Source organism: Pseudorhodoplanes sp. (assembly GCF_059499825.1).
Genome location: NZ_JCABZI010000005.1, coordinates 224,964 through 644,908, shown reverse-complemented (window position 1 = coordinate 644,908; position 419,945 = coordinate 224,964). Strand labels below are relative to the sequence as shown.

The following is a 419,945-nucleotide window of genomic DNA, read 5'->3' as shown; positions in this document are numbered from 1 at the left end:
CCTCACCGGTGGAGTCGTTGAAAAACTGATCGACAAGCCCCGGCGTGGGCGCGATACGCCCGATCGTGAACGGCGGTTTGCCCATCGTCTCGAGCGCGGCGGCGAACGCCTTCATATGTGTGATTTCACGGGTCATGAGAAACTGGAGCGCGTCTTTCGTCCAGGAATCCCGGCAAAAGTTGATCAGCCGCTCATAGACGATCTTGGCGCGCGCCTCGGCCGCGATATTGCTGCGCAGATCGACGTCGAGTTCACCGGTGATTTTCAGGTAGTCGGCGGTCCACGGATTGCCTTGGGAGTTGAACAGGTTAACACCGCCGCCGCCCGCAATGGCGATCAGCGGATCGGCCTCCGCCTCTTCGCGGATCGACTTCATGGGCTTCAGATGCATGCGGGCAAGCGTGCCCACGATTTCCAGATGGCTCAGTTCCTCGGTGCCGATATCCATCAGCAGGTCTTTGCGGCCCGGGTCTTCGCAGTTAAGCCCCTGGATTGAATACTGCATCGCAGCTGCGAGCTCTCCATTCGCGCCGCCAAACTGTTCCAGCAGCATGTTGCCGAAGCGGGGGTCGGGCTCGTCCACGCGGACCGTATACATGACGGGGCCTGAAGCCACCGGAGCAGTCTTCAGGGACGCTTTTACGAAACCGCCGCCCGCGTTTTCTTTGTCCGCAAACCACTCTATCTGACGATCTCAGCTAAACGGAACGCCAGGAGACGCAAAGATGCGGGATAAGCTGATCGACTGTCTCGTGATCGGTGGCGGGCCCGCCGGTCTTACTGCCGCGACCTATCTTGCCCGGTTCATGCGCGACGTGCTGGTCTTCACGGCGGGGCAAGCCGCGCTTCGCCCTTGCGGCGAGCCTGGGCGCCGAGACAGATGCAGACGGCGCGCTCCTGGTGGATCAACACCAGCAAACCTCTTTCCCGGGGCTGTACGCAGCCGGCGACGTTGCGTCACAACTCGACCAGATTGCGGTGGCGTTCGGCCATGCCGCCATTGCTGCGACCAATATTCACAACGATCTCCCGAAAAACCTCCGCAATTGAATTTGCAGAAAGAGAGGCACGCATAGCGTTTCGGGGAGGTGCGCCCGGCCGGCCTGTGCACCAAAGACAGGGACAGATCAGGGGTCGACAGCGCGAGCTATGCTGCCCATCAGTTCGATCGCAGCACGGCCCTGCAAGAGCTGCAGAATTCAACGATCTGCTGGGATCACTGGAGGGACCTGTTCGTCTCTGATCACACCAAGCCGGGGTCTGATTTTAAACTGGCCCGATGCCGGGTCTGAGCGCAGGTTTTACCTGAAAGGTCATCGTGTTGCCGAACCTCAAGAAGCAAATTGTGCCGTCGGCCGACGCCTCTACCGCGCCGATTACCTCAACCTAACCTGTTCTGGCCGCGATCAGGGGAATCAGGCTGGTTGGTACAATCGGTGGGAACAACTCCATTGCGACTGTAACGGACCACTGCGCGGGCCGGCGAACCGCGCGAAAGATTGGTTCAACGCTGCGTCATGCGTGAGATTGTTTCTTTTGTCCGTCCTCGACGCGCTCGCCGAGCGCATCATAAACGCACGCCATTTTCAAAGGCGGTGTCGGGTGGGCGGGATTGTGCCCGTACCTGCTAGCGGTCATGCGAGTTTCCCGGGCCCGTTCACGCCACCCCAATTTCCTAAGAGTTCAGCGTCCAGTACACCAGCAAGTTCTTTGCGCCCGTGCTGCAATTCATTTGTGGCGGCAGGATTCCGCCCGGCAGCAGGGAACGTCGGGATCAAGCGAGGCTTGTCCCCGCAGGAGAACACATGATCGGACGTCACGACCTCCCTGAAGGCTATCAAGCCGAACCCGTCTCCGACGGCACCCTTAGAGGCAAAGAGGTTATTGCTGTCATCATGATCTGCGTCATGGCCCTTGGCCCGCTGGCCGTCACGGCCTATCAAAATCCGTATACCGGAGCGATACAAGCGACGCCGAATCTGCCGAACGCTTAGCGGTGACCGCGGTCTCTATCTCGGTATTCCCAGCGAGATGAAACGCATGCTGGAAGCTTAACTTGTCTGTAGTCACGGTTTAACGGAGATCGCTTGGTGTTGCGAAACTGCATTCACTAGCCTGAATCGCTGCATCGCCGCACAAGAGGGAATGTTAAACACGCGCAGTTCCGGTTCCGTAGAGGCCGCCCGGCGACGGATAGCTCGAATCGCCCCTGCACGGGCGTGACGCGGTCTCGATCAAATCACAGCGGCGCCGCGGATTTAAGGGCATGAAACCCGAACCGCATCCGCGGGCTGAATGTTCTGATTTGGCTCGCGGCACGAGTGAAACGGTGACGTCACCGTCTCGATGGTCGCTTGAAGGTCGGCCCGCTGCCCGAATTGCTGGGGCTGAGCGTGCCGATCATTTCCGCACCTTGCCATAGCTCAAGGGCGTGACCGTCGACCAGTTTGATTGCAGCTGCGACTGCCTCGTCACGGCCAACTGCTATGAGCTCGTGAACGCCGATGTTGTGACCATTTATATCTAGGATGTACGCACGAAATCCGGCACGGCGACGTCCCTCCCTTCCCCCGAACCGAATTGTTCCAATGCGGACTCCCGCGGCGAAAAGCAAGCGAACGATTAACCGCAACGGAGGGGCTCTGCAGCCGCTACGGATCCGCAATCATAGGCGCCTGGCAGAGCTTTGGTCCGCCCCGGCCCCGCGATTGCCCAGATGCCCCCGGCCGGAACAAAGGCCAATTGGCCGCGTTAGCTCTGCGTAAATCCCTCGCATCCTTTTGGGTCCGGCCTGTCCCCCGCAGTCCGGACCGTTTTTTTTAGGACGGCTATGCTGTGGCGGCTGGCGCCGTGTTCCCAGCAACTGATCGGCGGACGAGCGTTTGTTCAAGAGTTGTTCGATTTGAACGAGGCATCGAATGCGCAACATGGCATCGGGACGGTCGTACTTATTGCCTGTCTGCTTGGCTTGTTAGTGCTTGCGATCATCTGGGCCATCAGCGTTTGGAGCGCATCATCCGACGGAGCTCCGATGGGGGCCCATGGGTGGATAGCACTCGGCTTAGGTACGTTCTTTTCTTTAGCAATCGGTGGTGGATTAATGACGTTGATGTTCTACAGCGCGAAGCGGTCACGACGAGACGGCCAACCCATTGCGACGAAAGCACGATCTTGAGTAGTACAATCGAAGTTTGAGTACCGAAGCGATCGGGTGGCAGTCTGACAGCCGCTGAGTAACGCAAGATTAACAGTGGTCGGCCAAAAGACCTTGGAGGTTGTTGCCTACCTTAATCCAACCAAGCTTGCCGAGGTTCTCCCGCGCGGCTTCTGCGGATCGCAAATAGGCTTTTCGACGGCATCCGGCTCATGGAATAGGGTCAAAGGCAATTTGCTTGAGAAGGGGGCGCTGCGGCGCAGCACATAAATGACATGACGGCCTCGTAAAGCCGGGACTATCATCGGTCGTCCCAGTGGCCGCGTATGGGTTTGTGATGCATGCGAAACCATTCCCCGCCATGTTCTCCACCATCATCTGCCCGCGCTGCGCAAAGCAGATGAGATTCGGCCATATGGAAGCCGGGCCGAAAACGACTACCGGATCGCTTTCGATTGCGAATGCGGTTTCGAGTATCGGCAATCAAGGGCTGTCGCAGCAGAACGCAAGGCAAGACATCGACCGAAGCATTTTAGCTAGTGGGCCGATACGCTTGTCGTCTAGTCTGCTTCGTCGATTTCCACCGTCGTCTCTTTTTGACAATCCTCGCACCAATAGCCTGCGTCTGCGGGCAACGTATCAGTGGCCGGAATGTAGGCCGGGATCCGCAACCGGGTCTTGCAATGCGGGCATTCCATTAAAGGAAGAGTGTCAATTTCCATCGCGGCTCCTTCACCCTTGTGGATGAGTCGGGGGCGATGAGTTAAAAAAAGACGTATCCAACATAATCGCGATGATGACGCCGGCCGCGACGGCGGTGGCAATGTACGACCACAGCCTAGGCGCCGGTCCGCCATAGTCGCTCGCGGCAGGATCAGCCCGACGAACCGGCCTGACAGGTTAGACGTGCAGAGCGGCTATGAATATCAGACGAGCAGCGGCAATTCCCGATGGGACGCTGCATCGTTGCGACCGGCTCAGCTCGGCTTGGCGGAGCGGGAGGAACTGGGATTCAACATTCTCCGCTTCGCTTGGAGGTGCGAGAGGAACTGGAACCCGAATTAGCATTCCCAGGTGGCACTACGGGAGAGCCGAGGCGAATTTCCGCACGACAACATATAACGGAGGGCAAAATCCCGGAGGGCCGGTAGCAGGCCAAAGTCGTGATCGCCGCCGCGAACGAACGGCCGATGGCGTCCTAGGTTGTCAGAAATATCTGACACAAGTCACACGGGAACGGAGTAGCCGTGAATTACTTTTAACCGACGTCCAAAGAGGGGCGATCGGAGCGGCAGATGGATATCATTCCCACCCAGATGTCTATTGGCGCAGCACTCGTGGTCGCGGTGGCGCTGTTTGCGTATTTCCTCCGACGTCGCCGGAACAGGCAGGCGGCCAAGGATGCACTGCTCGATTAGTCCCTAGTAATTCTCCAGTTGGCGGTACCGAGCGCGGGTGCGAGGGCAGGTACAAATCTAAATCGAGGGACGGCTCATGACCGAATTCACAGAAGAGCTGAAGTCACTGCATACGCAACTCGTCGATAGCATGGAGGGCTACCGGGCCGCCCTAGAGGAATTGCAGGACCCAAAGGTCAGCGCGCTCGTGAGCGGCATGATCGCCATGCGGTCCGCGCACCATCGGCAGCTGGATCAATGCCTGCACGCCATGGGAGAAGTGCCGGATGAAAGCGGCTCGTTCATGTCAAACATTCACCGGACGATCATCAAGATCCGGTCTGTGTTTACCGGCGTCGACGAAAATATCGTCCCTGGGCTAATCGATGGGGAATCTCGCATTCTCGAGCAATACGGCGACTGTATCCGGGCTGGCGACCGTCCCGACGTGGTTGAAGTGCTCCAGAGACAGAGCAGGGAACTCGCGCAGAAGATACATGAAATGGAGGCGCTACGAAAAGCGGCGACCTAATTCCGCGGGGCGCCCAGCTGGCTGGGCAGGCGAAACGCTCTAGTTGCAATCGGAGGATTCGTGGTGGGTCGACTGCGGCAAACTGCGGAGCGCGTTGACAAGCTGATCCTGGGTGTATGGTTTGCGCAGAATCCCGCAACCGGCCCATTCTGCCGGCAGATCGCCCTTGGCATAGCCGGTACAGAATATGATGGGGATGCCGCGGCGACCGAAAGCCTTTGCGGCTGGGAAGATGTCTTTGTCGAATAACGTCACGTCCAACAGAGCAACATCGGCTTCGACCGACTGGGCCTGCCTCTCGGCGTCCTCGACAGTTGCAGCGACGCCTGTAATCTCGCAGCCTGCTCCCTCCACCATATCAAGAAGAAGCATGCGAACGAGGACCTCGTCTTCTGCAATGAACACGCGCACCGCATTGCCTGTGTATTTTGACATAGTGGGATAATATTGGGGCTGATAGGGTGGCGAAGAGGCCAGCGCACTATATGCGATCCAGGTTGCGTTTTTCCAGCCAAACCTATCTCTTTATACTGGGCGCCGTGATCGTGTTGCCGCTGCTTATTTTCGACGGGAGCGTGCTGTTCCGGAGCTATCAGTCGGAATATCGTCGTACCCTTGAAGAGGCCGAGCAATTCGCTTCTCAACTCGACAGCCTAATCACGGCAACTCTGCAGAAGAATTTAGGGCTACTGGAGGGGCTCTCGGTTTCCAGTTCTCTGGCGCAGGACGATCTTCGGAGTTTCTATATCGAAGCAAAGCGCCTAGCAGCCGTGGATCCGCAACGGATCATTCTGTTGCGCGATCTGGAAGGCCGGCAGTTCCTGAACACCCAGAGAGAGTTTGGACGCGATCTGCCGCCGGCAATTCCCCTTACCGTAGCCGAGCGAAACAATTACCTGGCCGGACGGCCGACGGTCACCGGCGTCTACCGAAGCCCAATTTCTGGCGAAGCGCGCTTCGCGATTGCGGTGCCGCTCCCTCAGAAAGGCATGATCCTAAGTCTGACCTTGCCCACCTCGTATATCCGGGACGTGATCGCCAAGGCTCTGCCGCCGAACTGGATTGCGACGGTTGGCGACCAAAACGGAAACATGCTGGCGCGCTCGGTGAAACATGAAGAGGTAACGGCGAAGCCGGCCAACAGCCGGTTTCTGGAGCTGGCGGAAAAGCCGCGGGGGAGCTTTCAGGTCACAAATTTCGAAGGGGTTGAACTGATCTCCGGTTACGTCAAATCGAACTGGTCCGGCTGGATTGTTGCCGCCAACGTGCAAAATGACGAGATTGCGGCACCGTACCGCCGGCTCCTTTTGTCACTTGTACTCACGGCGCTGATTTCGCTGTGCTTGTCCATATTGTTCGCCTTCATACTGGGCCGCCTCTTCGCGAGGGACGTCAATGCGCTGACGGAGCAGGCGGCCGCGCTTGCAGATAACAGGAAGGTCGCAGAAGCTGATATAAGGCTGACGGATCTTTCGGCCGTGGGCAGCGCGCTTGCCGCGGCGTCGAAGGCCATTCGCACCAAAGAGCGTGAGCGCGATCTCCTGACCAACGAACTGAATCACCGGGTCAAGAATACTTTGGCCAGCATCCAGTCGATCGCTCACAATACGATCAGAGACAACAAGACGCCTGGCGAAGCGAGAGAGGCACTTTTTCAGCGCCTATCGGCTCTGTCACGCGCTCACGACCTCCTGACGCGCAGTAGCTGGGAGTCCGCGGGCCTTGACGAGATCGTCGATTCAGTCGTGCAGGCATTCGGAGGGCCTGAGCGCGTGTGTGTGGAATCAGGTGGGAATGTGAAGCTGAGAGCGTCGACTGCGCTTGCTCTTTCCCTGGCCCTGCATGAGTTGGCGACCAACGCGGCAAAGTACGGCGCCCTGTCGTCAACGACGGGCTTGATTTCGATCGCTTGGCATTTCCATGCCGGACCTGACGCACCCACCGTAGTCCTAAAGTGGAAGGAAACCGGGGGGTCGGCTCCATCGAAGCCATCGAGGGTGGGATTTGGCACCCGGCTTATTCACGCAGCCTTCGCCGATATTCCTGGCGCATCTGCCGAACTGTCCTATCCGTCGACCGGCGTGGTCTGTCGAATGACGATACCGACGGCGGCGCTGTTCCTCGGCCCGCGCGCCTGATCGGGCTGCGCAACCTCAGGCGAGACTTATGACATGCCCGGAACATTAGGTGCGAGAAGCGGTTTCTTTCGCATAAGCGATTTGAGAGATAAAATGGGCGGGACGTACGACGTCGATCCTGGCGCTCCACAGCGCAAGACCAGGGAAATAGGCGCCTCCGATGAGGGAACGGCTTTCAAAAGAACCGGCGTTGCGCTTAGTGAGTAGGGTGAGACCACCGTTCGCACCGATGGAAGCGCTATCAGTAGATGAGATCCCCGTCGGAGACGTATGGCAGTATGAACCCAAATGGGACGGCTTCCGTTGCTTGCTGTTTAGAGACGGCGACGACATCCTGCTGCAGTCAAAAGCCGGTAAGCCGCTGACGCGATACTTTCCCGATCTAGTCGATGCGGTTCGAAAGTTGAAAGATCAACGTTTCGTACTCGACGGAGAAATAGCAGTGCCGGCGAGGCGGACGTTTTCTTTCGATGCCTTGCTTCAAAGAATTCATCCTGCGGCCAGCCGGGTGGCAAAACTGGCAAAGGAAACACCAGCAGTACTGATTGTCTTTGATCTGCTTAGCGATGGAAAAGGGTCTTTGACGAATAATATATTGCCGATGAGACGTAAGCGTCTCGAAGCCTTTGCAAAGACGAACTTTACGAAAACCGATCAGTTTCGCCTATCACCCGCAACAACCAAATTTGGTGAGGCGAAGAAATGGCTTTCGCAGGCTGGCGGCGCGCTCGACGGGGTCATCGCGAAACGAAGCGACGTGCCTTACCTGTCGGGCAGTCGCAACGGCATGCAAAAAATCAAGAACTATCGCAGCGCTGATTGTGTGGTCGGGGGCTTCCGCTACAACGAGGGACGGGATGTTGTTGGATCACTGCTGCTCGGCCTTTACGACAGTGATGGAAGGCTCAACCATGTTGGCTTCACCTCTAACATTCCCAGCGCGGACAAGCTACATTTAACCAAAAAACTTGAGCGGTTAATCGAGCCGCCAGGCTTTACGGGCGATGCTCCCGGCGGACCGAGCCGCTGGTCGTCCACACGCGCGGCAAAGTGGCAGCCACTCAAACCGAGGCTCGTCGTTGAGGTCAGCTACGATCACTATTCTGGTGGGCGCTTTCGACATGGGACGTCCCTCATTCGCTTTCGACCGGACAAAGATGCCAGTCAATGCACGACGGAACAGGTTACACAGAAGCAGGTGGATTTGCTGAAGTTATTGAGATAGCGGTCGACCGTATTCGACGTCTTCAAAGATTCGACAGAATACAACGCTCGATGCGCCGCCCGCGTCACGTGCCGTGGAACTCTCCGCCCGGATTATCGACTCCCGACGTCATCGATGACGTCGGCTTCGTGTTCTTGAAGGTTCGATAGGCGAGGAAGCCCGTAAGCGATGCCAGCCCGAACACCAGTGCCGGCTGACGCCGCGTGAAGTCTGCCGCGTTATGCCAAAGATCTTCGACAGTCCTACCCTTTACGGTCTGGGCATAGGTAGCCAACCTGTCGGCAACTGTACCGGCTAGAGCTCCAAGCGGTGGCGCGTTTTTGGAAAAGTCGCAGCGGCGGTGCGGATTGAGGACGCAGCGTGACCAAGGTATTCCGCGCCGTGGTTGACCTGCCGGTCGAGCACTCGGCGCACCTCATCTCGTAGCGAGGACGCGGCGTCGGATGCGACCTGCTCGGCATCCCCAGCGCGGCTCGCAATGTCGGGCGCCTTGTCATAAGTATCTGAGGCCTGATCGAGACCTACGGCCTGTTCGCCGCCTGAGGCCGCGTAGGCTCCCGTGGAGCCGCTGGAACGAAGCCTGAGATGATTGAAGGCGCGGCGTTTCTTCCCAAGCCCTATGACCTTTCTGAATTGCCAAGACACGTTGGGATTGCGCTGGGACGTCGCTAGGCGCCGCAAGCGTCAGGATCCAGTCCGACCGCCTTGTTCCACTGAAATCATCACAGCCTTACGGGTCTTCATCCTCTGGGGCGAGTCCAGGAACTTTTCACACGGGCTGTGATTTTTCTAGGATGCAGAAAGCTTGGCACCTCCTCAAAAGTAGTGTTTTTGCCTTTATCGAGGATGAGGCCCTAACCCGGGGGGCTGCCATTGCATTTTATGCGGCGACTTCAATTGCGCCCCTTTTACTAATCGTCATTTCCATCGCGGGGATGGTTTTCGGCCGTGAAGCGTCGCAAGGCGCCGTCATTGAGCAACTCTCTGGTCTCATGGGGAAGCAAACCGCGGAATTCCTACAGACGGCACTTGCCAACGCCTCCAATACCGAAACCGGGACCGTTGCTGCGATCGTCGGAGTGGTGACGTTAATCGCAACCGCATCCGGCGTTTTCGGAGAAATGCAGTCGGCTCTGAATGTCATTTGGAAGGCAAAGCCAACCGGCACGACAGTGTCACGCCTTATCCGCGCGAGAGCAGCAAGTTTGGGCTTGGTGGGCGCGCTTGCCTTTCTGCTTGTGATTTCACTGGTCGTCAGCGCGGGAGTTACCGCGTTCAGAACGTATCTGAACGCGATCCTGCCCTTCGGGGAAGTGGTGGTGAGCACCCTGAATACGATTATTTCTTTCGGCCTTTTGTCGCTCGTCTTCGCTGCAATTTACAAAGTCCTTCCGGATCGGCCGTTGACCTGGCGAGACGTGGCTATGGGTGCCGTCATCACCGCACTTCTTTTCACAGTCGGTAAGTCCCTGATCGGTTGGTACATCGGAAGCAGTGCGATCGCCTCCACCTACGGCGCGGCAGGATCACTAATAGTCTTTCTTCTCTGGGTATACTATTCGGTCCAAATATTTTTGTTCGGGGCGGAGTTCACGAAAGCATTCATTGAGCGTTAAGTGGGAGCGAAGCGTAGACTGGGCGGAAATGACAAGAGAGCCGCCGCCGCGCTACCAGGCGCGGTTGGGCGAGCCGCTGGACATCCGTTTCGGCCTCCCGATTCAGCCGCAGAAGTCCCTTGGCTCAGAAAGGGACAACATCCGATATCGAAGTGCCCGAACGCTGATGAAGAAGATGTACAAGTTGCATTTCGGCGAGCGCCTGTGCGTGTCCTAGAGTCTCCGCGCTCACGTGCGATAACGCAAAGCCAATAGCGCATTGATGCACCGATACTTCAGCCGATGCATCAACGTGATCCACAAAGAACAGGTTAGCGCTTTCCCGGAACAGCCCCCGTGCCTTTGGTCGTGCCCTGGGCACCGCCGGCTGTGGAGGAGGGTGAGCTCTCACTGGAAGGGCCGGATTTTTTCTTGGCTTTTTTTGCCTTCACGGGCTTTTCCAGATCCCCGGATTTAGAGGTTCCCTGCGCGCCTCCAGCGGTAGATGATGGGCCGCTGGACTGAGCCGTCGCTAGCGAAACGGAAAGTAGGCTTGCCGCGCAGACCAGCGCAATTTTGTTCAGCATATCAATACCTCCCTGATGAGTGGTTCAGGTTGAACTACGCACGTACTTAGTCGTTCCATTAGTCGGCCCGACTTAGTGTAGCTTGCGTGTTAGTGGTTCATCAGTTTGATAGGTTGCACTTGCGTTCCGCGCACCTCAGGCACAATCGAGGGGGAGCCCTCATCAGGCACCAACGCTTTCATTGCGCGATTAACGTCGGCACTCTCCAGAAGTGCTGAAAGCCTTGCGATAGTCCATTCCTCTCTGGCACGGCACTGTGGATCCCGGTGGCACTCAAGCTCGAGGCGGGCTAGGCGGACGGCCTCTAACAAAGCGATAAGATGGTCTTTCATACGCAACTCCTCGCTGTCTAAACGCGGAGACGGTAAGAGGGTTGCGAGGCGACGATCGGTCGACAGTAAGGTTCACTGCTGCAAGGACAGGGCGACCCACATGGTCTCCACTTTTACGCCTGCGGCGCGTCCAATGATGCCAGACCGGGACCATCTTGATAGGCCCGTTGGTTGGCCTGAGTTAGCCCGCGCGAAATTTGCGCGGGTTCAGCATATTCAAGAGCGGAGGACGAAATTCCCGGCCAAAGTAAGACCTTGGAAGAGCGGGCGCGGGTCGAGATTGATTTCCCGCCGCGCCCGATAGTCAGTTGTTTCCTTCCGATGGTCTCAGCATTTGCCGTAGCCTGAGCGCATTAGAGGGAGCGTGAGCGTCGTGATCATTGTTGAAATATATCCACGCCCGCTTCGCGCCGCACGCGTTGATCCTTTCTGCCCATACCGCCAGCTCTTCGTCCGAATAATCATGCCGGTACCAACGCGTGGGACCGTGGAGGCGTAGGTAAATCTCGTCGGCGGTGCGGACAAGTTCATCGGGTAGACGCGGTCCGCTGCATGAGCAGAAGATTATGCCGGCCTTCCGGAACGCCTCGTAGACGCTTTCGTTCCACCAGCTCTTATGTCGGAATTCCACGACGTTGCGGCGCGCTGGATCGAGCTGACGCACAATCGCGGTCAGCCGAGCTTTCGTATAGTGATAGCTCGGAGGAAGCTGAAAAAGAAAGCACCCCATCCTCTCGCCAAGGATATCGGCGATGATCCCAAAATCCTTGACGAGGGTTTTTGTGCCGATGAAGCGCTTGATGTGCGTGATGTGCTCATTGACCTTTACCGTATAAATGAAACGCTTGCTGGCTGCCTGACGCCGCCAGGCTTGGACATTTGCGACCGTCGGCCAAGAATAAAAAGAGGCGTTGATCTCCACGGTGTCGAAGCATTTCGAGTAATGCTCGAACCAGTTCGGTTGAGGGACACCTGCGTAAAAGGAGTCGCGCCACTTCCAATAGCGCCAACCGGAGCAGCCGACAAAGATGGAGGTCTGTAAGCCGTCGGTCGGCGGGCTGGTACCGGCTTCTATTTTTAGCCGAGCGGCGCGCATCTTTGCCGCACGCTTGATGTTATCTTCTCGCTGTTTCTCGCGACGAAGACGGCGGCGCTCACGCCGCTCCTCCAGCGACAATTCCGGTTTTCCTGTTGTTTCACCCGCGCGCTTCATGCGGACTAACGATTGTGCAGGTGGTATGAGTTCCGGGCTGGCGGTTGCAACAGTTCGCCTGTCCGGGCTCACAGGCGGGTGATCTTCTGCGCTCGAACGACGATTTCATCTTGCGAAAGCTCTTTTTCCAGCCGGAGCCGCAGCGCTTGCCAGTAGTCAGGGGCAAGCTTCTCCGTCATCACTTCGATTACAGCGATATTGTCACGCTCCGTTTCGCCGCCGTTGCGCCAGAGACCTTGGCCAGGCGTGCGGACGAAGCTCGTCGCGCCGCCGAACGTTTCAGTCAGTTCCTTGAGAAGTGCTTCAAACCAGCATTGCTCAATTGGTTTTCCTTGGCCGGTCTCCATTGGCAGTAAGAGTTCCACGAGAAACGCGGGAGCGCTCATAACGCCGTTCTCATCCGCCATGGCCGGGCCAGCCCGCAAGCAACGTGTCCGTGCTCACGCACTCAATCTGCACGCCAAACCGGTTCATGAAGAGGTTCATCATTGCGTCGTGGGTTTCGTCGGATGAGCTGCACAGGGCGTCTGTCACAAGGATTGTTCGGAAACCCCAATCGATTGCGCCTAATGCCGTCGCGAGCACGCAGACGTCGGTCTCGCCGCCGGTGATGATCACGGTGTCAACATTTGCGCTGCGCAGCTGCGCGTGAAGATCCGTACCCGTCCAAGGCGAATACACGTGCTTGTCGAAGGTACGAGCGGGCGGGATAAAGCGCGCGAGGTCTGGGACTAGGTCGATCATGCCAGGAGCGAGCTCATCAATCGTCATGGTGGCCCAGCGCTCATAGTACCGCCGCCACATGCCAACACCGTGCCCGGCTTTTTGGGCCGGGATGAAGCGGGTGAATATCGTGCGTTTGGAATGTGCGGCGGAAACTTCAACGATGCTTGGCAATACGCGTTCTAGCCAGGGCATTTTCCATTCCGTACCTTCCGCGAACATGCGCTGCATGTCGACGCAGATATGTATTGAATTCTGACCCGGGGGCCCGTAGCGCAGAGTGTCGTGTTTTGCCATTGCCGTCCTCGACGGTCCGTCAAACAGTGCTGGAGCGCCTTGGTTCCTCCAAACTCTCGCAACTAGTTCGTCTCAGGCCAGAAGCCGTCGGCCGCCCCCAGGCTGTTCGCGGGTCGCCGCAGGGGAACCCTTAAGCTTTCGAGAATGTTAAGTCGGCGAACATGTCTGGAGGCTGCGGTGAAGAGGGCAAAAAAGCGAGGCACGAAGAAGAAATTGGCAAAGCGCGAATTTATCGCGCCGCGCGGCGATAAGCGCTACATCCGCCGCGATACGAAAGGCCGGATCAAGGAAAGCGATGACGTCGGAAGCTCGCTCTCTCAGGACCGACGGAGGAAAGCCAAAAAAAAGGCTGCGCCCGGTCAGGGCGACCGGGGCGACCGTAAACCCGCAAAAGCCAGCACCCGGAGAAAGACGAGTGCCCGCCGTTAGCGAAACGGATCTTTTCGGCGGCCCACAGCTTCCACCTGGTCTCAAGTACGAATCAGAGTTTCTGAGCCCGGAGGAAGAAAACGCGCTTCTGCGCCAACTCGAAGGGCTCCCCCTCAAAGAGTTCGAGTTTCAAGGTTTCCTGGGCAAACGCCGGACCGCGTCTTTCGGCTGGCGGTACGATTTCAATGGGGGCGGGCTCAGCAAGACGCAAAATATGCCGGAGTTTCTAGCCGGTCTCGGCGCGCAAGCAGAATTATTCGCGGGAAATGCGCCCGGCAGCTTCCAGCAGGTTCTGGTGACGGAATATAGGCCGGGCGCCGGCATCGGGTGGCACAAAGACAGATCCGTCTTCGGTGACGTTGTCGGCATATCGCTCTTGTCGGCGTGTAGTTTCAGAATGCGCAGAAGGACGCGTAGCGGATTCGAGCGCAAGACGCTCACCGCTGAGCCGAGGTCGGTCTATCTCTTACGGGACCGTCGCGCAGCGAGTGGGAGCATAGTATCCCCGGCTTGGAAAGCCTTCGTTACTCTGTGACATTCCGAAATGTGTTGGAAGGCGGCTAGCATGGCGCGCGTCTCGACGCTGCCCAAGCGCTTGCAGCCTATGCTCGCCACTCTGACGGACGGGCCGTTCGACGATAAAGAGTGGATATTCGAAGACAAGTATGACGGGTTTCGCATGGTCGCGGCCGTCGAGGGTGGGAGCGTCACGCTTTATAGCCGCAATGGAAAGATTGTAAGCCACAACTATATCGAAGTCGCAAGGGCGCTCGAAGGCGTCAAGAGTGATTCGGTTATGGACGGTGGCTCGTGGCGATCGGCAAGGACGGCGTGTCACACTTCCAGTTGCTACAGAATGCCCTTCGCAGCGAGGCGAAGCTGCAATATATCGCGTTCGACATCATGTTTATGAATGGCGAAGATTTGCGTGCTTTGCCGCTCTTAGAAAGGAAGGCGCAGCTCAAATCCATCCTTCCAAAGCATAAGCTCATTTCGTTCAGCCGTCACCGTAAGACCTTCGGGACAAAGTTCTTCCTTGCGGCAGAGCGCAAGAGCCTTGAGGGAATAATGGCGAAGCGCGCGGATAGCAGATATTTGTCGGGTGCTCGGACGGATAACTGGCTCAAGATCAAGACGTCGAAGCGCCAGGAAGTGGTCATCGCGGGCTTTACGGCCCCACGGCGCACCCGGCCTTTCTTTGGGGCTTTAACCCTTGCGCTCCGAGACGGGGATCAATGGCGTTACATAGGCCATGTCAGAGGCGCGCAAGTTCGGCAAGGCGATCTGGGAACCGGATTTAGCCATGAGGCGCTCAAAGCCCTGTATGGCAAGCTTGTCAAGCTCAAGACCACGAAGTCACCGTTTCCTAAAAAGACAAAAGATGAGGCGGTCACTACGTGGGTGAACCCGCAGCTTGTCGCGGAAGTGAAATTTACCGAGTGGACGAGCTCTGGTGAAATGCGCCATCCGGTTTACTTGGGTTTGCGCGAGGACAAGCGAGTGGAGGATGTTGTCCTTGAGCGAGAGAAGCAGCGCAAATAGCTCAGGCTCCGACAGCAGCAACCAAGCGATCTAGAAACATAGCTTGCCCCTTCAAGATTCGCTCTCGGGCGTCCGACAGCTCGAACCAAGCCACGCGGTCCAGTTCGGGGAACGATTGACGGCGGCCCGAGCGGGGCGGCCATTCCATCTCGAAGAGATTGCTCTTCAACATTTCTGGATTCAAATCGCCTTCCACCGCCCAGACGTGCACGATCTTGCCGCCGGGCTGCTTCGCTTCACCAAGCGAGACCGGCTCGCCGTCCGGGCGGTGTCCCGTTTCCTCGAAGAACTCACGTTTCGCTGCCGAGAGTGGCGCTTCGCCGGCTGCCATCAGTCCTTTGGGTATAGACCACGCCTCCAAATCCTTGTTACGCCAGAACGGCCCCCCCGGGTGGCCGAGGAGCACTTCCATGATTTTGACGCTCCGCCGGTAGAGCAGAAGTCCCGCGCTCTGTTTTCCTGTGATGCGCTCTGGCATGAGCTAAGCGGCGCGCCGCCCAAGACTATGCCGCCGCCTACGCTGGAGATGGCGCAGGAGGTGCGGCAACTTCATCGCGTTTAGCACGCGCTCTGCGGGTACGCCGCCCTTGCGCGCCATCACAACGCCCCAATGCATATGATCCAGCTCGCGTATAGAATGGGCATCCGGATTAATGCTGAAGATGCAGCCGAAGGAGAGCGCCTTTTGGTGCCAGCGCCAGTCTAGGTCGAGGCGCCAAGGATGTGCGTTGATTTCAACGGCGACGCCGTACTTGCCGCAGGCCATCAGGATCTTCTCGATGTCGATGTCATAGCCCGGACGGCGCTGAAGCTGGCGGCCTGTCATGTGACCAATAATCGTTGTGTACGGGTTCCTGATGGCCTTTAAAATTCGTTCCGTCTGTTCTCCTTTTGACATTTTAAAACGGCTATGGACGCTTGCGACAACGAAATCGAACTGCTCAAGGATGCGGTCCGAATAGTCGAGGGAGCCGTCCGCGAGGATGTCTGCTTCGATGCCTTTTAAGATCCGGAAAGTCTTACCGTAGCGCTTATTCAGGCGGTCCGCCTCGCGCAACTGAGCGTCAATTTCGCCTATAGATAAGCCGCCCGCGTAATGAGCCGATTGCGAGTGATCCGCCACCCCGAAATACTCGAAGCCGCGCTCGCGCGTCGCCTCCGCCATCGTTTCAAGTGTTTCAGTGCCGTCAGAAGCTGTCGTATGGCAATGAAGGATACCGCGCAGATCGTCATCGCGAACGAGCTTTGGCAGAGCGTATTTGGCCGCGTCGCTGATCTCGTTGCGCCCCTCGCGCAGTTCAGGCTCGATAAATTGCAAGCCGAGCGCTTTATAAACGCCTTCCTCTGTCGCCGATGATACGAGCTTCTTGCCGTGATAAAGGCCGTCTTGCTTGAGCTCGAAACCCTTGCCGTCGGCATATGCGCGTAGCTTCGCTAAATGCTCAGCAGATCCGGTCGCAGCGAGGAGAGCCGCGCCGAAATGTTTTTTATCTGTGACAGCGAGCTTGAGATCGCCTTCGCTCCCAACTTTCTCCGAACCGGCTTTTGTTTGGGCTACCAACGCGAGATCCGAGACAAGCTCGCATCCCCTGCGAAAGTCGCCAGCGATCTCTACGCGGGCAAACTCGGGATGTTGGCTCGTTACGATCGCGGTCGCGTTTTCCAGCAGTGCGGCGGCTCTATGCAAATGAAGGCTTGTTTCACCCACACCCCTCGCGGTAATCTTGAGGTTCTGCAGGATTGTGCTTTGCAGCGAAGCGCCCAAGCCTTTGACCGTGCGGATGCGGTCGTCCTTGGCTGCGGTCTCAAGCTCCCGCAGTGAGCCAATTCCGAGCTCGCGATGAAGCTTCAAAATCTTATCGGGCCGTAAACCTGGAATAGCAAAGAGCTCAGGTACCCCCTCGGGGATTTCCTTTCGCATCTTCTCAAGATTCGGATGCGAACCGCTCTCGTAGAATTTGGTGATGATGTCCGCGATGGCTTGGCCGACGCCGGGGATTTTCGTAAGCGTTCCAGCGGCAATAATGTTGCCCAAGGGTTGAGAGAGCGCTGATAGACTTTCGGCCGCCCGAAGGTAAGCTTTCGGCCGGTAGGGGTTGCCGCCCCGCAACGAACTACGCTGCGCATATTCTCTCAGCAGGCGGGCGACAGTTTTGGTGTCGGTTTTCGGCATGTCTCTGACGCAGACGGTCGGCGCGAACTGATGGTTCCGGAAGGCGTCTTGTCGCGGTCAGGAATCGACTCGGTAGCGCGAAGATGAGATAACGCCTCACTTACTTCCGTTTTCTACGTTGACGATTGAGTTTATTAATTTCTTGTCGGGATAGTTCGACAATCGGGTTAACGAGCGTGCGCGGCATCTTGACTTTTATGCTCTGTCTGCTCGCGCCCGTGTTAATGCCTGTGCGCCTCGTCCTTTTCTGCATTGGCTACCCATATGTCAGGCTCTGCGAGCCGGTCCAATATCGAGGGCGAACCTGCCTCTATGCCAAGATCGCGGTGCGTATAGGGTTGGTACTAACTATTGAAAGTCGGGCTCGATTTCCTCAGCACAGAAGGCGCAGTGCAACGGAAGCGGACACACATCCTCGTCAAACGGGGATGCGTGCCAGCTCGCGGTCTATCTGCCGTTCGTTTTAAAATGTGGCGCCGCTTCAAGCTCCTGTTTGGTCATGCCACGCAACAGGATCCGGTCCGGTTGCACAGTTCCAGACTTCTCACTAGTCCGATTGCCGGTGGTGTTTCCGCGACCTTGCTCCTGAATTTCAAGCGCCTGAAACGGGATTGCGACATTCTTCTCCCCGATGCCGAGGAAGCCACCGACGCCAACCACGACAGCGGCGATGCCTCCGTCACGTTCCAAAACAATGTCATCGATTTCGCCGATGTTTTCGTTATTGGCACCGTAGACCGTCGTTCCAAGAAGATCGGAACCCATGATGTGGGTCGGGCTCGCCGCAGCAAGCGGCTGCATCGCCTTTGCCGGTCCGGCCTGCTGACGAGGGGGGCGCTGGGCGTTTTGATCATGGCCCGCGCCACCGGCGGGGGCTTGACCAACCTGAGCCGGATTTTGTGGCAAGGCCTGCGCGTGCTGCAGGTGCTCTTGCAGGGTCGGTAGGGTCTTCTGAGCCCACGAGGTCAGCTCGGAGGTGTCACCGCTTTTGGCGTAGTCGGTGAACAGCTTTACCGCGTTTTGATGGGCTTCGATCTGCTGCGCTCGATAGAGCTGGTAAAACTGACGGCCGTCTGCCGACTGGAGCCTCTCCAGTTTCTGCCGATGTGGAACGTCCATCTCCGTCGGAAGCGGCACCTTGACGCCTTGTGCCAACAACTTCAACTCGTTGCTGGTTTTGGTATGGTCATCGACCATTTTCTTGGCGAACTGCTGAATCGCGTTATCATTTGATTTATCGAGAGCGAGCTTGTTCGATTGAATTTCAAACATGTCCGAGATCGCGACTTTCTCGACGAACTGCTTGGTTGCGGCTGAGGGGCCGGTCTGGTCCTTGGGTGCTGGTTGCGTTCCTGTCTGTGCGTAGGCCGGAACGGCCAACGCTAGGCAGGTGGCGAAGATCATGCCGTATTTCATGCTGGCCTCCATTGGATGCGACGGTGTCGGTGATACTCCGCCCAACTCTAGGGATCGTCCCTTGTTCCCCCGATGAGCAACTGATCGGACGCCACCTTGGTAAGGGATGCCCCGCTCGATAACGCCGCATAGGCCACTGACTGGGTTCGTTTGGACCTCGTGCAGTGGGGTTTTGGATGTGGCTGCCGGTGCCGCAAGGCGACGCCCCAAGCCACTGGAACGAAGTGCGGACGGTGGCCGTTGCCTGCAGTGCAGCATCTCGGCGATGTCGCTTTAATCGGAGGGTATTCTGAAATCTTCAGGGAAGCAGGCTCGTTCCGCCATGGCCGGCAAGGCATTGCCGATCGCGGTTGGGATTGTGACGACGGGTGTCGCCGCTGCGCTCTTGAACCGGTGGCTGGCCGGTAGGGCGGAGCGAAACAATCCGCCGATGGGGCGTTTCGTGACGGTGCACGGCACGAAGGTCCACTACGTTGAAAGGGGTACGGGCACCCCTCTCGTTTTGCTCCATGGCAATGGAAGTATGATTGAAGACTTTGAGTCCAGCGGTCTGATCGATGCGGCATCCGATAAATACCGAGTTATTGCCTTTGACCGACCCGGGTTCGGGCATACGCCTCGCTCGCGTGATACGAGCTGGACCCCTGCCATACAGGCCGATCTTATCGCTACGGCATTGAAGAGGCTCGGCATAAGCCGCGCGCTGGTTCTCGGACATTCTTGGGGAACGTTGGTGGCCTTGTCGCTGGCCGTAAACCACCCGGGAGCAGTGCAGGGCCTGATTTTGGCGTCCGGCTATTACTACCCAACCATACGAGCCGATGTCGTTATCCTTTCGCCCCCAGCCATCCCTCTGGTCGGAGATATCTTGAGCAACACGTTGTCTCCGCTATTGAGCAGGCTGATTTGGCCGCTGCTGCTGCGCAAGGTTTTCGGACCGAGCCCCGTTCCCAAAAAATTCGAAGGATTTCCGAAGGAGATGGCATTACGGCCGTCCCAGATTCAGGCGAGCGCGTCTGAAGCCGCGCTGATGATTCCCGCGGCGTACGAGCTACAGGATCATTACCGATCGTTGAAAATTCCCGTAGCGATTGTCGCCGGTGAAAATGATCGGCTTATCGAAGTGGAGCAAGCCGAGGCCCTGCACAGAGACATCCCTCAAAGTACCCTGACGTCGGTCGCTGGATCAGGTCATATGGTGCATCAAACGGCTACAGCGGCGGTCATGAGGGCCGTCGATGCGGTGGCAGGCAGCTTTGATCGGACCGCAAAGGTGGAGCCGATGACCTATGCTGATACGTAGTTTGGTGTTCTACATTATTAACCAGCCGGCGTACCCGGTATGACTTGGACGCTATCGACGCTTTTAGGCCTCGCAGCAGCTTCACTGACCACTGCAGCAAACGTCCCTCAAGTATGGAAGGCATGGCGCACAAAGCAAACTGAAGACTTATCACTTGCAATGACTTTGATATTGGCCGCTGGGTTGGGATTGTGGGTTATCTACGGAATATTGCAATCCGACCCCGTGATCGTCATGGCAAATGCAATCGCGACAGTTCTTTCTGTCACTCTGGCAATCTTGAAGTTGAGATTTGGGTGAGTTCGAAACGATCAGATAGAATAATGGCACAATCGATCGATCAGAGCCGGTGGGATTGCGTGATCGTCGGCGCAGGCCCCGCAGGATTGACGGCTGCGGTGTATGTAGCCAGATATCTGCGACGTGGCCTCGTATTGCACGACAACCAAAGCCGTGCCGCTCTGATCCCCACCAGTCATAATCTCCCTGGCTATAGTGGGGGGATCAGCGGCGTGGAATTTCTCGCCGATCTGCGGCGGCAGGCCGAAAGTTTCGGAGCGATTATAGAGCGGTCGGCCGTAACGCGGCTAGAAAGAGCGTCCGATGGCTTCACCCTCGGGACCTCATCACGGCTCATCTCAGCAGATCGGGTCATACTTGCAACCGGCGTGCAAGACATAAGCCCCGACATACCTGAGCTTGGCGGGTTAATATTCGATGGCCAGGTGCGTTATTGCCCGGTCTGCGACGGGTACGAGGCGGCCGATAAACGCATCGCTGTCATTGGCCCGCTAGAGCAGGCGATAAAGAAGGCTGACTTCCTGCGCACCTACTCTGCTTCCGTGACTGTACTCAGCCCGCAGCAGCCGTCCGCTGAGCAAGTCAACCAGTTGGAGGAGTCCTCTGTCACACTCGTTGTAGGCCGAATAACTGGAATAGAGCGAGGGGGTCAGTTGCTATTGTCGCTCTCAGACGGACAACGCTTGACCTTTGACATTCTTTACCCAGCCATGGGTTGCTCAGTACGCTCCGACCTGGGGAGGGCAGTGGGGGCCGAGGTGGACCACGCCGGCGCGTACAAGGTCGACGCGCAACAACAAACGACTGTGGTCGGCCTCTACGCGATCGGCGATGTGGTCTCCTGCTTGGACCAGATCGCAGTTGGGACCGGGCATGCGGCGATCGCTGCAACTGCTTTACACAACTCATTGGACCGCAACAGACGCAGATGATCTGCGGTAATGTTAACCGTTTGGCGCGTCAATGCCGCGCGTGCGGGCCAAGGGCTCAGCATTTCCGAGAAGTCCTTTAACAGCGCCGAAACTGTCCTGCGTAATAGACGCGGCAATGCGTTCTGGCGTTGGATCGCAGGGGTTCACGAGGGCGCAGCTGAGAGTCGCCACGCCTGGCGCGTCAGGGAGGTTTTTGTTCGTCTTAATGGAACGTCCGACATCTGTGCAACATTTAGGGTCATTGGCGCCAATAGGTCAGCAACAATGACGATTAGAGTCACGGTTCACAGGATCAACATACAGCGCTATGAATCCCTTCTTATGGGAGACCTGACGCCTTACGAGCGCCGTTTCCTCGAGGAACGGATCGAACAAGAACGTTCAGCGATGAAGCTACTGTATAGCCAAGGATTGCCTCGGGGAGCTTCGCTTCCGTCGAAGCTCACCCGCGCTGACTGCACGAACTCGTGAACCCAAGCCGCACATTGCCAAGCTTGCCTGCCTTTAGGGCGGTGAGGTGATTGCCCGTGAGGGTCCGGAAAGTGACAGGAGAAAAGGCTGAGAGGCCCGTCAATCAACCAACATAAGACAGTTTCTTTTGTATCCTGAAATCTGCTTCGGCCAAGATATCGGCAATCTGATTGCCCGCTGTTCCATCGCCGAACAAAACTGACTCTTCATATGGTCCGTTCGCAATTTGGCGCCGAATGGCTGCTTCGATCTTTCCAGCTTCGTATGGTACATCGCTGACGTTGATGCCACGCTCGCGACCATGCTGTCGTGTTCCGATATTGACGCATGGAACACCCATGAATACGCCTTCGCGAAGCCCAGATGAAGAGTTTCCCACCAAGCACGCACAATGCTTAATAAGCCTCAGATAATCCTCGGGTGCAAAGTTTCTATAAAAATGCAGGTAATCCGTTTTATTATTTTCCCGGAAGACCCTGAGTCCCTTCGAGACGTCGTCGGAGCCTGCATCGACATTAGGCCATAGCCACGCGACCTGCATTCCAATTTTAGAAACAGCGTTGAGGGTTTCACCGATCTGAGCAAAACCTTGCCCGTATTCCGTGGTGACCGGATGTTGCAAAACCACAAGATACGGCCGATCGGGGTCGATATCGGCGCCAACGCCAGCATAACGCTTAAAAATATCGGATGGCAGGGACAGATCAGTTTCGGCAACGAGATCGATCGACGGACATCCGGTTAGGTGCACGGTGTCTTTTTCCTCGCCCATACGCAGCAAGAAATCATACGCCTGCTCTGTCGCTGGAAAGTGAATGTGCGAAAGTTTTGTCACCGCGTGGCGTACACTTTCATCGATCGACCCAGTTACCTCGCCACCTTGGGTATGGGCGAGCGGAATATTCATGTAGCTGGCCGCTATTGCAGTGGCGATCGTTTCGAACCGGTCGGCGACCGTGATTACGACGTCGGGCTTGATGTTCTCAAATTGAGAAGCGAGTTCGATCACGCCGAGGCCGGTAGACTTGGCCATTGTCGTCGGCGTCTCGCCTTCCACAATCGAATGCACTACCGCAGTCGGCTCAAATCCATCGGCTCTCATGATATCAATCACGCTGCCAAAGCGATGCAATAGCGCAGAGGCGCCAACGAGAATTTGCAACTCCAGACATGGATGCCGCTGCACGGCCCGCATGGCACTCTTGATGCGTCCGTAATTCGCGCGGCTGTTCACAACCACGCAAACCTTCCGCCTTCGCATCACTCCAGGTTTCATTTTGAATCCTTGTGGCCCGCTTTCGGCTCGCCCGCTGGTCGTGCCCATCTCTACGGAATTTGAAATCCGCACACGTCCTTTTACATTCAAACCCAAACGTATTTGGGGTCCAGCACCAAGCCGGCTCGGCAGGTTGTTCAGCAGGACCCGCCCCTGTTCTTTGCGGCAAACTCGCCCGAAATGTCCCGGTCCCAGCTGATCTCAAGACGAGGGCGGGCTCACCGCAAACGCTGGAGGCTGCCCCTCCGCCGCCGCAGTCCCAACTGAGTTCAGACGGTCACGTTCCAAGGCCGTCTGCCGTGCCCTCGGTAGACGAAGGCGGACCGGTCATCCACGGGCGACCGGCCCATCTCAAGTATGGTAGCGTGCCCTTCCGTCGCTACTGGCCCGTGGACTGTGCGCTTACGGCCGGAGATCGGCCGATGCTGTGCGGCAAGGGACTGCCCAGCGGCTTGTCACTGGATTGTTCTAACTGGAGGCTTTGCTTCCATCTCCTCGCAATCCGGACAAATGTAGACAGCCCAGCACCCTCCTTCTTCAGCGGGCACCAGACCGGCAAACATCATCAGCCCGGCACATTCCGAGCAGGCCCTTTCGCGGGGTTCAGAGGCTTCCATCACAGCGGGCGAAGCGGCCGTACCCCAGATCGATCATGCAGGGACCTTGGACCGTCGGCTGATACGGACGGCCATTACGGTCAAACGACGGGTCGGCAGGGCCGGAAGCACGGTAGTGCGGCCGATACTGGTGAGCATGATATGGCGGCTTTTTATAATGACGCTTCTTCGCCGCGGAGAGCTGCATCGCACCTGCCTGCGTGAATGGAATAGATAATGCTATTGCCGTCAGGAGAGCGATTTTCATGTTGACCTCAGATCTGTCCCTGAGGGCAAGTAATCCTCGCCCGGTAAGTTGCGATTTAAAAAAGACACATCAAACATTAAGATTACTTAAGGCTGCTTTTCTTTTGCGCCGTAGCCGGTCGTGTTCTGGCGGGTGTGGCCGTCTCTGATTTCGTTGGTCGGCTGGGGCGCACCTGAAGTCTGTTGCTGGCTCGGTGACGTCCCACCGGTGGTGCCGGGAACGCCATAAATAACGAAAGCGCCAACAGCTACGATAAGAAGAGTCGCGCAGCCAACTGCAAGCACGATCCAGGCGGATGAATTCGCACGGTCATTTTTTTGCATCACGGTCCTTCTTTCCGTCCCTTTGTTTGGGGTATCCGGCTTGAACCTCAATCGAATGACGTTCTCGTCCGGCTTGCAACGCAGGTCTTCGTTTCCAGAAATCTCGGCCATAACTTACGCCTCCGGCCGCGTCCCATCGCTCACTTCCCCGAAGAACAGGCAGTCGGTTCAATCGTTCCCGCGAACTTCCGAAGCCTGGTTGCTCGTGCACCCGATAGCCACACCCCACTGGGGGCGGCGGCGCGGGTTCCGAGGATCTGAAATCGGTCAGGACAGCATGCCCGACCGAAGAGACTTTCCCGCCTATAACTGTTTCGGCCGCGGCGCTGCCCTTGACCAAATCATCAACGCTAAACCGCGCCTTTACAATTGTTCTGTGCTGGCACTGCCGCAGCGTTGCTTGGCCGGCTCTCAGTGCGCCGAAAGATGCTGCTCGACATACAGCGCAACACTTTCGAGGTCGTCGAATACCTCGTGCCGCATCGGATAAAGTCCGTTCAAGGCAAGTTCAGAATACCAAAGCCGCGCGAAATCGCCCTGATCCGCATCAAGGCGCGCCACGATCGCCACCAATCTCTCGTCGAAAAAAACCAGCCGGGCTTCCGACTGGCCATCTGACCGTATTTTGACAGGCTCAAAGCGTGTTCTCTGAGGCATGGCTTCTCTTGAAGTGAAGATATCCCGGATCAAACCCAGCAAGCTTACGTAGCCCTTCCCAATCGGTAATCGCCAACTCGTGTCGATGCAGCGTTATCAAGCCTTGCTCGCGCAACTTGCGCAGTGTCTTGTTGACGTGAACGAGCGACAGCCCCGTTGCGTCAGCGATGTCCGACTGTGTCACATCAAATCGTACGGCGCGCGCTCGTTCCGCAAGACCAATTGCCTCAAGCCGGATGACTTGCTCGCAAAAGACATGAGCGATGCGCTCATCCGCCCTGCGGGTTCCATTGTTGACGATGGCCATGTTCGCCATGGCCGTATCCAGAAGCGTGTCCCGCCAGAGTGTATATGCAAGGTTCGGATAATCACGGCACAGTTGCTCTACGCTGCGATGCGGGATACTCGCTACCTCGCAGGCGGTCAGTGCTCCCACTGCATGGTCCATATGTTTTAAGACGTAGCTGTAGAGATCGACAACGTCGCCCGGATACTGAAAGATGAGTATCTGGCGTCGCCCGTCTGCCAGTTCCTTGTAGCGGCAAGCTATGCCTGAGAGGATCACGGTTGAGACCGGAGGCTCGCTGGCATCCGCCACAATATCCTGTCCGCGCGGTACGGTACGTGGCGGTTCCAGGCAACGCAGCAGGGCCCGTTGCTCTTCCTCGCTGACATGATGAAGCGCGCTGAGCTTCCTGATCAGCACATGCGTGTTGCTTGCCATTGCACCTCCGAACGGCAAGCGGGGCATACCATACATAAGGGCTCGCGACGCATTTTTTTGCTATCAAGGCATCAAGTTCGGTATCCATCGCCGGCCCAAGTCTCGATTGGTAAAATAGCAGACGTAAGCTCGTTACCTTGTCGGATGTATATGGCTCTTTGTCTTTTTACATAGTTGAAGGTCCCAAGCTATCGCCGCGGAACTCTGTCCATATGCCCTGCGGCGGGATCGGCAGCCTCGCAGGCGCGGTCCGGGGCTACTTTTCCAGACAGATTTCCGAAGGCACTTTAGCAAAAGACAAAGCTCACCTTTCGACGACTGCTAGACTGTGCCCATGACAAACTATCTCCATATGAACGTCGCAGCGCTTGAGGCCGAGATCGCGCGCACCGCAGCAGCAATCGAATCTTTGAAAGCGCGTGGTCACCGAACGGTGGATGCCGAGAAGCATCTCGAATGGATGAAAGAACGGCTTCGGTTATGGAATGGGTCGGAGGGCGAGATCCGTGTTGCTTCGTAGAAAGTGGACTGCTGAACATGATGTAGCCCTTAAAGCTGCAATCGAAAGCGGGGTGAGCTTGCAGCGCATTGCCGTGCGGATGAAACGACCACAGGGCACTATAGTCGAAAGGGCGAAGGCGCTTGGCCTACAGGTGCGGCGTTCTAAACGAACGCCTCCATCTGAAAGGCCATCGACTGTGCACCTATAGCGATGAAGCGCAAGGACCCTACTGCACACACAGGCGCGTTGATCGCTCTCGATCTTTACAATTTATGTGTGCTTGCGTTTTCTAGGAACAAGCCAAAACCAGGAACGGCCTCAAGTGTCCCGCTCCGCGACACCCTTGCGGGAACTTTGACCGCGGGCCGCGCGTTGTCTGGGTCGAGCCTTTCAACATGGGAGCGAAAAATGGGAATTTTCACTAAAGACATTCACACCATGGAAGACCTGTTCATCCACGGCCTGCAAGATATTTATTACGCTGAACAGCAGATCACGAAGGCCCTACCGAAGCTGATTGATATGGCCACGAACCGCGATCTTTCCGCTGGGCTGCGCACTCATCTTGAGGAAACCGGCAAGCAGATCGAGCGCCTCGATCAGGTATTTGCCAAACTGGGTCAGACGCCGAAGGGTACGAGTTGCCCCGCCATCGATGGCATTATCAAGGAAGGCGATGAGATTGCGGGCGAGGTCGCCGACAAGTCGGTTCTCGATGCAGCCATCGTCGCGAGCTGCCAAGCGGTCGAACACTACGAAATTACGCGTTACGGCACCCTAATCGCGTGGGCTGAAGAGCTCGGACACGACGATGTCGTGCGGTTCCTGAACACGAACCTAAATGAGGAAAAGGCGGCTAACGCGAAGCTAAATACCGTTGCGCTGCGCAAGGGAGTTAACAAGAAGGCGGTTGCGTAGGCACATGTGTTGTCGGTAACCGGCGTCACACGGTGGGCTCTGGGCCGCTCTCCAACGACGCGGGCGTTATCAACGCCGAACGCCTAGGCCGGTCGCCTGTGGGGGCGGCGGCCGGCCACCGCGGCTTTGAAGTCGGATGCTGGGCCCTTTTGTCAGACTGTCCTGCCATCGGCGTCGTCGGCCACGTGCGCACACCGTACGTGGCTGCGTTATTCCTCCTCATCCCGGCCGCGGAGATGATCCCATAATAGCGGAGAGTTAAGCTCCGCCTTGAAGCGGGATCCGGCTCTTTAATTCAGACTGAGGTTTTTCGACACGAGCGCGTCGGAGCCGCCCATGCGCCTCTTCGCTGAATATATCAACTGCACGATTGGCAACTCTGATTGTTTTGAGTTCACCGCTTCGTCCGATCTGCATGACGATTTCGGCCAACCGTTCCCGGTCGCTTTCGTTGCTCCGCGTTAGCACCCGCTGCAGATAGCGCCAAGCCAAGTCGAAAGCTCGCGCTAGCACCTTCAGGGTTTCGGGATCGAACTCATCGCGAAACTGTTCCAATACGAACGCGTCGTCCATGACAATACCTCGCACGCGAACAAATCGGCTTCAGATCAGAATTGAACACCGTGTGTGCAAGCGGCGCAATACTTGTCGCAGCGCAAAAATAACAAAAGGCCCAGCTAGCCGGGGGGACTAGCTGGGCCGAAAGAATTGTAGGTCCACACATGAACTTGCTTGTTAAGCGGGCTTACGGCTTTTCGTTCCGTGGCTTAGCGATTTAATTCGGGCCCGTCGGAGCCATGCCGGCGAGCGCCAGCACTCCGCCAAGGTTCGCGGCGATGGCCGCAGATGCTGGCATTCGTATCACCGTCTTGTAGGGCGTTTGAAGGTTGGACCGCTGCCAGAGTTGCTGGGGCTAAGCGTTCCGATAATCTCGTCGCCAGTCCATAATTCCAGCGCGTGGCTGTCGACCAATTTTATTGCCTCTGCAACCGCTTCGTTCCGATCGGGCGCCACGATCTCGTGAACGCCAACGTAGCGGCCGTTGATGTCGACGATATAGGCGCGAAATTCAGGCATCAGTTCTAAGCCAACGTCCTTAAAACGACTGAGCAGGAGCTTTGGAGCGAAAGCCGAGCAGTCTATGCTAGGCGCTGCTGAGCCGTTAGTGCGTCAGGGCGTGAGCTTGGTTACGGATATGCGGACCGCACTTTGAATGGACAATTGCCCCCGTTTCGTCGAATGAAACGTACATCCGAACCGGCTTCGCTTCGAAGCTGAGATAGTCGATCACGAAGCGCTCACTTTCTTGACTGGTCCTTACCAGCGAAAATCTACCGGGCGCGTTTGATCGCAATTTCTGGACCCAATATTCTTGGATCGCAGCGCGTCCGGCGTAAACAGCGGGGCCGCTGCAAGCACACTCAAGTGTGGCTTCGACCGCGTAATATTTGAGGCATGAGTCAATGTCACCGGACTTACATGCCTCCAGCCACCTTTCGATTTGCAAAAGAGGATCTAGCGAAAACCGGATAGCTGATTTGGATGCCCGCCCGGGTCCGTGCCTTTGTCCAGCCAATCCAAGTTCGCGCATGCGGCGCTTAACGGCGTGTACCGAACGCTGTAGCCGGACCGCAAGACGCGTCGGACTTACATTGTCTCGCACGGCTTCGACCAGGATCGCCTCTTCTTCTGCCGTCCAGGGAATATTCTTGGTTTTCACAATTAAACCCAGTCGTTTTCTTGCGCCCTTAGTGTTTGGATTAATTCCAACGTGGTGTAAGTAGGATAACCTCGTGTTCATCCGGCGTTAATGGTTCCAAGGCGTTCGCCTGGCGCGATGATCAATTGCAGGCGGTGAGGCGTCTCGCGTTCGGGGCGGGCTGCAAGGTGCGCCTGGAGAGTATGGTCTCCAAGCGTAAAGGCCAATTGCTCCGGCCTCTGCAAGCGCTGGATCAAGGTCAAGAATCCGGATGCGCCGTGGAATGTTAGGTTGGACGAGGTTTTTATCCGTGTCTGGAACGATCAGCAAGGGAATCAGTTTCAACCTGACCTGTGTATTTGACGCGTCTTTGTTAACGGAAGAAAGATGCCTCGATATTTTTTCGACTACCTGGATCACCCCGACCTTTGTGACCATGCAGGCGCCGATCTCCCTAATGATGCAGCGGCGAAACAAGAAGCCGTAGCACGCGCTCAGGATGCCAGAAGCACCCACAGTTTAGTGGCTTTCACGGAGACGGATGAGATTGCTGTGCGCCGGGAAGGAGGCGAATACTTCTTCAAGATCCGGATACGTTGACCAGCGCTGATCCCGCCCTCCCATCTCCTCGTTGCACGGTCAGCGATTGCTTGCCGGGCTTTTTCTTTGTGCCTGCGGTCACCGCCGGACCACTGCCAATGACTTGAGTTAAAGTGCTGCTTCGTTTGCCTGCCGGGCGATCGCCAGGATATCCTCATCTACAGCGCCGCGGTGGCATCGGCTGATAAAGTGCGAGTGGCGGGACGATGAAACTTGGCAATGCGCAAGTTCCTCATAACTGTACCACGATGCGGTTCCCTCTTGCAGGCTACAGACGCAGAAGTCTAAACTGCCAGTTCCGGCGGAACAGGAGGCTGCGTCATGGGTAAAAGAGCCCCTGAATTTCAGCACACTCTGAATCGGTTGCAGTTCGACATTGAACAGCAACGGAACACCATCGAGAGCCTGAAATCGGATGGTCACGTCACTGACGACGCAGAGAAGCATCTTGCCGAACTGATTGCCTCTGCGCAGTTGCTAGGTTCCGCGCCTCTCCAGACTTAAGAGTTTGCTCGCGACGGCTCACGTCAGCCATCAGTTCCATCGCGGCGCGAAGGAACGTGCGGGAATCGACCGCCCCGTCCTTCAATTCGCACAAAAAAAAGTAGCCCGCCGCGCGTTGCTGTGGGCTCATTTTTTGGCCAGTCGAGAGATCCTGCCTTCAGATCGTTTTCTCTAGGGCTTTTTCGACTTCGCGATTGGCTCGCTCCAGGCATTTTCGTCGGATGTCTGCCAACTCTTCTTCCGTGAGGTCCTCAATGCCGATGTAGCGGTTCTGTGCCGCGGACACACGAATGAGTTCATCCAACTTCGCCTGTATCGCCGCACCATCACGGTTCTGGGAAATCTGAATCAGGAAGACCATCAGAAACGTAATGATGGTTGTGCCGGTATTGATGAGTAGCTGCCAGGTATCGGAGAACTTAAAAACCGGGCCGAATAGAGCCCATACAACAATGATAGCACAACAAGCGAGGAAAGTTACCGGCTTCCCGGCAGCATGCGCCATGGCCGTTGCGAGGTACGAGAACGCTTTTGAGACAGCAGACGGGCCGGACATTTGAGTCTCCTAGTATCGATACTCGTAGAGGCCAAAAATATTCCCGGTCCGGCAATCCGCAACGAAAAAACCCGGGACGCATTTCTGCGGCGGGGGCGCCACCAGCGGCGCGACCGGCAGCGGAAGGCTGAGTAGGAACAAGCCCGCCACGCACAGTGGGCGCACATGGCTGAAGCGGCTGATAGCAGGATGGTGCGCGTGACAATTGGCCAACAGCGCCCTGTTTACCGCGGCGTGGCATGATGTTCCCGTGATAGAGAGCCGGCCGCCCCACAGGCGACCGGCCAGCCGTTCAACGGGAGATAGAGCCTGGGTCGTTTGAGATCTGCCCAGAGCCACAGGGTCTTGCACCACGGTTAAGATTTTCTCTTCCGCAATTTGCCATGCCTCATCAGGCAGAGGATACTGCCCCGCATGCCGAGCTTTCGCGCCTATGTTGTCGGTCCTAGTGGCGACCATATCCGCATCCACGAGATCCCAGCGGTTGATGTGGATGAGGCCGTCGCTGCTGCAATCAAGCTGGCCAAAGACTCTGATCTAGCTCTCTGGTGTGATGATCAGTTTATAGGGACGCTGTCACCTTCCGCTGACAGCGCCAATGGTCCGACATTCAAGCGACCTCTTGGGCGGCGGCGGGATTAATGCGGCTTCCTCCCTCACGCCGGGCCCTCCGGCGCTCGCCTATTTCCCACCGACCGCCACGGCCCGACCTATGGCTGCTAGACTGCCTCGCAGGTCGAATCGCGGAGCGTGAGGCCATGGACACTGTCGATACTGTGCCTGCGATGCACTGTCCGAAGTGCAAAGCCAGGCTGCAGGTGCGAGCCTACTTGCCTCCTACCGACACACTGCCAGCAGTCGCTGGCTACTGGTGCGAGGATTGCCAGGACCAGACGATGGTCGAACTCGATTCAGAGGCGTAGTGAAAGCTTCTGTATAGGTTGTGACTAACGCTTCCGCAGAGCTCAGCCGCTAGTCACTCCCATGGAAGCGCTGGCGGCTTACGGCATTCCGGAGGCTGAAGTGCGTGACCAATCTCCCACCTATAAAAGGATAGTACGTTTAGGCAATCCGGTTCGCACGGGCGAGCAGGTTCGACACTGAGGAAACATGCCATCGACCGGCACGGGGAGATCGGGCCCCGCGCTCATTAAGCGCTTTCGTCGTGGCCCCGATGCTGGTGATGCCCCCAGCACGCATCGTCGTAAGGAATGGCAATAGCTCGCGGACATATCGGTCCGCGGTCTCTGACTGCACCGTTCGGCCAAGTTAGCCGCGTCCAGTGCGCTCACCGGTTTGCCAAGCCCAGACCCGGCCGCACGCCTTCGCCGCGAGCGCGGCTTTGGTTCGCTCCGAAATCAGCCGCCGCTCTTTCTCGACAAGCGTGGCGTACAGGTGAAGCCAGCTTCGATACCAGCACGCAGCATTTCGCGGACTTGGCAGCAGCCAGGGCTGCAGCGAGTTGAGGCCGCCGTTCGAGCGCGTCTGCACCCTTGCCGGTTTCGGGCATCGATGTACTCACCGAGCAGGGAAATGCCTTCCGCTTCGGCGAACCGGCTCATTGCAGCCCGCTGGGCCTCGATCCCAATCCCGAGCGCTGCTGCCGCTGTGTCGAGACTCGCAAGTAGGTAATCGCGCTGTCCATACAAACAGCAACCACCGTTTGCGGTTTGGATGAAGTCGAATCCAGAGCAATTTCATTGCTGTTTTCGTGTTGCAGCAGCGAGTGAAGCCCGCATCCCAAGCCCCGGAACCCGCGCTTCAACGCGGCTCGTTTTGAAAAGTGCCGGTCATTCGCCGGCGGGCGAAAAGCCCGCACGTGCCGGCTAGGCACCATAGGTGCCCTATGGCCGAACGAGGGCATCTATGGACACTCAGGGCGTCTACGCCTTGTCTTGCAGATTCAGAGCTAGGGTCGCTCTGCACTCAGTATTGCTGCATTGAAGGCGGGCGGCGGACTTGGCGCTCACCCTGTCGTCAAGCTACTAGAGCAGCGATATACCAGCGTACATCGCAATAGTTCCGGTCACGACGACGGTGACGTAAGCGATTTCCAGTGCCATGCCAGGCTCCCGCTAGCCGCTTGTTTGTCCCCCAACGGAGGTCGGTTTCGGAAGTTCAGGGAACTCATCAGTTACAGTGACAATTTCTTTCAAAGTTGAGACACCCGTTTCAAAATTTGCGGTGCAGGCCATTTCGCGATGCAATGACTCTTTTGCTGGCAAACCGTCGCCAAGCTGTCATGCTGAATCCGTAAGACGAAGGTCTAAGGCGGGGAGGCTCTCATGTTGCGTTTTTTCTGCCCGACTGCGCGGCAAGAATTCGACAGCGGCATCATCCTTGACGAGGAGACCTACCAGCGAAACCGGCTGAAGATCGTGGCCGTAGAGTGCATCCATTGCGAAAGGAAGCACCGGTTCCTGATAGCGGACTCAAGGTTCACGGCCCACGAGGTCGCGGCTTGACGGCAAAGCGTCTGGTCGGGATTGCCGCAATCGCACCCGTTTTATCGGTCCTCGTAATCGGGCGCGCTAGAAGTCAGAATTAAAAGCTCCGCTCTGTGAAACAAAGCGGAGTTTTTTTGCTCCAGCAAAATAAGTTTTCAATAGACGTCGACAACGCGACGTGTGCGGACCTCGACTATTACCGGCCGATCGTTGACGACGGTATACCGATATCCTGCAGGTACGCGATACTGTGACGGCACTTCGTAGTATTCCACCCCATCTTCTGGGAGAACTACGCCCGCCCGCACGTCGCCCTGGTACGAATATGAAGGATGACGCTCGCTGACGACATATTCGCGAAAGCGGGGCCGATCCTCTACTCCCAGAATGCCGCCCACGGTGCCGGTCGCCGCGCCGATTGCACCGCCGACAATAGCTCCGACCGGTCCCGCAGCATTACCACCCGCTGCCGCACCCTCTTCAGCGCCACGAAGCGTGCCCTGAGCCTGAGCTGTGAGCGGCGCCGCCAACGTTGCGACCACGGCAAGAGAAGCTAGCACTCGAATTGTCATAAAACCTCCGCGGTTTGAGATCGTCCAGACCCCTTTGGGGGACGACACCCCCCGTAACGGAGGCTTAAGATCGTCCAGACCCTTTGGAGAGACGAATCCCAACCCGCAACGGCTGCCCGCGTTCCACACGTCTCCGGCGAAGATCATTTTCGGTTGCGCGGGTTCAGCGGGCGCGGCTGACCGATCTTGCGATAACTAGGGCTAGGCAGCACAAGCTGCAATGCACTCCAGTCATTCAAGCTCTCCCGCCTGATGATTGGACGCCACCCCGAAAACCCCATACGCCTCGGCCCCGGGGTAGAGCGCCGCCTGTATCCGGGGTAGAGCGCCGCCTGTATGAGGCGGACGTTGGCTACCGCCGCGAACTCGAAGAGTTTTGTAAGCTCATTTTTCGAACCGTTCCGGCCGCCCGGGCAGCGCACTGGGCAACTGACCCAAAAATCTTGAGGACCCGGAACGGAGAAGGATTTCCGCGCGCAAGGAACTCGACTGAGACGTTCGGTCTTGAAACCATGACGGCACCGCCTGTTGGCATGGGCGTGTGCCGGTCGGGGAAGCTGGGTCAGCACCAGTGTTTGAGGCCGCAATGAACCTCTCTGTCCGCGTTTTGAAACGCAAGTATTACAAGCCGCTGAAGCGGCGTTTGGCTCGTTGGAGAACGATCAGCTACGGCGATATCCAAGTTCACTACAAGAAGCATCTCGACGGTGGGGGAACCTATTTTGGGCAAGACTTCATCCCCTTGTTCAAAAGGTGGAACCTGCCAAAGCAACAGCGAGCTTTCGAATGGTGCGCTGGACCAGGATTTATAGGGTTCTCAATGCTTGCGCACGGTATGTGCGACAGCCTTTGTCTGGCTGACATAAATCCAGAAGCGGTTGAAAGCTGCAATCGCACGATTGCGAGCAACGGCTTGGAGGGGAAGGTCGCGGTCTACCATTCCGATAATCTCAGCCAAATTCCATCGTCTGAGCGTTGGGATTTGGTCATCAGCAATCCCCCGCACTTCGACGATGGTTACTTCGAGGCTGAGCTGCGAGCGCATGACCCTGGCTGGCGCTTGCATCGCGAGTTCTTCACCACTGTCGGAAGGCACCTGACAGAGAGCGGCGTTATCGTTCTGCAGGAAAACAACAACGGATCAACGTCAACCACCTTCAAGGCGATGATAGAGGAAGCTGGTCTGGAGATTCTGTTCGTGCACAACGAGATTCCGACCAGAACTGCCGAACATCGCTTTTACTACATCGTTATCGCTCGGAAGGGCGCGCCATTACCCCAATGGGTGTTCCAAGTGAAAGCGCGGGAATCGTAGGGCATCGCTAACTAAACCAAGAAGATAATGATTGGAGTGTTGGTTCAGGCGCTCGTCGAGACGGGCGACTTAGTTGGTTGACGTTATCCACGGGAACTTTCCGCCGGCCGCTTGGTTGACTTGCGCTTCCGTCTGAGGACCGTGGCTAACCACAGAAACAGTCAGGGAAAGTTGGCGTGAAGACAAGGCTGACAAGTACTCTTGGCTCGAACTGGTTACGCGAGCCGTGGATCCGTTTACTTGATTATCGGTGTAATGGCTGTCTCTACGAGACCCGCTCGCGGCTTTTGAGGATGCGTGTTGGCACTCGTCTAGGTCGGCCAATCTTTGCCGGTTGCCGACGGGGGCTACTCGCGCTGATCACCGGCTGGGGAGGCGCTCTGCTAAACCGCACGAGCGACATCTGAATCGTAATACGCGCTTTCGGGGAGCGACGAGACTCATTGGTCGGTGACACTGATCACAGACCGGTGCGGACGAATCAGACTGATCGTTCGCAGAAAAATGTTCAAGCTGACGGGCTGTAGGCGATTCGAGTGCGCCCGTCGTCGTAGAGGCAATTCTAAGCAGTACCATGCGACTGGTATTATCAGTGTGCCAAACTTGCCCACAACCATTTTTCATATTCGGTCTGATCGGGAGTGTGGAACTTTCGTGCCCTTTTGAAAGTATCCCATCACGCTCGGGCGATCCGTATTTTGAGCTCTGTTGAAGATGGCCAACCCTTCAGGCGCTGGACAATACGCCAGCATCTTTTTTCCAAGCCGGTTGCTTCGCGCTGGGTCCAGGATGGGACTAATACTTGTTGCCGCCATATTCGCGGTCGGCATAGCTTACCGGCTGACCCAGTTGTGGCTTGTTCCAGAGATCGTTGTTGCGGTACCCGCGACGGAACCGGCTTATGAGGCAATCTTCGCAGGTCTCGCACGTGCTGCCGATCCAACGGCTTTAAAACTACAGTTGAAGGTTTTGCCTGACCTCGTAGCGACGACGGAGGCTTTGGATCGGAAAGAGGCCGACTTCGCGGTCGTTCGTGCCGATGTGGCCTTACCAGACAGCGGCTTGACCGTCGCACAATTGCGCGACGACCCAGTCCTCGTAATCGCATTTGATGTCGATGCGGCTTCCACCAGGCAGGACGAAAAAAAGTCCGTCCCCAAGCGTGGTGCAGGAAAGGCTACCGAGAAGAAGGAGGCAAAAGAAGAATCCGACCTGCGCGACAAAAGGATAGCTGTATTTGCCGACAAGGCGGAGGTCGCGCCTCTCATGTCCTTGCTTATGGCGAACGACATTCCAGCTACAGCAATTCGCACTGTCAAAGGCTCGCTCGACGCGTTGGAGTCGGCTCTAAGGAGTGACGAAATTGATGCGGTTGCCGTGGTGTCCCGGCCGAACGCGGTTAGGGCACTGGTTGCGTCAATGTCAGGGCACAAACCCTTGGTATTGCCGGTCACTGTGCCTGCTCCAGGTGGGAAAGCACCTGTGGTATCTGAAATCACTCTACGAGCACGGTCTCTGGGTCCAAGTCTGCCTGAGGAGGATGTGCAGACGGCAGCGTTATCATGGCGTCTGGTGGCGCATAGGGACGTGGAGCGTGTAACGGTAGCCGCATTCCTGCAGTCGATGTTCTCAAATCGTATTGCGCTCGCAAAAATCTCGGACCTTGCCTGGCCGATAAAGGGCGTTGCCGACGAGGATGCGACCTTTGCAAGGATCCCCAATCATCGCGGTGCTCTCGATTACTATAATCGGGAACAGCAGACATTTATGGATTTATACGGCGATTGGCTCTGGATCGGTTTATTCGCGGCGGGTGGGGTGAGTTCCGGGCTTGCATGGCTGGTCCAGTTGCTTTCACGCAGGCGCAAACAGCTCATAGAAAGCATCTTGGATAGGTTGCTTGAAATTCTTAGCGAGGCACGGCGTGCCGTTACTGTTTCTCGTCTGGATGAACTTACTGTGGAGATTGACGGATTGGTCACGCATGCAGTCCGGCAAGCTCGTTGGCGGGCTGCCGACGCGATTTCAACAACAGCCTTGACCTTGGCAATTGACTCGAGTCGTGCCGCGATTACTGACCGCAGGGAGCGCCTGCTCCGCGGCGAGGGAACAAACGAAGCTTGCAAGACTACGCATCGCCAATAAGGATGTTTCACGCTGCTTGCGTAGCCGGCTCCTCGGAGGTTTTGTCAAGAGGGGGGCGGGAGCAAATTCGGATAACCTGATCCATTTAGTCCCACAGCGGCTGACGCTCTCGAAATCGCCTCGGCAAGATCGCTTTGCAGGTAGGGCTTGCTGAGGCGGGTGATACGGCTGATGTCGTCCGGCAGTTCTGCGTAGCCGGTTGCGATAATGATGGGTAGATGTGGGTGCTGTGACCTGACCTCACGCACCAACTGGGCACCTGTCATGTGCGGCATCGCGTGATCGGTCAAGAGAAGGGTAAAGGTATGGTTCTGCATCGCAGCGAGCGCCGCAGCTCCCGACGCGGCCTTAGTCACTTGGTGCCCCAGATCCTCCAGCATGTGTGCCGTATTGTTAAGGATCAGCGGGTCATCGTCCACGACAAGAACATTTAGAATGCCACCATTGGGCGACCTCGCAGCTGGCACTGATACAGCTGCATCTTTTGGCGCTGCCGCGCTTGCGTTCGTAGCGGGCAGGTGTAGCTCAACGGTGGTGCCTGCACCTGGTCGGCTTTTGAGCTGCAGTTTGCCGCCGGATTGTTCGACCATTCCCTGAACCATGGAAAGTCCGAGCCCGGTTCCTTTCCCCACGCCTTTGGTCGTGAAAAAGGGCTCCGTTGCACGCCGGAGTATCGCCTCGTCCATGCCGGTGCCCACATCTTCGACGCAGAGGCAAACAAACTCCGGGTCGGCATCGCGTGGAGTTGAAGGCAGGGCGTAAGCGGAGATCCGCAGTGGGCCCTCGCCACCCATAGCGTCCCGGGCGTTGACCGCCAGGTTTAACAGCGCGGTTTCCAGCTGATTGGGATCAACGAGAATCGGGGGAAGGGTTTCGGGAATATCAATATCCAGCCTAATCGTTGGCCCAAGCGATCGCTCAAGCATATCCGCCATACCGAGAACGAGTTGGTTGAGCGATACAGCCTCGGGCTGCAAATGCTGCCGTCGTGCGAACGCCAGCATGCGGTCGGTCAGAGACTTGCCGCGCTTTGCGCCCTCTACAGCATTGTCGAGAAGACGCAAAAGGCGCTCTTGCTGAGGCACGCGCTTGCGAAGCAGCTCAAGGCTGCCCAGGACGGCCATAAGCAGGTTATTGAAGTCGTGCGCGATGCCGCCTGTCAGATTGCCAATCGCTTCGATTTTCTGTGCCTGATGAAGTGCCGCCTCGGCTCTGGCCCTCGTTTCTTCCGCCTGCAAGTAATCGGCAGTTCGGGCTCTTACCTGCTCCTCAAGCTCTTCGCGGAAGCAGCGCTCGCTCTCACGCGCTTCGGCTTCAGACCTAACCCGCTCGATATGCGCCCATGAGCGCTCGGTGACCTCTTTGATGAGCGCCAGCTCATAATCGTTCCATATATGCGCGGTCTTATGGTGGATTGCCATCAGCGCGGTGAGGCGCCCCTCTTTGACTAGCGGCATGCAAATCGTTGCACCGATGCCGATGTTCTGAAACGTTGCAGCCTCTTCAGGCGCTATTTCCTTAAGATTGTCATTTATGATGAGGGGCAGTCCGGCTCCAAGCCTTTCGACAGCCAGTTTGCCGAAGTCGGCCAAGCTATAGTGCCCCACGATATGGAGGGCACCCGGCGCCGCCCAGTCTCCCCTGATTGTGAATCCGTCCTGATCGGCGTCCATATCGGCGTAGGCGCAACTGGTGACGCCAAGGTGCTCGCCAACCATACGGGTCGTTATTGCCAAAACAGCGTCCGCGTCGGCCGACTTGGCTGTTTCCTTACCCAGTGAATCAAGGAAGTGAAGTCGCGCTTCGTTTGCCCGAAGCTGGCGGTCGGCTTTGACCGCCTGGGTGGTTTCGACGACGATAGCCATCACGCCGATCGACCGTCCGTTCTCGTCGGTGATCGGGGAATAGTCGAGGTTCATCCATACCTGCTCGGGGCCTGCGGTCCGTGACAGGGTCAGTTCATGGTTTTGATAGGAAAGGGTTCGGCCCGAGAGCCCGACCTTCATGACGTTATCGTTGAAATCCGCGACCTCAGGCCATCCTTCTCGAACCGGCGAGCCAAGCAATGCGGGATGTCGTCCGCCGGCGAAGCCCGAATACGCATCGTTGTAAATCATCGTGCCTTGCTCGCCCCACAGGGTGACGATGGGCACGGGGGAGCGCAGAATCAGGCTAACCGTCGTCTTGACCGCAGCAGGCCATTGTTCAAGCGGACCCAGCGGCGTCCGTTCCCACTTGAACTCGGTGATAAGACGGCCCAGCTCGCCGTCACCCGCGAGAAACATCGTTTCCGAAGAACGGAAAGTGGTCATGACTGCGCAAATGCTTACAAACTTGGGCGATGAAGGCGGGGTACATGTTCAAAAAGAACGCCCGATGCTCGGAATCCAGCAACTAACGAGGGGGCTTGCAAAAGGTTCCGAGCAGCCTCGGCGCCGAGCCCCTCTGAAACCTCCCGGGGCTAGGGAGGACGGGAACCCAGCTTGCTATGGTCCTTCGCGACTCAGCCGCGGCGTCGGCTCGCGGTGAGCGACGAAGGTGTCGGCTGAACGCGTAGCTTCAACGCTCCGATGACCAGGGAAAGTTAACGTAGCTGTCTCGGGTCTCGTAACAAATGTTGCCGTACATCCGCAGATAAACCGCGCGCCGTTGAGGATCGTGAAAGACCCTGCCTGGGTCTGCTACATCGGACTCATATTGCGCTATGTTCGATCTGGTCAACGCGTATGGCAAGATGTCCATTGCCTGCGGCACGCTCTTGCCCTCCAGCCAGTCCGCAGCGAACTGCCCTAGTGCGTATCCAAAGACGGGAGATGCCAGACTGACGGTGGCCTTGTACGGCCCACCTCTTTTGATCTCCGCCACGGCAGTAGGCTCGCCGTCGATGCCTCCCAGGAATTGCTTATCCGTCGCCTTCCCTGCGGCCCGCAACGCGGCGAGAGCGCCAAGGACGACCGTGTCCGCGCCGAGCACGGCGTCGATGTTTGGGTGCGCGAGTAGAATGGTCTGCATGGTGGCGAATCCACCGGTTTCATCCACTGTGACGGGAGAAATGTCGGCGACAATCTCCACTCCGGGCATGTCCTTGAGGGCGTCGCGCATTGCCACGAATCGCGGAGACAGGAACTGTAGACTGTCATGGGTGAGCAGCACGACGTTGGCCTTACCGGCAAGTTCTTTGCGGATAAATGCGGCGGCGGCATCGCCCAACACTTTCCCCGTCAGATATTGCGGCGCATTCAAAAGCGTGACAGCCGGTGGCGGTACCACGGTTCCCACGTACGTACCGGCGTGGATGAGCCTCTGCAGGCTCGGCGCTACGGACGGCGCGTCAACTGGCGCTACCACAACGGCACCGATCATCTGCTTTGCCAAGCTCTCGACCTGTTCGATCATCAACCCACCGTCGTTCCTCGCCAATTCGACACGGAACGATAATCCGCGGTCCGATGCGGCCGACGCCAGCCCGCGGCCGACCCCTTGCATGAATTGCCGCTCATTGTCCTGCGCAAATACAAGGTCTCGGTTCAGCCCCTGCGGCGGTGTGCAGGAGGCTGCCGCCGGATTGAAAGGGGGAAACGCCGTTGGGGTCGTGATGCCTTTCGGGATGGGCTCAGGAGCCTGCGCAAACGCCGACATCGCGACCAGCATCGCGGTTAGCAAGGTCGACGAAGTCCAAACGTGGCATCTTGCGCGCATATCAGGCCTGAAGTGGAAAGGTCAGTTGCGCAGCGAGGCCGGGTGCACGATTAATGTATCGTATGTCGCCATCGATCGATTCTGCCATCGCACGGACAAGCCGTGTGCCAAGACCTGTGCCCTTCGGGACCGACTGCTCGGGACGGCCAACTCCGCTATCCTCCACTAGCAGTTCACCGCGGTCGTCGGACAGCCGACGTAGCTGCACGCGAATCTCGCCGCTCTTTTCAGGGTAGGCGTACTTGTAGGCATTGGTCACCCACTCGGTCGCGATCACGCCTAGATTGATGCTCGCGTCAGTGCGCAATGTCAGCGGCTCAATCTCATAGAGGAGTTTTGCATGCAGACCCTCTTCCTGCATCGCGCCCGCCAAATTATCCAAGATGCTCGACATGTAATCCCGAAGATCGACAGTCTGAACGTTGCCAGAGGTGTACAACTTCTTGTGCACCGACGCGATCGCGTTGATCCGCGCCTCGGTCTCGGCTAGGGCGTTCTTGGCCGAGCCGTCAGTTACTGCTCGGCTCTGTAACTTCACCAATGACGCAACCATCGCCAGACTGTTGGCGACGCGGTGATTGACTTCGTCGAGAAGCGTCTCTGCGCGGTCGCGAGCGCGGGCCAATTCTGTTGTTCGTTGCGCCACGCGGGCCTCGAGACTGGTGTTGAGCTGCCGCACCTCGTCGCGCGCCTCCGCAACCTCGCGCGTATAGCGGCTGAGTGTGACCACAACGCCGGCGACCACGATGACGATCACGATCGCACCGAGTCCCGAAGCCCAGCGCAGCCCCGTCGCGTTAGTGTTGAGCTGGCTGACGCTCGCCGTTAGCCTTGCATCAGACGAACGGATAATGCCGGACAAGAAGACATTTGCTTCATCCATCAGGGCTTTGCCGCGATTGGTGCGGAACAGCCTTAGAGCCTCCTCGTCGTTGCGCTGGTTCTTGAGCGCGATGGAGTTGTCCATATCCGAAATTTTGTCAGCCACCACCTGCGACAGCCGCTGGTAGAGCGGCTGAGTCTCGGGAAACGGCTTAAGCAACTTTCCAAGGGTATCGAGGTGGTTGAGTGCGATCGTTTTCGCACGATCGTAGGGCGCGAGATAGATTTCGTTGCCGCTGACCAGGAGGCCGCGTTGACTGGATTCTGCAGTCTGCAAAGCGCTTCTCAACTCGACTGCGGCCGAGCGCGTCTCACGGGCCGCGATCACGTCCTGGAAATGGTCTTGTACCCGGTCGCCAAGCCACATTGTGGCTGCGATGATACCGAGTAGACTAGCAAATCCCACGGCCAACAACGCAATGGCCGAGCCGATCACGAAGCGGCGCGATATCGACATAGCTGCCAAGCGTTGACCGAAATTCGGGATTTACGCAAGTAGGGGCAGCCCAAGCCCTCAACTGACCCTCAGTTATGGGCCAAGTCTCATGGTAGCGCGTCTGAGCTGGGAGTTCTTTGGGGACATCAATACGGATTTCCCACCGCGCGGGACGCTCCGGCCGGACGGATCCTCAGAGGCTTTTAACCGCCTCATTCGGGTCGGCCAGAATGGGATTCGAGAAGCCGAATGCAGTTATGCTTCCAGCAATTTCCGCGATCTGCGATTTTGGGTGCTTGGGGGCGGAACGGCCGGTCGATCGGCCATGTCTCCAACTACAAATTGCGAACGGTAGATCGGTTGGCGTCAGCGTCTGTCATGGCCACCTCCCCCTTTGGCTAAAAAAAAGTTCTGGAATTCTGCGAAATTCCGCGCGCGCCCCCGGACCGGTCGACCATTGAGATTTCCGTTGAGATCTGACCCGCCCCGGGGGTATTGGCGCTGAGGTTGCGAGGCTTACTTATAATGTTCGAGGATGCCGGGTTGACCTCCCAACCACAAAGTGTGCGACGAGAGAAGTCACGGCCATTGCAATAAGCCTATGAAAGGAATGACGTGGTGAATCTGCCTCGAATTTCTTATATTTTTGATCCGGATCACCAAACCGCTCGCACCCTAAGGATCGAATTCCCTCTGCCTCGAAACGGCAGACGGATGCACAGGCAGTAGCTTTCTAAGGCTTCGTGCGCGTCCCGGTTCTAAGGAAGCGGTCCCGCTTATTGCGGCATCACTCGGTTGATCGAGGACTTTTGCCGCTCGATAAGCCGGCGTATCTCGGGGTCGAAATACGCTATTGAAAGCGGAGGCTTTTGGTCAGACTTGCGTCCCATGACCCACCTGCACACCCCTCGAAGCCAGTGGGAACCGATACCAACGGCCGTCAAATCGTTCACCCAGCGATGCACGACCAGATGCGCAGGCGGATTCTGCCACCAACTCGGCAGCGTTGCGTCGCTGTAACCGGCAATTTCTGCAATCTCGGCCGACATAGATTCCGCAATGCGGATGGTCCTCTCTTCATCTTTATCTGTCTTCTTGGTCGGGTTCGCTTTTTTGGCGAATTGGACCCTATCTGGCTTGTGCGCCGATGGTCCATTTTTTAGCCACGTCAGCCATTCGGGCGAAGTGATTTCAATGAGGTTCGTAAGGCTCTTTTGAGCACGCCTGGGGCGGCGAGTAATCTTGATGTGTCGCGTTTCTTTCCAGGCAATGTGCATAGTAGTCTGCACCGTCGTGCGTCCGACTCCGGCCAACGCCGCGATCTTGTCGATCGGAAGAGCGCAAATGCCATGACGTTTAACTTCGCCGCCCACGATACAGAGAACTGCGCGCTGACCTTCAGTGTAGTGATGGCGGAGCGTGTCCGGCAGCGCGCTTGACCCGCCCAGCCGCCGTCGCCGATTTCGGGAGGCCTTTCGATCTGGCGAACGCGGGCGCTGGCGAAGCGCTTGAGGGGCTACGATCCGTTCCAGAGACTGTCTGGAGCCCACGGTGCGAGCCGTGCCATTCTCCCAAGCGGCAATTTCTGAGGCGTAGCCTCGATCGGTTGCCTCGCGGACGCGCATGCGCTCGATACTTGCGAGTAGAACGGGGCTGGATGGCGGGAGCGCGCTCATCATCCGCTCCCGTCGGTTGAGCCCCAGCTCAAGCGAAGGCGTTAGCATCCCAATGGAGTTGTGCTCCCCTTCCGGGATAACTCCCCGATGGTCCGGTTTGGGAATGGCTTCGGAAACGTCTTGCATCTCAATGATGCTGGATTTCCCCAAACTTTTGGCTAAGGTATTGATATTGGCTGTTTGCGGCGCTTCCCTAGGGAGCGCCAGAGGCGCGTCGTATAATGCGACGCAATCATCCACGATGGCGCGCCCCGCGAATCCCGCTCACCGCATTCTGAACATCTAAGCCGCGCCTCTCAACTCGTCGAAAAGCGCGCGTTCAATCCTCGATGATTGCGATGGCTCGGGTCCATCCGGCCGAGCCGTTGCGGATCTTGACCGGCAGGCAGGACACCGTGAAGCCAGAGGACGGCAGCTGTTCGAGATTGTGCAGTTTTTCGATATGGCAATAGCCGATCTCGCGGCCGGCCTTGTGGCCCTCCCAAACGATCGACCGGTCGCCCGTCTCGCGGAAGCGCCGTGCCGTGTGCGAGAAGGGCGGGTCCCAGCTCCAGGCGTCTGTTCCGGTGACCCGAATCCCCCGTTCGAGCAGATACAGCGTGGCTTCACGCCCCATGCCGCAGCCAGAATCGATGTAGTCCTTCTGGCCGAGCCTCGATCCGGCGCGGGTGTTCACGAGCACGATGTCCAGCGGCTTCAGCTGGTGCCCGATCCGTGAAAGCTCGTCCTCGATGTCGCGCGCGCTGACGACATAACCGTCCGGGAAGGTGCGGAAATCGAGTTTCACGCCGGGCTGCAGGCACCATTCGAGCGGGACCTCGTCGATAGTGATGGCCCGTTCGCCCTTGTTCATGGTCGATGCATAATGCCAAGGCGCGTCGATATGGGTGCCGTTATGCGCCGACAGGTTGAGCTGTTCGGCTGCCGCGAACTCGCCGTCGGGAAAGTCCTCGGCCTTCATGCCGGGAAAGAACATCAGCGCTTCAGTGACCGTATCCTTGTGCGATTTGTAGTCAATTCGCGGCATTAGCGGCGGCGGGTCGGACGGAACGTCGTTCTCGATATGTATTGACAGGTCGATCAGTCGGCGCGGCATGTGAGTGCTCGTTGTTGTGGGTCAGCGGTCCTGTCGGATCACAGTGTTGCGCAGGGTGCCGATCTTCTCGACTTCGAGTTCGACCACGTCTCCGTGTTCGAGGTAGCGGTCCTGCTCGAGCCCGCAGCCGTTCCCCATCGTGCCAGATCCGAAGAATTCGCCGGGCACCAGTGTTTCGTCGCGCGACGCGAAAGCAATCATGTCCTCGAACGAATGCAGCATGGCGCTGGAATCGCCCCGTGACCAGACGTCGCCATTCACACGCGCCTCCATCCGAAGCTTGTAGGGATCGGGAATTTCGTCAGCCGTCACGATCCACGGGCCGATGGCGTTTCCGGTATCGAAATCCTTGCCCTTGGCGGGGCCGAGCATGCTGCGCATTTCGGTCATCTGCGCATCGCGCGCGGAGAAGTCGTTGAAGATCGAAAATCCGAAGATGCAATCGCGCGCGCGGCTCTTGGGGATGTCCGCGCCGCCCTTGCCGAGGAAGATGCCAAATTCCAGCTCGTAGTCCATGTACTGGCTGTAGCGCGGCCATCGCACGGTCGCGCCGTGACCGACCACGCTCAGGTGGTTGCCGCGATAATAGATCGGCTGGCTGCGATAAATCTCCGGCACGTCGTGGCTAGGCGCGACGTCAGGTGCGGGCTTGCCGGCAATCCGGGCAGCAAGTTTTTGCATACCGACAGGGGCTTGGCGAATGTGAGTCGGGAACACGGAGAAGTCCCTGATTAGCACCGGTCGCGGGACCGGCGGCAGCAATGCGACGTCAGAGAGCGGATAGGACAGGGCAGGATTGTCGGCACTGCGCTGAAGGGCTCGTGCACGGTCAAGCGCGCGTTCGCCACCCGCGATCAGCGCGAGCATGTCGGCAAATACCGACTCCGCGCCGCCGGCCGCGATCGCCGCAGCCTGGAGGTCGAACACACGCGCGTCGTCCTGGACAACCCCGGTGCGGACTTCGTCTCGGTAGCAAAAACTGGCCAACTTCATAAATCACCCGAAAATATATATACTTTTAATTTCTATCGATTATATTCGAGCGCGTCCAGAGGGCGGAGCAAAATGCAACTGGAAATCACGAGTGAGCCGCAGACCCTTGGGCCTGAAACACAGACCGAGCGCGCTGTTGCGGTTCTCCGACGTGACATTTTGAACGGCAGGCTGGCCCCGGCCTCGAAGCTTGTGATCGCCGATCTCGCCGCCGGCTACGCCATCGGCGCGACGCCATTGCGTGAAGGGTTATCGCGACTTGTATCCGAAGGTTTGGTGCGCGCCACCGGGCAAAAGGGATTTCGTGTCGCGGAAATTAGCCGCGACGATCTGGCCGACATCATTCGCATGCGCCGCGTGATCGAAAGCGAGGCGTTGCAACTGTCGATGCGGCAAGGCAGCGACGAATGGGAGGCCGGCATCGTTGCAAGCCTGCACCGCCTCAAACGCTTCGCCGCGCGCGGCCCGCAGGTGTTTCGCAACGAGATTGACAGTTTCGAGGTCGTGCACAAGGCGTTTCATACGGCCCTGATCGCCGCCTGCGGTTCTCGCCGCATGCTTGAGCAGCACGCCGCGTTGTATGACCAGACCTACCGCTACCGGCACCGCATGCTGGAAAGCGTACCGGAACTCGAAGAGTTTTGCTCCGAACACGACGATCTTGCCGCGCTGGCGCTTGCGCGGAACACCGCAGAGGGATGCCGGCGGCTTTGCGCGCATTTCGAACTGACACTCAAGACGCTCTATCCGGAACAGCCAACGAAGCCGGCGATCTCAAGCAAACGCGGCTAAAAAGGGAGGACAATATGAGGATTATAGCAGCAGCGGCACTCGCGGCCGTTCTGGTGTCGTCTCCGGCGCAGCTTCATGCCCAACTTCTGATCGGCGGGACGCCCAATCCCGAGCAGGTGACCGCTATGGTCGCGGAGCAGCAGGGAATTTTCAAGAAGCACGGGATCGACGGGCGCTTCACCATAATCCCGATCAATCCAACGATCCCGGCCGCGCTGCTCTCTGATTCGATACAGGTCGGTGCGCCCACACCGACCACGCTGCTGCAGGCGGTCGATAACGGGATCGACCTGGTGGTGATTGCGGGCGCATCGGTGAACAATCCGCAAGGCACCGGTATCGGCATCGTCGTCCGGAAGGATAGCGGCATCAAGACCGCGAAAGACCTGCAGGGCAAGCGCTTCGGCGCGCCCGGCCTTAATGCGGTCCTGCACGTGATGGTGCGGCGCTGGCTGACGCAGGAGGGGGTCGATCCGAAATCGGTCAACTTCGTAGAAGCGATGTTTCCGGTTCACGGGGATCTGCTAAAGGCCGGCCAGATCGATGCTGTCGTGACCGGCGACCCATTCATGAGCCGTATCATCCAGAGCGGCGATGGTGAGCAGATACTCAATCTAGTGACGACGCTGCCGGGCGACGTGCCGCCGGTGATGTATGTGACGACGCGCGACTGGGCGCAGAAGAACCCGGACAAGGTCAAGGCATTCCGTGCAGCAATCGAAGAGGCGGCCGCCGAGATCGCAGCCGACCCGGAAAAGGCGCGCGACGCCATCGGCAAGGCGCTGAAACTTCCGGCACCGGTCCTGAAAACGATCCCGTTGCCGAAGGTCAGCACCAAGGTCACGTCGGAGCAGGTCGCTTTCTGGATTGACGTCATGAACAAGCAGAACATGCTGAAGAACAAGATCGACCCGGCCAAGCTGATCCTGCCGTGAAGGAGTCGTACCGAGCGATTTCCTAGGAGCGTTGGAGGACTCACATTGCCGAGAAGGCAACGTATTCCGCTAATGGCACGAAGCAGACATCTGCCTAGTTTCGTTACCGATCCAAAGCGTACTTCCGCGTTAATTGCTTTTCGGAGGCCGCAAGAATGGCACTGATCAGGCCATTCCAAGGAGGGCGTAGATTTCGCGCGAATACCTGCCGAAGGCCTCGCTGGTCTTGATTTCGAGCGTACGCCGCGCCGGCAGATCAATCGTGATATCCGCGGCCATCCGCGCAGGCCCAGCCGTGAGAACGACCACGCGCTGACCGAGGAATACGGCCTCGCCAATTCCATGTGTAACCAGAATGATGGTCTTGCCGCTCTGCTCCCATATCCGCAGCAATTCGACATTCATGCGCTCGCGCGTGAGCGCATCGAGCGCTCCAAACGGTTCATCCATGAGCACGAGCTTCGGATCGTGAATGAGAGAACGCGCAATCGCAACACGCTGCTGCATCCCGCCGGACAATTCGTAGGGGTACTTGCGCTCCGCATTTGACAGACCAACCAGATTGAGCAGATCCCGCGCACGCTCGCGGCTCGCCTTGTGTGGAAGGCCCAGAATATCGGCTGGGAGCAGCACGTTTTCGAGGACGCGTCGCCATTTAAGCAGAAGCGGCTGCTGGAACGCGATCCCGACATCCCGCCCCGGCACGAAAGGCTCGGTTGCTCCGCCGATCGAGATCGTCGAGCCCCTATCGGCCTGCAGCAGGCCGGCGAGAATTCTCAGGAGCGTACTTTTGCCACAGCCCGAGGGACCGACGAGGCAGACCAGCTCGCCCTTTTTAACATCGAAGCTGGCATCCGTCAGTGCTTTGAAATCCGTGCCGTCGCGAGAGAACGTCTTGGCGACGTTTCGCAGCCGGATGAAGGGCGCCAAGCCCTCATCGGCTTTTGGTCGAGGCTCAGTTGAGGCGTGCATCACGCACCACCACCAGCGCTTCCAGCGCCGAAACCAATCCGTATAAAATAATTCCGATACCGCTGATCAGCAGAACCGCCATCATCATCGCGGCCGTGTCCAGGCGCACCTGAACCTGTAGCATAAGATAGCCCAGTCCGGCTTCAGAGCCGATAAATTCACCGACGATCGCTCCTGCTACCGCAAGAACCGAGCCGACTTTCATTCCCGAAAACAGATAGGGTAACGATCCCGGCAATTGAATCCGTGTGAAAATCTGCCAGCGCGTGGCTTTGAGGGCATGCACCAGTTCGAGCAGTTCCGGCTCGGTTTCGCGCAAGCCACGCAGCGTGGTCAACAGGATTGGAAAGAATGCGATCGCGAAGGCGATGACGATATTGGTCAGTATACCGTAGCTCATCCACACAATCACCAGAGGTCCCAGCGCCACCTTTGGGATCATGTTGAAGGTCACGAGCAGCGGCATCAGAAGCGCCAAGCCCCAACGGCTCCACGTAAAGATCAGCGCAAAGAAGACGCCGAGAGCGGTCGCGAGCAGAAAGCCACCGAAAATCTCCACAGCCGTGACCGCCGTGTTGGTCCACCAGTCATAACGCTCGTTGCCGAGCGTTGCGACGGTAGCGATCGGCGAAGGCAGCACAAAAGCCGGAATATTCCCGATTCTGACGGCCAGATACCAGGCCAGAACCGCGAGTACATGGGCGAGTATTGCTAGACTCGCCAGCTGTAAGGTTTTGTGCCGCACGGATCGATTCAGTTGGTCGGGCGAGCAGGAAGCCGCAACGACTTGTCGAGGAACGAGTTGGTGTAGACCGTGTCCGCCTTGAAGGGCTGCTTCAGTTCGAAGGTCTCGCTCACCACCGCAAGGTCCTCTTCGACCCGCTTCGGCACGAACCATCCGAACGCCTCGGTGCGGAAAGCGTCATCGTCCATCAACGCAGACACCGTGAGCTTCCAGTTCTGCATCTCCTCATCGGCCTTAATGCCCGAAACCACCGCCGTCATCGCTGCAACGCAGGGCTCGGGTGTTTTCACACAATGCAGAAAGGCGCGCTGCGACACTTGTGTGACGGCGCGGACCGCATCCGGCTTTTCCTTGAGGAACTTGCCGTTAGCGATCAAGCTGTTGCCGTAAAGATTAAGGCCAAGCGACCGCCACGAGGCAAAGCCAAGATCATCGCCGATCTCACGCTGCATGATGTAGTGGTAATTGTAGAAGAAGGTGGTGCCATCGACTTGCTTCGAGATCAACGCTGCCGGCTTGGCCGCGGGATTGATGTTGACCCAGCTTACGCCGTTCGAATCAACGCCCATGCGTTTTGCAATTGCGGGCCACATCACCCGGGCGGCATCTCCAGGCGGATTGCCGAGCTTGCGTCCCACGAAGTCTTTGGCGGAATTGATGCCCGACGACTTCAGCCAGTAGAAACCCTGCGGCGAGTTGGCGAAGATATTCATCACCGCAACAAGATCGGCACCCGCGCCTTTGGCGACCATCGCCGAACCGAGATCGGCGATGCCCATCTCCGCTCCGGCTCCAACTCGCGCCGACGATGCGCCGGAGCCGCGAGCGATCTCCAGCCTCACATCGACGCCGGCGTCGCGGTACCAACCTTGTTGAATGGCATAGTAGAACGGCGCGTGATCGCCTGAGGGCACCCAGTTGAGTACGAGCGTCAAGCGCTCCTGCGCAGAAACCGGCGATACGACCTGGAAACCGAGGACAGCCAGAGCCGTCGCGAACAATTTTCGCATGCTATTTCCTCCCATGGGGCGCTCTTTGTCGCCTCGGATGCCTGACGCTTCGGCGTCGATTAACTAGTTAATTAGCTTACGCAGGCTGCGAATAAAAGGTCAAGCCGGAGTTTTCGGCTTGGGCAATCGTCGGGCACCATCGTCGCCATCACGAAGATAGGTCAACACGACATCGACAATGTGCCGGCGGCGGCGTTCGCGCCGCGCGCGAGCATTGAGATCGGTGCGAAGAATGACGCTGAGCGTGTGCCTATTCGACAGGTAGAAATAGGACAGGCTTGTGATGGTTATGAACAGTTCCTGCGCATCCACCGCAGCGCAAAAAACGCCTTGCTCTCGCCCGCGCGTCAATTGCCGGTCCAGCAGTGACAGTAGCGGATCGTAGAGATGCGATATCCGCTCCGAGCCGCGTATATGTTTCGCGTGGTGGATATTTTCAGTCGAGAAAAGCCTGATCACATCGTCGGAGGCCACGAACAGGTCGAAAGTCGCCTCCGTAAAGCGTCGGATCGCCTCTTCAGGTGCAAGATTCTCAAGCTCGAGGTCGCCGTGGTGCGATCGAACATCACTATAGACGTCCTCCATAACGGCGACGAACAGCTGCTCTTTCGATCCGAAATAGTGATAGAGCAAATTGGGATTGACGCCGGCCGCACGAACGATGCTTTCCGTTCTCGCACCTGCAAACCCCTTCTCGGCAAATTCAGCGCGCGCACACGCCAGGATTCGTCCCCGGGTTTCGCCCTGCTGCGTGCGGACATTCGAGCGGCCGCGAGCAAGTGCTTTTCCCGTCTCCGCGGTTGAGACAGGCGCCTCCTTCGACGGTTTACGCTCGCGCTTCGCTGTCTTCTGCATGGACCGAACTATTCCTGCGGCTCAAGCCAAGTGCAAGCGCATCATCTATCATGACTTGACCTGCAAGAGGCTATAAGCCTATTTCTAACTAACCACTTAATCAAGCCGAGCGTAAAGCTTCTCGGTCGGGAGGAAATCGATGTATCGGCTCACGCGAGCGGGCGTCCGCCTATCGATCATCCCATCGCATTTCCGGACCATCCGTTGAGCATTTCCCGCCCCACCCACCGCCGGGAGGACCTACGCCTCGTTACGGGTCGTGGGGTTTTCGCCGATGACCTCTATCTGCCTGATCAGGCGCAGGCCGTTTTTGTCCGTTCGAACCTCTCCCATGGAATTCTGAAAGGCGTGGACACGGAAGCCGCACGCGCAGCGCCGGGAGTCCTGGGGGTTTTCACGGCCGAGGATCTTGCCGCGGCTGGTATCGGCAAGATCCCCTATCTGCCGATCCCGGGATTCGCGATGCCGACACCGGTCGACGCGCCTCGTCCGGCGCTTGCGACAGGAAGAATTCGTCACGTGGGCGAGCCGATCGCCGTTGTGGTGGCAAAAACACGGCTGCAGGCCGAGGACGCAAGTGAACTCGTCAGAGTGGATATCGACCCGCTGCCGGCTGTGGTCGATACTCTCGGTGCGGTACAGTATGGCGCTCCCCTTGTCTGGGACACCGCGCCAAACAATGTCGCCTTGACTTGGCAGGGCGGGGACTCGGCCGCTGCGGCCCAGGCTTTCGCGGACGCTGCCCATGTGACGCGACTGCGGATCATCAACAATCGAGTGATCGCGAACCCGATAGAACCGCGTACGGCGATTGCGAGCTACGACGCCTCATCTGAAGCCTGGCAACTGATCTGCGCAAGCCAGGGCGTGCAGTACATGCTGCGCGTGCTCTGCGATCATACCTTCAACGTGCCGCGTGAACGCATGCTGGTGTTTACCCATGACGTCGGCGGCGCGTTTGGAGTGAAAGAACAGCCTTATCCGGAGGACGTGGCGATCCTCCATGCGGCGCGCGCACTGGGCCGCCCCGTCAAATGGCAGGGCACGCGCGCCGAGCATCTATTGTCGGACAACCATGCCCGCGATTCGGTGATGGACGCAGAACTCGCGCTCGACCGCGACGGCAATTTCATGGCCGTTCGGCTTTCGGTGCTCGACGCTATGGGCGCCTATTACTCCGTTCATGGTCCTTACGTCACGATCCGCAATACGACGAATGGCCTTCCGCTGGTCTATCGGACCCCTTGTATCGACGTCACGGTCAAGCTCGTGATGACGAACACGGCGTCAATCGGACCGTATCGCGGGGCGGGCCGCGAGGCCGCAGCGCTGGTGATGGAGCGGCTTGTAGACGCTGCGGCGAGAGAGACCGGTCGCGATCCAGTTGCCCTGCGGCGTCAGAACATGATTCCTGCCTCGGCAATGCCATATCGTTCGCCGTCCGGGCGCCTCTATGACAGCGGCGACTTCGAAGCGGTTCTCGACAAGGCACTAGCGTTGGCGGACTGGGATGGCTTTTCCATAAGAGCAGAAGAGTCCCGCGCCAGAGGGAAGCTACGAGGTCTTGGCATCAGCTGCTTCCTCGAATGCGTCGGTGGGTTGCTGTTCGAGAGCGCCGATCTCCGTTTTGCCGATGATGGCGGGATCGACCTTGTTGTGGCCACACAGTCAAGCGGTCAGGGTCACGAGACCAGCTTTGCAGAGTTGGTCAGCGCCCAGTTGGGAGTCGATCCCGAGATCATTCGGCTGCGCCAGGGTGACAGTCGTGACGTACCGCGCGGTCTGGCCTCGATCGCATCGCGCTCGCTGCTCATGGCCGGCTCCGCCCTGTTCCTGTCTTGTCAGGAAGCCATCCGCAAAGGCCGCCAGCTCGCTGCCTTCCGGATGGAGGTCAACCCGGCCGATATCGAGTTCGTGGATGGTGCGTTCCGGATCGTTGGTACCGACCGCAGCGTCAGTCTCATCGACCTGGCGCAGTGGCTCAAGCGCCAACCAAATCTGCCGGAAGACCTGCCGCGGACGCTCGATGCCACCGGCGATTTCGACGCCGATGAACTGAATTTCCCGAATGGATGTCACATCTGCGAAGTCGAGGTGGATCCGGAGACCGGTCGCACCAGCGTGGTGCGCTATGCCGCTGTCGATGACGTCGGCGTGGTCGTCAACCCAACAATCGTACACGGGCAGGTGCAGGGCGGCCTTGCCCAAGGTATTGGCCAGGTGCTCATGGAGCACATCGTGTACGATGAAGAGGGTCAACTGCTTTCGGGCTCGTTCATGGATTATGGCATGCCGCGCGCGAATGACATTCCCGTAGCGCGGGTCGAGCTTCATGAGGTTCCGGCACGCAGTAATCCACTGGGCGTAAAAGGCGCCGGCGAGTGCGGTGTCACAGGTGCTGTCGCCGCGACCATTAATGCAGTCAGCGATGCGCTTTGGCGGGCGGGCGCCAGCGCCGATATTCAGATGCCGGCGACGGCTGAACGCGTGTGGCGCGCTCTTTCCCTTATGCGCAGCTAGAGTGGTGTGGTCGTCTGGGCCGGAGCTTCGATATGGCGAGGGGAAACCTAGTCGCTCAACGAACTTCTGCTTCTGGCACGAAGCGGACATTGGCCCAAATGAGCGTCTAGTCCGAAAGCCGCTAAACTATGCGGGAACTCGCCTCGACGCTGTCAATCAACGAGGCAGCGCGCAGATAGGCGCGAGACCGTGCCCGATCCTGAGCGATTTCTCTGAGGGCAGCGATATTGCGCTGTCGAACCTCGGGATCGTGCTCGTCGAGCAACTTCTTGTTTCGGATGGTTTGCGCCTGGACATAGTCCGCCGCAATTGTTCGGCGCTGCCGATCGTACAGGTCGAGCAGATCGTCAGCGCTCTCGCCAGCCCAGACTTTCGCAAGTTTGTCGGCCAGGTTGATCGCGTCATGAATCCCGCCATTCATCCCCATGCCGCCGATCGGATTGTTGAGGTGAGCTGCGTCACCGGCCAGTACCACGTTCCCCTTGCGGAAAGTTGCGGCAACCCGCTGGTGCACCTGATAAATTGACAGCGAAGTTAATTCGTAATCTTCGTCGCGGGGCATGAACTTTTTCAGGCGGGCCTGCACGTTCTCGTGGGCCAGCGCTTGGTCGTCAGTCTCGCCGACTCGTGCGGGAAAAACAACGCGCCAAAGCCCTGGTGGGCCGTCGCCTCTCTCCTTGAATAGATTGCACCATTCATTCGGATCGGAGAAGAAATTGCGCAGCGCGTAGTGCGACCCCTCGGTGTCGAACTGGAGCGCGGACCCGACGATGCTGCTGCATGAACTCGTCGAATTGGCGGTCAGTTCTGAAGTTTTTAAGCCGCGATTGCGCTTGTCGTCCAACTCTACCGGGATTTTGAGCTCGTTTGCAGCAGTGGGAGCCGGCGTGGCATTCAAGACCCGGCTCGGCCTGGAGCATGAGATCGCGCGCGAGGACATCACCTTCGTGCCGCTGTCGGATGCGGAGCTTCCGATGCAGCATGTGAAATTGTGGAAGCGTGTTTCGCATCCGTTGACGCCCGCCGCCGACAGACTCGCGTCGCTACTATCGGCCGGAATTCAAAGCCTCAAACAACACCACTAATGACTCTAGCTTGTATCCCCCGAGTTCTCAGTTCGATTAGAGCTTGAGGATTGCCCTATGTCGGGTCTCAAGTCAGCCCTGTTAGGTCCTCGGGTGGAGAGGGCTTTCCAAATGCTTGGCTAACCCATTGATTTATCGAATTTTCGTCGCCTCCCCAGGGAGCGCCAGCTCACATCATCGTACCGGATTGTGGTTCTGGGCCGGACATCGTGCGGTTGCTCAGGGCGAATGTGTCACTGAGGCATTTCGTCGTCGGTGGCACCGTTTTCTCTCAAATGTTTGATTGGACGGCATGCGAGCTGGGCAAACACGCCCTTGCGCGCAAGTTGGATTTGCCTGAGACGTGGGTTCCAGAGTGACGCAGCGATTTTTTCGTTAGAGGAATTTGTAATGATGCGCATTGTCTTGATCATCAGTGTTGCGCTTCTCATCGTGGCGCTCGTCGTGCTGCAACAAAGCCTCGGAATAGCGCCGGGAAATGCACTCAACGCGGTACTGGGCTGGCCCATCGATCAAAAGCTCGCGATCTTTTTGATCGCTGCGGTTGTGGTCTTTCTGATCGGCGCCGCGATCTGGCAGTCCGACCGGATCGCCCAGCAAGCCAAAGCAATGGATCTTCTGCAGAAGAGAATGAACGGACTGCGCGACCAGGTGTCGGCCGCGGACGAGCAGCAGAGCGGCGCCGACGCCGCCGTGCGCCATCTGGTCGGGACCGATCCCGTGGCCATCATCGACGACGTTCATCAGCGATTGGCGCAGACGGAGGCGCGGACGTCGGAGCAGGCGGCGCAGAACGAAGCGGTCGACCTTCAGAGCAGAATTGACGAGATCCGGCGCCGGCAGCAGGCGCTGCGCACACAACTGGGGTCGGTTTCCGAAAAGCGACGCGTGATCGAACCGATGCTTGGCGAAGTCAAGGAGCGCCAGGCCCTGATCGATCGGGCGCTGGGTGATCTGGAGAAAGACGAGACCGGCAAGACGCTCGATACGCGTCTCGAGGAGACGGAGGGGTTTCTTAACCGCGGGCACACGCGCCTGGAAGGTCTCGAAACCACCTTCGGCAAGTTCGAACAGATCAGGGACCGGATGCAGCAATTGCAGGGCGAGATTGCGCCGCTGCGCAGTGCCGAAACCGGTATCAAGGCGCTGATCGATCAGGTGGCCGCGCTGCAGAAAGAGGTCGACCAGTGTCTGCTGTCGCTTGAAAAGGACGAGAGCGGAACGATTGGCGAGCGGTTCGACCGGCTGTCGAAAACCAAGAGCGAGCTGGAACAGCGGATGGCGGCGTTGACCGCATGTTTCGGTTCGCTGGAAGCCATCCGGCAGGACGTTGGCGAACAATTCAAGCGGCTCACCGCCGCCCTTGACGGCCATCTGAAGCGGTGAATCATCCGCGCGATCTTAAGATTCGCATCGCGTCTCGACAGGTATGTCAAAATCTCCGGAACGGCGTCAGGATTCGATTCCGGACGGCCCTGGATTTGACGGTCTCTCCGCAACCCCGCGAATGGCGGCCATTGTCAAATCCGCCAATGGTTGGCGTCAGAAAAGCCAGATAAGGTGCGGGCGCCGTGCTCACGACCCCAGCCGACACGAGGCCGGATGACCCTGCTGCTCGATCCGCGCAAAGGCGACGTCGAGGACGATACGTCCAGTACCAAGGGCCGCTCGCTGCTGTCGCTTGCCGGCACGCTGCTGGTTGAAATCAGTCTGCCGAAGCTGGTTGCCGCCTGGCTGCTGCTGGTTGCGCTGCCGAGCTTTCTTCTCGGCCTCACCCCGCTGATCGGCTCCGCCTGGCTGCACACGTTCTCCCGCACCGCGGGCACGACCTATGGCGGGTTGCTGACCCTCGCGCTCATTTTCGTCGTTCTTGTGATCGGCTGGTTCGGGGGCCGCACTGTCTTTCGCGTCGCGGAGCAGGCGTTCTGGGCGCTCAATGCCATGGCGGTGCAGCCGCTTTATGCGCTGTTCCGGGAGGTCATCCGCCATTTCGCCGAGCTCGCGCTGGGACATTGGCTGGACGAGGCGAGTCGCGCACGACTGCGCGCCTTCAGCGCGGCGGCCGCCGGGCTCATACTCTGTGTCATCTCGCTGTTCGTCATATGGCTGATCGGACCTCACACCCGCTGGAGCGCGCAATTCGCCGATCTGCTGTCGCCACTCAGCCTGATCGTGCCGGCGCTGGCGAATGCGGGCGTGATCCTGTTCGCCTATTGCACGGCGGTGACATTCGTTTGGGGTCTCGCCGACGCGTCGATGGACCAGCCGCGGGGCTGGTCGGATTTCGTCGATGCCGCGACGCTGAAGCGGTCATGGCGGGTCGTGCATCTGTCCGACGTTCATGTCGTCGGCGAGCGTTTCGGCTTCCGGCTGGAAAGCGGACGCCTCGGTCCGCGCGGCAACGAACGGCTCGGGAGGCTGCTGCAGCGGCTCGAGGAGATGCACGCGCAGAAGCCGCTCGACCATGTCCTGATCACCGGCGATATCACCGATGCAGGCCGGTCTGCGGAATGGGCGGAGTTCTTCGCCGCCGTGCTGCGTCATCCCAAACTCAGCGAGCGGATGCTGATTCTTCCCGGCAACCACGACATCAACGTGGTCGATCGGTCCAATCCCGCGAAGCTCGATTTTCCGACCAGCCCCGGCCGGCGTCTGCGCGAGATGCGCGCGCTGTCCGGCATCTGCGCGGTGCAGGGTGCGCGCACCCATGTCGTCGATCTCGAGAACCGGCGCCTGGGGCAAACGCTGGAACAGGCGGTTGCGCCCCATGCGGCCGATATCGCGACTTTCGCGGATACAGGAACGCTGCGTTTGTCGGCGAAGCTTGCGAAGGTCTGGGCCGAGGCGTTTCCGATCGTGTTGCCACCCGAGACCGAAGACGGGCTCGGGATCATCCTCTTGAACTCGACCGCGCTGACGCATTTTTCTTTCACCAATGCGCTCGGCTTGATGTCGACAGAACAGTCGCGCGCCATGCATGCGGTGGTACGGCAATTCCCGAAAGCGCAATGGATCGTCGCGCTTCACCATCACCTTGTGGAATATCCGACGCCGGCAATCGCGTTGTCGGAGCGGATTGGTACCGCGCTAATCAACGGAACATGGTTCGTACGGGAAGTGCAGCGGATCGCCCGGCGCGCGATCGTCATGCATGGGCATCGTCATGTCGACTGGATCGGCCGCTGCGGACGGCTGGTGATAGTGTCCGCGCCATCGCCGGTGATGGAAGCCCGCGAGGCCGATACGACGGCCTTTTACATCCACACGCTCGGGGTGGACGAGCAGGGGCGCTATCTGATGGCGCACCCGGAACGGGTGGAGATCGCCGGTGAAGCGCCGTCCGCAGAACCCTAGCCGGTCTTGCGCAGGATCCGGTAGGCCAGTGCGAGGTCGAGCGCCGTCAGGCCCTGGATGACGGCAAGCACGCTTTCATTCGGATCGCCTCGTCCAGGCCAGCGGCCATTCGCGGCCTCACCGATGCTAGTAATGTTCGCCGTGACATCGGCCTGCGTCAGCGCGCCATCCTTCACCCAGGACGACAGGTCGCCCTGGTAGAGTGCATAATCGAGATCGTCGACGAAGCGATGCGCGGCGTTGTGCCAGACGCTGATGTCGAATTCCGGCCCGCCGCCCATCGACAGCACGGTGGCACCCGGCTTGATCCAGTCCGATTGCACGATTTGCAACGCCGCCGTGGTGATGGTCGCGACGATGTCCGCGTCGCGGACGGCTGCCTCTATCGAATCCGCCACCACGACACGGGCGTTTTGGACGCTGGCTGCGAGGCGCTCTGCAGACTCGCGTGTGCGCGACGCGACCGCGATCACTTCCGGTGTGCAGAGCTCTCCAAAGGCGCGCGCCATATGCGTTGCGATCGCGCCCGCGCCGATCAGCGCAATGCGCGGATTGGGACGCGGCGTGAGCCAGCGCGCAACCACGGCGCCGGATACGCCGGTGCGAAACGAATATAGCCAGTTCTCTTCGAGAAACAGGATCGGCGCACCGCTTGCGAGATCCCAGAGGATCATTCGCGGATGGCCGCGCGACGAGAGCCGCGCCCCGGCGATGCCGTCAGCCTTAAGAATCGCGCCCTTGAGCTGGATGCGGTGCGGCGGACCGGCGACGCGCATCGCCGAAGGCGTCGAGGGCTCGACCTCGCCGTTGCCGAGCGCCCTGTAGGTCTGCGCGATGACGTCCGCGGCCTCCGCGATCGAGAGTGCGTCGACCGTTTCGGCCTCGGAGATCATGCGCATGGATCGTGTGCTCCGGCGATCAGACCAGGATCTTGCCGTCGCGTGTCAGGGTCTTGCCGTCGACGGAGATTTCCGGTTTGCGGATCACGCCCTCCAGCCGGAGTTTGGCGTGGCAGGTGCCGCCAAGCGCCATGGTATCGCCCATGCCGATATGGGACGTGGCGTACATCTTCTTGTCGGTGCGCATCACGCCGGTTGGTGTCACGTTCGGGTTGAGGCCGATCGAGATTTCAGCCGGACAATTGTAGCTGTTCTTGTCACCGTGCTTTTCGAGGATCTCGCGCCAGATCGCGGCTTCGCGTCCGCCTTCGATCTTCGTCACCCAGCCGTTCTCGACCGTGAGCTCCATTGGCTCCTTGATTGCGCCGACGGAATGGGCGGTGAGATCGAACACCACGATGCCGTTGCCGGTGCCTTCCACCGGGCAGACATGCGCTTCGCCATCCGGGAACGCACAACCGCCGCCACCACCGGGCCGCAACTGAACCGGGATGCCGGCGATCGAGCGGCCGGGACGCCCCTTGATGCTGGCGGTGAGGTTGGTGCCGTTCGGGCAGGTGACGTGGCAGGTGTCGCCTTCGGTAAAGATCTTGGCGATGCGCAGACCGACTTCGTTGAGGGCCGCATAATCGGCGCCGGCAGGACCGTCGGGCGACAGCATCGCAGGCGTCAGTTCCTCCATCAGCAGGTGACGCTTGCCGTTGTCGATCAGCTCCTCGGTTATGGTCGCATGCGCCATCGCGGTCGAGGTGAGGTAGACGATCAGGTCGAGCGCCGGGTCGAGCGCGGCGCGATGGATCGCGCTGGTCGGGTTGGACGAATGCGTGGCGCGCGGCTCCATCACGCCGACAGCGACCTCCATTCCGAGCTCCTTCGCCGCATGGGAAAAGCCCTGCCAGAGGATCGGATCCATCTTGGTGTCGGTGATGACGAAGATCTTGTCGCCGGCCTTGGCGTTGAGCTTCAGCGGCGTCTGCATCACCTTGGCGATCTCGTTCAGGCTATAGGTCACGTCGTGTTCTCCCGGATGGATGCAGCGTTTACGCGATCGCAAGGCGCGCGCGCTTGGCAAGTCTGGTAGCAGCCCATATCATTCCGTTCAACAAAAGGTCTTTCCACTCAACGGAAAATACGGGCAATGAGCAGACGTGAGTTCGACGGGCGGGTCGCGATTGTAACTGGCGGGGCGGGCGGCATCGGCACCGCGACGGTGCAGCGTTTCCTCAGCGCCGGCGCGAGCGTGGCGGCCTTCGATCGCGATCAACAACGGCTCGATCAGTTGAAAGCGGCGTTGCCGGGATCACTCTCCGTCCATTGCCTCGACGTCACGCAATGGGACGATGTCGCGCGCGCGGTGGACGAGGTTGAGAAGGCGTTCGGGCGCATCGACGTCCTGGTCAATGTCGCGGGTGGCGGTTCCCCCACCACGATCCAGAGTGCGACCCCGGAGGATTGGGGACGTATCGTCGGGCTCAATCTCACGGCGCCGTTCTATTGCATCAAGGCGGTGGCGCCGGCGATGCGGCGCGCCGGTGGCGGGGCGATCGTGACGGTCGGCTCGCTTGCCGCGTTCCAGATGTCGTTCAACAATGGCGTCAGCTATACCGCCGCCAAATCCGGTGTGCTCGGGCTGACGCGGCATGCGGCATTCGAATTGTCGCGCGACAATATCCGCGTCAACGCGGTGCTGCCGGGACCGATCATGACGCCGCAGATGGACGCCAAGATCGACGCAAAAAGCAGGGCGGCGGTGCCGAAGCAAGTGCCGCTCGGACGCTGGCTCGCGCCTGACGAGGTCGCAGATCCGATCCTGTTCTTCTGTTCGGATGCGGCGCGGGGCTGCACCGGCACCCATGTCATCGTTGACGGCGGCCTGCATATCGGCGCGCAGTATGACAGCGCGACCTATTTCGCCAAGCGCGGGGAGTGATATCGAGTCGCCCCCGCTTTCGCGGGGACGACCAATTGGAGACAGCCGTTACTTCTTTTCCTGAGAGAGAGTCGCGAGCAATGTCTTGTTTTCCGCGATCTCGTCGGAAATCATCTTTTTGAACTCGGCTGGCGATTGCGGCATCACGTCGCCGCCGAGTTTTGCAAAGCGGTCCTTTGCTTCCGGAAGTTGCAATGCCGCAACCGTCGCATCATGCAGCTTCTGCACCAGTTCCGGGGGCATGCCCTTCGGCCCGAACAGGCCGACCCAAGCGCCCATACGCATCTTAAGGCCGCTCTCGCCGATGGTCGGGACGTCGGGGAATAACGGCGAGCGCTTCTTCGCGGTCGACGCAATCGGGATCAACTGCTTGTTGTCCATGAAAGCGCGGCCCGAGGCGAACGGTGCGATCACGAAATCCACGCGGCCGGCGGCAGTGTCGGCGATGGCTTCAGGCGCGCCGCGATAGGGCACATGCGTCAGTTTGATATCGGTGGCCGCACGCAGGCGCTCGACTTCGAGATGCGAGGCGCTGGCGACGCCGCTCGAGCCGAACATCACTTCTCCTGGCGCCTTGCGGGCTTTTTCGACCAACTCGTTGATCGACTTGATGCCCTTGGTCGGCGAAATCCAGATCACCGCCGGAAGATCCGCCAGCGGCGCAATCGGAGTGAGGTCTTTCTCGGTGTCGTAGGGCAATGATGTCTGGACGGCCGGTAGCGAGGCGATCGCCGAGGAGGATACCAGCAGGCGGTAGCCGTCAGGCTCGGAATTGGCGACCGCGTTTGCGCCGATCGAGCCGCCGGCGCCGGGGCGGTTTTCGACAACCACCGTCTGCTTCAGGATGGTCTTCAACCCGTCGGCCACCGTGCGGGCGATCAGGTCGGTGCCGCTGCCGGGCGTGATGTTGACGATGATGGTGATGGGACGGTTGGGATAGTCGGCCTGCGCCTGCGCGGAACCGGTCAGGGCAGCGAGCAAAGCCGCCGCGGCGATGATGGGTCTCATTCTTGTTCTCCCTTCGTGTGCCTATGTCTTCGACTTGTTGTTGCGTCCGCGCACTTCGACGCCCGCGATCTTCTCAAAATGGCGGACCATTTCGGTGAGGTCGCTGCTCGCGCCGATATCGTCGGTGATCACATGCCACAGCTCGGCGACGCGCCGGCCGATCGGGGTCTCTGCATCCGAGGCACGACCAAGATCGCAATACAGCTCCATGTCCTTGATGCCCATGTCGACGGGACCGCCATAGGCAAAGGTGCGCGGCAGGACAGCCTTCGGAAATTTGTCGACCGTCGCCGAATTGCGCCCGGTTCCCGCATTGATCACCTCGATCAGCGCATCGGCATCGACACCCGCTTTTACCCCGGCGACCATCGCTTCGGACGTGATCATCATCGCGGTGAGAGAGAGCGCGTTATTGACGATCTTGGCGACCTGCGCGAGCCCCGGCTTGTCACCGACGACTATTGTGCGGCCGGCCAGTTTTGAGAGAACGGGGGCCACCGTGTCGCGGGCGTCTTTCGGGCCGGACAGGATGGTGGTGAGCTTGCCCTCGCGCGCCCAGGTCGGACCGCCGCTGACCGGCATGTCGAGCACCGCAATATTCGCGGCGGCAAGCTTGTCGGCGATGGCGAGGATGGTCGGCTGGCCGATGGTGGAGGACTCGATATAGATGCGGATCGCCTTGCCCCCGACGACGCCATCCTTGCCAAAGGCAACATTCCGGCTGATCGTTTGCGAGGGCAGGCAGGCGAAAACGATCTCCGCCTGATCTGCCACGTCGCGTGACGTCGCTGCTGCAACGGCGCCTTTGGCGATGAGCGGCGCAAGCCGTGCTGCGTCCGGATCGCACACCGAAAGCGGATAGCCCGCTTCAGCAAGGCGTAGCGCCATTGCGCCACCCATGTGACCGCAGCCGATGAAACCGAGCTTTGCGGTCACGCTGTCTGCTCCCGAATGCGGCCGGTCAGTCGAACTTCAGCTTCATCTCGGTGACCAGCGGATCCCAGATGTCCTTCTGTTCGCGCACCATGGCCAGGACCTGTTGCGGCGTGGCCAGCGTGATTTCGTAGCCGCGCTTGGCGAAACCCTCCTGGATTTCCGGGTCCTTCACGACGGCATTGAGATCGCTCGACAGCTTTTGGACCACGGCGTCCGGTGTTCCAGCCGGCGCACCGATGATGAAGCGCACGGTGCCGGACACGTCGCCCAGGCCGGCCTCCTTGAGCGTCGGCACGTCCGGCATCAGCTTGCTGCGGTTGTCGCTTGCAAGCGCGAGCGCGCGCAGCTTGCCTTCCTGGATCAGCGGCAGAACCGAGCTGAGGCTGAGCGTACCGAAGTCAAGCACGCCGGACAGCAGATCGGTGACCGCGGTGGCCGAGCCTTTGTAGGGCACGTGGGTGAACTGGACCTTGTTCAGCTTGCTCAGGCGCTCGGTCGCAAGATGCTGTGGCGAGCCGACACCTGCGGAGGCGAAGTTCACCGGCCGCGCTTTTCCTTCGGCTATCAGGTCGGCGATCGTCTTGAACTTGGAATTCGGGTTGGTGACGATCACCGCGGGGGATTCTGCGACGCCGCCGATCCAGGCGAAATCCTTCTGCGGATCGTAGGGAAGGCTGGCATAGACTGTCGGATAAATGCCGACGATCGTTGCCTGCACCAGCAGCGTATAGCCATCGGGCTTCGACTTTGCGACGACGGCGGCGCCGATATTGCCGCTGGCCCCGGGCCGGTTGTCGATGACGACCGGCTGACCGAGCTTTGCGGAATATTTGTCCTGGATCAGCCGCACCAGAATGTCGGTGCCGCCGCCCGGCGGGAACGGCACCACCACACGCACCGGCTGATTCGGGAATTGCTGCGCAAGCGCCTGCGGCACAACGAGCGCTGCAAGGGCGGCGAAGACGAGAGCGAAAAGGCGCATGAATTGTTGCTCCTCCGGGACAGCCTCGGACTTCGGGCTGCCATTATGTTTTTGAGTTTCAGCGATCTGTGCCCCAGTTCCGCTCAATGGTCAATGATTCCGCTCATCGGAAAAATATATTGACGCGCCGCTGCATGGACCTATTTTGGCGCGCTGCAGCGGATGCAGGTGCAAGAGGAAAATAGGGCGTGAACCGGACGGATCGTTTGAACGTCGACACCAGCAACGCATCGGCGAAGATGCGCGATGCATCCGCCGCGGGCACGGTCGCGCGTGTCGTGCAACTGCTCGCTTGCCTCGCCGAAGCCGACGGCCCGGTTTCGATCAAGTTTCTCTGTCAGACTCTGAAACTGCCGGCGAGCACGGTGCATCGCCTGCTCGGCCTTCTTGCCGATGAGGGGATGGTCGAGCGCAGCGCAGACCGCCCGGTCTATGCGCCGGGGCTCGAACTGGTGCGGATCGCCTCGTTGCTTGCATCGAAGGTTCGGATCGTCGATGTCGCCAAGCCGTTCATGCGCGCGATTGTACGCGATTGCGACGAAACCTGTTGTCTCATTCAATATATCCCTGCACAGCGCAAGGTGATGGCCTTGCACGCGGAGTTTTCCTCGCATCCGTTGCGCTATCGCATCGAGCTGTTTCAGCCTCATTCGCTGCTGTGGGGCGCGACGGGACGTTCGGTTCTCGCCTTTCTCGAGCCGGAGGAAATCGCGGTGGCGCTCTCCGACAACGACGCGTCGCCTGCGACGGGTATTTCGCTGCCTGACCGGGACGCCGTCATCACCGAACTGGCGGAGATCAGAGCGCGGGGCTACGCCATCACCCATGGCCAGAAGATCGGTGGGGCGGTCGGTATCGGCACGCCACTCTTCAATTCGGAACGCAAGACGATCGGCAGCCTGTGCCTCACCATTCCAGAAACGCGCTTCAACAAGAAAACCCAGGCGCGTCTGTTGCAGATATTGATGCAGCGCGCCGGCGAACTCAGCCGGGCGCTTGGTTTTGCGCCGGTGCCGGCTGCGGCGGAATAGCGACGCCTAACGCCGCTGCGTTCCCAACAGGAACAGCTGGATCCATTTCAGTGCCGCATCGGCATCCGCACTTTTGCGGCGCGGCAACGTGACCGCCGCGCTGTTGCACAAGGCCAGTACGGCATCGGCCGCGACATCGACATCCAGGTCGCTGCGCCATTCGCCGCGTTCGACACCATGAATGAAGATCTTCTTCCAGAGCTGGCGATAAGCGCGCGCCAGGGTGTTGAGCTCCTTCAGAACGCCGGCTGGCAGGTTGCGTCGCGAAAACGCGAAATTCTCTACATAGGCCCGGCGGTCGCTGGTCAGATGCGAGAGCATGCCGGCACGGACCATGGCGACCGCGGGTCCGCCTTTGGCAATCACGGCGCGCAAGCGCTCGCAGAACTCTACAGCGCTGATGCGGCACATGTCCTCCAGCGCCGCCTCTTTCGAGGGATAATAGTGATAGAGGCTGGCCGGACGCATGCCGATCCGGTCGGCAATGTCTTTCATTGTGGCATTGAAATAGCCGCGCTCGGCGAAAACCAACGCGGCGGCATCGAGGATCGCGCGGCGGCGCCGGTCCTGCTTCTGCTTGACATGCGGCGTCGGCTGGCGTGGCGCTGCCATCGCGCGCTCGCTGCGTCGTACCGTACCGGCCGCCTTGCTCGCCATTCGATCCGGTTTCCGAAAATTCGAATTTAGATTTGAAAAATATCGCAGGCCAAAGCTATAATCCATGCCGCGCCCCGGCAACACTAAACTATTCGCCAGTGCGAAGTGAGGGCCAGCTGCCATGGAGTATCGCGAACTGACGTTCCCCGCGGTCTCGCCCGAGCGGATCGCGGCCATTCAAAGCGCCCGGAAGCGGGTGGCGTTCGAGCGGGCAAGGCTCTCTCCCTTCTACAAGGGGCGGCTCGATCACGTGAGGGCCGATCATCTCGATCAGCCCGAGGAATGGCTGAAGATTCCCGTTCTGACCAAGGAGGAATTGCGCACGATTCCCGCCGACCGGTTTCATGAGACCTTTGCGATCGCACCGGACAAGCTCGCGGTCGAATATTGGCGTTCGGGCGGCGCGACGGGACGTCCCCTGTTTTATCCACGTTCGGCCGAGGACATGGAAGCCGGCCTCGACATGTGGCTGCGGCTCTGGCTCGCCGCCGGCTGCACTGCGGATGACAAGGCGCATATCTCGTTTCCGATGGGCATTCACCCGGTCGGCCAGCTTTATGCGCGCTCGGGTGAAATGCTCGGTGTCGGTACGGTCTGGGCCGGAGCGGGCAACAATACGCCGTCCGAATTGCAACTCGATCTCATCCGCACGCTGCGCCCCACGGTCTGGGTCGGCATGCCCAGTTATGGATTGCAACTTGCGAGCCTTGCTCAGAAGCAGGGCTTCGACATTTCCGAATGCGGCGTGCGTACAATCCTGTGCGCCGCCGAGCCGCTGTCCGCGCCGAAACGACAGAAGCTGGAGCGGCTCTGGGGCGCGGAGGTTTACGATCAGTTCGGCTGCACCGAAGGCGGCGCAATGGGCTCGGAATCCGACGCGCATGACGGCCTGCATCTGTGGACAGACCTGTTTTTTACCGAAGTGGTGGATGAGGCGTCCGGCATGCCGGTCGCGCCCGGGACCGCCGGCATCCTGCTGATGACTCCGCTCTATACCAACACGATGACGCCGTTCCTGCGCTGGAGCCTCGGCGATATCGGCGTGCTGAAGGAGCAGGGTGCGACCAAGGGGCCGCTATCGGTCTATCCCGTTTTCCAGCACGCGGCGCGCACCGCGGGCTTCTTCAAGGTGAAGGGCATCAATATCAATCACACCGATTTCGAAGACTTCATGCATCGCAATCCGGCGGTGATCGACTTCCGGCTGGAGGTGCATGACCGATCGGGCATCGACACGTTGCTGCTGCAGATCGAATTGATGCGCGGCGCCGATGGCGACGCCGAAACCGCCAGGCTCTCTCATGCGGTGAAGACCGCGTTCGAGGTGACGCCAGAGATTGAAATGCTCGAAACAGGCCGGCTGGCGCAGCTCTTTCTCACCGACGTAAAGGCGCGGCGCTTCGTTGATGGGCGGAGCCGGTAGCACCACCGTCATGCGCGGGCTTGACCCGCGCATCCATCGTTTTCGCTTGATGGATTGCCGGGTCAAGCCCGGCAATGACCGAGAGAGCTCAGTTCGTCCCCCACACGGCGCGGGCGAGTTCGGTGACCCGGGCGAGCTTCGCCCATTCCTCGGCTTCGGTGATCGGATTGCCGCCGACGCTCGACGCGAAGCCGCATTGCGGACTGACTCCGAGCCGCTCCTCCGGCGCATGCTTGAACGCCTCGTCGAGGCGTCGGCGGAGTGAATCGATATCCTCGAGCGCGCCTGTCTTGCTGCTGATGAGACCGAGATAGCCACGCTTGCCCTTCGGCAGGAACCGCAGCGGCGCGAAGCTCCCGGCACGCTCGCTGTCATATTCGAGCAGATAGCCGTCGATCCCGGGCTCGGAAAACAGCCGTTCCGCGATCGGATCGTAGCCGCCCTGACCCATCCAGTGGCCCTTGTAATTGCCGCGGCACAGATGCACGAGCACGGCCATGTCCGCCGGCTTGTCCTTCAGAGCGGACGCAATCATGTCGAAATAAAAATCGGTCAGCTTCGCGGGGTCCTCGCCGCCGGCTTTCAGGGAATCGCGGATGTTCTGATCGCACAGCAGCGCGAGCGCGACCTCGTCGAGCTGCACCACCCGGCACCCGGCACGGTAAAGTTCGTCGATCTCCTGTCGGTAGACTGCGCAAAGGTCGTCGGCAAGCGCCTGCCTGTCCTTATAGGATTTGGGGTCCATCCCTTCCTTGCCGCCGAAGAAGTGCAGAATGCTCGGCGTCGGCAACGTTACTTTTGGCGTGCGCTTTGTGATACCCGAAAGAAAGCGATAATCGTTCACCACGATCGGCCGCTTGCGTGCGAGCTTGCCGGTGACCACAGGACCGAACCAGGTGGCTTCATGGCCGCCGAGGCGAAACATAAGTTCGGCCTTCTTGAGTTCGATGCCGCTGAGCGATTCGACAAACCCGAGAAACCAGGAGCCGCGGCGAAATTCGCCGTCCGTAATGAAGCGGAGGTCAGCGTCTTCCTCATGCCGCACCGCATCAGTGATGCACTCCGCCACGACCTTCTCAAGCGCCGCGTCGTCGATCTTTTTTTCCATATGGGCGCGATGAGCCTTTTTCAGCGCATCGGGCCGCAGCAGGCTTCCGACGTGGTCGGCGCGGGGCAGGTCGAGCATGGCATTTCCTCCTGTTTCTCCTACGCTATCAAATAGGTGACAAAAATCAAATCCGGATTCGAAAAAATTCCGCAAGACTTCGCAATGCCTTACCCCTAGAAAAGGGGCGAGCGGGGGATTTTGCAATGAGCCTTTATCTGGACGATCTGAAAGTTGGTCAGCGGTTCGAGACCGCGCGCCGCACCGTGACCGAAGCCGAGATCATCGCTTTCGCGAAGGAGTTCGACCCGCAATATTATCATGTCGATCCGGTGGCGGCACAGAAGTCCGCCTTTGGCGGGTTGATCTCATCTGGCTTTCATACGCTCAGCCTGTCGATGCGGTTGTTCTTCGATCTCAATTTGTGGCCGGATTCGGTGATTGCTTCGCCCGGTATGGAGAACGTGAAATGGCTCAAGCCAATGCGCCCGGGCGATACCATCCGTGCCGCCGCCGAGGTGATCGAGGTGCGGGTATCCTCGTCGAAGCCGGATCGCGGGGTGGTAATCATGGATCATCCCTGCTGGAATCAGAACGACGAGATGATCCTGAACCTTCGCTGCGCGCATATGCTGCGCCGGCGGACCTGAGACCCGCGGGATAGGAAGATGACGGCCTCCGGAATCTCTGCAAAACTGCGGCGGGGGAGTTTGGTCATGATCCGGTCCATTCGCTGCGCGGCAGCGGCAGCGGCCGCGCTTGTCACGCTGGCGCTTTCGCTGCCGGCCGTTGCGCAGGTGCCGTTCTATATTCCGCTGCCCGGAGAGATCGCGGGCCCTCCCGGCACCTTGATCCGCCAGGAGCCGGTGCTGGGCGCGCCGCTGGGTGCGATCGCTGTACGCATTCTTTATCGGTCGACCGGATTGAACGGTGAACCCATCGCTGCTTCGGGTATCGCAATTGCTCCGGTCGGGCCACCGCCGCCGGGAGGCCGACCGGTGGTTGTCTGGGCACACCCGACCACGGGCGTGGTTCCGAGATGCGCCCCCTCGTTGTCATTGACTTTTTTCCAAAAGGTGCAGGGGCTGCTGCCGATGTTGGAGCGCGGGTATGTCGTGGTAGCGCCCGACTATCCCGGCCTTGGTACCGCCGGTCCGCATCCCTATTTGATCGGTGAATCAGAGGCGCGCGCCGTGCTCGACGCGGCCCGCGCGGTGAAACAGCTGCCGGTCGGAGCTGGCCATCGCTTCGTTGTTTGGGGCCATTCGCAGGGCGGGCATGCGGCGCTCTATACGGGGTTGCTGGCCCGCCGCTACGCGCCGGAGCTTGAATTGCTGGGAGTCGCCGCCGCTGCGCCCGCGACCGAACTAGGCACGTTGCTCCGCGACGATTTCAAGACCGCCGTCGGAAAGATACTTACCACCATGGCGCTGTGGTCGTGGACGCGGGTGTTTGACGCGCCGATCGAGAGCGTAGTGTCCGCGGATGTGATGCCGACAGTCAATCGGCTGGCGGAGCAATGCATCGAGACGCCGTTTGAAAATCTCACTGCGGCGATGGTCGAGATGCCGTTGCAGCGCCGGTTCCTCACCGTGCCGGATATCACCAAGGTCGAGCCGTGGCGCGGCATCATGCTGCGCAATACGCCCGGAGCCCTTCCGCGCGACCTGCCGCTGTTGATGATCCAGGGAACGGCCGACACGATCGTCGAACCCGCCGTAACCGAAGCCTATGTGAGCCGTCAGTGTAAGGCCGGCGGTCCTGTCCGTTTCATGTTGATGTCGGGGATAGGCCATGACCCGATCGCGAGGGATACCGCACCGGCGGCGGTGCAATGGATGGCGGCTCGTTTCGCCGGCGCGCCACCGGAAAATGATTGCGTACGGTAACCGACCGGATCGCCGCGCCGCTCCGACGCAGGTCCGATATGCGCTTGCGGGATTTTCTCGCCCGACCCGTCGTCTATAAGATGCGATAAACCTTCTCGATGTCAGGGGAGGGGGCTGTGGAGGAATTTGCGTGGCACCAGCGCTCGATCGGACTTATGACGGCATCATCATCGGCGCGGGCCAGCACGGCCTGGTGCTTGGTTCCTATCTCGCAAAGGCTGGGTTGAAGATCCTCCTCGTCGATCGCAGGCTCACCTATGGCGGCGGGCTGTGCACACAGGAAGTCACCAAGCCCGGCTTTTATCACAACCTGCATTCCATCAATCATTTCAGCATCAGCGACGCGCCCTGGTTCGGCGATCTGAACCTTGCCGACAAGGTCACTTATATCACGCCGCGCTACGAATTCGGGCAGGCGCATCTCGACGGCTCGGCGCTAGTGCTGGGCCGCGATCTCGAAGAGACGGTCGCCAATATTGGCCGGTTCTCGAAAAAGGATGCGCAGACATTCCGTGACTGGAACGCGCGGGCGGAAGAGATGACCGCGAAAATCCTGATTCCCGAACGTTACGCCGAGCCGCTGTCAAAGACTGAGCGCGGGGCATTGCTGTCGCGCACCTCGATCGGGCGTGAGTTTCTGGAGATGACGCAGCGCCAGCCCCTCGATGTGGTCGAGGAACTGTTCGAAAACGAGCACGTCAAGCTCCTCTTCCTGTTCAAGGTCTCGCTGTTCGGCACTTGGCTTACCGATACTCTGTCCAAGACCAGTCCCATGGGCTCGGTGATCCGCGCCTTCGATCTGCAGACCGGCTATCAGCTCTGTCAGGGCGGCTCGTTCAACCTGGCGCGCGGGCTGATGGAGACCTTCATCGCCGCGGGCGGCACGTTCCAGCCGCAGGTGTCGATCGACAGGGTCGTGGTCGAGGGCGGGCGTGCCACCGGCATTGCGCTCACTGATGGCCGAACCGTGCGCGTGTCGCAATTCGTTGCCAGCACCGTCGACGTGCATACGACGCTGGAAGGGCTGCTCGGACGCGATCAGCTGCCGCAGCATTTCTGCACGAAGCTCGACAACTTCAAATACACCGCCTGGACCCTGTTCGGGCTGCACCATGCGCTGCATGAAAGCCCGAATTTCTCCGCGTCGGCGTTCGACCCCAATCTCAACCGGGCGTTGAAATGGAGCCTGGGAGCGGAGACCATGCAGGACCTGTTTGCGGCACATCAAGACGTGCAGGCCGGACGGGTGCCAAAATTGGTTCAATTCGGCTCAGGTCCCCTGAGCCTGCTCGATCCGACGCAGGCGCCGCCGGGTAAACACACGACCTATGCGTGGCATGTGATGCCGCTTCTTGATGACATGAGCGAGCCGGACTTTGACGCCTTCAAGGAAGAGTTTTCCGACCGTATCGAGGAGGTGTATGCGCGTTATTGTCCCAACATGACCAAGGACAACATCATCGGAAGGCACGTCTACACGGCGCGCGAATATGTGCTTGAGCTGCCGAACATGCGCGGTGGCGACATTTTCATGGGCGCCTTCAACGCCGATCAGGTGATGTACAATCATTTCGGCTATCGCACGCCGTTACCCAATTTCTACTACGCCGGCTCGGGCGCGCATCCGGGCGGCGCGATTTCGGGCGGGCCGAGCTACATCACCGCCGGCATCATCGCGCAAGACCTTGGGATCAAACCCTGGTGGACGCCGTGGGACGCGCGTGCGGCGCTCGAAACGCTCGCAAGCTCACAGGCGGCCTGAAATGAAATTGCAAACCGACGCCGGGATTGTGCAACCCGATTTCTCCTCGCTTCGTGGCCGCGTTGCGATCGTCACCGGTGCCGGGCAGGGGATCGGCAAGGTATTCGCAAAAGCTTTCGCCGAATGCGGAGCCATCCCGGTCATCGCCGAACTCGATGCCAAGAAGGGAGAGGCGGTGGCGAGGGAGATCGAGGATGGCGGCGGTCAGGCTTTCGCGGTCGCAACCGATGTCGCTTCACCCGACTCGATTGCGTCGATGGTAGAAGCCGTTGATCGCCGCTACGGCCGCCTCGATATCCTGGTCAATAATGCGGGGATTTTCTCTACCCTCGAGATGCGTCCCTTCGATCAGATTCCGCTCAACGAATGGGAGCGGGTGCTGCGCGTCAACGTCACCGGTCCCTTCCTGTGCTCGCGCGCAGTGCTGCCGGCAATGCGGCGCGCGCAATGGGGTCGCATCGTTCACATGGCGTCGGGAGCGGTCACCATGGGGCGGCCGAACTATCTCCACTATATTGCGTCGAAAGGCGCGCTGTCAGGCATGACCGGGTCGATGGCGCGCGAATTGGGGGCGTCTGGCATTACGGTGAACGCGATCCTGCCGGGCGCCACCTTTACGGAAATCGAACGCAAGACCGTCAGTCCCGAACAAAAGGTGCGCATCGTCGCGCAACAATGCATCCCGCGCCCCGAAACTCCCGACGATCTCGTCGGCACTGTTCTGTTTCTGTCATCCGATGCGTCCGCCTTCCTGACCGGTCAGTGCCTGACCGTCGATGGCGGCGCTACCCACCGATAAACGAAGGAGCTCGACGATGACCGTTCACCCCCGCATGAAGGCGTTCAATTTTCAGGACTGGATCGAGCGCAACAAGGGCAGCCTGAAGCCGCCGGTCTCGAACAAGCAATTGTTCGACGAGAAGACCGGGATGATCGTGATGATCGTCGGCGGGCCGAACAAGCGCGTCGATTTCCATGACGATCCGGTTGAGGAGTTTTTCTATCAGCTCAAAGGCGACATGCTTCTGAAGATCGCCGAAGGCGGCAAGATCTACGACGTGAAGATCAAGGAGGGCGAAGTATTCCTCCTGCCACCGCATGCGCGGCATTCACCGCAGCGGCCGATGGAAGGCTCGGTCGGTCTCGTGGTGGAAGGGACGCGGACCGAGGCGATGCGCGACGGCTTCGAATGGTTCTGTTTCAAGTGTGGTGGGTTGGTTCACCGGGTTGAGGTACAGCTCAAGGATATCGTGAAGGATCTGCCACCGCTCTATGAAGCTTTCTACGCCGACGAGAAGGCGCGGACCTGCCCGTCATGCGGTACAGTGCATCCCGGCAAGACTCCTCCCGACGATTGGGTGCAGATGTGAGGAGCGGGGTCGGACTGGCCCGTATCGTAGCTTAAACTGCTCTTTTGGGTTGAGTCAGGCGGCAGCACGGCGCCATGGCGCGTCGCTGCCCAATTTGCAGACCCGGCCGTGCCACCGATAACGACAAGCGATCACTCCTCGCGGCGGAAACCGGGATCTGCTCCTTTGTGCCGCGGCCGGATCGCTTGCGCCGATGGGCAATTGCCCTATAGATTGCGGCCAAATAACGCGCACCAAGCGCGGCTCAGAAGGGAGAGATTGATGTTCAAGCGAATGATGGTGTCGGCGTTGGCGCTTACCGCCACGGCTGGCCTCGCGGCAGCGCAAGAAATCAAGGTCGGGCTGGTGCTGCCCTATACCGGGGTTGGAGCGGAACTGGCGCAGCCGATTGACCGCGGCGTAGAGCTTTATCTCAAGACTCATGCCGATGAAATGAAGCCGTTTAGCGTCAAGCTGATCAAGCGCGACTACAAGGACGCGAGCGGCGCGACTGCAAAAATCGTGGTGCAGGAACTGCTCACCCAGGACAACGTCGACGTGCTTGCCGGCTGGGTCTACTCGCCGAACGCGATTGCAACGGCACCGCTGGTCAGTGCGGGAAAGAAACTCGCGGTATTGATGAACGCGGGAACCGCGCACATCACCAATATGTCGCCCTATTACGTGCGCACGTCCTTCAGCATGTGGCACGCGGGTCATGCGTTGGGTGAAGCGGCTGCGAAGCAACTCGGCGCCAAGACCGCAGTGATCGGCTATACCGACTTCCCGCCCGGCAAGGACAGCCTTGCAGCCTTCAAGATGGCGTTCGAGGCCAATGGCGGCAAGGTGATCGACGAAGTTCCGATGGGCGGCGCCAATGCGGTCCCGGACTTCACGCCGTTCTTCCAGCGCGCCAAGGACAAGAAGCCGGATGTCTTCTTCGTCTTCGTGCCGGGCGGCGATCATTCGAGCGCCGTGGTGCGCACCTATAACGCGCTCGGCATGAAGGACGCCGGCATCAAGCTGATCGGCCCCGGCGACATCACGCAGGACACCAAACTGCAGCCGATGGGCCAGAATGCCGATGGCCTGATCACCATGCACCATTACAACGCCGACCTCGACAATCCCGAGAACAAGAAATTCGTCGAGGCCTGGAAGAAGGAATATGGGCCGGATTCCACGCCGGACTTCATGGCCGTAGCCGGTTATGACGGCATGGCCGCGATCGCTGCTGCAATCAAGGCGACCGGCGGCAAGCTCGAAGGCGATAAGGCCGTGGCGGCGCTCAAGGGCTGGAAGTTTGCAAGTCCGCGCGGTCCGATTCAGATCGATCCCGAGACCCGCGACATCATCATGAACGAGTATCTGTCGCAGGCCGCGTATCAGAACGGACGCGTCGTGCAGAAGAATATCGGCAAGATCGATGCCGTGAAGGACGCCTGCAAGGCCAACAAGGTCGGGCCTTGCGGCAAGTAACGGCGCAGTTCATCGATTGAGGGGATCCGCCGTCCGGGACACCGGACGGCGGCTTTGCTTGGCAGGCGGGGTATCGCGTGATTTTCGGGGAGGACGTGGCTGGTATCGTGCTCGGTGGTCTCGCCGCCGGCATGGTGCTGTTCATCGTCTCGGTCGGCCTCTCGGTCACAATGGGATTGATGGGGTTCGTGAATCTCGCGCATGGCGGCTTCGCCATGATCGGCGGCTACGTCATCGTGTTGTCGATGAACCGGCTCGGCGTGCCCTTCGTTCCGGCGCTTGTGCTTGGCTTCGTGGTTACGGCTGCCTTCAGCGTCGTAATGGAGCGGCTGTTTTATTCAAAGCTCTATCGCGCGGCCGAACTCGACCAGGTGCTGTTCTCGATCGGGCTGGCCTTCGTCATGATCGCGACGGTGGTGATCGTGATCGGCCCGGAGACCCAGCCGCTGATTCTTCCCGACTGGCTGCGCGGCCAGCTGGACCTCGGCTTCACCTCGTACCGGACCTACAGCATCTTCCTGATCGTGCTCGGCGGCCTCATCGCGTTTTTGCTCTGGATCGGCTTTGAGCGCACCCGGATCGGCGCGCAGATCCGTGCTGCAGTCGACAATCGCCGGATGGTGGAATCGCTCGGCATCAATATCGACCGGCTGTTCACCTTCACCTTCGCTTTCGGCAGCGGCATGGCCGCAATCGGCGGCGGGCTGGGCGCCGAATTTCTCGGACTCGATCCGCAATACACGTTGAAGTATCTCGTCTACTTCCTGATCGTGGTTGCGGTTGGCGGGCTCGGCCGCATCACCGGCGTGTTCTACGCGGCGCTTCTGATCGGCATCCTGGATTTCGTCCTGAAGAAATATCTCCCTCAAGGTGGCACCGTATTCGTCTACGCATTGACCATCCTGATCCTGTTATTCCGGCCGCAAGGCCTGTTCGGACGGAGCGGGTCATGAGCGAGTCCGGCGCCCGGTTGCCTGCGGCAGTCCAGGATTTCGTGCGTCGTCATCGGTTGCGCTGGTGGGAGCCGATCCCGTGGATCTGCGCGATCGCGTTTTTCTATCTGTTCCCACGCCATCTCGGCTTCGGTAACGAACTGCTGGTGATGGTGCTGTTCGCGCTGTCACTCGACCTCGTGCTCGGTTATGCCGGTATTGTCACCCTTGGACATGCCGCATTCTTTGGAATCGGCGCTTACACCGTCGGTATGCTGGCGCATCACGGGTTGTGGACCGAGCCGATCAGCGGCCTGTTGATCGCGGCGGTCGTGGCCTCGATTTTCGGCCTGTTATCCGGCCTGGTCTTGCTGCGGACCACCGGCCTGACGCTGCTGATGCTGACCTTGTGCATCATGTTGCTGTTGGAAGAGGCAGCCAATCTCGGGCAAGTCTGGACCGGCGGCTATGATGGGCTCGACACCGTGCCCATCGACCCGATCTTCGGGATATTCGCTTTCAATCCGCTGATCCCTGCGACCCAATACATCTATATCCTGTGCGTGCTGTTCGTCTGCTTTCTGATCTTGCGAACGATCATCTATTCGCCGTTCGGGGAGAGCTTGACCGGCATCCGTGAGAACACGCTCCGCATGCACGCCGTCGGTGCCCCGGTGCGCAAGCGCCTCGTGATCTGCTACGCGATCTCGGCATCGATCGCAGGCGTGGCCGGCGCGATCTGGGCCCAGTCCAACGCCTATGTGAACATGTCGACCCTGTCGCTCGATCGTGCCGCAACGGTTCTCATCGTTCTCGTGCTGGGCGGATGCGGCCGGCTCTACGGCGCCTTTGTCGGCGCCGTCGCATACATGGTGCTGTCCCATTACCTCGCCAAGCTCTACCCGACTGCCTGGCAGCTCGGACTTGGCCTGATGCTGATGATCATCGCGCTGTTCGCGCGCAACGGCATCCTTGGCATTTTCGAGTCTCTCGTGAACCGCGTCCGTGGCAAACGGGCGGTGTCATGACGCAAGCGCTGCTCGAAGCCCGCAATGTCGGCAAGACTTTCGGCGCCCTGGTCGCCGCGAGCAACATCAATTTCCGTCTCGATACCGGTGCGCGTCATGCCCTGATCGGGCCGAACGGCGCCGGCAAGACCACCTTCATCAATCTTCTCACCGGCGTGCTTACGCCGACCACAGGACAGGTGCTGCTCGGCGGCGAGGATGTGACGCAGGTCGCACAGGCCGAACGCGTCAAGCGCGGCATCGCACGCACCTTCCAGATCAACCGGCTGTTCCGCGGCCTGTCGGTGCTGGAGAATGTCTATATCCCGGTCTCCGAACAGCTCGGCGCCGCACCGACCATGTTCAAGCCTGCGGGGCTGCGGAAAGACGTGATCGACGCCTCGATGGCGCTGCTTGAAATGCTGAAACTGCAGGACGATGCCGGCCACCGGATTTCAGAGTTACCGTATGGCCGCCAGCGCCTGGTCGAAATTGCGATCGCGCTCGGTCTCGCGCCCAAGGTGCTGTTGCTCGACGAGCCGGCCGCAGGCGTACCGAGCGCGGAAAGCCACATCATCCTCGATGCCATTGCACGGCTGCCGAAGGAGATTGGTGTCCTGATCATTGAACACGACATGGATCTCGTGTTCCGGTTCGCCGAGCGCATCACCGTGCTGGTCGGCGGGCGCATTTTCGCGGAGGGGACGCCGAAGGAGATTGGCGCCAATCCGGACGTGCGCGCGGTCTATCTCGGTCAGGCCACCCACGGTGCGGATCATGGCTAGCGCGCTCGCCTGGAAAAACCTGTCCGCCGGCTATGGCGAGACCGTCGTGCTGGAGGATATCGACCTCGCGATCGCTGCCGGCGAGAGCGTGAGCATCATCGGGCGCAACGGCGTCGGCAAGACCACGCTGCTGGTCACCGCCATGGGCCAGACCAATGTCACGAGCGGCGATGTCATGCTCGACGGCGCTGCTGTCACCCGGCTGCCGATCTACCAGCGCGCGCTCAAGGGCATCGGCCTGGTCCCGCAGGAGCGAGAGATATTTCCCTCCCTGTCGGTAAGGGAGAATCTCGAGATCGCGGCCCGCCCCGGCTATTGGACCGAACAGAGGGTTTTCGAGCTGTTTCCGCGCCTGCGCGAACGCCTCGGCAATATGGGCAATCAACTGTCTGGCGGCGAGCAGCAGATGCTTTCGATTGCGCGCGCGCTGCTGACCAATCCGCAGGTCTTGCTGATGGACGAGCCGACCGAGGGGCTGGCGCCGGTATTGGTCGAGACTTTGGCCGAAGTGCTCGGCAAACTGCGCGACGAGGGCGCGCTGACCATTGTGCTGGTCGAGCAGAACAGCCGGGTGGCGCTGGCCTTTTCTCCTCGCACCGTGGTGATGGACAAAGGGCGGATCGTCTATGACGGGCCATCGCAGCCGTTGCGGGACGATCCAGAGCGGCTGGCCAGCCTCATCGGGGTCGCCGAACAGGCGTGATCCGGAAAAATGCCTTGCCCCGGACTGACCCAGGGTGGAGCCCGCCTCCGTAACATCACGCTGGCGTTGCCTGCGGCAATCAGCGAGCCCGGTTTAGGTCGCGCACCAGCCCACGTCTGCCTATGATCAGTCCCCATGATTCGGATCGGGCCCAGGATCATGTGCATGCGCGTTCGCGACGCCGCACTCGGACTGTGCGCCGTCTTTGCCGCGATCATGGCTGCTGCCGATCCCTCGCACGCTCAGCAGCGCAGTCTGTCCGGCCTCGGCATCGTGCTGATCCACGGTAAGGGCGGCACGCCGACCACCGGGATCGAGGGTTTGCATGAATCGTTGAAGCGTACGGGTGCTTTGGTCGATGCGCCGGAAATGCCATGGTCGGCGCGTCGCATCTATGACGCGACTTACGACCAGGCCATGACCGAAATCGACGCCGCGGTGGATCGGCTGAAGAAGGCCGGTGCCACCAGGATTGCCGTGATCGGCCACAGTCTCGGCGCCAATGCTGCAATCGGCTATGGCGCGCGCCGCAAGGATCTGCACGGGGTGGTCGCCCTCGCGCCCGGCCATCTGCCGGAGGCGTGGGCGTTGCGCGCGCGCACGCGCGGGGCGATCGCCGAAGCCAGGAAGATGATCGCCGCCGGCAAGGGCAACGTGCGCCGGTCGTTTCCCGATCTCGCGCAGGGGATTCCCTTCTCGGTCAACGCAACACCGGAAGTCTATCTCTCGATGTTCGACCCGGACGGGCCGGCGGTCATGCCGAAGAACGCTGCAGCGATCGAGGCGCCGCTATTATGGATCGTGGGCGTCGCCGATCCGATGGTCCTGCACGGCAAGGACTATGTTTACGGGCAGGGCACGCGGCATCCGAAGAGCAAATATGTGGTCAGCGCCAGCATGCATCTGTCGACGCCATACCAGTCGCGCGGCCAGATCATCGAATGGCTGAAGGGGCTGTAGCTTTCGTGTTGCCCCGCGGCCGGCGATCGAGGGACGGAGGTTACGCTACTCCTTGAGCCCGTTCGCTTTGGCCACCCAGGCCCGCACATCCGGCAGGATCTGCGGCAACAGCGCTTTCACCTGTTCCTTGGTCATGCCGGCGCGGATGCGCGGGTCATACAGGATGTTCAGGAGATACTGGTCGTAGATACCGAAGAAACCCATCTGGACGTCGTCGTTGAACATCGTCCAGGGCAGGTCGTCGTCGTCGTTGATCGGCCCCAGGGCCTGCAGCAATTCTTCGTAGATGCAATCGCGAAAGATGAATTCCCCGGCGTCGACCACGACGATCACGTCGGAATGCTCGATCCGGAACAATTCGTCCTTGCGGAAGCCTGACAGGCATTGCGGCTCCAGCGACTTCACGATCCGGGCGGCTTGCTCGCGTCCGTAGAATTGCCGTATGGTCTTTTCGATGTCGCGGTCGCGTACCAGCGTGACCGTGACATTGGCTTCCTTTCGGCTGTCGGCCATCGCAATATCGAGATGACGTATCTTGGAGCGGATGTCGTCGACGACCTCGGCCACCTCCTTGCGGCGATCCGGCTTGGCGCGGCTGTCAACATGGACGCGAACCGGTTTTTCATATTTGCGGATGCGGTCGACGCTGCCGGAGACATGAAACTCGGCGCCGAACACGATGCGGTAAAACCCGTCGATGATCTCCGCGTCGGTGAAGGTTGTGCGCTCGGCGGCGCGGCGTTTGTCGATTTCGGGATGCTCGGCCCGTGCATCCGCAGGCCAGAGAGCCGATGCGACCAGAACCGCCAGCACTATGGCGAACAGGCCGCGCAGCATCGCGAGCGCCGTCGGAATGCCCCAGTTCGGACGCGCCATCATGCCGGATACTCCGCGCGCGATCCGCGCCCGCGTGTGGTCTCAAGCTTTTGCGGAGTCACGAAGCGCAAGTCTTGATCAGGAGGACGTGGACAGGCGCGACGCCCGGCTCTGCAGCGCGCGCATACGATCGGCAAGACTGCCTTTCTCTGTGTCGGCGCTGACGTCGGTTGCGACCAGCACCGGGCCGTTGGCGACCTTGAGTGCGGCAGGCGCTGCGCTCGGGGCCTTTGCCAGAATCGCCTCGATCGGAGAATTGGGGCCCTCCAGCGTGACCGCAAGCTTCGCCACCTCGGCGGCGACGTCGTTGATGCGTTCGCGCAGCAGCGCGTTTTCCACCCGCTCCGCGGCCCAACTGGATTCGGCTTCGCGCTTCATTGCAGCGAGTTCGCTCTGCAGCTTGGCCCGCTCGGCATTGGAGCGCTCGAATTCCTTCTGCAGCACCTCTTTCTCGGCGGTCAGGTTCTGGATCAGCTCACGGTGCTGGGCGCTGGCCGAATTGAGTTCCTCGCGCAGGTGAAAGCCGCTCCGGCGCGCATTTTCGAGCTCGGTGCGCAGACGGTCGCATTCGTAGTCGCGCTCAGTCAGCAGGCGCCCCTGATCGACGACGCGGTCATCGAGTTCCGCAACGCGCTTGCCGAGCGCTTCGGCTTCGGCGGTCTGCACGCCGAGTTGTTGCTCCAGATCAGCGACGCGCTTGCTGAGATTCTCGACCTTGCCGCGTTCCTCGTTCAGGTTGAGCGTGGCAGCCGCGGCATCCTCGCGTTCCTTGTCGAGGCGATCTTCGGTCTTCTTGATATCGCGTTCGTAATCGCCGATGCGGATTTTTAGCGCTTCGATCTGTGTCTTGAGCGAGATCAGTTCGACCCGCTGGGCTTCGGTGGTCGCGGTGCGGTCGCCAAGATCGGACGTTATCCGCGTCATCTCGGCCTGCTTGTCCGACAGGCTGCGTTCGGTTTCATGCAGGCCAAGCGTCTTGACGGACAATTCGTCTTCCGTCGCCTTCATCTGATCCTTCAGCGCCTTTTCGCGCGCTTCGAGCGCAAAAATGGTCGCCGATTTTTCGCCGAGCTCCAGCTTCAGCCGGTTGATGGCATCGTTCTTCTTGCCGAGTTCGGCCAGCTGGCTGGTGCTCTTGGCCTTCAACTGCTCGACACTCATCTCTAGCCGCCGCGTCGACATCGCGAATTCCGCGCGCAGCTGATCCTTGTCGGCCTGGATCTCCGCCATCGAGAGCGGCGTCGCCGCTTCCATCCGGCGCATCGTCAGACGGACCGCGCGCGCGTGAACCAAGGGAATGAATATGAGCCCGAACAGGCTCGCCACCAGGAAGCCGATGCCCAAATACATGGCCGGCTCGATCATGACGGAAACTCCAACCGACTGGCGAATCTGAGCGGATGGCGTGACATAACCGTGCCACGAGAGCGCCGCCGCCCGCCAGCGCCTCTCCCGATTAACCTAGACCGGCGCACGGCCGGCGGGGAAGGAAATTCCGTTCTGTCACAAGAGTTAGAACGGGTTCCAGGTCGCCTTGGGGGTGAACTTGAGATAGCCGATATTGGCCCCGAGCCGCAGTCCGACTCCGGCCCGGATCGGCACAACTATGATGTTGCCGGCCCCGAGCGCGGTCATGCCGAAACCGCCGATAAAGTAAGCCGATCCGTCGATCCCGCCAAAGCGGTTGTAGATGGTCTCGGTCGCGGGCAGGTTGTAGACGAGCATCATGGTGCGCGCGCCCTCGCCGCCGGCGTCAAAACCGATGGAAGGACCCTGCCAGAACACCCGCAGGTCGCCGGCATTCTTGGTATAGAGCGTGCCCTCGCCGTAGCGCAGCCCGGCCACGAAGGCGCCGCCGGCTTCCTCGCCCAGGATATAGCCGTTTGGCTGCCCGAACTGGCTGAAGGCCTTCTCCACCACTTGGGCGAGCCCGCGGGACACTGTGCCGAAAAATTTGTGGCCGTTATCCAGGATTTCGTTGGAAGAATATTGCGGCTGCCCCTGAGGCTGCTGCTGAGGCACGGGTTGCGGCTGCTGCCCGAATGCCGGCTGCCCCTGCGCGCAGGCGAGGCAAGCCGCGACGGCCAGAAGGCGAATCAGCGAACGCATCTTGTGCTCCATCAGGAATAGGGTCGGCGCGCGGGCTTAACCGGTTACTCACGCGGATGTTGTCAGCTAATGGGCATCCGAATCGGAACACTTGTTAGACCGAATCATGACAACACTGCGCCGTCAACGCCGGAGCCTGCGCGCGGCACTGCTTGCGCTGGTTCTGTCCCTGACACCGGCGCTCTTGCTGTGGCAGCAGGGACACGCCACCACCACCGAGCAGATCGTCGTGGACCGTAATTCCGGGCTGGCGATCTATGGCTATGATCCGGTCGCCTATTTCACCGACAGCGCCGCGAGGGTCGGACGCGCCAACCTCGAAGTGACATATGCGGGTGCCGCCTGGCGCTTCGGCAATGAGGGGAACCGGGCGGCCTTCGCCAAGGACCCACACGTCTACATGCCGCAATATGGCGGGCACGATCCGGTCGCGATCGCGAGCAACATCGCGCGCGCGGGGCACCCCGAGGTCTGGGCGATCCACAACGGCCGCCTCTTTCTGTTCTATTCCGAAGATGCCCGCAGGCAATTCGATGCCGATCCCGCCCACATGGCGCAGCAGGCGGACGTGAACTGGCCCCAGGTCAGGCTGACGCTCGCGCCCTGATCAGCCGTATCTTGCCGCATCCCCGGGATCGCACCAGGCGACGAAGGACGGGACCTTGAGCTCGCGTGCGATCTGTCCGTAACGCACCGGCGTGCCATCGAGCGAGACCACGGCGCCGCCGGCCGCGCTCAGAACCGCGTCGCCGGCTGCGATGTCCCATTCCGATGTGCGCCCGAGCCGTGGATACACATCGGCCTTGCCCTCCGCGATCCGGCAGAATTTCACCGACGATCCGCAATCCATGCGGTCCACCTCGGCAAAGCGAGTCAGCCATTGCTCGGTATTGGGATCGAGATGCGATCGGCTCACCATCGCGCGCCAGGGACCGCTCTGATGGGCCTGGGTGCGCAAGGCGACGCGTTCGGTCGCGTCTTTCGGTGCGGCGCCAGGTTGCAACCGGAGCCGTTCGGATCCTGTACCGATTGCCCCGCGCCAGATCGCGTTCAGCGCCGGTGCGCCGACAATGCCGCTGACCGGCCGGCCGCTCCGCACGATCGCAATATTGACGGTGAACTCGTCGCGGCCGTCGATGAATTCGCGAGTGCCGTCGAGCGGATCGACCAGAATGAAGGTCTCCGACAGTTCAGGGAGCGAGCTTGCTGATGCCGCTTCCTCCGACACCACCACGATGCCCGGCAATGTGCGCGCAAGCCCGTCCAGAATGATCGCCTCCGCCGCCTCGTCGGCCTCGGTCACAGGGCTCGCATCCGCCTTGGTGCGGATGGCGGTGCCGGCCTGCCGCACGCGCATGATCGCGTGGCCGGCCTCAGAGGCGATCTGCGTCAACGCATCGAGTAGCGACGGATCTGCAAAATCACGCGTCATTGTAACGTCCCTCAACGAATGGTGCTGCGATAGGCAGCTTGGCGCACCGGCGTGCGCGGTGTATCAAGCGAGCGCCCGCGCTCGGATCGAGTGATTCGCGTTCCGCCGCCGCCTTGACCGGAGCCAGATTCATGTCCGCCAACTCTGTCGCTCAAGCGTCCGCTGCTCAGAAGTTCGACGACCAAAACTCCGAATCCGGCATTCATGTCGGGTCATTGGACCTGGCTGCTCTGCTGTGCTCGCGCGTTTGCCACGACCTGATCAGCCCTGTCGGCGCGATAGTCAATGGCCTCGAAGTGATGGAAGACGACAACGATCCGGAAACCAAGGCCTTCGCCATGGACCTGATCAAGAAAAGTGTGCGCCAGGCCTCGGCGAAGCTGCAATTCTGCCGGCTGGCCTTCGGCGCCGCCGGGTCTGCGGGCGCGCAGATCGATATCGGCGATGCGGAAAAGGTGGCGCGCGCTTTTCTCGAGGACGACAAGACCAAGATCACCTGGAATCTGCCGCGCCTCCTGCTCCCGAAGAATCGCGTCAAGCTTTTGCTCAACATGCTGCTGATTGCCGGTCAGTCGATCCCGCGCGGCGGCCAGATTATTGTCGATCCGGTTGGCGAGGGCGAGACGATGGCGTTTCGGATTGCCGCCAGCGGGGGCTATGCCAAGGTGCCGCAGGCGGTCCCGGAATTGCTCGCCGGTGGTGCGCATGGCGGCACCGTCGACGCGCATGCGGTGCAGCCTTACTACACTAGTCTGCTCGCAAAGGACTGCGGATTGACCGTTGCCGCCGTTAGCGAAGGCGAGGCGATCGTCGTCGCGGCCCGATAGGCGCGCGAACAAGCGTAAGACGGCGACCTGGATCGACAAGGTTAACCGTGGGTTAAGCCGACGATCTCCTGCCTTCCCCTTACGCAATATTAAACGGTTACCAACACACTACCATGGACGGAGTGGTGCGCCGCCGGAGATGTCCGGCGCGGAGAGTCTTTCGCCATGGACGAGTTGTTGCGGGATTTTTTGACCGAGACCCATGAGAGTCTCGATATGGTCGATTCCGAGCTCGTGCGTTTTGAGCAGGAGCCGAACAACGCGGACATCCTCGCCAACATTTTCCGCCTCGTTCACACCATCAAGGGGACCTGCGGGTTTCTGAATCTGCCGCGGCTTGCGACGCTCGCACACGCCGCCGAGAATCTGATGGGCCGGTTCCGTGACGGCCTGCCGGTCACGCAGAGCGCGGTTTCGCTGATCCTTGCCACCCTCGACCGCATCAAGGAAATTCTCGAGACGATCGAGCGGCGTCAGATCGAGCCCGACGGGACCGATGACGATCTGATCGTCCGGCTTGATGCGATGGCGGATACGGTGCCGCGTGTGACGTCTCCCGCCTCGGACTCGCTCGACCGCCCGGTGCCCGCCCGCACGTTGAAGCCAGGCGAGGCCACAGTCGACGAGCTTGAATCCGCGTTTCGTGAAACGCCCGGACCGGCACCGGCCGCGAGCTTGCCGGGAAAGCCTGTTCCTGCCGACTCCGGAAAGATTGCGGAGCGTGCGGACGCCAAGGCTGCGAGTCCATCGATCCGGGTCAATGTCGACACGCTCGAACATCTGATGACCATGGTCTCGGAGCTTGTGCTGACCCGCAATCAGCTGATGGAACTGGCACGACGCCAGACCGAGACGGAGTTCAAGCTGCCGCTGCAGCGGCTCTCGCATGTCACCGCCGAATTGCAGGAAGGCGTCATGAAGACGCGCATGCAGCCGATCGGCAGTGCCTGGCAGAAACTGCCGCGTCTGGTGCGCGATCTGTCCGCCGAACTCGGCAAGCAGATCGAACTCGAAATGCAGGGCGCCGAGACCGAACTCGACCGGCAGATTCTCGACATGATCAAGGATCCGCTGACGCACATGGTGCGCAACGCCGCCGATCATGGGATCGAGTTGCCGGCGGACCGACGCCGCGCCGGCAAGCCGGAGCGCGCGACGATCCGGCTTACCGCACGTCATGAGGGCGGTCATATCGTCATCGAAATGTCGGATGACGGACGAGGTCTCGATACCAACAGGATCCGCTCACAGGCGCTGGCGAAAGGACTCGCGAGCGAGGTCGAACTTGAGAAGATGTCCGATGCGCAGCTTCAGCGGTTCATCTTCGCTGCCGGCATGTCGACCGCGGAGGCGGTCACCAACATTTCGGGCCGCGGCGTCGGAATGGATGTTGTGCAAAACAATATCGACCAGATTGGCGGCGTGATCGACGTGAAATCGGTGCCCGGGCAGGGCACGGTGTTCACCATCAAGATTCCGCTGACGCTTGCTATCGTCTCGGCGCTGATCGTCGAAGTGGACGGGGAGCGCTTCGCGATACCGCAGGTGGCGGTGATGGAACTCGTTCGCGTGCGCGGTGACGGCGAGCACCGGGTTGAGCGCATCAAGGATACGCCGGTATTGCGCCTGCGGAACAAGTTGCTGCCGCTCATCTTCCTGAGAAAATTCTTGCGTCTCGGTAGCTCGGCCGACCAGGAAACCGAAAAGGCTTTCGTGGTGGTGACCCAGGTCGGCGCGGAATCGTTCGGTATGGTCGTCGATCGTGTGTTCCATACCGAGGAAATCGTGGTGAAGCCGCTGGCCACGAAACTGCGGCACATCCACGCATTCTCCGGAAATACCATTCTGGGTGACGGCACGGTCATCATGATCCTCGATCCGAATGGGATCCTTGCCGCTTTCGGCTCGGTGCGAACAAGCGGGATCACGTGCGACGCCATCCCGGTGCCTGAGGCAGACGCGCCTGAAAAAAACAAGACGGCGCTGCTGATCTTCCGCGCCGGCTCGATTTCGCCGCGCGCCGTTCCGTTGTCGCTGGTAACGCGCCTCGAAGAGATCGATGTGGGCAGTATCGAGGTCGCGGGAGGCCGCCACCTTGTGCAATATCGCGGCCATCTGATGCCGCTGATCTGTCCGGGCGAATGTGTTCGCGTGAAGGAGAGCGGAACGCAGCCGCTTCTGGTTTTTTCGGACGGTGTCCGCTCGATGGCGCTTGTTGTCGATCAGATCGTCGATATCGTCGAGGAGCAATTTGAGATCGAGGTGAGCGACGAACGCCCGGGCATCATCGGCTCGGCTATCGTGAAGGGCGAAGCGACCGATATCATGGATGTCGGACATTACCTGCCTGCCGCCTTTGCGGATTGGTTGGGCGGCGATACCTTGGAGCGGCCGCGCCAGCACCTGCTGCTGGTCGACGATTCCGCCTTCTTCCGCAACATGCTCACCCCCGTTCTGCGTGCCGCCGGCTATGCCGTCACCTCCGCTGCGAGCGGGCACGAGGCCTTCGGCATGATCCGCAATGGCCGCGCCTTCGACCTCATCGTCACCGATCTGCAGATGCCGGGTATGGACGGCATTGCGCTCGCGAGCGCATTGCGGTCCGAGGCCAGGACTGCGCAGATACCGCTGATCGCACTGTCGTCGATCACGACCCCCGATATGATCGAGCGCGTGCGCCGCGCCGGTTTCCACGACTTCGTCGGCAAGTTCGATCGTCAGGGCCTGATTGCCGCGATCAAGGAACAGGCCGGCGGCGTCACCAGTCGGGCGGCCTGACGCCATGCTGAATACGCAGCAACCAGCGGCAAGCGCCGAATACGTCACGGTCACCATCGGGGGGCAATTGTTTGGTTTGCCGATCTCACGCGTGCAAGATGTGTTCGTGCTCAGCCAGGTCACGCGCGTTCCGCTTGCAGACGAGGACATTGCAGGGGTCATCAACCTGCGCGGCCGTATCGTCACGGCGATCGACCTGAGACGGCGGCTCGGCGTCTCGGGTGATGTCGGTCGCGCGAAGATCGCCGTCGGGATCGAGGGCGACGGGGAATCCTATGGGCTGGTGATCGACGCGGTCGGCGAGGTTCTGAAGCCTGGCGCCGAAACCGTCGAGCCGATTCCTGTCAATCTCGACGAACGACTCAAACGCGTCGCATCGAGCGTTCATCGCCTGGACGACAGGCTGATGGTGGTGCTCGACGTCGACGCGGTTCTCGATCTGAAATGCACTGAGATAGCCGCTTGAAGCGGTGGGGTATGCGGACCAGTCCGCCAGAACAGCGAGTGAGGGTGCCATGAAGACATGTCTGATCGTCGACGATTCCAGCGTCATCCGCAAAGTTGCGAAGCGAATTCTGGAAGGGCTGGAATTCCAGATCACGGAGGCCGAAGACGGCCAGCAGGCGCTCGATCAGTGTCATCGCACGCTGCCGGACGCGATTCTGCTCGATTGGAACATGCCGAGGATGGACGGCTACGACTTCCTCAAGGCGCTGCGCCGGATGCCCGGCGGTGAACGGCCCAAGGTCGTGTTTTGCACCACCGAGAATGATGTCGCGCATATTGCGCGCGCGCTCCATGCCGGGGCCAACGAATACATCATGAAGCCGTTCGATCGCGATATCGTCGAGGCGAAATTCCAGGAAGTCGGTCTGATCTGAGCCCATCATCCATTCGGCCCGGTGGTCAACGTGACGGCACTTTTCAATCGTGAAACCCGGCCGCCTGAAACGGCGGCTGACCGATTGCGCGTGATGGTGGTGGACGATTCCGCGGTTGCGCGCGGGTTCATTCGCCGCTGGCTCGAGCTCGAGCCGGGTATCGAGATCGTCGCGTCGCTGCGGACCGGACGCGAGGCGATGGACTATCTCGATCGCGCCGATCCGGATGTGGTCTTGCTCGATGTCGCGATGCCGGACATGGACGGCATTACCGCGCTGCCGCTGCTCCTGAACAGGAAGCCCGGCCTTGTCGTCATCATGGCGTCGACTCTGACGCGGCAAAACGCCGAGGTCACGCTGCGCGCGTTGTCGCTCGGCGCTCTCGACTGCATTCAGAAGCCGGAGGCACAGGGCGCCGTTACGACCGAGACCTACCGGCATGCGCTCGTCGCCAAAATCCGCGAACTTGGCGCACGGGCGCGCCGGGCGCGGGAGCCCGGGCGGGTGCTGCGGCCGGTGGTGAGCCGCAGGAGCGCGTCCGAGCCGGAAACTGCCCAACGATCTTTCGCGCTTAGAGCCGCGACCAAGGCCAGGCCGCGCGTGCTGGTGATCGGAGCCTCCACCGGGGGGCCGCATGCGCTGGACCAGGTCTGCAGCCGGCTCGGTCCGGTGATCGACGAGGTCCCGGTGCTGATCACACAGCATATGCCGCCGACCTTCACCACCATTCTTGCCGAGCATCTCGGCCGGGCGACCGGACGCCTCGCGCGCGAAGCCGAGGACGGCGAACCGATCCAGGCCGGCCGGATTTATGTCGCCCCCGGGCATCGCCATCTCAGGTTCGTGCGCGCGAACGGACAGCCGGTGGCGGTGCTGGACGATTCGGCGCCGGTGCATTTCTGCAAGCCCTCGGTCGACGTGATGTTCTCGTCCGCGGCGGAGATCTGGGGCGGAACTGTGCTCGGCCTGGTGCTGACCGGCATGGGCAGCGACGGCACCAGAGGCGGCGCGGATATCGTCGCCGCCGGCGGCAACATGATCGCGCAGGACGAGGCGACCAGCACCGTCTGGGGCATGCCGGGTGCGATCGCGCAGGCCGGCCTGTGTGCGCAGGTTCTGCCGCTGCCCGAGATCGCGCCCGCGATCCTGACCGCCTTCGGGAGGCGGCCATGACCGGCAGCGACTTCGAGTTCATCCGCAAACTGCTGAAGCAGCGCTCCGGCCTGATGCTGTCGGCCGAGAAGCAATATCTGGTCGAGAGCCGCCTGATGCCGGTGGCGCGGCGCAACGGCATCGCCGATCTGTCCGAGTTGACGCACCGGCTGCGGTGCGGCACCGACCAGGCTCTGACCGCCCAAGTGGTCGAGGCGATGACCACCAACGAGACCTTCTTCTTCCGCGACCGCATCCCGTTCGAGCACTTCCAGGCCTTCATCCTGCCGACGCTGATGCGCAGCCGCGAGCTCTACAAGCGCATCCGCATCTGGTGCGCGGCCGCCTCAAGCGGGCAGGAGCCCTATTCGCTGGCCATGGCGATCAAGGAGAGCGGTGCCGCGCTCGACGGCTTCCGCATTGAAATTATCGCCACCGATCTGTCCAGCGAGGTGCTGAAAAAGGCGAAGGCAGGCACCTACAACCAGTTCGAGGTGCAGCGCGGATTGCCGATCCATCTGCTGGTGAAGTATTTCAGCCGGACCGGCGAGGCTTGGCAGATCGCGCCCGACATCCGCGCGATGGTGCAGTTTCGCCCGCTCAATTTGCTCGACGATTTCTCCCGGCTCGGGCAGTTCGATCTCGTCGTCTGCCGCAACGTGCTGATCTATTTCGATCAGGCCGCTAAATCCGACGTGCTCGACCGGCTGGCACGGGTGGTGGCATCCGACGGCTTTCTCATTCTCGGCGCCGCCGAAACCACGATCGGACTGACCCAGGGCTTCAGGTCGGTGCCTGACAAGCGCGGGCTGTATGCGCCCGTCGCTCCGGCCACGCCGATCGCTCCCGTCGCCGATCGCGTGCTGCAATTTCCGTCGCCCACCATCCCGCTCGCCTCGTAACGCCGCGACTCACGCCTTGCGCCGGCGCGGCGCCGCGAGCCGCGCTGCCAGCACGATCAGCGTGACCGAGACGAGCAGCACCCAGGTCGGCGTCGCGAGGCCAAGCGCGATCAACAGCGTGGTCGAGATCACCGTGGTGGCGTAGCCGAGCACGCCGAGGAACGCGACATTGCCGTGCTTCATGCCGATATCCCACAGCATGAAGGCCGAGCCGATCGGGCCCAGTCCCAGCAGCACCATCACGATCCATTGCGAGGCGGTCGGCGTCTCCCAGCCTTCGAAGACGAGATTGCAGACGAGCGCGAGCGCAGCCGTTGCGAAACACGCGGGCGCCACGCTCTCGCTCGGCACCGCCGCGATCGTGCGCGACATGACAGAGTAGGTCGCCCACACCACGGCACTGGCGAACGCAAAGCTGAACCCCACCAGCGCATCGGGATGGCCGCTGGATGCGCCGATCTTGTCGAACACCAGCAGACCCGCGGCGGTGAAGCCCATCAGCGCGCCGACGATATGCCGCCAGCTCAATGTCACGCCCGGCAGGAAGCCGGACAGCAGCACGGTGAGCAACGCCCAGAGCGAAGCGATCAGACCTGCTTCCGCCGGCGGGGCGAGTTTCAGCGCGGCGAAATAGAGGACATGAAACACGAACAGGCCGTAGATGCCGAGCAGGAACGAGGGCAGCGTCGGCACCATGGCGCGCGTTGCGCCTGTGGCGATCGCGTAGGCCGCGATGGTCGCGCCGCCGACCAGGAAGGTGATCGCGGTCGACTGGAACGGCGGAATGCCGCCGCCCTTCAGCGCGGTCAGCGTCGCCAGCGTGCCCCACAGGATCACCGCGCAAAAGCCGATCAGCGTCGCAGTGCGGCCGTGAAGGGGGGCGCGGTGTTTGCTGGCTTCCGCGCTTGTCGATCCTGCTGCATCTGCCATCTGGTGAGGTCTTTTGTGTTCGTCGCAGCGGGGTCGGTGTGCTCCCTCCCCCCTTGCGGGGGAGGGTTGGGGAGGGGGGTCTAACAAATTCGATCGCATTGCAGCTACCCCCCTCCCGCCCGCCGGCGCTTCGCTTGGCGGGCGACCTCCCCCGCAAGGGGGGAGGTCAACCGCGTTTGATGAAAGAGTGCGGGCGCGCGCCGTTGCCCGTGTTGTTTGGAAGGCGCCGGGTACGCCTCGATCTCTCGGACCCTCCGCAAAGGGGAGGGGGGACGGTGCGCCGGGAAGCGCAGGCCAGTCCTTTGTGCCGCATGATTTTTTGTCATGCGGCCGCCTCTCGGCGCACCGTCCGCGGCGTTCTCATTTCGGTACCGGGCCGCGCTTTGCCTCCATGCGCCTGAAGCTGCGCATGGCGTCAGCCAGCTCCTGGCAGGGGTCCGTAGTGACCCCGGGCGGAGCCCCGGCACCGCCCGAGTGCGGGGTTACGAGCCCCGCCCGCAGGCGCCGCATCCCACCCCGCCTTCATGACGTCTCATGACAACGCCCTCGGTGGATGGGATGGATAGGAATATAGTCCATAACCGTTCATGTGTCAAGTCGCACGTCTGCCGCGAGAGGCGAGTCGCGGCAATCCGAGTTACAAGAGTGGTTGTTGGCTGATCCGTCATCCTGAGGTGCGAGCGAAGCGAGCCTCGAAGGATGGACGGCCCCTGCTTTCTTTCCGGGCCGTCGCCCTTCGAGGCTCGGCGCTGGGCGCCGAGCACCTCAGGGTGACGGATTTAAACTGCTGTTCGTCGCAGAATCTTTATTTTGCCGGCCACTCCCTGCTAAACCCCACCCACCATGCTGAAAGTCGCCGCTCTCTATCAATTCGTATCGCTGCCGGATTTCCGCGACCTCCGCGAGCCGCTGCGCGCGCTGTGCGAGCGCCTCGCGATCAAGGGCACGATCCTGCTGGCGCATGAAGGCATCAACGGCACCGTCGCCGGCAGCGATGAGGCGATCGACAGACTCATCACCGAGTTGCGCGATGGCGCTCTGTTCGGCGGGCGGCTCGACAATCTCGAGCTGAAATATTCCACCGCGCCGGTCATGCCGTTCCAGCGCATGAAGGTGCGGCTGAAGAAGGAGATCGTCACGCTTGGCGATGCCACCGATCCGACGAAAAAAGTCGGCACCTATGTCGATGCCGCCGACTGGAATGCGCTGATCGCCGACGGCGATACGCTTGTGATCGACACCCGCAATGATTTCGAAGTGGCGATGGGCACGTTTGACGGCGCGGTGAATCCGAAGCTGTCGCGTTTCGGCGAATTTCGTGATTATGCCGCGCGCGAACTCGATCCCAAGAAGCATCGCAAGGTCGCGATGTTCTGCACCGGCGGCATCCGCTGCGAGAAGGCCAGCGCGTATCTGCTCGCGCAGGGCTTTGCCTCGGTCTATCACCTTAAGGGCGGCATCCTGCGCTATCTCGAAACCGTGCCGGAAAGCGAGAGCCGCTGGCGCGGGGAATGCTTCGTGTTCGACGAGCGGGTGGCGCTCGGCCACGGACTCGCGGTGACGCGCGCGGGCGAAGACGCGGCGCCGGGCGACCCGCTGTTGGCGCCCCGCGACGACGACGCGGCGTAGCGGGAACAGCTACGTCATTGTTAATAGAGTTGCCGTTTCGTTCGCGCTAAAAGCCACCATTGCCGGCATCGAGCCTACAGGCGCCGGCACCCGAGAGCGGCGTGTGCTCCCCTGTAGATCTCGACCGATGAGTTCTTGGAGCGCCTGCATGCCGAATTATCGCGCCTATGTGATCGGACCCGACGGCAGCTTCGCCCGCGCGCATAATTTTTCCGCCGCCGACGACCAGGAAGCCCGCGCGCATGCCGCGCGCTACGTCGACGGTCACGACGTCGAATTATGGTGCGGCGACGTCAAGGTGGCATTGCTGCCGCGCGAGGATGCGGTCAAGCGCAAGTGGGGATGAGCGGGCGGGCCGACCACGCCGCGGCGAACCTGCGACACGCTGTCGCTTTGGCATAAACCTCTGAAATAGAACTGAAAATGGGCGCGGCCCCAGGGGTCTCTGCGCGCCCATCCCCCTCTTGACGGCGTGCCGCTCCGCCCTAAATCGTCCAGCCGACGGGCGCCGGACCGGGCCCGTTGCGGGCGCTGGAGGACGTCCGGCGCGCGCTCGTAGCAACGTTGCTCTGGTGAGCATGCTCTTTGGAGACTTTGGCTATGAGACGACACCGTCTTGCCGTCCCTGCCGATGCGGAGGGCCGGCGATGAGCACACGCTTCGATCTCGACGAGTTGCTGCATCCGTCCCGCGCCTTCGCGCATCCGTCGGATGTGGTCCGCGATCCCGATCTCAGCCTCAACGAGAAGCGCGCGATCCTGGCCTCCTGGGCGTCGGATGCCTGTGCGCTGGAAGCCGCCCCCGATCTGCGCGAAATCCCCGGCGGCAATCAGGTGCGCTTCGAGGAGATCATGGACGCGTTGCGCACGCTCGACCGGCAGGCGAATGACGCGATGCCGGGCGTGGGGCGGACCCTGCGCAAGCGGCGGCTGCGCGGCCTTCTGCGCCGCGACAAGCCCGATCACGGCCACTCGCTGCAATAGGTGCGATCATGATCGCGACCATGATCGACTGCTATGTGATCGGCCGGGAGCGCAATGTCGTGCGCGTCGACTTTTCCCGCAAACCCGAGCCGCCGGCGCCGACCTTTCCGGGCGCCGGCGCGCTGCGATCCTGTGCGGCGCTGTTTCAGACGGTCAACGCCGCAGCCGGTCTGCGCACCGAGGCGGCGTGATGAAGACCGCGCTGATCGTGCTGCTGATGGCCGGACTGGTGCTGGCCGCGTACGGCTGGCCGACCCTTGCACGGCCGGGTGAAGCCCGGCCGTGAGGCGCGGCGCTACTGCGCTTTCGCGGTTCTGGTCTTGCCGAGGTTGCGGCGGACATAGGCCGCGGGCGGCTCCGGCAGGCGGAACACCACGACCATGCGATTGACCTCGCCGCGTTTGAAGGCGGCGAGGAATTTTGGATAGTCCTTGACCGAGACGCAGCCGTTCGACTGGCCATTCGGCCCGAGCATATAGGGGTGCACCAGGATGCCGTTGCGTCCGAACATCGCGGCGTGGTCTTCCGGATTCATCCGGATCGCCTCGACACCGTGGAAACGCGCTTCGCGCATGGTGAGCTTGTAGGTGTTCGGCGGGGTCACGCCGCGCATGCGGAGTCGCACATGTTTGGGATCGTCCATGTACTGGCCGAAACCGGAATGCGCCTCGAGCTTCTCGCCATCGGGCATGTAGACCGCCTTGGCGTTGATGTCATAGATCGCGGTCTTCTGCAGCTGCGGATCGTCGTCGGGGATTTTGATTCCGGTCGCCGGCGGCAGCGAGGCCCGCTGCGGGCGCCGCGGCAGGATCATCGGCGGCTGATCCTTCTCCCGCACGACGCGCTCGACGAAGCCCGCCGAATAGGGGCGGCTGTCGAAGCGATCGGTCACCGCGGCGAAGCGCTGCTCGAACTGCGCCTTGTGCTGGCTGCTGGGGTCGAAGAACAGCGGGTCATTGGTCGAGGCGCCCAGCAGTCCGGACGAGGGCAGCGCGATCGATTGCGGCGCGGCGGATTGGGGCGTGACCGAGCCGGTGGTGTCGGCGGTCTCGTCTTCCGGCCAGTTGCGGGTGACATAGGGCAGGGTCGAGGCGATGGCGCTTCGGGGGATCGACAGCCAGGCGAAGTCGCTTTGCTGCGGCAGCCCGATGGTCGAGAGCCGCTCGGTCTTGGCATCGCTGGCGATGGAAATGATCCAGCCCGCGGCGGTCAGCGCGCCGGTTACGAGCGCAAAGGCGACCGCAAGTGTCATCATGCTGCGGCCGAACGAACCGGCGAGTCGGCCCACGAACCGGGCCGCCTGAAACGATGCTGCCTGCCGCTTGCGCGTCTTGACGCGCCGGCCATGGGTCGCACGCGTCATGGAACGCAAATCCCCCACACAACCCAACGAGAATTCCCCCATTCACCTTGGACCCAGCGTGGTTAAACGCGGGTAAAGGCGCGAGGAAGGATTGTACGCGACCAAATCGTGGCAGCTTCGGGCAAACACGCAGAATGGTTAACGCAAATGGTAATACCCAACCGGCCGGGAACCGTGAGGGCGACGTTGCGCCGTGTCGCGGCACCTAGACGCGCCGTGCGAATCACGGCCTCCGGGGCGGTTCGGCTACAGGACCTGCATCAAGCCGCAGGCCGATCTGACCAGGGAGACGTGCGGCACCTCTCCGTCGCGTTCATAAACCTTGCCGTTCGGACACCAGACGCGGGCTCTCTTGTCGGTGATCAGGCAGGTCCCCAATCCTGTCTCAATGGGCTTGATGCGCTCCTGGCACCCGCTCCCGAACTTGATGCTCTTGCTCTCTTCGAGAAACTGGGCGGACGCGGCCGTGCTGAGCACCAACAATGCGCCGACAACAGGCAACCGCAATGCGACCGTTAGCTTGGCACGAAACCGGTGCGTCATGTTATCGACCTTTCCGATGGGGGCGTGCCTGCCATAAGCAGCTCGCTCCGCGCATAAGCGACGATTCATGCCGGTCACAGCCCGAACGATTGTCGCGCAAGGACCACGATAATAAGGAGGGCGAGCAGTCCGACCGGAACGACGACCGGTGGCACAAACCAAGCTGGCATCGAAAGCTCCTTGAAATGTCAAAAGCGGAAGTTGGCGACGGTCAGATCTGGCGGCCGCGCATCATGGCGTCGACATCGCGTTGGGCCTGCGCCTTATCGATGTTGTATCTGGCAGCAATCTCGGTCACGAGATCGTCGTTGCTGCGAAGTCTGGTCAGGTCGTCTTCGGAGAATTTCCCCCAGGTGGTGCGGATGTCGCCGAGGATGCCTCTCTTTGTTTCGGAGAAATTGGCCATATCGGCCAGCGCCAGCCTTGGGTTGATTTCATTCATCAGTATCACCTTGAAAAGACGTGAGGCATTGGGGAGCTGAAGCGGTCTCATCGAGATCCGGTCGTCTCAACTTGCGGCGGCACGGCATCGCGTTGAACGCGCGACATCGCAAGCCGTGTCTTTTCCGATCTTTTTTGCAGATGACCCGGAGATAAGTATGGGATGGCGTTTCCGTTAGAGCCGACACTGCAACAATGTCGGGCAGGATCGCGATTGCGCCGAGCAAATGGTGCGATGCAGGCGGACGACAGGCGAAGCTGGCGGAGACCGGTCAGGACGTCACCTTTTCCGCTGCCCTGTTAATCCGCAATAAAGTGCATATGTGAGGAGATGAACGAAAACTCCGAACAGCGAAAAGCTCGCCTCGCATTGTTTTCGCGCGACGCTAAGGTCGCAGTGTCCGACTACCGCGTGGAAACGGATGCGGTCATCGCCCGCACCGCAAGGCTCAGGGCGGAGCGTCTTGAGCGTGACTCCGTCATCCAGCTTCCAGCGCCCCATAAAAAGGCCAAGGCTGCCGCCCGCCCGCGAAAATCTGCGCCAAAAGCGGCGATGCGGCGGCCGAAACCGAGTGGGCGGCTGAAGGTGGTCTGAGTCTCTCGACCGCCTGACCAATGCCGCGCAGCGAGGAATGTCATGCTCAGCCACCGCTTTGGACGAAAGCTCAAGCTGCCCTCGACGGCGGCGATCAAGCATCAGCTATTGATGTTGATGCTGGAAGATGAAATCCGGGCGGTTCCTGCTGGCTCGTTCAAAGCGGACACGTCTGCGACCCTCGAGAAGCTCCGCCGCTTGAGGACCCCACCATCGCCGGTGCAGCCGATTTAATCCCGTGACGCGGGAGCGATTCGGGCGTCCCAAGGTGAGACGCAACCAAAGGGCGATGCCGACGTGACCAGAACGCCGACCGAACCGGTCTTCACGCATCTGAATGCCTGCATTACCCAGGAGGAGGGTGCGTTCACCGTCAGCATCCGTATGTCCTGCAGCGCGCTTGAGGAGGACCGTGCCTGGGGTGAGGAAGTCGCGCCGTCGATCGAAATTGCCGGCGAGATGATTTCCGGTCTGGCCGAACGCTATGACATTCCGCAGGACTGCATCACGATCCATCTTGTGATGACCAACGTGCGCGATGGCACGCGCCACTGATGTAACGCTACACGAGCGGGGAACTCGGTGGCGGTACGCTGCTATGCGTCGCCGCTGTCCGGGGTAGAGGGCGCGGCGAGTTGCAGGCTGACCAGCCGCGCCAGCAGGGTTGCGGGGTAAAGCTGGCCGATGATGGTCTCGACATTGCTCAGGCTCCGCGCGATAGGGTGCACGGGCAGGATGTCGCCGTAGCCGATCGACGTCAGGGTGACGAAGCTGAAATAGATCGTCTCGCTGGCAAGCCCGCCGTCGTCTGCCAACGTAAGGCCAGTAAACGCTTTCGGGATCAGGACGCCGACAATGGCGAACATGCCGGCAAAGACCACCCCGATGAGCAGATAGAGCGCCACCGCACCGACGATGCGATGAACGGTGACGCGTCCCGGTGCAAAAACATCACGCGCCACGACGACGCCGAGCGTGGCCGCGACGATGATCCAGCCGCTGGCGAGAAATGCGACATCGATCGTCGATGGATCGAATGCGCGTTTCAGAACCGTCGTGCCATTGAGACAGAATGCGAACAGCATCAGCGCCAGGGCGGTGAGGCTTCCGGACATTGCGACCGTGCTGGCGATCAGTACGAGAGCCGCCGCGAACCCCATGGCCTCGAGTGCGATGACATTCGCCGCCTGCAATGGCGCGAACACGAAAAGCACGAGCGCGAGGATGACGGTCGTGGTTGTCAGCAGTCTTTCGCCGTAGCGCGTGCGCGAGCGGGCAAGCGCGTTTCTGAGCTGTGTGAGCATGTCGGGCCTGCCAGGTTATGCGCGGACGGGAGTGATGATGCGGAGAACGCCGGCTCGGCCGGCGACTGCGCCAGGCCAAGGATCTTTAGCAAACTCATTTCATGCACTCGCGCACGAATTCGATACGCTCCACCGGCCCGAGCTTCCGGACGTCCGCCTGCTGAAGGCATTGCTCGCGCTTGTCCAGGCGGCCTTCAATCTTCTGGATCAAGCCTTCTCCTGCGGCTGCTGAAACAAGTTCGATCTCGCCCGGCTTCCAAGTCTTGTCGAACCATGGCTCCAGCGGACCGTAGAGGCGGAGAATCATGAACCAGCCTTTTCCCGGCAGAGTCTGGATCCAGTTATTCTCCGCTCCGGCCGGCGGCTTGGGACCGAACCAGACATCGACCGATCCATCGGCGTTGATTTTGACGTCCTTGTTCTGGCTGCTAACGCTTGGAGCCGGCTGGTCGGTTTGTACCATCGACCTTGTTTGATTGTCGTAGACGATGACCGACCAGAAATCTTTCACCGGGACATTGGGTGGCAGCCGCAACCGATAGGTATTTGCGCCATCGAAGGGATTGCCCTTCGAGTCCTGGACCGACCATGGGTATTGCGACCCAAGGCCGACCATCTTCTCTTCCATCGCGGGCGTCACGCCAGTGGCGAAGTAATAATACTGGATCGCGCCATCCAGATTGCTGACTCCCGGCGATACCTCGAATTTGTAGCCACCAAAGAAGGGCAGCCGCCAAGCGCTGTCCGGAAAGAAATAAGCCTCCTTGGACCGAATCTTGAAGGCGACTGTTCGCGCCGTTACCGCGCCGATATTCGCCGCATCGGTCAGAATCTTTTTCATCCGCTCGTCGGGATTGAAGGGCTGACCCTTGACGATGCCGATCGATGCGAAAAAACCCAGGGTTGTCGGATCCGACCCTTGACTCGGCTCCTCCTGGATCACCTGATTCAATAGCGTCCAGAACGAGTAGTCGCCCGGAGCAACGAAGTTGGAAGGAAGTCCTGAGCCGTTGACGAACTTCATCGCCGGCGGATTGGCCGCGTCGGAGAGCCGATAGATCTTGAGATTCTTCTTCACCGACTCGACGCCAGGCTTGGTCGAACCGTCGACGACGAACGCACGGAAGACCAGCCAGTTGCCGTACGTGTTGGGGCGTACCACGTGATAGCCGGCCGGCACGTCGCCTTTGTATCCCGGTGGCAGCATCAGGTATTTGCCGCCTTGGCCCTTGTCGGCGCCCGTGATGCCGACGTCGGCCACCCAGCGATACCAGAAGTCGTTGACCAGACCGAGAACCCTGGGTGGGATTTCGACGACCAGCGGGGACTCTTTCGTATCGACCCACATGAAGTTGTAGATCGTGTTGTCGTTGGCGGTCAGCTCGACCGTTTTGGGGTCGACCAGATTTTCCCAGATGACGTTCGTCTGGTTGTCCGGCCCGAATTGGCGCAGCGAAGCACGCATGCCCGCCTGGTTCACGATCGGAATACCCAAGAGGTAAGCCTGCAGCGCACGCGAACGATCGAGGTTGTCGTAGATCTTCTCGGCGGTCTCCGCCGAGGGATAGCCGTAGCTCAGGTTCAATGTGCCGATCGAAGACTCGATCCTGTCGGGAACGGCAACCCCCGGCGCGATTGGCGTCGTCATCTTGTAGGTCTGCGCGAAGACTGTGGTGACGAAGGCGGCTGCGGCGAGCGCGCCGAGTGTGACTCGCTTCATGGCTTTCACGGTTCCCTAACTCAAAAAAAGGGGGCGCGATGCCCCCTCATGCTTTTTGCGCAGTGTCACTTCATGCACTCGCGGAAGAATTCGATCCGTTCGACTGGACCGAGCTTCTTGGCCTCGGCCTGTTTGCGGCAGTCTTCGCGCTTGTCGAGTCGCATTTCGATCTTGTGCAGCACGCCGAGATCTTCACCCGAGGGGCCGTCTGCGGCCGTGCTCATTGCAGCCTGAAACTTCTTGATGTCTGCAGGGCTGAGTTGCGGCCGATCGATCTTGACCGTCAGCTTGTTGAGCTTGCCGGTAAAGGTGAAAGGCGGCTTGTAGTCGGCATCGTTGACGCCGGTCAGCGTGTCGGAGCCGATGTCGAAGCTCTCGTCCCACTGCAGGATCATCGGCAGCGTCTTGGGCATGGGCTTTGTATCAACGACCTTGCCGTCGACTTTCAGAGTGCCGGTGCCAGGACGGCCGACGCCCGAGAAATCGTTGAAGGCAAGCGTGCCCGCTCCCAACCCGTCATACTTGAAGTCGAACTCGACCGTATGGCGTCCCGGTGTCAGTGCGTCCGGCCCCTCCCACTTGAGGCGCTCCAGATCGACCAGATTCCACAGGAACACCGGCTTGCCTTTCAGCAGATAGAAGCCGTAGCCCGCGAAGCGCCCGCCGGAGGTCAGAATCATGCCCTCGGCGCCGCCTTGCGGCACCTCGATGTCCGCCGTGATCGTGTACGAGGCGTTGAGGATGAACGGCGAGTCGCCTTGCGGCAAACCGATCATCGGCCGCGTATAGACGAACTCGGTACGGCCGGCGGTGATGTTCGGACGCGGTGCGACGATGCGCGCCGCGACCGAGGCATCGAGCGGCAACACCTGATATTTCTTCGCCTCAGCCAGGAATTGCTTGCGCATCTCCGCAACCTTTGCGGGGTTCGCGGCCGCGATGTCGTTGGACTGGGTGAAGTCCTTGCTCAGGTCATAGAGCTGGAAGTCCTGTTTGTTGAGCGGATCGGGATTGGCGGGGCCGAACGCCTGCCAGGGCGCCCGGTTGACTTTGGTGCTCAGCATCCAGCCGTCCTTGTACAAAGCCCACTGACCCATCATCTCGAAATACTGGGTGGTGTGGCGGGACGGCGCCTTCGCGTTTTTCGCATCGAAGGTATAGAGGAAGCTCGTGCCCTCGATCGGCTTTTGCTTGATGCCGTCCACCATATCGGGGGCACGGATGCCGGTAGCCTCGAGGATGGTCGGCAGCACGTCGATCACGTGAACGAACTGCTCGCGCAGGCCGCCCTTGTCCTTGATGCGGGCCGGCCACGACACCACCATGTTCTGGTTGATGCCGCCGAGGCGTGACGCGTTCTGCTTGAACCAGTCGAACGGCGTATCGAACGCCCAGGACCAGCCGGCCGACATGTGATTGTAGGTCTGCTCGGTGCCCCAGACATCGTACCACTTCATCTGCACATCGACCGGCACCTGGACGCCATTGAAGAACGCGACCTCGTTCGGTGTCCCGTTCGGGCCGCCCTCGGCGCTGGTGCCGTTGTCGCCGTTGATGAAGATGATCAGCGTGTTGTCGAGCTTGCCGAGGTCCTCGAATTGCTGGATCACGCGGCCGATCTCGTGGTCGCTGTAAGCGGCGTAGGCGGCGAACACCTCGACTTGCCGGATGAACAACTTCTTTTCGGTGTCGGTCAGTTGATCCCACGGCTTCAGGATCTCTTTAGGCCAGGGCGTGAGTTTAGAGTCCTTCGGAATCACGCCGATGCGCTTCTGGTTTTCGAAGATGCGCTCGCGCAGTTTCTCGTAGCCGTCGTCGAACAGCTTCATGGCGCTGATCTTGTCGACCCATTCCTTGGTCGGGTGATGCGGTGCGTGCGTGGCGCCCGGCGCGTATTTGATGAAGATCGGCTTGTCAGGCTGGGTCTGGTGGATCCGGGTCATGTAGTCGATGGCGTCGTCGGCCATGCCGGTGATCAGATTCCAGGTGCCTTCCTTGCCCTGAAATGGAAAGATCTGCGTGGTGTTGCGGAACAGGTTCGGCTGCCATTGATTCGCGTCGCCGCCGATGAAGCCGTAGAAATATTCAAATCCCATCCCGGTCGGCCATTGATCGAATGGCCCGACCTGGCTCGCGGCGAATGCCGGCGTGTTGTGGTTCTTGCCGAACCACGAGGTGGCATAGCCGTTTTCGAGCAGGATGCGGCCGACGGTGGCCTTGTCCTTGTCGATGATCGAGTTGTAGCCGGGGAAGCCGGTGGACTGCTCGGAGATCACGCCGAAGCCGGCCGAGTGATGATTGCGACCGGTGATCAGCGCCGCGCGCGTCGGTGAGCAGAGCGCGGTCGAGAACATCCGATTGTAACGCAGGCCCTGGCTCGCAATGCGATCCATGGTCGGAGTCGGAATGACGCCGCCAAAGGTGCTCGGCGCACCGAATCCGGAATCGTCGGTGATGATCAGCAGAACGTTCGGTGCGCCCTTGGGAGGCACAATCCGCGGCGCCCACCACGGCTTCGACTGCAAGGCCTCTTCCCTGATGACGCCGCCGAATTTTGGATCCGGCGGCGGAAGTTGTTTTCCGTCGATCGTCGTTGTCGCACTTGGAGATCCCGGCGTGCCGGTCGCTCCCTGGGAGAGCGCCTGACTGGTCGCCAACAGAACCAGCCCCAGAGCGGTCAGTGTCGTGTTGCGTGTCGCCATGACGATATCTCCCGGCGCGAGCGAAGAGGATCAGTAGCAGGGTGGATAGGGATAATAGCCGCAGGCCGGACGCGGCGGATAATAGGCTGCCGGCGGCGGCGCGTAGTATGGCGCACCGTAAGCCGCCGCCGCACCGACTGCTGCAGCGGTCCCAACCGCCGCCGCGGCGCCCGCATAATACGCACCGCGCCACGCGGTGCGCCGTGCAGCACCAGCGAACGACAACGGCGTGAACGGACGGCCGATGATGTCGATGAAGACGGCGGCAGAGCCGTCGGCGCCGTTCAGGTCGCCTTCCAGCACATCGATATCGAAGGTCAGTTTGTCGCCCTCTAGCTTCGGTGATTTCAGCACCACGACCGCATCCTTCACGCCGGAGCCGTCCTTGGTGAAACCAGACACGGTCGCGTTCGGCGGATCTTTCGCAAAGTTATCCGTACCCTTATTCCAGTCATCGACGATCCGGCTGGTGAGATCGTGGCCGGCGGAGCGCACCGGCCGATCCGCGAATACGATCGCGTTCGGGGAAACGCCGGTCAGCACCAGTTTACCGCCTTCGAGGCTGGCACCGCGCGAATTCAGAACGAACAGCGACGGCACCACCTGCGGCTTGCCGTGTCCGATGGTTTTTTGCAGCGGCACGTGCGGTGCAGGCGCCGGGCTTTGAGAATAGGCGGCTCCCGACGTCATCAGCACGAACGATGTCAAGACACCGCTCAGAACGAGCGTTCTCATAGGCATTTCCTCTTTCAGATATTAAAATTGTCGCTGATATGAGCCAAACTTGCTTCTTCCGCGCGTCTGATCATAAGCCCCTTGTCACGCTATCAATTCGGCCGCGCTCAATCTTGCCATTTGAAGCCAGCAAAAGATGACAGTTCGAATATGTGAGCGGGATCAATCGAGACCGATTGACACGACCGCGATCGACCGTAACTTGCCGCTCACTTCGGCCGCACGTCCGGCCGTATCTCACTGAGGAGTCGAATCGATGTTTTTCAGTCGTCGCGCATTGCCGGCTGCGGTAGCATTTGTTGCATGCACCGTTACGGGCGCCGTCAATGCGCAAGCTCCCGTTCCGCCGCCGCCGCCGGGCGTGACCGGCGTGAACACAGGATTGTTGAGTTGCAATCTGTCGCCGACGATCGGCCTCGTGGTCGGTTCGCTTCAGACGATGAACTGTACATACAAGCCGGTCGGGCCGTATCCGCCTGAAATCTACACGGGCACGTTCGGCACGCTCGGCGTCGACATCGGCGTGACGCTGGCGCAAGGGTTAGCCTGGCAGGTCTACGCTCCCACAGCCGGTCCGTTGAACGGTGCGCTGGCCGGCACCTATGTCGGGCCGAGCGGCGAAATCGGCGTCGGCGTGGGCGTCGGTGCGAATATCATGTTCGGCGGCAACGGGCGCTCCTACGCGCTGCAGCCGGTCTCGCTGTCAGGCGAGGTCGCGCTCAATGTGTCGGTCGGTCTCTCCACCATCGAATTGAGGTGGGTGCCTTAACTTCCACGGCATTAGCGGATGTCCGGTGCGCCAAGGCATCCGGACGCCGCCTCGCCCTCGCAATCAGAACCGCGCGCTGATGCCTGCGATCGGTCCATGCTGCAGCATGTCGAACTGATAGAGCGTGTCGCCCGAGCCCTTGCTGTAATCGGCATAGAGGGCCCGGTATCCGAGCATGCCCGACCATTCCGCGCCATACGCTTTCGCGATCGCGAAGCGATACGCGCCGATCGCCTGCCACGAGAACTCGCTGCCGACACCGAAGCCGCCGACGTCGCCGCTCACGGTCAGCTCATGCCCCGGCGTGAATTGATGACGCAGCCGGAGGCCGACCAGGGGATCGACCCAGGTCACGTCGCCGGACCTGACGTAGGCGCGGGTGCCGTCGAAGGTGAAGGTGCGGCGCGGCAGCAGCAACGCGAGATTGGCATTCACGTCGAGGCTTGCCTCGGCCTGCTGCCACCACAACCGGCCGCCGGCATAGATGTCGACTGCGGTCGCGGAGCCAGTCGGCGTTCCCCACCGCGCCAGCTCGTACGCGCCGGCGAGTTCGGTGATGACCATCTTGATGGTGGTCTCGAAATTGGCGCCGACCCCGAGCGTCAGACGCGGGTCAAGCGAGACCGACCGTGAACCGCTCTTTGAGGCGCCGAGCAGCAGATAGGTGAAGTCGCCGATCACCGCGAAGCGGTCGTTGCGGGCCTCGAATGCGGTCATCAGGCCAAACAGCTGTTTCGGGATCTTGCGGTGAATGAGGTCGCCGAAAAAGGTCGCGTCGATGTCGGTCACGTGGCCCTTGATGGTCGAGCTGCCGTTCAGCGACGGCATCCAGGCATAGGGCGTCAGGTCGAAGCGCCAGGGGTTATAGACCGGCACAGGAGCGGGGGGAGGTGCCTTGACGAGCATGTCGGCGGCATGAACTGCAGTGCCGGCGCAAACGACGCATCCAATGAGCGATGCGGCAATCGCGGCGCGCAGCCGAAAGCGCCGACCCAAGAAATCGTTCTGACCCATAAACGCCCCCAATAGCCGCCGCCGCCGGATGCCTCTTTGGGCCCTCGGTCAACCTTGCGCTGTTGTGAAGATTACCATGATCGCCGGGGCACATGTCTTGCCATTTCCGGTCATCACATTTTCCGGCCCGTCACAAACACCGCTCGCTTTGAGGCTCTGCCGGTGATTTAGTTCCCTGCATATTCGTCAGTTTGTTGGCGCTGCAGCATGTCTGCGTTTTCCTACCACTTCTCTCACCGGTCTCTGACGCTGATCCATGTCCCGCGATTCCTGAGCGAATGCGGGATCCGGGCGGCGCCTGTCCTGCGGGATGCGGGCATCGCGCCGTCGCAGCTCGGTGATCCGGAAGCGTGGTTCGATCGCGATGTCTGTTTCAGGTTGGAAGACAGCGTCGCGCGTGCGACCGGCAGCCGGTTTTACGGACCGCAGATCGCAAACCACTATGAATTGCCGCAACTCGGATGGTGGGGCAAATCGATCGCGCAATCGCCGAACCTGCTGGCTGGACTTCAATTCGCGTCGCAGACCATCGATACCCTACAGAAGGGCACGCAATTCCGGTTGGTGAAGTACCCGAAGTGCCTTCACTTCAACTTCAATTATCTCGGCCGCGGATCGCTCGATCCCATCCAGCACATCTTCGGGACGCTGGTGGTGATCCGGAAGATCGGACTGATGACGGGAGAGCCCGGCGCGGTTTCGGTCAAGGTCGCGCGTCCGTATTCACCGGTGTTCGACGGACTGTACGATTTTCTCGGCGCGTCCATAACGTATGACTGCGACTTCGATGGCGTTGTGTTCGACAGCGACATCCTTGACGCACGGCTCGATCGCCATCCGCCCGAGCCGACGCCGTTTCTCGACACCACGCATGATGCGATCGCCCTCATCGCCAGCATGCTGCCATACGAGCATCCGACCCGCGAGCGCGTGGCAAGGCGGCTGAACATCAGCGCGCGCACCTTGCAGCGGCGGCTCAATGACTGGGGAGTTACCTTCGAGGAACTGGTGGACGAATACAGGCGAGATCGTGCGTTGCGGTTGCTGATGCGGGACGATCACAGCGTTCTGGAGATCGCCTATTCGCTTGGATATTCCGACCCGGCGCATTTCACGCGAGCGTTCAAGCGCTGGCAGGGAGTCAGTCCCCGCATTTATCGTAATGCGGTCGTGGCCGGTCTGGTGGAGAACCCACTGACGCAGGACACCGTCGAGCATTGAGCCCGCCGCTCTCCGCGGACGACGCTGCCGCCTGCCAAGAAAAAACCCCGCCGTTTCCGGCGGGGTTTGAGTTTCGTGACCTTGCAGAGGAGAGTTCAACGCACGTCGTACATCCCCAGGGACAATCGTCAGGCCGGGATACGGGCCTCTTCGTCGGACGGCTCGCGCAGCACATAGCCGCGACCCCAGACCGTCTCGATGTAGTTCTTGCCGCTCGACGCATTCGCAAGCTTCTTGCGCAGCTTGCAGATGAAGACGTCGATGATCTTGAGTTCGGGCTCGTCCATGCCGCCGTAGAGATGATTGAGGAACATCTCCTTGGTCAGGGTGGTGCCCTTGCGGAGCGAGAGCAGCTCCAGCATCTGATATTCCTTGCCGGTCAGGTGGACGCGCTGGCCATGCACCTCGACGGTCTTCTGGTCGAGATTGACCACCAGGTCGCCGGTATTGATGACCGACTGGGCGTGACCCTTGGACCGGCGCACGATCGCGTGGATGCGGGCGACCAGTTCGTCCTTGTGGAAGGGCTTGGTCATGTAGTCGTCGGCGCCAAAGCCGAGACCGCGGACCTTGTCCTCGATGCCGGCCAGGCCGGAGAGGATCAGAATCGGCGTCTTCACCTTCGAAACCCGAAGGGAGCGCAGGACCTCGAAGCCCGACATGTCGGGCAGGTTCAGGTCCAGTAGGATGATGTCGTAGTCGTAGAGTTTGCCGAGGTCGACGCCTTCCTCACCAAGGTCGGTGGTGTAGACGTTGAAGCTCTCGGATTTGAGCATCAACTCGATCGATTGCGCCGTGGCGCTATCGTCCTCGATCAGCAAAACGCGCATGCCAGTCCCCTCTCTCGCCGCTGCGGGGCCCCAAAGGTCGGCACGCCGGGCCGGCGGCCTTTCAAACGCCTTGCAACAATACGATTCGGGAACAGTAGCTTCACATGGTTAACAAAAGCTGATTCCGGTTCGCAAGGCCGATCTAGGCATGAGCTGTCGAATCGGCCTAAATTCTTACCGAGATACAGTTTTTGGCTCCACGCGAGTTTAAAGTTCCACCTCAAGAGCCGGCGCTAACCGACTCCCGGGACCAGCCCTCGACATGATGTCTCCGGCCGGTCCGTCGCACCGTCACAGGAACGGTGTCGCAATGATTAACGACGCGGGTAAACACAAAGTTAAGACGGCCGCTTTGGCGGTAACTTTAAGCGCGAGTGAAGACCATTCGCCTGCTTCGCTGTGCTTTGCGGGTCACCGATGAAAGCGCTCGCCGAACAGATCGCGGAACTGGACGGCGTCGAGATTTACGGCCGGGTGGTCGGCGTGCGGGGGCTGATGGTCGAAGTCGCGGGCCCGATCCATGCCATGTCGGTTGGCTGCAAGGTGTCGATCGAGACCGCGCCCGGCTGTTCGATCGCCGGCGAGGTGGTTGGCTTCTCCGGCAATAATGCGCTGCTGATGCCGTTCGGCGCGCTCGACGGCGTGCGACGCGGCTGCCGGGCCATCGTCTCGTCGGCCCCGGCCGCGGTGCGGCCCTCGGATGGCTGGCTCGGCCGCGTGGTCAATGCCATGGGCGAACCCATCGACGGCAAGGGGCCGCTGCCGTCCGGTGCGTCGCCCTATCCGTTCCGCGCCGCACCGCCGCCCGCCCATGCCAGGCAACGCGTCGGGGCGCCGCTCGATCTCGGTGTGCGCGCACTCAATACCTTCCTCACTTGCTGTCGCGGACAGCGCATGGGCATTTTCGCCGGCTCCGGCGTCGGCAAGTCGGTCCTGCTGTCGATGCTGGCCAAGAATGTCGAGGCCGACGTGTCGGTCATTGGCCTGGTCGGTGAGCGCGGCCGCGAGGTGCAGGAATTCCTGCAGGAGGATCTGGGCGAGGAGGGGCTGGCCCGGTCCGTGGTTGTGGTCGCGACCTCCGACGAGCCCGCCTTGATGCGGCGCCAGGCCGCCTATCTGACGCTGTCGATTGGCGAATATTTCCGCGACGAGGGCCGCGACGTCCTGGTGCTGATGGATTCGGTGACACGCTTTGCGATGGCGCAGCGCGAGATCGGCCTGTCGGCCGGTGAACCACCGACCGCCAAGGGCTATACCCCGACCGTGTTCTCCGAATTGCCGCGTCTCCTGGAGCGCGCCGGACCGGGCACAGAGGCGGGCACCATGACCGGGCTGTTCACGGTTCTGGTCGACGGCGACGACCATAACGAGCCGATCGCCGATGCGGTCCGCGGCATTCTCGACGGCCATATCGTCATGCAGCGCGCCATCGCCGAGCGCGGCCGCTACCCGGCCATCAACATCCTGAAATCGGTGTCCCGGACCATGCCGCGCGCGGCCGACCCGGCCTTCCTGCCGGTGATCACCCGCGCCAAGCAGGTGATGGCCACCTATGCCGACATGGAAGAACTGATCCGGCTCGGCGCCTACCGGCCCGGTTCGAGCGCGGAGGTGGACGAGGCGATCCGCCTGCACCAGCCGCTTGAGGCGTTTCTGGGGCAGGCCAAGGACGAGGCCACTAGCCTGAATGAAGGATATCAGCGGCTTGCCGGCATTCTCGGGAATCTGGAAACCGAAAAATAACGATAGCGCGGCACAATACCGCCATATCCCGTCCGTGCGTGTTCGCGCGGCGATTGGAATTGGGGCTTCGGGGAGTATGTGTCGATGAAGTCGCGTGACACGCTGATCAGGCTGCGGAAGTTTCAGGTGGACGAAAAGCGCCGCCGGACCATGCAGATCGAAACCATGATTGCCGAGTTCGAACGCATGAGCGTCGATCTCGAGCGCGAGGTGAAGACCGAGCAGGACCGTGCCGGTATTCAGGACCCGTCGCACTTTGCCTATCCGACCTATGCGAAGGCTGCGAACCAGCGCAAAGAAAATCTGAAGCGCTCGATCGACGATCTGCGGGTTCAGCTCGACGAAGCCAAGGCCGCGCTCGGCGAGGCTTTCGAGGAATTGAAGAAGGTCGAGTTGCTCGATGAGCGCGACCAGGCCCGCGAGCGCGCCGACAACAATGCGCGCGAGCAGATGGAGCTCGATTCCATCGGCGTCATGCGGATCAAGAACGCCGTTCGCGCCTGAACGAGCCTGCACTTCCGGGGGTTGGGTCGGCCGGGCCTTTAGGTCCGGCCGCTGTCGTTTCGATGCGGATCAGGCTCAGTCGAGCGGCTTGGCTGGAAACTGCTCGCGGCCCTCACGCGGATAATAGCATTGCATCGGCATCTGGCCCGTTGCCGGATTGCAGGTCCGCGCCCTCAATTGAGGGGCGTAGCCGAGCTGGCTGTCGCGCTCATAATAGACGTTCGGGTTTGCCGGCGGGGCCGGCGGCCTCGTCGCCGCCTGGACCGGCGGGCGCGGTGCTGCGCGTTCGCGAGTCTCCTCCCTGGTGGGGGAACGGCGTGCCTGCTGCGGCCTGGCCTGCGGTGAGGATTTCGGTTCGGCGCGTTGCGGCGTCGCGGCTTCTTGCGGCGCGCGGGCGGTGGCCGTGCCGGTGGCCGGACGGGGCGCCGGGATCGGAATCGAACCAGCGGCCGTGTTTCTCGCCGGAGCCTTTTCAGGCTGACGCTCGGGTTGTTGTGCGACGCCGACAGTGCCGGGCTCCGCGGCCGCTCCCTGGGTGTGAGGCGGCGTGTCGGCATGCCTGGTTCCGGCGGTCGCCGGTTCCGGAGCCTCGGCTGTTTCCGCGCGCACCGGCGCCTCGCTAACCGCTGGTTCGGGCGCCGACGGCTCGGCCACCTGCACCCCGGCGTCGCGATACCAGCGATAGGCTCCGTCGGCCGCCAGCACCCCGGCCGCAACGACAGCCGCGATCAGCGCGTAGGCAACTACGCGCGGGCAATTCTGAAATGTCAGTCCTGCAAGCAATCTCATGGCGATACTCGGACGCTGGACCTGTCGAAAGCCGTTCCGGGCGGCGTTACGCGGCCAATGCCGCACAGATTCAACCGCGCAGATATGGATTCAAATGACATCGGCCAGTGCGTTGTCGAGCGGATTTTGAGTTTTTGCTGAACAGGGCTGGTTAATGGCGGCGCCCGTTCGCCTTTGTGGCGCTGCGTCGAACAGCCTGTGGCAAAAGTGTAGCGAGCCCCAAGCCCCGGCTATTCGATCTTCATGCCCAGCGCGTTGACGCGCTTGCCCCATTCGCCGACGTCATCGTTGAAGCGCTTGGCGGCGGCGGCCTGATTGCCGGTGACGGGGTCAAAGCCGAGTGCGGCAAGGCGCTGCTGGAAGCCGGGCTGTTTGACGATGGCGTCGATCGCGCCGTTGAGCTTCGCGACGATATCGGCCGGCGTCTTTGCCGGCACGAACAGGCCGACCCATGACGCGGCCGTAAATCCGGCGAAGCCCGCTTCGGCGAAGGTCGGGACGTCGGTCATGCTGCCGACGCGCTGCTCGCTCATCACGCCGAGACCTTTCAGATTTCCCGAGCGCACCTGAGCGACGAGGCCGCCGCCGAGCGTGATGGAGAGCAGGTCGATGTGGTTGCCGACCGCCGCATTGATCGCGGGTGCACCGCCCTGGAACGGCACGTGGGTCGCGGGAAGCTTGGCGATTTCCTTGAAGAAATATTCGGCTGCGATATGCGAGCCGGAGCCGACGCCGGCCGACCCGAAAGTGATGGTCTTGCCTTTGGCTTCGGCGAGAAAGTCCGCGAGCGACGTCGCGGTGCTAGCCTTGCCGACGGCAAAGGCTTCCGGTGATGAAGCGACGATCGCCACCGTCTCGAGGTCACTTGCGGCGAAGCCCTTGTTCCGATGCAGCGTCTCGTTGATGGCGAGCGCGGTGGTGGTTACGAGGATGGTGTAGCCATCCGGCGCCGCGTTCGCGACCTGCCGCGCCGCCAGATTGCCGCCGGCGCCGCCGCGATTCTCCACCACGACGGTTTGCTTGAGATTTTCACCAAGCGACTGCGCGATCAGGCGGCCGATCCCGTCCGCCACGCCGCCGGCTGCGAATGCGACGAGGAAGGTGATCGGCTTTGAAGGATAATCCTGCGCGGGTGCTTGGCGGGGCCACAGCAGCAGCAACGCGCCGATGCAGACGGCCCAGTATTTGAGCATTCGCGGCATAACATCCTCCCGGATTGCCCTTGTTTATGGCGGGCTTGTCCGTCGATTAGAGCGGCGGTGCCGGGCAAAGACAAGCATTCGGTCTCAGGATGGAATAACAAACCGCGATCCGTGTTCGCTGTCTTTGACAATCTCAAACATGCCTGGAGCATATCGATGTCGCCGCGCCTTGGTTGTTTTGTCGCCGTGGCCCTCGCCATATTCGCCACGCCTGCCGCTGCGGCGGAGGTGAAGGTGCTGACCGCAGGCGCCATGAAGCAGGTGGTGCTGGCGCTGCAGCCCGAATTCGAGAAGCAGGGGCATACGCTGGTGGTCGACAACGATACCGCGGGCGCGCTGCGCAAGCGCATCGAGGGCGGCGAAACCTTCGACCTCGCGGTGATCACGCCGGGCGTCATCGATGCGCTCGGTACCGCCGGCAAGGTCGCGCCGGCGACGAAAACGAATCTCGCCCGGGTCGCGATCGGCGTCATGGTGCCGAAGGGCGCGCCGCTGCCGGACATTTCGTCGGTGGATGCGTTTCGCAATGCGCTGATGCAGGCGAAGACGGTGGCCTATATCGATCCCGCGTCCGGTGGCTCGAGCGGGATCTATCTCGACAAGCTGTTCGAGAAGTGGGGCATCGCCGACCAGATCCGCGCCAAGGCGAAGCTCAAGCGCGGTGGCTATGTCGCCGATCTGCTCGTCTCGGGTGATGCCGAACTCGGCATTCACCAGATCAGCGAGATCGTGCCGGTGAAGGAGGTGGTGCTGGTCGGCCCGCTACCGGCAGAGATCCAGAACTACACCACCTATGCCGGCGCGGTGTCGGCGACGGCGCGTGACGCTGCGGCCGCCAAGGCCTTCCTTGATCTGCTCGCCGGGCCTTCGGGCGCGGCCGTGCTGAAAGACAAGGGCATGGAGCGGCCGGCGCCGTAATCAATGTCCCGCTCGCCGCCTTGCGCGGAGGCGAGCGGGACACGTCATCACGGTCCGGTCAGTTGACCGCTTCCACCGAAAGCACCGTCAGCGAGCGGCGGCCGCCGCTCACGGTGTCCCATTCGATCGATTGGCCGACGGACAGGCCGATCAGCGCCGCGCCGATCGGCGTCAGCACGGAGATGGTGCCCTGCGAGACATCGGCCTCGCCGGGATAGACCAGCCTCAGCGTGCGAACGGCGTCGGTGACGTCGTCGCGGAACGTCACCCGCGATCCCATCGTCACCAGGCCGGGGAGGCGTTCGGATTCCTCGATCACCCGGGCGCGGTCGACTTCGCGCGCCAGGAATTCGGCGGTCTGGGCGAACGCTCCGGCGGACGAATCGGCGATTCGGGACAGCCTTTCGGCGTCCGCGCGAATCATGGCGATCGGCGGCAATTCGGGGTGCGGATAGCTCATCGTGGTTCTCCTTCGCTTGCAGCGGTGAGCAGGCCCGATACGGCGCGAGCGACCGGTTCTCAGGCCAGAATTTCGATTTTTGGGGTCGGGAAGCCGTCGGCCCGGAGGCAGGAACGGCAGAACGTCAGCCCGGAGGGCTGACAAGCGCAGCCGTCCGGGTCAGGAGCCTGCGTGCAGGCGTCCGGCGCGGAGCATGAAACGGGTCTGGTGCGCGATCATCACGGAAATCAGGTAGGAATTTGAAACCCGAAGTCAACGGCCACCGTGTCTCATGCCGCGGCTCACCGGCCGTGCTATGCATATCGAAACTGTCCGGACTGCCTCATGTCGACGACCGCCGACCTCACCGCATATCTGGCCGCCACGGCCCAAGGGGACCGGGCTGCTTTCGAGCAGCTTTACGCCGCCACGCGTGCGAAACTCTACGGTGTGGTCCTCCGTATCTTGAGGCGTCACGATCTCGCCGACGAGGTGATTCAGGAGACCTACCTCAAGATCTGGGGTAGCGCCGGGTCGTTCGACCCGTCGAAGGCGTCTCCCATCACCTGGATGGTCACGATCGCACGCAACCGGGCGATCGACCTCCTTCGCAAGCGCAGCGAGGCTTCGATCGAAGAGGAGCCGGAGGCCATGGACGTCGCCGCCGATCTGCCCAATCCGCTCGCCGCGCGTGAATTGAGCGAGGATCTGAAACGGCTGATGGCCTGCGTCGGCGCGCTCGATGGCGATCGCCAGCAGATGGTGCTGCTGGCCTATTACAACGGACTGAGCCGCGAGCAACTGGCAGCGAAGTTCGCAAAGCCTGTCAACACGATCAAGACCTGGCTGCGACGGAGCCTGATCGAGATCCGAGAATGTCTCGGATCATGAAAGGGCCGCGACGATGATGGACGAGGACCGCGAAATCTTGGCTGCCGAATATGCGCTCGGAACGCTCGATGCGTCCGAACGGGCGCAGGCCGAGCAATTGATTTTGTCCGATACCGGGTTCGCCGCGCAGGTGGAATACTGGGAGCGGCGATTGTCGGTGCTTGCCGAGGCGGTCGAAGGCGTCGAGCCGCCGGCGTCGGTCTGGAATAACATTATCGCCGGCTTGCGCGGCGCCGCGGTGCTGGCCGGCACACCGTCCGGCAGTGCCGAGATTGTTTATCTGACGCGGAAAATGAACCGCTGGCGCACGGCCACCTATGTCGCAGGCGCGCTCGCTGCTTCGCTGCTTTTGTTTATCGGCATCCGCGATGGCACCCCGCCGGCCCCGGATCTAGGACGCTACGTTGCCGTGTTGCAAGCCGACAAGGTGTCGCCCGGCTTCCTGCTCACCGTCGATCTCAAGACCAAGGATTTCACGGTGCGCCGCGTCGGCGCCGCGGTGCCGCCCGACCGGTCCTACGAACTCTGGCTGGTGCACGACAAGTTTCCGCAGCCGCGCTCGCTCGGCCTGATCGGCGATCATGAATTCACCCGCTCGCAGCTGGCTGCATTCGACCCGCAGATCATCAACGAGGCGACGTATGCGGTGACGGTCGAACCGCCGGGCGGTTCGCCGACCGGTGTTGCGACCGGGCCGATCGTTTATGCGGGCAAGCTGATCGAGGCGGTGCCGTAAGCCGGACTCAGGTCTTCGCTTTGCGGACCCATAAAAAAGTTGCGCCCCCTTGGGGGGAGGGGGCGCAACACACAACGTTGATCCCTGGGGGGAGGGAGATTCAACGTCAGAAAAACTAGCGGATGGTTCCGGCTTCGCCGGCGGCGATGGTCGGCGTCGCACGGCCCGCGCGGATCACCGGACCGGATGCGTCGAAGCGCTGAGCGAACGTGCTGGTACCGTCCGAGAAATTCGGCTTCGCCAGGATACCAACGCCCACCACCATGATGGCGGCAAAGAGCGAAACGATCACCACCTTCAGATGGGTCGCGCTGTCGGCACTGCGCAGCGAGGAATTGTTCATGACACGTCCCTGCCTGTTAACCTGCGGTCCCAGTTTGTCGGGTTCCGGCGGCGCCCGGTTCAACCTTGCGGCTGTCCGAACCTCACGAACCAAACGTAGGAACCCTTTTGGGGTTCCGCAGGGGGCTTCACATCTCGTTGACCGGAAGTGAAAGTACGTGACTGTTGCGTGTGGGTCTTGGTTACTTCGTGCCGGTGGTTAATCGGCCTTGCGCACAAATTTCGTGCGAAACAGCGTTTTAAACGCTTCCAACCGTCTTCAGACGCACCCGCGGATGGATTTCCGACTGCGACAGAACCGGGGTCTGGGCGCGGAAACGGTCGACAATGCCGCGCACGAACGGTCGAATTGACGAGGACGTGACCAGAACCGGGGCTTCCCCTTCGCGCGCCGCCTCCTCGAAGCGTTCACGAACGAGTGTAATAAACTCCGACAGCTTTGAAGGCTGCATGGCGAGAGTCCGCTCGTCGCCTTGGCCGATAACGGAATCGGCGAAAGCCTGTTCCCATTTGGCCGACAGCGCGATCAGCGGCAGGTAGCCGGACGGCGATGTGTGCTGTGCACAAATCTGCCGGGCCAGCCGGGTGCGTACATGCTCGGCGATCTGCGTCGGATTGCGGGTGAAGGCCACGGCCTCGGCGATGCCTTCCAGAATGGTCGAGAGGTCGCGGATCGAAATCCGCTCGGCCAGCAGCATCTGCAGCACGCGCTGGATGCCGGACATCGAGATTTGCGCCGGCACGATGTCCTTGAGCAGTTCGGCCTGCTCCTTCGGCAACTCCTTCAGGAGTTTAGAGACCTCGCCGTACGACAGCAGATCGGCGACATTGGCTTTCAGCAATTCGGTGAGGTGGGTCGACAGCACGGTCGCGCCGTCGACCACGGTGTAACCTTGCATCGCGGCCTCTTCCTTGTAGGCCCCGTCGACCCAGGTTGCGGGCAGGCCGAAGGTCGGCTCGATGGTGTGAATGCCGGGCAGGTTCACCTGGCCGCCGCCGGGATCCATGACCATGAATTGTCCCGGCCACAGCTTGCCGGAGCCGGCCTCCACCTCCTTGATCTTGATGACGTAGGTGTTGGCGTCGCTTTGCACGTTGTCGAGAATGCGGACGGCCGGCATCACGAAGCCCATTTCGATCGCGAGCGCGCGGCGCAGCGCCTTGATCTGTTCGGTCAGCCGGTCGCCGCCGTCCTGCGCGTTGACCAGCGGCAGCAGCGCATAGCCGAGCTCGATCTTGAGGTCGTCGATCTTGAGCGAGTTGGAAATCGGCTCCTCTGCCGGAGCGGCTGCAGCCGCGACCTGCTCGTGTTTCTCGGCCTTTGCCGCCAGCGCCTTGTGGTGCTTGTTGAGATGCCACGCGAGTGCGCTCGCTCCGCCGCCGAGCACCAGAAAGGGCAGCATCGGGATGCCAGGGAGCAGCGCCATGATCAGCATGACGCCGCCCGACATGCCGAGCGCCTTCGGGTAGCCGGAGAGCTGCTTCACCAGCGCCTTGTCGGCGGCGCCGGAGACGCCGGACTTCGACACCAGGAGGCCCGCCGCGGTCGAGACGATCAGCGCCGGAATTTGCGTGACCAGGCCGTCGCCGACGGTGAGCAGGGTGTAGGCCTTGGCGGCATCCAGAAAGCCCATATTCTGCTGGGCGACGCCGATGATGATGCCGCCGATCACGTTGATGAAAACGATCAGCAGGCCGGCGATCGCGTCGCCGCGCACGAATTTCGAGGCGCCGTCCATGGCGCCGAAGAAGCTGCTCTCGTCTTCCAGTTCCTTGCGACGGTGACGCGCCTGCTTCTCGTCGATCAGCCCGGCGGAGAGGTCGGCGTCGATCGCCATCTGCTTGCCGGGCATGGCGTCGAGGTGAAAGCGCGCGGCCACTTCCGCGATGCGGCCCGAGCCTTTGGTGATGACCACGAAATTGACGATCACCAGGATGGCGAAAACGATGATGCCGATCACGAAATTACCGGCCATCACGAAATTGCCGAATGCCTCGATCACGTGGCCGGCCGCGGCGGGGCCGTCATGGCCATTGGCCAGGATCAGCCGGGTTGAGGCGAGGTTGAGTGCGAGCCGGAGCATGGTCGCGATCAGCAGCACGGTCGGGAAGGAAGAGAATTCCAGAGGGCTGTGGATGAACAGCGCCGTCATCAGGACCAGCACCGAAACCGTGATCGACACCGCCAGGAACAGGTCGAGGACGATAGGCGGCAGCGGCAGGATCAGGACGACCAGGATCGTCAGCACGCCGGCGGCGAGCAACAGATCGCCGCGCTTGGCGAAGGCCGCAATGTCCCCGAGGGCGGGCAACACAAATCGCCCGCGCGATGGTGTGGCTGTAATGTCGGACATTTAGGTGGATGGAACTCCCGGACGTCTAGGTAATATTTGCCCGGTTTATGGTTAGGGAACCGTTAACGCGGGTGCCGTGGCACCGGGGAACGATTAAGGTCCGCGTCAAATCGGGGGCAAAAATGAGTGAGAATGAGAATCAGACATTCGACGTGGCCACAGCGCAACAGTTGCTGGCCGACGTGTTCGCACCCTGGGTTCAGGATCTGCAGCTGAGCGTCGAGGCGATTCACCCGCCGGGAGCCGAGGGCGGGGCAGGTGCCACCCTGCGGATGAAATTTTCCGACCGCATCTGCCGCGACGGCGGCATCATCTGCGGGCAGGCGCTGATGTCGCTCGCCGACACGGCCATGGTGTTCGCGGTCGCCTCTGCCTCGGGCCGCTACCGGCAGATGACAACCGTGGACCAGACCTCGCATTTCATGAAGCCGGCCTCGAACGGTGACGTGCTTGCCGACGCCCGCATCGTGCGCATGGGTCGAACCATGGCATTCGGACAGGTGATGCTGACGCCGGCCTTCGACACCAAGCCGGTGGCGATGGTGTCGACCGCTTACGCGCTGTTGTGACCGGGCGGGCGGCCCGACGGTTCGTCCGCGCGCTAACGCTTGACCTCGGCGCGGAACGTCACCGGCCAGTCATCCATCGGGATGCGCTTGCATTCCCCCATCGAGCGTTCGAGCGCCAGCTGGAATGACTTGCCGGTCCAGACCCATTCCTCCTCGACACCGCAATCACCGATGCCGCGGCCTTTGTCGAAGCTCGACAGGGTCATGGTTTCGGAATCGAAGACCGGGTTGGTCAGGCCAGAACGCGGCTCGTCCTTGTTGCCGTCGCTCACGCCGGGCGGCCTGCGGAATGTCACGGGACGCAGGGCGTTCACATTGCCCGCCGGACCGATCAGGAACACGTTCCAGAAATTATAGGCGCCGCTGCTGTCCGGGCAGGTGAACTGATAGAGGAATTGCCCGCCGCCCAGCGGACTGACATCTTCGATCTGCGAATTCTTGTCATCCTCCTCACAAAGCTTGCGGCCTTTGGCGAGCAGGGCGGGCGAATGCTTCTCCGGCGCCTTCGCCTTCGAGGGCGGGGCCGCGACGATGACCGGTGCTTTTGGCTGCGGCGGGACGGCGCTCGCCGGCTTCGGCCCACGCCGCACCAATGCGGTGACGGTATCGAGCCGTTTTTGCTGGTCGTCGATCCACAGCAGCGACGCGACCGCGCCCGACATCGAGATATGCGAGAGCGGCGATTCCAGTTTTTTGCCCGGTGCCGGCTGCCGCGTCACCACGATGGACTTGGCCTTGCGCATCGACTCGATCAGCACGTCGGCGGCTGGCCCCTTGGCGATGGTGACGCGACGATAGTCGCTGCCCTCGCCCTCCTCGCCGACGAGAATGCCGGCTGGCAGGCCGGGGAGCGCATGGTCGTCGAATGCGACGGTGTAGCCCTTCGCGTCGCGGAGTTCGACCGACAGGGTCACCGTCACCTGCGCATCGGCCGCGCCGCCGCGCTCGATCCGCAGATAGGCGGCCGCATCGTCGGATTCGGAATTGACCGCAAAGGCCGAGCAGTTGCGAAGATTGTCGCAGGCCGCGAGCCAGTCGCGGAAATCCTTGAAGGAGGCATGTGCGGATGCGGATGGCGCAATCAATGCGGCGGCAAGCGCGCAGCGAATGACGGAATGCATGAAGGCGTCTCGTCCTGTCAGGTCAGCGTCGGGAACACATGCCGCCCATCGTCTCCGAGCGGCAGCGGATCGGCGCGCACGACATGCTGAAGGTCGAGTTCGGCATAAAGATGAGGAAACAGCGCGCCGCCGCGCGACGGTTCCCATTTCAGGGCGTCACCGAGCGTGTCGGTGTCGACATGCAGCAGCATCAAGTCGGTCTGTCCGGCGAAGTGTTTCGCGGCGGTCTCCGCCGCCTGTTCGGCGGTGGAGAAATGGATGTAACCGTCGGTGAGATCGATTGCGGCGCCACGGAAGACACCGGCGTGCTGGGCTTCGGTCCAGAGGGACAGGGGAAGGATTTTGTAGATGGTGGGCATTGTCCTCTCGTGTCCCGGACGCGGTGCGGCGCGAAGTGACGCACCGCAGAGCCGGGACCCAATCATACCAAATGGGTCCCGGTTCTGCATTGCATCATTGCGCTTCGCTTATGCTGCGCTGCGCCCGGGACACGAGCGCGCGCATCGACTACCCCGCAAACCGCATCTCGCCGCCATGCGGCGCTGGCACCGGTACGCCGTCGCCGGCATATTCGTTGAGCTTGTTGCGCAGGGTGCGGATCGAGATGCCGAGGATATTCGCCGCGTGGGTGCGGTTGCCGAGGCAATGCTTGAGCGTTTCCAGGATCAGGTCGCGCTCGACATCGGCGACGGTGCGCCCCACCAATGCGCGCGTCACCTGTTCGGCGGCGATCGTGGCATGCGCGACCTGCGCGGAGGCTTGCGGCGCATCGAGGCGCATGCCGTCCGGCGTCATCAGCGCGTCGGCGCCGATCTCCACGCCGCTGGTCAACAGCACGGCGCGATGCAGCGTATTCTCCAGCTCCCGCACGTTGCCGGGCCAGGTGTTCAGCGCCAGCGCCTTGCGGGCTTCCGTGGACAGCGGACGGCCCGGCAGGCCATTGGCCTTGGAATATTTGTCGATGAAATGATCGGCCAGCGCCTGCACATCTTGCGGACGTTCGCGCAACGGCGGAATGCGCAGGTTCACCACATTGAGCCGGAACAGCAGGTCCTCGCGGAACGCGCCATTGCGAGCGGCCTCGGCGAGATTGCGATTGGATGTGGCAATGATGCGGATATCGACCGGGACCGGCTTGGTGCCGCCGACGCGATCGATCACCCGCTCCTGGATCGCGCGCAACAGCTTCGCTTGCAGTCGCACGTCCATCTCGGAGATTTCGTCGAGCAGCAGCGTGCCGCCATTGGCCTCTTCGAACTTGCCGATGCGGCGCGCCACCGCACCGGTGAAAGCGCCCTTCTCGTGGCCGAACAATTCCGATTCCAGCAGCGCCTCGGGAATGGCGGCGCAATTGACGCTGATGAAATGCTTCTTCGCCCGCTTCGAGCGGGTATGGACATAGCGCGCCAGCACTTCCTTGCCGGTGCCGCTCTCGCCGGTGATCAGCACGGATGCGTCGGAGCCGGCGATCTGCTGCGCGAGGCGCACGACATGCCCCATCGATTCGTCGCGCCACACCATCTCGCGATCGTCGCTGGCGACGGCGGCGAGTACAGCCGCGATCATCTCGGGATCGGGCGGCAGCGGGATGTATTCCTTGGCGCCGGCATGGATGGCGGCCACCGCGGCCTTGGCATCGGTCTCGATGCCGCAGGCGACGATCGGCGCGTGGATATGCTCCGCCGCGAGCCGGGCCACCAGGCTTGCAATGTCCAGCGCCACGTCCACCATCAGCAGATCGGCGCCGCGTCCGGAGCGCAGCACCGCCAGCGCCTGGTCGGCATTCTCGGCGTGGGTCACCGAGGCGCCCTTGTCCATCGCATATTTGGTCGCGAGCGTGAGCTGGCCCTTCAGGGTGCCGACGATGAGGAGACGCATGATCCAGTTTCCTTATTGATACGCCAGCGAATGGCTACTCGGCTTTGTCGGCCTTGATGATTTCGGTCATGGTGACGCCGAGCTTGTCTTCGACCAGAACGACCTCGCCGCGCGCGACCAGGCGATTGTTGACGTAGATGTCGATCGCTTCGCCGACCTTGCGGTCGAGCTCCAGCACCGCGCCCGGTCCAAGCCGCAGCAATTCCGACACGTCCATGCGCGAGCGGCCAAGCACCGCCGAAACCCGGACCGGAACGTCGAACAGCGCCTCGAGATCGGCCGCGGTCTTGCCATTGGTCTCCGGCTCCGATGAGGCGATCGCGAGATCGCCTGGCGGCAGCGCGCCATTTTCGAGATTCGGAAACGGAACGCCCTGGTTGTCACTCATCGTCGCCACCTCTCAACTCCGCATGCCCGGGCGCGCGGCGCCCTTCGACAAATCGCTTCACCGTCTCGCCGATCAGAGCGTCCGCGGCCGCCCTGTCGCGCATCATTCCGCCATCCGCCCATTCGATCCGGCAATCGCCGACCGCAATGTCCGGCTCCGCCATGATCAGCAGCCGGCCGTCGAAGCCGGTCTGGCGTGCGATCGCGGTGAGTTTTTCCTGCGCCAGTTCGTAAAGCGCGTCATTGACGCGCACCACGACATGCGGCGTCGTGACGAGTTCGCGGAAGCAGTCCGTCGCCAGCGCCTCGATCTCGGCGAAGGGTTCGCGCGCGATCAGCGTCTCGGCCAGCTTGCGTCCGGTCGCTACCGCAACCTCCACCGCTTCCGCTTCGACCCGCACTTCGACCGCCGAAAGCCCGCGCGTCAGGATCGACAGCGAATGGGCGACGCTTTCCATCGCGATCGCAAGCCGGCGTGCCGATTCGGCCGCCGCTTCCTGCTGGCCGGCGGTGAAGCCGTTGCGATAGCCGCGCGTTTCCGCTTCGCCGACCTTGGCCTCGTGCTCGGACAGCAGCACCGTATTCGCGGGCTTCGGCGCCCCGAAATCGATGTCGAACATGAATTTGGCGGGCGCGCTCATCAGTAAACCAGTTCCTCGTCGCCGCGCTGCTTGGAGATGATCAGTTCGCCCTTGGCCGCGAGATCCTTGGCCAGATTGACCAGCAGGACCTGCGCATCGTCGACGTCCTTCAGGCGCACCGGACCGAGATTGCCCATGTCGTCGGTCAGCATCTTGGCCGCACGCGAGGACATGTTGGCGAAGAAGAACTGGCGGACCGCCTCGTTGGCGCCCTTCAGCGCGACCGCCAGCTTGTCCTTGTCGACGTGACGCATCAGCGTCTGCGCCGATCCGGTATCGAGCTTCACCAGGTCGTCGAAGGTGAACATCAGCGCCTTGATGCGTTCGGCACTGTCGCGGTTGTCTTCCTCGAGCGAGGTGATGAACCGGGTCTCGGTCTGGCGGTCGAAATTGTTGAAGATTTCCGCCATCACCTCATGCGAGTCGCGGCGGCGCGTCTTGGAAATGTTGGACATGAATTCGGTGCGCAGCGTCAGTTCGACCCGGTCGATGACTTCCTTCTGGATCGATTCCAGCCGCAGCATCCGGTTGACGACATCCAGCGCGATATCCTCCGGCAGGATCGACAGCACGCGCGCGGCATGTTCGGGGCGCAATTTCGAGAGCACCACCGCAATGGTCTGCGGATATTCGTTCTTGAGGTAATTGGCCAGCACGTCCTCCTGGACGTTGGAGAGCTTCTCCCACATGTTGCGGCCGGCCGGCCCTCGGATCTCGTCCATGATCCCGCCGACGCGATCGGCCGGCAGGTATTGCTGCAGCAGGCGTTCGGTCGCCTCGTAATTGCCCATCAGGGCGCCGGTGGCCGACAGGCGGCTGACGAATTCCAGCAGCAGGCCTTCGACCAGATCGGATTCGATGGTGCCGAGCGTCGACATGGTGATCGACAATTGCCGCAGCTCGTCGTCGTCGAGCAGCTCCCAGATCTTGCCGCCATATTCGTCGCCGAGCGCGAGCATCAGAACCGCCGCACGCTCGGGCCCGCTCAGCTCGCGGGTCGGCCGCGGCGCTTCCGCTTGGCGGCTGGCGAGACCGGCGACGATATTGTTCAGCTGCTCGCGGGCCTGTTCCTTGGTCGCAGTGACGGCCATGACGTGTCCTTATGCCGGCTCGTGCAGCCATTGACGGATGATGGCGACGGTCTCGTGCGGATTGCGATCGGCGAGTTCGCCGACCTTCTTCACCGACTCGGCGTGCACCTGGCCCTGCACCTTGGCGATGTCGATCATCGACGAGGTGTGGTTGGAGATCGCTACATTCTGGTCGCTGCCCACGATCGACACATTGGGGCCGCCGGTCGTTGTGATCCCGCCCGGTCCGATGCCGCCGGGGAGGCCGACGATGCTGCCTTCAGGCAATGCCAGAGCCGGCTCGTCGGGGGTGATGATGCGGCGGACCAGCGGGCGGATCACGAAGAACAGCACCACCATGCCGAGGAGGAACATCACCAGCATCTCGATGCCGCGCATGATGTCATCCTTGGTGAAGTCGCCGATATCCAGCCAGCCTTTGGGGGTTGCGGCCAGGTTTTGGGGCAGTTCGGCGAAGCGCAGGTTGACGATTTCCACCTGGTCGCCGCGCTTCTGATCGAAGCCGATGGCCGAGCGCACGAGTGCCGCGATCCGGTCCAGCTCTTCCTTCTCGCGCGGGGTGTAGACGGAATCGCCGGCGGCGTTCTTCGCGTAGGTGCCATCGACCAGCACCGCTACCGAAATGCGATTGACCCGGCCGCCTTCGATCACCTCGGTCTTGGTGGTGCGGGAAATCTCGTAATTGACGATTTCCTCGCTCTTGCGATTGTCGTTCTTGTTGACGGCGGCATCGGCCGCCTTCTGCTGTCCGCCAGGCAGTTCGTTGGCGACCGTGACCTGACCATCCTTGCCCTCGTGCGAGTTATGGGTCTCCTCGCGGGTCTGGCTGGAGCGCACCACCCGCCCCTCGGGGTCGAATTTGTCGGTGGTCTGGGTGATTCGGTTGAAGTCGAAGTCGGCGGTGAGTTGCACCCGGGCGCGGCCGGGACCGACGATCGAGGACACGATATTCTCGACATTCTCGCGCATGCGGCGCTCGAAGGTGAGTTTGCGGTCGTCGGCACCGGCGCTGAGACCCGACAGGTTGTCGTCAGAGCCGTCGGCCAGCAGCCGACCGCTTTCGTCGACGATCGAGACCCGGCCGGGCTTCAGGCCATTCACCGCCGAAGCAATCAAATGGCGTATGGCCCGCACATGCTGGGCCTCGAGCGAGCCGCGCAGCTTCAGCACGATCGAGGCGGAAGGCTCCTGGCGCTCGCGGGAGAACAACGGCCGCTCCGGCAGCACCAGATGGACCCGGGCGGAGGCCACCCGGTCGATCGAGCGGATGGTGCGGGCCAGTTCGCCCTCGAGTGCGCGCAAGTGGTTGATATTCTGAACGAAACTGGTGGCGCCGAGCGCGTCCGATTTGTCGAAAATCTCGTAGCCGACGCTGCCGCCCTTGGGCAGGCCGGATTCCGCAAGCTTCATGCGCAGGCGCGTCACGGCGTCCTTGGGGACGAGGATGATCGCGCCGTCGTTTCGGGTCTGGTAGGGGATCGCCTGCCGCTCAAGGTCGCGGATGATGGCCGAGGAATCCTCAAAGGCAAGGTCGGTGAACAGAGGCGTCATCGGCACAGCCGTCACGCGCAGGATCAGAAACGCGAAAAACCCGACCAGTGCGACTGCGACCGCAGCCATCGCCATCACGCGCGTCGCACCGATAGTTTTTACAAACTCGACCAGACCTTGCACCGAAGAGTCCCCCCAACGCGCGACCCGGCAATATTTGCCGTGCGTATGGTTTCCAATCGGTTAATGCCGTTAACGATTGTTCCGTTGGGCGGGGCTTCAGGCGCAAAATCAGCCACTGAAACGAAAAAGGGCGGGATGGCCCGCCCTCTGTCATTTCAGGTTTTACGTTTCAGGCCTGTCCTACGAGCCCTGCGGCAGATCTGCCGCGATGGCCGTCAATAGAATCGCCGGCACATCTCGTAGCGGCCGTATCCGATATCGGTGACGCAAGGCGCGCGGCGCACCCGCTTGACCGTGGAGACCTTGGTCGGCCGCCGGTAGACACGCGGCGCGTAGGGGTTCGGCAGGCGTTTCCAGTAATAACCGCGGACATAGACGTATTTGTATCCGCGCGGGGTCGTGTAGAAGGGCTCGCGGAAGGTGTATCCGAACGAGTTATCGGTCGGGGTCCAGGCAGGGCCGCGCGGCCAGGTGTAAACCGGCACCGCTTTGTAACCGGGCGGCTCGAAATAGCCGGAGGCGGCGCCGACCGCGAGCTGGCGCGCCGAGGCGGGCAGGGCGACGGCGACAAGCGCCAGCATGGCGAGAAGAATCGGACGAATCGACATCGGGCGCTCCGGGAACCAGCCAGGCCAGTCTAGCGGGGGCGTCGCCGGACCGGAAGATGGCTTGCGCGCTCATGCGCAGCAATCGGCGCGCCTGTGTCTATTGCGTCAGGCCACGTATCGCGGCCGTCAGGCCTGCAGACCGTTCAGGGACCGGCAAAATGAAATCGGGCGCCGGATGGACCCGCGCCCGTTAACACCGCGTTAGCAAGCTCTCACGGAAGCTTACTGCCGGTATTGCTGAATGCGCGTGGTGCGCAGGCCGGCAAGACCGTGCTGCTCGATCGAGAATTGCCAGGACAGGAATTCCTCGGTCGTCAGCGTGTAACGCTGGCAAGCCTCTTCGAGAGAGAGCAGGCCGCCGCGCACAGCCGCGACTACCTCCGCTTTGCGGCGGATGACCCAGCGCTTGGTCGAGGGCGGCGGCAAATCCGCAATGGTAAGCGGAGAACCGTCCGGCCCGATTACATATTTGACCCTCGGGCGATGAGGCTCAGTCATCGTTGCACTCACACACTCAACCGACAAACTCAAATTAACGTAGCTTGTGCCGCTTAAGATTTGCCTAAGCGCAACATTCAATTGAGAAATGTCTGTCGGTCCGATCGCGTGCATCGCTTTAATCGCCCGTTAAGAGATGCAAACCGGTTCGCTGCAAGCGCTACAGCGACAGAGAGGTTTGCCGGACGACGCGCTTGATCTTGTCGAGCGCGTATTCGGTTTTGTTCACCGACAGCACCGGCGGGCTCTTCGTCATGTCGACGGAGTCGACGATGCCCTGGACCTCTGTGGAAACAGCGACAGCCTGGCCGCTTGCATCCTTCGCGGTGATGGCCAGCTTGTAATCGCCGTTGGGCTGCTTGACGCCGGAATTGTTGCGGCCATCCCAGACAAAATTCTGGACGCCGGCATTGAGCGAATAGCTGCCGGTAAACACAGTGGCGCCAGCAGAGTTGATGATGTTGACGGTGGCGGAGGCTGGCTTCGGCGAATTGAAGCTCCAGCCGGCGCCGGTGTCGCTCAGCAGCGAATTCTGACCGTCGATGGCAACCACTTGTCCGACATAACCGAGCGCTTGCGTCGACTGCGCGGTCTTCTGCAACGAGACCAGCGCCTCAAGCTGCGTGTTCGACTTGAGCTGTTGTTCGACCTGCGCGAACTGCACGAGCTGCTGGGTGAACTGGTTGGTATCCAGCGGATCGAGCGGGTTCTGATGCTTCAATTGCGTGGTCAGCAATTGCAGGAACTGGGTGAAGTTGCTCGCCAGCGTGTCTTTTGTGGTGGTCGATGCCGCACCGCTATTGATCGCCGCTGCGACGGTGCTGGTTCCGGAAATGGTGGACATGCTGATCGTCCTTTCGTCAGACGCGAATATCGATGCCGCCGCGCGCCCCGAGGAGCCGCGCATAGCCGTTTGCCGCTTCGCTCGGCGCCACCTCGGCGTCGTGAATCATCGCACGGGTGCCGCGCGACTGTTCGTCAGCGTCGCGGTGCTGCGCGAAGCCCTGATCGCGCAGCGAGAATTCCAGCGAATTGTCGGACGTCTTCAATCCGGCCTGCTGCAGCGCGCGTTCGAGCGTGGACTGGTCGCGGCGCAGAAGGTCATAGGTATCGCTGCGCTCGATGACGAGCCGCGACTTGACGTTACCCTCGCGGTCGACGTCGAGGCGCACATCGATGCGGCCAAGCTCCGGCGGATCGAGCCGGATCTCAAATCGCGAATTGCCGGCGCGGGCCTGGCTCGCGATTTCGACCGCGATCGCATCGACGGGCACAGGCTGTGCGGCAGTGACCGGCATGGCGTGCGGCGTTGCGGCTTGCGCCACGGCCACATGACCGGGGGCAGGGGTGGACAATTGAGCGGCATGCGCGGCCGGATCGATCGAAGGCCTGCTCGTCGGAGCAGGGTCATCCGCTATGGCCGCGACGTCTGGCCGCAGATCCGGCGCATCGGGCTTGGCTTCCGCGCGCGCCGGTGCCGGCTGAGATGAGACCTCGGTCGGGGTCTCGGTCTTCTTGGGTTGCGTTGGCGCATCCAGCTGCGGTGCGGCTGTCTCGGTGTCCGGCATATCGGTGCCGGACAGCAGCGGGTCGGCCGCGTCTGTTTCATCCTCGCCGGAATCACCGGCCGTGGCCGGCGCCGCCGCCTTGATCACCGGGGCGGCCATTGCGGATTGCGCCGCAGCCTGGGAGTTTGCCACAAGAGGCTTCGCCGGATCGGCGGCCCCTTCAACGTTCGGAGTCACGACCTCTCCCGCTGGCTTCGCCACCGCGGACAGTTCGGCCGGAACGTCCGGCGGCGTTGCTGCTGCCGCAACGGGCTGTGCCGGTACGTCGATGGCAACCGCGACAGCCGGTGCTGCAGTGGGATCGGCCGCAGGGATAACCGGGGGCGCGACGAGTGCTGCGTCAGGTGCTTCGGGTACGGTGACCTCGGGAAGCCCCTCCGCGGCTGCGGCGAGTTCTTCATCAAGCGCGCCCTCAACCGCTGCAGGCGCAGCTTCGCCCGTTTGCAGCGTCAGTTCCGTCCACAGGGGATCGGCCGGGATCGCGGCCGGCGCAGCGGCGTTCGCTGCCTGCTCCACGCCGGACGGTGCGGGAGCGGGTTCGGTCGATTTGGGCGCCGAGACAGCCGCGTTCGCCGCCGGCGCGTCGGACGCGGCTTGCGGTTTCTCGGCTGGATTGACCCGATCGCGGGTCCGGGTCTCGTTGGAAGACTGTTTCGGCTCCGGGCGCGCCTCGTCCACCAAGGCGGCAAAGCCGCCTGATTCCGAGCGCATTCCCGTCGGCCGGACGGCGCGCTCGGGCTTGGCGGATCGATGCGAAACGGCGGATGCTTCAGGCACGACGCTGGTCACTGACAACTCCGGAGACATTCCAAGAAAGGGCGGCAGGCTGCCTTGAAGGAAGCTTTGCAAGCCCCACGCCATCGGGCCGGGCAGGAAAATCCTGAAAAATCAATGCTCTTTGGATGGCGTCGGGGTCCGAAATCGGCAAGCTCCGCCGTCACCCGGCAGGAAATTCCTATCTGGCTCCCTATATGTGCCGCGATTGCCTCGGCCTGCGATCCGCCTGTACAAGCGGGCGGGGGACGGCCGTCTGGTGCCGGTCATCCAGGGAGTGCGGCCGAAGCCGCGATCGTCATGCTCAATTCGCTCGGTCTCGACAGCCGTCCGCAGGATACCCGCGTCGTGGTGGCGATGTCGGGCGGGGTGGATTCGTCCGTCACCGCGGCTTTGCTCGCAGCCGAGGGCTATGACGTGGTCGGCGTGACGCTGCAGCTCTACGACCATGGCGAGGCGACCCATCGCAAAGGTGCCTGCTGTGCCGGGCGCGACATCCACGATGCGCGCAGCGTCGCAGCATCGCTCGGAATTCCGCATTACGTTCTCGATTACGAGAGCCGCTTCAAGGAAGAGGTGATCGACCGTTTCGCCGAAAGCTATGTCGCGGGCGAGACGCCGGTGCCCTGCATCTCCTGCAACCAGTCGATCAAGTTTCGCGATCTGCTCGATACCGCGAAGGATCTGGGCGCGCAGGTCATGGCGACCGGGCATTATATTGCGTCACGCGCGCTGCCGGACGGCGGACGTGGTCTTTTCCGCGCCCGCGAAGAAGAGCGCGACCAGAGCTATTTCCTGTTCGCGACCACCCGCCAGCAGCTTGATGTGCTGCGCTTTCCGCTTGGCGATCTGACCAAGGCGCAGACGCGGGAGGTGGCGCGCAAGTTCGGACTTTCGGTGGCCGACAAGGACGACAGCCAGGACATCTGTTTCGTGCCGCAGGGCCGCTACACCGACATCATCGAGAGGCTGATGCCGAACGCGGCCGATGCCGGCGACATCGTCGATATCGACGGCAAGGTGCTCGGCCGCCATCACGGCATCATCCATTTCACCGTCGGCCAGCGGAAGGGGCTTGGCGTGGCGGCGGGTTATCCGCTTTACGTGGTGAAGCTCGATCCCGCGACGCGGCGGGTGATCGTCGGTCCGCGCGACGCGTTGCGGACGCGGCGCATTGCGTTGCGCGAGGTCAACTGGATCGGTGACGGCACGATCGAGGGGGCGCTGGACGGCGGCCGCCGCGAGGTGTTCGTGAAGGTGCGCTCGACACGGGCCCCGCAGCCGGCCTGGCTGACACGGAGCGCGGCGGGCATCGGGGTCGAACTGATCGATGGCGAAGATGGCGTCGCGCCCGGGCAAGCCTGTGTGTTTTACGACGCGCCCGAGGGCCAGTCGCGTGTTCTCGGCGGCGGCTTCATCCAGAGTACGCTCTCGATGACTCACGCCGCGCGCATCGACAATGCCGGCGTCGCCGCCGCATCGCCTGCAGGCTGAGACGCGCATGGCGGGGGAACTCGATACAGCCACGATCACCAAGGCCTATGCCCGCTGGGCGCCGGTCTACGATATCGTTTTCGGCGCGGTGTTCGACAAAGGCCGGCGCTCGTCGATCGAAGCGGCCGAGCGCATCGGCGGCCGGGTGCTTGAAGTGGGCGTTGGCACCGGCATTTCGTTGCCCGACTACAAGCGCACGACCAAACTCGTCGGCATCGATATTTCAGAACCAATGCTGCGCAAGGCGCTGGGGCGCAAGCGCGAATTGAAGCTCGACAATGTCGAGGCGCTGTCGGTGATGGATGTCGGACATCTCGGCTTTCCGGATGCATCCTTCGACGTGGTGGTGGCGCAATATGTAATCACTGCGGTGCCGGATCCCGAAGCGGCGCTCGATGAATTCGCCCGTGTGCTGAAGCCGGGCGGCGAGATCATTCTGGTCAACCACATCAGCGCCGAGGGCGGATTGCGGCGTGCGTTCGAGCTGCAATTCGCGCCAATCGCGCGGCGGCTTGGCTGGCGTCCGGAATTCGAATGGGCGCGGCTTCAGGCCTGGATCGACCGCAATCCGCACATGCGGGTGATCGAACGCAAGCCGATGCCGCCGCTCGGGCATTTCTCGATGATGCGTTTCGGTAAGGCCGAAAAGCTCGGGTAGGAACCTCTCCGCTCCCGTTCCGTTGTCCCGGCGACAACGGGAAACCAGATATGCCGCTCACAATCCGCATAGGGGCAGCCGCCATGATGGGTGCGGTGTTGTTTGCAGCGCCGCTGCGGGCGCAAACGCCCGAGCCGGCGGTTCCCTCTCAGCCTGCGGCGCCGAAGCTCGATCCGAAGGCCTGCACCGACCGTGACCGGCTACGGCAGGGCGATACGGTCGGCAAAGTGACTGCGCCGGACAACCTGACCGACACACTCGCCCGCACCGATGGCGTGATCTGTCCGCCGGCCGGCCTCGATCCGCATATCAGAGCGCCCGCGCCCCGGACCGGGAGCGACATGCCGGTCATCGAGCCGCCCGAGACCCCGGACGGGACGCCGCAATCGCCGAAATAACGGCCCCGGGCGGTTTTTCCGGCCGCCTTGCTTGACAGCTTTTCCGGCTGAACCCTATATCCCCGCACGCTTTCGGGCGGCCCGGCTCTCGGGCACCCGATCCGGCGGCGGGGTAGCTCAGTTGGTTAGAGCAGCGGAATCATAATCCGCGTGTCGGGGGTTCAAATCCCTCCCCCGCTACCAATAAAATCAACAGCTTAGCCCATAGTCGGCTCGGCGCTCTGGGGCGCGAGCAACCAATAAGCAACCAACGCCATCTCTATTTCCTGATCGCTCGGCCGGCGATGGCGGTCTGTTACTTGTCACCCTCGAACATCGCTCATCCCCCGGTAGTCCCCCCGCAATTTCAAAAGGGCTGGCTAGCGAAGACGGAGAGAGCTCAATTTAAGTCGGTCGCCACCCCCGGCGACCGCGCGGAGTAGGTCGTAGCCTCAGGGGTGAGGATGCTTATTCTTCATCTGAAGGCGACGAACTCACCGATCTCACTTGCCCCACGCGGAAAATAGTTCGTCAAACGAAAAAAAATCTTTGATTGAGCTGGCCAACGCCCTTTTGAAAGCTCTCCTTCCGAACGGCTGGATTGAATGCAAGACGGGGCGCGCCAAGCAATAGGAACGAGCGGTGATTTTCCTTCCGCCAAGTCCATTTGCGTTTAAGCTGTGTCAGCAACGCGCTATGTCGCTTCCACCAAGTTCGACCTCGTTGCTCCAGCATCAAGTTTTGAAATTCGGGCCAAGTGCTGGCGTGCCCTAGAAACTCAATTTTAGCGACGTAACTGATGCCGACGTTGACCCCTGGGTGCAACTCCGTAATTCGATGCCCAAAGTGTGGAGCAAAATAAAGAGCGTCGCCAAGTCGGCTGCCTGCCTGATAGTTACATCCGTAAAGTTGCGCCTTGAGAAATAGTTCTAGCGTGATCGGTTCATTGATCTCCCGAGCATAAATCTCGAATGACTTGCGCACTCTCGCCATGCCATGTTCCTTCAAGTATTCAATGAAATCACGCTTGAGGAAGCGAAACTCTGACGATCCCGTTCCGCCAAGTCGCTCCAGCGCCTCAGCTAGTTCCTGCCAACTGAGGTAACGTAGCTTGCGATTGACTACGCGCGATGGCCGGTGCGTGAGCAGTGCCTTCCATGCTGACGGATAACGCCGCGCCTGCATTACGGGATCGGTTGCGTCGATCTTGGCCTCGATCAATCCGGTCCCGGTGTTCGTTTCCACCAATATGTCAGAGCGGCCTTCTTCATGCCGGGTTTCGAGCGAAACCCGCTGGGCAAGTCCGGTAAACCCGAAAAGTGGCATCAGGGCATCGGGATACAAGGCAATGATATAGCCGAGCATCGCGGTAAGTCTTGTCTCGCTGAGCGATTGTCCGAATGCACCTGTAAGTGTTGAGACAACCGCGCCTCCGCGCATGAGTTCGATATCCTGCGCTATGCCGTTCGAGCGAGCAGAGTGTTTAGAGTTGCTTGTGAGCGGTGCCATCGATCAGCGCCGATATCGATCTTCGCCGTTGGCGGGAGGCGAGGCTATCCTGTCCCTTCCCAACACCTTTGCCCTGAATGCCCGAACGAGCAACATGAATTCAACGCAGCCGTTACTTGTCGCTATTTCGCGCCGGGGAAAGTGAAAACGCCGCGAACATAGTATGTTTCTGTGGGTGCGCAGTCATCGGGGTCGATTTGAAAGTCAAATATCCATTTGAGCTTTTTGCCTTCGCGCAGGGGTATGATCTGATAAGTTTGGATCATGGGCGGCTTGCGGCCTGAACTCGTGCGAAAGAGTAATTGCACTTTTGTCGGGTCTTGGTCGCTCTCTATTTCCAAATGCGCTGCGAATGCGTGGCGCGGATCGCCTAATTGAGGCGCAAGCTTGTCTTCATCTTCCAAGGTGAATTCAGGAATTCCGGGCATCGTAATCCTCCTACGTGCAACTTGTTTCGGCTCGTATCGTTGGACAATACTTGCTGGCGCTATGCCGCCGTCCTCTTGTCAACGTCACACAGAAATTCTGACAATGCTGTCTGAATTCCGCAAGCCGTGAAAAAAGTGCTGCACGTCCTAACCCAGCCGGGTCAGATCGGTGCCACGAACGCGCGCCCGGAATGAGGCCAGAGGCTTCTCGACAAGCCTTTGCATCACGATTGAGAGCAGGACCACAAGGACACCGTTCAGAAGCCAGTATGCTGCTCCGCGCTGGTCCGCAGCAAGATATCCGGACAGCAGGATCATGACGCTGTAGTGGTTAAGGTAGGCGGCATAGGACAGGTCGCCAAGTTGCCGGTCGACGGTGCGGAAAGCGGAACTGGCGCGGATTTGGGCGCAGCGGACAATGATGGCGACTAGCACCATGACGACAGCAAACCGGAAAAACCACGGCGCGCCGGACGCGGTGTATTTTTCGCTTGTGGCCATATGCACCATGAGTGTTGCGATGCAGATCGCCACAGCGCGCAGAACGATCGGCGACCGGTCGCGCTGCCAGCGCCACAGAAGCGCCCCCAGAAGGAATGCTGGCGCGTTTTGTGTGTAGAACGTCAGGACCTCCGGCAGCTTCAGGAACGCTGTTGCGATATAGGCAGCGCAAAACGCAGTCGTCGCAACAAGGACGTTACGATCCGAGAGAGGCTGCCGCCGCATCATGACAAGTATGCCGGCCAGCGCGACCATGTAAAACGCCATCTCAACATTGATGGCCCAGAGATACCGGACGAAGGGGTAAGCGGTCTCGATTATAAGACTTTCGGCAAAGTGACGGTTGAATGGCGGAACGACCGCGAAGGGCTGCCACAGCATGTTTCCAAGCCGCCAAATCTCCGAGAAGTTTTTGTAGCCTTCGAAAGACATTCCGGCTTCGAGTCTGCCATCGAAATACAAGATTGCATGAGCGGCGATCGCCACGAAAAGGGCGGCCAGGTAGGCTGGATAGATTTTGAGTAGCCTATTCTTGGCAAAGGCCGTCGGACGGCTCTTGTAAAATGTCGCTGCCGCCTCGGTGATGACGTAGCCGGATATGATGAAGAACACCATCACGGCAATGCCGCCGCCGCGCATCCATGCCAGCCACTGAACAAAAGCATTGTCAGGTGCGAGCCATGCGGAATGACCGTTCATGACAACAGTCATCGCAAGAGCGAAACGCATCCATCCAAGCGCGCGGTAAGGCGGCACTTCGATGGCTGTCGCCATCGGAAGAGTGTTGGACGTGTGATGCATGTCAGCCCCGACAATACCGCAGACCCGCGGCGCGCGCACCATAAACGCCCGAACTGACGCGCTCAACGATAAGTTGCTAAGCTCCCCTGTGATTGCGTGTGCTCTGGCGTGCGCGTCACCTTTTCTGTTGTCCGGCGATCGGTCTCTGGACGAGGTCTTTTGCCGCCGCGTGGCGGGTGCTGCACGATAACCGGCGAGCGGCCGGCCGGATCTGGGCAGGCCTATTGCGGCTGCGCATCGGCGCGCACGGGGCTTGCGCGGGCGGCAATGGCTGGGCAATGGCCGCTATCGGGCGGCCTTATCGAACAGCATTCCGTTCTGAGTCACAGTCATGTGACGACCGAAACTTTCGGCCCCTTTGAACCGAAGCTGATGGTGAACCGACACACGGCCACGGGAGTGGTGCACCATCAGGTCAGGGGACGAATATGAGACGAGCAGCAATATCCGAGGCGACCGAGTTTACCGCACTGGTCGTCGGCGCCTTTGTCATCCGCAACGGACTGCTGATCGGCGGACTGGCGTTGTTCCTGCTCCTGGGCTGGTTAAGCGGCTGAGCGAACCGGCGCGCGCTCCGACGCTGAATGCAGCGACCGCTCTTTACCCGCCATCTCGCGGCGTTGCGAATTGCATGTGCCGCTGCCGCCCACCATGATCTGCGAAACGGCGTTCGGGTGAGTCGATGACCGGCCTGCCCAATCATCATGGTGCACATGGCCGATGTCCTACGACGCGATCATCATCGGTGCCGGCGCCGCCGGTATTGCCGCCGCCCGCAGGTTGCACAATGCCGGCAAGCGGGTGATCGTGCTGGAGGCGCGACCCCGCATCGGCGGTCGTGCCTGGACGATGGCCGCCGCCGGATTTCCACTCGATCTCGGATGCGGATGGCTGCATTCGGCCGATCGTAATCCCTGGAGCGGGATTGCCCGCGATCTCGATCTCTCGATCGACAAGACGCCGCCGCCCTGGACCCGGCCCTCGCTTCCGCTTGGCTTTTCGATCCAGCACCAGCGCGCCTTTCGTGAAGCGCTCGATGCGTTCTACGACCGCGTGGAAGAGGTCGCGCAAACCGGCAGGGATGTGGCCGCCTCGGAATGCCTGCCGCCAGATGGACGCTGGAACGCGCTGATCGGCACGGTTGCGACCTTTATTGCGGGCGCGGAGTGGGACAAGGTCTCGGCCATCGATCTTCATCGTTACGCCGACACCGGCGTCAACTGGCGGGTGACCGAAGGTTACGGCCACCTCATCGCGACATATGCGGACGGTCTCGACATCGTGCTCGATTGTCCGGTGCAGCGGATCGACCATGGCGGCAGGGAGTTGCGTATCGAGACGGCGCAAGGGACGATGACCGCGCCCGCCGCCATTGTCACGATCCCGAGCGTGCTCCTCGCGCAGGAGGCGATCCTGTTCGCGCCGTCATTGCCGCAGAAGATCGAGGCGGCCGCGCAATTGCCGCTCGGGCATGACGACAAGTTATTCCTGTCACTCGCGGATGCCGACGAATTCGAGCCGGACAGCCGGCTGTTCGGGCGTACCGATCGCACCGGCACCGGCGCCTATCACATGCGGCCGTTCGGCCGTCCGCTGATCGAGTGCTATTTCGGTGGCAGCCTCGCCGAAGGGCTGGAGCGCGGCGGACCGCAGGCTTTCTTCGACTTCGCGAAGGCCGAGCTCGTCAATTTGCTGGGCAGCGATTTTGCGCGGCGCATTGCCCCCGTCGCCGGGCATTCATGGGGCGCCGATCCATTCGCGCGCGGCGCATATTCCTACGCAAAGCCGGGCTTTGCGGATTGTCGCGCCACGCTTGCCGCGCCGGTGGATGGACGCCTGTTCTTTGCAGGCGAGGCCTGTTCGACAGACGATTTCTCGACCGCGCACGGCGCCTATCTCAATGGACTTGCGGCCGCCGAAGACTTGCTTGGCGGCCGCACATGATTCAGCAGAAGAGAGTCGGTCGCCGTCACGCGATCCGGCCCTCGGGGGTGTATTGATCGACGGCCTGCGGCAGCGTCTTCGACAGGCGGTCGAGCAGGTCCTGCTCGCTCAGTCCGGTTGCCCGTGACAGCGCGGAGAGCGTGTCTGCGCCAAGCACGGACTTCAGATCGGTCGGGGCGACGTCCTTGTTCGGACCGGTGCCAACCCAGGACTCGACCTTGTCCTTCTGTCCCGCCTCGTTGAACTTGTCCATCAGTTCGCCAAGCCCACCGGAGAGCAGGCCGCCGACGCTGGTGCCGGCCAGCAGACCACCAAGGCCGCCCGGCAAGGCTGCACCGGTACCGGGAGACGTGCCGCCCTGATTGGAGCCGCCCTTGGTGAGATTTCCGAGCAATTCGCCGATCTTGTCACGGTTCTGATAGCCCGCAATTGCAAGCAGGCCGAGCAGGGCCGTCATCGAAGGGAAGCCGCTATTGCGTGACATCTGATCGAACTCCGGTGCTGGTGGGTAAGGTCTCGCATTTCGTATGGCGAGAGCGCATCTACGCATACTGCGCGGCAACCCCTCAATCAACACGAGGTTCCCGTGGATGAGTGGACTTCATGCAAATGTGAAGTCGTCATCGTGTCACGGTAATCTGCCGCACCGCGTGCTTCGACACGACCCGCTTAGGCGCAGCCGCATTGACGCAGCTGGGATTCCAGATCACGTTAGCCGGCCCTCCTGCTTGGCATCCATGTCCGATTCCACAGACCTGATCATCCCGCAGCTTGCCGGATTCTACAGCGCAGCCGCGCCGCTCGCGGAAGCATTGCTGCGCGTCGTCGTCGGGCTCTCGCTGGTGCCGCATGGTCTGCGCATGTCGATGGGCTTCTTCCCGAATTCGGGCGGCCCGGTCAGCAATGTTCGGGACTTCGCCACGCTGCTCGATAATGGCGGTTACCGCCCCGGCCGGTTGTGGGCCTGGGTGATCGTGATAACCGAACTGGTGGGTGGTCCGCTGCTGGCGCTCGGCCTGTTCACCCGGCCGGTCGCGATCCCGATCGTGATCCTTCTGGCGCTGAGCATCTGGGAGCATCGGCGCAGCTTCTTCTGGAATCAGGGCGGCTTCGAATATCCGCTGCTGTGGACTGCGGCTGCGCTCTACTTCCTCGCCGCAGGCGGCGGCGCCTATTCTCTGGACGCCGTGATCGGCCGGGCGTTCTGATCCCGCCTCTGCTCATGTTACAAAACCGGGTGGCCGCCGCGCCGCGAGGATTTTGCCGCCATGACCTATTTCGTTGCCGCTGTCGTCCTTGCGATCCTGATCTATGGCGTCTGGACCTTCAACCGGCTGGTCCGGGAGCGCAATCTCGTGCGCGAGGGTTGGAGCGGCGTCGATGTGCAATTGCGCCGGCGGGCCGATCTGGTGCCGGCTCTGGTCGAGACCGTGAAGGGATATGCCGCGCATGAGCGCAAATTGCTGGAGGACATCACCGCCATCCGCTCCGCCAGCCTGGCCGCGTCGAATGTCAAAACCCAGGAGAATGCCGAGCGCGAATTGAAGGGCGCGCTGTCCAGGCTGATCGCGCTGCAGGAGGCCTATCCCAACCTCAAGGCCGACCAGAACTTCCTCAAGCTGCAGGAGCAACTCGCCGAGATCGAGGATCACCTGCAGATGGCGCGCCGCTATTATAACGGCTCGGTGCGGAACCTGAACATCATGATCCAGTCGTTTCCGAATGTGCTGATCGCGCGTCCGCTCGGATTTACCGAAGCGGAGTTCTTCGAGGCCGACGACGCCGCATCGGCGACTCCGCGCGTCACCTTCGAACGAGCGGCGCCATGAGACTGTATCGTTTCATCGCAGTCGCAATCTTCCTGGCGGCGATGCTGCAGCCCGCGTTCGCGGTCGAGCGCATCCTGCAATTCATCAGCGATGTGAAGGTCGAGAACAATTCCGATCTTCTCGTCACCGAGACCATTCGGGTGCAGGCCGAAGGCCGCGAGATCAAACGAGGGATCCTGCGCGATTTTCCGACACGGTACAAAGGTCGCGACGGGCGCCGGGTCGAGGTCGGGTTCGAGGTGCTGTCGGTCACCCGCGACGGCAAGCCGGAAAATTATACGACGGAAGGCCTGTCGAATGGCGTGCGCGTGCGCATCGGCAATGCCAGCCAGAATGTCCCGCCGGGACCGAACACCTATGTGATCCGCTATCGCACCACGCGGCAGATCGGCTTCTTCGAGACATTCGACGAGCTGTACTGGAATGCGACCGGCACCGGCTGGCCCTTCCAGATCGATGTTGCCGAGGCGCGCATCACCCTGCCGGAGCCCGCGAACTTCATCCAGACCGCGATCTATACCGGGCCGCAGGGCGCGACCGACAAGAACGCGACCATCGTCGCGCAGCGCCCGGGGTTTATCGCGTTCCGCACCACGCGACCGTTGCCGCCGCGCAACGGGCTGACGGTTGCGGCGGCGTTTCCGAAGGGCATCGTCACGCCGCCGTCGCAAGCGCAGCTCACCCAATACTGGTTGCAGGACAACCTTCCAGCCGTGACGGCCGGCGCCGGGCTGCTGGTGCTGCTTGGCTATTTTCTCTTGGCTTGGTTCAAGGTCGGGCGCGATCCCCGCCGCGGGACCATCATTCCGCTATTCACGCCGCCCAAGGGCATGTCCGCGCCCGCGGTCCGATACGTCTATGAGATGGAATTCGACGACCGCGCGTTCGGCGCCGGCATCCTCGATCTTGCCGTGCATGGCGGCGTGATGCTCAACGACAGCGGAAATCAGATGCGGCTGACCGCAACGAAGGCCACGCGCGATGTTTCGTCGCCGGTTGCGGCGATGGGGCGTGAATTATTCAAGTCAGGTCCATCGCTGCTGCTCGACCAAGTCAACCACAAGATCATTGGAACGGCAAAGCGCACATTGCAGAGCGATCTCGAGAATCTTTACCTCAAGACCATGTTCACCAACAATTACGGGTGGTCGGGCGTCGGTTTGCTGTTGTGGTTCGGTTTCATTGCCGCGGTCGCGCTTTCGGTCTTCATGAGCTATGGCAGCGACCTCGGTGGAGCGATGCTGTTCGGTACGGCATTTGCTGCGCCTGCCATCTGCGTGATGACCGCGTTCCTGCTCGGTGTTCTGACCGGCCGGACCGGATTTTTCACGTTCCTGTTCGGTTTCCTGTTTGCGGGCGCATTTGCGGTAGCGGGCTTTGCCGTGCTGCTGGGCGCGACCTATGAGGCGACCGGGTCGCTCTTCAATCTTTACACGCTGGCGATGCTGACGCCGATCCTGGTCGCGCCACTGATCGCAATGTCGTTCTACGTCATGAAGGCGCCCACCGTTCGGGGCCGCAAGGTCATGGATGAGATCGAGGGCTTCAGGCAATATCTCGGCGTCGCCGAGGAAGACCGGCTGAATCATTTGCATCCGCCGGAAAAGACGCCGGAATTGTTCGAGCGCTATCTGCCCTATGCGGTGGCGCTCAATGTCGAGAACCGTTGGGCCGAGCGCTTCGCCGGCGTCCTCGCCGCTGCGGCCGCCGCCGGCGCTGCAACCGCGGCCTGGTATGTCGGCAACCGCGGCTCCCAGACTGACTGGGGCAACTTCGCCGGCCGTGTCGGCAGCAGCCTCGCCAGCACGGTTGCGTCCTCCTCGACGGCGCCGGGATCGTCCGGCGGTGGCGGATCGTCAGGCTCCGGCGGTGGCGGATCGTCCGGCGGTGGCGGCGGTGGCGGTGGCGGCGGCGGTTGGTAGGATCTGCGCTACGGCAGCAGCTTGACCTTGCGGTTCTTCATCATGCGAAGGAGCGCGCCCCGCATGTTCTCGTATTCCTTCGCAGTGAAGCCCTTCATCGCCGCACGATATTCGGAGACCGCGAGCGGCAGCATCTTGTCATATACCGCGCGTCCCTTTGGCGTGATGAACAGGTGCACATTGCGCGAATCCGTCTTGCCGTTTTCGCGCGCGACATAGCCGCGCTTGGCGAGATTGGCCGCAAGCCGGCTCACGCTCGGCTGCGGGATCACGGTGGCCTCGGCCAGTTCGGTGAGGTTGGTACCCTCATGCGCGGCGAGTACGGCCAGCACCCGCCAGTCCTGGAACGTGAATCCGCGCTTGCGTAATTCGTCGGCGAGATTCTGATTCATCCGGGCGATCAGCCGGTTCATCAGATATGGCAGCAGGTCGTCGAGATGCAGATCGCTGCTCTTGGCAGGGCGGGCGGTCATGAGCTCAGCATACTGGGCAGCCAGGTGGCGATCGGCGGAAAAAGGACGATCAGCAGCAGCACCAGCAGCCCGAACAGCACATAGGGCAGTGCCGCCATATAGATCTGGCTCATCGTGATCTCGGGCGGGGCGACACCTTTCATGGTGTAGAGCAGAAGCCCGAAGGGCGGCGTCAACAGGCCGAGCTGCATGCAGATCAGGAAGATGATGCCGAACCAGATCGGATCGAAGTTGAGCTGGGTCACTAGCGGCATGAAGAAGGGCAGCGTGATCAGCATCATCGACACCTGATCGACAAAGCAGCCGAGCGCCAGCAGGATCAGGATCATGCCGATCAGCACCGTCATCGGCGCCAGCCCCTGTCCGGTGATCAGGCCGATGATGCCGTTGACCACGCCGGAGAAGCTCAGGACCTGCGAGAACGTCGTGGCTCCGACAATGATGAAAAGGATGATGCCGGAAATCGCGACCGTGCCGAGCAGCGACTGCATCAGGTTGCGGACTGTCAGCCCGCGATAGCAGATCGCGGCGACGATGGTGCCGGCGGCGCCCAGGGCGGCCGCCTCGGTCGGTGTCGCCCAACCGGCCGACATTGCGCCGACCACCAGACCGAAGATCGAGAGCAGCGGCAGCACATACAGCAGGAACGGGCCCCAGCGGTCCCAGAATGCGGGCTTGGCCTCAAGCGTTTCGGCCGGTGCGAGCGACGGATCGATGATGCTGCAGACGACAATATAGCCGATGAACAGGGCGCTCAGCATCAGGCCGGGCACGATGCCGCCGATAAGAAGGCCGGAAATCGAGATGCCGGCGAGGCTTCCCAGCAGCACCGTCAGCGCCGAGGGCGGGATCAGCATGTCGACGCCGCCAATCCCCATGATCGGGCCCAGCGCCATCTTCGGATGATAGCCGCGCGCCAGCATGGTCGGCAGCATCAGCGAGCCGAGCAGAGCCGTGGTCGCGATGGTCGATCCCGAAATCGCCGAGAAAACGGTGCCGGCGACAATCGCAATCACGGCGAGCCGGCCCGGCACGCGGCGGATCAGCAGCGCGAAGGCGTCGATCGCCTTCATGGCGACGCCGGAATGGAACAGCACCTCGCCCATCAGAACGAAGAACGGGATCGGCGTCAGTGCGAAAGCGGTGACCGACTGCACCGCATTGCGGTTGAACTGGACCAGTCCATTCTCGCCGCCAAGAAACAGCGCGGCGCCGACAAGGTTGATCCCAAGAAACGCAAAAGCGACCGGCAGGCCGAACGCCATAATCACGATCAGGCCGCCGAACAGAATGATGGTCGCCTCGATCCACGGCATTGGCTTCAAGCGACCGAAGTCGCCTCCTCGCGCTTTTCGCGATTGGTGATCAGCCGGTGGAACCGGAAAATGAATTCGATCGAGAGCAGAACGAAGCAGACGGGCAGGGGCGCGAGCAGCCACCATTCCGGGAACACGAGGTTCTTGATGGTGATCGAGCCGTTGCGCCATGCGTCGAAGGTCATCAGCGACGCATAACGCACCATGGCGATACAGATAACGAGGCCGGCAATGTCCCCGATGGCTTCCATGATCAGGGCAACGGACTTCGGCACCGCGGTCAGAACGAGATCGAGCCGCACATGCTGTCCGCGCCGCAGCAGCCACGGCGCGGTGAGCACGGTAATCATATAGAGCGCGTATTCGGAGACTTCGTTCGCCCAGACGAAGCCCTTGCTGACGGTGTTGCGCAGCACGATGTCGCCGGTGACGATAAGGACCATGGCGAGCAAGGTCAGCGCCGCGATCACCGCGAGGCCGTCGAGCAGTTTGCCGTAGAGGTCGGAGAGGCGGGTCATCCGATGGAAACTCAGCGATGCTTCATTCTCCGCTCATTCCCGCGATGGCGGGAATCCAGTGCGCTTGGCTCCTGGGTCCCCGCCTCCGCAGGTGCGAGCGGACAATGTCTTTTCGCGGCCGGACGGCCGCAGACTAGTTTCCTGCCAGTTCGCGCAACTTCTTGCCGTTTTCTGGAGACTTGGCGATCACCGCCTGCCAGGCAGCATCATTGGCCTTCTTCAGGAAGGCCTCGGATGCGGCGGGGCCGAAATCGAGTGTTTCGATGCCTGCTTTGGCCTGACGCTCGCGCTCCGATTTGATCAGAGCATCATTTTCCGAGTCGAGCGATTCGACCCACAGCGCCGCATCGGTGAGAACCTTTCGCTGCGCATCGGTCAGGCTTTTCCACTTATCGAGGTTCACAAGGATGTTGGCCTCAACGCTGTAGAAAGCCGGGTCCATGCGGAACTTGGTCACCTTCTCCCAGCCGAGGTCGAAAATGCCGAGTACGGGCCAGCCATAGCCATCGACCACGCCGCGTTCGAGCGCAGTATAGACCTCTCCGGGTGCAGTCGTGATGGGGGTGCCGCCCGACGCCTGCACGATATCTCGGTAGACCGGGGTGACGCGGATTTTCAGGCCTGAAAAATCAGCTTTGTCGATCTTTTTCGTCAGGTAGATGTGGAATGGTACATTGTGAAACTGTCGAGCCAGAAAATGCGAATTGAGTTTCTGGTTATGCAGTTGATTGATGAACTCCCATGAGCCGTTCTTGCGCTGCTCGCTCATCGGTTTGCTGAACAACTTGAAGGCGTCAGACTCGGGCATGAGGTTGCTGTAGAACGCGCCAGTCGCGTTGGCGATATCGACGACACCCGTGCGTACGGCGTTGCCGACTTCGAACGGAGGCATGGCGCGCGGACCGCCGATATAGTTGATCTGGATGACGCCCTTGCCGTCCTTGTTCACCTTCTCGATGAAGCGCTCGAAATTCTTGGAAAACTGGGTGCCCTCGGCGAAAGAGGTGACCCCGCGCAGAGTGACCTCCTGCGCGGAGGCCGGCGAAAATGCCGCGGCCAGTGCCAATCCGGTGACCGCAAAGACTGTCCTGATGCCCATATTTTAACTCCCGCTGGGTCGGATTACAGATTATATTCTTTTGAATATAATTGCCGGGCAGGCAACCGGAGTCAAATCCGGGGCGTGCCGCGAGGCAAAATCGGCAGACGCAACGGGACAAGACCATGGCCGAGCGATCATTCAAGAAGGAAGTCGAGCAGCTCAAGCTTGGCGCGGGACAGGAATTCCGCGGCGAGGCGATCCTCTGCGTCACAAAGGCGCTGCTGCAGTCGGGCGTGTCGTATGTGTCCGGCTATCAGGGTGCGCCGATTTCTCATCTGATCGACGTCCTGAACGACGCCGAACCGATGCTGAAGGAACTCGGCGTCCGCTTCGAATCGTCCGCCAATGAGGCGGCCGCAGCGGCGTCCCTGGCTGTCTCGGTGAGCTACCCGCTGCGCGGCGCCTGCACCTTCAAGGCGCCGGTGGGCACCAATGTCGCCTCCGACGCACTCGCGAACCTGTCCTCGGGCGGCGTGAAGGGTGGCGCGCTCATTATCGTCGGCGAGGATTACGGCGAGGGCTCCTCGATCATGCAGGAGCGCAGCCACGCCTTCGCGATGAAGTCGCAGATGTGGCTGCTCGATCCGCGACCCAATGTCGAGACCATCGTCGACATGGTCGAGAAGGGCTTCCGGCTTTCCGAGGCCAGCAATACCGCGGTGATGCTGCAGTTGCGCATCCGCGCCTGCCATGTCTACGGTTCGTTCATCGCCAAGGACAATGTGCGGCCGGACTATACGCGCATGGACGCGCTGAACAATCCGGTGCGGGACGTGACGCGCTACGCGCTGCCGCCCTTCACCTATGAGCACGAGAGGGAAAAGATCGAAAAGCGTTGGCCGGCGGCGGTGCAATTCATAGTCGACAACAACATCAACGAATTCTTCGATGGCGACGTGTCGGACGTTGGCATCGTCATGCAGGGTGGCATGTACAACAACACCCTGCGGGCGATGGAAATCCTCGGCCTTGCCGACATCTACGGCAACAGCCGGATCCCGATCTATGTCCTGAACGCCACCTACCCGCTGGTCGATGCCGAGTTCGTGCGCTTCTGCGCCGGCAAGAAGGCGATCATGCTGATCGAGGAGGGGCAGCCGAATTTCATCGAGCAGGCGGTCAATACCATTCTGCGTCAGGCCGATCTGCAGACAAAGGTCGAGGGCAAGTCGGTGCTGCCGATGGCCGGCGAATATACCGGTGGCGTGCTGAAGGCGGGGCTGCAGAAATTCTGCACCCTGCATCGGCCGGACGTTCTGGCGCCCGACGAGCCGATGATGACCAACAAGAGCCTGCCGGCCGCGCTGGAAACGCTCGGCACCAACGTGCAGGGGCGACCGCCATCTTTCTGCACCGGCTGCCCGGAGCGGCCGATCTTTTCGGCGATGAAACTCGTGCAGCAGGAAGTGGGCCCGCTGCATGTCTCGGCCGATATTGGCTGCCACACCTTCGCGGCGCTGCAGCCGTTCAATCTGGGTCAGGCAACCATGGGCTACGGCCTCGGCGGCGCCGGCGGCTCGCCTTTATCGGGACAGGGCGGCAAGCGACCGGTCTCCGTCGTGGGTGACGGTGGCTTCTGGCATAACGGACTGGTGTCGAGCGTCGGCCACCAGGTCTTCAACAAGACCGACGGCGTGATGCTGATTGTCGACAACGGCTATGCCGCCGCGACCGGTGGGCAGGACATCCTGTCATCGGCTGCCACCGTGGAGACCCGTTCGACCCAGCATCCGATCGAGAAAGCCGTGCGCGGCGTCGGTGTCGAATGGGTGCGGCACATCACCCGCACCTATGACGTGGCCAAGATGCGCGACACCCTGCGCGAAGCTCTCACCACCGAGACGAAGGGGCCGAAGGTCATCATCGCCTCGTCCGAATGCATGCTGAACAAGCAGCGCCGCGTGAAGCCGCTGTTGCGCGAGGCCGTGAAGCGCGGCGACCGCGTGGTGCGCGACCGCTTCGGCGTCGATCCCGATACCTGTACCGGGGATCATTCGTGCATCCGGCTGTCGGGTTGTCCGTCGCTCACCATCGCGCCCAACCCCGATCCGCTGCGGCGCGATCCGGTCACCAAGGTGATCGATACCTGCGTCGGCTGCGGCAATTGCGGCGAGGTCGCTCACGCCGCGGTGCTGTGTCCGTCCTTCTACCAGGCGTCGATCATTGACAATCCGACGGGCTGGGACAAATTCAGGCAGCGCATGCGCGATGCGGTGATCGGCTTCTTCCAGCGCCGGCTGGAGAAGAAGGCGGTGACGGCATGAACACCCCGCTGGTCGATACCCGCGGCGCCGCCCGCATCCGTCCGATCACCATCGCGATCCTCGCCATGGGCGGCGAGGGCGGCGGCGTGCTCGCCGACTGGATCATCGATCTCGCCGAACATGGCGGCTATCTCGCGCAGATGACGTCGGTGCCAGGCGTGGCCCAGCGCACCGGCGCGACCATCTATTACGTCGAGTTGTTCCCGAAGGCCGCCGCGCGCGACAAGAAGCCGGTGCTGGCGTTGATGCCGGTCCCGGGAGACGTCGACATCGTGCTCGCGTCCGAATTGATGGAGGCGGGCCGCGCCATCACCCGTGGCCTGGTCACCCCCGACCGCACCACGCTGATCGCGTCCACGCATCGCGTCTACACCATGCTGGAGCGGATTGCGCTCGCCGACGATCGCGTTGACCCGACCGCACTCCTGAAATCGAGCGAGGAAGCCTCGAAGCGCCTTCATGCGTTCGACATGGCGAGCATCGCCGATGCCACCGGCAGCCTGGTCAGCGCGGTGCTGTTCGGTGCACTCGCGGGCTCCGGCACGCTGCCGTTCCAGCGCATGGCGTTCGAGGCGACGATCCGGCGCGGCGGCGTCGGCGTGGAAGCGAGCGTGCGCGCCTTCAATGCCGGCTTCGAGGCGGCCGCGTCCGGTAATACGCCCATCGCTCCGGTAGAACGTCCGTTCGATCCGCAGGCTCGCGACGTTTCGGTGCAATCGCTGCTCGCGCCGATCGACGGCGCGCTGTCGATCGTGTCGCGCCCGATCGTGAGCGCCGGCGTTGTGCGGCTCGCCGATTACCAGAACGACGACTATGCGAAGCTTTATCTCAATCGTCTCGCGCCGGTGATCGAGATCGAGAAGGCCCGTCCCGGCAAGCCCGACGAACTGCTGACCGAGGTCGCGCGCAACCTGGCGCTGGCGATGGCGTACGAGGACACGGTCCGCGTTGCCGAGCTGAAAATCCGCGCATCGCGGTTCGAGCGCGTGCGCAAGGAAGCCGCCGTCAAGCCGGGCCAGCTTCTCGACATCGTCGAATACATGCACCCCCGCACGCAGGAGATTGCCGAGACTCTGCCCGCGCCGCTGGGGCGCTTCATCCTCAATACGGGTTGGGTCCGCGGCATCGTCGACGCCTTGACGCAGAAGGGCCGCAAGGTGAAGACCTCCTCGATCCGCGGCTTCATGCTGCTCTACATGGTCTCGAGCATGAAGCCGTTGCGGTCGCGAACGCTGCGCTGGGCCGATGAACAGGCGCGGCAGACGGACTGGCTCGCCAAGGTGGTGGAGATCGCGCGCGAGGATTACGCGCTGGCGGTCGAGATGGCGCATCTCATCGGCCTGGTGAAGGGCTATGGTGACACCCATGAGCGCGGGCGCGAGAAGTACCACGCGCTGATGGCGCTGATCCCGAAGCTGCGCGAACGCGGCAATGCCGCGGCCGAACTCGCGGGTCTGCGCAAGGCCGCGATGATGGACGAGAGCGGCGAACGGCTGAAAAAGGCGCTGGCGGCGATCAGCTAGTCTTTGTTCGTCTATCCCACCCCCGCCCGCGGGGGAGGGAGGGGCGGCAAAAGAAGAGCTAGCGTCCCGTCAGCACGTTGAAATTCACCGGCACAGTGATCGATGCCTTGCCCTGCGGCGGTATCGGGAACGGCGCCGCTCTGCGCACGAGGTCCCGGCTCTCGCGGTCGAGACTGGCATTGCCTGATGACCGCACCAGCCGGACCGCACCGACATTCCCCGCGCTGTCGATTGCGAAGGCGATGACCGCTGTCCCGCCAATGCCGCCCGCAAGGGCGTCGCCGGGATAGCGCTTGTTGCGTGCAAGTTGCGCGGTGACGCGGCTCGCCCAGTCACGCACTTCGCGCGATGAGCCCAGGCCGACGCCGCTTCGCGACGCCGCGACCCGCGGAGGTGTCGGCTTGGATTGTTCGCGCGGCGTCTCGGTTGGCTGTTCCTGCGGTGGCGGCGGCCGACTGGCAACCGGTTCCTCGACAGGCTTCGGCTCGATGACGTCCGGTGGTGGCGGCGTTTCGGCGACCGTGGGCGTCGGCTCCGGTTCCTCAGGCGCCGGCGTTGGTTCCGCTTCAGCCTGAACCGCGGCGGTCTGCCGCTCTTCGGTTTTGGGCTCTTGCCGTTGCGGCGTTTCGCGCGGCGGCTCGCGCGTATCGTCCAGCCGGGGCCGGAGGTCGGGTTTGGCTTGCTCCGCGGTCTCGGTGGGCTGCTCGGGCTCGGCCGGCTTCGGTGTGCTTTCCGCCGGCTGAGAGGGCGCCGATTCCGCCGGGCTCGGCATCTGCGCGATGCCCGCCTCGGTCTGTCCACCCAGCACGATATCGACCGAAATCGAATCCAGCGCGAGGCTCTGCATCGGCGCCGGGTCGCGCATGAAGATCGCCACGATCACGAGATGCAGCAGCAACACACCGGCAATCAATGCGGTCCAGGGGGTCCGGTCAGACCATGTCAGCCACGGCGCAGGCCGCTCGTCGTCGCTGATCTTGACCGCAGGTGCATCGATGCCGCCCGGGCTGCGCCGGCGCGACAGCACGATCACGTTTGTCAGGTCGGCGCCGTCCAGTGCACTCGTTGCCGCCACGGTCACGATTGCACCGAGCCGGTCGGACGGACCGAGCTTTGGCAGCGGGGCCGGCTTGGTATCGGCGGACGTCATTGGCAGACCCTGCGGCAACAGGTCCCGCCGATCAAGCACCCGGGACGTTGGCATGCCGGTGTCGCATACCTCATGCCCAAGCCTAAAAGACTGATCTTGCATGGCTTTCGAACTGCCGCCGGTCGAATCATGACGGTCGCGAGACGGAACTTTCTGCGGCCGGATTCATTGAGCCCGACTAGCATGTACACCATGTAAGAGTTCGGCTGGGAAATTGTCCATGCGATCCACCACTTTGCGCGACTTGGGCGCTTCGCACGATTTGCAGGAGCGGAGACAGCACTGGCGTGACACCTTCCACGCGGTGCGTCGCGAGACGGAATCGCGGGCCTCGCATCTGTCTGCCGAAGACCAGATCGTGCAATCGATGGCGGACGCGAGTCCGACCAAGTGGCACCGCGCCCATGTCACCTGGTTCTTTGAGACGTTCCTGCTGGTACCCTTTGCCCGCGACTACCGGATTTTCGACGAGCGTTTCCCGTTTCTGTTCAATTCCTATTACGTCGCCGCAGGTCCGCGCCATGCGCGTCCGCAGCGCGGATTGATCACACGCCCGGATGCGAAGGATGTGACTGCCTACCGCGCGCATGTCGACGCCGCCATCGAACGGCTGATCGACAGCGCGGATGAAGAGGCGGCGCGGCAGATTTTTCCAATCCTTGAGATCGGGTTGAACCACGAACAGCAGCATCAGGAATTGCTGCTGACCGATATCCTGCATGCCTTTGCGCAGAACCCGACCCATCCGGTCTACGACGAAAGCTGGTCGATGCCTGCGGCGCAGACAGGCGAGACATATGCCGATATTCCGCCCGGCATTCACCAGATCGGACACCAGGACGACGGCTTCCATTTCGATAATGAGGCGCCACAGCATCGCGTCCTGACGCAGCCGGTGCGGATAGCGCGTGGGCTTGTCACCAATGCGCAGTGGATCGAATTCATCTGCGATGGCGGCTACGCGACACCGGCGCTGTGGCTGTCCGATGGATGGGCGATGCGGGAAGCGGAGGACTGGCAGGCGCCGGGCTACTGGCTTGAGATCGATGGCGTCTGGCACGCCATGGGTTTGGGCGGCTTGCGCGCAATCGATCCCGCGGCACCGGTGATGCACGTCAGTTATTATGAGGCTGACGCTTTTGCGCGCTGGGCCGGCAAGGACCTGCCGACCGAGGCCGAATGGGAGATTGCCGCGCGTCATGACCTGATCGACGATGCCTTCGGCATCGTGTGGCAATGGACCCGCAGCGCCTATCTGCCCTATCCGGGCTACCGCGCCGCCGAAGGCGCGCTCGGCGAATACAACGGCAAGTTCATGATCAACCAGATGGTGTTGCGTGGCTCTTCACTCGCGACACCGAACGGGCATGCGCGGCTGACCTATCGCAATTTCTTTCAACCGCCGGCGCGCTGGCAATTTACCGGGCTCAGGCTCGCGGAGTATCAGTAGTCATGGCCTATAAACCCGGAGCGCTTACGGCTCCGCTCGCGGCCGGTGCCGCGCGCGGACGCGAAACCGAAACCTTTGTGCATGACGTGATGGCAGGACTGTCCGCCACGCCAAAGCGGCTCGCTCCGAAGTATTTTTATGATAGCGAAGGTTCGCGGCTGTTCGAGGACATCACGCAGACGCGGGAATATTACCCGACCCGCAGCGAGCATGAGATCCTTCGCTTGCAGGCGGGCGCGATTGTGCAACATTTTCCGACCGGCGCGGCGCTGGTCGAATTCGGCAGCGGCGCCTGCATCAAGGTTCGCTTTCTCTTGGACGCGGCGCGTAAACTCAAAGCCTATGTGCCGGTCGACATATCGGGCGATTTTCTGGCCGAAGAGGCTGCGGCGCTGCGCAAGGATTATCCCACGCTTTCGATCCTTCCGGTGGCGGCGGATTTCATGAAGCCGTTCGCACTGCCGGACGAAGTGGCTGACTTGCCGAAGGTCGGATTCTTCCCGGGATCGACGATCGGCAATTTCGAGCCGCACGAGGCGTGCACCTTCCTGCGGCATGCGGGTACGATCCTCGGCGCCGGTGCAGTGATGATTGTGGGCGTCGATCTGATCAAGGACGAGACGGTTCTGAACGCCGCCTATAACGACTCGTCCGGTGTGACCGCAAAATTCAACCTGAATCTGCTGCGCCGCATCAATCGCGAACTGGGTGGCAATTTCAAGCTCGACGCATTCGAACACCACGCCTTCTACAATCGAGAGCGCAAGCGGGTCGAGATGCATCTCGCCAGCCGCGTCCGGCAGAAGGTGACGGTCGCGGGATCCACGTTCGAACTTCGGGCGGGTGAAACGATTCATACGGAGAACAGCTACAAGTACAGCCGGGAATCGTTCGCCGCTCTGGCGCGCGGGGCGGGTTGGACCATGCTCTCGAGCTGGACCGACGCCAAAGGCAATTTCGCGGTCTGCGCGCTGGCATTGCCCGCGTCATCCTGAGTGATGCCGGCGGGCTGTATGCCGGCGGGCCGGTAAGGCCTTGCTCAGACAGGCTTGATTGGTGAGGCTTGGCGATCCCGGTGCGAGCGGCTAAACAGGCCGCCCGGACAATACGGTCCGTCACCCAGACAATCAGGATTTCCGCCTCATGAAGATCGTCGGTTTCGAGCTCGACAGACAACTGCATCTCGGCGTCGTGGACGGCGACCAGGTGATCGACCTCCAGGCTGTCGATCCGAAAATCCCTGCCGATCTCGGCCAGGTGCTGGCGCGTTCAGGCGGCGATCTGTCCGGCATTGCCGATGCCGCGAAAAAGGCGCCGACATCGGCGCGGCGCCCGCTTGAGGGGATCAAGTACACGTTGCCGGTCGCCAATCCCGGCAAGATCGTTTGCCTCGGTCTCAACTATCTCGAACACGCCAAGGAGGGCGGCCACCAAAAGCCGACCGCGCCGTCGATCTTCATGCGCTGCGGCACTTCGCTGGTGCCGCACAACATGCCGATCATCCGGCCGCTGGTATCGGAGACGCTCGATTACGAATGCGAATTGCTGATCGTGATCGGCAAGCAGGCCAAGCATCTGACGATGGACAACGCCTATTCCTGCATCGCCGGCTATTCCTGCTTCAACGACGGCTCGATCCGGCAATTCCAGCGCCGCACCGCGCAATGGGATATGGGCAAGAATTTCGACATGACCGGCGGTTTCGGACCGTGGATGGTGACGGCCGACGAACTGCCGCCCGGCGCTGTCGGCCTGAAGATCGAGACCCGGCTGAACGGCAAGGTGCTGCAATCCGACAATACCGCGAACATGCTGTTCCCCGTCGCGGAGACCCTGGTCGATATTAGCCAAGGCATGACGCTGATGCCGGGCGACGTGATCGTCACCGGTACGCCGTCGGGTGTCGGACACGCTCGCAAGCCCCAGCTCTGGATGAAGCATGGCGATGTCTGCGAGATCGACATCGAGGGTGTCGGCATCCTGGTCAATCCGATCGAGGACGAGAAGAAAGCCTGATGCAAGCGCGCGCGCTCGCGACGCTCCTGGTCGCGCTCGTCTTCGCAACGCCCGGCGCTGCGCAGACGCGCGGCCAAGGCGAGCGCGCGCAACGAGCGGGTGAGATCGCGATCGGTGTCGGTCACGGCATCGGTTTCCTGCCGCTGTTCATTGCGCAGGACCTTCGCCTCCTCGACAAGCATGCCAGAGCGAACGGACTGAACGGCAAACTTGCGCTGCGGCGGTTTCCAGCCGCGGCGCCGATGCGTCAGGCGCTGGCCACGGGCGAGATCGCGGCCGGCGCCTATGGATTGCCGGCCTTTCTGCTGGCCCGCGACGCCGCGCGACAGACGCCGCAGGAATTGCTCGTTGTGTCGGGCCTCACCACGCTGCCACTCGTGCTCCTGACCGCGCGCCCGAACATACGCGCGATCAATGACCTGAAGCCCGCCGACAAGATCGCGGTGCCGATGCTGACCGCGCCGCAGGTGAGCTATCTGTCGATGCAGACCCATCCATGGTTCGGCCGCGAGCGGTTGCGCCAGCAATTGGTGGTGATGCCGCATCAGGAATCGCTGGATGCCCTGACCGAGGGCAAGAGTATCGCGGCCTATTTCTCCTCGCCGCCCTTCACCCAGATTGCGCTCAAGGACTCCAAGGTCCGCGCAGTCACATCATCGGTTGACATCATGGGGGGTAAGACCTCGTTTCTGGTGATGGCCTCTCCGAAATCCGCTCTGACGTCGCATCCGAAGCTTCCGGAGGTTCTGGCGAAAGCGATCGAGGAAGCCTCGACCATCATCCGCAACGATCCGCGCCGTGCGGCCATGATCTGGCTGAAATGGGAACCGTCGCACACGCTGGATGCGCGCACGGTCGAGGGCATCCTGCGCGACCTCAAGGACGAGTTCGGCAACGGCGTGTTCGGCGTGGAAGCGACGGCGACCTATCTGCGGCGCGACAACCGGTTGAAAGACAGAGTATCGACCTGGAAAGACGTGGTTGCGCCCGCGGTCGCTGCCGGGCAGGGGTCCTGAGCATGGCGCTTGTTGATGCCGCAAAGCTGACGGCCTTCGTTGCCGATATTTTTGCCGCGCTCGGTTCGTCACAGGAAGAAGCCACGCGGATCGGACGCTGTCTGGTCAATGCCAATCTGACCGGACATGACAGTCACGGCGTCGCCCGCGTGCCGCGCTACGCCACCTGGCGGCGGGACGGCCTGATCGTCGCCGACCAGACCGTGCAGCGTGCGGTCGACATTCCGGTGCTTGCGATCCTCGACGGGCAATTCGGATTCGGCCAGACCATCGCGCCGCAGGCGGTGTCGCTCGGCGTCGAGAAATGCCGTGAGCATGGCTTGTCCGCGATCGGGCTGCGTCACTCCGGACATGTCGGGCGGGTCGGCGAATGGGCCGAGATGGCGGCCGAGCAGGGCATCGTATCGGTGCATTTCGTCAATGTCGCGGGCTCGGTGCTGGTCGCGCCGTTCGGTGGCATCGATCGGCGGTTCTCTACTGCACCGGTCTGCATCGGCATGCCGCGTTCGGCAGGCTTACCGGTCATTCTCGACTTTGCGACCTCGCTGGTGGCCGAAGGCAAGGTGCTGGTCGCAAGTCAGGGCGGCAAGGCGCTGCCGGCCGATGCGCTCGTGTCCGCGGAGGGGCGGGCGAGCAGCGACCCGCACGAACTTTACGGCGATTACGATCCGGCCTCCGGGATCCGCTATCACAAGAAGGGAAGGGGCGCGTTGCGCGCCTTCGGCGATCACAAGGGATCGGGCCTCGCGCTGATGTGTGAATTGCTCGGCGGCGCGTTGACCGGTAATGGCGCCTCCGATCCGGAAAAGCGCTGGTCGCAAGGCATGTTCTCGTTCTATGTCGATCCGCAGCGGGTCGACCCGGAACAATTGTTGCCGGCCGAATTGTCGCGGTTTCTGGCCTACGTAAAAGCTGCAAAGCCGATCGATGCCAATGAGCCGGTCTTGTTGCCGGGCGAACCGGAGGCGCGGCGCCGCGCCGATCGGCTGAAAGGCGGCATCCCGCTGACCGAAGAAACCTGCGACGCATTGAACGCCACCGCGCGTTCGGTCGGCCTGGACGATCGGCTGCTGGCCTAGAGCGTTTTCGAGCGAAGTGGGTACCGGATCGCGTTGAGAAAGCGCGTCAACGCAAGTGTTCTGACAGCGACACGGTTTGGAACGGAGAGGCCGGCATCCCGGCCTGTGCTGTGACGGGCATCTCCCGCTCCCTCTTATATGTCGCGATCATATCGGCATGCAGGGCGTGGCCGAGGGCGGCTGCGGCGGAACGCAATTCGCGGCGGAACGCAACATTCTGGCTTTCGGTGAAGCGGGCTGTCGGTACCGCGAGATTGACCGTGCCCAGGACATCTCCGTCCTTGATGACGGCGGTCGAGATGCCGGTAATTCCGGGGGTGAATTCTTCGCGCGAATAGGCGAAGCCGTCCTGCCGTACTGCGCTGACCTGTTTGCGCAATGTATTTTTCGATTGCAGCGTGTGCGCGGTGATCCGCTGCAATTCGACCCGATCGAGATAGGCGCCGAGTTCGTCGTTGCTCAAACGCGACAGTACGATCTTTCCCGACGAGACCGCATAGAGCGGCGCGCGCTCGCCGACCTTCATCGTGAAGGCCAATGCCTGACGACCCATCGCTGTGGCGACTGCCTCGACGCTGTCGCCGACCCAGACGTTGAAGCCGGAGGTTTCGTTCAGCAGGTCGCTCAAGGATCGCAAATGCGGCAGCACGGCCGCCGCGAGAGTGGGGCCTTTCAGCCGTGCCGCGAGGAGCGCGACACGCTGGCCAAGGCGATAGCGCCCGCCCGATCCATCCTGCTCCAGATAGCCGCGCGCCAGCAGATTGTTGAGAAGATGAAACAGGCTCGAGCGCGGCACGTGCAGATCGGCCAGCAGACGCGAGAAGGTGGGCGGTTCTGCCGCATCCGCCACGTACTCAAGGATGTCGAGTGCGCGGTTGGCTGACTTGACAGCGGCGTCCGACTTCGGTTTCATTTATGAAATTAGTTCATATATGTGAACTACGGTCAAGTCGTGCCGCGCGGGCGAGCTCCGCTGGCGGCAAGACCGGCCAAGCCACGCCTCGCATGCGGGACTGCGAGGTGGTTCAACAAACAGAAACCGGGAGGATCGGGATGAATCGGACACTTCGGCTTGCGTTGGTGGCGGCAGGACTGGGCCTTGCACTCGGCGTCGGTCCGGCAAGCGCGCAGGAATGGCCGACGCGAACCGTGAAGTTTCTGGTGCCCTACGGACCCGGCGGCGGCACCGACATCGTGAGCCGCATCATCGCGCAGCAATTGCAGGAAACGCTCGGCCAGAATTTCGTGGTCGAGAACAAGCCGGGTGCGGGCTCCACGATCGGCGCCGATTCGGTCGCGAAGGCTGACAAGGACGGCTATACGGTCCTCGTCCTCAGCAACGCGCATGCGGTTGCAGGCGCGCTCTACAAGAAGCTGCCCTACGACTCGGTGAAGAGCTTCGAAATGGCGACGCAGATCGGTACCGTGCCGCTGCTGCTCGTGGCATCGCCGAAATTCGAGGCCAAGGATGTCAAGGACGTTGTTGCGCAGGCCAAGGCGAGCCCCGGCAAATACAATTACGGCGCCGCCGGCGGCGTCGGCACCACCCAGCATTTCGCCGGCGAATTGTTCCGCGTCCAGACCGACACCGACATCAAGCACATCCCCTACAAGACGACGCCGGACGTTGTGACCGCACTGATGCAGGGCGACGTGCAACTCACCTTCGAACTGCTTCCCGCGGTTCGCGGGCAGATCGCCTCCGGCAACGTCAAGCCGCTGGCAGTCACGTCCTCGGAGCGCAATCCGGCTTATCCGGATCTGCCGACGCTCGCGGAAGCGGGCGTGCCCGGCTACGACGTCACCAGCTGGTATGGCTTCGCGATGCCGGCAGGCACGCCGAAGCCGGTGGTCGACAAGTTCACCAAGGCGGTCCACGAGGTGCTCGCCAAGGACGAGGTGAAGCAGGCGATCGCCAAGACCGGCATCGTGGTCAAGCCCTCGACCAACGAGGAGCTGACCAAACACGTTTCTTCCGAGATCGCCAAATGGAGCGATCTCATGAAAAAGGCGGGCATCGAGCAGCGCTAAGACTGGCAACCCGTCCAGAGGGGGCAAAGGCCGGCACCGGGTGCCGGCCTTTGCTTTTCATGCAGATGACTTTTCCGCCCGGCACCGCTATCAAGCGGCCTGCCGGGCAACCCCTGTCCACGATTGATCGTCCCAAGAGGTATCCGAAATGTCGAATGTGATCACCATTTGCGGCTCGCTGCGCAAAGCCTCGTTCAATCGCATGCTGGCGAACGCGCTGCCGGGCCTCGCGCCGGCGGGGATGAGCATCAAGGCGTCGCCAACGATCGAAATGCCGCTCTACAACGCGGATCTCCAGGCCGAGGGCTTTCCGCCCGCCGCGACGGCGCTGGCCGATGCCATTCGTGCCGCCGATGGCGTGATCATCGTGACGCCGGAATATAATTACTCGGTTCCGGGAGCACTGAAGAACGCGATCGACTGGGTGTCCCGCATGAAGGATCAGCCCTTCGTCAACAAGCCGGTCTGTCTGCAATCTGCATCGATGGGGCCGCTGGGCGGCGCCCGCATGCAATATCACGCCCGCACGATCATGGTGTTTCTCGACGCCTTCGTGTTCAACAAGCCGGAAATCTTCGTCGGCGCCGCGCAAACCAAGTTCGACGACAAGACCGGCGAGCTGAAGGACGAAGCCACCGCCACCATCATCAAGCAGCAGCTCGAGGGCTTCGAGAAATTCATCGAGCGCCACAAGCATCACAAGGGCTGAGGCTCTGCGATGTCGAATAGCCTCAACATCGTCACCATCTGCGGCAGCCTGCGCAAGAATTCCTACAATGCGAGCCTTGCGCGGCTGCTGCCATCGCTGGTGCCCCCCGACATGACCATCACGGCGGCGCCGGGCTATGCCAGCTTCCCGCATTTCAATCAGGATCTGCCGGTGCCGGCCGATGTGATGGTGCTGGCCGACGCGGTGCGCGCGGCCGACGGCGTCATCATCGTCTCGCCGGAATACGGCTGGACCATTCCCGGCGCACTCAAGAACGCGCTGGACTGGATATCGAAGACCAAGGACCAGCCGTTCAAGGACAAGCCGATTGCGCTGCAATCGGCATCGGTCGGCCCGCTCGGCGCCTCGCGCATGCAGTACCACATGCGTCAGACGCTGGCCGCGATCGACGCACTGGTCTTCATCAAGCCAGAAGTGCAGATCGCCTTCGCCAAGGACAAGTTCGATGCCGAGACCGTGGCGCTGAAGGACCAGCCCAGCATCGACCTCATCAAGCAGCAGCTCGAGGCGTTCGGCACATTCGTGCGGCGGGTAAAGCTGTAGCGAAATAACCCGCTGGCCATATAATCCCGTTCGTCCCCGCGAATGCGGGGACCCAGGGCCACGAGCACTGGGATGCCCGCTTCGCGGGAATGAACGAAGTTTGTGGCTGTCTACGCGCTCTTGGCCGCCCGGTTCGGAAACACCTGCGGCCGCATCGATGGATGCGCTGCGCGCCCACGCGGCGGGTATTCCGTCTCGACGCCGAGTTCTTCTGCGGCATGCCAGGCCCAGCGCGGGTCGTACAGCGCGCCACGTGCGATCGCGATCAGGTCGGCCTGGCCGGATGCCACGATCTCCTCGGCCTGGCGCGCCTGCGTGATCAGGCCGACAGTCATGGTCGGGATCTGCGCTTCACGACGAACCTTCTCCGACAGCGGCGCGTTGTAGCCCGGCGCGAAGGGTATCTTCTGACGCAGATCGACCTGCCCGCTCGACACGTCGACATAATCGCAGCCGAGCTTTTTCAGCTCTTTCGCAAAAACCACGGCGTCCTCGATCGTGGTGCCGCCCTCGACCCAATCGACCGACGAGATGCGGATGCCCATCGGCTTGTCCTTCGGCCATACCGCCCTGCAGGCGGCGAAGATTTCGAGCGGATAGCGCATCCGGTTCTCGAGCGAGCCGCCGTATTCGTCCGTGCGCTGGTTGGCGAGCGGCGAAAAGAACTCGCTCAGCAGATAGCCGTGACCGCCGTGAATCTCGAGAAGATCGTAGCCCACCCGATCGGCGCGCTGCACCGCGCTGACGAACTCATCCGTCACCTGTTTCAGGTCGGTTTTGGTCATCGCGCGCGGGATGTGCCAGCCTTCACCAAATGGGATCGCTGAGGGCGCCAGCGTTTCCCAGGCGCCTTCTTCAAGCTTGAGAGGCCTTGCGCCCTGACCCGGCGGCGTCGTCGAGGCCTTGCGGCCGGCATGTCCGACCTGGATGCCCTGCTTGGCAACGCCGATCGATTTGCAGAAATCGATGACGCGCTTCAGCGCCGTCTCGTTCTCGTCCGAATAAAGGCCGGCGCATTTGTAGGAAATGCGACCGACGCGGCTGACCATCGTCATCTCGGTCATCACCAGGCCGGCGGCGCCGATCGAAAAGCTCCCGAGATGCTGGATGTGCCAGTCGGTCGCCGACCCGTCGTCCGATGCATATTGGCACATCGGCGAGACCACGATGCGGTTCGCAAGAGTCAATCCCCGCATGGTGAAGGGCGAGAACAGAACGGATGTCATTGTCGCAATCCCCCGATGTCTGACGACCTGCTTTGCCGACTAGATTCCCTTGCCTTCCAGCCAGCCCCGGCCACGTGCATAAAGCGCTTCGAGCTCGGGACCGTCCAGCCCCGGCATGTCGCGCTTCACCTTGTAGCCGATCTTGTGCTGCAGATAGGCGAGGTGGCGATAGCCTTCCGGATAAAGCTTCAGGATATTCTGATCGAGATTCAGCTTGGCGCCCGGGTCGACTGGGTCACAGCGGTCCATTTCGTAGATCGGCTGACGCAGCACCAGGCCCCACTGGCTGAAGCGGTTCTCCAGGAAATCGTAGAACCGGCCGGTGCAAACCACGTCGCACAGAACGCCGTCGACCAGCCCGCGCTGCGTGATCGTCATCTTGGTTTGCGCAATGGCGCGGTGTGTATTGATGTCGATATGCATGCCGCCGAGGAAATGCAGGATGCGCACGCCCTTGTCGTAGCCTTCCTGGCTCACCTTGATGAACTCGTCGGCCGTGCCCTGAAACCAGGTGGCCTGCATCACGCCATCCTCGTGCCAGACCTTGCGGAACTCATCCCACAACCGTGCATCGCGCAGGACGGCCCAGTTCTCGATCAGTTCACGGATGGCGAGGCGGTCTTCGGTACGGGAGGTCATATTGCGCTTTCTTCCTGCAACGGTGCATAACTCAGCGGACTTCTAAAGGCTGGGACAGACATGGCAAGAACTGAGCTCGGAAGACTGGCAGGACGGACCGCGATCGTCACCGGTGGCGCGAAGGGGATCGGGCGGCATTATTCAGAAGCCTTGGCGGCCGAGGGCGCGGGCGTCGTAATCGCCGATATTTCAGGTGGTGAAGAGGCGGCGGCCGAAATTGCCGCAAAATACGGCGCCAACGCCACCATGAGTGTGACCTGCGACGTCAGCCGGGAGGACCAGGTCAAGGCGCTGATGGCCAAGGCCGTCGAGCGGTTCGGCAAGATCGATATTCTGGTCAACAATGCCGCGCTGTTCGCGCCCCTGCAGCATACCAAGGTGCAGGACATCGACGTCGAGCTCTGGGACAAGGTGTTCGCCGTCAATGTGCGCGGCTCGTTCCTGACCGCGAAACACGCGGTTCCACACATGATGGCCCGCAAATACGGCAAGATCGTCAATATCGGGTCCGGGACGGTCTACAAGGGCCTGCCGGGCATGCTCCATTACACAGCGTCCAAGGGTGCGATTGCTACTTTTACGCGCACCCTGTCGCGCGAACTCGGCGAATACGGGATCTGCGTCAATACGCTCGCGCCGGGCCTGGTGATGAGCGAGACCCTGGTGGCGAGCGGGACCCATGACGACGCGCTCAAGGCCCGGGTGGTCGGCAGCCGCGCCTTCAAGCGCGACCAGATCCCCCAGGACCTGCTTGGGGCGCTGATTTTTCTGTCGTCGCCGGACAGCGATTTCGTCACCGGGCAGACCATCGCGGTCGACGGCGGCTCGGTGAACACCTGACGCGCAGCGGGGCGGGATTTACCCATCCGGTGAAAAGGCCGAATGGCAGATATGCCGCGGTGGGCCGCCCCTAGGATCAGGGCCGATTTGCGACTATTGTCTGGGCAACCATCCAGAGAAATTAATGAGGAGGAATGCATGGCGACCGCTACCGCCGTCCAGCCGAACGATAAAAAGGCCAAGGTCTACGAGGGCAGCAAGGATCCCAAGCGGGCCGCCTTCTACGACAAGATTTCGCAGCGCGACATGGCGCCGCTGTGGGAGGTGCTGAAGGATCTCGTGGCCAAGAGCCCGAAATCCATCGCGGCCCCTGCCATCTGGCATTTCGACGAGGTGAAGCCGATGGTGGAGGAGGCCGGTGGCCTGCTCACCGCCGAGGAAGCCGAGCGCCGCGTGCTCGTCCTGGAAAACCCGGCTCTGCGCGGCCAGTCGCGCATCACCCCTTCGCTCTATGCCGGCTTGCAGTTGATCCTGCCGGGCGAGATTGCCGGCGCCCACCGCCACACCGCAGGCGCCATCCGCCTGATCCTGGACGGTGACGGCGCCTATACCCAGGTCGATGGCGAGAAGACGCTGATGAAATACGGCGACTTCGTCCTCACTCCGAGCTGGACCGCGCACGACCACGGCAACGAGTCGAAAAAGCCGATGATCTGGCTCGACGTGCTCGACGTGCCGACCATCAATTTCTTCGAGACCGCATTCTCGGAGCATCTCGATTCGGCGGTTCAGAACACCAAGTACACCGACAACGATTCGCTGTGGCGCTACGGCTCGGGCGTGCTGCCGGACGGCACCGACACTAAGAGGGAATCGCCGATCATCAACTATGCCTATGACCGGATTCGCCCGATCCTCGATCGGATGGCGAAGACCGACGAGGTCAACAAATATCACGGCTTCCGCATTCGCTACGCCAATCCGTTCAATGGCGGTTGGTCGACGCCGACCATGGGCGCGCATCTGTCGCTGTTGCCGAAGGGCTTCAAGGGCCAGCCCTATCGCTCGACCGACGGCACCATCTTCGCGTGCCTCGAAGGCAAGGGGCAGACAACGATCGACGGCGAAGTGTTCGAATGGGGACCGCGCGATGTGTTCGTGATCCCGTCCTGGAAGCAGTATTCGCACAAGGCCGATGATCAGAGCGTGCTGTTCTCGATCTCCGACCGGCCGATGCAGGAATCGCTCGGCATCTGGCGCGAAGTGAACTAGGCGGCAATCGTAGCCTGCAAACGAAAAGCCCCCGTGAGAGCGGGGGCTTTTTTGTTGCGGTCGTCGGCGCGAAAGTGGGGCGACAACGGCCTTACGGTTCGACCGAGAACCCGTCGCCTTCCAGCGTGATCCGGCCCTGCGCCGCATGTGCGGCCCATTTCGATGTCGCGGCGACACCGCCGAATGAAAAGTAGTGCACAGCGACTGTGCCAAGCGAGCCTGTCGCATTCTCGCCCGCCAGCACGCGGACGACGGAGTCCGGCGCGCTGACGCCGAACAGGTTCTTGACCAGTCCGGCATGTTTGGTGATGCCGCCAATCGACGCCTTAACGCCGCAGCGCTGCGCGTATTTCAACAGGGTCGTGAGATTGGTCGGGCCGGCAAGGCCGATGCGGATCGGGGCTTCGATCCCGAGATCGCGCATCTTCATGACCCAGCGGGTGATCGCCTGGGCGTCGAACCCGAACTGTGTGACGATGTCGGCCTCGAGCCCGCTCTGCTCCGCCGCCTCGATCTTTGCGACCAGCGCGCGATGCATGACGTCGTCCGCCACGACCGGATGGCCATCCGGGTGCCCGGCGATGCTGACATGGGTGATGCCATGTTGCTGCAGGATCCCGCTCTCGATGATCTCCAGCGAAGCCGTGAACGGGCCGGCGGAGTCGCCGCGATCGCCGGAGATGATCAGCACGCGCTTGACGCCGGCCTCCTGCGATAACCGACCGATCAGGGACGATAATTCATCCCGGCTCGTATAATTGCGCACGGCGATGTGCGGGATCGGCTCGAGACCGCATTGGCGCGTCATCGCCGATTGCTCGATCAACTCGGTCGATGGCCGCGTCGGGATGGCGCTGACATAGACGCGCGTGCCCGCGCCGGCCGTGTCGCGGATCGCTTCCAGATCGGTGAGTTTGGGCCGCGTCACCTCGACGGAGAAATCCGCGAGGAAAGCGCAGATCCCATCGACGGTGTCGGACTCAAAGCGCGGAGAGGGCTTTCGCAGCGGGGCGGCCATTGATCATTCTCTTCTTCGGGAAATGACGTAGGATTCGTCGTTGAACCAGAGGCCGTTGTGCTTGCGCAGGACTTCGCGGGTCGCATCGAGATAGCGACTGTCCTTCACCGCCTCGTTGAGCCGTTCGTCCTCGACCTGCGAGACATAGATCGCGGCATTCCACGCCGCGAGCACCGTCGAGGTGCCGATCGAACCGGTGACTTCGCTCGGCAGCGTATGCATGTCGTAGCGGAAGATCGCGCGGTTGTCGGAATAGGTATTGAAGTTCAGATCGCGTGCGGCCGGCCCGAGCGCCTTTTTCACTTCACGCAGGATCGCATGGCGGTCGGTCTGGAACGGATTGTCTCCGGGCCACACGCTTTGCACGATCTCGGCGGCCGGATCGTTGCCGCAGGAATGCATCGCGATCAGGCGCCCGCCGGGCCCCAGTGCACGGGCCAGTGGCGCGATCACCTTCTGCGCCTTGAATTCGGCCGAAGCGCGCGCGCGATAGGGTTGCGAAGCGATGACGAGATCGAAATCGGCATGCGCGGCGCCGCGGCGCGGGATGATCGGGTCGAGCAGGAATTTGTGGTCCTGCCGATAGATCACCAGGACGACGGGCCGCTCATAGACCGGGTTGCCGGTCTTCGGGCTCACGCCGGCCTTCCAGTTTTCCGAAAGGAAGTCCTGCAGCCCGGTGATCTGCTCTTCGAATTCGTGCGAGGTATTCCCGGTCAGCGCGACTTCGTTCCAGACCAGACTGTTGGCCGCAGCCGTTGACTTCACTGTCAGCCACGGGGCTTCCGAATAATACATGTTGGTGAGCACGAGCACGGTGGCGGGATGCTCGTACAGCCGGTCCGGCATCTTTTCGAGCGTCAGCCGGATGTCCTCGAGGCTGATCTCCTTGCCGGAAATATAGAACGGCATGTTCGAATAGCGGTGGTGCATCGCGCGCATGACGCGCGTCAGCACCGTGCCGTCGCCCAGGCCCGCATCGAACAGGCGGACGGCCGGCGGGCGCGGATGGATGTTGCTGAGTTCCTGCGAAACCTTGTTCGCAACGACCCACTTCTCGCTGCAGGTGTTCACGAACAGAAGATATTTCTGCCGGTTGTCGAAGAACCGGAATTCACGGTTGCCGTCATCGTTGGCATTGGCGGGCGCAGGCCTCGCCGGTACGGGATCGACGGTCGCCGGACGGGCACCACGCTCGATGATCATGGGACGCGCGCTTTCGTTTCCATTGTGGATGGTCATGAATGTGCGGATCCGATCGAGTGTCTCGGTGGTAATGCGCCCACCGTTGCGCAGCCGACTCGTGAGCTTTCCGTCGTTGACCGCTCTCCGCCCGAAGGTGGATTCGGCCAGCCCGGCCTGACGGCAATAGTCGGAAATTTCCTGCAGCAATTCGTGTGCGTTCATCGCACGTCCCTCGTTCGTTTCCTCGCAGCGGATATCGTTGTTATTTCGATAATCGAACCCCCTTGTATACAGGAGGTCAACCACAAAACGTCCCACCGACTCTTTGGGGATCGATATGGGCAATTGCCCACTCCATCAAAGCATTAAAAAAACTAGATTTTTATCGGAATCGCCAGAGCGAATACTGCCCCTGTCTGGGGATGTGCTGCCCATCGCCTCTACAGCAACAGGCGCCTGAGAGGCGAATTGTGCACAGCGGCAAACCCGCGGGCCTCATGATAGGAAGCGGCTTCGGTTTCAGTCCGCCAAACGCGGACGGACAAGTCCGCTTCTACCGGTCCGAGGTCCGATGCCCCGTTTTGCCGCCAATATTGCCTATCTGTTCACCGAGCGTCCGCTGATCGAGCGGCCCGCCGCCGCGGCTGCCGGCGGCTTTCTCGCGGTGGAAGGTCAGTTTCCCTACACCACGCCCGCATCGGCTCTCCGGGTTGAGATCGAACGCCACGGGCTCGCCTTGCTCGGGATCAACACCGAGCGCGGCGGTGAGGGACAATTCGGACTGGCCGCGCTGCCAAACCGCGAACGCGAGTTCGATGCGCTGTTTGCGCAGGCGCTGGATTACATCACTGCTGCCGGTGGCAGTGCTATTCATTGTCTCGCCGGCTTTGTGCCGGTGAACGAGCGACCGGCGGCAGAGCGGACCTTTGTCGCAAACCTGTCGCGTGCCGCCGATCTTGCGGCCGAAAAGGGGATCACGGTTCTGCTCGAGCCGATCAACAATCGCGACCGGCCTAACTACTTCCTCAACCGCGTCGAGCATGCCGCCGACGTTATCGCCAAGGCGGGTAGATCCAACATCCGCATCCAGTTCGATTTCTATCACGCGCAGATCATGGGCGGCGATCTGCTCCGGCGCTTCGAGGCCCATCTGTCGCTGATCGGACATGTGCAGATCGCGGCGGTTCCCTCGCGCCACGAACCGGACGAGGGTGAGGTGAACTATCCGGAGGTATTCAGGGCGCTCGATGCTTTGGGCTATTCAGGTTGGGTAGCTGCTGAATACCATCCGCGCGCGCGAACGGAAGATGGGCTGGGATGGCTGCGCACGGCTCTTCCAGTGCCGGCATAACACGGCTAGTTTCCGCTGATGTGGGGCCGCAGGAAACGCGAAGAGAAGCCGCCTGAGCCTGCTTCGGCGCTGAAGGAGGCGCTGCGGCAAGCCAGGATCGAATCCGCCGAACGCTCCGGCATCGTCCTCGAGATGCGCGATGCGGAAGCGGCGCGGCTCGAGATGCTGAACGATGCCCTGGATCCGGTCTTCGCCGAGATTCCTGCAAGCGTCGATATTTTTGATCGCGGGATCAGTCGCGGAGAGGTGCCGCGGCTTTGGATCGATATCATCGCCTGCGTCGTCATGGGTCGCGACAAGCGCACCTATCGTTTCGTGCAGGAGACCCGCTACGGCCGCAAGGTCTTGTCCGAATCCTCCGATATCGGCGAGACCGCCAGGGCGATCACGCGTTATGTCGCAGGAAGGCTGATCGAGCGGGACCGTGCTCTGGCACAGAGCCGCGAGCTGCACGGGCAGCCGCCGCAGACCAATTGGCGCACGGCCAGCGCTTTCGTGCTCGGCTTGTTGGCCGGCGCTGCCGCTCTGGCGATCGTGGCGCTGCTGGTCGGCTAATCGATCCTAAGCGGCAAACAGCTCGCGCTTGCCTAGTTCGACGATCGAATCGCCGCCGCCGCGCTTGAATCCGCGCGCGGTCATTTCGCAGCGCCAGCCATTCCCGGCCTTCTCGATGCCATAGAGATTGTACCCCGCGAGTTCGCCTTCGCCGCCGATAGCGGAAGCAGACGGAACCCCGAGCGCCGGTATTTGAACGGACGGGCCGTCGAGCATCACCAGCGAGTGAATATGATCGTGGCCATGCAGCACGAGTTCGGCGCCGTGCCGGCGCAGCACGTCGCGGAATTTGGAGGCGTCCATCAGGCGCTTGAAGCGATGCGCCGGCTTGGTGACTGGCGGATGGTGGATCAGGACGACCCGGAACAGGCCCTCGGCTCCGAGCCGGTCCAGGAGACCGGGAAGGGCATGGAGCTGTTGGGTTCCAAGCTTGCCGGTGGCCATGAAGGGGGCGGTGGTGATGGCACTGGACAACCCGATCAGAGCAATGTCGCCGCGCCGCCGCACGAACGGAAACTGATCGGCGCCGGTGGTGTCGCCCTTCATGAAGTCGCCCCAGTGCGAATGCCATTCGCGCGCGGCCTTACGGACATAGGCGTCGTGATTGCCGGGCACGAAGGTGACATCGTGCGCGGGACCGACGGTGTCGAGCCAGACTCGCGAGGGCGCGAATTCCCCAGGGAGCGCGATGTTGAGGATGTCGCCTGTCACCGCGATATGATCGGGCTGATGCGCCTTGATATCGGTGACGATGCGCGACAGCGTCTCGCCGCGATGGAAGGTCTTGCGGCGCCGGTGCCAGTTCATGAAGCCGATGGCGCGTTTGCCCGCGAGGTCGCGGATACGGGCCGAGGGCATGGGACCGAGATGGGGGTCGGACAGATGAGCGAGGACGAACATGGTAGTGACGGTGACGGCTTTCAGCGGTGATGTCGATTGAGAATATAGTGAGCCGGACGCACAATCCGACGACAACGCGGGCGCGGGCGCATCGTCAGCGCGAAACCAAGGATACACCGTCCGGATGATTCGCCCTTTGATGCATTTGTACTGGCGCTTTTCCCGCGGGCTTACGCTCGGCGTGCGCGGCATGGCAATCGATGCCGACGGGCGGATTTTCCTCGTCAAGCATTCCTACATCCCCGGCTGGCATCTCCCCGGCGGCGGGGTGGAGGCACGCGAGAGCATGCGCGAGGCGCTCGACCGGGAACTGATGGAAGAAGGGAATATCGAAATTCTCCAGTCACCGAGGCTGTTCGCGATCTATCACAACCGGACTGTCTCCGGGCGCGACCACGTTGCCCTGTTCGTCATTGACGCCTTCACTCAAGGGACGCCGCCGCAACCCAATGCCGAGATCATCGCGCATGGTTTCTTCGCCCGCGACGACCTGCCGCCCGACACGACAGCGGGAACGCGCGCGCGCATCGCGGAAGTGCTGGAGGGAGTCAAACCCAGCGAAACCTGGTGAACTGAGACTGTTCTCCAACAGAAAAGGGGCTCCGCACCGCGGAGCCCCTGATTGCCCAACAACCGGATGTTAGTACTTGAACTCCGGCATGCCGGTGAGCTGGTCCTTGTTCGTGTTCATGACAGCACGCTCGGGATACCACCTGCGATCACCGTCACGCGCCGCGCCGGTGGTGGCCGCGCCGTCATTGTTGGTGAAGCGGAGCTGGTTGAGCGGCACCATCACATTGCGCTCGCCCATGCCCAGGAATCCGCCGACGCCGATAATGGCACCTGCGATCTGGCCGTTCGAGGTCATGATGAGCTCGTCGATCTCGCCGATTTTCTCGTTCTGATTATTGTACACGTCGACGCCAATCAGTTTGGACGCGCGCCACTGACCGCTGGCGGGCTTGTTCATGGTCTGGTTGGTCGCGGCGGGCGCACCCGGCTGCGGAGCGGTGGTCTGCGCGAGGACGGGCGTGGCGAGCAATGCAGCGGCCACGATAATGGGATAAGCTTTCATGGAGTTCCTCCTTCTTAAGGGTGACAGGAGGTGAAGTCCGCGCGCGCTCGAATGTTCCGTGACAATTTCTTTAATCGACCGAACCGTGCGCGGTTCCGTTGCGTCAGGACACTGAACCTATCCGAAGCGCCTGCGATCGTGCGGCCGCTCGAACGCGAGCGCCGGGCCGACGGGAACAATTCCAGTCGGGTTGATGCTTTTGTGACTGCCGTAATAGTGCCGCTTGTATTGATCGATAGCGACGGTGTCGGAGACGCCCGGCCATTGGTAAAGCTCGCGCGTATAATTTGACAGATTCTGGTAATCGTCGATCCGCCGCTGATTGCATTTGAAATGCCCGACATAGACCGCGTCGAAACGGATCAGGGTCGGGAACAGACGCCAGTCGGCTTCGGTGACGGTCTTGCCGCACAGATAGCGCTGCGTCGACAGCCGCCCCTCGAGAAAATCGAGCGTTTCGAATAATTGCGCGAAGGCCTCCTCATAGGCCTCCTGGGTGGTGGCGAAGCCGCAGCGATAGACGCCGTTATTCACCGTCTCGTAGATCCGCTGGTTGATGGCGTCGATGTCGGGCCGAAGCGCCTGCGGATAGTAGTCTACGGTGTCACCGGTGAGCCCGTTGAAGGCCGAATTGAACATGCGGATGATTTCGGAGGACTCGTTATTGACGATTGTGCCGCGCTTCTTGTCCCACAGCACCGGCACCGTCACGCGGCCGGAATATTTCGGGTTGGCCTTGAGGTAAATGTCGCCCAGCGTCTCGACATCGTGCAGGTGGTCGCCGGTCGAGCCCTCGTCTCGCTTGAAGGTCCAGCCCTTCTCAAACATGAGCGGCGAGACTACCGAGACCGAAATCAGGTCTTCCAGTTTCTTGAGCTTGCGGAAGATCAGCGTGCGATGTGCCCAGGGGCAGGCGAGCGAGACGTAAAGGTGGTAGCGGCCCGCCTCCGCGGCAAAGCCGCCGTCGCCGGAGGGGCCGGGCTCGCCATTCGGCGTGATCCAGTTGTGGAAACGGGTCGCCTCGCGCTTGAACCGGCCCTTGGTTTCGCTGGTGTCATACCAGGTGTCGTGCCAGACGCCGTCAACGAACAAACCCATGTCGCGCTCCCTGTCTCTGCCCGCTCATATGGCGGGAGAGGGCGAGCGCGCCAAGTGTTTTCGGCCGATAGGGCCTCTCCGGCGCCGCGTCGCCGCGCCGCGCGGCGCTTATTTCATCGCCTGCGGATTGATCGGGCTTCCCGTTCCGCCGGTGATGATCAGCGGCGGGCCGGAGAAGAAGAATTCGTAGACGCCGTCACTCTCGCAATCCTCGGCGAGTTCCTTGAGATAGAAGATCTCGCCCATGCACAGGCCCATGGCCGGGATCACCACCCAGTGCCAGGGCTGGTTGGCCTCGGTGGTCTCGTTCGGCCGCACCTCGCAGCCCCAGGTGTCCATGCAGAGCGCCGCGATCTCCTTCTCCTGGCACCAGTAGCAATTCTCGAACATCACGCCGGGCGCGTCGCCGCCGGCATAGCCGCCCCACACGCCTTCGGACAGGCAGCGCTCCATCTGGCCGGTGCGGACATGCACGAAATCGCCCTTGCGGATCTCGACATTCTGGGCCCGGGCGCATTTGTCGAGTTCTTCATTGGAGATGCCTTCGCCGTCCTTCATCCAGGGTACGCCGCGAAAGCGCGCGATATCGAGCAGCACGCCGCGGCCGACCATCTTGTTCTTGGAGTGCTCGATGCCGAGCACGGCGAGCCCGCGCGAGTCGATCAGCTTCGCGTCGTGGCCATTGTAGCACTTGTCCTCGTAGAAGATGTGACCCAGCGCGTCCCAATGGGTCGCGCCCTGCACGCAGAGGTTCAGCGTATCGTCGGCGTAGCGGATCTTGTTCCAGTCCTGCTGACCGGTGACGGCGTCGGTGCCGGTCGCCAGCATCTGGTGAATCGGATTGAAGCGGCCGCCAAACAGGCCGGTCTGCGGGCCGTTGCGGTCGAGCGGGATGCCGAGCGCGAATACCTTCCCCTGCTTCACCAGCTTGGCAGCCTCGACGATATTTTCCGGCGTGATGTGGTTGAGCGTGCCGATCTGGTCGTCGCTTCCCCAGCGGCCCCAGTTGCTGAGTTTCTCCGACGCCTCTTCGATGGCCTTGAGGCCGACCTTGATGTTCATCGACACGGTGTTCCTCCACGACAGTCTCGTTGCGGCTCTTCCCCATGCGCTCCGGGCGGCCGACGGGATTGTGATCAAGCGGCGCTGTTACGTCCAGCGCCAGATTGCTCTGATTGCGAGACGAGTTTGACGATGTGGGAAATCTCGTGAGGTCTCGCTACACCTTCCCAAGCGCGCGCAGCACCTTGCCGGGCGTGAACGGCATGTCGGTGAGCGGCTTCGCGCCCAGCGGCCGCAGCGCGTCGTTGATCGCATTCATCACGCAGGCGGGTGCGCCGGCGGTGCCGGCTTCGCCCGCGCCCTTGGCGCCGAGTTCGGAATCGGCTGTCGGCGTCACCACATGGCCGACCTGCATGTCCGGCATCTCCATCGCCATCGGCACGAGATAATCCGCCATGTTGCCGTTCAGCATCTGGCCGCGCTCGTCATAGAGGCAATGCTCGAACAGCGCGCCGCCCAGGCCCTGCACGATGCCGCCGCGGATCTGCTCGTCGACGAGCTGCGGGTTGATGACGGTGCCGCAATCCTCGACGCACCAGTGCTTCAGCAGCTTGATGAAACCGGTGTCGGTGTCGACCTCGAGATAGGACGCCTGGATGCCATTGGTGAAGGAGAAAGCCCAGGCGCGTGGCACATAATGGCGGGTCGCGGACAACTCGGACTGGAAGCCGGGCGGCAGCGTGTCGGGCCGGAAATAACAGATGCGCGCAACCTCCTCGAGCGAGATGCGCTCGGTCTTGGTGCCCTTGTCAACGACGATGCCATCGTCGATGTCGAGATCGGCGGCCTTGGCTTGCAGGATGGAGGCCGCGGCGGCGAGGACGTTTTCGCGCAGAGCCTTGCCAGCCTGCCACGCCGCCTCGCCGCCGATGCCCGCTGCCCTGGATGCCCAGGTACCGCCGCCGTAAGGGGTATTGTCGGTGTCGCCCATGATGACGCGCACCTTGTCAATCGACACGCCGAAGGCCGATGCGACGCATTGCGCGATCACCGCCTCCGCGCCCTGGCCCTGCTCGGACACACCGGTATGGCAAAAGATCGCGCCCTTGCCGTCGAGCCGCACGGTCGCGCCGTCCTGCGCGGAAATCTTTGCGCCGCCGACGCCATAGAACGCCGCGCTCGGATTGGTGACTTCGATGAAGGACGCGAATCCGATGCCGCGATAGATACCCTTCTCGCGCGCCACAGCCTGGTCGGCGCGCAGCGCCTTGTAGTCCATCATGCCAAGAATCTTGTCGGTCGATGCGATGTGCGACAGCTTCTCGAACTTGATCCCGGAAGCCGCCGTCGCCGGATAGGCATCGTCTGGAATGAGATTTTTCTTGCGCACCTCGACTGGATCCATGCCGATCTTCGCTGCGGCGAGATCGACCAGACCCTCCGTTACGGCAACCGCGATCGGATGGCCGACCGCGCGGTACTGGCACATGACATTTTTGTTCTGGAACACCACCCGCGCGCGCGCCCGATAATTCGGGCAGGCATAGGGTCCGCCGGTCAGGTTGACGACCTGGTTCGCTTCGATGCCGGAGGTGCGCGGATAGACCGAATAGGGGCCAATGCCGGTGAGATCGTCAATCTCGAAGGCGGTAATGGTGCCGTCTTTCCTGATGCCGATCTTGCCCTTCACCCGGTGGTCGCGGGCATGAATATCGGTGACGAAGCTTTCCAGCCGGTCGGCGACGAACTTGATCGGGCGTTTCAGCATTTTCGAAAGCGCCACCACCGCCATCTCGTCGGCATAGGTATGCACCTTGATGCCGAAGGAGCCGCCGACATCCTTGGTGACGACGCGGACCTGATGCTCCGCCAGATCGAGATGCTTGGCGAACAGGTTCTGCATCATGTGCGGCGCCTGGGTCGCGTGATAGACCGTCAGCCGCTCGTCGCCGGGATTCCAGTCGGCCAGGATCGCACGCGGCTCGTTGCAGACGCCGGTATGCCGGCCGAAATGAAAGGTCTGCTCAATCACCGCGTCGGATTCCGCGAACGCCTTGTCGACTTCGCCGGCATCCAGCGTGCGTTCGAAGGTGAGGTTGTCGCCGAGCTCCGGATGGATCACCGGCGTCTTCGGATCGAGCGCGGTCTCGGGATCGGTGACGGCGATCAGTTCCTGGTAGCTGACCTCGATCAGTTCGCAGGCGTCCTCGGCCTGTGCGCGCGTTTGCGCCACCACGGCGCACACCGCCTCGCCCTGCCAGCAGGCGCGGTCGACCGCGATGGCATATTGCGGCGCCGACTTGATGCCCTTCAGATGCGTGAGCACGCCAACCCAGGGCGTGATCACCTTCGCAAGTTCGGGACCGGTGACGACCGCAATCACGCCCGGCGCCTTCTCGGCCTTGCTCTTGTCGATCTTGACGATCCGGGCATGGGCATGCGGCGAGCGGAGATAGGCCACATGCGCCATGCGCGGCAGCGTCATGTCGCTCACATATTGGGCGCGGCCTTGTGCAAGGCGCTTCAGGTTCGGGCGCGGCACCGAGCGGCCGATATAGGAATTCGGACGGTCGAGCGCGGTGAGCGGCGAGGGGAGGTCGGAAACGATTTTCATGTCACTTCCCGTTCCTTGCCATCGCCACCGCTTCCACCGCATCGACGATCGCGTGATAGCCTGTGCAGCGGCAGAAATTTCCGGAGATATGCTCGCGGATGTCCTCACGGCTCGGCGTTTTGCCGCCCGCCAGCAGTTCCTGCGCGGTCAGCAGCATGCCCGGCGTGCAAAAACCGCATTGCAGGGCGTTTCGCTTTTCAAAAGCATCCTGAAGGTCGGCAATCTCGCCGGTGTCGGATACGCCCTCGATGGTCTCGACCCTGGCGCCATCGCATTGCACCGCGAGCGTCAGGCAGCCGCGCACCACTTCGCCATTCACCCGCACGGTGCAGGCGCCGCAGACGCCGTGCTCGCAACCGACATGGCTGCCGGTCAGCATCAGATCCTCGCGCAGAAAATCGACCAGTGACTTGCGCGCCTCGACGCGGGCGGTCACAGTTTCCCCGTTAACGGTGAGCCCGATATCGTAGCTGTGGCTCATGCGCGCGCTCCCGCCAGTTGCGCAGCGACACGGCGCAACAGCACGCTGGCGAGATGCATTTTCACCGCGCCGGTTTCCTGGATGTCGTCGGGCGGATCGAGGTCGGAAGCGAGCGCCGTTACGGCATCGTCGATCGAGCCTTTGGCGAGCGCGGCCTCCGCGTGCTTTGCTCGAAGGGGCATAAGTCCGACACCGAAATAGGCGAGCCGCACGTCCTTCAGCGACGCGCCATCGGCGCGCGCGGAGGCAGCCAGTCCGGCGAGCGCATAGTCGCCGTGACGGCGTGAGAGTTCGGCGAAACCATAACGCATATCAGGTTTTGCGGCCGGCAGGCGGATCGCGGTCAGTACCTCGTCCGGGCCAATCGCGGTTTCGTACAGTCCCTTGAAGAAATCGTCGGCCTTCACCCAGCGGCCGCCACCCTTGCCGGCAATCTCGGCTTCGCCGCCAAGGGCGAGAAAGCAAGCCGGCAGTTCGGCAGCGGGATCGGCGAAGGCAATCGAGCCGCCGATGGTGCCGCGGTTGCGGATCGCCGGATGCCCGATATGCGGCATCGCCATCGCGATCAGCGGAGCGTGTCTGGCAATCACGTCGGATTTCGCCGCTGCTGCATGCCGGACCATCGCGCCGATCGCGACGTCGCCGCCATGCAGCGCGATACCATCAAGGCCGGCAATGCCGTTCAGATCGATCAGGATGCCGGGCTGCGACAGCCGCATGTTGAGCGTCGCCATCAGGCTTTGCCCGCCTGCAAGCAGCCGGGCGCCGTCACCGTGTTCACCCAACAGCTTGACCGCGTCCTCGACAGAACGGGCCTTCGCATACGCAAACGGCGCCGGCTTCACGCTGAACCTCCCCAAGTCTTGTTCTTTGCATTCTGTTTTTTCTTATTTGAGGGGGAGAATGCTCAGGCGTCAATGCGGATTCGCGCAGTAACGGATCAAGACCCGCAAATGAGGCGGTCATGAGCGGGCTTGCCCCGCGCATCCCTCATCGTCGCATCAGCGCTTCACTAATTAATGGATTGGCGGGCCAAGCCTGGCAAAGACCCGAGCCAGCTTTATTCCGAATTTCGGTTCGTGAAGCGCGCATTGCCGAGGCCTGTGCCGATCGTCAGCACCGCCCAATGATCGATATCCTGCATGAACGGGGTCTCGCTCAGGCCCTGCACAACCGCATCGTTGTGCATCACGATGGCGGTGTCGTCGTCGCCGATCTTCGGGATCGCCTCATGCAGCCGCGTCGGCAGGTGAAAGCGGCTCGACTCCCAGTTGCCACCCGGCAGGTTCTGCCCGCCGCGGTCGATCGAGCCGTCGGCTTCGATCATGCCCGGACAGCCGATGCCGATGAACGGCGCCAGCTTGATCTTTTCGCGCTTCGCCTTTGCAATCAGACGCTCCAGCATGCCGACGAGATTGTCGACCGCGGCTTCGCGTTTGACGTCGTCTTCGTCTGCATGCTTCCAAAGCTCGTACTTCCACACCGTCGCCTTGGACAGGTCGGTCTTCTTCTTGAGGTTGAGATCGATGACGCCGGCGCGGATGTTGGACCCGCCGATATCGACGGCGAGGATGGCGTCGTGCGCCCTGAACATCCAGGCCGGCGCGAGATGTGCGGCGCCGAGGAGTCCGGCCTCGTCGGGGTCGTTGCGAATCGGCACCAGGTCGATCTTGATCTTCTCTGTTTTCAGGATCACAGCGGCGCGGCCGATCGCCAGTTCGCCGATGCGGCTCGCACGAAAGCCGCCACCCATCACGATGCGTTCGGTACCGGCCCAAGCCTTGATCTTGAGGAAGCGACGGATGACCAGTGCAAGCTCCTGCGAAAAATCTTCGATCGCGCCGTGCAGAAGGCCGGCGGCCTCGGGCTCACCCTTGGTCAGGAAATCATCGAGCTGCTTCTTGCCAAGGTCTTCGGTCGGTGTATCGCCGAAGGGATCGTCACCGCCCTTGCGCATCGCCTTGCGCCAGTTTTCGATAATCTCAGTGAAGGCCGTCTTGCTGGCGCGGTCGCCCAGAAAGCCCTCGTCGTCCTTCAACTCGACGTTATAGCTGTCGACCTCAACCGACGGCAGGCGCGATGCGCCATGCGCTGCGACCGCAGGTAACGTCTTGCTGTCAGCCATCCTGAGCCCTCCGAACGCGGGTCAACGATGGAGGCGCGGAACGGTTCCACGCGCTCGGAGGCGCGATCAGAGCGATTTCACGATATCGATGGCGCGGCGTAGCAGCGTCATCGAGGCCTCCAGCGTGCGGAAGGCAGCATGTGCAGAAAGCGTGACGTTCTCCATCTGCGTCAGCGGATGACCGGCCGCCAGCGGCTCGTTGTGGAACACATCAAGTCCGGCGCGACCGATATGGCCGGAACGCAACGCCGCCAGCATTGCTGCTTCGTCGATCAGCGCACCGCGTGCCGTATTGACCAGGATGACGCCGGGCTTCATGCGCGCGGTGCGCTCGGCATCGATGAAGCCGCGGGTCTCGTCGTTGAGCACGAGATTGAGCGAGATCACGTCCGAGGTCGCGAGCAGCGTATCGAGATCGACCATCGGCACCGGTGCGTCGGGGCGCGGCGTGCGGTTGTACGCAATCACCTTCATGCCGATGCCCTTGGCGATCCGCGCGGTCTCGGATCCGATGCCGCCCAGGCCGATGATGCCGAGCGTCTTGCCGAGAAGCTGCATGCCTTCCAGCGGCTTCCAGGTGCCGGCGCGCAGCGTGCGATCCATCTTGGCGATATCGCGCGCACAATCGAACATCAGCGCAATCGTATGCTCGGCGACGGCCGTGTCGCCATAGCCCTTGATGATGTGGACGGAGACGCCGAGCTCCTTCAGTTCGGCGATATTCATGTAGCTCGCCGCGCCGGTGCCGAGGAACACGATATGCTTGAGCGATTTGCATTGCGCGATCATCGGCGTCGGCATGGCGGAATGATCGTCGAGCACGACATCGTAGCCGTCGAGCAGGCGCGGCAGGTCCTCGCTCTTGAATGGCCTGGTATTGACCGTGACCGGGGGGTCGTCGGCGCCGTGCACGCGGTGCCAGACCGGTTCAAGCTGATGATTGCAGTCGATGAAGATGGATTTCATGGTGACGTCTTCGCGTGTTTCATCGCTGCGCGCAACATCAGCGCCACGGCGAGGCCGCAGACCGTGACGCCGAGGAACAGAAACGGCGCGCCGCCCCAACCGAAATGCTGCACGATGGCGGCCATGGCCGCCGGGCCGAACAGGTTGCCGAGATTGCTGGTCTGGTTGAGCAGGCCGAGCACGATCGCCAGCAGGGCGGAGGTCGGGGCAAAGCGCGGCGCGGCGGCGAAGATCGAGGCCGGGATCAGGCCGGTGACGGCGAGGCTTGCGGAGGCGAGGGCGGCGATCAGTACCACCGGAAGGTTTTCCGAAAAGACGCCGAAGCCCGCGGCGCCAACGAAGCAATAGGCGAACGCCGCGATCGCCCAGAACGGCGCGCCGAAGCGCAGCAGCGCCCCCGCAAACACATTGCCGACCGCGTTGGCCGCGACGGTGATGGCGCTGATGGTGCCGGCCGCCGCGATCGACAGGCCGAGGCGCTCCACCAGCAGGGTGGGGAGGAGGTTGGCCATCGCCGCATACTGGAAGGTGTAGATGCCGAAGGCGAGCGCCAGCAGGATCGGCCCGGGGGCGCCGAGCGCCGCCTTGATGTTGGGCATCACGGTCCGCAGCACGCCGGCGGGCTGCGTCTCGTCCGGCAGCCGCATGAACGCCACCACTGCCGCATAGGCGAGCGCGGCGATGCCGTTGACGATCCACAGCGCCTGCCAGCCCTGGGCCATCAGATGCGGACCGGCGACCATCATGAACACCGAGCCGACCGGCATATAGGCGCCCCACAGGGCCAGCACGGTGTCGCGATCCTTCACCGCGGTGACCGCGCGCAGCAACCGGGGGATGGCCAGCACCGCGGCAAGGAAGCCGCCGCCCTCGATCGCGCGGGTGGCGATCAGCAGCGTGCCGTCGGTGACGAAGGCGCCGGCCAGGCTGCCGAGACCGGAGGCGAGCAACCCCGCGACCAGCGTACGCCTCGCGCTGAAGAGAGAGGCCACGATCCCCGACGGCAGGCCGGCGACCGCGCCGATGAGGCCGTAGGCGCCGATCACCCACGACGCCAGCACCAGCGACAGCGCCAGTTCCTTCTGCAGCACCGGCACCGCGATCGCGGCCTTGCCGATCTGCAAAGCGACGACCACGCCCGCGAGAATGAGGGCGGCGACCGCGCCCCAGCGGGTCCGTAATTCCATGTCGACAAGCCCGGCAGCCGTCACGATGCGATCAATGCGGCGTGTTATAGCGATTCAATGGCGACGCTCAAATCCGTCCTGCTGGTCGCGCTGGTCTGCTATGTCGGGCTGGTCGCGGTGATGTATCTCGCGCAGCGCAAGCTGATGTACTTCCCCTATGCGGCCCGCATGGCGCCGGCCGATGCCGATTTCCCGCAGGCCAGAGAGGTCGATCTCAAGGCCGCCGACGGCGTGCGCATCCTCGCCTGGACGGTGCCGCCGAAGCCCGGAAAGCCCGTGGTGCTCTACCTCCACGGCAATGGCGGCTCGGTCGCGCACCGCGTCCCGCGCTTCCGCAAGCTCGTCGACGACGGCACCGGCCTCGTGGCGCTGTCCTATCGCGGCTATGGCGGCTCCGACGGCAACCCCACCGAGGACGGGCTGATCGCGGACGGCCGCGCCGCTTACGATTTCGCCCGCGCCACCTGGCCCGACGCGAAGATCGTTCTGTGGGGCGAGTCGCTCGGTACCGGCGTTGCGGTCGCGCTGGCCGGCGAGAAGGACGTGGCCGCCGTTATCCTCGAAGCGCCGTTCACCTCGACCGCCGATGTCGCGTTCTCGGCCTATCCGTTCATCCCGGTGCGGCTCCTCATGAAGGACCAGTTCCGCTCCGACGACCGCATCGGCAAGGTCAAAGCGCCGGTGCTCGTCATGCATGGTGCGCGCGACCGCGTGGTGCCGTTCCGGATGGGCGAGCGGCTGTTCGCGCTGGCCAACGAGCCGAAGCAATTCGTGCGCTTCGCCGATGGCGGCCACGAGGATCTCGACCGCTACGACCATCTCGCTGCCGCGCGCAATTTCATCGCGCAGCATTTGCGTTAGCGTTTGTTGTCCTCCGCGCCGCGAGCCGCCACGGCAGCACCAGCAGCGGGAAGCTCAATCCCGCCATCGCGGTGACGATGATCGCCCGTTGCGGCCACGGACCCAGCGCATCGATGAAGGGCGGCACCTTCAGCGGCGGCGCCGGATCGCCGAGATAGGCATAATTCGCCCCGAGCCAGGCATTCACCGCCACCATTGCCAGCACATAGCCGCCACTGAACAGATAGACCCGCGGCAGATCGGCAAACAGCGGGCGGAAGCCCAGCACCGCGATGTCATAGAGCGCGCAGGCCAGCACGATCGCGTGTGCGGCGAAGAAGAACCAGAACACCGATGTCGCGGGCCCGGCCGACAGCGCCGGCTGGATGAAGGCCTGCGCGGTGAGCGCGAAGGTCCAGAAATACAGCGTCGCGCGCATCAGCCGGTTGCCGGTGAGCAGCGCGATCGGCCCGATCAGCCCGCCCAGATCGCAGATATGCAGCGGCAGGCCGGCGAGCCAGTCGATGCCCGAGGCATGGAACCACGCATTCTGGAACACCCAGAACGCGATGCACGACCAGGCGAAGCCGCGCCGGAAGGCGGGCTCGGCGCCGCTCTCGCGCATGCGCCGCGCCGCGAGGATCAGCATCGCGATCGCAAGCGCGCAGACCAGCACCGACACCGCATGCAGCGGCGTGTAGGGGATGAAGATCTCCCACGGGCTGCGCGGTGCGAGCGAGGGCTGCATCGTCTGAGCCTTTCCGGTGAATCATGCGGGCGGTGCGAAGTGTAATGCGAAAGCGTGACGGCGGGGAGGCGAGAAGGCACGGAGCGCGCGGCGATCCTCCGTCATCCCGAGGTGCGACGCGCGGATGCGCGGAGCCTCGTAGGATGCACGGCCACGGTGGCGCCATGCGGGCCGTCGCCCTTCGCGGCGCGGCTTTCGCCGCGCACCTCAGGGTGACGGAGCGGAAACGGATTCGAGCTTCAAACAGCCACGGCGCATTGTCCTCGCGATGCCATTGGCATCCGAAGGTGAGGTGAGGGGAGACGGCGCGCCGACAGGCGCAGGGCCGTTCCTGTGTGCCGCGCGGCTTTCACCGCACAGCCGCCTCTCGGCGCGCCGCCCCGGACACGCTTGCGCCGTCCGGGACTTCGTCTGGCGGCGTTCTCATCCCGGTGCCGGGCCGCGCTTTGCCTCCATGCGTCTTGAGCTACGCATGGCGTCAGCCAGCTCCTGGCAGGGGTCCGTAGTGACCCCGGGCGGAGCCCCGTCACCGCCCGGGTGCAAGCTTGCGAAGCTTGCCCGCGGGCGCCGCACCTCGCTCCACTCACACGACGCCTCGCGAGAGCGCCCCTCGGTGAGCGAGGTGAAATGGGGTATATGCTTTTATTCCTAGAATGTCAAGGGGCGTCCGAGACGGGGTTTGCCGCTCTTCAGGATGAGGCGCGAGCTGCGCGATACGCTTATCGATCTCGTGTCCCGGGCGCAGCGCAGCGTGAAACGATGCGCTGCAGAACCGGGACCTATTGCTATGTGGGGAAAATGGGTCCCGGCTCGGCGGTGCACCGCTGCGCTTGCGCTACGCGCTGCACCGCGTCCGGGACACGAGACCGTAGCCCGGATGAAGCGCAGCGAAATCCGGGGGAGGTCGGTCCCGGATGTCATTGCGCTCCATCCGGACTCTATTCGCTCGCTCAGTTTGCCGCAGCTCACGGGCAAGCGGTTGCTCAATCCGTGGTTGCAGTTCAAACTGTTGGCTGGAGGAGATTCGGCGTATGACACTCAATGCATTTTTGGCCGCTCAACAATTTGTTGAAGACCCTTTTCAATCGACAAATGCAGGCGAGGAGCCTCGGCTCGAAAAATATTTCGTGCCGCCGCCATACTTTGCATCCGTGCTGGGTGATCCCACCAATCCTACCCGCAGAAACTATATATCGGGGTGTCCAAAATTTTGCTCAAGAGAGATCGGAGGAGCTGTTCGCGACGAATCTTGTCCAGCTCAAAAAGCTTGCCTCAGTCACTTTTACGGTCAACCAACTCGCCAGCGATTATCTACGGATTTCGATTCAAGCAGCTAGAAACAGGATCGGCCCTTGGCAAAACTCTGGCGCGATTAAGAAGATTGATGAAATCGAAAATCAGGGAAGTCGACCGCTTCATCTCTATGGGGTGAGTGACATGAGGCTTCTAATTGCTCTGTTTCCTAAGCTGGAAGTGCGGCACATACTAGCCAATTGGGCTTTCGTCTGTCCCTCTTGCGGCTCAGTTGCTCTATCTGATCGGAAAGAGATTGTTTGTGAGTGCGGCGAACGGATTGCAAGTCAAGATGCAAAATCGTTGTTCGTGGAGTGCAGCTTAAAGCCTCTATAAAGGCGATCAATCGCTGACCTCGCACTACTTTCTGCAAGATTGGACTTGGGATAGCCGTCGAGCGGAACGAGGGCGTTGCTGCGTCTGCGGGGTGCAACCGGTAGATTCAAATCGACTTGGGTGAGTTTCGGCTGCGGCCAGCGATGACTAGCTCACCCCGTCGCCACACCGCCGGTGGGTTATGCGCCTGCGGCGCTAACCCACCCTACGAAGCGAGCGCGTGGCTCCGCACGCAGCCCGCACCGCATCGCGCTCCACCTGAAAGCGCCTGATAGGTCTTCCCGTACTTTCCGCCCACCCGCCGGAAGCCGTCCGCGGCCGGTGCATAGTTCTGCTGGATGTTGAGCGCCTTCGCGTATGAGCCCGCGGCTGACCCCAACTCGCCTCGCTTACTTCTGTGTGGCGATATACGCCGCCAGATCGCGCGCCTCGTTCCGGGTCAGCGTCATCGCCGGCATGGCCGGATGCGGATTGAGCAGCACGAAGGCGAGTTGCTCGCCGCTGAGGTCGCCGCGCTGCGCGATCGCGGCGAATGATGGGACGCCGTCAATTGCCTTGGTCTGATCCTTCGCCACGATATGGCAGGTGCCGCACCAGCGCTGCGCCAGCACCGCGCCGTTCTGCGGGTCAGCGCGCGGGATTTTGCGTTCGGGCTCCTGCGCCAGCGCGGCGAGCGGGAGAAGCGAGAGCGTGGCGGCGATGAGCGTGCGTTTCATGATAATTCTTTCGTCTGCAGGACGGGCCGTCGATTGTGAGTCTGGGTCCCGCTTTCGCGGGGACGAACCTATACGTGTGGTCTCGTGTCCCGGACGCGGCGCAGCATGAAGCGAAGCGGAATGGTGCGACGCTGAGCCGGGACCCATGCTGTTGCCGCGTGCGAGGTGGCTGCCGGTTCTGCCCGGGACACACGCATCGTAGGTGGGGCGGCGCGACGCGCCTTGCCCCACATCAATGACGGACACTCAAAACGCCTGATACGTCTTCCCGTATTCGCCGCCGACGCGGCGGAAGCCGTCCGCGGCCGGCGCGTAATTTTGCTGGATGTTGAGCGCCTTTGCATACGAGCCCGCGGCCTTCTGCTTGTCGCCCATGCGCTCATAGGCCAGACCGCGCGAGGTCCAAGCGGCGAAATTCTGCTCGTCGAGCTGTACCGCATTGTCGAGATCGGTCGCCGCGGCCTTGAGGTCGCCGGCGGCGATGTAGGAGAGCGCGCGGGCGAGATAGGGATCGGCCTCGCGCGGCGCCAGCGTCGCCGCGGTGGAGAAATCGTCGATCGCGAATTGATGCTGCGCCGAGCCCTGATAGAGCAGGCCGCGATTGTAATAGGCCTGCGCATTGTCGGGCCGGATCGCGATAGCGCGGTTGATGTCCTCCAGCGCCTTCAGGGTCTGCTTCTTGTCGCGCCAGGCAAGGCCGCGGCCGAGATAAGCGGTGGCGTAATTCGGATCGATGCGGATCGCGGCGTCGTAATCCTTGATCGCGAGATCGGGCTGGCCGTCCTGCCGGTAAACGAGGCCGCGATTGGCATAGGCCTCGGCATATTTCGGATCGAGCTGCACCGCCTTGTTGAAGTCGATCAGCGCTTCCTTGCGGCGGCCGGCCGAGGCCAGCACCGTGCCGCGCATGTTGTAGGCCTGCGGGTCGTTGGGCTGCGACTGGATCACGTCGGTCAGCGACGCGATGTTGGCCGGCGAGGCGGAATAGGTGGCCTCGGGGGCGAGCCCGCCATGCTCCAGCACGGTGGAGCAGCCGGCCAGCGCCAGCGCGGCGGCAAGGCACGCGGCAAGGGATGCGGCGCGGCGCGCGCGGGGCGCGGCTGTACGGGCAGGGCAGGGCGATGGGAGCGGGCGCAGCGTCATGGGGCGCGATGATAAGCAATCCGGCGTGGCGGTAAAACGGCGGGGTCATTCTTGTTGTCCCTCCCCCGCTTTCGGGGGAGGGTGGCGAGACGCGACAGCGTCGAGCCGGGTGGGGGATTGGCTCGCCTCGAAAGCGCCCCCACCCCGATCTCCTTCGCTGCGCTCAGTCGATCGACCCTCCCCCGCACGCGGGGGGAGGGAAAAGAAAGGCGGGGGAGGGACAAGAAAGGACGAGCAAGGACGAACAAGCCCCCAAAACAAAACCGCCGGGGAAGGCCCCGGCGGTTGTCGTAATCCCCTCGTGCAGAAAATCAGTCGGGCCTAGCGGCCGCCGAAACCACCGCCGCCGCCGCCACCAAAGCCGCCGCCGCCAGCAGGGCGCGGTCCACGGCCACCGTCACGGCCGCCCGGTCCGCCGGCACCCGGCATCACCTTCGGCTTCATCGGCAGCAGGCCTTCGCGCTGCAGCTTCTTGCGCGCCAGCTTGCGCGCACGCCGCACCGCTTCCGCCTTCTGGCGGGCCTTCTTCTCGGACGGCTTCTCGTAATGGCCGCGGAGCTTCATCTCGCGGAAAATACCCTCGCGCTGCATCTTCTTCTTCAGCGCCTTCAGGGCCTGATCGACATTGTTGTCGCGGACAAGAACCTGCACGGATAATCCTTCTTCGCAGAGCCGCCCGAGCCGGATCGGCCGGCGGGCAGGCATGAATTGTTGGCACGAATTGTTGTTCGGGGAGCCGAACAGGGCGCTTTCGGGCCCTTCGAGTCCCGGGGCAATTACCAGAAGCGCGACCGAAAGTCCACAGCGTCGCGGTGACGCGTGTGGAACCGGCAAATCGGCTTGCCCGGGCCACATTTCGCCGCCATTCAGATTCGCGATGCAAACCGGGGGCTCTGAATGACTTTTTCCAAGTGGACGGCTGTCGCGGCGTTTCTGATGCTGTCACCCATGATGTTACCGACGGGCGCCCAGGCCCAGCAGCAGCAGATGCCGGCGCCGTTTCCGGACATGATGAAGGGGACGCCGCAGGAACAGGCCGCCTGCGCGCCGGATTCGAACCGGTTCTGCAAGCAATTCGAGCCCGATTCGATGCGCGTGCTGGGCTGCCTGCAGCAGAATCGCGAGCGCATCAGCAAATCCTGCCAGCAGGTGCTGCGCAACCGCGGGGTCTAGCGCCCGCTGCGCGCGCGGGCGGACCGCGATCAGTCCGCCTGGACCCGCGTGACGTGACCCATCTTGCGGCCGGGAACCGGGTCGCCCTTGCCGTAAAGATGCAGCGAGGCGCCCGGCACCGTCAGCCAGCGGCCATAGTCGGCTGCTTCGGCGCCGATGAGATTGATCATCTCGACCCGGCCGAGCCGCACCGGCACCGCCAGCGGCCAGCCGGCAATGGCGCGGATATGCTGCTCGAATTGCGAGACCGAGCAGCCGTCGATGGTCCAGTGCCCGGAATTGTGCACGCGTGGGGCGATCTCGTTGACCAGCACGCGCTGGGCCATGCCTGAGCGCATCACGAACATCTCCACCGACAGCACGCCGACATAATCGAAGGCGGTGGCGATGCTCTCGGCGATGCGGACGGCTTCGCCCGCGACCGGATCGGGGATCGCGGCCGGCACCCGCGACACTTTCAGGATGTGGTCGCGGTGCTCGTTCTCGGTGACGTCGAAGCTCTGCAGCGAGCCATCGCGGCCGCGCGCCACCACGACCGAGATTTCGCGCTCGAACGGCACGAAGCCTTCGAGAATGCAGGACGCGCCGTTGACCGCGCGCCAGGCCGCCGCCGGGTCGCCGCCGGCATCGATCTTGTACTGGCCCTTGCCGTCATAGCCGAAGCGCCGCGTCTTTAGGATCGCCGGCAGACCGACCTTGCGCACCGCCTCGAACAATTGCGACGCATCGCTGACCGGCGCATGCGGCGCGGTGGCGATCTCGAGATTGTTGACGAATTCCTTCTCGATCATCCGGTCCTGTGTGGTCGCAAGCACCCGCGGGTCCGGCAGCACCGGCTTTCGCTGCGACAGGAAGGACGCGGTCTGCGACGGCACGTTCTCGAATTCGTAGGTGATGACGTCGCAGTCCCTGGCGAAGCGCGACAGCGCGTCCTGGTCGGAATAGGGCGCGACGGTCGCGCGTTTCACCACGTCGAGGGCGCAGGATTCCGCGTCCGGCGCATAGACATGGCAATTGAGCCCGATGCGCGAGGCAGCCTGCGCCAGCATCCGCGCCAATTGGCCGCCGCCGAGAATCCCGATGGTCGAACCGGGCGGAAGCGGGCCGTTGTCGCGCTTGAACATCATTTGGCCCGCGGGGCTGCCGCAATCGCCTTCGGCTTCTTGGCGACGCTCGCGGTCTGCGCCTTGCGCATCGCTTCAAGCCGCTTGGCCAGCGGCTTGTCGTGGAGCGCCAGCACGGCGGCCGCCAGAAGCGCGGCATTGATCGCGCCGGGCTTGCCAATCGCCAGCGTACCGACCGGGATGCCGGCCGGCATCTGCACGATCGACAGCAGCGAGTCCTTGCCCTCCAGCGCAGTCACGTTCATCGGCACTCCGAAGACCGGCAGCGCGGTCATCGCCGCCGCCATGCCGGGAAGATGCGCGGCGCCGCCGGCGCCGGCGATGACGATCCGGTGCTTCTTGTGCGCCGATTTTGCGAAGGCATAAAGACGGTCGGGCGTGCGATGGGCTGAGACGATCAGCGCCTCGTAACCGACCTTCAGCCGGTCCAGCGTCTCGGCGGCATGCTGCATGGTTGCCCAGTCGGACTGGCTGCCCATGATGATGGCGACGGGCTTCTTCGCGGTGGATGTTTTCGGCCGGGAGGCCATGGAGGCAAATCCTGCAGGCAAAAAAAGCGAATCCGGAGCGCGAATCCGGAGCGAAAGACGCGGCAAAGTACAGGTAGCAATGGACCCGGAGCAAGCGAAGACCGCCGATCCGGAGCCCGAATCGGCGGCCTGATGACGGCCGGAATGGCTGATCGCGCTCAGTTCTCGGGAGCGGCCCGATAGCGGCTGACGGCGACGCCAACCGCCGCTGCGACCGCGACGCCGGCAAGGCTGAGCAGCACCTGGCTTTGCGGGTCTCCGCGCAACGACCGCGCTCCGTCGGCAACGTCGTCGAGCAGCGCCCGCCCGGTCCGTTGTGATCGCGCCAGCATGTCCCGACCCAGATCCTTCGCGTCGCGGCCCATGGCCTCGGCTTCTTCGGTAAGCCGCGCCGCAGTGCTACGGGCCTCGTTTGCCAATGAGGACGCTGTCGCGTGTATGTCGTCGGTCGCTGCCGATGCCCGGTCCTGAGCATTGCCGATCAGCGAGGAGGCTCTGGACTGCACGTCGCTGGCGATCTCCGCGGCCTTGTCGCGAACATCGTGCGCCGTCGCGCGCGCCGTCTTGGCTGCGGCCGAGGCCGCGTCCTCGATCCGGTCGCGCGCATCGCGAACCGCGTTCTGGACCGGATCGTTGTCCGAACCGCGAAGCAAGCTGAACAGACCATATCCGACCAGAGCGGAGGCGACCGGCGGATTCTTCCACAGCTTCCAGCCGATGCCTGCGCCGATTGCCGCTACTGCGGCCGGATTCTGGATCGCCTTGTCCTTCAGGTCATCGAGCACATTGCGCATCATCGACAGACCGCTTTCCTTGGCGCGGTCCATCAGATCGTCGCCGGCGTCCAGCGCTTCGGCCTTGACCGTGGTTTTCAGCTCGTCGAACGTCGCGCCGGACGTCAGCACCGACAGGTTGCCGGCCAGGCGCGCGCGTGTCGTACGGATATCGCGCTCGAGGCGATCGAGGTCTTCGCTCATAGCTGTGCCTTTGCCGAGCGGGCGTCAGGCTGCCGGCTGCCAGGCTTGCTTTCGCCGCTGCCGGTCAGATTGCTGGTGAAGTCGGTGGCGACATCGCGCACGACCTCGCCGATAGTGTCGGTCGAGAGCTTACGCTCGACCACCGCGTCCTTCAGTTGCTCGCCGGCCTTCATCGCCGCGTTGGTCATGCGTGCAACCGCGGCGCTTTTCACAAGCTCTCCCGTCTCGGACGCGGCATCGGCGGCACGCCGGCCGATCGGGCCCAGCGTCTCGCGTTCAAAGCGTGTCGAGGGGAATACCGCGGCTGCAAGGCAACCGGCAGCAAGGCCTGCCACGGCGATGGAGACCGGGTGAGCCTCGATGGTGTTTTCCAGCGAACGATAAGCGCTGCCGGCGGCGTCGCGGGTCGACTGATAGGCAGTGTCTGCGACCTCACGCGTCCGCCGGGACGCCGTCTGGCCGAATTCGGACGCCTTTTCCGTCAGGTCATGCGCGGTCTCGGAGACGTAACCGCGCACATCATCCGCAGCGGCGGCGACCTTGCTGGCCAGGCCTTCGCCGGCAGCGGTGGCGTTAGACGCCATGTCTTCGGCGCTGTCGTAATAGCTGTCCGCCGCGGCCCGCTTGCGGCGCTTGCGCTGAGGCTGGGTGCTGTTCAGGCTGCTCGCATGCCGGAGCATCAGCGCGACGCCTGCGCCGAGCAGCAACAATCCTTCCGGATTTTGACGGATAGCGCGGGCAACACGATCGATTGTGGTCATGACAGGGATTCCTTCGCCGTGGCGATGTCTTGTTTGACTTGGTTAAGCGCGCGGGTCGGGACTTTCTCGCGCGACAGGTGAGAGCGAGCGACCAGGAACGCGATCAAAGCCAGCGCGAATGCCGCTGCGGCGACAATCAGACAGGCCACGGCCCCGGTGAACCCCGTGGCGATCAGAGCAAAGACCGCCGCCTGGCAGAGCAACAGCAACGCCACCAATCCGAACAGACCCGCCGCCATCATGTAGATCACGGCACGAACGTGATCGGCGACGATCAACGACATCTCCGTCTTGGCGAGCTTGAGCTCCTGCTGAAACAGCAGGCCAATATCCTCGAACACTTCGGACAGCGCGCGCCCGAAGCCGGACGTTCTGAGTGCGTCACGCACCGTGAAACTCCCTGGCGGGCTTTTCATCCGTTGCCGGCTGCGTGCTCTTGATGGTCCGATAGACAAGGAAGCCGGCAAGCGATGCCAGCCCGAACACCAGAGCCGGCTGACGCCGGGTAAAGTCGATTGCGTCGTCCCACAATTCCTCGGCGGTCTTGCCCTGCACGGTTTCGGCATAGGCATCGAGTTTGTTGGCAACAGTATCGGCGAAGCCGGCGAGCGGCGGAGCATTGCGCGAGAGATCGTCGGCGGCGGATCGGATCGAGGATGCGGCGTGGCCAAGATAGGCTACGCCGGTCTCGACCTGACGGTCGAGCATCCGGCTCACTTCGCCTCTCACCGACGAAGCCGCATCGGTCGCGGTATCCTTCACGCCCTCGGCGGCGCGGCGCCCGAGGCTGGCGGCTTTTTCAGCAGTATCGCTTGGTGCGCGCTCGCTGCTGCTGCGTGTCGTGCGTGGGGAATGGGTCTGGTTCATCGTTGCCTCCGGTTGGTCGGGCAACGGCGCGACCCCCGCTTTGTTCCGGCGGGGCGGCGTCCAGATCAAAAGAAGTGCGGCTGGGGGCCCTCCCGATGGCAACTGCCAGCAAATGCCTGGAGTTGCGACGTCTTTCCTGTTCAGGCTGCAGTGCGACGGAGGTCCGGCCCGCCTTGGCTTACGCGCTGATATCCGGCGTGAGCTGGTCCTCAATAAAGGCGATGCGGTCGCGCAGGATCAGCTTGCGCTTTTTCAGGCGCTGAACCTGGATCTGGTCGCGGCCGAGGGATTCCGTCAGGGCCTCGATGGCGGTATCGAGGTCGCGGTGCTCCTGCTGCAGCCGCGCCAGTTCGTCCCGCAAAATTCGCTCTTCGTCGGCAGTCATGCGAATCGTCTTGTGAAAACCCTGTATCTTCAGAAGCTTGGCAATGTCGTTGCCAGTGGGCTCCTGCGCTCACTTGTGCCGCGTAATCGGAACCCGTTCAAGCGAAGCGAAAAACTAACGAAAAGCGGGGATTTGCCGCAACGCAGCAAATGGTGCTGTCGACTTGCCACAATCTCCGTGTCAGACTTGCTGCGTGAGGACTCCATTCAAACGAGGAGGCCAAATCCCCCATGTCCATGCAAGAGCATCTTGTGGAGCTCAAGGCCCGTCATCGGGCGCTTGAGAACGAAATCGCTGACGCTATTGCGCATCCGTCGACCGACGATGCCAAAATTGTCGAATTGAAACGTCGCAAGCTTCAGGTGAAAGACGAAATCGCGCGGATGCAGGCCTCGTCCAGCATTCATTGATCGGGCGATTTCAGCTTCGGTTTATCGCGTGACCGCCGGCTCCCGAACGGAGACCGGCGGTCTTGTTTTTAACGGCGCCGCATCTGACATTGCATCCGCCTGGCAAAAAAAGGGGGCGGTCGTGAGTGCTTACGGGAGCGGAACCGCAGCGTTGCTGCGTCGTGGACTGGTCGGGCTGACGCTCGCCGCCGCTGTGACGATCGTGGCGGTGCCGATGTCGCAGGCGCAGGACTATCCGACACGTCCGATCACGCTGATCGTGCCGTTCCCGCCCGGCGGCGGCAACGACGCCATGGCGCGCATCATCGCCGACAAGCTGTCTGCCACGCTCGGCCAGCAGATCCTTGTCGACAATCGCGGCGGCGCCGGCGGTGTCATCGGCACGCGGGCGGTGGCCAAGGCCGCGCCCGACGGCTACACGCTGCTGCTGGGCCATACCGGCACGATGGGGATCAACCCGAGCCTTTACGCCAGTCCCGGCTATGACATCCGCAAGGATTTCGACGCCATCGGCCTGATCGCGGTGATGCCGATGGCGTTCATGACGCAGCCGTCGGCGCCCTACAAGACGATCGCGGACCTGATCGCGGCGGCGAAGGCGGCGCCGGGCAAGATCAATGTCGGCTCCTCGCCAAAGGGCACGGGTTCGCATCTATGCGCCGAATTGTTCATGGCCTCGGCAGGCGTGAACATGAACCTCATTCCCTACAAGGGCACGGCGCAAAGCATCACAGACCTGGTCGGCGGGCATGTCGCGGTGGCGTGCAACATCATCCCGCCGGCCTTCGGCAACCTGAAGGCGGGGACGTTGCGTCCGCTCGCGGTGACGTCGGCCAAGCGCTCCAGCCATTTTCCCGACGTGCCGACGGTGGCGGAATCCGGGCTGCCCGGCTTCGAGGCCGATCTCTATTACGGTCTGCTCGCGCCGGCCGGCACCCCGCGTCCGATCATCGAACGGCTGAACAAGGAATTGCGCGCGGCGCTGGCGCAGGACGACGTGCGCGCACGCATTGCCAACGATGCCGCCGAGCCATTGTCGAGTTCGCCGGAGGAACATAAAGCGCTGCTCGACCGCGACGAGACCAAGTGGTCGACGCTGATCAAGAAGCTTGGCCTGAAGATCGACTGACATGCGCGCTGCCGCCGCCCTTGCGATTGTTCTCTTGCTTGCCTGCGGTGGCGCGCGCGCATCGGATCAGGCGGCGCCGCAATCGACACCGTCTCAAACCGTCCCGGCGGACAAGTCCGCCGATGACGCAAAGCTCGATCTGCAGAAGCCGGAGGAGGAAAATCCAAAGGCGGCGGAGAGCTGGTGGCAGCGGGTGCTGCGCGCCGCGCCGAACTGCAAGTCATTCACCGATGGCTGTCGCACCTGCAGCCAAACGGTCTGCTCGAATATCGGGATCGCCTGTCAGCCGAAGGACTGGTCCTGTAACGACGACACTCTCAATCCAACGCCCGAGGCCGTGCCGGATGAAAAGCCAAAGCTCAAACAATAAGCGGCTGCGTGCCGTTCAATCCGTCACCGCGCTCGTGCTGTGCGGCCTCTGCGCCGCATCGCCCTCATATGCCCAGGACGTGCGCGGCCTCGAGGTCTGCACCGCCGAAAAGCAGATGGATCGCCGTACCTCCTGCCTGCAGGCCAATACCGAGTTTCTGCAGACCGCAATTGAGCGCGGCGCGCGCGACGCGCGGCAGAAGCTCGACGCGGCGGGGAAGGAGCTGGCATCGGCGCGAAACGAGATTGCGGCATTGAAAGCGGCATTGGCCGCGACCCAGGCGCGGCTCGACAAGCTCGAGAAAGCCGAGAAGCCGGCTCCGGCCAAGCCGAAATGAGCGCGCGCTAGAAGCGCAATTCGAACACGCATTCCGCGGCGCCGGCCGCTTCGCAGGCGGTCTCGACGGCCGTTGTGCGGGGATCGACCAGTTCGCGATACAGCCGTTCGAAGGTTGCGGCGTAGAAATCGCATACCGCTTCACTGGTGTTTGCGCCGCGGCTGATCGGGCCGCCGGCGATCACCAGCTGCAGCGGATGGCCAGGCCTCACGCTGAATGTGCCGGACCCCGCGAATGTCCAGGCATGGCGGCCGATCGCCCTCAGCAGCAGGTTGCTCGACAAGTGTGACGGCAGGCGCTTCAGCAGAATTTGCGCGAATTTCGGAATGCGGTGCGCCAACAGATAGTCGCCGGTGCGATGCCCGGCCTGCCAGCCGACATGGCGCGCGCGTGCGACGCCGAGGCGGTCACGCAACACCGCATGCAGCGCGGTGACCTCGTCCTCGTCGATCATCTCGTCCGGCATGGCGTCGAGATAGCGCGACAACCCGGCCGCCGCGAACAGGGACCGGGTCGCCGCCGCACCCATCTCCTCGGCGAGCACTTCGGCGACCCGGATCACCGCATTCGGTCCGATCCGGCCCGCCGCATCGCCGCGACCATGCTCGCCGGTCAGCGCCAGGGTGGCGTGCATGTGAGTCAATGCACCGCCGATTGCGGCTGGCGCGCCCCGCCGGACAACGCTTCGAGCTGCGCTTCGCTCAGTTGCTCGGCACCGCCGCCGCACGCCATTACGCTCGCTGCGCGATCCGCCGCCTTGTCCTTCATTTGCGCGCGCAACGCGGCCTTGCGCTCCTCGGCCTTGCGCGAGCGATCGGCGGCGGCTTCCCAGTCGGCCATCTGCGCGGTCGCGATGGTGCGGGACTCGTCGAAATGGAAATCGACATTCTTTTTCGATTGCGGTCCCCAATATCCGACCTTGCCGAGATCGTAGAAGGTGCGCTGGAAGCCGGCTTTCATGAAGGCCTTGAGGCAACCGAGCAGATAGCGCCGGCGATAGCCGGTACCGCGCCACGGATAATGGAACAGGGCCTTGTTCATGTAGAAGCGGCGATAATTGTGCATCACCCGGTCGAGCAGGGTGGCGCGGTCCATCGCCGCGGGCTTCATGATCGGCGTCACGAAATTGTACTTGTCGAAGTCGAACACCTCGACCTTGTCGCGCATCTCCTGGAATAGCGGCGAGAACGGCCACGGCGTATACATCGACCAGTTTGCGAGATCCGGATTCCAGTCGCGCGCGAAGCGATAGGTTTCCTCCAGGGTTTCGACGGTCTCATTGTCGAGACCGACGATGAACTGTGCTTCGGTGAAGATGTCGGCCTCGCGCAGCAACTGGATGGCGCGCTTGTTCTGCTCGACCTTGGTTTCCTTGTTGAAAAGGTCGAGCTTCATCTGCGCGGCGGCTTCGGTGCCGAGCGAGACATGCACCAGCCCGGCCTTGCGATAGAGCGGCAGATACTCGACATCGCGCATGATATCGGTGACGCGCGTGTTGATGCCCCATTGCACCTTGTCGGGCAGCCCGCGCGCGATCAGTTCCTCGCAGAAGGCGATGAATTTCTTGCGGTTGATGGTCGGCTCTTCGTCGGCAAGAATGAAGAAGCCGACATTGTATTTCTCGACCAGCAGTTCGATCTCGTCGACCACCTTTTTCGGGTCGCGGATGCGATAGTCGCGCCAGAACTTCCATTGCGAGCAGAACGAGCAGGTGAACGGGCAGCCGCGGGCCATGTTCGGGATCGCCACACGCTTGCCGAGCGGGATGTAAATGTACTTCTCCCATTCGAGCAGCGACCAGTCGGGCACAATGCCGTCGACATTCTTGATGGTCGGCGCCGCCGGCGTCGCGACGATCTCGGAGCCGGCGCGATAGGCCAGTCCCTTGATGCGGTCGCGGTCATGCGGCCAGCGGCCCCGGTCGATCGCCTGCACCAGTTCGAGCATCACCTCTTCGCCCTCGCCGCGAACGATGGCGTCGATCCACGGCGCCTCTGACAGGACCTGCTTGAACATGAAGGTGGCATGCACGCCACCGAGCACCGTGATCGCGTCCGGGCACACCTCCTTGGCAATCTGCAGCGTCCGTTCTGCCTTGTAGATCGAGGGCGTGATCGCCGTGCAGCCGACGATGTCGGGCTTCTCGCGTGCGATCTCGGCGCGCAAGTCTTCGTCCGTCAAATGATTGGTCATCGCGTCGATGAAGCGGATGTCGGTATAGCCCGCGGCCTTCAAGGGTCCGGCGACATAGGCGACCCAGGCTGGTGGCCAGTTGCCCGCGATCTCCGCGCCGCCCGAGTGATAGTTCGGATGGATCAAGAGGATGCGCATGGTCGGCCTCCTTGTGCGGACAATCTGATTGTCAATTTACGTTGACACCAAGATTGTCCGAAATCGGAGACGGCGATTTGATCTGGGTCAAGCGCCGGCCGGGCCCGCAGCCTTGCGATCCATCCGCGTAAAGATGACGCGCTATTTCCGCGCCAGCGCCGCGTCCGGTATGGCGACCGACCGCGCCATGGCCTGCCGATAGGCAGAGATGACGCCGTCCACCATCGCATCGACTGAGAAGGACGATGCCACCCGCAGCCGCAATTCGGCTGCAAGCGCGATGGCCGCGGCCGGATCATCCAGCGTCTGCACGATGGCATCTGCAAGCGCCCCGGCATCGCCGGCCGGGATCAGCGCGTCCGACAGCGAACCGAAGATTTCCGGAATGCCGCCGACATCGGTCGTGATCAGCGGCTTGCCGGCGGCCGCCGTTTCCAGAACCACATAGGGCAGCGACTCGGCGCGCGACGGGATCACCATGATGCGGCCGAGAGTCAGCGCCTCGCGGGCCGGCATGGCGGACCTGAAGCGGATGGCGTTCTCCAACGACAGGCGCGCCACCTGCGCTTTCAGCGCGGCCTCGTCCGGGCCGCTGCCGATCAGGGTCGCGGTCACCGGCCGGCCGGCGGCATGAAGCGCGGCGATCGCATCGATCAGGATGTCGATGCCCTTCACCGGTCGCAATTCGCCGATGAACACCAGATCGGTCGCATCCGGCGCAGGCGTGATCGGCTCGAATTCGGCTTTTGCCACGCCATTATGGATGACACGCACGATGCCGTTCGGCGTACCGATCTTCTCGCGGAAGATCTGGCCGCTATAGGCGCTCTCGAACAGGTACAGCGACTCGCGCAGCAGCAGCATGCGTTCGAGCGTCAGATACATGCGGCCGGACCAGTTGCTGTGACTGAGCAGCAGGCTGCCGCCATGCGGCGTATAGGCCCGCACCACACGGTGGCCGGGAATCGCCAGCCGCGCATAGGCGCCGCCCTTGGCGCCGTGACCATGGATCACGTCGGCGCCGCTGTCGCGAATGCGCTGGGTGACATGCAGGACGGCGGGAAGATCGAGCGGGCTGAGCGGCCGGCGCATCGGGATGCGGGTCAGGCCCAGCGCCAGATCCGGTGCGAGGTCCGCGAAAATCGCGTCGGACCGTGCATTGCCGGTCGAGGAATCCGCGACGATGCCGACGCGGTGGCCGCGCGCGGCCTGTCCGCGAACCAGATCGACGACATGGCGGAACAGCCCGCCGACGGGAGCGCGGAAGACGTGGAGGATATTGAGCGGCATGACAGGCTTCGTCGATCGTGGGTGGCTTTACCTCAACGCGCCCGAAGCCGGTTTCGATCAGGATGGAAGCCGCAATCCTGCGGATTTACGCCGTCTGCTTTGCGTAATGATTAACGGCCTCGTGAATGATGAATGAACAGTAAACGGCGCAGAACGCCGCACCCGCCGTCAGAGATGGAAGGAGGCGCGGACCGCGTGCGCAAACTGCCGGAGATGCGACGGGTCGGCCATGATCGCGCGCTCAGACCTCTTTCGCCAAGTCGCGTGCCAGGTCGCGCAGCCTGAATTTCTGGATCTTGCCGGTGCTCGTCTTCGGCAAGTCGCGGAACACGATATGGCGCGGCACCTTGTAGCCGGCGAGATGCTGCTTGCACCAGGCGATCAGGTCCTCGGTGCTGGCGCTTGATCCGGGCTTTAGCTCGATAAAGGCGCAGGGGGTCTCGCCCCATTTCTCGTCCGGCTTTGCGACCACCGCGGCGGCCTGTACCGCGGGATGCTTGTAAAGCGCATCCTCGACTTCGATGGACGAGATGTTCTCGCCGCCGGAGATGATGATGTCCTTGGAGCGGTCCTTGAGCTGGATATAGCCGTCCGGATGCATCACGCCGAGATCGCCGGTGTGAAACCAGCCGCCGGCAAAGGCCTTGGCGGAGGCGGCCGGGTTCTTGAGATAGCCCTTCATGATGACATTGCCGCGCATCATGACTTCGCCCATCGACGCACCGTCGCGCGCGACCGGCTGCATGGTCTCGGGGTCCATGACATCGAGCGCTTCCAGCGCGCCGTAGCGCACGCCCTGCCGCGCTTTGCGCGTCGCCTGTTCGGCCGGGGCGAGTGCATCCCAGCCGATATGCCAGTCGTTGACCACGGCGGGGCCGTAGCTTTCGGTCAGCCCGTAAAGATGCGTGACGTTGAAGCCCGCCTCCTTCATCCCGGCCAGCACCGCTTCCGGCGGCGGCGCGGCGGCGGTGAAGAATTCCACCACATGCGGAAGCGGCTTCTTTTCGTTGGCCGGTGCGTTGAGCAGCGTCGCCATCACGATCGGCGCGCCGCACAGATGGGTGACCTTGTGCGTGGCGATCGCATCATACATGGCCGCGGCGCGAACCTGACGCAGGCAGACATGCGTGCCGGCCACGACCGAGATCGACCACGGGAAGCACCAGCCGTTGCAGTGGAACATCGGCAGCGTCCACAGATAGACCGGATGCTTGCGCATGCCGCAGGTGACGACATTGCCGGTGGCGAGCAGGTAGGCGCCGCGATGGTGATAGACCACGCCCTTCGGGTCGCCGGTGGTGCCCGACGTATAGTTGAGCGAGATCGCGTCCCATTCGTCGTCCGGCATCTGCCACGCGAAATCCGGATCGCCTTCCTTCAGAAAGTCTTCGTATTCGATCGTGCCGATGCGCTCGCCGTCGCCTTTATATTCGGGATCGTCGTAGTCGATCACCAGCGGCTTGACCCTGGCGCTTTGCAGCGCGTCCTTCATCACGCGCGAGAATTCGCGGTCGACGATCAGCACTTTCGCTTCGGCATGATCGAGGGTGAAGGCATTCACCGCTGCGTCGAGGCGGGTGTTGATGGTGTTGAGCACGGCGCCGCACATCGGCACGCCGTAATGGCATTCCAGCATCGCCGGCGTGTTGGCGAGCACGACCGAGACGGTGTCGCCGCGCTTGATGCCGCGTTTGGCGAGCGCCGAAGCAAGGCGGCGGGCGCGGGTATAGAAGTCGCGGTAGTTGCGGCGCAGCGGCCCATGGATGATGGCTGTGTGATCGGGATGCGTGCTTGCCGCGCGCTCGAGGAATTGCAGCGGCGTCAGCGGCTGGTAATTCGCCGGATTGCGGTCGAGGTCGATGTCGTAGGGCGTTTTCGCCATTGTTCGTTTCCCCTTGGATTTTGGGAACGACGTTAGCGAACAAATTTGCGGTCGTCATCGCCGGGCTTGACCCGGCGATCCATCACTTTCACCAATGATGGATCACCGGATCACGGCGCTTGCGCCGGCCCGGTGATGACAGCACAATTACCGCAGATTCACCGGCTTTGGCGCCGCGATCCCCTTCGGCAGCGCGGCCCGGGCGCGATCGGGGTAATCGGAAATGATGCCGTCGATGCCGGTCTGGTACATCAGTTCGAGATCGGCCATCTCGTTGACCGTCCACGGGATCACCTTAAGCCCGAGATCGTGCGCTTCCTTGACAAACGTCGCCGTCACATTGCGGTAATAGGGCGACCAGACCTGGCAATCGGCGGCCTTGACCAGACGCGGCACCGAGCCATCGTGATCGTCGATATCGAGGCCGGCGGTCCAGGGCGACGGGCCGGGCAGGTTGCGGCGGATATTGTCCTCGCCGGGGCTCTGGATCGTCAGGCAGACGCGCTCGATCTCCGGCGCGAGGCGCTTCGCTGCCATCAGCGTGCGCCAGTCGAAGCTCTGGATGCTGGCGCGTTTGGTGAGGCCCGCATCCTGGATCGCCTTCACCAGCGCCGCCGCAAAGGTGTCGGGGTCGGGCGTGTCGGCGCCGGAGGTCGGCGTGAGCTTGGTCTCGATATTGAAGCGGATGTGATCGGCATCGTTCCGCTTCACCAGGTCGAACACCTCGGTCAGCCTCGGGATGCGCACGCCGTCGGCGCCCTTCTGTGTCGAGAAGCGCGCGGCATAAGCCGTGCCGGGCTGGATGCGTCCGACGTCATAGGCCTGCAACTCATCGAACGTGAGCGAACGGATCGCAGGGCCCGTGTCTTTGAGGAATTCGCCGTCCGGCCCGCGGGTGTGCTCGGGATTGAGCAGCGAATCGTGGCTGACGACCAGCACGCCATCCTTTGTCATGGCGGCATCGAGTTCGAGCGTGGTGACGCCGATCCGCAGCGCGGTCTCGAATCCGGGGATGGTGTTTTCGGGCGCGAGCCCGCGCGCACCGCGATGGCCCTGCAGGTCGAAGGCGGATGCGGAAAGGGTCATGAGGGCGAGTATAGCAGATGCGAGGATGGGCTTCATATGCGCAGCCTAGAAAGCCGCTGTGTCAGCACCGTGACTTTAAGATCAGCCGCGCATCAGCCCTGAGGCACCCTGCCACAGCAGCATCACCGACACGCAAAAAACCAGCGTATAGGCGATACGATAGAACAGCTCGACCGGCGTCACCCGGACCAGATAGATCCCGAGCGCATTGGCCGCGACCGCGACCGGCAGCAGCATCATCGAGGTGGCGAAGTTGATCGTGGAGAATTGCCCGAGCGCGAAATAGGGCCCGATCTTGAGCGCGTTGACGATCGCAAAGAAGATCACGTTGGTGCCGACCAGCGTCAGCTTGGGCAGCCGTTGCGGCAGGACATGGACCTGAAACGGCGGTCCGCCCGCTTGGGACAGGAACGAGGTGAAGCCGGAAACCGCGCCCCAGAACACGCCGCTCAGCGTGGTCTTGCGGTGTCCCTCGGCCGGGATGCTTCTCAGCACCGAATAGATGACGAAGGAGATGCCGATCACGCCGATGCTGATCCGCAGCGCATCGTCGTTGACATAGGCCGCGAACATCCATCCCAACCCCATGCCGGCCAGCGCGCCGGGCAACATCACCTTCAGGTTCCACGGATCGTAGTCGCGCCGGTACCACCAGACCGAAATCACGTCCTGCACGATCAGCACCGGCAGGATCAGGGCTGCTGCTTCCAGCGGCGGCAGATAGAGCGCGGTCAACGGCGTTGCGATCACCCCGACGCCGGCAAATCCGCCCTTCGACAGGCCGAGCGCGATCAACGCCGGCACCGCGACCATGTAGAAGAGGGGGTCAGTGATGATGGTCATTCGTTACGCGATAAAGGCGGTCACGCCGTTGCGGATCAGTTCGAGCGAGATCACGAAGGTGATCACATACACGATCTTGTAGAACGTTTCCTGCGGGGTGATGCGGACCAGCCAGATCCCGATGAAGTTGGTGGCGATCGCCAGTGGAAACAGCACCGCCGAGATGACGAGATTGTCGGTGGTGAACTGGCCGAGCGCGAAGATCGGAATCAGCTTGGCGAGATTGGTGATGGCGAAATAGATCGTCATGGTCCCGGCAAAGACCAGCTTCGGCAGATGCTGCGGCAGCATGTGCACCTGCACCGGCGGAGCGCCGGCATTGGCGAGCGTGGAGGTGAAGCCGGAAACCGCACTCCAGAACAGCCCGCTGACGACACTGGGCCGGATGCCGATATCGCCGCTGCTCGGGCCGAACCAGCGCCACAGGACGAAAGTCGCCCCGATGACGCCGACCGCAAGCCGCACCGCGGCATCCGGGACGTAAGCCGCGAGCAGGCCGGCGATCGCGACCCCGACAAGACCGCCGGGCAGCAGCACTTTCAGGTTCCAGGCGTCCCAATTGCGCCGGTAGGCCCAGACCGAGATCGCATCCTGGAGAAGCAGGATCGGCAACATCATGGCGACCGCCTGCAGCGGCGGCACGATCAGCGCCAGCATGGGCGTCGCCACCATGCCGATGCCGACGAAACCGCCCTTGGCAAGGCCAAGCAGCGTGACGGCGGTCGCGGCAACGATCCAGAACAGCGGGTCGGTGGGAAGGGTCAAGGAGGGGTCTCGATTTGCGGCGGATCAAACTCCCTCAGGCGCGTCGCCGCTAATGCTATTTGCGAATGGCGCGCCTGCGTTGGGCTTGTTTTCGGGGATGCGCGCGGCAGCGCTTGCAATGAAGCCGGGCTCACCCACAATGCGGGCAAACGCGACAATTCACGTCATCCCGAGATGTGAGCAAGCGCGAGCGATTGAACCTCGACGGATGCCAGGCGCAGCCTTCGAGACCGCGCTTCGCGGCTGCCCGGGGTGACGGAAAAAGGGGAGGATAGAATGATGGACGCCAAGACGCCGCACGCAGCGACCGGGAGCCGCTACCACGAGGTCTATGCACAATGGCAGCGCGACCCGGAAGGCTTCTGGGCGGAGGCGGCAAAAGAGATCGACTGGTTCGAGCCGGCGAAAAAGGTGTTCGATCCGGCGATGGGCGTCTATGGCCGCTGGTTCGCCGGGGGCGTCATGAACACCTGCTACAACGCGCTCGACCGGCATGTGGTGCGCGGCCGCGGCGGACAGGCGGCTCTGATCTACGATTCCCCGGTCACCGATACTGTCGCGTCCTATTCCTATGAAGAGATGCTGTTCGAGGTGGCGACGCTCGCCGCCATCCTGCAGGATTTCGGCGTCGGCAAGGGCGACCGCGTCATCATCTATATGCCGCTGGTGCCGGAGGCTGTGTTTGCGATGCTGGCCTGTGCCCGTATCGGTGCGGTGCATTCGGTGGTGTTCGGCGGATTTGCCGCCAAGGAACTGGCCAAGCGCATCGACGACGCCAAGCCGAAGCTGATCCTGTCTGCCAGCTGCGGCATCGAGCCGGGCCGGATCGTCAAATACAAGCCGCTGCTCGACGAAGCGATCGCGATGGCGGAGGCGAAGCCCTCCGCCTGCATCGTGCTGCAGCGTCCGCAGGAGCTGGCGGCGCTGGTTGAAGGGCGCGACCATTGCTGGGCAGGTTTGCGCGATGCGGCAATCGCGGCGAACAAGAGCGCCGCTTGCGTGCCGGTGCTGGCGACCGATCCGCTCTATATTCTCTACACATCAGGCACCACCGGCATCCCTAAAGGCGTCGTGCGCGACAATGGCGGACATGCGGTCGCGCTGAAATGGTCGATGAAGAATCTCTATGGCGTCGATCCCGGTGAAGTGTGGTGGTGCGGCTCCGATATCGGCTGGGTGGTCGGGCATTCCTACATCGTCTATGGGCCGCTGCTGCATGGCGCGACCTCGATCATGTATGAGGGCAAGCCGGTCGGCACGCCGGATGCCGGCGCCTATTGGCGGGTGATCGCGCAGCACAAGGCGGTCGCCTTCTTCACCGCGCCGACCGCGTTCCGCGCCATCAAGAAGGAAGATCCCGAGGCGACGCTGCTGCCGAAATACGACCTGTCGCATTTCCGCGCGCTGTTCCTTGCAGGCGAGCGCGCCGATCCGCCGACGGTCGAATGGGCGGAGAAGAAATTGCGCAAGCCGGTGATCGATCACTGGTGGCAGACCGAAACCGGCTGGTGCATCGCCGGCAATCCGGTTGGCCTCGGCACGCTGCCGGTGAAGCATGGCTCGGCCACCGTGCCGATGCCGGGCTGGGACATCCGCGTGGTCGATGAGAGCTGCAAGGAAGTGCCGAACGGAACCATCGGCTCCATCGTCGCCAGGCTGCCGATGCCGCCCGGCGCGTTTCCGACGCTGTGGCAGCAGGACGAGCGCTTCCGCGAGGCCTATCTCGACGAGTTTCCGGGCTATTACAAAACCGCCGATGCCGGCTTCAAGGACGAGGACGGCTACGTCCATGTGATGGGCCGCACCGACGACATCATCAATGTCGCGGGGCATCGGCTGTCCACCGGCGGCATGGAGGAGGTGCTGGCGGCGCATCCGGACGTCGCCGAATGCGCGGTGATCGGCATCGCGGATCAACTCAAAGGCGAGGTGCCCTGCGGTTTTGTGGTGATGAAGGCCGGCGTCACGCGCGATGCGGCGGCGATCGAGAAGGAGATCGTGGCGCTGGTGCGCGAGCGCATCGGTCCGGTCGCGGCGTTCAAGCTTGCGATCACCGTGCCGCGGCTGCCGAAGACGCGCTCGGGAAAAATTCTCCGCGGCACCATGAAGAAGATTGCCGACGGTGAAGACTGGGCGATGCCGGCGACGATCGAGGACCCGAAGGTGCTGGACGAAATCGGCGCGGCGGTGAAGGGGAGGAGTGGGTAGCGCAGCGCCACCTGCGGCAGTTCGCCCGCTTAACGAGACATTAAGCCGGTTCATGGCCCCGTTGCGCGCCTGTCTTTTCTCCCGCGCTACGGACCGCTTCAATGACCGACCGTTTTGCGACGGATGCCGCGCCGTCTCCCGCCGGCGATATCCGGCTGGCCGAATTGCTGGGCGCGCTCAGCCACGCACTCGACCTGACCGAGGGCCAGCCGGCCGGACATTGCGTGCGCTGCTGCTTCATCGGCACGCAGATCGGTCATGAGATCGGGATCGACGACTCCAAGCTGTGGGAATTGTACTATACGCTGCTGCTCAAGGATCTCGGCTGCAGCAGCAATGCCGCGCGGATCTGCCAGCTCTATCTGGCGGACGACATTCAGTTCAAACATGACTTCAAGCAGATCGATGGCAGCCTGCCGCAGGCGCTTCGCTTCGTGCTGTCTCACACCGGGCTGCAGGCCGGCCTGACCGAGCGCTTCCGGGCGCTGATCAACGTGTTCCAGAATGGCGGCACGATAGCGCGCGAACTGATCGAAACACGGTGTCACCGCGGCGCCGATATTGCGCGCAAGATGCGGTTCAGCGAAGCGGTCGCGCAAGGCATCCAGAATCTCGACGAGCACTGGAATGGCGGTGGGTTGCCGGATCGGGTCCGCGGCGAGGAAATCCCGCTCTACGCGCGCATCGCGCTGATGGCGCAGGTGATCGACGTGCTGCACACCAGTTCGGGCCGCGACGCCGCAATCCGCGAAGTGGAGAACCGCTCCGGAACCTGGTTCGATCCGCAGCTGGTGGAGGCCTTCAGCCGGGTGGCCGCGCGTACGGATTTCTGGGACCAACTTGCAGCGCCGGACATCCAGCGCAGGATTTTCGATCTTGAGCCGGCACGGGACAAGACCGCCGTGGATGAAGACTATCTGGACGACATCGCCGCGGCTTTTGCGCAGGTGATCGATTCCAAAAGCCCGTTCACCAGCGGACACAGCGAGCGTGTCACCTTGTTCACCGACATGGTGGCGGAAGAACTCGGATTGCCGCTCGACAAGCGTCGCTGGCTGAAGCGGGCGGCGCTGCTGCACGACATCGGCAAGCTTGGCGTCAGCAATGCGATTCTCGACAAGCCGGGAAAGCTCGACGATGCGGAATGGACGGCAATGAAGATGCATGCCGCGCATTCGGAAACGATCCTGTCGCGCATTGCGGCGTTCCGCGATCTTGCCGCGGTGGCCGGCGCCCATCACGAGCGGCTCGACGGCAAGGGCTATCCGCGCGGGTTGCAGGGCGACGCAATCACGCTGGATACGCGCATCATCACTACGGCCGACATTTTCGATGCCTTGACCGCCGATCGTCCCTATCGCGCGGCGATGCCGGTGTCGAAGGCGCTCGCGATCATGTCGGAGATGGAAGGAACCGCGATCGATCCCGATTGTCTGCAGGCACTGCATCGCGCATTGCGCCGGGTCGACCAGACGCTGGCGGCCTGATCCGCTGGGCCAGCCGCGCTGGCCCGCCGCGACCGGCGACATACATTCAATAGTCTGAAAATGTGTCGTCCGGTTGCAAAATGTGATCGTTCGGCGTTTTCAGAATATTCCATGGCTTTTTTGGCTGCGTTAATACGCCGCAATGACGAAGAACACACTTTGGACTCCGGAAGAAGACGCAGCCCTCGCGAAGGCGGTGGAGGACAACGTTAGTCCACTCCGTCTCGCGGCGAGGCTGCAGCGTTCGCTCAACAGTGTGAAACGGCGTATCCGGGAACTCGGCTTGACCGCAAACAGCCGCGAGCCGTCCCAGGTCCGTATCGATCCACTGATCCAGGTCAGGCGCTGGATGACGATTGCCAAAGCTGGAGACCTGATCGGTCTTGTCGGGATGTATCGCGAGGACGCGGCGCTGGAATGCGGCTGCACCAGACAGGCGGCTTACGTGGGTTCGGGGGCGATTTGGGAATACTGGGAGTCAAAGCTGCGGTCGGCGCGGCCGCTGGCCTTCTCACTGATCAAGGCGAGCAAAAAGGACACGCGTGTCGTGGTCGAGTATCTCGGTTACGAGGCCAAGCCGATCACCATGATCCTGACCTTCGACGAGATGGGAAGAATTGCGCGCTCGGAATGCGCACCGGCCGATCGCTCGCAGTCGGCGGCCTGACGAGCGCTCGCTCTAAGCAAAAACGTAGAAGGCGATCGCGGACAAGAGGGCGGTCGCGAGCAGTATAGTCAAAGCGTCGTGCGCATCGTCGACGCTTTCCTCCCGGAAACGCGCGGGGCTCATCGCCTGATATCCTGCGATGCCAACGTCAAGGCGTAGCCGTCCGCGTAGTCCATGGTGTCGGACACCGCCAATCCGATCGCGCAAAAGGCCATCGCGCAGAAGACTGCGCCGGCGCAAACAAAGTATTTCATACCTAAAGCTCCTTGTTGGCCGCCCAACGTGAAGACGCGTGCAACGTTCCCGCATTCATCAGCGAAAAAATGCGGAACGTCGTCGCGCGTTTGATGTTGAGGCGGCGCTTCCAACGAAGCGCCGAACGAAGGAGGAAACCCAATGCGTATTGTTCTCGCCGCCGCGCTTGCCGCCGCGTTCTCGACATCCGCTCTGGCGCAGACCGAGTATTACGTCGTGCAGGACGTCAAGACGAAGCGGTGCACCATCGTCGACAAGAAGCCGACCACGACCACGGAAGTGACCGTTCTCGGCAACACCGTCTACAAGACGCGGACCGAGGCCGAAGCCGGCATGAAATCGGTCAAGGTCTGTACCTCGAACTAAGCGATCACCTTCCAGAGGTGCGGAAAGGGGAGCTCTTGTAGCTCCCCTTTTGCTTTCCGGTCGCGACGACGCGGTGAGCCGGCTGGGTTCCGGGCTGAACGCAAATTCAGGGAACGTTGACCGGCGCGGCGTGTTCGGTGTCGCGAGCGCATGGAGCGCCACCATCAACTTTCGGAGCCAGTATGAAACACGCAACACGAACAAGCGCACTGAAGTCGTTGCTGCTTGGCAGCGCAGCCTTTGCAGTCATTGGGTTGTCGCCGGCGATGTCACAGGATCGCGCGCCGATGCCGGGCGGGCAGAGCCCCGCCGCAACGCAATCGAAGGATGCTGAACCCGCCGCACGCGAGCGGGGCAAGCCGGCGGCCGGCGAGGAGAAGAGCCAGCGCGGCGCCAAGGGTGAGGGCGCGTCGCCTTCCGCAGCACAGCCGGGAGACAAAAACCCCCGCGCAACGCAGAATCGCGACGACGACCGCAAGCCCGCGAAGGGCGGCCAGGCTCAGGATCGCGATGCGCCGGCCTCGAAGGGCAATGAAGCCAGGGATCGTGACGGCAAGCGCGACCGGAACGAGGCCAGCGAGCGCGATAGCAAGCGGGATCGCGATCAGGCACAGGAGCGTGACGGCAAGCGGGATCGCGATCAGGCGCGCGAACGCGACAGCAAGCGCGACCGGAACGAGGCCAATGAGCGAGACGGCAAGCGCGACCGCGATCAGGCCCGCGACCGTGACGGCAAGCGCGATCGCGATCAGGCTCGCGATACCGACCGTCGGGATCGCGATGGTGGCCGCGCAGCCGAGCGGCAGGTGACCGAGCAGCAGCGCACCCGGATCTCAACCTCGATCCGGCAGGCAAATGTTCAGCCCGTGCGCAACGTGAACTTCTCCGTCTCGGTTGGTGCGGTTGTCCCGGCCAGCGTGCGGTTCTATCCGGTGACCCCGGCCATCGTTGAGGTGTATCCGGAGTATCGCGGTTACGAGTTCGTCCTCGTCGAAGAGGAAATCGTGATCGTCGAGCCGCGGACGCGCAAGATCGTCACGGTGATCGAGTCGGGCGGCTCCGGACGCGCCGCTTCGCGCCCGCGCGGCAAGCTCTCGCTGACCGAGAAGCAGCGTGAGGTTGTGCGGCGCGCCGCCATCCAGCGGCACACCACCGGTAGCGCCCGCACCACGACGATCGAACGGGAATACGTGATCGGCGACGACATTCCCGAGACGATCGAATTCGAGATGTTCCCCGATACGATCTACACGGAAGTGCCCGAGATCAGGAGCTATCGTTACGTGGTGCGCGATAACGACGTCTACGTGATCGACCCGTCCGAACGGCGGGTGATCGAGGTGATCCGGTAGCGTCGCAAGACCCTTCAGCGTCGGACGATAAAGAAACGGCCGGGCTTTCGCCCGGCCGTTTTGCTTCCACGACGCGCCGTCGCGAAGCCCCCCATTTAAACCTGTCTCGATCAGCGCTGCACGATCACCGTGGCGCCCATGCGGGTGCGTTCGTAGAGATCGATGACGTCCTCGTTGGTCATGCGGATGCAGCCGGACGACACCTCTTCGCCGATCATCCAGGGCTCGTTGGTGCCGTGGATGCGATACAGCGTGTCGCCGAGATAGAGCGCGCGTGCGCCCATCGGGTTCTGCGGTCCGCCTTCCATGTGGCGCGGCAGGTTCGGCTGGCGCGCGAGGATCGCGGGCGTCGGCGTCCAGCTTGGCCATTCGCGCTTGTTCGAAACCACCGAGGTGCCTGACCAGGCCGCGCCCTCGCGGCCGACCGCCACGCCGTACTGGATCGCCTGTCCGTTGCCGAGCACGTAATACAGCCGCTTCTCGCGATGGCGCACGATGATGGTGCCGGGCGCGTAATTGCCCGGAAACGCCACCGTCTGGCGCGGGATCTTGGTGTAGAACATGCCGAACATCAGGCGGTTGTTCGGCCGCGCGGAATAGGCGGGAGCCTGCGGCTGGGCCGGGCGGGCCGAGGCGCTCGGATCGGCCGGCGCGTTGTCGACGCCCCACATCGCGCGCATGCGCTCCTGCCAGGTCGTCGGCTGTTGCTGCTGCTGTTGCTGTTGCTGTTGTCGTGCGACCGGACGGCGCACCGGCCGCGCCTGCGGCTTCGCACCTGCGGCGGGAGCCGGATCGACCGCCGCACGCCCCGGAGGCATCGCCGCGGGCGAGACCTGCTGTGGAACGGAGGCAGCGGCCGGAGCGGTCACAGCCGGACTGGCGGCGGCATGGCGGGTTTCGGCGGTCTGGGCGGAGGCTTGGGCCGTGACGACAGCGAGCACCGAAAAGCTGAGAAAAACCTGCAATTTCATGGATATTTCCTTCGACGCCCCCGCCGATGAGGGGCGGACATTATCCGCGTCACCGCACTGCACTAGTGCACGGAAGCCACAACTGACCCCGAACGGCCACGCATTGAAAAGCCGCCGAATACCGCCTGAGTCGCGGGGAACTATCCACAATTTTCGCGCAGCACCCGCAGGAACAACGTGAGCGCATGCGACGGCGGCGCCGTGCGCGTCATCACCCCGACCCAGGGCAGCCGCTCGCCCAGATCGAACGGCAGGATCGCGAGCGCACGGCCGGCGTTGTAGGCAGCCGCGGCCGCGTCGGGCATCACGCCGATCATGTCGGAGGAGCGCATCAGCTCGTAGTTGAGGCGGATCGACGTCGATTCCACCAGCGGGACCGGCGCCGCGATTCCGGCCGTGGCGAAGATGCCATCGATGACGCTTCGGATCGGCGCGCCCGGCTGCGGCAGCACCCATGGGAAGCCTGCGAGTTGTTCCGGCGTCACGCGCTTGCGCGCGGCCAGCGGATGCCCGCGGCGCGCGACAATCCTTGTCGGCAGTCGCGTCAGCTTTTCGGCCTGGATATCCCTGCCGTCGGCACCGGAATCGAGCCGGCCGATAACGCAATCGATCTCGCCGCGCCGCAGTTGGTCGAGCAGTGCTGCGCTGGTGCCTTCCTGCACGCGGATGCGCAGCGCGGGAGCGACCTTGCGCAGCGCCATCAGGCTTTGCGGCAGCAGCGCGCTCTCCACCACCGGCAAGGCGCCGATGCGCAGCTCACCCATCGTGCCGTGACGGATCGCAGCCACCTCGTCACGCGCTCGCTCAATATCTTTGCGGAGATATTCGGCCCGGACGGCGAGTGCGTGGCCGCATTCCGTGAGCGTGACGCCGCGCTTGGTGCGGTCGAAGAGCGGGGCGCCGAACATCGTCTCCAGTTCGCGGACCAGCTTGGAAATCGCGGGCTGGGTCAGATGGACCCTCTGCGCGGCGCGCTGCATCGAGCCTTCGGCCGCGACTGCGAGCAGCACGTCCAGATGGCGGATCCGCAGGGTCGAGGACATCGCCGATATTCCTTCTGGTTATCAGCCGATATCAGAATGCGATTTCTGTTTATCACCGTCCCCGGTCATAATGGAAGCAACAGGAGGGCTAGCCATGCGGATCGTGATGCTCGGGACCGGCGCGGCGTTACCCGATCCCGATCGCTGCCACACCTCGATCCTGATCACGCTCGACAGCGGCCGCCACCTGATGCTCGATTGCGGGCACGGCGCGACCCGCCAGTTGATACGCGCCGACGTCAACCCGGCCGAGGTCGGCGACCTTTTCCTCACCCACCTGCATCACGATCACGTCTGCGAATTGCCGTTCTTCGTGATCTCGGGCTGGATCCTTAGTCGTGTCGGCGCGCTCAACATCTACGGTCCCGACGGCACGAAAAAGATGGTGAGCCATCTGTTCGAGAACGGTGCCTTCGATGCCGACATCCGCGCGCGCGGCGCCTATCCGGCGCGGCAGGCCAATATGGAAGCCATCCGTCCGCAGGTGACGGAATACGGCGAGGGCGTGGTGTTCGAGGACAAGGAGATACGCGTCACTGCCGCTCTGATGGATCACATCCCGGCCGAGATCTCGCCCTGCTACGGTTTCCGGATCGAAGCCGAAGGCAAGGTGGTGGTGTTCTCCGGCGATACCGCGCCCTGCGACAACATCCTGACGCTGTCGCGCGGCGCCGACCTGCTGATCCACGAATGCACCTTCACCGAGGCTTTCATCGAGCATCGGCGGCAGTCGAAGGTCGGCACCTTCTCGCATACCAGCCCGCATGACCTCGGCCGACTCGCGGTCGAAGCCGGCGTGAAGCAGGTGGTGGCCACTCATATCGGGCACGTCGACTCTCTCAGCCCGGTGCTGAAACGCGCCGCGGGCAAGCATCTGCCGGTCGACCTGATGGGGCCGCATCAGATCGACGCCTTCGTTTCGGAAATTCGCAGCGTGTACCGGGGCCCGCTGCAGATCGCCCATGACCTGATGCGCATCGACCTGTGACCGGAGACACGCCATGACCCGACTGACCCGACGCGCCTTCCTTGCCACCGCGGCGGCAGCCGCAGCGTTCGCGCCGCGTGGTGCCTTTGCCGCGTTCCCCGATCGGCCGATCACGATCATCATTCCTTACGCCGCGGGCGGAGCGGGAGACGTGATTGCGCGCCTGATTTCCGATCCGATCGAGAAGAAACTCGGCCAGCCACTGGTGATCGATTCCCGTGCCGGGGGTGGGGGCATGATCGGGGCCAAGGCCGTCGCCGGCGCCGCGCCCGACGGTCACACGCTGATGCTGGGTGCGACCAACAATTTCGTCAGCAACCAGTTCATGTTTCCGAAGACCAGCTTCGACCCACTGACCGAGTTCGTGCCGATCACGCGGGTCGCGGTGGTGCCGTCGGTGATGTACATGAACCCGTCGGTACCGGTGAAGACGCTGGGTGAGTTCGTCGAATACGCGAAAAAGAATCCGGGCAAGCTCAGCTATTCGTCGCCAAGCGTCGGCACCGCGCCGCATCTGGCGATCGAGCGATTGAAGCAACTGACCGGAATCGAACTGGTGCATGTGCCGTATCGTGGCGCGCCGCCGGCGATGCAGGCGCTGATCACCGGTGACGTGCAGCTTTATCTCGCCGGCTGGGGCGTCGGGCGTGCGTTCGTTGAATCCGGCAAGGCGAAAGCGCTTGCGGTCGCCGCGGAGCAGCGCCTGCCCAATATTCCGGATGTGCCGACGGCAGGAGAAAGCGGCGTGCCGGGTTTCGTCGCCGAAAACTGGTGGGGATTGGCCGCACCGAAAGGCACGCCGCAGGCCACCATCGATACGATCCATGCGGCAGTGAAGGCGGCGTTGCAGGACGCGGCCGTCGCGAAGAAACTCGAAGAGCTGGGTTTCCTGCCGGGCGGCGAGACGCCGGCGCAATTTGCGAAGAACGCCAGGGCCGAGGCCGAGATCTGGCGCGAGACCGTCGCCAAGGGGAAGCTCGCGGTGGATTGACCGGGCGGTCAGGCCGGATTGCGGAATTCCGGCCCGTTCCATTCCGTGGGAACGCGAACGCGGCCGTCCCTGATGTCGGCCGCGAGCGCTTCGACCTTCTTGCGCACGTCATCGCTCACCGAAGGCGAGAGCGCGAGCCGCACGGCGTCCGGCCGGTCCAGTCCGATTTTCACGACGCTGTTGGTCTTCACGCCGGCGCCCTCGAGGTCCTCGGCCGCGCGCAGCAGTGCGATGCCGGAATTCGCAACCGCCGAGCCGATGAACACGTCCGGCTCTACGTTCGTCCAATCGCGCACATTGCCGATCTGCTTTGCGCCGCCGTCGCGGCAAGCCTCGATCGCGCCCGTTCGGCCAGCATTGAGCATTGTGAAGATGATGTCAGCCTTGGCGGCGATCATGGCGGCTGCGACACGCTTCGACAGAGCGTTATCGTCCTGGTTGCCGGAGAAATTCGTCAGAAGTTGCACCTTCGGGTCGGCATGCGCGATGCCGTTGGCGTAGGCGGCGCGGCCCTTCAGACCGGGAACGACGCGAATTCCGGACATGTGACCGACGATGCCGGTCCTGGTGCTCCAGGCCGCGAGAGCGCCGGCCAGGAACGCGGAGTCCTCCTGCAGCACCTCGTAGCTCGCAAGATTGGTTCCGGTTACGTTGCCCTGCGTGACCACAAACTTGGTATCGGGAAATTCGGCGGCGACCAGCTTTGCGGCTTCGTTGTTCTGGCCGCCATGGGCGACCACCATCTCGGCGCCGCTGCGCGCCAGTTCGCGCAAGGCGGCGAGCAAGAGCTCCCGCTCGGGCCGCACGCCCTCGCGCCAGCCGATGTCGACGCCAAGCGTATCCCGCGCCGCCAAGAGCCCGCGATATCCGGATTCCATGAAGCCGCCGTCGGAAATGCTGCCGGCGAACAGCGCAACGATCTTGAGCTTGGATTGTGCGCGGCTCGACTGTGCCGGCGCGCGGGTGGCCAGCAGGCTACCGCCCAGGCCGGCCGCAAGTCCCATCAGACGCCGGCGACTGATCCGGTTTGGCATGACGTCGTCACTCCCCCCGATGCGGGCACGCGGAAGCAAGGCAAAAGTGCAGAGACGACATGCCGCGCATGGGGCGGCACGGAACGCAGTGCTTAGTCTTCCTCGGGCTTCGTTCCGCCGATCTTCTTCAGCTTGGCGAATACCGATGCCACGTCGGCGTCTTCCTGCGACTTGGCGCTGGCCGCCGCGGCACGGCTGTCCTCGTAGACCGGCTCGTGGTCCGGCGCGGTGGTCACCGAGGCCGGCAGCAGCGTAACCCGCTCGTGCTCGGACGGCGCCGGCTTTTCCTTGGCGGCCTTGGCGACCTGCATGTCGAGATCGATCTGCGAGCACAGGCCGAGCGTGACCGGATCGAGCGGGCTCAGGTTCGCGGCATTCCAGTGGCTGCGCTCGCGGATGCTCTGGATCGTCGACTTGGTGGTGCCGACCAGACGCATGATCTGGCTGTCCTTCAATTCGGGATGGTTGCGCAGCAGCCACAGGATCGCGTTCGGCCGGTCCTGGCGGCGCGACACCGGGGTGTAGCGGGGGCCGCGCTTGGTCTTCTGTTCGGGCACCCGGACCTTGCGGTCGGCGAGATGCAGGCGGCGGGTCTTGTTCTGCTCGGCCAGCTCGATCTCCTCGCGGGTCAACTGGCCGGTCTGGATCGGGTCGAGGCCCTTGATGCCCTGCGCGGAATCGCCGTCGGCGATCGCCTTGATCTCCAGCGGATGCAATTTGCAGAACTCGGCGATCTGATCGAACGACAGCGCGGTGTTCTCGACCAGCCACACGGCGGTGGCCTTCGGCATCAGCGGCGCTTCCTGCATGGCAAAATTCTCCTTCACGCTCCGCCCGCCCGGTCAGGGCGCATTTGGACGGCGAAGCAGGTCGTCATCGGGGATGACAGGAATAACGCGAATATAGGCCGTGGAGCGCGACGGGGCAACCTGTCGCAGGCGGGGGATCAGCAGCCGCGGCAGATATCCATCACCCGTTTCAGCCGGGCGTCCTCACGCCGCTCCTTCTCCCACCACTGGTCGGAAAAGGGCTTGTCGGCCTCATTCTGCACCGAGCTGCGGGATCCGGTGGTGCTGGAGACGCTATCCACCCGCTCGATCGCGGTCGGTCGGGTGCGCGCCACGGCGCGGGTCGGTGCCCCCGGAGGCAGCGGCTCGGCATACCGGCGCTCGACCACATTGCCGCGCGGCGTTTGAGCGAGGCGGCGCGCGGAGGGTCCGGTTCCATCGAGGAACACTTCGTCGGCGAGGGCGTGGTGCGGGATCGGCTGGCCCGTGGCGTTTTCCACCTGATAGCCGCTGCCGCTGCTGACGCATCCGGCCAGCGTTACGGCCAAAGCCGCGACCGCCAGCACATTCGTGTGGATTGACATCATGCCCAACGCCCCGGTCCGCCCGGACTATTCAACTAACATAGCCTTACTTTGGCGTTAAGTCGAATGCTGTGCCTTGACTTCCCGGGGCGGCCGCCCCCATGTCCACGGGACAGTTCCGATGAAAAATGCGCCGATGATGGGCCCAACCGGCTTTCCCGGCGGCGACAAGCCGCCGCTTCGGGTGATTCTCTGCTCACCGCGCGGTTTCTGCGCGGGCGTGGTGCGAGCCATCGATTCGGTGGAGCGTACGCTCGCGCTGTATGGCCCGCCGGTCTATGTCCGGCACGAGATCGTGCACAATCGCTATGTGGTCGACAGCCTGAAGGCCAAGGGCGCGATTTTCGTCGAGGAACTGGATGAGATCCCCGACACGACCGCGCCGGTGGTGTTCTCCGCGCATGGCGTGCCGAAATCCGTTCCCGAGAACGCCAGGTCCCGCAATTTCGTCACCCTGGATGCCACCTGTCCGCTGGTGACCAAGGTTCACCGCGAAGCGGAGATCCATTTCCGCCGCGGCCGGGAGATCGTGCTGATCGGGCATGCCGGTCACCCGGAGGTGGTCGGCACCATGGGCCAGTTGCCGCAAGGCACGATCACGCTGGTTGAATCGCCGGATGATGCGCGCAGCTTCGTACCCAGGGACGAGACCAACCTCGCCTATGTGACCCAGACCACGCTGTCGGTCGCCGACGCCGCCGAACTCGTGGAAATCTTGAAGGCGCGCTTCCCCGCAATCGTCGGACCGCACAAGGACGACATCTGCTACGCGACCACCAATCGTCAGGAGGCGGTGAAGCTGGTGGCGCCACTGGTCGATGCCATGGTCGTGGTCGGTGCGCCGAATTCGTCCAATTCGCAGCGGCTGAAGGAAGTCGCCGAACGCGCCGGCTGCCCTTATGCGGTGCTGGTGCAGCGCGCCGCCGATATTGACTGGAGCCGTTTCCAGCATATTGCGTCGCTGGGCGTCACCGCCGGCGCTTCGGCGCCGGAAGTGCTGGTCGAGGAAGTGCTGGATGCGTTTTCCGAACGCTATGCGCTGAATGTCGAGACCATGTCGGCTGCCGACGAACACGTGTTCTTCCCGCTGCCGCGCCCGTTGCGCACCGAAGCAGCGGAGTAGGCGGTGGCGGTCTATACCGATGTCCCGGCCGAAGAGCTGGATGCATTTCTCGCCCGCTACGAGATCGGCAAGCTGTTGTCCTACAAGGGCATTGCCGAAGGCGTGCAGAACTCGAACTTCCTGCTGCATACCGATGCCGGCTATTTCATCCTGACGCTGTATGAGCGGCTGGTCGAGGTCGCGGATATTCCGTTCTTCATCGGCCTGATGGAGCATCTGGCGCTGCGCGGGATCAATTGCCCGCAGCCGGTGCGCATGCGCGACGGTAACACGCTCGGCACTTTATGCGGCCGGGCCGCGGCGATCGTGACCTTTCTCGATGGCGTATGGATGCGCCGCGTCGAGGCCCGGCACTGCACCGCGGTGGGCGAGGCGCTGGCGAAGCTGCATCTCGCCGGAGCCGACTTCGAAGGTCATCGGGTCAATGCGCTGTCGGTACCGAAGCTGCGGCCGCTGTTCGAATCCTGCGCCGACCGCATCGACACCATCCAGCACGGCATGCTCGCAGCGATCCGCGACGAACTCGATTTTCTCGAGGGCGCATGGCCGCACGGATTGCCGGAAGGCGTGATCCACGCCGACCTGTTTCCGGACAATGTTTTCTTTCTCGGCGAGCGGCTGTCCGGGCTGATCGACTTCTATTTCGCCTGCAACGACATGTTTGCCTATGACGTTGCGATCTGCCTCAACGCCTGGTGCTTCGAGAACGATCATTCCTATAACGTCACCAAGGGCCGGGCGCTGCTGCAGGCCTATGCCAAGGCGCGGCCGCTGACCGACGCCGAACTTAACGCGCTGCCGCTGCTGGCGCGCGGCGCGGCGCTGCGGTTTCTCGCCACCCGGGTGGTCGACTGGCTCAACGTGCCGCCCGGCGCGCTGGTGCGGCCGAAGGCGCCGCAGGAATATTTCCGCAAGCTGCGCTTCCACCAGCATGTGAAGAGCGTCGACGATTACGGCATCAAGGCCCGAGAGCTGGCGTAAGGCCTGCCGGAAGCCGGCGTGCGCGTCTTCGGCGTCGCTGGCTGAGCCTGCCGCTGATCCGAATTGTTCCAAAACCCAAAGTTGTTGTACACGATTGGTGACCCTCGGCATTTGACACGAGGGCCGGCGCAAATATTTCCTCCGGCGAAATCTCGTCGCAGCGAAGCGAACAGCCCTCGACGGTCCGGATGCAATGATCGGCTCTTCGAAAATCTGCGTTGTGTTGCCGGCCTATAATGCAGCCCGGACGCTCGAGAGAACGGTCAGGGAGATACCGACCGACGTTGTCGACGACATCATTCTCGTCGACGACGCCAGCACTGACGAAACCGCCCGGCTCGCTCACGAACTCGGCCTGTTCACCTTCGTCCACGACGGCAACAAGGGCTACGGCGCAAACCAGAAGACGTGTTACCGGCTGGCCTTAGCAAGGGGTGCGGATATCGTGATCATGCTGCATCCGGACTACCAGTACAGTCCCAAGCTGCTGCATCCGATCGCGCTGCTGCTCTCATCGGGCTATTTCGACGTGGTGCTCGGCTCGCGGATCTTGGGCGTCGGCGCGCTGGCCGGAGGGATGCCGCTCTACAAATACATCTTCAATCGTGTGCTGACCTTGATCCAGAATGTTCTGATGGGGCACAAATTGTCAGAATATCACACCGGCTATCGCGGATTTACCCGCGCAGTCATTGAAGACATTCCTCTCGATGGCAATTCCGACGATTTCGTTTTCGACAACCAGATGCTCTCGCAGATCATTTATCGCGGATTTCGTGTTGGAGAAATTTCTTGTCCGACCCGATACTTCCCCGAGGCCTCGTCGATCGATTTCCGGCGCAGCGTAACCTACGGCTTCGGCGTACTGAAAACGGCTGTTCAGTTTCGGCTGTCCTGCTGTGGGCTCGATCGAGGCACCGTGTTTGAAGGATTGAAGCGTCGCAGGTCAGTCAGTGTGCCGGAAGCAGGGGCGGACCTTTGACCCGTTACGGCTTACGAGGGCCTGTGGCGCTGTGGTCCATCCAGCACGACGACAGCGCTGGATCGACATGACGGCTCCAGCGCAAAGTGCGGATGCCGCCACGCTGCGGGATTGGTCGCGCTGGCAGCCGGACAGGATTTCCGGCGCATTGATCGTATGTCTGGTTCTCGCGCTGTCGCTTGCGATTTTTTTCCGGCTGACGCTGTTCAGCGGCTTTGGCTGGCTGTTCGGCGACACTCTGGACAGCATGATCGAAAACGCCATTCTCGAGCACTGGTACAATGTGTGGCGGGGAAGGGCCGATTGGCATACGACAAACTATTATTTTCCCCATCGCTTCACCCTCGGTTACAACGACGGTTATCTCTATTACGGCATCGTCTATTCGCTGTTTCGATTTGCCGGGTTCGACGCATTCCTGTCGTCGGAATTGCTGAACATTGTTCTGCGGGCCGTCGGATTCCTTGCATTGTTCGCATTCGCGCGGCGCGCTGTCGGTCTTCCGTTTCTCTGGTCGTTGCTCGGCGCCGCGTTGTTTACGCTGCACACTGCGATGTATTGGCGAATGCTGTCGCCGCAATTGCTGACCGTCGGTTTCGCGCCGCTGCTGGCGCTGTTGCTGGTGCAGTCCTGCCGCACATTCATTGCCGGCCACGTTTCGCGCGGCTTCGCCTGGGGCGCCCTGGCGGCGGTTTTCTTTGCCGGCTGGCTTCTGACGACATTCTATATGGCGTGGTTTTTCGCCTTCTTCGCCGCGGCGTTCGTGTGTGTCGCCGTGGCGACATCGCGGTTTCTTCCGATCCTGCCGGACTTGAAATTGCTCGCACGTCATTGGCGTGCCATCGCGGCAATCGGCGTCGTTTTCGCGTTTGCAGTCGTGCCGTTCCTGTATCTCTATCTTCCGAAGGCCAGCGAAACCGGCCAGCATCCGTTTGAGATGGTAGCCCTTTATTCGCCGTCGGTGATCGATACGTTTCACGTCGGCGAATACAATCTCGTTTGGGGCTGGCTCGATCGGCAGGTTCACGACTGGCTGAGGCCCGGTTTCCCGTTATTCAGCGAGAGGACCACGGGTTTCCCGTTGGCTCTCCTGCTGCTCTGGGCGACTGCGTGCCTCTGGCTCATGCGTCGTCCGATGCGCGAACGGCATCCCTGGTTGGTGATCCTGGCGCTGACGACCGCCGTAACCTGGATGCTGAATCTGCATTATGGCTTGTGGACCGCTTGGTACTATGTGTGGCTGCTGGTTCCTGGCGCGAAGGCCGTCAGAATCATTGCGCGATATCAGATATTCCTTGCCTTCCCGGTCATCGTGATTGCGATGGCGTTCCTGGCCAGTATTCGCTGGACGCCGTCGCGGGTCTGGCTCCTGTCGATCCTGTCTGCGCTGCTGCTTCTCGAACAGGTCAATTTCGTTCGGACACACCTGATCGATCGGCCGCACGAACTGGCGATCTTGCGCCGGTTCGCGGCTCCGCCCGTCGAGTGCCGGTTGTTCTTTTCGGTGGGAAAACGGCCGGGCGGGATGCTGTTGAATGCCGAGTTTGACGCGGCCTATAATCCCTACGCGCTGAGCATGCTGGTCGCCGAAACGCTCGGAATTCCAACCGTCAACGGTATCACGGCCTTTTTTCCGCCCGAGGCGAATCTGGGCCGTTCCGACAGCCCGGATTATTTCTCGCGTGTCGCCCGGTATGTGGAGTTGCACAAGCTTGAAGGCGTGTGCGGCCTGGATATGAGGTCGGGCGAGTGGCTTCCCGCTTCGATTCTCGATGGAAAAGTGCCGCCGCTTCGGACCGGAGGGGGCTGACCGAGCAACAAGACGGGGACAGGCCGGTTCGATTTGAAAAATGGCTGGCATCCCGGCTTGTCAGCCGCCATGAAGCGTCGCCGATGAACGATTGCAGGGATTGGGGTTCAATTCTTTCGTAATCGATCGATGGTGATGTTCGTGCCGCTTATCCAGTCACTTTGAGACATCCGCTCCCATGAGTTTGCCTCACGTTGTTGTTCATACCGACGGCGCCTGTTCGGGCAATCCCGGCCCCGGCGGCTGGGGCGCGATCCTGCAATCCGGCGGCAAGACCAAGGAATTGAAGGGCGGCGAGGCGCACACCACCAACAATCGCATGGAGCTGATGGCGGCGATCTCGGCGCTGGAAGCGCTGACCAAGCCGTGCCGCGTCGACCTCTACACCGACAGCCAGTATGTGCGGAACGGCATCTCGGCCTGGATCCACGGCTGGAAGAAGAACGGCTGGCGCACTGCCGACAAGAAGCCGGTGAAGAATGTCGATCTGTGGCAGCAGCTCGATGCAGCGCTCGCGCGTCATGAGGTTACGTGGCACTGGGTCAAGGGCCATGCCGGGCATGACCTGAACGAACGCGCGGATGAATTGGCCCGCGCGGGCATCGCGGAATTGCGGCTGAAGGGGAAGATGTAGCCTGGCCCGGCCATGGCCTCGCGCCCTGCGACCGAGTTCACCGTCTGAGTTGGGGGTGATCGTGCAGGACCACGCTCAGCAACGAGCTGTGGACTTCGAGGCTCCCATTGTACTTGATGTATCCCATCTTACGGAATTTGTTCATAAACTTGCTCACTCGCGAGCGCGTCGTCCCAATCATCTCCGCGAGTGTTTCCTGACTGATTTTTGCAATAACGGTCTCAGGTTTTCCTTCCTTGCCGAAATTCGCCAACAGCAAGAGCGCGCGTGCAAGCCGCTTTTCACTGGAGTTGAATAACTGATCGACCAAATCCGCTTCGACGCGAAGAGTCCGGGCGAGCAGGTGGGCGATGAACATCTCGGAGAATGCTGGTTCCTCTTGGAGGACTCGGACAATAACCTTCTTGTCCAGCCGCATGATTTCGCATTCCGTCAGCGCCTTGGCTGTCGCCACGCGACGTAACTGGCCCGTGAGGCAGCCTTCCCCGAGGAATTCGTCGGGGCCAAGGACGGCGACAATGGCTTCCTTGCCCTGTTCGGAAACAACGGTGACTTTGACCTTGCCATCGCGGATGTAGAAGACTGAGTCCGCCAGATCGCCCTGTGAGAAGACGACCTGGTTTTTTCGGAACTTAGAGATTGTTCTTCCCCCGTTCGCCTTCGCAAGGAAGGCCTTTGGGTCGAATTGTGGTTTGGGCTTCTTCATAGGTCAGGCTTTCTCGGGTTCGCTGCATAGTCGCGTCATCTTGCCCGGGGTGAGTGGTCCCTATTATACAGACTCACCCCCCCCAGCGCCTTTAATTTTGCGATTGAGAGACCTCGCGGGTGCAACAAGTCCGCACGTCCGGCGGCCTGACCCAGCCCAGCGCTCGGTGTCGCTCTTAGAAAATCGTGGGTGTTCGTGTGAGGCGTAATGGATTCATCAACGCGGTTCAGGGATCAGTTTGATTCCGTAACTGATGCATGCGCGCTCGCTCAGGGCATTGTCGACACCGTCCGGGAACCCGTCCTCGTGTTGGACCGAGACCTTCGCGTGATCGCAGCGAGCCGCTCCTTCTATGCGACATTCAAGGTCGAGCCCGAGGATACGCAAGACAAGCGCCTGTACGAACTGGGCGACGGCCAATGGGATATCCCGAAGCTTCGATCGTTGCTCGAAGATATCATTCCCGCGCACGGCGTCATGGAAGATTATGAAGTCGAACACGAATTTCCGGCGCTTGGCCACCGGATCATATGCCTGAATGCAAGGCAGGTCTTATTCAAAGACGGCGCGGGCGCAGCCATCCTGCTGGGGATGGAAGACGTAACGCAAAGGAATTTACTCATTCGCGAAAAGGAAAATCTGCTGCAGGAGAAGGATGTCCTTCTCTATGAATTGCAGCACCGGATTTCCAACAGCCTGCAGATTATCGCAAGCATCATATTGATGAAAGCGAAGACCGCGCAATCGGAAGAAACGCGCAATCATCTCAAGGATGCCCATAGTCGTGTCATGTCCATCGCCGAGGTGCAAAACCAGCTTCATGCCTCCGCAAGTGCCGGACCTATCGAAATGATTCCCTACCTCTCACGGGTGTGTGAAAGCCTGGCGGCTGCGATGATCGGCAACGCCCGCTCGATCTCTCTGAAAGTGGAGGGTGCAGGTGGCGTCGCCACGTCCCGTCAGGCGGAAAGTCTAGGGCTGATCGCGACAGAGCTGGTCATGAATTCTCTCAAACATGCATTTCCTGATGAAAAAAAGATTGGCCGTATCAGCGTTGGCTACGAAGTCGACGGGGCGGACTGGAAACTGTCCGTTTCGGACAACGGTATCGGAAAGCAGGACGGCGTCTTTGCCCAGCCCAAAACCGGCCTTGGAACAGGCATCGTCAAGGCGCTTGCACACCAGCTCGACGCCAAGGTCGACACTTGCGCTGGCCCGGAGGGCACTTCCGTGTCGATTACTCATGCTACGTTCTCGAAAGCCGCAGTTCAGGCGGCGTAATGCAGTTCGGGCTTCGTATTTGCTAAACCTTTACCCCTGCGCGAGTCTCGCAAACGCCGATAAGGCGCGTCCCTCTCCCCCTTTGGGGGGAGAGGGAAACAAGCATTACAGCGACTTCAGCAGCGCCTCGGCGCCGGACGCGTCGGCCTTGCCGGGCGAATCCTCGATCGCCAGCGACTTCACCACGCCGTCATCCACCACCATGCAATAGCGCTTGGAGCGGATGCCGAGGCCGCCGGCCGATGCATCCAGGTCAAGGCCGGTGGCCTTGGCGAAATCGGCGCTGCCATCGGCCAGGAACTCGATATCGTCGGAGCCGGCCGCCGACTTCCATGCACCCATTACGAACGGATCGTTGACGGCGGTCACCGCGATCGCGTCGATGCCCTTGGCCTTGATGGCCGCGGCATTGCTGACGAAGCCGGGCAGGTGGTTCTTGGTGCAGGTCGGGGTGAAGGCGCCGGGCACGGCGAACAGCACGACCTTCTTGCCCTTGAACACCTCGTCGGTGGTCTTCGGCTTCGGTCCGTCCGCGGTCATGACGCGAAAGGTGGTGCTGGGCAATGTGTCGCCGACCTTGATGGTCATGGTGGTCCTCTTCGATTGTCACGTGGTTTGAGCGCGGCGCGAACCGGCCGCGCGGAAGGGCGCCGCAGAGCAGGCGTGGCAAAATAGGCCGGGCGGCGGCGTTAGTCGAGCCGGAAGGTCGTCTCGATCGCGTCGGGGCCGGCGACCGCGGTCACCTTCAGGGTGGCGCCGCTGGCGTTCGCCCCCGGAGGCAGCCCATCCAGGGCGAAGGCGAAGCGCTGCAGGCCCGCCGGCGCGCCGTCGACCTTGTCGGGGACGGGAAGCGCCCAATCGACCGTCGGACCTTCCGCAAACACCGTGACGGGGCGACCGTCCGGTGCGGCGATATCGACCAGCACCCGCGCGGGCTTGGCACCATCGTCGCGGTGCACCGCCTTGACCGAAAGCTTCGCGTCGGCGCCGAGCGGCTGCGCGCGCGGCACCGTCTGTTCGGCCTTGACGATGGCTGAGTCTGCGTTGGCGCCTCCCTTGATCGTCAGTTCGCCCCTGGCCTGAACCGGGATGCAGACCTTCTCGCAGATCGCGTAATCGAGGGTGATGCGCAGCACCACCGGCTTGCCGGCATCCTTGGGCTCGATGCTGAGCGGGAACAGCACATTGTCGCGATAGCCGATGAAGCTGCCATCGGCGTCGGTGAAACGCTGCGGCGCGGGCCAGGCCACTTGCACGGATTTCAGATTTTCGGATTTGTCGAAATCGAAATGTGGCGGAACGCCGGAATCGCCGGGGTAGCGCCAATAGGTCTTCCAGCCGGGCGCAAGGCGAATTTCTACGCCGGCGCGCAGCGCGGATGCACCGTCTGCGACTTTGGTTCCGCCCGCGACCACTCGCATGGCGGCGCGCGTATCGCCGTGCCAAGCCGACATGTCGGCGCGGGCCTGCGGCATCGGCGCCAAACCGAACGTGATGGCCGCGAGGCTGATTGTGGCAGCAACGGGCAGGCGGATTGTGGCAATGCGCATGGCAACGATCTAGGCGTTCGGCGCGTTGAGCACCACTGAATTCACCGTGAGCTGGGGCCAAACTTCCCTTTCACAAGGCGGCATGAAGGGGTTAACCTTGGATACATGAAGATTCCGAAGAAGGGACCGGGGCGCAAGTCACAGAGTGGCGAGCCATCGGCACGCGGCTACCTCGATGGCCAGATGCTGATCGCGTCGCCATCGATGAGCGACGACCGCTTCGCAAAGACGCTGGTCTACATCTGCGCGCATTCTCCGGAAGGCGCGATGGGTATCGTCGTGAACCAGCCGGCCAACAACATCAAGTTTCCCGATCTGCTGGTGCAGCTCAACGTGGTGCCCGATGGCGATGCCATCCAGGTTGCGACCCGCCACGACGATGTCATCGTGCTGAAGGGCGGCCCGGTCGAAACCGGGCGCGGCTTCGTGCTGCATTCGGCCGATTTCTTCATCGAGAATTCGACATTGCCGATCGACGACGGGATCTGTCTCACCGCGACCATCGATATCCTGAAGGCAATCGCGACCGGTGACGGTCCGGCGAGCGCGATCCTCGCACTGGGCTATGCCGGCTGGGCGCCGGGGCAGCTCGAACAGGAAATCCAGAATAACGGCTGGCTGCATTGCGCGGCCGATCCCGAACTGATCTTCGGCGAGCCCGAGCGCAAATACGAGAAGGCCATGCGCAAGCTCGGCATCGCGCCGGGCATGCTGTCGAGCGAAGCCGGCCACGCCTAGCCGGCCGCGAAAAGGCTATCGCGCCAGCTCCATGCGATCGCCGGACAGCATCTTGGTCGCAGCTTCCGCTGTCATCGGCTGGCCGAAAACGAAGCCCTGCGCGTATTCGCAGCCCATGTGATAGAGCTCGACCGCATCCGAATCCGTTTCGGCTCCTTCGGCTACGGTTTCCATGCCGAGATCGTGCGCGAGCGCGATGATCGAGCGCAGGATCACCGGGCGCGTGCCCTTGGCGCTCATGCGCACGAAGGACTGGTCGATCTTGATGGTGTCGAACGGGAAACGCTGCAGATAGGACAGCGAGGAATGTCCGGTGCCGAAATCGTCGAGCGCCAGCCCCGCGCCGAGCTCGCGCAAACGCGACAGGATCTGCGCGGCGTGTTCGGGATTTTCCATCACCACGGATTCGGTCAGTTCGAGCTTCAGCGTGCCGCGCATCACCGAAGAGCGCGCCAGCACGGTGCGCACGTCGCCGATCAGATCCTGCCGCAGCAACTGTTTCGATGAGACGTTGACGCTCGCGAACAGGCTTTCCTGCGCGCGCAAGGTGCGCTGCCAGATGCTCAATTGTCGCGCCGTGCGTTCGAGCACGAACATGCCGAGATCGACGATCAGTCCGATCTCTTCGGCGATGGTAATAAATTCGGCCGGCGACATGCGGCCGAGCTTCGGGTGCTCCCAACGGGACAAAGCTTCGAAGCCGGCGATGGTGCGATCCTCCAGCCGCACGATCGGCTGGTACATGATCTTGATCTCTTCGCGCTCGATCGCGCGCCGCAATTCGGCTTCCAGCGTCAGGCGGTCGGACTTGCGCGCACGCATCGCCGCCTTGAAAACCTCGATGCGATCGCCGCCGATGCGCTTGGAGTGATACATCGCAAGCTCGGCATCTTTCAGGATTTCCTCGGTGCGCGAGGACTGGCTGTCGGCCAGGCAAAGTCCGATCGACGCCGTCACGAAGATTTCGCGATCGTTGAAAGTAATCGGCGCGCGGATCGTGCGGCGGATATTCTCTGCAAAGGCGATGATGCGGCCCGGGTCGCGTTCGGACAAAAGGATCAGCGCGAACTGATCGCCCGACAGCCGAGCGAGCGTGTCCTGCGGCTTCAGCAGGCGTGCAAGGCGACGAGCCAGCGTCAGCAGGATCGAGTCACCGACGGCCATGCCGACGGAATCGTTGACCTGCTTAAACCGGTCGAGGTCGATCACGATCACGGTTGGCCGCATCGCCGGATCGCTCTTGGCGAATGCCAGCACGGCTTCGAAACGATCGAGGAACAGCTGACGGTTCGGCAGCCCGGTCAGGTTGTCATGCACGGCGTCGTGCAGCAGCCGCTCTTCGGCGGTCTTGAATTCGGTCACGTCGGTGAGCGTGCCGACGAGCCGCACCACCTCGCCGTCGGAGCCGACAACAGGGCGCGCTTTCAGGGTGAACCACAGAAAATGGCCGTCCGGCGTGCGCAGCCGGAAATCCTCCATCAGCCGGCCGCGGCGCTGCTCGATCACGCTGTCGAGGGTGGCGCGGAAGCGGTCGCGATCGAGCGGGTGCAGGACGTCGAGCCATTTGGCGGCCGAGCCTTCCAGCGCGCCGCGCTTGAGCCCCAGCATCGCCTCGGTTTCGGGGCTGGTGTAAACCTTGTCGGAGGAGACATCCCAGTCCCAGATCATGTCGCCGGCGCCGGTCAGCGCCAGCGCACGGCGCTCGACATCGGTGACGATTCCGTGCGTGATCGAACCGGCAAAGGCGTGCTGCATCACCGTAAAGCCGATCAGCATCACGATCAGCACCAGACCGCCCAGCAGAGCAGGGCCGACGATATCGTTGGTGACGAGACCGGCAATGGTGAGGCCGGCCGCCACTGTCCAGATGCAGAGCAGGAACCAGGTCGGGATCAACAGCACGGCGCGGTCGAAGCCTTGGGTCGACAAGAGCACGACCACCGCGAAGCCGAGGAAGGCGACGCCGAGAAGCGAGAAGCGCGCGATGCCGGATGCGACCGCCGGATCGTAGAGCGCGACCGCGATCAGTGCGGCGAGGCCGCCGAGCCAGGCGATGGTGATATGCGCATAGCGTACGTGCCAGCGGCTGAGATTGAGATAGGCGAACAGGAACACGAGCAGGGTCGCGGCCAGCACGCATTCGCCGATCGCGCGCCAGATGCGCTCGGCGCCCGCCGACATGTCGAACACCTTGCCCCAGAAGCCGAAATCGATGCCGATATAGACCAGCACCGCCCAGCCGAGCGCGGCGGCGGCGGGGAACATAACCGAGCCCTTGACCACGAACAGGATGGTCAGGAACAGCGCGAGCAGCCCGGAAATGCCGATGACGATGCCGTAATACAGCGTGAAGGAATTGATCTTGTCCTTGTACGCATCCGGCTCCCACAGATAGAGCTGCGGCAGCTTGTCGGAACGCAATTCCAGCACATAGGTGATGACCGAGCCGGGGTCGAGCGTGATGCGGAAAACGTCGGCGGTGGCGGAATCCTGTCGCTCCGGGCGTTCGCCCGCGCTGGGGGTCACCGTCACGACGCGCGACAGGCCCAGATCGGGCCAGAACAGGCCGGACCCCACCATGCGGTAATGCGGCACGACGATCAGGCGATCGATCTGCTCGTCGCCGGTATTGGCCAGCGCGAACACCGCCCATGAATTCCCGGCCTCGCGCCCGCGCACCTCGATGCGGCGCACGATGCCGTCGGGGCCGGGCGCGGTGGAAACCTGGACACGGTCGCCATCGGTCTTGGGACGTTCGGCAGCCAGGGTGAGATCGATCGCCGGGGCGTCGGTTCTGACATTGACGGCGTCGACCGCGCGGGCGGGGTCGAGACCGGCCCACAATGCCGCGCAGGCAAGCACCAGCGCAGCGGCGGCGTGTGACACATGGTGCCAAAAGCCCGCTGGCCGTCGCGTCTTGGTGGTGGTTGCGCGGCGTCCCGACAAGTTCCCCGTCCTGTAGAGGTACCAAAGTCCGACGTTACGCCGTTTTCGGGGCGCGGCCGGAGACAGCGGTCTCCTTATACGGGGTTAGCGCTGCCGATGGGAAGAGCGGGGCAGGACAGCGGATATCCGCACCGACTCAACCCACGGTAAGGACGATTTTTCCGATATGCGCGCTGGATTCCATGCGGGTATGGGCGTCGGCGGCTTTCGCCAGCGGAAAGGTCGAATCGATCACCGGCTTGATCTTGCCGGCCTCGACCAGGGGCCAGACCTTCTCGGCAATCCCCTTGGCGATCTCGGCCTTCTCCTCGACCGTGCGAGGGCGCAGGGTCGAGCCCTCATGCACCAGCCGCTTCATCATCAGGCGCGCGAAATTGGCGGTGGCTTTCGGCCCGTCGGAGAATGAGATTTGGGCGATCCGGCCCTGTTCGGCGGCTGCGTCGTAATTGCGGTCGATGTAATCGCCGCCGACGATATCGAGGATGACATTGGCACCCTTGCCGCCGGTCGCCTTCTTGGTCTCCTCGACGAAGTCCTGGGTCTTGTAATTCACCGTCACATCGGCGCCGAGTTTTTTGGCTGCCGCACATTTCTCGTCGGAGCCGGCGGTGGTAATGACATGCCCGCCAAAATTCTTCACCAGCATGATGCCGGTGGTGCCGATCCCGGAGGTGCCGCCATGCACCAGCACCCATTCGCCGCTCTTGAAATGGCAGCGCATCATCAGATGCTGCCACACGGTGAAAAAGGTTTCCGGCATCGCCGCGGCTTCGACCATCGACAGCGACGGCGGCACCGGCAGCGCATGGCTCTCATGGGCGATGCAATATTCGGCGTAGCCCCCGGCGACGACCAGCGCGCAGACCTTGTCGCCCAGTTTCCAGCGCGTCACGCCATCGCCGATGGCAACGACTTCACCCGCGATCTCAAGGCCCGGAATGTCGCCTGCGCCCTTCGGCGGCGGATACGAGCCCTGACGCTGGCGCACGTCCGGCCGGTTGACGCCGGCTGCCGCAACCTTGACCAGGATTTCGCCCTTGCCGGGTTTCGGCACATCGCGCTGTTCGGGGATCAGCACTTCGGGGCCGCCCGGTTCCTTGATGCCGACGACGGTCATGCGGGCGGGAAGCGTGGTCATGGGGATGTCCTGCAAGAGAAGGGCTGGATGGGAGCGGCCTTTGATAGTATCCGCCTGCCGGTGTGACAACCCGACCTGGCGCCGCTAAATTTCGGCGCGCAGACGGAGGCCAAAGGCATGCCCGCATTCGACGACGACGACCGACCGAAAAAGAAGATCACGCACGAGATCGGTCAGGATCTGACATTGCTGTCGGTCGCCGAGCTGAACGAGAGGATTGCGCTCATGCGCGAGGAGATCGCGCGGCTCGAGGCCGATGTCGTGAAGAAGCAGTCGTCACGCAGCGCGGCAGACAATTTCTTCAAGAAATAGCCAGCGTTAACGGTTCCCGTTCGGTGGAATTGTCACGTCCGAGTTTACCGATCGTTTTGCATTTAACGATCATTTAAGCTTTCCCCGGTATTACTGGCGGCGTCCATCTTCTGGACATCGAGTGGCTCCTGTCCACTCTGTTTGACGCCTCCCTGTTATTCACTTGAGCCGCCGGAAACGGCGGCTCTTTTTTGTTCTGTGCCAAATCGGAACAGCTTTCGGGTCGCGGCCATGCGGGCTGCGCCCCTTGGCAACTATGACATCAAATAGACGTCCCAATTGCTTTACCCGGTGTGCGTGCTGCCCTTATGCTCCCGGCATCGAGTTGGCGCTGCACCGACCGGGCATATGCGACGTCCTTGCCGGTCTGGTGCATTGGGGTGAGGCGTAGCGTGATGTCGGATGTATCCTTTGAGGTGAGCGGGCCGATCTCGTTTCGGGAAAAGCTCGCGGGCTCGCAGGCTTTCTCTCAGCTTTTCCGCGATGGCATGGGTCTGGTCGAGGAGACCGCGGCCTATCTCGACGGACCGGGCCGCAAGGAATCGAAGGCGCTGCCGCGTGCTGCCGCGCTGACCTACGCGACCGAGAGCATGCGACTGACAACGCGTCTGATGCAGCTTGCATCGTGGCTGCTGCTGCATCGCGCGGTGAAGGAGGGCGAGATGTCGCTCTCGCAGGTCAATCAGGAAAAGACCAAGGTGAAGCTGTCGCCGACCTTTACGGCGGACCAGGACACGCTGAATTTGCTGCCGGATGCGCTGGTGACCCTGATCCAGCGCTCGCTCGTGCTCGCCGATCAGGTGCGGCGGCTCGATGCCACCATTCATTCTCCGTCGGAGACGCCACGCAATACGAACAATCCGGTCGAACATCAGATCGGCATGCTGAAAGCCGCGTTCGAGCGGCAGGGCTAACACTGCTTGCCGTTGTGAGCTTTGAGCCTGCGGTTTGTCATGCGTTCCGGCTGGAGCCGGTCGCATACCATTCGTAGATCTCTTCCGCCGTCGCGAACCATACGCCATCGTGGCTGGCGAAATAGTCATAGGCCTGCTCGAAATACTTGATCCGGTGCGGCACGCCGGTGATGTAGGGATGCACGCTAACCGGCATGACGCGTGCGGATTGCGCGCCGTCCAGATAAAGCCGGTCGAACTGGTCCTTCATGCGCTGTAGCCAGACGTCGGATGCGTGATGATGAGCGACCATCATCGGCAGGTCGCCAGTCTCAAGCGAGAACGGCATGGCGACCAGCGGCCCCGCCGATGTCCGCATCGTGACCGGTTGCTCGTCCATCGACCAGTCGGTGACATAGGCGTAGCCTTCTTCAGTCAGCACATCGAGAGTGTCCCAGGTCTCGGCGAGACCCGGGCCCAGCCAACCTTTCGGAGGCTTGCCGGTAAAGGCCTTCAGAAGGTCGCGTGTCTGGCGGATGACGGCGCGCTGATCCGGCGCGGTGGTGAGCGGGCCCTGTACGACACCATGGCCGACGAATTCCCAGCCGGCATCGAGCATTGCCTGCGCGATGGGGCGATAGGTTTCGCAAAGCCGCGCGTTTACGGCAGCTGACGCGCGAATCCCGCGCACGGTCAGCGCATCCAGGATGCGCCAGAAGCCGACCCGCATGCCGAATTCGTGCCATGACCAGTTCTGCACGTCCGGTACCGGGACCACACCCTGCGGCGCGGGCACATACTGGCGAACGATCGGCTTTTGGATGTCCCATTCTTCAACGCTGACGACGGTGTAGATCGCAAGGCGCGCGCCGCCGGGCAGGGACCATTTGTCGCGGCGGGGCAGAGGCGAGAAGTCGAAGCGCTCGCTGGGCAAGGTGACTTTCGTCATAGGGTTCAGCTCCTTTTGTCGCGGTCGCCCTTTGGCGTAGCGGGGTTCAGCCAGCGATTGCTTGACGGAAAGGACGATCATTTACAATATCAAGTGATATTTCACGCGTCTTTTCGGGAGATGGCTGTGCTGTTGAAGATCGCGCTGGCTGCCGCAATATCCATATACGCGACGATGGCTTCGGCGCAGGGGACGTGGCCGACGCGTCCCGTGCAACTGGTCGTGCCGCTTGCTGCGGGCGGGACCGCGGACGGTGTGGCCCGCGTCGTCGCGGAAAAGCTGTCCGATCTCTGGGGGCAACGTGTCTATGTGGAGAACAAGCCCGGCGGCAATACGATCATCGGGACCGACGCGGTCGCGAAAGCGGCGCCGGATGGCTATACACTCGGGCTTGGGGTCATCACGTCCCACGCCGCCAATCAGTTTGTGTTCGACAAGTTGCCGTATGACCCCGAGCACGGCTTCGCTTCGATCACGCTGCTGGCCAAGAGCCCGATCTTCTTGATTGTCCATCCGTCGGTGCCGGCGACCAACGTCAAGGAATTCGTTGAATACGCGAAAGCCAATCCGGACAAACTATCGTTTGCGACGACCGGCCACGGTTCGTCGTTTCACCTCGCGACCGAGCAACTCGTCCAGCATACCGGCATCAAGATGGTCCATGTCCCCTACAAGGGCATGGGCGCGGCCATGATAGATCTGCTGTCGGGAAACGTGCAGGTCGCGCTCGATGTCTCGAGCCTGGCTCAGGTGCGCGAGGGCAAGTTGAAGGCGCTCGGTGTCGTCGGCGCGGAGCGGTTTGCAGGCGCCCCGGAGATCGCGTCGTTTAAGGAGCAGGGCTTTCCAGATATTGAGGCAATCACCTGGTTGAGCCTACACGCCCCGGCCGGTCTGCCCGCCGACCTTCAGAAGAAGATCAGTGACGACGTGAACAAGGTGCTACAGATGCCGGATGTGCGCGAACGCATGCTCAAGATGAGCTATATCGCGGCCGGTGGCACTCCGGCCGAACTCGACGCGTTCCTCGTCGCCGAACGCAAGAAGATTCAGGCCATTGTCGAGAAGGCGGGAATCAAGATCAAGAACTGAGGCCAAAAACCGGAAGCGGCGCAGCGGGTATCCGGGGCGCCGATGATCGGAACCGGTCGCGCGGAACGGGCTCCCCGCTTATTTCTTCGCGGCGTCTTCCTTGATGAAGCCCGAAAACTTCTTCTGGAACCGCGACAGGCGGCCGCCGCGGTCGAGAAGCTGCTGGCTTCCGCCGGTCCAGGCCGGATGCGACTTCGGGTCGATATCGAGCGCCATGGTGTCGCCGTCCTTGCCCCAGGTGGAGCGGGTGACGAACTCGGTGCCGTCGGTCATCTTGACCTTGATGGTGTGATAATTCGGGTGAATGTCGGGCTTCATGATGGGCTCCCGCGCGCGCTTGGGCCGCGCCAGTCGGATCTGCGGATTGATGAAAATTCGCCGGGTCTATAACGCAAGCCTCGCCCCGGCACAAGTTGCACGTTTGTGGCTTGCGGGGGCCTCCCGCACGCGGCATTCAGGGGCCCGACGAGACCGGAGACCGGGCGGATGGCCCTAGTGGCAGACAGCGAAAAGGCGGCGGGCGCGACCCGGGCGGCACGGGGCCGTACCACCCTGAAGCCGCTGCGGCTGCTGATCCCTTACCTGTTTAAGTACCGTGTTCGTGCATTGTTCGCCTGCGCGGCGCTGCTGACCGCGGCGCTGGCGACGCTCGCGGTCCCGGTCGCGGTCCGACGCATGATCGATCACGGATTCAGCGGCGAGCGCTCGCTGATCGACAATTATTTCACGGTGATGATCGGCGTGGTGTTCGTGCTCGCGTTGGCGAGTGCGTGCCGGTACTACCTCGTCACCACCCTTGGCGAGCGCATCGTGTCGGACCTGCGCGAAGAGGTGTTCGGCCATCTCACACGGTTGTCGCCGTCCTTCTTCGACCGCTCACAGACCGGCGAGATGATGTCGCGGCTCACCGCGGACACCACCCAGATCAAGGCCGCGGTCGGCGCTTCGGTCTCGGTCGCGCTGCGCAATCTGGTGCTGTTTCTCGGCGCCGGCACCATGATGGTGATCACCAGCCCGAAACTGTCGCTGTTCGTGCTGGCGGTGATCCCGGTGATCGTGCTGCCGCTTGTCGCGTTCGGGCGAGCAGTGCGGCAGCGCTCGCGGCTGGCGCAGGACTCGCTCGCCAACGCCTCGGCCTATGCGGCGGAAACCATCGGTTCGATCCGCACGCTACAGGCCTTCACCAGCGAGAGCTATGCCGCCAGGCGCTTCGGTGCGGCGGTGGAAGCGGCCTTTCAGGCGGCGCGGCAATCGACGCTGGCGCGCTCGATCCTCACGGCGATTGCGATCTTCCTGATTTTCGCAAGCGTCGTGGTCGTGTTGTGGGTCGGCGCCATGGATGTGCTCGCCGGCGAGATGACGCCGGGACGGCTGAGCCAGTTCGTGTTGTATGCGGTGTTCGCCGCGGGTGGCCTCGGCGAACTCAGCCAGGTCTGGGGCGAAGTGCAGCAGGCCTCCGGTGCTGCCGAGCGGCTGTTCGAAATCCTGAACGTCAAGCCGGACGTCAAGGTGCCGGCCAATCCGGTGAAGATTTCCGACAAGGCGCGAGCCGAAGTCACGTTCGACAATGTGATCTTCTTCTACCCGACGCGGCCGGAGCAGCCTGCACTCGACGGCGTGTCATTCCGGGTACCGCCGGGCGAGAAAGTCGCGATCGTCGGCCCCTCGGGTGCCGGCAAGAGTACGATCTTCCATCTGATCCTGCGCTTCTACGATCCGTCGTCCGGACGCGTGAGCTTCGATGGGGTGAATGTAGCGCAGGTAGATCCGCTGGATTTGCGCCGCCATATCGCTCTGGTGCCGCAGGAATCCGCGATCTTCGCCGCGTCGGTGCGCGAGAACATCGCTTTCGGCAAGCCCGATGCGAGCGATGCCGAGGTCGAGCGTGCTGCCGAGATGGCGGCGGCGACCGAATTCATCCGAAAGCTGCCGCAGGGCTTTGCGACCCTGATCGGCGAGCGCGGGGTGACGCTGTCGGGCGGGCAGCGCCAGCGCATTGCGATTGCGCGCGCGATCCTGCGCGATGCACCGCTTCTGTTGCTCGACGAGGCGACGTCGTCGCTGGATGCCGAAAGCGAGACGCTGGTGCAAAAGGCGCTGGCGCATTCGATGGAAGGGCGGACCACGCTGGTGATCGCACACCGGCTCGCGACCGTGCTCTCGTGCGACCGGATTCTGGTGCTGGAGGACGGAAAGATCGTGGAGCAGGGGACGCACGAACAGCTTGTCGGCGCAGGTGGGCTGTATGCGCGGCTGGCGCGGCTGCAGTTCGGATTGACCTGACGCACCGCTTGCGCGGTCAGGGCTCCGGAAAATCCTGACCCGGCCGCCACGTCATCATGTAGACCGGCGCGCCGGACCTGCGGTTCACGTCTTCGCCCGCGATGACGAAACCGCATTTCTGGTAGAATTCGAGCGCGCGCACATTGTCCTTGTTGACGTGCAGATAGAGGCCTTCACGCCCGATATGCTTGGCCGCGTCGATCAGCGCCTTGCCGACGCCGAGATGCTGCACTTCGGGCGCGACGGCGATCTGGTCGAGATAGCCGGTGCGCTGCGACACCGCGACGAAGCCGGCCAGATGGTCCGGCGCCGCGTCGTATTCGGCGATCACGACTTTTGAATCCTGCGTGAGGTCGGCCCAGTGTTCGCGAAACCAGTCCACGCGCTGGGAGAAGTCGATCTGCGGATATGTCTGCTGCCAGCTGCGTTGCCAGAGCGCCAGAGCCGGTTGTTCGTCGGCCGGCTGATAGGGCCGCAGCTTGACCGTCTGGTGCGGCATGGATCGTCCGTCCCCCCATTTATTTCAGCGGACGACGTTAGCGCTCGGTCAGTTTGAGCTCAATCCTGCGGTTGCGGCGAAACGCCTCTTCGGTCTTGTCCGCATCGAGCGGCTGGAATTCACCGAAGCCGGCGGCGACCAGGCGCTGCGGCGAGATGCCGCGCGAAATCATGTACTGCACGACCGCGATCGCGCGCGCCGACGACAGCTCCCAGTTGGAGGGGAATTGCACATTGGCGATCGGCCGGATGTCGGTATGGCCGTCCACCCGCATCACCCAGGGAATGTCGGGCGGAATCTGCTTTTCCAGCTCGATCAAAGCGGTGGCGATCTTGTCGATTTCCGTGCGGCCTTCCGGCTTCAAGACCGCCTGACCCGGATCGAAGAACACCTCCGACTGAAAAACGAAACGATCGCCGACGATCCGCACGTCAGGACGGCTGCCGAGGATTTGCCGCAGCCGGCCGAAGAAGTCGGAGCGATAGCGCTGCAATTCCTGCACGCGTTGCGCCAGCGCAAGGTTCAGCCGCTGGCCGAGATCGGCGATCTTGCTCTGGGAATCGCGATCGCGCTTCTCCGCAACTTCGAGCGCCGCCTCGATCGCACCGAGCTGGCGGCGCAACGCCGCGATCTGCTGGTTCAGGATTTCCACCTGCGCCAGCGCCCGCGCCACGCTCTGCTTCTCGAGGTCGAGAGCGGCGGCGAGTTCGTTCGCCCGGCCCTGCGCGGCGGCCGCTCCGCCCGCGCCCTCGGCCAGCCCTCGCAGCCGGTCGCGCTCCTGTTCGGTTGCAGACAGATTCGATTTGACCGTGCCGAGAAGCGCTTCGAGGTCCGCCCGGCCCGACCGCTCCAGCGCCAGCAGGTCGGTAAGCTGGGCAATCTGCGCGGTCAGCCGCTGCAGCGCCGTGTCCTTTCCCGTCACCTCCTGGGAGAGATAGAACTGCACCACGGCGAAGATCGACAGCAGGAAGATGATGCCGAGCAGAAGCGTCGACAATGCGTCGACAAAGCCTGGCCAGTAATCGACGCCGCGATCCCTGCGGCCACGCGACAGTGCCATGACGTCAAGTCTTTTCGCGTGCCAGCACTTCCAGCACCTTGCGGATTTCCTGGTTCTGCTCGGCCTGCGAATCCGCCCAGTCGCGGATCATCTGCTGCTCGGTGCGCATGTGATGCACGAGGCCCTGGATCGCCTCGGCGAGGTTTGCCATGGCGGCGGTCGCGGCCTTGTTGCCGCCGCCCTCCGACACGGTCTCGCGCAGCCGCTCCATCACGGCTTTCATGTCGCCCGACACCGGCGCCGATCCGGCAGACATGGGCTCGACGCTGATGTCGTGCACCGTGGTCGACAGCCAGTCTTCGAGGTTGGTGTAGAAGCGGTTCTGCGCCTGGCTCATCTGCAGGTCGAGGAAGCCGAGGATGAGCGAGCCGGCGAGACCGAACAGCGAGGACGAGAACGCGATGCCCATGCCGCCGAGCGGCGCCGCAAGTCCCTCGCGCAAGGTTTCGAACACCGAGGCCGAGTCGCCTCCGGGCTTCAGCGTATCCACCACCTTGCCGACCGAACCGACGGTCTCGATCAGGCCCCAGAAGGTGCCGAGCAGGCCGAGGAAGATGAGCAGGCCGGTCAGGTAGCGCGACAGGTCGCGGGCCTCGTCGAGCCTCATGGCGATCGAATCGAGGATGCCGCGCATCATCTGGGTCGAGATTGCCATGCGGCCAAGCCGGTCGCCGAGCAGCGCCGCCATCGGCGCCAGCAAGGTCGGGGGCCGCTCGACCGCTATCCCCGGATCGGCCAGCCGGAAGCTGTTGACCCAGGCAACCTCGGGAAACAGCCGCAGCACCTGCCGGAACGACAGCAGGATGCCGATCACCAGCACGCCGATTATCAGTCCGTTCAGGCCCGGATTGGCCATGAAGGCACCGAGGATCTGCCGGTACAGAACCACCCCGACCAGCGCGCAGAGCACCAGAAATACCAGCATCCGCACAAGAAAAATGCGGGGGGAGGAGAGCTTGTTGGGATCGTATTTGCGAGCCATCGCTGGCAAGCCTTTCAATGACAAAGCGTGCCTTCAATATGGCACAGGCGCGGCGAAATAGAACCTGCTGGGCGCCGGATCGGCGTGGTGACGACTGAAACGGTTTGAAATCCGGCCCGTATCTCGGGAAGATCGGGCCCAAAAACGACGCGCGGAAGGCCTTACGGTTCCATTATGACATTCGCATTGTTCATTCTTTCGGTCGCGGTGATTGCGCTGGCGCTGTCGGTGATCATGTCGGGCGCCTGGCTGATTCGTCAGCGGACCGGCAATTCCGGATGGGTGGACACGGTCTGGACCTTCGGGCTCGGGCTGGTGGGGATCGGCGCCGCGCTGATGCTGCCACCGCACAATTTTCCGCCACGCGAGATGGTGGTCGCGGTGCTGGTGGCGCTGTGGGCCGCGCGGCTGGGCATGTATATCGCCGCGCGCACCACCAAGATTTCCGACGATCCGCGCTACGCCAAGCTTGCGGCGGACTGGGGGGAGGCTGCGCCGCGCCGCATGTTTTTCTTCCTGCAGCAGCAGGCCTTCGGCTCCGTGCCGCTGGCGCTCTCGGTCTATCTGGCCGCCAAGAATCCGGCGCCGACGATGCGTGTGCAGGACTATATCGGCATCGCCATCGTCCTGATCGCCGTGATCGGCGAGGCGCTGGCCGACGGTCAGTTGCGGCGGTTCAAGGCCGATCCCGCCAACCGCGGAAAGATCCTCGACAGCGGCCTGTGGGCATGGTCGCGGCATCCGAACTACTTCTTTCAATGGTTCGGTTGGCTGGCCTGGCCGGTGATCGCGATCGATCTGTCCGGCGGCTATCTCTACGGCTGGCTCGCACTGATGGGTCCGGCGGTCATGTATTGGGTGCTGCGTTACGCGACCGGTGTGCCTCATCTGGAGGCACATATGGAGCGCACGCGGGGCGCCGCCTTCGCCGATTACCAGCGCCGCACCAGCCTGTTCTTTCTGTCACCGCCGAGATCGTGAGGGGAGGGCCGCATGGGGCTGATTTCCGCAGCATCCAGGATTGTCGAGCGGGTTCCGGTGCCGGACCCGCTGACTCGCGCCGGCATCGACTTTCTGTGCGGCCGGACGGCGCGGTCGTTGTCGCGCAGCGATGCGGATGCGGAGCGTCTGTTTGCACGCGAGATGGCGGCACGCCCGATCGCAATCAACACGCAGGAAGCAAACGCGCAGCATTACGAAGTGCCGGCGGATTTCTTCGGCCTCGTATTGGGACCGCATCGCAAATATTCCTGCTGCTATTACGACAGCAAGACCGCGACGCTGGCCGATGCCGAGGAACGCGCGCTGCAGCTGACCGTCGAACATGCCGACCTGCACGACGGCCAGGACATTCTCGAACTCGGCTGCGGCTGGGGCTCGCTGTCGCTGTTCATGGCGCAGCTTTATCCGAAGGCGCGGATCACCGCGGTTTCGAATTCGCAGTCGCAGCGCGAATTCATCGAGGCCGAGGCGCAGTTGCGTCAGATCCGCAATCTGCGGGTCGTGACCTGCGACATGAACGCGTTTTCGCCGGAACAGACTTTCGACCGCGTGGTCTCGGTCGAAATGTTCGAGCACATGTCGAATTGGCGCTCGCTGTTCGAGCGCGTGCGCTCATGGATGAAGCCGGACGGCCGTTTCTTCATGCATGTGTTCAGTCACCGCCGTGTGCCTTACCGGTACGAAGTGTCCGACGAGGCCGACTGGATCGCGCAGTATTTCTTCACCGGCGGCATCATGCCGAGCCACAATCTTCCGCGGCATTTTTCCGATCTGTTCGAGGTCGAACAGGACTGGCTCTGGGACGGCACGCATTACGAGCGCACGGCGCTGGACTGGCTTTCGAATTTCGACGCGAGGCGGGGCGAGATCGAGCCGGTTCTGCGAACCGTCTACGGCCAGGATTCAGCGCTTTGGGCGAAGCGCTGGCGCATCTTCTTCCTCGCCACGGCTGGTATGTTCGGCCATGCGGGCGGCAAGGAATGGGGCGTCAGCCATTACCGGATGCGGGCGGTCTGAACCTTGGAGCGTTGACGCGTTTTCTTGACGCGAACCGGTACCCACTGCGCTCGAAAGGGCTCCAAGCTCAGCCTACGGTCGCCGACTTCTTCAGCAGCGTCAGCAAGTCCTTCAGCAGCGTCTCGTTGCCGGCGACGATATTGCCCTTGGCAAACATCGCGTCATGGCCGTCGCAATCGGTGACATAGCCGCCGGCTTCGCGCACCAGCAGGATGCCTGCCGCCATGTCCCAGGACTGGAGATTGCGTTCCCAGTAGATGTCGAAGCGGCCGGCCGCGATATAGGCGAGGTCGAGCGCGGCCGAGCCGAAGCGGCGCAGGCCCGCGACCTGCTCCTGTACGGCGGCGAATTCGGTGCGGAATTCCGCGAGGCCGCCGCGTCCGCGATGTGGCAGCCCGCACGCGACCACCGCGTCCTCCATCGTGCGGCGCCCGGCGACGCGCAGGCGCTGATCGTTCACGAATGCGCCCTTGCCCCGTTCGGCAACGAACATTTCGTCGGAGACCGGATTGTAGACCAGCGCGGCGACCATCGTGCCTTCGCGCTCGAGCCCGATCGAGATCGCGAAATGCGGAATGCCGTGCAGGAAGTTGGTGGTGCCGTCGAGCGGGTCGACGTACCAGGTATGGCTCTTGTCCGGACCGTCGATGCGTCCGCCTTCCTCGCCGACAAAGCTGTAGCCCGGGCGCGCGGTCATCAATTCGTCGCGCAGCGTCTGTTCGGCCTTGCGGTCGGCAGCGGTGACGAAATTCGCCGGTCCCTTGACCGAGACCTGCAGCTTTTCGACTTCGCCGAAATCGCGATTGAGCTGCCGCGCGGCCTTGCGGGCGGCTTTCATCATCACGTTGAGGAGCGCGGAGTGTTGCATGATGCTTCCTTATCCCGCCCGATGGGGGAGGGATAAAACTCAATCCGCCCGGCGAACGTAGGTGACTTCGTTGGTGTCGACCACGATCTTCTCACCCGCGGTGATGAAGGGCGGCACCATAACGCGCAGGCCATTTTCGAGTTTGGCCGGCTTGTAGGATGAGGATGCGGTCTGCCCTTTGACAACGGGATCGGCTTCGACGATCTCGAGCGTGACGTAGTCGGGCAGCTTGATGCTGATCGGGCGCTCGTCGTGCAGTTCGAGCGTCACCGTCATGCCGTCCTGCAGGAAGGCGGCGCGCTCGCCGACGAAATCCTCGTGCAGTTCGGTCTGCTCGTAGGAGTCGTTGTCCATGAAGACGAGGCTCTCGCCTTCGCGGTACAGGAACTGGAAATCCTTCTGCTCGAGGCGCGCGCGCTCGACCCGTTCGTCGGAGCCGAACCGGTTGTTGAGCTTGCGTCCGTCGATCAGGTTTTTCAGTTCGACCTGGTTATAGGCCGGGCCCTTGCCGGGCTTGACCGCCATGGTTTTGACAGCGACCCAGAGCGTGTCCTGGTACTCGATGACATAGCCAGGACGGATTTCGTTGCCATTGATCTTGGCCATGAGGCGTTCCGTGATTTCAGGAATATCGGCGCCATGTGCCCGTCGGCTTGGCCGCCGTCAAGAGCGTGAATTGGCGATGATGAACAGCCAGGGGTCGGCCTCCTTCCGCGCCGCGGCACGGACCTCGTCGGATTGCTTGGCCATGTACTCGTCCAGCCATGGATCGCTGGCGCCGGCCGCCTTGGACACGATGTGCCATTTGACGGCTTCCTTGGGGTCCTCCGGCAGGCCGCGTCCGGTGGCGAGGATACGTGCCAGCCGGTTCTGGGCCACCGGAGCGCCGCGCCGGGCCGCCTTGCGCAGCAATTGGGCGGCGGTGGCCTCGTCCTTGGTGATGCCCGTGCCGTTATGCAGGGCGATCGCGAATTCGACCTGGGCATCGAGGTGGTCGGCCAGCGCCGCGAGCGAGAGCAGGCGGGTCGCTTCCTTGTCGTCCTTCGGAACGCCGCGGCCTTCCTTGTGCATCGTGGCGAGGGCGTATTGGGCCTCGCGATTGCCGGCCGCCGCAGCCTGACGAAACAGCTCGGCGGCGCGGGCGAAGTCGCGCGGAAACTGCATGCCTTCGAGATAGAACAGGCCGAGATTATAGGCCGCGTTCGCCTGTCCGAGCTTGGCGGCGCTTGCGAACAGCTTTGCCGCCGCGTCGCGGTCCCTGGGGCCGCCGCGGCCAGCCAGCCGCATCATCGCCAGCGAAAACATCGCTTCGCGGTCGCCGCGTTCGGCAGCCTTGCCGTACCACTCGACCGCCTTCGCATCGTCCTGCCCGACGCCGAGCCCGCCGCCATACAGGACGCCGATCAGCGTCATGGCCTTGGGGTCGCCGTTGGCTTCGACCCGCTTCTGCGCCTCCGCCATAGCGGACAGGTAATAGCCGCGCTGAAACTGGGCATAGGCCACGTCGCCCGGATCCTGCGGGGCGGCATTCGGAGCCGGCTCGGGCAGGGGCGGCGACGGGTTGGCCTTCTTTGCCGCCGCGTGAGCCGGGACAGCCAGGAGCGACAACGAGATTGCGAGTACGATGTGGATCGGCGCCTTCACGTCGCGACCTCCGCGACTGACAGGCGCGCAGAGGCCTCCGCGACCGCGGCGGCCACGCCGCGTGGGTCCGAGAACACCGCATCGCCCACGGCGATAAAGTCGGCACCCGCATCGACCAGCGGCGCAATCTCCTCGAGCGCGGTGGCATAGGCGACGCAGGGCACCTCGAAGAGATCGGCCCACCAGGTGACGCGCTCGATCAGCGCATCGAGCGATGGCCGCTCATTGTCGCCAAACATCACATAGTCGGCGCCGTGCTCCGCCGCGATCATGGCGTCATGTCGGGTTTCTAGACCACCAATGCCCGCGATCCGGTCGGGCTTCAGCGCTGCCGCGGCATCCTGGAATGCGGCAAGCCCGTTCAGGTGCGCGCCGTCCGCGCCGCTGCGGGCGACAATCCGCGGATGGCCGTCGAGGATCAGGGCCGCCTCGGCCCGCTGCACGACGGGGCCGATCTCCTTCACGCGGTTGATCAGCGAGCGCTCATCCTCGTCGGGAAGCCGCATCAGCACGGCTGCGATATCGGCGGAATCGAGCGCGCCGAGCAGGTCGAGCCGGAGCTGCGCGGCATCGGCCGCGGCCGGCGTGACCAGATAGAGGCGCGGCCGAGGGCGCCTGAGCTCGGTTGGTCGGGGCGGTGCCATCCGGTTACCCGATGTGACCGCAATCGGGCGGCAGTTTGACGGGGAGCGTCGCAACCTCGTTCATCCCCGCGAAAGCGGCAAATCCGGCGCAATCGGCCGGATTTCCGCGTCCGCGAGGAGGAGCGGACATTACGCTATGCTGCCTTCTTTTCCAGATCCTGCTTCCACTGACCGAGCGAGGCGAGGCCGTTCATCATCGCGCGATGAGTGAAGGCGCGCTGCGCCGCCGCGACATTCTCCGTCTTGCCGCTCCAGGCCTTCTGCGGCGCGGCCTGCAGCGCCCGGCCGTAGGAGAAGGTGAGCTTCCACGGCAAGCCGCCAATCTTGTTCATGGCGTCGAGATGGGCGGTCGCTTCCTCGTCAGACTGGCCTCCGGACAGGAAGGCGATGCCTGGCACCGCGCCCGGCACGCAATTCTTCAGGAGCTTCACGGTCTTTTCCGCGACCTCCTGCACCGAGGCCTTCTTCGCACTCTTCTTGCCCGGCACCGCCATGTTCGGCTTCAGCACGATGCCTTCCAGTGCCACTTTCTGATAATAGAGCTGCTGGAAGGTCTCCTTCAGCACGAACTCGGTCACCTCGTAGCAGCGATCGATATCGTGGCTGCCGTCCATCAGCACTTCCGGCTCCACGATCGGCACGATCTGCGCGTCCTGGCAGAGCGCCGCATAGCGCGCGAGCGCATGCGCGTTGGCGCTGATACAGGCGTAGCTCGGAATGCCTTCGCCGATGTCGATCACCGCGCGCCATTTCGCGAAGCGCGCGCCCTGCTCGTAGTATTTCGCGAGCCGGTCCGCGAGCCGGTCAAGACCAACGGTGACGAGTTCGCCGGGGCAATTGGGCAGCGGCTTGGTGCCCTCGTCGACCTTGATGCCAGGAATGGCGCCGGCCTTCTTGATGAGATCGACCAGCGGCGTGCCGTCCTTGGCCTTCTGCCAGATGGTCTCGTCGTAGAGGATGACGCCGGAAATGTGCTTCGACATCGCTTCCGACGTACGGAACATCAGCTCGCGATAGTCGCGGCGATTGTCCTCGGTGTTTTCGGTGCCGATCGCGTCGAAGCGCTTCTTGATGGTGCCGGTGGATTCGTCGGCCGCCAGGATGCCCTTGCCGGGCGCGACCATGGCTTCGGCGACCTTGTTCAGTTCAGCGAGGTTCATCGGTTGCTCCGTTCGCAGGCCGGAAAAACCGGCAGAATTCGACGGTCTTTTACATCCTCTCCGGGCGAGCGGAAAAGAGGCAGGGCTATTTTGCCCTTAATACTTCGACCCCCGGCAGCGATTTCCCCTCGCAGAATTCGAGAAAGGCGCCACCGGCTGTGGAAATGTAGCTGAAGTCGTCCGCGACCCCGGCGTGGTTGAGCGCCGCCACGGTGTCGCCGCCGCCGGCGATCGAGACAAGTTTGCCGGCCCGGGTTCGTTCCGCGGCGTGACGCGCTGCCGCAACCGTGCCGCGGTCGAACGGCGCAAGTTCGAACGCGCCGAGCGGGCCGTTCCAGAGCAGGGTGCGCGCGTCGTCGATGGCGCGGTTCACGCGCTCGATGGACAGCGGACCGATATCGAGGATCATGCCGTCATCGGGGATGGCGTCGAGGCCATAGGCCTGCGACGGGGCGTTCGCTTCGAACTTGTAGGCGACGACAGCGTCGACCGGCAGGATGATCGCGCATTTGGCCGCTTCGGCCTTGTCCATGATGCGGCGCGCGGTATCGGCGAGATCGCGCTCGGCCAGCGACTTGCCGATCTTGACACCTTGCGCATGCAGGAAAGTGTTGGCCATGCCGCCGCCGATCACCAGCCCGTCGACCCGGCCGACCAGATTTTCGAGCAGGTCGATCTTGGTCGAGACCTTGGCGCCGCCGACGATGGCGATCACCGGCTTGGCCGGCGCGACGAGGGCCTTGGTCAGCGCGTCGAGTTCGGCCTGCATGGTGCGGCCGGCATAGGCGGGCAGCTTGTGGCCGAGGCCCTCCGTCGAGGCATGCGCGCGATGCGCAGCGGAGAAGGCGTCGTTGACATAGATATCGCCGAGGTGAGCCAGCGCCTGAACGAAGCCGGGATCGTTCTTTTCCTCTTCCTTGTGGAAGCGGGTGTTTTCGAGAACGAGAATATCGCCTGCTTTCATCGCATCGACGGCAGTTTTCGCGTCCGCGCCGATGCAGTCGTCGGCGAATTCGACCGGCTTGTTGATGATCTTCGAGAGAGCGGCGGCGACCGGGCGCAGCGAGTCCTTCTCGTCGCGTCCCTTCGGACGGCCAAAATGCGCGAGGATTATGACCTTGCCGCCCTTGTCTGCGATTTCGGTGATCGTCGGCACGACGCGTTCGATGCGGGTCGCGTCGGTGATCTTGCCGTTCTCCATCGGCACGTTGAGATCGACGCGAAGCAGGACGCGCTTGTCGTTCAGGTCGGCGGTGTCGAGGGTGCGGAATTTGGACATTCGGGCGCTACTCTTGCTCGTCACCCTGAGGTGCGAGACGCGCAGCGTCGAGCCTCGAAGGGACAGCCGGGCCGTCGTCCTTCGAGGCGCGCTTCGCGCGCGCCTCAGGATGACGGATTGATCAGATCAGCTTCCCCATCGCCACGGCCGTGTCGGACATGCGGTTGGAGAAGCCCCATTCGTTGTCATACCAGGACAGGACCGACACCAGCGTGCCGTCCATCACCTTGGTCTGGTCCATGTGGAAGACCGAGGAATGCGGATCGTGGTTGAAGTCGATCGAAACGTTCGGGCTCGTGGTGTAGCCAAGGATACCCTTGAGCTGCTGCTCGGACGCGCGCTTGATCGCGTCGTTGATCTCGTCCTTGCTGGTGCTCTTCTTCGCCATGAATTTCAGGTCGACCACCGAGACGTTCGGAGTGGGCACGCGCATGGCGAAGCCGTCGAGCTTGCCGTTGAGTTCGGGAAGCACGAGACCGACCGCCTTGGCGGCGCCGGTCGAAGTCGGGATCATCGACAGCGCGGCGGCGCGGCCCCGGTAAAGATCCTTGTGCATGGTGTCGAGCGTCGGCTGGTCGCCGGTATAGGCATGGATCGTGGTCATCATGCCCTTCTCGATCCCGACGGCGTCGTTCAGCACCTTCGCCACCGGTGCGAGGCAGTTGGTGGTGCAGGATGCATTCGAGACGACGAGATGGTTCTTGGTCAGCTTGTCGTGGTTGACGCCATAGACCACGGTGAGATCGGCGCCGTCGGCGGGGGCGGACACCAGCACGCGCTTGGCGCCGGCGGTCAGATGCGCCGAAGCCTTGTCCTTGGCGGTGAAGATGCCGGTGCATTCCATCGCGATGTCGACGCCGAGATCCTTCCAGGGAAGGGTTGAGGGGTCCTTGATCGCCGTGACCTTGATCGCGCCGTTGCCGACCGAGATGGTGTCGCCCTTGACGGTCACTTCGCCCGGGAAGCGGCCATGCACCGAGTCGAAGCGGAGCAGATGCGCATTGGTCTCGACCGGTCCGAGATCGTTGATCCCCACCACCTCGATGTCCTTGCGGCCGGACTCGGCGATCGCCCGCAGGACGTTGCGGCCAATGCGGCCAAACCCGTTGATGGCGACCCGTACCGTCATGGTTTTCCAAGCTCCCGGCTGATTGGTTTCGAGGCGCGGCCCGGCGGAAATCAGCGGCCGCGCACTTGCGGCTTTCCTATAACGGGATTCCGCACCAACTCAACTCGTGGGCAGGGTTGCTGTTGCCGCAACGCGGCAAAAAGCGCCGGTACGGTTATCGCGGCCGGAACTTCGCCAGAGCCGCCGCGGCGATCGCCTCCGGCGTGATGCCGAAATGGCTGTAGAGGTCCTTGTAGGGCGCGCTGGCGCCGAATGAGGACATGCCGACGAAGACGCCGTCCGAGCCGATGATCGCGTCCCAGCCCTGACGGATGCCGGCCTCGACCGCGACATTAACCTCGGCGCCGCCGATCACCGGGTGGCGCTTCTCCGGCGGCAAAGCCAGAAACAATTCGAGACAGGGCACCGACACCACGCGGGCGGGCTTGCCCTGCCGGTTCAGCAATTGCGCGGCCTCGACAGCGATCGCGACCTCCGAACCCGAGGCGAAGATCGACACATCGACATTGTCGCCCTCGGCGGGGAGGATTTCGTAGGCGCCACCGGCGCAAAGGTTCTCGGTGATGTAGGACGTCCGGAGCTGCGGCAGGTTCTGGCGGGTGAGCGCCAGCACGCTTGGCGTCTCGGCGGCGCGCAGCGCCAGCTCCCAGCATTCGATCGCCTCGACCGCGTCGCAGGGCCGGAACACATTCAGGTTCGGGATCGCGCGCAATGCCGCGAGATGTTCGACCGGTTGATGGGTCGGGCCGTCCTCGCCCAGGCCGATGGAGTCATGGGTCATGACGTGGATGACGCGCTCGCCCATCAGCGCGGCGAGGCGAATGGCCGGGCGGCAATAATCGGAGAACACCAGAAAGGTCCCGGAATAGGGGATGATGCCGCCATGCAGCGTCATGCCGTTCATCGCCGCGGCCATGGCGTGTTCGCGGATGCCGTAATTGATGAAGCGGCCGGAGAAGTCCGATGCGCTGATCGCCTTCATCGACTTGGTGCGGGTGTTGTTTGAGCCGGTCAGATCGGCCGAACCGCCGATCATTTCCGGCACCGCCGGCACCAGGCCTTCAAGCGCGAATTCCGACGACGCGCGGGTGGCGATGTCCTTCGGAACTTCGGCGAGCGTCCGCTTCACTTTCTGCACGGCATCGGCGAGCGCCTTCGGCAGTTCACCTGTCATGCGCCGGTTGAATTCGGCGCGAGTCTCGGACGCGAGCGCGCCCAGCTTTTTGTCCCAGGCCTTGCGCGCCTCTTTCGAGCGCTGTCCGGCCTCGCGCCAGGGCTTCAGCACATCGTCCGGCACCACGAAAGGCTCGTGGGTCCAGCCGAGCTTTTCGCGCGCGCCCTTGATCTCGTCGGCACCGAGCGGCGAGCCGTGCGACTTCTCGCTGCCAGCCTTGTTCGGCGCGCCGAAGCCGATCGTGGTCTTGCAGGCGATCATGGTCGGGCGATCGGCGCCCTGCGCCTTTTTGAGAGCGGCGGCGATCGCTACCGGGTCGTGCCCGTCGATGCGTTCGGCAATCCAGCCGGCGGATTCGAAGCGCTTCACCTGATCAACGGAATCCGACAGCGACAGCTTGCCGTCGATGGTGATGCCGTTGTCGTCGAACAGCACGATCAGCCGGTTGAGTTTCAGATGACCGGCAAGCGCGATTGCTTCCTGGCTGATGCCTTCCATCAAATCGCCATCGGAGGCGAGCACATAGGTGCGGTGATTAACGACATCGCCGAAGACCGCGTTGAGATGACGTTCCGCGATCGCCATGCCCACCGCATTGGCAATGCCCTGGCCGAGCGGCCCGGTGGTCGTCTCCACGCCCGGCGTGATGAAGTTTTCCGGATGGCCTGGCGTCTTGGAGTTCAGCTTGCGGAAGTTCTTCAGTTCCTCGACCGTCATTGCCTCGTAGCCCGTCAGGTACAGGAGCGCATAGATCAGCATCGAGCCATGCCCGGCCGACAGCACGAAGCGGTCGCGATCGGGCCATTTCGGATCGGACGGATCGAATTTCAGGAATTGCGTGAACAGCACGGTCGCAATGTCGGCGGCGCCCATCGGCAAGCCGGGATGACCGGACTTGGCCTGTTCTACGGCATCCATTGCCAGCGCGCGGATCGCGTTGGCCATGCGGTCGTGTTGGTCGCGGGACATGGGGAAAATCCGGAAAGCGTGCGGTGCTGGGGCGGGCATAGTCAGGCAGGCCCGTGGAGTCCAGCGTAACACCCCTCCCGCCGGACATTTGTCCTCCGCGCGAGGATGATGGGGATGACCGGTTAGCAACATTGACGCCGTTGAAGCGTCAATTTAGGCTCATCGCCTTAACGCCTTGTGTCGCAACAGTTTTTGACCCAGTGAGTGCTGCGTGACATGACTGACCCGAGCGCCATCGACGCTGCCGCCCGCAGGCTCGCGCAGGCGCTGGATGCGCTGCAGGCCGCCGTGGCGCGCAAACGCGAGGCCGAAACCGGCGGCGATGCGGTGGCGATGCAGCTTCATGCGCTCGGCATCGATCGCGCGCGACTGGCCGCCGAGCTCGACAATGTCGCCGCTCATGGGCGCAAGCTCGAAGATACCAATCGCGAGGTGGCGCGCCGTATCGATGTGGCGATGGGGACGATCCAAAAGCTGCTCGATGAGCACGACCGCTAGCGCGCTTGCGCGGGAAGAACGCGTCAAGGAGACGATGCGATGGCCCAGGTGAATGTCACGATCAACGGCCGCCACTACCGGATGGGCTGTGAGGATGGGCAGGAAGACCACGTGACCCAGCTCGCCGAAGAGATCGACTCGCGCATCGAACAATTGCGCGGCGCGCATGGCGAGATTGGCGATCAACGGCTCACCGTGATGGCAGCGCTGACGGTTGCAGACGAACTGGCGGAGACCGGGCGCCGCATCCGCAGGCTGGAGGAAGAGATCGCCGCGCTACAGGATGCCCGCGTGGTGGCGGCCGAGCGCAGCCAGCAATCCCAGGCCACGGTGGTCGCGGCGCTCAATCTTGCGGCCGAGCGGATCGAGGACATTACCCGCCAGATCAACCAGTCGGTGCAGGCGAACCCCGGCGTGGCGATAGGGTAAACCGCTCGCGGCATGCCGACGCGCGCCGCCGGGGAGGTAAACGGGCAAGCGGCGCCGCGTGTCACGAACCTGCTGGCGGTCCGGCCTCACGCACACTACATTGTCGGGGCGGGGCTGCGGGGTGCGACTGGAAACATCATACTCCCGGGGCCTTACGATCCTGAAGGGAGCTGTCCCTGGCCGGGTCCGTGGATCCGGTTATATGGCGCCCACCTACTTTTGTAGGTTCCCGGGGTCGAAAATTCCGACGGCCATCGTGGCTCCGCACTCTCTCTGTCGATGGTGTTCTGGCGTTGTTCGTGGAAGACAAAGCAACGCTCCGGCAATCCGCTCTCGCGCAGCGCGATGCCATGCCGCCCGCGGCGCGTGCGGCGGCCGTGGACGCGGTCACGCAGCGCCCGTTTCCGGTCCTCGTTTCGCCCGGCATGATCGTGTCCGGCTATTCGCCGATGAAGAGCGAGTTCAATCCGGTGCCGCTGATGCGCAAGCTGGCCGATGCGGGCGCACGTCTGGCTCTGCCGGTGACACCGAAGCGCGGTAACCCGCTGATCATGCGCGCTTGGGCGTTCGGCGATGAGCTTGCGTCCGGCGTGTGGGGCATCCGCGAGCCGAAGCCTGATGCGCGGGAGGTCTTCCCCGATATCATGCTGGTCCCGCTCGCAGCCTTCGACCGCTCCGGCCACCGCATCGGCTACGGCGCCGGCTATTATGACAGGACCATCGCCCGTGTCCGCGCGATGAAGCCGGTGACAGCGATCGGGCTTGCGTTCGCTGCGCAGGAGGTCGGCAAGGTTCCGGCGACGCCGTTCGACCAGCCGCTCGACCTTGTGCTAACGGAAACGGAAACAATCGAGATCCGTTAGGGAGTTTCGCGGTTGCGCATACTGTTTATTGGTGACGTCGTCGGCCGCTCCGGGCGCACCATCGTTCAGCAGCGGCTGCCCGGCCTGATCGCCGACTGGGCTCTCGATCTGGTGGTTTTGAACGGCGAGAATTCTGCCGGCGGTTTCGGCATCACCGAAACGATTTATCGTGAATTCATCGATGCCGGTGTCGATGTGGTGACGCTCGGAAACCACTCCTGGGACCAGCGCGAAGCACTTGTCTTCATCGAGCGCAGTCCACGACTGGTCCGGCCAATCAACTATCCGCAGGGGACCCCGGGCCGCGGCGCCACCATGATCGAGGCAAAGAACGGCGCGCGCGTGCTGGTCATCAATGCCATGGCGCGGATTTTCATGGATCCGCTCGACGATCCGTTCGCCGCGATCGATCGCGAACTGGAAGCCTGCCAGCTCAAGCGCGACGCCGATGCGATCGTCGTCGACTTCCACGGCGAGGCGACCAGCGAGAAGCAGGCCATGGGCCACCATCTCGACGGCCGGGTCTCGGCGGTGATCGGCACCCATACCCATGTGCCGACCGCGGACTATCAGATCCTGCAGGGCGGGACCGCCTTCCAGTCCGATGCCGGCATGACCGGCGACTACGATTCCGTGATCGGCATGGTCAAGGACGAACCTCTGTCGCGCTTCCTGCGACGAATTCCTGCGACCAAGTTCGAAGCCGCAACGGGTCCGGCGACCCTGTGCGGCCTTGCGATCGAGACCGACGATCGATCCGGACTGGCCACAGGGGTGGCCGCTGTCCGGCTTGGCGCGCGCTTGGAAGAAGCCGTGCCGCGCTTCTGGCAGGCGTAATCCGGCCCCCGGTCAGGGATCGGGACGCGGCGCACGGAGATGCGCCGCCATGCGCAATCTTTGCCAGAGCTTCAGCCGCAATATTGCCGGCGCCCTTCTGTCGGGCTGCCTGCTCACCGTCGCTGCAACCGCGCAGGCGCAAACGCCAGTCAGCGCCGACGAATTCGTGAGCGAGAAAACCTTTTTCCGAACCACCATCAACGGCAAGGCCGTCCGGCTCGAAGGCTTCGTCGTCAAGCGCGCCGACCTCACCGGTCCGCTGCCGATCGCGCTCATCACCCATGGCAAGTCTGCGAATCTCGCCGACATGCTGGCGCTGCGCGCAAGTGACTACGGGCCCTATGCGCGCGACCTTGCGCGGCGCGGCTATCTGTCGGTGGTGGTAATGCGGCGGGGTTTCGGACAATCCGATGGCCCGATGCCGGTCACCATGACTTGCGACACCAAGACCTTCTCCGATTTCTTCAACGCCGATGCGGACGACCTGCACGGCGCGCTGGAGGTCGCCGCGAAACGTCCGGATGCCGATCCCGAGCGCGCGATCGCCATCGGCGTGTCGGCCGGCGGTGCTGCGGTGATGGCGCTGGCCGCCCGCAATCCGAAAAACCTGCGCGGCGTCATCAATGTCTCAGGCGGCCTTCAGACGCCGGACTGCCCTAAGGAAGACGTGCTCGTGAATGCATTCAAGGATTATGGCGCGGCGAGCCGTGTCCCCAGCATCTGGGTCTATGCGAAGAACGACAGCCTGTTCGGCGCGCCTTTGGTCGAGCGCATGCAATCGGCCTATCTCGATGGCGGCGGCGACGTGAAGCTCGTGATGTTCGACAAGCACGGCAACGACGGGCATCAAATTTTCGCGGAGGCCGCGGGTCGTGCGAAGTGGCTGATGGAGATGGACGCCTTCCTCGCCTTCCACGATCTGCCGGCGACCAAGCGCGACCGCGCCGACGATTTGATGAAACGTCTGAAGCTCAGCGAACGCAGCCGTGGCTTCGTCGATCAATATCTCGCCGCGCCGACCTTCAAGGCCATGGTGCAGACGCCGGACGGCCAGAACTACATGACGCAGTTCGGCGCCTCGACCCTGGAGATCGCGCGCAACGCGGCACTTGAGAATTGCCAGTCCCGCAACAAGACCGCCGGACCTTGCACGGTTATTATGGAAAACGATACCTGGGTCGGTCCGACGGCGCCCGAGCGGGTTGCTGCCGGCCCGGCCGAGCAGACCATCCGTTAAGCCGCCGTTGATGCTGGCCGCGCAAAACCCAAAGCGCTATTCTGGGATGTTCAAGATGCAAGCCAATGCGCGCTGACGACCCCATACCGACACGGCTGCCTGCGTTCCGGCGCCTCGTCGCTGCCGTGTTGAGCGTGCTGTGCGTCGGCTTTTGTTCCGTTCCGTCGTTCTCGCAGGCCGCGTCCGACGAGTTCGTGGTCGAGCGGACCTTCCTGCGGACCACCATCGAGAACCGCTCCGTCCGGCTCGAGGCTCTGATCATGAAGCGTTCGGACGTCACCGAGAGGTTGCCGGTCGCGCTCATCACGCACGGCAAGTCCTCTCATTTGTCTGACATGCTCGGTAGCAAGGCCGCCGATTATGCGGGACCGGCGCGAGACCTGGCGCGGCGGGGCTGGCTCGCGGTGGTGGTGATGCGGCGCGGGTTCGGGCAGTCGGACGGCCCGATGGCGGCGTCGGTATCCTGCGCCACAACGAGCTTCGCCGACCGCTTCGCGGCCGACGCCGACGATTTGCAGGGAGCGCTCGCGGCCGTGTCGAAACGGCCAGATGTCGACCCGGACCGCGCGATCGCGATTGGCGTTTCGGCGGGAGGTGGCGCGGTGGTCGCGCTTGGCGCGCGCAATCCGCCCAATCTGCGGGGCGTGATCAGCATCTCGGGCGGTCTTCGGATGCCGGATTGCCCGAAGGAAGACGTGCTGGTGAATGCCTACAAGGATTTCGGAAGCGTAAGCCGGGTTCCGAACCTCTGGATCTATGCGAAGAACGACAGTTTCTTCGGGCCGGAACTGGTCGGGCGCATGCAGTCGGCGTTTCTCGATGGCGGCGGCGATGTCAGGCTGGTGATGTACGAAAAGTTCGGCAATGACGGCCATTCGCTGTTCACCGCGGCGGCCGGCAAGCTGCAATGGCTGATGGAGATGGATGCGTTTCTCCGCTTCCATGGGTTGCCGGCGGCAGGGCGCGATCGCGCCGTCGAACTGATGAAATTGCTGAAGCTCGAGAGCCGGCAACGCGGCTTCGTCGACCGCTATGTCGCGGCGCCGACCTACAAGGTCATGGTCCAGACGCCGGACGGCAAACACCACTTCACCCAATTCGGCGCTCCCAGCCTGGAAGGGGCGCGCAAGGCGGCGCTCGCAGCCTGCGCTCAGAAATACAAGGCGTCCGAGCCCTGCCGGGTGGTCATGGAGAACGATGCCTGGCTCGGACGCGAAGCGGATGGGCGCGACCAGCCCTGACGCATGATCCGTCCCGGCGGCATGCAGACGAAGGTGGCGACTTTGCGCGTGCCCGCGGCGACCCATTCGCGTTTGCGGCAAAAGGGTTGAGCGGACCGCACCGCCCGTCCTATAACCGCGCCGCGTCAACCGATTTGCGGTATTTGGTCCATGGCAGGTCATTCCCAATTCAAGAACATCATGCACCGCAAGGGGCGCCAGGATAAAATGCGCTCCAAGCTGTTCTCCAAGCTCGGCCGCGAAATCACGGTGGCCGCGAAGATGGGTATGCCGGACCCGAACTTTAATCCGCGCCTGCGCGCCGCGATCATCGCCGCCCGTGCCGAGAACATGCCGAAAGACAATATCGAGCGCGCCATCAAGAAGAGCCAGGGCGGCGATTCGGAAAGTTATGACGAAGTTCGCTATGAGGGCTACGGGCCCGGCGGCGTCGCCCTGATCGTCGAGGTGCTGACCGACAACAGAAACCGCACCGCGGGCGACGTTCGCGCGGCCTTCACCAAGAACGGCGGCAACATGGCGGAAACCGGTGCGGTCTCCTTCATGTTCGACCATGTCGGCGTGGTCGAATTCGACGCCAAGGTTGCAAGTGCCGACGACATGCTGGAAGCGGCGATCGAGGCCGGTGCCGAGGATGTGGTCTCGAGCGAGAACGGGCACGAAATCTACACCGCACAGGACTCGCTGAACGAGGTCCTGAAAGCGCTGGAGGCGAAATTCGGGGAGCCACGCAAGTCCGGGCTGATCTGGAAGCCGCAGAACACGCTTTCGGTCGATGACGAGCAGGGTGAAAAGCTGCTGCGCATGATCGAGGTGCTGGAAGAAAGCGACGACGTGCAGAATGTCTACGCCAATTTCGAAGTGTCCGAACAGCTCATGGCGAAGATGAGCGCGTGACCGTGGGTCCGCGCCGAGCCGAATGTTGCGACGCAGCGTGACCGGGATGGCCGTGTCCTGCGATAGTGATGCGTCTTGCGGAGTTCCGCAGGTGACCACTCTCGCGAGCGTTCCGGGCGTCTGAAGTCAATGCCACTCGAAAAGCCGGTTCTGCCGCTGCCGCGCCGGCCCTGGTCGGATTTCGGCGCCGTCTATGCCGGCAATGCGGTCGTTGCTTTCCTGTTCGCGGCCTCGGCGCCGGTGGCGATCGTCCTGTCGGTCGGAGCCCGCGGCGGTCTGTCGGAATCCGATCTGGCCTCGTGGATCTTCGCTTCGTTTTTCCTGAACGGCCTCATCACCATCGCCTTTTCGCTGCTTTACCGGCAGCCGCTGGCGTTCTTCTGGACCATTCCCGGCACGGTGCTGGTCGGGCCGGCGCTCACCCATCTGACCTTCCCCGAGGTCATCGGCGCGTTCCTTGCGACCGGTCTGCTGATGCTGGTGCTGGGTCTGACCGGCCTGGTTCGTCGGGTCATGGACGCGATCCCGATGCCGATCGTGATGGCGATGGTGGCGGGCGTTTTTCTCAGATTTGGCATCGATCTGGTTCACGCCTTCCGCGGCGATGGGTTCTGGATCGCGTTGTCGATGTCGGCGACGTTTTTCGCGCTATCCGCCGCGCCGCGGATCGCGCGCATTGCGCCGCCGCTGATCGTCGCGTTGGTCGTCGGCGCCGTGGTGATCTGGCTGCTCGGCTCCTTCAATCCTCCGGCCGGCACGCTGTTCGAATTTGCGAAGCCCAATCTGTATGCCCCGCAATTCTCATGGCAGGCGATGGTCGAATTGGTGGTGCCGTTGGCGATCACCGTGCTGGCCGTGCAGAACGGCCAGGGCATCGCGATTCTCACGGCGACCGGCCACAAGCCGCCGATCAACGCCATCACGGCTGCCTGCGGTGTGGGATCGCTGATCGCTGCATTCATGGGTGCGGTGTCGACCTGCCTGACGGGACCGGTCAACGCGATCCTCGCCAGCTCGGGCGAGAAGCCACGGCAATATACGGCAGCGATCTTTATCGGATTGCTGGCTTTGGTGTTTGGGCTGATGGCGCCATTCTACACCCGGTTGATGCTGGCCGCGCCACCGGCGTACATCGCGACGCTTGCGGGCCTTGCGATGTTGCGCGTGCTGCAGACGTCGTTCCAGGTTTCGTTCCGGGACAAATTCAGCTTCGGCGCGCTGATCTGCTTCGTCGTGACGGTGGCAGATGTTCCGATCTTCCTCATCGGGGCTCCGTTCTGGGGACTGGTGTTCGGCCTTGCCGCGTCGCACCTTCTGGAGCGCGCCGACTTCAGGCGCGACACCCCGCCGGCGTAGGTCGCTAGCGGAACAATTCGTCGAACAGCGGCAGGCTCACCACAGCCGACAGCGCGATGATTGCGTAGGCCACGCGGCGATAGGCATGGTCCGATGCGCCGCGGAACAGGTAGGCGCCCGCGGCCATCGCCACGATGAAGATCGGTCCGAGCAGCAGCGACAGCGCCAGTACGTCGGCGGTGAACAGGCCGCGGCTGTAATAGGCGATGGCGGACACGATCGCTAGAATCGCGAAATACACCATCAGGTTGGCGCGGATTATCGCCGCCGAGTTCGGCCCGCCGAGCCAGTAGACGATGGCGGCTGGGCCGGCGATCTGGGCCGCGCCCGCGCCGAGGCCGGCAAACAGGCCGACGCCGACGGAGGCGGGCCATGTCGGCGCATTGCGATAGCGCCAGCCGGAGATCAGTGCGGCGAGCAGCGCGATCACCAGGATCGCGATGAACCAGCGCAGGATCGTGGGATCGAGATATTCGAGTGCCGCCACACCCAGCGGGATGGTGCAGACCGCCGCCAGCGATACCGGCGCGACCTCACGCCAGTTGCAGCGCCGTGTCAGCGGCAATGTGAACGGGGCGCTGGCCACGAAATCCACGATCAGCAGCGTGAGCGCGGCGATCCGCGGTTCATAGATGGCGGCCATCAGCGGCACATAGATCAGCGCCGAGCCGAATCCGGAAAAGCCGCGCACCAGCCCCGCGACCAGGGCGACGGCAAGTGCGGCTGGAAAACGCGGATCGGCGATAAGCCCCGCGGCTGTCGTTGAGAAATCTGTCACTGCAGGTTCCGGCTGCGCCCAGCCATACCAGCCGGGGGCGGCTTCAGCGATGCATCGCAGCGCGGGCCTTGCATGCATCCCGTGCTATGTCTGTTCCGGCATGCAGCGCCCGATTCGCATTCTCGGTATCGATCCCGGCCTTCGCCGCACCGGCTGGGGGCTGATCGCCTGCGAGGGCAACCGCCTGCTGTTCGTCGCCTGCGGGTCGGTCGAGACGAAGGAACGCGCCACGCTTGCGGCGCGACTGGTCGCGATTCACGACGGGCTGGTGCGCGTGATCGAGGAATTCACGCCCGACGAGGCGGCGGTCGAGTCCACTTTCGTCAATCGCGACGGTGCGTCGACGCTGAAACTCGGGCAGGCGCGCGGCATCGCCATGCTGGTTCCGGCGCGGGCCGGGCTGCAGGTTGCCGAATACGCGCCGAACCTGGTGAAGAAGACCGTCGTCGGCGCGGGGCACGCCGAGAAGACGCAGATCCGCATGATGATCGGGGTGCTGTTGCCGAAGGCCGACCCGCGGACCGAAGATGCCGCCGACGCTCTCGCGATTGCGGTGACGCACGCGCACCATCGCCAGAGCGCGATGCTGAGGATCGCCGCCGGCTGATGCGTCAGCGCTTTTTCTTCTTCTTGAAGCCGTAGAGGTCCGCGTCGCAATCCGGGCGGCCGGTCACCGCGCCGGTAATGACATCGGCCGCGATCCGCGAATAGGTAATGCCGTTGCCGCCATAGCCCAGGGCGGCAAAGCAGTGCGGCATGTCCGGGACCTCACCGATTAGCGGCAGTCCGGTATCGGTTTGCCCGAACGAGCCGGCCCAGGCGAAATCGATCCTGGTCGAGACACCGGGGATCAGCTTGCCGAGCTTCGCTTGAAGCGTACCGGTCTTGCGCGCGAGCAGCTTGTCGCGCCTCTCCTCGTCGACGAAGTCTTCGTCCTCGCCGCCGCAGATGATGCGTCCTTCCGGCGTCGTGCGCAGATACAGATAGGGATCGGAAGCTTCCCAGATCATGCATTGCTCGGGCCACAGCCGTTTCGGCTGTTTCACGGTCGCGATGGCGTAAGTGGAAATGATCTTGTGGCCGTTCGCCGGCACGCTCTTTGGGACCTCGTATCCGGTCGCCATGACGAGATAGCGGCAACGGATAACGTGACCGGTGTCGGTCTGCGCCGTCACGCTGCGCGCATGGCATTCGATATCGTCGATGCAGACGGGTGCAAAAACGCGCGCGCCATTGCTGACCGCTGACGCCAGCATTGCATGCGCCGCCTTGCGCGGGTCGATGACGAGATTGTCGTAGCCCAGCAGCGCCGCGGCGCGTGAAATTCCGAAGCGCGCTTTCAGCTCCTTGCGGGAAAGCAGCCGATCCGGCAGTCCGATCGCACGGCGCGCCGCCTGCTCGCGCGCGAGCCCCTCGGCGTCGAGTTCGTTGCCGGCGAGATAGAGGCTGTCGCGGCGGACCACATCCGGCAATTGCAAATCGGCCAGGCGCGCCGCGACGGCGTCGACGGCAAGACGTGAACGCCGCCAGGCGCGCATTGCATCGACCTTGCCGATCTTGCGCGAGAGCTTCGAAAGCGGCGTGTCGATTTCGTATTGTACCAGCGCGGTCGATGCGACGGTCGATCCTTTGACCGGATCGTCCCGCCGATCGACGATCGTCACGGCGAGCCCGGCCTCCGCCAAGGCATCGGCGATCATCGCGCCGGTGATGCCTGCGCCAACGACCAGCACATCGGTGGTGACCGGCTTTCGCAGCCGGCTGTGGCGCACCTTGGCGGCGTCGCGCCCCTCCCAGACCGAGCGTCCGGTGCGCAAATCTCGTTTCTTGGTGATCATCTGGTCCGTTCGCGGCAAGGACGACGTAACGCCAAGATATGCGAATGGTTCAGATTTTTTCCGTGACCCGCCTTAAAAACGCACCCACTTCATCGACCCGCGGTCCCATCGCGGCGATCCAGCCCATCAGGTTGACCGAGGCGTGGATCGTTCCGAGCCAGAGGCGGAATTCATGAGACGCACCGGCCGCCCTCAATTTGTCGACCAGCATTTCGGAATCGTTGCGCAGCGGATCGAATTCGCTGGCTGTGATGAACAGCGGCGGAAGTCCGCGCAGGTCGGCGTGGAGTGGCGCAGCCAGCGGATTTGTCCGGTCGGCGGGCTTAGACAGGTAGTGATTCCAGTACCACGCCATTTCCGGGGCGGAGATCAGGTACGGCCCGCCGCCATAGGCCTGCTCGGACGCCGTGTTCAGGTCGGGCGCATAGCAGCCGTACATGCAGGCGGTGCCGCGAATGGGGGATTGGCCCGCGTCGCGCAGCGCGATGGTTGCGGCGAGCGCCAGATTGGCGCCGGCCGAGTCGCCGGCGATAGTGATGCGGGTGGGGTCGATGCCCCATTCGCCGCCATGCGATGCGACCCAGCGGATCGCGGCGATGCAGTCGTTCAGCGGGACCGGGAACGGATGCTCCGGCGCCAGCGCATAATCGACGCTGACCACCCGCATGCCGGATCGCTTCGCAAGCTGGCGTGATACGCCGTCATAGATGTCGATATCGCAGGTCACGAAGCCGCCGCCATGCAGGAACACGGTGGCGGGGCCCGGAGCGGGTGCGCCGGAATCGTAGAGCCGGACGCGGATATCGCCGCTCGCCGCCGGTATGCGCCGCTCCGCGATATGCGGGATCGCAGGCGCGCCGGCGGAGACGTAGAATGGCAGGAACCGGTTGATCAGATCGCGCGCTCCCTCGGGCGTGCGGGTGAAGATCGGCGCCTCGTCGGCGGCATTGGTATAGATCCGAGCCAGGATGGCGGCCGTATCGGCATCGAGCTTCGACCACGGCTCTTTGAAAAGGGCGAGAAAATCGGGCATGAAACCATCCTGAGAGGGCTTTTAGGAAATCATGCTCTAATGCGGGAGTACGATTCGCACCCGATCCCGGCATGATTGGCAAACTCAAAGGCGTTATCGATTCATACGGTGAAGATTACGTGATCGTCGACGTTCATGGCGTCGGCTATCAGGTGCATTGCTCCGCGCGCACGCTGCAATCGCTGCCGGCTACGGGCGAGCCTGCCACGCTGTCGATCGAGACCCATGTCCGCGAGGACCAGATCCGTCTGTTTGGATTTGCCAGCGATCTGGAACGGGAATGGTTCCGGCTGCTGCAGACCGTGCAGGGGGTCGGGGCGAAGGTGGCGCTGGCGGTGCTGTCGACGCTGAAACCGGCCGAGCTTGCGAATGCCATCACCCTGCGCGACAAGGGCGCGATTTCACGGACGCCGGGCGTCGGCGCGAAAGTGGCTGAGCGCATCGTCACCGAACTGAAGGACAAGACGCCGGCCTTCACCGATCTGGATCCGGCGGTAGTGCGGCTGTCGGCGGACATGGATGAGGGCCGCGCGCCGGGGCCGACCCGCGATGCTGTCTCGGCCTTGATCAATCTCGGCTATGGTCAGCCGCAGGCGGCGGCGGCGATTGCGGCGGCCTCGCGCGAAGCGGGCGAGGGCGCGGATACCGCGAAACTCATCCGCCTCGGGCTGAAGGAATTGTCGAAGTAGGGTGCAGGGATTCAAGGTGCTGGCGTGTCGAGTTTGAGCAAGGAAGACAGGGACCTGATCGCTGCCGCGAGCGAGGCGATCAAGACGCGCTATCGCAATGAGTGGCAGGAGGTCGGCGCCGCAATGCGCACGCGCGACGGCCGCATCATCACCGGGGTTAATATCGACGCCTATCTCGGACGGATGGCGGTCTGCGCCGAGGCGATCGCGATCGGCCGCTCGATCACCGAAGCCGGCGACAACGGCATCGACACCATCGTCGCAGTGCGACATCCGCGTCCGCATGAGGAGGACCAGACCATCAAGGTGGTGTCGCCCTGCGGCTCCTGCCGCGAACTGATCCACGATTACGATCCGAAAGCGCGGGTGATCGTGCCGAACGGACCGGAGCCATCGGTGATGTCGATCTCCGAATTGCTGCCGAACAAATACTGGCGGGGCAAGAAGTGAGCGCGACCCGCCTCCTCACGCCGGAGCGCAGCGAGGACGATCTCGCCGAAGCCTCGCTGCGTCCGCAGAAGCTCGGTGAGTTCATCGGGCAGGAAAAGGCGCGCGCCAATCTCGAAGTCTTCATCAAGGCGGCGCGGGCGCGGGGCGAGGCCCTCGACCATGTGCTGTTCGTAGGCCCTCCCGGTCTCGGCAAGACCACGCTGGCGCAGATCGTCGCGCGGGAATTGGGCGTGAACTTTCGCGCCACATCCGGACCGGTTATCTCGAAGGCCGGCGATCTCGCCGCGCTCCTGACCAATCTCGAAGAGCGCGACGTCCTCTTCATCGACGAGATTCACCGGCTCAATCCGCAGGTCGAGGAAATCCTTTATCCGGCGATGGAGGATTTCCAGCTCGACCTGATCATCGGCGAAGGGCCGGCGGCGCGCTCGGTCAAGATCGAGTTGTCGAAATTCACGCTGGTCGGCGCGACCACGCGCGCGGGGCTACTCACCAATCCGCTGCGCGACCGTTTCGGCATTCCGGTGCGGCTCGATTTCTATACCGAGGCTGAACTTGAGCAGATCGTCACCCGCGGCGCGCGCGTGCTCGGTGTCGCGATCACGAAAGACGGTGCCAATGAGATCGCGCGGCGCGCGCGGGGCACGCCGCGCATCGCCGGCCGTCTTCTGCGGCGCCTGCGCGATTTCGCCGATGTGCAGGGCGACAAGGCGATCGATCGCGCCGTCGCCGATACGGCGCTGCGCGCGCTGGAGGTGGATGGCGCGGGACTCGATGCGATGGACCGGCGCTATCTCACCACCATTGCGCTCAACTATGGCGGCGGGCCGGTCGGCGTCGAGACGATTGCCGCGGCATTGTCGGAGCCGCGCGATGCGATCGAGGATATCATCGAGCCGTTCCTGATTCAGAAGGGCTTCGTGCAACGCACCCCGCGCGGCCGGCTGCTCACGGAACACGCCTTCCGGCATCTCGGCCTTGCCGTGCCCGCGCGCGATCCAGCGCAATTCGGGCTGTTCGGGCAGGAGGATTGAACCTCACGGCCACCTTGCGCGACCAACGAACCCTGCCTTCAACGGGTGCGCCATGTCCGATTTCATCAAAGAGGCCGCCAACTGGGCGACGATGCCGATCCCCGGCGCGGAGACGCCAGAGGAGCAGGCGACGCTGTTCGATGCCATGCCGATGGCCGAACTCGCCGATACCTGGCGCGCCTTGCAGCAGATCGGATTGCGCGACAAGACCGACGGGACCTGGGCGACGTTCCACTATTTCGACTCGCTGCCGCACCGGCAGCCGGAACGCGCGCTGGATCTTATTCTGGAGCTTTTGCAGCGCGAGGCCGACATGGCACTGCTGCTGCAACTCGGCGATAAATTTGCGCCGGCGTTGATGATCAACCATGGAGCCAGTCTCATCGGCCGGCTGGAGCGCGAGGTAGCGGACAAACCGAAGCTGCGCTGGCTGCTGGGGAGTGTCTATTGGTGGACCGAGGACACGGCGCTGGAAAACAGGCTTGCCGCCATTGCCGACCGGGACGGATGGCGCGCCACCCGCGATGCGCATGAGGAGCGCAATCCGCTGATCGATTTTGCCAGACTCTCGCCGACTGACATCGCCAGAGTTTGGATCGCGCAAAACCAATGCGCCGACAAGGACCGCGACCAGAACTGGTCGGCGCTGCGCGATTACGAGAGCGAACTTCGCGTCCAGGATCCGGGGCGGGCGCTGGCGATCATCCTCGAGGTGCTCAAGATCGAGACCAATCCGAACATGCTGTCGTATCTCGCGGCCGGTCCGCTCGAAGATATGATCACGCTGGAGACGATCGGTATGATCGAATCGGAGGCGGCGAGGAATGAGCGCTTGAGATGGCTGCTGGGCGGGGTGTGGTACTACACTGCGCCGGACGAATTGAAGGCGCGGCTTGATGCGATCGTGCAGGGGCAGCACTGGTAGTTCGTCACCGCTACAGTGGCAGCTTTGTCGCGAATTGTCGCATGCAGCCTAACGCCCGCACGAATCTGCGCGCTCCGGCGTTTATGCCTTCGCACCACTTAATGCGGGGGACTGAATGCAGCGGGCCGGGATGTCGATTGCGTGGCGCGGAAGTGTGCAGCTTGCATGCGCGCTGGCGGTGTCTGCCTTTGTGCTCTCGTTTTCCTCACACGGCATGGCGCGCACCAGCCCGGTACCGGACGAGACCGAGACCGAGATTGTGGAATACGAACCCATGCGCATCGGCGGCGCGTTCGAGTTCCCGTGGTCGATCGCGTTCCTGCCGGACCGTTCGCTGCTGCTGACAGAGCGCATGGGCCGACTCCGGCAGATTCGCCCGGACGGCACCGTGCGCGACATTACGGGCCTGCCGCCGATATTCTCGTCGGGACTGGCCGGTCTGCTGGACGTCGCGGTCGATCCCGACTTCGCCAAGAATCGACAGATTTACCTTTCGCATGTCCATGGCAGCGCCAAGCATTCGACAATCCGGGTGATACGGGCGCAGCTCAGCCGCGACGACAACCGACTGATCGGAAAGTCCGTGATCTTCGAAAGCACCGGCGCCGAGAAGGACGAGCAGTATGGTGGCCGCCTGGCCGTCACGCGCGACGGGTATCTGTTTTTGACCGTCGGCGATCGCTGGGAACAGGATCGGGCGCAACGTCTTGACGATCACCTCGGTACCGTCATCCGGATCCGCACCGATGGCAGCGTGCCGCCGGACAATCCGTTCTACGGCCGGAAGGATGCGAAGCCGGAAATCTGGAGCTTCGGCCATCGCAACGCGCAAGGCCTCGCCTTCGACGAGGACCGTGGCCACCTTTATGCCGTCGAGCACGGGCCGATGGGGGGCGACGAACTGAACCGGATCGAACGCGGTCGCAATTACGGCTGGCCGGTCATTTCGCATGGCATCGCCTATGACGGAACACCGATCCCGGGCGGCAGGGCCCAAGACGGCATGGAGCAGCCGGCGCATGTGTTCGGCGAACCGCCGGCGCAGGCTCCTTCCGGCCTCGCAATCGACAGCGCCGGCGGTAGCCCAATTCTGTGGGTCGGCACATTGGCCGGTCAGGCGCTGCTGCGGCTCGACTGGGACGGCGAGGGCTGGCGCGAGACCCGGCTGCTGCATGAGCGACTCGGCCGTATCCGCGATGTCCGGGTCGGGCCGGACGGCCTGCTCTATGTCATCACAGATGACCTGGAGGGCGGGCTCTACCGGATCGATCCGATCATCGAGCAGGCGGGGCAGCCGCGTCCCGCGCGCTGATGTTGGTATCGCCGGGAAGCTTGCTATAACGCGCGCTTCCGCAAGCGAGCGACGCTGACCTATGACATCCGTTCCTCTCGACGGCGAACTGCGTGACGGGCGCCACACTTTCATCGTGCGCGTCTATTACGAGGACACCGACTTCACCGGCATCGTCTATCACGCCAATTACCTGCGCTACATGGAGCGGGGCCGAACGAACTATCTGCGGCTGATCGGGGCCGATCATCGCGTGCTGTTCGAGCAGACCGAGGAGGAGGCCCCGGGCTTCGCTTTCGTGGTGCGCTCGATGACGCTGGATTTCCTCAAGCCCGCGCGCATGGACGACATTCTCACGATCGTCAGCGAGCCGAACGAAGTGAAGGGCGCCTCCGTCACCATCCGGCAGCGGGTGATGCGCGGCGATGACTTGCTGGTGCAGGCGGATGTGCGCGTCGCTTTTATTTCCGGCGGGCGGGCGAAGCCGATCCCTAAGCCGCTGCGGATCGCGATGAAGGCGGACCAGGACGCGGCGAGCGCCTGAACCGCACCTGCACTGCGCTTGACTCCATGCGAGCCTGATCGGCAAAACGTTACGGCCGGTTAGCCAGAAGCAGGGAGCCCTGCATGTCGCGTCCGCCGTTTCCACCCTTCACCGAAGAGACCGCACGGCAGAAAGTCCGCATGGCCGAGGATGCCTGGAATTCTCGCGATCCGGTGAAGGTGTCGCTCGCCTACACGCCGGACTCGACATGGCGCAACCGTTCGGAATTTTTCGTCGGTCGCGACGCGATCGTGGATTTCCTTACCCGCAAATGGGCCAAGGAGCACGATTATCGCCTGATCAAGGATCTCTGGGCGTTTCACGGCAATCACATCGCGGTGCGCTTCCAGTATGAGTGGCACGACGAGAGCGGCGCCTGGTTTCGCTCCTATGGCAACGAGCAATGGGAGTTCGACGAAGCCGGGCTGATGAAGCGGCGCGAGGCCTCGATCAACGACGTTGCGATCGGGATCGAGGACAGGCGGTTCTTCTGGGACGCGCCCGGACGGCGTCCGGACGATGTGCCGGGGCTTGCGGCCGTTCCATTTTGAACGGCCGCCCATCGACGTGGCCCTTCGACGCATGTTAACCCCCTTCACATGGTCTGGAAACGCGGCAGCGGCCCGGAACGCGGCTATCACCACGGCAATCTGAAAGAAGCCTTGGTGCGCGCGGCGCTTGCCTTGATCGCCGAGAAGGGGCCGGCCGGCTTCACCTTCGCGGATGCCGCCCGCTGGGCCGGCGTCAGCGCCGCCGCGCCCTATCGCCATTACCGGGACCGCGAAGAGTTGCTCGCCGACGTCGCGCGGCGCGGCTTCGACGAATTTACCGACCGCCTCTTAAAAGCGTGGGACCAGGGAAAGCCCGATCCCCAAACCGCTTTCCAGCGTCTCGGCAAAAGCTATCTGGACTTTGCGCGCTCCGAACCCGCTTTCTACTCCGCCATGTTCGAGGCGGGAGTTCCGCCAGACGCCAACCCGGAACTCCGTGCAGCCGGCGACCGGGCCTTTGCGGTTGTTCGCTCCGCCTGCGAGGCGATTTCCCTGCTGCTGCCGAAGGACAAGCGGCCGCCGGCTTTGATGATGGCGCTGCACATCTGGGCGCTTTCGCACGGCATCGCGTCTCTGTTCGCGCGCGGCGACGGATCGCAGCGGGTGCTGCCAATGTCGGCGGAGGACCTGTTGGAAGCGGGAGTCCTTGTCTATCTGAGTGGTCTCGGCCTGCACGGGCGATAAGCCCGGCTTTGTGCCTCGAGGCAGACCTGAAATGACGCAACCGTGAAGCGCGCGCCTTGACGGGAGGGCAGAGCGCCGTTATGTAAATGTTATTAACATTCACATCTCGCCATGAGGATGCGATGAACGCGATGACACTCACGGACAAGATCGACGACTACGGCAGGCCAGCCTGGATCCTTCTGACGGTCCTCGGCTTCGTCGTGTGGTGGCCTATCGGCCTCGCCCTCCTGGCCTTTACGGTATGGAGCGGTCGAATGGCTTGCAGTCGCTACGGCATGGAACGCTGGCAGAACAAAATGACCCGCATGCAGGAGAAGATGGACCGCGTGCGCACCCAGATGCAGGGTGGTGGCGGTGCAGGCTTCTGGTCGCCGCCGTCGTCCGGCAACCGCGCCTTCGACGAATACCGTGCCGAAACGCTTCGCCGGCTCGAGGACGAGCAGCGTGAATTCCAGGAATTCCTGGTCCGTTTGCGCGAAGCCAAGGACAAGGCCGAATTCGACCAGTTCATGGCCGACCGGCGCGGACGCCCCGACATCACGCCCCCGTCACCGTCTCAGGCGTAACCGTCTCGCGTATCGTTACGCCTCGAATGCCCGCCGGTGATGAACCGGCGGGCGTTTTCATTTCGGTTCCACGGTCCCGGTGCGAAATGGATGCGCGCGACCCGCGAGTCTGAGGAGTTTCGCGACGACCGGGCTCTGGTCGTCATCCCCCCGGACTGGCCGCGCCGCGGCCGAGACAAATCGTAGCGAATCCGTAACCAATCCTTAACCACATTAGGCGCTGGTAGCAGGGAGGGAGACCCGGCCACGCCCTAGTTTGGCCAAGTTTCGCGGGGATTTCGTCGACCTTGCCGGAGGTGGACGGCGGCGTCTTCGCAATAATCGGATCTGTGTGCCGCGTTCGCCAACGGACGCGACCCGGTTTCCGATTTGGGACGGACACAGGCGTGCGACGTTTTGTCGGGCTGTCGAGCAATGGGCTGACGCGAGCCCGGAGAGACTTCGTATGGAAACCGACGTAGCGCAGTCGGCTCTGCCCGTTGCCGCGGATCTGTCGATTCTCGGCCTGTTCTGGCAGGCGCATTGGGTCGTGAAGGCCGTGATGATCGGGTTGCTGGCCTGCTCGATCTGGGTCTGGGCGATCGCGATCGACAAGTTCCTGCTGTTTCGCCGCACCAAGTCGGCGATGGACCGCTTCGAACAGGCCTTCTGGTCCGGTCAATCGCTCGAGGAGTTGTATCGGTCGCTCTCGGCCAAGCCGACGCATTCGATGGCCGCGTTGTTCGTGGCCGCGATGCGGGAATGGAAGCGCAGCTTCGAGGGGCATGCACGCTCCTTTGCCGGTCTGCAGCAGCGCATCGACAAGGTGATGGACGTCACCATCACGCGTGAGATCGACCGGCTGGAGCGCCGCTTGCTGGTGCTGGCGACCGTGGGGTCGGCCGGTCCTTTCGTCGGACTGTTCGGCACCGTCTGGGGCATCATGAACAGCTTCCAGTCGATCGCGGCCTCGAAGAACACCTCGCTCGCGGTGGTGGCGCCGGGCATCGCGGAAGCATTGTTCGCAACCGCGATTGGCCTTGTTGCGGCCATTCCGGCGACGATTTTCTATAACAAGTTCGTGTCAGAGGTGAACAAGCAGGCGCATCGGCTGGAAGGCTTTGCCGACGAATTCTCGGCGATTCTGTCGCGTCAGATCGACGAGCGGGGAACCTGACCGATGGCGATGGGTGGCGGAAGCGCGGGGGTCCAGGGCGGAAGCCGGCGGCGGCATAGCCGCAAGCCGGTCATGGCCGAAATCAACGTCACCCCCATGGTCGACGTTATGCTGGTGCTGCTGATCATCTTCATGGTGTCGGCGCCGCTGCTCACCGTCGGTGTGCAGATCGACCTGCCGCAGACCCAGGCCAAGAGCCTGAGCCAGGACAAGGAGCCGCTGACAGTCACCGTCAATACCAAGGGCGAAGTCTATCTGATGAATTCGGAGATCAAGGTCGAGGAGCTCATTGCCAAGCTCAAGGCGATCACCGAAGCGCGCGGCGGCGCCGACGAGCGCATTTACGTGCGTGGCGACAAGAACGTGAATTACGGTACTGTGATGCGGGTGATGGGGAGGCTGTCGGCGGCGGGCTTTCGCCGTGTTGCGCTTGTTACCGAGGTTGAACAGGGGACCTGATCCGCAGGGACATGAGGACTGGGCTCGCCATATCGAGTGTCGTGCATGCGTCCGCCTTGCTGTGGGCGGTGCTGACATTCGCCTCCAGTCCGCTGGATTCGATGCCGACGGAATCGCTGCCGGTCGACATTATTTCGCCGACGGAATTCAGCCAGCTCACTGCCGGCTCCAAGACCGCCAAGCTCCAGGAGGCGCCCAAGCCGCTGGTCGAAAAGGAAGGCGAGAAGAAGCAGGTCGAGGATCACACCGCCAAGATTTCCGAGAAGAAGGAAATCCAGGCGACCAAGAACGAGCAGACGCCGCCCAAACCGGTCGAGAAAACCGAAACCAAGCCCGATCCGAAGCCGGAGCCGCCGAAACCCGCGCAGCCGGCAGAGGCGAAGCCCGAACCGAAGCCAGAAGAAAAGCCTGATCCGATTGCCGAAGCCCTGAAGAAGGACGAGAGCAAGAAGAAGGAAGAGCAGAAGAAGCAGCAGGCACAGAAGGCCGTTCCGACGCCGCCGAAGAAGCAGCCGCCGAAAAAGCAGCCCGAATTCAATCCGCAACGCATCGCGGCACTGCTCGACAAACGCGAGCCGACCCGTCAGGCCGCGACAGGAGATTCCATCAATCGCTCCGCGTCGCTCGGCATTCCGACCGGCACGGCGGCGACGCTGTCGCAGAATGAACTCGATGCGCTGCGCGCCCGCCTGAAGCAGAATTGGTCGGTGCCGCCGGTCGCGGAAAAGATTGTGATCCGGATGGTGATCCGGCTGACGCCGGACGGACGGCTCGCATCGCCGCCGCAGGTCATGACGCGTGGCAGCGGGGCGGCCTTCGAGGCGTTCCGCGACAGTGCCGTGCGGGCGGTGATGGTCAGCCAGCCCTTCAACATGCTGCGCCGGGAAACCTATGAGACCTGGCGCGAGATCGACATCGATTTCGACGAACGCACGATGTTTGGATTTTGACAGAAACGATCATGACTGAAACCAGCAAATTTCATTCGGTGCTTACCCGGCGCAAGGCGCTCATTCTCGGAGCCGGCGCGCTCGGCGCGGCGTCGACTTTCCGGCTGCGCGATGCCGCCGCGCAGGTCCGGCTGCAGATTACCGAAGGCAATTTCCAGCCGATGCCGATCGCGATCCCGGACTTCTTCGGCAACAATGCCGATGCCGAGACCGCGCGTAACGTGTCGGGTATCGTCACCAACAACCTGCGCAGGTCCGGGCTGTTCGCGCCGATCGATCCTGCGGCCTTCATCCAGAAGCTGTCCGGCGCCGATGCGCCGCCGAATTTTCCCGACTGGCGTGCGATCAAGGCGCAGGCGCTGGTTGCCGGCCAGGTGGTGCGGCAGGGCGACGGACGCCTGCATGCGCGCTTTCGGCTTTACGACGTCTTCGGCGGACAGCAGCAGGCCGGCCAGCAATACACCACAACGCCGGAAAACTGGCGTCGCATTGCGCATATCATCTCGGATGCGATCTACGAGCGGCTGACAGGCGAGAAAGGCTATTTCGACACCCGCGTTGTCTTCGTCGACGAAAGCGGTCCGAAGGACCGCCGCGTCAAGCGTCTCGCCATCATGGATCAGGACGGCGCCAATGTGCGCTATCTCACGCGCGGCGACGATCTGGTGCTGACTCCGCGCTTTTCGCCGTCGACCCAAGAAATCACCTACATGTCGTTCGGGCAGGGCGACCCGCGCGTCTATCTTCTCAATATCGAAACCAACCAGCGCGAAGTCGTCGGTAATTTCCCGGGCATGACGTTCTCGCCGCGTTTCTCGCCGGACGGCCAGCGAGTGATCATGAGCCTGCAACAGGGCTCGAACTCGAATCTCTTCGTGATGGATCTGCGCTCTCGCGCCACGACGCGGCTGACGCAATCGCCTGCGATCGATACCGCTCCGTCCTATTCGCCGGACGGCGCGCGCATCTGCTTCGAATCTGACCGCGGCGGCTCGCAGCAGATTTATGTCATGGCCTCGACCGGCGGTCCGGCGCAGCGCATCAGTTTCGGCGAAGGCTCGTATTCGACGCCGGTCTGGTCGCCACGCGGCGATACCATCGCCTTCACCAAACAGGGCGGTGGACGCTTTGCGATAGGCCTCATGCGCGTCGATGGCTCCGGCGAACGCATCCTGACGGAGGGGTTCCACAACGAGGGACCGACCTTTGCGCCGAACGGACGCGTGATCATGTTCTTCCGCGAGGGAGGTGGGCAGGGCGGCCCCTCGCTGTATTCGGTCGACATCACCGGTCGCAACGAGCAGCGGATACCGACGCCTAGTTTTGCATCAGATCCTGCGTGGTCGCCGCTCTTGTCCTGATTTTCAGCGGCCGGAGCGTTGCGCGGCGGACGCACCTGAGATGTCCACCCGCGAGAATCGAAATTAGAGGTCGATTCGCCGCATTTTCGGCGTTAAGCGATGAGTAACCATTAACAATGGTTTGCGCCAAACGGCCGCGTTTCGGTGCGCTTTGTAGGGTCCCGTCAAGGTTGACGGAAGGTTCGCTTAACGATCCGGGCCTAAACCTTTCCGGTACGTAGTGAATGGAGTCACCAGGATGATTGCTGTGAGACAATCCCTGCGCCACTTGGACTTGCGTGGATTGATGCGCGCGATCGGGCTGATCGGCGTGCTGGCCGCCTCGCTCGCGGTGTCGGCTTGCGCGAACAAGCCCGGCGATCAGACCGCGGGCGCCGGTGGACCTGCCACCCCCGGCAGCCAACAGGATTTCGTCGTCAATGTCGGCGATCGCGTGTTCTTCGAATCGGACCAGTCCTCGCTGACGCCCCAGGCGCGCGCGACACTGGACAAACAGGCGCAATGGCTGGCGCGGTACTCGCAATACAGCTTCACGATCGAAGGTCACGCCGACGAGCGCGGCACCCGCGAATACAACATCGCCCTCGGCGCGCGCCGGGCGCAGACCGTGCGCGAATATCTGTCGTCACGCGGGGTCAATCCTCAGCGGATGCGCACCATCTCCTATGGCAAGGAGCGGCCGGTCGCAGTCTGCGACGATATCTCGTGCTGGTCGCAGAACCGCCGCGCGGTCACGGTGCTGAACGCCAGTTCTTAAGACAGCGACGTGACATTCGGCTGACGAATTGACTTTCTGGTGAACCGGCGTCCGCAAGGGCGCCGGTTTTGGTTTTGCTCCTTGCCAAAACGCCAATGGCGCGGGATCGTAGTTTTGCCATGATCCGACGAATCTCCCCCCTGATCGCCCTGTCGTTTGCCGGCCTCGTCGCCGGATGCGAAGAAGCCAATCGCTATGTGCCGCCGCCGCCACCGCAGGTGGCGGTCGCCAATCCGCTGAGCACGAAGGTGACCGCCTATCTCGAGGAGACGGGTACGCTCGCTGCCGTGAACTCGGTCGATCTGGTGGCGCGCATTCCCGGTTTCGTGACCGCGATCCAGTACACCGACGGCACCTTTGTGAAGAAGGGAACGCCGCTGTTCCAGATCGAGCCCCCTCCCTATAAGGCGAAATGGGATCAGGCGATTGCGGCGGTGGATGCTGCCAAGGCGCAACTTGCCAATTCGCAGGCCGAGTTCGAACGGCAAGCCGATCTGGTGAAGCGTCAGGTCTCGACGCAGGCGAATTACGACAAGGCGCTCGCGCAGCGCGACAGCGACAAGGCCAACCTCGAGGCGCAGCAGGCCAATGCGGAGGTTGCGCAGATCAATTACGGCTATACCCAGGTGTCGGCGCCATTCGATGGCATCGTGTCGGCACGCCTGATTTCGGTCGGCGAATATGTCGGCGCCAACAACACCCCGACCAAGCTTGCCACCATCGTACAGGTCGACCCGATCTGGGTGAATTTCAACATCAACGAGCAGGACGTTCAGCGCATCCGCGCCGAGCGCGCCAAGCTCGGCCTGACCAGCAACGACGTGAACAACATCCCGGTCGAGGTCGGGCTGCAGACCGACACCGGCTTTCCCTACAAAGGACACTTGGACTATGCCGCGCCGACGCTGACATCCGGCACCGGCACGCTGGCGGTGCGCGGCATCATCGACAATCCGAATGCCGCGCTGCTGCCCGGCTATTATGTCCGCGTGCGGGTGCCCGGTCCGGGCCAGGAGCGGCTTCTCGTTCCGGACGTGGCCATCGGATCGGATCAGGGCGGCCGTTATGTTCTCGTGCTGAACGCCGAGAACGTCATCGCGCAACGCAAGATCACGCCGGGCCAGCTTGTCGGCCCGATGCGCGTGGTTCTCGATGGGCTCAAGTCCGACGACCGCGTTGTGGTCGACGGGCTGCTGCGTGCCATTCCGGGGCAGAAGGTCGATCCCAAGGTCGAGACCCTGACTGCGCCGTCGCAGACCTGATCGAGGACGCAGGGTGATTTCAAAATTCTTCATCGAGCGGCCGGTCCTCGCCAACGTCCTTGCGATCCTGATGGTCGTGGTCGGTCTGGTCGCCCTCATCAACCTGCCGGTCTCGCAATATCCGAACGTCACGCCGCCGACGGTGCAGGTGACGACCTCGTATCCGGGTGCGAGCGCGCGCGTGGTGGTCGATACCGTGGCGCTGCCGATCGAGCAGCAGGTCAACGGCGTCGAGGACATGCTCTACATGCAGTCCACCAGCGCGGCGGACGGCACCTACAACCTGATCGTCACCTTCAAGATCGGCACCGACCTGGATTTCGCGCAGGTGCTGGTGCAGAACCGCGTCTCGAGCGCGCTGTCGCAATTGCCTGATGCGGTGCAGAAGCAGGGCGTCACGGTCCAGAAGAAGTCGACCGCGATCCTGATGTTCGTGACGCTGACGTCGCCGGACAAGAGCCGCGACAGCCTGTTCCTCGCCAATTACGGAACCATCAGTCTGCGCGACGAGCTGTCGCGCGTCTCGGGCGTCGGCAACGTGAATGTGTTCGGCGCCGGCCAGTATTCGATGCGCATCTGGCTCGACCCGAACAAGCTTTACGGGTTCGACCTGACGCCGCAGGACGTGATCAGCGCATTGCGATCGCAAAGCCAGGAGGTCGCGGCCGGCCAGATCGGCATTCCGCCGGTGCCGAAGGGGCAGGACTTCCAGTACACCATCGACATCACCGGCCGGCTCAACGAGGTCGAGCAATACGAGAATGTCGTGGTCAAGACCGGCTCCGGAGCCGGCGGCCAGTTCATCCGCATCAAGGATGTCGGACGTGTCGAACTGGGTGCCCAGACCTACAGCCAGATCTTCACGCAGGATGGAGATCCCGCGGCCGCGCTCGGCATTTTCCAGACACCCGGCGCAAACGCACTTGCAGTCAAGCAACTCGTCTCCGCCAAGATGGACGAGCTGTCGAAAGCCTTCCCGCCGGGCGTCCAGTATCAGATCCCCTTCGACACCACGAAATTCGTCAACGCCTCGATCAACGAGGTGTATCGCACGCTGATCGAGGCGGCGGTGCTGGTGCTGATCGTGATCCTGATCTTCCTGCAGGACTGGCGCGCCATGCTGGTGCCGGCGACGACCGTGCCGGTCACCATCATTGGCGCTTTCGCCGGCATGTGGGCGCTCGGCTTCACCGTTAATCTCTCTACGCTGTTCGCGATCGTGCTGGCGATCGGTATCGTCGTCGACGACGCGATCGTGGTGGTGGAGGGCGCCGCGCACAATATCGAGCGCGGCATGAGCGGGCACGACGCGTCGATCAAGGCGATGGACGAATTGTTCGGGCCGATCATCGGCATCACCCTGGTGCTGATGTCGGTGTTTATCCCGGCCGCATTCCTGCCGGGGCTGACCGGGCAGATGTACGCGCAATTTGCGCTGGTCATTGCCGCGACCGCGCTGCTCAGCGCCATCAACGCCGCCACCTTGAAGCCGACCCAATGCGCGCTCTGGCTGCGTCCTTCCGTGCCGCAGGAACAGCGCAACTTCGCCTTCCGCGCCTTCAACCGCGGATACCAGGCCTGCGAGCGCGCGTATGTGCGGCTGATCGGGGCGATGGTGCGCCATGCCGCTGTCGTGGGTGTGATCGCGCTGATGATCATCGGCGCGGCCGGTTACGGCCTGTCGCGGATTCCGACCGGCTTCCTGCCGATCGAAGACCAGGGCTATCTGCTGGCCACCGTGCAATTGCCGGATGGCGCATCGCTGGAGCGGACCAACGCCGCGCTGCAGAAGGCCGCCGAGATCGCGCGCAAGGTTCCCGGCGTCGAAAATACGCTGTCGATCGCGGGCGTCTCCGCGCTGGACAACAACGCGACCCTCGCCAGTTCCGGCGTGATCTACATCATCCTGAAAGACTGGAGCGTGCGCGGCAAGGACGAGCAATTGCTGCCGCTGTTCACCAAGCTCTCTCGTGAATACGACCAGATCATGGAGGCGAAGATCGCCGTCCTGCCGCCGCCGCCGATCCAGGGCATCGGCAATGCCGGCGGTTTCACCATGATGGTGCAACTGCGCGACGGCTCGTTCGATTTCACCAAGCTGCAGGCCATCACCAACCAGATCGTCAGCAACGCGCAGTCGCAGACCGGATTGCAGCGCGTGCAGACCTCGTTCCGTGCCGACGTCCCGCAGTTGATCGTCGAGGTCGACCGGGTGAAGGCGCAAACGCTGTTCGTGCCGGTCAACGCGGTATTCGAATCGATATCGAGCTATCTCGGCTCGACCTATGTCGCGCAATTCAACAAGTTCGGCCGCACGTTCCAGGTCTATGTGCAGGCCGACGCGCAATATCGCGTCAAGCAGAGCGACATCGACAAGCTGTCGGTGCGCAGCGACAAGGGCGACATGGTGCCGGTCGGCACGCTGGTGAAGATCACGCCGTCGGTGGGACCGTCGCTGATCACGCTCTACAATCTTTATCCGGCCTCCACCGTCATCGGTCTGCCGGCGTCCGGCTTCTCCTCGGGCGAAGCGCTGTCGCTGATGGAGCAGATTGCGAACCGGACGTTGCCGCGCGGATCGTATTTCGAATGGACGGCCATGTCGTATCAGGAGAAGACCGTCGGCAATCAGATGTATATCGTGTTCGCGCTGGCCATGCTGCTCGTCTATCTGGTCCTCGCTGGCCAGTATGAGAGCTGGTATGCGCCGGTCTCGATCATCCTCTCGGTGCCGCTGGCGCTCGTCGGACCCGTGCTGGCGCTGAAGGGCCTCAAGCTCGACAACAACCTCTACACCCAGATCGGTCTGGTCCTGCTCATCGCGCTGGCCGCCAAGAACGCGATTCTGATCGTCGAGGTGGCGCGCGAACACCGCGTGCGCGACGGCAAGCCCATTCTCGAAGCCGCTGTCGACGCCGCCCGTGCCCGTTTCCGTGCGATTCTGATGACGTCCTTCGCCTTCATCATCAGCATGGTGCCGCTGGTGCTGGCGAGCGGCGCGGGCGCCAGTGCCCGCAAGTCGATCGGCCTGACTGTGTTCACCGGCATGATCGCCTCGACCTGTCTCGCGGTGCTGTTCGTGCCGTCGCTGTTCGTGCTGATCCAGCGCTTCGAGGAATGGCTGCAATCGCGAAAGAAGCCGAAAGTGGCGGCGCCGAGTTCGGCGGGATGAGCGCGCCAAACGGTCGCGCATCCGGCAAGTCATAATTTCGACGCCTCGCCGCCTATGCTATGGTCTTGTATCCCCGTCCAGAGTTGCTGTCTCATGCGCCTGAAGCCGCATCTATTTGTCATCGCCCTGACGACCCTGTTTTGGGCTGTCGTTCCCGCGTCGGCGCAGATGTCCGCGTCCGATCTGGTGATGCGGCTTGAGGCGCTGGAGAATCAGGTCCGCCAGCTCACCGGTCAGGTCGAGCAGTTGCAGTTCCGCAATCAGCAACTCGAGCAGCAGGTACGAGGCGGCGCAGGCATGGCCGAACCCGCACAGCGCGCGCAGCCACAGCGCCCCCCGATGCAGCAGCAACCATCGATGCAGCAGCAGCCGATGCAGCAACAGCCGATGCCGATGCCCGGCCGCCGGTCCGAAGCGGACCTGCCGCCGCCTGATCAGGGTGCCGACCAGCGTTACGGGATTGATCCGCGTGCCCCCGGGGCGGACCCCCGCTACGCTCATCGCGACAATCCGAATGCCGCTGCCATGCCGGCCCCCGGCGGACGGCGGGGCGATGCCTTCGACCCGAATGCAAGTCCGGCCGCGCCCGGTGCGCCGCGACCGCTTGGTGCCCTGCCGGCCGGTCAACCGTCGGCACCGGTTGCCGACAACGAGGTCGGCGGTCCTGGAGCCCCCATGGATCTGGACCCGTCACGTCGCGGGATTGCGGTGCCGCCTTCGCCGCAGCAGCAGATGGGGGGTACGGGCGTCGCGGCGGTGCAGCCGCCCGGCAATTCGCCGCGCGATTATTTCGATCTCGGCGTCGGCTTTATCCGGCAGAAGGATTATGCCTCGGCCGAACAGACATTCCGGGATTTCCTCGAGCGGTTTCCCTCCGACCGGCTCGCGCCCGACGCCAATTACTGGCTTGGCGAAAGCCTGTTCAACCGCAGGCAATATCAGGAAGCGGCCGAGGTCTATCTCGTGGTGACCACCAAATACGAGACCGCCTCCCGCGCGCCGGATTCGCTTCTTCGGCTTGGCCAGTCGCTCGCGGCGATCCGGCAGAAGGAAATGGCCTGCGCATCCTTCGCCGAGGTTGCACGTAAATATCCGCGATCGTCGGTTGCCGTGAAACAGGCGGTCGAGCGGGAACAGAAGCGTGTCGGCTGCTGACGCCCAACCGGTATCGGCTGCCGAGGCGCGCAAGCTGTTCGCGCCGTTCGCGGATCAGCGCAAGATCGTGATTGCGGTGTCCGGAGGACCCGATTCCACCGCGCTGCTCTGGCTTGCGTCGCATTGGCGCGCCACACGCAACGATGCCCCGGAATTGATCGCGGTCACGGTCGATCATGGCCTGCGCCCGGAGGCCCGGGTTGAGGCGAACGCGGTCGGGCTCCTCGCGCAACGGCTCGGTGCCGCGCATCGCATCCTGCGCTGGGTGGGTGCGAAGCCGAAGACCGGCATCCAGGAGGCCGCCCGCAACGTGCGCTATGCCCTCATCGCGCAGGAAGCTAAGCGCGTTTCCGCCGGTCAGATCCTGACCGCGCACACGCTGGACGATCAGGCGGAAACGGTTCTGTTGCGGCTGCTCTGCGGCAGCGGGCCTGCCGGATTGCAGGCGATGACGGAGCGCGCTCCCTATCCCGGCGAGCCCGCGCTTTCGCTTGCGCGACCGTTCCTGTCTCTGCCCAAAGCGCGCCTGCTGGCCACGCTGCGCGAGGCGGGACTTCCGTTTGCCGACGATCCGAGCAACCGCGATCCTCGCCACACCCGGCCGCGCCTGCGACAGATCATGCCCCAGCTCGCGGCCGAGGGGCTGACCGCCGAGCGGCTCGCGACCCTGGCGAAGCGCCTGCAGCGCGCGGATGCCGCCTTGCGCCATGCCGTGGCTGCGGCCTCGGAGCGGGTCGCGCTCACGGCCTGGGAGGAGGGTGGCCGGATCGTATTCGACCGCAAGGATTTCGTCGCTTTGCCGGCCGAAATCGGGCTCAGGCTTCTCGGCCAGGCAATCGGGGATGCCGGAAATGAGGGGCCGGTCGAACTCGGCAAGCTGGAAACGCTATTTGCGGCCCTGGCGCAGGCGCCGGGCGGGACCGGCTTTCGCCGCACGCTGGCCGGCGCAATGGTCACTGCGACCTCCGCCGAACTGGTCATCGAGCGGGCACCCCCGCGCCGGCAACGGCCGGGGACGTCCGCCGGGCGCCGCATTCCGGTCTTAACCACGGGGAAAACTGGTCCATTCGGACAGGCTGGGACGCGTTAGAGTGGTTCCGCCTTGGGGGTGGCGGCCGGCGGCGGTTTGCAGGCCGGTTCACTTGGCAGGCGGGGTCAGCAGACATACATTGCAGCGGCGGGGGGTAAGTTTCAGAGCCCTCTCCCGCCTGCACCTGATGGAAGTCGCTCTCTGGATGCAAGTTGCGCTCTGGACGGTGCGGTTCAACAAGGACACGTGATGAACGCAAATCTTCGGAATTTCGCCCTCTGGGTGATCATCGTCCTGTTGGTCCTTGCCCTCTTCACCCTGTTCCAGTCGCCCAGCCAGCGCCAGGCGTCGCAGGACATTTCCTTTTCGCAGCTGCTGACCGAAGTCGATGCCGGCCGGGTCCGGGACGTTGTCATCCAGGGTCAGGAGATCCACGGCACCTTCACCGATCTGAAGCCGTTCACCACCTACGCCCCGAACGACCCGACCCTGGTCCAGCGCCTCTACGGCAAGGGGGTGACCATCACCGCCCGCTCGCCGCAGGAGCAGGTGCCGTGGTTCGTGCAATTGCTGGTCTCCTGGCTGCCATTCATCGCGCTGTTCGGCGTGTGGATTTTCCTCTCGCGACAGATGCAAGGCGGCGCCGGCAAGGCGATGGGCTTCGGCAAGTCGCGCGCCAAGCTGCTGACCGAAGCGCATGGCCGGGTGACCTTCGAGGACGTCGCCGGTGTCGACGAAGCCAAGCAGGATTTGCAGGAGATCGTCGAATTCTTGCGTGACCCCTCGAAATTCCAGCGCCTCGGCGGACGCATTCCGCGCGGCGTATTGCTGGTCGGCCCTCCGGGAACGGGTAAGACGCTCATCGCTCGCGCCGTCGCGGGTGAAGCGAATGTGCCGTTCTTCACGATTTCCGGCTCGGACTTCGTCGAGATGTTCGTCGGCGTCGGCGCGAGCCGTGTGCGCGATATGTTCGAGCAGGCCAAGAAGAACGCGCCCTGCATCATCTTCATCGACGAAATCGACGCGGTCGGCCGTCATCGCGGTGCCGGCCTCGGCGGCGGTAACGACGAGCGCGAGCAGACGCTCAACCAGCTGCTGGTCGAGATGGACGGCTTCGAGGCGAACGAGGGCATCATCCTGATCGCCGCCACCAACCGCCCCGACGTGCTGGATCCCGCACTGCTGCGTCCGGGCCGCTTCGACCGTCAGGTCATCGTGCCGAACCCGGATGTGGTCGGCCGCGAGCAGATCCTGAAGGTGCATGTCCGCAAGGTGCCGCTGGCGCCGGACGTCAACCTGAAGACCATCGCACGCGGCACGCCCGGATTCTCCGGCGCCGACCTCATGAACCTCGTCAACGAAGCGGCGCTTATGGCGGCCCGGCGCAACAAGCGCATGGTCACCCAGCACGAATTCGAGGACGCCAAGGACAAGGTGATGATGGGCGCCGAGCGCAAGTCGCTCGTCATGACCGAAGAAGAAAAGATGCTGACCGCCTATCACGAAGGCGGCCATGCCATCGTCGCGCTCAACGTCAAGGCCACCGATCCGGTGCACAAGGCCACCATTATCCCGCGCGGCCGTGCGCTGGGCATGGTCATGCAATTGCCGGAACGCGACAAGTTGTCGATGAGCTTCGAACAGATGACCTCGCGGCTCGCCATCATGATGGGCGGCCGCATCGCCGAGGAAATGATCTTCGGTCACGACAAGGTCACGTCGGGTGCGCAGTCCGACATCGAGCAGGCGACCCGGCTCGCGCGTATGATGGTGACGCGCTGGGGCTTCTCGAAAGAGCTGGGCACCGTCGCCTATGGCGAAAACCAGGAAGAGGTGTTCCTCGGCCACTCGGTGTCGCGCCAGCAGAATATCTCCGAGGAGACCGCGAGGAAGATCGACATCGAGGTGCGGCGGCTGGTCGAGGAAGGCCTCAACGAGGCGCGTCAGATATTGACTGATCGGCGCGAGGAACTCGAAATCCTGGCAAAGGGCCTGCTCGAATACGAGACTCTCTCGGGCGACGAAATCAAGGACCTGATCGCCGGCAAGCCGCCGGTGCGCGAGGGCTTCACCGAGCCGACGCAACCGCGGGCCTCCGCGGTGCCGCCGGCTGGCAAGACCCGGCCACGGCCCGAACCGCCGACCGGGGATATCGCGCCTCAGCCGCAGGGTTGATCCGGCCTGACATGAAAACGCCCGCCGCTCGGCGGGCGTTTTTTATTGCGCCGGGCGTGACATCGCGTTGAGGTTTCACCGCCTTGCGTAATGTCGCGCTATAAGTGCGCATGCCCCTGCAGTCTCGCGTCACGCCTTCAGGTGAACTTGTCGCCGACCCCGCGCGCGGTTTGTTCATGGGCAATCGCGGCGGACGCATCCACCGCGATGACCGTACGCTCGGCAATCGTCGTTATGCGTCCAAGCAATGGATCTGCTGCCGGCTCGACTTCAAAGGCCGCCAGCGCAGCGTCTGGGGCGGTGGCTATACCGAATTGTTCTTTCTCGATGAGGTCACTGCGCTGGCGGCCGGTCATCGCCCCTGTTTCGAATGCCGGCGCGCGCACGCGCTGGCCTTCGCCGGAGCGTGGCAGCGCGCCGTCGGATATCGTCCGTCGGCCCCGGCGATGGATCACATCCTTCACGCCGAACGCCTGATCGGCCGGGAAAAACGCACGCACCGCCGCAACATCGACGATCTTCCCGATGCGACGATGATCCTGCGTGAAGGCGCTGCTTTCGCCGTGCGCGGCGACGCCATCCTGAGATGGTCGCCAGTGGGCTACACCGGACGATGCGTGCGTCCGGTGTCGACGATTGTCGACGTGTTGACGCCTCCGTCGATCGTGACGGTGCTGGCCGCAGGCTATGCCCCGCACTGGCATCCTGATGCCGCCGGTTGAGAGCCGGGATTAGCGGCTCATGTGCAGCCGCTTGCAGAAACACCCCTGGGTCCGCTAAAAGACCCCTGCAAAAGCCAGCGGTTAACACCACATTAACTGCGGCACTGCACTCTAACGGTCTGTTTTTCGAGGGTTTTTCGGCATGTCCGCGCAGGACTTCCATCGCGCGACGAAACGGGGGGCGGTCGACGCCCGGCCCGGTGCTGCCCTCATTCTCGGCGGTCTCCTGCTCCTTACGCGCCCCTGAGGGCCGGCTGGGCTTTGTTGCCTGGGTGCTCAGGGGTTCGCGAGACGGAAAGCCCTGAAATCGCGCCCTTCAAAGCGGCGCAGGACGAGACAAGGATCACACTCCCATGACCACGGCCCAGACCACGGCCACCACCGCCGACACCCAGCGCTCCGACAAGGACCGCGTCGTCATTTTCGACACCACCCTGCGCGACGGCGAGCAATGCCCGGGCGCAACCATGACCCATGATGAAAAGCTCGAAGTCGCCGAGCTGCTGGACGAGATGGGCGTCGACGTCATCGAGGCCGGCTTCCCGATCGCCTCGGAAGGCGATTTCGCCGCCGTGCAGGAGATTGCCCGGCGCTCCAAGAACGCGGTGATCTGCGGTCTGTCTCGCGCGGCGCCGAAGGACATCGACCGCTGCGCGGAAGCGATCCGCCCGGCGGCCCGCAAGCGGATCCATACCTTCCTGTCGACCTCGCCGGTCCACATGAAGTGGAAGCTGCAGAAGGAGCCGCACGAAGTCTACGAGATGGTGATCGGCCAGGTGACGCGGGCGCGCAGCCATACCGACGACGTCGAATGGTCGGCAGAGGACGGCACCCGCACCGAGCACGATTTCCTGTGCCGCTGCGTCGAGGCCGCGATCAATGCCGGCGCCACCACGATCAATATCCCCGACACGGTGGGCTACACCACGCCGGAGGAATATGCGGCGCTGTTCCGGATGGTGCGCGAGCGGGTGCCCAATTCTGACCGCGCGGTCTTCTCGGTGCATTGCCATGACGATCTCGGCATGGCGGTGGCGAATTCGCTGGCCGGCGTGACCGGCGGTGCACGCCAGATCGAATGCACGATCAATGGCATCGGCGAACGCGCCGGCAATGCCGCGCTGGAAGAAGTCGTGATGGCGATCAAGACCCGCAACGACGTGCTGCCGTTCTGGACCGGCATCGACGCCACCATGCTGACGCGTGCGTCGAAGCTGGTGTCGGCCGCGACCTCTTTCCCGGTGCAATACAACAAGGCGATCGTCGGACGGAATGCATTCGCGCATGAGAGCGGCATCCATCAGGACGGCATGCTGAAGAATACCCAGACCTACGAGATCATGCTGCCGGAAAGCGTCGGCGTGAAGCAGACCTCGCTGGTCATGGGCAAGCATTCCGGCCGTCATGCCTTCGTGCACAAGCTGGAAGAACTGGGCTACAAACTCGCCGCCAATCAGCTGGAAGACGCCTTCGTGCGGTTCAAGGCGCTGGCCGACCGCAAGAAGCACATCTACGACGAGGATATCGAGGCGCTGGTCGACGAGGAGATCGCGCACGAGCACGATCGCATCACGCTGACCTCGCTGACGGTGATCGCCGGCACCCGCGGTCCGCAATCGGCGACGCTGGAACTCGATATCGACGGCCGCCAGCAGACGGTGCAGTCGACCGGCAATGGTCCGGTGGATGCGATCTTCAACGCCATCAAGGCGCTGGTGCCGCATGAGGCCGTGCTGGAATTGTATCAGGTGCACGCGGTGACCGAGGGCACCGATGCGCAGGCGGAAGTCTCCGTGCGCCTCGCGCAGGGCGATTATTCGGTGACCTCGCGCGGGGCCGATCCGGATACGCTGGTGGCGTCGGCAAAGGCCTATCTGGGCGCGCTCAACAAGCTGATCAGCCGGCAGACACGACACGCCGACGGAGGCCGCCGGCGGATCCATTCCACGGATGTGGGATAGTCCTTGCGTCGTGCTTTCCTTCCCCGAAGGGGGAGGGAAAGCACGGCGATCTGCGGGCGCCGCAATGCCTCATTCCGGCCCCATTAAGTGTCGGATTTTGAAAGATTTATTGATCTTGCGTTAACCGGTTCCGTGTTGTCGGAACGGCCCGCCTGCGCTACCCCGCATTGCAGCAATCACAGACATCGCGGGGTTCTCAATGTGGAAGGCGTTTGTCGCCGGTCTATTCGTGCTGGCTTTTTCCGGGTCCATCGCAACCTCCGTCCCGGCCTCTGCCGACCCGGGCCGGCTCGAGGCCGGTATCGCCCGCTTCAAGGCCGCGCTGCGCCTGACGCCCGCGCAGGAGCGGCATTGGCCGCGGGTTGAAGCGGCTCTTCGTTCCCTGGCGAGTGAAGGCGAGCGTCAGCAGGTGGCGGACGCTTCCGGAAATTCCGGCTTCTTCGGGCGCGTGGGAACGCGCGCGACCGAAATGGCGATGAGCGCATCGTCGATGCGCCGGCTGGTGTCCGCGGCACGGCCACTCGTCAACTCGCTCGATCAGGAACAAAAGCGCGAAGCGGTCACGCTCGCACGGGCGATGGGCTTCGGAAGCCTGGCCGCGCGTCTCCAATAGCCGCGTCGGGCAACATCGCGAAATCTCAAGGCCGCTCCCTGGAGCGGCCTTTTTCTTGCCTGTCAGCCGATGTCGCGCTTTGCTTCGGCGACAAGGGCGGACAAATCGCCGCTCGCGTCGGCGACTTCCGAATGCTCGCCCAGCGACGCCGGCGGTGCGATCAGCCGGTGCCGCCAGATGCCGACGATGGTCATGACCGCTGCCAACGGCGCCGCCGCCATCGCCCAGCCATCGCTTGGATAGAACAGCACGAACAGCGACAATGCTCCCGTCAGCAGCCGCAATCCGGTATCGGCGGACCGGTTCGTCAGGAAGCGACCGAACATCGCAAAGGCGAAGCCGCAGGTGCCGATCATGACCAGCACCGTATCGGTGAATTGCAGCCAGCCGGTCGTCACCACCATGTTCGAGCGGGTGAAGATCGCAAAGGTCATCAGCGTGATTGGCAGGCAGATTTTCAGCGCTTCCCACATCGTTCTCATGAACGACGCTTCCGCGATGCGGGCCGATATCGCCGCCGTCAGCGACGTCGGCGGCGACAACTCGCCCCAGACCGAAATCAGGAACACGAAGAAATGCGCAACCCACGGGTTGACGCCGAGAGCGACCAGCGGCTGCACGATGATGACGGCGCCGATGATGTAGGTCGCGGTCGGCGGCAATCCGGCGCCGACCAGCCAGCCGAAGATATAGGCCATCGCGATCATGGCCAGGATATTCCACGAGCCGAGATCAAGCAGCGTGGCGCCCATCCGGTTGATGAAACCGGTGACCGTGAACAGGCCTATCATGATGCCGAGCGTCGCTAGCAGCAGCGTCAGGTAAGACGTCATGTCGCCATGGGTCTCGATGCTGAGCCTGATATTGCCGAGCAAGGTTTCCTCGGCGACCTGCGGATCCTTCAGGACATGCTTGAAATAGAGGAAGTTCGCCATCAGGACGAAAAACATGAAGCCGGCGGTATAGAGCGCGGCTAGCAACTCGCCGGTGCCGACATATCCCATCAGGAAGATGAGAAAGAGCACCGAAACGAAGAAGATCGAGGTCTTCACCTGGTCGTAGGTCACAACCGGCGGAGAAGCGATCTCGTCGCGGGGCAGGAGCCGCACGCACAGAAGATACACCGCAAGCGCCAGCGACACGTAATAGACGGCTGCCAGCGCGAAGCCGCGGGCCACGACGTCCCAATACGGCACGCCGAGAAATTCCGACATCAGGAATGCGCCGATGCCCATCAGCGGCGGCATCAGCAGCCCGCCCATTGATGCCGCAGTTTCCACCGCGGCGGCAAAGGTCGCCGGAACGCCGTAGCGTTTCATCAGCGGAATCGTGATGCTTCCCACCACGACCGCGTTTGCGGACCCGCTGCCGCTGATCGTGCCGACGGCGAGCGAGCCGAGCACTGCCGTCTGCGGCACCATCTGCCGTGACCGCCCGGCGAGCCTCCGCATCACGTTGATCATGGCACTCTGGGCGCCGAATCCGCGCGCGGCCGCAGCCAGCAGCAGGAAGGCGGCGATCACCGTCAGCGCAATCTGTCCATAGATCCCGTAGATGCCGGTCGACATCTCGACGGTGCTGGACGTCACGACACGATGGAAGGTTGTGCCGGGGTGCCAGAAAAAGTCGAACGGGCTGAGATAGCCGTACAGCGTGTAGAAGACGAGGACGAGGTTGATCCAGAACAGAGCCGGATGCGCCAGCCGCGATAGCTCCATCACCAGCAGAAACATCAGCAGGCCGCAGATGAAGTCCTCGCGCGTGTACGAACCCTGGCGGTAGATGGCGATCTCCTCGAACTCCCACCAGAAATGCCAGAACGCATAGAGCGCGATGGCGATATAGGCGATGACGAGGATGTCGTTCACGCGTGGTGGCAGCCACTTGTAGAAATAGCCTTCGCGGTACATGAAAAGAATCTGGAGAATGATCGCGATCGGAATCAGCCGCGATGCCAGTTCCTGGGGGCCGCCGGCGCCGGTATAGAAATAATAGAGCAGCCAGCTCAGCAGGACTGTCGAGAAAAACAGAATAACGTTGTTGAGGCTGAAATGCCTCCTGATCCCCTCGGACATCATCGCCGTCCCCATCGTCGGCTTGTCTTTGTTTTATTGTTGGTCTTTTGTCGTTGCCCGGTGCGTGCGCGGCCGCCGCGCAGCGGAGCAACAGGTCAGTTCACATCTGAAGAAAACGGGCGAGGGGACGCGCCTGCCCGCGCATCCCCCCGCCCGAAAATTATCGCCTCATCCGATCAGCTTCCGCTGGTCGCAATCTTCCACTTGTCGTCCCACGCCTTGTGTTCCTTCAGGAACTTGGCGAGGCCCGCATGGACTGGAATATCCGGGTTGGCCTTGATGCCGTTGACCTGCATGCCGACGAAATCTTTCGCCATCGGCGTGAAGCCCGCGTCCGCCTTGGCGAGCACGTCGCGATTCTTGTAGAAGGCAGAGAGCAGCTTGTAGACGACATCTTCCGGCATGTCGGCGCGCATGTTGTAGGCGAACAGGATCGGCACGCCCTGGATGTTCTGAACGCCGACATCCTTCGCGAACACCTTCGAGCTGACATCGGCAATCGTCAGCCCTGCCGCTTTCAGCTTCTCGACTTCGTCGGGGCACGGATTGACGACCTTCACGTCCATCCGAACTTCGGTTTCCTTCCAGTAGGGCGCGAGCGAGGCGCCAGAGGTCGTGTAGGCGACCGAGCCCGCGATCGTGCCGCCTTTCAGCGCGTCGGACTGTGTTTTCGGGTCGATCTGCACGTGCTTGAAGTCATAACCGAGGGCCTTGTACATGCGCTGGAAGTTGAGCCAGTTCATGAAGCCGGCGGGCGTGAAGAAGGTCGGCTTGCCGGACAGGTCCTTCAGGCATTTGAACTGGGCCGCCTTGTCGGCCGGCACCGCCATGAAGGATTCCATCGGATAGGCATACCAGGTGTGGACCAGCTTGCCCTTGCCAGGCGTGTAGCTCTTGAAGCCGCCCTCGCCAGCGTAAAGCTGCGTCATGCCGACATCGGCGGTGTAACCGATCTCGCCGTTGCCATCCATCGCGGCCTTCATGGCGGCGGTGGTCGCGGGATAGGGATTGACGGTGATGGTGTATTCGCCGCCCAGCGCTTCCTCGGCGACCTTCACCATGGCGGCGGCCACCTTATAGCCATACGAGTCCACGCTCGAGGTGGACCAGCGGATCGACTTGCGTTCCTGCGATTGCGCGAGCGGCGAGGTGGTGGCGACGATCGCGGTCGCCAGTCCCGCCGCCGATAGCGCCAGCCAATGGCGGCGTTTGATGCCTTGCATTGCGTCTCTCCCTGTTCGTTTCGCGTCCCGGTGGCCCGGTTGTTTTTTTCCCGGTTGCCCGCTGAGCCGGTTGACCCGGCCATGGCGAAGTCTAGCCGATGACAATGGCTGGCGCGCACAAAAAGGGGCTGCAAAGTGGCAATCGGTCGCGGCCAACCAGGCGCAGGAACGGGAAACCTGTCCGATATTTAAGTTGAAGCGCGGCAGTCCCGCCTTAGTTTGACGTGAGTGGAGACGGGATATGGCGCTTTTGCCGGTGTGAAAGCGCAAATTGTCTGGTTTTTTGAGCTTCGGTGGCCGGACCGTAATGACGATGGGGATCCAGCGAGGCGACATCTGACCTGGCGACAATGGTTCTAGCTACGGAAGCGGCGATTATTCTGAGCCCCCCAGCCCCCACAATCGCCGCCTTACCGGAGGCCGCCGGGACCCCCCGCCCGGCGGCCTTTTTTCTTTTGAAACCCGGCGTTTTGTCACCGTTCGCATCTTCCCGGGATCGGCCCGAAGCGTCGCGCGTTGAGGCCCTGACAGGTCCGAACTCGCCGTCCCACGGTCGCCGAGGCCGGCAGCGAAATCGGCGTTTTGAAGGAGATGTGGAATGAGCGGGCAAGCGGGCGGCTGGATGTGGCTGTTGTTGAATGTTGGTCTGGTGGTGCTGCTCGCGGGAGCCTTGGGCTACGGGATGTGGTCCTGGCGGGCCGCGGCGCAGTCCCGCGATGGATCGGCTCCGCGACCGGAAGACCGAGGAATTGCACCGCCGGCCGGATCCGGACGAGGCTGCGCCGCTCCCCGGGGGCAAACGCTCGCGCTAACGGCGGCAGAAGCAGGGCGTCGGCGGTCTGGTCAGGGCGCCGCGGAGGGTTCGTTCTATCTGGCGTCTCGCCGGACGGCCGGACCCGCGTCCTGGACCGCGACGACGGACCAGTGGTTCCGGTTCTCAGGCGGCAGGATTTTCAGCTCGACCGGTGAATTTAGGTGCGCGGCGGACGAATTTAGTCGCACCTTCGCTGGACACCGCGAAAGGCCTTTGGTAAGCCAGCCGCGCTTCGCCTGATGGCGAGTGAGTGGCCCGGGCGCATAGCTCAGTTGGTAGAGCAGCTGACTCTTAATCAGCGGGTCCAAGGTTCGAATCCTTGTGCGCCCACCATTGCTTTCACAGCACTTTTCCGGGTTCTGCCCCAGAACATCCAAGACCAGTTGGGTGTTCAGTTGGGCGTTTTTGTTCCCTTTTCGAGCTTGCGGATTGCGCTCTCGGCCAGAGCCGGATCGCGGTGAAGGTAGTGCGCATCAAGAATTGACCGCACGTCACGGAGACTGTGACCGGTAATGGTCGCAATTTCGGCTTCGCTACAGTCGGCCAGGGCTAGCCGGGTGACCGCCGTGCCGCGCAAATCGTTGTAGGTCACGCCGACGATGCCAGCGCTCGCACAGGCCTTGCGCCAGGAGGCGCGAAAGCCGTCCGAGGTCCAGCCGGCGCCGTCGCTGTTGACCAAAATCGGGCCCTGTTTGCCACCCACCGCATCGAGCGCGGCTTTCAGCGGCGTACCTACCGGCACGACCACCCGCCGCCCTGTTTTGGATTGTCGCAGGCGGATGACCTTCCCATCGTATTGGGTCCACGAGAGCCGTAGAAGGTCGCCCTGCCGTTGCCCAGTCCAAAGCGCCAACAACAACGGCAGATGCAGATGCGCCGGCGCGCCTTTAAGGAACGTTGCCTCATCGTCGGCAGTCCAGACCTTGTCCGCGCGCGAGCCGCGATAGACGCGCCCGCCTTTCTCGCAAGGATTGGTTACGACCAAGCCGCGGTTCAAACCCCAGGACAAGATGCGAGCCAAAACTGCCCAGGCATAGTCCGCCTGGCGCCGTCCCGACTTCGCGGCGATCGTGTCGCGCCAAGCCAAGAATTCGCCTCGCGTCCGGCGATCACTCAGACCGGAAAGCTTGAGGGAGCCGAATTTGACCTCAATGCGCTTGATCAGCGCGACATAGCTACGTCGCGTGCTGTCAGCCAGTTGGAGGAAGTCCTCGCTTGCTTGATAGGCCTGCATAACGGTGATCAGGACGCCAGCCGGCGGCTGCACCTTTCGGTTTACCGCCTCATTGTAGCTCGCCATGAACTCAGGCGTTCCGGGAGTGCCACGAAGTGCAGGACCGCCCTTCCAAGCGTACCAATAGGTCACCGTGCGGCCATCCGCCAGACGCTTCGTAACTCGATTGAGCCCTTTAAGCCTTACGCGCATCGGCCGCCTTCCATTCATCGAATGCGCTTTGGGCTTCCGACTTTATGTCCTTCGTTGCGTCGATCAAGATCGCGCCGTCGGGCAAAATTCGCACCTGTCCAACATCGAATCCGGCAGCCTTCGCGCCCCTCAAAGCGCGGGTGACGTCTGCCTGTTTGAACCGTGGGCTAGCGCGAGGCACGGCCAAGCCTCCTACGGGCGCCTGACGATAATCGGAGCGACGGGGAAGGGCCGCAGTGGCGGGCGGCCAGGATGTCTGCGGCATGGCGGGGCGATTTCCCAAGCTGGCTGCGATTGTCCGCTAGCTGTGCCATCTCAATCCCCAACTGCGCATCTCTGAAATCTCGCCGTAAGCGACAGAATTGTCTTGACTGTAAGCAGGCGAAGGCAGGCGGGCACTTCAGCCCACCGCCCTAACGCCTTCCGAGCCCGGTGCGGCTCCCGACTCCTTCGATAGGCAAGAGAACCGAGGCCAACTCGCGCGGTAAGGCCTCAACACCAATCTGCTCGCCTCTCTTGAATTGCAGCGGTCTCCGCGCCCGCACGACGAAAATGCCGTCCTGTCTCGTTAAGACGTCGACATTGTGCGATCTTGCCTCGAATTGCTCGGCAGTTAGCCGCACCACCTGGTCGCCTTCGATGACAGCAAGTTTGCCATCCACCTGATACGTCTTCATATCGGGTTATCCTCGTGCAAAGTCTAAACCCCTGACGCTCACCGAATTCAAGGCAAGCGCGCGATCAAAGCCTCCCATGCATATGGCGCATGTAGAGGTTTTCCATGTGTGCGGTGTAGACGGCGACGGAGAAAAACTCCCGCTCGATCGCACCAGAATTGTTAAAGCGGTTCTTCCAGATACTATACCGCTGCATCGTGGACAGGTCGGCTGTCGCCGCGATCCGGACCGCGTTTCGATCCCCATGAGGATCTGCGGGAGGTTTCGAATGGCTCATCGGTAAGTCTCTCCTGCTTTTGACGAAAAAGAAGGTGTGCGCGGCAGCTGCCCTATGGGCAGCGTTCAGAGATAGGGCTGACACCATCTCTTAGCCGCGCACGACGAGCCCGCCGGCAGCCAGCGCGACGGGCCGTCAACGAAATTGATCTCATTTGCCGAATTCGCGTGCGAGCGTTTCCAGGCCGAAGGCCGCGTTCACATCGCGAACAGCATCGCGATTGATGATCGCGTCCAGCCGGTAGTTATTCGCAATGCCGGTTTTGCCGCGGAGGACAGTCTCCGCCACGGGGACGCATAGATCGCGCCTGCCGGCGCTCGAGAACTCCGCATTTAACTTGGAAAGTGACGGGGTTACTTTCGCGAGTTCGTCGAGGGCTGCCATCAGCTTGGAACTGAGCTGGAAGAGATCGACGTGGAGCGCGAGCTCTCGCTGTTGAAGCTTTTTTGCCTCGGGATGCTTGAGTTCGACGGCCGCCATCATCTCGCGCTGCTCGGCCTCCTTGATCCGGTCAGGCAGGACTGACAGTAGCGCCTCTGTATCGGCGATCTCTTCTCTTACGACCTGAAGCTCTTCTCGAACCAACTGCTTGTCGGCCTTACTGCCGTCGATTTGGAGGTCCACGAACCGGAGCTCGAGCGCGGCACACTTGTCCGTTAGCTCTGTCAATTTGATGTTTTTCTGAGCCTGCATCGCCAGCAACTCAGATGCCGACTTAACACGTGTGGCTCGCTGCTTTTCGGGCTGACTCATTGTTTGGCCTCCTTCGATCAACGATGGGAGGAGGCTTGGCACGCCCGCGGCGTGTACCGAAATGTATAAAAGTACAGTAGATAATTCAGCTAGTTAGAGCGGAGCGGCGCATGTTACTTGCCGGCCCACTTGCTTCTCCTTGTAGAGATTTGTGCGAATCGACTCCAAGCATTTTTCCTCGGAATCAAAACCTAGAACGTAGTAGGACACGTTGTCGGCCGCCCACTCTAGGAGGTGCTCCGCCTCTTCTGAGATCTCGGCCGCCGCAACACCTTCCTGAACTCTCCGCTCATTCTCTCTGAATATCAATTGAAGTGGTCTACGTTTCGGGCCTTTCGGCGGTAGGTTCGCACGGCTTTTGCTTGCTGCGCTTGAAGCCGACGCCAGACCCGATGCGTCTATGGAATTTAGGCGCGCAAAATTGCCCCACAAAACAGGGATTGCTGAACTCAAAACGACATGAATATCTTCGATCTGTTGACCGCTCCTATGATGTTCCAACACGTTATCAACAAAGCTATTGAGACCGTCGGGATCGGCGCCTGGCAAGATGAAGCAGTAACTTCGAAGTTCGTGATTTAAGAAAAACCATTTTCCGGATTCTGAACAGCCGATAACATGCAAGAACCCAGCCGCCCTTTCATCAAGCAGGCGTCGAGATATTCCCGTTCGATGATTTGGCGGAGCGGCGTTGCCGGGAAGGCCGAATGTGGACCGATAGCGCCATCTCTCAATGATATCAGCGCAAAACACGAAAACTGCTTCAGACAAAGGTATAACGCTATTCGGCATGTCAGCTGCGCGTGAACGGCAGAATTCTGCAAAGCGGCCATCGAGCAAAAGCTCCGGCGCACTGGCCACCGTTTCGTCTGAAAGCGCCACTTGCATTAAAGATACCGTATGGAGTTTATGAAACCTGGTTGATTCGGTGGGGTGGCACAAGTTCAGTGCTCTCACGACGCCGCGACGGCCCGCGCCCTTGCCCCAGGGCGATCCAACTCACCTTCCCTAGCTCGGGTGCGGCTGCGTCGGGAAGTCGAAAAACCGTGAGGCAACTGAAAATTGATCTTGACTGCAACAGAACCGGTCATGCCATTCAAAATCCGAAGGCCAAGGCATCGACCTGATTTTGGCCGGATGTCGCCCAGTTAACTGATACCCCGCCCGCAGAGAGAATGCCCCTGGCCTTCCTAAAGGTGGAGATACGCACCGTTGCGTTAAGTCGATTATGGCGCTGCGCAACTTCGAAATTGCACGTGTCTAGCATCAACGAACCAGCACAGACGTGATTGCTAATGCGAACTAGACGCGCTCGATATGCGCGTTCGACAGCAGAACCGGTTTTTACTAACTGATCCGACTCAAAAATAGACGGCCGCTTGTTGAGTACTTTGCTTGCGCAATTAGCTGACTAAACAACTCTTTATCAGTAGTTAGCCGTCTGAAGCTTTCTACATCAAGCGCATTGTCAAAGTATGCTTGCGCAACCGCAACTCGCAGTCTGAGCCCAATGTCCCACTGCTGCCACCAATAGAGCGATGGCAGATGTCGAGATAACATATTGAGAGCATCATTCGGAAGGCGAGAGGCCACAATATCGGCGTGTACAGCTTGGAAAGTGAATTCAAATAGCAACTCAGTCCCCCTGAGAGGCTTTTCCAACGCCATGGCCAACAAAAAGGTCATTAACCGCTGTCTTGATTCGCCCGCCACATCATCATCTGCGCGCCTCACGGCATCACACCATACTAACGGTGAAGCAGACAGCCCGACGGCAACATCTAGATTCAACAAATCAGCGCAGGCCGCCAGCGCGGTGGTTGATCTAACGTTTGGCAGTATTTGACTCGGTATGTAGCGCCTATAAGTCGGAGCGATCGCACGCATCCATGCCGGCGAAACACTGGGGGCTATACGATCCGAAGGCTCCACAATACGATTGAAGATGCGAGTAGCCACGATCAAAGGATGCCGCCTAATGCATTCTTCTGCAATGTACTGGTCGTCAACTAACAGCAGTCTGTCGACCACTCTGCCGATTAGGTCTAGATCGCTTCCCAAATATTCGAGAAGCTCGCCCAGTTCGCGATGTGGAATACTACCTAAACCAGGGCTATCCATAAGGCGTGGATGGACCGCAAGGAGTATGTTTCGCCCTTTCGGTTGACCTTTCGAAAGAAAAAAGAAATTGTCTGGATTAACAATAGACACCAAATGATTTGCAAGTTCAGACCTTACCTTCGGAGCTTTCGTGTCGGCGAGTTCAAGAAGCTGCAATATCTGGTCTGCCCTATCTTGCCACGCCGATTCGGATATGTTGTGTTTTGAGAGGCGGGGGACCGGCAAGGACTGCGGGTCAGGCAATCTCAGCACATAGCTGAGGGCATCGAGGACATTAACGTGAGGTATAAGGGTGAAATCTGGCGAGCCCGCGCCAACCAGATCAGCCTTTAACATTTTACCCTCATCGGACCGAGGCAGCTCCCGGATCACCGTGTTAAGAATGTTGTAAAGCGCTTCGCCGCTCAGTTCGCTCAACCGCGTTAGCTGCAAAAACGTCTCCGCAAGAAAGCGAAATTGCTCTAGGCCGCGGCGAAGGTCCGCACCATACCGCCAGATAAACTTTCTGAATTCACCAGGCTGGAATAAATCATCAAGTGCGAGCCTCTCCCAATCCTCATACTCTAGCGGGGCTGCCAGCTCCGTGTGTTCGTCCCCAATCCGTAGATTGAACTTCGATCCGATCCCTTCACCGGCGCCTGCCGTTTGGAACGAGAAAGAGCGACGGAGCCGCGGCCATTGCTGGGACCACACTGCGAATAATGCATTTTCGAGCTCATGACCCGGCCGGCCGGCCACTCTCCTTAGTCCACGTCGCGCGTAGAGTGAATCGATTAGTTTCAATGCGTCCGTTCGCGAGAACACTGAAGGCCCACCGAGAGCCGATTCAGTATCGAGCATCAATGGCTTTCCGTATCGACCCAGGTCCATGCTTGAATTGGGTTTTGAAAAGAGCTTCGTCAAAAGATCCATATTTGCGAGCCGCGCGATATCAGCTGCACCGATGATAAGAGCTTGGGTCCAAACGCAACCGGGCCGAGGCATTTCAGGCGCAGGCCAAGTTCGCATGAGCGCGTATGCCTTGGCCGATGGCAATGGTAAACCCGTCCAGTAACCAGATTGATCGAAAGCAGCTCCGGCTGCCACATCACTGTGAATTAAAAGGGTTGATGCTGCCTCGTCGGGCAGAGCTCTCGAAGCCATTAGAAGTCGATGACCATCGTTGTAACCATACAGCGATTGATCGATCCTCACGGGTGCTTCCATCGCCGTGCCCAACTAGCGCTCCCCACTCAGCCACATAAGAGGACTTGTGAGATCGTGCTCGGACACGTCTGGGCCCACGCAACGAATTCGCAAACTTGCCCGCGACATTCTTAGAAGTTGCATGCGAGAATCGCCCTTAACACTTCCACCCTGCGCCGATACTCCATATATCCGGGCATCGAAGCTTTCTGGGTTGTTCCGGAGAAACTGGTCAAGCAACGGCATTTCTCTCGACAACCATTCCGCTGGCTGCAACGTATTTGGGATAACGACATCCCAAGCTGAGATCAGAATCGCAATTCTACGTCTCCGTTGTTCAAATGGCGGTCGCTGCAGAAATTGTAGCAAATCGACCAATTGGACCTGTTCCGGGACACAACTGTGTCGCCAAGGCGTGGCCGCTGGGGCCGTGCCTTCCTCGGCAGTGGGCTCCTCTCCGCTAAGCGCGGTCTGTATGTCGACAATGGTTATTCCGTCGCTGCGCCGGTCTGCGTTCACAAACAGGACAACCCCACCATTGCCCTCGAAGCTCTTCACGAAAGCGTCCGTACAAACACGACGAGCGAACTGATGCTCAAACGTCTCGCCGGAGAGGTCCGGAAACGACAACACTAGTCGAGAATTGTCGAATGCGGAATGCACATGAACAGATAGCGACTGTTCCTCCGCACCCATAGACGTCCGCGGCACCTCTTCACACCGCCGCCATGCTTCAACGATCCTATTCAAATAGGAATGATCGCCGACAAGCTTATCGAGTCTAAAACATGTTTCTGTCTCACCCGCATCGATTAAGTGCCACAGCGCGGCAAGGTAAGTCGTCTTGCCGGATCCCGGCAGGCCCAACATGGGGTGAAACATGGTACTCACACCCTATTCCTCCGGAGTTCTAAGGGCTAACCGGTCGAACTCCGAGGTCAGCGTCAGAGGTTCGTTTAGCTGCTGCGGCGGGGTGGACCGTCGACGCCCCCACTCCCGGAAAAGCTCGCTCAAGCCAAAGGCAGCATCAAACCTCCCATTCGGGTCCCGAGCCGCTACGTTGTGGAATGTTAAGCCGCTCACGTTCGATCCAAAATCGGAGGCAATTCGCTCACGTAGAAATGCTATAGCCTCCTCAGCGCCCGATTGGTCCGCTGCACTCGCTATGCAGTCATACTTTGTGGTGACTAGCTGGATGAAAGACCTCTGGTCGACTGCGCCGTTGTCGAAAAGTGCGCGCAAGAGTTGACGTGTTCCGTGAATGGCACCGGTCCGCTCTGTAGGATCTGCGACGCGTTCTCCATCCAGAAGTATCGCCAAAGTATCGCACCGAGGTATTTCCGAGAGACCGGCTATAGTCGTAGTGTCATTTCGGGCCGCGCGATATGTTTCTCCCGCTCGATCCGATATCATCAGGTCGGTACGCAGGTTCGGGAAACCAGTTGGCGCGATCGCGAGATGAAAATACCTCAAGCCTTCTGCGATCGATGTGCGTGGCGTATCAGGTAAAGGACGACCTGAATCAATACGAGATGGATAGATGCGTCGTTCGAAGGCCATTAGAGTTCTGCTTGAGACAAACTCGAAGCCAGCGTAGGCGCCTCGCAACAACCGGTCATACAACGCGCACAACAAAGTGGTCTTGCCACTATTGCTGTCTCCGATAAGCGCAACCATGTTTGCTTTGCGCCAAAGCAAGAATTGTTCCAGCTCTTCAGGCCGAAGTAATTCGCCGCTAGGGAGTTTTAGTAGGCTCAGCGGCGCTTCAGTTGGCTCGCTCTGGTCGTCAAGCTCATCGCTATCATTCAGAATATTTTCGTTAATCAGATAGTTGGGACAGGCGAGCAGGGGGTCATGGCCGTCTGCACATTTTCCCGAAGTGCTAACTTGGCAATCGATATTGCTGCAATGTTGACCTGTTTCATCCATGGCGCTGCCCACTAGTCGGCGAGCGAGTACAGGATCATACGCTCACGAAATGCCTGAATGCAGAGATCCGTTCCACTGAAATCGATGTTTTCAGAAAGACCAGTAGCGCGTCGGAATGCCGGATGCCACGCGCCATTCAAGCCACTTTCGCGGGCCTTATCAACAGCGGTGAGGAGTGGACAAATGTCATGTAGCTCGTGCAGCTTATTTCGATGAATTGTCAGCGTCGCAGCCGCCCCGTCATCGGGAAGGCCGGCGACCGCCTCTGCAATCGTAACCCTCCCGATCGGACCCTCGCGACCGGCGGTTAGGGATCGTTGCATAAGCGCTCGCGCTGCGGCAGGCCCAACGAGTGTTCTGCTCAAATCTGCGACATCTAATCCAATGAGCATCGCGGCGGTGGCGACGGGAAGATCGCCGAACGGGACGTTTAGGAGCCTACTCCATCCCCCGACATGCCACCACAACAAGGCCACCTCCTCTCGCAAATCACTTACTACGTTATATAAAGGTCCAAGAGTGCCCTTGGTTTGCTTAGCCAGAGCTTTGACCGCGGCGCCGGACCCGTCATTCACTTGCTTGATAATGCCCGCGGCTTTGGTCCAATCGTTGCCGATAGCTTGCACTAGGGCTGGCACGTCGGCGGGTAGCTCGTTAGTTAACTTTACTGCTATTGTAGCCGGATCGAGGAGGTCGTGGTCGCGGGCTTCGACGGCTTTAGAGATAAGTCTACGGTCCAATTCGTTCAGTAAATCTGGGATATCTTCAGCACTCCGATGTCCAGCTGCCGCCGCAGACAGCGGAGCAAGTGCGCACGTAATGATACCGCTTTCGAAACCCGCATCTAAGAGGCAGGCGGCAAGAACAGCTATTTCCCGTTTATTTTCAACCATCGAGAAGGAACTATCAGTCGCAAAAAATTCGTCTCGGAACCATTTCGTGTCGTTCTGCGAGGGCAATCCAAAATACAGCCTGGTTAGTTCAATGGCTGACCTACTATCAATGTTCTTGCAAAGCTTCTCGAACGGCTCTTGGCGAAGATCTAGCGTTGCCGCACCGGGATTCAAGCCGGCTGCACGGTATCGATCTGCAATGCTGACCATCGCCATTCCAGTTCCCCATTGTTCTTTTGAACTATTCACCTTTGATAGCTAACCGCACTTCTCTGTCCAAAACGTCAATTAGCCCGCGATCGCGTGCGCGAATAAATGCACGCCGAAACCGCTCGAAATCTGGCTCATTCGCGTCTTCTTCCTCAAGGAGGTTCAGCTTTCCGGCAATCGCAACCTTCTGACTCAGGGTAAGCCTAAAAAATCTTATGCCAATTTCGCGGAGAGGATCCATGCTGCTCACCATGGAAATACTTGCATTTGCTGATATTGGCGTGATCGGACCGGAGTGGCTGTCAACGAGCTGATCGTGCTCAACTTCATTTAACGACGGCTTCCATGATTCAAGTGGGATATCTTGCCGAAAGACCGTATTGCCGCGGTCAGTCTTAGCTCTGAATTCTCCTGGTCGGCTTTGCCAAACGCGCACATGGGCGGCAACTTTCATTGTACGCCTGTTTTCTTCGGTCGAAACACCGATTTCAATCAGATTGTACCCCGGCTCCCATCCTGGCTCTGTCCGATCCGGATGCGCGGCACTGGCTGATATGCGAACGCAATCTCTGAGAAGCTCAATCCGGTTGACGTGGTCATGACCGAACAGGTGGATACGAGCCACATCGTTTAGGTGGTCCCGGAGGAGATCACCCTGTCTCAACCAGTTATAGGGATGATGGCACACAACAAGGTGCTCGACGCCAGAGGTTCGCTGTAGTTGGAAGCAGGCGGGATCGACAAATAAGTCACCAGCGCAGTCGGAAGAGCTCGAGACGAACGCTGAGTTCAATCCTGATATTCTTAGCGTTGAACCATCCTCCAGAGTCAGGTCTCTGATAGCGATTGTCCGTTCCGGCGGAAGGAGATCGCAAAAGAATTGAACAGCGAAATTGTTATATGGACCAATCGCTTCGTAAAGTAGCCGCCTCGTTTCCACGTCCGTGAGCAAGCCTCGCAGGGTGCCATCAAGGGAGATAGTACTCGTTCGCTTTATGTCACGATGGAGTGACTGAATGATCGGTCTCGATGCGATTGCTCTGACGACGTCGTGATTGCCTGGGATCGTAAAAACGGCTTTGAGTTCCGTATTGCAGCGAGCGCAAAGCTCTGACAACCAGTCAAGAGCGAAGGCGTATTCACGTACATCGCCGCCAAACGCAATGTCGCCTGAAATAATTATCGCGTCCGGCGCTTTGCCGATCGCCGCGCATTGCGATTCCGCGTCGCGGAGCAACTCATTTCGCAAATGTGCGTTGGGGTCCATCGCGACCCCGACTTCTCCATGGCGGAAGTGAATATCTGACAGATGCAAAACCAGCATTTTAGTCCCGCGCCCCGGCTCAATTAATGAAGACTACGGCACGGTTGAGCCCCAAGTCGAGACCCACTTCTTTGTGTCGAATTTCAACGGCGACTGGCGAGCTCCGGGTGTAGAGAAGTGTTGCTGCGACCGCAGCTCCTGGCAGGCAAGCTGGCGCGTCAATGGGGCTGAACCCGAGGCGGCAGCTTTGTTCAGACTCGCTAGTTCGATCCGTTGTGCAGGATACCTGCTCATCCGGTCGCTTCACGGATATCCCGCCATTATCTCTCGTTCTCAGTTTCCCCTGCTTTACGGGCAGGATGAGCCGCGTTTAAAATTCAGGGAGCGTCGCTCGACGAACCAACTGTTGGAATTGCTGTCAATACGGGAATTACGTTTGCGGGGGGCTCGCCGCCTCCACTTTGTGCGGAGTAACCTTTAGTAAAAGCATCGACCCGCCGCAGCGCATCGGGCCGATACGCCGGAAGCTGTCTGCGTGCTGCACAGCCGCGAGCGCAAAGCGCCGCGAGACCGAAGGATGCACCGTAGCGTCGCTTGGAAGGGAGCGAACGTTTTCCGTGCAGTTGCAGGCCCGTAAAACGCGGGCCAGGAAAGCCGGCTTAATCGCATCAAGTGTATCGCGGATGCCCGCGACTTCCGAATGCTTCGCCGGCCTCGCTCTCTTGGCCGCCTGCAGGCAGACCGCCACGCGATCGTATACAGCGCCTAACTGAGTCGCCATCGTCTTGGCAGGCTTTATCCGCCAAAACGGCCGAAGCACCCTTCGAGGACGCGCGACACCATCTGCAGGGGGCGGTTGAATCGATCGACGGCCAAGAAGGGCCTCCCCACCAGTCAGAAAAATCGCGGGGGAGTGTCTCAAGGGGCGCGCCTCGATTTCGCCGTCGCGGAAACCCGTTCTTTCGAGCAGGCGCCCGTGGCCGATGCTTCGGTTAAGCTCGGCGCGTAATCGGTATTCGAACCGGAAATTCAGGGTTTGGTCGCCATCGCTTAACGGGGCGGACTTAACCGACTTAACCGACTTAACCTTATTTTTCGGAGGCCCAGCTAGGGAAACGCCGCGCTGTGGCCGCCCACATACGGGACTCGCCAGGGAGGACCCGAAGGGGTCGCTCGGTGCGCGGCGAACAACCGAGCGACCGCGCCGGGAGGGCGCATAGGGCGCGGCGATGACGCACCCCATAACCATGAACGCGAAAACCCCGCCGACCTGACCGGCCTTTCCATGCGAATAACGCTCAGGCACTCTCAGCCCGGCGCGGATTGGATTGGGGAACACCAGCGCTGGAGATCGATCCGCTTCCCGACCATCCAGGCCTTCTTGGTAAGGAAAGCATAAAATTCGATCGATCGGAACAACCACACTGCAAACTCTCTCGCGCAACGTGTAACCAATTGGAGGGAATTTGCTATGTTTAAGCTCATCGTTTCCGCCTTTGGGCTCTTCATCGCCGCTTTCATCGCTGTGCATGCCGCGACCAATCCGGCCACAACAACCGCACCCGCGACCAATCCGGCCTCAACAACCGCAGCAGTCCCGGCCGTCAGCAATACTCCGCTGGCATCGATTAACGATCCCGCCGAGCAAGCACGCATCCGCGCCCAGCGCGAGCGGGTTGAACGTGACCAGGCGCTTCGTAAGCCGGGACAGAAATTCGAACGGCGCATGTCAGAAATCGACGCTGATTACCGGCAACGCATGCACCAAATCGATCGCGACTATGAGCGCCGGAAGGCCGAGCGCCAGATTGAAGCCATGCAACGGGCATCCGTTCCGCCAGTCAAGACGACGATCACCTATACATCGCGGACCCGCGTCTACGTCCCGAGATAGTATCACTAGGGCGAGCGTTTACGCGCTCGCCCTAGTGATGCCCTAACCTCGTTCGCGCAGGGAGTCAGGGGCCAGTTGGTCGAGTTCAACTGAGGCCAGATTCTTAACAATCGCTTTAAGCCATTCGTCGGGTACCGAGAGCTCATCGACACGAGCGGCGTGTTGAATGAGCAGCTGAACATCGCCGATGTCGTTCGGATGAGCGTGAGCAACAGCCCAAGCCGCATCAAACAATTGATCGGTAGCCGCTACTTGCAGGGCGGCATATCGTTCGTGGACAAGCGCCGAGCTGTCGAGCGGCGGCTCGGACTTACAGAGCGCTGCGAAAGAACTGCAGTCGTGAGTATGTCGAGCGATCGCTGCACGAATTTCTGACATCGATTGCCTCCGGAAGGAATTGAAGAAACGAACAAAGAGCACCGTAACATCGATGCGCACAGGAGCTACAAGCCAAAAGCCAGTGTGGCGCGCCAAAAAAAGTTATTGACTGAACAGAGTCGCTCTCAACGAGAGTGCGTCGCGGCTTTAACGTGATTAAAGGTTTAGATCGCGCCGCCTAAGAGTGATCGAGCCGCGCCTTGGTCCTACGGAAGCGAGATGTGAACCGTTTTATCGCTCCGTCGTGAGCAGCCTGAGCAAGTTGTTCGAAGATATCGTCGTCCAACCTCCGGGCATCCGCGTTAATCTTAGCTAATTGAGCGATCCCATTGGCGCGGTTTGTCTCGTAAGTGATGCACGCCTCACCAATTTTTTCGTCGACCTCATGGGCGTCCAGTACGAGCTTTCGAGTCAATTGCCCGAGGTATCTGTCCGCCGAGGCAAGAGCAATATGGCTTCCAATGATCCTTGGAAGGATCTGGTGTATTTCGGCGTTATAATCATTGATTAGCTTGTCGTTGACGTAATTCCGCGAGGCGGACCAGGTGAGCCAGCATGTAGAATGTGCAACCGCCGCTAGATCGAGTGCGACTTGGCCCAATCTTGCCTCACGAATCCGTTGACGCTCGATCTTTGTCTGAGTCCTTTGCGTGAAATAGGTTCCAAGGAAGCCAATCAACCCGCCCACCAACGTGCCTGCGAGCGTGTATATTTCTGATGGTATCGCCGACCATTCCATTGTCTCACCCCATTTGATTGAGCGGGGCGCCCGATGCCGAAACTGCGCCGCCCGTCACTGATGAGGCTAAAGTTGCGCAGAGCTGTTTGCCAGCTTTCTGGTTGTCACGGCGGATAAGACTTGTGGCTTGCGGTGGAGCCTATTTCACATCGCCACAATCGACCGCCGGCGCTGATAGCGCCGGCGACCAGGCCGGCGGCGAGGGCGCTACCTGAAAAGAAAGCCCCAGCGACGACTCCGCCGGCCCAGGGCGCTACGGCAGCCAACGCCACTGCCGCGAGAATGCTGACAACCGACTTTCCGGTGACGCTACCGCCGTGCGGCCGCACAATGAAAACGATACAATCGCTGGTCTCAATTTTGGTGACAGGCCAGTCTTGCCGAAGGACAGGTAGCCCATTGCGAGCACAGATTGCTGGGAGCTTGAAATCCCACCCGGTGTCTTGCCGCTTGATCGCCCAGCCGCTATCGCCAACAAAGTCTTCTATGCTTTGGCCGACTGGGGCAGCCCGTTCGCCGACAATCACACCAGGAAACATCAGCTTCGAAATTGTAACTTGCTCCGTCATTGCCGTTGCCCCGCTGCAAAAATGCGATCGGCTTCGTCCCAAACGCGATCCAACTCCGTGTCGGCCGTTCTTGCCAGGTCTCGACCGGTTCGCTTTGCTATTTCACGCGGCAACTCGACCGAAGACCATCGTTCGATTATCCGAGTGGTGATGGTGCCGCTGGTATCCATACTCGTGAGCTGCGCAAAGCCGCCAATCGGCGCGAGATTGGCCTGTCTTTGAAGACCCATTAGGCGTGCGCCGTCCGTTACAGGATCAATGTCATCGGCGGATGCGTGCGGCGCCAAGCTTGCGATAAAATCGAGCTCAACCTTTTCGGTCCCGGGTAGGAACGCCAAAGCGCCCATAGAACGGAGCGCAAACGCCTCGGCGCCAAGCTCTGAGTGATTGCAGATGAAGAAGCTGTCAAATGATGTTCCCGCCATGCCGGCGACGACGACTTCAAGTTTGTCGAAATTGGAGCCCGTCGGTTGATGCGCAGAAACGAGTGCTAAAGCCGGCGTCAACTCTTGCATCGCCACGCGGAACCGATCGGCAATTTCGTCTTTGAGCTGGCCGAAGCTATTAGCGCCGTAGGCCAGGCGATCGACGATTTGCGTACAAAACCACCGCGGACCTCGAGCAGCGAAGATCGCCGGCAGATGCGCAGCCGTCCAGACCTTGCACGCTGAGTGCAATATCTCCTCGCCAACGTACACTGCACCGTCGGTAAGGACGTGCAATTGCTTCGACTGCTTGATGACATTGATAACGCTCATGCAAATCTCCTACGAGCGAGCGAAGGGGAGGGTGAGAAGCGAAAGAGGTTCGCCGCGCGCCAACTTGGGGAAGATCCCCAACGTGGGGCGGAACCAAAAAACTCGGTAAAGGACCTTCCGGGAAATTCCCGGAAGGTGTCGGCGGTCTTTGGAATCGGATCACCACAACTCGGTCGACTAGTTGGGAAATTCCCCAGAAGTCCGGACCTGACGAAAGCCCTAGGGGAATTTCCCCTAGGGTCTGCCGCTAGTTGACGCGAATATGGGCGAGCACATTCGAGCTGCGCGGGCCAGCAAGGGCGGAGCGCTTGAGTTCGGATGCCTCTTGCGCTTCGATGATTGAACACCCGATTGACCAGCGCTGAACCGTCAGAATTCAGAAATGGGAGGGTTGGGAGGGTCGGGAGGGTTGCAACAAACGCAACGCTCCGTCGGAAATGCCGATAAACAAGGGGTAAGGAAAAGAAAATGGGAGGGTTGGGAGGGTTGGGAGGGTTTTTATGTATGAGAACTACACGCGCACGCACGCGCACGCGCACGCGCGCATGTGAGATCGAGCGCGCGAAAACCCTCCCAACTCCCCCGAACCTTCCCAAAGCCGCCAAAATCAATGACTTAGAAAATCGCCAACCCTCCCAAGAATGGGAGGGTTGGGAGAGTTGACAGTTTCTCGGTTCTGACAGGTCGAGATCGCATGTGAGTCGCGCGATGCGTGAGCGCCAGATTTGCGCCGACCTACCGCCGTGGCTCACTTCGGACCGGCCTACCCGGTTAGGTTGGAATGGATCGATCATGATCGCTCCACCTCCGAAATCTTCGGCTGCAACCCCACCCAGTAAACGACGCTCGATCGCCGCCGCTGAAACCCACGGGCCTGAAGCTCACGAGAAAATCGGACAATTGAAAGCGAGGGCAACTGCCTCTTCGCGGCGAACGAGCAGAACAAACGATGGAGATGCTCGGCATTAACCTCCGCGCCCGCGCGCTGCCGCACACACGTCGTCAGAAACTCGTCTACTGGGTGCGGCGGGGAGTGGGTTTCCGCAGCCAGGCGGGACCGAGCAGGTTCAACCTGAGCCCTGGCGCGTCTCATCGCGATGACCGCGGAGCCGACCAACTCTCCAAAGATGTAGCGGAGCAATTGATCACGCGCGGATCGGCTCGCCGCGCGCCACTCTTGCATCAACGGCGACAGCGCGAGCTTGCGGCGGATGCGAGGCCGGCGCCCGCGCTTTTCAGTTGGCGATTTCGCCGTAACCCTTTGTTTCTTCATGGCGGCTTTTCCACTGAGTTGGGAAAAAAGCGCCGTGAAATCAGCCCCCAATCAGGGACTCTTAATCAGCGGGTCCAAGGTTCGAATCCTTGTGCGCCCACCACACCAGGAATTTGCTCAGAAATTTTTCCTGGTCCCGGCCACTCACTGCGAACGCGGATGCGCGTCCCTGTCAGCAGCGTTTCAACGGAGTATTGCTGATGCAGTGCTTGACTGGTTGCGGAGGTGAGTTTGCCGCTCACCCTTCGACAGCATGCGCGGCATCCGAGGCTCAAGGCTTGAACACGAAGCCCAATGCAAATCGCCACCTCCGTGGGAATGGACTGGAGGTCTGAAAACAGACCCGGGCATGCCTTCATCACGTTGAGGATGACTTGGGCTCGATGTGTTTGTTCATATCGAACACCGTTTTGATCACGCCCAGCCGTTGCAACGTATCCTGTGCCTTCCAAAGCGCGCGATAGTTGTGGGCGGAAATCCAGCGATCCACCTGCTGGATGTTGTACTGCATCGCAGTCTCCGCAACGTCGGGCTTAAGACCGGGAATTCAGCGGGTGCCAAAAGCAGCAGCCTGCTTGGGATTCTTACGCCTCCACCGGTCGGCTTCCGACAGGGCGGCGAGGAATTTCTCGATCGTCGGCCATTCTTTTCCACCCACGGCCGCAGCGCGATATTGAAGCCGAGACAGGAGATGACATCGCCGCCGCGAATGACCTCGATAGCGTCCGTGACCAGCGCTACTACGGCTCGAATGTCCTCCTCAATTATGTCGATGTCATCGGAGCCGCAGCTCTCACCCCATCGATGAATAGCCGCCATCGATTACAATCGACGCGCCGTTGACGAAATTCGACGCATTGCTGGCAAGGAATACGGCCGCTCCGGCGAAGTCCGCGGGCTCGCCCCAGCGGCCGGCGGGGGTGCGCGCAACGACGCGGTCGTTCAGGCCGGCGACCTGCTCGCGTGCTGTGCGTGTAAATGGTGTGTCGATCCACCCCGGCAGAAGCGCGTTGGACTGGATGTTGTACTTGGCCCAGGCGGTCGCCAAGCCCTTGGTCATCTGCACCAGGCCGCCTTTGCTGGCCCCATATGCGACCGCGAAGGGCATGCCGAAGATCGACATCATCGAGCCGATATTGATGATCTTTCCGCCGCCGGCGCGGCACATATGCGGGTAGGCCGCGTGTGAGCAGTAGAACGCGGACGACAGATTGACCTCGATGACTTGCCGCCATTCGGCCGGAGAATAGTCGTGCGGTGGCTTGCGGATGGCCATGCCGGCATTGTTGACCAGGATGTCGACACGTCCGGCGCGTTCAGCCGCCTCGTCGACGAGCCTCTTGCAGTCCTCGTCCTTGCCCACGTCGGCTTCGATCGCCAAGGCGCGGGTGCCGCGAGATTCGAAGGTCTGCACGGCTTTCGCATTGGCTTCGGCGCGGCGGCCAACGATCACAAGCGTGGCGCCAGCTTCTGCCAGACCTTCGGCGATGCCGAAGCCGATACCCGAATTCCCGCCGGTGACCACCGCGACGCGGCCAGAGAGGTCGAACATCTTCATGTGTCAGTTCCGTTTCAATGTCCGGCCACGCCGACATGGCTGTCCAGAACCTCATGGTTGCTCGACAATTCCTCCGGTGTCCCATGAAAAACGAACTGGCCGGACGAAATGACGTAGATGCTGTCCGCGACCGACAGCGCCAGCGCCAGATTTTGCTCCACCAGCAGAATCGCGTGACCGTGATTGCGCAGGTTGCGCATGATCTCCTCGATCTTCTGCACGAGTTTCGGCGAAAGACCTTCCGACGGTTCATCCATCAGGATCAGCGCTGGGTTAGCCATCAGCGCGCGGCCGATCGCGAGCATCTGCTGTTCGCCGCCGCTCAGGGCGTTGCCGGTATTGTCCATACGTTCGGCGAGTTGCGGGAATTCCTCAAGCACGGCATCGAGTGTCCATTGCTTGCGGCTTGGGTCCGTCTTGCGGTGCCCGGCGAGCGAACTCGTCGGCAACAAGAGGTTTTCCCGCACGGTCAATGATTTGAAGATGCGACGGCCTTGCGGGACGATCGCCATTCCCGATTGTGCGATCTCATAGGCCGGTTTTCCGATCAGGGACTGGCCCTCGAAGACCACGTCACCACGGCGCGGCGGGGTCAGGCCGGCAATCGAACGGATCAGCGTCGTCTTGCCCATCCCGTTGCGGCCGATGATGGCAACGATCTGCCCTTGCGACAGCTCGAGGCTGAGCCCGTGCAGCACGTAGCTATCGCCATAATAGGTGTGGACGTCGCGAACAGCGAGAAGGGCGTCAGACGCGGCCAAAATAGACCTCCCGGACCTGTTCGTCTTTCTGAACCTCTCCCGGTGTGCCATCCAGAATAACGTGACCGCGATGAAGGACGGTCACCCGGTCGGCCAGCGCCAGCGCGATATCGATGTCATGCTCGATCATCAGCAATGTGATGTCGCGTGGCAGCGCAGAAATGATGCGTGAGAAGCTTTGCCGCTCACTGGGCGACAACCCTGCGCAGGGCTCGTCAAGCAGCAGTACCTTCGGATCGGAAATGAGCGCGAGCGCAAGCTCCAGCTGCCGGCGTTCGCCGTAGGAGAGGAACTTCACCTCGTCCTCGGAGCGGTCCGCCAGCCCGATCCTCTCAAGGCTTCGCTCCACGCGATCGGCGATGTCGGGGAAGGAACTTGCCGCCCGGATCATTACCCATTTGCGGCTGTCGTTGCCAAGCGCCGCGAGCTGCAGGTTTTCGCGGACCGACAGGTCAGTGCAGATATTGGAGATCTGAAACGTCCGTCCCATGCCGAGCGCGGTTCTGCGGTTCTCGGCGACGTTCGAAATATCCTGGCCGAATAGCAGGACGCGCCCCGAGGTCGGCCGATGCGTACCGGAGATGCAGTGAAACAGGGTGGTCTTGCCGGCGCCGTTCGGTCCGATCAGAACGCGGCGCTCGCCGGGAGCGATCGCGAGCGACACATCGACAACGGCATGCAGGCCGCCGAACGATTTGGACAGGTTCTCGGTCTGGATTGCGGATGCGGTCATGCGCCTTCTCCGCGATCGCCGGACCGCCAGCGCGTGATCAGGCCCATCAATCCTTTCGGCGCCCAGAGAACCGTGGCGATGAAAACAACTCCGAGAATGCCATGATAGAAGTGGAAATAGCCGCTGACCCAGTTGCGCAGCATCAGGATGATGCCGGAGCCGATCAGCGGCCCCAAAAGAGTCCCGGAGCCGCCGATGATGGCCATCAGCACCGCCTCGACCGACACCGGGAATGATGCCGCGGCCGGGTTGATGAAGCGGTTGTAGTAGACGTAGAGCACGCCGGCGATGCTGGCGAGCAGCCCGGATAGCACGAATGCAACATAGAGATGGCGGCTGACGTCGAATCCGAGGCTACGGACCCGCGGCTCACTCGATTTGATGCCGCGCATCGCCAGGCCGAACGGCGAGGAGATCAGGATGCTGTAGGCCCACAGACACAGCACCACCACGATCAGGACGAGATAATAATACTGGACGGAATTGGTGATCGCGAAGTCGCCGACGGCGGGGTAGGGCACATTGGTCACGCCGTTGTCGCCGCCGGTGAACGACGCCCACCGATAGGCGACGCCCCAGACAATGTAACCGAATGCCAGCGTGATCAGGATGAAGTAGACGCCGCGGGTCCGGACCGAAAAGGCAAACAGCATCGCCAGAGCGGTGCCCGCAAGAATGCCCGCAGGCGCCGCGAGGATCGTCGGCACGCCATGCCGCACTTGCAGGATCGCAGTCGCATAGGCCGCGACCGCGAAGAATGACGCATGGCAAAGCGAGAACAGGCCGGCATTGCCGAGCAGCAGATCGGCCGAGAGCGCGAGCAAACCGAAGATCATGATCTGGGTCATCAGTCCGACCCAGAATTCGCCAACGAATAGCGGCGCAACAGCCGCGCCTGCGATGAGGATGAAGGCTATGGCAAAGCGCATCGCTCAGTGCTCCTTGCCGAAGATGCCGGTGACGCGGAAAAGAAGGAGCACGGCCATCGGGCCGAACAGCACGAAATAGGAGAATTCCGGCAACAGCCATCGTCCGTAGGCATCAAGCAGGCCAACGATAATACTGCCAAGGATCGCACCCTCCAGGCTGCCAAGGCCGCCGATAATGACGACGACCAGCGCGAACACGAGGATGTCCCATTCGGCGCCGGGATTGAGCGTCAGGAACGCACCGCCGACCACGCCGGCGACGCCCGCGAGAAACGAACCGAGTGCGGAGACCAGAACGAAGAGACGGTCGACATTGATGCCGGTGGCCGTGACCATTTCGCGATCGTCGACGCCGGCCCGCACGACCGCGCCGATCTGCGTCTTGTGATAGAGCAACCAGAGTGCGAGTGCGGCTACGATCCCGAAGATGATCATCGCGAAGCGGAATTTTGGATAATAGAGATCGCCAGGCAGGACGATCGAGCCCCTGAGATAGGACGGCAGCGGAATTTTCAGGCTGTCCCCGCCCCAGATCGACAGACAGACCTCGCCGATGACGAACGCGATTCCGACGGTCAGCAGCACCTGTGCGAGATGGTTGTTGCCGGTTCGACGGATGAGGTAGCGGTCGATGAAGTAGCCGAGCACGATGATCGACAAGCCGCCGCCCAGCATCGCGAGTTCGAAGCTGCCGCCGGCGCGCACGATCGAGAGTCCGATATACCCGCCGAGCAGGTAATACGCGCCGTACGCCATGTTGACGACGCGCATCAGGCCGAATGTCAGTGTGAAGCCGCTCGCCAGCAAGAACAGCAGAGCGCCAAGGGAGATGCCATTGATGGCCTGAAGGATCGCGCTTTGCATTACGATGTAACGACTTTACCGACGAAAAACGGAGGTTTCGGACATGCGAAAGGGAGCGGCGCTGTTTCGCCGCCGCTCCTTTTCAGTCAATTGCTCAGCGCTTGTAGGGGCCGCGGGCCAGAAACTCTTCCGGCTTCCACGTCCAGAACTGCGATACGGCTTCGTAGGTCTTCACCGGAACGGGGATGAGAACCTCGCCCAGGACCGGATGCTTCTGCTTCTCGATCTTGGAAACGTAGACGTTCTGGATCGGGTTGTCGTACGCGTCCAGCTTGAGCGGGCCGCGCGGTGCCTTCAACTCCACGGAGCGCATCGCCTTGAGGAAGGCGTCCTTGTCCTCGACGTTGCCGTTGATCTTGTCGATCGCGGCTTTCGTCCACATGCCGGCGGTGTAGGCGGATTCAGAGAACCATGACGGGAGCCGCTTGTAGGCCTTTGCGTAAGCGTCCACGAAGGCCTTGTTCTCCGGCGTGTCGATGCCGGCTGCGTAATGCAGCGAGTTCGCAACCATGCCGACGGCACGGTCGTCCACCTGTGACAGCATGTCTTCCTGCAGCCAGTAGCCGCCATACAGCTTCATCTTCTTGTCCATCCCGAAGTTGTACCAGTCTTCGAACAGACGGATGCGGTCTGCACCCACGACGATTGCAACGACGCCGTCCGAGTTGGACGGGATGGTGCTGATGGTGGTGCCGTAATCCTTGGTGCCGATCGGATTCCAGATCAGCTTCGCGACCTTGCCGCCGAGATCGGTGAACGTCTTGACGGCGCCGAGTGTCACTTCGTGGCCGAACGTGTAGTCCTGCCCGATGAAGGTGACATTTCGCAGTCCCAGCTCCTTGTAGAGATACTCGCCGAGCGGATGGCCGATCTGGCTCGACGAGACGGCGGTGCGCACAACCGTCGGCGTGCGGTTCCATTTGGTGACGTCGTCGGCTCCGGCCGCGTCCATCACCAGCGGGATGCCGGTTTCCTTGCTGACTTGGGCGACCGCCGGGCCTTCATGCCCGCAGAGCGGGCCGACAAGGATGTTGACCTTCTCTTGCAGCGCGAGGCGCCGCGCCTGGGTCAGCGCCTGGTCCGGATTGCACGTTGTGTCGGCGGTGACGATTTCGATTTTCCGGCCGCCGGCCATGTGGTTGGCCTGGTTCCAGAACAGCTTGAAGCCGCTGACCATGTCATTGCCGGGCGAAGCCAGCGGACCGGTGAGCGGTGCGAGCAGGCCGATCTTGATCGGTCCCTTGTCCTGCGCGGCGGCTGTTTGTGGAAATGCGAGACTTGCGCTCAGAGCGGCAAAAAGCGCGAACGCGCTCAGTGACTTCTTGCTGGACATGACGTCCTCCCATTTGCTCGCGCGGCTTGTTGTTGTTTCGCGCGTGACTCGAACGCCGCGGTGCTCGCCGGGCGCACGCGCCGGGAGAAACCGTGACGAACTTCTCTTGTGACCCGATATGTGATCACATATACCTAGTCTCATTCCTCCAGCGGAGGAGTCAAGCCTGTTTGTCGTCGCGTGCAGACCCATGAACATTGAAGCTCCCAATCTTTCCGGCCTTCATGCAATCGAAAGCGGCACGCTGGGCCAGCGCGTCTACACCGAGTTGCGCGACTACCTGATGGTGGGTGGCGTCAAGCCGGGTGAAAAGATCACGCTTCGCCAACTCACCAGTGCCTTCGGCACGAGCCTGATGCCGGTACGCGAGGCGGTGCAGCGGCTTGCGGCGGAAGGTGCGCTTGAGGTTCTGCCAAACCGCGCGATCCGTGTCCCGATTGCGACCAAGGCTGGCGTTCGTGAAATCCTGAAGGTGCGGCTGATGCTGGAAGGGCAAGCGGTTGAAGAGGCCGCAGCCCGTATTCATCCCTCCGTCGTCGCGCATCTTGAAGAACTCAATGCGGATTTCAGCCAGGAGATGCGCCACCTCGAAGACTCGACGCGTCCATTCCGCATCAACAAGGAATTCCACTTCACCATCTATCGCGCGGCCGAGATGCCTGTGCTGCTCGGAATCATCGAGAACATGTGGCTTCGTATCGGTCCCTTTCTGCATTTCTCGCTTGGCGTGCGCGGCCGCGAGGCCACCCGGAAATTCGCGCCCGACTCCCACAAGGACATGATCCGCGCGATGCGAAGCCGCGATGGCGCCCTCGGCCGCGCCGCGCTTGAAAGCGACCTCGCCGGCGCCGCCGACCTCATCTTGCAGCTTGGCAATCTCCCTGACTGACTTCACGGACGCATCATGATCAGTACACCTGTACGCTTCGGCAGCGACCAAGGCGCATTGCGCAGCGAAGATGAGCCATTGCTCACCGGCCGCGGCCAGTTCACCGATGATCTGAAAATGCCTGGCCTGGCCTTTGGCGTTTTCGTCCGCGCGACTGTTGGCCATGCGCTTGTCACGCATGTTGATGCGACACGTGCGCGTGCAATGCCGGGCGTGCTGGCGGTGATCACGGGTGCAGACCTCGCGGCTGACGGACTTGGCGGCATTCCCCCTGTCGCCAGCACGGTCGGACGTGAAGGCAAGCCAATGGTTGCAGCTCCGATGCCGGTGCTGGCGACGGACCGTGTTCGCTTCGTCGGTGAGGCGATCGCGCTCGTCGTTGCCGAAACGCTCGTGCAGGCGCAGGACGCTGCGGAGGCTGTTGAGGTCGAGCTCGACGAACTCGGCAGCGCATCCGATATCGAAAGCGCGATGGCGGCTGATGCGGCACGGCTTTACGATGAGGTGCCCGGCAACATTGCGCTGGACTGGCGCGATGGAGACGTTGCCGCGGTCGATGCTGCCTTTGCTGCGGCCGCGCATGTCGAGCGCGTACGGCTCGACGACACGCGGCTTGCAGCAGTATCGCTGGAACCACGCGCCGGGATCGGTCTGTGGGACGAGAAGTCGGAGCGCTACACGCTGATCGCGACCACGCAGGGCGTGGCGGTGGTGCGCAAGCTGCTGGCCGAGGGCGTCTTCAAGGTGCCGCTCACGAAAATTCGCGTGCTGACTTACGATATCGGCGGCGGCTTCGGGATGAAGGCGCAGACCTATCCCGAATACGGCGCGATCCTTTATGCCGCGCGCAAGACGGGCCACCCGGTCAAATGGTGCAACACCCGGGTCGAGAGCTTCTTATCCGACTCACATGGCCGCGACGGCATCCTCGAAGGCGAGATGGCGTTTGACGCCGATGGCAAAATTCTCGCTCTCCGCGCACGCAACTTCGTCGGCATCGGTCCTTACACGACCCAATACACGGCGATCTTCGGGACGGCCAATACCAAGAATTGCCTGTCCAGCGTCTACCGGATCCCCGCGATCCAGCTGGACGTCAAGCTCGTCTTCACCAATGCCGCGCCGCTTGGTCCCTATCGTGGCGCCGGTCGGCCGGAAGCGATCTATGTGGTCGAACGGCTGATCGACGGAGCCGCGCGCAAGCTCGGTATCGACCGGGCGGCGCTGCGCCGACGCAATTTCATTCCGCCATCGGCCATGCCCTACCAGACCGCGATCGGTCCGATCTATGACAGCGGCGAATTCGAAGCGCTGATGGACAAAGCGCTGACATTGTCGGACTGGTCCGGTTTCGGGAAACGCCGCGAGGCCGCCCGCGCAAAAGGTTTGCTGCGTGGAATCGGCATGTGCTGCTTTCTTGAAGTCGCCGGCGGCATTCTGAATGAAAAGGCAGACCTGCGCTTCGATGCCGACGGAACCGCGGCCATCCGCGTCGGCGTACAGGCGATGGGGCAGGGACACCAGACCACCTTTCCCCGCGTGATCGCAAAACGCCTCGGCATCGATATCGGCAAGGTGAAGCTGATCGAGGGCGACAGCGATGAGGTGCCGGATGGTACGCCCTCCGTCGCCTCGCGCTCGTTGATGATGGCCGGAAGCGCCTCGGTTGTTGCCTGTGACAGCGCCATCGAAAAGGGCCGCGGCATTGCCTCGCATCTGTTCGAAGTGGCCATCGGCGATGTCGAATTCTCGGCCGGAACGTTCTGCGTGGCGGGGACCGACCTCCGGATTCCCATTCTTGAACTGGCCAGGCAAGCGCGCGAAGCAACCGGTCTCCCTGAAGAGTTGCAGGGCGGTCTGGATAGCGTGGGTGAATTCACCTCGCCTCAGATGTCGTTTCCCAATGGCTGCCATGTCTGCGAGATCGAGATTGATCCCGACACCGGCCTTGTCGCGGTGGTCGGCTACACGGCCGTGGACGATGTTGGCACGATCGTTCACGAAACGGTCGTCGATGGACAAACCCACGGCGGGATCGCTCAGGGCCTTGGTCAGGTTCTCGGCGAGCATGTGCGCTATGGCAATGACGGGCAGCTTCTGAATGCTTCGCTGATGGATTACACCCTGCCCAGGGCAGCAAACATGCCGGTCATGGCGACCGCGCATCACAGCGTGCCATGCACCACCAATCCGTTGGGCGTGAAAGGCGCGGGCGAGTCCGGCGTCGCCGGCGCGCTACCGGCCGGCATGAACGCCGTGCTGGATGCGCTGGCCCAGCAAGGGATCGAGCATTTCGATCTGCCGGCGTCGCCGCAACGCGTCTGGGATGCATTACGGCAGAGTGCCTGACCGGCGTCCGGTCCAACAATTAACTATCGAAGCGCGGCGACAACCTCTGAAAAGGTCGGGGCGCCTTTGAGAATGCCGCGCTGCCGTGCAAATTCATTCATCGCGGCGACGAAGTCCGGCGTGATTTCCGTCGAATAATAGGGCAGGTCGCGTTCGATCAGCGCGGCGATCAGTGACGCCTCGCGTTCGGGGAAAACCTTGCGGCCGACCTCCGCCGCGAGCGACACGTCGCTCTTCAATGCTGCATGAGTGTCTTCCATCGCGGTCACGGCGCGACGCGCATCGTCGGGCCGTCGCGCGAGGAAATCGTCCGTCACCGCAAGCGAGGCCATGGTGTAGTTGAAGCATTCCTTCGGTCCGTCGCCGCGCCGGATGTCGAGCACGACTGTTCCGGCTCCGCTACGGACGGCGACCTCGGTTCCCATGCCGTTGGCCCAGAATCCATCGATGAGCCGTTCTTCCAGCGCCTTTGCCGCGGACAGACCGAAATTAACGCTGGGGCTGCCTGTGTTTGGAACGGGGGCGATGGTGATTTCGTCGCGCTTTTCATCAAGGCCGGCGGCAACGAGAAGTTGTTTCAAGCCGAGCTCGACCCAGGGCGCAGCACCTATCTTGCGACCCCGGACTACACTCACATCCCCTCGTTTGGGTTCTATGTCGGATCGCATCACCAGGAACCAGTACATGCCCTGGCCCTGTGCGCAGAGCAGCTTCACGCCGCGCCACTCCGGAAAAGCCGCGAGCGCGGAATGCGCCGAGCCTGCGACGCAATCGACGTCACCCGCGCGCAAGGCTTCGTAAGCCTTACTGACCGGAAAGATCAGCTGGATCTCGTCGTCGAGGCCCTGCTCCCGAAACTTGCCGAGTTCGGTCGCGGCGATTGCCGGAAAATATGAATTCGATATCAGGTCCGGAACAGCGATCTTGAACCGGTTCGAAGACGAGGTCATGCTGCGGCCTTTTGCTTTCGAACGCTCTCCAGAAGCGAAGTGCGCATGAGGAATGCGCGATGGCCGACGGGGTCCGCAGCGGTGCGGCGAAGATTGTCGAAGTTGGCCTGTCGCGTCGCCGGCTCCTTTTCCTCAAGGCGCTTTTTGTTGGCGATGGTCTGCTGCTGGACATATTCGATGTTCATCGGACGGCGAACCGCATCATACGTCTCGAGGTCGCTCTCGGGGCGCTCACCGTGCAAAACGGAGCTGAGCAACGATGAGATATGCATCGCGTCGTGTATGCCGCAATTCAGGCCCAAGCCGCCAATCGGATTGTTCACATGCGCCGAGTCACCGGCCAGGAACACGCGGCCGTGCCGGAAGCGCGCTGCGACGCGCTGGTGAACCCGGTAGATGTTGCGGTGGACGATCTCATAGGTCCCGGATTTGGGAAAAAACTTCTGCAGCCTCGCCTCGGTTGCGGCCTCGTTGAGGACTTCCTCGTCGGTCTGTCCCGGCAGGGTGGGGAACACCGCTCGCCAGCGGCCCTTGCCGTCATCGCCTGCGACCTTGAACAGGTTGGTCCATTCGTCCGGGTCGGAGAAATAAGCGCGATAGGCGACGCCGTGTTCGGTGGCAAAATCGAACAACGTCGTGAGCACGAGAAAGCGCTCCGGAAACGTGTAGCCCTCGAATGGAATGTCGAGCGATTTCCTCACCGTGGAACGGCCGCCGTCCGCACCGACGAGATAGCGCCCGGACAGTGTCTGCTCACGTCCGTCGATTGCAACCGTAATGTCCACGTTGTCGTCGCCCGCCGAGATGGCGGTCACCGGAGCGGAAAACGTGACCTCCGCATGCTTGAAGGCCCGGAGCTTCTCGACCGCGAGATTGGCGATCTTGTGCTGCTCGCATTGCACGACAAAAGGGTAGTCGGTATCGTTCTCCAGAATGGCATGATCGAACTCGGCCACGACGCTGCGTGTCGGTCGATCCCAGAACTGAAAGGTCCGCGCGACCAGGCCCCGTGCGATAATTTCATCCAGCAATCCCACGCTCGCCAGCATTTCCAGCGTGGCCGGATGCAGCGTCGAAGCGCGGGGAGCGTCGTTGACGCTCTCCGCCGCCTCGAACACCCGAACCGGGATGCCGCGTTGCGCCAGCGCCAGCGCGGTGATCACACCGACCGGCCCGCCGCCGGCCACCAGAACCGGAACCTCGTTCATGGCGCACCCGCTACTGCTGCTTGACGCCGGCGAGGTCGACGGCCTCGGCCCAGGTCGCGACATCACGCGCAAGCATCGCCTTGTACTGCGCGGGCGAATTGCCCAGCGGATCGACGCCGAATTCCGACAGACGCGCGGCGAATTTCTCATCCTTCACGGCTGCGGCGACCTCCGCGGCAATTTTCTCGACGATCGGCATCGGCGTGTTGGCCGGCGCCATCAGCCCGTTCCAGGTGAGGATCTCGAAATCGGGATAGCCGGATTCCACGACGGTCGGCAGTTCGGGCGCCAGCGGCGAGCGCTTTTCGGACGACAGCGCGATCATGCGCACGTTGCCCGCCTTGGCCTGCGGCAGCGCATCCGAGAAGTTGGAGAACATTGCGGGAATATGGCCCGCCACGACATCCGAGAGCGCGGGCGCGTTGCCCTTGTAGGGGACATGCGTCATCTCGAGGCCCGCCTTCTTCAGGAACAGCGCCATCGACAGATGGTTGAGGCTGCCGATACCGGCCGACCCATAGCTCAGTTGCCCCTTGCGCGCGCCGACATAGTCGACGAATTCCTTGAGCGTTTTGACCGGGATGTCCTTGTTGACGACGATCACGAACGGGTTGGTCGCAATGTTGCTGACCGGCGTGAAATTCTTGATCGGGTCGTAGCGCACCTTGTTGATCGCAGGCACGATCGCCATGACAGGCAGGGCCGCGATAAACAGCGTGTGGCCGTCCGGCGCGGCCTTCGCAACCATGTCGGCTGCGATGGCTCCACCGGCACCGGGACGGTTCTCGACGACAAAGGACTGACCGAACGCATTGCTCAGCCGTTCGGCGGTAATCCGTGCGATGCCGTCGGTGTTGCCACCGGCGGCGAACGGAACGATCAGCGTAACCGGGCGCTGAGGCCAATCCTGAGCCAATGCCGGGTTCTGACTGAAGGTGATCGCCGCTAAAGCAGCGGCAAGAGCCGCTGATCGTCCAAACATGCCGCAAGAACTACGCATTGTAAAACTCCGCTCTGTGTGATCCGGCATCCAAGTTAGGCGGCGTCACTTCTTGTTGGAGACGCTCTTTTCGTAGAAGTGCACTTCGTACAACAGACATCCGGTCTCCGACTTGAATGGGCCGTGTACCGCGCCAGGCGGGCGGCAGGCATAAGTCGGTGCTGTGAAACGTTCGCCGCCGTTGCCGTTGGCATCGTTGCCGACGGTCAGGTCGCCCGACATCAGGTAGACTTCTTCCCAATGATCGTGGACGAAGGGGGCGGTGGTGTATTCGCCAGGCACGAAGCGCAGAAGGCGCGTGCGGCTGCCGGTCTTGCTGGTTTCGTCTAGGTCGCTGGTCAAGATCTTCTGCTGGATGCCGGCGGGGTAGCCCGGCGGAGATGCCCAGCCTTCGGTCATGTCTACGGAGAAGAATTCCAGATGTGGCTTTGTCATGGGGTCCCCCGCTCGAGATGGCGCGTGACGTTGCGACGGAACGAGTCGATGTGATCGATCATCGCCTGTGTGGCGGCGTCCGGATCGTGATTTCTGATCGCCTCGAAGATGGCGCGATGTTCCTTCTGCACCTCACGATGATGCTCATGTGCGGTGAGGGAGATGAACCAGAAGCGGAGCGAGCGTTCGTGCAGGTTCTGGAGAATCCCCGACATGACGGAATTTTTCGCAGCGCGGGCGAGAGCGATGTGAAACTCACGGTCGAGCAGCATCATCTGTTCGATGTTGCGCACTTCGGTCCAGGCGTCGGCGCGGTTGAGAATGTCGCCGAGGACGGAAATGTCGATGTGATCGGCGCGTTCTGCAGCCAGCCTGGCGCAATAGGGCTCGTTGATCCGGCGCGCGTCGATGATCTGGGCGACTTCGTCGAGGCTGACGGGCTTCACGATCACGCCCTTGCGGGGGATGACCTCGAGCAGCCCGTCCTGGGTCAACCGGTCGATGGCCTGATGGACCGGCGTGCGGCCGATACCGATCGAGGCGGATACGAACGCTTCGTTGAGGTAGTCGCCCGGCTTGAACACGCAGGTGATGATGCGATGCTTGATCGCGTCATAGGCCGCGTCGCGCAGGGACGGCTGGATCGGGGTCACAACCGTCAGAGGTGCGGGCGTCAGCGGCGATTGCTGGATTTGTTTGACGTTGCGTTTGTGTTTCATCGTGGTGCCGTCAGCTGACAATCGGCAGAACCGTGATGTCGTAATCGCAGCGGATCGTTCGCTTCAGAACCGGGTCGATCAGCTCGCACTCGAAACGACTGCCTGGGCGAATGCCCCCGATGGCAGCCAGCGTTCCGCAGAACATCACCGTGCCGTCCGGCAGGACGCCGCGATCGTCGTAAAGCGAGAGCAGGGAGGCCGGCGACAGCATCTGCGCCACCGATCCGTCCTGATAGAGTTCGCGCTTGCCATCGATCGTCGCATAGGAGCGCAGCTTGAGCTGGTCCCAGTGCGGCGCGACCGCATCGTAGCGCCAGAACGCCGAGCCGATCGGCTTGTCGCAAATCTGCTTCGATGCGGCGACGCCGTATGTCTCAAGCTTGCGATCGGTGTGATCGGAGCCGATGCCGACCCAGAGAACACCTTTGTGCTGCAGCAGCACAAACTCGGCCTCGCCGCTCGTGTCCTCTCCCAGAACCTCGATCGCCCCGGCACAGGTCACGCGCGACAGGTTGCCCAGATAGAAGATCGGTGTGCGCGACGGGGGCGAAACGCCCAGCGCCTTCAGCTCCTCGATGTGGTGCGTCACCGCGGCGGCGTCGCGGCCGGTCCATCCCGCCACCACCAGTTTGGTGGGCGCGACGGTTTCGGTTCGGGCCAGGGGGTCGAAAAGGGTGAGGTCAAACATGGTCGCTCTGAAATTTCACTGAAATATTTGTAATCGTGGTCTTTCACAAATGCAAATAAAATAAGGTATATAGCCAGAACAATTAGAAATTTCACTGGAATGTACAGGCTCGGGGCGGCATGACAATGCCGGAGTGACGGCTCGAGGGAGACGGCGATGCATGTGGATGCGACGGACCGGACTGGTGTTTTGGACCTGAGCGCCACCGTCCACGGGGTGTTGCAGAGCTTCACGGACGGCGGCCATCGCGAAGCCGGGGTCCGGGAACAGCTCGAGCGGATCGCGGACCGGTCGGGAGAGGGAAGCCGGGCTTTCCTCAAGGTTTACGAGGCCGCAGTGACCGACGCAGCGGCCTACGACCGCGCGGCGCGGCACGGGACAGCGCTGCCGCGGTATGCAGGTGTCACCGTCAGCATCAAGGATCTGTTCGATGTTGCAGGCGAGGTGACGACCTCTGGGTCGAAGCTGCTCAAAGATGCCGCGCCGGCGGTGCGCGATGCCGTAGCCGTCGCGCGGCTGAAGTCCGCCGGCTTCATTCCGGTCGGCCGCACCAACATGACCGAATTTGCCTTCTCCGGCCTTGGCATCAATCCGCATTACGGCACGCCGCTCAATCCATACGATCGTAAGAGCCGGCGGATTCCCGGTGGCTCGTCATCCGGCGCGGCTGTCTCCGTCAGCGACGGCATGGCGACGGTCGCGCTGGGCACCGATACCGGCGGTTCGTGCCGCATCCCGGCAGCGCTGTGCGGCCTGGTCGGGTTCAAGCCGACCGCGTCGCGCGTCCCGTCAGACGGAGCGATGCCGCTGTCGACGTCGCTCGACTCGATCGGCAGCATCGGACGCTCCGTGGCATGTTGTGCGGCGGTCGACGAGGTGATCAGCGGACAGCCGCTCGTCCCGTCGTCGGTGGATCTGTCGTCGCTGACGTTCGCCGTTCCGTCGGCCTATGTGCTCGACGATATCGACAAACCGACCGCGACGGCCTTTGATCGTGCGCTTCGACGGCTAGCAGCGGCGGGTGTGACGATCGTGACGTCCGAGTTGCCAGCGCTTGCCGACATTCCGGTCATCAATGCCAAAGGCGGCCTCGCCGCGCGAGAGGCCTATCTCTATCATCGTCGTTGGCTTGAATCGCGTGGCGACGCGTATGACCCTCGCGTCCTCGTTCGCATCCTCAAGGGCGAAGCGCAGACCGATGCCGACTATCGCGAGGTGCAGCGCGCAAGAGCCGACCTGATCGCCAGGTGTGACGCGAACACCAAAGGCTTCGATGCCGTGATCATGCCGACCGTCCCGAAGATCGCGCCGACGCTCGACGAACTTGCAACCGACGAGGCCTACGGGCGGATGAACCTGTTGATGCTGCGCAATCCAACGATTGCCAACATGCTCGACCGGTGTGCGATCTCGCTCCCTTGCCAGGCCCCTGGGGAGGCGCCGGTGGGACTCATGCTGATGGGCCACCGGAACGAGGATCGACGGCTTCTGCAGATTGCCGGCTTGGTGGAGCGCATTCTGCTCGCAACCTGATGATTCAAGGCGCTGCGCCTCCTGAGGTTCGCACTAGAATTTCGCCGACACGGTCTTGCCGTTCGGCGCGGTGATCTGCACGACGCCCTTCGGTTGCTGAGGAAGCGCACCGCCTGCCTTGCCGGTCAGCTTTCCGTCTCCCAGCTCCAGCACGATGCGCTGACTTTTGCCCCCGGCCGAGAGAATCGCGAGGCCCGTGTAGCCCGCGATCTTGATCGGTTTGTCATCGTGATCGGTGACATAGACGTCGATGATGCCACCATTGGTAACGAGTTCGACATGGTAATCCCCCGCGTCGGCGACCTGACCGCCGTGCTTCCCCTTACCGTCATGCGCAGACGCAATACCAGCACTCAGCAGCGCAAGAATCGCCACGACAACCGCTTTCATCTTCAGTCTCCCTCTCAGTAGGTCGATGTGGATGGCGCCGCATCTGGCGCCGGATGTTCAGTGTTGGGTGCCGCTTTCAGCCGCTCGACCGCGTTGCGGCCGAACGCGAGCATCAGAAGCGGCGTCACGAAGGCGTCGAGCAGCGTGGCGCTGATCAGCCCGCCGAAGATCGTCACCGCCACCGGATGCAGGATTTCCTTTCCGGGGCTCGCCGGATCGATCATCAGCGGGACGAGCGCAACACCGGCCGAAAGAGCCGTCATCAGCACCGGCGTCATGCGCTCAAGGCAGCCGCGCGTGACGAGTTCGCGGCCCCAGGGCATGTCCTCGTGCAGATGCAGATTGATGATGTGGCTGATCTTCAGGATGCCGTTGCGAGCCGTGATCCCGGTCAGCGTGATGAAACCGATCATGCTCGCGACCGAGAGCGGTTGACCGACAAGCCACAGCGCCGCCACCGAACCGATCAACGCCAGCGGCACGCTACCGATAACGATCAGCGCCAGCACGCTCGATTTGTAGCGGCTGTAGAGGATCGCGAAGATCAGAAGGAGCGATACCATTGAAAGCAGACCGATGGTGCGCGCCGCCTGTTCCTGCGCCTGGAACGTGCCTTCCAGACTGGCGAATGTGCCTTCCGGCATTTTGGTGTCCGCAAGTACCGGGCGGATTTGCTCGATGAGATTCGCCATGTCGGCGCGGCCGTCGGAATTTGCAAGCACCACCAGGCGGCGCCGCCCGTTCTCGCGAAGAATCTGGTTTGGACCGGTGGTCTCCTTGACTTCGGCAATCTGCCGCGCGGGGATCCAGCCCGACGGCGTTTCGATCAGCAGATCGCTCAGGCCTTGCGTCGTGCGTATGTTCTCCGGCAGCCGCATCACAACGTCGAAGCGGCGATAGCCGTCGATCACGCGCGACACCACGCGGCCGTTCGACAGGCGGCTGAGCTGCTCGATCACGGCGGCGGGCTGCACGCCATAGAGTGCGGCTCGGCCGTAATCGACCCTGATTTCCAGCTGCGGGATACGGACCTGCTTCTCGACCTGAACGTCGGTCAGTCCGGGGATGGTGGCGAGCCTGGTCCGCAACTCTTCGGCCTTGCTCCTCATCGTGTCGAGGTCATCGCCGAAGATCTTCAGCGCAATCTCGGAGCGGATGCCGGTGAGCATGTGGTCGAGCCTGTGCGCGATCGGCTGCCCAACATTCACCGACAAGGGCAATACGGCGAGTCTGCTGCGGATATCGGCCACAATCTCCGTCTTGGCACGCGCCGAGGGATTGAGGTCGACCTCCATTTCGTTGACATGGACGCCCTCCGCGTGCTCGTCGAGTTCGGCACGGCCAGTGCGGCGGCCGACCCACTTTACCTCCGGCACCTGCATGATGAGCTGTTCGGCGATGGTGCCGACACGGTTGGATTCGGCCAGCGAGACCCCCGGGTTGAACTGGACCAGGATATTAAACGTGCCCTCGTTGAAGGGGGGCAGGAACGAGCGCGGCAGCGTCAGTGCCGCAGCCGCTGCGGTGACAACCATGATCAGGGTGGCGCCGACGATCAGTCCCGCATTGTCGTAGGCGCGCGGCAAAGCCGCTGCGTAGAAGCGCTTTAGCAGGCGCACCAGCCAGCTTTCGTGAGCGTCGAGCCGCTTCAGGCCGGGCAGCATGTAATAGGCCATGACCGGCGTCAGCGTGATCGAGACCAGCAGGCTTGCCAGGATCGACACGATGTAGGCAACGCCGAGCGGGGTAAACAGCCGGCCCTCGATGCCCGACAATGCGAACAGCGGCACAAACACCAGCACGATGATCATCGTGGCGTAGACGATGCCGGATCGGACTTCCTGCGATGCGCTCACCACAACGTCGAAGACGGATCGTGGATTGCCGAGCGCACGGTTCTCGCGCAACCGGCGGAAGATGTTCTCGACGTCGACTACGGCGTCGTCCACGAGTTCGCCGATCGCAATTGCGATTCCGCCGAGGGTCATCGTGTTGATCGAGAGTCCGGCGAAGTAAAACACCACGGCCGTGATCAAGATCGAAGCCGGAATCGCTGTGAGCGAGATCGCTGTGGTTCGCCAGTTCATCAGGAACAGGAACAGCACCACGGCGACTACCAGGAAAGCTTCGAGCAGCACCGTCTGTACGTTGCCGATCGAGGTCTCGATGAAGTTCGCCTGGCGGAACACGATCTGGTCCGCCTTGATGTTGTGCGGCAGCGCGGCGCTGAGTTCCTTCAGGGCCTCTTCGAGCTTGCGTGTCAGCGTTACGGTATCGACATTCGGCTGCTTCTCGACCGATACCAGCACCGCCGGAGCGCCCATATAGCCGCCGTCGCCGCGCTTGGTGCGAGCGGCGAATTCGACAGTCCCGACCTGATGCAGAAACACCGGTTTGCCCTCGACCTTCGCAACGACCAGGTTGCGGAGATCGTTTAGACTGGTGGTGCGTCCGATATTGCGGATCAGATATTCACGCGAATTGAGATCGGTAAAGCCGCCGCCGGCATTGGTACCGAAGGACGCAAGCGCTTTCTCGATCTGCTCATAATTGATGCCGAGGGCGCGGAGCGCTGGCGGTTGCGGCGATACACGATATTGCCGGACCTCGCCTCCGATCGGGATGACCTGCGCGACGCCCGGGATACTGAGCAGCCGCGGCCGGATGGTGAAGTCGGCCGCCTCCCGCAGTTCCATCGGCGTCGCGCGGTCGCTCGTCACGGCGACCATCAGGATCTGCCCCATAATCGAGCCGATCGGCCCCATCATGGGCGTGACATTGGCCGGCAATTGCTCGCGCATCAGGTTGAGCCGCTCGGACACAAGCTGGCGGTTGCGATAGATGTCGCCGGCGGACCACTCGAACTCGACATAGACGAACGACAGACCCACTCCGGAGACCGAGCGCACACGCGCAACGCCGGGAACGCCATTCATCTGCGTTTCGATCGGGAAGGTGACGAGTTGCTCGACCTCGGGCGGCGCAAGGCCGTCCGCCTCGGTCATGATGGTGACGACCTGCTTGTTCAGATCTGGAAAGACGTCGACCGGGAGCTTGGTGACGGCATAGCCGCCGAAGGCCATCAGCGCCGCACTCAGCGCGAGCACCAGCATCCGGTTGCGCAGCGATTGGGTGACGAAGAGGGTAAACATCGGTTCGTCCCTCAGCGCACATGGTCGAGCAGTTCGGCGCCTTGCACTACGATCCGCTTGCCCGGATCGATGCCCGCCGCGATCAATACGCGTTCCGCATCGAGCGGCTCGATCCGTACCGGGCGCGGCTCGAATCGCTCTGCCGTCGTGTGTTCGAACACGAAATCCTGACCGTTGGCGGCGCGGATCACGGCGGTGCGCGGAGCCGCAATTCCTGATCGCTCGTCGCCGGTTTCGGCGAACACCGTCACGAACTGCCCGGCGCGCAAGCCCTTGCCGCCCTCGTCAACGGAGAAATGCACCGGGATCGACTGGCTGCGGTCGGCAAGGCCGGAGCCTCGGAACGTCAGCTTCAAAGATTTGCCGTTCCCGATCTTGGCGGAAGCACGGCCGGTGCCTGCGACAGGATCAAAGCTCAGCGCTTCGACCCACAATTTTCCGGGTGTTATAATGTGGAAGACCACCGCATTGCTCTGCGCGATCTGTCCGGTGATCGGTGTTCCCTCGGCGATGATGCCGGTGACGGGTGCGATCAGGGGTACCGGCTCGTTTCTGATCCTGTCGAGCGCCGCTCTGCGGTCCTTCAGCCCCTCCAGTTCGAGTCTTGTCTCTTCCTTCAATGTAAGGGCGACCGCGCCACTGGTCACCAGCGATTCCTGCCGCGCCAGCCGGCGCTGCACGATGGCGATCTGCTGATCGAGCTCGCCCTGTCTCTGGCGCATGTCGGAGACGTCGATCGCCGCAATCGGCGGCGTGACATAGGCGAGAACGTCGCCTTCCTTCACTTGTGTGCCGAGCCGCGGAAAGCCGCCGGGCGGGGGCGACAGCACGCCGCCGACGGCGGTCTGCACATAGCCGCTCGTGTTGGGATCGGGGATGATGCGGCCAGGCAACTCGACCGTGCGCGCGAAGCGGCCGTTTTCTGTCTCGATGGTACGCACACCGAAGATGCGCTGGATCGGCTTCGGTACGAAGATGGCGCCATCAGGCTGGCGCTGTGCGCGCTGGTCACTGGTCGCCGCCGGCGCTTTGTCCGCTCCGTTATCATGGCCTTCGTGCGCGAGCGCGTCGCCGAGCCCGAACAGAACGACGATGACAGCGGCACTTACGGGCCGCAATCTGCGGATCAGACTGACAAGCACGGCGCCGAGGGCGAAGCCGGCCAAACCCATCGCCAGAGGCGATTGTGACAGCGATGCGAGCAGCGTCGCCCCGCCGTTCTTCGGGGACACACCGTCGCCGGAAGCGCCGTTTGAGGCGGGGATCTCAATTGTCACAGGCAGAATGTCAGGATCGCCGCTTGCTGCGACGGTGATGATCAGCTCGACGTGGCCACCCTTCTCCAGGAAAGGCGCATCCAGACTGTAGACGCCATTGCCGAGCGATTTTGCAGCTGCCGGGCCCGACGGCGTCTCGACCTCGATCGCGGCCTGCTCGATCGGGGCGTTGGTCTTATAGTCGTCGAGATAGATCGCAAGCGTCTTGCCTTGCGCTACCGCGACAATCTCAAAGCGCTCCGAATGCGCCTCGCCGCGCGGGGCGACGCTCGCAGGAGCGGCGGGCGCTTCGGGACCATGGTCGTGGCCCTCGTGCGCAGGAGCGGCGGTAGCGCCGAAGGTCAGGATGAATCCGGCGGCGGCAAATGCCGGCAGAATGTTGCGGAACATGGAGGCCAGTCCTTCGCATGAACGAAATCAAGCCGCCCGCCCATCAGGCGGACGGCCCGCGTCACGAGACGCGAGTCACGACGTTCAGGCGAAGGATTTAGGCGGTCGCGGTGGGCCTTCCCGCGCGAGGCTTGCGGGCAGGGCCGCATCCGGGCTCGGCAAGATCAAATATTTCGAGAGACTCAGGGAGGTCCACGACGCAGGCGCAAGCGCGGTCGTGCAGCCAGAGCAATGCCCGGCGCCGCAACAGCCACGATCGCCGCAATCTCTGTCGGTCTGATGATCGGCCGGCATTGGAACTTTGGCCCGCATTTCCGCCGGGAGAACGACCGCCGGGGCTACAGACTTGGCGCTATCGCCTGCATGCGTGGCGGCATGTGCATGCGGCGCACTGCCATGGGCAGTTGCACCGGTCGCCGCGAGCGCGACCAGTAGAAACGCCATTAAGCCAAACAATGCGGATATTGCAGTCCGAACAAGCATGGCCGATTTATACATCGGCCACCACATTTTGCAAAGTGCAGCGCAGCATGGTGTCAGCGGGATGCGCCGTATCGGTAAACGTCCCCCGCATTCGCGAGATCGCAACAGTGACAAGGGGGCCGGATTGCCTCAGGAGCGCCATGTTTCAAGCAGGGCTGCCGCCAAGATAACTGGTGACGATGCGCTTGTCGGATTCCAGGTCCGCAGGCGGGCCTTCAAGTGCGATGCGGCCCTGCTCCATCACGTAGCAATAATCGGCGATCTGCATGGCTGCCCTGGCGTTTTGCTCGACCACCAGCAGCGACACGCCGCGTTCACCGAGCCCGACGATGGTTCGGAAGATGTCGCGCACAATGCGCGGCGCCAGGCCAAGAGAGGGTTCGTCCAGCATCAAAAGCTTTGGTCTGCCGATCAGGGCGCGGCCGAGCGCCAGCATCTGGCGCTCTCCGCCCGACAACGTGCCTGCGAGCTGACGATGCCGCTCTTTCAGCCGCGGAAACAGCGCGTAGATGTCTTCGCGCGCTTCCGCGAGCACCGCTGCACCTTCGCGCCTGCGGCTGAACGCACCGAGCGCGAGATTTTCTTCGACCGTGAGCTCGGCGAATAGCGCACGCTCCTCCGGCACCAGAAACAGACCGGAATCCACCCGGTCTTCGAGCGTACGCTGATTGCTGTTACGGCCGGCGAAAACAACGTCGCCGCCATAGGGCAAGGCGCCGATCAGCGCTTTCAGCAGACTTGATTTTCCGGCGCCGTTCGGACCGATCACGGTGACGATCTGCCCCGCATCCAACCTCAAGCTGACATCGCGCACGGCTTCGATCTTGCCGTACGAAACCGAGATCCCGTTCGCTTCGAGCAGTGCGCTCATAGCGCGGCCCCTTCGGCTCGCCGTGTTCGCAGCGGCTTGTCATCGTCGATACCGCCAAGATAGGCCTCGATCACGCGCGGATCATTGCGAATTTGCTCCGGCGTGCCTTCCGCAATCTTCACGCCGAAGTCGACCACCACCACCCGGTCAACCAGGTTCATGACGAAATCCATATCGTGCTCGACCAGCAGGATAGATAGTCCTTCCGCGCGCAATTGCTGCAGCAGGGTTGCAAGCTTCTGCTTCTCCCCGAACCGAAGCCCGGCGGCCGGCTCGTCCAGCAGCAGGACCTGCGGGTCCGCCGCGAGGCCGCGCGCGATCTCGAGCAGCCGCTGCTGACCGAGAGCGAGGCTGCCAGCGGGCAAGGTGGCGCAGTCTGCGATTCCGACGCGCTCGAGCTGAGATTGCGCTTCATACAGGAGACGCGCTTCTTCCTGCCGGTCGAGCCGCGTGACAGCTGCGAGGAAGCCCAATCGACCGCGCAGATACGCACCAAGTGCGACATTCTCCAGCACGCTCATCTTCGACTGCATTACAACGTGCTGGAAGGTCCGGGCCACGCCGAGTCCGGCAATCAGCCGCGGCGGTAGAATGTCGATGCGACGGTCGCCAAAGTGGACCTCGCCGCCGTTGAGCGGAAGGAGGCCGGTCAGCAGATTGAAGATCGTGCTCTTGCCGGCGCCATTCGGGCCGATCAGTGCGAGAATTTCTCCGGCACGCATCTCGAAGGATACGTTCTGCACCGCCGCGAGACCGCCGAAGTTCTTGGAGATATCCTGCGCCGAAAGCAGGCGCTCGCCACGGGCCGGGAGCTGCCGGCGGGCGAGTGGCGCAGCCTTCGGCGGCGCGCGCAGCGGCGGAGGCGCCGGCAGCCAGCGCGCGATGAACGACATCAGGCCACCGCCCGCTGTTTGCAGCATCACCACGACCAGAATCCCAAACACCGCGACTTCATAGCCGCCGGCTCGTCCGAACAGCACCGGAAGCGTTTCGCGCAGCCAGCTGCGTGCGGCTTCGAATACGATCGGACCGATCAGTGCGCCGCCGAGCTGCCCAACGCCACCGATGACCACCATGAAGAGATAGTCGATCGAGGCATTGACGCTGAACGGACTCGGATTGACGATGCGGATGTAGTGCGCATGCAGCCATCCGCTGATGCCTGCAAGCAACGCGGCAAACACGAACACCTTGATCCGCAGCGGACCTGTGGGAACGCCGAAGCTTTCGGCCATGACTTCGGTCGGCAGGCTGCGGATCGCGCGTCCTGTGCGGCTGTTCAGTAGATTGGTTGCGGCGAGAAAGCTCAGCGCCACCAGGGTCCAGATCACGATATAGAAGTCGAACGGGGTGGTGATCGACAGTCCAAACAGCGAAATTGGCGGTAGCCCGGAAATGCCGTTGAAGCCGCCGAGTCCCGGGACGTTGCCGAACAGGTAGAATAGCCCGATCGCCCAGACCAGCGTTCCCAGCACGAGGTAATGGCCCGCCAGGCGAACAGTGAGGAGGCCGAGCATCAGCGCGACGAATGCGGTGACGAGCAGGCTGACCGGCAGGGCTGCAACCGGCGCCCAGCCGTACTGGGTCGTCAGCAATGCGGTGGTGTATGCCGCCAGTCCGCAGAAGGCCGCCTGACCGAACGAGGTCATGCGCGCCACACCGGTCAGAACCACCAGTCCGACACCCACCAGGACCGCGAGGCCGATATAGGTCAGCGGCGAGATTATTCGGATCGAGAGAACGAACGGGGCGAGGGCGAAAATGGCAACCAGCGCGCCGACGAAAATCCGGTGCGCGCTCATTCGTCGTGCTCGTGGGTTTCGTGGCCGCGCGGCTCGACGGCCGAGCGCCACAACAGGAAGGGGATCAGCAGCGCGAAGACGATCGCTTCCTTATAGGCGGATGCGTAAAAGGACGAGAAGCTCTCGACCAGACCGACCACGATCGCACCGAAGACCGCAAGTGGAAAGCTCACCATGCCGGCGACGACGGTGCCGACGAAACCCTTCAGTCCGATCAGAAAGCCGGAGTCGTAGTAAAGCGTGGTCACCGGCCCGATCAGTATTCCCGAGAAGGCGCCGATCAGCGCCGCCAGGGTGAAGGCGAGAGCGCCGGCAGTCTCGGTCCGGATGCCGACGAGCCGCGCGCCAAACCGGTTGACCGCGGCTGCGCGCAGCGCCTGTCCCCACAGGGTGCGACCCATGAACAGCCACAGCGCGACCATGATGATGGCCGAGGTCGCGACCACCAGCATCAACTGCCATGAGATCCGGGTGAAGCCGGCGTCGATGCGGCCCGGGATGAAGGGTGGCGTCCGGAACCCTTCCGAACCAAAGAATACAAGACCGAGCCCCACCAGCGCGTAATGGACGGCGATGGCAGCGAACATCAGCGTCAGGATCGATCTGTCAGCAAGCTGCTTGAACGCCACGCGATAGAGCATGAAGCCCATCGGCACGATCAGCGCGAGCGTGAAGAAGATCTGCACCGGCAGGATCGGTTTGGAAGCAGCGGTCAATAATACGGCACCGCCGACGATCAACGGTGTGCCGAGTGAGATGCTGACCACCATGGTCCAGCTTCGCCAATCGCCCGAGTGCCGAGAGCGCCAGGTTTCGACGGCCGCAGTGGTAACCCCGAGTGCCCCGCACAGCCATACGGTTCCGGGCACCTGGCCTTGCTGCAAAAGCGCTAGCGTCAACGCCCCGAATACGAGGAAATCGCCTGCCGGCACCCAGAGTACGCGTGTGACGAGAAAGACCAGGAGTATCGACAGCGCCAGCAGCGCGTAGATGAAGCCTGTGGTGAGGCCGTCCTGAAGCAGAAGCAATCCGATGGTCGTGTTCATGGCGACAGGCGGCTACCGAAGGAAGTTGGCTGCCGCCGAAGCGGCAGCCTGCTGATCTTGACGGAACTACTTCGCCAAACGGAAAGCGCCGTCCTTCACCATGATCATGACGCGGGCACGCTCATCCACGCCGTAGTGATCGGTCGGCGTGTAGCGATAGATCGCGTTGGTGCCGACGACTTCCTTGCCCGATTGCAGGGCATCGCGCAAAGCCACACGAAACTCGGGCGTACCCGGCTTGGCCTGCTTGACGGCTTCGGCGGCAGCGGCATCGACCAGCAGCATCGCATCCCACGCATAGCCGGCAATCGGACTGGCCGAGCCCTTGCCCCACTTGCCTTCATATTTCTGGATGAAGTCGAGCGAGACCTTCTTGATCGGATTATCGTCGGCGAGATCGGCTGCAGCAACGACCGGTCCCGTTGGCATGCGCGCGTCCTCGACAGCTTTGCCGCCGGCGTCGATGAATGCCTTCGTGACCGTGCCGTGTGTGTGATAGATGCGGCCGTTATAGCCTTGATCCTTCAGCGTGACGTGCGGCAGGACCGCGGCCGTGCCGGATGCACCGACGAACACCGCATCGGGCGAACTCGCCATCAGCTTGAGGACCGGGGCGGTGACCGACGTGTCGGTGCGGTTGTAGCGCTCCGAAGCCACAATGTTGATGCCTTCCTTCTTGGCAACCTGATTCAGCGCATTCCAGTTCAGATCGCCCCAGCCGTCGGCAAAGCCGATGAAGGCGACCGTCTTCATCTTGTTCTTCTTCATGTCCTCGATGATCGCGGACACCATGACCGGCACCGGATGGGGCAGGTTGAACACCCAGGGAAGCTTCGCCTCCGGGATCTGCATCGGCGAGAGGCCGATCTGCGGGGTCTTCGACTCAACGGCGACGTCGCTCATCGCCGTGGCGGTGATGGTCGATGTCGACCCGAGGATGATGTCGACCTTGTCCTCGTCCACGAACTTGCGGGCATTCTTGACCGCGGTGGTCGGGTCTGTTGCATCGTCTAGAAGGATCCAGCGTACCGGCACGCCGCCCAGCGTCTTCGGAAACACTTCGGCAGCGTTACGATAGGGGATTCCGTTGGTGGCGTTACCTCCCGTGAACGTGCCGGACAGCCCGACCTTGATCTCCTGAGACAATGCGGGCTGCGCGGCGAACAGGGCCGCGGCCAGTGCAATCGCGGACGTCGTGTATCTCTTCATCCCACTCTCCTTTTTGATACCTTCGGTTTCAGACAATCCTAGAGGCTAGTGCTCAGTGTTGCGCGCATCGCGGACTTCAGCCCGTCGAGTTGCTGGATCAGTTCGCGCTTCTCTCGCTTCGGCATTTCCGCAAAAATCTCCTCAATCCAGTCGGCATGAATTGGCGCCATCTGAGCGAATGCTTTGCGGCCGCCTTCCGTAAGAGTGATGACGGTGGCGCGACGGTCACCCTCCGCGGCCTGCCGCTTCACCATTCCGCGCTGCTCGAGATCGTCAACGACCGCGGTCACATTGGAGCCGGTGACGACGGTGCGGCGTGCGACTTCTCCCATGCGGATCCCTTCGGGCGCACGGTCAAGCTGCGAGAGCAGATTGAACTGGGTCTGGTTGATGCCGAACGTTTCCTTGATCCTGTTCTTGACGCGTTGCTCGGCGGCGTGACCGCAGGCAAGCAGGCGAACCCACAATTGCAGGTCGAGCTTCTGATTCTCGGGCGCGAGCCACGCCGGCTCGCGCTCACGAAGTCGGGGCTCTCCGATCTTTTTTGCCAGCGCTTTGGTCATGCCATGTCCTGTTACGGAGCGAGCAGGGCGGGACGATAGAGTTTGCCGGTTGGACCGGTCGGCAGCCGTTCGACGATGTGGATCGCCTTCAGAAAGCGCATCGACGAAACCTGGGAATCCTGGCGCCATGTTTCGACCGCCTGCACGTCGAGACCGCTGTCGCCAACCACGACAAAAGCCTCCGCGCGCTGGCCCCATTTCGGATCCGGAACGCCGATGACGGCGGCCTGGCGGATGTCCGGATGGCTCATGAGCGCGGCCTCGATCTCCTCCGCCTGGATTTTCACGCCGCCTGAATTGATGACGTGATCGGTGCGCCCGACCAGCACGACGCCGCCATCTTCGGTCAGATAGCCGGTGTCGCCGCTTCGCCACCATCCATCCCGAAACCGTTGCGCCGTGCGTTCCGGATCCTTCCAGTAACCACAAGCAAGCGACGGGCCAGACAGCATGATCTCGCCGGTCTCTCCAGCCGGCAGCGTTCGATCATTGCTGCCATTCGTCGCGACAACGCGCACATCAACGCCGGAAAGCGGACGGCCGACAGGACGATCCTGCATCGCGAATGCGTCCTCGTCGGCGACGATGCCGCAGCCACAGGCGCCTTCGGTGGACAAATAGGCTGCGCGGACCTTGTCCGTGATCCGTTTGCGGATCTGCTCGACATCGCTGCGGCTCGCCATTTCGCCGGACATGAAGGCGAGTCTTACGCTGGACAAATTGTAGCGCTCCGGCTCGGCGGCCAGCACCATGCGCCACATGGTCGGTACCAGCGGCGCGATGGTTATTCGCTCGTCGGCTAGTCCTTTGAGGAACGCCTGCGGCTCGAAGCGGCGCTGGAACACCAGCCGCGTGCCGAGACAGACGAACGGGATGACCGTATTGCACCAGCCCCCGAACGAAGTGCCAATGCAGACAAGGACGGAATCGTCGCTATCGATCCCGCGATAGACATCGCGCCCGGCTTGAACGGAGCCGAGGGTCGAGGCATGGCTGTGCATGACGCCTTTCGGGCGGCCGGTTGAGCCGGACGACAGCACGATGGCAACAGGATCGTCTGGGCTGCCGCGATCGAGATCTCTGGTCGGCGCCGCGCTTGAATGATTAAAGTCGACGAGCGGCGCGAAGCGAACATCCGGCAAGGTTTGGGATAGAGCTTGCGCCAGCGCGGAGAACTCCTCATCGAACAGCACCAGCCTCGCTTCGAGCCAGACGATGGTCTCCGCCATCCGATCAGGCGATTCGAGGAGATGGAGGTTTGTCGCGATTGCGCCGAGCCGGATTGCGGAGAACCAGGCAAGTGTGTGCAGCACGCTCGGGCGGCTGAGGAACACGACCTTTTCGCCGGAGGCAAGGCCGTGCGCCTGAAGCGCGCCCGCCAGACGTGTGGATGTTTCCAGGGCGTGCGTACCGTTGAGGCGCAATTCGCCATCGGCCAGGAAAGGCCGGTCATTACGGAGCGTTGCGGCAGCGGCGAAGCTCTCGCCCAATGTCGTCGGAGTTAAAGGCATCGACGTGGGCTGGCTCGCTGCGTTCATCAGCCTTGCCGCTCGCGATCCACATAATTGCGGCTGATGATCTGCTTCATCACCTCGTTGGTGCCGGCATAGATCCGGTGCACACGCGCGTCGGCCCAGGCCCGCGCCACGGGGTATTCCCACATGTAACCGTAGCCGCCATGAAGCTGGACGCATTCGTCGAGCACGCGATCGACGAGTTCGGTGGTCCATAGCTTCGCTTTCGCCGCCATTTCCGGCGAGAGGCTGCCGTCAGCCAGGCTCGCGATGCACAGGTCGACAAAGGGCTGTCCGACGTCGATATCGGTTTCCAGCTCCGCCAGTTTGAAGCGCGTGTTCTGGAAGCTGACGATCGGCTTGCCAAAGGCGACACGGTTGCGCACATGCTCGAGTGTCGTCTCGAACGCCGAACGTGCCATCGCCATCGAGCGCACAGCGACCACCATGCGCTCCTGCGCCAGCCCGTGCATCAGCTGTTTCCAGCCCTTATTCTCCTCTCCGCCGAGTAACGCATCGGCCGGGACATGCATGTCGTCGAAGAACAACTCCGCGGTATCCTGCGCGTGATTGCCGACCTTTTTCAGTTTGCGGCCACGGCGAAAGCCCGGCGTCGTGGTATCGACCAGGAATAGCGACACCCCCTGGGCTCCGAGCCCGGGCTCCGTCTTGACCGCCAGCAATACGAGATCGGCGATGATGCCGTTGGTGATGAAAATCTTCGACCCGTTGATGCGATAGCCATTGCCATCGCGTCTGGCCTGAGTGCGGATGCCGGCGAGATCACTGCCGGAATTGGGCTCGGTGAGCCCGATCGCAGAGATCGTCTCGCCCTGCACCATGCGCGGCAGCCAGTATTGCTTCTGCTGGTCGGTGCCGAAATGGGTGAGAAACGGCGCGACGATATAGGCATGCATGTCCCAAGCGGGTGCAGCCAGATTGAGCCGGCCGAGCTCCTCGAGGACGATCGCGTCGAATTTGAAGTCGCCCCCTGCTCCGCCAAATTCTTCCGGCACACTTGTGCCAAGGAGCCCGACCTCGCCCGCACGCCGCCAGATCTCGCGTGGCGTGAAGCCATCGTCTTCCCATTGGGAATAGTGGGGTGCGACCTCGCTCTCCAGAAAACCGCGAACGCTGCGGCGAAACGCCTCGTGCTCCTCCTCGAATACGGAACGCTTGACCTCGAAGCCCATGACCCCATCCCTGACCCGACGGGATCATTTCACAACTGAAATATTCAGATTTCAAGTAGTTTGTTTCGCCTGCGACTGCCGATCGCAACAATGTCCGGAAAACACGAGTGGCCGCTAACTGATGATGTGAAACCCTCGCGGGAATTTCTGCAGCGAGCGCACCCCGGTTTCGGTCACGACGACGAGGTTGCCGGTCTGCACGCCGGCCTTCCAGTCCCGGGTGACGACGTTCGGCTGGACCACCAGCGCCATGCCGCGCGACAGGGTCATGTCAGGGATATCGCCGGCGGCCGGCCGGCTTTGCGACCCGAGCACGGGGGGAAGATAGCCTCCGCCATATCCATGGATGAGGTCGTCTATAATCGTGAAGCCGGACTGTTCGATCAGCTGCGATGCGGCCACAAGATCGCGAACGTGGACTCGCGGTCGCATCCGCTCAAGGATAGCGTCGAGCACGGCATCAGCGACAGCGTGCAGGTCGCGATAGAGCGCGCTCGGCTGCTCGCCGATGAAGAACGTTCGAAGCACCTGTCCGGTATAGCCCCAGTAATCGACGCTGAGTTCGGTGGACATCACATCGCCGCTACAAAGCTTTCGTCCGGACGGATATTGCCGGGGCACAGCCGCATCGGACGCCGCCATCGAGGCGGTATGGAAATAGTGGATGAAATTGGTCGCGCCAAAGGGAAGGTACGGGGTCTGCACGATAGCCTGGAGTTCGCGCTCGCTCATTCCGGGTTTAGCGCCTTCGGCCAGCGCGGTGACCGCGACGTCAGTGAGGTCCGCCGCAAGTTCCAGCCATCGCAGCTCTTCATCGGACTTCACGAGCCGGACCTGCGTATAGGCCCGATTCATGTCGACCAAGTCGAACATCCCCGAAAGCATCTCAGCCTGGGCGACCGGAATTCTGCCGATGATCCCGACCCGCGCTTTTCCGGCCTTGGCCTGCTGCACGGCGCTGGCCGCCAGCCTGAGCGCTCCGGCTTCGCCCCACAGCACTTCGGTGTCATGTGCGAGCCGCTTTGCCAGTGGCAGATGGTTGAAGTGCTGAATGAACATCCGGCGCGGGGCACCGGGGACCATCAGCGTCACCGCTTCGGCCGTAACCGGCCAGCCGGTGATCCATCCGGTTGCGGTGCCGGCACGCATCGCTTCCGCCGCGATCAACGCATCCAGATTGTGCGCTGCGATGATGCTGGCCAACAGGCCATCGCGCCGCGCCATCTCGCCATCCGAGAAACGAGGATAATCCAGGTCGATCAGATCGGCGTAGCGTGCACCGATTTCGGCAACGAGCTGCGGAACCGACTTCATCCATTATTTCCTTGGCAGAAGTCTGCCGTACCATGATCGCGTGATGGGGCCTTTGCTTGTCTATTGCCAATGGCCTTTCGGTATCAAGCGCGCCGCGCTTCTTGCCGTGACGCCGCGGCCTTCCCCGAAGAAAAAATCTAGACACAGGCTTGTGGTAGAGGCGAAAACGAGGTCCCGCACTTCCCATCTTACCTGAAATCGAAAGTTAGAGCGACGCACATGGCGAAACACGCAAGCGTAAAGGATGATCTGGTCACGTCCGCCATGGCGCATTGGGGTGCGCGGTTCGTCTCCAACGGCGTCGCGCTCGCGGACTTTGAAGAGATCACCGGAAGTCTCAGATCATGGGAGGACTGGTGCGCCGCCTGGTCTGCGCGCGCCGCGGACCACGAGGACATGGGACGTATCGCGCTGGCGGAGCGTAATTTCATCAGCGCCGGCGAGCACCTCAATCGTGCGGCGGTCTATTATCATTTCGCGAAATTCCTGTTCGTGCATGACCTGCCGCAAATGAAAGCCGCCCATATGAAGGCGGTGGCTTGCCGCAGCGAAGCGCTGCCGTATCTGCGCCCGCCCGGCGAGCGCGTCGGCATTCCGTATGAGGGCAAGCAGCTCTACGGCATTCTCCGCAAGCCCGCCGGCATCGCAAAGCCGCCGGTTCTGGTGATGGTCGTCGGTCTCGATTCGGCCAAGGAGGAGACCGACGCTTATGAGCAGCCGTTCCTGGCGCGGGGCATTGCGACCCTGGTGTTCGATGGCCCCGGGCAAGGGGAGGGCGAGTATGACTTCGCGATCCGCGGCGACTACGAGGCCCCGGTCAAGGCGGTGTTCGACTGGCTGCAAGGCCGCAAGGATATCGATGTCGATCGTGCGGCTTTGTGGGGCGTCAGCATGGGCGGCTATTATGCGGCGCGCGCCGCGGCGTTCGAGAAGCGCGCAAAGGCCTGCATCTCACTCGCCGGTCCCTACAATCTCGTGGAATGCTGGGATACGATGCCCGAACTGACCCGCGACACCTTTCGGGTGCGGGCCAAATGCGAGACGATGGACGAAGCGCGCCAGCACGCGGCGACGTTGTCGCTCGAAGGCGTGGCGCAGAACATTACCTGTCCACTCTATATCGTCTCCGGCAAGCGCGACCGGGTGATCCCCTGGCAGCATGCCGAACGTCTGTCGCGCGACGCAAGCGGTGAAGTCGTTTTCAATCTGGTCGAAGACGGCAACCACATTGCCAATAATCGGCCGCACCGCTGGCGGCCGCAAAGCGCTGATTGGCTTGCGCGGCAGCTCGGCGCTGTCACGACCGGAACCTGACGAATTCGACAATGCGAAATATTCGCCTGCCGCGCTGTCGTAGATGTCCGTAGCGCGCCAGGCAGTCGCTGCATCTCGATGGTCCGGTTGATCGTCTCCGCCGTCTGAGGTTCTCCCGGCACGCAACCCGCATGAGCCCGGTTGCGCGATCAATTGGAGTCGCAAGGCGGGCGGGGCGGTGGTCTAATCCGCTGCGGGAGGACTGCACGCCATGCCATACCAGCTTTCAGAAGAACAGCGCATGATGCGCGACTCCTGCCGCGCCTTCGCCGACGAGGTCATCACGCCTTTCATCCGCGACAACTGGCGGCGCGAGTGGGACATGAACGCCGGCGAACGCCTGCCCCGCGAAATCCTCGAGGCCGCGGACAAGGTCGGCATCCGAACGCTCGGAATCCCCGAGGAGTTCGGCGGCATGGAGCTCGACCCCAAGACCGAGGTGCAGACCTTCGCAATCATCGCCGAGGAGATTGCGCGCGGCGACTGCGGTCTCGCCGACAAGCTGGTGCAGAACTGGAAGATCTCCGTGTTGCTGCGTCACCTCGCACCTCGTCATTTGCAGGAGCATTGGTTCGGGCGCCTCATTGATGAGCCGCAGATGCTCTTCGCCCACTGCCTGACCGAGCCGCGCGGCGCCTCGGATCGCTGGCTTCCCTACAATGTTCCGGAAGCCGCCATGCAAACCCGGGCCGAGAAGCGCGGCGACGAATGGGTCATCAACGGCCGCAAGCAATTCATCTCCAACGGCTTCGACGCCGGCCTCTATGTCGTCTACGCAAACACGAATCCAAAGGCCGGCATTCTTCAGGGTACGTCTTCGTTCATCGTGCCGCGTGATGCGCCCGGGCTCACCGTCGCACGCTGCAACGAGACGATGGGCGGCCGGTTCATGAACAACGGCGAGATCGTGTTCGAGGACTGTCGTGTCCCCGCCGACCATGTGCTGGCCGAGAACGACGCCATGCAGAAGGCGGGGGTCTATTTCCACCCGGGCAAGATCATTCAGGCCGCGAAGAATCTTGGCGTCGGTGTGGCCGCCTACGAACGCACGGCGGACTATGTCCAGAACTACGTTCAGGGCGGCCGGATCCTGATCAAGCATCAGGCCGTCGCCTGGCGGCTGGCCGACATGGCGATCCGGATCGAGGCGGTTCGTTCGCTGCTGGCGCGCACCGCGCAGGCGGTCAGCGACAAGGCGCCGGATGCCGATCCGCTCTGCAACATGACCAAGGTGTTCGCGTCCGAGGAAATCCTGAAGGTCTGCCAGCACGCCATGGAACTGCACGGCGGCAACGGCGCGATGCTCGAAGTCGGCATCGAGAAACTGTTTCGCGATGCGGCAATCTTCCTGCACTCGGATTCGACCGCCGATATCTCGCGCTTCAAGATTGTCAAGGCGCTGTTTCCGGAGACAGCCGGAAAATACGCCGGACCGGAGAACTGACTCGCGAGCCGCCTGCCCACTTTTTGACCGTGGATGACGATCTACGCACCGTACCTTCGGTTGCACGATTGTGGACACTCCAATGGCATTGATCCGCTCAAGCCGATGGGTCAACATGCGTGTCAACAAATCGGGCAAACCCGACGTACCAAACCCAGGGAGGAACGTTATGGCCGGACAGCGGCGCGTCGCCTACGTGCAGCCCGCCCAGACGCACGTCTCGCCAATGCTGGGGACGCAAGGTGCTCTCGCGTGCCAAGGCAGCGGAGCAACACGGTGAATGTAGCGGCAAGCATTGCAATGGGCGGGACGAAACCCGCGAGCGCGCCCACGAGTGGCGGCGCGCGCATCCGGGTCTCCGGTCTCGGCAAGCGTTACGGCGGGCTCGAGGTTTTTCGCGACATCAATATGGAGATCGGTGATCGCGAGATCGTTGCGATCGTCGGCCCATCCGGTTGCGGCAAAACCACACTGCTCCGCTGCATCGACGGGCTGATCCCGCCGTCGTCCGGAAAGGTCGACATCTCGGGCACGGAAGTCACCGCGCCGCTCCCCGGCGTCGCGATGGTCTTCCAGCAGTTTGGCCTGTTTCCGTGGAAGACCGTTTTCAACAATGTCGCTTATGGCCTGCGGCTCGCCGGCGCATCGAAGGCGCAGATCCGCGAGAGCGTGCCCCGCTTCGTCAAGCTCGTCGGCCTCGCCGGATTCGAGAACGCCTATCCCTACCAGCTCTCCGGCGGCATGCAGCAGCGCTGCGGCCTTGCCCGCGCGCTCGCGATCGAGCCCAGCGTCCTGCTGATGGACGAGCCGTTCGCCGCGGTCGACGCGCAGACGCGCGAGATTCTTCAGTTCGAGCTGCTGCGCATCTGGCAGATGCGTCCGACATGCATGGTGTTCGTGACACACTCCATTGAGGAGGCGGTGCTCATGGGCCACCGCGTGGTGGTGCTGAAAGGTCGCCCAGCGAGCGTCTTCGAGACGATCGAGGTGGATCTGCCCTTTCCACGCAACCGCGAGACACTCACGCTGCCGCGCTTTGCTGAGTTGCGCGAGCATGTCTGGGCAACCCTGATGGACGAAGCGCGCGCGGCCGAACTTCAATTGCAGCGCTGAAGCCCTGCGCAAGACAAGAAACTGAACAGGAACGCACAACGGAGAGAATCGATGAACCACCCGTATCGCATCGCCATTGCCGTTGCGGCGCTTGCTGCCGCCGGTCTCGGCGCGCCAGCGCTGGCGCAGGAAAAGAGCGTCACCATCGGCCTGCCGGGAATACCGCCGGTGTTCGTGACCACGCAGGCCTACGTCGCCGAGCAGCAGGGATTTTTCAAAAAGCACGGACTCAAGGTGAGTTTGCGGCCGTTTGATTCCGGCGCCGCCGCTGCGCGCGCCGTGCAGTCGGGACAGATCGACCTTGCGATGTCGCCTTCGCCACTGATCGCGACGATGATTTCCAACAACCCCGACGTCGATCTCGCGCTGATTTACGGCTATCCGCGGCCGACCTGGAAGCTGGGCTCGCTCGATGGCTCGATCACCAAATGTGAGGACGTGAAGGGCAAGGCCGTGGGCGTCGACAGCCTCGGAGGCGCGCGTTCGATCGCGCTGAACCAGATGCTGCGCTCCTGCAACCTCAGCGCGGCCGACACCAACCAGGTTGCGCTCAGCGCCAATGTCGGTGCGGCAATGGTCTCGGGCCAGATACCCCTCGGCGTGCTGCACGTCGATGAGCTGCCGGCGATCGAGCGCGAAGCAAAGAAGAAAGTCGGTATCGTCGTCGACATCAACCAGACCCAGCCCGTGAACCATTATCTCGCGCTGACGGCGACGAAGAAAAGCATCGCCGAGAACCGCGACACGCTCATCAAGGTGCTCGCGGCCTATATCGAGGCCGAGCGGTTCCTCCGCGATCCCAAAAATGTCGAGGCGGCCGCCAAGGCCGCGGCTCCGACCGGCCGCAGCACCGAGGACGCCAAGGCTGCGATTCCGGACTATGTGAAGATCGGCTTCTGGCCGCAGGATAATGCGGGCCTCGCGAAGGAAAATCTCGAAGCGATCATCGGCGCCCAGAAGCGCGCCGGTAACATCAAGGGAACGCCGACGACCGTGGAGCGCCTTGCCGACACCTCGCTCTACGACGAGGCCGTCAAACTCGCGAAGTAAGCAGCATCGCAGCCGCCGGGAGCAATCCCGGCGGCTGTCTTCACTGGACAGCGCATGTTCTCCAAGCCGGATACCTGGTATCGTCTCGCCACCTACGCGGTTTCGCTCGCTGCCGGCGCGGCAATCTGGCAATTCGCCGCGAGCCAGACGCGGCCCTCGTTCCTGTCGAGCTTTACCGCCACGGTCGCGCGTATCTATGAATTCGCGCTCTCCGGCGTGCTGTGGAACGTGCTCTCCAGCTCGATGCTGGTTTATTTCACGGGCCTTGCCGCGGCGATTGTGTTCGGCATCGGCTTCGGGCTCCTGCTCGCGCGCCTCAGACTGCTGCGTGTCGGGCTCGAGAGCTACATCACGGTGCTCTATGCCACGCCGATGGTCGCGCTTATTCCCTTCATCATGTCGATGATGGGTTTCGGTTTCGCACCCAAGGTGCTTGTGGTGTTCCTGTTCGCTGTGTTCCCGATCCTTTACAACACGATCGAGGGCGCGCGCAGCCTAAAACCCGAACTGCTCGAAGTCGCGCAGTCCTTCCGCTCCGGTGAATGGGGCGTGTGGCGCGACGTGATGATCCCCTACACGCTGCCTTACGCCATGACCGGCGTCCGGCAGGGCATCGGCCGCGGTCTCGTCGGCCTTGTCGCCGGCGAGTTCTTCCTGTCGGGCACCGGCATCGGCCTCCTCATCATGCAGAGCGAGCGCGACTTCGACGTGCCGGGCCTCTACGGCTCGATCCTGATCGTCACGATCCTCGGCGTCGTGCTGATGGGTATCGGCCGGATGGTGGAAAATCACTTCGCCGCCTGGCGGGGACTGAGCCGATGAGCGCGCCGGACCTTTCGCTCGCTGCGCAGCCTGCCGCGGGCTGGCGTGCGTGGATCAGCCCCGAGGCTGCGGCCCGTATCGCGGCGGGCTTTGCGATCCTGCTTTTCTGGGAGGTGGCCGTCCGGCTCTGGGCGCCGGCTTTCGTCGCGCGGCCCTCGCGCATCGCCGCCGTATTTCCTACCGTGATCGTCGACCCGGTGCTGTGGCAGGCCGCGGGCGCCACGCTCGGCGCGGTCGTGCAGGGGCTTGCCATTGCCATCGTCCTTGGCACGGCGATCGGCGTCGCCATCGGCCGCCTGCCGGTCGTCGACCGTTTCCTCCAGATTTATGTCAGCGGCCTGTTCGCGATGCCGATGGTGGCGATCCTGCCGCTGCTGACGCTTTATTTCGGCTATACGGGCGACGCGCGCCTCGCCACCGTCGTGTTCGCCGCGGTCTTCGCGATCATCATCAACGTCTCGGACGGCGCCAAGGCGGTGCCGCCGGAATATATCGAGGTGTCGCGTTCGTTCCGTGGTTCAGGCTGGTCGCGCTTGTTCGACGTCGTGCTGCCTTCCTCGGTCCCCTATCTTCTCGCCGGATTGAAACTCGCCGCCGGTCGCGCGCTGATCGCGGCGGTGATCGCGGAGTTCTATGCGGCGATCCCCGGCCTTGGCTTTTACATTCTCTTCAACACCCGCACCTTCAAGCACAGCGAAGCGTTCGTCGCGGTTGCGATGCTCGCGCTCGTCGGCGTCCTGTTTGAACTTCTGCTGACCAGAGGCACGAAGAAGCTCCTTCCCTGGTATCGCCGCGACGAAGCGCGCGATTGAAACGTGGGGAGGTGAGAGGAGCGAAGCCCGCACCGATCCGGCTTTCGCCGAGGCGGCACGAGGTCGAAGGCGTCGTCACCGCGAACGGAAGCGATCAGGGAACGGACGCGGTCAGTCTCTGGTTGTCATGAAAGCGCCGAAGAACCGCGCAAGGTCGTCGAAGGCGTCCAGCGGCAGGATAGCCGCGACATACTGATCCGGCCGCGTGACAATCATGCATCCGCGCTCGCGGTCGATGCCGCGCATGTCGAAGATGTCACGACCGGACCGCAGGTCGGGGCAATACATCTTCTCGTAGTCCTGAAGTCCGTAGCGTCCCTTGCGAGGCAACAGCAGGGCGGGCATGGCGCCGATATCGAGGTCGCGATGCGCCTGCTGGAAAATCGCGCGCAGATCGATGACCGAGTCGACGTCTTGTCCGGCGGGCGTGTAAGTGCGGATCGGCGAGTCCGGCCCATCCGCAAGGAAACTGCACAACGCTGCGATCCGCGATGTTGGCGCCGCCGGATCGCCGCGATCGCAGAAGGCATAAATGCGCCAGCGGCCGTCCGCCTTGGCAACATGGCCGAGGCCGATCGCCTTGGCGTCGCCCAAACGGATGACGGGCGCCGAATGAAAGCGCATGCCGATGGTGAGTCCGGTGGCGAGCGCCTGATGCGTCGCGGCGCCCGTGAGGTCGGATTGGGTGTATTTCGTCGCGGTACCAGCGGTGTAGCGGCCATGCTTGACGAAATAGTTTTGTATTTCCGCCGGGTCGACGCCCGTCCCGTCGGGGTCGTCCGCCGATTTCAGCGGCGCACTGATCATCTTCGCCCATTCGCGATCGTAATCGATCAGCTCCTTGGCGATGGCCTGCCGCTCTGCAGAATAGCTGTGCAACAGCGATGGCGCGCATTGTCCGCGCAAGACCGCCGCGAGTTTCCATCCGAGATTGAACGCGTCCTGCATCGATACATTCATGCCCTGGCCGGATTTCGGGCTGTGGGTGTGGCAGGCGTCACCCGCGATGAAGACGCGCGGCGTGCGCGATGCCACTTGCTCGGCCGGCACGTCGTCGAACTTGTCGCAAAGCCGCTGTCCGATTTCGTAAACCGACCACCACGCGATTTCCTTCACCTCGAATGAATAAGGACTGAGGATGCGTTGCGTCGCGGCGATCAGATGATCAACGGTGATGTTGCGGTTCGAGACCCGTTCGTGTTTCCGCAACTCGTCGAGTTCCACATAGATGCGGACCATGTAGCCGCCTTCGCGCGGGATCAGGACGATGTTGCCTTCGCTGGCGGACTGGATCAGCGCCTTCAGACGGATATCAGGAAAGTCGGTGACGGCAAGCACATCCATCACGCCCCAGGCCTGATTGGCCGAGTCGCCCTTGAGTTCCAGTCCCAGCGATTGCCGCACCGCGCTGCGCGCGCCGTCGCAGCCGACCACATAGCGCGCCCTGATTTTTTCGATCTGGCCCTTGTGATCCGGATCGACACGCTCGAGCGAAACCGTCACCGGATGGCTCGGCACGTGGGCACTCGACACCGCAGGGTCAATCTCAACGCCGGCCAGCCGTCGCGAGTAATCCGGCTCCAAGCGGTTCGGCGAATTGCGCATGACGGTCAGATAGAAATCATGCACCCGCGCCTGGTTGAGAATCATGTGGGGAAATTCGGACAGCCCCTCTTCGACATCGTCAATGCGGCCCGAGCGTATGATCCTGTCCCTGTCGCTGTCGTCCGGCTTCCAGAAAACGGTCTCGTTGACCCAATAGCCCTCCCGCATGACGCGATCGGCGATGCCGAAGGCGTGAAACATCTCCATGGTCCGGCAGGCGATTCCATCCGCCTGTCCGAGCTGGAGTGGGCCGGACTTCTGCTCGACGATCCTTGTCTTGATGTCGGGAAAGGCGGCCATCTGCGTGGCCAGCGTCAACCCGGCCGGCCCGCATCCCACGATCAGGACGTCGACCTCATCCGGCAGCGCGTCCGACCGGGGAGAGGATTTATAGCCGTCCGAAGGATCCAGAATGTCCGGGTCTCCGGTCCGGAAGCCGTTGAGATGAAACTGCATGCCAAGGGCCCTCGACACCTCTGCCCGACCGACGAAAGGTCGGCCGCTGTCACTCCATTCCATAGCAATAATCTCAAAATATGGAAATTGTGAAATTCATGCTATTGCGTATTGTGAATAATTGAGAATTTTGGACTGACGGATGTCAGGGTTCGGCCGATATCGGGCGGTGCTTGAGCTATTCACCGAAACCCGGCCGAGTTGGACGGTGCCGGCTCTCTCGCAATCGTTGGCTCTGCCGGGAAGCACCGCTTATCGGACCGTGCGCGAATTGGTGAAGGCCGGATTCCTCGAGCCGTCGGCCGGCGCGAGCTACCGGCTCGGCGCCGCCTTCCTGATCTACGATCGGCTGATACGCTTGACCGATCCACTGATCGGCGCCGGATATGGCATTCTCCAGGAGGCGGTGCGGCAGGCGCATATTCCCTGCGTTGGTTTGCTCGCGCGCCTTCATCATGAGACGGTCATGTGTATCGCCGAGGACGCGACGTCTGCCGCGGACTTTCGCTCCAGCTATCAGCGCGGACGGTTGATGCCTCTGACCAAAGGCGCGACCTCCACGGTCATCCTCGCGCAACTGAGTGGCCGAAAGCTTGGCAAGCTATTGAAAACCGTCGCTGAGGATACCCAGCCGGTGGGCGCTACGGCCGAAGAGTTCAGGGACAATCTCACTCGAATCCGCAAGAATGGATTTTGCATCAGCCGTGGAGAGATCGACGCTGGCCTCGTCGGCATTGCGGCGCCAATCGTCGCGCCGGATCTCGGGATCATGGCAAGCCTGAGCCTGGTCCTGTCGGCCGACGGACTTACGGATGCGGTCGAGCGGCGCATCACATTGCTGACGGTTTCTTCGGCTGCGCTGGTGAGCGAGCAGCTGAGGCGGCACAATCGCTGAACAATAAATTGGACTTGGAAGGGGAAGCCCGATGAAGCCGCTCATTCGTCAGATGGGTTATGTCGCGGTTGCAACGCCGAACCCGCAAGGATCGGCGAAAGACCTCTCCGATATCGTCGGTCTGTCCATCACGCGCGAGACTGCCGACGCAGTTCATCTCACGTCCAACAAGAAAGCGTGCGAGGTCGCTTTCGTGAAAGGCGACCGACCGGGCATCCGTGCCGTGGGACTGGAAGCGATCGACGAAGCCGCCGTCGATGAAATTCTCGCGCGGGCCAGGGCGGACAATATCGAAATCCTGTCCGATGCGCCGCTGGTCGATCGCGCCCGGCGCGCGGTGCGCCTTCGTACGCCGTTCGGTCCGATTTTCGAGGTCCATACTCCGGTCGAGCGACGGCCTGAACAAGGCCCGAATTTGCTGAGCGATGGGCGTCACGCCCGCCGGCTGGACCACGTCAATCTGCGCGTGAACGATACCCGGGCATTTTATGACTTCATGACCTCATTTCTCGGGATGAAGCTCTCGGACCGGACGACGAATTTCGAGCGCGCGTGGTATCGCGCAGAGGACGGCTTCCATCACACCATTGCCGCGGCGCCCGGCGAGGGCATCCATCATTACGGATTCGATGCGAACAGCGTCATCGATCTCGCATCCGTCGCCGACAATCTGGTTGCGCGTGGACGTCAGCTGCTCTGGGGCGTCGGCCGTCACGGGCCCGGCAACAACATCTTTTCATATTACCTCGACCCGAACGGTGTCGTGATCGAGGTCTCGTTCGGCATGGATCGCATCGACAATGACGAGCTGTATGTTCCGGGCAACTGGCCGTTCGATTCGAAAAGCAACGTGCTCGATCTCTGGGGTTCCAAGCCGCCGGAGCAATATGGCCGATCGGTCTCAGCGTTTGTGGTCTGATCTGTCGCATCACGCGGCACCTGCCGCGACATATCATCACCGTTGACGCCGCATCCCGCCTAGCGAACCCATCGCGTTACAACAGCGCACTCCGCCTGTGTCGGTGAAAATCCGGAACGCCGCGGCGCGCGCCGCATTGGTCCTGTATGTCCGCTTCGTGTCCAAGAACGAAGCAAAAGCGAAACAAGACCAATGGAAGGAGTTCTTCACATGATCCGCATGACGGCCGCTGTCGCGGTTGCGGCCATGATCGCCGCCAGTGCCGCGCAGGCACAGAATGCGCCGCCTCCGGGCAACGTCAATCCGGGTTCGATGCAGTCCGGGGCGGAGCAGACGGGTGCGCCGAACCAGCCGCGCAGTGGGAATTACGGCGCGATCAAGGGCACGACCGGCTCCGGCATCAGTTCTCCCGATACCAATCCGGCGGTCGATGGCACCAATGCCAACGTCAAGCCGAGTTCGCCCGAGGCGGGTTCGGAGCCGTCCGGCGAGCCCACCGGAGAGCGGCGCTAACGCAATAAGTGTTGGGTAATTTGGATATGGGCGAGAGCGCCGGCGCGGCGCTCTCGTTCTTGTGATCGTGACTTTGAATCAATCTGCATCGCCTGCACGCACGGTCTGCACATCGTCGCGATGAAAATGCCCCAACACCGTCATGATCGAAACGGAACGCCCGGTGCCGTGCAGCATTGGTGCCCGGGTGCGCGTTCGGGCTTTCCCGAAACAGCGACGCCCTGATCGTTAGAAACGGAGTTACTCATGAACCGCATTATCACCGCAGTCACCGCCGGCGCGCTCGCGACGGCCTTCGCCCTTGCCCCTGCGGTCGCGCAAAACCTGCCGCCTCCCGGCAATGTTAACCCCGGCTCGCTGAATTCAGGCGCCGAGGAAACCGGGGCGGAGAACCAACCGCGGAGTTTCTCGCCATATTACGGTGGCCCCCGTGCCTATTACGGCTCCGGTGCCACTTACGCTCCCGGCTACGATGCGTATGCCGCACAACCGGGCATGAGCTATGGCCCGTTTGGCTATGCGCCAGGCTATGGGCCATATGGGCTGGGCACCGGCGGTGCCGGCGCGATCGGCTCGAACAACTAGCCCGGTTTGGAACACGGCTTTTTTTGAGTCACGGAAGGCCCCGGCATGTGCCGGGGCTTTTCGTTCTGTGCGGTCCTAAACCGCACAGCTGTGTCACTCAATGCTTGCGCGCGCTGACGCGATAGCCCGCGATGGTGGTTTCGCCCAGCGATCTTGCGGCTTCCAGCCGGTGCAAGCCCTCCACCAGCACGAAGCGGTCGCCGTCCAGCCGGACCAGGATCGGTGTCTGCAATCCTTCGGCGAGGATTGCGGCCGCAAGCGCATCGACCTTCGCCTGCTCCAGCGTGGCGCGTCGTTTCACCGGCACATAGATGCGGGCGATCTCGAACATCTCGCGTTTCATCATGGTGGCACAGGCTAGCATGGTTGCGGGCAGGACGCGATCCGGTTGTGGCAATACGGCGCCGGTCGCAGGCCGCGTCTTCACGTGGACAAGGACCGCCCGCCGTGTGACCCTGCGTCCCGCTTCAAATTCGAATCCGAGAGCGCCATGCCGTTCAACTCAAGACAGATGTTCATGATCGCGCTGTTCGCGATTTTCTGGACCGCCTTTATGCTGTGGTGGAATGGCGATTACGGTACCCCGCGCGTCGCTATCATGCTGGCGATCGGGGTCGGCATCGCTCTGGTCTGGGGCTTCTGGATGAAGAAATACGGCGCGTGGAAGGATCAGGCGTGACTTGGAGTTCTCAGTACAGAACTGCGCCCGGGGCGGGGCACTCACGCCTGACGTGACGCCCCCTCAGGCCCGCGCCGCTCGGTCACCCGCACCGCCAACACCCAGACGACCGGCAGCAGCACGGCCAGCGTTCCGAAGAAGCCGAGCACGCTGAGCATGTCGTGAATGCCCGGAAAATTGTCCAGCACGATGCCGAAGGTTGCTGCGACAACGACCGCTCCGAGCGCCATCACCGCGAACGTCAAAAGCAATGTCAGACCTTGCATGGCGACCTCCCGGATGTGGTTGGCCGTCAACGTGGGGAGGGGCCTGTGGTTCAGAGGTGCGACGATTTGCGAGGGGCAAGTTCGCGTCCGTCCTTTCGCAATTCGTCGATGCTGCGCGGTTTGGGAGAGGGATTGCCGGTATGCTCCCACTAACCCTCGGCAGCGAAGGCCAAGATCTCTAACGCGCTATCCATGGCGTCGTCGATGTTGTCGCGCCGGTGATCACACCTGCACCCGCTTCAAAATCGTGATGAGGCCGTGCGTAATTTCCGGTGTTGATTCGCGTCGCGCCCGCTACACCCGCTCCACGAAACTATCCACCACGCGCTTTTCGCCGGCCTTGTCGAACTGGATGGTCAGCTTGTTGCCGTCCACCGCGACCACATTGCCGTTGCCGAACTTGATGTGAAATACGCGGTCGCCCCGGGTGAACGCGGACGCCACGCCGGTCGACTTGGCGACCAGTTCTCCCTCGATGGTGAGCGGTTCGCGGCGCGCGGCGAAGCGGCCTTTCGCTGTGCCGGTGGTGCGGGAGGCATGGGAGCCCGCGCGTCCGCCGAAGTCACCCCCCTCGCGGCTGCCTGAGGCGGCCGACCTCCCCCGCAAGGGGGGAGGTGAAGAAGAGCGCGGGGAGAGGTGATCAGAGTGAGCCGCGACGGCGTCGTCGTCATCGTTGGCGTAGCGCGCCTCGCTTTCGTATTCCGACGCCTCGTCACCGAAGCCGCCGAACTCGTCATCGTCACGCTTGCGCTTCTGCGCGCGCTGCCAGCCGGGCGTGGAATAGCTCGAGCCCTTGGGCGCGAAGGTATCGAAGCGCGAGGCGCCGTAGCTGCCGCCGCCCTGGCCATATCCGCCGAGATTGCTGAAGCTGCCGCCGAAACCGCCCTTCGCCTCCGTCACCTCGACATGCGCCTCCGGCAATTCGTCGAGGAAGCGCGAGGGGATGGTGGAATTCCACAGGCCCTTCATGCGGCGGTTGGTGGCGAAACAGATCTTCGCCCGCTTGCGCGCGCGCGTGATCGCGACATGCGCGAGCCGGCGCTCTTCCTCAAGGCCGGCGCGGCCGCTCTCGTCCAGCGAGCGCTGGTGCGGAAACAGGCCTTCCTCCCAGCCGGGCAGGAACACGGTGTCGAATTCCAGCCCTTTGGCGGAATGCACGGTCATGATGCTGACGGCGTCGTCGATGCCTTCGGCGTCGCGGTCCATCACCAGCGAGATATGCTCGAGAAAGCCGCCGAGATTTTCGAAATCCTGCATGGAACGCACAAGCTCCTTCAGGTTTTCGAGCCGGCCGGCGGCATCGGCGGAGCGGTCCTTCTGCCACATCTCGGTGTAGCCGGATTCATCCAGCACGATTTCGGCGAGTTCGGTGTGCGGCAGGTGTTCGGCTTGCGTGCGCCAGCGGTCGAACGCGGTCATCAGGTCGCGCAGCGAGGCGCGAGGTTTCGGCTTCAGCTCATCGGTCTCGACGATGGCGCGCGCGGCCTCGCTGAGCGGGATGCGGCTCATGCGCGCATGGTCGTGCAATTGCTTCACCGTGGCGTCGCCCAAGCCACGGCGCGGCACGTTAACGATGCGCTCGAAGGCGAGATCGTCGGACGGCTGGTTGATGACGCGCAGATAAGCGAGCGCATCGCGGATTTCGGCGCGCTCGTAGAAGCGCGGGCCGCCAATCACGCGATACGGCAGACCAAGCGTGACAAAGCGGTCTTCGAATTCGCGCATCTGGAACGACGCGCGCACCAGGATCGCGATCTCGTTCAGCTTGTGCTTCTTGCGCTGCAGCTGTTCGATCTCTTCGCCGATGCCGCGCGCTTCTTCTTCCGAATCCCAGGCGCCGGTGACGGTGACCTTCTCGCCCGGCACGTCCTCGGTGCGCAGCGTCTTGCCGAGCCGGCCTTCGTTATGCGCGATGAGATGCGACGCGGCGGCGAGGATATGGCCGGTGGACCGGTAATTTCGTTCGAGGCGGACGACGACGGCGCCCGGAAAATCCTTCTCGAAACGCAGGATGTTGTCGACCTCCGCACCGCGCCAGCCATAGATCGACTGGTCGTCATCGCCGACGCAGCAGATGTTGCGCTGCAGGCGCGCCGGTTGCGCGGGCGCGCCCTCTTCACCACCGGGGGCGGGAAGGGGCGTGCGTTGCGTTGCCGGCTGTCCCAGCAATCGCAGCCACAGATATTGCGCGACGTTGGTGTCCTGATACTCGTCGACCAGAATATAGCGGAAGCGCCGCTGGTAATCGGCCAGCACATCCGGATGATGACGGAACAGCCGCAATTGTTCGAGCAGAAGATCGCCGAAGTCGCAGGCGTTGAGCGTCTTCAGCCGTTCCTGATAGGCGGCGTAGAGGTCCTTGCCCTTCCCGTTGGCGAACGCCATCCCTTCGCCGACCGGGACCTGGTCGGGCGTCAGACCACGATTTTTCCAGCCGTCGAGGATCCCGGCGAATATGCGCGCCGGCCATCTTTTTTCGTCGACGTTCGCGACTTCCAGCAGCTGTTTGATCAGCCGGATCTGGTCGTCCACATCGAGAATCGTGAAGTTCGACTTCAGGCCCACCAGCTCGGCGTGGCGGCGCAGGATCTTCACCCCGATAGCGTGGAAGGTGCCAAGCCACGGCATTCCTTCGACAATTTGCCCCACCATGTCGCCGATGCGCAGCTTCATCTCGCGCGCGGCCTTGTTGGTGAAAGTCACCGCCAGGATCTGCGAGGGGTGGGCCCGTCCGAGCCGCAGGATATGCGCGATCCGCGTTGTTAATACGCGGGTTTTTCCGGTTCCCGCGCCCGCCAGTACCAGCACCGGGCCGTCCAGCGTTTCGACCGCGAGCCGCTGTTCCGGATTGAGCGCGTTGAGGTAATCGGCCGGCGGGCCGCCCTGAACCGCCTGCATCGCGCGCGCGGTAATGCCCAATCCGTGGCCCGACTGGCCTGATTTTTCTGGAGTTTTTGCGTGTTCTGCCATGCGAATCTCAAGCTCCAACATGGCACCTGACGGCCCAAAACGGGAGGGGGCCGCCTCCCGTTTGTGGAAGACGGACCCCAGCCTGTTTGAGGACGGACGCTGGCCTGTCTAACGGCCTTTATCGGCGATTGTCGGCCGGTTCGCGCGGCTGCGCGGGCAGACCGTCTGCGATGGTCTGCAATCGTCTGTCCCGACCTATTCCGGCTTGTATTCCTTGCGCGGCTCGTTGGCGATTTTCACCAGATCCTCCGCCGCCTTGCGGTCCTCCTTCAGGAAAGCCGCAAACGCTGCTGGGCTGGTGGGCGCCGGCACCACCAATTGCTTGTCCAGAAATTCCGCGAATTTCGGGTCGCTGAACACTGACACGAAGGCCGCATTCACTTTGTCCACGATCGCAGCCGGCGTGCCCTTCGGCGCGGCGAGGCCCCACCAGCCCTGACCGGGATAGTTCAGCCCGGCTTCCTTCAGCGTCGGGACATCCGGGAACTGCTTGGAGCGCTGATCCGCCGCGATCGCCAGCATGCGCACCTTGCCCGCATCCATCAGCCCGCGGAAATTGCCGACGCCGAAGCGCGTCAGTTGCACTTCATTCGCGGCCAGCGCCTGCGCCGCGGGTCCGCCGCCCTTGTAGGGTACGCCCACGATCTTCGTGCCCCACTGATTGTTGAGCCATACGCGAAACAGGTCGGGGAACGATGCATTGCCGAGCGTCGCGTAGTTCAGCCCGTCCGGCTTCGCCTGCGCCAGCGCGCGCAACTCGGCGACAGTCTTCGCCGGCAATTCGGCATTCACGAACAGTCCTTCGGTAAGGAAGAACAGGCGCGTCACCGGCACCAGTTCGTCGGCGTTGTAGGGCAGCTTGTCGAACTGCACCGGGTTGTAGGACATGGTCGAGTGATAGATGACGCACAGCGTGTAGCCGTCGGGCGCCGATTGCGCGCAGGACTGCCCGGCGAGAATGCCGGCCGCTCCGCCACGGTTTTCGATCACCAGCGGCTGACCGAGCTTGCCCTCCAGTTCCTTCGCCGCCGCGCGCACGATCACGTCGGTCACGCTGCCGGCGGCGATCGACACGATCACGCGGATCGGCTTGTCGGGATAGGTTTGTGCGAAAGCGGGTGAGAGCGAAAGCGTTGCGGCGATGAATGCGCCGGCGCAGATGCGCGCAAGCCGTGCCATGGTGCGTCTCCCTGAAACCGTTATTGCTGTCGGCAGTGTTCTGCTCGTGCGCAAAGGGTGCGCCAACTTTGTCGCAGCTTCAAGCGAGGCAAACCGGCATGCGGTACAGACGCGGAAAAATCTGCGCGATCCAAGCGTCGGCTATTTCTAATCGTCCAAAGGAGATTCCATGCCTGCTTTGGGGCAAGAGCGGAAATAGCGAGGCGTCCGCTCTTGCCACAAGCAGTCATCGCGCGTGTCGTCTCAGGAGTTATCGCCGCCAACCGGACGCAACATCGGCCAGCCCGCAGCAGCCGCGAGCGCGAGTCCCGCGATCAACAAAAGCATCAGCACGACCTTACGAAAGGCCGCGTCGTCGAGTTTTCCGTACAGCCGGAAACCGACCCACAGCCCAGCCAACAATGCGGGCAGTCCAAGAACATACAGTTTGACCGTTTCCGCTGTGATCGAACCGCTCGCGGTGAGCGATATTGCGGTCATGACAATGGCCGCCAGCATCACCGGCTGGAATACGGCGCGCTGCTCATCCTTGTTCCAGCCGCGCATCTGGCACCAGACCGTGATGATAAAGCCTGGAAGACCGGTGAGCCCGCACAGCACGCCGTTGGCAAATCCGACTCCGCCATCGGCGCCGAGTTCGGCGCGGATCGGCTTGAATGCCGGCTTCGACAACCCGTAGAGTCCGTAAGCGATCAGCAACAAGCCCACGCCAAGCCGCAGATATGCTGGTTCGGCGTAGGTCAGCAGCACCGTACCGATCGGGACGCCGATGGCGCCACCGATGATGAACGGCGCGACGTTTCGCCAGCTCAGCGAGCGCCGAAGTTTCCAGACGCCATATCCCTGCGTCCAAAGCCCATAGCCAGCTATTAGCGCGGTTGTCTGAAGCGGAGTGATAAAGTGCAACCAGATGCCGGATACAACAAAGCCCATGGCAAAACCGGCAAGACCCGAAGCAAAGCCACCGAGAAATGCGGCGAACAGAAACAGAAAAAGGACAAAGCCATCCATGGCTCGCTCCACGACTGAGGCGAGCAGCGCTTGGATGGCGGAATCCATCTATAGGGGAGGCCGCGATTTCCCCTGTTCAGCAGTGTCGTTTGTGTTGGAAAAAATCAGGGCCCGGCAGCCATGGTCCCCCCCTTGCGAAGGAGACGGTGCTTGGGCCAAAGCCTGAAACAACGGGGCGACCGTCGAAGGCCCCGCTACAAATCCTTAGACCAATTTCCGTGCGGTCGTAAACCCCATGGGGAAACGGAACGGCGCACCCGCACTGGCCGCTAAGACTTGATCGCGCACAGCGTCGGGGCTAATTATTGAACGCCGGGGCATCGCAGGCTCCCGACCCCTTCAAGACGGTTCCTCGTCCAAGCCCTGCTCTTGTCCGCGTTGACGCGCGGGCAGAGGCACGTTTGTGCTTGAGGAGCCATGTTATGTCTGATCCCGCAACTTGCCGCGGCCGTGTTGCAATCTTGTGGCGCGGCGACGAGGCAGCGCGCCGCGTTGCCACGCCGGAATCGAGCCGATTTCGTGCCATCTTCGATGCGCTTGCAGGCGTCGGAATTTCTGCAATACCAGTGGTCTACGAAGATGATGTCGCAGATGCGATAGCCGCACAGCTCGTCACGCTCGATGGCGTGCTCGTATGGGTCAATCCGATTCACGAGGGACGCAATCGCGCCAATCTTGACGCGCTGCTGCGCGACGTTGCGACGCGCGGCGTTTGGGTCAGCGCCCATCCCGATGTGATCGCGAAGATGGGCACCAAGGAGGTGCTTTATCGCACCCGCACGATGAGCTGGGGATGCGACACGGCCCTTTATCGATCAGCCGCGGAGATGCGTTCCGAATTGCCGGCCAGGCTCGACGTTGGCCCGCGAGTAATCAAGCGCAATCGCGGCAACGGTGGTCAGGGCGTCTGGAAGGTCGAAGCGTTGCCAGGCACACAGAGTCGGCAGACCATCCGCGTGCTGGATGCTACCAAGGTCGCCTGCGAGGACCTGGCACTCGACGAATTTGTCGATCGGTGTGGTGAGTGCTTCAACGACGGCTTTATTGTCGATCAGCCGTTCCAGGCTCGAATCACTGAAGGCGTCGTACGTTGCTACATGGCGGGCAGTCGTTGCGCAGGCTTCGGCTATCAGAAGGTCAAGGCGCTCATCGACTCGCCGGCTGCGCGTGCCGAGGCGGGGCCAAGGGTTTACAGCCCCAACTCCGACCCGCGATTTCAGCGCCTTCGCTATTTGATGGAACACGAGTGGACACCGCAGCTAACAACTTTACTGGACATTGCGCCGCTTGATTTACCAATGATCTGGGATGCGGATTTCATGTTCGGACCTCCGGGTACCGACGGTGTGGAGTCGTATGTGCTCGGTGAGGTCAACGTCAGCTGCGTGTTCCCGATTCCGGATGAGGCGTCGCAAGAGATTGCCCATCGCGTGGTCGATCGACTGCGGGCGAAGAAGTGATTGCTTCAACCCGGTCGGCCTTTGTGATCCCGTGTTTAAGCTTTCTCAGCAAAGCGAGCATAGGATGGGCGACATCTCGCCGGGCTCACGGAGGCAACGATGTTGCGGGCAATCAGTGTCATTTCGATCTTGTGGGGATGCAGCTGCGTATCAGCCCTTGCGCAATGCGCGGTCGAGCCGTGGGGGATTCCCTATTTCGGATCGAATACCAGCACGGCGATGTCGGCCGGCAGCGGACAACCCTGCAAGGTCTATGCGAATGTGGGTGGCACCAACATCGTCAACTCGGTTGCGGTGATCGCGCCGCCGCGCCACGGCGCGGCATCTGTGAGCGATAATGTTGTGACCTACCGGTCGCGGCCCGGATTTACCGGATCGGACAGCTTCACATTCCAGGTGTCTGGGAGCGGACCAGGCGGCAGCGGCTCGTCGTCGGTGCAAGTTGGCGTCAGCGTTCAATAACGGTGGATTGCAGGAGGGCCGGGTAGGCCCGGCCCTCTGCGAAGATATCCTCAGCGCCGCGTCGCGCTGACACGGCTGTCTGCGACTACAGCCGCTTCGCGAACGCATCCTGGATGAAATCGTCCAGCATGCGGTAGGTCTGGTGCGCGGCGCCGGCATCGAACTTGGCGACGCCCGGCATGTCGGTTTCTTCCTCGGCAAAGGAATGCAATCGTCCGCCGAAGGTCAGCATCTGCCAGTTGGCGCCGGCCGCATCGAGCTCGTCCTCTAGCGCGTTGCGGTCATCCTTGCCCGAGACCGGATCCTTCGAGCCGTGGATCACGAAGACCGCGGCTTTGATGTCGCCCTTCTTCGCCGGCATCGTGGTGGCGAGATCGCCATGCAGGCACACCACCGCGTCGAGGTCGGCGCCGCTGCGCGCCAGCTCGAGCACATTGCCGCCGCCGAAGCAGAAACCGACCGCCGCCTTCTTCGATGAATCGCCGATGCCGCGCTTGGTCGCCTCCGCGATCATGGTCTGCAGCGCGGCGTTGACGCGCTTGCGCCCTTCCACGCGATCGGACCGCACCGCCATCATCAGGTCCTGCGATTCCGGCGGACCTTCCGCGGTCTTGCCCTCGCCATACATGCAGGCAACGAACGCGATGTATTTGTCGCCCGCCATCTTCTCGGCGCGCTTGATGATGGTGTCGGTGACGCCGAGCCAGTTCGGCATCACCAGCAGCAGCGGCCGCTTGGTCGTGATCTTGTCGTTCCACACCAGCGCCCCATGCCCCGTCACATTGCCGGCCTGATACTTGATTGTCTCGACTGCCACGCGTTCCTCCACAAATCCTGAAACAGTTACTGCGGGATGACTTCGCCGATCATCCCGGCATCGAACAATGTCACATACATCCGCCCGTTTGAATGCGGCCCGATGCAGCGCGCCCCGGCATTCGCGACCGGAATCGGATATTCGCCGACCATGCTGCCGTCCGGGCGCATGCGGCCGATCTTGTTAGCGAAATTCGCAGTGAACCAGAGGTCCCCGTCGGGTCCGACGCAGACGCCACGCAGCGAAGACTCCGGCGTCGTCACCTTGTGCTCGGTGATGTAGCCGTCGCGGTCGATGCGGCCAAGCGCATTGGTCGAGGTCTGCACGAACCAGATCGAGCCGTCCGGATGGGTCGCCATCGCGCGCGGCTGGCTGTCATGGCTCGGGATCGGAAACTCAGTGACTGTGCCGTCCATGGTGATGCGGCCGACCCGATTACCGGCGGCTTCGGAAAACCACAGCGCGCCGTCGCGTTCGGCGATCGACAGCGGCCGCGCGCCGGGCGAGATGCCGTCGGCGAATTCCGTGACCTTTCCGTCCGGGGTGATGCGACCGATGCGGCTCAGTTCGGTTTCGGAAAACCACACATTGCCGTCGGGGCCGTTGAGCGTGCCGTCGGGACCCGCATTCGGTGTCGGCAGGTCGAACAGGGTGATGTCACCGCGCATGGTGATGCGGCCGATCTTGTTCGCCTTCTTGGCGCAGAACCACATATTGCGGTCGCCGCCGACGGTGATGCCGATCGGCATGGCGTTGTCGACCGGGAGCGCAAATTCGCGAAACGATGAATCGGCGGGATCGAAGCGGCCGATCTTCGAGGCGCCGCTTTCGCAGAACCACAGGGCGCGGTCCGGACCTTCCATGCAGATGTAGGGTTCGGATTTCGCGGACGGGATTTTGTGGGTGCGGATGATCGGCGGTTTTTCGCTGCGCGGGAGATGGCCGTGAGCGACGGGCGAAGCAGGCGCGGACATCGATCCTCCGTGTACCGCCTTGCGGCACATTATCTGTCGTTGCCGCGAACCTATCGGCGAGCCTGCGCAAGTCAAGCAGACGCGGCTCGTGTCTCACGATGCGGTGGCAGTGGCATTGCCGGTCCCGGAACAGGACATGTCCGGACGATCACACACTCGTGCGCCGACGCGGTGGCAAGGTCGCAAAGATCGCCGCGCCGCGACGGAACGGCGCGTTGGCACGCGCGTTCATGGGACATGAAACTCCTGCTTGGCGCACTCGCATATCTCGCTTTCGTCGGAACCCTGCTGGGGGCGACGTTCGTCGGCATGTCCTCGGTCGAACGCAAGGGACCGGAGGATGGGCCGGTCCTTGCGCGCGGCGACGACGGCGCGACGCGGACGGTGTCCGAGGAGGCGCAGGTCGATCCGAACCGGGTGCCGGTCTGGATCGTGGCGACGCCGAAATACGAATACACCCCTGTTCCAATCGATCCGCGTCCGAGGCGCAGCCTATTGATCAGCGACGAAGCGCGAAATGCGATGGCGCGGGCGCCGGCGCGCGCAAGGCCGGATCGCCAGGAGATCGGACGGATGGCCGCGCCTCGCCGCGCCGATTCACGCCGGGACAACGATCCGTTCTTCCGGGACTGAACAGGCTTTCCCCGCACATCACGCCGCGTTAACGCGCCGTTAACCATGCCGGTCGCACATCCGGTCGGGGCGGTGCGAGCGGGGTATCGCGGTGAATCCGATCAGTATCTTTTGTCCGCAGACCAACAGGCCGGTCGCAACTGGTATCGAGACCGACTGGTCTACCTTCTTTTCGCTTCGGTCATATCAGCTGCGAGTCCGCTGCCCGGATTGCGGCGGCCAGCACGACGTTCCGGCGCGTGAGGGATATCTCGCGCGATCCGAAGCCGGAATGGATGGCGGTCGTCCGCAGGACAACCTCCGGATCGACAGCCTGCTGGCGAAGCTTCCGAAAACCTGAGGCGCTAGGCTTTTTCCGGCATCGCGATCCGCTTGCCGACGGCTTCAGGCCGCGGCAGCCGGCCATGCGATTTCTTGATGTCGCAAAGGCGCTTCACAATGTCCTGCGGGAAGGGCGCCACCTTGCGCGCCGACATGTCGATATGAAGTGACATGTTCTCGCAGGTTGCGGAGACCCAGCCTTCGGTGGCGTGAAACAATTGCTGGAAGAAATGCAGCCGCTTTGAATCGTGTTCGAGCAGCTGGAATGTCACCCGGACGGGATCGCCCTCTTTCAATTCGCGCAAATAGCGCAGGTGCACCTCGGCGGTGAAAAAGGAGTGGTTGCGCTCCTTCAGATAGTCCCAGCCGAAGCCGGCAAGGGTGTACATCTCGTCGACGCCGCGATCGAACAGCACATGATAATAGGCCATGTTCATGTGGCCGTTCGGATCGATCCAGGCCGGATCGACGGACATCACCGACGAAACAAACGGCGCGAAGAAAACGGGCTCAAAATCGGTTCGGTCCAGCATGTCGCGAATTGTGATGCAGGTGCGTCTTTGTGTAAATCGAAAACCCAAGCAAACAGGGCATTTTAGATAATTTTGCGGCGCCGCCCTGGTCGGCCCGGGTCGTCGATGCTGATCCCGTTACGGGGCGTGTCGCGCCATCGGAAGCCTTGCCGAAAGCCCGGACCGGGATCTGCCCATCCCGTTCTCGTTGGGGCGGTGAAGCAATGCCAGGATTGCGGCGACTTGCTTGCGGCCATCCGCCTCTCTGCTAGGGTCGGCGCTCTCTTTTCGCATGAGGGCGCCGATGGCCGTTGCTGCTGCAAAATATTCCGACAAGAAACGTGACACGCGCGCGATCGAAGCCGCGATCGGCGATTTGGCAAAGGCCTTCGGCAATCGCCTCGTGACTTCGCAAGCGGTGCGCGAACAGCACGGCCACACCACCACCTGGATCGAGAACCAGCCGCCGGATGCCGTGGTGTTTCCGCAAAGCACCGCCGACGTGCAGGAGGCGGTGCGCATCTGCGCGCGGTATAAAGTACCGGTGATCCCGTTCGGGACCGGCACCTCGCTCGAGGGTCATGTCAACGCGCCGCAGGGCGGCGTCTCCATCGATTTCCGCGACATGAACCGGATCCTCGCGGTGCATGCCGAAGACCTCGATTGCGTGATCGAACCCGGCGTTACCCGCAAGCAATTGAACGAGCATCTGCGCGATCAGGGCCTGTTCTTCCCGATCGATCCCGGTGCCGATGCCTCGCTCGGCGGCATGGCCGCGACCCGGGCGTCCGGCACCAATGCGGTGCGTTACGGCACGATGAAAGACAACGTGATGGCGCTGAAGGTCGTGCTCGCCAATGGCGAGGTCATGACCACGTCGACCCGCGCCCGCAAGTCGTCCTCCGGTTACGACCTCACCCGCCTGATCGTCGGCTCCGAGGGCACGCTCGGCGTGATCACCGAACTGACCCTGAAGCTGCACGGCATCCCGGAATCGATCGGGGCGGCTATCTGCCCATTCCCGACGGTGGAGGCCGCGTGCAGTGCCACCATCCTCACCATCCAGTCCGGCATCCCGGTGGCCCGCATCGAACTGCTCGACGAAGTGCAGGTGAAGGCGTGCAACGCCTATTCCAAGCTGACGCTGCCGGAAAGTCCGCTGCTGCTGCTGGAATTCCACGGCACCGAGGCCGGCGTCGCCGAACAGTCGCAGCGCTTCGGCGAGATTGCCGCCGATCTCGGCGGCGGCCCGTTCGAGTGGACCGCGAAGGCCGAAGATCGCACGCGGCTATGGCAGGCGCGCCATGACGGCTACTGGGCGGCGAAGGCGCTGCGGACGAATTGCCAGCCGCTGGCGAGCGACGTCTGCGTGCCGATCTCGCGGCTCGCCGAATGCGTGGTCGAGACCCAGACCGATCTGCAGGAGGCCGGCCTGCTCGGGCCGATCGTCGGTCACGTCGGCGACGGCAATTTCCATGTCGCGCTGGTGGTCGATGTGAACGATGCCACCGAGATGGCGGCCACGCAGAAATTCCTGTCCCGGCTCACCGAACGGGCTCTGGCGATGGGCGGAACCTGCACCGGCGAGCACGGCGTAGGGCAGGGCAAGATGAAATACCTGCTCGCCGAGCATGGCGCGCCGGCGCTCGCCGCGATGCGCGCGATCAAGACAGCGCTCGATCCGGACGAGATCATGAATCCGGGCAAGCTGGTTCCGGCGGATTGATCGCTCGAACCGGGACGCGCGGCTTTCTATGCCTCCATCGCGTTGCCTGTCCCTCCCCGCAAGCGGGGAGGGATAAGCGCATGCGCATCATAGAATCGCCGCCAAAGAGCGGTATTCAGGTCTGCGCTCACAATAGACAGGTCCTGCCACAGCCTTCGCCTTGCAGTGCGGGAGAGACGGGCTCATCTTGCGGTGGGCGATTCAGGTGGATCCGTGCAGGCAACACTGCTGACCTTGGCGATTGCCGCGATTCTGGCGCTGCTCGCGGCGTTGTTCGGCCCGTATTTCATCGACTGGAACGCGCACCGCGCGACATTCGAGCAGCAGGCCAGCCAGGCGATCGGGGTGCCCGTCCGGGTGACCGGTCCGATGGACGTACGGCTGTTGCCCTCGCCGTCGCTGGTCCTGTCGGGTGTCGAGGTCGGCGAGCCGGGCGATGCCCAGAGTTTGCGCGCCAAGGCGCTGGGGATCGAATTTGCACTGCCGCCGCTTCTGTCCGGCCGGTTCCAGGCGGTCGAATTACGGCTGATCGCGCCCGAAATCCGTGTGTCGCTGACTGAGGGCGGGCAGGCCTTGCTGCCGAACGCACTCGCGGGCGTGAACACCGAAACGCTGTCGATCGACAAGCTGGTGGTCGAGGATGCCAGCCTTCACTTCACCGACGCGGCGAGCGGGACCAATGCCGCACTGACCAAGGCCTGGTTCAATGGCGAAGTGAAAGCGCTGCGCGGCCCGATCCGCGGCGAAGGCGCGTTCGTGCTGGATGGCGCGCTCTACGGTTACCGGATCGCGACCGCACGGCCGGAGCCGAATGGCTCGCGCATCAAGCTCACCATCGATCCCGCCGACCGGCCGGTCGCGGCCGAGTTCGAGGGCCTGCTGGCCGCCAACGACGGCGCGCCCCGGTTCGAGGGAACCGCGAGCATCGCGCGGCGCGTGTCGGTGAAGGGCGACAAGGGCGATATCGCAGAGCCCTGGCGCATCAGCGCGCGGGTGAAGGCGAATGCGGCCTCGGCTTTAATGGAGCAGGTCGAATTTAGTTATGGCCCCGACGAGCGCGCGCTGAAGCTGAACGGCACCGCGGAAGCAAAATTCGGCGCGCGGCCACGGCTCGACGCGGTGCTCTCGGCGCGCACGCTCGATGCCGACAAGCTTTTCGGCAGCGGCGACGCCAGGCTGTCGCCCCGCAATGCACTGGCCGCGCTGGTCACGGCGGCCGAACGGATCATCGGGCCGCCGATCCCGACCCAGGTCGGATTCGGCGTCGACTCGCTGACGCTCGGCGGCGCCAACCTGCAGAATATCCGTGGCGATATCGAATTTCGGCGCGGCGAAATGACGTTGAGCGGGTTCGAAGCGCGCGCGCCCGGCTTCACACAGTTGCAGGCGGGCGGCCGGATCGACAAGGCCGGCGATCATCTGACGTTCTCGGGTCCGGTCAGCCTGACCTCGTCCGATCCGCGCGTCTTCGCCGACTGGCTTGAGGGGAAATCCGGCGGAAGTGTCGTGCCGGCGCGGCCGATCCGGTTTCGCGGCGAAGTGACGATCGGCGGCGAAAAGGTCGCCGTCGAGCGCATGCAGGCGGCGTTCGACCGCAAGACATTCGATGGCGATGTCGTCTACAGTTTCGCAACCGGGACCGAGCCCGCGAATTTCATCGCGACGTTGCGCGCCGACGAACTCGATATCGACGCGCTGATGGATACCGCCGGCTCGCTCAAGGCGCTTCCGGATCTCGCGCAGCCGCATGACGTGTCTTTGGCCTTGTCGCTCAAGCGGCTGCGGTTTCTCGGCGTCGATGCGGATGCCGCCAATGTGCAATTGTCGCTCAAGTCCGGCGCGCTTTCGATCGAGCGGTTTTCGGTCGGCGACCTCGCCGGCATTGCGATCGACGGCAAGGGCGGCATCGATACGCAGGCGCGGCGCGGGTCGATATCGTTCAATCTCGCCATGCGCGACGCCAAGGGCCTGGCCACGCTCGCCGCGCGCGCGCCGGCTTCTCTTTCCGAGCCGCTGCAGCGTGCGGCGCAGGCTGCGGCGCCCGGGAAACTTGCCGGCACCATCGCGGTCGAGCCTGCCGGCAAAGCCGAAAACAGCCGCGCCACCATTTCCCTCGAAGGGCCGCTCGGCGCGGTCGATCTCAGGCTGAAGGCGGCGCTCGCCGGACAATGGAACGATCCCGGACAGGCCGATGTCTCGCTTGAAGGCTCGCTCGATGCGGGCGACGTGAATGCGCTGCTGCGGCTTGCCGCTGCCGAACGCGTCGTGTCGGCGCCACGGCAGCCGGGCAGCTATACGCTTTCGCTGAAAGGCCCAGTTGCGGGCGATCTTCAACTCGACAGCCGCATCGTATCCGCCAACCTCGATATCCGCGCCAGCGGCGGCGTTCGACCCTTCGCCGGCGATGCCGGCCGCATGTCGCTCGATATTGCCGTCGGCACCGCCAGCCTTTTGCTGCCCGGCAGCGCCAGGCCGGTGCCGGTCACGTTGAAGACGCGCCTGCAGAGCGATGCTCTGGGCGTTCAGTTCAACGATGTGTCGGCGAATCTTGCGGGCTCGGCGGTGCGCGGCCGGCTGGGCCTCGTGTACGGCGAGCCGCTTGCCGTCGATGGCGAATTGCGCACCGACAGGATCGACATCGGCGCGGTGCTGGCCACGGCGATTGGGAGCGCCGCGTCCGCCAAGGCCGACAGGCTGTGGAGCGAGACGCCGTTCGTGATGCCGGCGCTGCCCGACTTGTCCGGCCGGATGACGATCAGTGCCGCGCAGGCAAGCCTCACGCCGTCCTGGCAGGCAACGAAGTTCGCGTCCGCGCTGCGCTTTTCCGGCTCCGATATCGTTGTGGAGGATATCGCGGGTGAACTGCTTGGCGGCCTCCTCGCGGGCGAGGTGACGATCCGGCGCAGCTCCGACACGCTCGGCCTGCAGGGGCGCATCGCGGTGACCGATGCCGACGCCACGCAATTGCTGTTCGGCGACGGCGCCGCACCGCTGACGGGGCAGGCGGCGTTGACCCTGCAACTGGAGGGGCTGGGACGTAGTCCGCGGGCGCTGGTCGGTTCGCTCAACGGCACCGGCACGCTGGTGCTCGATCATGCGCGCATCGCATCGCTGGATCCGAAGGTCTTTGCGACCGCGACCCACAGCGTCGATCAGGGGCTTCCGATCGATGCGCCGCGGGTGCGCGAACTCGCCCGGAACGGCCTCGATGCGGGTCCGCTGCTGGTGCCGCATGCGGAAGCGACGCTGATCATTGCCGCCGGTGTCGCCCGCATCGACAGCTTCAAGGCACGCGCGGATGCCGCCGACCTCGCGGTCACCGGCGCCTACGATTTCTCGAACGGGCGCATCGATATGCGGCTCGCCATGTCGGGCCCGGCGGACGGCGCTTCGCTGCGGCCGGAGGTTGCGGTGCAGCTTCGCGGGCCTGTTGGAAATCCGGAGCGGGTGCTGGATGTCTCGTCGCTGACCGGATGGCTGGCGTTGCGCTCGGTGGAGCGGCAGACGAAGAAGATCGAAGCGATCGAGCAGGGGCTTCCGGTCGAGGATGCACCGGCAGCGCCGGCGCTGGCGCCGCAGAAAGAGACTTCGCCGCAAAAGCCGGATGCCGCCGTGGCGCCACCGCGGCGCAAGCCGCCGCAGCCTGCGGTTCAGCCGCTGCCGCCGGCGATCGAGATCAGACCGTCGGCGAGCGATCGCCGCCCGCAGCCGAGAGCGGAGCCGCAACGCGAGGAGCCGTCACGTCCGGGCGGAGCCAATCCGTTTCCGCAACCGATCGGTTCACCGCCACCGCCGCCATCCGCCGTGCGGCCATTTCAGCCGCAGACCGTACGGCCGATCTTCTAAGTCCTGGAATTCGTGCGATGCCTCGGAGTGACCGATGCATCCAAGATCGAGAAAGTGAACCCCGCGGCGGGGCTCGTCGTCATTCCGCGATGTCCCCCGGGCCCTGGCGTGCCCGACAACCCGGAATGACGAAGGATGAAACCCGCGTCTAGCGGCGCATATCCCTGTCGAGCGATTGCCCGCGATAGTGATCGAGTACGAACAGCCTGATTGCGGACGACAGATTGCCGTGCCGCCGTTGCGAGTCGATATTCGCAACGATGTCCGACAGCGTCATGCCGCGCGCGTCGGCGATTTCCTTGAGGCCCTTCCAGAAAGCATCTTCAAGACTAACGCTGGTCTTATGTCCTGCTATCACGATCGATCGTTTCACGACCGGTGACTTCATTGGCCTCTCCGCTTCCAATCCGGTGGCCGTCGAGATTGCTTGCAGACTTGTCACGTTGCGCCCCTTCCAGTTTGCGCTCCGCCTTCGATCGACCATGTAACAGTCGACGTGCCGCAGCGTTATCCGCTTCACGCTGCCGGTCACGCTTCTTCCGCGCCAGCCGAAGATTCAAGACGTCGCCCATCAAAGACCCGGTCCGTTACCGGCTATCTTTGGACCCCCCAAGGGCCCAAATCTATTGACGCATACCGGCTGTTGATTGCGCCTTTAGCGTGGCAGGGGCAAGGCGGAATTGGCAACGAACAGGAATCCCAGTTTTCGCAGGCTTAAGCCGATCGCAGAAAGTTTGAAACATGCCGGACCATGTTGCCGGAGGGTGCCAAAAAATTTCGGTCAGTGCGGTCGAATCATAAGCGCGGGACGGACCAGCCGGTCGAACTCCTCGGCGCTGACGAAGCCGCCGGTGACAGCCTCGTGCTTCAGCGTTGTCCCATTTTGATGCGCGCGTTTGGCGACCTTCGCGGCGTTGTCGTATCCGATCTTCGGCGCGAGCGCGGTGACCAGCATCAACGAACGCTCCATCAATTCGCGGATGCGAGATTCATTGGCGCGGATGCCGGTGACGCAATTGTCGGTGAAGGAGCGCGACGCATCCGCCAGCAGCCGGATCGATTGCAACATCGCGAACGCGATCACAGGCTTGAACACATTCAGTTCGAAATGGCCCTGGCTCGCGGCGACGGTGATGGTGGTGTGATTGCCGAACACCTGGCAGCACACCATGGTCAGGGCCTCGGCCTGGGTCGGGTTGACCTTGCCCGGCATGATCGACGAGCCCGGCTCGTTCTCGGGCAGGATCAGTTCGCCCAGTCCCGAACGCGGGCCGGAGCCGAGCAGGCGAATGTCGTTGGCGATCTTGAACAGACCGGTGGCCATGGCGTTGAGCGCGCCATGCACGAACACATAGGAGTCGTGCGTGGCCAGCGCCTCGAACTTGTTCTGCGCACTGACGAAAGGAAAGCCGGTGATCGCGGCGGCGCGCTTTGCGAACAGGCCCGCAAATTTCGGGTGCGCGTTCAGGCCGGTGCCGACTGCGGTGCCGCCCTGCGCCAGCGGATAGAGTTCTTTCACCGCAAGCTTGATGCGGGCGATGCCGAATTTGAGCTGCGCGGCATAGCCGGAAAATTCCTGGCCAAGGGTGAGCGGGGTCGCGTCCTGGGTATGGGTGCGGCCGATCTTCACGATCTTGGCGAAGTCCTTCTCCTTCACGTGCAGCGCGTCATAGAGATGCTCGAGCGCCGGGATCAGCTCGTTCGTAATGTCCAGCACCGCCGCGATATGCATGGCCGTCGGGAAGCTGTCATTCGATGACTGGCTCATATTGACGGCGTCGTTCGGATGAACCGGCGTTTTCGATCCGAGTGGCGCGCCCAGCATTTCGTTGGCGCGGTTGGCAATGACTTCGTTGAGATTCATGTTGGTCTGAGTGCCGGAGCCGGTCTGCCAGATCACCAGCGGGAATTCGCCGGACATCTTGCCGTCGATCACCTCCTGTGCGGCATCGACGATCGCGTTGCCGCGCTTCTTGTCGAGGGTGCCGAGCTGCATGTTGGTTTCCGCCGCGGCGCGCTTGACGATGCCGAACGCGCGGATCAGCGACTCCGGCATGCGGTCGCCGCCGATCCTGAAATTCTGCAGCGAGCGCTGGGTCTGCGCGCCCCAATAGCGATCGGCGGGCACGTCGATCGGACCGAAGCTGTCGGTCTCGCTGCGGGTCTTGCTGCGAGTCTTGGCCGGATGGGATCCGCCTTGACGGCTCTTGCTGTCGGCGGCTCGGGTCTTGCTTTGGGATTTGCTCATGCGGCCAGTGTAGCGTCACGCGCTGGCGCGCCAAAGCCGCAAGACCGAACACGGACCGGAATTGATCGAAACTATTTCTTGCGGAAGCGATCGAGCCGGACCACTTCGCCGGACGGCTTGTCGCCGGCGGCGTCGGCGGTCTTGCCGTCGCCTTTCGACTCGGTCGCGGCGGCGGGGATCGCCGGCGTCACCGCGGCCGGTGGCTGGCCGGCCTCGACCAGCGCCACGGTCTCCGCCTCGATGGTCTCGAATTGCAGGCCGAACTGCACCGACGGATCGAAGAAGCTCTTGATGGCATTGAAGGGCACGCCGAGCTTTTCCGGCACGCCGCCGAACGACAAACCGACCTCGAAGCCGGTGTCGGTCACCTTCAGGTCCCAGAACTGATATTGCAGGATGACGGTCATTTCCTGCGGGAATTGTTCGCGCAGGCGCGGCGACATCTTCACGCCCTCCGCGTCGGTGCGGAACGAGATCGAGAAATGATGCTCGCCCGGCAGCCCGCTCTTGGCGGCGTCGGACAGAACCTTGCGCACCAGGCCGCGCAGTGCGTCCTGTGCCAGGAGATCGTAACGGATATGGTCGGTCGCCATTGGTGATTGCACCAGAAAGCCGCCTTTGAGAATCGTCCGCGATGGTAACCCGCCGCAACCCTCCCGTCAGCCCGTGGGCAGCCGCGGCGCGGACAAAAGCCTGTGTGGAAACGAGTGGAGGCTTCTGTTGCCAGGTGCCTCCGAACCCCGCCTGACGGAGCTTAACCCGTCAGGGCTTTAGGCTTGGTTTTTCAAACCGCTTACGCGGCCTGAGCAACCGGAGCATAGTTGTCGTTGGCAACTATACGTTTGGCCCGATAACGGCGGGTACCATACCGAGCGAAAGTACAACCTTTACGCCCTCGTCGATCCTGTTTCGCCCCCATCAGCAGCGGCCGGGCCACTCGTATCGGCCGCTGTTGGTGGAGGCGCCGGGCACTGCCCCCGGGTCCGAAAGGTTTATTACGAAGTCCGTTTATCGCCATAGCCGGCTTGCGCCGGCAGGACGAATATATGGGCAGCGCCGCCGGTAGGGAAGAGCGGCAAAGCGATTAATGTGAAAAAAAACCTATTTTTCTGAAAATCTGACTGTGATGGGTTTCCGGTTGGTTCGCGGCGATCGCAATGCTCCAAGAACCCGATATCCTCGGCCCCCAGAATCGTCTCCCGGACAAGATCGGCTTAAGGCTCGGACCGGACGAAATCACACCGGAACCCCGGCCAAGATCGCCCCGGGGCGTAGCACGTCATCGTAGAATTGCCGGTAGCGAGGCGGCGACAATGGCTGGTAGCAATCGATCGTCTGCGACAAACGATATTGCGGAACCAATGTGAGCAACTCGCCCGCCGCAACTTTGGCCGCCGGGACATCGTCGGTGATCGCCAGGGCGACCGCCGCCCCGAAATGGGCGCGCGGGAGTTTGGGATTTGCCTCTCGCCCGCGCAGGAAGCATACGACGGCTTCGGCGCGGTCTCCGAGCAAGAGGCGAGCAAACCCCGCGGTCGTCCAGAACGCCCCAAGCTGCGGGCCGCGCGGATCGAGCCGCAAAGCGGTTTCCACCGCCGCCAAAGCCTCCTTGCCCCTCCCGAGGTGAACCAGCGAGTTGCCAAGGTTGTTGTGGGCGAGCGCAAAGTTGCGATCCAGCGCGATCGCGGTCTCGTTGGCGAGCGCCGAGCGCTCGAAATCGCCCCGCAGGACGTGAACCAGCCCCATCGCGTAATGGGCGCGGGCGTTGCCTGGATCGAGAGCCAACGCGCGCTCAGCTGCGCTGACACCCCGCATCAGCATGTCGTCTTTGCGGGGTGAGGGAGCATGGCTCTGCGTCACCTGAATCACGATGGCTCGGGAAAGCCGGGCGAGCGCATCGCTGTGGTTCGGATCGAGCTCCACGGCCCGTCCGAACAAGACCTCCTGTTCCTGCAAGCATTCGAGCGACTGTGGTCTGTTGTCTGCCGCGATTCCGCGCATGAAAAGGTCGCTGGCTTTCGGATCGATATCGCGCGCCTCTCCATCCCTTGCGGCGGCGACGAAAATCTCACGTCCAATCGTATTGGCGATGCGGCCCGTTATCCGGTCCTGCAGCGCCAGCAGGTCGGTGGCGTCACCGTCGAACAGATCCGACCAGATCTGCAGGCCGCTTTGACCATCGACCAGCTGCGCATTGATCCGCAGGTTACGATCGCTGCGCTGAACGCTGCCGGTGAGCGCGTATTTCACGCCGAGTTCGCGGGTGACTTGTCTGACGTCGAGGCCCTTCCCCTCGAAGGCCGCCGCGGTCGTTGACGAGATCACGAGCAATCCGGAGATGCGCGACAGGTCGGTTGCGACGGTTTGGCCGAGACCCTGAGCAAAGTAAGCCTGATCGGAATCGCTGCTCAGGTTCGAGAACGGCAATACGACCAACGACACGTCTCCGCTGATGCTGTGGGTCGGCGGTTTGTTTACGCTGGCGGAATTGGTTTCGACCTCGATCTCCGCCACGAAACGGTATCCTCGGCCGGGAACCGTTTGCAGGCACCGCGACAGTGCCGGGTCGCCCGCCAAAATTTTGCGGAGAGCCGAAATTTGCGCAGCCAGATTGTTCTCGTCGACGATCGTGCCGGCCCATACCTCGGCCATCAGCGCGTCTTTTGCCGCGAGCTGTCCTGGCCTGCGGACCAGCGCCGTCAGCAGATCGAACGCGCGCGACCCGAGCGTGACCTGGGTGCCGCGAAACAGGAGTTCACGGCGCGCAGGGACAAGCCTGAACGCACCAAAGCGTATGACCTCTGGAGCACGCATGGTCAGCAAAGTCTTGGGTCAGTTGCTGAATTCCGGCGTGTCGATGGTGGCACGGGGTGGGGCGCTTCACAAGAATTCAGAACGTTTCATAACGATGTCAATGACTTCGGAGTGCTTTCGGACGATCCTTTACGCGACACGACATTGACCCTGAAATCTCGCAAGGATCAGCGCCATGATTGTCGATCGCCGTCAGGTTCTATCGCTTGTGGCTGGCTCTGCCATTTCTTCATGGGTATCCGGTCGAGCCTCTGCCACCGCATATCCAACGCGTCCGGTGCGTGTGATGGTTGGCTTTCCGGCTGGCGGAGGCGCCGACATTCTCACGCGCGTTATCACCGACTGGCTGCAAACGCGGCTTGGTCAGACTTTCATCGTCGAGAACCTGCCGGGCGCCGGCACCAATCTGGCGACCGAAGCTGTGGTCCGGGCACCGGCGGATGGCTACACGCTGCTTGCGACAACCACGAGCAATTTGATCAACGGCGCCCTGTACGATGATCTGAAATACGATTTCGTGCGCGACATTGCGCCGGTCGCGAGCCTTACGACCCAGCCGCTTGTGCTGGAGGTCATCCCGGCAATTCCGGCAACAACGGTTCCCGAGTTTATTGCTTATGCCAAGGCAAACCCGGGCAAGATCAACATGGGTAGCTCCGGTCTCGGGACGGTTTCAAACCTCGCCGCGGAGGCATTCAAGCTCGCAACCGGTGTTGAGTTTGTCAGCGTCCCCTACCGCGGCTCCGTGCCGATGTTCACCGATATGCTCGGGGGTCGCGTACACGCCGCCTTCGAAAACATCCCTGCCTCGATCCAGCACATCAGATCGGGGAGCTTGCGTCCTCTTGCCGTCACGACCAAGGAGCGCTCCGAGACGTTGCCGGGCGTGCCCGCCCTGCATGAATACGTCCCGGGATTCGAGGCATTCGCGGTCGCCGGTATCGGCGCGCCCAAGGGGACACCCGCCGACATCGTCGAGACGCTCAACAAGGAGATCAATGCCGGTCTTTCCGATCCGGGCGTGAGGGCGCGGCTTGTCGGGCTTGGCGCAACGGTGCGCGCCGGGTCGTCCGCCGATTTTGCGGCGCTCATCGCGCAAGAAACAGAAAGGTGGGCCAAAGTGATCAAGTCGTCAGGCTTCAGGATGAAAACGCGTGAGTAGGCGATAATCCTGCGTGGACCTCGCTGATCGCAAGCAACTGGGCGGATGATCGGCTAATCGTCAGCCTGCCACAACCGCCCGGGAGGCGGTGAGCAGCCGTGCGAGTTCCGTCCGCAACTGCTCCTGGCTGTAAGGCTTGCCGAGGCGCGGCAAGGTCAGGCTCGTGTCCTCCGCCAGGTCGGCAAATCCCGTCACCAGCAGGATCGGAATATCGGGACGGATTTCCCGGGTCGCCCGCGCGAGCTCCATGCCGGTCATCCCCGGCATCGAATGGTCGGTGACCAGGATATCGATCGAGCGGTCGCTGCGCAGAATCTCGAGCGCATCCTGTCCGGAATTGGCCTCGATGACGGTGTGTCCGATGTCTTCCAGCATGTCGACCGCGCTGGTCGCGATCAACGGGTCGTCGTCGACCAGCAGGACCGTCGAACCGCGCTCGGGCACGGTGGTGTCGACGTTTTCCTGCTCCACTTCAGGCGCCGTGACCGCGACCGGAATCCACAGATCGACATTGGTGCCCCTGCCAGGCTTGCTGTCGATGTCGACCACGCCGCCGAGTTGCACCATCAGTCCGTGCACCATCGACAAGCCAAGACCGGTCCCGCGGCCGACCGGCTTGGTGGAGAAAAACGGTTCGGTCGCGCGCGCCAGTGTCTTGGCATCCATGCCGGTACCGGTATCGGCGACCCTGACCCGCAGGTACTTGCCGGGCTTCAAGGTCGATGGCTCCGGACGATCCTTCGGCTCGACCTCGATATGGATCGCACCGCCCTCGGGCATGGCATCGCGGGCATTGATGGCGAGGTTGAGCAGCGCCAGTTCGAACTGGTTGGGATCGACCAATGCTGGCGGAACGTCGTCCGGATAGGTGAGATGGAGCTGGACCTGCGGTCCGAGCGATCGCTCCAGCAAATCCGTCATGTCGTGGATCAGCGAGATCAGATCGATGGAAACCGGCCGCAAATCCTGTTGTCGGGCGAAGGCGAGGAGGCGCTGTGTCAGCGTCGCACCGCGTTTGGCGCCCTGCAATGCGCTGTCGATGAGCCGATGCAGGCGCGGGTCGTCGGGCACCCGCTTGCGGAGCAATTCCAGATTGCCCATGACCGCCATCAGCAGATTGTTGAAGTCGTGCGCGACGCCGCCAGTCAGTTGTCCGAGGCTCTCCATCTTTTGCGCCTGACGCAACTGTTCCTCGATCTGCGAGCGCTGCGCCGCCTCGCGCATCAACTCGCTCGTGCGCTCCTGCACGCGCTGCTCTAGCGTCCGGGTCAATTCGGACAAGGCGCTGCGCTCGCGCGCGAGGTCTTCCAGCAGCGACCGCGCCTGATACTGCCGCCGCCGGTTGCGCATCGCGGTGCGGACGACGCTGACGAATGTCGTCGGGTGAAACGGGCGTTCGACAAACGCGACGTTGCCGAGCGCTTCGGCGAGCCGGGCTGCGGCCGGATTTTTCTCCGGACCGGCGCCCTGACGTGTCAGGATCAGAAGCGGGATGTCAGACCAGGCAGGCTGCGTCTCCAGCCATCGCGCCAGCGGTGCGATGTCGGCAGTGCGAAGCGCCTCGTCGGCGATGACAGCCAAACCGGCGCCGCGGCTGAGTTCTGTCAGCAGGGCGGGCAGATCGGGGACCGTCCGCGCCGCCAACTCTGCTTCGGCCAGCAATTCGCTCGCCACCTGCGAGTCGCGACCGGTCGGTGTGAGGATCAGGGCCCGTTCCGAGAGGTGGCCGCTGGTCACCGTGATGGCTCGCTAAGCGCGGCTGCGTCGCTCAACGCGACCGCCGTGCCGGCAAAGGTCGGAACGCCGCGGAGCACGCCTTGGAAATCCTTCAACGGTGTCCCGACATTGAGGCCGGACTTGTCGATCCAGTATTCACGGATCGTGTTCTCGTGAACGCCGGCGCGCTTCTTGATCACCGAGATGGCCCGGCGCACTTCGCCCAGTGTCTCGAAGTACCGCAGCAGGATGACGGTATCGGCCAGATAAGTGATGTCGACCGGCGTCTGCATGTCGCCGACAAGCCCGTGCTGCGCAACGGTGATGAATGTCGCGGCGCCCTGGCGGTTCAGATATTGCAGCAATTCGTGCATATGCAGGATGAGCGCATTTTCCTGCGGCATCGCCGCCTGGTAGCCGTTGAGGCTGTCGATCAGCACCGTACGGATTTTTTCGTCGTCGACGACGGTCCTCACCATGTGTGTGAATTCGCCCGGCGTCATTTCGGCCGCGTCCACCTGCGCGATCACGAGAGCGCCCCGGTCCCGCAGTTTTTCCAGCTCTATTCCGACCGTCTTCATTCGCTCGAACAGCAAGCCTAGCTCTTCGTCGAACACAAACAGCGCGGCCTTCTCGCCACGCGCAATCGCGTCCATCGCGAAACTGATCGCGGCCAATGTCTTCCCGGTGCCCGATGGACCCAGGATGAGAGTGCTTGAACCGGAATCAATGCCGCCACCGAGCAAGTCATTGAGTTGTGCAATCCGGGTCGCGATGGTGAAGCGCGCAATTTTGGCACGATGTTCGTTCGCGACCAGCCGGGGAAAGGCGACAACGCCGCCCTTCCTGATGGTGAAGTCGTGGTAGCCGCCGCGATAGCGGCGGCCTCGATATTTCTGGATCCTCAAGCGCCGCCGCTCGGCACCGTAATCGGGCGTTTGCTGTTCCAGACGGATGACGCCGTGAGCGACGCTGTGCACCGTCTTGTCGCCCGGTTCTGTGGTCATGTCGTCGAGCATCAGGACGGTGGCGCGATAGCGCGAGAAGTAATGCTTGATCGCAAGGATCTGGCGCCGGTAGCGCAGCGAGTTCTGAGCCAGCAGCCGGATCTCCGACAGGCTGTCGAGCACGACGCGGTCGGGTTTGGTCTTCTCGACCGCATCGAAGATCTGCCGTGTGGTTTCGCCGAGTTCGAGATCGGAAGAATAGAGCAGGCTTTGCTGCCGGTCGCCGTCGAGCACGCTTTCCGGCGGCAGCAATTCGAACACCGTGATCCGTTCGCTCAGGTCCCAGCCATGCGAGGCCGCCCCCTCGCGTAGCTCGCGCGCAGATTCCGACAACGTGACGTAAAGACAGCGCTCTCCGTTTTCGGCGCCGGTGATCAGGAAGCGCAGCGCGACGGTGGTCTTGCCGGCGCCGGGCTCGCCTTCGAGAAGGAAAATATTGCCCCGTGTCAAACCGCCGTTGAGAATATCGTCGAGCCCGGCGACACCGGTCCTCGCTATGTCGTCTCGTACATCCACGCGTCAATTCCGGTCCAACAGCCGCCGCGTCCTTCCGCCAATCCGCAGCGGAGACCTGGGACGCTCGCACTCCTATCGACGCCTAACGGTATTTCTGCGGAAAAGTTCCCTGTGGAGGGTCCCCGCGAAAGCAACCACGCGCGTGCCGCGGATCAGGAGCCCGACCCCCGGCAAAACGCCGGCGAGCGCATAGCAGCATGCCTCACCCCGCAGGCGTGTCGTCGGCGGCGTGATATACGTGCGGGATGTCAGAATCGACGTCGTCGCCACCTCCGCCACCTCCGTCATCGCCGCCTGTCAAATCGCCGCCTGCCATCACGCTTCTCGAACTGTTTCTCGGCTTCGCGAAAATTTCCGTCTCTGGTTTCGGCGTGATCCTGCCCTGGGCTCGCCGGCTGATCGTCGACGAAAAGAAATGGATGAGTGCGGAGGAGTTCAACGAGACGTTCGCGCTTGCGCAATTTTTGCCGGGACCGAACGTGGTCAACCTGTCGGTCGTGTTCGGTTCGCGCATCGGCGGCGCTGCCGGCGCCGCGGTCGCCTTGCTTGGACTGCTCGGTCCACCGGCGCTGATCGCGACGGCTCTGGCCGCGTTCTATGCGCTCTATGGCGATGTGGATATCCTGCGCCGCATTCTGACCGGCATCGCCGCGGCCGCCATCGGTCTGATGATCGCGGTGATCGCAAGAATGGCGGAACCGATCCTGCGCAAGGGATTGGGGCCGGCGCCGCTGGTGATGGCCGCGGCCTTCCTTGCAATCGGTGTCGCGCGCTGGCCGCTGGTCGCGACACTTGCGGTGCTTGCGCCTGCCAGCATCGCGCTCGCATGGTGGTGGCAACGGCGATGAAACCCGCCGATCCGCTCGCTGTCATTGCCGGACATTTTGCGTTGCTGTCGCTGTTCGCAATCGGCGGAGCGAATGCGGCAATTCCTGAAATGTACCGGATCGCGGTGCATCTCGAAGGCTGGCTCACCGACCAGCAATTCTCGGACCTGTTTGCGATTGCGCAGGTGACGCCGGGGCCCAACGTCATCATCACCACGCTGATCGGATATCAGGTCGCGGGAGTGGCGGGCGCGCTGGTCGCAACGGTTGCGATGGTGGGCCCGACATGCATTGCGACTTATTTCATCGCTCGCGTCTGGGATCGTTTTCGCGATGCACCATTTTGCGCTGCGATTCAGTCCGGGCTGGTTCCGGTTTCCATCGGCCTGCTGGCTGCGAGCGCATGGATCCTTGCTTCGGCAAATGATTCCGGTTGGATGGCCGCTGCCATAACTTTAACCACCGCGACAACTGGATATCTCAGCAGGGTGAATCCGCTCTGGATTTTCTTTATCGCTGCGGCAATCGGCGCTGCCGGTTTGGTCTGACAGACGATGATTGTTTCTTCGGTTCAGGCCGGCGATGAACTAGACAAAAGGCTCAAGTTGGGCGAAGACCGCCGGGGGAATATGGTAGAACTACTGGCGTTGGGGGGTGGCTGATGGCCGAGCGCATGGTTGAGCCGGCAGAGGGGCCGCAGGCTCGCGGACTGATCAAAAATCCGCAGGACTTTTGGGGCGGAATTGCACTCCTGTTATTCGGGCTGTTCACGCTCTGGGCGGGCAGCGACCTTCCAGGCATGCGCGGCTTCGCTTTTGGTCCGGGAACTGCGCCGCGCCTGTTCGGCTGGTTGCTGGTCGGAGTGTCGGCGATCATCGCTGTCGGCGGCCTGATCTCGGAAGGACCTCCGCTCGAAAGATGGGGCATTCGCGCGCCGTTCCTCTTTATTGCCTCCATTGTTTTTTTCGGCGCGACGGTGCGGCCGTGGGGACTCATCATATCGAGCTTCTTCACGCTGATGATCGCAGCCGCCGCCTCGAAGGATGTGCGCTGGATCGAAAGCATGATCTGGTCGGCCGTGCTCACGGCAGCCAGCGTCGGGCTTTTTATCTACGGGCTCAATCTGCCGCTTCAGCTCTGGCCCCGGTGACGCGTCATGTGGGATCTCATTAACAATCTCGCCTTTGGCGTCAGCGTTGCAGCTTCACCGCAAAACCTGTTGCTGTGTCTTATTGGCGCATTGGTCGGCACGCTGATCGGCGTGCTTCCCGGGCTCGGTCCGGTCGCCACCATCGCAATGCTGCTGCCGATTACTTACGGCCTGCCGCCGGTGGGCGCGCTGATCATGCTCGCGGGCATTTACTACGGCGCGATGTATGGCGGATCGACCACCGCGATCCTGGTGAACATACCAGGCGAATCTGCGTCCGTGGTGACCACGCTCGATGGTCACCAGATGGCAAAGCAGGGCCGTGCCGGTCCCGCTTTGGCGATCGCGGCGATCGGCTCGTTCTTCGCGGGTTGCGTCGCGACCGTGATCATCGCCGCGGCGGCCGCTCCGCTCACGAGCATCGCGTTGATGTTCGGACCCGCGGAATATTTCTCGCTGATGGTGCTCGGCCTGATCTTCGCGGTGGTGCTGGCGAAGGGCTCGGTGGTCAAGGCGATCGCCATGATCCTGGTCGGTCTGGTGCTGTCGATGATCGGTTCGGATCTCGAGACCGGAGCAGGGCGCCTCAACTTCAACATTCCGGAACTCGCCGACGGACTGGGCTTCGTCGTGATCGCGATGGGCGTGTTCGGCTTTGCCGAAGTGCTGCGCAATCTCGAGGTTACGCACAACCGCGACATCGTCCAGGCCAAGATCACCGGGCTGATGCCGACCCGCGCCGACCTGATTGCCGCCGCACCGGCCATCGGCCGCGGCACGGTCCTCGGCTCCGCGCTCGGCATTCTGCCGGGCGGCGGCTCCGTCATTGCGGCGTTCGCGTCCTATACGCTCGAGAAGAAACTGTCGAAGTATCCCGAGCGTTTCGGTCGCGGCGCAATCGAAGGCGTGGCAGGACCGGAAACCGCCAACAATGCGGCCTCGCAGACCTCCTTCATCCCGCTGCTGACGCTCGGCATTCCGCCGAACCCGGTGATGGCGCTGATGGTCGGCGCGATGACCATTCACGGCATCGTGCCGGGCCCGCAGGTGATGACCAAGCAGCCGGAATTGTTCTGGGGCATGATCGCCTCGATGTGGTTCGGCAATCTGATGCTGGTGATCATCAACCTGCCGCTGGTCGGCCTGTGGGTCCGCCTGCTGCGCGTGCCGTATCGCCTGCTCTATCCACTGATCCTGATCGTCTGCTGCATCGGCGTCTATTCGGTGAACAACGCACCGGCGGACGTCTATCTCACCGCGGCATTCGCGCTGGTCGGCTACTGGCTGGTGAAGCATGATTTCGAGCCGGCGCCGATGCTGCTCGGTTTCGTGCTCGGACCGCTGATGGAGGAAAATCTCCGCCGCGCCATGCTGATCGCGCGCGGTGACTGGACGGTGTTCCTGACACGGCCGATCTCGGCCGGGCTGCTTGCCGTCTCGGCGGTCCTCCTGGTCATCGCGCTGCTGCCGATGATCCGCAAAAAACGCGACGAGGTGTTCGTCGAGGAGGGGTAGGCGGGTCGTCTCGATCCAATTGCGGATTTGACTTTTGGGCGGCGTTTCGGTGAAACGCCGCCCAAACTCTATTCCGCTACAGTGATGGGCGGGATTGGGCCGCTAAAAGACATTGGAAACGCCCCCTTCGGAGGAACTCAGGCCATGGCTTTGCTATCTCGTCTTGCCGGCGCGTTCGCCGGCCTGTCCGCGCTCGCGGCACTCTCGGCGCCGGCGCTGGCGCAGTCCTATCCGTCGCGGCCGATCACCATGATCGTGCCGTTTGCCGCCGGCGGCCCGACCGACATCGTCGCGCGCATCGTCGCCGACAACATGTCGAAGACGCTCGGCCAGCAGATCGTCATCGAAAACGTGGTCGGTGCCGGCGGAACCACCGGCGCCACCCGCGCGATGCGTGCCACCCCCGATGGCTACACCATCATCATGGGCCATATGGGAACCCATGCCGCCGCGGTCGCGCTCTATCCCAAGCTCGCCTATCACCCGATCAATAACTTCGAGCCGATCGGGCTCGCCGCCGGCACCCCTGTCCTGATCGTGGCCAAGAAGGACTTTCCGGCCAAGGACCTGAAGGAGTTCGCCGCCTACGTGAAGGCGAATGCCGACAAGGTGAATGCCGCCCATGCCGGCGTCGGTTCGGTCTCGTTCACCAGCTGCCTGCTGCTGAATTCGGTGCTGGACGTGAAGCCGACCGCGATTCCGTTCCAGGGCACGGGACCGGCCCTGAACGCGCTGCTCGGCGGCCAGGTCGATTACATGTGCGACCAGATCGTCAACCTGGTGCCGCAGATCAAGGCCGGCAACATCAAGGCCTATGGCATCGGCACGCCCGACCGGAACCCGGCGCTGCCCGACGTTCCGACCACCAAGGAGGCCGGCCTCCCGCAATTCGAAGTGTCGGCCTGGAACGCGCTGTTCGCGCCCAAGGGGACGCCGAAGGAAGCGCTCGACAAGCTGTCCGACGCGCTGTCGAAGGCGCTCGATGACGAGGGCGTGCGCAAGCGTCTGCTCGACCTCGGCAGCGACATTCCCGGACCCGACCGTCGCGGCCAGGCGGCCCTGAACAAGCTGGTGGACGGCGAAATCAACCGCTGGACCCCGGTGATCAAGGCTTCGGGCATCACGCAATAAGCAGGTTCCCGCAGAATTCGCGTGCAGGGGCGGCCGGTCACGGCCGCCCCTTTTCATGTGGGGAATCGGCTAGCTTGCGGGTCGAGACAGGCGCGCTTTGATAAGGTCCGACCAAGAGGCCGGATGAACCGATGAAGCAATATCTCGATCTGATGCAATACGTGCTCCGCGACGGCGTGGAGAAGCGCGACCGGACCGGGACCGGGACGCTGTCGGTGTTCGGCCATCAAATGCGCTTCAACCTGCGTGACGGCTTTCCGCTGGTCACCACCAAGAAGCTGCACGTCAAGTCGATCGTGCACGAATTGCTGTGGTTCCTGCAGGGCGACACCAACGTCAAATATCTGCGCGATAACGGCGTCACCATCTGGGACGAGTGGGCGGACGAGAACGGCGATCTCGGTCCGGTCTACGGCCGGCAATGGCGCTCATGGCCCGCCCGCGACGGCGGCACCATCGATCAGATCGCGGGCCTGATGCGCGACCTCGAACGCAATCCGGATTCGCGCCGCCTGATCGTGACCGCCTGGAATCCGGCCGATATCGGCGACATGGCGCTGCCGCCGTGCCACTGCCTGTTTCAGTTCTATGTCGCGGAGGGCCGGCTGTCTTGCCAGCTCTACCAGCGTTCCGCCGATATTTTTCTCGGCGTGCCGTTCAACATCGCGTCCTATGCGCTGCTGACCATGATGGTGGCGCAGGTGGCGGGGCTGAAGCCGGGCGAGTTCATCCACACGCTGGGCGATGCGCATCTGTATCTCAATCACGTCGATCAGGCCGAACTGCAATTGTCGCGGGCGCCGCGGGCATTGCCGGTGATGACGATTGATCCCTCGGTGCGGGACATCTTCGCGTTCCGCTACGAGCATTTCGCGCTCGAAGGCTATGACCCGCATCCGCATATCAAGGCGAAGGTGGCCGTGTGAGCGATAGCTCCTCTGCCGCGCCGCAGCCCGCAGCCGCGCGTAGCCCCGTTCCCATCATCCTCGTGGTCGCGGTCGCCGAGAACGGCGTTATCGGGCGCGACAACCAATTGCCGTGGCGGATCAGGTCGGACCTGAAATTCTTCAAGTCCGTCACCCTGAACAAGCCGGTGGTGATGGGGCGCAAGACCTATCGGTCGATCGGCAAGCCGCTGCCGGGGCGGACCAATATCGTGATCACCCGGCAGCAGGATTTCGCCGCGCCGGGCATTTTGGTGGCGCCCGGCATCGATCAGGCGCTATCGGCCGCGCGCGGCGACGCCTTGCGGCGCGGCGCCGACGCCATCGCGGTGATCGGCGGCACCGAGATTTTCGCGCAGACCCTGCCTTTGGCGGATCGCCTCATTTTGACGCTGGTCCATGCAAATCCGCCGGGCGATACCTATTTCCCACCGGTCGACCCCGCGGTCTGGCGCGAAGCCGAACGGCTGCCGCAGCCCAAGGGGCCCGACGACGAATATGGCTTTACTATCGTTAATTATGAACGGGCGGCGCGGCATGAGCGCGCGTTGTAAGGGACAGGACCGTCCCCTATAACCGCGCCGAAGCATAGCGCGCCTATCGGACGGCCGCGCTCAAGGAGGATCGAGATGCCGTGGAGTAATCAGGGCGGTGGCGGTGGCGGCGGACCCTGGGGTTCGGGACCGAAGGGTCCCTGGGGTTCGGGGCCACAGTCCGGCGGCGGGACGCAGCCTCCCGATCTCGAGGACCTGCTGCGGCGGAGCCAGGACAAGCTGAAGACCGTGCTTCCGGGCGGCAGCTTTGGCGGCAAGATCGGCATTGCCGCGGCGCTGGTGGTGGCGCTTTTCCTCTGGGCCGTGTCCGGATTTTTCGTTGTCCAGCCGGGCGAACTCGGCGTCATCCAGCGCTTCGGTAAATATGTCCGCGATGCACCGGCGGGCTGGGGCTACACGTGGCCCTATCCGGTGGGCGCGGTGACCAAGGTCAATATCGAACGCATCAACCGCATCGATGTCGGCATGCGCATCGTCGACGATGCGCGGCGCGGCACTACGACTCGCGACATCCCGGAAGAGAGCCTGATGCTGACCGGCGACGAGAATATCGTCGACGTCGATTTCTCGGTGTTCTGGAAGATCCAGCCCGACCGCGGCGCCGGCAAGTTTCTGTTCAACATCCAGTTTCCCGAAGGCACGGTGAAAGCCGTCGCGGAAAGCGCGATGCGCGAGGTCATTGGCCGTTCCAACATCCAGCCGGTCCTCACCGGTGCGCGGCAGAATATTGAAAACGCCGTTCAGGAGTTGATGCAGAAGACGCTCGACGAGTATCAGTCGGGTATCCTGATCACGCAGGTGCAGTTGCAAAAGGTCGATCCGCCGACGCAGGTCATCGACGCGTTCCGTGACGTTCAGGCGGCGCGCGCCGACCTCGAACGCGCACAGAACGAGGCGCAGACCTACGCCAATCGCGTGGTCCCCGAAGCCCGCGGCCGTGCTGCGCAGATCATGCAGAATGCGGAAGCCTATCGCGAGCAGACCGTCGCCGACGCGACCGGCCAGACCGCCCGCTTCAACCAGATCTTCGAGCAATATGCCAAGGCGCCGCAGGTGACGCGCCAGCGCATGTATCTCGAAACCATGGAGCGGCTGTTCAGCGGCACCGACAAGATCATCCTCGATCCTGGCACCGGTGCCGGCGGGCAGGGGGTCGTGCCATATCTGTCTCTCGACCAGAACCGTCCGCGGCCGGCGCAGCCGCAGCAGCCGCAAGCGCAGCAGCCGCAAGCGCAACGCCGCTAAAGGAGCCTGACATGAAACTCGGTATCGCAGGCGGCGTGTTGCTGGTCCTGGTTTTGGCTGCGGCCTTCATTGGCTACAGCTCGGTCTTCACCGTTCCGGAGACGCGTCAGGCGATCGTGATCCGGCTCGGTGAGCCGCAGCGCGTGGTGTCGCAGGCCGGACTGCATTTCAAGGCGCCGTTCATCGACAGCGTCGTCTATATCGACAAGCGGATCCTCGACCTCGAAAACCCGGCGCAGGAAATCATTGCCGCCGACCAGAAGCGGCTCGTGGTCGATGCCTTCGCGCGCTACAAGATCGTCGAGCCGCTGCGCTTCTACCAGGCGATCGGGACGGTCCCGGCCGCGAATTCGCAGCTCGCCACGCTCCTGAACTCGTCGCTGCGCCGCGTGCTCGGCGAATCCTCGTTCCAGGACGTGGTTCGCGACGATCGCGACAAGCTGATGACCCGGATCCGCGAGCAACTCGATCGCGAAACCCAGCGTTACGGCATCAACGTGATCGACGTCCGTATCCGCCGCGCCGACCTGCCGGAGCAGAACAGCCAGGCGGTCTATCAGCGGATGCAGACCGAACGTCAGCGCGAAGCGGCCGAATTCCGCGCCCAGGGCTCGCAGCGTGCGCAGGAAATCCGCTCACGCGCCGACCGCGACGTCACCGTGCTGCTGGCCGAGGCCAATGCCAAGGGCGAGCAGATCCGCGGTGAAGGCGATGCCACGCGTAACCGCATCTTCGCCGAATCCTACGGCAAGGACCCGGACTTTTTCGCCTTCTACCGCTCGATGCAGGCCTACGAGCAGGGGCTGGGCAACAACGACACCCGCATGGTGCTGAAGCCGGATTCCGAATTCTTCCGCTATTTCGTGGATCCGAGCGGACGTTCGGCGGCCTCTCCGCCGCAGCAGCCGTCACAACAGCTCGGATCGCCGACCGCCGCGAGGTAACCGCATCACGATCGATAGAAGCGGGGGATGTGGGACTTCATCGTCGCGATCGGGCTCGTGCTCGCGCTTGAGGGCTTGTTGTTTGCGGCGTTTCCGGGCGCCGCGAAACAGGCGATGGCAAACGTCCTCGAGACGCCCGACAGCATCCTGCGCGGGGTCGGGATCGCCAGCGCCCTGATCGGAATCGTCGTGATCTGGCTTATTCGCGGCTGAGCGGTGTTTATCCGCATGGCGGTGGCTTTTGGCTGCCGCTTTGCGGATTGCGGCGCAGTTTCGCCGCAATCACGTCCCCGTTTGCTGCTGGGTATTGTTCTTGCTTCAATTCCATGCCGGGGGCAGTGTTGATGCACGTCTTGCAGGAGAATTCGCAGACATGACGGCTTCTTTCGCCCTGTATTCAAAGGGGTTTCGCCGACCGGCCCTGGCCGCTTTGGCGGCCGCAATGCTGATGATGCCGGCGCTGCCGGGCCAGGCGCTGGCGCAGCGCGGGCCCGACAAGATTGCCGATGTGGCGGAAACCGTCATCGACGCGGTGGTCAACATCTCGACCTCGCAGCGGGTGGAGGCCGCCAACCGGCCGGGCTCGCGCCGCTCGGAGCGCCCCGGACAGGAAGAGGGGCCCGGACAGTCGCCGCAGGTTCCGCCCGGTTCCCCGTTCGAGGATTTCTTCAAGGATTTCTTTGAGAACCGCCGCGGCGGTCCCGGAGGCCAAGGCGGGCAGGGCGGCCAGGGCGAAAACCGGGCGCCGCGCCGTGCGTCGTCGCTCGGCTCCGGCTTCGTCATCGACCCGTCCGGTCTGGTCGTGACCAACAATCACGTCATCGCCGACGCCGAAGAAATCACCGTGGTGTTCAACGACGGCTCGCGCCTGAAGGCGGAACTCGTCGGCCGCGATCCCAAGACCGATATCGCGCTGCTCAAGATCAATCCGGACAAGCCGCTGAAGGCCGTCAATTTCGGCGATTCCGACAAGGTCAGGCTCGGCGAATGGGTGATCGCGATCGGTAATCCGTTCAGCCTCGGCGGTTCGGTCAGCGCGGGCATCGTGTCGGCGCGCAATCGCGACATCCAGTCCGGACCGTATGACAATTATATCCAGACCGACGCCGCCATCAATCGCGGCAATTCGGGCGGGCCGCTGTTCAACCTCAATGGCGATGTGATCGGCGTCAACACCGCGATCATCTCGCCCTCCGGCGGCTCGATCGGTATCGGCTTTGCCGTTCCGTCGAAAGTCGTGATGGGGGTGATCGAGCAACTCCGCGAGTTCAAGGAAGTGCGGCGCGGCTGGCTCGGTGTCCGCATCCAGCAGGTGACCGACGACATCGCCGAGAGCCTCGGCCTCAAACAGGCGCGCGGTGCCCTGATCGCCGGCGTCGACGACAAGGGTCCGGCAAAGCCTGCCGGCATCGAGGCCGGCGACATCGTGATCAGGTTCGACGGCCGCGACATCAAGGAGATGCGCGACCTGCCGCGGATCGTCGCCGATACGCCGGTCGGCAGGGAGGTCGAGGTCATTGTCCTGCGCAAGGGCAAGGAAGAAAAGAAGACGGTGAAGCTCGGACGGCTCGAGGACGCGGAGAAGGCGAAACCGGCCTCGGTGCAGAGCGACGCCAAGCCCGACGACAAGACGGTGGTGAAGAAGGCGCTCGGCCTCGACCTGGCCAACATCTCGGCGGACCTGCGCAAGCGCTTCAAGATCAAGGACAGCGTCAACGGCGTGGTCATCACCGGCATCGACCAGAATTCCGCGGCGGCCGAAAAGCGGCTCAGCGCGGGCGACACCATCGTCGAGGTGGCGCAGGAGGCCGTCGCCAGCACCGACGATTTCCAGAAGAAGGTCGACAAGCTGAAGAAGGATGGCCGCAAGCTGGCGCTGCTGCTGGTGGCCAATCCGGAAGGCGAATTGCGCTTCGTGACGCTGGGGCTGCAGTAGGTCTCAGTCTCGTCCGGGGCGCGGCATCGCGCGCTCCGGAGTCATCCCTCTGCGACGAACTCATCCCGCCTGTAGCCCTGCAGATACAAGAGGCTCGTCAGATCTCCGTGGTCGATGCGGACGTCGGCGATTTCGGCGACCGCCGGCTTCGCATGATAGGCGACGCCGAGACCGGCCCGCCCGATCATCGCCAGATCGTTGGCGCCGTCGCCGACCGCGATGGTCTCCGCCAGCGGCAGACGCAGATGGCGTGCGACTTCGAGCAGCGTGTCGAGCTTGGCTTCGCGGCCGAGCACCGGCTCATCGACGTAGCCGGTCAGCTTGCCATCCTCGACCAGCAGCGTGTTGGCGTGGTTTTCGTCGAAGCCGATCAGCCCGGCGACCTCGCGGGTGAACAGCGAAAACCCGCCCGAGACCAGCACGGTATGCGCGTCGTGCGCGCGCATGGTGGCGATCAGCGCGCGGGCGCCCGGCATCAGCGTGATGCGCGTTGCGATCACCTCGTCGATCACCGAGAGCGGCAGGCCCTTGAGCAGCGCCACGCGCTCGCGTAGCGCCGGCTCGAAGGCGATCTCACCACGCATGGCGCGCTCGGTGATCGCCGACACATGGTCTTTCAGCCCGACCATATCGGCCAGTTCGTCGATGCATTCCTGGCCGATCATGGTGGAATCCATGTCGGCCAGCAGCAGCTTCTTGCGCCGTTGCGCCAGCGGCTGGACCGCAAGATCGAGGGGCGCCCCGGCGAGCGCCGTGCGCAGGTGTTCGGCCACGTGTCGTTGGTCGATCGGGCCCTGCGGGATAAATTCGATATCGGCCGCCACGTCACGGTCGAGCCAGTGTATGTCGGTGGTCTGCGGCAGCGCCGCGCGGGCGCGCGCGATCAGGTCGTCGGTCAGGCGCGTTTCGGGGGCGGCAATGAGGGTTGCGACGTGAGTCATGGACGGGCGCTGCGATGAAGAAGGCCGTGCTTATCGCAGGGCCGACCGCCAGCGGCAAGTCGGCGCTGGCGCTGGCGCTCGCCGAACGCTTCGGCGGCGCGATCATCAACGCGGATTCCATGCAGGTCTATCGCGACCTGCGGGTGCTGACGGCGCGGCCGAGTATCGAGGAGGAGGCGCGCGCTCCGCATCACCTGTTCGGGCATGTCGATGCGGCGGTGAATTATTCGGCCGGCCAATATGTCGCCGATGCGGCCCGAGTTGTGGCGGAGCTTCCGGCGGACCGGCTTCAAATCTTTGTCGGCGGCACCGGGCTTTATTTCAAGGCGCTGACCAGCGGGCTTGCCGCGATCCCGCCGATCGATCCGGCGATCCGCAACGCCTGGCGCGATCGGCTCGCGCGCGAAGGCGTCGAGGCCTTGCATGCCGAACTCACTGTCCGCGATCCCGTTGCGGCGGCCCGGATCATGGTGCGCGACCGCTCGCGCATCCTGCGGGCGCTGGAAGTCCTCGATGCCACCGGGCGGCCGATTGCGGATTGGCACCGCGAGGGCATGCCGCCGGTCATCGACGCGGACAGGACGATCCGCATTTTCCTCCATCCGGCACGCGATTCTTTGATTACGCGGATCGAGACGCGTTTCGCAACGATGCTGCAGGCTGGCGCGCTCGACGAAGTGCGCGCGCTTGCGGCGCGTGATCTGCCGGATACCTTGCCTGCGATGAAGGCCCATGGCGTGCCGTGGCTGCGCCGCTATCTCGACGGCGACATCTCGCGCGACGAGGCGGCAGCCGGGTCGATCATGGATACGCGCCGCTATGCCAAGCGGCAGGTGACCTGGTTCCGCAACCAGATGCCGGGCTGGACCTGGGTCGCGCCCGAGGAGGGCATGGCGGCGGCGGAAACTTTGATGCAGACTTGAACCGGCCGCCCGCGGCGCGCGACCAAAAGTCGAGTCGTAAAGCGAGAGGACGCCAGTATGAACCGGATTCTCCAATTCGCCGGGGCCGCCGCGATTGCCGCGGGCTTGCTCGGCGCTTCACCCGCACTCGCGCAGGACAAGAAGGTCGCGCTGGTGATCGGCAATGCTGCGTACACCAATGTGGTCTCGCTGAAAAATCCGGTCAATGACGCGGCCGATACCGGCGAGGCATTGAAGCGGATCGGGTTCGTCGTCACGACGCTGAGCGACGCTCCGGTCGCCGATATGCGCCGCTCGCTGAAAGCATTTGGCGATAAGGCCAGGCTCGCCGAAGTCGCGGTGGTGTTCTATTCGGGCCATGCGCTGCAATCCGACGGCGTCGCTTGGCTGCTGGCGAGCGACGGGCAGGCGCGCTCGCTCGCCGACATCACCAAGGGTTCGATCAGCCTGCCGGAAATTCTCGAACAGCTCGAGGGTGTCGAAAAGGCCGGCGTGGTGTTCATCGATGCGGCGCGCAACGATCCGTTTGGCGAGGCCCAGAAGCGGCAATTGCCGTCCGGCCTGAAAAAGCAGGTCGAAGAGCCGAAGAATGTGCTGGTCAGTTTTGCCACCGGCGCCGGCCGCAAGGTCGCCGACGGGGAGGGGCGCAACAGCCCGTTCACCACGGCGCTGCTGAAACATATCGAGGAGCCGGGGCTCGAACTGATCGCGCTGATGAAGCGCGTGCGCGAGGATGTGGTGCGCTTGACCGCCGGCGAGCAGGTGCCGTCCTTCTATATCTCCGCCGCGGACGATGCGTATTTTGTGGCGGCGCTGCCGAAGGCGGAGCCGTCCCAGCCGGCGTCGCCCGAGCCGGTCCCGGCTGCTCCGCAAGCCACCGCTCCGGAAACGCCGGCTGAACCTGCGCCCGCTCCGCAAGCGGCGGTCCCCGCCTCACATGCTATCGCGCCGGAGCAACCGGTTACGTCTGTGCCGGCACCTGTCGCCCCCGATGCGGCTGTTGCACCGTCTTCTGCGCCTGCAGAGAAGATTGCCGAAGCGCCCGTGCCGGCTCCTGCTGCCACGCCTGCGGCCGAGGCCGAGCCGTCCGCGGCGGATGCTGCCAGCAGTTCAGATGCCACCGAAAAGCCGCGCGAACAATCGCAGCCGATCGAGACGAAGCATCCAAACGATTGATGGGCAGTCAGGCCGGGGCGCTGCTTGCGGGCCTCGGCAATGTCCTCACTTAAAGTGCTTGAAGAACTCGTAGAAGGTGAACAGCACTTCGATCACGATCAGCGCCACGATCGCGATTTCGAGGCGCACGCTGCGTGACGCATCGATCAGGTCGGTGAGCGTCCGTGCGGTCTCGCCGACGACATCGATCTTGCGCGCGAGCGCGGCCGATCGCTCCTTCAGTTCGTATTCGTCGGCGAGGCGCGCATGCAGGCGTTCGAGGTCGAACCGGTCCCAGAGCACGTCGGGCTTTTCCTCGATCTCGACGCGGCCGGTGAGGCGCTGACGCACCAGCAGTGACTGGCCGATCACCTTCAGCATGTTGCTGCGATCGGTCGGTGTGCGTCCGCCGGCGGCAAGTTTCGCGGCCAAAGGCTCGACGATGTCGAACACGCCGCGAACCTCGCGTTCCTGATGCGCCAGCACGACATTCTTGGCGAGTGCGTCGGCGATCACGACCAGCCGCGCCGGCGACAGGTCTTTCACCTTGATGGCGCCGCCCGGATCGATCTGGTCGTCCTGATCCGGTCCAATCTCCAGGGTTGCGGTCTCGTCCTCGATCCGCGTCGCCGGCGTGATGATGCGCGGACCCAGGCCGCGCACGGTCTCGTCCTCCTCGATCGGCGACAGGCCGATCAGCACCGCGACGCCGTAGCGGAACAGCACCACGTAGCCGTCACCATTGCGGAAGGCGAGGGGCACGGTGTTGATGACGTCGCTGCGTTCGAGGCCGGCGGTGTCGATGCGTTCGCCGACGAGCAGCGCGCGCGCGGTCAGCCGCTTGCCCGCGACGGTCGGAGCCTGAGGAGGCGCGGCGTCGGCCACGTGGCGCTCACTTCAGGGTCTTCAGCCACTCGTCGATCTGGCGGTCGGCGCTTTCACGATCGATGCCGTAACGCGACTGGATGAAGCCGTTCAGCGCCTCGCGGCGGCCGCGCGCTTCCTGGATTTCGTTATGGGTGAGCTTGCCCCAGCGCTCCTTGACCGCGCCCTTCATGCGCTTCCAGTTGCCGGACACCTTGTTCCAGGCCTTGGAGCGCAACGTCTCCTTCACAGGAGCCGGCTCGGACACCTGCGCAGGAGCATTTTGAGCAAAGGCGCCCGGGGCCGTGCCCGCGCCGAGCGTCAGGCAGCCTGCCAGGGCGGCCGCCAGAAATCGTGATTTCGCCATGGGTGCATCTCGTCTTAGGTTCCCGGCCTCAATATATCGTCTGGTGGCCGCTGTCCCGATCGTGTCGGCCGCTTGACCGGTGGGGGTTTTGACCTTATACCCTCGCGCAACGTTCGTACTGAGAAGAGCCATGTCGCGCAATTTTATTTCGTTCTCGGTGGTAATCGTAGGAAGGCGCATCGCCGGGGGTGGCTGAAGCCATCCTTGCCGGACGATGCGCCGTACCGAAGGGCCGTGAGGCCCTTTTTTCATTCCAGACACCGCGGGACGACGCGAATTCAGGTGGAGCAGAGATCATGACCAAGGAACTGACCGGCGCCGAAATGGTGATCGAGGCGCTCGCCGATCAGGGCGTGCAGCACATCTTCGGCTATCCGGGCGGCGCGGTGCTGCCGATCTATGATGCCATTTTCCAGCAGGAGAGGGTCAAGCACGTTCTGGTCCGCCATGAGCAGGGCGCTGTCCATATGGCCGAAGGCTATGCGCGTTCGACCGGCAAGGTCGGCTGCGTGCTGGTGACGTCGGGCCCGGGTGCGACCAATGCGGTGACCGGTCTGGCCGACGCGCTGATGGATTCGATCCCGATCGTCTGCATCACCGGCCAGGTGCCCACACATCTGATCGGCAACGACGCCTTCCAGGAATGCGACACGGTCGGCATCACGCGGCCCTGCACCAAGCACAATTACCTGGTGAAGCGGATCGAAGACCTGCCGCGCGTGCTACACGAGGCGTTCTATGTCGCGGCGAGCGGGCGTCCGGGGCCGGTGGTGGTCGATATCCCGAAGGACATCCAGTTCGCAAAGGGCACCTATTCGGGTCCGCAGAACATCAAGCACAAGACCTATACGCCGAAGATCAAGGGCGACCTCGATCGCATCAAGCAGGCCGTCGACCTGATGGCCAAGGCGAAGCGTCCGCTATTCTATACCGGCGGCGGCATCATCAATTCCGGCAAGGAGGCGAGCCATCTCCTGCGCGAACTGGTGAAGCTGACCGGCTTCCCGATCACCTCGACGCTGATGGGGCTCGGCGCCTTTCCCGCGGCCGATCCGCAATGGCTCGGCATGCTCGGCATGCACGGCACCTATGAAGCCAACATGGCGATGCACGATTGCGACGTCATGATCTGCATCGGCGCCCGCTTCGACGATCGCATCACCGGACGGCTGGATGCGTTTGCGCCGTATTCGAAGAAGATCCATATCGACATCGATCCGTCTTCGATCAACAAGAACGTCAAGGTCGACGTGCCGATCGTCGGCGATTGCGCGCATGTGCTGGAAGACATGACGCGGATGTGGCGCACCGCGTCGATTCAGCCCGACAAGAAGGCGATGGGCGAGTGGTGGAAGCTGATCGACAAGTGGCGTGCCCGCAAGTCGCTGAGCTACCGGCCCTCGAACGACATCATCAAGCCGCAATACGCAATCCAGCGATTGTTCGAACTGACCAAGGATCGCGACACCTACATCACCACCGAAGTCGGCCAGCATCAGATGTGGGCGGCGCAATTCTACCAGTTCCAGGAGCCGAACCGCTGGATGACCTCGGGCGGGCTCGGCACCATGGGTTACGGCCTGCCGGCCGCGGTCGGCGTGCAGATGGCGCATCCGAAATCGCTGGTGATCGATATCGCCGGCGAGGCCTCGGTGCAGATGACCATGCAGGAAATCTCGACGGCGGTTCAGTACCGGCTGCCGATCAAGGTCTTCATCCTCAACAATCAATACATGGGCATGGTGCGGCAATGGCAGGAATTGCTGCACGGCAATCGCTATTCGGAAAGCTATTCGGAAGCCTTGCCGGATTTCGTCAAGCTTGCGGAGGCGATGCATGCGCACGGCATCCGCTGCAAGAAGCCGGGCGAGCTCGACGATGCGATCAAGGAGATGATCGATATCGACAAGCCGGTGATCTTCGATTGCGTGGTCGACCAGAAGGAAAACTGCTTCCCGATGATTCCGTCCGGCCGCGCGCATAACGAGATGATCCTCGGCGATGCGGCGGAGAGCCTCGACGAGGCGATCACCGAAGAAGGCAAGATGCTGGTTTGACTTCTCTTTCCCTCGCCCCTTTGGGAGAGGGTGCTGAGCCGCGAAGCGGCGAAGCGGGTGAGGGGTAATGCAAGAATTGACGAAGTGACCCCTCACCCGGCTCGCTTCGCTCGCCACCCTCTCCCTCAAGGGGAGCGGGTTTAGACCGAGCAAGGATTAAGATCGTGAACGCAAACGTGCCATCCACTTCGCATTATCCCGCAGCGCCGACCGCGCAGCTCGTCGAGCGGCATACGTTGTCCGTGCTGGTCGACAACGAGCCCGGTGTGCTGGCGCGGGTCATCGGCCTGTTTTCCGGCCGCGGCTACAATATCGACTCGCTGACGGTCTCCGAGACCGAGCACGAGAAGCACCTGTCGCGCATCACCATCGTCACCCGCGGCACGCCGATGGTGATCGAGCAGATCAAGCATCAGCTCGAACGGCTGGTGCCGGTGCATCGGGTCAACGATCTCACGGTGTCGGGACCGGCGATCGAGCGCGAACTCGCCATGGTCAAGGTGCGCGGCAAGGGCGATCATCGTGTCGAGGCGCTGCGTCTGGCCGACGCCTTCCGTGCGCGGGTGATCGACGCGACGACGGAAAGCTTCGTGTTCGAGATCACCGGCAAGAGCGACAAGATCGATCAGTTCGTCGAGCTGATGTTGCCGCTCGGGCTGGTCGAAGTCTCGCGCACCGGCGTGGTCGCGATCGGCCGCGGTCCGGAGGCGATGTAGCGGCCCGATCCCGGCGCTCTTTTTTTCGCGTTCGCCTGAACAGCGAGCGCCGTGTGTTATGATTCCGACCGTCATGGTAGCCGCCGCAAAGTGACGCAAGGTGCAAGCGATCCACGAACTGACACTGCGTCCCGTGCTGATGGCCGTCGCGGTCATGGGCCTTGCGGCGGGCGTGATCGCACGGTTCGCCGGCGCTGAGAGCTGGTCGAACGCATTCCTGATTGCGGGCGTGGTCCCGGTCCTCGCGGCGTTGATCGTCGAAATCTGGCAAAGCCTGCGCGCCGGGAAGGTTGGCCTCGATATCGTGGCTGCGCTGTCGATGAGTGCCGCGCTCGCGGTTGGCGAAAATCTCGCCGCTGCCATCGTCGCGCTGATGTATGCCGGCGGACAATATCTCGAGCGTTTCGCCGAAGGCCGCGCGCGCCGCGACATGTCGGCGCTGCTCGAGCGGGTGCCGCGCCTTGCGATCCGTCATCGCGATGGCGCGCTGGAAGAAGTCCCGATTGACGCGATCGTCCCCGGCGACCTGCTGCTGATCCGTCGCGGCGACATCGTGCCGGTCGACGGCACGGTGGCAGCGGGCGTGGCGGTTCTGGATCAATCGGCGCTGACCGGCGAATCCGTCCCGGTGCAACTGGCAGCGGGCGCCGACGCCATGAGCGGCTCCACCAATGCCGGCGAGAGCTTCGACCTCATTGCAATGCGCCCCGCCGGCGAAAGTACCTATGCCGCAATCGTACGACTCGTCGAGCAGGCGCAACACTCGCGGGCGCCAATGGCGCGGCTGGCGGATCGTTATTCGCTGGTCTTCCTCGGCGTCACCGTGACGCTTGCCTGTGCCGCCTGGTTCGGCAGCGGCGATCCCGTTCGTGCCGTGGCGGTGCTGGTGGTGGCGACGCCGTGTCCGCTCATCCTGGCGGTACCCATCGCGCTCGTGTCCGGAATGTCGCGCGCCGCACGCAGCGGCATCCTGATCAAAAGCGGTGCTGCACTGGAGACGCTGGGGCGTATTCGATCGCTGGTGATCGACAAGACCGGCACGCTGACCGTTGGCAGGCCGGAGGTGTCGCAAATCCTGCCGACCGGACCGCTCGAGCCGGTCGCGCTGCTGCGCCTTGCGGCCTCGCTCGATCAGGCCTCGCAACATGTGGTGGCGGCTGCGATCGTGGCGGACGCGCGGCGGCGTGGGCTGATGCTTGCCATACCGGCGGACGTGTCCGAAACGCCGGGCGAGGGCGTTACCGGCAATGTCGACGGCCACCGTGTCGCGATCGGCGGGCGGCGCTTCGTCTCAACGGCCATCGGCAAGCCGTTCGTCCGCCGGGAAGGCCTGTCGCACGGCGCGCTCACCGTGCATGTCGCCATCGATGGCGTCCATGCCGGGATCATCGTTCTCAGCGACCGGCTGCGGGACGGCACCGGCGACCTGTTGACCCGCCTGCGCGATCTCGGCATCGAACGTATCGTCCTTGCGACCGGCGATCGCAAAGATGTCGCGCATGCGGTGACCCAGGGCCTCGCGGTCGATGCCGTACGCGCCGAATTATCGCCGGACCAGAAGGTGCTGGTGGTATTGTCGGAGCGCAAGAACGGTCCTGTCATGATGGTCGGCGATGGCGTGAATGATGCGCCCGCATTGGCCGCGGCTGATGTCGGCCTTGCGATGGGCGCGCGCGGCGCGGCGGCATCGGCGCAGGCCGCCGATATCGTGCTCCTGGTCGACGATCTGGCCCGGCTCTATCCGGCGGTCTGGATTGCGCAGCGCGCGCGTTCCATTGCGCTGCAGAGCGTGTTAGCCGGAATAGGCTTGTCGGGGCTTGCGATGATCGTGGCCGCGCTGGGATATCTGCCGCCGGTCCAGGGGGCGATCCTGCAGGAAGCGATCGACGTTGCGGTCATCGTCAATGCGCTGCGGGTGCTTGGCGGTGAGTCGGCGCTGGTCGCGACAAAGCCTCCGGATTTAGAGGCGTAAAGCGGTTCATTTTGCTGGAAGGGGTCGGCGATGCCGATCGACACGTTCGTGGCGCTGGTCGTGTTTGCATCGGCGATGGCATTCACGCCGGGGCCGAACAACATCATGGTGACGGCGTCCGGCGTGAATTTCGGATTCACCCGAACCATCCCGCATATTCTCGGCATCACCTTCGGCTTTGTCGTGTTGCTCGTTGGCTGCGCCGCCGGCCTCGGCGCGCTCGTGGCGGCCTGGCCGCCGCTTCAAACCGCGCTGAAGGTCATCGGTTCGCTCTATCTCGTCTGGCTGGCCTGGAAGATCGCGACCGCGGCACCGGCGTCCGCCGACGACAAGCACGTCGCGCAGCCGATCACCTTCCTGCAGGCGGCGCTGTTTCAGTGGGTCAACCCCAAGGCCGTGGTGATCGCGCTCTCCGCAATTGCGATCTATGTCCGGCCGGGACATTGGCTGACCGATTTCATGGTACTGGCCGCGGTGTTTGCGGTCGCCACCGTTTTCGCGGTCGCGACCTGGACCGGCTTTGGCGTGGCCTTGCGGCGGGTGCTGAGCGACCCGAAACATGCCCGCGTCTTCAACATCGCGATGGCGCTGCTGCTGGTCGCCAGCATCGTGCCGATGGTGATGTGATCCATCTTGGCCGGTACGCCGGAACCGCGTAATCCTTGATCCATGCTCTCGCGCCGCGCCAAATATGCCCTCCGGGCGATGATCTATCTCGCCGGCCACAGAGGCGCCGCGCCGGTCTCTGTGCGCGACATCTCGCAGGATCTGAAAATCCCCCGGCCGTTCCTCGAGCAGATCTTCTCCGAGCTGAAGCGATCCAACCTGCTGGTTTCGACCCGCGGCAACCAGGGCGGCTTCCTGCTCAGCCGCTCTCCCAAGGACATCAATCTGGCCGAAATCATCCGTCATATCGACGGGCCGCTGGCACTGGCGCCCTGCGCCAGCCAGACGGCGTTCCGGCAATGCCCGGACTGCGTCGATTTGCACATCTGCCAGCTTCGGCCGGCACTGATCGCGGCGCGCGACGCGACCGCGAAAGTGCTTGAGAAAACAACACTGGCGCAAGCCGCCGCAGAAAAATCTACTCCCGGGACCCCTGTATAAATAATACTATTCTGATTGATTTAGTCGGAATTAGATGCTCCCATCGTGTCCGGGGTTGAACGGGATTCCCGTCGATTCCTGTGACGTGCGGGGGCACTGGAGCAGGTTCGTCCTTCATTTCCGGGCGCTGTCGCATCTCACCGAACCGAACCCGGGGCATCGTCCGCTATTGGCGGCGAACCCACAACGCTTGCCGGACGTTGAAAGTCCGGCCGATGGAGGTGGCAGATGCGTCTTCTGGCTTCGGCAGTCGCGATCGCGGCGATGACCGTGACGGCACAATTCGGAAGCGTCGGTAGCGCTTCCGCCCAGGACAAGCTGGTCAACGTATCCTACGACCCGACTCGCGAACTCTATCGCGATTATGCCGATTACTTCGCCAAGTTCTGGAAACAGAAAACCGGCCGCTCGGTCGAGATCAGCAACAGCCACGGCGGCTCCGGCGCACAGGTCCGGTCAGTGATCGATGGCTTGCCCGCCGACGTCGTAACCTTCCCACTCGAAGGCGATATCCTCGGCATCGAGCAGAAGGGCCTGATCAATCCTGACTGGAAGAGCAAATTCCCGGACGCGTCGTCGCCCTACACATCGACCATCGTCTTCCTGGTTCGCAAGGGCAACCCGAAGAACATCAAGGACTGGAACGATCTGGCGAAGCGGGGCATCTCGGTCATCACGCCCAATCCGAAGACCTCGGGGGGCGCGCGCTGGAACTACCTCGCGGCCTGGGCCTACGAACTGGATCGCACCGGCGGCGACCAGAAGAAGGCGCAGGATTTCGTGGCCGCCATCTACAGGAACGTGCCTGTGCTCGACACCGGAGCGCGCGGCTCGACCAATACCTTCGTCCAGAACAAGGTGGGCGACGTATTGATCGCGTGGGAGAATGAGGCCCTGCTATCGCTCAAGGAGTTCGGTAAGGATTACGAGATCGTCGTGCCGTCGGTTTCGATCCTCGCCGAGGTGAAGGTTGCGATCGTTGACCGCAATGTCGACAGGAAGGGCACGCGCGAACTGGCCAAGGCGTTTCTGGATCAGCTTTATTCGCCGGAAGCGCAGAAGATCTTCGCGAAGCATTTCTACCGGCCCGGCAAGCCCGAGCATGCCGATCCCGCCGACCTCAAGGCTTTCCCGAAAGTCAAGCTGGTGAAAATCGACGACGTTTTCGGTGGATGGGCCAAGGCTCAGCCGACGCATTTCGATAACGGCGGCATCTTCGACAAAATCTACTCCAAGGATTGACGGGCTTTCGTCCAAGCGAACGGGCGGGTCGTGGGGCGCTTGTCGTCCTACGACCCGCAGGGTTTTCAGACCATCGGAGCACATTGGCTATGGCGGGATTCCGGTTTCGGGAGCCGAGCATTATTCCGGGCTTCCGGCTGACGTTCGGCTTCACGATCTTTTACCTGTCGCTGATCGTGCTGATTCCGATCGTCGGCCTCTACATCAAGACCTTCGAGCTCGACTGGAGCCGCTTTGTCGCGATCGTGACCGGGCCAAGATTCATGGCGGCGTTGAAGCTGAGCTTCGGTGCGTCGCTGCTCGCCGCGCTGTTCAACGTGGTGATCGGTGTCGTGATTGCGTGGGTACTGGTCCGCTACCGGTTCTTCGCGCGGCGGCTTCTCGATGCCATCGTCGATCTGCCCTTTGCGTTGCCGACCGCCGTTGCCGGTATTGCGCTGACCGCGCTTTATGTTCCGCAGGGCTGGATCGGCCAGTTGTTTTCGCCGCTTGGCATCACCATCGCCTATACCCCGATCGGTATCTGGATCGCACTGGTCTTTATCGGCTTGCCGTTCGTCGTTCGCACCGTGCAGCCGGTGCTCGAAGACTTCAACCGCGAGGTCGAGGAAGCCGCCGCCACACTTGGCGCGCCACGGCGGACCACGATCCTGCGCATCATATTGCCACCGTTGTTTCCGGCGATCCTGACCGGCTTCGCGCTCGCCTTTGCCCGCGCCGTCGGCGAATATGGCTCGGTGATCTTCATCGCCGGCAATATTCCGCGACAGACCGAAATCCTGCCGCTTCTCATCGTGTTCCGGCTTGAGGAGCGCGACTACGCGGCCGCCGCCGCGATTGCCGCGGTGATGCTCACCATCTCGTTCGCGATCCTCCTGCTCATCAACCTCATTCAGTTCTGGAGCTACCGGAGGTACGGTCATGTCTGAGACGGCAATCGAAATGCGTGCCGTCCGCTCTCCGGTCACCGAAACGCGGCCGGTCCGCGTCGTGCTGATCGTGCTGAGCGTCCTGTTCCTGGCGGTGTTCCTTGTTGCGCCGTTGCTGACTGTCTTCGTGCAGGCTCTCAGCATGGGTCTTGGTCCGGCGCTCGCGACGTTCGGCGACCCGGAAGCGATCGCCGCGATCAAGTTGACGCTGCTGGTGGCCGCGATCGCGGTGCCCTGCAATCTCGTATTCGGCGTGGCGGCGGCCTGGTGCATCGCCAAGTATCGTTTTCCCGGCCGGGCGCTGCTGATCTCGCTGATCGACCTGCCATTCTCCGTGTCGCCCGTCGTCGCCGGCCTCGTCTATGTCTTGCTGCTCGGACCGTTCACGCCGATCGGCGCCTGGTTCCTGCAGGATTTCGGCGTGCGCATCATTTTCGCCGTCCCGGGCGTTATTCTCGCGACCATCTTCGTGACATTTCCCTTCATCGCGCGCGAACTGATCCCGCTGATGCAGGATCAGGGCACCGGTGACGAGGAGGCGGCGCTGTCGCTCGGCGCGTCCGGCTGGCAGACTTTTTTCTACGTGACCTTGCCGAACGTGAAATGGGCGCTGCTCTACGGCGTCCTGCTGTGCAATGCCCGCGCCATGGGCGAATTCGGCGCAGTGGCGGTCATCTCCGGCAAGCTCAGGGGCGAAACGGTGACCATGCCGCTGCAGATTGAGCTATATTATCAGGAGTTCAGGGCGCTGGCCCAAGTCTCCGCCTTCAGCATGGCGGCTGTGCTTGCAGGGCTCGCGTTGTTGACGCTGGTGATCAAGACCTGGCTGGAATGGCGTTACGCCGACCAACTCGCCGCAACCCGAAGCGGACATTGAGGACAACATGGAACTGGCCATCAGAAACGTTCGGAAACAGTTCGACCGATTCCCGGCGCTCCATGACGTGTCGCTCGACATCCGCTCCGGCGAACTGATCGCATTGTTGGGACCATCAGGCTCGGGCAAGACCACGTTGCTGCGCCTGATTGCCGGACTCGATTTCCCGAGTGCGGGCTCGATTTTCTTCGGCAACGAGGATGCCTCTTTCAAGTCGGTGCAGGAGCGGAATGTCGGCTTCGTTTTCCAGCAATATGCGCTGTTCCGGCACATGACGGTGGCGGAGAATATCGGCTTCGGACTTAAAGTCCGGCCGGCCGCGACGCGTCCGCCCAAGGCGGAAATCCGCCGCCGTGCGTCCGAACTGCTGGACCTTGTTCAGCTGTCGGGCCTGGAGAAACGCTATCCGAACCAGCTCTCCGGAGGCCAGCGCCAGCGCGTCGCGCTCGCCCGCGCGCTCGCGATCGAGCCGCGCGTGCTGCTGCTTGATGAGCCGTTCGGCGCGCTCGATGCTCAGGTCCGCCGGGAGCTGCGCCGCTGGCTGCGCGAGATCCACGACCGGACCGGACACACCACCGTCTTCGTCACCCACGACCAGGAGGAGGCGCTTGAGCTTGCCGATCGCGTCGTGGTGATGAGCCAGGGCAAGATCGAGCAGGTCGGCACTGCCGACGAGGTTTACGACACGCCCAATTCGCCCTTCGTATTCGGCTTCATCGGAGAGTCGAGTTCGCTTCCAGTGCGCGTCGAGAGCGGCCAGATCTGGCTGGACGACCGTGCGATCGGGCTGGCGGCCAAGGATGCGCAGGATGGCCAGGCGGCGCTCTATTTTCGGCCGCACGATGTAGAACTGGTGGACGGATGCGGCGGCTGCATTGCCGGGACGGTGTCGGCCAGCCGCCGGGTGGCGGGCACCAAGCGCGTCGAGCTGGAAATCGGCGGCGGGCAGCACCGCGTCGAGATCGAGGTGCCGGCAGCACACCCTGCGGCCCAGGGAGCCCGGATCGCCTTCAGGCCGAACCGCTGGAAGCTGTTCCCCGAGGCGGGGCAATCGTCGCCACGTCGGTCGACTCCCGTGGAATCCGCCCCATACGCACCGAAACCGCTTCTGCGGGTGGTTAACTCCTGAGAAAGGCGTCGGCCACAGGGCTTGCCGCGCGCCCCCCATCCCCCTAGAAACCCTGCCAACGGCGCCGGAACCACCTCCGGCGCCTTGCAGCGATTGCGGCCGGGAGCCGCCATTTCACGGGGTTTATAATGCGCGTTTATTACGACCGGGATGCCGACCTGAACCTGATCAAGGGCAAGAAGGTCGCCGTCGTCGGCTATGGCAGCCAGGGCCATGCCCACGCCCTCAACATGCGGGATTCCGGCGTGAAGGACGTGGCGATCGCGCTGCGCAAGGGTTCCGCCTCCGCCAAGAAGGCCGAGGGCGAGGGCTTCAAGGTGATGGAAGTGGCCGAGGCCGCCAAATGGGCCGACGTCATCATGATGCTGACTCCTGACGAATTGCAGGGCGACATCTATCGCGACCACCTGCATGCCAACATGAAGAACGGCGCCGCGCTCCTGTTCGCGCATGGCCTGAACGTGCATTTCAACCTGATCGAGCCGCGCGCCGATCTCGACGTGCTGATGGTCGCGCCGAAGGGCCCCGGCCACACCGTGCGCGGCGAATATCAGCGCGGCGCCGGCGTGCCCTGCCTGATCGCGATCCACAAGGACTCGTCCGGCAATGCGCATGACCTCGGCCTGAGCTACGCTTCGGCGATCGGCGGCGGCCGCGCCGGCATCATCGAGACCAGCTTCAAGGAGGAATGCGAAACCGACCTGTTCGGCGAGCAGACCGTTCTCTGCGGCGGTCTCGTCGAACTGATCAAGGCCGGCTTCGAGACGCTGGTCGAGGCGGGCTACGCGCCGGAAATGGCGTATTTCGAATGCCTGCACGAGGTGAAGCTGATCGTCGACCTGATCTACGAAGGCGGCATCGCCAACATGAATTACTCGATCTCCAACACCGCCGAATACGGCGAGTATGTCACCGGCCCGCGCATCATCACGCCGGAGACCAAGGCGGAGATGAAGCGGGTGCTGAACGACATCCAGTCCGGCAAGTTCACCCGCGACTGGATGCTGGAAAACAAGGTCAACCAGACTTCGTTCAAGGCAACCCGTGCCAAACTCGCCGCCCACGACATCGAGAAGGTTGGCGAGAAGCTGCGCGAGATGATGCCTTGGATCAAGCAGCGGGCATTGGTGGACAAGACTAAGAACTGATCCACGTGCTCTTGCGAAAGTGTTTCGAAAGGCCGGCACAGGGTGCCGGCCTTTTTTATCGTGTGCGGTTCGCGCCCCGGTAGACAGCCAAAACCCCTCGCGCAATGATGGTGTCTTCCTGGGGAGGACTTCAGATGACGCGCGACGAGATGCTGAAAGTGATGGGCGACGGCTACATCGCCCGCGTGAATGGCGACGTGGACAGGGTGCTTGCGGTGTTCACGCCGGATGCGAAATTCACGCTGAATGCGTCGCCACCGCAGCCGACCGTTTCGGTGATGACGGAAGGTGGCGGCATGCGGGCGGCCTTGTCCCAACTCGTCGAGGCGTTCGAGTTCAAGGATCTCAAGATTGTCGATTCCGTCGTCGAGGGATCCAAGGCCGCGATCCGCATCCGCTTCACCGTGAGATCGCGGGCGACCGGAAAATCCGCCGTGACGGAATCGCTGGACCTGATCGAATTCCGCGACGGCAAGGTGGCGTCCTACACGCAGTTCTTCGACTCGGCGATTGCCGACCGCCTGCTGGCGCCCTGACAAGCCGCCATCGATGTCTCGCTGGCGCCGGCGGAGTGCCGACGCATCGGCCATTGCCGCCTAATTTTGCTTGCAATTGCAAATGCAATTGGCTGCAATGGCGTCGCCGGTTTTGATGTCGACATCGTGGTTCGCGGAGGTTTCCGATGCTGTTGATCATGCGAGCGTTGCTCGTGGCCGCCGTTTCGGTGGTACCCGCAGCCGTGTGGGCGCAAACCTATCCGACGCGCAGCATTGAAATGATCGTGCCGTTTCCCGCCGGCGCCAACAGCGACCTCGCCGCGCGTCCGCTCGCGGATGCGCTGTCGAAAGCGCTCGGGCAGCCGGTGGTAGTGGCGAACAAGGATGGTGCCGCAGGCGTCATCGGCACCAGCGCAGTCGCCGCGGCGCAGCCCGACGGCTATACGCTCGGCTTCTCCGCCATGGGCGTGGTGACCGCGCAGCCGCATCTGCGCGACGGCCTGCGCTACAGCGCCGCCTCGTTCGATTACATCTGCCAGGTGACCGACGTGATCGTGGTCGCCTCGGTGTCCAACGAAAGCCCGCACAAAAGCTTTAAGGATCTGGTCGCCTATATCCGCGCCAACCCGGAAAAGGTGACCTACGGCCATCCCGGACCGGGCACGGTGCCGAACCTGCTGATGCTGCAGATGTCCGCCGACAATGATCTGAAGCTGACCGCGGTGCCGTTCCGCGGCGATGCACTCGGCTTCAACGCGTTGCTCGGCAACCATATTGACCTGCTGATGTCGGCCGATGCCACAGTGACGGGCAAGAATGTGCGCACGCTCGCGGTGTTCGGCGACGAACGCCTGCCGGCCATGCCCGATGTGCCGACGACCAAGGAGATGGGTCTCGGCACCGGGTTCGGCACGCCGAACGCGCTGTTCGCGCCCAAGGGGCTGCCGCCGGAGGTGCTGGCGAAGCTGCGATCGGCCTGTGCGTCGGCGATGAAGTCGGAGGCGACGCTCGACGCCATGAAGAAGGCGCGTCACAACGTTCGCTATCTCGATGGCGACGCCTTGGCGGCGCGTGTCGGACGCGATGCCGACACCATCGGCGCTCTGATCAAGAAAACCGGCCGGCCGAACTGATATGCCGCGCAAGCCTGCGCCGGCGCGCGCCGGCAGCGAGGCGCTCGATCTCGAGCGCTTCGAGCCGTTCATGATCAATTCGTTGACCCGCCGCTTCAATGGACGGCTGGAGAAGGCTTTCCGCAGCAAACGCCTGACCATCCACGACTGGCGGCTGCTGGCGACGCTTGCCAATACGCAGCTCAACCGGCCCGCCGACATCGCCGATTATATCGCCACCGACCCGTCGACCCTGAGCCGCATGATCGACCGCTTCGTGCGCTCGGGCGTGATGGTGCGCCACAAGCCAGCGGGCGAGGCGCGCATCACCGAACTTGCGCTGACCAAACTCGGCCAGTCGCTGTACCAGGCGGCGCTGGAGGTGATCACCGCAGAGCGCGACCGGATGGTCGGCGCGTTTACTGCGAGCGAGAAGCAGCAATTCCTGCGGCTGCTGACGAAACTTGTCGATTCCTACGAGCCCGCCGCGACCCTGCCGCAGGGCAGGACATCGGCAGCCTGAGACCGGAGATGCAGTTCCATGCGTGAATACCGCGACCATTATTTCCCGAACACCGAGCCGCTTGCGGCCGACGAGATGCGCATCATCGCGCTCGGCACCGGGCGGCCCTATCTGCGCAAGGATCAGGTCAATACCGGCTGGTTGGTCGAACTCGGCAACGGCGACAAGTTCCTGATCGATTTCGGCTTTGGCACGCAGCGCAATTTCGTGTCGCTGGAGATTCCTTACAACGCCATCACCGCGGTCATCGCCACGCATCTTCACACCGACCATGTCGGCGATTTCATGCAGATCCGGCAAGGCGGCTGGTCGGGCGGACGGATGCATCCGCTGCAGGTCTACGGGCCGTCGGGAAAAATTCCCGAACACGGCATGAAGCATTTCGTAAAGCACCAGATCGAGTCGCTGCGCTGGGACGCCGATACCCGCCACGGATTGCTGCCGCTGGTCGGGTCCGAGGTCGATGTCCATGAATTCGATTACGCGAAGGTTGCGGTGATCTACGACAAGAACGGCGTCAAGATCACGTCGTTCCCGGCCGTGCACATTTACGACGGCCCGGTGTCGCTGCGCCTCGAATGGAACGGGCTGACATTCGTCTATTCCGGCGACACCACGCCGTCCTATTTCATGGTCGAGAACGGCAAGGGCGCCGACATCATGATCCACGAAACCTTCGACCGCTGGCAGGTGATGATGGACCGCGCCGGCTATGACGAGCGCACCGCGCGCGGCGTCTGCACCGTCGCACATTCCGATCCGGAAGAAGCGGGCAGCGTGTTCGCGCTCTGCCAGCCGCGGCTCGCGGTCGGCTATCACTTCTACAATGACGACGAGACCTTGCCCGGACATCTGGACGCGGTGCGCAAGAGTTATGGCGGGCCGCTGGTGTTCGCGCGCGACCTGATGGTGTTCAACGTCACCAAGGAGCAGGTGAAGTGGCGGATGGCCGTGACCGCCGGCACCACCTGGCCGAACAAGGAATTCCATGACGAGGGATTCAAGAAGCTGCCGCGCGGCGAGAAGCTAAAAATGTCGCAATGGCTGCTGGACAAGGTGATGTTCCAGAAATAATCCGGCGAGCGCGCAGCAACAGCCATTCCGAGAGTGGGATGGCTGCGCAGTGCATCTGTCTATGGTGCTGCAGTCACGGCTGCCCACGTGCGTATGGTGCGATGCAGCACCTGTTTTCGCTTGCTTTTGGCAACCTGTTTGAGTCGAATTCCGGCCCCCGTATCGGAGTTCTGACGCGTCATGATCGGCAAGCGGACTGGTTGCATCGTCGCCTTGGCATTGTTTGCGTTGGCGCCGCCCGTGCCCGCATTCGCGCAGGCGCAACCGTCGCGCAATATCGAACTGATCATTCCGTTTCCGGCAGGCGGCGTCACCGATATCGTCGCGCGCATGCTGGCCGAGGGACTATCGAAAGAACTCGGCCAGTCCTTCGTCGTGGTCAACCGCGATGGAGCGGGCGGCACCATCGGCGCGACCGCGACCGCGCTGGCGGCGCCGGACGGCGCCACCCTCGGCTTTTCCGCGATGGGTGTGATCACCGGCCGGCCGCATCTGCGCAGCGACCTGCGCTACAACGTGAAGTCCTTCGACTATATCTGCCAGGTCTCGGTCACTCCGACGGTGATCGTTGTCTCGCCGGAGTCTCCGGTGCGGTCGCTGAAGGAATTGTTCGAGAAGGCGCGCCAGGCCCCCGACACGCTCACCTACGGCCATCCCGGACCCGGCAGCATCCCGCATCTTCAGATGCTCGATCTGTCGGCGCGGGCCGGCGTTTCGCTCACGTCGGTCCCGTTCCGCGGCGACGCTCCGGCGCGCACCGCGCTGATGGGCAATCATATCGATGTGCAGATGGCAGGCGATGCCGGAGGCGTCGGCAACATGCGGCCGCTCGCCATTATCGCGCGCGATCGCATCCCGATCCTGCCGGATGTGCCGACCACGAACGAACTTGGCTTCGGCGAAGGCTTTGCGACACCGTTCGGCCTCTATGCGCCGAAGGGCGTATCGCCGGAAACGTTGACGCGGATGCGCAAGGCGTGCGCGGACACCGTGAAGTCCGACGGCTTCCGCGCGGGCATGAAGAAATCCGGGCAGACCATCGACTATTTCGACGGACCGGATTTTGCGGTGCGGATGGAGCAGGTCTCGAAGCAGATCGGCGATCTGGTCGAGAAGGTGCCGTCGCTGAAGAATTAGGTGGCGCGGCAGCGTCAGCTTATTTCCGTAATTGTTGCGCCAACCACGTCGCGACCTGTTCCGGCGGCTGGCTCAGGCCCGCGCGCAGATTGGCCTCGCGCATCAGCGTTACGTCGATCGCGCCGTCAAGCGGCTTGAGTGCTGCGAGCAGGGCTGCGTCGCCCGCCCGCTTCGGCGACACAAGTAGCACAGCATCATAGGGCGGGATCACGCCTTTCGGGTCTTCCAGCACCACGAGGTCGTACTGGGCGATGCGGCCGTCGCTGGTATAGGCCGAGATCACGTCGACCTCGTTGCCGGCAGCGGGATACATGAATTCCGCCTGCATCGCGCGTTGCGCCTTGAACGACAGCCCGTAGGACTCGCGGATCGCGTCCCATTCCGGCCGGCTGAAGAATTCGTAGTCGCCGGCGATGGTGAGTTGCGGCGCGTGCGCGGCGAGATCGGCCAGCGTCTTGATGCCGAGACGCTCGGCTTCGTCGCGCTTCATCGCCAGCGCATAGGCATTCTCGAAGCCCAGCGCGCCGGCCAGCGTGATGCCGCGCTCCCGGTTGAGCCAGCCTGCGACTTCGGCAAGCGTCTCCTTGCGCGGCTGGATGTCGGTCCGCTTCATCACGTTCGCCCAGATGGTGCCGGTATAATCGACATAGGCGTCGATCTCGTTGGCGGCGAGCGCGTCGAAGATGATGCTGGAGCCGAGACCCTCGCGCCGGCGCGCGGTGAGCCCGTTGGCCTCCAGCCGCTGCGCGATCAGGGAGGCGAGGATGTATTGCTCGGCGAAGGTTTTGGCGCCGATCACATACTCGCTCTTGCGGGCGGTGAGCGATGGAATGAGCGCCAGCGCCACGATCAGCGCGAGCCCCGCGAGACCGGTAACGGCGGGCGCACGGCGGCGCTGGGCGGCGCCGCGCTCCATCAGCGACAGCAGAAGGTCGACCGACAGGGCCAGCGCCGCCGCGGCGACGCAGCCGAACAGCACCAAGATCAGGTTCTGGGTCTGCAGGCCGCTGAAGATGTAATTGCCGAGGCTGGTCTGGCCGATCGGTGTTGCCAGCGTCGCGGTGCCGATCACCCAGACCGCGGCGGTGCGGATGCCGGCCATGATCACCGGCAGCGCCAAGGGCAATTCCACCATGAACAGCGATTGCCGCGCGGTCATGCCGACGCCCTGGGCCGCGCGGCGCAGCGCGGGGTCGACGCCGTCGATTCCGGTGATGGTGTTGCGGATCACCGGCAGCATTGAATAGAGCGTGAGCGCCAGGACCGCGGGCAGGAACCCGAGCGCGGAAAATTCGAAGCCCAGATATTGCGCGGTCAGCGCGGCGATGCCGAGCAGCAGCGGATAGAACAAAGCGAGCAGCGCGAGGCCGGGAATGGTCTGCACCACGCTCGCGAATGTGAGCAATATGGTGCGCAGATGCGGCCGCCGCACCGCGAACAGCGACAGTGGAAAGCTGATGGCCAGTCCGAGCGCGAGCGCAGTCAGGCTCACCAGCACATGCTGGCCGAGATAATCCGGCAAGCGCGACCAGGCATCGGCAAAGGCGGGATCCGAGAACATCACGCCGCTCCGCCGGCGCGCATCAGGGCGGTCAGCCGCTCGGCCTGGCGGCGCGGCATGTCCATCAGCGCGCGCACGTCGGGGCTCTGGGTCCCGTCCATCAGCTCATGCGGCGTGCCATAGGCCGCGATTCTGCCCTCATGGATCACCGCGATGCGGTCGGCGAGCAGCACCGCCTCGATCACGTCATGGGTGATCATGACGGTGGTGAGATTCAGCGTGTCATGCAGCGTGCGGTAATCCCGGCTCAGCGCATCGCGGGTCCGCAGGTCGAGCGCGCCGAACGGCTCGTCCATCAGGATCACATGCGGCTCGGCGGCGAGAGCGCGCGCAACGCCGATGCGCTGACGCTGGCCGCCGGACAATTCGGCCGGAAAACGGTCGCGGTACTCGGCAGGCGGCAAGTGCACGCGTTCGAGCAATTCGTCGGCGAGCGTGCTGCGGCGCGCGGCATCCCAGCCCAGCAGCCGCGGCGTGATCGCGATATTCTCAGAGAGCGTCATGTGCGGGAACAGCCCGACATCCTGGAACACGTAGCCGACGCGGCGGCGCAGACCGATCGGATCGAGATCGCGGACGTCATCGCCCTCGAAACGCACAATGCCCGCGCTGGGGTCGATCAGCCGGTTGATCATGCCGAGCAGGGTGGACTTGCCGGAGCCGGACTGGCCGACGATGGCGACGAACGCGCCCTGCGGGATATCCATGGTGACGTCGTCGAGTGCGGGCGGCATGCCCGGCGCGTAGACCTTGGTAACGTGATCGAAGGCGATGATCGGCTGCATCGCGCCATTGTCGCATCTCAGGGGCACGGTCTCAATCAAAAGCCAGTTCATTCGAATTAGTTGACATGGAAAGCAACTCTGCTATATGGTTTCCATGGAAACAAAATCCCAGAAAGCGGCCGGAGCGCGGTCTGGCGTCAGCGCGCTGGAGAGCCATCTCGGCTATTGGCTGCGTTTCGTCTCGAACCAGGTGTCGCAATCGTTCAGCGACAGGCTGCGCGGGCAGGACGTCTCGGTCGCCGAATGGGTGCTGATGCGCGAACTCTATGACGGCGAATGCACGCCGAGCACGCTTGCGCAGCGGATCGGGCTAACCCGCGGCGCCATTACCAAGATCGCGGACCGGTTGATTGCGAAGTCGTTCGTCACCCGCACGGCGAGCGAGACGGATGCGCGGTCGCAGATGCTCGCCTTGACGCGGCAGGGCCGCGCGCTGGTGCCGAAGCTCGCGGCGATCGCGGACCGGAACGACGCGGATTTCTTTGGTCACCTGTCGCCGCGGGAGCGTGCGGCGATCGAGGACGCCATGAAAGGCATCGTCCGCCGGCTTGGACTGAAGGGCCAGCCGGTCGACTGACAATAACTCTATTCATTCCGGAGTGAGGATCGACGATGGATCGTGCAATTCATGACGTGATGGTGGAGGCTTCGCGCGCCTCCGACGAGGGCAACCAGAGCTTCGGCGAGATCGTGAAGCAACTCGCCGATGCCGGTGTCGAGCGCTACCATCAGGACTTCGCGCGCTCCGAGCGCACTTATTATCTGCCGGACGGCGAATCCGAAGTGGTTCGCAACGCGACAGTCGCTGCGACGCTTGCAAGCGCATTTTCGGCGAGCGGCGTCGAGGCCGCAGTGCGTGCGGCGCAGGCCGGCGCCATCCAGTACAAGGAGTTCTGCCGGCGTGTCATGGAGGCGGGCTGCGCCGGCTATCTGGTGTCGATCGCCGGCCGCCGCGTGGTCTATTACGGCCGCTCAGGCGACATGCACATCGAGTATTTCCCCGGCGCGCGATAGCCGCGCGGGCCGCGATTAATTGCGCGCCGGGTGGTCGACTTCCAGCACCAGGATCGCCGGCCCGCTACCGATCAGGTAGCGCCTGCGCAGCACCACGAAATCGTCGGCCGGGTCGCTGCCGAACGACAGCCGGTCGCCGACCTGGACCCGGTCGTCGAGGCTCTGGCTCGCCGCGGCGTTGACATCGAGCCCGGCCGCCTCCGAACGGGCCCGCGCGCTGGCCGTCAGTTCGATCCGAATGAACAGCTTGCGGTCGGTCATTGAGGCGAATCTGCGCAAGGCGCATAAGCGCAGGCGGAGCGGGGGAGGGACATCATGCTGATCGTCCGGCTTGCAAAGGTCGCGATGACGGCGGCGCTGGCTGCGTTCGCATTCATCGTCAGCTACGACAATATCGTCGATTACGGAACCAACTACGAGTTCGTCAAACACGTTCTCAGTATGGATACCACGTTTCCGGGCAACAAGCTGACGGGCCGGGCGATCACCGATCCGAGGCTATGGACGCTGGGATATGTCGGGATCATCGCCGCGGAAGGCGTGGTGTTCCTGCTGCTGGCGGTCGCGACCTTCTCGATGCTGATGGCGTTGCGCGCCCCGGCCGCGAGCTTCCAGCGCGCCAAGACCTGGATGGTGGCGGGCGCTACCATGGGCTTCATGGTCTGGTTCTTCGGCTTCATGGTGGTGGGCGGCGAATATTTTGCGATGTGGCAATCGAAGACCTGGAACGGGCAGGAGGCGGCCTTCCGGTTTTACATGACGCTCCTCGCGGTGCTGATTTTCGTCAACCAGAGGGACGAGGACCTCGCCTGACGCTTGCGCGCATTCGGGCGGCGGGTAATGTCGTCCGCAAAACACGGGCGGGAGCGGAGCTTCGGTGATGGGGGTATCGGCAGCCGAGGCTTTGCCGGCTGGGGCGGAGCGTTCGGCCCCCGCGGTCGCATTGCGCGACGTGACCATCACGTTCCGGCTTGGCAAGGGTGCCACCTACACCGCCGTCAGCGACGCCACCCTGTCGGTTGCGGACGGCGAGTTCGTCGCTATCGTCGGCCCGACTGGCTGCGGCAAATCAACGCTGCTCAATGTGGCGGCCGGTCTGCTGACACCCTCGGCCGGCACCGCCGATATTTTCGGCGAGCCGCTGGCCGGCCTGAATTTGCAATCCGGCTATCTGTTCCAGGCCGATGCCCTGTTCCCCTGGAAGACCTCGCTGCAGAATGTCGCCATCGGTCTCGAGACCGCGGGCGTGCCGACGGCGGAGGCGCGGACGCGGGCGCAGCATTGGCTCAAGCGCGTCGGGCTCGGCGGCTTTGCCGGCCGCTATCCGCATATGCTGTCGGGCGGCCAGCGCAAGCGGGTCGGGCTGGCGCAGGTGCTGATCCGCGATCCGAAGATCCTGTTGATGGACGAGCCATTCGGTCCGCTCGACGCGCAGACCCGACAGATCATGGGCAACCTGCTGCTCGATCTGTGGAGCGCCGACCGCAAGGCGGTGCTGTTCGTCACCCACGATCTGGAAGAAGCGATCGCATTGTCGGACCGGGTGGTGATCATGTCGGCGGGTCCGGCCGCGCGCATCATCGGCGACTGGCGCGTGCCGCTGGCGCGCCCGCGCGACATTTCGGAGGTGAAGCTGGACAAGAGCTTTCACGACCTGCACCGGGAAATCTGGAACGTACTGAAGGACGAGGTGCTGAAAGGCTACGCGCAGACGGAGGGCGGGGAATCATGAACCGCGTCGCGCTTGTCGGTTGCCAGGTCCTCGTCCTCGTGGTGACGCTGCTGGCCTGGCATCTGCTCACCACAATTCCGATGTCGGACGGCAAGCCGCTGGTGCCGCCGTTCTTCTTCTCCACGCCGGGCGACGTGTTCGCGCGCATCTGGCAATGGTTCTACGAGGGCACGATCTGGCGCCATCTGTGGATCACGCTGACCGAGGCGACGCTGGCTTTCGTCATCGGCTCGGTTGGCGGCATCCTGGTCGGCTTCTGGTTCGCGCGTCAGCCGATCATCGCCGCGATCTTCGATCCCTATGTGAAGATGATCAACGCGCTGCCGCGCATCGTGCTGGCGCCGATCTTCACGCTGTGGTTCGGACTCGGAATCTGGTCGAAGGTGGCGCTCGGCGTAACGCTGGTTTTCTTCATCGTGTTCTTCAACGTCTATCAGGGCGTGCGCGAGGTGAGCCCGACGGTGCTCGCCAATGCGAAGATGCTCGGGATGAACGAGCGGCAATTGATGCGCCATGTCTACTGGCCCTCGGCCTTGTCCTGGATGTTCTCCTCGCTGCACACCTCGGTCGGCTTCGCGGTGGTGGGCGCCGTGGTCGGCGAATATCTCGGGTCCGCGGCGGGGCTCGGCTATCTGATCCTGCAGGCGGAGGGAACTTTCGACATTGCCGGGGTCTTCGCCGGCATGTTCGTGCTGGCCGCGTTCGTGATCGTGATCGACGGCTTCGTGACCCTCGCGGAACGGCGATTGCTGGTCTGGCGCCCGGTCGCCGCCGATACGCGGACGTGATGCCATTAACAATGGCCGGACTTTGCAGGTCCGGCGCGGTGTTTTATCGTCCATCATCCAATGCGGCCGGCACAGGCCGCTCGTCGCAACCGGGAGGAATTTTCATGACGACTCGGATCGTCCGGCGGCTGGTTTCGTCGCTGTTTGCGCTCGCGCTGATGTCGGGCGCGGCCTTTGCGCAATCCAAGGTCACTATCGCCATCGGTGGCGCGTCTTGCCTCTGCTACCTGCCGACGGTGTTGGCCAAGCAGCTCGGCGAGTACGAGAAGGCCGGCGTCAATGTCGAGATGGTGGACTTCAAGGGTGGCTCGCAGGCGCTGACCGCGGTGCTGGGCGGATCGGCCGACGTGGTGTCGGGCTATTTCGATCATTGCGTGAACCTCGCCGCCAAGGGCCAGGATCTACAGGCCTTCGTGGTCTATGACCGCTATCCGGGCCTCGTGCTTGTGGTCTCGCCGAAGCAGACTGGCACCATCACCTCGATCAAGGATCTCGCCGGCAAGCGGGTCGGCGTCTCGGCGCCGGGATCGTCGACGCATTACTTCCTGAATTATCTGATGAAGAAGAATGGCGTCGATGCCGGTTCGGTCGGCGTGATCGGCATCGGGCTCGGCGCGACCGCGGTCGCGGCGATGGAGCAGGGCTCGGTCGATGCCGCGGTAATGCTCGATCCGGCGGTGACGCAGCTGCAGGGGCGCAACAAGGATCTGCGCATCCTGTCCGACACGCGTTCCGAAAAGGATACGCTCGATGTGTTCGGCGGCGAATATCCGGGCGGCGCGCTTTACACCAAGGCGGAGTGGATCGAGAAAAATCCGAAGTTGGCGCAGGGGATGGCCACCGCGATTGTCAACACGCTGAAATGGATTCACGCGAATACGCCGGAAGAGATCATGGCGAAGATGCCGCCGGAACTGATCGGCGCCGACAAGGCGCTTTATCTCGATGCGCTGAAGGCCACGATCCCGATGTACTCGCTCACGGGACTGATGGACCCGAAAGGCGCCAAGGCGGTGCTGGACGTGTTCAGCCTGTCCTCGGAGGCGGTCGCGAAGGCCAAGATCGATCTGTCGAAGACCTACACCAACAAGTTTGTCGAACAGGCGCTCAAGGCGAAGTAGGGCGCGCGCTTTTCCTCCGCCCGCGCCTTTCTTCTCCCTCCGCCCGAAAGGGGGAGGGTTGGGGAGGGGGTCATCTTGTTGGTTCAAGGATGCTCGATGACTTGACCCCCACCCGACCGCCTTCGCTATGCTAAGGCGGTCGACCTCCCCCTTTCAGGAGGAGGTGAAGGTCCGCTCACCATGAATCTCCTCTCGATCCAGTCGCACGTCGCTTACGGCCATGTCGGCAATGCCGCCGCGGTGTTTCCGCTGCAGCGGATCGGCGTCGAGGTCTGGCCGGTCAATACCGTGCAATTCTCCAATCATACCGGCTATGGGAGCTGGACCGGCGAGGTGTTCGGCGCAGCCCATATCCGCGATGTGGTGAAGGGCATCGAAGATCGCGGCGTCATGTCGAACTGCGACGGCGTGATCTCCGGTTACATGGGCTCCGCCGAGACCGGCGAGGCGATCCTCGACGCGGTCGCGCGGGTGAAGCACGCCAATCCCGCGGCACAATATTGTTGCGACCCGGTGATCGGCGACGCCGATACCGGAATCTATGTGCGCGAGGGCATCGCGGACTTGATCCGCACCCGCGCGCTGCGGGTTGCGGACGTGGCATGCCCGAACCAGTTCGAAGTCGGCATTCTCACCGGGCTCGACACCGGCACCATGGACGGCATGCTGGCGGCGACGGACTTCCTGCATGCCTTCGGTATCGGCACGCTGCTGGTGACGTCGGTGCAGACCGACGAGACCCCGGACGATCATATCGAGATGCTCGCATCCGGCCGCGATGGCCGGTTCCGCTTGCGCACGCCGCACCTGCCGATCACGGTCAACGGTGCAGGTGACGCGATCGCAGCCTTGTTCTTCGCACATTTGCTGAGGACCGGATCCTGCGCGGACGCAATGGCGCAGGCTGGTTCCTCGCTGTTCGGGGTGCTCAAACTCACCGCCGAGCGTGGTGCGCGGGAGATCCTGCTGATCGAGGCGCAGGACGAACTGGTGAAGCCCTCGCAGGTGTTCGAAGCGGAGAAGATCGACTAAGGCCGCTGCCTCTTCCGGGGTGGGGGTATTTTTCAAACCTGTCCAAATTTATGGACTGGCCTATAAGTCCCCCACCCCCGACCCCTCCCCACCACTCGCTTCGCTCGCGGGAGGAGGGGAGCCCACACAGCGAGCACTTGAATGCGCCGCCGCTTTGTCACCCTCGACGTGTTCACTCAAACCCGCTTCGCCGGCAATCCGCTGGCGGTGGTGCTGGAATCCGACGGCCTCGACAAGGCCGGCATGCAGGCGATCGCACGCGAGTTCAATCTCGCCGAGACCGTGTTCGTGATGCAGCCGTCCAACCAGCGGCATCGTGCGATGCTGCGGATCTTCACGCCGGCGGCGGAGCTGCCATTCGCCGGACATCCGACCGTCGGCACCGCGGTGCTGCTCGGATGCACCTCTGGCTACAATCTCGGCGCACACGAGATGGTGCTGGAAGAAGCGGTCGGCGATGTCCATTGCATGGTGGAAGCCCAGGCCCGCGAACGCGGCCGCGCGAGCTTCGTGCTGCCGCGTCTGCCTGAGCGGGCCGGCGCAGCAGTCAGCGCGGCGGAGGCAGCGACGGCGCTATCCCTGAAAGAGGATGAAATCGGTTTCGGTACGCCCTCTCGCTGGTCGGCCGGCGTACCGGCGCATTTCGTCCCGGTCCGCGATCGCGACGCAATCGGGCGCGCAGCGCCGGCAAGTTCGTTCGAAGCCACGTTCGGCAAGGAAGGCCGTGCAGTGGTCTATCTCTATTGCGGCGAGACCACCGAACCGGGGCACCATTTCCATGCCCGCATGTTCGCGCCGAAGCTCGGCATTCAGGAGGACCCGGCGACCGGCGCGGCCGCGGCGGCCTTCGCCGGCGTGGTGATGGATACCGCGCATCCGGGCGATGGCGAGCATCGCTTCGTGATCGAGCAGGGTTACGAGATGGGCCGGCCAAGCCAGATCGAGCTCGGCATGACGGTGGAGGGCCGGGCGCTCACGCGCGCCACCATCGGCGGGGCCGCGATCATCGTCAGCGACGGACATATCGAGGCGTGATGGCCGCAGATCTACTGCGCATCGAGACGCTGGACCTTCGCATCGCGCCGTTCGACTGGGCGTTTGCGCGCGAGCGTCGGGCCGAGATCGATGCGCATTTCGAGGCGCAGCGGCGCGACAAGCCGGGAATGTGGAACGGCCGCGTGCTGTTGATGAATCGGCACGAGATTTCGGGTGCTGCGCTATTCGGCAGCTTTTTCGAATGCGATTTTGCGAGCTTCATGGCCTGGCGCGATTTCGGCTTTCCGGACGACGGCGTGATCAACTGCTTCGCGCTCGGCGCGCTGCAGGGTTCGGACGGGACTTACGTGCTCGGCGTCATGAGCGCCGGCACGATGAATGGCGGCAGGATCTATTTCCCCGGCGGCACGCCGGACCTGAACGACATCGTCGACGGCAAGGTCGATCTCGACGCCAGTGTCCGCCGCGAGGTCGCGGAGGAGACCGGGCTCGATCCGGAGGACTTCACGATCGATGGCGGCTGGCATTGCCTGCCGGCTGGCCCGATGCTCGCGCTCTTGAAGCCAATGCGCAGCCGTGAGACGGCGCAGCAAATCCGCGACCGCATCCGCGCCCATATCGCACGCGAGGCGGAGCCCGAACTGGCGGACGCCTATGTGGCGCGTGGCGCAGCCGACATCGATCCGATGATGCCCGGCTTTATCCAGACCTTCCTGCGCAGCGCGGCAGGCTGAGATCGCTTGCCAAAGCATGCGGATCGTCGTGAAGTGACGGGATGAAGATCGAAACCCTCGCCCGCAAATACCGCATCGACAATCCGGAAAAATTCCGCCTCGCGGACATCGATCCCGGCGACACTGCAGGCCTTGCCATCGACAAGGACGACGCCAAGGACCTGCTGCAGGAGAGCATCCGCAAGCTCGCGGACTATCAGGAGATGCTCTACGCGCAGGACCGCTGGTCGGTGCTGGCGATCTTCCAGGCGATGGATGCCGCCGGCAAGGACGGCGCCATCAAGCACGTGATGTCCGGGATCAACCCGCAGGGCTGTCAGGTCTATTCGTTCAAGGCGCCGACTTCGCATGAACTCGACCACGATTTCATGTGGCGCACCACGATCGCCACGCCCGAGCGCGGCCGGATCGGGATTTTCAACCGCTCCTATTACGAAGAAGTGCTGGTGGTGCGGGCGCATCCGGAGATTCTGGCAAAGCAGAAAATTCCGCCGCAACTCGTGACAAAGGAAATCTGGAAACAGCGATACGAGGACATTCGCGACTTCGAAAAATTTCAGGCGCGCAACGGCATGCTGATCATGAAATTTTTCCTTCATGTCTCGCGGGAAGAGCAGGCCAAGCGCTTCCTCGAGCGGATCGACGATCCGGCCAAGAACTGGAAGTTCAATCTGGGCGATGTCGCGGAGCGCAAGCTCTGGGACGATTACATGCGCTATTACGAGGAGACGATCCGCGAAACCAGCCGCCCGCATGCGCCGTGGTTCGTGGTGCCGGCGGACAAGAAATGGTTCACCCGGCTGGTGGTCGCCTCGGCATTGGTCGAGGGGCTCGAAGGCCTGGACCTGCATTTCCCGCGGGTCGACGACGCAACCCGCGACGAACTGCAAAAGTCGCGCGTTCTGCTCGCGGCCGATTTGCCGGAGAAGAAGAACGGCAAGAACAACAAGAACGGCAAGGACGACTCAAAGTCCAACGGCAAGCGCGGCTGACACTGGCGTTGCTCGTGCTCTATCGTGAAATGGCTTGCGACTCCTGTCCTACGCATCGCGCCAGGCGAAGCGGACCAGTCCTGCCATCACCAGCAGCATGCCGGCGATCAGCCCGACCACGCCCGGCCATCCAGTCGTGCTCCAGAGCAGCCCGGGAATGAGGCCGCCGAAGCTGCCGCCGATATAGAACGAGGTGACGTAGAGGCCGACCGCTGACGAGTTGCCTTCGCGCGCATTCGTGGCGACGAAACTCTGGCAGCAGACCTGCACATAGAAGCCGGAGCCGGTGATCATGCACAGGCCGACGATGATCACCGGCAGCGACGGCGCCAGCGTCAGCAGGATGCCGCCCATCCAGACCGACAGCGCAATCATTCCGAATCTGCGTCGGCCCAGATGTGAGACCAGCAACCCGGTGAATGGCGCGGTCACGATGCTGATCAGATAGGTGACGAACACCGCGCCGATCGCGGCGGTCGACAGGCTGAACGGCGGCGCCGCCAGGCGAAAGCCGAGATAGGTGAAGGCGGCCAGGAAGTTGAACATGATGCCGAAGCCGACGCCGAAGGTGGCGAGCAGGCGCGGGTTGCGCACATGCTTCATCATCTGGCGCAGCGACGTGGCCAGCGTGGTGCCGTGCACGAAACTGCGCTCGCGCGGCAAGAGCGCGATCACGACCAGCGCGCACAGGGCGGTCAGCGCGGCATCGGCCAGCAGGGCCTCCCGCCAGCCGATCGGCTCCGCCAGCGCCGCGGTGATCATGCGCCCGCCGAAGCCGCCGACGGCGGTGGCGGCGATGAAGGTCCCGGTCACCGCTGTGGCTTCGCTCGCCGGCCATTCGGCACCGATATAGGCGACCGATACCGCAAAGATCGGCGGCAGCAGCAGGCCCTGCACGAAGCGCCAGACCAGCAGGGCTTCCAGGCTTTGCGAGAAGCCCATCATCACGCCGGGAATGACCAGCAGCGCGATCGCAATCGCGATGACGAAACGCCGCCCGAGCACGTCAGCGATCACGCCGGTGAACGGGGCGGTCAGCGCGACCGCAAGCGCGCTCACCGTCATGATCTGGCTGATGGCGGCGGGCCCTACGCCGAATTCCTCCGACATCAACGGCAGCACCGCCTGCGGTGCGTACATGTTGAGCATCGCGGTGAAACCGGCCGTCGCAATCGCGACGCGGGGCAGGGGACGGAGCATGGGAGGGCTGAGGCAGGGGTGGGTTGCAGCCGCCAAGATTGCCCAGCCGGAGCGGCTTTGCTAGAGCGCGAGACCCCTTTCCGGGCATGACCTCCATGCAAACTGAACCCAGCGACGGTGGGCCTCCGCCGATTTGGAGCCTTGACGGTGTCCGCGCCGGCGCCCTGAGCATCGTCCCGGCGCTGCCCGGCGTCGCGCTGTTCGGCGCAGCCTTCGGCGCGCTTGCGGCCGAACGCGGGTTGACCACGCTTGAAGCCGTGGTGATGAGCGGGATCGTGTTTGCAGGCGTGGCGCAGATCGCCTCGATGGAACTCTGGTCGCCACAGATCACGCCGGCGCTGGTGCTGACGATTGCGTTCACGGCGCTGGTTATCAATTTGCGCATGCTGCTGATGAGCGCATCGATGCGGCCGTGGCTGGCCAGCGCGCCGCCGCTGCAGGTCTATCCGGGTCTCTACATCCTGACCGACTCTAACTGGGTATCGACGCTGCGCTACCGGCGCGAGGGCGGCGCCGACGCCGGCTTCCTGTTCGGCGGCGGGTTGATCATCTGGCTGACCTTCGTTCCGGCGACCGCCATCGGACAGATTTTCGGCAGCCTGCTCGCCAATCCGAGGCCCTATGGCGTCGACATGATCCTGCCGCTCTATTTCGTCGCGTTATTGGCGCCGATGTTCGAGAGCACGCGGCGATCATTGCCCTGGGCGATTGCCGGTCTGGTCGCGATTGCGGTGCAGTATGTGCTGCCGGGCTTCTGGTACATCATCGCCGGCACGCTGGCGGGCGCCATCGCCGGAGGCTTGCTCGGCGATGAATGAACCGCTGTCGCACGGCGTGTTTTATGTCATCGCGGCCATGGCGGCGATGAGCGCATTCACGCGCATTGCCGGCTTCTGGATGATGGGACGCGTCACGGTGACGCCGCGCATCATGCGCATGCTGGAGGCGCTGCCCGGTTCGGTGGTGGCGGCACTGATCCTGCCGGTGATCCTGAAGGAAGGGCTGTCGGCCGCCGTGGCGATGACCGCGGTGGCGCTGGTGATGATCTGGCGACGCAACGAGTTTCTGGCGTTGGCCTGCGGGATCGCGATCGTAGCGTCGATGCGAGCGGCCGGCTGGTAAGACCCGCAACAGGTCAGGCGGACAGCCCGAGTATGGCGCGCGCCCGCGCCAGCGTACCCTCCGGTGTGCCCGAGGCATCGACCTCGGTCCAGTCGATGGCGCCGACATCGTAGCCGGCCTGCTGCCGCGCCACATCGGCATCGGCATCGGATGCATCGCCAACGCGCGCGCCGACCCGCGCGATCCGCGTCTCGAGATCGGCGGTGAGGAAAAGTCCGCGAAACGAAATGCCGGCATCGGCTGCGATGCCGGCGAGGCTTGCGCGTTCATCCGCTGTCGCGAACACCGCATCGACGATTGCCGAATGCCCGGCTTGCAGAACGCGCAGCGCACGTTCGCCGAGCACCGCATAGACCCGCCGGGTGACTGCGGCCGTGTAAGCGTGCTCCGGCAGTTTCTCGGTCTCGGGATAATCGAACAGCGCCTTGCGCAAGATGTCCGAACGCAGGATGACCGCGCCGGGCGCAGGCTCGATGTCGGCCGCCAGCATCCGCGCCAGCACCGATTTTCCGGTGCCGGACAGTCCGCCGACCGCAATCAGTTGCGGCGGCGGCGGCGTGATCAACCGCATGGCCAGCTGGAAATAGGCCTTGGCGCTGCGTTCGATCTCTGCCTTGTCCTTGTCGTCCGCTTGCTCGCGCTTTGCGGCGGTGACCTTGGCGCGGATCGCCGCGCGCATCGACATGAAGAAGGGCAGGGTACCAAGCGCGTCGAGGTCGCTATTGCGCTTGGACTCGATCAGATAGCGGTTGAGAAGGGAATTGGCCGCGCGCGAAAGCCCGCGCTCCTCGAGGTCCATCAGAAGGAAAGCGAGGTCGTAAAGCACATCGCCCGAAGCGACCAGCGGATCGAACTCGATTGCGTCGAACAGCACCGGCTTGCCGTCGATCAGCGCGATATTGCCGAGATGCAGGTCGCCATGACCGTGCCGCACCAGCAAGGCTTCGCCGCGCCGGCGCAGCAGCGGTACCAGCCTTGCAAAGGCCTGCCGGCTCTCGGCGATCAGTTGCGCGGCATCCTCCGGCGGAAACAGGTCAGGAAATTCGCCGAAGGCCTGTTCGTTCTGGCCGATATAGCTGTCCAGGGCGTCGATCCAGGGATCGGCCTCGACCGGAAGCGCCGCGCGATGGGCGGCGGCGACGGTTCGCGCCAGATCCTCGGCGAGGCGGTCGTCGATTGTCCCGGCCTCGGCAAGCCGGTCGAGCGTCGCGGTTTCGTCGAACCGCTGCATCTCCAGCGCCCACTCCACCGGTTCGCCATCGCCATCGATGGAAAGGGCGCCGGCCTCATTCCTGGTGATGGAACGGACGCCGAGATAGATCTGCGGCGCGAACAACCGGTTGACCCGCAACTCCGCCTCGCACGCGGCCTTGCGCTTGTCCCGCGTCGAGTAATCGAGAAACGGGAACTTCACCGCCCGCTTGACCTTCAACACGTGGTCGCCGGCCAGAAAAACGGCCGCGCCATGCGTATCGATGCGCGTGACCTCGGCGCCGCCATGGGTTTTCGGGTCGGCCAGGAACGCGAAGACCGCGTCCTGCGATTGGCTCGTTTGGCTGTCGGGCATGATCGATTGTGTGACCCCGTCAAGGCACCGGACTTGACCCGGCCGCGTCTGGCTTGAGAATGCCGCCGTCGCGCCTGCGGGCGTAGTTGTTTTTGAGCGGAGGAATCACGTGCTCATCGATCATCGAACCTATCGCGTCAGACCGGGCACCATGCAAGCCCATCTCGATATCTACGAGCAACACGGTTTTGCCGCCCAGACGCGCCATATCGGAAAACCCGTTGCCTATATGTTCGCCGAGAGCGGCGACTTGAATACCATCGTCCATATCTGGGCCTATGAAAATGCGGGCGATCGCGAAAAAAAGCGCGCCGCCATGCAGGCCGATCCGGAATGGCAGAACTATCTGAAACTGAATCGCGAGGCCGGATATTTGGAAAATCAGGTTACCAAACTGATGATCCCGGCGAAATTCGCGCCGATCATTCGCTGAGCGCACTATCCGCGCCATTTTCTTCATGGACAAGGTCGTCATGCCCGTAACACGCGTGGGCATGACGACCGGTCCGCATCGCTATTGAGATCAGAGACACGCCATGCGCAGCAATGACGGATCGCGAACCGGCGGCGAAATCCTCGTCGATCAGCTTGTCGCTCACGGTGTCAGCCATGCCTTCTGTGTGCCGGGGGAGAGCTATCTCGCCGCCCTGGACGCATTCCATGACCGCGCAATCACGCTCACCGTCTGCCGCCAGGAAGGCGGCGCCGCGATGATGGCGGAAGCGGTCGGCAAGGCCACCGGCCGGCCCGGCATCTGCTTCGTCACGCGTGGTCCGGGCGCCACCAATGCGTCGCCGGGAATCCATATCGCGATGCAGGATTCGACGCCGATGATCGTGTTCGTCGGGCAGGTCGCTCGCGACATGCGCGAGCGCGAAGCATTTCAGGAGCTGGATTACCGCGCTGTGTTCGGCACCATGGCGAAATGGGCGACCGAGATCGACGATCCGGCGCGCATTCCGGAAATCGTGTCGCGCGCTTTTCACGTTGCGACCAATGGCCGCCCCGGTCCGGTGGTGATCGCGCTGCCGGAGGACATGTTGACCGAGCGCGCGGTGGTCGCCGATGCGCCGCCGTTCGAGCCGGTGGAGACCTGGCCCGGCCTCACCGACATGTCCCGACTACAGAAGATGCTCTGGTCGGCGCAGCGGCCGGTCATGATTCTCGGCGGCAGCCGCTGGTCGGAGAAAGCCTGGGCCGCCACCCAGCGTTTTGCCGAGCGTTTCGACCTGCCGGTCTTCACCACCTTCCGCCGCGGGCATCTGTTCGATCAGACGCACAAGAATTACGGCGGCGATCTCGGTATCAGCCCGAACCCGAAGCTGCTGGCGCGCGTGAAGGCGGCCGATCTCGTGCTCCTGGTCGGTTCGCGGATGGGCGAAATGCCGAGCCAGAGCTACACGCTGTTCGAGATCCCGCAGCCGCGCCAGACGCTCGTGCATGTGCATCCGGACATCAACGAGCTCGGCCGGGTCTATCGCCCGCATCTCGCGATCAACGCGTCGCCCACGGCATTCGCCGCCGCGCTCGAAGGCCTGCAGGCGCCGAACACGATCCCCTGGGCGGGCGAGGCTGCGACCGCGCATGCGGATTATCTCGCTTACACGGACAAGGCGACCGAGGTGCCGGGCGCGGTCAATCTCGGCGAGATCATGGTGTGGCTGCGCGACACATTCTCGCCGGACGACATCCTGTGCAATGGAGCGGGAAACTTCTCCGGATGGCTGCATCGCTTCTACCGGCTGCGCCGCTTCAACACCTTTGTCGGACCGACATCGGGCTCGATGGGTTACGGCGTCCCGGCCGCGATCGGCATGAAGCGGCTCTATCCGGAGCGCAACGTGTTCTGCCTCGCCGGCGACGGCGACTTCCTGATGAACGGGCAGGAATTCATGACCGCGGTGCAATACGATCTGCCGGTGGTGATCGCGATCGTCGATAACGGCATGTACGGCACCATCCGCATGCATCAGGAGCGCGAATATCCCGGCCGCGTGATTGCGACCGCGCTGAAGAACCCGGATTTCGCGGCTTACGCACGCGCCTTCGGTGGCTTCGGCGTCACGGTCGAGAAGACCGCGGATTTCGCCAAGGCCTATGAGGCCGCGCGCGCCTCCGGTAAGCCGGCGATCATCCATCTGAAGGTCGACCCGAGCGCGATCACGCCAGTGACCACGATCGAAGCGATCCGGGACAAGGCGCTGGGCGGCAAGTAGCGCGATTGGGGACGTGGAGCGGCCGCTCCGACGACTTGCCGCGATGTGGTGAATCATGATTCACTCCATCTATGCCCTATCGGCGCACGGCCCATATCGCTCGCAAGCAGGCGGCTCGACATCAGGCGATTGTCGCGGCGGCGCGAGCGGTGGCGACTGAAGGCGGCATGGCCGCGTTGCAGGTCGCGGTCGTGGCGGAGCGTGCCGGCATCGCCACCGGGACCGTGTACCGATATTTCCCCTCCAAGGCCGAGCTGGTGACGGCGCTGGTCGGCGCCACGGCGGAACGCGAAATCGCGGCCATCGGCAAGGCCGGGAAGGCCGCTCCCGGTCCTCTCTCGGCATTGGCCGCGGCGATTGCGACCTTCGCCACCCGCGCGCTCAGGCAGCGGAAACTGGCCTGGGCGATGATCGCCGATCCCGCCGAATCCGAGGTGGAAGCGGTGCGGGTGGCATTCCGGCGTGCGCTTGCGGAGGAATTCCAGACGCGGATCACGGCGGCGATGCAGGCCGGTCATCTGCCGGCGCAGGATGTGCGCCTCGCCGCTGCGGCCCTGGTCGGTGCCTTGGTGGAAGGATTGATCGGACCGCTTGCGCCCGAGAGTGCGGACGATCCGGCGCGCCTGCGCGACGCCGTGCAGGCACTCACGCTGTTGTCGCTGCGCGCGCTTGGCGTGGTCGACGCGCGCGCCCGCGGCGTGGTCGTGCAGATCGCGCTGCCGGCGGCGGAGGAGGCGTAGCCGCACCCGGCTCATGCCGGATCAGGCGACCGTCCTCTCCACCAGCCACTCCGACACCCGGCGCAGGCCTTGCTCGGGGCTGTCGGCAGACTGCTCGAAAATCGTCATCTGCCGGTCGGCCGAGGTGCCTTTTTCGACGATGGTCCGGCAATGCAGCAAAGCGTCGAGGCAGCCGAGCGCTTCCGCATCCGGTGTCACCTCGTCGATGACATGCTCGAGCATCTCGGCGACGGTGATCGGTCCGTCGCGCTCCAGCCGCGCAAAGCTGCCCCGCACGCCGTAGCGCTGCGCCCGCCATTTGTTCTCGATGACGATTGCGCGGGCGATCGCATTCATGTCGGCATTCTGCGCCGGGTTGAGCGTCAGCCTGCGGGTCACCGCGCGATACAGCGCGGCGATCGCGATCGCATCGTCGACGCTGGTGCAGACGTCCGGCGCGCGCAATTCCAGCGTTGGATGTTCGAGCGACGGACGTACCGCCCACCAGATATAGCTTGCGTCCGGCATCACCCCGGCCTGGACCAGCGCGTCGATATAGGCGTCGAATTCCTGCTTGGTCTTGAACAATTCGGGAAGCCCGGTGCGCGGCAGTTCGTCGTATGCCGCAAGCCGGTATCCGAGCAGACCGGTCGGCTGCGAGCGCCAGAACGGCGATGACGTCGACAGCGCGATGAACAGCGGCATGTGCGGCAGCATCCGCGTCATCACGCCGACCCGGTCATCGGGATTCGGCAGTTCGACATGCACATGCATGCCGCACAGCATGTTGCGGCGGCCAATCATCTGCAGATCGTCCATCACGCTGTCGTAGCGCTCTCCGACCGATTGCCGCGAGCGCTCCCAAATTGCGGTCGGGTGCGTACCGGCGGCCATGATGGCGAGGCCGTAGTCATTGGCGACGGCGCCGAGCGTCTGCCGCATCGTGCGCAATTCCGCGTGCGCTGCTTCGGTATCAGTTTGCGGCGCGGTCACGATCTCGATCTGCGATTGCAGAAACTCACCGGTGACCCGCTCGCCCAACGCTGCTTTCGCAGCCGCGAAGAAGCCATCAGGCATCTTGCGCGCCACCTCCTTGGTCGCGCTATCGACCAGGAAATATTCTTCCTCGATCCCGAAGGAAAAGGACATTTCTACCTCAAGGCAGCCGAATGGCGCACGAATGGTCCCTGCGGCACGTCACGCGCAGAACGCAATCAATGCGGGGAGGGTGTCCCGGGTTCCCGGCCGCGCAGAGATTAATGCGACATCAGGGTCGGCACCGTCATCGACTGGAGCATGCCGCGCGTCGCGCCGCCGAGAACGAAATCGCGCAGCCGAGAATGCCCATACGCGCCCATCACGATCAGGTCCGCATCGACATCCGCCGCATGCGAGAGAATGGCGCTCGGAACGTCGATATCGGGCGCCGGTAGCCGCGTCAGTTCGGTCCGGAGCTTGTAGCGCGCCAGATGCTCGGCAATATCCGCGCCGGCCACATCGTTCTCGTCGAACTTGCCGGTGACCACGGTGAGGACCTGCACGTTATCCGCCCGGGCGATCAGTGGCAGGCTGTCGGCCACCGCCCGCGCCGAGGCGCGGCTGCCGTCCCAGCAGACCAGAACCCGCTTCACCGAAAAGCCGGCCTTCTGGACATAGGGAACGATCAGAACCGGACGTCCCGAATTGAACAGCACCGCCTCGACGACGTCCTGAGCGATCACGTCTTCACTACCGCTCGATTGCTTGACGACCGCGAGATCGTAGGTGCGGGCCAGATTTGCGAAGGCTTGCGCCGCGCCGGGCGACGAGGCTTCCGGCGTCAGCGTCTGCACCGACAATTGCGACCGTTGCGCGGCAGCCTGGAAGCGCGCCGCGGTGGCCCTGGCTTCCTCCCGGCTCTTCTCGAGAACCGATTGGAGAATCTGGGCGCCTCCCAGGTCGGTGATGGCGGGAGGCCAGGGTGGATCGTAGGCAAAGGCCACACCGGTCACATGCGCGTTGAATGTCTCAGCCAGGGACATGGCATAGCGGAAGGCGGGATCGTCTTCGGTGCCGGGCGTCAGATTGACGACGATATCCTTGATCATGAGGCGCTCCGATATCAGCGGAATGGAAATGTGAGTTGTGCCGGTGTCGCGGAATGGAATTCGCATTCTGCGCCCTCGCCGCAGCCGCCGCAATTGGATAACCTGCGACAGGATCGGCGATGAGGAATTGATCGATGTCAGTGCGGATGCCCGAACCGGATCGCGAGGTATTGCTGCGGCGCGAAGGGATCGTCGCTGCGATGCAGGCGATCGTGCCGGGCGAGGGCGTGATCGCCGGCGAACGCGAGATGCGGCCGTTCGAGACCGACGGCCTCACCGCCTACCGCCAATTGCCGCTGGTGGTGGTGCTCCCATCCACCACGCAGCAGGTGGCGCAGGTGCTGCGCTATTGTCACGAAAACAACATCAAGGTGGTGCCGCGCGGCGCGGGGACGTCGCTGTCCGGCGGCGCGTTGCCGCTGGAGGACGGTATCCTGCTCGGCATGTCGAAATTCAGCCGGATCCGCGAGATCGATTTCGACAATCGCGTGGTGGTGGCCGAACCGGGCGTCACCAATCTCGGCATTTCCAACGCGGTCGCGCATCGCGGCTTCTACTATGCACCGGACCCGTCGTCGCAGATCGCCTGCACCATCGGCGGCAATATCGCGGAGAATTCGGGCGGCGTGCATTGCCTGAAATACGGCATGACCACGAACAATGTGCTCGGCGTCGAGATCGTGCTGATGACCGGCGAGATATTGCGGCTCGGCGGCAAGCAACTCGATGCCGAGGGCTATGACCTGCTCGGCGTCATCACCGGATCCGAAGGGTTGCTTGGTGTCGTCACCGAGATCACCGTCCGCATCTTGAAGAAGCCGGAAACCGCGCGTGCGCTGCTGGTCGGCTTTCCGACATCGGAAGATGCCGGCGCCTGCGTCGGCCGGATCATCGGCGCGGGGATCATCCCCGGCGGCATGGAGATGATGGATCGCCCCGCGATCCATGCGGTCGAACAATTCGTCCATGCCGGCTATCCGCTCGACGTGGAAGCCCTGCTGATCGTCGAGCTGGACGGCGGCCAGGCCGAGGTCGATCACCTGATCGAACGGGTGGAGGCCATCGCCCGGGACTGCAAGGCCGCGACCTGCCGGGTGTCGCAGAACGAGGACGAGCGGCTGCTGTTCTGGGCCGGACGCAAGGCGGCTTTCCCCGCCGTGGGCCGCATCTCGCCCGACTATCTGTGCATGGACGGGACCATCCCGCGTGCGGCTTTGCCGCTGGTGCTCGCACGGATGCGCGAGATGAGCGAAAAGTACGGACTGCAGGTCGCCAATGTCTTCCATGCCGGCGACGGCAACCTGCATCCGCTCATTCTCTATGACGCCAACAATCCGGGCGAACTCGACAAGGCGGAGGCGTTCGGCTCCGACATCCTTCGGCTGTGCGTTGAAGTCGGCGGCGTGCTCACCGGCGAACACGGCGTCGGCATCGAGAAGCGCGACCTGATGCCGGTGATGTTTTCCGAGATCGATCTCAACCAGCAGCAGCGGCTGAAATGTGCGTTCGATGCGCAGGGGCTTTTGAATCCCGGTAAGGTGTTCCCGCAATTGCACCGCTGCGCCGAGCTCGGCCGGATGCATGTGAAAGCGGGAAAGGTGGCGTTTCCCGATATTCCGAGGTTCTGAACATTCCAGAGTTCCGGTCATCGCACGCCGAAGCGTCCAACGCCGCCGGTTTTCGCAACGCGGCATAAAGCAAAGTTGTGAAACCGTCGCGCCGGCGCCCCTTGCCTTTGCCGCAAAGTGCGCAGAGCATGATCGTCCGGCGTCTGACACGGCCGGAAGACCGGCCCTTCGCGTCAGGCGCCCAAACCGGGCGTGATGCGGAAAATGCAACGCGAGACTCGGACTGCATCGCGCCCTTCCGCAACAGGGAGGCGCAGATGACGGAAGCGAATGCGGGCGGCACCAGAACCAACGGCAATAGGCCGAAGGGTCCCCGGTGCATTGCATTGGTGGGCCCCTTTCAGAGCGGAAAGACCACGCTGCTCGAAGCCATACTGGCGCGGACCGGCGCGATCCAGCGTCAGGGCAGCGTCGAGGCCGGCACCAGCGTCGGCGATAATTCGAAGGAAGCGCGCCATCACGGGATGAGCGTCGAATTGTCGGTCGCAACCACGACCTTCATGGACGACAGCTACACCTTCATCGACTGCCCCGGATCGGTCGAGTTCATCCATGATATGCGCGCGGCGCTGCCGGCGGTCGATGCGGCGGTGGTGGTCTGCGAAGCCGACGAGAAGAAGGTGCCGCAATTACAGCTCGTCCTGCGCGAGCTGGAAGACCAGAAGATCCCGCACTTCCTGTTTCTCAACAAGATCGACAAGGCCGACAAGCGGCTGCGCGAGACGCTGCAGATCTTGCAGCCGGCGTCGCGGATTCCATTACTGCTGCGGCAGATCCCGATCTGGCGGAACGACATTATTACCGGTTTCGTCGATCTCGCGCTGGAACGCGCGCATGTCTACAAGGAACACACGGCGTCCGAAGTGATCGAACTCAGCGGTGAGGATCTCGAGCGCGAAAAGACCGCGCGCTTCACCATGCTGGAGACGCTCGCCGACCACGATGACGAATTGATGGAGCAATTGCTGGAGGATATTCCGCCGCCGCGCGACAAGGTGTTCGACGATCTGGCGATGGAATTGCGCGACGGGCTGGTTTGCCCGGTGCTGATCGGCGTCGCCACCCGGACCAACGGCGTGTTGCGCCTGTTGAAGGCGCTGCGGCACGAGACGCCGAATATCGAGACCACGGCGAAGCGGCTTGGCGTCGACGCCAGGGGCAACGACGCGGTGGCTTATGTGCTGAAATCCATCAACACCGCGCATGGCGGCAAGATGTCGGTTGCGCGCGTGCTTGCAGGGCAGATCGGCGACGGCTCGACGCTCAATTCGCAGGACCGCGAAGCCGGCCGCGTCTCCGGCGTGTTCAAGATGATGGGGCAGGCGTTCGAAAAGCGCGGCGCCGCGCAGCCCGGCGAAACCGTTGCTTTCGGCAAGCTCGACAACGCCCGCACCGGCGACACGCTCGCATCGGGCAAGGACAATCCGAAGCGGCTCGCCGAGGTGCAGCCTTATCCGCCGGTGCTCGCGCTATCCATTGCCGCGACCGAGCGCAAGGACGACGTCAAGCTCGGCCAGGCCCTGAACAAGCTCGCGGACGAAGACCCGTCGATCACCATTGTGCATAACCCCGATACCCACGAAGTGATCCTCTGGGGGCAGGGCGAGATGCATCTGCGCGTCGCGGCCGAGCGGTTGACCGACCGTTTCGGCATCGCCATCGAGAAGCGGCAGCCCAGCGTCGGCTATCGCGAAACCATCAAGAAGCAGGTGCAGCAGCGCGGCCGCCACAAGAAGCAATCCGGCGGACACGGGCAGTTCGGCGATGTGGTGCTCGATGTGAAGCCGCTGCCGCGCGGCTCAGGCTTCCAGTTCGCCGAGACCATTACCGGAGGCGTGGTGCCGAAGAACTACATCCCGTCGGTCGAGGAAGGCGTGATCGATGCGCTGAAGCACGGACCGCTCGGCTTTCCGGTGGTCGATGTGTCGGTGACGCTGATCGACGGTTCCTACCACACGGTGGATTCCTCGGATCAGGCATTTCGCACCGCCGGCCGCATCGGCGTGGTCGAGGCGCTGCCGCAATGCCATCCGGTGCTGCTCGAGCCGATCCATGCCGTCGAGATCGCGTGTCCGAACGATGCGACGGCGAAGATCAACGCCATCCTGTCGGGACGGCGCGGTCAGATCCTCGGCTTCGATACACGCGAGGGCTGGCCCGGCTGGGATTGCGTCAAGGCGATGATGCCGGAATCCGAAATCGGAGATCTCATTGTCGAGGTGCGCTCGGCCACCGCCGGCGTCGGCACCTTCACCTTCAAGTTCGACCATATGGCCGAGCTGACCGGCCGCACCGCGGACCAGATCGTCGCGGCGAGACGGGCGGCGGAGTAGGGGACTGATCGCTACGTGCTCCGATCACCTCCCCCGTGTGGGGGAGGTCGAACATT

Annotated in this window: 416 protein-coding genes, 2 tRNA genes, 2 other RNA genes and 3 pseudogenes; 215 read left to right on the top strand and 208 right to left on the bottom strand. The window is 62.5% G+C overall.

The window, feature by feature from the left end; genetic code table 11:
* A partial coding sequence (locus AC5I5I_RS10345; protein ID WP_495972539.1) for a manganese catalase family protein occupies positions 1–598 on the bottom strand: 598 nt, incomplete at its 3' end.
* A 127-nt stretch (positions 599–725) separates the two neighbouring features.
* Between AC5I5I_RS10345 and AC5I5I_RS10340 the strand changes: the two are divergent.
* The 4 genes and pseudogenes from AC5I5I_RS10340 to AC5I5I_RS10325 form a co-directional block, all read left to right on the top strand.
* A pseudogene (locus tag AC5I5I_RS10340) lies at positions 726–818 on the top strand (hypothetical protein); the annotation flags it as partial.
* Positions 819–900: 82 nt separating this feature from the next.
* Positions 901–1,050: a hypothetical protein gene (locus AC5I5I_RS10335; RefSeq protein WP_495972537.1), complete on the top strand. Its 150-nt coding sequence runs from the start codon at positions 901–903 to the stop codon at positions 1,048–1,050.
* Between the two features lie 755 nt (positions 1,051–1,805).
* A complete protein-coding gene (locus AC5I5I_RS10330; protein WP_495972535.1) occupies positions 1,806–1,994 on the top strand; it encodes a hypothetical protein in 189 nt (62 codons plus the stop codon).
* A gap of 836 nt (positions 1,995–2,830) precedes the next feature.
* Positions 2,831–3,175 (top strand): hypothetical protein, encoded by a 345-nt coding sequence (locus AC5I5I_RS10325; RefSeq protein WP_495972533.1) that lies wholly within the window; start codon positions 2,831–2,833, stop codon positions 3,173–3,175.
* A gap of 539 nt (positions 3,176–3,714) precedes the next feature.
* Here the strand turns inward: AC5I5I_RS10325 and AC5I5I_RS10320 are convergent.
* Positions 3,715–3,876 carry a hypothetical protein gene (locus tag AC5I5I_RS10320; protein ID WP_495972531.1) on the bottom strand — a complete coding sequence of 54 codons (162 nt, stop codon included), beginning with the start codon at positions 3,874–3,876 and terminating at the stop codon, positions 3,715–3,717.
* Positions 3,877–4,449: 573 nt separating this feature from the next.
* Between AC5I5I_RS10320 and AC5I5I_RS10315 the strand changes: the two genes are divergently transcribed.
* Positions 4,450–4,572, top strand: a complete 123-nt coding sequence (locus tag AC5I5I_RS10315; protein ID WP_495972529.1) for a hypothetical protein — start codon at positions 4,450–4,452, stop codon at positions 4,570–4,572.
* Positions 4,573–4,648: 76 nt separating this feature from the next.
* The gene (locus tag AC5I5I_RS10310) at positions 4,649–5,083 is read left to right on the top strand and encodes a PA2169 family four-helix-bundle protein (RefSeq protein WP_495972527.1); all 435 of its coding nucleotides are present in this window, start codon (positions 4,649–4,651) and stop codon (positions 5,081–5,083) included.
* A gap of 39 nt (positions 5,084–5,122) precedes the next feature.
* Here the strand turns inward: AC5I5I_RS10310 and AC5I5I_RS10305 are convergent, their stop codons facing one another.
* Positions 5,123–5,518, bottom strand: coding sequence for a response regulator (locus AC5I5I_RS10305; protein ID WP_495972525.1), 396 nt, complete (start codon positions 5,516–5,518; stop codon positions 5,123–5,125).
* Positions 5,519–5,580: 62 nt separating this feature from the next.
* On the opposite strand from AC5I5I_RS10305, the gene AC5I5I_RS10300 reads away from it, so the two are divergent.
* Together AC5I5I_RS10300 and AC5I5I_RS10295 are read left to right on the top strand one after the other, a co-directional pair.
* On the top strand, positions 5,581–7,221 hold the full coding sequence (locus AC5I5I_RS10300; protein WP_495972523.1) for a sensor histidine kinase: 1,641 nt from the start codon (positions 5,581–5,583) through the stop codon (positions 7,219–7,221).
* A gap of 160 nt (positions 7,222–7,381) precedes the next feature.
* The gene (locus tag AC5I5I_RS10295; RefSeq protein WP_495972521.1) at positions 7,382–8,446 is read left to right on the top strand and encodes an ATP-dependent DNA ligase; all 1,065 of its coding nucleotides are present in this window, start codon (positions 7,382–7,384) and stop codon (positions 8,444–8,446) included.
* A 64-nt stretch (positions 8,447–8,510) separates the two neighbouring features.
* On the opposite strand, the gene AC5I5I_RS10290 is transcribed toward AC5I5I_RS10295, so the two are convergent.
* Positions 8,511–8,720 (bottom strand): hypothetical protein, encoded by a 210-nt coding sequence (locus AC5I5I_RS10290; protein WP_495972519.1) that lies wholly within the window; start codon positions 8,718–8,720, stop codon positions 8,511–8,513.
* Positions 8,721–9,240: 520 nt separating this feature from the next.
* Here AC5I5I_RS10290 and AC5I5I_RS10285 point away from each other — a divergent pair.
* On the top strand, positions 9,241–10,062 hold the full coding sequence (locus tag AC5I5I_RS10285) for a YihY/virulence factor BrkB family protein (RefSeq protein ID WP_495972517.1): 822 nt from the start codon (positions 9,241–9,243) through the stop codon (positions 10,060–10,062).
* A gap of 311 nt (positions 10,063–10,373) precedes the next feature.
* Here AC5I5I_RS10285 and AC5I5I_RS10280 read toward each other — a convergent pair whose 3' ends face one another.
* The 4 genes from AC5I5I_RS10280 to AC5I5I_RS10265 all read right to left on the bottom strand — a co-directional run bounded on the left by AC5I5I_RS10280 (position 10,374) and on the right by AC5I5I_RS10265 (position 13,193).
* The gene (locus tag AC5I5I_RS10280; protein WP_495972515.1) at positions 10,374–10,628 is read right to left on the bottom strand and encodes a hypothetical protein; all 255 of its coding nucleotides are present in this window, start codon (positions 10,626–10,628) and stop codon (positions 10,374–10,376) included.
* Positions 10,629–11,264: 636 nt separating this feature from the next.
* The gene (locus AC5I5I_RS10275) at positions 11,265–12,173 is read right to left on the bottom strand and encodes a DUF72 domain-containing protein (protein WP_495972513.1); all 909 of its coding nucleotides are present in this window, start codon (positions 12,171–12,173) and stop codon (positions 11,265–11,267) included.
* Positions 12,174–12,241: 68 nt separating this feature from the next.
* Positions 12,242–12,580 (bottom strand): hypothetical protein, encoded by a 339-nt coding sequence (locus AC5I5I_RS10270; RefSeq protein WP_495972511.1) that lies wholly within the window; start codon positions 12,578–12,580, stop codon positions 12,242–12,244.
* A complete protein-coding gene (locus AC5I5I_RS10265; protein ID WP_495972509.1) occupies positions 12,570–13,193 on the bottom strand; it encodes a cysteine hydrolase family protein in 624 nt (207 codons plus the stop codon). The genes AC5I5I_RS10270 and AC5I5I_RS10265 overlap by 11 nt, the downstream gene beginning before the upstream one ends.
* A 177-nt stretch (positions 13,194–13,370) precedes the next feature.
* Between AC5I5I_RS10265 and AC5I5I_RS10260 the strand changes: the two genes are divergently transcribed.
* The 3 genes and pseudogenes from AC5I5I_RS10260 to ligD all read left to right on the top strand — a co-directional run bounded on the left by AC5I5I_RS10260 (position 13,371) and on the right by ligD (position 15,164).
* Complete coding sequence (locus tag AC5I5I_RS10260; protein ID WP_495972507.1) at positions 13,371–13,622, top strand: hypothetical protein; 252 nt, start codon at positions 13,371–13,373, stop codon at positions 13,620–13,622.
* The gene (locus tag AC5I5I_RS10255) at positions 13,609–14,157 is read left to right on the top strand and encodes an alpha-ketoglutarate-dependent dioxygenase AlkB (protein WP_495972505.1); all 549 of its coding nucleotides are present in this window, start codon (positions 13,609–13,611) and stop codon (positions 14,155–14,157) included. Before AC5I5I_RS10260 ends, AC5I5I_RS10255 begins: the two co-directional genes overlap by 14 nt.
* Positions 14,158–14,187: 30 nt before the next feature.
* A pseudogene (ligD, locus tag AC5I5I_RS10250) lies at positions 14,188–15,164 on the top strand (non-homologous end-joining DNA ligase).
* Position 15,165: 1 nt separating this feature from the next.
* On the opposite strand, the gene AC5I5I_RS10245 reads toward ligD, so the two are convergent.
* The 3 genes from AC5I5I_RS10245 to AC5I5I_RS10235 form a co-directional block, all read right to left on the bottom strand.
* Positions 15,166–15,642: an NUDIX hydrolase gene (locus AC5I5I_RS10245; protein ID WP_495972503.1), complete on the bottom strand. Its 477-nt coding sequence runs from the start codon at positions 15,640–15,642 to the stop codon at positions 15,166–15,168.
* Between the two features lie 3 nt (positions 15,643–15,645).
* Complete coding sequence (locus AC5I5I_RS10240; protein ID WP_495972501.1) at positions 15,646–17,337, bottom strand: DNA polymerase/3'-5' exonuclease PolX; 1,692 nt, start codon at positions 17,335–17,337, stop codon at positions 15,646–15,648.
* A gap of 447 nt (positions 17,338–17,784) precedes the next feature.
* Complete coding sequence (locus tag AC5I5I_RS10235; RefSeq protein WP_495972499.1) at positions 17,785–18,753, bottom strand: DUF4142 domain-containing protein; 969 nt, start codon at positions 18,751–18,753, stop codon at positions 17,785–17,787.
* 322 nt (positions 18,754–19,075) lie between these two features.
* Here AC5I5I_RS10235 and AC5I5I_RS10230 point away from each other — a divergent pair, with 322 nt between their 5' ends.
* Genes AC5I5I_RS10230 through AC5I5I_RS10220 form a run of 3 tightly spaced genes read left to right on the top strand, consistent with a single transcriptional unit; the run spans position 19,076 to position 21,288 of the window.
* Positions 19,076–20,056: an alpha/beta fold hydrolase gene (locus tag AC5I5I_RS10230; RefSeq protein ID WP_495972497.1), complete on the top strand. Its 981-nt coding sequence runs from the start codon at positions 19,076–19,078 to the stop codon at positions 20,054–20,056.
* A 39-nt stretch (positions 20,057–20,095) separates the two neighbouring features.
* A complete protein-coding gene (locus tag AC5I5I_RS10225; protein ID WP_495972495.1) occupies positions 20,096–20,356 on the top strand; it encodes a SemiSWEET family sugar transporter in 261 nt (86 codons plus the stop codon).
* A 23-nt stretch (positions 20,357–20,379) separates the two neighbouring features.
* Positions 20,380–21,288 (top strand): NAD(P)/FAD-dependent oxidoreductase, encoded by a 909-nt coding sequence (locus AC5I5I_RS10220; protein WP_495972493.1) that lies wholly within the window; start codon positions 20,380–20,382, stop codon positions 21,286–21,288.
* 574 nt (positions 21,289–21,862) lie between these two features.
* Here AC5I5I_RS10220 and neuC read toward each other — a convergent pair.
* The 5 genes from neuC to AC5I5I_RS10195 form a co-directional block, all read right to left on the bottom strand.
* Positions 21,863–22,999, bottom strand: coding sequence for a UDP-N-acetylglucosamine 2-epimerase (gene neuC, locus AC5I5I_RS10215; RefSeq protein WP_495972491.1), 1,137 nt, complete (start codon positions 22,997–22,999; stop codon positions 21,863–21,865).
* Positions 23,000–23,638: 639 nt separating this feature from the next.
* Positions 23,639–23,899, bottom strand: coding sequence for a hypothetical protein (locus tag AC5I5I_RS10210; RefSeq protein WP_495972489.1), 261 nt, complete (start codon positions 23,897–23,899; stop codon positions 23,639–23,641).
* Between the two features lie 86 nt (positions 23,900–23,985).
* A complete protein-coding gene (locus AC5I5I_RS10205) occupies positions 23,986–24,333 on the bottom strand; it encodes a hypothetical protein (RefSeq protein ID WP_495972487.1) in 348 nt (115 codons plus the stop codon).
* Positions 24,334–24,633: 300 nt separating this feature from the next.
* The gene (locus tag AC5I5I_RS10200; RefSeq protein ID WP_495972485.1) at positions 24,634–24,792 is read right to left on the bottom strand and encodes a hypothetical protein; all 159 of its coding nucleotides are present in this window, start codon (positions 24,790–24,792) and stop codon (positions 24,634–24,636) included.
* Between the two features lie 64 nt (positions 24,793–24,856).
* Positions 24,857–25,603 (bottom strand): Crp/Fnr family transcriptional regulator, encoded by a 747-nt coding sequence (locus AC5I5I_RS10195; protein ID WP_495972483.1) that lies wholly within the window; start codon positions 25,601–25,603, stop codon positions 24,857–24,859.
* A 334-nt stretch (positions 25,604–25,937) separates the two neighbouring features.
* On the opposite strand from AC5I5I_RS10195, the gene AC5I5I_RS10190 reads away from it, so the two are divergent.
* Together AC5I5I_RS10190 and AC5I5I_RS10185 are read left to right on the top strand one after the other, a co-directional pair.
* The gene (locus tag AC5I5I_RS10190) at positions 25,938–26,123 is read left to right on the top strand and encodes a hypothetical protein (RefSeq protein WP_495972481.1); all 186 of its coding nucleotides are present in this window, start codon (positions 25,938–25,940) and stop codon (positions 26,121–26,123) included.
* A 390-nt stretch (positions 26,124–26,513) separates the two neighbouring features.
* On the top strand, positions 26,514–27,023 hold the full coding sequence (locus AC5I5I_RS10185; protein WP_495972601.1) for a YciE/YciF ferroxidase family protein: 510 nt from the start codon (positions 26,514–26,516) through the stop codon (positions 27,021–27,023).
* A 258-nt stretch (positions 27,024–27,281) separates the two neighbouring features.
* On the opposite strand, the gene AC5I5I_RS10180 is transcribed toward AC5I5I_RS10185, so the two are convergent.
* From AC5I5I_RS10180 to AC5I5I_RS10170, 3 genes are all read right to left on the bottom strand, one after another.
* Complete coding sequence (locus tag AC5I5I_RS10180; protein WP_495972479.1) at positions 27,282–27,596, bottom strand: hypothetical protein; 315 nt, start codon at positions 27,594–27,596, stop codon at positions 27,282–27,284.
* A 288-nt stretch (positions 27,597–27,884) separates the two neighbouring features.
* Complete coding sequence (locus tag AC5I5I_RS10175) at positions 27,885–28,100, bottom strand: hypothetical protein (RefSeq protein WP_495972477.1); 216 nt, start codon at positions 28,098–28,100, stop codon at positions 27,885–27,887.
* A gap of 85 nt (positions 28,101–28,185) precedes the next feature.
* Positions 28,186–28,614 (bottom strand): nuclear transport factor 2 family protein, encoded by a 429-nt coding sequence (locus AC5I5I_RS10170; RefSeq protein WP_495972599.1) that lies wholly within the window; start codon positions 28,612–28,614, stop codon positions 28,186–28,188.
* Positions 28,615–29,032: 418 nt separating this feature from the next.
* Here AC5I5I_RS10170 and AC5I5I_RS10165 point away from each other — a divergent pair, with 418 nt between their 5' ends.
* The 3 genes from AC5I5I_RS10165 to AC5I5I_RS10155 all read left to right on the top strand — a co-directional run bounded on the left by AC5I5I_RS10165 (position 29,033) and on the right by AC5I5I_RS10155 (position 29,826).
* The gene (locus tag AC5I5I_RS10165; RefSeq protein ID WP_495972603.1) at positions 29,033–29,209 is read left to right on the top strand and encodes a hypothetical protein; all 177 of its coding nucleotides are present in this window, start codon (positions 29,033–29,035) and stop codon (positions 29,207–29,209) included.
* The gene (locus AC5I5I_RS10160) at positions 29,134–29,322 is read left to right on the top strand and encodes a DUF6894 family protein (RefSeq protein WP_495972597.1); all 189 of its coding nucleotides are present in this window, start codon (positions 29,134–29,136) and stop codon (positions 29,320–29,322) included. Before AC5I5I_RS10165 ends, AC5I5I_RS10160 begins: the two co-directional genes overlap by 76 nt.
* A gap of 321 nt (positions 29,323–29,643) precedes the next feature.
* Complete coding sequence (locus tag AC5I5I_RS10155; RefSeq protein WP_495972475.1) at positions 29,644–29,826, top strand: hypothetical protein; 183 nt, start codon at positions 29,644–29,646, stop codon at positions 29,824–29,826.
* A 157-nt stretch (positions 29,827–29,983) separates the two neighbouring features.
* Here AC5I5I_RS10155 and AC5I5I_RS10150 read toward each other — a convergent pair whose 3' ends face one another.
* Both AC5I5I_RS10150 and AC5I5I_RS10145 read right to left on the bottom strand, forming a co-directional pair.
* Positions 29,984–30,382 (bottom strand): low affinity iron permease family protein, encoded by a 399-nt coding sequence (locus tag AC5I5I_RS10150; protein WP_495972473.1) that lies wholly within the window; start codon positions 30,380–30,382, stop codon positions 29,984–29,986.
* Between the two features lie 2,602 nt (positions 30,383–32,984).
* Positions 32,985–33,401, bottom strand: coding sequence for a DUF1236 domain-containing protein (locus AC5I5I_RS10145; RefSeq protein ID WP_495972471.1), 417 nt, complete (start codon positions 33,399–33,401; stop codon positions 32,985–32,987).
* A 586-nt stretch (positions 33,402–33,987) separates the two neighbouring features.
* On the opposite strand from AC5I5I_RS10145, the gene AC5I5I_RS10140 reads away from it, so the two are divergent.
* Both AC5I5I_RS10140 and AC5I5I_RS10135 read left to right on the top strand, forming a co-directional pair.
* Positions 33,988–34,716, top strand: a complete 729-nt coding sequence (locus AC5I5I_RS10140; RefSeq protein WP_495972469.1) for a methyltransferase — start codon at positions 33,988–33,990, stop codon at positions 34,714–34,716.
* Between the two features lie 708 nt (positions 34,717–35,424).
* Positions 35,425–36,861 carry a hypothetical protein gene (locus tag AC5I5I_RS10135; RefSeq protein WP_495972467.1) on the top strand — a complete coding sequence of 479 codons (1,437 nt, stop codon included), beginning with the start codon at positions 35,425–35,427 and terminating at the stop codon, positions 36,859–36,861.
* A gap of 44 nt (positions 36,862–36,905) precedes the next feature.
* Here AC5I5I_RS10135 and AC5I5I_RS10130 read toward each other — a convergent pair whose 3' ends face one another.
* From AC5I5I_RS10130 to AC5I5I_RS10105, 6 genes are all read right to left on the bottom strand, one after another.
* Positions 36,906–39,173 (bottom strand): ATP-binding protein, encoded by a 2,268-nt coding sequence (locus tag AC5I5I_RS10130; protein ID WP_495972465.1) that lies wholly within the window; start codon positions 39,171–39,173, stop codon positions 36,906–36,908.
* 247 nt (positions 39,174–39,420) lie between these two features.
* Positions 39,421–40,512 (bottom strand): sugar ABC transporter substrate-binding protein, encoded by a 1,092-nt coding sequence (locus AC5I5I_RS10125; protein WP_495972463.1) that lies wholly within the window; start codon positions 40,510–40,512, stop codon positions 39,421–39,423.
* A gap of 49 nt (positions 40,513–40,561) precedes the next feature.
* On the bottom strand, positions 40,562–41,899 hold the full coding sequence (locus tag AC5I5I_RS10120; RefSeq protein ID WP_495972461.1) for a sensor histidine kinase: 1,338 nt from the start codon (positions 41,897–41,899) through the stop codon (positions 40,562–40,564).
* Between the two features lie 755 nt (positions 41,900–42,654).
* Entirely contained in the window at positions 42,655–43,794 is a 1,140-nt protein-coding gene (locus AC5I5I_RS10115) for a hypothetical protein (RefSeq protein ID WP_495972459.1), read from the bottom strand.
* A gap of 79 nt (positions 43,795–43,873) precedes the next feature.
* Entirely contained in the window at positions 43,874–44,650 is a 777-nt protein-coding gene (locus AC5I5I_RS10110) for a cyclase family protein (RefSeq protein WP_495972457.1), read from the bottom strand.
* Between the two features lie 21 nt (positions 44,651–44,671).
* The gene (locus tag AC5I5I_RS10105) at positions 44,672–45,577 is read right to left on the bottom strand and encodes a fumarylacetoacetate hydrolase family protein (RefSeq protein ID WP_495972455.1); all 906 of its coding nucleotides are present in this window, start codon (positions 45,575–45,577) and stop codon (positions 44,672–44,674) included.
* A gap of 138 nt (positions 45,578–45,715) precedes the next feature.
* On the opposite strand from AC5I5I_RS10105, the gene AC5I5I_RS10100 reads away from it, so the two are divergent.
* The gene (locus AC5I5I_RS10100) at positions 45,716–46,435 is read left to right on the top strand and encodes a GntR family transcriptional regulator (RefSeq protein ID WP_495972453.1); all 720 of its coding nucleotides are present in this window, start codon (positions 45,716–45,718) and stop codon (positions 46,433–46,435) included.
* A 14-nt stretch (positions 46,436–46,449) separates the two neighbouring features.
* Positions 46,450–47,370 (top strand): ABC transporter substrate-binding protein, encoded by a 921-nt coding sequence (locus tag AC5I5I_RS10095; RefSeq protein WP_495972451.1) that lies wholly within the window; start codon positions 46,450–46,452, stop codon positions 47,368–47,370.
* Between the two features lie 165 nt (positions 47,371–47,535).
* Here the strand turns inward: AC5I5I_RS10095 and AC5I5I_RS10090 are convergent, their stop codons facing one another.
* The 4 genes from AC5I5I_RS10090 to AC5I5I_RS10075 form a co-directional block, all read right to left on the bottom strand.
* Positions 47,536–48,342, bottom strand: coding sequence for an ABC transporter ATP-binding protein (locus tag AC5I5I_RS10090; protein WP_495972449.1), 807 nt, complete (start codon positions 48,340–48,342; stop codon positions 47,536–47,538).
* Complete coding sequence (locus tag AC5I5I_RS10085; RefSeq protein WP_495972447.1) at positions 48,326–49,087, bottom strand: ABC transporter permease; 762 nt, start codon at positions 49,085–49,087, stop codon at positions 48,326–48,328. Before AC5I5I_RS10085 ends, AC5I5I_RS10090 begins: the two co-directional genes overlap by 17 nt.
* Before the next feature lie 8 nt (positions 49,088–49,095).
* Positions 49,096–50,097 (bottom strand): ABC transporter substrate-binding protein, encoded by a 1,002-nt coding sequence (locus AC5I5I_RS10080; protein WP_495972445.1) that lies wholly within the window; start codon positions 50,095–50,097, stop codon positions 49,096–49,098.
* A 99-nt stretch (positions 50,098–50,196) separates the two neighbouring features.
* Positions 50,197–50,952 carry a TetR/AcrR family transcriptional regulator gene (locus AC5I5I_RS10075; RefSeq protein ID WP_495972443.1) on the bottom strand — a complete coding sequence of 252 codons (756 nt, stop codon included), beginning with the start codon at positions 50,950–50,952 and terminating at the stop codon, positions 50,197–50,199.
* Positions 50,953–51,156: 204 nt separating this feature from the next.
* On the opposite strand from AC5I5I_RS10075, the gene AC5I5I_RS10070 reads away from it, so the two are divergent.
* Positions 51,157–53,472, top strand: a complete 2,316-nt coding sequence (locus tag AC5I5I_RS10070) for a xanthine dehydrogenase family protein molybdopterin-binding subunit (RefSeq protein ID WP_495972441.1) — start codon at positions 51,157–51,159, stop codon at positions 53,470–53,472.
* 121 nt (positions 53,473–53,593) lie between these two features.
* On the opposite strand, the gene AC5I5I_RS10065 is transcribed toward AC5I5I_RS10070, so the two are convergent.
* Positions 53,594–54,316, bottom strand: coding sequence for an FAD-dependent monooxygenase (locus AC5I5I_RS10065; protein WP_495972439.1), 723 nt, complete (start codon positions 54,314–54,316; stop codon positions 53,594–53,596).
* Here AC5I5I_RS10065 and AC5I5I_RS10060 point away from each other — a divergent pair.
* From AC5I5I_RS10060 to AC5I5I_RS10050, 3 genes are all read left to right on the top strand, one after another.
* Positions 54,243–54,557: a LysR substrate-binding domain-containing protein gene (locus AC5I5I_RS10060; protein WP_495972437.1), complete on the top strand. Its 315-nt coding sequence runs from the start codon at positions 54,243–54,245 to the stop codon at positions 54,555–54,557. The genes AC5I5I_RS10065 and AC5I5I_RS10060 overlap by 74 nt on opposite strands.
* Positions 54,558–54,812: 255 nt before the next feature.
* The gene (locus tag AC5I5I_RS10055) at positions 54,813–55,943 is read left to right on the top strand and encodes a hypothetical protein (protein ID WP_495972435.1); all 1,131 of its coding nucleotides are present in this window, start codon (positions 54,813–54,815) and stop codon (positions 55,941–55,943) included.
* Between the two features lie 216 nt (positions 55,944–56,159).
* Positions 56,160–57,911 (top strand): metallophosphoesterase family protein, encoded by a 1,752-nt coding sequence (locus AC5I5I_RS10050; RefSeq protein WP_495972433.1) that lies wholly within the window; start codon positions 56,160–56,162, stop codon positions 57,909–57,911.
* Here AC5I5I_RS10050 and AC5I5I_RS10045 read toward each other — a convergent pair.
* Positions 57,908–58,810, bottom strand: a complete 903-nt coding sequence (locus tag AC5I5I_RS10045; RefSeq protein ID WP_495972431.1) for an NAD(P)-binding domain-containing protein — start codon at positions 58,808–58,810, stop codon at positions 57,908–57,910. The genes AC5I5I_RS10050 and AC5I5I_RS10045 overlap by 4 nt on opposite strands.
* 19 nt (positions 58,811–58,829) lie before the next feature.
* Positions 58,830–59,822 (bottom strand): aminopeptidase, encoded by a 993-nt coding sequence (locus tag AC5I5I_RS10040; protein WP_495972429.1) that lies wholly within the window; start codon positions 59,820–59,822, stop codon positions 58,830–58,832.
* A gap of 126 nt (positions 59,823–59,948) precedes the next feature.
* On the opposite strand from AC5I5I_RS10040, the gene AC5I5I_RS10035 reads away from it, so the two are divergent.
* A complete protein-coding gene (locus AC5I5I_RS10035; protein WP_495972427.1) occupies positions 59,949–60,740 on the top strand; it encodes an SDR family NAD(P)-dependent oxidoreductase in 792 nt (263 codons plus the stop codon).
* 48 nt (positions 60,741–60,788) lie between these two features.
* On the opposite strand, the gene AC5I5I_RS10030 is transcribed toward AC5I5I_RS10035, so the two are convergent.
* The 3 genes from AC5I5I_RS10030 to AC5I5I_RS10020 are packed head-to-tail and all read right to left on the bottom strand — an operon-like array spanning position 60,789 to position 63,666.
* A complete protein-coding gene (locus AC5I5I_RS10030) occupies positions 60,789–61,748 on the bottom strand; it encodes a Bug family tripartite tricarboxylate transporter substrate binding protein (protein WP_495972425.1) in 960 nt (319 codons plus the stop codon).
* A 21-nt stretch (positions 61,749–61,769) separates the two neighbouring features.
* Positions 61,770–62,684, bottom strand: a complete 915-nt coding sequence (locus AC5I5I_RS10025) for an NAD(P)-dependent oxidoreductase (RefSeq protein ID WP_495972423.1) — start codon at positions 62,682–62,684, stop codon at positions 61,770–61,772.
* Between the two features lie 25 nt (positions 62,685–62,709).
* Positions 62,710–63,666, bottom strand: a complete 957-nt coding sequence (locus tag AC5I5I_RS10020) for a Bug family tripartite tricarboxylate transporter substrate binding protein (RefSeq protein WP_495972421.1) — start codon at positions 63,664–63,666, stop codon at positions 62,710–62,712.
* Between the two features lie 188 nt (positions 63,667–63,854).
* Here AC5I5I_RS10020 and AC5I5I_RS10015 point away from each other — a divergent pair, with 188 nt between their 5' ends.
* Complete coding sequence (locus tag AC5I5I_RS10015; RefSeq protein WP_495972419.1) at positions 63,855–64,697, top strand: IclR family transcriptional regulator; 843 nt, start codon at positions 63,855–63,857, stop codon at positions 64,695–64,697.
* 6 nt (positions 64,698–64,703) lie between these two features.
* On the opposite strand, the gene AC5I5I_RS10010 is transcribed toward AC5I5I_RS10015, so the two are convergent.
* A complete protein-coding gene (locus tag AC5I5I_RS10010) occupies positions 64,704–65,531 on the bottom strand; it encodes a TetR/AcrR family transcriptional regulator (RefSeq protein WP_495972417.1) in 828 nt (275 codons plus the stop codon).
* On the opposite strand from AC5I5I_RS10010, the gene AC5I5I_RS10005 reads away from it, so the two are divergent.
* Positions 65,476–66,777, top strand: coding sequence for a phenylacetate--CoA ligase family protein (locus AC5I5I_RS10005; protein WP_495972415.1), 1,302 nt, complete (start codon positions 65,476–65,478; stop codon positions 66,775–66,777). The genes AC5I5I_RS10010 and AC5I5I_RS10005 overlap by 56 nt on opposite strands.
* An 88-nt stretch (positions 66,778–66,865) precedes the next feature.
* On the opposite strand, the gene AC5I5I_RS10000 is transcribed toward AC5I5I_RS10005, so the two are convergent.
* Positions 66,866–67,963, bottom strand: coding sequence for a 5-methyltetrahydropteroyltriglutamate--homocysteine S-methyltransferase (locus tag AC5I5I_RS10000; RefSeq protein WP_495758543.1), 1,098 nt, complete (start codon positions 67,961–67,963; stop codon positions 66,866–66,868).
* A gap of 125 nt (positions 67,964–68,088) precedes the next feature.
* On the opposite strand from AC5I5I_RS10000, the gene AC5I5I_RS09995 reads away from it, so the two are divergent.
* The 11 genes from AC5I5I_RS09995 to AC5I5I_RS09945 all read left to right on the top strand — a co-directional run bounded on the left by AC5I5I_RS09995 (position 68,089) and on the right by AC5I5I_RS09945 (position 78,748).
* A complete protein-coding gene (locus AC5I5I_RS09995) occupies positions 68,089–68,532 on the top strand; it encodes a MaoC family dehydratase (protein WP_495758544.1) in 444 nt (147 codons plus the stop codon).
* 66 nt (positions 68,533–68,598) lie between these two features.
* On the top strand, positions 68,599–69,771 hold the full coding sequence (locus AC5I5I_RS09990; RefSeq protein WP_495972413.1) for an alpha/beta fold hydrolase: 1,173 nt from the start codon (positions 68,599–68,601) through the stop codon (positions 69,769–69,771).
* Positions 69,772–69,901: 130 nt separating this feature from the next.
* Positions 69,902–71,533 (top strand): phytoene desaturase family protein, encoded by a 1,632-nt coding sequence (locus AC5I5I_RS09985; RefSeq protein WP_495972411.1) that lies wholly within the window; start codon positions 69,902–69,904, stop codon positions 71,531–71,533.
* Position 71,534: 1 nt separating this feature from the next.
* Positions 71,535–72,332: an SDR family NAD(P)-dependent oxidoreductase gene (locus AC5I5I_RS09980; RefSeq protein WP_495972409.1), complete on the top strand. Its 798-nt coding sequence runs from the start codon at positions 71,535–71,537 to the stop codon at positions 72,330–72,332.
* A gap of 16 nt (positions 72,333–72,348) precedes the next feature.
* Complete coding sequence (locus tag AC5I5I_RS09975; RefSeq protein ID WP_495972407.1) at positions 72,349–72,903, top strand: 3-hydroxyanthranilate 3,4-dioxygenase; 555 nt, start codon at positions 72,349–72,351, stop codon at positions 72,901–72,903.
* 261 nt (positions 72,904–73,164) lie between these two features.
* On the top strand, positions 73,165–74,361 hold the full coding sequence (locus tag AC5I5I_RS09970; protein WP_495972405.1) for an ABC transporter substrate-binding protein: 1,197 nt from the start codon (positions 73,165–73,167) through the stop codon (positions 74,359–74,361).
* Positions 74,362–74,438: 77 nt separating this feature from the next.
* On the top strand, positions 74,439–75,314 hold the full coding sequence (locus AC5I5I_RS09965; RefSeq protein WP_495972403.1) for a branched-chain amino acid ABC transporter permease: 876 nt from the start codon (positions 74,439–74,441) through the stop codon (positions 75,312–75,314).
* Positions 75,311–76,321, top strand: coding sequence for a branched-chain amino acid ABC transporter permease (locus tag AC5I5I_RS09960; protein WP_495972401.1), 1,011 nt, complete (start codon positions 75,311–75,313; stop codon positions 76,319–76,321). Before AC5I5I_RS09965 ends, AC5I5I_RS09960 begins: the two co-directional genes overlap by 4 nt.
* Positions 76,318–77,085 carry an ABC transporter ATP-binding protein gene (locus AC5I5I_RS09955; protein WP_495972399.1) on the top strand — a complete coding sequence of 256 codons (768 nt, stop codon included), beginning with the start codon at positions 76,318–76,320 and terminating at the stop codon, positions 77,083–77,085. Before AC5I5I_RS09960 ends, AC5I5I_RS09955 begins: the two co-directional genes overlap by 4 nt.
* Positions 77,078–77,788 carry an ABC transporter ATP-binding protein gene (locus AC5I5I_RS09950; RefSeq protein WP_495972397.1) on the top strand — a complete coding sequence of 237 codons (711 nt, stop codon included), beginning with the start codon at positions 77,078–77,080 and terminating at the stop codon, positions 77,786–77,788. The genes AC5I5I_RS09955 and AC5I5I_RS09950 overlap by 8 nt, the downstream gene beginning before the upstream one ends.
* Positions 77,789–77,953: 165 nt before the next feature.
* Positions 77,954–78,748 carry an alpha/beta hydrolase gene (locus tag AC5I5I_RS09945; RefSeq protein WP_495972395.1) on the top strand — a complete coding sequence of 265 codons (795 nt, stop codon included), beginning with the start codon at positions 77,954–77,956 and terminating at the stop codon, positions 78,746–78,748.
* Between the two features lie 45 nt (positions 78,749–78,793).
* On the opposite strand, the gene AC5I5I_RS09940 is transcribed toward AC5I5I_RS09945, so the two are convergent.
* The 3 genes from AC5I5I_RS09940 to AC5I5I_RS09930 all read right to left on the bottom strand — a co-directional run bounded on the left by AC5I5I_RS09940 (position 78,794) and on the right by AC5I5I_RS09930 (position 81,733).
* Positions 78,794–79,624, bottom strand: a complete 831-nt coding sequence (locus AC5I5I_RS09940; RefSeq protein ID WP_495972595.1) for a DUF2927 domain-containing protein — start codon at positions 79,622–79,624, stop codon at positions 78,794–78,796.
* 78 nt (positions 79,625–79,702) lie between these two features.
* Positions 79,703–80,989, bottom strand: a complete 1,287-nt coding sequence (locus tag AC5I5I_RS09935) for a hypothetical protein (protein ID WP_495972393.1) — start codon at positions 80,987–80,989, stop codon at positions 79,703–79,705.
* Between the two features lie 147 nt (positions 80,990–81,136).
* The gene (locus AC5I5I_RS09930; RefSeq protein WP_495972391.1) at positions 81,137–81,733 is read right to left on the bottom strand and encodes a DUF1134 domain-containing protein; all 597 of its coding nucleotides are present in this window, start codon (positions 81,731–81,733) and stop codon (positions 81,137–81,139) included.
* Between the two features lie 106 nt (positions 81,734–81,839).
* Here AC5I5I_RS09930 and AC5I5I_RS09925 point away from each other — a divergent pair, with 106 nt between their 5' ends.
* Entirely contained in the window at positions 81,840–82,340 is a 501-nt protein-coding gene (locus tag AC5I5I_RS09925; protein WP_495765212.1) for a YHS domain-containing (seleno)protein, read from the top strand.
* On the opposite strand, the gene cysQ is transcribed toward AC5I5I_RS09925, so the two are convergent.
* Complete coding sequence (cysQ, locus tag AC5I5I_RS09920; RefSeq protein ID WP_495765211.1) at positions 82,341–83,165, bottom strand: 3'(2'),5'-bisphosphate nucleotidase CysQ; 825 nt, start codon at positions 83,163–83,165, stop codon at positions 82,341–82,343.
* Positions 83,166–83,296: 131 nt separating this feature from the next.
* Here cysQ and chpT point away from each other — a divergent pair, with 131 nt between their 5' ends.
* From chpT to AC5I5I_RS09890, 6 genes are all read left to right on the top strand, one after another.
* Positions 83,297–83,992: a histidine phosphotransferase ChpT gene (gene chpT, locus AC5I5I_RS09915; protein ID WP_495765210.1), complete on the top strand. Its 696-nt coding sequence runs from the start codon at positions 83,297–83,299 to the stop codon at positions 83,990–83,992.
* 165 nt (positions 83,993–84,157) lie between these two features.
* On the top strand, positions 84,158–86,770 hold the full coding sequence (locus AC5I5I_RS09910) for a hybrid sensor histidine kinase/response regulator (RefSeq protein WP_495972388.1): 2,613 nt from the start codon (positions 84,158–84,160) through the stop codon (positions 86,768–86,770).
* Positions 86,771–86,774: 4 nt separating this feature from the next.
* On the top strand, positions 86,775–87,236 hold the full coding sequence (locus tag AC5I5I_RS09905; RefSeq protein WP_495972385.1) for a chemotaxis protein CheW: 462 nt from the start codon (positions 86,775–86,777) through the stop codon (positions 87,234–87,236).
* Between the two features lie 49 nt (positions 87,237–87,285).
* Complete coding sequence (locus tag AC5I5I_RS09900) at positions 87,286–87,651, top strand: response regulator (RefSeq protein ID WP_495972383.1); 366 nt, start codon at positions 87,286–87,288, stop codon at positions 87,649–87,651.
* A 93-nt stretch (positions 87,652–87,744) separates the two neighbouring features.
* Positions 87,745–88,824 carry a protein-glutamate methylesterase/protein-glutamine glutaminase gene (locus AC5I5I_RS09895; protein WP_495972593.1) on the top strand — a complete coding sequence of 360 codons (1,080 nt, stop codon included), beginning with the start codon at positions 87,745–87,747 and terminating at the stop codon, positions 88,822–88,824.
* The gene (locus AC5I5I_RS09890; RefSeq protein WP_495972381.1) at positions 88,821–89,705 is read left to right on the top strand and encodes a CheR family methyltransferase; all 885 of its coding nucleotides are present in this window, start codon (positions 88,821–88,823) and stop codon (positions 89,703–89,705) included. The genes AC5I5I_RS09895 and AC5I5I_RS09890 overlap by 4 nt, the downstream gene beginning before the upstream one ends.
* A 9-nt stretch (positions 89,706–89,714) precedes the next feature.
* Here AC5I5I_RS09890 and AC5I5I_RS09885 read toward each other — a convergent pair whose 3' ends face one another.
* Complete coding sequence (locus tag AC5I5I_RS09885; protein ID WP_495972379.1) at positions 89,715–90,635, bottom strand: DMT family transporter; 921 nt, start codon at positions 90,633–90,635, stop codon at positions 89,715–89,717.
* A gap of 843 nt (positions 90,636–91,478) precedes the next feature.
* On the opposite strand from AC5I5I_RS09885, the gene trhO reads away from it, so the two are divergent.
* The 4 genes from trhO to AC5I5I_RS09865 all read left to right on the top strand — a co-directional run bounded on the left by trhO (position 91,479) and on the right by AC5I5I_RS09865 (position 93,438).
* Positions 91,479–92,264, top strand: a complete 786-nt coding sequence (gene trhO / locus AC5I5I_RS09880) for an oxygen-dependent tRNA uridine(34) hydroxylase TrhO (protein ID WP_495972377.1) — start codon at positions 91,479–91,481, stop codon at positions 92,262–92,264.
* A gap of 127 nt (positions 92,265–92,391) precedes the next feature.
* Complete coding sequence (locus tag AC5I5I_RS09875) at positions 92,392–92,610, top strand: hypothetical protein (protein ID WP_495972375.1); 219 nt, start codon at positions 92,392–92,394, stop codon at positions 92,608–92,610.
* A gap of 301 nt (positions 92,611–92,911) precedes the next feature.
* A complete protein-coding gene (locus AC5I5I_RS09870; protein WP_495972373.1) occupies positions 92,912–93,247 on the top strand; it encodes a hypothetical protein in 336 nt (111 codons plus the stop codon).
* Between the two features lie 8 nt (positions 93,248–93,255).
* Positions 93,256–93,438 (top strand): hypothetical protein, encoded by a 183-nt coding sequence (locus AC5I5I_RS09865; protein ID WP_495972371.1) that lies wholly within the window; start codon positions 93,256–93,258, stop codon positions 93,436–93,438.
* Positions 93,439–93,542: 104 nt separating this feature from the next.
* On the opposite strand, the gene AC5I5I_RS09860 is transcribed toward AC5I5I_RS09865, so the two are convergent.
* The 3 genes from AC5I5I_RS09860 to AC5I5I_RS09850 form a co-directional block, all read right to left on the bottom strand.
* Positions 93,543–94,610, bottom strand: a complete 1,068-nt coding sequence (locus AC5I5I_RS09860; protein WP_495972369.1) for a DUF2778 domain-containing protein — start codon at positions 94,608–94,610, stop codon at positions 93,543–93,545.
* 246 nt (positions 94,611–94,856) lie between these two features.
* Entirely contained in the window at positions 94,857–95,153 is a 297-nt protein-coding gene (locus tag AC5I5I_RS09855; RefSeq protein ID WP_495972367.1) for a hypothetical protein, read from the bottom strand.
* 211 nt (positions 95,154–95,364) lie between these two features.
* Positions 95,365–95,646, bottom strand: a complete 282-nt coding sequence (locus AC5I5I_RS09850; RefSeq protein WP_495972365.1) for a CsbD family protein — start codon at positions 95,644–95,646, stop codon at positions 95,365–95,367.
* Between the two features lie 585 nt (positions 95,647–96,231).
* Between AC5I5I_RS09850 and AC5I5I_RS09845 the strand changes: the two genes are divergently transcribed.
* Positions 96,232–96,423: a hypothetical protein gene (locus AC5I5I_RS09845; protein ID WP_495972363.1), complete on the top strand. Its 192-nt coding sequence runs from the start codon at positions 96,232–96,234 to the stop codon at positions 96,421–96,423.
* A gap of 63 nt (positions 96,424–96,486) precedes the next feature.
* On the top strand, positions 96,487–96,744 hold the full coding sequence (locus AC5I5I_RS09840) for a hypothetical protein (RefSeq protein WP_495972361.1): 258 nt from the start codon (positions 96,487–96,489) through the stop codon (positions 96,742–96,744).
* Positions 96,745–96,785: 41 nt separating this feature from the next.
* On the opposite strand, the gene AC5I5I_RS09835 is transcribed toward AC5I5I_RS09840, so the two are convergent.
* From AC5I5I_RS09835 to AC5I5I_RS09820, 4 genes are all read right to left on the bottom strand, one after another.
* Complete coding sequence (locus AC5I5I_RS09835; RefSeq protein WP_495972359.1) at positions 96,786–97,493, bottom strand: ion channel; 708 nt, start codon at positions 97,491–97,493, stop codon at positions 96,786–96,788.
* 94 nt (positions 97,494–97,587) lie between these two features.
* Complete coding sequence (locus AC5I5I_RS09830; RefSeq protein WP_495972591.1) at positions 97,588–99,213, bottom strand: DUF1254 domain-containing protein; 1,626 nt, start codon at positions 99,211–99,213, stop codon at positions 97,588–97,590.
* Between the two features lie 65 nt (positions 99,214–99,278).
* Complete coding sequence (locus AC5I5I_RS09825) at positions 99,279–101,915, bottom strand: arylsulfatase (RefSeq protein ID WP_495972357.1); 2,637 nt, start codon at positions 101,913–101,915, stop codon at positions 99,279–99,281.
* 30 nt (positions 101,916–101,945) lie between these two features.
* Positions 101,946–102,515, bottom strand: coding sequence for a hypothetical protein (locus AC5I5I_RS09820; protein ID WP_495972589.1), 570 nt, complete (start codon positions 102,513–102,515; stop codon positions 101,946–101,948).
* A gap of 391 nt (positions 102,516–102,906) precedes the next feature.
* Here AC5I5I_RS09820 and AC5I5I_RS09815 point away from each other — a divergent pair, with 391 nt between their 5' ends.
* On the top strand, positions 102,907–103,419 hold the full coding sequence (locus AC5I5I_RS09815; RefSeq protein ID WP_495972355.1) for a DUF992 domain-containing protein: 513 nt from the start codon (positions 102,907–102,909) through the stop codon (positions 103,417–103,419).
* A gap of 63 nt (positions 103,420–103,482) precedes the next feature.
* On the opposite strand, the gene AC5I5I_RS09810 is transcribed toward AC5I5I_RS09815, so the two are convergent.
* The gene (locus AC5I5I_RS09810; protein ID WP_495972353.1) at positions 103,483–104,325 is read right to left on the bottom strand and encodes a hypothetical protein; all 843 of its coding nucleotides are present in this window, start codon (positions 104,323–104,325) and stop codon (positions 103,483–103,485) included.
* Between the two features lie 315 nt (positions 104,326–104,640).
* Between AC5I5I_RS09810 and AC5I5I_RS09805 the strand changes: the two genes are divergently transcribed.
* Positions 104,641–105,654 (top strand): AraC family transcriptional regulator, encoded by a 1,014-nt coding sequence (locus AC5I5I_RS09805; RefSeq protein WP_495972351.1) that lies wholly within the window; start codon positions 104,641–104,643, stop codon positions 105,652–105,654.
* Positions 105,655–105,782: 128 nt separating this feature from the next.
* On the opposite strand, the gene ctrA is transcribed toward AC5I5I_RS09805, so the two are convergent.
* The gene (ctrA, locus tag AC5I5I_RS09800) at positions 105,783–106,484 is read right to left on the bottom strand and encodes a response regulator transcription factor CtrA (protein ID WP_495972349.1); all 702 of its coding nucleotides are present in this window, start codon (positions 106,482–106,484) and stop codon (positions 105,783–105,785) included.
* Between the two features lie 417 nt (positions 106,485–106,901).
* On the opposite strand from ctrA, the gene fliI reads away from it, so the two are divergent.
* Both fliI and fliJ read left to right on the top strand, forming a co-directional pair.
* Positions 106,902–108,227 (top strand): flagellar protein export ATPase FliI, encoded by a 1,326-nt coding sequence (gene fliI, locus AC5I5I_RS09795; RefSeq protein ID WP_495972347.1) that lies wholly within the window; start codon positions 106,902–106,904, stop codon positions 108,225–108,227.
* An 84-nt stretch (positions 108,228–108,311) separates the two neighbouring features.
* Complete coding sequence (fliJ, locus tag AC5I5I_RS09790) at positions 108,312–108,731, top strand: flagellar export protein FliJ (protein WP_495972345.1); 420 nt, start codon at positions 108,312–108,314, stop codon at positions 108,729–108,731.
* Between the two features lie 75 nt (positions 108,732–108,806).
* On the opposite strand, the gene AC5I5I_RS09785 is transcribed toward fliJ, so the two are convergent.
* Together AC5I5I_RS09785 and AC5I5I_RS09780 are read right to left on the bottom strand one after the other, a co-directional pair.
* On the bottom strand, positions 108,807–109,520 hold the full coding sequence (locus AC5I5I_RS09785; RefSeq protein ID WP_495972343.1) for a hypothetical protein: 714 nt from the start codon (positions 109,518–109,520) through the stop codon (positions 108,807–108,809).
* Between the two features lie 230 nt (positions 109,521–109,750).
* The gene (locus AC5I5I_RS09780; protein ID WP_495972341.1) at positions 109,751–110,722 is read right to left on the bottom strand and encodes a Bug family tripartite tricarboxylate transporter substrate binding protein; all 972 of its coding nucleotides are present in this window, start codon (positions 110,720–110,722) and stop codon (positions 109,751–109,753) included.
* A gap of 156 nt (positions 110,723–110,878) precedes the next feature.
* Here AC5I5I_RS09780 and AC5I5I_RS09775 point away from each other — a divergent pair, with 156 nt between their 5' ends.
* Positions 110,879–111,640 (top strand): molybdate ABC transporter substrate-binding protein, encoded by a 762-nt coding sequence (locus AC5I5I_RS09775; RefSeq protein WP_495972339.1) that lies wholly within the window; start codon positions 110,879–110,881, stop codon positions 111,638–111,640.
* Positions 111,641–111,698: 58 nt separating this feature from the next.
* Here AC5I5I_RS09775 and rnk read toward each other — a convergent pair whose 3' ends face one another.
* The gene (rnk, locus tag AC5I5I_RS09770; protein WP_495972337.1) at positions 111,699–112,100 is read right to left on the bottom strand and encodes a nucleoside diphosphate kinase regulator; all 402 of its coding nucleotides are present in this window, start codon (positions 112,098–112,100) and stop codon (positions 111,699–111,701) included.
* A 324-nt stretch (positions 112,101–112,424) separates the two neighbouring features.
* On the opposite strand from rnk, the gene AC5I5I_RS09765 reads away from it, so the two are divergent.
* Positions 112,425–112,970: a sigma-70 family RNA polymerase sigma factor gene (locus tag AC5I5I_RS09765; protein ID WP_495972335.1), complete on the top strand. Its 546-nt coding sequence runs from the start codon at positions 112,425–112,427 to the stop codon at positions 112,968–112,970.
* Between the two features lie 13 nt (positions 112,971–112,983).
* Positions 112,984–113,706: an anti-sigma factor gene (locus tag AC5I5I_RS09760; RefSeq protein WP_495972333.1), complete on the top strand. Its 723-nt coding sequence runs from the start codon at positions 112,984–112,986 to the stop codon at positions 113,704–113,706.
* Positions 113,707–113,821: 115 nt separating this feature from the next.
* On the opposite strand, the gene AC5I5I_RS09755 is transcribed toward AC5I5I_RS09760, so the two are convergent.
* Both AC5I5I_RS09755 and flhA read right to left on the bottom strand, forming a co-directional pair.
* The gene (locus AC5I5I_RS09755) at positions 113,822–114,049 is read right to left on the bottom strand and encodes a hypothetical protein (RefSeq protein WP_495972331.1); all 228 of its coding nucleotides are present in this window, start codon (positions 114,047–114,049) and stop codon (positions 113,822–113,824) included.
* Between the two features lie 238 nt (positions 114,050–114,287).
* Complete coding sequence (gene flhA, locus AC5I5I_RS09750; RefSeq protein WP_495972329.1) at positions 114,288–116,402, bottom strand: flagellar biosynthesis protein FlhA; 2,115 nt, start codon at positions 116,400–116,402, stop codon at positions 114,288–114,290.
* 122 nt (positions 116,403–116,524) lie between these two features.
* Between flhA and AC5I5I_RS09745 the strand changes: the two genes are divergently transcribed.
* Positions 116,525–116,971 carry a PaaI family thioesterase gene (locus AC5I5I_RS09745; RefSeq protein ID WP_495972327.1) on the top strand — a complete coding sequence of 149 codons (447 nt, stop codon included), beginning with the start codon at positions 116,525–116,527 and terminating at the stop codon, positions 116,969–116,971.
* A 32-nt stretch (positions 116,972–117,003) separates the two neighbouring features.
* Here the strand turns inward: AC5I5I_RS09745 and AC5I5I_RS09740 are convergent, their stop codons facing one another.
* From AC5I5I_RS09740 to AC5I5I_RS09690, 11 genes are all read right to left on the bottom strand, one after another.
* On the bottom strand, positions 117,004–118,092 hold the full coding sequence (locus tag AC5I5I_RS09740) for a DUF1176 domain-containing protein (RefSeq protein WP_495972325.1): 1,089 nt from the start codon (positions 118,090–118,092) through the stop codon (positions 117,004–117,006).
* Between the two features lie 17 nt (positions 118,093–118,109).
* On the bottom strand, positions 118,110–118,451 hold the full coding sequence (locus tag AC5I5I_RS09735) for a DUF952 domain-containing protein (RefSeq protein WP_495972323.1): 342 nt from the start codon (positions 118,449–118,451) through the stop codon (positions 118,110–118,112).
* Positions 118,452–118,599: 148 nt separating this feature from the next.
* Entirely contained in the window at positions 118,600–119,970 is a 1,371-nt protein-coding gene (gene flbD, locus AC5I5I_RS09730; protein ID WP_495972321.1) for a sigma-54-dependent transcriptional regulator FlbD, read from the bottom strand.
* Positions 119,971–120,004: 34 nt separating this feature from the next.
* Positions 120,005–120,358 carry a flagellar motor switch protein FliN gene (gene fliN, locus AC5I5I_RS09725; RefSeq protein ID WP_495972319.1) on the bottom strand — a complete coding sequence of 118 codons (354 nt, stop codon included), beginning with the start codon at positions 120,356–120,358 and terminating at the stop codon, positions 120,005–120,007.
* The gene (locus AC5I5I_RS09720) at positions 120,351–120,998 is read right to left on the bottom strand and encodes a FliH/SctL family protein (RefSeq protein WP_495972317.1); all 648 of its coding nucleotides are present in this window, start codon (positions 120,996–120,998) and stop codon (positions 120,351–120,353) included. The genes fliN and AC5I5I_RS09720 overlap by 8 nt, the downstream gene beginning before the upstream one ends.
* Positions 120,998–122,089, bottom strand: a complete 1,092-nt coding sequence (fliG, locus tag AC5I5I_RS09715; RefSeq protein ID WP_495972315.1) for a flagellar motor switch protein FliG — start codon at positions 122,087–122,089, stop codon at positions 120,998–121,000. The genes AC5I5I_RS09720 and fliG overlap by 1 nt, the downstream gene beginning before the upstream one ends.
* A gap of 9 nt (positions 122,090–122,098) precedes the next feature.
* Positions 122,099–123,763 carry a flagellar basal-body MS-ring/collar protein FliF gene (fliF, locus tag AC5I5I_RS09710; RefSeq protein WP_495972313.1) on the bottom strand — a complete coding sequence of 555 codons (1,665 nt, stop codon included), beginning with the start codon at positions 123,761–123,763 and terminating at the stop codon, positions 122,099–122,101.
* Between the two features lie 215 nt (positions 123,764–123,978).
* Positions 123,979–124,371: a hypothetical protein gene (locus AC5I5I_RS09705; RefSeq protein WP_495972311.1), complete on the bottom strand. Its 393-nt coding sequence runs from the start codon at positions 124,369–124,371 to the stop codon at positions 123,979–123,981.
* A 222-nt stretch (positions 124,372–124,593) separates the two neighbouring features.
* Positions 124,594–124,869 carry a CtrA inhibitor SciP gene (sciP, locus tag AC5I5I_RS09700; RefSeq protein ID WP_086088690.1) on the bottom strand — a complete coding sequence of 92 codons (276 nt, stop codon included), beginning with the start codon at positions 124,867–124,869 and terminating at the stop codon, positions 124,594–124,596.
* Positions 124,870–125,029: 160 nt separating this feature from the next.
* Entirely contained in the window at positions 125,030–125,713 is a 684-nt protein-coding gene (locus AC5I5I_RS09695; protein WP_495972309.1) for a flagellar hook assembly protein FlgD, read from the bottom strand.
* A gap of 16 nt (positions 125,714–125,729) precedes the next feature.
* Entirely contained in the window at positions 125,730–127,226 is a 1,497-nt protein-coding gene (locus tag AC5I5I_RS09690) for a flagellar hook-length control protein FliK (protein WP_495972307.1), read from the bottom strand.
* 285 nt (positions 127,227–127,511) lie between these two features.
* Between AC5I5I_RS09690 and mnmA the strand changes: the two genes are divergently transcribed.
* The 4 genes from mnmA (at position 127,512) to AC5I5I_RS09670 (ending at position 129,944) form a co-directional block, all read left to right on the top strand.
* A complete protein-coding gene (mnmA, locus tag AC5I5I_RS09685) occupies positions 127,512–128,705 on the top strand; it encodes a tRNA 2-thiouridine(34) synthase MnmA (RefSeq protein ID WP_495972305.1) in 1,194 nt (397 codons plus the stop codon).
* Between the two features lie 7 nt (positions 128,706–128,712).
* Positions 128,713–129,363: a class I SAM-dependent methyltransferase gene (locus tag AC5I5I_RS09680; protein ID WP_495972303.1), complete on the top strand. Its 651-nt coding sequence runs from the start codon at positions 128,713–128,715 to the stop codon at positions 129,361–129,363.
* 50 nt (positions 129,364–129,413) lie between these two features.
* On the top strand, positions 129,414–129,761 hold the full coding sequence (locus AC5I5I_RS09675; RefSeq protein WP_495972301.1) for a hypothetical protein: 348 nt from the start codon (positions 129,414–129,416) through the stop codon (positions 129,759–129,761).
* A 106-nt stretch (positions 129,762–129,867) separates the two neighbouring features.
* A tRNA-Met gene (locus tag AC5I5I_RS09670) sits at positions 129,868–129,944 on the top strand.
* A gap of 327 nt (positions 129,945–130,271) precedes the next feature.
* Here the strand turns inward: AC5I5I_RS09670 and AC5I5I_RS09665 are convergent.
* From AC5I5I_RS09665 to AC5I5I_RS09655, 3 genes are all read right to left on the bottom strand, one after another.
* Positions 130,272–131,249 carry a hypothetical protein gene (locus tag AC5I5I_RS09665; RefSeq protein WP_495972299.1) on the bottom strand — a complete coding sequence of 326 codons (978 nt, stop codon included), beginning with the start codon at positions 131,247–131,249 and terminating at the stop codon, positions 130,272–130,274.
* Between the two features lie 122 nt (positions 131,250–131,371).
* Positions 131,372–131,677, bottom strand: coding sequence for a hypothetical protein (locus AC5I5I_RS09660; protein WP_495972297.1), 306 nt, complete (start codon positions 131,675–131,677; stop codon positions 131,372–131,374).
* Positions 131,678–131,824: 147 nt separating this feature from the next.
* Complete coding sequence (locus tag AC5I5I_RS09655) at positions 131,825–132,952, bottom strand: acyltransferase family protein (protein WP_495972295.1); 1,128 nt, start codon at positions 132,950–132,952, stop codon at positions 131,825–131,827.
* Positions 132,953–133,407: 455 nt separating this feature from the next.
* Between AC5I5I_RS09655 and AC5I5I_RS09650 the strand changes: the two genes are divergently transcribed.
* A complete protein-coding gene (locus tag AC5I5I_RS09650) occupies positions 133,408–133,536 on the top strand; it encodes a hypothetical protein (RefSeq protein WP_495972293.1) in 129 nt (42 codons plus the stop codon).
* A gap of 163 nt (positions 133,537–133,699) precedes the next feature.
* Positions 133,700–134,923: a flavin monoamine oxidase family protein gene (locus AC5I5I_RS09645; protein WP_495972291.1), complete on the top strand. Its 1,224-nt coding sequence runs from the start codon at positions 133,700–133,702 to the stop codon at positions 134,921–134,923.
* A gap of 25 nt (positions 134,924–134,948) precedes the next feature.
* Here the strand turns inward: AC5I5I_RS09645 and AC5I5I_RS09640 are convergent, their stop codons facing one another.
* Positions 134,949–135,407 carry a YidB family protein gene (locus AC5I5I_RS09640; protein WP_495972289.1) on the bottom strand — a complete coding sequence of 153 codons (459 nt, stop codon included), beginning with the start codon at positions 135,405–135,407 and terminating at the stop codon, positions 134,949–134,951.
* 253 nt (positions 135,408–135,660) lie between these two features.
* On the opposite strand from AC5I5I_RS09640, the gene AC5I5I_RS09635 reads away from it, so the two are divergent.
* The 3 genes from AC5I5I_RS09635 to AC5I5I_RS09625 are packed head-to-tail and all read left to right on the top strand — an operon-like array spanning position 135,661 to position 138,674.
* Complete coding sequence (locus AC5I5I_RS09635; RefSeq protein ID WP_495972287.1) at positions 135,661–136,131, top strand: DoxX family protein; 471 nt, start codon at positions 135,661–135,663, stop codon at positions 136,129–136,131.
* Positions 136,132–136,191: 60 nt separating this feature from the next.
* Positions 136,192–136,752 carry a LemA family protein gene (locus AC5I5I_RS09630; RefSeq protein WP_495972285.1) on the top strand — a complete coding sequence of 187 codons (561 nt, stop codon included), beginning with the start codon at positions 136,192–136,194 and terminating at the stop codon, positions 136,750–136,752.
* Positions 136,749–138,674, top strand: coding sequence for a DUF2207 domain-containing protein (locus tag AC5I5I_RS09625; RefSeq protein ID WP_495972283.1), 1,926 nt, complete (start codon positions 136,749–136,751; stop codon positions 138,672–138,674). Before AC5I5I_RS09630 ends, AC5I5I_RS09625 begins: the two co-directional genes overlap by 4 nt.
* 8 nt (positions 138,675–138,682) lie before the next feature.
* Here AC5I5I_RS09625 and AC5I5I_RS09620 read toward each other — a convergent pair whose 3' ends face one another.
* From AC5I5I_RS09620 to dctP, 4 genes are all read right to left on the bottom strand, one after another.
* Positions 138,683–139,147, bottom strand: a complete 465-nt coding sequence (locus AC5I5I_RS09620) for a MarR family winged helix-turn-helix transcriptional regulator (RefSeq protein ID WP_495972281.1) — start codon at positions 139,145–139,147, stop codon at positions 138,683–138,685.
* On the bottom strand, positions 139,144–140,463 hold the full coding sequence (locus tag AC5I5I_RS09615; protein ID WP_495972279.1) for a TRAP transporter large permease: 1,320 nt from the start codon (positions 140,461–140,463) through the stop codon (positions 139,144–139,146). Before AC5I5I_RS09615 ends, AC5I5I_RS09620 begins: the two co-directional genes overlap by 4 nt.
* 5 nt (positions 140,464–140,468) lie before the next feature.
* Positions 140,469–140,981 carry a TRAP transporter small permease gene (locus tag AC5I5I_RS09610; protein WP_495972277.1) on the bottom strand — a complete coding sequence of 171 codons (513 nt, stop codon included), beginning with the start codon at positions 140,979–140,981 and terminating at the stop codon, positions 140,469–140,471.
* A 133-nt stretch (positions 140,982–141,114) separates the two neighbouring features.
* Complete coding sequence (dctP, locus tag AC5I5I_RS09605) at positions 141,115–142,047, bottom strand: TRAP transporter substrate-binding protein DctP (protein ID WP_495972275.1); 933 nt, start codon at positions 142,045–142,047, stop codon at positions 141,115–141,117.
* A 158-nt stretch (positions 142,048–142,205) separates the two neighbouring features.
* Between dctP and AC5I5I_RS09600 the strand changes: the two genes are divergently transcribed.
* Together AC5I5I_RS09600 and AC5I5I_RS09595 are read left to right on the top strand one after the other, a co-directional pair.
* Complete coding sequence (locus AC5I5I_RS09600) at positions 142,206–144,347, top strand: thiamine pyrophosphate-dependent enzyme (RefSeq protein ID WP_495972273.1); 2,142 nt, start codon at positions 142,206–142,208, stop codon at positions 144,345–144,347.
* On the top strand, positions 144,344–145,870 hold the full coding sequence (locus tag AC5I5I_RS09595; RefSeq protein ID WP_495972271.1) for an indolepyruvate oxidoreductase subunit beta family protein: 1,527 nt from the start codon (positions 144,344–144,346) through the stop codon (positions 145,868–145,870). The genes AC5I5I_RS09600 and AC5I5I_RS09595 overlap by 4 nt, the downstream gene beginning before the upstream one ends.
* A 58-nt stretch (positions 145,871–145,928) precedes the next feature.
* Here AC5I5I_RS09595 and AC5I5I_RS09590 read toward each other — a convergent pair whose 3' ends face one another.
* A complete protein-coding gene (locus tag AC5I5I_RS09590) occupies positions 145,929–147,020 on the bottom strand; it encodes a TonB family protein (protein ID WP_495972269.1) in 1,092 nt (363 codons plus the stop codon).
* Between the two features lie 220 nt (positions 147,021–147,240).
* Here AC5I5I_RS09590 and egtB point away from each other — a divergent pair, with 220 nt between their 5' ends.
* The 5 genes from egtB (at position 147,241) to AC5I5I_RS09565 (ending at position 152,581) form a co-directional block, all read left to right on the top strand.
* Positions 147,241–148,470 carry an ergothioneine biosynthesis protein EgtB gene (gene egtB / locus AC5I5I_RS09585; protein WP_495972267.1) on the top strand — a complete coding sequence of 410 codons (1,230 nt, stop codon included), beginning with the start codon at positions 147,241–147,243 and terminating at the stop codon, positions 148,468–148,470.
* Between the two features lie 2 nt (positions 148,471–148,472).
* Complete coding sequence (gene egtD, locus AC5I5I_RS09580; protein WP_495972265.1) at positions 148,473–149,465, top strand: L-histidine N(alpha)-methyltransferase; 993 nt, start codon at positions 148,473–148,475, stop codon at positions 149,463–149,465.
* A gap of 148 nt (positions 149,466–149,613) precedes the next feature.
* Positions 149,614–150,486: a fumarylacetoacetate hydrolase family protein gene (locus tag AC5I5I_RS09575; protein ID WP_495972263.1), complete on the top strand. Its 873-nt coding sequence runs from the start codon at positions 149,614–149,616 to the stop codon at positions 150,484–150,486.
* Complete coding sequence (locus AC5I5I_RS09570; protein WP_495972261.1) at positions 150,486–151,502, top strand: ABC transporter substrate-binding protein; 1,017 nt, start codon at positions 150,486–150,488, stop codon at positions 151,500–151,502. Before AC5I5I_RS09575 ends, AC5I5I_RS09570 begins: the two co-directional genes overlap by 1 nt.
* 2 nt (positions 151,503–151,504) lie before the next feature.
* The gene (locus tag AC5I5I_RS09565) at positions 151,505–152,581 is read left to right on the top strand and encodes a malate/lactate/ureidoglycolate dehydrogenase (RefSeq protein ID WP_495972259.1); all 1,077 of its coding nucleotides are present in this window, start codon (positions 151,505–151,507) and stop codon (positions 152,579–152,581) included.
* 46 nt (positions 152,582–152,627) lie between these two features.
* Here AC5I5I_RS09565 and AC5I5I_RS09560 read toward each other — a convergent pair whose 3' ends face one another.
* Positions 152,628–153,494, bottom strand: coding sequence for an IclR family transcriptional regulator (locus AC5I5I_RS09560; RefSeq protein ID WP_495972257.1), 867 nt, complete (start codon positions 153,492–153,494; stop codon positions 152,628–152,630).
* A gap of 140 nt (positions 153,495–153,634) precedes the next feature.
* On the opposite strand from AC5I5I_RS09560, the gene AC5I5I_RS09555 reads away from it, so the two are divergent.
* The 3 genes from AC5I5I_RS09555 to AC5I5I_RS09545 all read left to right on the top strand — a co-directional run bounded on the left by AC5I5I_RS09555 (position 153,635) and on the right by AC5I5I_RS09545 (position 155,885).
* Complete coding sequence (locus AC5I5I_RS09555) at positions 153,635–154,612, top strand: Bug family tripartite tricarboxylate transporter substrate binding protein (protein ID WP_495972255.1); 978 nt, start codon at positions 153,635–153,637, stop codon at positions 154,610–154,612.
* Between the two features lie 148 nt (positions 154,613–154,760).
* Positions 154,761–155,321, top strand: a complete 561-nt coding sequence (locus AC5I5I_RS09550) for an NADPH-dependent FMN reductase (RefSeq protein WP_495972253.1) — start codon at positions 154,761–154,763, stop codon at positions 155,319–155,321.
* A gap of 9 nt (positions 155,322–155,330) precedes the next feature.
* Positions 155,331–155,885 carry an NADPH-dependent FMN reductase gene (locus AC5I5I_RS09545; protein ID WP_495972251.1) on the top strand — a complete coding sequence of 185 codons (555 nt, stop codon included), beginning with the start codon at positions 155,331–155,333 and terminating at the stop codon, positions 155,883–155,885.
* 110 nt (positions 155,886–155,995) lie between these two features.
* Here the strand turns inward: AC5I5I_RS09545 and AC5I5I_RS09540 are convergent, their stop codons facing one another.
* Together AC5I5I_RS09540 and AC5I5I_RS09535 are read right to left on the bottom strand one after the other, a co-directional pair.
* Positions 155,996–157,111 (bottom strand): NADH:flavin oxidoreductase/NADH oxidase, encoded by a 1,116-nt coding sequence (locus tag AC5I5I_RS09540; RefSeq protein WP_495972249.1) that lies wholly within the window; start codon positions 157,109–157,111, stop codon positions 155,996–155,998.
* Between the two features lie 39 nt (positions 157,112–157,150).
* Positions 157,151–157,750, bottom strand: a complete 600-nt coding sequence (locus AC5I5I_RS09535; RefSeq protein ID WP_495972247.1) for a nuclear transport factor 2 family protein — start codon at positions 157,748–157,750, stop codon at positions 157,151–157,153.
* Positions 157,751–157,810: 60 nt separating this feature from the next.
* On the opposite strand from AC5I5I_RS09535, the gene AC5I5I_RS09530 reads away from it, so the two are divergent.
* Entirely contained in the window at positions 157,811–158,590 is a 780-nt protein-coding gene (locus AC5I5I_RS09530; RefSeq protein WP_495972245.1) for an SDR family NAD(P)-dependent oxidoreductase, read from the top strand.
* A gap of 138 nt (positions 158,591–158,728) precedes the next feature.
* Positions 158,729–159,802 (top strand): gentisate 1,2-dioxygenase, encoded by a 1,074-nt coding sequence (gene gtdA / locus AC5I5I_RS09525; protein WP_495972243.1) that lies wholly within the window; start codon positions 158,729–158,731, stop codon positions 159,800–159,802.
* Positions 159,803–159,893: 91 nt separating this feature from the next.
* On the opposite strand, the gene AC5I5I_RS09520 is transcribed toward gtdA, so the two are convergent.
* On the bottom strand, positions 159,894–160,820 hold the full coding sequence (locus tag AC5I5I_RS09520; protein WP_495972241.1) for a methylenetetrahydrofolate reductase: 927 nt from the start codon (positions 160,818–160,820) through the stop codon (positions 159,894–159,896).
* A gap of 3 nt (positions 160,821–160,823) precedes the next feature.
* A complete protein-coding gene (locus tag AC5I5I_RS09515) occupies positions 160,824–162,227 on the bottom strand; it encodes a hypothetical protein (protein ID WP_495972239.1) in 1,404 nt (467 codons plus the stop codon).
* A 349-nt stretch (positions 162,228–162,576) separates the two neighbouring features.
* Here AC5I5I_RS09515 and AC5I5I_RS09510 point away from each other — a divergent pair, with 349 nt between their 5' ends.
* Positions 162,577–163,356 (top strand): hydroxypyruvate isomerase family protein, encoded by a 780-nt coding sequence (locus tag AC5I5I_RS09510; protein WP_495972237.1) that lies wholly within the window; start codon positions 162,577–162,579, stop codon positions 163,354–163,356.
* A gap of 18 nt (positions 163,357–163,374) precedes the next feature.
* Positions 163,375–163,911 (top strand): hypothetical protein, encoded by a 537-nt coding sequence (locus AC5I5I_RS09505; protein ID WP_495972235.1) that lies wholly within the window; start codon positions 163,375–163,377, stop codon positions 163,909–163,911.
* A 6-nt stretch (positions 163,912–163,917) separates the two neighbouring features.
* On the opposite strand, the gene AC5I5I_RS09500 is transcribed toward AC5I5I_RS09505, so the two are convergent.
* A complete protein-coding gene (locus AC5I5I_RS09500; protein WP_495972233.1) occupies positions 163,918–164,811 on the bottom strand; it encodes a metallophosphoesterase family protein in 894 nt (297 codons plus the stop codon).
* Positions 164,812–164,935: 124 nt separating this feature from the next.
* Here AC5I5I_RS09500 and AC5I5I_RS09495 point away from each other — a divergent pair, with 124 nt between their 5' ends.
* Complete coding sequence (locus AC5I5I_RS09495) at positions 164,936–165,382, top strand: NUDIX domain-containing protein (RefSeq protein ID WP_495972231.1); 447 nt, start codon at positions 164,936–164,938, stop codon at positions 165,380–165,382.
* 69 nt (positions 165,383–165,451) lie between these two features.
* Here the strand turns inward: AC5I5I_RS09495 and AC5I5I_RS09490 are convergent, their stop codons facing one another.
* The 9 genes from AC5I5I_RS09490 to AC5I5I_RS09450 all read right to left on the bottom strand — a co-directional run bounded on the left by AC5I5I_RS09490 (position 165,452) and on the right by AC5I5I_RS09450 (position 175,359).
* On the bottom strand, positions 165,452–165,886 hold the full coding sequence (locus AC5I5I_RS09490) for a PRC-barrel domain-containing protein (protein ID WP_495972229.1): 435 nt from the start codon (positions 165,884–165,886) through the stop codon (positions 165,452–165,454).
* 117 nt (positions 165,887–166,003) lie between these two features.
* Positions 166,004–166,984, bottom strand: coding sequence for a glutathione S-transferase family protein (locus tag AC5I5I_RS09485; protein WP_495758287.1), 981 nt, complete (start codon positions 166,982–166,984; stop codon positions 166,004–166,006).
* Positions 166,985–167,092: 108 nt separating this feature from the next.
* Positions 167,093–168,046 carry a cyclase family protein gene (locus tag AC5I5I_RS09480; protein ID WP_495972587.1) on the bottom strand — a complete coding sequence of 318 codons (954 nt, stop codon included), beginning with the start codon at positions 168,044–168,046 and terminating at the stop codon, positions 167,093–167,095.
* 157 nt (positions 168,047–168,203) lie between these two features.
* Positions 168,204–170,600, bottom strand: coding sequence for a xanthine dehydrogenase family protein molybdopterin-binding subunit (locus tag AC5I5I_RS09475; protein ID WP_495972227.1), 2,397 nt, complete (start codon positions 170,598–170,600; stop codon positions 168,204–168,206).
* A 1-nt stretch (position 170,601) separates the two neighbouring features.
* Positions 170,602–171,081: a (2Fe-2S)-binding protein gene (locus AC5I5I_RS09470; RefSeq protein WP_495972225.1), complete on the bottom strand. Its 480-nt coding sequence runs from the start codon at positions 171,079–171,081 to the stop codon at positions 170,602–170,604.
* Positions 171,078–171,926, bottom strand: a complete 849-nt coding sequence (locus AC5I5I_RS09465) for an FAD binding domain-containing protein (RefSeq protein WP_495972223.1) — start codon at positions 171,924–171,926, stop codon at positions 171,078–171,080. Before AC5I5I_RS09465 ends, AC5I5I_RS09470 begins: the two co-directional genes overlap by 4 nt.
* A gap of 215 nt (positions 171,927–172,141) precedes the next feature.
* The gene (locus tag AC5I5I_RS09460) at positions 172,142–173,206 is read right to left on the bottom strand and encodes an ROK family protein (RefSeq protein ID WP_495972221.1); all 1,065 of its coding nucleotides are present in this window, start codon (positions 173,204–173,206) and stop codon (positions 172,142–172,144) included.
* A 66-nt stretch (positions 173,207–173,272) separates the two neighbouring features.
* Positions 173,273–174,172: an NAD(P)-dependent oxidoreductase gene (locus AC5I5I_RS09455; RefSeq protein WP_495972219.1), complete on the bottom strand. Its 900-nt coding sequence runs from the start codon at positions 174,170–174,172 to the stop codon at positions 173,273–173,275.
* The gene (locus tag AC5I5I_RS09450) at positions 174,169–175,359 is read right to left on the bottom strand and encodes an MFS transporter (protein WP_495972217.1); all 1,191 of its coding nucleotides are present in this window, start codon (positions 175,357–175,359) and stop codon (positions 174,169–174,171) included. Before AC5I5I_RS09450 ends, AC5I5I_RS09455 begins: the two co-directional genes overlap by 4 nt.
* 57 nt (positions 175,360–175,416) lie before the next feature.
* Between AC5I5I_RS09450 and AC5I5I_RS09445 the strand changes: the two genes are divergently transcribed.
* The gene (locus tag AC5I5I_RS09445) at positions 175,417–176,220 is read left to right on the top strand and encodes an alpha/beta hydrolase (RefSeq protein ID WP_495972215.1); all 804 of its coding nucleotides are present in this window, start codon (positions 175,417–175,419) and stop codon (positions 176,218–176,220) included.
* Here the strand turns inward: AC5I5I_RS09445 and AC5I5I_RS09440 are convergent.
* Positions 176,198–176,947: a TMEM164-related integral membrane acyltransferase gene (locus tag AC5I5I_RS09440; RefSeq protein ID WP_495871716.1), complete on the bottom strand. Its 750-nt coding sequence runs from the start codon at positions 176,945–176,947 to the stop codon at positions 176,198–176,200. The genes AC5I5I_RS09445 and AC5I5I_RS09440 overlap by 23 nt on opposite strands.
* 1,031 nt (positions 176,948–177,978) lie before the next feature.
* Here AC5I5I_RS09440 and AC5I5I_RS09435 point away from each other — a divergent pair.
* Positions 177,979–178,284, top strand: a complete 306-nt coding sequence (locus AC5I5I_RS09435; RefSeq protein WP_495972212.1) for a hypothetical protein — start codon at positions 177,979–177,981, stop codon at positions 178,282–178,284.
* 681 nt (positions 178,285–178,965) lie between these two features.
* Here the strand turns inward: AC5I5I_RS09435 and AC5I5I_RS09430 are convergent.
* From AC5I5I_RS09430 to rpsU, 3 genes are all read right to left on the bottom strand, one after another.
* Positions 178,966–179,292 (bottom strand): c-type cytochrome, encoded by a 327-nt coding sequence (locus AC5I5I_RS09430; protein WP_495972210.1) that lies wholly within the window; start codon positions 179,290–179,292, stop codon positions 178,966–178,968.
* 246 nt (positions 179,293–179,538) lie between these two features.
* A complete protein-coding gene (locus AC5I5I_RS09425; protein ID WP_495972208.1) occupies positions 179,539–180,435 on the bottom strand; it encodes a tetratricopeptide repeat protein in 897 nt (298 codons plus the stop codon).
* 321 nt (positions 180,436–180,756) lie between these two features.
* The gene (gene rpsU, locus AC5I5I_RS09420) at positions 180,757–181,086 is read right to left on the bottom strand and encodes a 30S ribosomal protein S21 (protein WP_495972206.1); all 330 of its coding nucleotides are present in this window, start codon (positions 181,084–181,086) and stop codon (positions 180,757–180,759) included.
* A gap of 246 nt (positions 181,087–181,332) precedes the next feature.
* Here rpsU and AC5I5I_RS09415 point away from each other — a divergent pair, with 246 nt between their 5' ends.
* Positions 181,333–181,608, top strand: coding sequence for a cysteine rich repeat-containing protein (locus AC5I5I_RS09415; RefSeq protein WP_495972204.1), 276 nt, complete (start codon positions 181,333–181,335; stop codon positions 181,606–181,608).
* Positions 181,609–181,637: 29 nt separating this feature from the next.
* Here AC5I5I_RS09415 and AC5I5I_RS09410 read toward each other — a convergent pair whose 3' ends face one another.
* The 7 genes from AC5I5I_RS09410 to AC5I5I_RS09380 all read right to left on the bottom strand — a co-directional run bounded on the left by AC5I5I_RS09410 (position 181,638) and on the right by AC5I5I_RS09380 (position 186,252).
* The gene (locus tag AC5I5I_RS09410; RefSeq protein WP_495972202.1) at positions 181,638–182,732 is read right to left on the bottom strand and encodes a 5-(carboxyamino)imidazole ribonucleotide synthase; all 1,095 of its coding nucleotides are present in this window, start codon (positions 182,730–182,732) and stop codon (positions 181,638–181,640) included.
* Positions 182,732–183,262: a 5-(carboxyamino)imidazole ribonucleotide mutase gene (gene purE, locus AC5I5I_RS09405; protein ID WP_495972200.1), complete on the bottom strand. Its 531-nt coding sequence runs from the start codon at positions 183,260–183,262 to the stop codon at positions 182,732–182,734. Before purE ends, AC5I5I_RS09410 begins: the two co-directional genes overlap by 1 nt.
* A 158-nt stretch (positions 183,263–183,420) precedes the next feature.
* Complete coding sequence (locus tag AC5I5I_RS09400) at positions 183,421–184,239, bottom strand: hypothetical protein (RefSeq protein ID WP_495972198.1); 819 nt, start codon at positions 184,237–184,239, stop codon at positions 183,421–183,423.
* The gene (locus AC5I5I_RS09395; protein ID WP_495972196.1) at positions 184,236–185,000 is read right to left on the bottom strand and encodes a hypothetical protein; all 765 of its coding nucleotides are present in this window, start codon (positions 184,998–185,000) and stop codon (positions 184,236–184,238) included. The genes AC5I5I_RS09400 and AC5I5I_RS09395 overlap by 4 nt, the downstream gene beginning before the upstream one ends.
* Positions 184,997–185,389: a phage holin family protein gene (locus AC5I5I_RS09390; protein ID WP_495972194.1), complete on the bottom strand. Its 393-nt coding sequence runs from the start codon at positions 185,387–185,389 to the stop codon at positions 184,997–184,999. Before AC5I5I_RS09390 ends, AC5I5I_RS09395 begins: the two co-directional genes overlap by 4 nt.
* On the bottom strand, positions 185,382–185,867 hold the full coding sequence (locus tag AC5I5I_RS09385; RefSeq protein ID WP_495972192.1) for a hypothetical protein: 486 nt from the start codon (positions 185,865–185,867) through the stop codon (positions 185,382–185,384). Before AC5I5I_RS09385 ends, AC5I5I_RS09390 begins: the two co-directional genes overlap by 8 nt.
* A 178-nt stretch (positions 185,868–186,045) precedes the next feature.
* Entirely contained in the window at positions 186,046–186,252 is a 207-nt protein-coding gene (locus AC5I5I_RS09380) for a YdcH family protein (RefSeq protein WP_495972190.1), read from the bottom strand.
* A gap of 230 nt (positions 186,253–186,482) precedes the next feature.
* Between AC5I5I_RS09380 and AC5I5I_RS09375 the strand changes: the two genes are divergently transcribed.
* The 4 genes from AC5I5I_RS09375 (at position 186,483) to AC5I5I_RS09360 (ending at position 188,498) form a co-directional block, all read left to right on the top strand.
* The gene (locus tag AC5I5I_RS09375; protein WP_495972188.1) at positions 186,483–186,662 is read left to right on the top strand and encodes a YdcH family protein; all 180 of its coding nucleotides are present in this window, start codon (positions 186,483–186,485) and stop codon (positions 186,660–186,662) included.
* Positions 186,663–186,783: 121 nt separating this feature from the next.
* On the top strand, positions 186,784–187,791 hold the full coding sequence (locus tag AC5I5I_RS09370) for a Bug family tripartite tricarboxylate transporter substrate binding protein (RefSeq protein WP_495972186.1): 1,008 nt from the start codon (positions 186,784–186,786) through the stop codon (positions 187,789–187,791).
* Between the two features lies 1 nt (position 187,792).
* Positions 187,793–188,161, top strand: coding sequence for a hypothetical protein (locus AC5I5I_RS09365; RefSeq protein ID WP_495972184.1), 369 nt, complete (start codon positions 187,793–187,795; stop codon positions 188,159–188,161).
* Positions 188,136–188,498, top strand: a complete 363-nt coding sequence (locus AC5I5I_RS09360) for a hypothetical protein (protein WP_495972182.1) — start codon at positions 188,136–188,138, stop codon at positions 188,496–188,498. The genes AC5I5I_RS09365 and AC5I5I_RS09360 overlap by 26 nt, the downstream gene beginning before the upstream one ends.
* A gap of 7 nt (positions 188,499–188,505) precedes the next feature.
* On the opposite strand, the gene bchJ is transcribed toward AC5I5I_RS09360, so the two are convergent.
* From bchJ to AC5I5I_RS09345, 3 genes are all read right to left on the bottom strand, one after another.
* On the bottom strand, positions 188,506–189,132 hold the full coding sequence (gene bchJ, locus AC5I5I_RS09355; RefSeq protein ID WP_495972180.1) for a bacteriochlorophyll 4-vinyl reductase: 627 nt from the start codon (positions 189,130–189,132) through the stop codon (positions 188,506–188,508).
* Between the two features lie 5 nt (positions 189,133–189,137).
* On the bottom strand, positions 189,138–190,829 hold the full coding sequence (bchE, locus tag AC5I5I_RS09350; RefSeq protein ID WP_495972178.1) for a magnesium-protoporphyrin IX monomethyl ester anaerobic oxidative cyclase: 1,692 nt from the start codon (positions 190,827–190,829) through the stop codon (positions 189,138–189,140).
* 141 nt (positions 190,830–190,970) lie between these two features.
* Positions 190,971–192,119 (bottom strand): glycosyltransferase family 4 protein, encoded by a 1,149-nt coding sequence (locus AC5I5I_RS09345; RefSeq protein ID WP_495972176.1) that lies wholly within the window; start codon positions 192,117–192,119, stop codon positions 190,971–190,973.
* Here AC5I5I_RS09345 and AC5I5I_RS09340 point away from each other — a divergent pair.
* Positions 192,118–192,255: a hypothetical protein gene (locus tag AC5I5I_RS09340; protein WP_495972175.1), complete on the top strand. Its 138-nt coding sequence runs from the start codon at positions 192,118–192,120 to the stop codon at positions 192,253–192,255. The genes AC5I5I_RS09345 and AC5I5I_RS09340 overlap by 2 nt on opposite strands.
* A gap of 105 nt (positions 192,256–192,360) precedes the next feature.
* On the opposite strand, the gene AC5I5I_RS09335 is transcribed toward AC5I5I_RS09340, so the two are convergent.
* From AC5I5I_RS09335 to AC5I5I_RS09320, 4 genes are all read right to left on the bottom strand, one after another.
* The gene (locus AC5I5I_RS09335) at positions 192,361–194,001 is read right to left on the bottom strand and encodes an acyl-CoA synthetase (protein ID WP_495972174.1); all 1,641 of its coding nucleotides are present in this window, start codon (positions 193,999–194,001) and stop codon (positions 192,361–192,363) included.
* A gap of 147 nt (positions 194,002–194,148) precedes the next feature.
* Positions 194,149–195,087, bottom strand: a complete 939-nt coding sequence (locus AC5I5I_RS09330) for a glycerophosphodiester phosphodiesterase (RefSeq protein ID WP_495972172.1) — start codon at positions 195,085–195,087, stop codon at positions 194,149–194,151.
* Positions 195,088–195,168: 81 nt separating this feature from the next.
* On the bottom strand, positions 195,169–195,930 hold the full coding sequence (locus AC5I5I_RS09325) for a sulfite exporter TauE/SafE family protein (protein ID WP_495972170.1): 762 nt from the start codon (positions 195,928–195,930) through the stop codon (positions 195,169–195,171).
* Between the two features lie 3 nt (positions 195,931–195,933).
* A complete protein-coding gene (locus AC5I5I_RS09320; protein WP_495972168.1) occupies positions 195,934–196,695 on the bottom strand; it encodes a sulfite exporter TauE/SafE family protein in 762 nt (253 codons plus the stop codon).
* A gap of 279 nt (positions 196,696–196,974) precedes the next feature.
* On the opposite strand from AC5I5I_RS09320, the gene AC5I5I_RS09315 reads away from it, so the two are divergent.
* The 3 genes from AC5I5I_RS09315 to AC5I5I_RS09305 all read left to right on the top strand — a co-directional run bounded on the left by AC5I5I_RS09315 (position 196,975) and on the right by AC5I5I_RS09305 (position 201,057).
* Positions 196,975–198,903, top strand: coding sequence for a propionyl-CoA synthetase (locus AC5I5I_RS09315; protein ID WP_495972585.1), 1,929 nt, complete (start codon positions 196,975–196,977; stop codon positions 198,901–198,903).
* A 101-nt stretch (positions 198,904–199,004) separates the two neighbouring features.
* On the top strand, positions 199,005–200,390 hold the full coding sequence (locus AC5I5I_RS09310) for an HD-GYP domain-containing protein (protein ID WP_495972166.1): 1,386 nt from the start codon (positions 199,005–199,007) through the stop codon (positions 200,388–200,390).
* A gap of 142 nt (positions 200,391–200,532) precedes the next feature.
* Positions 200,533–201,057, top strand: coding sequence for a hypothetical protein (locus tag AC5I5I_RS09305; protein ID WP_495972164.1), 525 nt, complete (start codon positions 200,533–200,535; stop codon positions 201,055–201,057).
* A 119-nt stretch (positions 201,058–201,176) separates the two neighbouring features.
* On the opposite strand, the gene AC5I5I_RS09300 is transcribed toward AC5I5I_RS09305, so the two are convergent.
* A complete protein-coding gene (locus AC5I5I_RS09300) occupies positions 201,177–201,311 on the bottom strand; it encodes a hypothetical protein (RefSeq protein ID WP_495972162.1) in 135 nt (44 codons plus the stop codon).
* A gap of 142 nt (positions 201,312–201,453) precedes the next feature.
* On the opposite strand from AC5I5I_RS09300, the gene AC5I5I_RS09295 reads away from it, so the two are divergent.
* Together AC5I5I_RS09295 and AC5I5I_RS09290 are read left to right on the top strand one after the other, a co-directional pair.
* Positions 201,454–201,678 (top strand): hypothetical protein, encoded by a 225-nt coding sequence (locus AC5I5I_RS09295; protein ID WP_495972160.1) that lies wholly within the window; start codon positions 201,454–201,456, stop codon positions 201,676–201,678.
* Between the two features lie 182 nt (positions 201,679–201,860).
* Positions 201,861–203,030 (top strand): DUF1236 domain-containing protein, encoded by a 1,170-nt coding sequence (locus tag AC5I5I_RS09290; RefSeq protein ID WP_495972158.1) that lies wholly within the window; start codon positions 201,861–201,863, stop codon positions 203,028–203,030.
* A gap of 110 nt (positions 203,031–203,140) precedes the next feature.
* Here the strand turns inward: AC5I5I_RS09290 and AC5I5I_RS09285 are convergent, their stop codons facing one another.
* Both AC5I5I_RS09285 and AC5I5I_RS09280 read right to left on the bottom strand, forming a co-directional pair.
* A complete protein-coding gene (locus tag AC5I5I_RS09285; protein WP_495972583.1) occupies positions 203,141–203,701 on the bottom strand; it encodes a L,D-transpeptidase in 561 nt (186 codons plus the stop codon).
* 440 nt (positions 203,702–204,141) lie between these two features.
* A complete protein-coding gene (locus tag AC5I5I_RS09280) occupies positions 204,142–205,044 on the bottom strand; it encodes a LysR substrate-binding domain-containing protein (protein WP_495972156.1) in 903 nt (300 codons plus the stop codon).
* A gap of 94 nt (positions 205,045–205,138) precedes the next feature.
* On the opposite strand from AC5I5I_RS09280, the gene AC5I5I_RS09275 reads away from it, so the two are divergent.
* The gene (locus AC5I5I_RS09275; RefSeq protein WP_495972154.1) at positions 205,139–206,032 is read left to right on the top strand and encodes an MBL fold metallo-hydrolase; all 894 of its coding nucleotides are present in this window, start codon (positions 205,139–205,141) and stop codon (positions 206,030–206,032) included.
* A 13-nt stretch (positions 206,033–206,045) separates the two neighbouring features.
* Complete coding sequence (locus AC5I5I_RS09270) at positions 206,046–207,023, top strand: Bug family tripartite tricarboxylate transporter substrate binding protein (RefSeq protein WP_495972152.1); 978 nt, start codon at positions 206,046–206,048, stop codon at positions 207,021–207,023.
* Between the two features lie 8 nt (positions 207,024–207,031).
* Here AC5I5I_RS09270 and AC5I5I_RS09265 read toward each other — a convergent pair whose 3' ends face one another.
* The 3 genes from AC5I5I_RS09265 to AC5I5I_RS09255 all read right to left on the bottom strand — a co-directional run bounded on the left by AC5I5I_RS09265 (position 207,032) and on the right by AC5I5I_RS09255 (position 209,429).
* Positions 207,032–208,057, bottom strand: a complete 1,026-nt coding sequence (locus AC5I5I_RS09265; RefSeq protein WP_495972150.1) for a BMP family protein — start codon at positions 208,055–208,057, stop codon at positions 207,032–207,034.
* A gap of 92 nt (positions 208,058–208,149) precedes the next feature.
* On the bottom strand, positions 208,150–208,866 hold the full coding sequence (locus AC5I5I_RS09260; RefSeq protein ID WP_495972148.1) for a DUF1013 domain-containing protein: 717 nt from the start codon (positions 208,864–208,866) through the stop codon (positions 208,150–208,152).
* Between the two features lie 137 nt (positions 208,867–209,003).
* Positions 209,004–209,429: a hypothetical protein gene (locus AC5I5I_RS09255; protein WP_495972146.1), complete on the bottom strand. Its 426-nt coding sequence runs from the start codon at positions 209,427–209,429 to the stop codon at positions 209,004–209,006.
* A 139-nt stretch (positions 209,430–209,568) separates the two neighbouring features.
* Between AC5I5I_RS09255 and ispH the strand changes: the two genes are divergently transcribed.
* The 5 genes from ispH to rnhA all read left to right on the top strand — a co-directional run bounded on the left by ispH (position 209,569) and on the right by rnhA (position 214,959).
* Positions 209,569–210,552: a 4-hydroxy-3-methylbut-2-enyl diphosphate reductase gene (gene ispH / locus AC5I5I_RS09250; protein ID WP_495972581.1), complete on the top strand. Its 984-nt coding sequence runs from the start codon at positions 209,569–209,571 to the stop codon at positions 210,550–210,552.
* A 3-nt stretch (positions 210,553–210,555) separates the two neighbouring features.
* Entirely contained in the window at positions 210,556–211,533 is a 978-nt protein-coding gene (locus tag AC5I5I_RS09245; protein WP_495972144.1) for a homoserine kinase, read from the top strand.
* A gap of 193 nt (positions 211,534–211,726) precedes the next feature.
* Entirely contained in the window at positions 211,727–212,515 is a 789-nt protein-coding gene (locus AC5I5I_RS09240; RefSeq protein ID WP_495972142.1) for a glycosyltransferase family 2 protein, read from the top strand.
* A gap of 67 nt (positions 212,516–212,582) precedes the next feature.
* A complete protein-coding gene (locus AC5I5I_RS09235) occupies positions 212,583–214,325 on the top strand; it encodes a hypothetical protein (RefSeq protein WP_495972140.1) in 1,743 nt (580 codons plus the stop codon).
* A gap of 178 nt (positions 214,326–214,503) precedes the next feature.
* Positions 214,504–214,959: a ribonuclease HI gene (rnhA, locus tag AC5I5I_RS09230; RefSeq protein ID WP_495972138.1), complete on the top strand. Its 456-nt coding sequence runs from the start codon at positions 214,504–214,506 to the stop codon at positions 214,957–214,959.
* A 37-nt stretch (positions 214,960–214,996) separates the two neighbouring features.
* On the opposite strand, the gene AC5I5I_RS09225 is transcribed toward rnhA, so the two are convergent.
* A complete protein-coding gene (locus AC5I5I_RS09225) occupies positions 214,997–215,665 on the bottom strand; it encodes a Crp/Fnr family transcriptional regulator (RefSeq protein ID WP_495972136.1) in 669 nt (222 codons plus the stop codon).
* 207 nt (positions 215,666–215,872) lie between these two features.
* Here AC5I5I_RS09225 and AC5I5I_RS09220 point away from each other — a divergent pair, with 207 nt between their 5' ends.
* On the top strand, positions 215,873–216,946 hold the full coding sequence (locus AC5I5I_RS09220; RefSeq protein ID WP_495972134.1) for a sensor histidine kinase: 1,074 nt from the start codon (positions 215,873–215,875) through the stop codon (positions 216,944–216,946).
* Between the two features lie 105 nt (positions 216,947–217,051).
* Here the strand turns inward: AC5I5I_RS09220 and AC5I5I_RS09215 are convergent, their stop codons facing one another.
* Together AC5I5I_RS09215 and AC5I5I_RS09210 are read right to left on the bottom strand one after the other, a co-directional pair.
* Positions 217,052–217,534: a peroxiredoxin gene (locus tag AC5I5I_RS09215; RefSeq protein ID WP_495972132.1), complete on the bottom strand. Its 483-nt coding sequence runs from the start codon at positions 217,532–217,534 to the stop codon at positions 217,052–217,054.
* A gap of 101 nt (positions 217,535–217,635) precedes the next feature.
* Complete coding sequence (locus tag AC5I5I_RS09210; RefSeq protein ID WP_495972130.1) at positions 217,636–218,496, bottom strand: protein-disulfide reductase DsbD domain-containing protein; 861 nt, start codon at positions 218,494–218,496, stop codon at positions 217,636–217,638.
* 105 nt (positions 218,497–218,601) lie between these two features.
* Here AC5I5I_RS09210 and AC5I5I_RS09205 point away from each other — a divergent pair, with 105 nt between their 5' ends.
* Positions 218,602–219,234 carry a YqgE/AlgH family protein gene (locus AC5I5I_RS09205; RefSeq protein WP_495972128.1) on the top strand — a complete coding sequence of 211 codons (633 nt, stop codon included), beginning with the start codon at positions 218,602–218,604 and terminating at the stop codon, positions 219,232–219,234.
* A 15-nt stretch (positions 219,235–219,249) separates the two neighbouring features.
* On the opposite strand, the gene AC5I5I_RS09200 is transcribed toward AC5I5I_RS09205, so the two are convergent.
* Together AC5I5I_RS09200 and AC5I5I_RS09195 are read right to left on the bottom strand one after the other, a co-directional pair.
* Complete coding sequence (locus tag AC5I5I_RS09200; protein WP_495972579.1) at positions 219,250–222,096, bottom strand: EAL domain-containing protein; 2,847 nt, start codon at positions 222,094–222,096, stop codon at positions 219,250–219,252.
* Positions 222,097–222,316: 220 nt separating this feature from the next.
* Positions 222,317–223,318, bottom strand: a complete 1,002-nt coding sequence (locus AC5I5I_RS09195; RefSeq protein WP_495972126.1) for an NAD(P)H-quinone oxidoreductase — start codon at positions 223,316–223,318, stop codon at positions 222,317–222,319.
* 117 nt (positions 223,319–223,435) lie between these two features.
* On the opposite strand from AC5I5I_RS09195, the gene AC5I5I_RS09190 reads away from it, so the two are divergent.
* Positions 223,436–223,630: a DUF1192 domain-containing protein gene (locus tag AC5I5I_RS09190; RefSeq protein WP_495972124.1), complete on the top strand. Its 195-nt coding sequence runs from the start codon at positions 223,436–223,438 to the stop codon at positions 223,628–223,630.
* Between the two features lie 395 nt (positions 223,631–224,025).
* The gene (rcdA, locus tag AC5I5I_RS09185) at positions 224,026–224,544 is read left to right on the top strand and encodes a protease adaptor protein RcdA (protein WP_495972122.1); all 519 of its coding nucleotides are present in this window, start codon (positions 224,026–224,028) and stop codon (positions 224,542–224,544) included.
* A 37-nt stretch (positions 224,545–224,581) separates the two neighbouring features.
* On the opposite strand, the gene AC5I5I_RS09180 is transcribed toward rcdA, so the two are convergent.
* On the bottom strand, positions 224,582–225,472 hold the full coding sequence (locus tag AC5I5I_RS09180; protein WP_495972120.1) for a polysaccharide deacetylase family protein: 891 nt from the start codon (positions 225,470–225,472) through the stop codon (positions 224,582–224,584).
* Positions 225,473–225,598: 126 nt separating this feature from the next.
* On the opposite strand from AC5I5I_RS09180, the gene AC5I5I_RS09175 reads away from it, so the two are divergent.
* The gene (locus AC5I5I_RS09175; protein ID WP_495972118.1) at positions 225,599–226,561 is read left to right on the top strand and encodes a Bug family tripartite tricarboxylate transporter substrate binding protein; all 963 of its coding nucleotides are present in this window, start codon (positions 225,599–225,601) and stop codon (positions 226,559–226,561) included.
* 78 nt (positions 226,562–226,639) lie between these two features.
* Here AC5I5I_RS09175 and rpmE read toward each other — a convergent pair whose 3' ends face one another.
* Positions 226,640–226,879, bottom strand: a complete 240-nt coding sequence (gene rpmE, locus AC5I5I_RS09170) for a 50S ribosomal protein L31 (protein WP_495972116.1) — start codon at positions 226,877–226,879, stop codon at positions 226,640–226,642.
* Positions 226,880–227,047: 168 nt separating this feature from the next.
* Here rpmE and AC5I5I_RS09165 point away from each other — a divergent pair, with 168 nt between their 5' ends.
* Complete coding sequence (locus tag AC5I5I_RS09165) at positions 227,048–228,844, top strand: ABC transporter transmembrane domain-containing protein (RefSeq protein ID WP_495972114.1); 1,797 nt, start codon at positions 227,048–227,050, stop codon at positions 228,842–228,844.
* Between the two features lie 16 nt (positions 228,845–228,860).
* Here AC5I5I_RS09165 and AC5I5I_RS09160 read toward each other — a convergent pair whose 3' ends face one another.
* The 3 genes from AC5I5I_RS09160 to AC5I5I_RS09150 are packed head-to-tail and all read right to left on the bottom strand — an operon-like array spanning position 228,861 to position 231,385.
* The gene (locus tag AC5I5I_RS09160; protein ID WP_495972112.1) at positions 228,861–229,343 is read right to left on the bottom strand and encodes a GNAT family N-acetyltransferase; all 483 of its coding nucleotides are present in this window, start codon (positions 229,341–229,343) and stop codon (positions 228,861–228,863) included.
* A 37-nt stretch (positions 229,344–229,380) separates the two neighbouring features.
* The gene (locus AC5I5I_RS09155; protein WP_495972110.1) at positions 229,381–230,403 is read right to left on the bottom strand and encodes a peptidoglycan -binding protein; all 1,023 of its coding nucleotides are present in this window, start codon (positions 230,401–230,403) and stop codon (positions 229,381–229,383) included.
* A 4-nt stretch (positions 230,404–230,407) separates the two neighbouring features.
* The gene (locus AC5I5I_RS09150) at positions 230,408–231,385 is read right to left on the bottom strand and encodes a flagellar motor protein MotA (protein WP_495972108.1); all 978 of its coding nucleotides are present in this window, start codon (positions 231,383–231,385) and stop codon (positions 230,408–230,410) included.
* A 174-nt stretch (positions 231,386–231,559) separates the two neighbouring features.
* Between AC5I5I_RS09150 and AC5I5I_RS09145 the strand changes: the two genes are divergently transcribed.
* Both AC5I5I_RS09145 and AC5I5I_RS09140 read left to right on the top strand, forming a co-directional pair.
* A complete protein-coding gene (locus AC5I5I_RS09145; RefSeq protein WP_495972106.1) occupies positions 231,560–232,366 on the top strand; it encodes a DUF1295 domain-containing protein in 807 nt (268 codons plus the stop codon).
* Positions 232,367–232,378: 12 nt separating this feature from the next.
* Entirely contained in the window at positions 232,379–233,404 is a 1,026-nt protein-coding gene (locus AC5I5I_RS09140) for an SAM-dependent methyltransferase (RefSeq protein ID WP_495972104.1), read from the top strand.
* Between the two features lie 67 nt (positions 233,405–233,471).
* Here AC5I5I_RS09140 and AC5I5I_RS09135 read toward each other — a convergent pair whose 3' ends face one another.
* The 8 genes from AC5I5I_RS09135 to tkt form a co-directional block, all read right to left on the bottom strand.
* Complete coding sequence (locus AC5I5I_RS09135) at positions 233,472–234,272, bottom strand: inositol monophosphatase family protein (RefSeq protein ID WP_495972102.1); 801 nt, start codon at positions 234,270–234,272, stop codon at positions 233,472–233,474.
* 39 nt (positions 234,273–234,311) lie between these two features.
* The gene (gene efp / locus AC5I5I_RS09130) at positions 234,312–234,878 is read right to left on the bottom strand and encodes an elongation factor P (protein ID WP_495972100.1); all 567 of its coding nucleotides are present in this window, start codon (positions 234,876–234,878) and stop codon (positions 234,312–234,314) included.
* A gap of 57 nt (positions 234,879–234,935) precedes the next feature.
* Positions 234,936–235,916, bottom strand: coding sequence for a tetratricopeptide repeat protein (locus AC5I5I_RS09125; protein ID WP_495972098.1), 981 nt, complete (start codon positions 235,914–235,916; stop codon positions 234,936–234,938).
* Positions 235,913–236,560: a thiamine phosphate synthase gene (locus AC5I5I_RS09120; protein WP_495972096.1), complete on the bottom strand. Its 648-nt coding sequence runs from the start codon at positions 236,558–236,560 to the stop codon at positions 235,913–235,915. The genes AC5I5I_RS09125 and AC5I5I_RS09120 overlap by 4 nt, the downstream gene beginning before the upstream one ends.
* A 134-nt stretch (positions 236,561–236,694) precedes the next feature.
* On the bottom strand, positions 236,695–237,720 hold the full coding sequence (locus AC5I5I_RS09115) for a class I fructose-bisphosphate aldolase (protein WP_495972094.1): 1,026 nt from the start codon (positions 237,718–237,720) through the stop codon (positions 236,695–236,697).
* A gap of 85 nt (positions 237,721–237,805) precedes the next feature.
* A complete protein-coding gene (locus AC5I5I_RS09110; RefSeq protein ID WP_495972092.1) occupies positions 237,806–238,999 on the bottom strand; it encodes a phosphoglycerate kinase in 1,194 nt (397 codons plus the stop codon).
* Positions 239,000–239,120: 121 nt separating this feature from the next.
* Complete coding sequence (gene gap, locus AC5I5I_RS09105; RefSeq protein WP_495972090.1) at positions 239,121–240,128, bottom strand: type I glyceraldehyde-3-phosphate dehydrogenase; 1,008 nt, start codon at positions 240,126–240,128, stop codon at positions 239,121–239,123.
* Between the two features lie 154 nt (positions 240,129–240,282).
* Positions 240,283–242,271, bottom strand: a complete 1,989-nt coding sequence (gene tkt / locus AC5I5I_RS09100; protein ID WP_495972088.1) for a transketolase — start codon at positions 242,269–242,271, stop codon at positions 240,283–240,285.
* A gap of 216 nt (positions 242,272–242,487) precedes the next feature.
* On the opposite strand from tkt, the gene AC5I5I_RS09095 reads away from it, so the two are divergent.
* The 9 genes from AC5I5I_RS09095 to AC5I5I_RS09055 all read left to right on the top strand — a co-directional run bounded on the left by AC5I5I_RS09095 (position 242,488) and on the right by AC5I5I_RS09055 (position 249,629).
* Positions 242,488–242,769 carry a DUF4164 family protein gene (locus AC5I5I_RS09095; protein WP_495972086.1) on the top strand — a complete coding sequence of 94 codons (282 nt, stop codon included), beginning with the start codon at positions 242,488–242,490 and terminating at the stop codon, positions 242,767–242,769.
* Positions 242,770–242,808: 39 nt separating this feature from the next.
* Entirely contained in the window at positions 242,809–243,198 is a 390-nt protein-coding gene (locus AC5I5I_RS09090) for a cell division protein ZapA (protein ID WP_495972084.1), read from the top strand.
* A gap of 108 nt (positions 243,199–243,306) precedes the next feature.
* Positions 243,307–243,465: non-coding RNA, 6S RNA (ssrS, locus tag AC5I5I_RS09085), on the top strand.
* A 32-nt stretch (positions 243,466–243,497) separates the two neighbouring features.
* Positions 243,498–244,061 (top strand): 5-formyltetrahydrofolate cyclo-ligase, encoded by a 564-nt coding sequence (locus AC5I5I_RS09080; protein WP_495972082.1) that lies wholly within the window; start codon positions 243,498–243,500, stop codon positions 244,059–244,061.
* 12 nt (positions 244,062–244,073) lie between these two features.
* Positions 244,074–244,898: a TIGR00282 family metallophosphoesterase gene (locus tag AC5I5I_RS09075; protein ID WP_495758309.1), complete on the top strand. Its 825-nt coding sequence runs from the start codon at positions 244,074–244,076 to the stop codon at positions 244,896–244,898.
* 49 nt (positions 244,899–244,947) lie between these two features.
* Positions 244,948–246,135, top strand: coding sequence for an alpha/beta hydrolase family protein (locus tag AC5I5I_RS09070; RefSeq protein ID WP_495758308.1), 1,188 nt, complete (start codon positions 244,948–244,950; stop codon positions 246,133–246,135).
* A gap of 65 nt (positions 246,136–246,200) precedes the next feature.
* Positions 246,201–247,376, top strand: a complete 1,176-nt coding sequence (locus tag AC5I5I_RS09065) for a dienelactone hydrolase family protein (protein WP_495972079.1) — start codon at positions 246,201–246,203, stop codon at positions 247,374–247,376.
* A 150-nt stretch (positions 247,377–247,526) separates the two neighbouring features.
* On the top strand, positions 247,527–248,273 hold the full coding sequence (locus AC5I5I_RS09060) for a YebC/PmpR family DNA-binding transcriptional regulator (RefSeq protein ID WP_495972077.1): 747 nt from the start codon (positions 247,527–247,529) through the stop codon (positions 248,271–248,273).
* Positions 248,274–248,402: 129 nt separating this feature from the next.
* The gene (locus AC5I5I_RS09055; RefSeq protein WP_495972075.1) at positions 248,403–249,629 is read left to right on the top strand and encodes a benzoate/H(+) symporter BenE family transporter; all 1,227 of its coding nucleotides are present in this window, start codon (positions 248,403–248,405) and stop codon (positions 249,627–249,629) included.
* 4 nt (positions 249,630–249,633) lie between these two features.
* Here AC5I5I_RS09055 and AC5I5I_RS09050 read toward each other — a convergent pair whose 3' ends face one another.
* Entirely contained in the window at positions 249,634–250,407 is a 774-nt protein-coding gene (locus AC5I5I_RS09050; RefSeq protein WP_495972073.1) for a sulfite exporter TauE/SafE family protein, read from the bottom strand.
* Positions 250,408–250,507: 100 nt separating this feature from the next.
* Here AC5I5I_RS09050 and ruvC point away from each other — a divergent pair, with 100 nt between their 5' ends.
* Entirely contained in the window at positions 250,508–251,014 is a 507-nt protein-coding gene (ruvC, locus tag AC5I5I_RS09045; protein ID WP_495972071.1) for a crossover junction endodeoxyribonuclease RuvC, read from the top strand.
* A gap of 4 nt (positions 251,015–251,018) precedes the next feature.
* On the opposite strand, the gene AC5I5I_RS09040 is transcribed toward ruvC, so the two are convergent.
* The gene (locus AC5I5I_RS09040; RefSeq protein WP_495972069.1) at positions 251,019–252,245 is read right to left on the bottom strand and encodes an NAD(P)/FAD-dependent oxidoreductase; all 1,227 of its coding nucleotides are present in this window, start codon (positions 252,243–252,245) and stop codon (positions 251,019–251,021) included.
* Between the two features lie 49 nt (positions 252,246–252,294).
* Entirely contained in the window at positions 252,295–253,278 is a 984-nt protein-coding gene (locus tag AC5I5I_RS09035) for an alpha/beta hydrolase (RefSeq protein WP_495972067.1), read from the bottom strand.
* A 71-nt stretch (positions 253,279–253,349) separates the two neighbouring features.
* On the opposite strand from AC5I5I_RS09035, the gene ruvA reads away from it, so the two are divergent.
* The 16 genes from ruvA (at position 253,350) to AC5I5I_RS08955 (ending at position 269,132) form a co-directional block, all read left to right on the top strand.
* Positions 253,350–253,967 carry a Holliday junction branch migration protein RuvA gene (ruvA, locus tag AC5I5I_RS09030; RefSeq protein WP_495972065.1) on the top strand — a complete coding sequence of 206 codons (618 nt, stop codon included), beginning with the start codon at positions 253,350–253,352 and terminating at the stop codon, positions 253,965–253,967.
* A 33-nt stretch (positions 253,968–254,000) separates the two neighbouring features.
* A complete protein-coding gene (locus tag AC5I5I_RS09025; RefSeq protein ID WP_495972577.1) occupies positions 254,001–254,417 on the top strand; it encodes a cytidine deaminase in 417 nt (138 codons plus the stop codon).
* The gene (ruvB, locus tag AC5I5I_RS09020) at positions 254,414–255,451 is read left to right on the top strand and encodes a Holliday junction branch migration DNA helicase RuvB (protein WP_495972063.1); all 1,038 of its coding nucleotides are present in this window, start codon (positions 254,414–254,416) and stop codon (positions 255,449–255,451) included. Before AC5I5I_RS09025 ends, ruvB begins: the two co-directional genes overlap by 4 nt.
* A gap of 52 nt (positions 255,452–255,503) precedes the next feature.
* Positions 255,504–256,376, top strand: coding sequence for a DUF6869 domain-containing protein (locus AC5I5I_RS09015; protein WP_495972061.1), 873 nt, complete (start codon positions 255,504–255,506; stop codon positions 256,374–256,376).
* 115 nt (positions 256,377–256,491) lie between these two features.
* Complete coding sequence (locus AC5I5I_RS09010; RefSeq protein WP_495972059.1) at positions 256,492–257,688, top strand: PQQ-dependent sugar dehydrogenase; 1,197 nt, start codon at positions 256,492–256,494, stop codon at positions 257,686–257,688.
* A gap of 61 nt (positions 257,689–257,749) precedes the next feature.
* On the top strand, positions 257,750–258,211 hold the full coding sequence (gene ybgC / locus AC5I5I_RS09005; protein WP_495972057.1) for a tol-pal system-associated acyl-CoA thioesterase: 462 nt from the start codon (positions 257,750–257,752) through the stop codon (positions 258,209–258,211).
* 83 nt (positions 258,212–258,294) lie between these two features.
* A complete protein-coding gene (locus AC5I5I_RS09000; protein WP_495972055.1) occupies positions 258,295–258,762 on the top strand; it encodes a nuclear transport factor 2 family protein in 468 nt (155 codons plus the stop codon).
* Positions 258,763–258,810: 48 nt separating this feature from the next.
* A complete protein-coding gene (locus AC5I5I_RS08995) occupies positions 258,811–259,446 on the top strand; it encodes a TetR/AcrR family transcriptional regulator (RefSeq protein ID WP_495972053.1) in 636 nt (211 codons plus the stop codon).
* 131 nt (positions 259,447–259,577) lie between these two features.
* Positions 259,578–260,015 (top strand): DUF2852 domain-containing protein, encoded by a 438-nt coding sequence (locus AC5I5I_RS08990; protein ID WP_495972575.1) that lies wholly within the window; start codon positions 259,578–259,580, stop codon positions 260,013–260,015.
* A 445-nt stretch (positions 260,016–260,460) separates the two neighbouring features.
* Positions 260,461–261,171, top strand: coding sequence for a protein TolQ (tolQ, locus tag AC5I5I_RS08985; protein ID WP_495972051.1), 711 nt, complete (start codon positions 260,461–260,463; stop codon positions 261,169–261,171).
* A gap of 9 nt (positions 261,172–261,180) precedes the next feature.
* A complete protein-coding gene (gene tolR, locus AC5I5I_RS08980; RefSeq protein WP_495972573.1) occupies positions 261,181–261,630 on the top strand; it encodes a protein TolR in 450 nt (149 codons plus the stop codon).
* Between the two features lie 11 nt (positions 261,631–261,641).
* The gene (gene tolA, locus AC5I5I_RS08975) at positions 261,642–262,580 is read left to right on the top strand and encodes a cell envelope integrity protein TolA (RefSeq protein ID WP_495972049.1); all 939 of its coding nucleotides are present in this window, start codon (positions 261,642–261,644) and stop codon (positions 262,578–262,580) included.
* A gap of 11 nt (positions 262,581–262,591) precedes the next feature.
* Positions 262,592–263,941 (top strand): Tol-Pal system beta propeller repeat protein TolB, encoded by a 1,350-nt coding sequence (tolB, locus tag AC5I5I_RS08970; protein ID WP_495972047.1) that lies wholly within the window; start codon positions 262,592–262,594, stop codon positions 263,939–263,941.
* Between the two features lie 286 nt (positions 263,942–264,227).
* Positions 264,228–264,698, top strand: a complete 471-nt coding sequence (gene pal, locus AC5I5I_RS08965) for a peptidoglycan-associated lipoprotein Pal (protein WP_495972571.1) — start codon at positions 264,228–264,230, stop codon at positions 264,696–264,698.
* 119 nt (positions 264,699–264,817) lie between these two features.
* Complete coding sequence (locus tag AC5I5I_RS08960) at positions 264,818–265,960, top strand: efflux RND transporter periplasmic adaptor subunit (RefSeq protein WP_495972045.1); 1,143 nt, start codon at positions 264,818–264,820, stop codon at positions 265,958–265,960.
* Between the two features lie 13 nt (positions 265,961–265,973).
* Positions 265,974–269,132: an efflux RND transporter permease subunit gene (locus AC5I5I_RS08955; protein ID WP_495972043.1), complete on the top strand. Its 3,159-nt coding sequence runs from the start codon at positions 265,974–265,976 to the stop codon at positions 269,130–269,132.
* Positions 269,133–269,243: 111 nt separating this feature from the next.
* Here the strand turns inward: AC5I5I_RS08955 and AC5I5I_RS08950 are convergent, their stop codons facing one another.
* Positions 269,244–269,759: a hypothetical protein gene (locus tag AC5I5I_RS08950; protein ID WP_495972041.1), complete on the bottom strand. Its 516-nt coding sequence runs from the start codon at positions 269,757–269,759 to the stop codon at positions 269,244–269,246.
* 48 nt (positions 269,760–269,807) lie between these two features.
* On the opposite strand from AC5I5I_RS08950, the gene ybgF reads away from it, so the two are divergent.
* The 6 genes from ybgF (at position 269,808) to AC5I5I_RS08920 (ending at position 276,788) form a co-directional block, all read left to right on the top strand.
* Positions 269,808–270,287, top strand: a complete 480-nt coding sequence (gene ybgF / locus AC5I5I_RS08945) for a tol-pal system protein YbgF (protein ID WP_495972039.1) — start codon at positions 269,808–269,810, stop codon at positions 270,285–270,287.
* Complete coding sequence (gene tilS, locus AC5I5I_RS08940; RefSeq protein ID WP_495972037.1) at positions 270,274–271,377, top strand: tRNA lysidine(34) synthetase TilS; 1,104 nt, start codon at positions 270,274–270,276, stop codon at positions 271,375–271,377. The genes ybgF and tilS overlap by 14 nt, the downstream gene beginning before the upstream one ends.
* Positions 271,378–271,566: 189 nt before the next feature.
* Positions 271,567–273,492: an ATP-dependent zinc metalloprotease FtsH gene (gene ftsH, locus AC5I5I_RS08935; RefSeq protein WP_495972035.1), complete on the top strand. Its 1,926-nt coding sequence runs from the start codon at positions 271,567–271,569 to the stop codon at positions 273,490–273,492.
* A 110-nt stretch (positions 273,493–273,602) separates the two neighbouring features.
* Positions 273,603–274,214, top strand: coding sequence for a hypothetical protein (locus AC5I5I_RS08930; protein ID WP_495972569.1), 612 nt, complete (start codon positions 273,603–273,605; stop codon positions 274,212–274,214).
* Between the two features lie 353 nt (positions 274,215–274,567).
* Positions 274,568–276,175, top strand: a complete 1,608-nt coding sequence (locus tag AC5I5I_RS08925) for a 2-isopropylmalate synthase (protein ID WP_495972033.1) — start codon at positions 274,568–274,570, stop codon at positions 276,173–276,175.
* A gap of 229 nt (positions 276,176–276,404) precedes the next feature.
* Positions 276,405–276,788, top strand: a complete 384-nt coding sequence (locus tag AC5I5I_RS08920) for a Spy/CpxP family protein refolding chaperone (protein ID WP_495972031.1) — start codon at positions 276,405–276,407, stop codon at positions 276,786–276,788.
* A gap of 62 nt (positions 276,789–276,850) precedes the next feature.
* Here the strand turns inward: AC5I5I_RS08920 and AC5I5I_RS08915 are convergent, their stop codons facing one another.
* The gene (locus AC5I5I_RS08915) at positions 276,851–278,863 is read right to left on the bottom strand and encodes a TRAP transporter permease (protein ID WP_495972029.1); all 2,013 of its coding nucleotides are present in this window, start codon (positions 278,861–278,863) and stop codon (positions 276,851–276,853) included.
* Positions 278,864–279,039: 176 nt separating this feature from the next.
* A complete protein-coding gene (locus AC5I5I_RS08910) occupies positions 279,040–280,086 on the bottom strand; it encodes a TAXI family TRAP transporter solute-binding subunit (protein ID WP_495972027.1) in 1,047 nt (348 codons plus the stop codon).
* Between the two features lie 1,071 nt (positions 280,087–281,157).
* Between AC5I5I_RS08910 and AC5I5I_RS08905 the strand changes: the two genes are divergently transcribed.
* Positions 281,158–281,233: transfer RNA gene (locus tag AC5I5I_RS08905), tRNA-Lys, on the top strand.
* 58 nt (positions 281,234–281,291) lie between these two features.
* On the opposite strand, the gene AC5I5I_RS08900 is transcribed toward AC5I5I_RS08905, so the two are convergent.
* From AC5I5I_RS08900 to AC5I5I_RS08855, 10 genes are all read right to left on the bottom strand, one after another.
* Positions 281,292–282,200: a tyrosine-type recombinase/integrase gene (locus AC5I5I_RS08900; protein ID WP_495972025.1), complete on the bottom strand. Its 909-nt coding sequence runs from the start codon at positions 282,198–282,200 to the stop codon at positions 281,292–281,294.
* 539 nt (positions 282,201–282,739) lie between these two features.
* Entirely contained in the window at positions 282,740–283,003 is a 264-nt protein-coding gene (locus AC5I5I_RS08895) for a hypothetical protein (protein ID WP_495972023.1), read from the bottom strand.
* Positions 283,004–283,067: 64 nt separating this feature from the next.
* Positions 283,068–283,280: a hypothetical protein gene (locus tag AC5I5I_RS08890; protein ID WP_495972021.1), complete on the bottom strand. Its 213-nt coding sequence runs from the start codon at positions 283,278–283,280 to the stop codon at positions 283,068–283,070.
* A gap of 150 nt (positions 283,281–283,430) precedes the next feature.
* Positions 283,431–284,033: a hypothetical protein gene (locus tag AC5I5I_RS08885; protein WP_495972019.1), complete on the bottom strand. Its 603-nt coding sequence runs from the start codon at positions 284,031–284,033 to the stop codon at positions 283,431–283,433.
* Between the two features lie 93 nt (positions 284,034–284,126).
* On the bottom strand, positions 284,127–284,921 hold the full coding sequence (locus tag AC5I5I_RS08880) for a hypothetical protein (protein WP_495972017.1): 795 nt from the start codon (positions 284,919–284,921) through the stop codon (positions 284,127–284,129).
* Positions 284,922–285,380: 459 nt separating this feature from the next.
* Positions 285,381–287,372 carry a GAP1-N1 domain-containing protein gene (locus tag AC5I5I_RS08875; protein WP_495972015.1) on the bottom strand — a complete coding sequence of 664 codons (1,992 nt, stop codon included), beginning with the start codon at positions 287,370–287,372 and terminating at the stop codon, positions 285,381–285,383.
* Positions 287,373–288,209: a TRAFAC clade GTPase domain-containing protein gene (locus AC5I5I_RS08870; protein WP_495972567.1), complete on the bottom strand. Its 837-nt coding sequence runs from the start codon at positions 288,207–288,209 to the stop codon at positions 287,373–287,375. It lies immediately after the preceding gene.
* A gap of 24 nt (positions 288,210–288,233) precedes the next feature.
* Positions 288,234–289,268 carry a TRAFAC clade GTPase domain-containing protein gene (locus AC5I5I_RS08865; protein WP_495972013.1) on the bottom strand — a complete coding sequence of 345 codons (1,035 nt, stop codon included), beginning with the start codon at positions 289,266–289,268 and terminating at the stop codon, positions 288,234–288,236.
* An 11-nt stretch (positions 289,269–289,279) separates the two neighbouring features.
* Complete coding sequence (locus AC5I5I_RS08860) at positions 289,280–290,377, bottom strand: GTPase-associated system all-helical protein GASH (protein ID WP_495972011.1); 1,098 nt, start codon at positions 290,375–290,377, stop codon at positions 289,280–289,282.
* A 25-nt stretch (positions 290,378–290,402) separates the two neighbouring features.
* Positions 290,403–291,695 (bottom strand): metallophosphoesterase, encoded by a 1,293-nt coding sequence (locus AC5I5I_RS08855; protein WP_495972009.1) that lies wholly within the window; start codon positions 291,693–291,695, stop codon positions 290,403–290,405.
* A 1,411-nt stretch (positions 291,696–293,106) separates the two neighbouring features.
* On the opposite strand from AC5I5I_RS08855, the gene AC5I5I_RS08850 reads away from it, so the two are divergent.
* Entirely contained in the window at positions 293,107–293,529 is a 423-nt protein-coding gene (locus AC5I5I_RS08850) for a hypothetical protein (RefSeq protein ID WP_495972007.1), read from the top strand.
* 42 nt (positions 293,530–293,571) lie between these two features.
* On the opposite strand, the gene AC5I5I_RS08845 is transcribed toward AC5I5I_RS08850, so the two are convergent.
* The 12 genes from AC5I5I_RS08845 to AC5I5I_RS08790 all read right to left on the bottom strand — a co-directional run bounded on the left by AC5I5I_RS08845 (position 293,572) and on the right by AC5I5I_RS08790 (position 303,424).
* Positions 293,572–293,907: a hypothetical protein gene (locus tag AC5I5I_RS08845; protein WP_495972005.1), complete on the bottom strand. Its 336-nt coding sequence runs from the start codon at positions 293,905–293,907 to the stop codon at positions 293,572–293,574.
* 178 nt (positions 293,908–294,085) lie between these two features.
* Positions 294,086–294,646 carry a hypothetical protein gene (locus AC5I5I_RS08840; protein ID WP_495972003.1) on the bottom strand — a complete coding sequence of 187 codons (561 nt, stop codon included), beginning with the start codon at positions 294,644–294,646 and terminating at the stop codon, positions 294,086–294,088.
* Positions 294,647–294,750: 104 nt separating this feature from the next.
* Positions 294,751–295,215 (bottom strand): hypothetical protein, encoded by a 465-nt coding sequence (locus AC5I5I_RS08835; RefSeq protein ID WP_495972001.1) that lies wholly within the window; start codon positions 295,213–295,215, stop codon positions 294,751–294,753.
* Entirely contained in the window at positions 295,212–295,973 is a 762-nt protein-coding gene (locus AC5I5I_RS08830) for a hypothetical protein (RefSeq protein ID WP_495971999.1), read from the bottom strand. The genes AC5I5I_RS08835 and AC5I5I_RS08830 overlap by 4 nt, the downstream gene beginning before the upstream one ends.
* A gap of 790 nt (positions 295,974–296,763) precedes the next feature.
* The gene (locus AC5I5I_RS08825) at positions 296,764–297,246 is read right to left on the bottom strand and encodes a hypothetical protein (protein WP_495971997.1); all 483 of its coding nucleotides are present in this window, start codon (positions 297,244–297,246) and stop codon (positions 296,764–296,766) included.
* Between the two features lie 358 nt (positions 297,247–297,604).
* Positions 297,605–297,757, bottom strand: coding sequence for a hypothetical protein (locus AC5I5I_RS08820; RefSeq protein ID WP_495971995.1), 153 nt, complete (start codon positions 297,755–297,757; stop codon positions 297,605–297,607).
* 282 nt (positions 297,758–298,039) lie between these two features.
* Positions 298,040–298,804 carry an SDR family NAD(P)-dependent oxidoreductase gene (locus AC5I5I_RS08815; RefSeq protein WP_495971993.1) on the bottom strand — a complete coding sequence of 255 codons (765 nt, stop codon included), beginning with the start codon at positions 298,802–298,804 and terminating at the stop codon, positions 298,040–298,042.
* A gap of 14 nt (positions 298,805–298,818) precedes the next feature.
* Positions 298,819–299,565: an ABC transporter ATP-binding protein gene (locus AC5I5I_RS08810; protein ID WP_495971991.1), complete on the bottom strand. Its 747-nt coding sequence runs from the start codon at positions 299,563–299,565 to the stop codon at positions 298,819–298,821.
* Positions 299,552–300,298 carry an ABC transporter ATP-binding protein gene (locus AC5I5I_RS08805; protein ID WP_495971989.1) on the bottom strand — a complete coding sequence of 249 codons (747 nt, stop codon included), beginning with the start codon at positions 300,296–300,298 and terminating at the stop codon, positions 299,552–299,554. Before AC5I5I_RS08805 ends, AC5I5I_RS08810 begins: the two co-directional genes overlap by 14 nt.
* Positions 300,295–301,227, bottom strand: a complete 933-nt coding sequence (locus AC5I5I_RS08800) for a branched-chain amino acid ABC transporter permease (RefSeq protein ID WP_495971987.1) — start codon at positions 301,225–301,227, stop codon at positions 300,295–300,297. Before AC5I5I_RS08800 ends, AC5I5I_RS08805 begins: the two co-directional genes overlap by 4 nt.
* Before the next feature lie 3 nt (positions 301,228–301,230).
* Positions 301,231–302,091 (bottom strand): branched-chain amino acid ABC transporter permease, encoded by an 861-nt coding sequence (locus tag AC5I5I_RS08795; protein WP_495971985.1) that lies wholly within the window; start codon positions 302,089–302,091, stop codon positions 301,231–301,233.
* 94 nt (positions 302,092–302,185) lie between these two features.
* On the bottom strand, positions 302,186–303,424 hold the full coding sequence (locus AC5I5I_RS08790) for an ABC transporter substrate-binding protein (protein WP_495971983.1): 1,239 nt from the start codon (positions 303,422–303,424) through the stop codon (positions 302,186–302,188).
* A gap of 190 nt (positions 303,425–303,614) precedes the next feature.
* Between AC5I5I_RS08790 and AC5I5I_RS08785 the strand changes: the two genes are divergently transcribed.
* Entirely contained in the window at positions 303,615–304,313 is a 699-nt protein-coding gene (locus AC5I5I_RS08785) for a GntR family transcriptional regulator (RefSeq protein ID WP_495971981.1), read from the top strand.
* A 15-nt stretch (positions 304,314–304,328) separates the two neighbouring features.
* Positions 304,329–306,662, top strand: a complete 2,334-nt coding sequence (locus tag AC5I5I_RS08780) for a xanthine dehydrogenase family protein molybdopterin-binding subunit (protein WP_495971979.1) — start codon at positions 304,329–304,331, stop codon at positions 306,660–306,662.
* A 23-nt stretch (positions 306,663–306,685) separates the two neighbouring features.
* On the opposite strand, the gene AC5I5I_RS08775 is transcribed toward AC5I5I_RS08780, so the two are convergent.
* The 6 genes from AC5I5I_RS08775 to AC5I5I_RS08750 all read right to left on the bottom strand — a co-directional run bounded on the left by AC5I5I_RS08775 (position 306,686) and on the right by AC5I5I_RS08750 (position 311,662).
* A complete protein-coding gene (locus AC5I5I_RS08775; protein WP_495971977.1) occupies positions 306,686–307,612 on the bottom strand; it encodes an ABC transporter substrate-binding protein in 927 nt (308 codons plus the stop codon).
* The gene (locus AC5I5I_RS08770) at positions 307,609–308,820 is read right to left on the bottom strand and encodes an FAD-dependent oxidoreductase (RefSeq protein ID WP_495971975.1); all 1,212 of its coding nucleotides are present in this window, start codon (positions 308,818–308,820) and stop codon (positions 307,609–307,611) included. The genes AC5I5I_RS08775 and AC5I5I_RS08770 overlap by 4 nt, the downstream gene beginning before the upstream one ends.
* Before the next feature lie 10 nt (positions 308,821–308,830).
* A complete protein-coding gene (locus AC5I5I_RS08765; RefSeq protein ID WP_495971973.1) occupies positions 308,831–309,802 on the bottom strand; it encodes a Bug family tripartite tricarboxylate transporter substrate binding protein in 972 nt (323 codons plus the stop codon).
* A 63-nt stretch (positions 309,803–309,865) separates the two neighbouring features.
* Positions 309,866–310,255, bottom strand: coding sequence for a cupin domain-containing protein (locus AC5I5I_RS08760; protein WP_495971971.1), 390 nt, complete (start codon positions 310,253–310,255; stop codon positions 309,866–309,868).
* Positions 310,252–310,974 (bottom strand): GntR family transcriptional regulator, encoded by a 723-nt coding sequence (locus tag AC5I5I_RS08755; protein ID WP_495971969.1) that lies wholly within the window; start codon positions 310,972–310,974, stop codon positions 310,252–310,254. Before AC5I5I_RS08755 ends, AC5I5I_RS08760 begins: the two co-directional genes overlap by 4 nt.
* 10 nt (positions 310,975–310,984) lie before the next feature.
* Positions 310,985–311,662 (bottom strand): DUF2848 domain-containing protein, encoded by a 678-nt coding sequence (locus AC5I5I_RS08750; RefSeq protein WP_495971967.1) that lies wholly within the window; start codon positions 311,660–311,662, stop codon positions 310,985–310,987.
* Positions 311,663–311,851: 189 nt separating this feature from the next.
* Between AC5I5I_RS08750 and AC5I5I_RS08745 the strand changes: the two genes are divergently transcribed.
* On the top strand, positions 311,852–313,195 hold the full coding sequence (locus AC5I5I_RS08745; protein WP_495971965.1) for an amidase: 1,344 nt from the start codon (positions 311,852–311,854) through the stop codon (positions 313,193–313,195).
* 33 nt (positions 313,196–313,228) lie between these two features.
* On the opposite strand, the gene AC5I5I_RS08740 is transcribed toward AC5I5I_RS08745, so the two are convergent.
* The 11 genes from AC5I5I_RS08740 to AC5I5I_RS08690 form a co-directional block, all read right to left on the bottom strand.
* Positions 313,229–313,585: a hypothetical protein gene (locus AC5I5I_RS08740; protein ID WP_495971963.1), complete on the bottom strand. Its 357-nt coding sequence runs from the start codon at positions 313,583–313,585 to the stop codon at positions 313,229–313,231.
* Between the two features lie 14 nt (positions 313,586–313,599).
* Complete coding sequence (locus tag AC5I5I_RS08735; RefSeq protein WP_495971961.1) at positions 313,600–316,737, bottom strand: efflux RND transporter permease subunit; 3,138 nt, start codon at positions 316,735–316,737, stop codon at positions 313,600–313,602.
* 11 nt (positions 316,738–316,748) lie between these two features.
* Entirely contained in the window at positions 316,749–318,404 is a 1,656-nt protein-coding gene (locus tag AC5I5I_RS08730) for an efflux RND transporter periplasmic adaptor subunit (protein ID WP_495971959.1), read from the bottom strand.
* A gap of 628 nt (positions 318,405–319,032) precedes the next feature.
* Positions 319,033–319,758 (bottom strand): ABC transporter ATP-binding protein, encoded by a 726-nt coding sequence (locus tag AC5I5I_RS08725; RefSeq protein WP_495971957.1) that lies wholly within the window; start codon positions 319,756–319,758, stop codon positions 319,033–319,035.
* Complete coding sequence (locus AC5I5I_RS08720; RefSeq protein WP_495971955.1) at positions 319,755–321,560, bottom strand: branched-chain amino acid ABC transporter ATP-binding protein/permease; 1,806 nt, start codon at positions 321,558–321,560, stop codon at positions 319,755–319,757. The genes AC5I5I_RS08725 and AC5I5I_RS08720 overlap by 4 nt, the downstream gene beginning before the upstream one ends.
* Positions 321,557–322,606 carry a branched-chain amino acid ABC transporter permease gene (locus AC5I5I_RS08715; RefSeq protein ID WP_495971953.1) on the bottom strand — a complete coding sequence of 350 codons (1,050 nt, stop codon included), beginning with the start codon at positions 322,604–322,606 and terminating at the stop codon, positions 321,557–321,559. The genes AC5I5I_RS08720 and AC5I5I_RS08715 overlap by 4 nt, the downstream gene beginning before the upstream one ends.
* Positions 322,607–322,672: 66 nt before the next feature.
* Entirely contained in the window at positions 322,673–323,815 is a 1,143-nt protein-coding gene (locus tag AC5I5I_RS08710) for an ABC transporter substrate-binding protein (protein ID WP_495971951.1), read from the bottom strand.
* A 38-nt stretch (positions 323,816–323,853) separates the two neighbouring features.
* Complete coding sequence (locus AC5I5I_RS08705; protein ID WP_495971949.1) at positions 323,854–324,378, bottom strand: MarR family winged helix-turn-helix transcriptional regulator; 525 nt, start codon at positions 324,376–324,378, stop codon at positions 323,854–323,856.
* Positions 324,379–324,389: 11 nt separating this feature from the next.
* Positions 324,390–325,916 (bottom strand): class I adenylate-forming enzyme family protein, encoded by a 1,527-nt coding sequence (locus AC5I5I_RS08700; RefSeq protein WP_495971947.1) that lies wholly within the window; start codon positions 325,914–325,916, stop codon positions 324,390–324,392.
* On the bottom strand, positions 325,916–327,085 hold the full coding sequence (locus tag AC5I5I_RS08695; RefSeq protein ID WP_495971945.1) for an acyl-CoA dehydrogenase family protein: 1,170 nt from the start codon (positions 327,083–327,085) through the stop codon (positions 325,916–325,918). Before AC5I5I_RS08695 ends, AC5I5I_RS08700 begins: the two co-directional genes overlap by 1 nt.
* A 114-nt stretch (positions 327,086–327,199) precedes the next feature.
* The gene (locus AC5I5I_RS08690; RefSeq protein WP_495971943.1) at positions 327,200–328,399 is read right to left on the bottom strand and encodes a M24 family metallopeptidase; all 1,200 of its coding nucleotides are present in this window, start codon (positions 328,397–328,399) and stop codon (positions 327,200–327,202) included.
* 219 nt (positions 328,400–328,618) lie between these two features.
* Between AC5I5I_RS08690 and AC5I5I_RS08685 the strand changes: the two genes are divergently transcribed.
* From AC5I5I_RS08685 to AC5I5I_RS08660, 6 genes are all read left to right on the top strand, one after another.
* Entirely contained in the window at positions 328,619–329,713 is a 1,095-nt protein-coding gene (locus tag AC5I5I_RS08685) for an alpha/beta hydrolase family protein (RefSeq protein WP_495971941.1), read from the top strand.
* 211 nt (positions 329,714–329,924) lie between these two features.
* A complete protein-coding gene (locus AC5I5I_RS08680; RefSeq protein WP_495971939.1) occupies positions 329,925–331,157 on the top strand; it encodes an acyl-CoA dehydrogenase family protein in 1,233 nt (410 codons plus the stop codon).
* Between the two features lie 408 nt (positions 331,158–331,565).
* Positions 331,566–332,270 carry an ABC transporter ATP-binding protein gene (locus AC5I5I_RS08675; protein ID WP_495971937.1) on the top strand — a complete coding sequence of 235 codons (705 nt, stop codon included), beginning with the start codon at positions 331,566–331,568 and terminating at the stop codon, positions 332,268–332,270.
* Between the two features lie 51 nt (positions 332,271–332,321).
* Positions 332,322–333,320, top strand: a complete 999-nt coding sequence (locus tag AC5I5I_RS08670; RefSeq protein ID WP_495971935.1) for an ABC transporter substrate-binding protein — start codon at positions 332,322–332,324, stop codon at positions 333,318–333,320.
* Between the two features lie 54 nt (positions 333,321–333,374).
* Entirely contained in the window at positions 333,375–334,142 is a 768-nt protein-coding gene (locus tag AC5I5I_RS08665) for an ABC transporter permease (protein ID WP_495971933.1), read from the top strand.
* The gene (locus AC5I5I_RS08660; protein ID WP_495971931.1) at positions 334,139–334,954 is read left to right on the top strand and encodes an ABC transporter permease; all 816 of its coding nucleotides are present in this window, start codon (positions 334,139–334,141) and stop codon (positions 334,952–334,954) included. Before AC5I5I_RS08665 ends, AC5I5I_RS08660 begins: the two co-directional genes overlap by 4 nt.
* Positions 334,955–335,065: 111 nt before the next feature.
* Here AC5I5I_RS08660 and AC5I5I_RS08655 read toward each other — a convergent pair whose 3' ends face one another.
* Entirely contained in the window at positions 335,066–337,015 is a 1,950-nt protein-coding gene (locus tag AC5I5I_RS08655) for an FAD-binding monooxygenase (RefSeq protein WP_495971929.1), read from the bottom strand.
* Positions 337,016–337,157: 142 nt separating this feature from the next.
* Between AC5I5I_RS08655 and AC5I5I_RS08650 the strand changes: the two are divergent.
* The 5 genes and pseudogenes from AC5I5I_RS08650 to AC5I5I_RS08630 all read left to right on the top strand — a co-directional run.
* Positions 337,158–337,298 (top strand): annotated as a pseudogene (locus AC5I5I_RS08650) (helix-turn-helix domain-containing protein); the annotation flags it as partial.
* Positions 337,299–337,373: 75 nt separating this feature from the next.
* Positions 337,374–337,910 carry an IclR family transcriptional regulator domain-containing protein gene (locus AC5I5I_RS08645; protein ID WP_495972565.1) on the top strand — a complete coding sequence of 179 codons (537 nt, stop codon included), beginning with the start codon at positions 337,374–337,376 and terminating at the stop codon, positions 337,908–337,910.
* Positions 337,911–337,941: 31 nt separating this feature from the next.
* Complete coding sequence (locus AC5I5I_RS08640; RefSeq protein ID WP_495758598.1) at positions 337,942–338,829, top strand: VOC family protein; 888 nt, start codon at positions 337,942–337,944, stop codon at positions 338,827–338,829.
* Positions 338,830–339,039: 210 nt separating this feature from the next.
* Positions 339,040–339,342 (top strand): hypothetical protein, encoded by a 303-nt coding sequence (locus AC5I5I_RS08635; protein WP_495971927.1) that lies wholly within the window; start codon positions 339,040–339,042, stop codon positions 339,340–339,342.
* Between the two features lie 246 nt (positions 339,343–339,588).
* The gene (locus tag AC5I5I_RS08630; RefSeq protein ID WP_495971925.1) at positions 339,589–339,927 is read left to right on the top strand and encodes a hypothetical protein; all 339 of its coding nucleotides are present in this window, start codon (positions 339,589–339,591) and stop codon (positions 339,925–339,927) included.
* 97 nt (positions 339,928–340,024) lie between these two features.
* Here AC5I5I_RS08630 and AC5I5I_RS08625 read toward each other — a convergent pair whose 3' ends face one another.
* Positions 340,025–340,273 (bottom strand): ParB N-terminal domain-containing protein, encoded by a 249-nt coding sequence (locus AC5I5I_RS08625; RefSeq protein ID WP_495971923.1) that lies wholly within the window; start codon positions 340,271–340,273, stop codon positions 340,025–340,027.
* A 144-nt stretch (positions 340,274–340,417) separates the two neighbouring features.
* Between AC5I5I_RS08625 and AC5I5I_RS08620 the strand changes: the two genes are divergently transcribed.
* Entirely contained in the window at positions 340,418–340,606 is a 189-nt protein-coding gene (locus AC5I5I_RS08620) for a hypothetical protein (protein WP_495971921.1), read from the top strand.
* A 41-nt stretch (positions 340,607–340,647) separates the two neighbouring features.
* On the opposite strand, the gene AC5I5I_RS08615 is transcribed toward AC5I5I_RS08620, so the two are convergent.
* The 4 genes from AC5I5I_RS08615 to AC5I5I_RS08600 form a co-directional block, all read right to left on the bottom strand.
* Entirely contained in the window at positions 340,648–340,872 is a 225-nt protein-coding gene (locus tag AC5I5I_RS08615) for a hypothetical protein (protein ID WP_495971919.1), read from the bottom strand.
* Positions 340,873–341,166: 294 nt separating this feature from the next.
* Positions 341,167–343,842 carry an ATP-dependent helicase gene (locus tag AC5I5I_RS08610; RefSeq protein WP_495971917.1) on the bottom strand — a complete coding sequence of 892 codons (2,676 nt, stop codon included), beginning with the start codon at positions 343,840–343,842 and terminating at the stop codon, positions 341,167–341,169.
* 195 nt (positions 343,843–344,037) lie between these two features.
* Positions 344,038–345,021, bottom strand: a complete 984-nt coding sequence (locus AC5I5I_RS08605) for a Bug family tripartite tricarboxylate transporter substrate binding protein (RefSeq protein WP_495971915.1) — start codon at positions 345,019–345,021, stop codon at positions 344,038–344,040.
* 243 nt (positions 345,022–345,264) lie between these two features.
* Positions 345,265–346,032 (bottom strand): sulfite exporter TauE/SafE family protein, encoded by a 768-nt coding sequence (locus AC5I5I_RS08600; RefSeq protein WP_495971913.1) that lies wholly within the window; start codon positions 346,030–346,032, stop codon positions 345,265–345,267.
* Between the two features lie 422 nt (positions 346,033–346,454).
* On the opposite strand from AC5I5I_RS08600, the gene AC5I5I_RS08595 reads away from it, so the two are divergent.
* Positions 346,455–347,492 (top strand): Cj0069 family protein, encoded by a 1,038-nt coding sequence (locus tag AC5I5I_RS08595; RefSeq protein ID WP_495971911.1) that lies wholly within the window; start codon positions 346,455–346,457, stop codon positions 347,490–347,492.
* A gap of 99 nt (positions 347,493–347,591) precedes the next feature.
* Positions 347,592–347,954, top strand: a complete 363-nt coding sequence (locus tag AC5I5I_RS08590; protein ID WP_495971909.1) for an Ig-like domain-containing protein — start codon at positions 347,592–347,594, stop codon at positions 347,952–347,954.
* An 85-nt stretch (positions 347,955–348,039) separates the two neighbouring features.
* On the opposite strand, the gene AC5I5I_RS08585 is transcribed toward AC5I5I_RS08590, so the two are convergent.
* Both AC5I5I_RS08585 and AC5I5I_RS08580 read right to left on the bottom strand, forming a co-directional pair.
* Positions 348,040–348,771 (bottom strand): dienelactone hydrolase family protein, encoded by a 732-nt coding sequence (locus tag AC5I5I_RS08585; protein ID WP_495971907.1) that lies wholly within the window; start codon positions 348,769–348,771, stop codon positions 348,040–348,042.
* A gap of 26 nt (positions 348,772–348,797) precedes the next feature.
* Entirely contained in the window at positions 348,798–349,745 is a 948-nt protein-coding gene (locus tag AC5I5I_RS08580; RefSeq protein ID WP_495971905.1) for a Vgb family protein, read from the bottom strand.
* A 237-nt stretch (positions 349,746–349,982) separates the two neighbouring features.
* Here AC5I5I_RS08580 and AC5I5I_RS08575 point away from each other — a divergent pair, with 237 nt between their 5' ends.
* Both AC5I5I_RS08575 and AC5I5I_RS08570 read left to right on the top strand, forming a co-directional pair.
* Positions 349,983–350,378, top strand: coding sequence for a hypothetical protein (locus AC5I5I_RS08575; protein WP_495971903.1), 396 nt, complete (start codon positions 349,983–349,985; stop codon positions 350,376–350,378).
* Between the two features lie 91 nt (positions 350,379–350,469).
* Complete coding sequence (locus AC5I5I_RS08570; RefSeq protein WP_495971901.1) at positions 350,470–350,718, top strand: hypothetical protein; 249 nt, start codon at positions 350,470–350,472, stop codon at positions 350,716–350,718.
* Positions 350,719–350,722: 4 nt separating this feature from the next.
* Here the strand turns inward: AC5I5I_RS08570 and AC5I5I_RS08565 are convergent, their stop codons facing one another.
* Positions 350,723–351,232, bottom strand: a complete 510-nt coding sequence (locus AC5I5I_RS08565) for a thioesterase family protein (protein WP_495971899.1) — start codon at positions 351,230–351,232, stop codon at positions 350,723–350,725.
* A gap of 283 nt (positions 351,233–351,515) precedes the next feature.
* Here AC5I5I_RS08565 and AC5I5I_RS08560 point away from each other — a divergent pair, with 283 nt between their 5' ends.
* Both AC5I5I_RS08560 and AC5I5I_RS08555 read left to right on the top strand, forming a co-directional pair.
* Positions 351,516–352,937 carry an FAD-binding oxidoreductase gene (locus AC5I5I_RS08560; protein ID WP_495971897.1) on the top strand — a complete coding sequence of 474 codons (1,422 nt, stop codon included), beginning with the start codon at positions 351,516–351,518 and terminating at the stop codon, positions 352,935–352,937.
* A gap of 213 nt (positions 352,938–353,150) precedes the next feature.
* On the top strand, positions 353,151–356,783 hold the full coding sequence (locus AC5I5I_RS08555; protein WP_495971895.1) for an AsmA family protein: 3,633 nt from the start codon (positions 353,151–353,153) through the stop codon (positions 356,781–356,783).
* A 148-nt stretch (positions 356,784–356,931) separates the two neighbouring features.
* Here the strand turns inward: AC5I5I_RS08555 and AC5I5I_RS08550 are convergent, their stop codons facing one another.
* The 6 genes from AC5I5I_RS08550 to AC5I5I_RS08525 form a co-directional block, all read right to left on the bottom strand.
* Positions 356,932–357,171, bottom strand: a complete 240-nt coding sequence (locus AC5I5I_RS08550) for a ribbon-helix-helix domain-containing protein (protein WP_495971893.1) — start codon at positions 357,169–357,171, stop codon at positions 356,932–356,934.
* On the bottom strand, positions 357,125–357,355 hold the full coding sequence (locus AC5I5I_RS08545) for a DUF4169 family protein (RefSeq protein WP_495971891.1): 231 nt from the start codon (positions 357,353–357,355) through the stop codon (positions 357,125–357,127). The genes AC5I5I_RS08550 and AC5I5I_RS08545 overlap by 47 nt, the downstream gene beginning before the upstream one ends.
* A gap of 209 nt (positions 357,356–357,564) precedes the next feature.
* Positions 357,565–359,031 carry a class II fumarate hydratase gene (gene fumC, locus AC5I5I_RS08540; RefSeq protein ID WP_495971889.1) on the bottom strand — a complete coding sequence of 489 codons (1,467 nt, stop codon included), beginning with the start codon at positions 359,029–359,031 and terminating at the stop codon, positions 357,565–357,567.
* A 71-nt stretch (positions 359,032–359,102) separates the two neighbouring features.
* The gene (locus AC5I5I_RS08535; RefSeq protein WP_495972563.1) at positions 359,103–359,624 is read right to left on the bottom strand and encodes an SspB family protein; all 522 of its coding nucleotides are present in this window, start codon (positions 359,622–359,624) and stop codon (positions 359,103–359,105) included.
* 113 nt (positions 359,625–359,737) lie between these two features.
* Positions 359,738–360,105, bottom strand: a transfer-messenger RNA (tmRNA) gene (ssrA, locus tag AC5I5I_RS08530).
* 162 nt (positions 360,106–360,267) lie between these two features.
* Entirely contained in the window at positions 360,268–361,845 is a 1,578-nt protein-coding gene (locus tag AC5I5I_RS08525) for a winged helix-turn-helix domain-containing tetratricopeptide repeat protein (RefSeq protein ID WP_495971887.1), read from the bottom strand.
* A 175-nt stretch (positions 361,846–362,020) separates the two neighbouring features.
* Between AC5I5I_RS08525 and AC5I5I_RS08520 the strand changes: the two genes are divergently transcribed.
* Positions 362,021–363,007 (top strand): Bug family tripartite tricarboxylate transporter substrate binding protein, encoded by a 987-nt coding sequence (locus AC5I5I_RS08520; protein ID WP_495971885.1) that lies wholly within the window; start codon positions 362,021–362,023, stop codon positions 363,005–363,007.
* A gap of 60 nt (positions 363,008–363,067) precedes the next feature.
* Here AC5I5I_RS08520 and AC5I5I_RS08515 read toward each other — a convergent pair whose 3' ends face one another.
* Entirely contained in the window at positions 363,068–364,744 is a 1,677-nt protein-coding gene (locus AC5I5I_RS08515; RefSeq protein ID WP_495971883.1) for an ATP-binding protein, read from the bottom strand.
* Positions 364,741–366,246, bottom strand: coding sequence for an ATPase domain-containing protein (locus AC5I5I_RS08510; RefSeq protein WP_495971881.1), 1,506 nt, complete (start codon positions 366,244–366,246; stop codon positions 364,741–364,743). Before AC5I5I_RS08510 ends, AC5I5I_RS08515 begins: the two co-directional genes overlap by 4 nt.
* Positions 366,247–366,491: 245 nt before the next feature.
* Between AC5I5I_RS08510 and AC5I5I_RS08505 the strand changes: the two genes are divergently transcribed.
* From AC5I5I_RS08505 to AC5I5I_RS08455, 11 genes are all read left to right on the top strand, one after another.
* Positions 366,492–367,094: a chromate transporter gene (locus tag AC5I5I_RS08505; protein WP_495971879.1), complete on the top strand. Its 603-nt coding sequence runs from the start codon at positions 366,492–366,494 to the stop codon at positions 367,092–367,094.
* Entirely contained in the window at positions 367,091–367,621 is a 531-nt protein-coding gene (locus AC5I5I_RS08500; protein ID WP_495971877.1) for a chromate transporter, read from the top strand. Before AC5I5I_RS08505 ends, AC5I5I_RS08500 begins: the two co-directional genes overlap by 4 nt.
* A gap of 113 nt (positions 367,622–367,734) precedes the next feature.
* Positions 367,735–368,223 (top strand): tripartite tricarboxylate transporter TctB family protein, encoded by a 489-nt coding sequence (locus AC5I5I_RS08495; protein WP_495971875.1) that lies wholly within the window; start codon positions 367,735–367,737, stop codon positions 368,221–368,223.
* A gap of 6 nt (positions 368,224–368,229) precedes the next feature.
* The gene (locus tag AC5I5I_RS08490; RefSeq protein WP_495971873.1) at positions 368,230–369,738 is read left to right on the top strand and encodes a tripartite tricarboxylate transporter permease; all 1,509 of its coding nucleotides are present in this window, start codon (positions 368,230–368,232) and stop codon (positions 369,736–369,738) included.
* Positions 369,739–369,882: 144 nt separating this feature from the next.
* Positions 369,883–370,869 carry a tripartite tricarboxylate transporter substrate binding protein BugD gene (locus tag AC5I5I_RS08485; protein WP_495971871.1) on the top strand — a complete coding sequence of 329 codons (987 nt, stop codon included), beginning with the start codon at positions 369,883–369,885 and terminating at the stop codon, positions 370,867–370,869.
* A 131-nt stretch (positions 370,870–371,000) separates the two neighbouring features.
* Complete coding sequence (locus AC5I5I_RS08480; RefSeq protein ID WP_495971869.1) at positions 371,001–371,795, top strand: thymidylate synthase; 795 nt, start codon at positions 371,001–371,003, stop codon at positions 371,793–371,795.
* Positions 371,792–372,367, top strand: coding sequence for a dihydrofolate reductase (locus tag AC5I5I_RS08475; protein ID WP_495971867.1), 576 nt, complete (start codon positions 371,792–371,794; stop codon positions 372,365–372,367). The genes AC5I5I_RS08480 and AC5I5I_RS08475 overlap by 4 nt, the downstream gene beginning before the upstream one ends.
* A 75-nt stretch (positions 372,368–372,442) precedes the next feature.
* On the top strand, positions 372,443–373,612 hold the full coding sequence (gene hflK, locus AC5I5I_RS08470) for an FtsH protease activity modulator HflK (RefSeq protein ID WP_495971865.1): 1,170 nt from the start codon (positions 372,443–372,445) through the stop codon (positions 373,610–373,612).
* A gap of 11 nt (positions 373,613–373,623) precedes the next feature.
* Positions 373,624–374,556: a protease modulator HflC gene (gene hflC / locus AC5I5I_RS08465; protein WP_495971863.1), complete on the top strand. Its 933-nt coding sequence runs from the start codon at positions 373,624–373,626 to the stop codon at positions 374,554–374,556.
* A gap of 27 nt (positions 374,557–374,583) precedes the next feature.
* Positions 374,584–374,769 (top strand): DUF2065 domain-containing protein, encoded by a 186-nt coding sequence (locus AC5I5I_RS08460; RefSeq protein WP_495971861.1) that lies wholly within the window; start codon positions 374,584–374,586, stop codon positions 374,767–374,769.
* A gap of 160 nt (positions 374,770–374,929) precedes the next feature.
* A complete protein-coding gene (locus AC5I5I_RS08455; RefSeq protein ID WP_495971859.1) occupies positions 374,930–376,492 on the top strand; it encodes a Do family serine endopeptidase in 1,563 nt (520 codons plus the stop codon).
* Between the two features lie 41 nt (positions 376,493–376,533).
* Here the strand turns inward: AC5I5I_RS08455 and serB are convergent, their stop codons facing one another.
* A complete protein-coding gene (gene serB, locus AC5I5I_RS08450; RefSeq protein WP_495971857.1) occupies positions 376,534–377,433 on the bottom strand; it encodes a phosphoserine phosphatase SerB in 900 nt (299 codons plus the stop codon).
* A gap of 14 nt (positions 377,434–377,447) precedes the next feature.
* Here serB and miaA point away from each other — a divergent pair, with 14 nt between their 5' ends.
* Together miaA and AC5I5I_RS08440 are read left to right on the top strand one after the other, a co-directional pair.
* A complete protein-coding gene (gene miaA, locus AC5I5I_RS08445; RefSeq protein ID WP_495971855.1) occupies positions 377,448–378,356 on the top strand; it encodes a tRNA (adenosine(37)-N6)-dimethylallyltransferase MiaA in 909 nt (302 codons plus the stop codon).
* A 57-nt stretch (positions 378,357–378,413) separates the two neighbouring features.
* Complete coding sequence (locus AC5I5I_RS08440; RefSeq protein ID WP_495971853.1) at positions 378,414–379,532, top strand: caspase family protein; 1,119 nt, start codon at positions 378,414–378,416, stop codon at positions 379,530–379,532.
* Between the two features lie 45 nt (positions 379,533–379,577).
* Here AC5I5I_RS08440 and AC5I5I_RS08435 read toward each other — a convergent pair whose 3' ends face one another.
* Positions 379,578–380,396 carry an RMD1 family protein gene (locus tag AC5I5I_RS08435; RefSeq protein WP_495971851.1) on the bottom strand — a complete coding sequence of 273 codons (819 nt, stop codon included), beginning with the start codon at positions 380,394–380,396 and terminating at the stop codon, positions 379,578–379,580.
* A 7-nt stretch (positions 380,397–380,403) separates the two neighbouring features.
* Positions 380,404–380,742, bottom strand: coding sequence for a CsbD family protein (locus AC5I5I_RS08430; protein ID WP_495971849.1), 339 nt, complete (start codon positions 380,740–380,742; stop codon positions 380,404–380,406).
* A gap of 296 nt (positions 380,743–381,038) precedes the next feature.
* Between AC5I5I_RS08430 and AC5I5I_RS08425 the strand changes: the two genes are divergently transcribed.
* From AC5I5I_RS08425 to AC5I5I_RS08355, 15 genes are all read left to right on the top strand, one after another.
* Positions 381,039–382,799 carry an acetolactate synthase 3 large subunit gene (locus AC5I5I_RS08425; protein WP_495971847.1) on the top strand — a complete coding sequence of 587 codons (1,761 nt, stop codon included), beginning with the start codon at positions 381,039–381,041 and terminating at the stop codon, positions 382,797–382,799.
* A gap of 164 nt (positions 382,800–382,963) precedes the next feature.
* Positions 382,964–383,515 (top strand): acetolactate synthase small subunit, encoded by a 552-nt coding sequence (gene ilvN / locus AC5I5I_RS08420; protein WP_495971845.1) that lies wholly within the window; start codon positions 382,964–382,966, stop codon positions 383,513–383,515.
* 139 nt (positions 383,516–383,654) lie between these two features.
* Positions 383,655–385,487 carry a heavy metal translocating P-type ATPase gene (locus AC5I5I_RS08415; protein ID WP_495972561.1) on the top strand — a complete coding sequence of 611 codons (1,833 nt, stop codon included), beginning with the start codon at positions 383,655–383,657 and terminating at the stop codon, positions 385,485–385,487.
* Between the two features lie 30 nt (positions 385,488–385,517).
* The gene (locus tag AC5I5I_RS08410) at positions 385,518–386,114 is read left to right on the top strand and encodes a LysE family translocator (protein ID WP_495971843.1); all 597 of its coding nucleotides are present in this window, start codon (positions 385,518–385,520) and stop codon (positions 386,112–386,114) included.
* Between the two features lie 42 nt (positions 386,115–386,156).
* Positions 386,157–386,594 carry an RrF2 family transcriptional regulator gene (locus AC5I5I_RS08405; protein ID WP_495971841.1) on the top strand — a complete coding sequence of 146 codons (438 nt, stop codon included), beginning with the start codon at positions 386,157–386,159 and terminating at the stop codon, positions 386,592–386,594.
* A 228-nt stretch (positions 386,595–386,822) separates the two neighbouring features.
* Positions 386,823–387,836: a sulfate ABC transporter substrate-binding protein gene (locus AC5I5I_RS08400; RefSeq protein ID WP_495971839.1), complete on the top strand. Its 1,014-nt coding sequence runs from the start codon at positions 386,823–386,825 to the stop codon at positions 387,834–387,836.
* Positions 387,837–387,925: 89 nt separating this feature from the next.
* Positions 387,926–388,765, top strand: a complete 840-nt coding sequence (gene cysT / locus AC5I5I_RS08395; RefSeq protein ID WP_495971837.1) for a sulfate ABC transporter permease subunit CysT — start codon at positions 387,926–387,928, stop codon at positions 388,763–388,765.
* On the top strand, positions 388,758–389,642 hold the full coding sequence (gene cysW, locus AC5I5I_RS08390) for a sulfate ABC transporter permease subunit CysW (RefSeq protein WP_495971835.1): 885 nt from the start codon (positions 388,758–388,760) through the stop codon (positions 389,640–389,642). Before cysT ends, cysW begins: the two co-directional genes overlap by 8 nt.
* 7 nt (positions 389,643–389,649) lie before the next feature.
* A complete protein-coding gene (locus AC5I5I_RS08385; protein WP_495971833.1) occupies positions 389,650–390,771 on the top strand; it encodes a sulfate/molybdate ABC transporter ATP-binding protein in 1,122 nt (373 codons plus the stop codon).
* A gap of 128 nt (positions 390,772–390,899) precedes the next feature.
* Positions 390,900–391,919, top strand: a complete 1,020-nt coding sequence (gene ilvC / locus AC5I5I_RS08380; protein ID WP_495971831.1) for a ketol-acid reductoisomerase — start codon at positions 390,900–390,902, stop codon at positions 391,917–391,919.
* Positions 391,920–392,053: 134 nt separating this feature from the next.
* On the top strand, positions 392,054–392,455 hold the full coding sequence (locus tag AC5I5I_RS08375; protein WP_495971829.1) for a nuclear transport factor 2 family protein: 402 nt from the start codon (positions 392,054–392,056) through the stop codon (positions 392,453–392,455).
* 146 nt (positions 392,456–392,601) lie between these two features.
* Positions 392,602–393,549, top strand: a complete 948-nt coding sequence (locus tag AC5I5I_RS08370) for a tripartite tricarboxylate transporter substrate binding protein (protein ID WP_495971827.1) — start codon at positions 392,602–392,604, stop codon at positions 393,547–393,549.
* Position 393,550: 1 nt separating this feature from the next.
* On the top strand, positions 393,551–394,051 hold the full coding sequence (locus tag AC5I5I_RS08365) for a MarR family winged helix-turn-helix transcriptional regulator (RefSeq protein WP_495971825.1): 501 nt from the start codon (positions 393,551–393,553) through the stop codon (positions 394,049–394,051).
* Positions 394,052–394,069: 18 nt separating this feature from the next.
* Entirely contained in the window at positions 394,070–395,125 is a 1,056-nt protein-coding gene (gene gntH, locus AC5I5I_RS08360; RefSeq protein ID WP_495971823.1) for a guanitoxin biosynthesis MBL fold metallo-hydrolase GntH, read from the top strand.
* 180 nt (positions 395,126–395,305) lie between these two features.
* Positions 395,306–396,262, top strand: coding sequence for a Bug family tripartite tricarboxylate transporter substrate binding protein (locus AC5I5I_RS08355; protein ID WP_495971821.1), 957 nt, complete (start codon positions 395,306–395,308; stop codon positions 396,260–396,262).
* Positions 396,263–396,281: 19 nt separating this feature from the next.
* Here AC5I5I_RS08355 and AC5I5I_RS08350 read toward each other — a convergent pair whose 3' ends face one another.
* Complete coding sequence (locus tag AC5I5I_RS08350; RefSeq protein ID WP_495971819.1) at positions 396,282–397,823, bottom strand: ABC transporter permease/substrate-binding protein; 1,542 nt, start codon at positions 397,821–397,823, stop codon at positions 396,282–396,284.
* The gene (locus AC5I5I_RS08345) at positions 397,823–398,608 is read right to left on the bottom strand and encodes an ATP-binding cassette domain-containing protein (protein WP_495971817.1); all 786 of its coding nucleotides are present in this window, start codon (positions 398,606–398,608) and stop codon (positions 397,823–397,825) included. The genes AC5I5I_RS08350 and AC5I5I_RS08345 overlap by 1 nt, the downstream gene beginning before the upstream one ends.
* Positions 398,609–398,702: 94 nt before the next feature.
* Between AC5I5I_RS08345 and AC5I5I_RS08340 the strand changes: the two genes are divergently transcribed.
* Together AC5I5I_RS08340 and AC5I5I_RS08335 are read left to right on the top strand one after the other, a co-directional pair.
* A complete protein-coding gene (locus AC5I5I_RS08340; RefSeq protein WP_495971815.1) occupies positions 398,703–399,185 on the top strand; it encodes a MarR family winged helix-turn-helix transcriptional regulator in 483 nt (160 codons plus the stop codon).
* A gap of 35 nt (positions 399,186–399,220) precedes the next feature.
* Positions 399,221–399,622 carry a DUF1398 family protein gene (locus AC5I5I_RS08335; protein WP_495971813.1) on the top strand — a complete coding sequence of 134 codons (402 nt, stop codon included), beginning with the start codon at positions 399,221–399,223 and terminating at the stop codon, positions 399,620–399,622.
* A 15-nt stretch (positions 399,623–399,637) separates the two neighbouring features.
* On the opposite strand, the gene AC5I5I_RS08330 is transcribed toward AC5I5I_RS08335, so the two are convergent.
* Positions 399,638–399,883: a hypothetical protein gene (locus tag AC5I5I_RS08330; protein ID WP_495971811.1), complete on the bottom strand. Its 246-nt coding sequence runs from the start codon at positions 399,881–399,883 to the stop codon at positions 399,638–399,640.
* Between the two features lie 57 nt (positions 399,884–399,940).
* Here AC5I5I_RS08330 and AC5I5I_RS08325 point away from each other — a divergent pair, with 57 nt between their 5' ends.
* The 8 genes from AC5I5I_RS08325 to AC5I5I_RS08290 all read left to right on the top strand — a co-directional run bounded on the left by AC5I5I_RS08325 (position 399,941) and on the right by AC5I5I_RS08290 (position 407,017).
* Positions 399,941–400,435, top strand: a complete 495-nt coding sequence (locus AC5I5I_RS08325) for a DUF2165 family protein (protein WP_495972559.1) — start codon at positions 399,941–399,943, stop codon at positions 400,433–400,435.
* A 67-nt stretch (positions 400,436–400,502) separates the two neighbouring features.
* Positions 400,503–401,354 carry an ABC transporter ATP-binding protein gene (locus tag AC5I5I_RS08320; RefSeq protein ID WP_495971809.1) on the top strand — a complete coding sequence of 284 codons (852 nt, stop codon included), beginning with the start codon at positions 400,503–400,505 and terminating at the stop codon, positions 401,352–401,354.
* Positions 401,351–402,142 (top strand): ABC transporter permease, encoded by a 792-nt coding sequence (locus AC5I5I_RS08315; protein ID WP_495971807.1) that lies wholly within the window; start codon positions 401,351–401,353, stop codon positions 402,140–402,142. Before AC5I5I_RS08320 ends, AC5I5I_RS08315 begins: the two co-directional genes overlap by 4 nt.
* A gap of 104 nt (positions 402,143–402,246) precedes the next feature.
* Complete coding sequence (locus AC5I5I_RS08310) at positions 402,247–403,263, top strand: ABC transporter substrate-binding protein (RefSeq protein ID WP_495971805.1); 1,017 nt, start codon at positions 402,247–402,249, stop codon at positions 403,261–403,263.
* A gap of 180 nt (positions 403,264–403,443) precedes the next feature.
* Complete coding sequence (pdxY, locus tag AC5I5I_RS08305; protein WP_495971803.1) at positions 403,444–404,295, top strand: pyridoxal kinase PdxY; 852 nt, start codon at positions 403,444–403,446, stop codon at positions 404,293–404,295.
* A gap of 141 nt (positions 404,296–404,436) precedes the next feature.
* Entirely contained in the window at positions 404,437–405,330 is an 894-nt protein-coding gene (locus AC5I5I_RS08300; RefSeq protein WP_495971801.1) for a PhzF family phenazine biosynthesis protein, read from the top strand.
* Positions 405,330–406,025 (top strand): NUDIX hydrolase, encoded by a 696-nt coding sequence (locus AC5I5I_RS08295; RefSeq protein WP_495971799.1) that lies wholly within the window; start codon positions 405,330–405,332, stop codon positions 406,023–406,025. Before AC5I5I_RS08300 ends, AC5I5I_RS08295 begins: the two co-directional genes overlap by 1 nt.
* A 41-nt stretch (positions 406,026–406,066) precedes the next feature.
* Positions 406,067–407,017 (top strand): polyphosphate kinase 2 family protein, encoded by a 951-nt coding sequence (locus tag AC5I5I_RS08290; RefSeq protein WP_495971797.1) that lies wholly within the window; start codon positions 406,067–406,069, stop codon positions 407,015–407,017.
* 48 nt (positions 407,018–407,065) lie between these two features.
* Here the strand turns inward: AC5I5I_RS08290 and AC5I5I_RS08285 are convergent, their stop codons facing one another.
* On the bottom strand, positions 407,066–408,217 hold the full coding sequence (locus AC5I5I_RS08285) for an MFS transporter (protein ID WP_495971795.1): 1,152 nt from the start codon (positions 408,215–408,217) through the stop codon (positions 407,066–407,068).
* Positions 408,218–408,312: 95 nt separating this feature from the next.
* Here AC5I5I_RS08285 and AC5I5I_RS08280 point away from each other — a divergent pair, with 95 nt between their 5' ends.
* Together AC5I5I_RS08280 and AC5I5I_RS08275 are read left to right on the top strand one after the other, a co-directional pair.
* Positions 408,313–409,035, top strand: a complete 723-nt coding sequence (locus AC5I5I_RS08280) for an AzlC family ABC transporter permease (RefSeq protein WP_495971793.1) — start codon at positions 408,313–408,315, stop codon at positions 409,033–409,035.
* Positions 409,028–409,339, top strand: coding sequence for an AzlD family protein (locus tag AC5I5I_RS08275; protein ID WP_495971791.1), 312 nt, complete (start codon positions 409,028–409,030; stop codon positions 409,337–409,339). Before AC5I5I_RS08280 ends, AC5I5I_RS08275 begins: the two co-directional genes overlap by 8 nt.
* 13 nt (positions 409,340–409,352) lie before the next feature.
* Here AC5I5I_RS08275 and AC5I5I_RS08270 read toward each other — a convergent pair whose 3' ends face one another.
* Positions 409,353–410,906, bottom strand: a complete 1,554-nt coding sequence (locus AC5I5I_RS08270; protein WP_495971789.1) for a bifunctional aminoglycoside phosphotransferase/ATP-binding protein — start codon at positions 410,904–410,906, stop codon at positions 409,353–409,355.
* Between the two features lie 19 nt (positions 410,907–410,925).
* Complete coding sequence (locus AC5I5I_RS08265; RefSeq protein ID WP_495971787.1) at positions 410,926–411,402, bottom strand: hypothetical protein; 477 nt, start codon at positions 411,400–411,402, stop codon at positions 410,926–410,928.
* Between the two features lie 40 nt (positions 411,403–411,442).
* Here AC5I5I_RS08265 and AC5I5I_RS08260 point away from each other — a divergent pair, with 40 nt between their 5' ends.
* Entirely contained in the window at positions 411,443–413,122 is a 1,680-nt protein-coding gene (locus AC5I5I_RS08260; RefSeq protein WP_495971785.1) for a thiamine pyrophosphate-binding protein, read from the top strand.
* A gap of 71 nt (positions 413,123–413,193) precedes the next feature.
* The gene (locus AC5I5I_RS08255; protein ID WP_495971783.1) at positions 413,194–413,862 is read left to right on the top strand and encodes a TetR/AcrR family transcriptional regulator; all 669 of its coding nucleotides are present in this window, start codon (positions 413,194–413,196) and stop codon (positions 413,860–413,862) included.
* Positions 413,863–413,883: 21 nt separating this feature from the next.
* Here the strand turns inward: AC5I5I_RS08255 and AC5I5I_RS08250 are convergent, their stop codons facing one another.
* Together AC5I5I_RS08250 and AC5I5I_RS08245 are read right to left on the bottom strand one after the other, a co-directional pair.
* On the bottom strand, positions 413,884–414,990 hold the full coding sequence (locus AC5I5I_RS08250) for a carboxylate-amine ligase (RefSeq protein ID WP_495971781.1): 1,107 nt from the start codon (positions 414,988–414,990) through the stop codon (positions 413,884–413,886).
* A 107-nt stretch (positions 414,991–415,097) separates the two neighbouring features.
* On the bottom strand, positions 415,098–415,928 hold the full coding sequence (locus tag AC5I5I_RS08245) for a universal stress protein (protein WP_495971779.1): 831 nt from the start codon (positions 415,926–415,928) through the stop codon (positions 415,098–415,100).
* A 134-nt stretch (positions 415,929–416,062) separates the two neighbouring features.
* Between AC5I5I_RS08245 and AC5I5I_RS08240 the strand changes: the two genes are divergently transcribed.
* Together AC5I5I_RS08240 and AC5I5I_RS08235 are read left to right on the top strand one after the other, a co-directional pair.
* Entirely contained in the window at positions 416,063–417,556 is a 1,494-nt protein-coding gene (locus AC5I5I_RS08240) for an FAD-linked oxidase C-terminal domain-containing protein (RefSeq protein ID WP_495971778.1), read from the top strand.
* 257 nt (positions 417,557–417,813) lie between these two features.
* Positions 417,814–419,889, top strand: a complete 2,076-nt coding sequence (locus AC5I5I_RS08235) for an elongation factor G (RefSeq protein WP_495971776.1) — start codon at positions 417,814–417,816, stop codon at positions 419,887–419,889.
* Positions 419,890–419,945: the final 56 nt, after the last annotated feature.

What these genes read in the sequence shown, in the direction of transcription:
- AC5I5I_RS08405 (WP_495971841.1), top strand. Translation starts at nt 386,157, where the DNA reads ATGCTCTCGCGCCGCGCCAAATATGCCCTCCGGGCGATGATCTATCTC.
- AC5I5I_RS09340 (WP_495972175.1), top strand. Translation starts at nt 192,118, where the DNA reads ATGACAGGCTTCGTCGATCGTGGGTGGCTTTACCTCAACGCGCCCGAA.
- AC5I5I_RS09780 (WP_495972341.1), bottom strand. Translation starts at nt 110,722, where the DNA reads ATGCCGCGAATGCTCAAATACTGGGCCGTCTGCATCGGCGCGTTGCTG.
- AC5I5I_RS09505 (WP_495972235.1), top strand. Translation starts at nt 163,375, where the DNA reads ATGTGGGGCCGCAGGAAACGCGAAGAGAAGCCGCCTGAGCCTGCTTCG.
- AC5I5I_RS08275 (WP_495971791.1), top strand. Translation starts at nt 409,028, where the DNA reads ATGAATGAACCGCTGTCGCACGGCGTGTTTTATGTCATCGCGGCCATG.
- AC5I5I_RS09475 (WP_495972227.1), bottom strand. Translation starts at nt 170,600, where the DNA reads ATGAAAATCGTTTCCGACCTCCCCTCGCCGCTCACCGCGCTCGACCGT.
- AC5I5I_RS09835 (WP_495972359.1), bottom strand. Translation starts at nt 97,493, where the DNA reads ATGCTCACACAGCTCAGAAACGCGCTTGCCCGCTCGCGCACGCGCTAC.
- AC5I5I_RS09160 (WP_495972112.1), bottom strand. Translation starts at nt 229,343, where the DNA reads ATGCCGCACCAGACGGTCAAGCTGCGGCCCTATCAGCCGGCCGACGAA.
- AC5I5I_RS09155 (WP_495972110.1), bottom strand. Translation starts at nt 230,403, where the DNA reads ATGGCACTGTCGCGTGGCCGCAGGGATCGCGGCGTCGATTACTGGCCA.
- AC5I5I_RS09660 (WP_495972297.1), bottom strand. Translation starts at nt 131,677, where the DNA reads ATGCCCGGAATTCCTGAATTCACCTTGGAAGATGAAGACAAGCTTGCG.
- AC5I5I_RS09855 (WP_495972367.1), bottom strand. Translation starts at nt 95,153, where the DNA reads ATGACGCACCGGTTTCGTGCCAAGCTAACGGTCGCATTGCGGTTGCCT.
- AC5I5I_RS09975 (WP_495972407.1), top strand. Translation starts at nt 72,349, where the DNA reads ATGACCGTTCACCCCCGCATGAAGGCGTTCAATTTTCAGGACTGGATC.
- AC5I5I_RS09450 (WP_495972217.1), bottom strand. Translation starts at nt 175,359, where the DNA reads ATGGAATTACGGACCCGCTGGGGCGCGGTCGCCGCCCTCATTCTCGCG.
- AC5I5I_RS08885 (WP_495972019.1), bottom strand. Translation starts at nt 284,033, where the DNA reads ATGAGTCAGCCCGAAAAGCAGCGAGCCACACGTGTTAAGTCGGCATCT.
- AC5I5I_RS09270 (WP_495972152.1), top strand. Translation starts at nt 206,046, where the DNA reads ATGACCCGACTGACCCGACGCGCCTTCCTTGCCACCGCGGCGGCAGCC.
- rcdA (WP_495972122.1), top strand. Translation starts at nt 224,026, where the DNA reads ATGTCGGATGTATCCTTTGAGGTGAGCGGGCCGATCTCGTTTCGGGAA.
- AC5I5I_RS08625 (WP_495971923.1), bottom strand. Translation starts at nt 340,273, where the DNA reads ATGATGAAACGCGAGATGTTCGAGATCGCCCGCATCTATGTGCCGGTG.
- AC5I5I_RS08695 (WP_495971945.1), bottom strand. Translation starts at nt 327,085, where the DNA reads ATGGGCTTCGAGGTCAAGCGTTCCGTATTCGAGGAGGAGCACGAGGCG.
- AC5I5I_RS09435 (WP_495972212.1), top strand. Translation starts at nt 177,979, where the DNA reads ATGACACTCAATGCATTTTTGGCCGCTCAACAATTTGTTGAAGACCCT.
- AC5I5I_RS10155 (WP_495972475.1), top strand. Translation starts at nt 29,644, where the DNA reads ATGGGTAAAAGAGCCCCTGAATTTCAGCACACTCTGAATCGGTTGCAG.
- AC5I5I_RS09990 (WP_495972413.1), top strand. Translation starts at nt 68,599, where the DNA reads ATGATCCGGTCCATTCGCTGCGCGGCAGCGGCAGCGGCCGCGCTTGTC.
- AC5I5I_RS09400 (WP_495972198.1), bottom strand. Translation starts at nt 184,239, where the DNA reads ATGAGCGAAGACCTCGATCGCCTCGAGCGCGATATCCGTACGACACGC.
- AC5I5I_RS08315 (WP_495971807.1), top strand. Translation starts at nt 401,351, where the DNA reads ATGAACCGCGTCGCGCTTGTCGGTTGCCAGGTCCTCGTCCTCGTGGTG.
- AC5I5I_RS09235 (WP_495972140.1), top strand. Translation starts at nt 212,583, where the DNA reads ATGACGGCTCCAGCGCAAAGTGCGGATGCCGCCACGCTGCGGGATTGG.
- AC5I5I_RS09520 (WP_495972241.1), bottom strand. Translation starts at nt 160,820, where the DNA reads ATGGCCGCCCCGCTGCGAAAGCCCTCTCCGCGCTTTGAGTCCGACACC.
- AC5I5I_RS09140 (WP_495972104.1), top strand. Translation starts at nt 232,379, where the DNA reads ATGGGGCTGATTTCCGCAGCATCCAGGATTGTCGAGCGGGTTCCGGTG.
- AC5I5I_RS08990 (WP_495972575.1), top strand. Translation starts at nt 259,578, where the DNA reads ATGACACTCACGGACAAGATCGACGACTACGGCAGGCCAGCCTGGATC.
- AC5I5I_RS09935 (WP_495972393.1), bottom strand. Translation starts at nt 80,989, where the DNA reads ATGATCGAGCCGGCCATGTATTTGGGCATCGGCTTCCTGGTGGCGAGC.
- AC5I5I_RS08665 (WP_495971933.1), top strand. Translation starts at nt 333,375, where the DNA reads ATGTTCTCCAAGCCGGATACCTGGTATCGTCTCGCCACCTACGCGGTT.
- AC5I5I_RS10210 (WP_495972489.1), bottom strand. Translation starts at nt 23,899, where the DNA reads ATGAAAATCGCTCTCCTGACGGCAATAGCATTATCTATTCCATTCACG.
- AC5I5I_RS08265 (WP_495971787.1), bottom strand. Translation starts at nt 411,402, where the DNA reads ATGCCCACGCGTGTTACGGGCATGACGACCTTGTCCATGAAGAAAATG.
- AC5I5I_RS08770 (WP_495971975.1), bottom strand. Translation starts at nt 308,820, where the DNA reads ATGAACGAGGTTCCGGTTCTGGTGGCCGGCGGCGGGCCGGTCGGTGTG.
- AC5I5I_RS09455 (WP_495972219.1), bottom strand. Translation starts at nt 174,172, where the DNA reads ATGAAATCCATCTTCATCGACTGCAATCATCAGCTTGAACCGGTCTGG.
- AC5I5I_RS08270 (WP_495971789.1), bottom strand. Translation starts at nt 410,906, where the DNA reads ATGCCCGACAGCCAAACGAGCCAATCGCAGGACGCGGTCTTCGCGTTC.
- AC5I5I_RS09190 (WP_495972124.1), top strand. Translation starts at nt 223,436, where the DNA reads ATGCCCGCATTCGACGACGACGACCGACCGAAAAAGAAGATCACGCAC.
- AC5I5I_RS09870 (WP_495972373.1), top strand. Translation starts at nt 92,912, where the DNA reads ATGAGCACACGCTTCGATCTCGACGAGTTGCTGCATCCGTCCCGCGCC.
- AC5I5I_RS08840 (WP_495972003.1), bottom strand. Translation starts at nt 294,646, where the DNA reads ATGGAATGGTCGGCGATACCATCAGAAATATACACGCTCGCAGGCACG.
- AC5I5I_RS09415 (WP_495972204.1), top strand. Translation starts at nt 181,333, where the DNA reads ATGACTTTTTCCAAGTGGACGGCTGTCGCGGCGTTTCTGATGCTGTCA.
- AC5I5I_RS08880 (WP_495972017.1), bottom strand. Translation starts at nt 284,921, where the DNA reads ATGCAAGTGGCGCTTTCAGACGAAACGGTGGCCAGTGCGCCGGAGCTT.
- AC5I5I_RS10080 (WP_495972445.1), bottom strand. Translation starts at nt 50,097, where the DNA reads ATGCGAAAATTGTTCGCGACGGCTCTGGCTGTCCTCGGTTTCCAGGTC.
- AC5I5I_RS09120 (WP_495972096.1), bottom strand. Translation starts at nt 236,560, where the DNA reads ATGGCACCGCCCCGACCAACCGAGCTCAGGCGCCCTCGGCCGCGCCTC.
- AC5I5I_RS10305 (WP_495972525.1), bottom strand. Translation starts at nt 5,518, where the DNA reads ATGTCAAAATACACAGGCAATGCGGTGCGCGTGTTCATTGCAGAAGAC.
- AC5I5I_RS08830 (WP_495971999.1), bottom strand. Translation starts at nt 295,973, where the DNA reads ATGAGCGTTATCAATGTCATCAAGCAGTCGAAGCAATTGCACGTCCTT.
- AC5I5I_RS10005 (WP_495972415.1), top strand. Translation starts at nt 65,476, where the DNA reads ATGGAGTATCGCGAACTGACGTTCCCCGCGGTCTCGCCCGAGCGGATC.
- AC5I5I_RS09515 (WP_495972239.1), bottom strand. Translation starts at nt 162,227, where the DNA reads ATGAACGCACACGAATTGCTGCAGGAAATTTCCGACTATTGCCGTCAG.
- AC5I5I_RS08690 (WP_495971943.1), bottom strand. Translation starts at nt 328,399, where the DNA reads ATGAAGTCGGTTCCGCAGCTCGTTGCCGAAATCGGTGCACGCTACGCC.
- serB (WP_495971857.1), bottom strand. Translation starts at nt 377,433, where the DNA reads ATGACTCACGTCGCAACCCTCATTGCCGCCCCCGAAACGCGCCTGACC.
- AC5I5I_RS09145 (WP_495972106.1), top strand. Translation starts at nt 231,560, where the DNA reads ATGACATTCGCATTGTTCATTCTTTCGGTCGCGGTGATTGCGCTGGCG.
- AC5I5I_RS10240 (WP_495972501.1), bottom strand. Translation starts at nt 17,337, where the DNA reads ATGCCGAAAACCGACACCAAAACTGTCGCCCGCCTGCTGAGAGAATAT.
- AC5I5I_RS08765 (WP_495971973.1), bottom strand. Translation starts at nt 309,802, where the DNA reads ATGTTTGGACGATCAGCGGCTCTTGCCGCTGCTTTAGCGGCGATCACC.
- AC5I5I_RS09995 (WP_495758544.1), top strand. Translation starts at nt 68,089, where the DNA reads ATGAGCCTTTATCTGGACGATCTGAAAGTTGGTCAGCGGTTCGAGACC.
- AC5I5I_RS08495 (WP_495971875.1), top strand. Translation starts at nt 367,735, where the DNA reads ATGGCCGAGCGCATGGTTGAGCCGGCAGAGGGGCCGCAGGCTCGCGGA.
- AC5I5I_RS08250 (WP_495971781.1), bottom strand. Translation starts at nt 414,990, where the DNA reads ATGTCCTTTTCCTTCGGGATCGAGGAAGAATATTTCCTGGTCGATAGC.
- AC5I5I_RS10100 (WP_495972453.1), top strand. Translation starts at nt 45,716, where the DNA reads ATGCAACTGGAAATCACGAGTGAGCCGCAGACCCTTGGGCCTGAAACA.
- bchE (WP_495972178.1), bottom strand. Translation starts at nt 190,829, where the DNA reads ATGCGCATCCTCTTGATCCATCCGAACTATCACTCGGGCGGCGCGGAG.
- AC5I5I_RS08500 (WP_495971877.1), top strand. Translation starts at nt 367,091, where the DNA reads ATGAAACCCGCCGATCCGCTCGCTGTCATTGCCGGACATTTTGCGTTG.
- AC5I5I_RS08700 (WP_495971947.1), bottom strand. Translation starts at nt 325,916, where the DNA reads ATGAACGCAGCGAGCCAGCCCACGTCGATGCCTTTAACTCCGACGACA.
- AC5I5I_RS09905 (WP_495972385.1), top strand. Translation starts at nt 86,775, where the DNA reads ATGCTGAATACGCAGCAACCAGCGGCAAGCGCCGAATACGTCACGGTC.
- AC5I5I_RS08285 (WP_495971795.1), bottom strand. Translation starts at nt 408,217, where the DNA reads ATGCTCCGTCCCCTGCCCCGCGTCGCGATTGCGACGGCCGGTTTCACC.
- AC5I5I_RS08910 (WP_495972027.1), bottom strand. Translation starts at nt 280,086, where the DNA reads ATGCAAGGCATCAAACGCCGCCATTGGCTGGCGCTATCGGCGGCGGGA.
- AC5I5I_RS09895 (WP_495972593.1), top strand. Translation starts at nt 87,745, where the DNA reads ATGGTGGTGGACGATTCCGCGGTTGCGCGCGGGTTCATTCGCCGCTGG.
- AC5I5I_RS09215 (WP_495972132.1), bottom strand. Translation starts at nt 217,534, where the DNA reads ATGACCATCAAGGTCGGCGACACATTGCCCAGCACCACCTTTCGCGTC.
- AC5I5I_RS09015 (WP_495972061.1), top strand. Translation starts at nt 255,504, where the DNA reads ATGTCCGATTTCATCAAAGAGGCCGCCAACTGGGCGACGATGCCGATC.
- AC5I5I_RS08660 (WP_495971931.1), top strand. Translation starts at nt 334,139, where the DNA reads ATGAGCGCGCCGGACCTTTCGCTCGCTGCGCAGCCTGCCGCGGGCTGG.
- AC5I5I_RS09720 (WP_495972317.1), bottom strand. Translation starts at nt 120,998, where the DNA reads ATGAGCGCGCCCGCCAAATTCATGTTCGACATCGATTTCGGGGCGCCG.
- AC5I5I_RS08345 (WP_495971817.1), bottom strand. Translation starts at nt 398,608, where the DNA reads ATGCAGCCGATCATCGCCTTCGATCACGTTACCAAGGTCTACGCGCCG.
- AC5I5I_RS08720 (WP_495971955.1), bottom strand. Translation starts at nt 321,560, where the DNA reads ATGAGCGCGCACCGGATTTTCGTCGGCGCGCTGGTTGCCATTTTCGCC.
- AC5I5I_RS10195 (WP_495972483.1), bottom strand. Translation starts at nt 25,603, where the DNA reads ATGGCAAGCAACACGCATGTGCTGATCAGGAAGCTCAGCGCGCTTCAT.
- AC5I5I_RS09885 (WP_495972379.1), bottom strand. Translation starts at nt 90,635, where the DNA reads ATGGCAGATGCAGCAGGATCGACAAGCGCGGAAGCCAGCAAACACCGC.
- AC5I5I_RS08260 (WP_495971785.1), top strand. Translation starts at nt 411,443, where the DNA reads ATGCGCAGCAATGACGGATCGCGAACCGGCGGCGAAATCCTCGTCGAT.
- AC5I5I_RS09195 (WP_495972126.1), bottom strand. Translation starts at nt 223,318, where the DNA reads ATGACCACGCTTCCCGCCCGCATGACCGTCGTCGGCATCAAGGAACCG.
- AC5I5I_RS08870 (WP_495972567.1), bottom strand. Translation starts at nt 288,209, where the DNA reads ATGTTGGGCCTGCCGGGATCCGGCAAGACGACTTACCTTGCCGCGCTG.
- AC5I5I_RS09955 (WP_495972399.1), top strand. Translation starts at nt 76,318, where the DNA reads ATGACGCAAGCGCTGCTCGAAGCCCGCAATGTCGGCAAGACTTTCGGC.
- AC5I5I_RS10280 (WP_495972515.1), bottom strand. Translation starts at nt 10,628, where the DNA reads ATGCTGAACAAAATTGCGCTGGTCTGCGCGGCAAGCCTACTTTCCGTT.
- AC5I5I_RS08235 (WP_495971776.1), top strand. Translation starts at nt 417,814, where the DNA reads ATGACGGAAGCGAATGCGGGCGGCACCAGAACCAACGGCAATAGGCCG.
- AC5I5I_RS10320 (WP_495972531.1), bottom strand. Translation starts at nt 3,876, where the DNA reads ATGGAAATTGACACTCTTCCTTTAATGGAATGCCCGCATTGCAAGACC.
- AC5I5I_RS10185 (WP_495972601.1), top strand. Translation starts at nt 26,514, where the DNA reads ATGGGAATTTTCACTAAAGACATTCACACCATGGAAGACCTGTTCATC.
- AC5I5I_RS08755 (WP_495971969.1), bottom strand. Translation starts at nt 310,974, where the DNA reads ATGAAACACAAACGCAACGTCAAACAAATCCAGCAATCGCCGCTGACG.
- hflK (WP_495971865.1), top strand. Translation starts at nt 372,443, where the DNA reads ATGCCGTGGAGTAATCAGGGCGGTGGCGGTGGCGGCGGACCCTGGGGT.
- AC5I5I_RS09500 (WP_495972233.1), bottom strand. Translation starts at nt 164,811, where the DNA reads ATGTTCGTCCTCGCTCATCTGTCCGACCCCCATCTCGGTCCCATGCCC.
- AC5I5I_RS08430 (WP_495971849.1), bottom strand. Translation starts at nt 380,742, where the DNA reads ATGGCGAAATCACGATTTCTGGCGGCCGCCCTGGCAGGCTGCCTGACG.
- AC5I5I_RS09460 (WP_495972221.1), bottom strand. Translation starts at nt 173,206, where the DNA reads ATGGCTGACAGCAAGACGTTACCTGCGGTCGCAGCGCATGGCGCATCG.
- AC5I5I_RS09110 (WP_495972092.1), bottom strand. Translation starts at nt 238,999, where the DNA reads ATGTCCAAATTCCGCACCCTCGACACCGCCGACCTGAACGACAAGCGC.
- AC5I5I_RS09555 (WP_495972255.1), top strand. Translation starts at nt 153,635, where the DNA reads ATGAATCGGACACTTCGGCTTGCGTTGGTGGCGGCAGGACTGGGCCTT.
- AC5I5I_RS09135 (WP_495972102.1), bottom strand. Translation starts at nt 234,272, where the DNA reads ATGCAACACTCCGCGCTCCTCAACGTGATGATGAAAGCCGCCCGCAAG.
- AC5I5I_RS08675 (WP_495971937.1), top strand. Translation starts at nt 331,566, where the DNA reads ATGGAGATCGGTGATCGCGAGATCGTTGCGATCGTCGGCCCATCCGGT.
- AC5I5I_RS10170 (WP_495972599.1), bottom strand. Translation starts at nt 28,614, where the DNA reads ATGCGCGAACTTGGATTGGCTGGACAAAGGCACGGACCCGGGCGGGCA.
- AC5I5I_RS09165 (WP_495972114.1), top strand. Translation starts at nt 227,048, where the DNA reads ATGGCCCTAGTGGCAGACAGCGAAAAGGCGGCGGGCGCGACCCGGGCG.
- AC5I5I_RS08705 (WP_495971949.1), bottom strand. Translation starts at nt 324,378, where the DNA reads ATGACCAAAGCGCTGGCAAAAAAGATCGGAGAGCCCCGACTTCGTGAG.
- AC5I5I_RS09365 (WP_495972184.1), top strand. Translation starts at nt 187,793, where the DNA reads ATGCGCGCTGCCGCCGCCCTTGCGATTGTTCTCTTGCTTGCCTGCGGT.
- tolQ (WP_495972051.1), top strand. Translation starts at nt 260,461, where the DNA reads ATGGAAACCGACGTAGCGCAGTCGGCTCTGCCCGTTGCCGCGGATCTG.
- AC5I5I_RS08565 (WP_495971899.1), bottom strand. Translation starts at nt 351,232, where the DNA reads ATGCTGGACCGAACCGATTTTGAGCCCGTTTTCTTCGCGCCGTTTGTT.
- tkt (WP_495972088.1), bottom strand. Translation starts at nt 242,271, where the DNA reads ATGTCCCGCGACCAACACGACCGCATGGCCAACGCGATCCGCGCGCTG.
- AC5I5I_RS09890 (WP_495972381.1), top strand. Translation starts at nt 88,821, where the DNA reads ATGACCGGCAGCGACTTCGAGTTCATCCGCAAACTGCTGAAGCAGCGC.
- AC5I5I_RS09600 (WP_495972273.1), top strand. Translation starts at nt 142,206, where the DNA reads ATGGCCGAGCGATCATTCAAGAAGGAAGTCGAGCAGCTCAAGCTTGGC.
- AC5I5I_RS09615 (WP_495972279.1), bottom strand. Translation starts at nt 140,463, where the DNA reads ATGCCGTGGATCGAGGCGACCATCATTCTGTTCGGCGGCCTGATCGTG.
- AC5I5I_RS10020 (WP_495972421.1), bottom strand. Translation starts at nt 63,666, where the DNA reads ATGCGCCTTTTCGCTCTCGTCTTCGCCGCCCTTGCAGCGCTCGTTGTG.
- AC5I5I_RS08505 (WP_495971879.1), top strand. Translation starts at nt 366,492, where the DNA reads ATGTCAGAATCGACGTCGTCGCCACCTCCGCCACCTCCGTCATCGCCG.
- AC5I5I_RS09065 (WP_495972079.1), top strand. Translation starts at nt 246,201, where the DNA reads ATGCGCGCTGACGACCCCATACCGACACGGCTGCCTGCGTTCCGGCGC.
- AC5I5I_RS08575 (WP_495971903.1), top strand. Translation starts at nt 349,983, where the DNA reads ATGAAACTCCTGCTTGGCGCACTCGCATATCTCGCTTTCGTCGGAACC.
- rpmE (WP_495972116.1), bottom strand. Translation starts at nt 226,879, where the DNA reads ATGAAGCCCGACATTCACCCGAATTATCACACCATCAAGGTCAAGATG.
- AC5I5I_RS08710 (WP_495971951.1), bottom strand. Translation starts at nt 323,815, where the DNA reads ATGAAGAGATACACGACGTCCGCGATTGCACTGGCCGCGGCCCTGTTC.
- AC5I5I_RS09535 (WP_495972247.1), bottom strand. Translation starts at nt 157,750, where the DNA reads ATGACCTCCCGTACCGAAGACCGCCTCGCCATCCGTGAACTGATCGAG.
- AC5I5I_RS09650 (WP_495972293.1), top strand. Translation starts at nt 133,408, where the DNA reads ATGAGACGAGCAGCAATATCCGAGGCGACCGAGTTTACCGCACTGGTC.
- pdxY (WP_495971803.1), top strand. Translation starts at nt 403,444, where the DNA reads ATGAATCTCCTCTCGATCCAGTCGCACGTCGCTTACGGCCATGTCGGC.
- AC5I5I_RS10075 (WP_495972443.1), bottom strand. Translation starts at nt 50,952, where the DNA reads ATGCAGAAGACAGCGAAGCGCGAGCGTAAACCGTCGAAGGAGGCGCCT.
- AC5I5I_RS09330 (WP_495972172.1), bottom strand. Translation starts at nt 195,087, where the DNA reads ATGACCCTTTCCGCATCCGCCTTCGACCTGCAGGGCCATCGCGGTGCG.
- miaA (WP_495971855.1), top strand. Translation starts at nt 377,448, where the DNA reads ATGAAGAAGGCCGTGCTTATCGCAGGGCCGACCGCCAGCGGCAAGTCG.
- chpT (WP_495765210.1), top strand. Translation starts at nt 83,297, where the DNA reads ATGTCCGCCAACTCTGTCGCTCAAGCGTCCGCTGCTCAGAAGTTCGAC.
- AC5I5I_RS09930 (WP_495972391.1), bottom strand. Translation starts at nt 81,733, where the DNA reads ATGCGTTCGCTGATTCGCCTTCTGGCCGTCGCGGCTTGCCTCGCCTGC.
- cysQ (WP_495765211.1), bottom strand. Translation starts at nt 83,165, where the DNA reads ATGACGCGTGATTTTGCAGATCCGTCGCTACTCGATGCGTTGACGCAG.
- AC5I5I_RS09830 (WP_495972591.1), bottom strand. Translation starts at nt 99,213, where the DNA reads ATGAAGCGAGTCACACTCGGCGCGCTCGCCGCAGCCGCCTTCGTCACC.
- AC5I5I_RS09530 (WP_495972245.1), top strand. Translation starts at nt 157,811, where the DNA reads ATGGCAAGAACTGAGCTCGGAAGACTGGCAGGACGGACCGCGATCGTC.
- AC5I5I_RS09315 (WP_495972585.1), top strand. Translation starts at nt 196,975, where the DNA reads ATGGACGCCAAGACGCCGCACGCAGCGACCGGGAGCCGCTACCACGAG.
- AC5I5I_RS10220 (WP_495972493.1), top strand. Translation starts at nt 20,380, where the DNA reads ATGGCACAATCGATCGATCAGAGCCGGTGGGATTGCGTGATCGTCGGC.
- AC5I5I_RS08295 (WP_495971799.1), top strand. Translation starts at nt 405,330, where the DNA reads ATGGCCGCAGATCTACTGCGCATCGAGACGCTGGACCTTCGCATCGCG.
- AC5I5I_RS09545 (WP_495972251.1), top strand. Translation starts at nt 155,331, where the DNA reads ATGTCGAATAGCCTCAACATCGTCACCATCTGCGGCAGCCTGCGCAAG.
- AC5I5I_RS09375 (WP_495972188.1), top strand. Translation starts at nt 186,483, where the DNA reads ATGTCCATGCAAGAGCATCTTGTGGAGCTCAAGGCCCGTCATCGGGCG.
- AC5I5I_RS09695 (WP_495972309.1), bottom strand. Translation starts at nt 125,713, where the DNA reads ATGTCCACCATTTCCGGAACCAGCACCGTCGCAGCGGCGATCAATAGC.
- AC5I5I_RS09560 (WP_495972257.1), bottom strand. Translation starts at nt 153,494, where the DNA reads ATGAAACCGAAGTCGGACGCCGCTGTCAAGTCAGCCAACCGCGCACTC.
- AC5I5I_RS08805 (WP_495971989.1), bottom strand. Translation starts at nt 300,298, where the DNA reads ATGACCGCATCCGCAATCCAGACCGAGAACCTGTCCAAATCGTTCGGC.
- AC5I5I_RS08780 (WP_495971979.1), top strand. Translation starts at nt 304,329, where the DNA reads ATGATCAGTACACCTGTACGCTTCGGCAGCGACCAAGGCGCATTGCGC.
- AC5I5I_RS09305 (WP_495972164.1), top strand. Translation starts at nt 200,533, where the DNA reads ATGACGAAGAACACACTTTGGACTCCGGAAGAAGACGCAGCCCTCGCG.
- AC5I5I_RS09875 (WP_495972375.1), top strand. Translation starts at nt 92,392, where the DNA reads ATGAGTTCTTGGAGCGCCTGCATGCCGAATTATCGCGCCTATGTGATC.
- AC5I5I_RS09950 (WP_495972397.1), top strand. Translation starts at nt 77,078, where the DNA reads ATGGCTAGCGCGCTCGCCTGGAAAAACCTGTCCGCCGGCTATGGCGAG.
- AC5I5I_RS10175 (WP_495972477.1), bottom strand. Translation starts at nt 28,100, where the DNA reads ATGCCTGAATTTCGCGCCTATATCGTCGACATCAACGGCCGCTACGTT.
- AC5I5I_RS10000 (WP_495758543.1), bottom strand. Translation starts at nt 67,963, where the DNA reads ATGCTCGACCTGCCCCGCGCCGACCACGTCGGAAGCCTGCTGCGGCCC.
- gap (WP_495972090.1), bottom strand. Translation starts at nt 240,128, where the DNA reads ATGACGGTACGGGTCGCCATCAACGGGTTTGGCCGCATTGGCCGCAAC.
- AC5I5I_RS09900 (WP_495972383.1), top strand. Translation starts at nt 87,286, where the DNA reads ATGAAGACATGTCTGATCGTCGACGATTCCAGCGTCATCCGCAAAGTT.
- AC5I5I_RS08410 (WP_495971843.1), top strand. Translation starts at nt 385,518, where the DNA reads ATGCCGATCGACACGTTCGTGGCGCTGGTCGTGTTTGCATCGGCGATG.
- AC5I5I_RS08775 (WP_495971977.1), bottom strand. Translation starts at nt 307,612, where the DNA reads ATGACCTCGTCTTCGAACCGGTTCAAGATCGCTGTTCCGGACCTGATA.
- ruvC (WP_495972071.1), top strand. Translation starts at nt 250,508, where the DNA reads ATGCAGCGCCCGATTCGCATTCTCGGTATCGATCCCGGCCTTCGCCGC.
- AC5I5I_RS09745 (WP_495972327.1), top strand. Translation starts at nt 116,525, where the DNA reads ATGAGTGAGAATGAGAATCAGACATTCGACGTGGCCACAGCGCAACAG.
- AC5I5I_RS10120 (WP_495972461.1), bottom strand. Translation starts at nt 41,899, where the DNA reads ATGTCGATATCGCGCCGCTTCGTGATCGGCTCGGCCATTGCGTTGTTG.
- AC5I5I_RS09335 (WP_495972174.1), bottom strand. Translation starts at nt 194,001, where the DNA reads ATGGCGAAAACGCCCTACGACATCGACCTCGACCGCAATCCGGCGAAT.
- AC5I5I_RS09285 (WP_495972583.1), bottom strand. Translation starts at nt 203,701, where the DNA reads ATGTGGGGCGTCGACAACGCGCCGGCCGATCCGAGCGCCTCGGCCCGC.
- AC5I5I_RS08340 (WP_495971815.1), top strand. Translation starts at nt 398,703, where the DNA reads ATGGAAACAAAATCCCAGAAAGCGGCCGGAGCGCGGTCTGGCGTCAGC.
- AC5I5I_RS08895 (WP_495972023.1), bottom strand. Translation starts at nt 283,003, where the DNA reads ATGAAGACGTATCAGGTGGATGGCAAACTTGCTGTCATCGAAGGCGAC.
- ruvA (WP_495972065.1), top strand. Translation starts at nt 253,350, where the DNA reads ATGATTGGCAAACTCAAAGGCGTTATCGATTCATACGGTGAAGATTAC.
- AC5I5I_RS10265 (WP_495972509.1), bottom strand. Translation starts at nt 13,193, where the DNA reads ATGGCAAAACACGACACTCTGCGCTACGGGCCCCCGGGTCAGAATTCA.
- tolA (WP_495972049.1), top strand. Translation starts at nt 261,642, where the DNA reads ATGAGGACTGGGCTCGCCATATCGAGTGTCGTGCATGCGTCCGCCTTG.
- AC5I5I_RS08335 (WP_495971813.1), top strand. Translation starts at nt 399,221, where the DNA reads ATGGATCGTGCAATTCATGACGTGATGGTGGAGGCTTCGCGCGCCTCC.
- AC5I5I_RS09225 (WP_495972136.1), bottom strand. Translation starts at nt 215,665, where the DNA reads ATGAAGAAGCCCAAACCACAATTCGACCCAAAGGCCTTCCTTGCGAAG.
- AC5I5I_RS09540 (WP_495972249.1), bottom strand. Translation starts at nt 157,111, where the DNA reads ATGACATCCGTTCTGTTCTCGCCCTTCACCATGCGGGGATTGACTCTT.
- AC5I5I_RS09630 (WP_495972285.1), top strand. Translation starts at nt 136,192, where the DNA reads ATGACCTATTTCGTTGCCGCTGTCGTCCTTGCGATCCTGATCTATGGC.
- AC5I5I_RS10325 (WP_495972533.1), top strand. Translation starts at nt 2,831, where the DNA reads ATGCTGTGGCGGCTGGCGCCGTGTTCCCAGCAACTGATCGGCGGACGA.
- AC5I5I_RS09095 (WP_495972086.1), top strand. Translation starts at nt 242,488, where the DNA reads ATGACTGACCCGAGCGCCATCGACGCTGCCGCCCGCAGGCTCGCGCAG.
- AC5I5I_RS09980 (WP_495972409.1), top strand. Translation starts at nt 71,535, where the DNA reads ATGAAATTGCAAACCGACGCCGGGATTGTGCAACCCGATTTCTCCTCG.
- AC5I5I_RS08415 (WP_495972561.1), top strand. Translation starts at nt 383,655, where the DNA reads ATGGCCGTCGCGGTCATGGGCCTTGCGGCGGGCGTGATCGCACGGTTC.
- AC5I5I_RS09490 (WP_495972229.1), bottom strand. Translation starts at nt 165,886, where the DNA reads ATGAAAGCTTATCCCATTATCGTGGCCGCTGCATTGCTCGCCACGCCC.
- egtD (WP_495972265.1), top strand. Translation starts at nt 148,473, where the DNA reads ATGGCCTATAAACCCGGAGCGCTTACGGCTCCGCTCGCGGCCGGTGCC.
- AC5I5I_RS09010 (WP_495972059.1), top strand. Translation starts at nt 256,492, where the DNA reads ATGCAGCGGGCCGGGATGTCGATTGCGTGGCGCGGAAGTGTGCAGCTT.
- AC5I5I_RS08255 (WP_495971783.1), top strand. Translation starts at nt 413,194, where the DNA reads ATGCCCTATCGGCGCACGGCCCATATCGCTCGCAAGCAGGCGGCTCGA.
- AC5I5I_RS08795 (WP_495971985.1), bottom strand. Translation starts at nt 302,091, where the DNA reads ATGCAAAGCGCGATCCTTCAGGCCATCAATGGCATCTCCCTTGGCGCT.
- AC5I5I_RS08370 (WP_495971827.1), top strand. Translation starts at nt 392,602, where the DNA reads ATGCTGTTGATCATGCGAGCGTTGCTCGTGGCCGCCGTTTCGGTGGTA.
- AC5I5I_RS09445 (WP_495972215.1), top strand. Translation starts at nt 175,417, where the DNA reads ATGGCGACGCTCAAATCCGTCCTGCTGGTCGCGCTGGTCTGCTATGTC.
- AC5I5I_RS09865 (WP_495972371.1), top strand. Translation starts at nt 93,256, where the DNA reads ATGATCGCGACCATGATCGACTGCTATGTGATCGGCCGGGAGCGCAAT.
- rnk (WP_495972337.1), bottom strand. Translation starts at nt 112,100, where the DNA reads ATGAGCTATCCGCACCCCGAATTGCCGCCGATCGCCATGATTCGCGCG.
- gntH (WP_495971823.1), top strand. Translation starts at nt 394,070, where the DNA reads ATGCGTGAATACCGCGACCATTATTTCCCGAACACCGAGCCGCTTGCG.
- AC5I5I_RS10110 (WP_495972457.1), bottom strand. Translation starts at nt 44,650, where the DNA reads ATGCCGCGCCGACTGATCGACCTGTCAATACATATCGAGAACGACGTT.
- AC5I5I_RS09395 (WP_495972196.1), bottom strand. Translation starts at nt 185,000, where the DNA reads ATGACCACAATCGATCGTGTTGCCCGCGCTATCCGTCAAAATCCGGAA.
- AC5I5I_RS10315 (WP_495972529.1), top strand. Translation starts at nt 4,450, where the DNA reads ATGGATATCATTCCCACCCAGATGTCTATTGGCGCAGCACTCGTGGTC.
- AC5I5I_RS08865 (WP_495972013.1), bottom strand. Translation starts at nt 289,268, where the DNA reads ATGGATGAAACAGGTCAACATTGCAGCAATATCGATTGCCAAGTTAGC.
- AC5I5I_RS09640 (WP_495972289.1), bottom strand. Translation starts at nt 135,407, where the DNA reads ATGTCACGCAATAGCGGCTTCCCTTCGATGACGGCCCTGCTCGGCCTG.
- AC5I5I_RS08400 (WP_495971839.1), top strand. Translation starts at nt 386,823, where the DNA reads ATGCGTCTTCTGGCTTCGGCAGTCGCGATCGCGGCGATGACCGTGACG.
- AC5I5I_RS09510 (WP_495972237.1), top strand. Translation starts at nt 162,577, where the DNA reads ATGCCCCGTTTTGCCGCCAATATTGCCTATCTGTTCACCGAGCGTCCG.
- AC5I5I_RS08490 (WP_495971873.1), top strand. Translation starts at nt 368,230, where the DNA reads ATGTGGGATCTCATTAACAATCTCGCCTTTGGCGTCAGCGTTGCAGCT.
- fumC (WP_495971889.1), bottom strand. Translation starts at nt 359,031, where the DNA reads ATGAGCAAATCCCAAAGCAAGACCCGAGCCGCCGACAGCAAGAGCCGT.
- AC5I5I_RS09850 (WP_495972365.1), bottom strand. Translation starts at nt 95,646, where the DNA reads ATGAGACCGCTTCAGCTCCCCAATGCCTCACGTCTTTTCAAGGTGATA.
- AC5I5I_RS09565 (WP_495972259.1), top strand. Translation starts at nt 151,505, where the DNA reads ATGGCGCTTGTTGATGCCGCAAAGCTGACGGCCTTCGTTGCCGATATT.
- AC5I5I_RS09265 (WP_495972150.1), bottom strand. Translation starts at nt 208,057, where the DNA reads ATGCCAAACCGGATCAGTCGCCGGCGTCTGATGGGACTTGCGGCCGGC.
- AC5I5I_RS08385 (WP_495971833.1), top strand. Translation starts at nt 389,650, where the DNA reads ATGGAACTGGCCATCAGAAACGTTCGGAAACAGTTCGACCGATTCCCG.
- AC5I5I_RS09000 (WP_495972055.1), top strand. Translation starts at nt 258,295, where the DNA reads ATGTCGCGTCCGCCGTTTCCACCCTTCACCGAAGAGACCGCACGGCAG.
- AC5I5I_RS08725 (WP_495971957.1), bottom strand. Translation starts at nt 319,758, where the DNA reads ATGAGCGCACTGCTCGAAGCGAACGGGATCTCGGTTTCGTACGGCAAG.
- AC5I5I_RS08760 (WP_495971971.1), bottom strand. Translation starts at nt 310,255, where the DNA reads ATGACAAAGCCACATCTGGAATTCTTCTCCGTAGACATGACCGAAGGC.
- AC5I5I_RS09430 (WP_495972210.1), bottom strand. Translation starts at nt 179,292, where the DNA reads ATGAAACGCACGCTCATCGCCGCCACGCTCTCGCTTCTCCCGCTCGCC.
- AC5I5I_RS08280 (WP_495971793.1), top strand. Translation starts at nt 408,313, where the DNA reads ATGCAAACTGAACCCAGCGACGGTGGGCCTCCGCCGATTTGGAGCCTT.
- ispH (WP_495972581.1), top strand. Translation starts at nt 209,569, where the DNA reads ATGGGCCCAACCGGCTTTCCCGGCGGCGACAAGCCGCCGCTTCGGGTG.
- AC5I5I_RS09765 (WP_495972335.1), top strand. Translation starts at nt 112,425, where the DNA reads ATGTCGACGACCGCCGACCTCACCGCATATCTGGCCGCCACGGCCCAA.
- AC5I5I_RS09040 (WP_495972069.1), bottom strand. Translation starts at nt 252,245, where the DNA reads ATGATCACCAAGAAACGAGATTTGCGCACCGGACGCTCGGTCTGGGAG.
- AC5I5I_RS09115 (WP_495972094.1), bottom strand. Translation starts at nt 237,720, where the DNA reads ATGAACCTCGCTGAACTGAACAAGGTCGCCGAAGCCATGGTCGCGCCC.
- AC5I5I_RS08815 (WP_495971993.1), bottom strand. Translation starts at nt 298,804, where the DNA reads ATGAAGATGTTCGACCTCTCTGGCCGCGTCGCGGTGGTCACCGGCGGG.
- AC5I5I_RS08635 (WP_495971927.1), top strand. Translation starts at nt 339,040, where the DNA reads ATGATCCGCATGACGGCCGCTGTCGCGGTTGCGGCCATGATCGCCGCC.
- mnmA (WP_495972305.1), top strand. Translation starts at nt 127,512, where the DNA reads ATGCTCAATTCGCTCGGTCTCGACAGCCGTCCGCAGGATACCCGCGTC.
- AC5I5I_RS10060 (WP_495972437.1), top strand. Translation starts at nt 54,243, where the DNA reads ATGCTGCTGCATGAACTCGTCGAATTGGCGGTCAGTTCTGAAGTTTTT.
- AC5I5I_RS09735 (WP_495972323.1), bottom strand. Translation starts at nt 118,451, where the DNA reads ATGCCCACCATCTACAAAATCCTTCCCCTGTCCCTCTGGACCGAAGCC.
- AC5I5I_RS09625 (WP_495972283.1), top strand. Translation starts at nt 136,749, where the DNA reads ATGAGACTGTATCGTTTCATCGCAGTCGCAATCTTCCTGGCGGCGATG.
- AC5I5I_RS08520 (WP_495971885.1), top strand. Translation starts at nt 362,021, where the DNA reads ATGATTGTCGATCGCCGTCAGGTTCTATCGCTTGTGGCTGGCTCTGCC.
- AC5I5I_RS08655 (WP_495971929.1), bottom strand. Translation starts at nt 337,015, where the DNA reads ATGCAGTTTCATCTCAACGGCTTCCGGACCGGAGACCCGGACATTCTG.
- AC5I5I_RS10145 (WP_495972471.1), bottom strand. Translation starts at nt 33,401, where the DNA reads ATGACAATTCGAGTGCTAGCTTCTCTTGCCGTGGTCGCAACGTTGGCG.
- AC5I5I_RS08670 (WP_495971935.1), top strand. Translation starts at nt 332,322, where the DNA reads ATGAACCACCCGTATCGCATCGCCATTGCCGTTGCGGCGCTTGCTGCC.
- AC5I5I_RS08735 (WP_495971961.1), bottom strand. Translation starts at nt 316,737, where the DNA reads ATGTTTACCCTCTTCGTCACCCAATCGCTGCGCAACCGGATGCTGGTG.
- AC5I5I_RS09495 (WP_495972231.1), top strand. Translation starts at nt 164,936, where the DNA reads ATGATTCGCCCTTTGATGCATTTGTACTGGCGCTTTTCCCGCGGGCTT.
- AC5I5I_RS09610 (WP_495972277.1), bottom strand. Translation starts at nt 140,981, where the DNA reads ATGACCCGCCTCTCCGACCTCTACGGCAAACTGCTCGACGGCCTCGCG.
- AC5I5I_RS10010 (WP_495972417.1), bottom strand. Translation starts at nt 65,531, where the DNA reads ATGGCCGCGATCCGCTCGGGCGAGACCGCGGGGAACGTCAGTTCGCGA.
- AC5I5I_RS08900 (WP_495972025.1), bottom strand. Translation starts at nt 282,200, where the DNA reads ATGGCGAGCTACAATGAGGCGGTAAACCGAAAGGTGCAGCCGCCGGCT.
- AC5I5I_RS09805 (WP_495972351.1), top strand. Translation starts at nt 104,641, where the DNA reads ATGTCTGCGTTTTCCTACCACTTCTCTCACCGGTCTCTGACGCTGATC.
- bchJ (WP_495972180.1), bottom strand. Translation starts at nt 189,132, where the DNA reads ATGCACGCCACCCTGGCGCTGACCGGCGAGCATGGTCGCGGCGATGCG.
- AC5I5I_RS10035 (WP_495972427.1), top strand. Translation starts at nt 59,949, where the DNA reads ATGAGCAGACGTGAGTTCGACGGGCGGGTCGCGATTGTAACTGGCGGG.
- ftsH (WP_495972035.1), top strand. Translation starts at nt 271,567, where the DNA reads ATGAACGCAAATCTTCGGAATTTCGCCCTCTGGGTGATCATCGTCCTG.
- AC5I5I_RS09220 (WP_495972134.1), top strand. Translation starts at nt 215,873, where the DNA reads ATGGATTCATCAACGCGGTTCAGGGATCAGTTTGATTCCGTAACTGAT.
- AC5I5I_RS10090 (WP_495972449.1), bottom strand. Translation starts at nt 48,342, where the DNA reads ATGCACGCCTCAACTGAGCCTCGACCAAAAGCCGATGAGGGCTTGGCG.
- AC5I5I_RS09325 (WP_495972170.1), bottom strand. Translation starts at nt 195,930, where the DNA reads ATGACCATCATCACTGACCCCCTCTTCTACATGGTCGCGGTGCCGGCG.
- AC5I5I_RS09705 (WP_495972311.1), bottom strand. Translation starts at nt 124,371, where the DNA reads ATGTCGATTCGTCCGATTCTTCTCGCCATGCTGGCGCTTGTCGCCGTC.
- AC5I5I_RS08680 (WP_495971939.1), top strand. Translation starts at nt 329,925, where the DNA reads ATGCCATACCAGCTTTCAGAAGAACAGCGCATGATGCGCGACTCCTGC.
- AC5I5I_RS08300 (WP_495971801.1), top strand. Translation starts at nt 404,437, where the DNA reads ATGCGCCGCCGCTTTGTCACCCTCGACGTGTTCACTCAAACCCGCTTC.
- AC5I5I_RS08835 (WP_495972001.1), bottom strand. Translation starts at nt 295,215, where the DNA reads ATGACGGAGCAAGTTACAATTTCGAAGCTGATGTTTCCTGGTGTGATT.
- AC5I5I_RS08460 (WP_495971861.1), top strand. Translation starts at nt 374,584, where the DNA reads ATGTGGGACTTCATCGTCGCGATCGGGCTCGTGCTCGCGCTTGAGGGC.
- AC5I5I_RS08630 (WP_495971925.1), top strand. Translation starts at nt 339,589, where the DNA reads ATGAACCGCATTATCACCGCAGTCACCGCCGGCGCGCTCGCGACGGCC.
- ybgC (WP_495972057.1), top strand. Translation starts at nt 257,750, where the DNA reads ATGACATCCGTTCCTCTCGACGGCGAACTGCGTGACGGGCGCCACACT.
- AC5I5I_RS09360 (WP_495972182.1), top strand. Translation starts at nt 188,136, where the DNA reads ATGAAAAGCCAAAGCTCAAACAATAAGCGGCTGCGTGCCGTTCAATCC.
- AC5I5I_RS09180 (WP_495972120.1), bottom strand. Translation starts at nt 225,472, where the DNA reads ATGACGAAAGTCACCTTGCCCAGCGAGCGCTTCGACTTCTCGCCTCTG.
- AC5I5I_RS08605 (WP_495971915.1), bottom strand. Translation starts at nt 345,021, where the DNA reads ATGGCACGGCTTGCGCGCATCTGCGCCGGCGCATTCATCGCCGCAACG.
- AC5I5I_RS08455 (WP_495971859.1), top strand. Translation starts at nt 374,930, where the DNA reads ATGACGGCTTCTTTCGCCCTGTATTCAAAGGGGTTTCGCCGACCGGCC.
- AC5I5I_RS09810 (WP_495972353.1), bottom strand. Translation starts at nt 104,325, where the DNA reads ATGCTCGTCAAGGCACCTCCCCCCGCTCCTGTGCCGGTCTATAACCCC.
- AC5I5I_RS09940 (WP_495972595.1), bottom strand. Translation starts at nt 79,624, where the DNA reads ATGGCGCGTCCGAACTGGGGCATTCCGACGGCGCTCGCGATGCTGCGC.
- AC5I5I_RS09410 (WP_495972202.1), bottom strand. Translation starts at nt 182,732, where the DNA reads ATGTTCAAGCGCGACAACGGCCCGCTTCCGCCCGGTTCGACCATCGGG.
- AC5I5I_RS08350 (WP_495971819.1), bottom strand. Translation starts at nt 397,823, where the DNA reads ATGTTCTCGGATCCCGCCTTTGCCGATGCCTGGTCGCGCTTGCCGGAT.
- AC5I5I_RS08440 (WP_495971853.1), top strand. Translation starts at nt 378,414, where the DNA reads ATGAACCGGATTCTCCAATTCGCCGGGGCCGCCGCGATTGCCGCGGGC.
- AC5I5I_RS09680 (WP_495972303.1), top strand. Translation starts at nt 128,713, where the DNA reads ATGGCGGGGGAACTCGATACAGCCACGATCACCAAGGCCTATGCCCGC.
- AC5I5I_RS09480 (WP_495972587.1), bottom strand. Translation starts at nt 168,046, where the DNA reads ATGAACATCAAGGTCGGCCTCAAGGCCATCGAAGAGGCGTCGGAGAAA.
- AC5I5I_RS09595 (WP_495972271.1), top strand. Translation starts at nt 144,344, where the DNA reads ATGAACACCCCGCTGGTCGATACCCGCGGCGCCGCCCGCATCCGTCCG.
- AC5I5I_RS09055 (WP_495972075.1), top strand. Translation starts at nt 248,403, where the DNA reads ATGCCACTCGAAAAGCCGGTTCTGCCGCTGCCGCGCCGGCCCTGGTCG.
- AC5I5I_RS08525 (WP_495971887.1), bottom strand. Translation starts at nt 361,845, where the DNA reads ATGCGTGCTCCAGAGGTCATACGCTTTGGTGCGTTCAGGCTTGTCCCT.
- ctrA (WP_495972349.1), bottom strand. Translation starts at nt 106,484, where the DNA reads ATGCGCGTTTTGCTGATCGAGGACGATAGCGCCACGGCGCAATCGATC.
- AC5I5I_RS08375 (WP_495971829.1), top strand. Translation starts at nt 392,054, where the DNA reads ATGACGCGCGACGAGATGCTGAAAGTGATGGGCGACGGCTACATCGCC.
- AC5I5I_RS08790 (WP_495971983.1), bottom strand. Translation starts at nt 303,424, where the DNA reads ATGTCCAGCAAGAAGTCACTGAGCGCGTTCGCGCTTTTTGCCGCTCTG.
- AC5I5I_RS08930 (WP_495972569.1), top strand. Translation starts at nt 273,603, where the DNA reads ATGCCCCTGCAGTCTCGCGTCACGCCTTCAGGTGAACTTGTCGCCGAC.
- cysT (WP_495971837.1), top strand. Translation starts at nt 387,926, where the DNA reads ATGGCGGGATTCCGGTTTCGGGAGCCGAGCATTATTCCGGGCTTCCGG.
- AC5I5I_RS08240 (WP_495971778.1), top strand. Translation starts at nt 416,063, where the DNA reads ATGTCAGTGCGGATGCCCGAACCGGATCGCGAGGTATTGCTGCGGCGC.
- AC5I5I_RS08485 (WP_495971871.1), top strand. Translation starts at nt 369,883, where the DNA reads ATGGCTTTGCTATCTCGTCTTGCCGGCGCGTTCGCCGGCCTGTCCGCG.
- fliI (WP_495972347.1), top strand. Translation starts at nt 106,902, where the DNA reads ATGAAAGCGCTCGCCGAACAGATCGCGGAACTGGACGGCGTCGAGATT.
- AC5I5I_RS08480 (WP_495971869.1), top strand. Translation starts at nt 371,001, where the DNA reads ATGAAGCAATATCTCGATCTGATGCAATACGTGCTCCGCGACGGCGTG.
- AC5I5I_RS08855 (WP_495972009.1), bottom strand. Translation starts at nt 291,695, where the DNA reads ATGCTGGTTTTGCATCTGTCAGATATTCACTTCCGCCATGGAGAAGTC.
- AC5I5I_RS08425 (WP_495971847.1), top strand. Translation starts at nt 381,039, where the DNA reads ATGACCAAGGAACTGACCGGCGCCGAAATGGTGATCGAGGCGCTCGCC.
- AC5I5I_RS09635 (WP_495972287.1), top strand. Translation starts at nt 135,661, where the DNA reads ATGTCCGATTCCACAGACCTGATCATCCCGCAGCTTGCCGGATTCTAC.
- AC5I5I_RS08785 (WP_495971981.1), top strand. Translation starts at nt 303,615, where the DNA reads ATGAACATTGAAGCTCCCAATCTTTCCGGCCTTCATGCAATCGAAAGC.
- AC5I5I_RS08740 (WP_495971963.1), bottom strand. Translation starts at nt 313,585, where the DNA reads ATGAAAGCGGTTGTCGTGGCGATTCTTGCGCTGCTGAGTGCTGGTATT.
- AC5I5I_RS09150 (WP_495972108.1), bottom strand. Translation starts at nt 231,385, where the DNA reads ATGGCTCGCAAATACGATCCCAACAAGCTCTCCTCCCCCCGCATTTTT.
- AC5I5I_RS09485 (WP_495758287.1), bottom strand. Translation starts at nt 166,984, where the DNA reads ATGGGTTTGTTCGTTGACGGCGTCTGGCACGACACCTGGTATGACACC.
- AC5I5I_RS08890 (WP_495972021.1), bottom strand. Translation starts at nt 283,280, where the DNA reads ATGAGCCATTCGAAACCTCCCGCAGATCCTCATGGGGATCGAAACGCG.
- AC5I5I_RS08600 (WP_495971913.1), bottom strand. Translation starts at nt 346,032, where the DNA reads ATGGATGGCTTTGTCCTTTTTCTGTTTCTGTTCGCCGCATTTCTCGGT.
- AC5I5I_RS08245 (WP_495971779.1), bottom strand. Translation starts at nt 415,928, where the DNA reads ATGATCAAGGATATCGTCGTCAATCTGACGCCCGGCACCGAAGACGAT.
- AC5I5I_RS09210 (WP_495972130.1), bottom strand. Translation starts at nt 218,496, where the DNA reads ATGCGCATTGCCACAATCCGCCTGCCCGTTGCTGCCACAATCAGCCTC.
- AC5I5I_RS10230 (WP_495972497.1), top strand. Translation starts at nt 19,076, where the DNA reads ATGGCCGGCAAGGCATTGCCGATCGCGGTTGGGATTGTGACGACGGGT.
- AC5I5I_RS09425 (WP_495972208.1), bottom strand. Translation starts at nt 180,435, where the DNA reads ATGACGCTGCGCCCGCTCCCATCGCCCTGCCCTGCCCGTACAGCCGCG.
- AC5I5I_RS10295 (WP_495972521.1), top strand. Translation starts at nt 7,382, where the DNA reads ATGAGGGAACGGCTTTCAAAAGAACCGGCGTTGCGCTTAGTGAGTAGG.
- AC5I5I_RS09645 (WP_495972291.1), top strand. Translation starts at nt 133,700, where the DNA reads ATGTCCTACGACGCGATCATCATCGGTGCCGGCGCCGCCGGTATTGCC.
- AC5I5I_RS08860 (WP_495972011.1), bottom strand. Translation starts at nt 290,377, where the DNA reads ATGGCGATGGTCAGCATTGCAGATCGATACCGTGCAGCCGGCTTGAAT.
- AC5I5I_RS09550 (WP_495972253.1), top strand. Translation starts at nt 154,761, where the DNA reads ATGTCGAATGTGATCACCATTTGCGGCTCGCTGCGCAAAGCCTCGTTC.
- AC5I5I_RS09440 (WP_495871716.1), bottom strand. Translation starts at nt 176,947, where the DNA reads ATGCAGCCCTCGCTCGCACCGCGCAGCCCGTGGGAGATCTTCATCCCC.
- AC5I5I_RS08615 (WP_495971919.1), bottom strand. Translation starts at nt 340,872, where the DNA reads ATGCAAGGTCTGACATTGCTTTTGACGTTCGCGGTGATGGCGCTCGGA.
- hflC (WP_495971863.1), top strand. Translation starts at nt 373,624, where the DNA reads ATGAAACTCGGTATCGCAGGCGGCGTGTTGCTGGTCCTGGTTTTGGCT.
- AC5I5I_RS08845 (WP_495972005.1), bottom strand. Translation starts at nt 293,907, where the DNA reads ATGTCAGAAATTCGTGCAGCGATCGCTCGACATACTCACGACTGCAGT.
- AC5I5I_RS09260 (WP_495972148.1), bottom strand. Translation starts at nt 208,866, where the DNA reads ATGCAGGAAGCGCCGCTGATGCCGAAGGCCACCGCCGTGTGGCTGGTC.
- AC5I5I_RS08715 (WP_495971953.1), bottom strand. Translation starts at nt 322,606, where the DNA reads ATGAACACGACCATCGGATTGCTTCTGCTTCAGGACGGCCTCACCACA.
- AC5I5I_RS08560 (WP_495971897.1), top strand. Translation starts at nt 351,516, where the DNA reads ATGGCCGTTGCTGCTGCAAAATATTCCGACAAGAAACGTGACACGCGC.
- AC5I5I_RS10225 (WP_495972495.1), top strand. Translation starts at nt 20,096, where the DNA reads ATGACTTGGACGCTATCGACGCTTTTAGGCCTCGCAGCAGCTTCACTG.
- AC5I5I_RS10235 (WP_495972499.1), bottom strand. Translation starts at nt 18,753, where the DNA reads ATGAAATACGGCATGATCTTCGCCACCTGCCTAGCGTTGGCCGTTCCG.
- ybgF (WP_495972039.1), top strand. Translation starts at nt 269,808, where the DNA reads ATGGATCTGGACCCGTCACGTCGCGGGATTGCGGTGCCGCCTTCGCCG.
- AC5I5I_RS09825 (WP_495972357.1), bottom strand. Translation starts at nt 101,915, where the DNA reads ATGGCGACACGCAACACGACACTGACCGCTCTGGGGCTGGTTCTGTTG.
- AC5I5I_RS09860 (WP_495972369.1), bottom strand. Translation starts at nt 94,610, where the DNA reads ATGACGCGTGCGACCCATGGCCGGCGCGTCAAGACGCGCAAGCGGCAG.
- AC5I5I_RS10275 (WP_495972513.1), bottom strand. Translation starts at nt 12,173, where the DNA reads ATGAAGCGCGCGGGTGAAACAACAGGAAAACCGGAATTGTCGCTGGAG.
- AC5I5I_RS10190 (WP_495972481.1), top strand. Translation starts at nt 25,938, where the DNA reads ATGACAAACTATCTCCATATGAACGTCGCAGCGCTTGAGGCCGAGATC.
- AC5I5I_RS08550 (WP_495971893.1), bottom strand. Translation starts at nt 357,171, where the DNA reads ATGAAGTCACCGGTCGTGAAACGATCGATCGTGATAGCAGGACATAAG.
- AC5I5I_RS09910 (WP_495972388.1), top strand. Translation starts at nt 84,158, where the DNA reads ATGGACGAGTTGTTGCGGGATTTTTTGACCGAGACCCATGAGAGTCTC.
- AC5I5I_RS08590 (WP_495971909.1), top strand. Translation starts at nt 347,592, where the DNA reads ATGTTGCGGGCAATCAGTGTCATTTCGATCTTGTGGGGATGCAGCTGC.
- AC5I5I_RS09655 (WP_495972295.1), bottom strand. Translation starts at nt 132,952, where the DNA reads ATGGCGACAGCCATCGAAGTGCCGCCTTACCGCGCGCTTGGATGGATG.
- fliN (WP_495972319.1), bottom strand. Translation starts at nt 120,358, where the DNA reads ATGAGTGACAACCAGGGCGTTCCGTTTCCGAATCTCGAAAATGGCGCG.
- trhO (WP_495972377.1), top strand. Translation starts at nt 91,479, where the DNA reads ATGCTGAAAGTCGCCGCTCTCTATCAATTCGTATCGCTGCCGGATTTC.
- AC5I5I_RS08610 (WP_495971917.1), bottom strand. Translation starts at nt 343,842, where the DNA reads ATGGCAGAACACGCAAAAACTCCAGAAAAATCAGGCCAGTCGGGCCAC.
- AC5I5I_RS09290 (WP_495972158.1), top strand. Translation starts at nt 201,861, where the DNA reads ATGAAACACGCAACACGAACAAGCGCACTGAAGTCGTTGCTGCTTGGC.
- AC5I5I_RS10180 (WP_495972479.1), bottom strand. Translation starts at nt 27,596, where the DNA reads ATGGACGACGCGTTCGTATTGGAACAGTTTCGCGATGAGTTCGATCCC.
- AC5I5I_RS10270 (WP_495972511.1), bottom strand. Translation starts at nt 12,580, where the DNA reads ATGGCGGATGAGAACGGCGTTATGAGCGCTCCCGCGTTTCTCGTGGAA.
- AC5I5I_RS10095 (WP_495972451.1), top strand. Translation starts at nt 46,450, where the DNA reads ATGAGGATTATAGCAGCAGCGGCACTCGCGGCCGTTCTGGTGTCGTCT.
- egtB (WP_495972267.1), top strand. Translation starts at nt 147,241, where the DNA reads ATGCGATCCACCACTTTGCGCGACTTGGGCGCTTCGCACGATTTGCAG.
- AC5I5I_RS09035 (WP_495972067.1), bottom strand. Translation starts at nt 253,278, where the DNA reads ATGCCCGATTTTCTCGCCCTTTTCAAAGAGCCGTGGTCGAAGCTCGAT.
- AC5I5I_RS08290 (WP_495971797.1), top strand. Translation starts at nt 406,067, where the DNA reads ATGAAGATCGAAACCCTCGCCCGCAAATACCGCATCGACAATCCGGAA.
- purE (WP_495972200.1), bottom strand. Translation starts at nt 183,262, where the DNA reads ATGGCCTCCCGGCCGAAAACATCCACCGCGAAGAAGCCCGTCGCCATC.
- AC5I5I_RS08850 (WP_495972007.1), top strand. Translation starts at nt 293,107, where the DNA reads ATGTTTAAGCTCATCGTTTCCGCCTTTGGGCTCTTCATCGCCGCTTTC.
- AC5I5I_RS09255 (WP_495972146.1), bottom strand. Translation starts at nt 209,429, where the DNA reads ATGTCAATCCACACGAATGTGCTGGCGGTCGCGGCTTTGGCCGTAACG.
- cysW (WP_495971835.1), top strand. Translation starts at nt 388,758, where the DNA reads ATGTCTGAGACGGCAATCGAAATGCGTGCCGTCCGCTCTCCGGTCACC.
- AC5I5I_RS09675 (WP_495972301.1), top strand. Translation starts at nt 129,414, where the DNA reads ATGCCGCTCACAATCCGCATAGGGGCAGCCGCCATGATGGGTGCGGTG.
- AC5I5I_RS09295 (WP_495972160.1), top strand. Translation starts at nt 201,454, where the DNA reads ATGCGTATTGTTCTCGCCGCCGCGCTTGCCGCCGCGTTCTCGACATCC.
- AC5I5I_RS08915 (WP_495972029.1), bottom strand. Translation starts at nt 278,863, where the DNA reads ATGTCCGAGGGGATCAGGAGGCATTTCAGCCTCAACAACGTTATTCTG.
- AC5I5I_RS08825 (WP_495971997.1), bottom strand. Translation starts at nt 297,246, where the DNA reads ATGAAGAAACAAAGGGTTACGGCGAAATCGCCAACTGAAAAGCGCGGG.
- AC5I5I_RS08365 (WP_495971825.1), top strand. Translation starts at nt 393,551, where the DNA reads ATGCCGCGCAAGCCTGCGCCGGCGCGCGCCGGCAGCGAGGCGCTCGAT.
- rnhA (WP_495972138.1), top strand. Translation starts at nt 214,504, where the DNA reads ATGAGTTTGCCTCACGTTGTTGTTCATACCGACGGCGCCTGTTCGGGC.
- AC5I5I_RS10050 (WP_495972433.1), top strand. Translation starts at nt 56,160, where the DNA reads ATGACCCTGCTGCTCGATCCGCGCAAAGGCGACGTCGAGGACGATACG.
- AC5I5I_RS10310 (WP_495972527.1), top strand. Translation starts at nt 4,649, where the DNA reads ATGACCGAATTCACAGAAGAGCTGAAGTCACTGCATACGCAACTCGTC.
- AC5I5I_RS09775 (WP_495972339.1), top strand. Translation starts at nt 110,879, where the DNA reads ATGTCGCCGCGCCTTGGTTGTTTTGTCGCCGTGGCCCTCGCCATATTC.
- AC5I5I_RS08595 (WP_495971911.1), top strand. Translation starts at nt 346,455, where the DNA reads ATGTCTGATCCCGCAACTTGCCGCGGCCGTGTTGCAATCTTGTGGCGC.
- fliJ (WP_495972345.1), top strand. Translation starts at nt 108,312, where the DNA reads ATGAAGTCGCGTGACACGCTGATCAGGCTGCGGAAGTTTCAGGTGGAC.
- AC5I5I_RS08995 (WP_495972053.1), top strand. Translation starts at nt 258,811, where the DNA reads ATGGTCTGGAAACGCGGCAGCGGCCCGGAACGCGGCTATCACCACGGC.
- AC5I5I_RS09575 (WP_495972263.1), top strand. Translation starts at nt 149,614, where the DNA reads ATGAAGATCGTCGGTTTCGAGCTCGACAGACAACTGCATCTCGGCGTC.
- AC5I5I_RS08960 (WP_495972045.1), top strand. Translation starts at nt 264,818, where the DNA reads ATGATCCGACGAATCTCCCCCCTGATCGCCCTGTCGTTTGCCGGCCTC.
- AC5I5I_RS09845 (WP_495972363.1), top strand. Translation starts at nt 96,232, where the DNA reads ATGCTCAGCCACCGCTTTGGACGAAAGCTCAAGCTGCCCTCGACGGCG.
- pal (WP_495972571.1), top strand. Translation starts at nt 264,228, where the DNA reads ATGCGCGCGATCGGGCTGATCGGCGTGCTGGCCGCCTCGCTCGCGGTG.
- AC5I5I_RS09090 (WP_495972084.1), top strand. Translation starts at nt 242,809, where the DNA reads ATGGCCCAGGTGAATGTCACGATCAACGGCCGCCACTACCGGATGGGC.
- ilvC (WP_495971831.1), top strand. Translation starts at nt 390,900, where the DNA reads ATGCGCGTTTATTACGACCGGGATGCCGACCTGAACCTGATCAAGGGC.
- AC5I5I_RS09570 (WP_495972261.1), top strand. Translation starts at nt 150,486, where the DNA reads ATGCAAGCGCGCGCGCTCGCGACGCTCCTGGTCGCGCTCGTCTTCGCA.
- AC5I5I_RS09665 (WP_495972299.1), bottom strand. Translation starts at nt 131,249, where the DNA reads ATGGCACCGCTCACAAGCAACTCTAAACACTCTGCTCGCTCGAACGGC.
- AC5I5I_RS10285 (WP_495972517.1), top strand. Translation starts at nt 9,241, where the DNA reads ATGCAGAAAGCTTGGCACCTCCTCAAAAGTAGTGTTTTTGCCTTTATC.
- AC5I5I_RS09470 (WP_495972225.1), bottom strand. Translation starts at nt 171,081, where the DNA reads ATGAGCCACAGCTACGATATCGGGCTCACCGTTAACGGGGAAACTGTG.
- AC5I5I_RS08355 (WP_495971821.1), top strand. Translation starts at nt 395,306, where the DNA reads ATGATCGGCAAGCGGACTGGTTGCATCGTCGCCTTGGCATTGTTTGCG.
- AC5I5I_RS09755 (WP_495972331.1), bottom strand. Translation starts at nt 114,049, where the DNA reads ATGAACAATTCCTCGCTGCGCAGTGCCGACAGCGCGACCCATCTGAAG.
- AC5I5I_RS10205 (WP_495972487.1), bottom strand. Translation starts at nt 24,333, where the DNA reads ATGGCCGAGATTTCTGGAAACGAAGACCTGCGTTGCAAGCCGGACGAG.
- gtdA (WP_495972243.1), top strand. Translation starts at nt 158,729, where the DNA reads ATGGCGACCGCTACCGCCGTCCAGCCGAACGATAAAAAGGCCAAGGTC.
- AC5I5I_RS09300 (WP_495972162.1), bottom strand. Translation starts at nt 201,311, where the DNA reads ATGAAATACTTTGTTTGCGCCGGCGCAGTCTTCTGCGCGATGGCCTTT.
- flbD (WP_495972321.1), bottom strand. Translation starts at nt 119,970, where the DNA reads ATGCGTCTCCTCATCGTCGGCACCCTGAAGGGCCAGCTCACGCTCGCG.
- AC5I5I_RS09385 (WP_495972192.1), bottom strand. Translation starts at nt 185,867, where the DNA reads ATGAACCAGACCCATTCCCCACGCACGACACGCAGCAGCAGCGAGCGC.
- AC5I5I_RS09070 (WP_495758308.1), top strand. Translation starts at nt 244,948, where the DNA reads ATGCGCAATCTTTGCCAGAGCTTCAGCCGCAATATTGCCGGCGCCCTT.
- AC5I5I_RS09240 (WP_495972142.1), top strand. Translation starts at nt 211,727, where the DNA reads ATGATCGGCTCTTCGAAAATCTGCGTTGTGTTGCCGGCCTATAATGCA.
- AC5I5I_RS08310 (WP_495971805.1), top strand. Translation starts at nt 402,247, where the DNA reads ATGACGACTCGGATCGTCCGGCGGCTGGTTTCGTCGCTGTTTGCGCTC.
- AC5I5I_RS10140 (WP_495972469.1), top strand. Translation starts at nt 33,988, where the DNA reads ATGAACCTCTCTGTCCGCGTTTTGAAACGCAAGTATTACAAGCCGCTG.
- AC5I5I_RS08800 (WP_495971987.1), bottom strand. Translation starts at nt 301,227, where the DNA reads ATGCGCTTTGCCATAGCCTTCATCCTCATCGCAGGCGCGGCTGTTGCG.
- AC5I5I_RS10125 (WP_495972463.1), bottom strand. Translation starts at nt 40,512, where the DNA reads ATGCTGGTCGCGATGTCGGCGTTTGCGCAGGCTCCTGAGCCCATCCCG.
- AC5I5I_RS08545 (WP_495971891.1), bottom strand. Translation starts at nt 357,355, where the DNA reads ATGGGCGACGTCTTGAATCTTCGGCTGGCGCGGAAGAAGCGTGACCGG.
- AC5I5I_RS09945 (WP_495972395.1), top strand. Translation starts at nt 77,954, where the DNA reads ATGCGCGTTCGCGACGCCGCACTCGGACTGTGCGCCGTCTTTGCCGCG.
- AC5I5I_RS08640 (WP_495758598.1), top strand. Translation starts at nt 337,942, where the DNA reads ATGAAGCCGCTCATTCGTCAGATGGGTTATGTCGCGGTTGCAACGCCG.
- AC5I5I_RS08820 (WP_495971995.1), bottom strand. Translation starts at nt 297,757, where the DNA reads ATGCAGTACAACATCCAGCAGGTGGATCGCTGGATTTCCGCCCACAAC.
- AC5I5I_RS09060 (WP_495972077.1), top strand. Translation starts at nt 247,527, where the DNA reads ATGGCAGGTCATTCCCAATTCAAGAACATCATGCACCGCAAGGGGCGC.
- AC5I5I_RS10330 (WP_495972535.1), top strand. Translation starts at nt 1,806, where the DNA reads ATGATCGGACGTCACGACCTCCCTGAAGGCTATCAAGCCGAACCCGTC.
- AC5I5I_RS09345 (WP_495972176.1), bottom strand. Translation starts at nt 192,119, where the DNA reads ATGCCGCTCAATATCCTCCACGTCTTCCGCGCTCCCGTCGGCGGGCTG.
- AC5I5I_RS09205 (WP_495972128.1), top strand. Translation starts at nt 218,602, where the DNA reads ATGAAGATTCCGAAGAAGGGACCGGGGCGCAAGTCACAGAGTGGCGAG.
- AC5I5I_RS09925 (WP_495765212.1), top strand. Translation starts at nt 81,840, where the DNA reads ATGACAACACTGCGCCGTCAACGCCGGAGCCTGCGCGCGGCACTGCTT.
- AC5I5I_RS10245 (WP_495972503.1), bottom strand. Translation starts at nt 15,642, where the DNA reads ATGCCAGAGCGCATCACAGGAAAACAGAGCGCGGGACTTCTGCTCTAC.
- AC5I5I_RS09960 (WP_495972401.1), top strand. Translation starts at nt 75,311, where the DNA reads ATGAGCGAGTCCGGCGCCCGGTTGCCTGCGGCAGTCCAGGATTTCGTG.
- AC5I5I_RS08535 (WP_495972563.1), bottom strand. Translation starts at nt 359,624, where the DNA reads ATGGCGACCGACCATATCCGTTACGATCTCCTGGCACAGGACGCACTG.
- fliG (WP_495972315.1), bottom strand. Translation starts at nt 122,089, where the DNA reads ATGGCCGTCACTGCGACCAAGGAACAGGCCCGCGAGCAGCTGAACAAT.
- AC5I5I_RS09740 (WP_495972325.1), bottom strand. Translation starts at nt 118,092, where the DNA reads ATGCATTCCGTCATTCGCTGCGCGCTTGCCGCCGCATTGATTGCGCCA.
- AC5I5I_RS10045 (WP_495972431.1), bottom strand. Translation starts at nt 58,810, where the DNA reads ATGCGCATGATCTCCGAGGCCGAAACGGTCGACGCACTCTCGATCGCG.
- AC5I5I_RS09785 (WP_495972343.1), bottom strand. Translation starts at nt 109,520, where the DNA reads ATGAGATTGCTTGCAGGACTGACATTTCAGAATTGCCCGCGCGTAGTT.
- AC5I5I_RS09815 (WP_495972355.1), top strand. Translation starts at nt 102,907, where the DNA reads ATGTTTTTCAGTCGTCGCGCATTGCCGGCTGCGGTAGCATTTGTTGCA.
- tolR (WP_495972573.1), top strand. Translation starts at nt 261,181, where the DNA reads ATGGGTGGCGGAAGCGCGGGGGTCCAGGGCGGAAGCCGGCGGCGGCAT.
- AC5I5I_RS09380 (WP_495972190.1), bottom strand. Translation starts at nt 186,252, where the DNA reads ATGACTGCCGACGAAGAGCGAATTTTGCGGGACGAACTGGCGCGGCTG.
- AC5I5I_RS09760 (WP_495972333.1), top strand. Translation starts at nt 112,984, where the DNA reads ATGATGGACGAGGACCGCGAAATCTTGGCTGCCGAATATGCGCTCGGA.
- AC5I5I_RS08730 (WP_495971959.1), bottom strand. Translation starts at nt 318,404, where the DNA reads ATGTTCCGCAACATTCTGCCGGCATTTGCCGCCGCCGGATTCATCCTG.
- AC5I5I_RS10130 (WP_495972465.1), bottom strand. Translation starts at nt 39,173, where the DNA reads ATGACCACTTTCCGTTCTTCGGAAACGATGTTTCTCGCGGGTGACGGC.
- AC5I5I_RS08330 (WP_495971811.1), bottom strand. Translation starts at nt 399,883, where the DNA reads ATGACCGACCGCAAGCTGTTCATTCGGATCGAACTGACGGCCAGCGCG.
- tolB (WP_495972047.1), top strand. Translation starts at nt 262,592, where the DNA reads ATGACTGAAACCAGCAAATTTCATTCGGTGCTTACCCGGCGCAAGGCG.
- efp (WP_495972100.1), bottom strand. Translation starts at nt 234,878, where the DNA reads ATGGCCAAGATCAATGGCAACGAAATCCGTCCTGGCTATGTCATCGAG.
- AC5I5I_RS10150 (WP_495972473.1), bottom strand. Translation starts at nt 30,382, where the DNA reads ATGTCCGGCCCGTCTGCTGTCTCAAAAGCGTTCTCGTACCTCGCAACG.
- AC5I5I_RS09310 (WP_495972166.1), top strand. Translation starts at nt 199,005, where the DNA reads ATGACCGACCGTTTTGCGACGGATGCCGCGCCGTCTCCCGCCGGCGAT.
- flhA (WP_495972329.1), bottom strand. Translation starts at nt 116,402, where the DNA reads ATGTCCGACATTACAGCCACACCATCGCGCGGGCGATTTGTGTTGCCC.
- AC5I5I_RS08925 (WP_495972033.1), top strand. Translation starts at nt 274,568, where the DNA reads ATGACCACGGCCCAGACCACGGCCACCACCGCCGACACCCAGCGCTCC.
- AC5I5I_RS08580 (WP_495971905.1), bottom strand. Translation starts at nt 349,745, where the DNA reads ATGTCCGCGCCTGCTTCGCCCGTCGCTCACGGCCATCTCCCGCGCAGC.
- AC5I5I_RS10030 (WP_495972425.1), bottom strand. Translation starts at nt 61,748, where the DNA reads ATGAGACCCATCATCGCCGCGGCGGCTTTGCTCGCTGCCCTGACCGGT.
- AC5I5I_RS08750 (WP_495971967.1), bottom strand. Translation starts at nt 311,662, where the DNA reads ATGTTTGACCTCACCCTTTTCGACCCCCTGGCCCGAACCGAAACCGTC.
- AC5I5I_RS09970 (WP_495972405.1), top strand. Translation starts at nt 73,165, where the DNA reads ATGTTCAAGCGAATGATGGTGTCGGCGTTGGCGCTTACCGCCACGGCT.
- AC5I5I_RS09280 (WP_495972156.1), bottom strand. Translation starts at nt 205,044, where the DNA reads ATGTCCTCGACCCTGCGGATCCGCCATCTGGACGTGCTGCTCGCAGTC.
- AC5I5I_RS09620 (WP_495972281.1), bottom strand. Translation starts at nt 139,147, where the DNA reads ATGACCGCCCGCCCTGCCAAGAGCAGCGATCTGCATCTCGACGACCTG.
- AC5I5I_RS08620 (WP_495971921.1), top strand. Translation starts at nt 340,418, where the DNA reads ATGCCGTTCAACTCAAGACAGATGTTCATGATCGCGCTGTTCGCGATT.
- AC5I5I_RS09275 (WP_495972154.1), top strand. Translation starts at nt 205,139, where the DNA reads ATGCGGATCGTGATGCTCGGGACCGGCGCGGCGTTACCCGATCCCGAT.
- AC5I5I_RS09590 (WP_495972269.1), bottom strand. Translation starts at nt 147,020, where the DNA reads ATGACGTCCGCCGATACCAAGCCGGCCCCGCTGCCAAAGCTCGGTCCG.
- AC5I5I_RS08685 (WP_495971941.1), top strand. Translation starts at nt 328,619, where the DNA reads ATGGCGAAACACGCAAGCGTAAAGGATGATCTGGTCACGTCCGCCATG.
- AC5I5I_RS08320 (WP_495971809.1), top strand. Translation starts at nt 400,503, where the DNA reads ATGGGGGTATCGGCAGCCGAGGCTTTGCCGGCTGGGGCGGAGCGTTCG.
- sciP (WP_086088690.1), bottom strand. Translation starts at nt 124,869, where the DNA reads ATGACTGAGCCTCATCGCCCGAGGGTCAAATATGTAATCGGGCCGGAC.